Here is a 461373-nt window from a genome sequence, read left to right on the forward strand (position 1 = left end):
TAATGGATGCCCTTAAATGTGGGTGATGCCGGCGCGAATACTCTGCCAAGGCAACCTGCCTCACAAGGGAGCAAATTGCATGCCAGTGCCCCAGCATGGGTTTTTTGCCCCAAAAACACGCTTGCGAGGGCATATTGCGCTTTAAAGCAGAAAAACTCGCCCTGTAATGTGGCGCCACATCTAATAAATGACCTGTTTTGGTGCGTGCGAAACCTTCTGCACATTAACTGGTTAAACCTTGAGCAATTTCCGCTATAATCCGCGCCCCCTTTTTCGGCAGGCCATGCGCGCGCTGTTTCCATGAAATTAATCGTAAAAGTCTTCCCCGAGATCACCATCAAGAGTCGACCTGTCCGGACGAAATTTATCCGCCAGTTGGCCAAAAACATCCGCGCCGTGCTCCGCGATCTGGACCCGGCCGTGGTGGTGAATGGCGTGTGGGACAATCTCGAGCTGGAAACCCGCGTTACCGACCCGAAAGCCTTGAAAGAGATGGGTGAGCGCCTGACCTGCATGCCAGGCATCGCGCACTTTCTGCAGATCGACGAGTACCCGCTGGGCGACTTCGACGACATCACCGAAAAGTGCAGGCAGCACTACGGCGATGCGCTGGCCGGGAAGATTTTCTCGGTGCGTTGCAAGCGTGCGGGCAAGCACCCGTTCAGCTCGATGGACGTCGAAAAATACGTCGGCAGCAAGCTGCGTCGCGAGTGCGGCGCCGCCGGGATCGACCTGAAAGCGCCGGAGATCGAAGTCCGGATCGAAGTTCGCGACCAACGGTTGTTCGTGATCCACAGCCAGCACAACGGCATCGGCGGATATCCGCTGGGCGCCCTGGAGCAGACCCTGGTGCTGATGTCCGGTGGCTTCGACTCCACCGTGGCGGCCTACCAGATCATGCGCCGCGGCCTGATGGCGCATTTCTGCTTCTTCAATCTGGGCGGACGTGCCCACGAACTGGGCGTCATGGAAGTCGCGCATTTCATCTGGAAGAAGTACGGCAGCTCCCAACGCGTGCTATTTGTCAGTGTGCCGTTTGAAGAAGTGCTGGGCGAAATTCTCGGCAAAGTCGATAACAGTCATATGGGCGTAGTATTGAAGCGTATGATGTTGCGCGCTTCGTCCCAAATTGCCGATCGACTGCAGATCGACGCGCTGGTCACCGGTGAGGCGATCTCCCAGGTGTCGAGCCAGACGCTGCCGAACCTGTCGGTGATCGACTGCGTGACCGACAAGCTGGTGTTGCGTCCGCTGATCGCGAGTCACAAGCAGGACATCATCGACCTGGCCAACGAAATCGGCACCGCCGATTTCGCCCGGCACATGCCGGAATACTGCGGCGTCATCTCGGTCAATCCGAAGACTGCAGCCAAGCGCTATCGCGTCGAGCATGAAGAGAAAGAATTCGATATGGCGGTACTCGAGCGTGCGCTCGAAAACGCCAAGCTGGTGCCGATCGATCGCGTGATCGATGAACTGGGCCAGGATTTGCAGATTGAAGAAGTCAGCGAAGCGCTGGCCGGTCAGATCGTCATCGACATCCGTCACCCGGATGCCGCTGAGGACGACCCGCTGGACCTTGCTGGCATCGAGGTACAAACGATGCCGTTTTATGCAGTGAACGCTCGTTTCAAGGAACTGGACCCTACTCGCCAGTACCTGCTGTATTGCGACAAAGGCGTGATGAGTCGCCTGCATGCCCACCATTTGCTCAGTGAGGGGCATGCCAATGTGCGCGTTTATCGACCGAGCTAAGAGCCCGGGGCTGTTTGCCTGTGGCCTGCGTCACCGGCCCCCCGATGCCACCGTCAAGCTGTAACGGCTTTCACGGACGCTACTGTTAATCGCTGCCAAGACTTGTCAGCACACCGAATCCTCTGATCGAGATACACAAGTGATCGAAAATCTACGCAACATCGCCATCATTGCCCACGTTGACCATGGTAAGACCACCCTGGTAGACAAACTCCTGCGTCAATCCGGCACCCTGGAGCGCAACGAGCTCAACGACGAGCGCGTGATGGACTCCAACGACCAGGAAAAAGAGCGCGGTATTACCATTCTGGCGAAAAACACCGCCATCAACTGGAACGGCTACCACATCAACATCGTGGACACCCCGGGCCACGCCGACTTCGGCGGCGAAGTTGAACGCGTAATGTCGATGGTCGACTCCGTTCTGCTGCTGGTTGACGCTCAAGACGGCCCTATGCCGCAAACCCGTTTCGTGACCAAGAAGGCTTTCGAAGCCGGCCTGCGTCCAATCGTGGTCATCAACAAGGTTGACCGTCCAGGCGCGCGTCCGGACTGGGTTCTGGACCAGATCTTCGACCTGTTCGACAACCTGGGTGCTACCGAAGAACAGCTGGACTTCAAAGTCGTCTACGCCTCGGCCCTGAACGGTATTGCCGGTCTGGACCACACTGAAATGGCTGAAGACATGACCCCGCTGTACCAGTCGATCGTCGACAACGTACCAGCGCCGAAAGTCGACCGTGACGGTCCGTTCCAGATGCAGATCTCCGCACTGGACTACAACAGCTTCCTGGGTGTGATCGGCGTTGGCCGTATCGCTCGCGGTCGCGTCAAGCCGAACACTCCGGTCGTGGCTATCGACGCTGACGGCAAGAAGCGCAACGGTCGTATCCTGAAGCTGATGGGTCACCACGGCCTGCACCGCATTGACGTTGAAGAAGCTTTGGCTGGCGACATCGTCTGCATCAGTGGCTTCGACCAGCTGTTCATCTCCGACACCCTGTGCGACCCACTGAACGTCGAAGCGATGAAGCCGCTGACCGTTGACGAACCAACCGTTTCCATGACCTTCCAGGTAAACGACTCGCCTTTCTGCGGTAAAGAAGGCAAGTTCGTGACCAGCCGTAACATCAAGGAACGTCTGGACAAGGAACTGCTGTTCAACGTTGCTCTGCGCGTTGAAGAAGGCGACACCGCCGACAAGTTCAAAGTCTCCGGCCGTGGTGAGCTGCACCTCTCGGTACTGATCGAAACCATGCGTCGCGAAGGCTTCGAAATGGGTGTTGGTCGTCCGGAAGTGATCATCCGTATGGTTGATGGCGTCAAGCACGAACCGTACGAAAACGTGACCATCGACCTGCCGGAAGAATCCCAGGGCGCGATCATGGAACAGATCGGTATCCGTAAAGGCGACCTGACCAACATGGTTCCGGATGGCAAGGGCCGTGTGCGCCTTGAGTACAACATCCCGGCCCGTGGTCTGATCGGTTTCCGTAACGAGTTCCTGACCCTGACCTCCGGTGCAGGCATCCTGACCTCGATCTTCGACCGTTACGACACCATGAAGTCCGGTGACATGTCCGGCCGTCAGAACGGCGTGCTGGTATCGGTTGCTACCGGTAAGGCACTGACCTACTCGCTGGAAACCCTGCAGTCGCGTGGCAAGCTGTTCATCGAACACGGCCAGGACATCTATGAAGGTCAAATCGTTGGTCTGAACAGCCGCGACAACGACCTGGGTGTTAACCCAACCAAAGGCAAGAAGCTCGACAACATGCGCGCTTCGGGTAAAGACGAAACCATCGCTCTGGTTCCGCCTGTACGCTTCACTCTGGAGCAAGCTCTGGAATTCGTACAAGAAGACGAGCTGTGTGAAGTCACGCCTAAGTCCATCCGTCTTCGCAAGAAGATCCTGGGCGAAAGCGAGCGTACCCGCGCTGCCAAGAAGTCCGGTAACTAAGTCATTTAGTTAGCTGACAAAAAAACGCCCCCGGTCGAAAGGCCGGGGGCGTTTTTGTTTGTCTGGGATTTACTCGGTGTTTGTGGGTGTCAGAACCGCTCGATACTCCGCGAACTCCGCTCGCGCTCCACTTCCTTGGGCTTGTACGCGCAATACCCCGGCCGCGGGCCGATTTTTGGGTGATTGCGGCAGGTATCCGGGCGCTTTTCATAAATAGTGCACAGACGGCTCTTACGATCCAGGTACAGGCAGTCGTTGTTGCTCATGCGCTGGAGGGTAAAGATTCCTGACTTCTGGTTGAAGCGCTCGACCAGACCTTCCTTTTGCAGGCGCTTGGCGATGTTCTTCGGCGGATCACCCAGCTCGAATTCATCGACCACGCCGATGCGGATCAGATCCTTGATCTTGACCTCGACGGGCAGGGTGCAGCAGCTGGACATGCACGAGCCGCACATCGGGGCAGAGTACTTGGCCCAGGTATCGAGGCGGTCGATCTCTGCGGCAGCGATCAGGTTCGGCTTCATCATCGTTTGTTACCAGCGTGTGCATCAGGGCGCGCGATCATACCGGGACTGGTGGATTTTTGAACAACCTTTCGCCAGTTTTTTTCGTAGGCGGTGCAAACAACCGGAAAACAGGCACGGGCCCTGCATTGATTCAGGCACCAGACAACGCAATGTCGATTCAGCTCGCATTCAAAGGAAAAACTGCCGAACCAGAGCCTCTACCGCCTGTCAGACCGACTAGGCTCAGACAACTCCAAGCTCGCTCGAGGTCCTATCGATGACTCAAGAACCACTTGTTCGCGAAGCAGAGGTGGCCGCATTCCGCGACGCCGTCTTGACCAAGCTCACTTATGCAGTGGGTAAAGACCCGGATCACGCCTTCGACCACGACTGGTTCGAAGCCATTGCCCTGGCCGCGCGGGACCACATGGTCGAGCACTGGATGGACCACACGCGGCAGATCTACCGCAAAGGCCAGAAGCGCGTTTATTACCTCTCCCTGGAATTCCTCATCGGCCGACTGCTCTACGACAGCCTGAGCAACCTCGGCCTGCTCGACGTGGCCCGCGAGGCGCTGACGGAACTCGGTGTCGACCTTGAGCGCATCCGCCTGCTGGAGCCCGATGCGGCCCTGGGGAACGGCGGCCTCGGGCGTCTGGCGGCGTGTTTCATGGAAAGTATGTCGACCCTCGGCATCGCTGGTCATGGCTACGGTATTCGTTACGAACACGGCTTGTTCCGCCAGGCCATCGTCGATGGCTGGCAACAGGAGCAGACCGAACACTGGCTGGATTTCGGCAACCCGTGGGAGTTCGAGCGCCCGGAGGTGGTTTACCCGATCGGCTTCGGTGGCGGTGTCGAGACTGTGACCGATGACAGCGGCAAGTCCAGGCAAGTCTGGCACCCGGCGGAAACCGTACGGGCCATTGCGTATGACACGCCAGTGGTCGGTTGGCGCGGGGCAAGCGTCAACACGCTGCGTTTGTGGCGCGCCCGAGCCATGGAAGATCTGCATCTGGAGCGCTTCAACGCCGGTGATCACTTGGGTGCAGTGGCTGAAGTGGCGCGGGCCGAGAGTATCTCCCGCGTGCTATATCCAGCGGACAGCACCGAAGCCGGCCAGGAACTGCGTTTGCGTCAGGAATACTTCTTTGTCGCCGCCTCGTTGCAGGATCTGCTGCGCCGCCATCGCAACATGCACACCTCGGTGCTGACCCTGGGCGACCACGCGGCGATTCAACTCAACGACACCCACCCTTCGATTGCCGTGGCTGAACTGATGCGGCAACTGGTCGACGTGTACGACGTGGCATGGGACGCGGCGTGGCAGGTCACCGTCGATACGCTGTCCTACACCAACCACACCCTGCTCCCCGAAGCGCTGGAAACCTGGCCGGTCGGCCTGATGGAACGCATGCTGCCACGGCACATGCAGATCATTTACCTGATCAACGCCCAGCACATCGACTCCCTGCGGGCCAAAGGCATCCACGACTTCGACGTGTTGCGCGCGGTGTCGCTGATCGAGGAAACCAATGGACGCCGGGTGCGCATGGGCAACCTGGCGTTTCTCGGTTCCCACAGCATCAACGGTGTGTCCGGGCTGCACACGCAACTGATGCGCCAAACGGTGTTCTCCGAACTGCACAAGCTCTACCCGGAGCGGATCAACAACAAAACCAACGGCATCACCTTCCGCCGCTGGCTGTATCAGGCCAACCCCGAGCTGACCTCGATGCTGGTCGATACCCTTGGGCCCGAAGTGCTGGATAACCCGGAAGAGCGTTTGCTCGCCCTCGAACCGTTCGCCGAGAAAAGTGCATTCCGCAAGGCGTTTGCCGAGCAACGCCTGCACAGCAAGAAGGCCCTGGCGTACCTGATTCATGAGCGGCTGGGCGTGGCGGTCAACCCGGCGGCGATGTTCGACGTGCAGGTCAAGCGAATCCACGAATACAAACGCCAGTTGCTCAACCTGATGCACACCGTGGCGTTGTACCAGGCGATTCGCGCGGAACCTGAAATCGACTGGGTGCCACGGGTGAAGATCTTCGCCGGCAAGGCGGCCGCGAGTTATCACCAGGCCAAACTGATCATCAAGCTGACCAACGACATCGCCCGGGTGGTGAACAACGACCCGACCGTGCGCGGCTTGCTCAAAGTGGTGTTCCTGCCCAACTACAACGTCAGCCTCGCAGAAAGCATCATTCCGGCGGCGGATTTGTCCGAGCAGATCTCCACCGCCGGTTTCGAAGCGTCGGGCACCAGCAACATGAAATTCGGCCTGAACGGTGCGCTGACCATCGGCACCCTGGACGGGGCCAACGTGGAAATGCGCGACCGCATCGGCGCCGAGCACATGTTCATCTTCGGCCTCAGCGCGCAGCAGGTGGAGGCGCGCAAGCAGAACCATGAGTTCAGCGCGGCGCCGGATATTGCCGTGTCCCACCGTCTGAACGATGTGCTGCAAGCGATTCGCGGCGGGGTGTTCTCGCCGGATGATCCGTCCCGTTATGCCGGGTTGATCGATTCGCTGGTGGACTACGACCGCTTCCTGGTTTGCGCCGACTTCGATTCCTACTGGCACGCGCAGATGCGCGTCGAAGCCCATTGGCACGATTCGAAGGAGTGGTGGCGTTCAGCGGTGTTGAACACGGCGCGGATGGGCTGGTTCTCCTCGGACCGGACCATTCGCGAGTACGCCACGGAAATCTGGAAGGCGCTGGAGTAAGTCTTCAGGCAGGTGGATATACTGGCGCGCCGAAAAAGATCGCAGCCTTCGGCAGCTCCTGCAGGATCGCGTCATACCGCGACTATGTAGGAACTGCCGGAGGCTGCGATCTTTATGGATACGGCTGAGCTAATCTTTCCGGATTGGCCAATGGGCTTAGGGATATCGACCATGCAATGGATGTTCATGCTGATAGGGCTGGTGCTCGGCTGGATACTCGACGAGTCATTCAGCTATGCGCTGCTGGGCGCGTTACTCGGATTGGGTATCGGCCAAGCCCTGCGCATGGCTCGCCTGGACTCGCAGGCCGTCGAGCAGCAGCGTTTGCTGAAGCAGGCGCAGGTAGCGCTGCACGCGGTCGAGCAACGGCTGGCGCTGCTCGAAGCATCGGGCGTCAAGACGCCGGAAGTCAGCGAACCCCTTGTCTCACCTGAAACCGTCCTTGATGAAGCACCTCCCGCAGCCTCGGAGTTGCTCTGGGAACTGCCGCCCGAACTCGAACCGATCACCGCAGCGACCACCGAAACCAACCGTTCGCAGCCCGCCGATGCCTGGAAGGCTGAGCCGATCGCTCGCCAGGCACAACCACCTGCCCCCCCGCGTGGCCCGAACCTCATCGATCGCGCCATCAGCCGTGCCCGGGCCTGGTTGTTCGGCGGCAATACCGTGTTGCGGGTCGGCGTGGTGCTGCTGTTCCTCGGCCTGGCCTTTCTGCTGCGTTATGCCACCGAAGGCGTGGTGGTGCCGATTGAGTTGCGTTACGCAGGTGTTGCGGCGTCAGCCTTGGGGTTGCTCGGGCTGGGTTGGTGGTTGCGAGCGCGCAACAGCAGTTACGCGTTGATCCTGCAGGGCGCCGGGATCGCCGTGTTGTACCTGACAGTGTTTGCCGCGATGCGCCTGCATCCGCTGCTCGATCCCTCGGCGGGGTTCGGTCTGCTGGTGGCGGTGACGGTCTGTTCGGCGATTCTCGCCATTACCCAGGACTCCCTGGGTCTGGCCGCCGCTGCCGCACTGGGTGGCTTCGCCGCGCCCATCCTGGCCTCCACCGGCGCCGGCAGCCACGTCGCACTGTTCAGCTACTTTGCCCTGCTCAACGCCGGCATCTTCGCTATTGCCTGGTTCAAGGCCTGGCGGCTGTTGAATGTCATCGGGTTCAGCGGCACCTTCGGCATCGGTTTCGCCTGGGGCCTGCGCTCCTATTCGCCGGAACTGCTGTGGAGCACCGAACCGTTTCTGATTTTGTTTTTCCTGATGTACCTGGCCATTGGTCTGCTGTTCGCCCGGCGCAGGTTGCTGGAAATGAGCGATGCACCGGCAGAGAGCAGTCGCGAATCGCTGCTGCAGTGGTCGGCGCGCAAGGGCAACTACGTCGACGGCACACTGTTGTTCGGTCCGCCGCTGGCGGGTTTCGGCTTGCAGTTCGCACTGGTACAGCATCTGGAGTTCGCGGCGGCGTTCAGTGCCTTGGCGCTGGGCATTATTTACATGGGGCTTGCCCGTTGGCTGATGGCCGGGCGCACGCTGTTGCTGGGGGAAACCTGCCTGGCTTTGGGCGTGATCTTCGCCAGCCTGGCGATACCGCTGGGGCTCGATGCACGCTGGACGACAGCGGCGTGGGCAGTGGAGGGCGCAGGGATCTTCTGGCTCGGTCTGCGCCAGCAAAGGCCCTTGGGTCGGGCTTTTGCCCTGCTCCTGCAACTGGGTTCGGCGCTGGTGTTTCTCAGCGAGCTGCACAACAGCGAGAGCAGCCTGCTCGGCGGCGTACCGTTAGGCGCGTTGTTACTGGGGATCGCGTTGCTGTTCAGCTTCTACCAGTTGCGTAAAGCCCTGCCGGAACAGATCAGGCCTTGGGAACTGAAAGGCCTGCCAGTCCTGGCGTGCCTCGGGCTGGCGTTTCTCTATTTGCTGGCGCCGTTGTTTTTCTTCAGCCACGGCACGGTGATCAGTTGGGCCCTGGCCGGGGCGCTGACGTTGTTGGTTGGCTTGCGCCTGCCATCGCGCACCTTCGTGTTCACCGCGCTCGCCGTGCAACTGTTGGGTGGCGCGCTGTTCCTGACGACGGGGCCGTTATTCAGTGAAGGGCTGAGTCCCCTGGCTCATGCTGGATTCTGGGCGCCGCTGGTGCTGGGGCTGGCGGCGATGGTCGGAGCCTGGCGTTTGCAGATTGGTCATTCGCTCGGAGCGTTCGAAGGGCTGAGCCTGTTGCGATTGTCCCAGGCGTTGCTGGTGTGGGGCGCAGGCTGGTGGGCGTTGGCCTGGGTCATCGAAGTGGTGCATTTTGCGCCGTTGCCGATGCGGGCGACTTTGTTGTTGGGCATCGCTGCCGCGAGTGTGGCGCTGTGGACGGTATTGGCTCTGCGCTTGAAATGGCCGTCACTGGGCGTGCTCTGCACGGTGTTGATTCCCGCGGCGGCGCTGGTGTTGCTCGCGGCCTGGCACTCGCGTTATCACCCGGCGGCCAACGTCGGCTGGCTGGCGTGGGCCGCGGTGTTCGTTGTGCATTTCATGTCCCTGCGGCGCCTGGCGCCCATGCTGCCGGCGCGGGTGACGAGCGTCGCCCATGTGCTCGGCTGTTGGCTATTGATGGGTGTACTGGCTCTGGAGCTGCGTTACGGCTTGCTGGTGTTGTCCGAGCAATACAACGCCTGGCGCTGGTTGGGTTGGGCGATTCTGCCAAGTCTGTACCTGGTGCTGATGGCGGCACCTCGCGCGTGGCCTTGGCCAGTGTCTGCGTATCCGCGCGAATACTGTGTATACGCCGCCGCGCCGCTGGCGTTGTTGATGCTCGGCTGGTTCTGGCTGGCGAATGTCGCCAGTGACGGCAACGCCGAGCCAATGCCTTACGTGCCATTGATCAACCCGCTGGAGCTGGGCCTGTTGTTCGCGTTGTTCGGCGTCCATGTCTGGTCCCGCAGCGCCATGACACAACTGGCGGTGCGTGAGGATTACGCCGCCATCGCCACCCAAGGGGTCGCAGGAGCCTCGCTGTTCGTGTTCTTTACGGCATTGGTAATGCGCACGGCGCACCATTGGAGCGGGGTGCCGTTCGAGCTGGATCTGTTGCTGGAATCGATGCTGGTGCAAGCCGGCCTGTCCATCGTCTGGACCTTGATGGCCCTGAGCCTGATGATCGGCGGCCATTTGCGTCGCCGCCGTGAAGTCTGGTTGATCGGCGCCGCCTTGATCGGCGTGGTCGTGGCCAAGCTGTTCTTTGTCGAATTGAGTAACCGCGGCGGGCTGGCGCGGATCGTGTCGTTTATCGGCGTCGGCGTATTGCTGCTGGTGGTGGGCTATTTCGCCCCGCTGCCACCCAAGCGTGCCGAAGCTGCGCCGGATGTCGAGAAGCCGGTCCCGGAATCCGAAGGAGTGTCATCTTGAATCAGAAGCTGAACCAGGGTTGGCTGGGCGCTGTTGCCATGGGTGTGATGTTGTCGGCGGTTGCCCTGGAAAAACCAGCGGACTTCACCACCCAGGTGCCTTTGTCGGTGACGGGCGAAGGCCCTTGGTATCGCCTTGAACTGCCCCTGAACGTACAACTGAATGCACGGCAGGCCGACCTGAGCGATCTGCGGGTGTTCAACGCCGTGGGCGATGTTCAGGCTTATGCCTTGGCCCGGGAGTCGGCGCAGAGCAGTGAAACGCGCACCTTGACCGAGGTGAAATGGTTTCCGCTGTACAGCTCGGTGGACGCCACTGAAACCGCGCCGAGCGTGAGGGTGCAATCGAACACCAACGGTACATTGGTCCAGGTGCAACCCTCCAGTCAGTTGGAGGCGGGTGAGGAGGAGCTGCGCGGCTGGTTGCTCGACGCTTCGGCTATCAAGGCGCCGTTGCAGCAGTTGATTCTCGACTGGACCAGCGAGCGCGACGGCTTCCAGCGTTTCACTGTCGAAGCCAGCGATGATTTGCAGCATTGGCAGTCCTGGGGCGAAGGGCAGGTGGCACGCCTGATCTATTCCGACGAGCGGGTCGAACAGCATGAAGTCAACCTGCCTGGCCAGTCGGCGCGCTACCTGCGGTTGCTGTGGATCACCCCGCATTCGGCGCCGACACTGACTTCGGCGCAACTGCAAAGCTCCAATACCCGCAGTTTGCCGCTGCCGTTGGTCTGGTCCCAGGCATTGGCCGGCAGCAGCGTGAAGGCGGGTGAATACACCTGGCAGTTGCCGATGGGGCTGAATGTCGAGCGGGTGCAGATCGAATTGAGCCAGCCCAACAGCCTGGCGCCAGTGAGCCTGGCCGGCCGGCGCGACAGCAGCCTGCCATGGCAGTCTTTGGGCAGCGGTTTGCTTTATCGACTGACCCAGAACGGTCAAGAGGTGGTGCAAAACGAATTGCAGCTGTCGGGGCAAATCGTCCAGCAATTGAAGCTGACCGTGGACGAACGCGGCGGCGGCCTGGGTGATCAGGCGCCGACGCTGAAGTTTGCCGTGCGCGCCACACAATTGGTGTTCCTGGCGCGCGGGCCGGGGCCTTACACGCTGGTCGTGGGGAATGCGACGGCGAAGGCGGCGAACTTGCCGCTGTCGACGCTGGTTCCGGATTACAGCCCGGCGAAGCTCGCGACCTTGGGGCGGGCCATGGTGGATGACGGGGCGGTGGTCTCGAATGCATCGACAGAGAAAACGCTGGCGACGACGGACACCCAGTGGAAGAAGTTCGGTTTGTGGGCGGTGTTGTTGCTCAGTGTCTTGTTCCTGTCGGCGATGGCGTTCAGTTTGCTGCGTAAACCGCCGGTCAAACCCTAGGCTGGCGCTTCGCGCCAGATCGCGGGCAAGCCCGCTCCCACAGGTACGGCGCTGTCCTTGTGGGAGCGGGCTTGCCCGCGATAGCGGTATATCAGTTAATAAAGATGCTGATATGACCGCTGCTTTCCGGCTCACACCCAGCCCTTTTCCAACTACGCTCATCCCCGCACATGAACTCTCTTCAGCCGATCACGTCTGATAGGAGGAAATGCGCCCCGACTCGCGTTAAACTGCGCGGGTTTTTAGCCCCCCATTCCACCGGAGCCTTCCATGTCCCGCGTTACCTTGAGTCGCTATTTGATTGAGCAGACCCGCAGCAACAACACTCCTGCCGATCTGCGCTTCCTGATCGAAGTGGTGGCGCGTGCCTGCAAGGAGATCAACCACGCCGTGTCCAAAGGCGCCCTGGGTGGCGTTCTGGGCAGCATGGGCACTGAAAACGTCCAGGGCGAAGTGCAGAAGAAGCTCGACGTGATCTCCAACGAGATCCTGCTCGAAGCCAACGAATGGGGCGGTCACCTGGCCGGCATGGCGTCCGAAGAAATGGACAATGCCTACCAGATCCCGGGCAAATACCCGAAAGGCGCGTACCTGCTGGTATTCGACCCGCTGGATGGTTCGTCGAACATCGACATCAACGCTCCGGTCGGCACCATCTTCTCGGTACTGCGCTGCCCGAACGAATACTTGAGCCAGAACGAGCCTTTGAATGAAAAGGCCTTCCTGCAGCCAGGCACCCAGCAAGTGGCCGCCGGTTACGCGATCTACGGTCCGCAGACCATGCTGATCCTGACCCTGGGCGACGGCGTGAAAGGCTTCACCCTGGACCGTGAAATGGGCAGCTTCGTACTGACCCACGAAAACATCACCATTCCTGAAGCCACCCAGGAATTTGCCATCAACGCGTCCAACCAGCGTCACTGGGAAGCACCGGTACAGCGCTACGTCAGCGAATTGCTGGCAGGCGATGAAGGCCCGCTGAAAAAGAACTACAACATGCGCTGGGTTGCCGCGATGGTCGCCGACGTGCACCGCATCCTGACCCGTGGTGGCCTGTTCATGTACCCACGCGACAGCCGCGAGCCATCCAAGCCGGGCAAATTGCGCCTGATGTACGAAGCCAACCCGATGTCGTTCCTGGTGGAGCAAGCGGGTGGCGCGTCCACCGACGGCCACCAGCGCATCCTCGACATCCAGCCGGAAGGCCTGCACCAGCGTGTTGCGGTGTTCCTCGGTTCGAAAGAAGAAGTGGCCCGCGTCACGGCTTACCACAAGGAATAAACCATGATCGCGCCCTGGCAGCCGTTGCTTGATTGGTGGTTCGGAAGTTCCGGGTCAGCGAGGGAAGTGGCGGCGCAGAAGGGTAAGTTATGGTTTGGCAAGCGCGACAGCCAGGACCTCGAAGCGCGTGAGCGTTTCGGGGACTTGGCCGAGCAGGCACTGGCCGGCGGATTGACCGAGTGGATGCAACGTCCCGAAGGTTGGCTGGCCCTGGTGCTGTTGCTCGATCAAATCCCGCGAATGATCTTTCGCGATACTCCAAAAGCATTCTCCGGCGATTTCCGCGCACAGAAACTGGTAGCCCAAGGCATTGCCGCGGATTTCGATCGGCAGTTGCAGCCGATTCAGCGGGTGTTCATTTACCTGGTGTTCGAGCACAGCGAGAACCTCGCGGTGCAGAACGAAGGTGTCTCGCGTTGTATCGAATTGGTGGCGCAGCAGCCTGAAGGTGACCGGGCGCTGTTTGCCGATTATCTGGATTACGCCGAGCGGCATCAGAGGGTGATTGCGCAGTTTGGACGGTTTCCGCATCGCAATGCGGTGTTGGGAAGGGCGTCGACGGCTGAGGAGTTGGCGTTTCTCTCAAAGCCGGGTTCACGGTTTTAAATCTTCATTGTGGCTGATGCCGCCATCGCGAGCAGGCTCGCGATGGGGCCTTCAGCACCGCCTCAGATCCTGAAACTACCAACCAGCTGCTTCAACCGCGCCGCCTGCTGCTCAAGATCGGCACACGCACGCAAGGTCGACTGCAGGTTCTCCACACCTTCCTGGTTCAGCGTGTTGATCTCGGTGATGTCGACGTTGATCGACTCCACCACGGCCGTCTGTTCTTCAGTGGCGGTGGCGACCGACTGGTTCATGCCATCGATCTCTCCGATGCGCTGGGTCACGCTGCCCAGGCGTTCGCCCGCCTGGTTGGCGATGCCGACGCTGCTTTCGCTCTGGCGCTGGCTGTCGGTCATGATGCCCACCGCTGCCCGTGCGCCGACTTGCAGCTCTTCGATCATCGTCTGCACTTGCTGCGCCGAGTCCTGGGTGCGGTGAGCGAGGTTGCGCACTTCGTCGGCAACCACCGCGAAACCACGGCCGGCCTCACCGGCTCGCGCCGCTTCAATCGCAGCGTTCAGTGCCAGCAGGTTGGTCTGCTGGGAGATGCTGGTAATTACTTCCAGGATCTGCCCGATGTTGACCGTGTTGCTGTTGAGGGTCTCGATGTTGCCGCACGAATCGCTGATCTTGGCCGACAGTTGCTGCATCGCCGCGATGGTTTTATCCACCACCTGCTGGCCGTCTTCGGCCAGGCTGCGAGCATCGCTGGAATGTTGCGAGGCGAGGGCAGCGTTCTGGGCGATTTCCTGGGCGGCGGCACCGAGTTGGTTGATCGCCGCGGCCACGCTGCTGGTGCGCGAGGCTTGCTGGTCGGAGTTGAACATCGACGAGTTGGAAGCGGCCACCACCCGCAGCGCCACTTCGTTGACCTGGCCGGTGGCCGAGGACACTTCGATGATCGAGGTGTGAATGCGCTCGACGAAGCGGTTGAACGACAGCCCCAGCGCGCCGAATTCGTCGTGGCCGTGAATGACCAGGCGTTTGGTCAGGTCACCTTCGCCTTCGGCAATGTCGTGCATGGCGCGACCCATGGTCAGCAGCGGCTGCATCAGCACGCGGATCAACATGCTTAACAGCGCGATGATGATCACCACCGCAATCACCATGGCGATGATCGCCGAGGTGCGGAATTCGCTGAGCATCGAGAACGCGGTGTCCTGGTCGAGCGCCAGCGCCACGTACCAGTCCGCCGACGGCACGCCGTTGACGTGGGTGAAGGAGATGAACTGGCGCTTGCCGTCGATCTCGACTTCCTTCATGCCCGGGCTGACTTTCGGCGCACCGTTGGGGTAGGCCTCGGTCAGGTTCTTGAGTACCAGCTTGCTGTCCGGGTGAATCAGGATCTTGCCGTCGGCACCGACGATGAATGCATGGCCGTGACCGCCGAAGTTCAGCGAATTGATGATCGCACTGACGCTGGACAGATCGATGTCGGCGCCGGCGACACCGATCATCTGGCCCTGGTGCTGCACCGGGGTGGCGACTGTGATCACCAGCTTGCCGGAGGAGGCGGCGATGTAGGGTTCGGTGACGATGGTCTGTTGCGCGCTATTGGCCGCCTTGTACCAGCCACGGGCGCGCGGATCGTAGTCCGCCGCGCGGTTGCCCGCCGGGACCGAGAACATCACGCCGTCGGCGCCGCCGAAGTAGCTCAGCTGGAAATTGCCGGTGTAGGCGGGCAGGTCGATGATTCGTTTCAGGCTGGCGGGAGCATTGCCATCGGCGGTGACCTGTTGGGCCATCGACTGCAGCAATTGCATGCGGCTTTCCAGCCAGGTCTGGATGTTGCTGGTGGTCAGGCTGCCGAGTTCCTGCATCGAGGCTTCGGTACTGGTGCGCAAGGTTTCGCGCTGGCGATAGTCGTTGAACAGGATGAAACAAGCGAATGCGACGGCCACCACGAGGGCGGCAGCCAGCAATATCTTGTGGCTGAACTTCATGTTTCTGGTCATGGATGAGCTACCGCAGAGGGGGCTGTTCTACAAAGTGGGGGAGCAAATGCCACCGACGTGGCTTTGCGTTGCATTTATGTCGACTGAGCGGCGCCAAAGATTAGGCGGATTTTCTGAAAAGCGACGAAATGCTCGGTAAACAGGCAAAGTGGCTGATTTTCTGCAAAAGGTAGACGAGTGGCCCGATAAATAGCCTGCCGGGCAGGGAACCTGACAGGGGTTTTCTCTTCTAAGCTTCAGCTTGGCAGCCATGCCAATCCCCTACGCCCCCGGAGTTTCACCATGTCGTTGCGTTCCATCGCCCTGCTTTCGTTCTGCGTATTGCTCGCTGCCTGCAGCAAGGTCAATCAGGAAAACTACTCGAAGCTCTCCGCCGGCATGGCCAAGGCCGAAGTGGAGACCCTGTTGGGCAAACCCGCCGATTGTTCAGGCGCGCTCGGCATGTCCAGCTGCACCTGGGGCGACAAGAACAGCTTTATCAGCGTGCAGTTCGCCGGTGACAAAGTGCTGATGTTTTCCGGCCAAGGCCTGAAGTAAACCGGGGCGATCGCCCACGGGAGAAAAATAATGAAGCGGTTATTGATCATCCTTTTTGCCGGCCTGGTGTTGGCCGGCTGTGCCACGTCTGGCCAGGACACATTGGCCCCCAAGACTGTCAAAAGCGTCAATCTCAAGCGCTACCAGGGCACCTGGTACGAGCTGGCTCGCATGCCGATGTACTTCCAGCGCGACTGCGCGCAGTCCGAAGCCCACTACACGCTCAAGCCCGACGGCAATGTCGCGGTGCTGAACCGCTGCCTGACGGCACAGTGGCAATGGGAAGAGGTCAAGGGCACGGCTTATCCACAGGTGCCCGGCAAGAACGACAAGTTGTGGGTCGAGTTCGATACCTGGTTCTCCAGGCTGATCCCGGGCACGGCAAAGGGCGAATACTGGGTGCTGTACGTCAGCGATGACTACAAGACCGCCATTGTCGGTGATCCGAGCCGCAAGTATCTGTGGCTGTTGTCGCGCACACCGACCGTTAACGGTGTGGTGCGTGAGGAACTGCTGAGCAAGGCGCGTCAGCAGGGTTACGACACCACGCGGCTGATCTGGCGGGCGTCGGAGCAGCAGATGGCCGAGACGTCGAACTAACAACGCATGACCCTGTAGGAGCGAGCCTGCTCGCGATGGAGTATCAGACACAACGATGTCGACTGACACGCCATCGCGAGCAGGCTCGCTCCTACAAGGTTTTTGCGTTAGTTCAGAAGATCGCGCAGGACTTGTGTGAAGGCGCGGCTGCTTTCTTCCTCGTCAGCATGCCGCCCGTCACGCACAACCCACTGGCCATTGACCAACACATCCCGTACCTGGCGATCGCCACCGGCAAACAACCAGCGGTTGAGAATCCCGTCGCCGCTGGCCGTTGCCAGGTACGGATCGTTGCCGTCGAGCACCAGCCAGTCGGCGCGCTTGCCGACTTGCAGCGCGCCAATCGGCTGACCCAGCGCCTGGGCACCGCCATCCAGCGCCGCATCAAACAGCGTGCGCCCGACCATCGGTTGATCCGCGCCATACAAGCGGTTTCGCCGCTGGTCGCGCAGACGCTGGCCGTATTCCAGCCAGCGCAATTCTTCCACCACGCTCAACGACACATGGCTGTCGGAACCGATGCCCATGCGACCGCCCTGGGCGAGGAAATCCACCGCCGGGAAAATCCCGTCGCCCAGGTTGGCTTCGGTGGTCAGGCACAGGCCGGCGATGGCGCGGCTCTTGGCCATCGACGTGACTTCTTCCGGGTTGGCGTGGGTCGCGTGGACCAGGCACCAGCGCTGATCGACGTCGACGTTTTCGTACAGCCATTGCAGCGGACGACGACCGCTCCAGGTCAGGCAGTCGTCGACTTCTTTCTGCTGCTCGGCGATGTGGATGTGCACCGGGCATTGCTTGTCGCTGGCCGCCAGCACTTCGCTGATCTGCTGCGGTGTGACTGCGCGCAGCGAGTGGAAGCACAGGCCGAGGGCTTGCGCCGGCTGCTGTGCCAGCACCGGTTGCAGGCGCGATTGCAGCTTGAGGTAGTTTTCGGTGCTGTTGATGAAGCGGCGCTGACCTTCGTTCGGGGTCTGGCCGCCAAAACCGGAGTGGCTGTAGAGCACCGGCAGCAGGGTCAGGCCGATACCGGCGGAACCCGCGGCCTGGCTGATACGCAGGGCCAGTTCGGCCGGGTCCGCGTAAGGCTGGCCGCTGATGTCATGGTGCACGTAATGAAATTCCGCCACCGATGTGTAACCGGCCTTGAGCATTTCGATGTACAGCTGACGGGCGATGACGCCCAGTTGTTCCGGGCTGATTTTTCCGACGAGGCGATACATCAGGTCGCGCCAGGTCCAGAAACTGTCGTTCGGATTGCCCGCCACCTCCGCCAGCCCGGCCATGGCCCGCTGGAAGGCGTGGGAGTGCAGGTTCGGCATGCCAGGCAGCAGCGGACCGCTTAACCGTTCGGCGCCATCTGCGTTGGAATCGGCCTGGATATGGGTCAATACGCCGTCGGCGTTGACCTCAAGACGTACATTGTTGGCCCATCCACTAGGCAGCAGCGCGCGTTCGGCAAAGAAGGCGGACATGGTTCAGCACCCCATCGTGTGTTATTTGTATATACATATACAGACGTTTGCCTGCCCGGTAAACTCCGGCAAGCTAGCAACCCTATCCAAACGACCAAGGATTAACCGTGCCGACTCCGCCTACAGTCTCTCCGTTGGCCGCGAACATGGGCGACAGTCCGGCGCCCTTGTACGCTCGCGTCAAACAAATGATCACCCAGCAAATCGACAGTGGAAACTGGCCGCCGCACTATCGTGTGCCGTCGGAAAGTGAACTGGTCAGCCAGTTGGGCTTTAGCCGCATGACCATCAACCGCGCCCTGCGCGAGATGACCGCCGATGGTCTGTTGGTGCGCATGCAAGGCGTCGGCACGTTCGTCGCCGAGCCGAAAAGCCAGTCTGCCCTGTTTGAAGTGCACAACATCGCCGACGAAATCGCCTCTCGCGGTCATCGCCACACCTGCAAGGTCATCACCCTTGAAGAAGAGGCCGCCGGCTCCGAGCGCGCCCTGGCCCTGGACATGCGTGAAGGGCAGAAGGTGTTCCACTCGCTGATCGTGCATTTCGAAAACGATATTCCGGTGCAAATCGAAGACCGTTTCGTCAATGCGCTGGTGGCGCCGGACTACCTCAAACAGGACTTCACCCTGCAAACGCCCTACGCCTACCTGAACCAGGTCGCGCCGCTGACCGAAGGCGAGCACGTGGTCGAGGCGATCCTGGCCGAGTCGTCCGAATGCAAATTGCTTCAGATTGAAAAGGGCGAGCCGTGCCTGCTGATCCGTCGCCGCACCTGGTCCGGCCGTCAGCCAGTGACCGCTGCTCGCTTGATCCACCCCGGTTCCCGTCATCGTCTGGAAGGTCGGTTTCATAAATGAATGAGTTGAAGGTTTTACGCGCCAAAGACTACCCGCGCATGCCGTGGAAAAACGGCGGCGGCAGCACCGAAGAAATCACCCGCGATGCCGGCACCGGTCTGGATGGTTTTGGCTGGCGCCTGTCGATTGCCGACATTGGCGAATCGGGCGGGTTTTCCACCTTCGCCGGTTACGAGCGGGTGATCACCGTGCTGCAGGGTGATGGCATGACCTTGACGGTGGATGGCCAGGACACTCGGTCGCTGTTACCGCTGGACCCGTATGCCTTCAGTGGTGAAAGCAAGGTTTCCTGCACATTGCTCGGCGGTCCGATTCGCGATTTCAACCTGATTTACGCACCGCAACGTTACGCTGCGCGGTTGCAGTGGTTGAGCGGCGAGCAGCGGTTCTTCAGCTCGGCGGGTACGGTGTTGGTGTTCGGCATCAGCGATGCGCTGGATGTGGTGGTCGGTAACAGTGCTTCGAAGCTCGGTCGCCATGATTGCCTGCAACTCGACGGTAACACTGGCCTGCTGGAAATCTCCGTCAATGGCCCATGCTGTGTGATTGAGCTGTCGGCACACTGATTCTGAATTTTCAAAAGATCGCAGCCTTCGGCAGCTCCTACGGGGTGCACAGCTGCCGAAGGCTGCGATCTTTTGCTTTTCAGCGTTCCCGAAAGCGCACCATGTTGTTACCGAACGCCCCAGCGTGGCGCAAAACCTCGCTCAAGTAACAAAACCCCCTCGCAACAAAAATCCCCCAGAAAATATTTCATCTACGCCAGAACCCTTGTTCCAGGCGCTCTCCAGCCGTTTCATGATTTTTCTTGAATGCTCATCCAACAAGTTGGCCGCTTGATTGCATATGCTTGTATGTACAAGTAAAGACGTATGCGTATGAGTCACGAGGACTCAACCATCGTCCACTGATTCGCTGGTGTGCACTGATGCCCATTGGCTTGCTCGCCCACTGCCTGGGTTGGTTTGGATTGATTGCTGAGGAGTCTTTTTCGTGACTGACATTAAACCTACTAAGTTTCGTGACGTTGAAATCCGTGCCGCACGCGGTAACAAGCTGACCGCCAAAAGCTGGCTGACTGAAGCGCCGCTGCGCATGCTGATGAACAACCTCGACCCGGAAGTCGCCGAGAACCCTAAAGAACTGGTGGTTTACGGTGGTATCGGTCGCGCTGCACGTAACTGGGAATGCTACGACAAGATCGTCGAAAGCCTGACCAACCTGAACGACGACGAGACCCTGCTGGTGCAATCCGGCAAGCCGGTCGGCGTGTTCAAGACCCACAGCAACGCCCCGCGCGTACTGATCGCCAACTCCAACCTGGTGCCACACTGGGCGAGCTGGGAGCACTTCAACGAACTGGACGCCAAAGGCCTGGCCATGTACGGCCAGATGACCGCCGGCAGCTGGATCTACATCGGCAGCCAGGGCATCGTCCAGGGCACCTACGAAACCTTCGTCGAAGCCGGTCGCCAACACTACAACGATGACCTCACGGGCAAGTGGGTACTGACCGCCGGCCTGGGCGGCATGGGTGGCGCCCAGCCTCTGGCTGCAACCCTGGCCGGCGCTTGCTCGCTGAACATCGAATGCCAGCAGGTCAGCATCGATTTCCGTCTGAAAAGCCGCTACGTCGATGAGCAGGCTACCGACCTCGACGACGCTCTGGCCCGTATCGCCAAATACACCAAAGAAGGCAAGGCGATCTCCATCGCGCTGCTGGGCAACGCGGCTGAAATCCTGCCGGAACTGGTCAAGCGTGGCGTACGCCCGGACATGGTCACCGACCAGACCAGCGCCCACGACCCGCTCAACGGTTACCTGCCTGCCGGCTGGACCTGGGACGAATACCGCGCTCGCGCCAAGACCGAGCCAGCCGCTGTGGTGAAGGCCGCCAAGCAATCGATGGCCGTGCACGTCAAAGCGATGCTCGAGTTCCAGAAAATGGGCGTACCGACCTTCGACTACGGCAACAACATCCGTCAGATGGCGCAGGAAGAAGGCGTGGAAAACGCATTCGACTTCCCGGGCTTCGTACCTGCCTACATCCGTCCGCTGTTCTGCCGTGGCATCGGCCCATTCCGTTGGGCTGCACTGTCGGGCAATGCTGAAGACATCTACAAGACCGACGCCAAGGTTAAAGAGCTGATCCCGGACGACGCCCACCTGCACAAATGGCTGGACATGGCCCGCGAGCGCATCAGCTTCCAGGGTCTGCCGGCACGTATCTGCTGGGTTGGCCTGGGCCTGCGCGCCAAGCTGGGCCTGGCGTTCAACGAAATGGTCCGCAGCGGCGAGCTGTCCGCGCCAATCGTGATCGGCCGCGACCACCTGGACTCCGGTTCGGTATCGAGCCCGAACCGCGAAACCGAATCGATGCAGGACGGCTCCGACGCCGTTTCCGACTGGCCACTGCTCAACGCTCTGCTCAACACAGCAAGCGGCGCGACCTGGGTGTCCCTGCACCACGGCGGCGGCGTCGGCATGGGCTTCTCCCAGCACTCGGGCATGGTGATTGTCTGCGACGGTACTGACGAAGCGGCTGAGCGTATCGCTCGCGTGCTGCATAACGACCCGGCTACTGGTGTTATGCGTCACGCCGATGCCGGTTACCAGATCGCCATCGACTGCGCCAAGGAACAAGGGTTGAACCTGCCGATGATCACCGGCAAATAAATCAGGCTTCGGCTTGATGCAAAACCTGTAGGAGCTGCCGCAGGCTGCGATCTTTTGATCTTGATCTTTCTAAAGATCGCAGCCTCGTTTCACTCGACAGCTCCTACACAGCTCCTACAGGCATCAAAACAAAAACAAACAATCCACAGAGGTTGAACCATGGCTGCCAGCAGCGAACGTGCAAGCAACAAACCGTTGATCGAGAAGCGCTCGATCGACTACATCCCGGAAGCGGAAAGACACGGTCGTCTGTTAAGCCAGTTCACCCTGTGGATGGGTGCCAACCTGCAAATCACCGCGATTGTCACCGGTGCCTTGGCAGTGGTGCTTGGCGGTGATGTGTTCTGGTCATTGATCGGTCTGTTGATCGGTCAATTACTCGGTGGCGGCGTGATGGCGCTGCATGCGGCGCAAGGCCCCAAGCTTGGCCTTCCGCAGATGATTTCCAGCCGGGTACAGTTCGGCGTGTACGGCGCGGCCATCCCGATCGTGCTGGTCTGCTTGATGTATCTCGGTTTCACCGCAACGGGAACCGTGCTTTCCGGCCAGGCGCTGGGCCAGTTGTTTGGCGTCAGCGATACCGTCGGTATCCTCATTTTTGCCAGTGTCATCGTGCTGGTCACGGTGCTCGGCTATCGGGTGATCCATTGGATCGGCCGTGTTGCCAGTGTCATTGGCGTGATTGCCTTTGTTTATCTGTTCAGCCGTCTGATGAACCAGGTTGACGTTGGCGCACTGTTGCAAATCCGCCACTTCAGCTGGAGCAGTTTCCTGCTCGCGGTGTCGCTCGCGGCGTCTTGGCAGATCGCTTTCGGCCCTTATGTGGCTGACTATTCTCGCTACCTGCCGAGCAAGACTTCCTCGGTGAAAACTTTTTTTGCCGCAGGCGCAGGTTCAGTCATTGGTGCACAGGTGGCGATGGTCCTCGGCGTGTTCGCTGCCGCTTCGGCCAACGGGCAATACGCCGGCCACGAAGTGGCCTACATCGTTGGTCTGGGTGGTACCGGTGCCACCGCAGCACTGCTGTACTTCAGCATCGCGTTCGGCAAGGTCACCATCTCCACGCTGAACTCCTACGGCAGTTTCATGTGCATCGCGACCATCATCAGCGGTTTCCGTGGTGACCTGAAGGTAACGCGCTTGCAGCGTCTGGTGTTCGTGCTGGTCATCGTCGGGGCTGCGACCCTCATGGCGTTGCTCGGTCAGCACTCGTTCCTCGGTGCGTTCAAGTCCTTCATCCTTTTCCTGCTGGCGTTCTTTACACCTTGGAGCGCGATCAACCTGGTGGACTACTACTGCATCACTCGCGAGCGCTATGACGTACCGGCGCTGGCCGATCCGAATGGTCGCTACGGTCGTTGGAACCTTCTCGGTATCAGCGTCTATGTGTTCGGTGTGCTGGTGCAACTGCCGTTCATCTCCACCAAGTTCTATACCGGTCCGCTGGTGGCGGCCCTGGGTGATGTGGATATTTCCTGGATCATCGGTCTGGTGCTTCCCGCAGCCCTGTATTACCTGTGTGCAAAAAAATGGCACGGCACAGTGCCTGATCGTTTGATCCTGCCGGTTGAGCAGGGCGCGATCACCGAACAAAAGCTGAATGTGGGTCGCGCTGCGGCGCAGGCCTGATTGGACGTGGACAGGGCTGGATGCCTCTTGACTGCCGTAAGCCAATTCATGATTAGGAGCGTCACAACAATGAAATCGAACAAGACCCTGCTGACCACATTGCTTTCCATGGGCCTGCTGGCCAGCGCTGGCGCCACTCAGGCGGCGGGTTGGTGCGAGTCGGGCAAACCGGTGAAATTCGCTGGTTTGAACTGGGAAAGCGCCATGCTGCTGACCGACGTGATGCAAGTCGTGTTGGAGAAAGGCTACGACTGCAAGACTGACAGCCTGCCGGGCAACTCCATCACCATGGAAAACGCCCTGAGCAGCAACGATATTCAAGTGTTTGCCGAAGAATGGGTCGGCCGCAGCGAGGTCTGGAACAAGGCCGAGAAGGCCGGCAAGGTCGTCGGTGTCGGCGCGCCGGTGGTTGGTGCGATCGAAGGCTGGTACGTGCCGCGCTACGTGATCGAAGGCGACGCCAAGCGCAAGCTGGAAGCCAAGGCGCCGGACCTGAAAAACATTGCTGACCTGGGCAAATACTCGGCGATCTTCAAAGACGCCGAAGAGCCTTCCAAGGGCCGTTTCTACAACTGCCCGGCCGGCTGGACCTGTGAGCTGGACAACAGCGAAATGCTGAAAAGCTACGGCCTGGAAAGCACCTACACCAACTTCCGCCCAGGCACCGGCCCGGCGCTGGATGCCGCGGTGCTGTCGAGCTACAAGCGTGGCGAGCCAATCCTGTTCTACTACTGGTCGCCAACGCCGCTGATGGGCCAGATCGACGCGGTGAAACTCGAAGAGAAACCGGGCGTGAACAAGACCGTGACCATCAAGGTCGGCCTGTCCAAGACTTTCCACGACGAAGCGCCGGAACTGGTAACAGTGCTGGAAAAGGTCAATGTGCCAATCGACCTGCTGAACCAGAACCTTGGACGCATGACCAAAGAGCGGATCGAATCACCAAAACTGGCCAAGATCTTCCTGAAGGAACATCCTGAAGTCTGGCACGCATGGGTGAGCGAAGACGCAGCCAAGAAAATCGACGCGGCCTTGTAGGTCGAGCTTCTCCGGCTGTCGGCAACGACAGTCGGATGCTTGATCGCAACCCCTTGATTGAGAGTCTCTTATGTTTCCCGAAAGCTTTACCTTTTCCATCGCCGACTGGGTCAACGGTTGGGTCGATTCGCTGGTCACCAACTACGGCGACGTGTTCCGGCACATCTCCGACACCCTGTTGTGGGCCATCGTCAATCTCGAAGGCCTGCTGCGCGCCGCACCCTGGTGGCTGATGCTGGCAATCGTGGCCGGTGTGGCCTGGCACGCGACCCGCAAGGTCGTGACCACTGCCGTCATCGTTGGTTTGCTGTTCCTGGTGGGTGCGGTCGGCCTCTGGGACAAGCTGATGCAGACCCTGGCGCTGATGATGGTGGCGACAATCATTTCGGTGTTGATCGGCATTCCGCTGGGCATTCTCTCGGCGCGCAGCAATCGCCTGCGTTCGATACTGATGCCGTTGCTGGACATCATGCAGACCATGCCGAGCTTCGTGTACCTGATCCCGGTGCTGATGCTGTTTGGCCTGGGCAAGGTCCCGGCGATTTTCGCCACGGTGATCTACGCCGCGCCGCCGCTGATCCGCCTGACCGATCTGGGCATTCGCCAGGTCGACGGCGAAGTGATGGAAGCGATCAACGCCTTCGGTGCCAACCGCTGGCAGCAACTGTTCGGCGTGCAACTGCCGCTGGCCCTGCCGAGCATCATGGCCGGGATCAACCAGACCACCATGATGGCCCTGTCGATGGTGGTGATCGCCTCGATGATCGGTGCCCGTGGCCTGGGTGAAGACGTGCTGGTGGGGATTCAGACCCTCAACGTCGGACGAGGCCTTGAAGCCGGTCTGGCGATCGTGATTCTGGCTGTGGTGATCGACCGCATTACACAGGCGTACGGTCGCGCACGGCATGAGGTGAGCAAATGAACAACGCAACCGTGAGCAAGATCGAAGTCAAGAACGTCTTCAAGATTTTCGGCAACCGTGCCAAGGACGCGCTGGCCATGGTCGGCCAGGGCAAGACCAAGGATCAGGTACTGGCCGAAACCGGCTGCGTGGTCGGCGTGAACGATCTGTCCCTGAGCATCGGCAGCGGCGAGATCTTCGTGATCATGGGCCTGTCGGGTTCCGGCAAGTCGACCCTGGTCCGCCACTTCAACCGCCTGATCGACCCGACCAGCGGCGCGATCCTGGTGGACGGCGTGGACATCCTGCAATACGACATGGAAGCCCTGCGCGAATTTCGTCGGCGCAAGATCAGCATGGTGTTCCAGAGCTTTGGCCTGCTGCCGCACAAGAGCGTGCTGGACAACGTCGCCTACGGCCTGAAAATCCGTGGCGAAACCAAAGCCATGTGCGCCGAGCGTGCGCTGCACTGGATCAACACCGTGGGCCTCAAGGGCTACGAAAACAAATACCCGCACCAGCTCTCCGGCGGCATGCGCCAGCGTGTGGGCCTGGCCCGTGCCCTGGCCGCGGACACCGACATCATCCTGATGGACGAAGCGTTCAGCGCCCTCGACCCGCTGATCCGCGCGGAGATGCAGGACCAGTTGCTGGAGCTGCAAAAGACTCTGCACAAGACCATCGTTTTCATCACCCACGACCTCGACGAGGCCGTGCGCATCGGCAACCGCATCGCGATCCTCAAGGACGGCCGCCTGATCCAGGTCGGCACGCCGAGAGAGATCCTGCATTCGCCGGCGGATGAGTATGTCGACCGCTTTGTGCAGCGTCGGGCGGCGGTGGTTTAAGAGATTTGCAGTGAGTGAGCTGGCCTCTTCGCGAGCAGGCTCGCTCCCACAGGGAAATGCATTCCAATGTGGGAGCGAGCCTGCTCGCGAAGGCGGCGGTGAAGCTGCATCAATATTTGGATGAGGTTGAAGATGTCCCAGGCTGAAAAAATCGTTATCACCGAGGCGCAGGTCACTTGGCAGGACGTGGTTGCCGTGGCCCGCGATGGCGCGCAGCTTGAACTGTCGGCGGCGATCTGGGCGCGCATCGAAAACGCGCAGGCCATCGTCCAGCGCATCGTCACCAGCGGCGAACGTGCCTACGGCATCAACACCGGCCTGGGCGCGCTGTGCAACGTCTCGCTGCAGGACGAACAACTCAGCCAGTTGTCGCGCAACACCTTGCTCAGCCACGCTTGCGGCGTTGGCGCGCCACTGACCAACGAGCAGACCCGTTCGATCATGTGCGCCGCCGTCGTCAACTACAGCCACGGCAAATCCGGCCTGCACCGTCAGGTCGTCGAAGCTCTGCTGGCGCTGCTCAACCGTGGCATCACCCCACAAGTGCCGTCCCAGGGTTCCGTGGGCTACCTGACCCACATGGCGCACATCGGCATCGCGCTGCTGGGTGTCGGCAATGTCAGCTATCGCGGCCAGGTCGTTTCCGCCCAGCAAGCGCTGGCTGAAGAAGGCCTGCAACCGGTCAAGCTCGGTGCCAAGGACGGTTTGTGCCTGGTCAACGGTACGCCGTGCATGACCGGCCTGAGCTGCCTGGCGATTGCCGATGCGACGCGCCTGCTGGAATGGGCCGACGTGATTGGTGCCATGAGCTTTGAAGCCCAGCGCGGGCAGATCGACGCCTTCGATGCCGAGATCATTGCGCTCAAGCCGCACCCGGGCATGCAACAGGTCGGGATCAACCTGCGGGCCTTGCTCGACGGCAGCGAAGTGATTGCCCAGAGCAAAGGCATCCGTACCCAGGATGCCCTGAGCATTCGCTCGATCCCGCAGGTGCACGGCGCCGCTCGCGACCAATTGGTTCACGCGACCAAACAGATCGAAACCGAACTCAACGGCGCCACCGACAACCCGTTGGTGCTGGGCACTGCGGACAATTACCGAGTGGTGTCCCAGGCCAACCCCCACGGCCAGTCCGTGGCAATGGCGGCGGACCTGCTGGCGATTGCCATGGCGGAAATCGGCTCCATCGCCGAGCGTCGCCTGGACCGCTTGATCAACCCGCACGTCAGCGGCCTGCCGGCGTTCCTGGTGGCCAACCCGGGGGTGAACTCCGGGATGATGATCGTGCAATACGTCGCCGCTTCGCTGTGCGCGGAGAACCGTCAACTGGCGCAACCGGCGGTGCTGGATAACTTCGTGACGTCGGGCCTGCAGGAAGATCACCTGAGCCTGGGCACCAACGCCGCGTTGAAGCTGCATCGCGCGCTGGAAAACTGCACGCAGATCCTCGCCATCGAGTATTTGCTGGCGGCCCAGGCGTTTGAATTTTTGAAAGAACAACGCTTCGGCGCAGGCACCGATGCGGCCTGGCGTCTGCTGCGCGAGCACGTTGCCCCTTACGACCAGGATCGCTGGTTGGCACCGGACATTGCCGCCGCTGCCGCGGTATTGAAAGACCCGATTTTGCTGCACAACGCTTTTCCAAACCTGAACTGATCTCAACAACACCAGCGTGCCAAGGCGCGTCTCCCCAAAAGGCAGACGCGACGGACAACGGACATCTCCGGAGCGTCTGGTGAGTTAACAACAACTCTCAAAAGGAGCACAAAATGACTGCGCTAAACCTGATTCCCGGCCAACTGACCCTCGCCCAACTGCGTGACGTCTATCAGCAACCGGTGAAACTGACCCTCGACCACAGTGCCTCGGCCCAGATCGAAGCCAGCGTTGCCTGCGTGGAACAAATCCTCGCCGAGAACCGCACCGCTTACGGCATCAACACCGGTTTCGGCCTGCTGGCCTCGACCCGCATCGCCAGCGAAGACCTGGAAAACCTGCAGCGCTCGCTGGTGCTGTCCCACGCTGCCGGTGTCGGCCAGCCGATCAGCGATCAGCTGGTGCGTCTGATCATGGTGCTCAAGGTCAACAGCCTGAGCCGTGGTTTCTCTGGCATCCGCCGTGTGGTGATCGACGCGCTGATCGCCCTGATCAACGCCGAGGTGTACCCGCACATTCCATTGAAAGGTTCGGTCGGTGCTTCCGGTGACCTGGCGCCTCTGGCCCACATGTCGCTGGTACTGCTGGGCGAAGGCAAGGCCCGCTATAAAGGCGAGTGGATGGAAGCCACCGAAGCGCTGAAAGTTGCCGGTCTTACCCCGCTGACCCTGGCCGCGAAAGAAGGCCTGGCGCTGCTCAACGGCACTCAGGTGTCCACCGCTTTTGCCCTGCGTGGCCTGTTCGAAGGCGAGGACCTGTTCGCCGGTGCCCTGGCACTGGGCGGCCTGACCGTTGAAGCGGTATTGGGCTCGCGCTCGCCGTTCGATGCCCGTATCCACGCTGCCCGTGGCCAGAAAGGCCAGATCGACGCCGCCGCCGCTTACCGCGACCTGCTGGGCGAGCGCAGCGAAGTCTCCGACTCCCATGAAAACTGCGAGAAGGTACAAGACCCGTACTCCCTGCGTTGCCAGCCACAAGTGATGGGCGCCTGCCTGACCCAGTTCCGTCAGGCGGCCGAAGTGCTGGCGATCGAGGCCAACGCCGTTTCCGACAACCCGTTGGTGTTCGCCGCTGAAGGTGACGTGATCTCCGGTGGCAACTTCCACGCCGAGCCGGTGGCCATGGCCGCTGACAACATGGCATTGGCCATCGCTGAAATCGGTTCCCTGAGTGAGCGCCGTATCTCGCTGATGATGGACAAGCACATGTCGCAACTGCCGCCGTTCCTGGTGGCCAACGGTGGCGTGAACTCCGGCTTCATGATCGCCCAAGTTACCGCGGCTGCACTGGCCAGCGAGAACAAGGCGTTGTCCCATCCGCATTCGGTGGACAGCCTGCCGACTTCCGCCAACCAGGAAGACCACGTATCGATGGCGCCAGCGGCTGGCAAGCGTCTGTGGGAAATGGCCGAAAACACCCGTGGGATTCTCGCGGTGGAATGGCTGGCGGCGGTACAGGGCCTGGACCTGCGCAACGGCTTGAAGACTTCGCCAAAACTGGAAAAGGCTCGGGCCATCCTGCGTAACGACGTGCCGTTCTACGAGAAGGACCGCTTCTTTGCACCGGACATCAATGCGGCGACTGAACTGCTGGCCTCGCGTTGCTTGAACGAACTGGTGACGGCCAAGTTGCTGCCTAGCCTGTAATGGCCCCTTCGCGAGCAGGCTCGCTCCCACGGGTGCATGCCATCCAATGTGGGGGCGAGTCCGCTCGCGATTCGATTTTGCGTCGAATAACAATAATTAGGGACGAGAAATGGCACAGCCAGAAAAAGGTTTGAAACGCGGGCTCTCTGCCCGACATATTCGCTTCATGGCGCTGGGGTCGGCTATCGGCACCGGGCTGTTTTATGGATCCGCCTCGGCCATTCAAATGGCCGGGCCTGCGGTACTGCTCGCTTACCTGATTGGTGGCGCGGCGGTGTTCATGGTCATGCGCGCCCTCGGTGAGATGGCGGTGCACAACCCGGTGGCCGGCTCTTTCGGCCAGTACGCCAGCACCTACCTGGGGCCGATGGCGGGCTTCATCCTCGGTTGGACCTACGCATTCGAAATGGTCATCGTCGGCATGGCCGACGTCACGGCATTCGGGATCTACATGGGCTTCTGGTTCCCGGAGGTCTCCCGCTGGATCTGGGTGCTGGGTGTCGTTTCCATCGTTGGCGGCCTGAACCTGTGCAACGTCAAAGTCTTCGGTGAAATGGAGTTCTGGCTGTCGCTGCTCAAGGTCGCGGCCATCGTCGCGATGATCCTGGGTGGTTTCGGCATCATGCTGTTCGGTATCAGCTCGGCCCCCGGCCAAGCGACCGACATCAGCAATCTCTGGACCCAGGGCGGCTTCATGCCCAACGGCATGGGCGGTCTGATCGCTTCGTTCGCGGTGGTGATGTTTGCGTTTGGCGGTATTGAAATCATCGGCGTAACGGCAGGTGAAGCCAAGGACCCGCAGCACGTGCTGCCCCGGGCGATCAATGCCGTACCGTTGCGGATCCTGCTGTTCTACGTGCTGACGATGCTGGTGCTGATGTCGATCTTTCCATGGCAGCAGATCGGCAGCCAGGGCAGCCCGTTCGTGCAGATTTTCGACAAGCTGGGAATCAGTTCGGCGGCCACCATCCTCAATATCGTGGTGATCACGGCGGCGATTTCGGCGATCAACAGTGACATCTTCGGCGCTGGCCGCATGATGTTCGGTCTGGCCCAGCAAGGGCATGCACCCAAGGGCTTCGCCCGCCTGTCGCGCAATGGCGTGCCATGGATGACGGTCGTGGTGATGAGTGCTGCGCTGTTGCTGGGCGTATTGCTGAACTACCTGATCCCGGAAAACGTGTTCCTGCTGATCGCTTCCATCGCGACCTTTGCCACGGTGTGGGTCTGGCTGATGATTCTGGTGACTCAAGTGGCCATGCGCCGCTCCATGAGCGCCGAGCAGGTCGCGCAACTGAAATTCCCGGTACCGCTCTGGCCCTATGCGCCGGCGGCGGCGATTGCCTTCATGCTGTTCATTTTCGGCGTGCTGGGCTATTTCCCGGACACCCAGGCAGCGCTGATCGTCGGCGTGGTCTGGATCGTGTTGCTGGTGCTGGCTTACCTGACGTGGGTGAAACCGGCGGCGGGCCAGGCAGCCCTGGTGACGCAGGACCCTACTTTTTCTCATCGATAACCTAATGGAGGCCACGGATGAAAACTCTCTGGCAACACTGTCACGTCGCAACCATGGCACAAGGCGTCTACTCGATCATCGAGGATGCGGCCATCGTGACGTCAGGAGCGCACATTGAGTGGATCGGCCCGCGCGGTGAATTGCCGGCGGGCGAGTACCCGGCCGTCAATGATTTGAACGGGGCCTGGGTCACGCCAGGCCTGATCGACTGTCACACTCACACGGTGTTCGGCGGTAACCGCAGCGGTGAATTCGAACAGCGCCTGCAAGGCGTCAGCTACGCGGAAATCGCCGCCAGCGGTGGCGGCATCGCCAGCACCGTGCGCGCAACCCGTGCCGCCAGCGAAGACGAATTGTTTGCCAGTGCCGCCAAACGCCTGAAAAGCCTGATGCGTGATGGCGTCACCAGCATCGAAATCAAGTCCGGCTACGGCCTGGACCTGGCCAACGAACGCAAGATGCTGCGCGTGGCCCGTCGCCTCGGCGCGGAACTGCCAGTCAGCGTGCGCAGCACCTGCCTGGCAGCTCATGCCCTGCCGCCGGAGTACAAGGACCGCGCTGACGACTATATCGATCACATCTGCGCCGACATGCTCCCGGCCTTGGCCGCCGAGGGATTGGTGGACGCAGTGGACGCGTTCTGCGAGTACCTGGCGTTCTCCCCGGCGCAGGTCGAGCGGGTGTTCATTACCGCCCAGGAACTGGGCTTGCCAGTGAAGCTGCACGCCGAGCAGTTGTCGTCGCTGCATGGCTCGAGCCTGGCGGCGCGTTATCACGCGTTGTCCGCCGATCACCTGGAGTTCATGACCGAGGACGACGCCATTGCCATGGCCAAGTCCGGCACGGTTGCGGTGCTGTTGCCCGGCGCCTTTTACTTCCTGCGCGAAACCCAATTGCCACCGATGGAAGCCCTGCGCAAGCACGGCGTGAAAATCGCCATCGCCAGCGACCTCAACCCGGGTACCTCACCGGCACTGTCGTTGCGCCTGATGCTGAACATGGCTTGCACCTGCTTCCGCATGACCCCGGAAGAAGCCCTGGCTGGCGCGACGATTCACGCCGCCACCGCATTGGGCATGGCCGGCACCCATGGCTCGCTGGAGGTCGGCAAGGTCGCGGATTTCGTCGCCTGGCAAATCGATCGTCCGGCCGACCTGTGTTACTGGCTGGGCGGCGACCTGGAAAAACGCGTCGTGCGCCACGGCGTCGAATCAAGTCTGTAGGAGATCTGTTGTGGATAAGGTTCTGAACTTCAAACAAGGCCGCGTACCGCTGCTGATCAGCATGCCCCACGCTGGCGTGCGCCTGACCCCGGCAGTCGAAGCCGGATTGATCCCTGACGCGAAAAGCCTGCCGGACACCGACTGGCACATCCCGCAGCTGTACGACTTTGCCGCTGAACTGGGCGCCAGCACCCTGGCGGCCGAGTACTCGCGGTTCGTCATCGACCTGAACCGGCCGTCCGACGACAAGCCTTTGTACGTCGGCGCGACTACCGGTCTGTATCCGGCCACGTTGTTCGACGGCATACCGTTGTTCCGCGAAGGCTTGGAACCTTCTGCCGATGAGCGTGCTACTTACCTGGAACAGATCTGGACGCCGTATCACAACACCTTGCAAAACGAACTGGCGCGCCTCAAGGCCGAGTTCGGCTATGCGCTGCTGTTCGATGCCCACTCGATCCGCTCGATCATCCCGCACCTGTTCGACGGCAAGCTGCCGGACTTCAACCTCGGCACCTTCAACGGCGCCAGTTGCGATCCACAGCTTGCGACCCGACTGGAAGCGATCTGCGCGCTTCACGACAATTACACCCACGTACTCAACGGACGCTTCAAGGGCGGGCACATCACCCGCCATTACGGCAACCCGGCCGAGAACATCCACGCGGTGCAGCTGGAGTTGGGGCAGTGCACCTACATGGAAGAATTCGAGCCGTTCCGTTATCGCCCGGACCTGGCGGAGCCGACGCGGGTGGTGTTGAAGGAGTTGCTGCAAGGGTTGCTGGCCTGGGGCGCGAAGCACCACAAGGCTTAATGCCTGGCATATAACCCTGTGGGAGCGAGCTTGCTCGCGATAGCGGTCTGTCTGTCACATCTATTTCGACTGATCCACCGCCATCGCGAGCAAGCTCGCTCCCACAGGTAAGCGTTCATCTTGAAAGCGCGACGTAACAGTCGCCACTGTGCAAATCTCGGTCGCCACAGTTCGCTTTTACCGCTCGTCTGCTGCGTAATGTTCTGGTCACGGTGCACAAAGACACCGCCCCGACAATAATCCGCTGCCGCACGAGAATGCTCTCTATGACAAGCCCCAAAGGTCTGTTCACCCGCTGTCTCTCAATCTTCTGCGGCACTGCTCTGTTGAGCGCCGGCGCCATGGCCGCGGACGACGCTTCCTGCAAAACCGTGCGCATGGGCGTGGTCAACTGGACCGACGTGATCGCCACCAGCGGCATGGCCGATGTGCTGCTCAATGGTCTGGGCTACGAAAGCAAGCAAACCAGCGCCGTGCAGCAAATCATCTTCGCCGGCATCCGTGACAAGCGCCTGGACATCTTCCTCGGTTACTGGAAACCGGCGATGGATAAAAACATCGCACCCTTCGTGGCGGCCAATCAGGTCAAGGTCATGGACAAACCGAGCCTGGCCGATGCCCAGGCCACCCTCGCGGTTCCTGACTATGTGGCAGCAGCCGGCCTGAAAACCTTTGCCGACATCGCGAAATTCAAGGATCAACTCGGCGGCAAGATCTACGGCATCGAGCCGGGCAGCGGCGCCAACACCACGATCAAGACCATGATCGAAACCAATCACTTCGGCCTGAAGGATTTCAAACTCATCGAGTCCGGTGAAGCCGGCATGCTCGCCGCCGTTCAGCGTGCCGTGAATCGCAAGGAGTTCGTGGTGTTCGTCGGCTGGACCCCGCATCCGATGAACATCAACATGAAGATCGACTATCTGACTGGCAGTGAAGACGTGTACGGCCCTAATGAAGGCGCCGCGACCGTTTCCACCGTAACTGCGCCGGATTACGCCCAGCGCTGCCCGAACGTCAATCGCCTGCTGGAAAACCTGACCTTCACCGCTGCTCAGGAAAGCCAGTTGATGGTGCCGATCATGGAGCGCCAGACGGCTCAGGATGTCGCGAAAAAATGGCTGCGCGACCATCCCGAGGACTTGCAGCGCTGGCTGGCGGGTGTCAGCAGTTTCGATGGCAAGGATGGCGTGGCGACGGTTCAGGCCAGCCTGAATCACTGACAGCAAAACCTGTAGGAGCGAGCCTGCTCGCGATAGCGGTAGGACATTCAGAATTGATGTCGACTGACACGCCGCCATCGCGAGCAGGCTCGCTCCTACAGGGGATCTCACCCACTTTCCTGAACGGGCATCAGGCTCATGGCTCCTTATCCGCTTTCCAAACAGATGACGGCATTCGTCGACAAAACCCTGAGCTTCAACAGCACCGACAGCAGCATCACCGGGTTGCGCCAGGCCTACAGCGAGATGTGCCGGGCGTTTACCCCGGCACGCCCCGCCGGGTTGCATGTGGTCGATTTCGAGTTGGACGGTGTTGCGGTTCGTTCCTATCAGCCACCGACCAGCGGTGCGTCGTGCATCGTTTATCTGCATGGCGGCGGCTGGGTGGTGGGGGACCTGGATTCCCACGATTTCATCTGTGCCGAATGGGCATCGACACTCGGTGTACGGGTGATCGCCGTCGATTACCGCCGAGCACCGGAGCATCCGTTTCCCGCCGCGTTCGATGATTGCCTGAAGGTCTGGCGAGCTCTGCGCGCCGGGCCGTTTCAACTAGATCCAGCCCGCACGCTGGTGGCCGGCGACAGTGCCGGTGGCAACCTGGCGGCGGCGTTGTGCCTGGCGCTGCGCGATGCCGGCGAGCCAGTGCCATGCGCGCAGGTGCTGATCTATCCGGGGTTGGCCGGCGATCACCAACTGCCGTCGCGCAGTGAGTGCATCGACGCGCCGTTACTCAGCAGCAGTGACGTCGATTGCTATCACGCGCTTTACCTGCGAGGCACCCGCCATCCGGACGCCTACGCCATGCCATTGCTCGCCACGGACTTCAGCGGACTGCCACCGGCATTGATCGCCGTGGCGCAATTCGACCCGTTGCGTGATGACGGCGTGCTATATGCCGAGCGACTGAGTGCTGCGGGTGTTGCTGCCACGCTGTATGTCGGCGAGGGGCTGGTCCATGGCTGTTTGCGGGCCCGAGGGCAGGCGGCCGAGGTCGATGCGCTGTACGAAACCTTGTTCGGATATCTGTCGGCAAAACTCTGACTCTGCACGGGCATGCTCATTGACGTAAATCGGGTTTATGATGCCCAACGGCAGAATAATAGAAGTCCCCCCAGGGATGACCTCGACCCCTTACGGAGTGCGCAATGCAGACTTTGTACCCGCAGATCAAACCCCACGCCCGGCACGATCTGGCCGTCGACGAAACCCACACCCTGTACGTCGACGAAAGCGGTTCACCGGAAGGTTTGCCGGTGGTGTTCATCCACGGCGGCCCCGGTGCCGGATGTGATGCCCAGAGTCGTTGCTTCTTCGATCCCAACCTCTATCGCATTGTCACCTTCGATCAGCGCGGCTGCGGTCGCTCCACGCCCCACGCCAGCCTGGAAAACAACACCACCTGGGATCTGGTCGCCGACCTTGAGCGGATTCGCCAGCACCTGGGCATCGACAAATGGGTGCTGTTTGGCGGCTCCTGGGGTTCGACCCTGGCGCTGGCCTACGCACAAACCCATCCTGAGCGGGTGCACGGCCTGATCCTGCGCGGGATCTTTCTCTGCCGCCCGCAGGAAATCGAATGGTTCTATCAGGCCGGCGCCAGCCGCCTGTTCCCCGATTACTGGCAGGACTACATCGCGCCGATCCCGCTGGACGAGCGCGGCGACTTGCTCACCGCGTTCCACAAGCGACTGGTCGGCAACGACCAGATTGCCCAGATGCACGCGGCCAAGGCCTGGTCGACCTGGGAGGGCCGCACCGCGACCCTGCGCCCCAACCCGCTGGTAGTCGACCGTTTCTCCGAGCCACAACGTGCGTTGTCGATTGCCCGTATCGAATGCCACTACTTCACCAACAACGCCTTCCTGGAGCAGAACCAGCTGATCCGCGACATGGGCAAGATCGCCCATTTGCCAGGCGTGATCATTCATGGTCGCTATGACGTGATCTGCCCGCTGGATAACGCCTGGGAATTGCATCAAGCCTGGCCGAACAGCGAACTGCAGGTCATCCGCGATGCCGGTCATGCCGCTTCCGAGCCTGGCATCACCGACGCGCTGGTACGCGCCGCCGATCAGATGGCCCGGCGTCTGCTCGACCTGCCGCCTGAAGAAGCATGAAGGGCCTGCTGCAACGGGTGCGCGGCGCGCGAGTCGAGGTCGCGGGCGAGATCGTGGGTGCCGTCGATCAGGGATTGCTGGTCCTGGTAGCCGTCGAGCCCGACGATACGCGGGCCAGCGCCGACAAACTTCTTAATAAACTGCTTAACTATCGGGTATTCAGCGATGCTGAGGGCAAGATGAATCTGTCCTTGGCGGATGTGGGCGGCGGGTTGCTGCTGGTCTCTCAGTTCACCCTGGCTGCCGATACCAAAAGCGGGCTGCGTCCGGGTTTCTCGACCGCGGCCCCTCCGGCGCTGGGAGAGGAACTGTTCGACTATCTATTAAGCAAAGCGAAACAGGTGCATGGCACTGTGGCATCAGGTAGATTCGGCGCGGATATGCAGGTGCACCTGGTCAATGATGGCCCGGTAACCTTCCTGTTACAGACCTGAAAGCGTTTGAAACAAGTTTTTACGTTCATTTCGACTGAAAACAGGGCTTTTTCGCGATAAATACTTTGTTACCCCTGATGCGTTGTAACGCGGCCTACTAGATAATCCCGCGCTACGGGGATCAGCGTTCGTTGGTCCATTTTGACTTAGGTAGAGACTTGTCTGGATCCGATTGGGGAATCATTTCACCCCAGCGGAGTCGGAACAATGCTCGCCAACTTGGCAAGAGTGGTTTGCAAGGGCGGTTTTTTCATACCGTACACCGTGCAGACCCTTTAACTGGCCGTTGGTTTTTTGATCTGTTTTCGGCGAGGGTTGCTCGTGATTGTTAGTCCCTGTAACGCACCAAAATTGTCTGCCAAACGGTTACGCAGCGCCCTCGTAGCGGGCTCTGCACTGCTCTGCCTGCTCAGCGCCGGTCAGCTTTGGGCATTCAGTCTGGATGATGTATCGGCCAAGGCAAAAGAGCTGGCCGCGCAGAAATACGAAGCGCCGCGCAGTAACCTGCCGAACGAGTTCCGCGACATGAAATTCGCGGACTATCAGAAAATTCGTTTTCTGACGGAAAAAGCCGAGTGGGCTGATCAGAAGACGCCGTTCAAGCTGTCCTTCTATCACCAGGGCATGCATTTCGATACGCCGGTGAAAATCAACGAAATCACCGCGAACACCGTCGAAGAGATCAAATACGATCCGAGTCGTTTCGACTTCGGCGACATGCAGTTCGATCCCAAGGCCACCGAACAACTGGGTTATGCCGGTTTCCGTGTGCTGTACCCGATCAACAAGGCCGACAAGCAAGACGAAATCATGACCATGCTCGGCGCGAGCTACTTCCGCGTCGTCGGCAAGGGTCACGTCTATGGTTTGTCCGCTCGCGGCATGGCGCTGGATACCGCATTGCCGTCCGGAGAAGAATTCCCGCGTTTCCGCGAGTTCTGGATTCAGCAGCCCAAGCCAGGCGACAAGCACCTGGTGATCTTCGCCCTGCTGGACTCGCCTCGTGCCACCGGCGCCTATCGCCTGACCCTGCGTCCGGGCAGCGACACCATCGTCGACGTCAAGGCGCAGATGTTCCTGCGTGACAAGGTCGGCAAGCTGGGTATCGCCCCGTTGACCAGCATGTATTTGTTCGGCGCCAACCAGCCGTCGAAAGTACTGAACTACCGTCGCGAGCTGCACGACTCCAGCGGCCTGGCGATCCATGCCGGCAACGGCGAGTGGATCTGGCGTCCGCTGAACAACCCGAAACATCTGGCCGTGAGCAACTTCAGCGTGGAAAACCCGCGCGGCTTCGGTCTGCTGCAACGTGGCCGCGACTTCAGCCACTACGAAGACCTCGACGACCGGTACGACAAGCGCCCAAGCGCCTGGATCGAGCCGAAGGGTGACTGGGGCAAGGGCACCGTCGACCTGGTCGAGATTCCGACCGCCGACGAAACCAACGACAACATCGTTGCCTTCTGGAACCCGGAAAAATTGCCGGAACCTGGCCAGCCGCTCGATGTCGCTTATCGTATGCACTGGACCATGGATGAAGACACGATTCACGCGCCAGACAGCGCCTGGGTCAAACAGACCCTGCGTTCCACCGGTGACGTCAAGCAGTCCAACCTGATTCGTCAGCCGGACGGCAGCGTTGCCTACCTGGTGGACTTCGAAGGCCCGTCCCTGGCGGCATTGCCGGCCGATGCGGACGTTCGCAGCCAGGTCAGCGTCGGCGACAACGCCGAGTTGGTGGAAAACAGCGTGCGCTACAACCCTGAAACCAAGGGCTGGCGCCTGACACTGCGGATGAAGATCAAGGATCCGGGCAAGTCCACCGAGATGCGTGCCGCGCTGGTGCAGAACATCGTGCCGGCGGACCTGGCCAAGACTTCGATTCCGTCGTCGAACTCGTCAGTTGCCAAGGCCGACAAGGTTGCCGCCAAGCAACAAGAGAAAGCGGACAAGGAAGCCAAGCAAGCGGAGGCCAAGCAGGCTGAAGCGAAGCCTGTTGCAGATGCCAAGGACAAGGCCAATAAAGACGCCAAGCAGCCTGTTGCTGCCGACGCGGCCCCAGCCACACCGGAATCGGCCCCGACTGAAGAAGTCCTGACCGAGACCTGGAGCTATCAGTTGCCTGCCGATGAGTAACTCTCAAGTACGGCCAGAAACTCTTTCCGAGTATCTGGCGCATCTGCCGATGACCGACGAGCAGCGCGCGGAACTCGCGGGCTGCCAGTCTTTCAGCGAATTGCATGAACGCCTGTCATCGTCGACGTTCGACGCCCCGACCGAAGCCGCCCAGGCTTCGGTGGGCAAACGCCTGACCCTGAGCACCGCCGAAGAGCTGCAGGACGCGGAAATGCTGGTGCTCGACGCCAACGGCCGGGTCTGCCTCAAGGCGACCCCGCCGATCCGGCGGACCAAGGTCGTGCCGGAGCCGTGGCGCACCAACATTCTGGTGCGTGGCTGGCGTCGGATGACCGGTCGTACCAACCCGCCGAAGCCGCCGAAGGACGAACGTGTCCTGCCGGCCGCGCGCTGGCGCACGGTGGGTTCGATCCGTCGCTACATTCTGTTGCTGCTGATGCTCGGCCAGACCATCGTCGCCGGCTGGTACATGAAAGGCATCATGCCGTACCAGGGCTGGTCGTTCGTCGACCTCAACGAAGTGCTGCACCAGCCACTGCTGCAAACCGCCACGCAAGTGCTGCCGTATGCCTTGCAGACCAGCATCCTGATCCTGTTCGGGATTCTGTTCTGCTGGGTGTCGGCCGGCTTCTGGACCGCGCTGATGGGCTTCCTAGAGTTGCTGACCGGCCACGATAAATACCGTATCTCCGGCAAAAGTGCCGGCAACGAGCCGATTCCGAAGGATGCGCGCACCGCACTGGTGATGCCGATCTGCAACGAAGACGTGCCACGGGTATTCGCCGGCCTGCGGGCGACCTTCGAGTCGGTGGCGGCCACGGGTGACCTGGACCGCTTCGACTTCTTCGTCCTCAGCGACAGTAACGACGCCGATATCTGCGTCGCCGAGCAACAGGCCTGGCTGGACGTCTGCCGTGAAGCCGGGGGCTTCGGCAAGATCTTCTATCGCCGCCGTCGCCGTCGCGTAAAACGTAAAAGCGGCAACCTCGACGACTTCTGCCGTCGCTGGGGCGGCGACTACAAGTACATGGTCGTACTCGACGCCGACTCCGTGATGAGCGGTGAGTGCCTGACCAGTCTGGTACGCCTGATGGAAGCCACGCCGGACGCCGGGATCATCCAGACCGCGCCACGTGCGTCGGGCATGGACACCCTGTATGCGCGCATGCAGCAGTTCGCCACTCGCGTGTATGGCCCGCTGTTCACCGCCGGCCTGCACTTCTGGCAACTGGGCGAGTCGCACTACTGGGGCCACAACGCGATCATCCGCATGAAGCCGTTCATCGACCACTGCGCCCTGGCGCCGTTGCCCGGTACAGGTGCGTTCTCCGGCTCAATCCTGTCCCACGACTTCGTTGAAGCCGCGTTGATGCGCCGTGCCGGCTGGGGCGTGTGGATTGCCTACGACTTGCCGGGCAGCTATGAAGAACTGCCGCCGAACCTGCTGGACGAACTCAAGCGTGACCGTCGCTGGTGCCACGGTAACCTGATGAACTTCCGCCTGTTCCTGGTCAAGGGCATGCACCCGGTGCACCGCGCGGTGTTCCTGACCGGCGTGATGTCCTACCTGTCGGCGCCGTTGTGGTTCTTCTTCCTGGTGCTGTCGACCGCGCTGCTGGCGGTCAACACGCTGATGGAGCCGCAGTACTTCCTCGAACCGCGCCAGCTCTATCCGCTGTGGCCTCAATGGCACCCGGACAAGGCGATTGCGCTGTTCTCGACCACCATCGTGCTGCTGTTCCTGCCGAAGCTGCTGAGCATCATCCTGATCTGGGCCAAGGGCGCGAAAGAGTTCGGCGGCAAGTTCAAGGTGACCCTGTCGATGCTGCTGGAGATGCTGTTCTCCATGTTGCTGGCGCCAGTGCGGATGATCTTCCACACCCGTTTCGTCCTCGCCGCGTTCCTCGGCTGGGCCGCGACCTGGAACTCGCCACAACGTGACGACGACTCCACGCCGTGGAGCGAAGCGGTCAAGCGCCACGGTCCGCAAACCCTGTTGGGCTTCTTCTGGGCCATGCTGGTGATCTGGCTGAACCCGAGCTTCCTGTGGTGGCTGGTGCCGATCGTCGGTTCGCTGATGCTGTCGATCCCGGTATCGGTGATCTCCAGCCGCGTTGGCCTGGGCCTGAAGTCCCGCGACGAGAGCCTGTTCCTGATTCCAGAGGAATACAATCCGCCGCAGGCCTTGCTGGCAACCGACCAGTACACCCACGAAAACCGCTGGCATGCGCTGAACGACGGCTTCGTCCGTTCGGTGGTCGATCCACAGCAGAACGCCCTGGCGTGCTCGCTGGCGACCTCCCGGCACAATCAGGCCGAGCCGATCGAATGGTTGCGGATCGAGCGGGTTCGCCACGCGATGAAGGTTGGCCCGGAAGGGTTGACCAACAACGAGCGTGTGCAACTGTTGAGCGACCCGGTGGCATTGGCCCGCTTGCATGAGCAGGTCTGGAACGAAGGTCACCCAGAGTGGCTGGGCGCCTGGCGCAAGTCGGTGAAAGCCGACCCCCACGCGCCGCTGTTGCCGCTCAAGCCAATGAGCGAACAGCCTCAGTTGGCATAATAAAAAAACCCGCGAAAGCGGGTTTTTTTTGCCTTCGAAAAGGCCTTTGCTGGCGATATGTCAGTCACTTCGTGTTGTTGCAATCGCGAGCAGGCTCGCGATGGGTATGCCCTCAAACCCTGAACTTGCCCACCAACATCTGCAAATGCGTCCCCAACCGTGCCAGTTCAACGCTGGACGCCGCCGTCTCTTCACTTGCGGCCGATGTCTGATCCGACACATCCCTCACATTCAGCACGCTGCGGTTGATCTCTTCGGCCACGGCACTTTGCTGCTCGGCAGCCGCAGCAATCTGCTGGTTCATCGCCTGGATCGCCGACACCGTGCGGGTGATGCTTTCCAGTGAGCCACCGGCGCGGCGGGTCAGTTCGACGCTGCTGTCGGTCAGGGTGCGGCTGTTGTCCATGATGGTCGCCACTTGCTGGGTGCCGTTTTGCAGGCCGACGATCAGCTCTTCGATCTCTTCGGTGGACTTCTGGGTGCGCTGGGCCAAGCTGCGGACTTCGTCTGCGACCACGGCAAAACCGCGTCCGGCTTCACCGGCACGGGCGGCTTCGATGGCGGCATTGAGCGCCAGCAGGTTGGTTTGCTGAGCCACGGACTTGATGACGTCGAGTACGCTGCCGATCTTGTCGCTTTCGCGCTTGAGTTCACCCATGGCCTCGGTGGAATGACCGACTTCCGCGGCCAGGCGTTCGATCTGGGCGATAGCCTCTGCGACCACCCTGTCACCTTCGCGGGCCTGCTGGTCGGCGGCGACGGCGGCTTCGGAAGCTTCTTCGGCGTTGCGCGCAACTTCCTGCACGGTGGCGGCCATTTCGTTCATGGCGGTGGCGACCTGATCAGTCTCGATCTTCTGGCTGTTGACCCCGGCACTGGTCTGCTCGGTCACGGCCGACAGCTCTTCGGCGGCGCTGGCGATCTGCGTGACACCGTCGCTGATGCCGCCGATCAGTTCGCGCAAGCCCTGGGTCATGCTCTGCATGGCACGCTGCAACTGGCCGAGTTCGTCGCGGCGCTGCGACGTCAGGTTGTGGGTCAGGTCGCCGCTGGCGACGCGCTGGGCCACGACCAGGGTCTGGTTCAACGGAATGATGATCTGCCGGGTGATCGCCCAGGCGGCCAGCAGGCCGAAGGCGATGGCCAGCACGGTGGCGAGGCTCAGCATGTTCTTGGCATGGGCGGCGTCGGTGTCACGCACGACGGTTTGCGAGACGGTGAGTTTCTGGCTCATGTCCAACAGGATGTTGCCTTGGACGGACATGCGTGCCAGAGCCTTGGCGCTGGCCACCTGGGAGTCGCGGAACTGGCTGACGGCGGCGCGATAGGCCTTCAGCGAGTCAGTTGCCTGTTGCAGGTTGGCGATGTGTTCTTCAGGCAGTTTGGTCGGCAGGCTCTCGAGGTTTTTCAGGGCGTTGTCGATCGCGTCGAGGGCTGGCTGTTCGGCTTCGCTCTTGCCGCTGTAGGTGTATCCACGCACCTGGAAACGCGCCTGCTGGATCAGTTTGCTCAGGTCGATGACGCTGTTGAACGCCGCCACGCTTTCACCTTGCAGCATGGATTTTTCTACTTCGGCGACGCGGGCCACGGCGTTGTCGGCGGTGGCGCCGAGTTTGCTGCGGGCGTCTTCACGCTGGGCGCCGGCCTGGGTCATGTCGTTGAAGGCACGACGGTATTCTGCGACTGCGGCCAGTTGTTGATCGACCATGGCCGTATCGGCCGGTTGCTCGATCAGGCCGCGGGCGGTCTGCAGGCCGCTTTCGAGCTTGCCCAATAGATCGTTGACGGCGCCGGGGCCTTGTTCGCCGCGACGCATCTCGTAATCCAGGCGTGCAATGCGCAGGTCTTTGGTAAGGTCGTTGAGACTGGCGATGAACCCCAGTTTATCGCCACGGCTGGTCACGCCACTCAGGCCGCTCCAGCCGGTGAAGGTGATCAGCAGGGTCAGTAACAGCACCAGGCCGAAGCCGATCCCCAGCTTGCGTTTGACGCTGACGTTTCCCAGATTCTCGGCTAGCCATTGGTACATGCTGAAACTCCCTGGACCACAATTTGGTTTTATGGGGAGGTTATCGGCCGACGTGCGGGGTTCTGTAGTACGGGTGGCTGATCATCCAGGGCAGATGACAGACCTGTGGGAGAGTCCGGGATTAGAAAAGTCGTGCCAGCAGCGCGGTCACGGCGGTTTCGACGCGCAGGATGCGTTCGCCCAATTGCACCGGTTGCAGGCCGGACTTGCCCAGCAGGTCTATCTCGTAGGGAATCCAGCCACCCTCGGGGCCGATGGCCAGGGTCACCGGTTCGCTGAGCGCGCGAGGGCAGGGCGGGTAATTACCCGGATGCCCCACCAGGCCGAGGGTGCCTTCGGTCATCGCGGGCAGACGGTCTTCGACGAAGGGCTTGAAGCGTTTCTCGATCACGACTTCCGGCAGCACGCTGTCCCTGGCCTGTTCGAGGCCGAGGATCAACTGCTCGCGAATCGCCTCAGGCTCCAGGAAAGGGGTCTGCCAGAAGCTCTTCTCGACGCGATAGCTGTTGACCAGCACGATGCGCGGCACACCCATGGCCGCCACCGTCTGGAACACCCTGCGCAGCATCTTGGGCCGTGGCAGGGCCAATACCAGGGTCAATGGCAGCTTGGCCGGCGGTGGCTGGTCGAGGGTGACGCGCAATTCCGCTTCGTCGGCGTCCAGGCGCAGCACTTCGGCCGAACCCATCAGCCCGCCGATCCGCCCGACGCGCATGCTGTCACCGACTTCGCAGCGGTGGACTTCCTGCATGTGGGTCAACCGGCGATCACGCAGGACCGCCCGGTCGGCCGCAATGAAATCGGCCTCTTCAAGGAGCAGCAGGTTCACGCTTGGGTCGCTGGCGGCTGGTCGTTGTGATCGTCAGCCGGCTGATCATCCGGATGCTCGCCACGTTTGCTGATCAGGCTGCCAAACAGGATGCCGATCTCGAACAACAGCCACATCGGCACGGCCAGCAGGGTCTGCGAGAAAATGTCCGGCGGCGTCAGGATCATGCCGACCACGAAGCAGCCGATGACCACGTACGGGCGGATTTTCTTCAGGTATTTGACGTCGACCACGCCGATCCACACCAGCAGCACCACGGCCACCGGGATTTCGAACGCCACGCCAAAGGCGAAGAACAGCGTCATGACGAAATCGAGGTAGCTGGTGATGTCGGTCATCATTTCCACGCCGGCCGGAGTGGCGGAGGCGAAGAACTTGAAGATCAGCGGGAACACCAGGAAGTAGGCGAAGGCCATGCCGGCGTAGAACAGAAAGATACTGGAGACCAGCAAAGGCACGGCGATGCGCTTTTCATGCTTGTAGAGGCCCGGGGCGATGAAACCCCAGATCTGGTGCAGGATCACCGGAATCGCCAGGAACAGCGAGACCATCATCGTCAGCTTCAGCGGCGTCAGGAACGGCGACGACACATCGGTGGCAATCATCGTCGCGCCGGCGGGCAGGTACGCGCGCAGCGGCGTGGAGACGAATGTGTAGATCTGCTGGGTGAAAGCAAACAGCCCGGCAAAGATGATGAAGATCGCCGCTACGCAGCGCAGCAGGCGGGTACGCAACTCGGTGAGGTGCGAAACCAGCGGCATGTGCTGGTCGTTTTCAGGAAGATCGCTCATGGGGCTCGCGGCGGCAGTGTTGGGTCATGAGGGGCCGGCGCAACGGGCGCAGCCGCAGGTGTAACGGGTTCAACCGGAGTGGCTGCAACAACGGGCGCAGATTCAGCAGGCGCGACAACGGGCGCAGGTGTCGGGTCGACGGCAGCGGCAGGCGCATCAATCGTCTGCGCACCCACATGCTCCACCGGCGTCGGCTCCTGCTGGGTCGGCGTGAAGATTTTCCGCGCCTCCTGCTCAAGCGACAGGATGTGCTCGTTGTGCAGTTGCCGACGAATTTCGTCGGCACCGATTTCACGTTCAACTTCCTGTTTGATTGCGTTGAAGCTGCGCTTCAGACGCCCGACCCACAGGCCAGCGGTACGCGCAGCGCCCGGCAAGCGCTCGGGACCCAGCACCAGCAGGGCCACGAGGCCGACGAGCAGCAGTTCAGAGAAGCTGATACCAAACATTAGTCAGTGCTCACACGTCTTTGCGAATCGGCTCTTCGACTTTCTGTGCCTGCACGTCGATGGTGTGCGGCTGGTTTACAGAGGCCTGAGGCTGTACCGGTGGAACCGGTTGGGCCGGGGTCGCATTCGGATCGGCCGGTTTTTCGTCGTCGTTCATGGCTTTCTTGAAGCCCTTGATCGACTCGCCGACGTCGGTGCCGAGGTTTTTCAGTTTCTTGGTGCCGAATACCAGTACCACGACAACCAGGATGACGATCCAGTGTTTCCAGTCAAAAATGCCCATGCTGCTGCTCCTCTCTAATAGTTGTTCAGGCGTCCGGGCGCGAGGCTTTCTCGGCGTGTCCGGAGAGACCGAAACGACGGTCCAGTTCATCGAGTACAGCCTGTGGATGCTGCCCCAATTGGGCGAGCATGACCATGCTGTGGAACCACAGATCGGCGGTTTCGTAGATCACATCGCTGCAGTCGCCGCTGACGGCGGCGTCCTTGGCGGCAATGATGGTTTCGACCGACTCTTCGCCGACTTTTTCCAGAATCTTGTTCAAGCCCTTGTGGTACAGGCTGGCGACGTACGAGCTGTCGGCAGCGGCGCCTTTGCGCTCCTCCAGTACCTCGGCGAGGCGGGTGAGAGTGTCACTCATGTTTGTGCCCTGCGGAATAGATGGCGTACGGATCTTTCAGGACCGGGTCGACGGTTGTCCAGTCGCCGTTTTCATAGACGCGGTAGAAGCAGCTCTGGCGGCCGGTATGGCAGGCGATGTCGCCGATCTGCTCAACCATCAGGATGATGACGTCGGCATCGCAGTCCAGGCGCATCTCGTGCAGGGTTTGCACATGGCCGGACTCTTCGCCCTTGCGCCACAGCTTGCCACGGGAGCGCGACCAGTAAATGGCGCGGTTCTCTGCAGCGGTCAGTTCCAGTGCTTCGCGGTTCATCCAGGCCATCATCAGGACGCGCCCGGTCTTGTGATCCTGGGCGATGGCCGGCACCAGGCCGTCAGCGTCCCACTTGATCTCGTCCAGCCAGTTTTTCATCTTCGACTCCGACAGCGGGCTCGACACTTCAGTAGCCGAGCTCAGGCGTTCAAACAGTGTGCCAGTCGTTCACACAACTGGCTATCGGCGCACGACCAGATACAAACCGACCGCCATCATGATGCCGGCCGGCCAGTAAGCCAACTGGTTCATGGGACCGCCAGCGGCAAGGATGGCGCCACCGGCCAGATGGGCCGTACCGAGCAGACGCAGGAACCAGTCGTCACGACGTCGGTGCCACGATGGCGGCGAGTTGAGGGCATGGGGTTGGGACATGCGTTCGAGCAGGTCGCGGGCCATGTTGGCCAGGTGCGGGATCTGTTCAAACTGGCTGTGCACGTTGCCGAGCAGGGCTTTGGGGCTGACCCGCTCGCGCATCCAGCGTTCGAGGAACGGCTGCGCGGTGTTCCACAGATCGAGATCCGGGTACAGCTGGCGGCCCAGGCCTTCGATGTTCAACAGGGTTTTTTGCAGCAGGACCAGCTGTGGCTGCACTTCCATGTTGAAGCGGCGCGCGGTCTGGAACAGGCGCATCAGCACCTGGCCGAAGGAAATATCTTTTAACGGTTTTTCGAAGATCGGCTCGCACACGGTGCGGATCGCCGCTTCGAATTCGTTGAGTTTGGTTTCCGCCGGCACCCAGCCTGAATCGATGTGCAACTGCGCCACGCGACGGTAATCGCGCTTGAAGAAGGCGAACAGGTTGCGCGCCAGGTAATCCTGGTCTTCGGGGGTCAGGCTGCCGACGATGCCGCAGTCGATCGCAATGTACTGCGGGCTCCATGGGTTCACGGTGCTGACGAAAATGTTGCCGGGGTGCATGTCGGCGTGGAAGAAGCTGTCGCGGAACACCTGGGTGAAGAAAATCTCCACGCCACGCTCGGCGAGCATTTTCATGTCCGTGCGCTGGTCGGCCAGGGTCGCCAGATCGGTGACCTGGATGCCGTAGATGCGCTCCATCACCAGCACTTTCGGCCGGCACCAGTCCCAATAGACTTGCGGCACGTACAGCAGCGGCGAGCCGTCGAAGTTGCGCTTCAGCTGGCTGGCGTTGGCCGCCTCGCGCAGCAGGTCGAGTTCGTCGTAGATGGTTTTTTCGTAATCGCTGACCACGTCCACCGGGTGCAGCAGGCGCGCATCGGCCGAGAGTTTTTCGGCTGCGCGGGCGAGGATGAACAGCCACGCCAGGTCCTGGGCGATCACCGGCTTGAGGCCCGGGCGGATCACCTTGACCACCACTTCCTCACCGGTTTTCAGTTGCGCGGCATGCACCTGCGCCACCGACGCCGAGGCCAGCGGTTCGACGTCGAAACGGCTGAACACTTCGCTGATTTTCTTACCGAGCTGTTCTTCGATCAGCTTGACCGACACCTGCGAGTCGAACGGCGGCACACGGTCCTGCAGCTTCATCAGTTCGTCGGCGATGTCTTCGGGCAGCAGGTCGCGGCGAGTGGACAGGATCTGCCCGAACTTGATGAAGATCGGCCCCAGGTCCTGCAATGCCAGGCGCAGGCGCGCACCACGGCTCAGGTCCAGGGTCTTGCGCGGGAACCAGCGCCACGGCAAGGCGTAACGCAGCGCCCGCAGAAACCAGGGCAGCGGCAGGGCGAACAGCAGGTCATCGAGGCGGTAGCGGATCACGACGCGCTGGATGCGCAACAAACGGCGGACGGCAAGCAGCTTCATGCGTTATCGCTTGGGTCGAGGGATCGGGAAAGGCGCTCGAAACGCGCCTCGAGACGTTCCAGATCGATCTTGATCTGGTCCAGTTCACTGAATCGGGCTTCGGCCTCGCGCTGCCCGACGAGGGTGCGCGATTCTTCGGCCAGGTATTCGCCCAGGTTCTGGCCCAGGCTGGCAAAGCCTTGCTGATACCAGCGGGCGCGACTGCGCAGATGACCGCCGACCAGTTGCGTGGCCACAGGGCCCAGCCAACGCGAGAGTTCGTACTCCCAGTCCAGCTCAAGGTCCTGGAGGATCGCCGCCAGCTCCAGCAGCACGCCGCTGTTGCCGTCGAGTTCGACTTCAGGGCTGTGCAGGATCGAGGTCTTGTCCTTGCTCATGGCCAGTTTCAGCAGGCTCGAGGCCGGTGCACGCAAGGTGCAGTCGGCGCCGGTTTCCCACTGGGAGGCGAGCATCAGGCCTTCGTCGCTGGGCAGGATGAACAGTTGCAGCGCCGGGCTGCGGCAATCGACGGCAATCACTTTGCCGGTCAAGTGCGCCAGCCGCGGCAGCGCCGTGCTGTCGAGACGCAGCACCCGGTTCAGGCCGAGTTCAACGCTGGCGAGCAGGCCGGCGAGCAGCATCAGGGCTTGATGCCGCGGTGCAGGGCAACGATGCCTGCGGTCATGTTGTGATAGGTCACGCGGTCGAAACCGGCCTCGACCATCATCGACTTCAGGGTTTCCTGGTTCGGGTGCATGCGGATCGATTCGGCCAGGTAGCGATAGCTTTCCGAATCGTTGGTGATCAGCTTGCCCATCAACGGCATGAAGGCGAACGAGTAGGCGTCGTAGGCCTTGGACATCAGCGCGTTGGTCGGCTTGGAGAACTCCAGCACCAACAAACGACCGCCCGGCTTGAGCACGCGCAGCATCGAGCGCAGGGCATCTTCCTTGTGGGTCACGTTGCGCAGGCCGAAGGCGATGGTCACACAGTCGAAATGGTTGTCCGGGAACGGCAGTTTTTCCGCATCGGCCTGGACGAATTCGACGTTGCCGGCCACACCGAGGTCCAGCAGGCGGTCACGACCGACCTTGAGCATGGATTCGTTGATGTCGGCCAACACGACCTGGCCGGTCGGGCCTACCAGGTGCGAGAACTTGCGGGTCAGGTCGCCAGTGCCGCCAGCGATGTCCAGCACGCGGTTACCAGTGCGCACGCCCGACAACTCGATCGCAAAACGCTTCCACAGACGGTGCATGCCGCCCGACAGAAGGTCGTTCATCAGGTCGTACTTGGCGGCTACCGAGTGGAATACCTCAGCGACTTTTTCCGCTTTCTGGCTTTCCGGAACGTTTTTGAAGCCGAAGTGAGTGGTGGGTTCGGCATCGCTGCCTTTGCGCTGATCAGTCATATCGCTGTCACCAAAAGAGAATGCGCGACATTCTAATCCCCAAGGCATGCTTTGTCTTGGCAAGGCTGAAGGTAAGATGGGCAACCATCGGGACGTTTTGACGCAGCAGAGGTCAAGATGCCTCGGGAAAGCATCCATAAAGCAGGAGTCATTCGATGGCCCGTATTAGTGTTGAACGTGCCCACGGCCTAGGTAAGGAAGCGGCTCGCGAAAAGGCCGACAAGCTGGCGCAGAAACTTTCCGACCAGTATGGCCTGGAGCCGCAGTGGTCCGGTGACACCCTGAACCTCAAGCGCTCGGGTGTGAAGGGCGCGGTACATGTCAGTGAAGATTCGATCAAGGTCGACGTGGAGCTGGGCCTGATGATGTCGGCCATGAGCGGCATGATCAAAGCGGAAATCGAAAAGGCGCTGGATAAAGCGTTGGCATAACACGGAAAAGATCGCAGCCTTCGGCAGCTCCTACATTGGTACGGCGTAAGTCTGTAGGAGCTGCCGAAGGCTGCGATCTTTTCCTGACGGCACCACCGATTTATGTCATTTGTTAGGGTGCCGTTTCTAATTTTTCTCCCTACTTTGTGCCCAAGCCCGACACTTTCCCGGGCAGTTCCTCAAACCTTCTGCGCGTGAGGTGCACCATGGCCAAAGTTATTTTGAAGAAAAAAATCGATTCGTCGACCGGCACGCTGGGCGACGTCAAATCCTATGCCCGCAAGATCTGGCTGGCAGGCCTGGGTGCCTACACCAAGGTCGGCCAAGAGGGCAGCGAATACTTTCAAGAGCTGATCAAGGCTGGTCAGGTTGTTGAAAAGAAAGGCAAAAAGGTAGTTGCCGAGAAACTTGAAGCGGCCAATGCCGAGATCGATGAAGCCAAGAGTGAAGTCAGCACTTTCAAAGGCCGTGTCGAAGTTCAACTCGACAAGGTCGAGAAGGCGTTCGACACGCGTGTCGCAAGTGCCTTGAATCGTATCGGCATTCCGTCTAAACATGACGTTGAGACACTCTCTGCTAAGCTCGATGAGCTGACGGCATTGCTCGAACGTGTCGCGCGTAAATCTTAAGGAGAACGGGATGGCTGTTAAAAAGAAAACCGAAAAAGAAGGCAGCTCGTGGATCGGGAAGGTTGAAGATTACTCCCGAAAAATCTGGCTGGCTGGTTTAGGCGTGTACTCGAAGATCGACTCTGACGGCAGCAAACTCTTCGATGCATTGGTTAAAGACGGCGAGAAAGCCGAGAAGCTCACCAAGAGCGCTGTTGGCAAGACTGTCGACGCCGCCAAGGACTCCGCTTCTTCGGCCAAGTCGCGCATCAGCGGCGTGAAAGATCGCGCACTGGGCAAGTGGGATGAGCTGGAAGGTGCTTTCGACAAGCGTCTGAACAGCGCCATTTCGCGTCTGGGCGTACCGAGCCGCAACGAAGTCAAGGCACTGCACAGCAAGGTCGAAACACTGACCAAGCAAATCGAAAAACTGACTGGTGCCAAGGTTGCGCCTGTTGCGGCGAAAACCGCGGCGGCCAAGCCTGCTGCCAAACCGGCCGCCAAAACCGCAGCCAAGCCACTGGCAAAAGCAGCGGCTAAACCTGCTGCCAAGCCTGCGGCTAAAACTGCAGCCGCCAAACCGGCTGCGGCCAAACCAGCGGCCAAGCCGGTTGCTGCAAAAGCCGCCGCTAAACCTGCGGCTAAACCGGCCGCCAAGCCTGCAGCGAAAACTGCAGCGGCCAAGCCAGCCGTCGCCAAGCCAGCAGCCAAACCTGCTGTTGCGAAAAAACCAGCGGTGAAAAAGCCGGCAGCTCCAAAAGCCGCCGCGCCAAAACCAGCAGTGGCAGCTGCCAAACCGGCAACGCCGGCAGCTCCGGTCAGCGCGTCGAACTCCGCGACCGCACCAACCCCTGCTGTCACCCCGACTGTCGCGCCGGCTCCAACGACGCCAACCAGTCAGTCCTGATTTTCAGGGCTCAAGAAAACGCCCGGCCTGTGAAGGCCGGGCGTTTTTGTTTGCGCGTGAATCTCTGAGCGACACAAGCCCACAGGGGTTCAATGTGCTCAGGATTACTCGTGGTCTTCCAGATACTCCATCGCCATCTGTTCGGTCGCAGCCTTCATCGACGGCAGCAGGTGCGGCGCCACCAGCATCATGATCTGGTAAACCACCAATCGCACCTCGCCCTGACGATCAAGAATCCGCTGGTAATCCAGTGAGAACAGCAGCGTCATGGTGATCTGCTCCACCAGTTGCCCCAGTGCCTGGGTATCGCTGACCAGCAGCCCTTGCGCCTGCAATCGTGCCAGCAGCGACGCCAGTGTGCGCTTGAGTGCATTGAGCAGGTTGCGAATGCCCTTGGCCAGTTTCGGCAGGCGCCCGGCGAGGTTCGACAGGTCCTGGAACAGGAACCGATAGTGAGACAGGCGTTCGACGATCAGGTGCAGGAACAGCCAGTATTCTTCAGGCGCCAGTTCGGCATCGGCCGGTGGATCGAGCAAGGGCGCCAGTTCGCTCTGAAAGCGTTCGAACAGCCCGAGAATCAGCGGTTCCTTGCCGTGGAAGTGGTAGTAGAGGTTGCCCGGGCTGATCCCCATTTCATTGGCAACTTCCATGGTGGAGACATTTGGTTCGCCCTTTTGATTGAACAACTGCAGGGCACATTCGAGGATCCGGTCGCGGGTTTTCATCCAGTCTTCTTAATGATCGGGTCTTGCCACGGCCGACAGCGGCCGTGGCTCGTTGAACGTCAGCGCACGCGCACGTAAGTACCGGGTGCTGCCTCCATCGGTGGATAGTTCTGGTTGCCGAGGGCCATGTGGGTTTCCTTCTGCGCGCCGGAACGTTCCTGAATCCAGCCCAGCCACTGGGTCCACCAACTGCCGTCGACCCGCTTGGCGTCGTAGTACCAGGCCCGTGGGTCGCTGCTCAGTTTGCCGTTCTCGACGTAGTTGGCTTTCGGGTTGCTGGGCGGGTTGAGGATGCTCTGCACATGACCGCTGTTGGACAGCACGAAGCGGCGCTCGCCACCGAGCAACAGCGTCGAGCGATATACCGCGTCCCACGGCGTGATGTGATCGTTGATGCCGGCGACGCTGAAGCTGTCGACGGTGACCTTCTGCAAATCGATCGGTGTGCCACACACTTCCAGCCCGCCCGGGTGGGTCAGCGGGTTGTGCTTGAAGAAGTCCAGCAGGTCGCCATGCAGGGCGGCAGGCAGGCGTGTGTTGTCGTTGTTCCAGTAGAGAATGTCGAACGCCGGTGGCTCCTTGCCCAACAGGTAGTTGTTGACGAAGTAGCTCCAGATCAAATCGTTGGGGCGCATCCAGGCGAAGACCTTGGCCATGTCGCGGCCGTCCAGCACACCTTTCTGATAGGAACGGCGCTTGGCGGCTTCCAGAGTCTGTTCGTCGGCGAATAGCGTCGCGGGGCTGTCCATCTGACTGTCGAGCAGGCTCACCAGGTAGGTCGCGCTGGACACCCTGCGCAGCTGTCGCTTGGCCTGCAAGTGACCCTGCAACGCGGCAATGGTCAGCCCGCCGGCGCAGGCGCCCATCAGGTTGACCTCCCGTGCGCCGGTGATCGCCCGGCAGACGTTCATGGCTTCTTCCACGGCTTCCACGTAGGTCGAGAGCCCCCATTCGCGATGGCGCACATCCGGGTTGCGCCAACTGATCATGAAGGTTTGCAGGCCGTTTTTCAGGGCGAACTGGACGAAGCTATTGTGGGGGCTCAGGTCGAAAATGTAGTACTTGTTGATTTGCGGCGGCACCACCAGCAGGGGCTTGGAGTACTGCTTTTCGCTCATCGGCTTGTACTGGATCAACTCCAGCAGCTCGTTGCGAAACACAACGGCACCGGTGGTGGTGGCGACCGTCTTGCCGACCTCGAACGCTTGCTTGGTGACTTGCCGGGGCAGGCCATCGTTGTGCAGCAGATCGTCCAGCAAATGGCCGATGCCGCGTACCAGGCTGTTACCGCCGGAATTGAAGAGTTCCTTGACCGCCAGTGGATTGAGCAGGGTGTTGGAGGGCGATACGGCGTCGTTGAGCAAGGTGAACGCGAAGTGGGCGCGGGCGCGGTCGTCCGGGCTCATGTCGCTCTCGTCGATCCAGCTCTTGACCTGTTTCTGCCAGCTCAGATAGGCCTGCAGGCTGCGCCGATAAAACGGGTTGAGGCTCCACGCCGGATCGGCGAAGCGAGCGTCCTGCGGGTTGGTCGGGTGCAGGGTTTCGCCCAGCAGCACACGGCCCAGCTGACCGCCGAGTTTGAGGGCATGTCGGGCACTGTGCACCGGATTGCGCAAGCCATGGGCGGCCACACTGCGCAGGGTCGACAACAGATCCCGGCCGCGCAGGCCGGTAATCGCACTCTGTGCATTGATGAACGCGGCGGGAGTCGGTAAGGAATCCCTCGCTGGTTTCTCGCGCATGTGTCAACACTCCTTCGTCTTCAGGCCAAAAACAAACACACCGAACCAGAACACCATAGACGCTGTAACGGGTTGTTGCGCGGCGTGGCATCCTGCCGACCGCCGAGGCAGCGGATTTAGCCGCCCAATGGCGCCGGACGCGGATGCATTACCGCGCGCTGGCGCTCCTCTTCCAGGAATTTCATGATGATCGGGGCCACCGCTTCAGCCCGGGTAATCAGGAACAGATGCCCATCATCGATAATGTGCAACTGGGCGTTGGGGATCCGCCAGGCCAGCAAGCGCATGTTGACCAGCGGGATCAACGGATCGTCGTCACCGGCCAGCACCAGGGTCGGCTGGCGGATCTTGTGCAGCCAGTGGATGCTGGTCCAGCCGAGGCCGGCGAACAGTTGCCAGTAGTAACCGAGCTTGCCCGCCGAACGCACCTTGGCCGCATGGCTCGCGGCCAGCGTCGGGTCGCGACGGAACGCACCACCGTAGATCATCGGCGCAATGCGGATCACGTGGGACGGCTGGATGTAACGTCGCGGGCTGGCCATCATCCACAACACTTTCGGCTTGCCCGGCACCATCACCGCACCCGCCGCCGTTGCGGCCAGCACGAGTTTCTTGCAGCGCTCCGGATAGTCGTAAGCGAACTGTTGGGCCAGGGCGCCACCCCAGGACACGCCGATGACGTTGACCTGCCCGTAGTCGAGATAGTCGAGCATGCGCGCCGTGAGTTTCGCCAGCCCCGGAAAACGATAGGGCCGGTTCGGTGTCGACGAACCGCCGACTCCGGGTACGTCGAAGGCGATGACTTCCAGGTCCGGGTCCAGCGCCGCGATGAACGGGAACACCAGCTCCAGGTTGGCGCCGATGCCGTTGAAAATCAGCAGGGGCGTCAAGTGAGGCTTGCCGGGGCGTACCGCCGTGCGGAGCGTCTGGCCATCCAGATCGACGGTACGGAATATGAAGGGTTGCGGCATGCTTCTGGCCCTGTGGGTCGCTTTCTCAAATTCTTCCTCGATCCCCTGTAGGAGCGAGCTTGCTCGCGAAAAACGCAAAGGCAACGCATTCATCCAGACAGCACGCGTTATCGTTGACGTTCATCGCGAGCAAGCCCGCTCCCACAGTGTGGGGCGAGGTGTGTCAGTTACCGCTCGTGTACATAGGTGCCCGGCGCGGCTTCACCCGCCGGATAGGCCTTGTTGCCCAATTTCAGCGGTGCTTTTTTCAGGTTGCCCGAACGCTGTGCCTGCCATGCCTGCCAGTGCAGCCACCAGGAGTCGGCGTGCTTGGTCGATTCTTCCTGCCAGTCATCGGCATTGGCGGGCATTTCGGTGCTGGTCATGTAGCGCGATTTCGGATTGCCCGGCGGGTTCAGAATGCTCTGGATGTGCCCGCTGCTGGACAGCACGAATTCAACGTTGCCGCCGAACAGTTGCGCCGACTTGTAGCAGGAGCGCCACGGGGTGATGTGGTCGCTGGTGCCGGCCAGAGAGAAGATGTCGGCGGTGACCTTCTTCAGATCGATCGGCGTTCCGCACACTTCCAGTGCATCGGCACGGGTCAACGGGTTACTTTTGAACATCTCGATCAGGTCGCCATGGAACGCGGCAGGCAACCGGGTGGTGTCGTTGTTCCAGAACAGGATGTCGAATACCGGCGGCTCGTTGCCCAGCAGGTAGTTGTTGACCCAGTAGTTCCAGATCAGATCGTTGGGGCGCATCCAGGCGAAGACTTTCGCCATGTCGCGGCCTTCCAGCACACCGGCCTGGTACGACTGGCGCTTGGCGGCTTCGAGGGTTTGCTCGTCGACGAACAGGGCCACGTCGCTGTCCAGGGTGGTGTCGAGCACGCTGACCAGCAGGGTCAGGGCGTTGACCTTGTTCTCGCCGATTGCCGCGTAATGGCCCAGCAGCGCGGTGCAGGTGATACCGCCGGAGCAGGCGCCGAGCATGTTCACGTCTTTGCTGCCGGTGATGGCGGTGACCACATCAACCGCTTCCTTGAGCGCTTCAATGTAGGTCGACAGGCCCCATTCGCGCTGCTCCTTGGTCGGGTTGCGCCAGCTGACGATGAAGGTCTGCATGTTGTTGCGCAGGCAGAACCGCGCCAGGCTTTTTTCCGGGCTCAGGTCGAAAACGTAGAACTTGTTGATTTGCGGCGGTACAACCAGCAGTGGGCGTTCATGCACCTGCTCGGTGATCGGCTTGTACTGGATCAGCTCCAGCACGTCGTTGCGAAAGACCACCGCGCCCTCGGTCACGCCGAGGGTCTTGCCGACTTCGAATGCGCCCATGTTGACTTGGCTCGGCATGCCGCCGTTATGCACCAGGTCCTTGGCCAGGTGCGAGAGGCCATCGAGCAGGCTCTTGCCACCGGTTTCGAAGAAGCGCTTGACCGCCGCCGGGTTAGCCGCCGTGTTGGTCGGGGCGAAGGCCTCGGTCATGAGGTTGATCACGAAGTGCCCGCGGCTGACGTCCTTGGCCGGCAGGTTACTGTCGTCGATCCAGTCGTGGAGTTCCTTGCGCCACGCCAGGTAGGTTTGCAGATAACGCTTGTAGAGCGGGTTCTGGCTCCAGGCCGGATCCGCGAAGCGACGGTCATCGCTGGTCGGCAGCAACTCGGATTTGCCGAGCAGCACGTTCTTGAGTTCAAGGCCGAAATGAGCGACATGCTTGGCGCTGTGAATTGGTTGTTTGATGGCCTGCCTGAGCACCATTCGAGCAGAAGCCAGTAGATCCTTTGCACGCAGTCCAACGACAGGATTCAGCCCCAAGGTGTTTTCCGAGGCTTGACTCTTCAAGTCATCGTTATTCTTGTTACTCATCTACGACGCTCCATTGTCCTGAGACGAGTACCGGGTCCTGCTGTGTAGTCACACAGCCAATGCCAGGTACTACTGCTCGGGGTGACCGTTAATACTGCATCGCTGCTTTTTTAATGCAGAGAGCACTGCAGGGAACTTGCCAGTTCCATTGGTTACCCGAGTTTAATTTTTTTCGCAAGCAGGCCAATCGGCGGCCCTGGAGCGGAGCATTCAAACAGATGAAATTAGAAAATGCCCTCTAAAGAGCAAGAGGCTCGGATTAGAGCATCAGCTTGACGACGGATTCGTTCGGATCGCGGGTTTTTCCGGCGGCTTTTAGCTCGGCCAGATAATCTTCCCAGAGTGCGTCATAACGTCGCCCCAGCTCGTAGAGATATTCCCAGGTGAACAAGCCGCTGTCGTGGCCATCGTCGAAGGTCAGTTTCAGTGCGTACTGACCGGCCGGTTCTACCTTGGTCAGTCCTACGTTGATCTTGCCAAATTGCAGGATGGGTTTGCCGTGGCCCTGGACCTCGGCGGAAGGAGAGTGCACGCGCAGGAACTCGGCGGGCAGGGTGTATTCCTCGCCGGACGCGTATTTGAGCGACAGGGTTTTCGAGGCTTTGTGCAGCTTGATGTCGGTGGGGAGTTGGGTCATGAGCGCCGTTCCGTTATGGATGGAACCCTGTAGGAGCGAGCAAGCTCGCTCCTACAAGTATGGCTTACAGGATATAACGGGACAGGTCTTCGTTCTGCGCCAATTCACCGAGGTGGCTGTTGACGTAATCGGCGTCGATCTGGATCACCTTGCCGTCATGGACGCTGGCCAGGTCGCCGGCGCTGAACGACACCTCTTCGAGCAGGCGCTCGAGCAGGGTGTGCAGGCGACGGGCACCGATGTTTTCGGTTTTCTCGTTGACCTGCCAGGCTATTTCCGCAATGCGTTTGATGCCGCTCGGCTGGAACTCGATGTCCAGGCCTTCGGTTTTCAGCAGTGCGCAGTATTGCTCGGTGAGCGAGGCGTGAGGCTCGCTGAGGATGCGTTCGAAGTCCTCAGGGCTCAGGGCCTTGAGTTCGACACGGATCGGCAGACGGCCTTGCAGCTCGGGCACCAGGTCGCTCGGCTTGCTCAGGTGGAACGCACCCGAAGCAATGAACAGGATGTGGTCGGTCTTGACCATGCCCAGCTTGGTGTTGACGGTGCAGCCTTCGATCAGCGGCAGCAAGTCGCGCTGCACGCCTTCGCGGGACACATCGACGCCACCGGAATTGCCACGCTTGGCGACCTTGTCGATTTCGTCGATGAACACGATGCCATGCTGCTCGACAGCTTCCAGGGCCTTGGCCTTCAACTCTTCATCGTTGACCAGGCGGCTGGCTTCTTCGTCGCGCACCAACTTGAGCGCTTCCTTGACCTTGAGCTTGCGGGCTTTCTTCTTGCCCTTGCCCATGTTGGCAAACAGGCTTTGCAGCTGGTTGGTCATTTCTTCCATGCCCGGTGGCGCGGAGATATCGACGCCGGCCATTTCGGCGACCTCGATTTCGATCTCCTTGTCATCCAGCTGACCTTCGCGCAGGCGCTTGCGGAACAGCTGGCGGGTGTTGGAGTCGGCAGTCGGGGCGTCGTCGCTGCTGAAGCCCATGCGTGCCGGTGGCAGCAGGGCATCGAGGATGCGCTCTTCGGCGGCGTCTTCGGCGCGGTGGCGAACCTTGACGATTTCCTGCTCGCGCAGCAGCTTGATCGCGGCATCGGCCAAGTCACGAATGATCGATTCGACGTCGCGGCCGACATAGCCGACTTCGGTGAACTTGGTTGCTTCGACCTTGATGAACGGCGCATTGGCCAGTTTTGCCAAGCGACGGGCGATCTCGGTTTTACCGACGCCGGTCGGGCCGATCATCAGGATGTTCTTTGGCGTTACTTCAACGCGCAGCTCTTCTGGCAGCTGCATGCGGCGCCAGCGGTTGCGCAGGGCAATGGCGACGGCGCGCTTGGCATCGTCCTGGCCGATGATGTGGCGGTTGAGTTCGTGGACGATTTCACGGGGAGTCATGGACATAGTATTTAAAGGACCTCAAGCAAGAATGAGCCGTGGCACGGGGCCGAAACAGGCTTACTCGGCGCAGTCCTGCTCCTCAATGGTCTGGGTGTGATTGGTGAATACGCAGATGTCGGCGGCGATGCCGAGGGCGGTTTCGACGATTTCCCGGGCCGACAGATCGGTTTTCTTCAGCAGCGCGCTGGCAGCGGCCTGGGCGTAACCGCCGCCGGAACCCATGGCGATCAGGCCTTCTTCGGGTTCAACCACATCGCCGTTGCCGGTGATGATCAGGGAGGCGTCTTTGTTGGCGACCGCGAGCATGGCTTCAAGGCGGCTCAGGGAGCGGTCGGTGCGCCATTCTTTGGCGAGCTCGACGGCCGCGCGCACCAGGTGACCCTGGTGTTTTTCAAGCTGGCCTTCGAAACGTTCGAAGAGGGTAAAGGCGTCGGCGGTGGCACCGGCAAAACCGGCAATGACCTGGCCGTGGTACAGGCGGCGAACTTTTTTCGCGTTGCCTTTCATCACGGTATTACCAAGGGAAACCTGGCCGTCGCCGCCCATGACGACTTTGCCGTGGCGGCGAACTGAAACGATGGTGGTCAAGGGAAGAGTCTCCACGCAGCGGGGCGAAAATGCCTTATGCCCATTCATATGGGGGTGCTGGAGTGGATTTCAACTGTAGGACGGGAGAGGGGACGAGTGGTGCGAGGCACGTAGGAGCTGCCGAAGGCTGCGATCTTTTGATCTCGCTCTTTATGCCGGGAAGACGAATACCGCGCGAGCCTTGAAAAGATCGCAGCCTGCGGCAGCTCCTACAGGGCTGGATACCTCTGTGGGAGCTGCTGTGGCAGTCGATCAGCGGCTTTGGCGTTGTTGTAACAACAAATTGCTGAAGCCTGCGCCCGCCAGTTGTTTCTGTGCAGTGGTCAGTTGTTCGCGGTTGCTGAACGGTCCGACCAGAACCCGGTACCAGGTTTCGTCCTTCACCGTGCCGGACTCAACCGCCACGGCCTGGCCCAGCAGAATGATCTGCGCCCGAACCTTGTCCGCATCGGTCTCTTTGCGGAACGAGCCAGCCTGCAGGAAAAACTTCGTCACAGGCGCAGCCTTGACCGGTGGCGCAGGCGGCGGAGTAATCCCGGCCAAGGCAGCCTGGGCGCGAGCAGTGTCGATCTTCGCCGCTTCGGCCGGGGTGACCGGCGTGGTCGGGATGGCCGGCACTTGCGGCGTCGGCAGGGTTTTTTCCGGCACGGCATCCGGCGGCACGATGACTTCCGATTCCGGCAGCAAGGTGTAGAAGTCGTACTTCGGCTTCACCGGTTGCGTCGGGCTCGGCGGGGTCTTGTTGGCCTCGGCGATCTTGCTGGCTTTCTGCTGTTGCTGCTGTTCGACTTTCTCACGCTTGACCGTGTCGCTGCCCTTGCCCGGTTCCAGCTTCATCAGGAATACGATGAAGGCGCCGACCGTCAGGCCGATAGCCATCCACAGCCAGCCCGGGATCGGTTGCTTTGCAGGAGCTTGGTAACGGCTGGCGCCACGCTTGGGTGCAGGTTTTTTCTTGGCAGCCAACTTACATACGCTCCAGAGTTTCCAGGCCCAAGAGTTCCAGGCCTTGCTTGAGAGTGCGTCCGGTCAGCGCGGCGAGGCGCAGACGGCTCTGCATTTGTGCCGGGGTATCGGCGGCGAGGATCGGGCAGTTCTCGTAGAAGCTGGAGAACAGGCCGGCGACGTCGTACAGGTAAGTGCAGAGGATGTGCGGGGTGCCTTTTTCGGACACGTTGTTCAGGATTTCACCGAACTGCGCGAGCTTCGCCGCCAGTTCGTGTTCGTGCGCCGCTTCAAGAACGATCTGGCCGTCGACTTCGCTGAAGTCCTTGCCGAGTTTGCGGAACACACCGGCCACGCGGGTATAGGCGTACAGCAGGTACGGCGCGGTGTTGCCTTCGAAGTTGAGCATCAGGTCGAAGTTGAAGCTGTAGTCACTGGTGCGGTGCTTGGACAGGTCGGCGTACTTCACTGCGCCGATGCCCACCACCTTGGCGATGTTGCGCAGCTCGACTTCGGCCAGCTCCGGGTTCTTGTCTTTCACCAGGGTGTAGGCGCGCTCCTGGGCTTCGGTCAGCAGGTCGATCAGCTTCACGGTGCCGCCATCACGGGTCTTGAACGGACGACCGTCAGCGCCGTTCATGGTGCCGAAGCCCATGTGTTCCATTTCCATCGGATGGGTCACGAAACCGGCCTTGCGCGCCACGGCGAACACTTGCTGGAAGTGCAGGGCCTGACGCTGGTCGACGAAGTACAGCGCGCGATCGGCCTTGAGCTTGCCGCTGCGGTAGCGCACGGCCGCCAGGTCGGTGGTGGCGTAGAGGTAACCGCCGTCAGCCTTGACGATGATCACCGGCAGCGGGTCGCCGTCGGCGTTTTTGAACTCGTCGAGGAACACGCACTGGGCGCCGTTGCTCTCGACCAGCATGCCTGCGGCCTTCAAGTCGTTGACCACGTTGATCAGGTCGTCGTTGTAGGCGCTTTCGCCCATCACGTCGGCCATGGTCAGTTTGACGTTGAGCAGTTCGTAGATCTTCTGGCAGTGGGACAGCGAGATGTCCTTGAACTTGGTCCACAGCGCCAGGCAGTCGGCATCGCCAGCCTGCAACTTGACCACCAGGCCACGGGCGCGGTCGGCGAACTCTGCGGATTCGTCGAAACGTTGCTTGGCGGCGCGGTAGAAGTTCTCCAGGTCCGACAGCTCGTCGCTGGTGATCGGGTTTTCCTGCAGGTAAGCCATCAGCATGCCGAACTGGGTGCCCCAGTCGCCGACGTGGTTCTGACGGATCACGGTGTCGCCGAGGAATTCCAGCACGCGGGCCACGCCGTCGCCGATGATGGTCGAGCGCAAGTGGCCGACGTGCATCTCCTTGGCCAGGTTCGGCGCCGACAGGTCGACCACAGTGCGCTGCACCGGGCCGGCCTTGCGCACGCCGATGTGGGCGTCGGCCAGGGCGGCGTCCAGGCGGGTCGCCAAGGCGTCGGTGTTCTGGAAGAAGTTCAGGAAGCCGGGGCCGGCGATTTCGGTCTTGGCGACGTTTTCGTCAGCCGGCAGCGCGGCGATGATTTTTTCCGCCAGGTCGCGAGGCTTCATGCCGGCTGGCTTGGCCAGCATCATGGCGATGTTGCTGGCGAAATCGCCGTTCTTCTTGTCGCGGGAGTTTTCCACCTGGATCGCCGGCGACAGGCCTTCAGGCAACACACCTTCGTTGACGAGTTGGGTGATGGCTTGTTGGATCAGCTGGCGAATGGTGTCTTTCATGGTCTTCTCTTTCGACCGCAGGCGCGGCGGCGCATCATGCGCTGGTGGAAAAACTGGGCATTATCCGTTGCGAAGACGGGCTTGCCAACCTTAGCAGGCAGGATATGGATGTGTGGTGACAATTAGGCCGCCATCGCGAGCAAGCTCGCTCCCACAGGTTCTGAGGTGGATACAAATTGTAGTTCCACCCGAGAACCATTGTGGGAGCGAGCTTGCTCGCGATGACGGTCCAAAAATTAATACAAATCGACCGGATCGACATCCAGCGACCAACGCACCGCCCGCCCGCTCGGCATCTGCTCCAGCACCAGCAACCAGCTGGCCAGCAATCGATGCAAAGGTGCCCGCGACGTGGCCTGTACCAACAGTTGCGCACGATAACGCCCGGCCCGACGCTCCATCGGTGCCGGGACCGGTCCCAGTAACTCGATCCCCGTCAGATTCTGCTCGGCCAGCAAACGCTCGGCCTCGCTGCAGGCTTCATCCAGGAAGCCTTCGGCCTGACCCGGTTTGTGCGCCTCGGCCCGCAACAGCGCCAGATGCGCAAACGGCGGCAAGCCGGCCGCGCGGCGTTCGCTCAAGGCCTGTTCGGCAAAGGCGAAATAGCCTTGCTCGGTCAATTGCACCAGCAGCGGATGGTCGGCCAGGTGCGTCTGGATAATCACCTTGCCCGGTTCTTCGGCGCGGCCTGCGCGGCCGGCGACCTGGACGATCAACTGAGCCATGCGCTCGCTGGCGCGGAAGTCGCCGGAGTACAGGCCCCCATCGGCGTCGAGGATCGACACCAGCGTCACCCGTGGAAAGTGGTGGCCTTTGGCGAGCATCTGCGTGCCGATCAGGATGCACGGCTGGCCTTTTTGAATGGTCGCGAATAACTGGTTCATCGCATCCTTGCGCGATGTGCTGTCGCGGTCGACCCGCAGTACCGGATAGTCCGGGAACAGAATCGCCAGGCGTTCTTCGGCCCGTTCGGTACCGGCGCCCACGGGGCGCAGATCGACCTTGTTGCACTTCGGGCATTGGCGCGGCACGCGTTCGACGTAGCCGCAATGGTGGCAGCGCAGCTCGCCATGACGCTGATGCACGGTCATCCGCGCGTCACAGCGCTGGCACTCGGACATCCAACCGCAGTCGTGACAAAGCAGGGTCGGGGCGAAGCCGCGGCGGTTGAGGAACACCAGGACTTGCTGCCCGGCGGCCAGGGTCTGGCCGATGGCTTGTTGCATCGGCCCGGAAATGCCGCTGTCCAGTGGGCGGCTTTTGACGTCCAGACGCAGGAAACGCGGCTGTTTGGCGCCGCCGGCACGCTCGTTCAAACGCAGCAACCCGTAGCGGCCGGTGTAGGCGTTGTGCAGGCTTTCCAGCGAAGGGGTGGCGGAGCCGAGGACAATCGGGATGTTTTCCTGTCGCGCCCGCACCAATGCCAGATCACGGGCGTGGTAGCGCAAACCTTCCTGCTGTTTATAGGAGCCGTCGTGCTCTTCGTCGATGATGATCAGGCCGGGGTTCTTCATCGGTGTGAACAGGGCCGAGCGGGTGCCGATGATGATGTCGGCCTCGCCGTCCCGGGCGGCCAGCCAAGCCTCGAGGCGTTCGCGGTCATTGACCGCCGAATGGATCAGCGCGATACGGGCATTGAAACGCTGTTCGAAACGCGCCAGGGTCTGCGGGCCGAGGTTGATTTCCGGGATCAATACCAGCGCTTGCTTGCCGGCCTCGAGGGTTTCGCGGATCAACTGCAGATAGACTTCGGTCTTGCCGCTGCCGGTGACGCCGGCCAGCAGGAACGCGTGATAACTGTCGAAGCCGGCGCGAATCGCCTCATAGGCGGCGCGCTGCTCCGGGTTCAGCGGGAGTTCCGGTTGCGCCAGCCAGTGTTCGTGGCGTGCACCCGGGGCGTGCCGGCGGATCTCGACCTGTACCAGATCCTTGGCCAGCAGCAAATCCAGGCTGTCCTTGCTCAGCATCAGTTTGCTCAGCAATTGATGGGCAACGCCATGGGGGTGCTGGGCCAGCGTGGCCAGGGCTTCGCGCTGGCGCGGGGCGCGGGCGATGCGCGGATCATTGAGGCTGGCCCCCGGCGCGGCGGACCAGAAACGCTCCTGGCGTGCTTCGGCCAGCTCACCCTGGCGGAGCAAAACCGGCAGCGCCCAACTCAAGGTGTCGCCGAGGCTGTGCTGGTAATACTGGGATGTCCACAGGCACAGCTTGAACAACGCGGGTGGCAGGGGGGGCGTAGCGTCAAGCAGGGCCAGGGCCGGCTTGAGTTTCTCGACCGGTACTTCGCTGGTGTCGGTGACTTCCACCAGGATGCCGATCATCTCGCGCCGACCGAACGGTACCCGCAGGCGCATGCCTGGGTGCAACTGGGCGCGCAGGACGCCGGCCGGAGCGCGGTAGTCGAACAGGCGGCGCAGCGGCGAAGGCAGGGCGAGGCGCAAAATGGCGTCGGGCACGCGGGGGGATCTCGATCAGCAAACAATAGGGGGCGTGACATATAACCTGTAGGAGTGAGCCTGCTCGCGATAGCAATCTTGCAGTCAACATTTCGGCGACTGGCAGACCGCTATCGCGAGCAGGTTCACTCCTACAGAGGATCGCGTATTGGGGCGGGAGCCTAGCAGACGGTCGGTCTCAGGGACAGCTTGCGTGTTTGGCATTGTCTGGTAGAATCCGCGGCCTAATTACGTGCGGTATTCAACAATAGTGTTGGGTGGCGGCACGCTAGCCTGAGGAAGACACCATGAAAGCTGATATCCATCCAGAATACCCAGCAGTTGCTGTTACCTGCAGCTGCGGCAACAAGTTCGAAACCCGTTCGACCTTCGGCAAAGCCCTGTCGATCGACGTTTGCAACGAATGCCACCCGTTCTACACCGGTAAGCAGAAGACTCTGGACACTGGCGGCCGCGTTCAGCGCTTCGCAGACCGTTTCGGTGCTTTCGGCAAGAAAGCTCCAGCTGCTGCAGAGTAAGGTTAAAAAGCCTTATGGGCTTTTCCTTGCTGTTAAAAAAGGCGTCCCTTGCGGGCGCCTTTTTTGTGTCCGCGATTTGGCTCTCCGGCGCCCAGGCTTTCTGCCCGGCACCCGAGGGGCTGGCCTCTGTCGCCGTGGAGCGGGTGGTCGATGGCGACACTCTGCGCCTGGACGATGGCCGCAACGTGCGCATGATCGGCCTTAATACGCCGGAGCTGGGCAAGAAGGGCCGTTCCGACGAACCGTTCGCAGTGGCGGCGCGCAAGCGTCTCGAAGCGTTGGTGGCGGCCAGCGACGGGCAGGTCGGTTTGTTGCCCGGTAAAGAAAGCAAGGATCGCTACGGCCGCACCCTGGCCCACGTCTATGGTGCAGATGGCGCTAACCTTGAGGCGCAAATGCTCGCCGAGGGCCTCGGTTTCCTGGTGGCGGTAGCGCCGAATGTCGATCTGGTCGCGTGTCAGCAGGCGGCGGAGCGTAGCGCCCGTCAGGCCGGGCTCGGTGTGTGGCGCCAGTCACCTGTACTGAAGGCGGATCAGATCAGTGCGTCCGGGTTTGCCGTGCTCAGTGGTCGTGTGAGCAAGGTTCAGCGCAATCGCGGCGGGTTTTGGATCGAGTTGCAGGATTCGGTTGTATTGCGTGTTGCACCCAATCAACTGGCGCGATTCGATATCGCCTCGCTGGAACGCTTGGAAGGCAAGCAGGTCGAGGCACGCGGCTGGGTGCTGGACCGTTCGCGCCGCGGCGGACTCAAGGAAGGCCAGGCACGCTGGATGTTGCCCTTGACCGACCCGGTGATGCTTCAAGTGGCACAGTGATAAATAATTGTAGACATTTTTTCTGTCGATTGTGAACAGTATATCCCTTGTGTTCCGTGGCTCTTGGCCCAAAGTCGTAGGGCCGGGCGCTTGACAGGGGTGACCGGTCAGTCTTGTGGGGACTTTGCGAGGCGCGTATCCTCGCTGACCAGTCTGTCCAACAGTAAAAGCGGAATGCCAAAATGTCTGATCTGAAAACTGCCGCTCTCGAATATCACGCCAATCCTCGTCCAGGGAAGCTGAGTGTCGAGCTCACCAAGGCCACTGCTACCGCTCGCGACCTGTCGCTGGCGTACAGCCCGGGCGTAGCCGAACCAGTACGCGAGATCGCCCGCGATCCTGAACTGGCCTACAAGTACACCGGCAAAGGCAACCTGGTTGCAGTCATTTCCGATGGCACCGCGATTCTCGGCCTGGGTAACCTCGGCCCATTGGCTTCCAAGCCAGTGATGGAAGGTAAAGGCGTGCTGTTCAAGCGCTTCGCCGGCATCGACGTTTTCGACATCGAAGTCGACTCCGAAAGCCCGCAAGCCTTCATCGACACCGTCAAGCGCATCTCCATCACCTTCGGTGGCATCAACCTGGAAGACATCAAGGCACCAGAGTGCTTTGAAATCGAACGCGCTCTGATCGAGCAGTGCGATATTCCGGTATTCCACGATGACCAGCACGGCACCGCTATCGTGACCGCCGCCGGCATGATCAACGCCCTGGAAATCGCTGGCAAAACCCTGCCGGAAGCCAAGATCGTCTGCCTGGGTGCCGGCGCTGCCGCTATCTCCTGCATGAAGTTGCTGGTGAGCATGGGCGCCAACATCGAAAACATCTACATGGTCGACCGTACCGGCGTGATCCACTCCGGCCGTGACGACCTGAACCAGTACAAGGCTGTGTTCGCTCACGCGACCGACAAGCGCACCCTGGCTGACGCCCTGCAAGGCGCGGACGTGTTCGTTGGCCTGTCCGGCCCGAACCTGCTGAGCGCTGAAGGCCTGCTGTCGATGGCGCCGAACCCTATCGTGTTCGCGTGCTCGAACCCTGATCCGGAAATCTCCCCGGAGCTGGCGCACGCTACCCGTAGCGACGTGATCATGGCCACCGGTCGTTCCGACTACCCGAACCAGGTCAACAACGTACTGGGCTTCCCGTTCATCTTCCGTGGTGCCCTGGACGTTCGCGCCAAGCGCATCAACGAAGAAATGAAAGTGGCTGCGGCCAACGCCCTGCGTGAACTGGCCAAGCTGCCAGTGCCTCAGGAAGTGTGCGACGCCTACGGCGGCATCAAGCTGGAATTCGGTCGTGAGTACATCATTCCGAAGCCAATGGATGCCCGTCTGATCACCCTGATCTCCGATGCCGTGGCCAAGGCCGCGATCGAGACCGGCGTGGCGACCCTGCCGTATCCGAAGAACTACCCGCTCAAAAGCGTGGATGACGTGTTCAACGGCTAAGCCGTTGTAGCGCTTCAACGAAAAGCCCCGGCTTGTGAGAGTCGGGGCTTTTTTGTGCCTGACAGTTTTGTGTTGCCTGCGCTGGTGCCTTCGCGAGCAGGCCGGTTTAATCGATGCAAAACGGTCAGGCATAAAAAACCCCGCACTTCTAGCGAAGGCGGGGCTTTCGGTATTGCTGCAATCAGAACAGGTCGATCGGCGCCTGCTCATCGGCTGGCAACGGGCTACCCGGTGCGGTGCCATTGCCAATTTCGTTCCCCGACGGCGGCGTATCTTCGACCTTGAACAGTTCGAAGTAGGCCCCAGGCGTGCCCGGGCTGGCCGCGCGGCCGCTGATTGGATCGACTCGCAGGCTGAGGATGCCTTCGGGCTCCTGTTGCGTATGCGGCGGTTTGCCTTTGAGCGCGGCACCCATGTAGTTCATCCAGATCGGCAGCGCGACGGTGCCACCGAATTCCTTGCGACCCAGGCTTTCCGGTTGATCGAAACCGGTCCACACGGTCGTCACGTAATCGGCGTTGTAGCCGGAGAACCAGGCGTCCTTGGACTCGTTGGTAGTACCTGTCTTGCCGGCGATGTCAGGGCGACCCAGGGCCAGCGCACGGCGACCGGTGCCGAGCTTGATCACGTCCTCAAGCATGCTGTTGAGGATGTACGTGGTGCGTCCATCAACGATGCGTTCGGCCACGGCGGGTGCTTGTGGCGTCGACGTAGTGCCCGGGGCTTCGCCCGGCGTTGCGTTGACCGTGAAGGCTTGAGGCGCGCTTGGCGCGGCAATGCCATCACTGGCCGCACCGCCCTGAGGCACGCTCGGCGGGTTGGCGACGAACAGCGTGTCGCCGTTGCGGCTTTCGATCTTGTCGATGATGAACGGGGTGATCTTGTACCCGCCGTTGGCGAAGGTGCTCCAGCCGGTGGCGATTTCCATTGGCGTCAGGGTTGCGGTGCCCAGCGCCAGGGACAGGTTGGGTGGCAGGTCCTGTTTGTTGAAGCCGAAACGCGTGATGTAATCGATGGTCTTGCCGACGCCCATCGCCTGCAGCAAGCGGATCGACACGAGGTTGCGCGACTTGTACAGCGCTTCACGCAGGCGAATCGGGCCGAGGAAGGTGTTGGTGTCGTTCTTCGGGCGCCAGACCTTGTCCAGGTACTCGTCGACGAACACGATCGGTGCGTCGTTCACCAGGCTGGAGGCGGTGTAGCCGTTATCCAGTGCGGCGGCGTAGACGAACGGCTTGAAGCTCGAGCCCGGCTGGCGCTTGGCCTGCAATGCGCGGTTGTAGTTGCTCTGCTCGAAGGCGAAGCCGCCGACCAGCGAACGAATGGCGCCGTTCTGCGGGTCCAGGGACACCAGCGCGCCCTGGGCCTGCGGGATCTGGCTGAACTTCAGTGAATTGTCCGGCTGACGCTGCACGCGAATCAGATCGCCGACCTGGGCCACGTCCGAGGGTTGTTTCGGGTTGGCGCCCATGCTGTTGGTATTCAGGAACGGCCGGGCCCACTTCATGGTGTCCCAGTTCACGTGTTCCTGGCCGGTGCGGGTCAGCACTTGCAGGCCGCTCTTGTCGACCAGGGTCACGATGGCCGGTTCCAGGCCGCTGATGGTGCGTTGTTTGGTCAGCTCGGTTGCCCAGGCTTCGCGAGTCTTGCCTGGCAGCCGCGACTCGGGCCCGCGATAGCCGTGGCGCTGATCGTAAGTCATCAGGCCTTCGTGGACTGCGGTGTTGGCCAGTTCCTGAAGGTCACTCGGCACCGTGGTGGTGACGCGGAAGCCCTCGGTATACGCGTCGCTGCCATAACGCCCGACCATTTCGGCGCGGGCCATTTCGGCGATGTACGGAGCGTTCACTTCCGGCGTCGGCACGTGATAGCTGGCGTTCAGCGGCTCGTTGACTGCAGTGGTGTAGTCGGCCTCGCTGATTTTTCCGAGCTTGTACATGCGCCCCAGGATCCAGTCGCGACGCTCCTTGCTGCGCGCTGGGTTGGCCAGCGGGTTGAAGCGCGACGGTGCCTTGGGCAGGCCGGCGATCATCGCCATCTGCGCCAGGCTGACATCGCGGATCGACTTGCCGTAATAGACCTGCGCCGCCGCCTCGATGCCGTAGGCACGGTTACCCAGATAGATCTTGTTGACGTACAGCTCGAGGATCTCGTCCTTGGTCAGCTGCCGTTCGATCTGCAGGGCTAGGAGGATCTCGGTGGTCTTGCGCGAAAAGCTGCGTTCGCTGGACAGGAAGAAGTTCTTCGCCACCTGCATGGTGATCGTGCTGCCGCCGGACTGGATGTGTCCGCTTTTGACCAGTTGGGTCGCGGCACGCATCAGGCTGCTCGGATCGACGCCATAGTGGTTGGCGAAATTGTCGTCTTCAGCACTTAGTAACGCATTGATGAAATTGGGGGGAATGTCGGCGAAACGGATCGGTGTACGGCGCATTTCGCCAAATTCTGCGATCAACTTGTTATCGCTGCTGTAGACCCGCAAAGGGATCTGCAACTGGATGCTTCTCAGCGCCTCCACGGACGGAAGTCCGGGACTAAGGTAGAGGTACGCCCCGCTCAGACCCAGAAGGAGTCCGCAGAAAACCGCGACGATGGACCAACCGAAAAACTTCAGCAGACGAATCAAGGCTTTTGGATATCCAGGGTAAAAATGAATTGGGCAACAGGGTTCAGGCTAAATGAGAACGACCCGCGCTTGAGCAAATGCGGAAAAAAACGCTGGGCATTATAAGCATTTTTCTGATCGGGAGCGTGGCTGGCGCTGCTGTCAAGACGGGCGGATTGAACGCAATGGACATTGCAGAGTCCGTAACTCACGGAAAGTCATAGGGAATTGGTAGTGCCAGGACTCTTCAACAAAAAATCCAATACGCTGCTGGGCATCGATATCAGCTCCACCTCGGTGAAACTTCTTGAGTTGAGCCGTCAGGGCGAGCGCTACCGGGTCGAGGCGTATGCGGTCGAGCCGTTGCCGATCGGTGCGGTGATCGAAAAGAATATCGCCGAGCTCGAAGGCGTGGGGTCGGCCCTTGCGCGTGCGCTGGCCAAGGCCAGAACCGGCCTCAAGAACGTGGCCGTGGCCGTGGCAGGCTCGGCGGTGATCACCAAGACCATCGAAATGGATGCCGGACTTTCCGAGGACGAGATGGAAAGCCAGCTGAAGATCGAGGCCGATCAGTACATTCCTTATCCCCTGGACGAAGTCGCGATCGACTTTGAAGTCCAGGGCACCTCTGGGCGCAATCCCGAGCGCGTCAACGTGCTGCTCGCCGCTTGTCGCAAGGAAAACGTCGAAGTCCGCGAGGCAGCCCTGGCCCTGGCGGGGCTGACCGCCCGGGTGGTCGATGTCGAGGCCTACGCGCTGGAGCGTTCGTTCGAATTACTGGCCAGTCGACTCGCGGTTTCCGGGGAGCCCTCGACGGTCGCCGTGGTGGACATCGGCGCCACCATGACGACCCTGAGCGTGCTGCACAACGGGCGGATTATCTACACCCGCGAACAACTGTTCGGCGGTCGGCAGTTGACCGAGGAAATCCAGCGTCGCTATGGCCTGACGCTGGAGCAGGCGGGGCTGGCGCAAAAGAAGGGCGGTTTGCCGGATGACTATGCCGATGAGGTCTTGCAGCCATTTCGCGAGGCGCTGGTGCAGCAGGTGTCGCGCTCGTTGCATTTCTTCTTTGCCTCCGGTCAGTACAGCGCCGTCGACCATATCTTGTTGGCCGGCGGTACGGCGACGATCCCGGGGCTGGACCGTTTGATCGAGCAGCAGTTGGGCACGCCGACCCAGGTCGCGAACCCTTTTTGCGAAATGACTCTGGGCAGCAAGGTCAATGGTGCTGCCCTGGCGAGTGATGCCCCGGCGTTGATGATCGCCTGCGGTCTGGCCCTCAGGAGCTTCGACTGATGGCACGGATCAACCTTTTACCCTGGCGCGAGGAGCGGCGTGAAGTTCGCCGCAAGCGCTTCCTGCTGGTCCTGGTGGCCGTGATGGTGGGCACGATGGGCGCGGTGCTGGTCGCGAACCAGCTCATCAGCGGTGCCATCGACCGGCAAGTCGCCCGTAACGATTACATCGGCAAGCAAGTCGCCGTGATCGATGTACGGATCAAGCAGATCAATGATCTCAAAGCGCAGCGTCAGCAACTGGTCGAGCGCATGGGGGTCATCCAGGACCTGCAAGGCAATCGCCAAATCAGCGGGCGAATATTTGACCAGTTGGCGCGAGCACTGCCCGACGGTGTGTATTTCACCGAAGTGAAAATGACCGCAAAGACCTTGTCCATCACCGGCGCTGCGCAATCCAACAACCGTGTTTCAGAATTGATGCGCAACCTCGAGGCATCAGACTGGTTCGATGCGCCGAGCCTGACCGAAGTCAAGGCCACGGCTACCGGTCAGGTGGAGCAGTCCAACGTCTTCCGGTTGACCGTTCGCCAGACTCAGCCCGCAGCACCGGAGGGGGACAAATGAGCCTGTCCGAATGGTTCGAAGGGCTGCGCAAGATCGACATCAATGATCTGGATACCAGCAACATGGGTTCCTGGCCGCCGGCGATCAAGTTTCTGGTGGCTGGTTTGCTCGTGCTTCTGGTGCTGGCCCTTGGCTATAGCTTTTCCACCCGCGACCTTGTGAGCCAGCTTGATCTCAAGCGCGAGGAAGAGTCGACACTCAAGGAGCAGTTCGCCGGCAAAGCCCGCATGGCGGCGAATCTGGATCTCTACACCCGGCAGTTGAAGGAAATGGAGAGCGCCTTCGTCGTGCTGTTGCGGCAACTGCCCAGCGATACCGAAGTGCCCGGCTTGCTGGAAGACATCACGCGTACGGGCCTGGGCAGTGGCCTGGAGTTCGAAGAGATCAAGTTGCTGCCGGAGGTCGCCCAGCCGTTCTACATCGAACTGCCGATCCAGATCACGGTCACCGGGGATTACCACGACCTGGCCACCTTCGTCAGTGGTGTGGCCGGGTTACCGCGAATCGTCACCTTGCACGATTTCGATCTTGCGCCCGTCAGCCCCGAGGGTGGTCCGAAGCTGCGCTTGACCATCCTCGCCAAGACCTACCGCTACAACGACAAGGGGCAGCATCAATGAGTCCGGCGCGTTGTTTTTCGGTGGTGGTGTTGCTGTCTGCCCTGTCCGGTTGTGGCGCCGGCGATGACTACAACGATCTGGACGCGTACATGAACGAAATGCGCCTGCACGGGCCGGGGAAGATTGAACCAACGCCGGTATTCCGGTCTTACCCGGCATTCACTTACAACGCGGCGAATCTGCGCAGCCCGTTTTCACCGCAGATCAGCACTGATCTGGCGGCCCGGCGGCGGGGGTCGCATAACGTCAAACCCGACCCCGGTCGGGTCAAGCAATACCTCGAAGGCTTCAATATCGAACAGTTTGAAATGGTCGGCACCCTTTCCAATGCAACGGGCTCCTATGCCCTGCTGCGCGGGGCGGGTGGGGTGCACCGACTGAAAGTCGGCGATTACCTGGGGCGTAACGACGGACGGATCGTTGCGATCAGCGGCTCGCAAGTCGATGTGGTTGAAATTGTCCCTGATGGTCAGGGTGCGTGGCTGGAGCGTCCCCGGACCATTTCCTTGAAAGAGCATTCATAGTGGAACTCTAATAATGAACAGGATTCTTTCCACCGTCGGCCTTTCGCTATGGATAGCGTTGTTGTCGCCGATGGTGCAAGCGGCCAATCTCAAGGCGCTGGATGTCGCGGCGCTGCCGGGTGACCGTGTCGAGTTGAAGTTGTCGTTCGATGCGCCGCCCCCGGTGCCCAGCGGCTACACGACGGATTCGCCGGCCCGGATTGCCCTGGATTTGCCGGGTGTCGCCAGTCAGTTGGCCAGCAAGACTCGCGATCTTGGCAGTGGAAATGCCCGCAGTGCGACGGTAGTGGAAGCCCGGGACCGTACGCGTTTGATCATCAACCTGACCCAGCCGGCCCCGTATGACTCGCGAATTGAAGGCAACAATCTGCTGGTAGTTGTCGGGCAGGGTGTCAAACCGTCGACATCCAGGCCGGTGGTTACCGCGACGCCGGTCCCGGCACGAGCCGCGGCGACGGCAGGCAAGGCCATTCGGGGTGTGGATTTCCAGCGGGGAACCCAGGGCGAAGGCAACGTGGTGATCGACTTGTCGGATCCGTCGATTGCGCCGGACATACAAGAGCGCGACGGCCGGATCATCGTCGGATTTGCCAAAACCCGATTGCCCGAGCCGTTGCGCGTGCGTCTGGACGTGAAGGATTTCGCCACGCCCGTGCAGTTCGTCAATGCCAGTGCGAGCGGTGATCGAGCCGTCATCAGTATTGAGCCCGGCGGCACGTTCGATTACTCGACCTACCAGACTGACAATAAGCTCACGGTCAGCGTTCGCCCGGCGACGGTCGACGAGTTGCAAAAGCGCAATGTCGGGCAACAGGCCTACAGCGGCGAGAAGCTATCGCTGAATTTCCAGGACATCGACGTGCGCTCGGTGCTGCAACTGATCGCCGATTTCACCAACCTCAATCTGGTGGCCAGCGACACGGTCCAGGGGGGCATTACCCTGCGCCTGCAGAACGTGCCGTGGGATCAGGCGCTGGATCTGGTGCTGAAAACCAAGGGGCTGGACAAGCGCAAGGTCGGCAATGTCCTGCTGGTTGCGCCGGCCGATGAAATTGCTGCCCGTGAGCGTCAGGAGCTCGAATCGCAGAAGCAGATCGCCGATCTGGCGCCGTTGCGTCGGGAGCTGTTGCAGGTCAATTACGCCAAGGCGGCGGACATCGCCAAGCTCTTTCAGTCGGTGACCAGTGCCGAGGCGAAACCCGACGAACGGGGGTCGATCACCGTTGATGAGCGCACCAACAACATCATTGCCTACCAGACCCAGGACCGGCTGGACGAACTGCGCAGGATCGTCACGCAACTGGATATCCCGGTACGTCAGGTGATGATCGAGGCGCGCATTGTCGAAGCCAACGTCGACTATGACAAAAGCCTCGGGGTGCGCTGGGGCGGCTCGATACAGAACAAGGGCAACTGGAATACCTCCGGTGTCAGCAACGGACTCAATGGATCGTCGACCATCGGCACGCTCGGCAGTACCAGCACCAGCTCACCGTTCGTCGACATGGGCGTAGCCAACAACACCTCGGGAATCGGCATCGCGTTCATCACCGATAACGTCTTGCTGGACCTGGAGCTGACGGCCATGGAAAAAACCGGCAACGGGGAAATCGTCTCGCAGCCCAAGGTGGTCACGTCCGACAAGGAAACCGCGAAGATCCTCAAGGGCACCGAGATTCCCTATCAGGAAGCCAGTTCCAGCGGCGCTACGTCGGTGTCGTTCAAGGAGGCTTCGCTGTCGCTGGAGGTGACGCCGCAGATCACGCCGGACAACCGGATCATCATGGAGGTCAAGGTCACCAAGGACGAACCGGACTATCTGAACAAGGTCCAGGATGTACCGCCCATCAAGAAGAACGAAGTCAACGCCAAGGTCCTGGTCAACGATGGCGAGACCATCGTCATTGGCGGCGTTTTCTCAAATACTCAGAGCAAGGTTGTAGATAAGGTGCCATTTCTTGGCGATGTGCCGTATCTTGGCCGCCTTTTCCGGCGTGACGTGGTTTCGGAGAAAAAATCCGAGCTGTTGGTATTCCTCACTCCGCGTATCATGAATAATCAGGCGATTGCTGTGAGTCATTGATTCTGTGCGAAATTTGATTCTTGTTGGACCGATGGGCGCTGGAAAAAGCACCATCGGCCGGTTGCTGGCCAAAGAGCTGCGTCTGCCATTCAAAGATTCCGATAAGGAAATTGAATTGCGCACGGGCGCCAATATCCCATGGATCTTCGATAAGGAAGGCGAACCGGGCTTTCGTGATCGCGAGCAGGCAATGATTGCCGAGCTGTGCGATTGCGACGGTGTGGTGCTGGCGACAGGCGGGGGCGCGGTCATGCGCGAAGCCAATCGTCGGGCACTGCATGCCGGTGGGCGAGTGGTTTATCTGCATGCGTCGGTCGAGCAGCAGGTCGGCCGCACGTCCCGCGACCGCAATCGGCCATTGTTGCGTACCGCCGATCCGGCCAAGACCCTTCGGGATCTGCTGGCGATCCGCGATCCGCTTTATCGGGAAATTGCCGACCTGGTGGTCGAAACCGATGAGCGGCCGCCACGAATGGTCGTGCTCGACATTCTGGAGCGCCTGCAGCAGCTGCCACCCCGTTAAAGCGTCGCGCGAAATGCGCTATCCTCGGCGTCCCGCCATGACCGCTCAAGGTTGTGGCGGATGGCTACCGAACGGCGTCACACCAGCAGAGGCCGTGGATATTCGTTAACTCAGGGCAGAACGCCTGATTCCATCTTCACTGTGGGGACACATGCAGACACTCAAGGTCGATCTAGGCGAGCGCAGCTACCCGATTCATATTGGCGAAGGTTTGTTGGATCAGCCTGAGTTGCTGGCCCCGCACATTCGCGGACGGCAAGTAGCGATCATCTCCAACGAGACTGTTGCGCCGCTCTATCTCGAGCGTCTGACCCGCAGCCTGGCGCAGTTCTCGGTGATTTCCGTGATACTGCCCGACGGCGAAGCCTTCAAGACCTGGGAAACCCTGCAACTGATTTTCGACGGCCTGCTGACCGCCCGGCATGACCGCCGCACCACGGTGATCGCCCTCGGTGGCGGTGTGATCGGTGACATGGCCGGCTTTGCCGCCGCCTGCTACCAGCGTGGCGTCGATTTCATCCAGGTTCCGACCACGCTGCTGTCCCAGGTCGACTCCTCGGTGGGTGGCAAGACCGGGATCAACCATCCGCTGGGCAAGAACATGGTCGGCGCCTTCTATCAGCCGAACGTGGTGCTGATCGATACCGCCAGCCTCAATACCCTGCCGGCGCGCGAGCTGTCCGCCGGGCTGGCCGAAGTTATCAAGTACGGGCTGATCTGTGATGAGCCGTTCCTGACCTGGCTCGAAGACAACGTCGACCGCCTGCGCAGTCTGGACCAGCAAGCCCTGACCTATGCCATCGAGCGCTCCTGCGCGGCCAAGGCGGCGGTGGTCGGTGCCGATGAGAAAGAGACGGGCGTTCGTGCCACCCTGAACCTGGGTCACACGTTTGGCCACGCCATCGAAACCCACATGGGCTATGGTGTATGGCTTCATGGTGAGGCCGTGGCTGCTGGCACCGTAATGGCGCTGGAAATGTCCGCGCGACTCGGCTGGATCAGCGAGCAGGAGCGTGATCGCGGCATTCGTCTGTTCCAGCGTGCGGGGCTGCCGGTCATTCCGCCGCAAGAGATGACAGAAGCCGATTTCCTCGAACACATGTCCATTGATAAAAAAGTGATCGACGGTCGTTTGCGCCTGGTGCTGCTGCGCCACATGGGCGAAGCGGTGGTGACCGACGATTATCCGAAAGAGGTTCTACAGGCCACGCTGGGGGCAGACTACCGCGCCCTGGCTCAGCTTAAAGGTTAATAAGAACACGATGACTAGTTTGCATGCCGACGAGGCTTTCCTCGGCCATTACCAGTTGAGTCATGACCCTTTTGCTCCACGGGTGCCTGGCTTCAAATTTTTCCCGGCCCAGCGCAAACCCGTGCTGGGACAACTGCATCACCTGGCCCGCTACAGCCAGTTGCTGCTGGTGGTCACCGGTCCCGAGGGCAGTGGCAAGACCCTGTTGCGTCAGGCCCTGGTCGCCAGCACCAACAAGCAATCGGTACAAAGCGTGGTGGTTTCTGCCCGCGGTGCCGGCGATGCGGCCGGGGTGCTGCAACAAGTGGCCCAGGCGCTGAACGTTGCCCATGCTGATGCTGACGCCATTCTGGCCCAGGTGGTGCAACTAGCACTGACCGGCCAGGAAGTCTATCTGCTGGTCGATGACGCCGAACAACTCGACGAGTCCGCCCTTGAGGCGCTGATGGTCCTGGCCGCCGGGGCGCCTGAAGGCCGCCCGCATGTGTTCCTGTTCGGCGAGACCTCGCTGATCGGTCAGCTTGAGGCTTTGCATCTCGAGGAAGAGCGCTTCCACGTCATCGAATTGCAGCCCTACACCGAAGAAGAAACCCGCGAATATCTGGAGCAGCGGCTCGAAGGCGCAGGTCGCGGTATCGAACTTTTCACCGCGGATCAGATCTCTGATATTCACGAAAGCTCGGAAGGTTGGCCTGGCAGCATCAATCAGGTCGCCCGCGATGCAATGATCGAAGCCATGATCGCCAGCCGCTCAGCGGTCAAGCGTCCAAAAATGGGGTTCAATATGCCGAAGAAACACGTATTGGCGATTTCCGCCGTGGTCGTGGTCGCGGTAGCTGCCGCCTGGTTGATTCCGGGTCGCAACAAGGCGCCGACCACCGGTGCACCGGCCAATGAGCAGGCGCAACTACCGCTTGGCCAGGGCCAGCCAACCGCGAATGGCGGTGCTCCGGCCGTCGAATTCGCCGGTAACACGCAGCCGATGCCATTGCCGTTGGTCGGTAACTCACAACCGGTCATGCGCGCCCCGCTGGCTGAAGCCGCAGGCGGCATCACCGAAGGCGATGACGGCGTTCCGGTAGAAGGTTCCAGCGCTACGCCACCGACCGTTACCACTACCGCACCACCTGTGGGCGTTCCTGCCGGCCCTGCGCCGACACCAGCGGCCAAGCCGACGCCTGCGCCGACTCAGGTCGCCACCGCCAAGCCAGTGCCTGCTCCTGTAGCCAAGCCTGCTCCAGCGCCAGCCAAGCCAGCCGTTGCTGCAGCGGCCAAGCCAGCCGAGAAACCGGCTCCGGCGGCCAAGGCTGCTGGTGGCACCTGGTACGCCGGTCAGGCACCGGGCAACTACGTGGTACAAATCCTCGGCACCAGTTCTGAGGCGAGCGCGCAAAGCTTCGTCAAGGAGCAGGGCGGCGAGTACCGTTATTTCAAGAAAGTCCTCAATGGCAAGCCGCTTTACGTGATCACCTACGGCAACTTCGCCAATCGTGATGCAGCCGTTTCCGCCATCAAGGCCTTGCCAGCGAAGGTTCAGGCTGGTAAACCTTGGCCTCGCACTGTCGCCAGCGTCCAACAGGAACTGGCAACAACTCGCTGAAGATTCGGCGGCCTTACCCAGGCCGCCTCTCCAAGCACCTCAAAATTTCTACAAGTGCGCGCCGCCTTCCGGGCTGCGTGCCTTGTGGTGTCTGCGTCACAGTAGTCTTTGAGTCGTTGCGGTCAGAATTAAAAAAAGTTTTGACTAGCACAGCATATCGCTTTAAACCTTTCACAAATGCGACATAGATTTGCGACATTTCGTCGTCAAATTTGTGAGCCTCTGTGTCGGTGTGTACAATGACCTCCCTTTTGCTCCCGCAAAGCCGACGAACGTTCGGCGTGGATGGCAAGTGGTTGAATTGAAAAGAAATTTGCCTCGATAAGAGGCAGCCTGGTGAGAAAGTGTCTATGAAAGCAGGTCTGTACCAACCAGATGAATTCAAGGATAACTGCGGTTTCGGCCTGATAGCCCATATGCAGGGCGAGCCCAGTCATACCCTTTTGCAAACGGCCATTGAGGCCCTGACCTGCATGACCCACCGCGGTGGGATTAATGCCGACGGCAAGACCGGTGACGGTTGCGGTCTGCTGATTCAAAAGCCGGACGTGTTCCTGCGTGCCATCGCCCAGGAAACCTTCGGCGTCGCACTGCCCAAGCAATATGCTGTGGGTATGGTCTTCTTCAACCAGGACCCGGTGAAAGCCGAAGCCGCTCGCGAGAACATGAACCGCGAAATCCTGGCAGCGGGCCTGACTCTCGTCGGCTGGCGCAAAGTGCCGATCGACACCAGCGTCCTCGGCCGTCTGGCCCTTGAGCGCCTGCCGCAGATCGAGCAGGTGTACATCGGCGGTGAAGGCCTGAGCGATCAGGACATGGCCGTCAAGCTGTTCACCTCCCGTCGTCGCTCGTCCGTGGCCAACGCCGCCGATGCCGACCACTACGTCTGCAGTTTTTCGCACAAGACCATCATTTATAAAGGCCTGATGATGCCGGCGGATTTGACCGCCTTCTATCCAGACCTGAGCGATGAGCGCCTGCAAACGTCGATTTGCGTGTTCCACCAGCGCTTCTCCACCAACACCCTGCCGAAATGGCCGCTGGCTCAACCGTTCCGCTTCCTGGCGCACAACGGCGAGATCAACACCATCACCGGCAACCGCAACTGGGCCGTGGCCCGTCGCACCAAGTTCACCAACGATCTGATGGACCTGGAAGAGCTCGGCCCGCTGGTCAACCGCGTGGGTTCCGACTCATCGAGCATGGACAACATGCTGGAGCTGATGGTCACCGGTGGCATCGACCTGTTCCGTGGCGTGCGGATGATCATTCCGCCTGCGTGGCAGAACGTCGAGACCATGGACCCGGATCTGCGTGCGTTCTACGAATATAACTCGATGCACATGGAACCGTGGGACGGCCCGGCCGGCGTGGTTATGACCGACGGTCGCTACGCGGTGTGCCTGCTCGACCGTAACGGTCTGCGCCCAGCGCGTTGGGTCACCACCAAGAACGGTTTCATCACCCTGGCCTCGGAAATCGGTGTCTGGAACTACCAGCCTGAAGACGTGATCGCCAAGGGCCGTGTGGGCCCGGGCCAGATCTTTGCCGTGGACACCGAAACCGGTCAGATCCTCGACACCGATGCGATCGACAACCGCCTGAAGTCCCGTCATCCGTACAAGCAATGGCTGCGCAAGAATGCCCTGCGCATCCAGGCGACCATGGAAGACAACGACCACGGTTCGGCATTCTATGACGTCGACCAGCTCAAGCAATACATGAAGATGTATCAGGTCACGTTCGAAGAGCGCGACCAAGTGCTGCGTCCGCTGGGCGAACAGGGCTACGAAGCCGTGGGCTCGATGGGCGACGATACGCCGATGGCCGTGCTGTCCCAGCGCGTGCGCACACCGTACGACTATTTCCGCCAGCAGTTCGCGCAGGTCACCAACCCGCCGATCGACCCGCTGCGTGAAGCCATCGTCATGTCGCTGGAGATCTGCCTCGGAGCCGAGCGCAACATCTTCCAGGAATCACCGGAACACGCTTCGCGTGTGATCCTCAGCTCGCCGGTCATTTCCCCGGCCAAGTGGCGTTCGCTGATGAACCTCGATCGTCCGGGCTTCGAGCGCGCGATCATCGATCTGAACTACGACGAAAGCGTCGGCCTCGAAGCGGCGATCCGCAACGTCGCCGATCAGGCTGAAGAAGCCGTGCGCGCCGGTCGTACCCAGGTCGTGCTGAGTGACCGTCACATTGCCCCGGGCAAGTTGCCGATCCACGCTTCGCTCGCTACCGGCGCGGTGCACCACCGCCTGACCGAAAAAGGCCTGCGTTGCGACTCCAACATTCTGGTGGAAACCGCGACCGCTCGCGATCCGCATCACTTCGCCGTGTTGATCGGTTTCGGCGCCTCTGCCGTCTATCCGTTCCTGGCCTACGAAGTGCTGGGTGACCTGATCCGTACCGGTGAAGTACTGGGCGACCTCTACGAGGTGTTCAAGAACTACCGTAAAGGCATCACCAAAGGCCTGCTCAAGATCCTGTCGAAGATGGGCATCTCGACCATCACTTCGTACCGTGGTGCGCAGTTGTTCGAAGCCATCGGTCTGTCCGAGGAAGTCTGCAACCTGAGCTTCCGTGGCGTGCCGAGCCGCATCAAGGGTGCACGTTTCGTCGACATCGAAGCCGAGCAGAAAGCCCTGGCCACCGAAGCCTGGAGCCCGCGCAAGCCGATCCAGCAAGGCGGCCTGCTGAAGTTCGTCCACGGTGGCGAATATCACGCGTACAACCCGGACGTGGTCAACACTCTGCAAGCCGCTGTGCAGCAGGGCGACTACAGCAAGTTCAAGGAATACACGTCGCTGGTGGATAACCGCCCGGTGTCGATGATCCGCGACCTGCTGAAAGTCAAAACCCTGGACACGCCGCTGGACATCAGCGAGATCGAACCGCTGGAATCGGTGCTCAAGCGCTTCGACTCCGCCGGTATCTCCTTGGGCGCACTGTCGCCGGAAGCTCACGAAGCCCTGGCCGAAGCCATGAACCGCCTCGGTGCGCGTTCCAACTCCGGTGAAGGCGGCGAAGACCCGGCGCGCTACGGCACCATCAAGAGCTCGAAAATCAAGCAAGTGGCAACCGGCCGTTTCGGTGTAACCCCGGAATACCTGGTCAACGCTGAAGTGCTGCAGATCAAGGTCGCCCAGGGCGCCAAGCCCGGCGAAGGTGGTCAACTGCCAGGCGGCAAGGTCAACGGCCTGATCGCCAAACTGCGTTACGCAGTGCCAGGCGTGACCCTGATTTCGCCTCCGCCGCACCACGACATCTATTCCATCGAAGACTTGTCGCAGCTGATTTTCGATCTGAAACAAGTCAACCCGAAGGCGCTGGTCTCGGTGAAGCTGGTAGCAGAAGCGGGCGTCGGCACCATCGCCGCCGGTGTGGCCAAGGCCTACGCGGACTTGATCACCATCTCCGGCTACGACGGCGGCACCGGTGCATCGCCGCTGACCTCGATCAAATATGCGGGTGCTCCGTGGGAGCTAGGCCTGGCCGAAACCCACCAGACCCTGCGCGGCAACGATCTGCGCGGCAAAGTGCGGGTACAAACCGACGGCGGCCTGAAAACCGGCCTCGACGTGATCAAGGCGGCCATCCTCGGCGCTGAAAGCTTCGGCTTCGGCACCGCGCCAATGATCGCACTGGGCTGCAAATACCTGCGCATCTGCCACCTGAACAACTGCGCCACTGGCGTCGCGACCCAGAACGAGAAGCTGCGCAAGGATCACTACATCGGTACCGTCGACATGGTGGTGAATTTCTTCACCTACGTCGCCGAAGAAACTCGTGAGTGGCTGGCCAAGCTGGGTGTGCGCTCCCTCGAAGAGCTGATCGGCCGTACCGATCTGCTGGAAATCCTCGAAGGCCAGACCGCCAAGCAGCATCACCTGGACCTGACCCCGTTGCTGGGCAGCGACCACGTGCCGGCGGACAAGCCGCAGTTCTGTGGCGTTGAGCGCAACCCGCCGTTCGACAAGGGCCTGCTGGCCGAGAAAATGGTCGACATGGCCACCTCGGCGATCAACGACTTGAGCGGCGCTGAATTCACCCTGGATATCTGCAACTGCGACCGTTCCATCGGCGCACGGATCTCCGGCGAAATCGCGCGCAAGCACGGTAACCAGGGCATGGCCAACGCGCCGGTCACGTTCCGCTTCAAGGGCACTGCCGGTCAGAGCTTCGGCGTGTGGAACGCCGGTGGTCTGCACATGTACCTGGAAGGCGACGCCAACGACTACGTCGGCAAAGGCATGACCGGCGGCAAGCTGGTCATCGTGCCACCGAAGGGCAGCGTCTACCGCACCCAGGACAGTGCCATCATCGGCAACACCTGCCTGTACGGCGCCACTGGCGGCAAGCTGTTCGCCGCCGGCACCGCGGGCGAGCGTTTCGCCGTGCGTAACTCCGGTGCCCACACCGTCGTGGAAGGCACTGGCGATCACTGCTGCGAGTACATGACCGGTGGTTTCGTCTGCGTATTGGGCAAGACCGGTTACAACTTTGGCTCTGGCATGACCGGCGGTTTCGCCTACGTGCTCGACCAGGACAACACCTTCGTTGACCGGGTCAACCACGAACTGGTGGAAATCCAGCGGATCAGCGGCGAGGCGATGGAAGCCTACCGTAGCCACCTGCAACGCGTGCTGAACGAGTACGTCGAGGAAACCGACAGCGAGTGGGGTCGTGAACTCGCCGAGAACCTCGATGATTACGTGCGCCGTTTCTGGCTGGTCAAGCCCAAGGCTGCCAACCTGAAGTCGTTGCTTTCCAGCACCCGTGCCAACCCGCAGTGATATGCGCCTGAAGAGTTTGATGAGGTTTTAAAATGGCTGAACGTCTGAATAATGACTTCCAGTTCATCGAGGTCGGGCGCAAGGATCCGAAGAAGAAACTGTTGCGTCAACGCAAGAAAGAGTTCGTGGAAATCTACGAACCCTTCAAACCCCAGCAGTCGGCCGACCAGGCCCACCGCTGCCTGGGTTGTGGTAACCCGTATTGCGAATGGAAGTGCCCGGTGCACAACTTCATTCCCAACTGGCTGAAGCTGGTGGCCGAGGGCAACATCCTCCAGGCCGCCGAGCTGTCGCACCAGACCAACACTCTGCCGGAAGTCTGCGGCCGGGTGTGCCCGCAAGACCGTCTGTGCGAGGGTGCCTGCACCCTCAACGACGGTTTCGGCGCGGTGACCATCGGTTCGGTGGAGAAGTACATCACCGACACCGCGTTCGCCATGGGCTGGCGCCCGGACATGTCCAAGGTCAAGCCGACCGGCAAGCGTGTCGCGATCATCGGTGCCGGGCCTGCGGGCCTGGGCTGTGCCGACGTGCTGGTGCGCGGTGGCGTGACCCCGGTGGTGTTCGACAAGAACCCGGAAATCGGCGGTCTGCTGACCTTCGGCATCCCCGAGTTCAAGCTGGAAAAGACCGTGCTGAGCAATCGTCGCGAAGTCTTCACTGGCATGGGCATCGAGTTCCGCCTCAACACCGAGGTGGGCAAGGACGTGACCATGGAGCAACTGCTCGAAGAATACGATGCGGTATTCATGGGCATGGGCACCTACACCTACATGAAAGGCGGCTTTGCCGGGGAAGATCTGCCGGGCGTGTACGACGCGCTGGACTTCCTGATCGCCAACGTCAACCGCAACCTGGGCTTTGAAAAGTCGCCGGAAGATTTCGTCGACATGAAAGGCAAGAAGGTCGTGGTACTCGGCGGCGGCGACACGGCGATGGACTGCAACCGTACGTCGATCCGCCAGGGCGCCAAGTCGGTGACCTGCGCCTATCGTCGTGACGAAGCAAACATGCCGGGCTCGCGCAAAGAGGTGAAGAACGCCAAGGAAGAAGGCGTGAAATTCCTCTATAACCGCCAGCCGATCGCCATTGTCGGTGAAGACAAGGTCGAAGGCGTGAAGGTGGTCGAGACCCGTCTAGGCGAACCGGACGCCCGTGGCCGTCGTAGCCCCGAGCCGATCCCGGGCTCCGAAGAGATCATCCCGGCCGACGCCGTGGTCATCGCTTTCGGTTTCCGACCGAGCCCGGCGCCGTGGTTCGAGCAATTCGAGATCCAGACCGACAGCCAGGGCCGTGTTGTGGCGCCGGAACAAGGTCAGTACAAGCACCAGACCAGCAACCCGAAAATCTTCGCCGGTGGCGACATGGTGCGCGGTTCCGACCTGGTGGTGACGGCGATCTTCGAAGGCCGTAATGCGGCGGAAGGGATACTGGATTATCTGGGGGTCTAAACCCTGATCCTGAGCCGAATGCAGTAAAAATGTGGGAGCGGGCTTGCTCGCGAAGAGGGAGTATCAGTCGACAGTTTTGTTGCCTGACACACCGCATTCGCGAGCAAGCCCGCTCCCACAGTTGTTTCGCGGTGTTGCTAAACTCTGTATTTCATTGCGACAAATTGACCCGAAAGACAAAAGCCTCCGCTCTTGCCGTGCCTTTTGCGCCCGGCTCTGAGAAAATGCCCTCACTTTTTTTCCGGATGCCGACATGACTGCCCTGAAGAACGACCGTTTCCTGCGCGCCCTGCTCAAGCAACCCGTAGACGTCACCCCTGTGTGGATGATGCGTCAGGCCGGTCGGTACCTGCCTGAATACCGCGCCAGCCGTGCCAAGGCCGGCGATTTCATGAGCCTGTGCATGAACCCGGCGTTCGCTTGCGAAGTCACGATGCAGCCGCTCGACCGCTATCCACAACTGGACGCGGCGATCCTCTTCTCCGACATCCTGACCATCCCCGATGCCATGGGCCAGGGCCTGTACTTCGAAACCGGCGAAGGTCCGCGCTTCAAGAAAGTCGTCAGCACCCTGGCCGACATCGAAGCCTTGCCGATCCCTGATCCGCAGAAAGACCTCGGCTATGTGATGGACGCCGTCAGCACCATCCGCCGCGAACTGAACGGTCGAGTGCCATTGATCGGCTTCTCCGGCAGCCCGTGGACCCTGGCGACCTATATGGTCGAAGGCGGCTCGTCGAAAGACTTCCGCAAGACCAAGGCCATGCTCTACGACAACCCGCAAGCCATGCACCTGCTGCTGGATAAACTCGCGCAATCGGTCACCAGCTACCTCAACGGCCAGATCATGGCCGGTGCACAAGCGGTGCAGATCTTCGACACTTGGGGCGGCAACCTGTCGGCGGCGGCGTACCAGGAGTTCTCCCTGGCCTACATGAAGAAAATCGTCAGCGGTTTGATCCGCGAGCATGAAGGCCGCAAGGTGCCGGTGATCCTGTTCACCAAGAACGGTGGCCTGTGGCTGGAAAGCATCGCCGATGCCGGTGCCGACGCACTGGGCCTGGACTGGACGTGCGACATCGGCAACGCCCGTACCCGTGTTGGCGACAAGGTCGCGCTGCAAGGCAACATGGACCCGACCGTGCTCTACGCCAAGCCGGAAGCGATTCGCGCTGAAGTCGGGCGCATCCTGGCCAGCTACGGCAAAGGCAGCGGCCACGTGTTCAACCTCGGTCATGGCATCACGCCGGAAGTCGATCCGGAACATGCTGGCGCCTTCCTGCGCGCGGTACATGAACTGTCGGCGCAGTATCACGAATAGCGATTGCCCGTTTTAAAAAAAGCCTGTCCCGCCTAGTGCCGGACAGGTTTTTTTGTGCCGTTTAAAAGCTCAATCGATAAAGCATTACTAGCTGTAAGAATGTTTTCTTTCTTTGTCGGACCGAGGAGTGAAGAGACTGTTCCTGCCTCGCGTGGTGATTACTCCTACATAGAATTTTCTTTCATCCCCGTAAGGTTCCAGGCTCTTGTCCGGCGTATCGCCGAACAGTCACGAAGCGAACAGGGGCGCCCACAAGGCGCCCTGTTTTCGATAAGCAGTCTGGAATACATCATGAAAATTACATTTGATAAAAGAAGTGCTTTAACGGCCTGCACTTCATCGATGATCCTGTTATCGGCAATGCTGGCCTCTCAAACCGTTTCCGCCCACGGCTATCTGGAAGTGCCGCCTTCGCGCGCGTTGGCTTGCCAGAAAGGCTTGAACACCAACTGCGGTGGCGCCCAGTACGAGCCGCAGAGCGTCGGTGAAACCTTCAAAGGCTTTCCGGCGGGCGTCGGCGGTGCTGCCCAGCAGGGGCCGGTCGATGGCAAGATCGCCAGCGGTGGTCACTCGCTGTTCTCTGCCATGGACGCACAGTCCGCCACCCGTTGGCACCTGACTGAAATCAAGGACCGCAACATCGATTTCAAGTGGCATTACACAGCGGTTCACCCGGCCACCAAGCACGAGTATTTCATCACCCGCAACGGCTGGAACCCGAATGAGTCGCTCAAGCGCGCCACCTTCGAAAGCACGCCGTTCTGCACCATCGACGGTGGCAATAAGCGTCCGGAGTCCAGCGACAAGCACAACTGCAACATTCCGGCGGACAAGTCTGGCCATCACGTCGTCCTGGCCATCTGGACCGTGGGCGATACCGATGCCGCGTTCTACAACGCCACGGATCTGAACATCCTGGCGGAGCCTGAGCTGCCTGGCGGCTGGTCCTCCGTAGGCAGCATTGCGCCTTCGACGGCGCTGCTGGTGGGCGACAAGGTCAAGGCCCGCGCGTTCACCGCCAATGGCGAGAGCCCGGACTACAGTGTCGAAATCAGCATTGATAACGCTGAAGACGGCACGCCGCAAAACTGGTCGTTCAAGTTGGCCGAAAAAATCAACCAGACCCACACCCTCGTTCGTGCCGGTATCCGCGACGAGAGCGGCAATGTTGAGCCGGTCAAAGGCGCCAACAGCCTCTACGCACAAAAAGACAGCGGGGTAGTCCGCTACGAAGTGCAACTGGACATGAAGGAAGACACCGCCGCGCGCATGGCGGTGGCCTCGCAGCAAGCCGAATACGTCCTGGATAAAGGCCGGGCGAAGGTCGACTTCAGCATGATCGCGAACCGTGCAATGAACGTCGAAGCCACTTTGCTCGACCAGAACAACAAACCGGTAGGCACCACCTCGGCACAAGTGGCCAGCGGTTCCACCTCGCTGTCCATGGATGTTCGCAGCAACCCGGGCGCGCACACCTTGACCCTGGTCGGCACCACCCTGGATGGCCGCACGACCCGTCAGGACACCCAGACCACCCAGTTGACCGGTGAGGGTGCCGGCATCGAATACGACTTCGTGTTCCCAGAAGGCCTCAGCGACTACAAAGCCGGCACCAAGGTGCTGCATCCAAAGACCAACGAAGTCTTTGAGTGCAAGCCGTTCCCCGAGTCGGGTTACTGCAAGCAGTACAGCCCCTCAGCCAACGGTTATGAACCGGTTGTCGGTGCTCACTGGCACATGGCGTGGAACAAGTTGTAAGTCCCCCTCGTAGCACTTCAGGTGATCGGTAGCCGATCGCCTGAAGCTTTATTCCCTTGATGTTGATCGAGTTGAAAATGACGGTTTCGGGTTATTCCAGACAGCGCGTGCTGCTGCATTGGTTGTCTGCGGCGGTGATCCTGTGGACCTTGCTGACTGGTTTTCTTGTGGCCGGTTTCGAGGTGTCTGCGCACACCAGGGAGTCGGTTGCGTTCTTCAATGTTTCGCTGACGACAGTGTTCATACCGTTTTACCTGTGGCGCCTGTTTCTGTTTTTCACTCATACCCGATTTTCGGGCATGCGGTCGTTGTCTCTTGTTGAAGTGCTCGCACTGTTCGTGCACTCATCGATTTACCTCATCGTCGGTGCCGTTCTGGTGACCGGCGTGTTGATGATGGATCGTCCGATCAATGTATTCGGGGTTGTCGAGATCGCTCAGCCGTTAAGCGATCCACGCCTGATCGCCCTGTTCGTCACGGTTCACACGTGGGCGTGTGTCGTGCTGTCGCTGCTGCTGGCCGCCCACATCGGCGCCGTCATCGTGCATGAGGCCTGCAACCACCGGGTGCTGCGACGGATGTCTTTGCGCCTGTGTGGCAAGCCTGGGGCCGGGCGACTTGAGTGAGACCATGGTGATGTTTTCGCGCGAACGCTTGACCGTGCTGGCCTTGCTCCTGGGCAAGGCGAGTCTGCTGGTCGTGCCGCTGGCCTATGGCGCGTTCCTGGGCTGGCAGGAGTGGCGCTATCGCGAACAGTTGGTGCTGCCGGCACCGGTCGCAACCTCGCGAACCGCTCCCGCACCCCGTCAAGCGCTCGACGCAACGGCGGTTGCAACGGTACTCGGTCTGACCACGGGTGCCGAATTGCTGCCGAGCGCGGAACCGCTGACCTTGAAGGCAAGCTTCGTCGTCACTCACGGCTTGTCCCGGGTGTTGCTGGCGGACTCGCAAGGCGCGCGCATCTACCAGGTCGGCGAGCGCTTGCCCGGTGGCAGTGTCTTGCGTCGCATCGAGCCCGATCACGCGGTGTTGTGGAGCAAAGGCCGAGAGGAACTGTTGACGCTCCAGCCTCCCGTCACGGGGTTTCTGCAACGGCTCGACCCCCACGGTGAGCCAAAAGTACCCAGCGTTTCTCCGCGTTTTTTTAGCCCGCTTGCCGGGCCGACAGAGTGATCAAGTTCATGAATAGCTTTCTCGGTGCGTTAGCACTGCGACCGGTGATTTTTTTCGTCGCCATGGTGGTAACGCTTTCCCACGGCGCGCTTGAGGCCGAGGAAGAAAAATGGCAGCTGGCGATGAACAACGCAGAGCTGCGTGACATCGTCGAAGAGATCTCCAACATTCTGGGGACCACCGTGGTACTGGACCCCAAAGTCTCCGGTCGAGTCACGGTCATGTCCAGACAGGCGCTCGATCGTGAAGGGGTGCGCCGGTTGTTCTATTCGGTGCTCGACGCCCACAACTTCACGGTGATCGATGAGGGCGACCGGATTCTCATCGCTCCAGTTGCCGAGGCCAAGACCCGAGCCGGACAGGGCACGGTAAAAACCACCACGGCGTCGCAGTTCGTGACCGAAGTCATCGGCTTGAACACCAGCAGTGCCTCCGATATTGCCGGGTTGGTGCGGCCATTGGTCTCTGCCAATGGTTATGTCGGCCCTTCGGTGTCGGCCAATGCGTTGGTGTTGACCGATACCGCTGCCAATGTGAAGCGCATCGCCCGGGTGATCCGCGAACTGGACGCCGGTCAGAACAACCTGCACACGGTGGTTCAGCTCAAGCATGCCCTGGCAGGCGATGTCGCGCCGGTGATCGAGGCCTCCATGGGCAAGCGCAATGCCGAGTCAGTGATACAGGTGCTGGCCGACACCAGGACCAATCGCCTGATTTTCATTGGCCCACCGGTCGTTCGCCAGCGCCTGATCGAGCTGGCCCGAGGTCTCGATACGCCGGCCACCACGACCCTCGACAATGCCCGGGTGATTCGCCTGCGCCACAGCGATGCCAAGCAGTTGGCCGAGATTCTTGAGTCGATGGGGCAGGGCAGAAAACAGACATCCGCCATCGGCAACGCCAAAGACACTTCTGGCGCTGCAAGTTTCATGATCAAGGCCGACGAAAGCCAGAACGCGCTGGTGCTGATCGCCGAGCCCGCGCAGGTACGGACTATCGAAAACATCGTGCGTCAGCTGGATCAGCCACGGGCCCAGGTGTTGATCCATGCCGCCATCGTCGAAATCTCCGGCGACATCGCCGAGGCTGTGGGTGTGCAGTGGAACCTCAACACGGGCGACGCCAAGGGCTTCATCAACTTTCCCGGCACCGACATTCCGATCGTCGGCGGGCTGAAGTTCGACGAGAAAAGATCGGCGCCGGAAGGGGCGATCCTGCAACTGGGTGGCGACCGCTTCGGTGCGCTGGTTTCGGCCCTGGCCAGCAACACCCACAGCAACCTGCTGTCCACGCCGAGCCTGTTGACCCTGGACAATCAGGAAGCCGAGATCATCGTCGGCCAGAACGTGCCGTTCAAGACCGGCTCCTATGCCACCAACAGCAACGGCGGGGAAAATCCGTTCACCACCGTCGAGCGCAAGGACGTCGGCATCAGCCTGAAGATCAAGCCTTACATCAACGAAGGCTCGACGTTGCGCCTGGAGGTCGAGCAGGAAGTGTCGGACATCGCGCCGTCGGTGTCGGGCATTGATTCCTCGGACCTGATCACCAACAAGCGAGCGCTCAAGAGCACCATCCTCGCTGACGATGGCGAAATAATCGTGATCGGCGGCCTGATCCGGGACAGCGTGCGCACCCAGAAAAGCGGCGTGCCGCTGCTGCGTGACATTCCCTACCTCGGCGCGTTGTTCCGCTGGAATCGCGACACTCAGACCAAAAGCAACCTGATGGTGTTCTTGCGCCCGACCATCGTGCGCAGCAAGGAAGACCTGTCCCAGGTCAGCCAGCAGCGTTACAACGCGCTGCGTGACTTGAGTAAATCGGGGGCGGGGGAAAACAACTCGCTGTTGCTGCCATCCGAGGCGCGCGGGTTGTTCGAACCGGCCAGCGACGCGCCAGTGTTCGATTTGCGCGGCAAGGCGCAGTGAACCCATGAACGAACTCTGCGAGCAATTGCCCTTCGGCTTCGCCCGGCGTTTTGGTGTGTTGCTGGAGCATGACGGCGACGACCTGCGCCTTGCCCTGCGCAGCGATGCGCCGCTCACCGCATTGGCGGAAGCGCGCCGGGTGTGCGGGCGGGCATTGCCGTTTCAAGTCGTCGGGGCCGATGAGTACGCCTCGCGCCTGGCCGCGGCTTATCGCGAGGGGCACAGTGCGATGGAGCAAGTTGCCCAGGGGCTGGACGAAGAACTGGACTTGCTCAGCCTGGTCGACCAGGTCCCGCAGACCGCCGACCTGCTGGAGCAACAGGGCGACGCACCGATCATTCGCCTGATCAACGCGCTGCTCGGTGAAGCGGTGCGCGAGCATGCCTCGGATGTGCACCTGGAAACCTTCGAGCAGTACCTGTCGGTGCGCATGCGGGTGGATGGCCAACTGCGTGAAATGCTCAGGCCCAAGCGCGAACTGGCGACCCTGCTGGTGTCGCGGATCAAGGTCATGGCGCGCCTGGACATCGCGGAAAAACGCGTACCCCAGGATGGGCGAATGGCCTTGCGCCTGGCCGGGCATGAAGTCGACGTGCGGGTTTCGACGCTGCCTTCGGCCCATGGCGAAAGGGTGGTGCTGCGCCTGCTCGACAAGCAGGCCGGGCGCCTGGATATGCATCGGCTGGGCATGCCGGACGATACCCTCGCGGCCCTGCGCCAGTTGTTGGGCAAGCCCCACGGCATTCTGCTGGTGACCGGGCCGACCGGTTCCGGCAAGACCACCAGCCTGTACGCCGCGCTGAGCAGCCTGAATGACCAGACCCGCAACATTCTCACGGTCGAAGACCCGATCGAATATCACCTGCCGGGTGTCGGCCAGATGCCGGTCAATCCGAAGGTCGACATGACCTTCGCCCGGGGCCTGCGGGCGATTTTGCGCCAGGATCCGGACGTGGTGATGGTTGGCGAAATCCGTGACCGCGAAACCGCCGAGATCGCTGTCCAGGCGTCCTTGACCGGGCATCTGGTGCTCTCGACCCTGCACACCAACAGCGCGGCCGGCGCGGTCACGCGGCTGGTGGACATGGGCGTCGATGCCTATCTGCTGGCGTCCTCGCTGGTGGGCATTCTGGCCCAACGCCTGCTGCGCACCTTGTGCCCCCATTGCAAGGTTTCGTACCTCGCCGACGCGGTGGCCTGCCAGCGCCTGGGGCTCGACACGAGCACGCCGCACACCCTGTTCAAGGCCTCGGGCTGCGAACAGTGCCAGCACGGCTATCGCGGGCGCATCGGCATTTACGAACTGATCAGCGTGACGCCCGCCGTCTCGGCGCTGATCCATCGGGGAGCCAGTGAGCAAATCCTCGTCGACGAAACGCGCAAGGTATCGCGCAGCCTGTTCCAGGACGGGCGCCAGCGGGTGCTGGAAGGATTGACCAGCCTCGATGAGTTGTTGCGCGTGACCCAGGAGAACTGATCGGTGCCGACTTTCGACTACCGCGCCCACGACGCCCAGGGACGATCCTGCAAGGGACGGCTGGAGGCCGATGGGCCCCGCCATGGGCGACAGTTGTTGCGCGAGCGTGGTTTGTGGCCGCGTGTCTTGATTGAGGTCAGGGTCGGCGGCGGTACGGGCCAGCAGTCGCGGGGTGGACGCCTGAGTGCTGCGGATCTGGCGCTGTTGACGTTGCAACTGTCAACGCTGGTTCAGGCCGGACTGCCCCTGGAGGAAGCGCTCGATGCGGTGGCGAAGCAGAGCTCAAAGCGCAAGGTTGCGGGCTTGCTCTCGGCGGTCAGGAGCCGGGTGATGGAAGGTCACGCCCTGGCCTCGGCGCTGGGGCAGTTTCCCAGGGCCTTCCCCGAATTGTTCCGTGCCACCGTGGCCGCTGGAGAACGCTCGGGGCATCTGGGCCAAGTGCTGGAGCAACTGGCGGCCTACACCCAGGCCCGCCAGGCCTCGCGGCAAAAGATCCAGATGGCTCTGGTGTACCCGTTGATCCTGATGTTGGCCAGTGTGGCGATCGTCGGTTTTCTGCTCGGTTATGTGGTGCCGGATGTGGTGAAGATCTTCGTCGACAGCGGCCAGCCGTTACCCTGGCTGACCCGGGCGCTGATCGGCGTGAGTGGCGGCCTGCGCAACCATTTCCTGTTGTTGATGAGCGTGCTGGCGACGTTGTTCGGCCTGTGGCGCTGGAGCTGGCAGCGGCCGTGGTGGCGCCTGCGCTGGCATCGTTGGGTGCTCAATGCGCCAGTCATCGGTGAAGTGCTGCGTGCCATGGAAGCTGCGCGGTTTGCCAGCACCCTGGCAATCCTCGGCAAAAGTGCCGTGCCCTTGGTGGACGCCCTGGAAATTGCTGCCGCGGTTATCGGCAACCTGACCATTCGCGCGCGGATGGTCGATGTCGCCCGCTCGGTCCGCGAAGGCGGAACGCTGACCCGCGGCCTGGAACTGAGCGGCGACATCCCGCCGATGATGCTGCACATGATCGCCAGCGGCGAACGTGCCGGCGAACTCGACTGCATGCTGGCCCGGGCCGCCGAACAACAGGAAAACAGCCTCGCCGCGCGCATTGCGCTGGTGGTGAGCCTCTTCGAGCCGGCCATGCTGGTGCTGATGGGCGGCGTCGTGCTGCTGATCGTCATGGCCATCCTGCTCCCGATTCTCAGCCTCAACCAATTGGTGAATTGATCCATGCAACCTGTCCGCAAAAACCTTTCCCGCGCGCAACGCGGTTTTACCCTGATCGAAATCATGGTGGTGGTGGTCATCATCGGTGTGCTGGGGGCAATCGTGGTGCCACAGTTCATGAGTCGCCCCGATCAAGCCAAGGTCACTGCCGCTAGAATCGATATCCAGGCCATCGCCACCGCCCTGGAAATGTATCGCCTCGACAACGCCCATTACCCCTCGACCCAGCAAGGCCTGGAAGCGTTGGTCAAGCGTCCCTCCGGGCTGCCCGTGGCCCGGGGTTGGAACCCTCAGGGCTATCTCAAGAGCATGCCGGTCGACCCGTGGAAAACGCCTTATCAATACATCAATCCGAGTGTGCGATCGGTAGACGGCACTTACGACCTGTATTCCCTGGGCGCCGATGGCGCAGCGGGCGGCGAAGGGTTTGCAGCCGAAATCGGCAATTGGGGCCATTGATCCATGGGCTACCGCTGCCGGGGGTTTACCTTGCTGGAAATGATGATCGTGATTGTCGTGATCGGCGTTTTGCTGGGCATGGTGAGCCTTGCCGGTGGGGGTAGTCTCGCGCGTCAGGTCAAGCAGGACGCCGAGGCGATGGTGCAGGTGATTCATCAGCTGCGTGAGCGTGCGGTGTTCGAAGGCCAGGAGTATGGCCTGCGGCTGAGTGTCGATGGCTACCGGGTGATGCACCTGGGTGTTCGTGGGTGGGAGCCGGTGAAGGCGCTGACGGACTGGCCCCTGAACGTGCGAGTACGTTTGCAGCAGGACGGCTATGGGGCAGGGCTGGACGCTGACGAAGGACCGCCGCAGTTGCTGTTGCTCAGCAACGATGAAACCAGCGCCTTCACGCTGACGTTCGAGTCCGGCAACAGGGCCTGGCTGAGTCTGTCCGGCGATGGCATCGGCGAGGTGGCGATCGATGACTAGGCGGCCATCCCTGTCGTCCATGGACGGCTTCACGCTGCTGGAGGTCATGGTGGCCTTGGCGGTCTTCGCGACACTGGCGGCCGCCGTGCTGTCGGCCAGTCAATACGCGGTGACGCAACGCGGCGCGGTCGAGACTCGGCTGTTCGCAGCGTGGCTGGCGGACAACCGCTTGAACGAGTTACGCCTGCAACCCGGCTTGGCGGTCGGCCAGCAACAACAGATCGTGTCCATGGATCAGCGCGACTGGGTGCTGCAACAGCACATCAGCGCCACCAGCGATCCACGTTTGCTCCAGGTCGACATTCAGGTCAGCCCGGCGAACAGTGCGCACGCCTTGCATCGTGCCAGCGGCTGGATGCTCGCGGCTCATGAGTAGGCAGCGCGGCTTCACTTTGCTGGAACTGGTCATCGCCATGGCCATCTTCGCCGTGCTGGGGTTGGCCAGTTGGGGCTTGTTCGATAGCGTGCTGCGAGTGCAACAGGGCACCGCGGCCCACGAGCGAGAGCTGAGGAGCCTGCAACGAGCGATGGCGGTGATCGAACGGGATCTGCTGCACGTCACCGAACAGCCGGTGGTGCTCGCAGCGCCGCTTTTGCAGTTCCAGCGCAGTCACTGGCGCAATCCTCTGGACCAACCGCGCAGTGAGCGCCAGATGCTGACCTATCGACTCGACGGCGGTGTGCTGTGGCGCGAAAGCCAGGGCGAAGGTACAGAGTTCGTGCAACGGCAAAAACTGCTTGAAGGCGTTCGTGAGTTGCGCTGGCGTCTGTTCGACAGCCAGTCCGGCTGGGTCGCTCATTGGTCGGCCGGGCAGGACGCGAAGGCGCCCATGGCGCTGGAGGTGCAAGTCGCTGTCGGGCGCTTCGAATCGATTCGGCGGGTGTTGCCGATGCCGGGTGCATTGCCGTGAACGGGCGCCAACGCGGCATTGCGTTGATCAGTGTATTGCTGGTCATGAGCCTGGCGCTGCTGATCATTAGTGGCGTGTTGCGCAGCCATCACCTTGCGCTGCAAAGCAGTGGGCAACAATTGCAGCAGATACAGCTGCGGCAACTCGCATCGGGCGGGGAAACCTGGGCATTGTTGCTGTTGCGCGACGCGTTGCAGGACGGGGAAAAACCCGTCGAGCGGGTTCAAGGCTGGACGGCCATGACGCCGGGTTTCGAGGTTGACGATGCGCAGATCCGAATCGATATCGACGACCTCGCCGGGCGCTTCAATCTCAATGGGTTGTTACGCCAGGGGCAGGTGGATCGGGTCACCCTCAACCGTTGGGCGCGCCTGCTTGAGCTGCTCGAACTGCCTCCTGTGCAACTGAGCCAGGTCGGGCCGCTGGGGGAACTGAGCCAGCTGCGCTTGCTGCCTGGCATTGACGCTCGCCTGCTGCAGCGGCTGGAGCCCTGGGTGGCGCTGCTGCCCACCGACACCGCCTTGAACATCAACACCGCGCCGGCACTGCTGTTGAGAACGCTCGGCGAGGTGGATGCCGCGACCGCCGATGCGCTGGCGCGTCAGGCAGCAACAACGCCCTGGGCGAGCGTCCAGGCGTTTACCCAGGACCCGTTGCTCTCCGGGCAGGGCCTGAGCAGTCACGGGCTTGGCACTCAAAGCCGCTGGTATCGGATAAGGGTGCAGGTGATCCGGGACGGGCGCGCACTGCACCTGGCCACGGATGTTGGGCACGACCCCAAGACTCGACAGCTGACGGTGCTGCAACGACGTTTTCTTCCCATGAGTAGCCACGAGAGACCGCGATGAACACTTGGCTTTACCTGACCGCCGAGGGGCAGGACGCGCCATCGGGCCTCTGGCCCTGCGTCCTGTGGTCGCCAACCCATGAACGCCAGCCGATGCCGCTGACTCAGGCGGCCTCGGCATTGCAGGGGCAGGCGGTCGATGTGCTGCTGCCCATGGAAATGTGCAGTTGGGTTCGCAGCGAGCCATGGCCGTCGCGACGCAGGCCCGAAGCCCAGGCCATGGCCTACGCCGTGGAAGATCAATTGAGTGAAGCGCTGGAGGTGGTGCATCTGAGCATTGGCACTCGTGATCGTGACGGCTGCTATCCGGTCATGGTCATTGGCCGCGAACGGTTGGCCGCCGTGCTCGACTTGCTGCACGAGGCGGGTATTGAGGTGCGCGGGGTGTTCGTCGATGCCGATCTGTTGTCCGGTGATCAGCCGTGCGGCGCATGGTGGTTCGGTCGCTGGTTGTTGGGTGCAGGTCTGTCGGCGCGCCTGGCGTTGTCCCAAGAAGACCTGGCGCTGCTCACTCCGTTATTGCCCAAGGACATGCAATGGCTGGATGAGCGTGAGGCCCCCGCTGTCATCGACCAATGCCTGGTCCAGCGCCCGACACGGGCCATCAACCTGCTGCAAGGCGCATTCGCCCCACGGGGCAAGCGTCTGCCCTGGCGTGCCGGCGGGTGGGCGCTGTTGATGTTGGCGTTGTTGACTTGGGGAGCCAGCGAAACGCGGATCCGCTTCCTCGACAGCGAAGCCCGCCGCCTCGCCACCCAGAATGAACAGCGATTCAAGGCGCTTTACCCGGAGCAAAGCCGCATCGTTGATATGGCAGCGCAACTCAAGGCCCTGCAAAGCCAGCCTGTTGACTCGCAAAACACCCGCATTGCCGGGCTGGTCCGGTTGATTGAGCAGGTGATTGGCGCCAGCCCGGTCGAGGTCCAGCGCATCGAGTTTCGAGCAGGCGAAGGCTGGAAAATCCAGCTGACCGCCAGCGGCTTTACCGAGCTGGAACAGTTGCGTGAACGCGGGCGACAACAGGGCATGCCCGTGCGGCTCGACAGCGCGAACAAAGCCGCCGGCCGGGTGCACGCCACCCTCACCGTGGAGGACGAGGCATGAAGCAGGCATGGCGACGCATTTCCGTGCGCGAACAACGGTTGTTGCAGGTGTTAGGGGCTTTTTTGTTGGCGGTCGTGGCATTCAGCCTGATCTGGCAACCGACCCGGCAGCGGCTGGAAACGGTCGAGCGACAATACCAACAGCAGGCGGGGCTGGCCGCGCAACTGCAGCGGGCGTTACCGCGCAGCCATGTCCCCGTCGACACCGATCAACCGCTATCGCTGCGAATCAGCGAAAGCGCCACGGCAGCGGGGCTGGAAATCCGTCAGATGGAGAGCGACAGTGATCTGCTGCGCGTGACCCTCAATGGCAATGCGCAGCCCTTGATGCAATGGCTCGATGGGATCGAGCGCGATGGAGTCGCGCTGCAAACCCTGACGCTGGAGAAGCGTGACGATGCCCTGGAGGCGCGGGTGGTGCTCAAGTAGCCGAGGTGTTCTGCGGCAACAACGGCAACTTCGCCAGCTTCAACGCGACCAGCAGCGCAATCACCAGCAGCGTGCCGATGAACAACCCGATGCCGTTCCAGCCGCCCAGGTGCCAGAACACGCCACCCGCCGTACCGGCGATGCTCCCCCCGGCGTAGTAGCTGAACAGGTACAAGGACGATGCTTGCCCCTTGGCCTTGGTGGCGCGGCGACCGATCCAGCTGCTGGCCACCGAGTGGGCGCCAAAGAAGCCGAAGGTAAAGATCAGCATGCCGATGATCACCAGCGGCAAGGGTGTAAACATCGTCAGGGCCAGGCCGCCGATCATCAGAGCGATGGTGCTCCAGAGCACTTTGCGGCGGCCGAGTCTGTCGGCCAGCGAACCGATTTTCGCTGAGCTGTAGATGCCCGACAGGTACACCACCGACAGCAACCCGACGAAGGCCTGTTCCATGTGGTAAGGCGCGGCCAGCAGGCGATAGCCGATGTAATTGAACAGCGTGACGAACGCGCCCATCAGCACAAAGGCTTCAAGAAACAGCAGCGGCAGGCCGGCGTCGCGAAAGTGCATGGTGAAACCGTCGAGCAGGCTGCGCGGGTGCAGCGAGCGGGGGCGGAAGTTGCGCGATTCCGGGAGGATTTTCCAGAACACCGCCGCGGCAATCAGCGCCAGGCCACCGATCACCAGCATCGCCGTGTGCCAGCTGACGAAGTCGATCAATACCCCGGTGATCAAGCGCCCGCTCATCCCGCCAATCGCGTTGCCACCGATGTACAAACCCATGGCGAGGCCGATGTGCTGTGGGTGGATCTCTTCGCTCAAGTAAGTCATCGCAACCGCCGCCAGACCGCTCAACGACAATCCAATCAGCGCACGCATCAGCAGCACACCGTGCCAGCTTGGCATCATCGCACTGGCCATGGTGCACAGCGCAGCGGCGAACAGTGCGGCCACCATCACCGGTTTACGCCCGATACGGTCGGAAATCGGGCCGGTGATCAGCAGGCCGATGGCTAGCATGCCGGTGGCGATAGACAGGATCAGGCTGCTTTGCGCCGCGTTGATGGAATACTCGTGGGACAGCAGCGGCATCATCGGCTGCACGCAGTAGAGCAGGGCGAATGTCGCGAAGCCGCCGCAGAATAACGCCAGTACCGTGCGCATGAACGCCGGGGTGCCTTTTTCGATGTAGATCTCCGCCAGCTCAACGGTGATAGCGTCCGGTGCTGCGGGAGGAACTTCATGGGCGAGTGGGGCGACAGCAGTTTTCACGTTGGACCTCGGAGGGCGCAGCCGGTCAGGCAATGAAAAAAGCATATAGCTGGCTAATGATTCAATCCAATATATTGTTCGACCTGTTTGATAGCTTTAACGACCTAATGGGGTTTCCATGGAATTGCGTCATCTGCGCTACTTCATCGCCGTCGCCGAAGAACTGCACTTCGGCCGCGCCGCACAGGTGCTGGGCATCTCCCAACCACCGCTGAGCCAGCAAATTCAGGCGCTGGAACAAGAGGTCGGCGCGCGGTTGTTCGAACGTACCAATCGTCGGGTCGAGCTGAGCGAGGCCGGTCGGCTGTTTCTGCAAGAGGCACGACTGGTGCTGGCGCAGGTCGACAAAGCGGCAGATGTCGCGCGACGGGCGCAACTGGGCGAGTTGGGTGAACTGAAAATCGGCTTCACCTCGTCGGCCCCCTTCAACTCGACGATTCCCCAGGCGATTTTCTCTTTCCGCCAGCGCTTCCCGGCGGTGCACCTGAACCTGCGGGAAATGAGCAGCACCCAGGTGGCCGATGCACTGGTAGACGAGTCGATTGAAGTCGGCATCATGCGCCCGCTCGGGCTGCCGGACTGCCTCAGCGTGGTCGAGTTGATGCGCGAGCCGCTGGTCGCGGTACTCAGCTCCAAGCATCCGTTGGTAGAGGGCAGCGAGGAGGGCTTGTTCCTGTCAGCCCTGGCGCTTGAGCCCTTTGTGTTTTTTCCGCGTAGCTATGGCAGCGGCCTGTATGCGCAGTTGCTCAGCCTGGCGCGGGATGCCGGTTTCAGCCCACACTTCGCCCAGGAGGCCGGAGAGGCGATGACCATCATAGGGCTGGTGGCGGCGGGGCTCGGTGTGTCGGTGCTGCCGGCGTCTTATCAGCGGATGCGTATTGACGGTGTGGTCTACCGCCCGCTGCTCGATCCGGCGGCGGTGTCGGCGGTGTGGTTGGTGCAGCGTAAGGACCAGAAGTCGGCGATGGCGCGGGCATTTGTTGAACTGCTGACGAGGAAGGTTGAGCCGTTGCAGGCGTGACTATTTTCAATGGTTGGCTCTGATTACCGAACATCGAATGATCAGAAATCCGGATTGAGCGGGTGTAGCTCAAGCGCTACACTTCACGCATGACGGAGATCCTTCGAAGTTCTACATTCTCTGGCTGGCTAACAAAGCTGGCCGATAGCCGCGCCAGGATGCGTATTCAGGTGCGGATTGACCGCATGGCTGACGGGCATTTTGGAGATGTCAAAGCCATCGGAGAAGGATTGAGTGAAGCACGAATCGACTATGGTCCTGGGTATCGGATCTACTTCATGCAACAAGGCCGTCAGTTGATCATTCTCCTGTGTGGTGGAGACAAAAGCAGCCAACCTCGTGATATCAAACAAGCCAGGCTTATTGCGAAATTCTGGCAGGAGCAAAACCCATGACCGAACAATTCACTCGCTGGGACTCTGCTGAGTACCTCAAGACCGAAGAGGACATGGCAAATTATCTGGACGCTTGCATGGAAGAGGCGGGGGATGATCCAGCATTCATCGCCAAAGCTCTCGGGACCATTGCACGTGCCCGCGGCATGACTCAGGTCGCCCGCGATGCGGGGCTTTCTCGAGAAAACCTTTACCGTGCATTGTCGGGTGATGGGAATCCGGAGTTCGGCACCATTCTTAAAGTCATCAAGGCTCTAGGTTTGAAGCTACACGCTAGCACGTGAGTAGCTGTGCAAAACGATGCAGGTCTGAGTAAGTCGCCTCGCAGATACAAAACCGACCTGTTTGTGAGGGGCGCCGCAAGGCGCCCATTGTCGTGCTTGTTGTACGAGTTACGCCGAAATTTGCTTCTGCAATCGTCGCCCGATGACATCCATCAAATCGCAGCCATCACGCAATGAAGTGACCAGCACCCGCGCCAGTTCGCTGTAAATGCCTTCGTCAAACGCAAGGCTTTCCAGCAGTTGAGTCGCGGTGCGAATGCGGTAGGCCGCTGTTTCGTGCAAGACGTCCAGCGGTGCTTGGGTGTCGATCACCAACGATGCAATTTTGCAGTCGATGCCGGTGATAGGCATATATCGATCCATGACAAAAAACCTCCAGTGGTAAGTACGCGAACACAGGGTGCTCGCGGTTTGGCGAACTTCAGGCGATCCCTAAGGCGGGTCCAGGTTGTCTAACGCCCGGTTTACCAGCAACTCGCCCAGCACCGCGAGTTGCTGAATGGCCAGCGCCACATTGCGGCGGGAGCCTTCCAGTTCGCCGGCAAGATCGGTGGTCATGACATTCAGCGAGGCGAGGGTTTCGCAGGCATGGCAGAGCAGGGACTCCGTGTCGATGTTCGGGACGATGGTGAACACGTGGCTGATGGGATCGGGGCGGTCCGGGTTGCGCAGTCGAGCACTGACGAGACGTTCGGTGATCTCGGAGAGTTTGGACAGTTCGACGAAGTCAGCGGGTGGAAGGTCTGGGGATTGCGACGGACTGGGGGTGGTTTTTTTCATCATGGAACTTCCTGCAGAGTTTAAGAAAATATCAAACCAATGCTGCTCAGCAGCAGTTTTTAATAGTTGGACTCGGGTGGTATGCAGGTGGAAGTATTACCAGAAAATCAGGATTTATTAATCAGAAAAATGAACACTTGTGCAATTAAATGATTCGTAATTTACAGTGTGTGGGAATTGTCTGGCATTGCTTTTAAGTGTTGTGATTTTTCCTGTCTGTGTAGGTTTTTTCTGTAGGTTAAGTCCATAAGAGATTGTTGTGGGTATTTTCCGATTAGGATGTCGGAAATATCCCGGTGGAAATATTATTTAACGGTTGTCATGCGTATTTTTATATTTGCTTTTGTACCGTGCTTCGCTATGTAGGATGCTGCTCTCACAAAAAGCCTCGGTAGCGGTCAAACCGTAGCGGCTACCTGATGTAATCGGAAATGTGAGTGGTAAGGTTGATGTACAAAAAAGAAAAGACGGAAAATCTGAAAAATAATATCAAATACTTGATAAAAAGCCGTGGGGAGACGCAGCTGTCGCTGTGTAATTCCAGTGGTTTGACCAGAACTACGATATACAACATTCTCGAAGGGCGGGTTGTAAACGTTCAGCAGTCGACGATTCGCAAAATTTCTGATTTTTTTGGTGTGTCATATAAAGAGATAGAAACTGTTGATTTTGAAGAGAGAGAAATAATTGAAAGTGATGTTTCTCCGGAAGGGAATATGAACCCGGCCGCTGTTCCTGTGATCAAGGAAAGTGATTTGATTCGGAGTTTGGATAAAAGAATTGGCGAGCTCTGCACGATTTACCCGTTGACATACTACTTTGGAGCGGCTTGCAATTTAATAGGTGTTCTTTTGGAAAATGAAATTGCCGGTGTAAATGACTCGGGAGATTTGTTGATCGTAAAGAAAGGCCTGTCGATTTGCGGTAAAGATCAGTTGGTGTACGACACCGAGATGAAGAGACTGCGTATAACAACTGAATGTTGTGTTGAGTCAGATGTTGTTCGTGTTGTAGGTGAAATCATAGAGGAAAGATTTAATGGGTAGTGATTGTGAGAACAGCAAGTATAAGTTGTTAGGTTTTGAGAGTAATAAAGGTCTAGCTGTAATTATGGTTATCTCTACTGGAAAAGTCATTAAGGTTAAGCTGGGTGAAGTGCTGAAGAGCGAAATTATAGATAATTTGAATAAGTCTGAAGTTAAAGACTTGTACAAAAAATATTACTCGGCTGGAGCAGCATTGACCACCTATGAAATGCAAGATCGTCATGAGCGATCATGGATGATTTATGTTGCGCTCAACGTTTTCCTGCTTGCGCTTTACGTTTTTACAAATATTGCGGCGACGAAGCTTGTTTATTTTCAGATGTTTGATCTGGTCCTTCCTCCTGCTGTATTTCTTTATCCATTGACGTTTTTAATAGTTGATTTGTTGAATGAAGCATATGGGCTTAAATTGGCAAGAAGAGCGTTGATATTTGCTTTTGTTAGCAACGCTTTCATTGTGCTATTGCTAAATGCCGTCATGTATCTACCGGAGTTGCCTGATTGGAAGCTTAATGCGTCATATTCTGAAATTGTTGCTCAGGTGTCATCTGTTTTAGTAGCGTCTTCAGTATCGTTTCTTTTTTCTGAATACATAAATACTTACTTGTTGTGTAAGATAAAAGAGCTGACGAACTCCAGGTTTCTATTTCTGCGAGTTTTTTTCAGTACTTTTTTTGCGGTGATAATAGATAGCTTTCTTTTTTGTTATATTGCGTTTTATGGCGTTATGCAAAGCAACGACATTCTCAATGTTGTGTTTGCTCAGATAGCTGTAAAGATGTGCTTTGCTGTATTTAATGTTTTTCCGGCCTACGGAGCAAGGTCATTGTTTAAAAGGTATGTGACTAGTGGGTAGGATAAATAGCGTAAGGGCCGTTAGATGTTGATTGCTCACGACCCTTGCGTTAGGTTGTACTTATAGGTCTATTTTTGCCTTTAGGCTTTTTATGATTTCGCTTTGATTTATTAGGAACTCACTAAGTCCATTTGCCCGAAGGTTACAAGCATCACAGTTTTCACAACCACTTCCCTTTAACCCGTTATAGCAAGTCAATGTGTGGTCGCGGATCAAACCAAGTTGTTCGTGATGGTCAGCCAAAGCCCAAGTTTCTGCCTTATTTAGCCGCATAAGAGGAGCTTCGATGCGAACGCTGTAATCCATTCCCAAGTCAGTGGCGTTGTTTAAGGCCTTAACAAAATCATTGCGACAGTCAGGGTAGCCGGAGCATTCTGTTTCAGAAACACCAGTTATTACCGTTTCAGCACGTACTTGATAGGCATAGATACATGCCAAGGTTAAAAACAGAATATTCCTGCCTGGTACGAAGGTGTTTGGTACACCGCCGTCGGCGCTGTTTGCGCTAGGCACTGGGATGTTGTCGCGTGTCAGGCTGCTGATAGCCAGCTCATTGAGCACTGACACGTCCAATACTTTATGAGCGGTCACGCCAAGTCGATTTGCAAGCTGCTGCGCCACTTCAATTTCCGCTCGATGGCGCTGGCCATAGTCAAACGTAATGCAGTGAATTTCGTCGTACTTCGGTAACGCATGGATTAAGCAGGTCGTTGAGTCTTGCCCGCCACTAAAAACGATAACCGCCTTTTTTGTCATGGTTCGTTCTTCCCTGGGATGCCCTGACGGGGTGTCTGGGGGCATTGACCCTATCGGGAAGTTCAATCGCTGGCTGTGGGACGTTTCCGAATTTGCGTACTCCGGTTTCCGGTTATGTCATTTCATTGCCGAGCATTGTTTGTGGCGGGGGAGCTTGCTACCGCTGGACTGCACAGGCGTCCCCTTTTGGGGCCGCTACGCGACCCAACGGGGGCAAGCCCCCTCGCCACATTTGTCGTGTGGGGCTCAAGACCAGCGCTTGAAAATCAGCGAAGTATTCACCCCGCCAAACGCAAAATTATTGTTCATCACGTACTGGTTGCTCATCTGCCGAAACTCGCCGCGCAGGTAGTCGAGCTTGCCGCAGTGCGGGTCGACTTCGTCGAGGTTGAAGGTGTGGGCGTACAGGTCGTGGTTCATCATTTCGATGCTGAACCACGATTCCAGTGCACCGCAGGCGCCGAGGGTGTGGCCGAGGAAGCTTTTCTGCGAGCTGATCGGCATGTGTTCGCCGAACAGGCTGCTGGTGGCCAGGGTTTCGGCGATGTCGCCCTGTTCGGTGGCGGTGCCGTGACCGTTGACGTAACCGATGTCCGAAGGTTTCAGCCCGGCGTCTTCCAGGGCCAGTTCCATGGCCCGGCGCATGGTGACTTGTTCGGGACGGGTAGTGTGCTGGCCGTCGGCGTTGCTGCCGAAACCGACGATCTCGGCATGGATGTGGGCGCCACGGGCCAGGGCGTGTTCCAGTTCTTCGAGCACCAGCATGCCGCCGCCTTCGCCGATCACCAGGCCGTCGCGAGCGGTGTCGTAAGGGCGCGGGCTGCGTTGTGGGGTGTCGTTTTTCAGGCTGGTGGCGTAGAGCGCGTCGAAGACCATGGCTTCGGTCGGGCACAGTTCCTCGGCACCGCCGGCGAGCATCAGCGGCAGGCGCCCGAACTTGATCGCCTCGTAGGCATAGCCAATGCCCTGGCTGCCGCTGGTGCAGGCGCTGGACGTCGGGATCAGGCGGCCGGTGAGGCCGAAGAAGATGCTGATATTGGCTGCAGTGGTGTGCGGCATCATGCGCACGTAGGAGTTGGCGTTCAGGCCCTCGGCCACCGAGTTGAGCAGCATGTTGCCGAACGCCTTGATCTCGTCGGTGCTGCCGGTGGAGGAGCCGCAGGCGACGCCCATGCGCCCGTCCTTGATCGACTCGTCGCCCAGCAGGCCGGCGTCGGCCAACGCTTGCTCGGCGGCGCCCACAGCCAGCCGCGAGACCCGGCCCATGCTGCGCAGTTGCTTGCGGGTCCAGTGGCTGGGCACCTTGAAGTCATCGATGGGGCCGGCCAGGCGCGTGTTGAGTTCGGTAAAACGATCCCACTCGTCCATCCGGCGGATGCCGCTGCGGTTGGCCGCGAAGTTGCCGGCGATGGTCTCCCAGTCGCTGCCCAGTGAGGTGATGCCGGCCATGCCGGTGACGACGACGCGCTTCATCAGCACAGGCCTCCGTTGACGGCCAGAACCTGCCGGGTGATGTACGAGGCTTCCGCCGACATCAGGAAATTCACCGCGCCGGCCACCTCTTCAGGGGTGCCCATGCGTTGTGCGGGGATCATTTTCATCAGTTCTTCCACCGGCACGTTTTCGTCCAGCATGGCTGTGTCGATCAGGCCGGGGGCGACACAGTTAACGGTGATTTTGCGCTTGCCCAGCTCGATCGCCAATGCCTTGGCCGCGCCGATCAACCCGGCCTTGGAGGCACTGTAGTTGACCTGGCCACGGTTGCCGATCAGCCCCGACACCGAGGTGATGCAGACAATCCGCCCGGCGGCGCGACGACGGATCATCGGCATCATCACCGGGTGCAGCACGTTGTAGAAACCGTCGAGATTGGTGCGCATCACCACATCCCAATCCTCCTCGCTCAGGGCCGGAAAGGCGCCATCGCGGGTCAGGCCGGCATTGAGCACCACGCCGTAATAGGCGCCGTGGGTTTCCACGTCGGCTTCGAGAGTTTCTTTGCAGCGGGCGCGGTCGGACACGTCGAACTGCAGGATGCGCGCACGGCGGCCCATGGCCTCGACTTCGGCCTTGACGGCTTCGGCGTCGGCCAGGCCGCTGCGGCAATGCAACACGATGTCGTGCCCGGCATGGGCCAGGCGCAAGGCGATGGCGCGGCCGATGCCACGGCTGGAACCGGTGACCAGTACGGATTCAGTCATGACTGGACTCCTTCGGGTTCATGGAGATATTGAGCGGCCTGGGGTGGGCGGAACACGTTCAGACGAGCGGTGACGTGAATGCCGGGGGCGTTGATGTGGCACTCGAACACGCCCATGCCGTTTTCGTCTTCCAGGGAGCGAATCCCGTGGATGGTCAACTCGGTGCCGGCCGGAAAACTTTCGACATTGCATTCGAACTTTCGGCTGCCGAGCAGGAAGCCCAATTCCACCGCATCACCGCGCTGACGCGCATGGCAACCGGCGAAGGCGGCCACACTTTGGGCCATCAGTTCGATGCCGACCCAGGCCGGCAGGCTGCCGTCGGGGAGGTTGAACAGGCCATCGGGCTTGACGGTCAGGCGCGTGTGAATCTGCTCTTCATCGAACGCCAGGATCTGATCGATAAGGATCATGTCGCCAGCGTGGGGCAGCAGTTCGGCGATCGGCCAGTCAATCATGGGGCGTCTCCGATAATCAGGCTGACGTTGTTGCCACCGAAGGCAAAGGAATTGCTCATCAGGTAGCGGGGTGCAATGGACGTCAGGCGAGTGGCCGGGGTCACCCATTGCAGCGGCGGCAGTTCGGGGTCGGGCTGTCCGTCCCAGACGTGCGGCGGCAGGGCATGCCCGCGATTGTCCGGGCTCAGGCTCAACCAGCAGAATGCCGCTTCCAGCGCCCCGGCGGCACCGAGGGTGTGGCCAGTCATGGGTTTGCTCGACGAACAGGGCACGCCGGCCGGGAACAGCGTCGCCACGGCCTGGCTCTCCATGGCGTCGTTGTGCTGGGTGGCGGTGCCGTGCAGGTTCAGATAAGCGATTTGCTCCGGTTGCAGGTTGGCGCGGCCCAAGGCTTTGCGCATGGCTTGCAGGGCACCACGACCGCTCGGCTCCGGGGCGGAGATGTGATGCGCATCGGAACTGGCGCCGCTGCCGAGCAGGGCAATCGCTTGGCTATCGCCTGCTCGTTTGGTCATCAGGAACAGCACCGCCGCTTCGCCAATGTTGATGCCATTGCGGTTCACCGAAAACGGATTGCAGCGTTGTTCCGAGACCGCTTCGAGCGCCGAGAAACCGTTGAGGGTCAGTTTGCACAAGGTGTCGACACCGCCACACAGCACCGCGTCGCATATGCCCAGGTCCAACAGGCGCTGGGCGCTCATCAAGGCCCGGGCGCTGGAGGTGCAGGCCGTGGAAATGACATAGGCCGGCCCGCTCAATTGCAGCCACTCGGCGAGGAAGTTCGCCGGCGCCCCGAGTTCCTGTTGCTGATAGTCGTACTCGGCTGGGAACTGCTTTTCGCGCAGGTAATGCGCCAGGCTCTGGCTGGCCTCATCGATACCCGAGGTGCTGGTGCCCAGCACGACACCGATGCGGTCGCGGCCGTAGGTCTGGATCGCGCTGTCGATGTCCGGACGGATTTGCAGCGTGGCCTCCAGCAACAACTGATTGTTGCGGCTGTGATGGCGCGACAGGTCGGCTGGAATGCTTGCCAGTTTGCCCTGGACCGCACCGACCGGCAGCGTGCGTTGCGGCACCCACCCGGCTTGTTCGCGCATGCCGCCGCAGTCGCCGGCAAACAGGTTGCGGGCAACTTCCTGCCTGTCGCGGCCCAGCGCGCAGACCAATCCGAGGGCATTGAGATAAGCCGTCATGGCGTTTCACCGCTCAGGGGGGTGACTTGATAGCTCGGACCACGCGGTAGCTTCAATTCAAAATTCTGCGGTTGTGCGTAGTGGATGTCCCAGCGCTCGGGCAGGTACCGTTGCCTGCCGTGCTGCCAAGCGCCGGGATAATTGGCCGCCAGTTCATCTTGCGGCGTCAGCGCAAACAGCAGCGCCGCGAACAGCTCCCGGGCTCGCGGATTGGGCGGTAGTAAACCATCGGACTCCCAGGTTTTATCGACCAATTTCTGGCGGGCCTGGGGAATGCCCAACAGGTCCATCATCGACCAGCGGATACCCGCCTCTTCACGCTGGATCACCAGCACCCAGTCCTCGCGTTCCTCGGCCTGCCCGCGCTGGATGTGCAATTGCAGCGGCAGCGGCAGATCCGGATTGTGTACGGGCAGCGGCGCCCGGCCGGCGCAGGCGCTCAGCAGCAGGGTTGCAGCAAGCAGGAGAAATCGCAGAGCATCGCTCCCACAGGGATGGTGCTTCGAGCGGCTGGCAATGAACATCACACAGTTCCTTCAAAAGGTTTGCGCGCCACCACATTGACCAGGGTTTCTTCCCGTTGGCCAAAGGGTTTGGGCTTGCACACACCCAAGTGTTCGAGCAGGCCGAAATCCTTGGCGCGACTCCACCACAGGTACGGATAAGACACGTTTTGCGCGGTAAATTCGAAGCCCTGCTGGCGAATCATTTGCAGGTACTGCGCCGCGCTTTTCTGCACGTGCATCGGGTGGCGGAACAACCAGCGGATCACCCAGGTATCAATGTAAGCCTCGGTGGATTCGGCGAACAGCAGATAACCGCCGGGTTTGAGCACGCGATAGAACTCGGCCAGTGCCTGTTCCTGCTCCACCAGATGATGGAAAGTCTGGTGGCAGAACAGCAGGTCGATGCTGGCGTCCGGCAGATCGAGGCTGGCGCAGTCGCCGCCGATCAACTCCACTTCCATGCCCTGGCGGGCCGCTTCTGCGCGGCTCTGGTCCAGGCTCTTGGGATCAGCATCGATGCCGATCAGACGACCGGGCGCAAAGGCCTGGCGCAGCAGCGGGAATGACTTGCCCTGGCCGCAACCGGCATCCAACAGCACCGGGCTAACCGGTAGCGCTTCGCTGAACAGGCTGCGCAAATCGTCGATCGCCAACCGCAGCACATAGTGTTGCCAGATCTGGCTGCGCAGGAACCACAAACCGAAACGGGTTTCCTCGACGTACTTGTCGCTCAAGTAGTTCATGTCGCATCCCTGGCACAGAATTCGGATATCGCCTTCAACCGGCGCCTGGCTTCGCTGACGAACGGATTGCGTTGGTCCCAGGCATATCCGGCAAGAATGGAGCTGATCATCCCGCGAATTTCCGGCGAACTGCTCTCGTGGAAAATCACATCCTGGAAGGTCCCGGCGTACCATCCCTCGACATAGCAACGGAATGTGTCGACGCCGCGTTTGAGCGGTTCGGCGAACTCGGTTTGCCAGTCAACGGCTTCGCCTTGCAACTGACGGTGCAATACCCCGGCGGCCATGCTCGCCGAACGCATGGCGATGGTCACGCCGGAGGAGAATACCGGGTCGAGGAATTCCGCGGCATTGCCCAGCAGCGCGAAGCCCGGGCCGTGCAGGGTTTTGACGTTGGCCGAGTAACCACCGATGGTTCGCGCCTCGGTGTCCCACTGCGCATTTTGCAACACGCTGGCCAGGCTTGGAGTCTCGGCGATAAAGCCCCGCAGGCACTCGTCCAGATTGTCGCTGCGGCCGGCGAAACGCTGCTCTGCGGCGACTACGCCGACCGAGCAGCGGCCGTTGCTGAACGGGATGGTCCAGAACCACACGTCACGCAGGGTCGGGTGAGTGGTCACGAGGATCTTGCTGCGGTCGAAGGTCGGGAGGTCGATACGGTCTTCGACGTGAGTGAACACGGCCTGACGCACCGGGAAGTTCGACGGCGCCTCGAGGTCGAGCAAGCGCGGCAGCACGCGGCCGTAGCCACTGGCATCGAGCAGGAAACCGGCCTCGACGCGATACTCGCTACCGTCCTCGCGACGCACGCCGAGCTGCGGTTTTCCGGGGGCAATGTCGACGCTGATGATGGTTTCGCCGTAGCGGATCTCCACGCCTTGCAGCGTGGCCTGGTCGGCCAGCAGCTTGTCGAAATCGGCGCGCTGGACCTGAAAGGTCGTCGATTTGCCGTGGCTGAACGTCTCGCCGAAATCGAACGCGCTGTAACGCTCACCCCAAGCAAACGCGGCACCGGTTTTCAGCTGGAAGCCGGCGGCGTTGACAGCGTCGAGCATGCCCGCTTCTTCGACGAAATCCAGGCAATGGGCCAACAGGCTTTCACCGATGGAAAACCGTGGAAAATGCTGGCGCTCGATCACCAGTACATCGTGTCCCTTGCGCTTGAGCAACGCGGCGGCGATGGCCCCGGAGGGCCCGGCGCCGATGACCACGACCTGGCGACATTCCATTTCAACGGTTGGCATGGGGGCTCCTAGCCGGGACAGCGGTTTTCAGGGGGATTCGGTGCATGCCGGTCAGTGCTGGCAGCAGTGTAGCGATCAGGCCCATCAGCATCAGGGCGAAGTACAGCGGCGGGCTGATGAGTTGCTGTTGCAGCAGCAGGTTGAGAAAAACGATCTCGCTCAAGCCGCGGATGTTCAACAGCACACTTTCCCGCCAGCGGCTGGCGCCCTGGAACGAGGCCCCGGCCCAACCGAGGCCGAGCCAGTTACCCAGCAGTTTGCTCAGCATCGGCAACAGCAGCAGGGCGAGCAGTTGCACCCAGCCGAGGCTGTCCATCGCGCTGTGCACGTTGATCTGCACGATGCCGAACGTGAGGATCAGCGGGATGGCGATGTACGTCTGCAAGCGGCCCATCCACACGGCCGGCAGCGGCAGGACCAGTGGGGCTTTCAGAGCGGCCATGATCAACACATAGCCGATGCCGAAAATCAGCGCATTGAGCTTGAAGTGTTCGGCGACGACCAGCAGGGCAAAAAAGCACAGGCTGTAGAGCCATGTCTGGCGCAAACCGAGCAACCGCAGCAGCACCGGCAGGCACGCACCGGCCAGGGGCAGCAACAGGCTGCTCAGGTGCAGGCTGCCCTGGGCGATGCCGAACAGTGTCCAGCAGGCGAGGTCGATGAGGATCGCGGTTTGCACCAGTCGCCGGGTGGCGGCGGGCGGGTAATCGATGTGCCGCAGGTACAGGTACAGCACCGGGATCGCGGTGATGGCGAACAACAGGCCGACGGCCAGCGAGCTGATCCACGGTTGCGGCGGCAATAACCAGACGGCCGTGGCCAGGCCGCAGGCAAACGGAATGCAAAAGCTGGGCAGGGCGATTTTCAGGCTTTGGCGATCCAGTTGCAGGTCGATCACATCGCTGAGGATGTAGCCCAACAACAGGGCAAAGCTCAGGCTGTAGAGGTTCTTCAGCCAGCCCGGCGACACCAGCAGCGCACCGCTCAATTGCCATTGGGGCTCGATCCAGAAATACATCAACAACGGCAAGCCGAGGGTCGCCAGCAACAACTGGCTGACGATGGGAATCAGGCCGAAATGCCGACCGACACGGGTCGCCACCGCGAACAACACCAGCGCCATCGCCCAGAACAGAACGACCATCATGTTGCCCGCTCCACGGCCGTGGGCTCATGCACCTGGCGACCGGCCCACGGTGCGAGCAGGAAGCTGAAGATCAGGCCCAGGCTCACCGACAGTCCGAAGTTGCTCACCGCCGGGGTGCTCGACACCGCCAGCAGGCCGAACGACAGCCAGGTGGTCAACGCCGCCAGCAGGGTGCCCAGCAGGCTCACGGCCGCGCCGCCGACCTGTTCACGCATCAGGATCGCGTAGTCGACACTGATCGCCGTCACCAGCAGCAGGCCGAACAGGCTGAACAGGGTCAACGGCTGCCCCAGCCAGCCGAGACTGGCCAGGCTGCACAACGCCGCCAGCAGTGGCAAGGACACGATACGCAACGCGCCGCCGAGGCCGAATGGCAGGATCAGTACCAGCACGATCAACACGCAGGAGGCGAGTTTCAGTTCCGCGGCACTGATTTGGGTGGCCGCGAAGACGTTGTTCAATTCACCCAGTCGATCCACCAGTGTTACGCCGGGTAAATCCTCACCCTGGAGCCGCAGCAGGGCTGGGTTGTTGATGCCTTGCAGGCTGACCATCGCCGCCACGCCGTCATCGGTCGGCCCCAGCCACAGCGGTCGGTAGGGTTCTGCCAACGGGCCGCTGAGCGCTGCGTCGATGTCCACGGTAGGCAATGCCTGTAGCTTCGTCAGCTCCGCTTGCAGCGCCTCGGCCGGTACGCCGATGTCGAGCAAGGGCTGCCAGAACGAAGGCAGTTTGCTCAACGCTTCGCGCACCTGATGCTGTTCGTTCGGCGGGCTGACCAGTTGATTGAGCGACAGATAACCCTGGAGCTTTTCCAGGCCAATCAACTGATCCAGCCGCTCTCTCAGAGCGGTCTGGCGTTCGAGCAGTTGCTGCTGATTGGCGGCGCGTATCAGGAAGAACTGGCTGGTGGGTTGATAGCCGGTGATCCGGGCAATGGCCTGGGCTTCGTCGGTCAATTGTTGTGGTGCGCTGATCCACTGGCGGATGTCGTTTTTGCTGCCCAGTTGCAACAGGCCGCCGACGCAAAAGGCGATCAGCAGCGCCAGCAAGATGGGCGTTTTCAGCTGTTTGAGCAGCGCTTCACGACAGTCCAGCAAAAGCTCGCAAATGCGCAATGGCCACTGCGCCGGGCGCAGGTCTACGCCCTTGAGCAATGCCGGCAGCAGGCACACGGCGGACAGATAGGCGCCGAGCAAACCGGCGGCAGAGAACGCAGCAATCTGGGTCAGTGCCGGGAAGGGTGTCCAGGCCAGGGCCAGGTAACCGATGCCGCTGGTGATCAGGCTCAGGGTCAAACCGGGCAAGGTCAGGCGCAGGGCAGGCCAGCTGTGCCAGGGTTTCAGGCTCCAGCTCTTGGACAGGTAGTGCAGCGGGTAGTCGACCGCGACACCGATCAGGCTCGAACCCAGCACCAGGGTCATCACATGCATATGGCCGAACAACGCCACGCAGGCCACCGCTCCGAAGAGCATACCCACCAGCACCGGCACGAAGGCCAACAAGACGCGCCAGCGCCGGAAGGCCAACAGCAGCAGCAACAAAATCCCCACGGTGGCACCACCACCGACCCAGGTCATCTCACGGGCGGCTTGCTGTTGCCCGCTAGCTGCGTACAACAAGCCGCTGGCGGCGAGCAGTTGCACGTCGTGCCGGGCCGCTTCTTCGCGGCTGTGCTCGAGCAGGTCGGCCACTTGCAGCGGCAGGTTCATGTCGAAGGCATTGCCGGTGGTGCGCGCGCGCAGCAGCACCCAGCTCTTGCCGTCGGCATCGGCGACCAGGGCGCCGCTGCCGATGTCCAGTTGTACCGAACCGCGTTGCGGCTGGCTGTTCTGGATGCGCCCGGTCAGGCCCAGCCAGTCGTCCTGGCTCGGCACCAGGCTGTAACCGTTGAACGGGTCGAACAAGGCCTGCACCCGTTGATGGATAAAGGTGTCGGGGTGCTCGATCAGCAGTTGCCGGTCCGCCACCTGGAGCATCGCCAGGCGACCTTGCAGCAACTGCGTGCGCAGTGCCGGCAAGTCGGCTTGCAGGGTCCACTGGACCTTTTCGAACAAGCCGCTGGCCTGCCATTGCTCGCCGATTGTCTGCGCCATGGCGACGGCCTGCTGGCGATCGCTGTGGCCGACCAGTACCAGCAATTCGCGGTTCAGCGGTTCTTGCATGCGTTGTTCGGCACGCAGTTCCAGGGCATCGGGCGCCGTGCCGGGCACCAGATCCATCAGGTTGGCCGACAGCGGCGCGGCGCCACGCCATTGCCAACCGGCGAGCGCCAGTACTGCCAGCAGCAGGATCAGGAACAGCCGTGGCAACCACCGTTCACTCGGCAAAGTCATGCTGCTCCGCGTCGCTCAACGGTTGGGCGCTGGTGCTGTCCTGCATGCGCAATAACGTACTGTCGCCCTGGGTCTCGAGCAGTTCGATGCTGTGCACCAGTTCTGCGCCGGTAATGTTGATCTGGTTGAACACCTGCTTGAGCAGCATCGAGCGCGGCAGCAGCGTGAGCTTCCAGTTCTGCGCATCGCCGCTCAGAGACAACTCGAAATCCCGTTGCAGGCCGCTGCTGTCGCCTTGCAGCACGGCCAGGAACAAACGGTTCTGCTCGGCACCGGCGCTTTTGCCCGGCAGCATTTGCCAAACAATGCCGTCACGCCGGGCAATGCCTTTGGCGGTGATGCGGTAGTCCTGTTGCAATGGCGTTTTCAACAGCCACAACAAGCCGTGGTTTTTTGCCAGCACGAACGTGCCCTTGCTGGTCAGCGGCCGGGGCAGGGCGCGCAGGTGTTTTTCCTGGATGAAACTGCCGTGGATCACCTCGGGCCTGGCCAGTTGATCGCTGAGTTGTTGCAGGTCGAAGGCGCTGGCCATTGAAGAGAGCCCGAACAGCGCCAGAGCAGCGAGGCATCTGCAGATCGACTTCATGCCAGCACCTTCGCCACGGCGTCGGTGAACACTGTCGGCGAGACCAGTTGCATCTCGCGGCTGACGAGGTCGACGGCGACCTGCACCGACATGGCCCGGGTCAGGCGCTCACCGGTTTGCAGGTCGCTGATCAGGTAGTTGATCTTCAAGCGGTTCTCCCACTCCACAAGGTTGGCCCGCACGTTGAGTGTCTGGCCGAACACCGCGCCGCGCACGTAGCGCAATTGCAGGTCGATCACCGGCCAGGCATAGCCGGATTCGTTCATCGCCGTGTAGTTGTGGCCGATCTTGTCCAGCAGCGCACAGCGGGCGACTTCCAGGTATTTGACGTAATGGCCGTGCCAGACCACGTGCATGCTGTCGACGTCAAAGAACGGTACGACGATTTCCGTGTCGGTGTAGAGAAATCCCTTGCTACGCATGCAGCCTCCAGTGTTGTTCGGCGATGCGTTGCAGGCACAGGCGCAATTCGCCTTCCAGCGCGCGGTCTTCGATGACCGGTGGAAAGTCCCTGGCCAAGGCTTCATGCATGGCGGCCAAGGCGGGTGGCAGGGGGCGTGCATCTTCGGCCTGGCCGCGCAGCCAGACGCCTTGGTTGGCCGCCAGCAGCGTGGCGGCCGCCACCTGTTCGGTGAGTTCCAGCACGCGGATCGCATCCCGGGCGGCGATGGTGCCCATGCTGACTTTGTCCTGGTTGTGGCATTCGGTGGAGCGCGAGAAAACGCTGGCCGGCATGGTGTTTTTCAGCGCTTCGGCGGTCCAGGCACTGGTGCCGATCTGCACCGCCTTGAAGCCGTGGTTGAGCATGGCGCGGTCAGCCGTGGCGCCGGACAGGTTGCTCGGCAAGCCATGGTTGTAGCGCTCGTCCACCAGCAGCGCGAGTTGCCGATCCAGCAGGTCGGCAACGTTGGCCACGAGGTTTTTCAGGCTGTCCATGGCGAAGGCGATGTGGCCGCCGTAGAAGTGCCCGCCGTGCAGTACGCGCTCGGCCTCGGCGTCGATGATCGGGTTGTCGTTGGCGCTGTTGAGCTCGATCTCGATGAACGAACGCAGCCAGTTCAGGCTGTCGGCCAGTACGCCCAGCACATGGGGTGCGCAGCGCAGGGAATAGCGGTCTTGCAGGCGATGCAGCGGCGCAGTCGGTGCGTCGATGGCCAGATCCTGGCGCAACCACGCGGCGACCTGCATCTGCCCCGGGTGTGGCTTGGCAGCGAACAGGCGCTCGTCGAAGTGCTCCGGGTTGCCTTGCAGGGCGACCACGTTCAGCGCGGTGATGCGGGTGGCCAGATGCAGCAGGTAATCGGCGCGGGCGTACGCCAGGCAGGCCAGACCGGTCATCACGGCGGTGCCGTTCATTAATGCCAGGGCTTCTTTCGGACGCAACACCAGTGGCTGCCAGCCGAGTTCGCGGTGCACATCGGCAGCCTGCCGGCGCTCACCACGGAACATCACCTCGCGTTCGCCGGACAGCGTGGCGGCAACGTACGAAAGCGGCGTCAGGTCACCACTGGCGCCCACCGAACCTTCCTCCGGAATCAGCGGCAGGATGTCGTGTTCAAGGAACGCCTGCAGGCGCTCCAGCAACTCCACGCGCACCCCGGAAACACCGTGGCACAACGACTGCAACCGCGCCGCCAGTACCGCGCGGGTGGCCTGGGCGTCGAGCAGTTTGCCCAGGCCACAGCCGTGGAAGGTGTATAGGTGACGGGGCAGCGCCTCGACGTGATGCAGCGGCACCGCGACTACGCAGGAATCACCATAACCGGTAGTCACGCCGTAGATCACACCTTCCTTGTCCAGCAGCGAGTCGAGAAAACGCGCGCCCTTGGCGATGCGCTCGCGGTAGGCGGGATCGCTTTGCAACTGCGTCGGCACTTTGCGGTTGGCCAGTGCCAGCACGTCTTCAATGCGCAAAGGGCGTTCGCCGAAGGTTACCGGCTCAAGCGTTGGCGTCGTCATCGGTCTTCCAGAAAGGGTAAAAGTTGAACCATTGTTGGGGCGCTTCGAGGCAATAGTGACTCAGGCGCTCGGCGTAGCGGGAAGCCCACTGATGAATGACCTGCTCGCGGTCGCTGCGCTTCCAGGTGATTGCGTCAGCGAAGGGTTCAATGGTCAGTCGATAGTCGCCGTCGGGCTTTTTCAGACACAGCAGCAGGTTGACCGGGCACTTCAGCAGGCCGGCCAGCAGCCACGGGCCCTGGGGAAACCTGGCCGGATGACCGAGGAAGTCCACGGTCGCGCAGCGTCCGCCATGCAGCGGCACGCGGTCGCCGGCGATCGCCAGCCACTCGCCACGTTCCAGGCGCTCGCTCAGTTGCAGCATGATCCCGGGGTCCAGTTCGCTGACCTGAATCAGGCGCAGATTGGTCGCCCCGGCTTCACCCAGCAAACGGTTGAACTGTTCGGCGTGCTTGGTGTGTACCAGCACATTCATCGTGACCTTCTCACCGATCTCCGCCAGTGCGCGGCAGACTTCCAGATTGCCCAGGTGGGCGCCCACCAGCATCTGCCCGCGGGCACCGCGCAACTGGTCGCGCAGCAGCGCCGGGTCGATGATCTCGATTTGTTCGATGCTCAGCTTGCCGTTCCAGACGTCGAGTTTGTCGAGCATGGAATCGGCGAAAGCCATGAACTGGCCGAACACCCGCCAATGGCTTGGGCGCAACTCGCTGCGACCGCTCCAGTCGGTCAGGCGTTGCTGGTATTGCCAGGCACTGTGTCGGGCGCTGCGGCCGAACAGGAAAAAGTACAGGACGATGCCGTACAGCACGGGGCTCAGTACTCGACGGCCTAGCACTTTGGCGCCGAACGCGGTGAGCTTCATCAGCCAGAAGCTGCCCCGTTCTTCGCGGTCGGCCCAGTGTTGCTTGTCTGCGTTCATGCCCGCCACCGTCGCCAGAGGATAACTGGCGCACGCAGCAACATGCCGAAGAACAGCCGCGTGTGCATGCTGGAAATCAGCACGTTGTCGTGGAACATCCGGAAATGCGAAACGCCGTCCAACGGATAGTGGACCTTGGTTTGCAGCCATTGCATCGGCTGATTGCGCCAGGCCAGGCGCACCAGAATGTCCGAGTCGAAGTCCATGCGCTTGCCGATTTTCGCTGACTCGATCAGCGCCAGGACCGGCGGCAATGGGTAGACCCGGAAACCGCACATGGAGTCGCGAATCTGCAACGACAGGGTGTTGATCCAGACCATGACGTGAGTCAGGTAGCGCGCATACAAGCGGCCTTTCGGCACGCTGGCGTCATATTGCGGATAACCGCAAATCACCGCCTGTGGGTAGCGGCGTGACTGTTCGATGAAGCGTTTGACGTCCTGTAAATCGTGCTGGCCGTCGGCATCCACCTGCAAGGCATGGCTGAAACCCAGGCGCGACGCTTCGCGCAAGCCGGTCATGACCGCGCCACCCTTGCCCTGGTTTTCGGCCAGGCGGATCAGGTAAACCATTTCACGCTGGGCCAGGCGATCCAGCACCCGGGCGCAGCGCGGGCTGCTGGCATCGTCCACCAGAATGCACGGCAGATGGCTGGCGATCAGCGCATCGACCACTGTGGTGATGGCTGTTTCGTGGTTGTACACCGGGACGATGGCGCAGGGGCTATGCATGCGCCGCCTCCAGCAAGATCCGCCCGCTGGAGCAGGTGGCGGTTTCGTTGCGATAGGCGAAATACAACTTGCCACGCGCCGGGTCGAAGCGTAGGTGCAGCTGGATCTCATCACCCGGGCGCACCAGTTGCTGGAACTTCAAGACTTCCATGCCGGCGAACTTTTTAGGCAGGTTCATCAGGTGCTGGCCCAGGCTCAGCGCCCAGTCCACCTGCACCACGCCAGGCAACACCGGCGCCTTGGGGAAATGACCGCTGAAATAGGCCAGGTCCGGTGGCACGGCCAGTTGCAGGCTCCACTCGCCATTGCTTTCGACTTGCTCCAGCACCTCGGGCGCTTTGGGACGCGGCGCCAGCAGCAGGACGTCGACGTCGGCCTGGGGCAGCTTGCCCTGAGCGTTCAGCGGCAGTTGTCGCAGCAGGCGCCAGCGTCTCGGCAGGGCCAGCACTTCGCAGTGTTGGCTCAGGTGTTGGCGCAATTGCTCGGTGAGGCTGCGTCGGCCGTGATTGCGCAGTACATGCAAGCCAGCCTCGCTCAGCACCAACAACGCCCCCAGTGAGGCGCGGTTTTCCTGAACGACACCGAGCCGCGCTTCGACGACCCATTCATGGGCTGTCAGCGCCTGTTCCAACATCGGCAGCGAGATGCGTTTTTCTTCCAGCTTGACGATCCGGTCCAGTCGCCCAAGCAATTCGAAGCGACCATCGACGGCGATGCGCGCGGCATCGGCAGTGTGTTCGACATGGCCATTGGGCAAGTACGGCGATGCGATCAGCAGCGCACCCTCGCTGTCCTGGGTCAACGTGACATCGGCAAAGGGCTGCCAGAGCTCCGCGCCCTGACGCCAGGCGATGCCACCGGTTTCCGAACTGCCGAAGATTTCCGTTGGCCATTGCCCCAGACGCTCATGCAGGCTCTGCGCGGCCTCGACCGGCAATGCGCCGCCGGAGGAAAACACCCGGCGTACGTTGCTCAAGGCCGGCCAGTCGAGGTTGTCGCCCATGCGCTTGAGCAGCGCCGGGCTGGCGACCCAGGCGAAGGCGGGGTGCTCGCGGCTGGCGCGTTGAAGGTCTTCTGGAAAGGCCAACTGCCGACGTACGAACGGGCGCCCGGCGCACAGCGGCCACAGCACCCGAAACAGCAGGCCGTAGATGTGCTGGGTGGCGACGCTGCCAATGATGCACGCCGGGCCCAGGTCGGCGCCCCACAGCTGTTCCAGGGCTTCGACTTCATTGGCCAGTTGGCGCAGGTTTTTTTCGATGCGCTTGGGTTCGCCACTGGAGCCGGAGGTGCACAGGCTGAGTCGGCAGTTATCCAGGTCCAGCGCGGCGGCACTCAGTGGCGGATGACGAAACTCGCTCAGGTGCGCATCGTCGGGCTGATCGCTCAGCCACAGATCAACTTCACCTGACCAGCGTTGGCGGGTCTGGGGTTGCAGGTCGGACGGCAGCAGCACGCTGACCCCGGCACGCCAGGCGCCGAACAGGGCAACCGCCAAGTCGGCGGCATCCTCAAGGTGTACGGCCATCTGCCGGATACCCCGGGCTTGCAGGCCGGCGGCCAGGCGCAGCGCCTGTTCGCACAGTCGGGCGTGATCCAGTGCCGGAGCGGTCGTTACGGCGCGCTCCGGCTGAGTCTTGAGCAGCAGGTGCTCAAGTTTTATCCAATTCATGGGCGGCCTCGTACCCTTTGTCGTATGAGCCATTCAATGGCAAACATCAGGCCTATCAATCCGTAGGAAATCAGGCCGGTGTACAGCGTCCACCAGCTCAGCGGCGCCCAGAGGGTCAGGGCGGCGGCACACAAACCGTTGCATAGAAAAAAAACGCTCCAGGCGATGGTTACCTGACGGGTATAGCGAATGCCCTCGGCCGGCAACTGCGGCTCGCGTACCCGGGCCAGGCGTTCGACGATTGGTGGGCCGAACGTCAGGCTCGATCCGAACAGCACCAACATGTAGCTGCTGATCAACACCGGATACCAGCGCAACAGCGCCGGGCTGTCGAACAGTGCCAGCAACAGACAGAACACAATGGCTACCGTGGCCATCCACAGGCTGCCAGGCCGTCGTTTGCCGGTCAGCGCCCGGGCCAGCCACAGTCCGCCCAGCAGCAGGCCGAACTGCCACGGGGCGAAATGCTCCATGCCGAAATACACCGCAAAGGGATACAAAAGGCCCGCCAGCAGCAGGCCGAGGCCAATCAGTCGATTCATGCGGCCGGTTGAACCAGACGGTAGACCGCCTCGACTACGTCACTGACGGTACGCACCGATTTGAATTCCTCGGCGGCGATTTTCTTGCCGGTCTGACGTTTGATGTGATCAATCAGGTCGACCGCGTCGATGCTGTCGATTTCCAGGTCCTGATACAGGTTGGAATCCAGGCTCACACGCTCAGGGTCCAGTTCGAAAAGCTCGACCAAGGCATCGCGCAGGGTGTTGAAAATGTCGTCACGAGTTTGCATGGTCCGGTCTCAAGCTGCCTGTTTTGCGGTGACGAACGCCGCAAGGCTCGCCACGTTACTGAAGTGATTACGTGTGTCCTTGGCATCGGCGTCAATTTTGATGCCGTACTTTTTCTGGATGGCCAGGCCCAGTTCCAGGGCGTCAACCGAGTCCAGACCCAGGCCTTCGCCGAACAGGGTCTGGTCGTTGCCGATGTCGTCGGCACTGATGTCTTCCAGGCCAAGGGCGTCGATGATAAGCATTTTGATATCACGGTGCAGATCGCTCATCTTCGGCGAGCTCCTTAATAAAGTAAGAATGTAGATAATCGTTGAGCTTGCGCGAGGCCTGCGGAGCCGGCCCCTGCGTGGCGAAGGTCTGTGGGTCTATATCGGCTCCGACCCGAAAGCTGAAGTGCACGCGCCGCTTGGGGATGCGATACCAGGGTTCGGCCTTGGTCAATGTGGTCGGGCTGACCTTGATAATGACCGGGGTGAGGATTTTCGCACCACGCAGGGCGATTGCCGCGCCGCCCCGATGAAAGGCCGGCGGCTGACCGGGTTGGGTGCGCGTACCTTCCGGGAAAATGATCAGGGTCTGGCCGTCTTTCAGCGCGTCGGCAGCGGCGTCGAGCATGTCCATGCTGCCGTCGTTGCTGATGTATTCGGTGCAACCCAGCGGCCCACGGGTGAAAGGGTTTTCCCAGAGGCTTTGCTTGACCACGCAGTTGGCGTGACGCACCAGGCCGATCAGAAAGACCACGTCGATCAGCGAAGGGTGATTGGCAATGATCATTTGCCCGGGACGACCGAGCTTTTCCGCGCCTTCAATGCTGTAGGTCAGCACCCCGGTACGGGCCATGAAGCGCACAAAAATCCAGAAACAGCGGCTGACCGTTTGCCGGGCCCGCAGCCGACGGGTCCGGGCGTCGCCCGGCAGGCAGTTCAGCAAAGGGAAAATCACCAGGCGCAGGCACAGCCCGCCCAGCCCGAACAGGGCAAAGCTCGCGGCGGTGGCCAGCAAGCGCCAGTAGTAGGCGTCGCGGTTTTTCTCGGTCACGGGTTGCGTTGCCAGGTCCATACACGATTTTTCCAGGCATGTTGGCAGGTGGTTTGCTGGCCGAGCAGCGCGCACAACAGATTCAGCGCGTGGGGCCAGCGGGATTTGGACAACGCATCCGAGGAGCTGTTCAGGGACAACTGCCAGTCGGTGCCGGGTGTGATCAGCAGGCCGACGGCATAAGGGAACGGCACGTCGTCGATCCAGGTCGAGTAAGCCTCGGGCGGCCGTTCTTCGGTGACGACCAGCAGTACCGCGCCAGCGCCTTCGGCCAGCAACGCGGCAGCTTCGAGCATGCCGTGTTCCAGGCCATCGCCTGCGGCGGCCAGGGCGGTCATTTCGCTGGTTTCACCACGCATGATCGACCACAGGCCAATGATCGCGTTATGCACAGACAAGCTGAACCGGGTTGGCGACAGCGGCTGATCGGTGGCCAGATCGCTAAGGATCTCGACCGTGCGGGGCGTTTCGCCGTGACGGGAAACAAAGACCAATGGCAGATCCTGTCGACCTTCGGCCAAGGGCCAGCCGACACTGAAGGCCATCCGCGCCAGGCGGCTGAGTCGCCGACGCTGCATGGCCGGCAGAAAGGAAACGTCGGGAGCGGCATCGCTGTCCGGCAGCACGACCGGTTGTCGGCACCAGGCCTGCCAATCGGACACGCTTTCAAGCCCCGGGGCCCAAGCGCGCCATTGGGCGATGTTGAAGTTGATCACAGACATTCATCCCACCCTCACGGGCTTACTTGACGCGGGGGAGTGGCCGAGAGCCAGGACTTACCCTGCGTGGCGTTTGGCGCCGAGTGGCGCGCATTATCCCGGTGCCGGGAACGTGTAGCAAATGCTGGTTACATTTTGCTCAGCAAGATGAAGCGGCAGGTTCGCAAAAATTGAACGATTGGTAATTATTCACAGAATTATGACTCCGTCTGTCGGTTCTGGCGTTGAATCACCGGGGTGTTCAGGGCTTTTCAAGCAGGAGAAGGCAACTGACTGTGTAGTCCTTGCACTGGTGAGGTAGCGTAGCCCTACCGTGGGCCACTACACTCGGTCATTCTTTGATACACGGAGGTTTTGACATGCGGCGCGTGGTGTTCAATCAGAAAGGTGGCGTTGGCAAATCCAGCATTGCCTGCAATCTGGCGGCAGTCAGCGCCAGCGAGGGTTTTCGCACCTTGTTGGTGGATCTCGATGCCCAGGCCAACTCCACTCAGTACCTGACGGGGCTCACCGGTAGCGATATCCCGATGGGCATCGCCGATTTCTTCAAGCAGACGCTGTCTTCCGGGCCGTTCTCCAAAAAGAATCAGGTCGACATCTACGAAACCCCGTTCGATAACCTCCATGTCATTACCGCCACCGCCGAGTTGGCGGACTTGCAGCCAAAGCTTGAAGCCAAGCACAAGATCAACAAACTGCGTAAGTTGCTGGAAGAACTGAGCGAAGACTACGACCGGATTTACCTCGATACCCCGCCAGCGCTGAATTTCTATGCGGTTTCAGCGTTGATTGCCGCCGATCGTGTGTTGATCCCCTTCGATTGCGACAGTTTTTCACGCCAGGCACTGTACGGCCTGATGGCGGAAATCGAAGAGTTGAAGGACGACCATAACGAAGGCCTGGAAGTCGAAGGCATCGTCGTCAACCAGTTCCAGGCCCGCGCCAGCCTGCCCCAGCAAATTCTCGATGAGCTTATCGCTGAAGGCCTGCCTGTGCTGCCGGTGTACCTGGCCAGCTCGGTACGCATGCGCGAATCCCACCAGGCCAATACGCCGCTGATCCATCTCGACCCGCGGCACAAGCTGACTCAGCAGTTTGTTGAGCTGCACAACCTGCTGGAAAACGCCTGACCTTCCAGGCGATGCAAAACCCTGTGGGAGCGAGCTTGCTCGCGATAGCGGACTGACAGTCACCATCATCTTCGACTGACACACCGTCATCGCGAGCAAGCTCGCTCCCACAGGGGCTGTGGTGCTTCAGATGCCCTGGCTACGCAACCAGCTCATCAGTTGCGGTAACGGGAACGCCCCGCTCTGCCGGGCGACTTCCCGGCCGTTCTTGAACAGGATCAGGCTCGGAATCGAGCGAATCCCCAACTGCGCGGACAACTGCTGGTTCGCCTCGCTGTCCAGCTTGGCCAGGCGACACTTGCCCGCCAGTTGCCCGGCCGCCTGCTCGAACACCGGTGCAAACGACTTGCACGGCCCGCACCAGTCCGCCCACACATCCACCAGCAGCGGCAGATCACCCTTGATCTGGCTGGCGTAGTCGCCTTGCTTCAATTCAAACGGCTTGTTCAGCAGGACTTCGGCCTTGCAGCGCCCGCATTTCGGGTGGTCGTTGAGGCGCTCGGCGGGAATGCGGTTGAGGCCGTTGCAGTGGGGGCAGGGGATGAGGAGTGGGTCGGTCATGGGCGATATCCAATTGGAAGCTGATAGTACCTAGTTGGAGACGTTTGCTTATATTTTCAATCGTTCGGCAGACCGCATCGTATCTAGGCTAGGAAAGCATCGAACCACCATTGGTCGCCCTAAGGTTATCGCAACTTGCGATATATACCTTTTGTGGTTAACTCGTTCATAGCAGAATGCGATAAGGAAATTGCATGCGTGTGTTCTCGGAAAAACGAATTTGGGACTCAAAGGAAAAATGGCCAAATGCGGCGACTGCGCTTGATCATTGGTATCGACTGGTCAAGCGAAATAGTCCTTGTGATTTTGCAGCGATGAAATCGCTGTTTTCTGCCACCGACAAGGTCGGGGAATTTCATGTATTCGATATCGGGGGAAACAAACTGCGCTTGATTGCATATGTCAGGTATCGCAGTCAGAAGCTGTACATCAAGTACGTGCTGGATCATCGCGAATATGACCGAGGAAAGTGGAAGGAGGGAAGAGAATGAGCGTATTGATCAAACAGGTTGCTGAGCACTGGGAGTTTGTCTCGCCATTGCTACGCAAACCAAAAAACGAAGACGACTACGATAGTTTGGCTATTGCCCTCGATGAATTGCTCGAGATAACGGGTGATGACGAGTCGCATCCGCTGATGAGCCTCGTGGACATCATCGGAGACTGGATCGAGGAATGGGATCACAAGCATCGCCCTATGCCCGTAGCCAGTGGTGCCGACGTTCTCGGCTACATGATGCGCGAGCATGGACTGACGCAGAGTGACCTGCCCGGTGTCGGTACCCAATCGGTTGTTTCGGAAATCCTGAGCGGCAAGCGCAAGCTCAATCTGCGGCAGATCCGCTGGTTGGCCGAGCGCTTTAGAGTGTCGGTGGAAACCTTTATCTGACCGTGTGTGTTCAGGAGGAACAACTGATCTCCAGATGCTTGCCCCATTCCGGTGGTCGCTCGGCATAGCTTTCCATTCCCGGTTGCTCCTCGAACGGATTGCTCAGCACCGCGTGTAGCCGGCGGACTTCCGAGTAGTCGCCGCTTTCTGCCGCATCGATGGCCTTTTGCGCCAGGTAGTTGCGCAGGATGTACAGCGGGTTGACCGCGTGCATCCGCTGGCGGCGCTGCTCCTGATCAGGCGCGCCTTCACGGGCCACCCGGGCGACGTAGAGCTCGCCCCAGGCATCGAAGCCCTTGAGGTCGACGAAGTCGTCACGCAGGCGGGTGATGGCCTGTTCCGGTGCGTCATCACCCAAACGGCGGAAAAACAGGCTGTAGTCGACGCCGCTGTTTTGCATCAGTTGCAGCAGGTTCTCCAGCAGTTTCTGGTCGTCATCCTCGGCGGTGTTCAGGCCGAGGCGGCGGCGCATCAGGTCCAGGTAATGGGCCTGGAACAGCGGCAGGTACAGACCGAGGGTTTCGCGCAGGGCTTCGACGCTGATGAACGGCGTCAGGGCCTGGGCCAACGCGCTGAGGTTCCACTGGCCAATCGGCACCTGGTTGCTGAAGGAGTAACGGCCCTGATCGTCTGAGTGGTTGCAGATGAAGTTGGCGTCGAAGTCGTCGAGGAAGGCGAACGGGCCGAAATCGAAGGTGATGCCCAGGATCGACATGTTGTCGGTGTTCATCACCCCGTGGCAGAAGCCATAGGCCTGCCACTTGGCGATCAGTTCGGCATTGCGCTCCACCACTTCGCGGAACATCGCAAGGTACGGCTCCGGTTGTTCCAGGCACTGCGGGAAGTGCATGGCCAGCACGTGATCACCCAGCTCTTTCTGCTGCTCGGGGCGCTTGGTGTAGTAGAAATATTCGAAGTGCCCGAAGCGCACGTGGCTTGGCGCCAGGCGCAGGACCATGGCCGCGCGCTCCTGCTTTTCGCGCCACACCGGGGTGTCGGAACCGATCACGCACAGGGCGCGGGTGGTCGGGATATTCAGGGCGTTCAGGGCTTCGGAAGCGAGGAATTCGCGGATCGACGAACGCAGTACCGCCCGGCCATCGCCCATGCGTGAAAACGGCGTCTGGCCGGCGCCCTTGAGGTGCAGGTCCCAGTGTTCGCCCGCCTCGTTGTATACCTCGCCGAGCAACAGGCCGCGACCGTCGCCCAGTTGCGGGTTGTAGGACCCGAACTGATGCCCGGAATAGACCATCGCCCTTGGGATCGCGTCGGCCCAGAGCTTGTGGCCGCTGAACAGTTCGGCGAACTCCGGGGTTTCGGCCTCGGCCGGGTCAAGGTCCAGTAGCGCCATGGCGGCGGGGCTGGCCACGACCAGGCGCGGATTATCGATGGGCTCGGGCAGCACATGGGCGGAAAACGCATCGCCCAGGCGGTCGAAGCGATTATCGAAGGTGAGTTCGTCGAGGGCTTTCAAGGGCCGGCTCCAGCAGAATGTCCGAGCATTCTGCTGGGGAATGGCCGGTTAGTCGAGTTTGGCGGCGGGCGGTTGTTGCGACGACTTGCCATCGACGACCGGTACGATGGTTTTCGCTTCCGGCTCGATTGGCACCATCTTGTATTCCTGGCCGTGCAGGTTCTTGAGGTAGACCTCCATCTGCCGGAACGAGATGTTGATGTGCTGCTTCTTGAACTCGCGGTTGATGAAACGGTTGACCTCGTCGAGCACCGGGTTGCGGTCGCCAAGGTCGCGCACGTGCATGCGCAACTCGTGGTCGAGGGTACTTTCGCCGAAGTTCAGGAAGTACACGTGGGGTTCCGGGTCTTTCAGCACACGCGGGTTATCACGCGCGGCCTTGAGCAGCAGCTCTTTCACCAGGTCCAGGTCCGAGCCGTAGTCGACACCGAGCTTGAGGGTCACCCGGGTGATGGTGTCGGTCAGCGACCAGTTGATCAGTTGCCCGGTAATGAACGTTTTGTTCGGGACGATGATGTCCTTGCGGTCGAAGTCGGTGATGGTCGTGGCACGGATGCGAATCTTGCTCACGGTGCCCGACAGGTTGCCGATGGTGATGGTGTCACCGATCCGCACCGGACGTTCGAACAGGATCATGATGCCGGAAATGAAGTTGGCGAAGATCTCCTGCATGCCGAAACCGAGGCCGACCGACAGCGCCGCCACCAGCCATTGCAACTTGTCCCAGCTCACGCCGAGGGTCGACAGTGTCGAGACGAAACCGACGCCGGCGATCACGTACGATAGCAACGTGGTGGTCGCGTAGGCGCTGCCCTGGGCCAGGTTGAGCTTGGATAGCACGAACACTTCCAGCAGCCCCGGCAGGTTGCGCGCCAGGGCGAAGGTGATGCCGATGATGATCAGCGCGCCAAGCATGTCGCCGATGCTGATCGGCACCATGCTCATGTTGGCGCCGGTACCGCTGGTGTATTCGTAGAGGGTGATGTTGTCCAGGTACGAGAACACCGTGATCAGGTCGGCCCAGACCCAATACAGCGCTGCCATGAAGCCGCCGAGCAGTGCCAGGCGGATCAGGCGCAGGGACTGTTCGTTGACCTTCTCGATGTCCATGGTCGGCTCTTCGATCACGGCTTCGCCATCGCCGGCCTCCTTGGCGGCCAGTCGTTTGGCCCGGGCGCGCTGGTAGGCCAGACGCCTGGCCGCCACGCTGAGGCCGCGCACGAAAGTGGCTTCGATCACCAGCCAGAACATCAGCAGGTACAGGGTGTTGATCAAGCGGTCGCTGAGCTTCAGTGCGGTGTAGTAGTAGCCGAAGCACACCGCCACGAACAACGCGACGGGCAGGGCGGTGAACAGGATCCCCACCAGTTTGCGGAACAGCGAGGCGTTTTCGTGGGTCGGGCTGCTGATGAGCAAACGGCTGAGCAGCAAAGTCATCAAGGCGTAGCAGATGAGCACCACCGGCATGCCGATCACGTCATCGGCCAGCGCCGCCGGTTGCAGTTCGGCAACGGCGACGACGGTCACCAGTGCCATCACCACGATGCCGAGGCGGCGGATCCATCTGCGCAGGAACTCCACCTGGGGCTTTTCCCAGCGGAAATGCAGTTCTGCCACGCCACCCGGCGCGAGGATCCGGTAGGCGGTGTAGAACACCAGCCAGGCCCCGGCCATTTGCAGCAGCGCCGCGCCCATATTGGCGTTCTGCCCACGGGCGTCGATTCGCAGGGCCAGCCCGCACAAGGCGAGGCCCAGGGAAACCGGCATCGCCAGCAGAATATTGATCAGGATTGCCTGCGGCGTGTGCCACTGGCTATCGCGTTTGAAGTGACCGATGTCCTGGTGAACCTTGTTCAGTCGCGCGTACAGATTCTTGCGGCGCCACAGCAGGGCGCCGATCAGCAGGGCCAGCGGCAGGAACAGCAGCGGGCGCTGGGTCAGGCCGTCGGTCAGTTCGCTCAGGCTGGAAAGTACCGGCAGCGAATCGAGTTGCCGCTGCAGGCGATCCGGCACACTGTAAATCCACTCCAGGTCCAGCGGCTTGTTGCTGGGAATCCAGAACATCTGCTCATCGAGCGTCGCCCGCAGGCTTTGCGCGGTGCTGAGCAATTGCTTCTGGTTCAGTTGCAGGGTGATGGATTCATTGAGCACCGCGCTCAGCTCGCGGTTCAGTCGCTCCAGCAGGTCGGCGCGGGTGGTGGCCAGTTCCATCAGGCTTTTGCGCAGCTGCGCCGTGACTTGCTCGGGGGGTTGGGTCGACAGCAGGTTTTCGACGTAGGTGGCCGGATTGCTCAGCAGTTCCCGTTGCTGGCTGACTTCGAATTGATACAGGCGAATGTCGGCGATCTGATCGGCCAGGTTGCGGTCGAGCCGTAGGCGCGGCAACGCCTGTTTCTGTTTGTAGAGAATCTTCGAGAGCAGCAGGCTGCCTTTGAGCACGTTGATTTGCTCGTCCAGGGCTGCATCGCTCTGGGTCAGGCTGTCCAGCTGTTGCTTGGTCTGCAGGTTCTGCTGGGTGACTTCGTTCAGGCGGTCGGTGCTTTTGAGCAGGTAGTCCGAGAGCTTCAGGTTGGCCGCGCTTTCGGTGGCCAGCAGGCTGCTGCCGCCAGCCTTCTGCGCTTCGATGGATTGCTGGGTGACCGTTTCCTGGGACAGCGCCAGACGCTTCTGGTTGATCAGGGTTTGCAGTTCCTGGATTTCCTTATCCAGACGGTCGGACCGCTCCGATAACAGGTCATGCTGGCTGTTGCCGAGGTCCTGCAATTGGGTATTGCCGGCCAGTTCCTGGCGCCGCAGCGGGATCAGGGCGTTCAGCGCCGCCAGCTCGGCATTGAGCTGGTCGCGCTGCTCGGGGCTCAGGGTCTTGCCGGCGTCCTTGCCGTTCTTGAGGATGGTGTTGATCTGCTGAATGCGCGTCTGGCTGCTGGATATCTCCGCCTGGGCGCGCTCGGGGCGAGTCTGGGCGGTGATGATCAGGCTGTTGGCATCGGCCAGGGCCTTTTGCAGGTCGCTTTGCTGGGTGGAACGCTCGGTGAGCAATTGCTCGAGCTGCTGGATCGGCTCCTTGGCGAAACGCTGCGCCACCGGCACCACGGAACTGGCCTTGAGGCGGGTCAGTTCACGCTGGTTCTCGATGGTCTGTTTCGGCGCACTGCTCAATTGCTGCTTGAGCGCGACCAGCTTCTGCTCGTAGTCACGCTTGTTGTTGAGCTGGCTCAGCGTGCCTTGCAGGACAGATTGCAGGGCCTTCTGATCGGCTTCCGGCAGTTTGCGGTCGGCGATCTTGTCCAGGCTCGCTTGCACGGCTTCGCTGGAGGGCGGTTCGGCCGCTTGCGCCGCTTGCGATAAACCAAGGGTGCCGACAGAGAGACTCAAACCCAAAAGGGCAATGGCGAAAATGGAGCGCAGGTTAGGCATAAAGACCGGTCAAGCAAGTGATAGTGGAAGCAGTTTAGAGGAAGAGTCCGGGACCCGGGCGACTTCCTTCGGGGAATCTGACGCCCACTTTGCCGATCTTGTTCCCGTCCATGACGGCCACGGTCCAAATGGTGTTGTTCCATTCCACCTGGTCACCCACCACCGGCGCGCCGCCAACCTTCTGGGCAATGAAGTGGCCCAGGGACATGTCCGGATCGATGCCTTCGACCTTCAGGCCATAGAGGGCTGCAACCGCGGCCAGCTGGGCGTCTCCTTCGAGTACGAAGTCGCCGAAGAAGCGCAGATCGAGGCCTCGTTGAGGTGCTTGGCTGAAGAGTTTTCCGAGGGCCGGCAGGTTGTGTTCGTGGCCGATAACACAGAGCAAATCATCGACTTCCAGCACCGTACTACCCGACGGATGGAGCAATTGTTGGCCACGAAACAGGGCGGCGATACGGGTGCCTTCGGGCATTTTCAGCTCGCGCAGGGGCGAGCCGATGCACCATTTTTCCGCGCCGAGGCGATAGACGAACAGCTCCCACTCGCTGGTGACGTGTACTTCAAGGGCCGAGCGGGAGATGGGCGCAGGCTCCGGGGGCACCGTCACCTTCAGCAGCTTGGCGACCCACGGCAGGCTCGTGCCCTGAACCAGCAGCGACACCAGCACGATAAAGAACGCGAGGTTGAAGTACAGCTGGGCGTTGGGCAGGCCGGCCATCAGCGGGAACACCGCGAGAATGATCGGGACCGCGCCGCGCAGGCCGACCCAGGAGATGAACGCCTTCTCGCGACCATGGAATGCCTTGAACGGCAGCAGGCCAACCATCACCGACAGTGGCCGGGCAAACAGAATCATCCACAGCGCCAGGGCCAGTGCTGGCAAGGCGATGGGCAGCAGGTCGTGGGGCGTCACCAGCAGCCCCAGCACCAGGAACATGCCGATCTGCGACAGCCAGGCCATGCCGTCGAGCATGTGCAGGATACCGTGGCGGCTGCGCACCGGACGGTTGCCGATCACCAGGCCGCAGATATACACCGCCAGGAAGCCACTGCCGTGCAGGGCGTTGGTCAGGGCAAACACCACGAGGCCACCGGCAATCACCAGGATCGGATACAGGCCGGTGGCCAGGTTGATGCGGTTAACCAGTTGCAGCATCAGCCAGCCACCGCCCAGGCCGATGACGCCACCGATGCCGAATTCGCGGATCAGGTGGGTCAGCAGGCTCCAGTGCAGGCCGGTCTGGCCGCTGGCGAGCATGTCGATCAGGGTGACGGTGAGGAACACCGCCATCGGGTCGTTGCTGCCGGATTCGATTTCAAGGCTGGCGGTTACCCGTTCGTTCAGGCCTTTGCCACCCAATAGCGAGAACACCGCGGCGGCGTCGGTGGAGCCGACGATGGCGCCGATCAGCAGGCCCTGGATCAGGTTCAGGTTGAACAGCCATGCGGCCGCCATGCCGGTCAGCCCGGTGGTAATCAGCACGCCGACCGTGGCCAGAGAGAGCGCCGGCCATAACGCCACGCGGAAACTCGACACCCGGGTGCGCAAGCCGCCGTCGAGCAGGATCACTGCCAGTGCAAGGTTGCCCACCAGATAAGCCGTGGGGTAGTTATCAAAAAGAATGCCGGCGCCATCGACACCGGCCGCCATGCCGACGGCCAGGATGATCACCAGAATCGGGATGCCGAGACGGGACGACAGTGAGCTCACCAGAATGCTCGCACCTACCAGCAACGCGCCGATCAAGAACAGGCTGTTGATGGTCGTCGCATTCAAAGGCAGTACTCCAGAAAGCAGAAAGACGGGCGCAAACTGACCATGCAGTCTGCGTGCCAGCGATTCTAACCTGTTGAAATGTGATGCTGTCAAAAAGCTTTTGTCGCTTGCGCAGGGGAGAGGGGCCGCACAAACGCCACGGCGACGAAGTGCAGGAACCAGATCGGGCAAATACAGTCTCTACAGTTCGCGAGAAAGGTCGCTCGTCAGCAAAATCAAGGCTTTGCGCCTGTATAACCCTGGCATCCAGGGTGACTTTTCTTTATCGTACGCGCCCTTTGAAAAAGCCCGGAAAATCAAAATGTTGGAAGCATCCCTAAGCCAATTGGAACAACTGGTCAGCGACCTGGTGCAACAGAACCAGAACCTGACCGCGGAACTGGCCCAGGCCAAAGATGAAAACGAAAGCCTGCAACTGAGCCTGATGGAACACGAAGAGAAGCAAGGCGCCACGGCGGCTCGCATCCAGGCCCTGGTTGAGCGCGTCAGCGCAGGCCCTGTCAGCGCATGAGTTACAACGCCGCAGGGGTAAAAGTCGTCTCGATCCTGGGGGAGGACTATTCGATCAAGGCACCGGCCGGGGAAGAACAGACCCTGCTGGACGCCGCGATGATGTTGAAGGCAGCCCTGGCCGAAACCAAGAGGAAGTACCCGACGCTGATCGGTGACCGACTGCTGGTGCTGGCGGCGATGAATCTGTGCTCCCAGCAGATCGAAATGCAGAAACAGCACAAGCTCGAACTCGACCGTTACCAAGAGCAAGTCAGCGCCACGGTTGAAGTGATCTCCAAGACGATCAATCAGGCCTGATCGGCTTTGCGCACAACCAAAGAATAGATTGTCGGTTGGTTTGTATACAATCGGCACGGCTGTTGCAGTGTTTCAGCCTCTTATTCTTTGGGGGTGCTCCATGCAGTTCTGGCGACGCAGTATTCAATGGCAGTTGATCCTGAGCATGGGCACCGCTCTGCTCGTCAGTATCCTGATCGTGGTTGGCATTTATACCCTGGTGGTCAACCGCCTCGCCCAGAGCTATCTGGTCGAGCAAGCCTTGCCGTCGAGCATCGAAGCGATGCGCAACGACATCGAGCGGATCCTCGTTCAACCCCTCACCGCCGCCAAGGACATCGCCAGCAACAGCATGGTGCGCGACTGGTTGGCCGGGGGTGAAGACAGTGCTCAGGCCGGCACCTTTACTACCTATCTCGAAGGCATCCGCGCCGAGCACAAGGCCTTTACCGCGATTATTGTCGGCACCGCGTCCAACCATTACTTCACCGAAAAAGGCCTGGACCGGACCCTCAGTCGTTCCAATCCGAAAGACGCCTGGTTCTACTCGTTCCTCGACAGCAACCAGCCGCGCACCCTCAATATCGATAACGACACGGCCACCGGAGAATTGGCGCTGTTCATCGACTTCAAAGTCGAGCAGGCCGGCAAAGTCGTGGGCGTTGCCGGGCTTGGGCTGAGCATGAAAGAGCTGTCTGAGCTGATCCACAACTTCAGCTTCGGAGAGCGCGGCAAGGTCTATCTCGTGCGTTCTGACGGTTTGATCCAGGTTCACCCAGAGGCGCAATTCAGCGGCAAGCGTACGCTGGCTGAGCAGATTGGCGAGTCTGGGGCGCAAGCCGTCATTGGTCAAAAAACTGCCACAAACAGCAGCTTTACCCGCGACGGTGAAGATTTTCTAGCTTTGAGCTTGCCGCTGCGGGATTTGGGCTGGACCCTGGTGGCCGAAGTGCCGCAATCGCAGATCTACGCCGAAGCCCGCCGCGCCATGTGGATGAGCAGTGGCATCGGCCTGGCTGTGGCCCTGGTGTGCCTGTTGCTGGTGGTGTTGCTGGCCCGTGGTTTGGTGCGACCGATTCGTCAGGTAACAGCGGCATTGGTAGCAATCGGTAGCGGCGGTGGAGATTTGACCCACCGGTTAGATTCCAGTCGTGCCGATGAGCTGGGCGACCTGGCGCGCGGTTTCAATCGGTTCCTGGATAGCCAGCGCGACATGATCGGCGAAGTGCTGACCACCAGCGAACGCCTGCGCACCGCTGTCGGCCAGGTTGCACGGGTTGTGGATAACACCGCTGAGCGCTCCGGCCGACAACAGGAAATGACCGACATGGTCGCCACTGCTGTCCATGAAATGGGCCTGACCGTTCAGGAAATCGCCCAGAACGCCGGCAACGCAGCGGTCGCGTCGCAAACGGCTCGGGATGAGGCGATGCAGGCACGGGAAGTGGTGGGTGGCTCGATCCGCCATATCGAAAGCATGTCTGACGAAATCGGCGTCGCGGCCACGGCGGTGGGTGAGCTGGCCCATCAAGTGGCGTCTATCGATCAGGTGCTGGCGGTGATCCGCGGGATTTCCGAGCAGACCAACCTGTTGGCGCTCAACGCCGCTATCGAAGCGGCGCGGGCCGGGGATATGGGGCGCGGGTTTGCCGTGGTGGCCGATGAAGTGCGGACTTTGGCGCGGCGTACGCAGTCGTCAACCGATGAAATCCAGCAGATGATCGGCAGCCTCAAGCAGGGGGCGGAGAACGCGGTTTCATCCATGCATAGTGGACAAGCGGCAACCGGCACAGGCGTTGAATCGAGCCAGCGTACCGGGGCATCGTTGACCGCCATTACCGGGCAGGTCGAACGTATCAGTGACATGAACCATCAGGTGGCGACAGCGACCGAAGAGCAGTCGGCTGTGACTGAGGAAATCAACCGTAACGTGCAGGGGATTTCCGATCTGGCGCGGGCAACGGCGGGGGAGGTCAGGGCCTGTCGGGATGATTGCCAGACGTTGCAGCGGTTGGCGGATGATCTGGCGCGGCAGGTGGGTGGGTTCAAGCTGAGTTGAGAGACAACTTTGTGGCGAGGGAGCTTGCTCCCGCTCGGCTGCGAAGCAGTCGCAAATACAGGCAACACGGTGCATCACATACACCTGGGTTGCCGGATTTGGGAGCGCTTCGCACTCCAGCGGGAGCAAGCTCCCTCGCCACAAATACTTGCCGGTCGTCAGAACCACTCATCCTGCATCGTCAGGCACACATCATCCCGCGCCTCAAGAATCGCCAGTTCATGGTGGCAACCCGGCACTTCCCAGGTCAGGAAGTAGCGCGCCGCTTGCAGCTTGCCTTTATAGAAGGCCACATCCGCCGCATTACCCTTGGCCAAACCTTCCTCGGCACGGATCGCCTGCTCCAGCCAGCGCCAGCCAATGACGGTGTGGCCGAACACCTTCAGGTACAACGCCGAATTCGCCAGGCTGCTGTTGACCTTGCCTTGGGCCAGATCAGTCAGCAGGCCGATGGTCACGGTTTGCAAGCGGGCAACCAGTTTTTCCAGCGGTTCACGCAGCGGCGTCAACGAATCAAACGCCTGTGCACGCTCGCCAGTGTCGGCGATCAGGCGGATCAGTTGCTTGAGTCCCGCGCCACCGTTCTGCGCCAGTTTGCGGCCTAACAAATCCAGCGATTGAATGCCGTGGGTGCCTTCGTGGATCGGGTTCAGGCGGTTGTCGCGGTAGTACTGCTCCACCGGGTATTCGCGGGTGTAGCCGTGGCCGCCAAGGATCTGGATCGCCAGTTCGTTGGCCTTCAGGCAGAACTCCGAGGGCCAGGATTTGACGATAGGTGTCAGTAAATCCAGCAGTTCATGGGCCTGTTTGCGCTCGGCTTCGGTTGCAAGGGTGGTGGTGTCATCGAACAGCCGCGCCGCATAAAGACCTAAGTCAAATGAGCCTTCGACGTAAGCCTTTTGTGTCAGCAGCATGCGTTTGACGTCGGCGTGCTGAATGATTGCCACTGGCGCGGTGTTCGGATCCTTGCTGTCCGGTACGCGGCCCTGCGGGCGCTCGCGGGCGTATTCCAGCGAGTACAGATAGCCGGCGTAACCGAGCATTACCGCGCCCATGCCGACGCCGATCCGTGCCTCGTTCATCATCTGGAACATGTAGCTCAAGCCCTGGTGCGGCTTGCCCACCAGATAGCCGACGCACTCGCCGTTATCGCCGAAATTCAGCGCGGTGGAGGTGGTGCCACGCCAGCCCATCTTGTGGAACAGCCCGGCCAGCAACACATCGTTGCGTTGGCCGAGGCTGCCATCGTCGTTGACCAGGAACTTGGGCACGATGAACAGCGAAATACCCTTCACCCCGGCCGGTGCGTCCGGCAGCTTGGCCAGCACCATGTGCACGATGTTTTCCGACAGTGGGTGATCGCCGCCGGAGATGAAGATCTTGTTGCCCTTGAGGCGATAAGTGCCGTCGGACGCAGGTTCCGCGCGGGTACGAATATCCGACAGCGACGAGCCGGCGTGGGGTTCGGTCAAGGCCATGGTGCCGAAGAAACGGCCGTCGATCATCGGTTGCAGGAAGCGGCGCTTCTGTTCTTCGGTGCCGAAGCTTTCGATCAGGTTGGCCGCGCCCATGGTCAGGAACGGGTATGACGTCGAAGCCGCGTTTGCCGATTGAAAGTGCGCGAAGCAGGCCTGGGAAAGCAAGGTAGGAAGCTGCATGCCGCCAGCGTCGAAACTGCGCGCGGCATTGAGGAAACCCGCCTCCAGGAAGGCATCCACCGCCGGTTTCACTTCCGGAATCAGAATCGCCTGACCGTTCTCATAGCGCGGCTCGTTCTCGTCGCCCTTGCGGTTGTGCGGGGCGAAGAACTTCTCGGCGATGCTGCGGGCGGTGCCGATGGCTGCATCGAAGGTTTCGCGGTTGTGCTCGGCGAAACGCTCACGCTGGGTCAGGCCCTCGGCATCGAGGACTTCATACAGCTCGAAAGCCAGATTGCGGGAACTGAGCAACGTCTCGGACATGGCGGCCTACCTTTTGTTGGAATGGGCCGAGTCTAGTCGTGTGAATTTATGCTGAATAGCATGATTGATGAGCGTGATAGTTGGGCAGGGCGGCGACTTTGTAAGCGCCACAAACCACTGTGGGAGCGAGCCTGCTCGCGAAAGCGGTGAGTCAGACAACATTGAAGCCGACTGACACTCCGTCTTCGCGAGCAGGCTCGCTCCCACAGGGATTTTGCACGCCAGGCAGCCATTGCAGCTGCCTGGCGTATCGGTTTTAGCCGATGGTCATCAGGCTGGCATTACCACCCGCCGCAGCGGTGTTGACACTCAACGCCCGCTCGATCACCAGACGCTCCAGCGCAATGTTGGTTTCGCCTTGCGACAGGCCCTGCACACCGACGATGGCGCCGGCACGCTTGGCAACCTGCTGGCACACCGCACGCAACTGGTCGGAATGGCCGTGATGCAAGACCGCATCAAACACCACTTCGTCCTTGTTCCAGTCGGAAACCAGCTTGATGCGTGCCTGAATGTCCTTCGGCAGGCGTGCGAACAAGGCTTTGGTCATGTCAGCTTCCGGCCAGACCGCCGAACCACCGACAGCCAATACCGCAGCCAGTTGCGTCAGCAGATCGCCTTCGACTTCCGCCAGGCACAGCACGTGTTCACGCGGCAGGATCGCATAGCTGTTGCGCTCGCCGGTCGGGCCGGCCAGGAGGCGGGTGATGCCGCTTTGCGATTGCGCGGCGAACTGCACGCACAGGGTGCTCAGGTCGGCGAACTTGTGGCTGTCGGCCCAGGCTTTCAGGGCGGTCAGCGGCTTACTCATGGCGTCGCGCAGGCGAACGTCCGGTGCTGCGGCAGCATCGCCGCGAGCGAAGGATTGTTCGATCGCATCCGCAGGGCGGGTCGACAGCAGGCGGTACAGGTACAGCGGGCCGCCAGCTTTCGGGCCGGTACCCGACAGGCCTTCGCCGCCGAATGGCTGCACGCCTACCACTGCACCAACGATGTTGCGGTTGACGTAGACGTTACCGGCATTGACGTTGTCGATCACCTTGGCGATGGTCTCGTCGATGCGGGTGTGCACGCCCAGGGTCAGGCCGTAACCCGAAGCGTTGATCTGACCGATCAGTTGATCGATGTCTTTGCGCTTGTAGCGCACCACGTGCAGCACCGGGCCGAAGATCTCCCGCTGCAGTTCGTCGAAGCTTTCCAGTTCGATCAGCGTCGGCATCACGAAGGTGCCGCGTTTGACTTCTTCAGCATCGGCGATGGCCACCTGGTACACGCTGCGACCTTTGTCGCGCATGGCCTGGATGTGCTTCTCGATGCCAGCCTTGGCTTCGGCGTCGATCACCGGGCCGATGTCCACGGACAGACGCTCAGGGTTGCCGAGACGGCTTTCAGCCATCGCGCCCTTGAGCATTTCGATGACGCGGTCTGCGGAATCTTCCTGCAAGCACAGGACGCGCAGGGCAGAGCAACGCTGACCGGCGCTGTCGAATGCCGAGGAAACCACGTCGATCACCACTTGTTCGGTCAGTGCCGAAGAATCGACGATCATCGCGTTCTGGCCCCCGGTTTCGGCGATCAGCGGGATCGGACGACCCTGGCTGTCCAGGCGACCGGCAATGTTGCGTTGCAGCAGGCGAGCGACTTCGGTGGAACCGGTGAACATCACGCCTTTGACGCGATCGTCGCCGACCAGGCCGGCACCGACGGTTTCACCGCGACCCGGAAGCAGTTGCAGCACGCCTTCCGGGATACCGGCTTCGAGCAGCAGGCGCACGGCTTGGGCGGCAACCAGCGGAGTCTGTTCCGCAGGCTTGGCAAGTACCGGGTTACCAGCGGCCAATGCTGCAGCCACTTGACCACTGAAGATTGCCAGCGGGAAGTTCCATGGGCTGATGCACACAACCGGGCCCAGCGGACGGTGAGCGTCATTGGTGAAATCGTTGCGTGCCTGCACCGCGTAGTAACGCAGGAAGTCCACGGCTTCACGCACTTCGGCGATGGCGTTGGCGAAAGTCTTGCCGGCTTCGCGAGCCAACAGGCCCATCAGCGGCTGGATCTCGGCTTCCATCAAGTCAGCGGCGCGTTCCAGGATCGCTGCGCGCTCGGCTGGCGGAGTGGCTTGCCAGATTGGCGCAGCATTGAGGGCGCACTGGATCGCATTGTCGACGTCTTCGACGGTCGCTTCCTGCACGTGGCCGACCACGTCACGCAGATCGGACGGGTTCAGGACCGGTGCCGGTGCTTCGGTGCTGGAAGCACAGCCGAGCATCGGCGCCGCTTTCCAGTGGTTGTGCGCGGTGGCGAGCAGGGCGCAGGACAGGGAAGCCAGGCGATGTTCGTTGGCCATGTCGATGCCGCTGGAGTTGGCGCGCTCGGAGCCATACAGGTCACGCGGCAGCGGAATGCGTGGGTGCGGCAGGCCGAAACCACCTTCCACGGTCGCCATCTGCTCGATGCTGGCTACCGGATCGGCCACCAGTTCCTGGATGGAAATCGACTGGTCGGCGATACGGTTGACGAACGAGGTGTTCGCGCCGTTTTCCAACAGACGACGAACCAGATACGCCAGCAGGGTTTCGTGGGTGCCGACCGGAGCGTACACGCGGCACGGACGGTTCAGCTTGCCTTCGGAAACTTTGCCTACAACCTGTTCGTACAGCGGTTCACCCATGCCGTGCAGGCACTGGAACTCGTACTGACCCGGGTAATAGTTCTGACCGGCGATGTGATAAATGGCCGACAGGGTGTGGGCGTTGTGCGTGGCGAACTGCGGGTAGATGACTTCCGGCACCGACAGCAGTTTGCGGGCGCAAGCGATGTAGGAAACGTCGGTGTACACCTTGCGGGTGTAGACCGGGTAGCCTTCCAGGCCTTCGACCTGGGCGCGCTTGATTTCGCTGTCCCAGTACGCGCCTTTTACCAGGCGGATCATCAGGCGATGACGGCTGCGGCGAGCCAGGTCGATCACGTAGTCGATCACGTACGGGCAACGCTTCTGGTAAGCCTGGATCACGAAACCGATGCCGTTCCAGCCAGTCAGTTGCGGTTCGAAGCACAGGCGCTCGAGCAGATCCAGCGACAGCTCCAGGCGGTCGGCCTCTTCGGCGTCGATGTTCAGGCCGATGTCGTATTGCTTGGCCAGCAGGGTCAGCGACAGCAGGCGCGGGTACAACTCATCCATCACGCGCTCGTACTGGGCACGGCTGTAACGCGGATGCAGGGCGGACAGCTTGATCGAGATGCCCGGGCCTTCATAAATCCCGCGACCGTGGGAGGCTTTGCCGATCGAGTGGATGGCTTGTTCGTACGAGGCCAGGTACTTCTGCGCGTCGTGCTCGGTGAGTGCGGCTTCACCCAGCATATCGTAGGAATAGCGGAAGCCTTTGGCTTCGAACTTGCTGGCGTTGGCCAGGGCTTCGGCGATGGTTTCGCCGGTCACGAACTGCTCGCCCATCAGGCGCATGGCCATGTCGACGCCCTTGCGGATCATCGGCTCGCCGCTCTTGCCGATGATGCGGCTCAGGGACGAAGTCAGGCCGGATTCGTTGTGGGTCGACACCAGTTTGCCGGTCAGCAGCAAGCCCCAGGTGGCGGCGTTGACGAACAGCGACGGGCTGTTGCCCAGGTGCGGCTGCCAGTTGCCGGTACTGATCTTGTCGCGGATCAGGGCGTCGCGGGTGCCTTTGTCCGGGATGCGCAGCAGCGCTTCGGCCAGGCACATCAGCGCCACGCCTTCCTGAGACGACAGGGAGAATTCCTGCAGCAGGCCCTGGACGATGCCGGCACGGCCGCCGGCGCTCTTCTGGTTGCGCAGCTTTTCAGCAATCGAGGCGGCGAGTTTGTTGGTGGCGTCGCACATCGGTGCCGGCAGGCGAGCCTGCTCGATCAGCATCGGCACGACTTCCGGCTCAGGGCGACGGTAGGCGGCGGTGATCGAGGCGCGCAGTACCGATTGCGGCAGGATGCTTTCGGCGAATTCGAGGAAGCACTGGTGGGCGTGATCCAGAGGCGCGTCGACGCTGTCGTCGGAATCCTTGGTCAAACCGCTCAGCTCGGTCAGGGTTGCACCACCCTCGAGTTTTTCCAGGTAATTGAAGATTGCCTGCTTGATCAGCCAGTGCGGCGTGCGATCAATCGAGGTCGCGGCGGCCTTGAGGCGTTCGCGGGTCGGGTCGTCAAGTTTGACCCCAAGGGTGGTGGTAGCCATGTTTTTATCCTCATGTTTGCCACGACTGCGTGGCATCAGCTGGCGGCAAGATTAGCCGTGCGACTGTTGAGGTGCAACCGGGTGCAACCCTTTTTTGTCGGAATATTACGCAGCTCGTCAGGAAATAAACTCTGGTACGACGGTGCCGCCTCTGCTTGGTGCTTTTTAGGTTGGTTAGCCCCCGTTTTTGCTCCGAAAAGGAGCAAAAAAACCGGGATTGAAGTTTATTTCCGACTGGGTGCAACTTATTCTCGAGAAACTGGTTGCACCTTATTTGCTTTGTTGAATAGCATTCGCGCCCAAGGTGCAACCCGGAAAAATCCGGGTGCTCCGGCTGATGGCTTTCCTGGGGAAACATCAGTCATAAATGCGCGGGAATCCGGATCGTTTGTCAAACGTATGCGTTTGCGAGCGGTTCACCAGCCGCCGCTACATAAAAACAAAGCCAGGGCGTAACTTAATGAGCGTAAGCAATCCAACCCTGATCACGTTCGTGATCTACATCGCAGCAATGGTGCTGATCGGCTTGATGGCCTATCGCTCCACCAACAACCTTTCCGACTACATTCTGGGCGGCCGCAGCCTGGGCAGCGTCGTGACCGCACTGTCCGCCGGTGCCTCCGACATGAGCGGCTGGTTGTTGATGGGTTTGCCCGGCGCGATCTACATGTCCGGCCTTTCCGAAAGCTGGATCGCCATCGGCCTGATCATCGGCGCCTACCTGAACTGGCTGTTCGTCGCCGGCCGTCTGCGTGTGCAGACCGAGCACAACGGTGACGCACTTACCCTGCCGGACTACTTCGCCAGCCGTTTCGAAGACAAAAGCGGCCTGCTGCGGATCATCTCTGCGGTTGTGATCCTGGTGTTCTTCACCATCTATTGCGCTTCCGGCATCGTGGCCGGCGCCCGTCTGTTCGAAAGCACCTTCGGCATGTCCTACGAGACGGCGCTGTGGGCCGGTGCTGCGGCGACGATTGCCTACACCTTTATCGGCGGATTCCTGGCCGTGAGCTGGACCGATACCGTACAAGCCACCCTGATGATCTTCGCGTTGATCCTGACGCCGGTTATCGTGCTGCTGGCCACTGGCGGCGTCGACACCACTTTCCTGGCCATCGAAGCGCAAGATCCAAGCAACTTCGACATGCTCAAGGGCACCACTTTCATCGGCATCATCTCGCTGATGGGCTGGGGTCTGGGCTACTTCGGCCAGCCGCACATCCTTGCGCGTTTCATGGCTGCCGATTCGGTTAAATCGATCGCCAAGGCCCGTCGCATCTCCATGACCTGGATGATCCTGTGCCTGGGCGGCACCGTGGCAGTCGGCTTCTTCGGTATCGCCTACTTCTCGGCGCACCCGGAGGTGGCTGGCGCAGTCTCCGAGAACCACGAGCGTGTGTTCATCGAGCTGGCCAAGATCCTCTTCAACCCATGGATCGCGGGTATCCTGCTGTCGGCCATCCTGGCTGCGGTGATGAGCACCCTGAGCTGCCAGTTGCTGGTGTGCTCAAGCGCCCTGACCGAAGACTTCTACAAGACCTTCCTGCGTAAATCCGCTTCCCAGGTTGAACTGGTGTGGGTCGGCCGTGCCATGGTGCTGTTGGTTGCCCTGATTGCTATCGCACTGGCGGCCAACCCGGAAAACCGTGTACTGGGTCTGGTGAGCTACGCCTGGGCCGGTTTCGGTGCTGCATTCGGTCCGGTCGTGCTGATCTCCGTGATCTGGAAGGACATGACCCGCAACGGCGCACTGGCCGGTATCCTGGTCGGCGCGATCACCGTGATCGTCTGGAAACACTTCGAACTGCTGGGCCTGTACGAAATCATCCCGGGCTTCATCTTCGCCAGCCTGGCGATCTACTTCGTCAGCAAAATGGGCACGCCGACTGCCGGCATGTTCCAGCGTTTTGCTGCTGCAGAGAATGATTACCGCCTGAACAAGTGATGAGTGATGGGTTGAACTCTTCCCATCGCTGATAAAAGAACGGCTCGCAGCTTTAATAGTGCGGGCCGTTTTTTTTGCTTCTCCGATATCCGTGGTGCGAATTTTCCGGGCAGGGTCCTCGGACGTTTCCTTCAAAACCTAGCGGTTTTCATGAAGTGGTGCGATGCGAGTTCCGTCGATAGTCTTTGGTGGTCGCTGACAATTCAGTGACGGGGTGTAGGAACCCGTTAAGACCATGAGAAACGCTTTGGCGTCGACACCTGATTTGCGGCCACCAACGTGCGCCCGTAAGATCTGTTGCGGCGGCTGTGCGCGGGCACGCTTCGGCGTGGTCGAGTTCTCTGGTCTCGATATTCCTACCCCGCGTATGGCTGCCACCCAAGCCTGTAGGAAGGCCGATGGTAGTCCCACTTCTACCAGAGGTTAAAAAATGAAAACAATTCACCCGGACCCACCCTACGAAAAACCAATCCCCCATCCCGACAGCCGCTTCATGGCATTGACCAGCAACTGCAACGATATGCCCACCCTGTTCGTCGACACCCATGCGCCACTCGACATCCTCGCCGATGCCGCCAACTACCGAATTCGCGCAGTTACCCAAGTGCTTGAGAACCTGTCCATGCGCGGTTCGATCGAGTGCGAGTCGTTCATCCTCAGCGATTTCGCCTTGCTCTGTGCAATTACGTTGCGCGATGGCTGTGATGTGCTGGATGTGGTTGGGCGGCGGTTGCGGGCGCAGACGTCGGCTTAGCGCAGAAGGCTTTTGTGGTGAGGGGGTGTGCAGTGCCTCAACTGGCCGCTCGGCTGCGACCCCCTGACTTGCCGGCCGGTAAAAGGTAAACTTCCCGGCCTTCGCAGGAGCAGCCATGAATTATCGTCACGCCTTCCATGCCGGCAATCACGCCGATGTGTTCAAACACCTGACCTTGACCCGCCTCATCGCCCTGATGTCGCGCAAGGAGCAGCCGTTTGCCTATCTCGACACTCACGCCGGCATCGGTCTGTATGACCTTCAGGGTGATCAGGCCAACCGTACCGGTGAGTACCTGGAAGGCATTGCGCGTTTGTGGGATCAGCCGGATCTGCCGATCCTGACCGCTGATTACATGCAAGTGCTGCACGAGATGAACCCGGATGGTCAGTTGCGCTATTACCCGGGGTCGCCGGAGCTGGCGCGACGTCTGACTCGTCCGCAGGATCGCGTGTTGCTCAACGAGAAACACCCGGAAGACGGTGTGCTGCTCAAGGACAACATGGCCGGTGATCGCCGGGTCAAGGTGCACTTGGGTGAAGGCTGGCACGTGCCCCGGGCTTTGCTGCCGGTGCCGGAGAAACGTGCGGTGATGCTGATCGATCCGCCGTTCGAGAAGCTCGACGAGATGCAGCGCTGTGCCGCGTCGTTGAAGGAAGCGATTGGCCGGATGCGCCAGACAGTGGCGGCTATCTGGTACCCGGTGAAGGATCAGCGCGCGCTGCGCCGCTTCTATCAGGACCTGGCCGGTACCGGTGCGCCGAAGTTGTTGCGGGTGGAGTTGCTGGTGCATCCGCTGGATACGCCCAACAGCCTGAACGGTTCCGGGCTGGCGATTGCCAATCCGCCGTGGGGGCTGGAGGAAGAGTTGCGTGAGCTGCTGCCGTGGTTGTCCCAGAAGCTGGGGCAGACCCAGGGTGGGTGGCAGATGGATTGGTTGATTGCCGAGAGTTGATCAGCAATCAACAACCAGTGGCGAGGGAGCAAGCTCCCTCGCCACAGTTCAGGGTTAGTTGCCCGCCAGGCTCGGTGGCATGCACACGCCGGTACCGCCGATCCCGCAATAGCCTTCCGGATTTTTCGCCAGGTATTGCTGGTGATACGTCTCGGCAAAGTAGACGGTCGGGGCCTGGTCGATTTCGGTGCTGATTTCACCGAGACCGGCCTTGGACAGCTCGGCCTGGTAGATTTCCTTGCTCTTGAGCGCCGCGTCCAGTTGTTCCTGGCTGGTGGCGTAGATCGCCGAACGGTACTGGGTGCCGATGTCATTGCCCTGGCGCATGCCCTGCGTCGGGTTGTGCAGTTCCCAGAACATCGCCAGCAGTGCTTCGTAGCTGACCCTGGCCTTGTCATACACCACCAGCACTACTTCGGTGTGGCCGGTCAGGCCCGAGCAGACTTCTTCGTAGGTCGGGTTCGGCGTGAAACCGCCGGCGTAGCCGACCACGGTGCTGACCACGCCTTCGCGCTGCCAGAAGCGGCGTTCCGCGCCCCAGAAGCAGCCGAGGCCGAAGATCGCGAAGTCGACGTCTTCGAAGAACGGGCCGAGCAACGGGGTGTCTTTAAACACAAAGTGTTTTTCAGGCAGGGTCATCGCGGTTTCGCGGCCGGGCAGAGCTTGTTCTTTAGTCGGGAGCACGTTTTTGTTCACCAGAATTTCCGAGCGCAGAACCATGATCAGTCCTCTCAGTCAGGATAATTAGACAGGCAAGCAGTTTGCCCGAGAGTTGGATCGCTGTCAGGCGATTGGGCCACGCGGGTAGCGCTTGAGCTTGTCGATCAGCTCATTGCCCGGGATCGGACGGTCGAACAGGTAGCCCTGGCCGACGTCGCAGCGGTGACGGCGCAGGAACGACAACTGCTCGGCGGTTTCGATGCCTTCAGCCACGACCTTGAGTTTCAGGTTGTGGGCCATGGCGATCACCGCGGAGGTGATTTCCATGTCGTCCTGGTTGTCCGGGATTTCGTGGATGAAGCTTCGATCGATCTTGATGATGTCGATGGGGAATTTTTTCAAGTAGCTGAGCGACGAGTAACCGGTGCCGAAGTCATCCATGGCCAGGGTCAGGCCCAGGCGCTTGAGCTGGTCGAGCTGCAGGTGGGTGTCTTCGGTGGCTTCCAGCAGCAGGCCCTCGGTCAGCTCCAGCTCCAGCAAATGAGCCGGCAGGGCTTCTTCCTTGAGGATGTTGGCAATGGAGGCCACCAGGTCCGGGTCGGAGAACTGCTTGGGCGACAGGTTGATCGCCACTTGCAGGTTGCCCAGTCCGGCGGCGGTCAGCGCTTTGCTCATGCGGCAGGCCTGGCGGGCGATCCATTTGCCGATCGGAATGATCAGCCCGGTTTCTTCGGCGACGCTGATGAACTGATCCGGGCGGATCATGCCCTTTTCCGGATGGTCCCAGCGCAGCAGTGCTTCCATCCCGAGCAGGCGACCGCTGCGCAGGCACAGCTTTGGCTGGTAGAACACGTCGAGTTCGTTCTGGGTCAGGGCGCGGCGCAGGTTGTTTTCAACGAACAGTTTGTAGCTGGCCTCGGCGTTCAGCGCTTCGGTGAACACTTGCACCTGGTGTTTGCCGTTGGCCTTGGCCTTGTGCAGCGCCAACCCGGCGTTGCGCATCAGGGTTTGCGGATCGCGCCCGTGCAGCGGCGCGCAGGCCAGGCCCACGGAGCCTGTGACGCTGATCAACTGGTTGTCGACGAACATCGGTTTGTCGAGGGTCGCCAGCAATTGGTTGGCCACTTGCTGGCCGACGGTGAGGTCGCTGTTGTCCAGCAACACGGCGAATTCGTTGCTGGCGAATCGCGCCAGGCTGCCGCTCGGGATCAGGCTGTTTCGCAGGCGCCGGGCCAGGCTGATCAGCAGTTTGTCGCCGGTCTGGTGGCCGAGGCTGTCGTTGATCCGCTTGAAGTTGTCGATGTCCACCAGCAACAGGCTGATCGGCGCGTCGCTGTCCCGGGCGAAGCGTTCATCGAGGTTGCGGATGAACGCCGGGCGGTTGCCGAGGTTGGTCAGGTTGTCGGTGTAGGCCAGGCGCTCGATGCGCTGCTGGGCGAGCTTGGTTTGGGTGATGTCTTCGTAGATGCCGATGTAGTGGGTCAGCTCGCGGTTGTCGCCGTAAACCTTGGAGATCGACAACTGGCCCCAGTAGGGTTCGAGGTTTTTCCGGCGGCTCTTGAATTCGCCTTGCCAACTGTTGCTCTTGGCCAGCGCCGAAGGCGCGTCGAACAGCAGTTCGCTGAGGTTCTCCAGGGCCGGTAGTTCTGACAGGCGCTGACCGTGCACTTCTTCGGTGGAATATTGGGTGATCGCGGTGAAGCTCGGGTTGACGTATTCCACCACGCCATCGCAGTTGACCAGCAAAAAGGCGTTGGCACTTTGTTCGACCGCACGCTGGAACAGGTGCAGGGCGCTGGTGGCGGCGCGCCGGTTGTGGTTGCTGATAACCTGGGCAAACTGGTCCGCCAGCTCTCCGGCGAAGGCGATTTCATCCGACTGCCAGGCGCGGGTCGCCCCGGTCTGCTCCAGGCACAAGACGCCGACCACCTGGCCATCGACGCGGATACTGGCGTCGAGCATTGCGTTGACGTCGCGCGGGCGCAGGCTTTCGGCCATCTCCCGGGTGCGCGGGTCGCGCATGGCGTTATGAGCGTCGATGGCACGGCCGGTGTGCAGGGCGTCGAGGTAATCAGGGAAAACGCTGACATCGATCGGCTGTGGCAGCAGGTATTCCTGACTCGTGCGGTGATAAGCCGAGATCGGCACCAGCATCGAGCCTTCGAGGTGCCACAGGCTGGCGCAGTCGATTTCGTAAATATCGCAGGCGCTACGGGTGATCAGCTCGGCGGCTTCGCGCAAGGAATTGTTGCTGCTGTAGCGTTGACGGGTGAGCAGCAGGATCAGGTCCTGCTGGGCACGCACTCGCTCTAGGTGCAGCAGTTGTTCCTGCTGGGCGCGCTGATTGAGTTCCAGGGCGATTTGCAGGCGTGAGTTCTGGGTTTCCAGATCCAGGGCCGGTTGCAACGGGTCGTCCTCGAACAGGCCGTCGATGACCAGCAGATAGCCGCGCAACAGGTGTCTATTGTGTTGTTTGAAGGCTTCGCCCAGTTCAAGCAGAGTCAAGGAGCCAGCGGCGGTGTGCAGGGTGTAGCGGATCAGGTAGTGCGTGCTTTCAGTCAGTTGCTGCTGGATCGCGTCGTGCAATTGATAGCGCGCTTGCGGCTCCATCAGGCTGGCGTAGGGCGAGCCCACCAGCGCACACAGCTCAACGGCGGGCAGGCCGAACTGGCGTTCGCAATTGGGATCGAGAAACAGCAGTGCCCAGCTGGGTTCATTAAGCCGTTCGAAACGCAGCATGCCGAGCCGCGAGGGCACAGGCAACTGCGTCACTACCTCGGCCACCATACGGCTGGCGGCATCGGGTTGGCTTTTCATGGAGGGAAACTCGCTTCGAATATGCTGAACGCGCCGGGCTCTCGCCCTCTTTACTGTTGCCTGCGGCAAGGTTGCATCATTGCGACACCGACTGACAAGAGAGATGAAGGCCAAGTGCTATAAGAATATGTCGGCAGGCGATGGGATTTCTTCAGTCAGTGGCAAAAAGTATTGCTATCAGCCGAAAAATCGCAGTTTTGCAAGTATTGCCAATGACTGCGATCGGTTTCCGGGTCAGCGAATCGGGATGCCAATGGACTGTAGAGGCTTGCCCTCCCGGTCGTGGAAATTCACCTGAAGCTGCCTCGCCTCGACGACCAGGTGGGCAAAGTTATCCTGGCTGATCACGTTGCTGGTCAGCTCATGCCGATAGTCGCCGGAGGCGGTGCGGATCAAGGGTTGATCGAGCACGAACGTGGAGGCTGTGGCATAGGGCAACATTCTGCTGTTGCACAGTGGTGACGAGACGATGGTGTGGACTTCGAAGTCCGCATCCTCGCTGTGGGTCAGGCGACTGGTCAGCGAGCCGTGGACATCGCCGGAAATGAACACGACGTTTTTGATGCGGTGTGTGCGTATGGTCTCCAGCAACCGTAGCCGTTGTTCGGGGAAGGCCTGCCAGGCGTCATCATCCGAGCGTTTTTGGTCAGGGTAGAACATGACACTGGTGACCACGAATTTGACCCGCGCCGGGCTGTGGATCAGCCAGTCGCACAAGGCCTGTTCCTGGGCTGCGTCGAGAATGCGTCGGTCAGTGGCCGACAGATTGCGTCGGGTTCGACTGTCGGTAACAAACCATTCGATATCACCTTCAGTAAATTGATACCAGTATTTCTCCAGTCGTTTATTTATCAGTCCATCATCGGTTAGTGCCTGGGCTGGACTATGGCTGGCCTGATACAGCTCATAGGCCCTGATTGCGTTTGCATATAAGTAGTCATCGGACTTGCTCTTGTTGGCGGGCCAGTTGTCTTCTATTTCATGGTCGTCAAGGATCATGTAAGTAGGCAGGTTGGACATTAGCCTGGCGATATTTGTTTGCGAAAATGCCACGCGATATTTATGCAGGATCTCCTTGAGTTCCCGATCCGGGGCAATGATGTTCAAATCATCGACATAGATTTGGTCTCCCGTCATCACCAGCGCACTGACAGGAGGACTGGCTTGCTCCACCAGCCGTGAAATTGAAGCGAAGACTCTGTCGCCCAAGTGAGGGGCGAATGCGATGCCGGCGGTCATGTGCAGATATCGGCAGGAGCCGACAATGTAGGCCCTTGGCAGACCGGCCTGGCTGGAACGGGTGCGCAAGTGATAAACCTGCCGTGGCCATTGCAGCGGCAGTTCCTTCACCGTGTCGACGGTGTGCGCCGGGCTCGTCGGGCTGAACCACCCCGCCTGATACTCATAGTCGGCGTCGGCGGACAGATTGTTTAGTGCAAAGACTTCGCACATGTCGTGCTCGGGTTCGAGTTTCGCAAAGTTACCTTTTGACCAGTGATCTTCGCCTTGTCGTCTATAACGAATCCCGGCAAATACCAAAGTGTCTTTATTGTGTTCGCCGCGCAAAAAAATACGGGCATGATTAGTGGTGGTGTGGCCAATAATCGGGCCGACAGTTGGTTTGAGCATGTTTGAGTCCATTCTGCTGCCAACGAATTGGTTAGCTGGTTGTTTCGGATGTAATAAGTAGTCTTTCAGTCAAGGCTAGTTATTTGGCCCGAAAAAATATCTGGCGGAAATGGATTAGAGTTGTGGGCGATATCAGCCACAAATGTAGGAAGAAGTCTTAAGTAAAAAATTCAGGCAAAAAAAGCCCCGCCAAATTGGCGGGGTTGAGGTACGAGCGTGGCGCTCGGAAACGTGGAACGCAACTGGCCCTCCGGTGAAGGAGGGCCGGTCGGTGTTACAGGAGCATGGTGCGGATGTCGCCCAGCAGATCGCTCAGACGCTTGGTGAAGCGTGCAGCAGCGGCGCCGTTGATCACACGGTGATCGTAGGACAGCGACAGTGGCAGCATCAGTTTCGGCTGGAAGGCTTTGCCGTCCCAGACTGGCTGGATGGTTGCCTTGGAAACACCGAGGATCGCCACTTCCGGCGCGTTGACGATCGGCGTGAAGCCGGTGCCGCCAATGTGGCCGAGGCTGGAAATGGTGAAGCAGGCGCCTTGCATCTCGTCCGACGAGAGCTTCTTGGTCCGGGCTTTTTCAGCCAGGGAAGCAGCTTCGGCGGCCAGTTGCAGCAGGCTCTTCTGGTCGACGTTCTTGATGACCGGTACCAGCAGGCCATCCGGGGTGTCGACGGCGAAGCCGATGTTCACGTATTTCTTGCGGATGATCGCTTTGCCGCTTGGCGCCAGCGAGCTGTTGAAGTCCGGCAGTTCCTTGAGCAGGTGCGCGCAGGTCTTGAGCAGCAACGGCAGGATGGTCAGCTTGACGCCGGCCTTCTCTGCAACGGCTTTCTGAGCAACGCGGAACGCTTCGAGCTCGGTGATATCCGCCGAGTCGAATTGCGTAACGTGCGGTACGTTCAGCCAGCTGCGGTGCAGGTTGGCGGCGCCGACCTGCATCAGGCGGGTCATCGGCACTTCTTCGATTTCACCGAAGCGGCTGAAGTCCACGACCGGAATCGGCGGGATGCCCGCGCCACCGGTTGCGCCAGCAGCAGCGGCCGGTGCTTCCTTGGCCTTTTGCATCATGGCCTTGACGTAAACCTGCACGTCTTCCTTCAGGATGCGACCGTGCGGGCCGCTGGCGCCAACGGCGTTCAGCTCGACGCCGAATTCGCGGGCCAGTTGACGCACGGCTGGGCCGGCGTGAACTTTTGCACCAGGCTTGGCTGGCGCGGCGGCCGGGGCAGCAGCAGGTGCAGCGGCGGCAGGAGCAGCAGCTGGAGCAGGTGCGCTCGGAGCAGCAGCGGCAGGTGCCGGTGCAGCGGCCGGAGCGGCGCCTTTGACTTTCAGCTTGAGGATCAGGTCGCCGGTACCGACTTCGTCATCGAGCTTGATGGAAACGCTTTCCACCACGCCAGCGGCAGGCGATGGAATTTCCATGCTCGCCTTGTCGGATTCCAGGGTGATCAGCGACTGGTCGGCCACAACGGTGTCGCCGGCCTTGACCAGGACTTCGATGATCTTGGCCTTGCCCGCCGAACCGATGTCCGGAACGTGGATGTCCTGAACGCTGTCGGCAACCGGTGCAGCCGGAGCTGCTGCAGGAGCAGGCGCAGCGGCAGCAGCTGGAGCGGCAGCCTGGGCCGGAGCAGCAGCCGGTGCCGCAGCACCTGCCACTTCCAGATCCAGGATCAGGTCGCCGGTGCCGACTTCGTCGTTGAGCTTGACGCTGATGGCCTTGACCACGCCAGCGGCAGGCGACGGGATTTCCATGCTCGCCTTGTCGGATTCCAGGGTGATCAGCGACTGATCAGCCGCGACGGTGTCGCCGACCTTGACCTGGATCTCGATGATCTGGGCCTTGCCCGACGAACCGATGTCCGGCACGTGCACTTGCTGAACGCTGGCAGCAGCCGGCGCAGCAGGAGCAGGGGCGGCGGCAGGCGCAGCAGCCGGTTTGGCTTCAGCCTTGGCCGCCGGTGCAGCGGCAGCCGCAGGGGCCGATTGCGCGGCACCTTCGACTTCAAGCTCCAGCAGTTCGTCGCCTTCTTTCAGGCGATCGCCCAGCTTCACTTTCAAGCTCTTGATGATACCGGCCTTCGGCGCAGGCACTTCCATGCTCGCCTTGTCCGACTCAAGTGTCAGGATGCTCTGGTCGGCTTCGATACGGTCGCCGACCTTCACAAACAGTTCAATTACTTCACCTTCACCGCTGCCGATGTCAGGTACGCGAATGAGTTCGCTCACAGAATCTCTCCTCAGCAGTCCAGTGGGTTGCGTTTTTCCGGGTTGATACCGAACTTGGCGATGGCCTCGGCCACAACCTTAGGTTCGATGTCACCACGGTCAGCCAGTGCTTCCAGGGCTGCCAACACCACGAAATGACGGTCGACTTCGAAGAAATGACGCAGTTTCTTGCGGCTGTCGCTGCGGCCGAAACCGTCGGTGCCCAGGACTTTGAATTCCTTGGACGGTACCCACTGACGGATCTGCTCGGCGAACAGTTTCATGTAGTCGGTAGAGGCGATGACCGGACCTTTACGGCCGTTCAGGCACTCCTCGACGTAGCTCAGCTTAGGCTTCTGGCCAGGGTGCAGACGGTTGGTGCGCTCAACGGCCAGGCCGTCGCGACGCAGTTCGTTGAAGCTGGTAACGCTCCACACGTCGGCGCCGACGTTGAACTCTTCGCGCAGGATCTTCGCTGCTTCACGGACTTCACGCAGGATGGTGCCGGAGCCCATCAGCTGAACGTGGTGCGCCGCTTCGCGGGTGTCTTCTTCGAGCAGGTACATGCCCTTGATGATGCCTTCCTCTACACCGGCCGGCATGGCTGGTTGCTGGTAGGACTCGTTCATCACGGTGATGTAGTAGAAAACGTCCTGCTGCTCTTCGGTCATCTTCTTCATGCCGTCCTGGATGATCACCGCCAGCTCGTAGCCGTAGGTTGGATCAAAGGTGCGGCAGTTCGGGATGGTGGCAGCCAGGATGTGGCTGTGACCGTCTTCGTGTTGCAGGCCTTCGCCGTTCAGCGTGGTCCGGCCGGCGGTGCCGCCGATCAGGAAGCCACGGGTGCGGCTGTCGCCAGCGGCCCAGGCCAGGTCGCCGATACGCTGGAAGCCGAACATCGAATAGAAGATGTAGAACGGCAGCATTGGCTGGTTGTGGCTGGAGTACGAAGTACCGGCAGCGATGAAGGAGCTCATGGCACCCGCTTCGTTGATGCCTTCTTCGAGGATCTGGCCCTTCTTGTCTTCTTTGTAGAACATCACCTGGTCTTTATCGACTGGCTCGTAGAGCTGGCCGACGGACGAGTAGATGCCCAACTGACGGAACATGCCTTCCATACCGAAGGTACGGGCTTCGTCCGGGATGATCGGAACGATGCGTGGACCGATTTCCTTGTCCTTGACCAGTTGCGCGAGGATCCGCACGAACGCCATGGTGGTGGAAATTTCACGGTCGCCCGAGCCGTCCAGGATAGCCTTGAGGGTATCGAGTGACGGAGTCGGCACGCTGAAGCTCTGCGCGCGACGCTGTGGCACAAAACCGCCCAGTGCAGTGCGGCGCTCGCTCAGGTAACGGGCTTCGGCGCTGTTTGGTTCCGGTTTGAAGAACGGCAGGTTTTCCAGCTCTTCGTCTTTGACCGGAATGTCGAAACGATCACGGAACAACTTCAGGCTGTCGACATCGACTTTCTTGGTGTTGTGCGCAGTGTTTTTCGCTTCGCCGGCACCGGTGCCATAACCTTTGATGGTTTTGGCCAGGATGACGGTCGGTTGTTCTTTGTGGTTGACCGCTTCGTGGTACGCCGCGTAGACCTTGTACGGGTCGTGGCCGCCACGGTTGAGTTTCCAGATCTCGTCGTCGGACAAGTCGGCAACCATCGCCTTGAGTTCTGGCGAGTTGAAGAAGTGTTCACGCACGAACGCGCCGTCTTTGGCTTTGTAGTTCTGGTACTCGCCGTCGATGACTTCGTCCATGCGACGTTGCAGGATACCGTCGACGTCTTTGGCCAGCAGTGGGTCCCAGAAACGGCCCCAGATGACTTTGGTCACGTTCCACTGAGCACCGCGGAACACGCCTTCGAGTTCCTGGATGATCTTGCCGTTGCCGCGAACCGGGCCATCAAGGCGCTGCAGGTTGCAGTTGATGACGAAGATCAGGTTGTCCAGCTTCTCGCGGCCAGCCAGCGAGATGGCACCCAGGGATTCCGGCTCGTCGCACTCGCCGTCGCCCAGGAAGCACCAGACTTTTTGCTTGCCTTCCGGGATGAAACCACGGGCTTCGAGGTACTTCATGAAGCGTGCCTGGTAGATCGCCTGGATCGGGCCCAGACCCATGGATACGGTCGGGAACTGCCAGAAGTCAGGCATCAGCCAAGGGTGCGGGTAGGACGACAGGCCCTGACCGTCGACTTCCTGGCGGAAGTTGTTCATCTGGTCTTCGGTGATGCGGCCTTCCATGAATGCGCGGGCGTAAACGCCTGGCGAGGTGTGGCCCTGGAAGTAGATCAGGTCGCCGCCGTGTTCTTCGGTCGGGGCCTGGAAGAAGTAGTTGAAGCCGATGTCATACAGGGTCGCACTGGAGGCGAAGCTGGAGATGTGACCGCCGAGGTCAGAATCTTTCAGGTTCGTACGCATTACCATGGCCATCGCGTTCCAGCGTACCAGCGAGCGAATGCGGCGTTCCATGAACAGGTCGCCAGGCATGCGTGCTTCGTGGGTTACCGGGATGGTGTTGCGGTAAGGCGTGGTGATGGCGTAAGGCAGCTGCGAACCGCTGCGGGTCGCCAGTTCACCCATACGGGTCATCAGATAGTGAGCACGGTCTTCGCCTTCTTTGTCGAGAACCGATTCCAGGGCGTCCAGCCATTCCTGGGTTTCGACGGGATCGAGGTCTTGCATGGCTTGCTCCAGGGCGGAAAGGCTTCCAGAATCGGTTGCCTGAGTTTGCGACTGGCCTTGTGGGCAGACGATATAAATTCTTGGATTGCCGATAGGTTGTTCCGGCGGCGTGTAGTTTTACTACAAATCTTCCGGCATTTCAGCCCGTCTAATGTATATACGAGTAGTAAAACTACAGAAGAGCGGCTTGTGGCCCCCGGCTGCGTTGTGAGAATAATCGTTAAGGTTGGTCTTTTTCCAACTACAAAAGGTAAAAGCTTGATGCTGGCTGCCAAAATAAAAGAAATTTCAGCTATTTCTAACTTTTGTTCGACACTCCCTCAGGTAGTGGGTTTTCGAAAACCACTACATGCAGTCCGTTGTACGCCGATCAAGGATAGACCATGAGCCTCCCCTCGCTTGCCGAACTGCCCGCCATTCTCCTGCCGTTTGTCACTCGCGCCGAGCAGTCTTTCCGGGCTGCCGTCGCCGCTTTGGACGATGACCACGGTCTGTCTGTCTGGACGCCGGAGCGCTGGGCGCAATTTGCCCGCGTCACCGCCGCCAGCGATTTCGTGATTGAACAGTGTGTTCGTGACCCTTTGATGTTGCTGGAGTTGGTGCAGTCCGGCGAGCTGGACCGCAGCTTCGCTCCCGGTGAGTTGTGCGCTCAAATCGCGACCGCCGTGAGCGCGGCCGAGACCGACGATCTGCTTGGCCGCGCCTTGCGCCGCCAGCGTGCACGCCATCAAGTGCGGATCATCTGGCGCGACCTGACCCGTCAGGCCGATTTGATCCAGACCTGCCGCGACCTTTCGGACATGGCCGATGCCAGCATCGATCAGGCCTATCAATGGTTGTATGTGCGGCATTGCCAGCAGTTCGGCGTGCCGACCGGGCGGCGCAGCGGCGAGCCGCAGCAGATGGTCATTCTCGGCATGGGCAAGCTCGGTGCCGTGGAGTTGAACCTGTCGTCGGACATCGACCTGATTTTTGCCTATCCCGAGGGTGGCGAAACCGTCGGCGTCAAACGCCCGCTGGATAACCAGGAGTTCTTCATTCGTCTGGGTCAGCGGCTGATCAAGGCCCTGGACCCGATGACCGTCGACGGCTTTGTATTCCGCGTCGACATGCGCCTGCGTCCCTACGGTTCGGCAGGCGCGCTGGTGCTGAGCTTTAACGCGCTGGAGCAGTATTACCAGGATCAGGGGCGCGACTGGGAACGCTACGCGATGATCAAGTCACGGGTGGTGGCCGGCGATCAGGTGGCCGGCGCGCAACTGCAAGAGATGCTGCGCCCGTTCGTTTATCGGCGTTACCTGGACTTTTCCGCCATTGAAGCGCTGCGCACCATGAAGCAGCTGATCCAGCAGGAAGTGCGGCGCAAGGGTATGGCCGACAACATCAAGCTCGGTTCCGGCGGTATTCGCGAAGTCGAGTTCATTGCCCAGGCCTTTCAGCTGATCCACGGCGGGCGCGACTTGAGCTTGCAACAGCGCCCACTATTAAAGGTGCTGAGCACGCTGGAAGGTCAGGGTTACCTGCCGCCGGCCGTGATCAGCGAGCTGCGTGAAGGTTACGAGTTCCTGCGTTACACCGAACACGCGATTCAGGCGATTGCCGATCGCCAGACGCAAATGTTGCCCGCTGGCGAGCAGGATCAGGCGCGTATTGCCTTTATGTTGGGTTTCGCCAACTGGACGGCCTTCCACGAACAACTGATGTACTGGCGCGGCCGTATTGCCTGGCACTTCGGGCAGGTGATCGCCGATCCCGATGAAGAGCAGGGCGCCGAAAACGAAGTGGTGGTCGGTGGTGAGTGGTTGCCGCTGTGGGAGGAGGCCCAGGACGATGAGGCCGCTTGCCGTCAACTGGAGGAGGGTGGTTTCAAGGATGCCCCAAAAGCCTTGAGAGCCCTGGCCGGCTTGCGCGGTAGCCCGCAATTGAGGGCAATGCAGCGTCTGGGTCGCGAACGTCTCGATGCTTTTATTCCGCGGTTGCTGGCGCAGGCCGTAGAGCATGACAATCCGGACCTGGTACTGGAACGGGTGCTGCCGCTGGTCGAAGCCGTGGCCCGTCGCTCCGCGTACCTGGTGCTGCTGACCGAGAACCCCAGTGCGTTGCGGCGGTTGCTGACGCTGTGCGCGGCGAGCCCGTGGATCGCCGAGCAAATCACCCGCTTCCCGTTGTTGCTCGACGAATTGCTCAACGAAGGCCGGCTGTTCAAGCCGCCACTGGCGCCAGAACTGGCGGCCGAATTGCGCGAGCGCCTGACACGGATTCCCGAGGACGACCTCGAGCAGCAAATGGAAGCCCTGCGTCACTTCAAGCTGGCGCACCGCTTGCGGGTGGCTGCCTCGGAAATCGCCGGCAGCTTGCCGCTGATGAAAGTCAGCGATTACCTGACCTGGCTCGCCGAAGCGATCCTGGAGCAAGTGCTGGCACTGGCCTGGCGCCAGACCGTAGCCAAGTACGGCACACCGTTGCGCACCGATGGCACCTTGTGCGATCCCGGCTTCATCATTGTCGGTTATGGGAAAGTCGGCGGCCTGGAACTCGGGCATGGTTCGGACCTGGACCTGGTGTTCATCCACGACGGCGATCCGCAGGCTGAAACCGATGGCGTCAAACCCATCGATGGCGCGCAATTTTTCACCCGGCTGGGGCAGCGGATCATTCACTTGCTGACGGCGCAGACCAACTCCGGGCAGTTGTATGAAGTGGACATGCGTTTGCGGCCATCCGGTGCGTCGGGCTTGCTGGTGAGTTCTCTGGGGGCGTTTGCCCGTTATCAGGAGAACGAGGCCTGGACCTGGGAGCATCAGGCATTGGTGCGGGCGCGGGTGTTGGTGGGCAGTCAGGATGTCGGCCAGGCCTTCGAGAAAGTCCGCGCCGCGATATTGGGCAAGACCCGTGATCTGCCGACCCTGCGCCAGGAGGTCAGCGAGATGCGCGCCAAGATGCGCGATAACCTGGGCAGCAAGAGCACGGCGGCCGGCACCGGGGCAAATGCCTTCGAAGCCACGGCGCCGTTCGATATCAAGCAGGACGCCGGAGGTATCGTCGATATTGAATTTATGGTGCAATACGCGGCCTTGGCGTGGTCCGAAACACACCCGCCATTGCTGCGCTGGACGGACAACATCCGCATTCTGGAAGAGCTGGAGCATGATGGGCTGATGCCGGTCGAAGATGCCGGCCTGTTGCGTGAAGCGTATAAAGCGTACCGCTCCGCCGCCCACCGGCAGGCCTTGCAGAAGGACCCAGGGGTGATTCCGGGCGACCAGTTCGCGGACGAACGGCGGCAGGTCATGCGGATCTGGCGTGAGCTGGGGCTAAGCTGAAACGGGATATTTGATACGCCAATATTCCCTGTAGGAGCGAGCTTGCTCGCGATGGTCGTTAACGATAACGCGGCGAGCCTGGCACCCTGAGGGGGCTCAGGTTCATCGTCGGATCGCCGCCCGGAGCAAGCTAGCTCCTACAGTAGATTTGCGTTGTTCTGTAGAATTTTCGAGGCGGGGAGGCGTAGGCCTCCCCGGTTCGTTTATGGAAACCACATGAAAATTCTGATCGTTGGGCCCAGTTGGGTCGGTGACATGGTGATGGCGCAGACACTTTTCCAGTGTCTGAAGCAACGCCACCCGCAATGCGAAATCGACGTGCTGGCCCCCGAGTGGAGCCGGCCGATTCTTGAGCGCATGCCCGAAGTTCGCCAGGCCTTGAGCTTTCCGCTCGGTCACGGTGTCCTGGAGCTGGCAACGCGTCGGCGCATCGGCAAATCCCTGGTTGGCCAGTACGACCAGGCGATCCTGTTGCCCAATTCCCTGAAGTCGGCGCTGGTGCCGTTCTTTGCCGGCATCCCGAAACGCACCGGCTGGCGAGGCGAATTCCGCTATGGCCTGCTCAACGACGTGCGCACGCTGGACAAGGATCGTTATCCGCTGATGATCGAGCGCTTCATGGCCCTGGCGTTCGAGCCGGGCGTTGAACTGCCAAAACCCTATCCGCGCCCGACGCTGCAGATCGATCCGGTTACCCGCGAAGCGGCACTGGCCAAGTTCGACCTGACCCTCGACCGCCCGGTATTGGCCCTGTGCCCCGGCGCCGAGTTTGGCGAGTCCAAGCGCTGGCCGTCCGAGCATTACGCCAGGGTCGCCGAAGCGAAGATCCGCGAAGGCTGGCAAGTCTGGCTGTTCGGTTCGAAAAACGACCACGCCGTGGGCGAAGACATCCGCGCGCGGCTGATTCCCGGCCTGCGTGAAGAATCGGTCAACCTCAGCGGCGGTACCTCGCTGGCCGAAGCCATCGACCTGATGTCCTGCGCCGATGCGGTGGTGTCCAACGACTCCGGCCTGATGCACGTCGCCGCCGCGCTGAACCGCCCGTTGGTCGCGGTCTACGGTTCGACGTCGCCAGGTTTCACGCCGCCGCTGGCCGAGCACGTCGAAGTCGTTCGCCTGGGTATCGAATGCAGCCCATGCTTCGACCGCACCTGCCGTTTCGGCCATTACAACTGCCTGCGCCAGCTCATGCCGCAAGCGGTGAACGAAGCCCTGCAACGGTTGCAAGGCACTCCGGTCGAGGTCAAATAGCTTGCGGGTTCTGTTGATCAAGACTTCTTCGCTGGGCGACGTCATTCATGCGTTGCCGGCGTTGACCGACGCGGCGCGGGCGATTCCCGGCATCAAATTCGACTGGGTGGTGGAAGAAGGCTTTGCCGAGATCCCGACCTGGCATCCGGCGGTGGGCAAGGTGATTCCGGTGGCGATCCGTCGCTGGCGCAAAAACATCTGGCAGACTATCAAGAGCGGTGAGTGGAAGCGCTTCAAGCAAAGCGTTCGCGCCACGAAATATGACCTGGTGATCGACGCTCAGGGCTTGCTGAAAAGCGCCTGGCTGACCCGTTACGTCAAGGCCCCGGTGGCCGGTCTCGATAAAAGCTCGGCGCGCGAGCCTATCGCTGCGCGCTTTTACAATCGACGCCTGGCCGTTGCCCGCGGGCAGCATGCGGTGGAGCGAGTGCGTCAGTTGTTCGCCATCGCGTTGGGCTATGACTTGCCCAAAGGCCTGGGCGATTACGGGCTGAATATCGAGCGCCTGGTGGAGTTGCCGCGCAAGAACCCGTACGTGGTGTTTCTGCACGGCACCACCTGGGACACCAAGCACTGGCCCGAAGCCTACTGGCGCGAGCTGACCGAGCGGGTCGGCTACCTTGGCGTGGGTGTGAAACTGCCTTGGGGCAATGCCGTGGAAAAGGCCCGCGCCGAACGCATCGCTGCCGGTTTCAAGCATGCCGAAGTGCTGCCAAAACTGAACCTGGCCGGTGTCGGCAAGGTGCTGGCGGGCGCGCAAGCCTGCGTGGCGGTGGACACCGGCCTGGGCCATCTGGCCGCCGCGCTGGATGTGCCGACGCTGTCGCTGTTCGGCCCGACCAATCCGGGCCTGACCGGCGCCTATGGCAAGGTGCAGATTCACCTGGCCAGCGACTTCCCTTGTGCGCCGTGCCTGCAAAAGAAATGCACTTATCAACCGACGGCTGAAGATGCCCGTCAATTTGACCTGAAACGCGAGTGGCCCCTGTGCTTCACGCGTCTGAATCCCGAGCGTGTCGCGAGCCGACTGAGCACGTTGTTAATGGCTGAGGAGCTGCGCTGATGCAATTGGCATTTGTCTTGTACAAGTATTTTCCGTTTGGCGGCTTGCAGCGCGATTTCATGCGTATCGCCCTGGAGTGCCAGAAGCGCGGCCATCAGATTCGCGTCTACACGCTGATCTGGGAAGGCGACGTACCGTCGGGTTTCGAAGTGCTGGTGGCGCCGGTCAAGGCGTTCTTCAACCATCGGCGCAACGAGAAGCTCAGCGAATGGATGGAAGCTGACCTGGCCAAGCGCCCGGTGGACCGCCTGATCGGCTTCAACAAGATGCCGGGCCTGGACGTCTACTACGCCGCCGACGGCTGTTTCGAAGACAAGGCGCAGAACCTGCGTAACTCGCTGTATCGCCGTTGGGGCCGCTATCGCCACTTCGCCGAATACGAGCGGGCGGTGTTCGCCAAAGAGGCGAAGACCGAAGTACTGATGATCTCCGAAGTCCAGCAGCCGCTGTTCATCAAGCATTACGACACGCCGCTGGAACGCTTCCACCTGCTGCCGCCGGGCATCGCCCAGGACCGTCGTCGGCCGGCCGATGCCGATGAAATTCGCGCAGGGTTCCGCGCTGAATTCGATCTCAAGGACGACGAACTGCTGCTGGTGCAGATCGGCTCCGGGTTCAAGACCAAGGGTGTGGACCGCAGCCTCAAGGCGCTGGCGGCATTGCCTGCCGAGTTGAGGAAACGCACCCGGCTGTTTGTAATTGGCCAGGATGACCCCAAATTATTCCAGATGCAGAGTGCGACATTGGGGCTGGGCGACAACGTCACCTTCCTCAAGGGGCGCAGCGATATTCCGCGTTTCCTGTTGGGTGCCGACCTGTTGATCCACCCGGCGTACAACGAAAATACCGGCACGGTTTTGCTCGAAGCCCTGGTGGCCGGCCTGCCGGTGCTGGTGAGTGCGGTGTGCGGTTACGCCCATTATATCGCCGAGGCCGATGCTGGGCTGGTGCTGGACGAACCGTTCGATCAGGCACAACTGACGCAGTACCTGACCGGCATGTTGAACGACGCTCAAGCAAGGGCGGCCTGGAGCCGCAACGGTCTGGCCTTCGCCGAAACGGCCGACCTCTACAGCATGCCGCAGCACGCGGCCGATGTGATTCTGGCGGAGCACGCTTAAATGAAGTTGATGCTGGCTGAACCGTTCAAGAGCCTCTGGGCCGGACGCGACCCGTTCGCCGAAGTCGAGGGGCTCAAGGGCGAGGTGTACCGCGAGCTGGAAGCGCGCCGGACATTACGCACGGAAGTCGATGGCAACGGGTTTTTCGTGAAAATCCACCGTGGCATCGGCTGGGCCGAAATTTTCAAGAACCTGCTCACTGCCAAGCTTCCTGTACTGGGTGCCGGTCAGGAGTGGAAGGCCATTCAACGCCTGCAGGAAGTCGGCGTGCCGACCATGACCGCCGTCGCATATGGCGAGAAGGGCAGCAACCCGGCCGACCAGCACTCGTTCATCGTCACCGAAGAGTTGGCGCCGACGGTCAGCCTGGAAGACTTCAGTATCAACTGGATCAAGCAGCCGCCCGAGCCAAAACTCAAGCGCGCGCTGATAGCCGAAGTCGCACGCATGACCGGCATGATGCACCGCGCCGGGGTCAACCACCGCGACTGCTACATCTGCCACTTCCTGCTGCACACCGACAAACCGGTGACATTTGATGACTTCAAACTTTCGGTGATCGACCTGCACCGCGCCCAGACCCGCCCGGCGATTACCTTGCGCTGGCGCAACAAGGACCTGGCCGCGCTGTACTTTTCCGCGTTGGACATCGGCCTGACCCGCCGCGACAAGCTGCGTTTCCTCAAAGGCTATTTCCAGCAGCCGCTGCGCCAGATCCTGATTGAAGAGGCGTCTTTGCTGGCCTGGCTCGACGGCAAGGCCAACAAGCTCTACGAGCGTAAACAGCGATACGGGGATGCGCTCTGATGTCGGGTTGGAAGCTGGATCCGGCCTACAGCGAGCTGGCCGATGACTTCGGCAGCCTCGAGGCTGTGTTTGCGCTGCAGGGCGAGCGTTTGACCAGTGACGTGCTCTCGGAGGTCATCCGTGTCGAGCGCAATGGCGTCAACTATTACGTCAAACGGTATGTGGGCGCTGGCAAAGGCTTGCGGCGTTACCTGGGCAAGCCTCGGGTGAAGATGGAATGGCAGAACCTCAAGCGCTTCGCCAAGTGGGGCATCCCCACTGCCGAAGTGGTGGCCTGGGGGCTGGAGCGGCGCGGTGCGGCCTACGCTCGCGGCGCGATGATTACCCGGGAACTGCCGCGTACCGAAGACTTGTCGGCACTGGCCGAGCGCCGCGACCCGAAGCTGTCGGATCGCGTCTGGGTCGATACGGTCAGTCGTCAACTGGCCCAATACACTCGGACCATGCATGACCACCGCTTCACCCATAATGATTTGAAGTGGCGCAACCTGCTGATCGACGATGAGGCTCGAGTGTTCTTGATCGACTGCCCCAACGGCGATTTCTGGCGCGGTTTCTGGCTCAAGTACCGTATTACCAAGGATCTGGCGTGCCTGGACAAGGTCGCCAAGTATCAATTGTCGGCTACCCAGCGCCTGCGCTTTTACCTGCAATACCGCAACCGGACCCGGCTCAATGCCGCGGACAAAAAACGCATCCGGCATGTGGTGAGATTTTTCGAGGGACGCGAATGACTGACTTTCTGGCCGCTGAAGACCGTGCGCTGCTTGAGCGCCATGGCCTCGGCACGTTCGATGCGCTCTGGGCCAAACAGCTCGATGCCGTGGACGAACCCAACACCGGTCGCGGCGGCTGGAGCAGCGTGTTTCGGCTGGATCTGGAAGGTCATGGTTTCTACCTCAAGCGCCAAAGCAACTACCTGACCCGTACCTTGCGCGCACCGTTCGGCGAGCCGAGTTTCGCTCGCGAGTTTCGCAACATCTCCCGTTACCGGAAGATGGGCATTCCGGCGCTCGAAGCGGTGTTCTACGGGGAGCGCAAGGTCGATGGCGAGGTCCGCGCGATCCTGATGACCCGTGCTCTGGACGGCTGGGACGACCTCGACTCGCTGTTGCAGCGCTGGGCTGACTTGAGCCCTGAGCAGCATTTGGAAATCCTCAAGGCCAGTGGCGAACTGGCCCGGCAGCTGCACCTTGCGCGCCAGGTGCACGGGTGCTTTTATCCCAAGCACATTTTCATGCGCGCCACCGGCAACGGTTATCAGGCTCAATTGATCGACCTGGAAAAGACCCGGCCGCTGCTCTACGGGCAGCGTGACCGAATCAAGGATCTGGAGCCGCTGACGCGTCGCGCGCCCGAATGGGGTGAGTCGCAACTGCGGCAATTGCTGGCCGCCTATCTGGACCAACCGCAGGACAGCTCGCTGATCGACAGCTGGCTGCAGCGTTTGACCGCGCGGCGCGGCCAGAAGGGGCCGCGCTGATGCGTTTGTCCGAACTGAAGTCTGCCGGCCGTGCCCCAGGCTTGCCGCTGAGCGTTTCGCTGGCCGACGCCGCCGGCCCCGCCGAGCTGCAACTGCTGAGTCTGTTACGGGTGTTGCCGGGGCAGCGTTATGTCGGTGCCGGCGTCTGGCGCGGCCGGCCGGTGTTGGCCAAATTGCTCGTTGGCAGCAAGGCCCCACGGCATTTTCAGCGTGAACTGGATGGCGTGCGTTTGCTTGCGGCTCAAGGATTGACCACGCCACAGCTGTTGGCTGATGGCCTGAAAGAGGGTGAGGGTGGCTGGCTGCTGTTCGAGTTTCTGGAGGGTGCCGAAAGCCTGGGTGATACCTGGAAGCAGGTTGAGCAGCAGCCCGTGCTGTCCGATGGACAAGGGGCGGTGCTGGCCGAAGCACTGGGTGCCATCGGTCAAATGCACCGCAAGGGTCTGTGGCAGGAAGACCTGCACCTGGACAACCTGCTACGTCAGCGTGGTCGTCTGTACTTGATCGACGGCGCCGGGATTTGCTCCGAAACGCCTGGCCAGCCGCTGTCCCGGCAGAAGGTCCTGGAAAACCTCGGGGTGTTCTTTGCTCAGTTGCCGAAGTCGATCGAGCCCTTCATTGAAGAGCTGCTGGTGTATTACCTGCTCAGCAACGGCGAGCACGCGTTGCCCATGGAAGCGTTGCAGAAGCAGATCGACAAGGTCCGCAGCTGGCGCCTCAAGGACTTCCTGATCAAGGTCGGCCGCGAGTGCACGCTGTTTAGTGTCCAGCGCGGGGCCTTCGAATTGCGGGCGATTCGCCGCGATGAAGCGTCGTCGATGGTGCCGGTGCTGGAGCAGGCCGATGCCTTGCTCGATCAGGGGCATCTGTACAAGACCGGCGGTGCGGCGAGCGTCGGCAAGGTCGAGGTGGATGGCCGCACGCTGGTGATCAAGCGCTACAACATCAAGGGTTTTGCCCACTGGCTCAAGCGTTTCTGGCGCCCGAGCCGGGCCTGGCATTCCTGGCGCGAAGGCAACCGCCTGGCGTTCCTCGGGATTGCCACGCCCAAGCCGCTGGCGTTGCTGGAAAAGCGTTTTCTGTGGCTGCGCAGCCGGGCCTACCTGATCACCGAGTACCTGCCGGGGCCGGACATCATCGAGCGTTTTGCGCCGTATGTGGAGCATGGCGATGCACCGGAGGCCGAGCTGGCGGCACTGGATCATCTGTTCGCCGAGTTGATTCGTCTACGCATCAGCCATGGCGACTTCAAGGGGCATAACCTGTTCTGGCAGCAGGATCGCTGGGCGTTGATCGACCTCGACTCGATGTGCCAGCACGGCTCCCCCGGCAGCTTCGCCCCGGCGTATGCCAGGGATCGCGCGCGGTTCATGCGCAATTGGCCTGAAGGCAGCGCCCTTTATCAAGTCATTGATCAGCGTTTGCCCAAAGACATCTCCAGCGCTGGCTGAAGCCTCTTCGCGAGCCTGCTCGCGAAGAGGTCGGAACTGCCAACCGAGAACCGTCCTACGCGATCTTGGGAAGTCATGAACTGTGGCCCGAATCGCCCTGATGCTAGCTTGCCTGACGTTCTCGGAGGGCAGGCTTTGACGATCAAAATGGCAGTTTCAGCGGGTGTTTTATCAGTGTCGCTAGCGGGCTGCGGGACCGCCTCCACCGTCCTGCAGGATGAAGCCGAAGCCGCGCAGGGGCTGCGCCGGCAAAAGACCTATTGCCAATCCATTCCCCGGGTCTACAGCGGCCTGGCCTACGACTTCTGTGTATTGAATGCGCCGCCAGACCCAACGGGCATCCTTGTGCCGTTCGTATTGGTGGACCTGGCCCTGTCTGGCGCGCTGGACACCGTTGTCTTGCCGTACACGATTTACCGGCAAAGCGTGGATGGCAGTATTTCCATCTATTGGCGACCTGCGCGCGGATAAAAAGATACCGCGAGGCCCCGGCCGTAGCTGCATGCCGCTTGCGGCTAGAGGTTTGCCGTCGCTTTTACGCTATAATCCCGCCCTTTAGCTGTCTCTCGCCCCTTGCGAGGGCACATTAATTTTTGAGGCGCTTGCGCCTGCATGCAGACTAAAGAGGCTAGACCCCTGTGGCATTGACGATTCTTGGCCTGTCCGGCGCCCTTAGCCATGATCCTTCCGCAGCCCTGTATATCGACGGCAAGCTGGTCGCGGCGGCTGAAGAGGAGCGCTTCGTACGCGATAAACATGCAAAGAACCGCATGCCCTACGAATCGGCGAAATTCTGCCTGGAACAGGCCGGTATCAAGCCGTCCGACGTTGATGTGGTCGCGATTCCATTCGCACCGATCAGCCTGTTCGGCAAGGCCCGCTGGCAGTACGCCAAGCGTTACTGGTACGCCCCGGACCGCGCACTCGACGCGATCCTGATGGGCAACCGTCGCTACAAGCGCTATCGCAACAAGATCGTCTGGTGCCTGGAGCAACTGGGTTTTGATCCGAAGAAGATCAAGATCGAGCCAGTCGAACACCACCTGGCCCACGCCTCCAGCGCTTATCACTGCTCCGGTTTCAAAGAGAAAACCGCGATCCTGGGCATCGACGGCAAGGGCGAGTACGCCACGACCTTCTTCGGTTATGGCGAAAACGGCAAGATCCACAAGATCAAGGAATTCTTCGATCCGGACTCCCTCGGCGGCCTGTACGGTGCGATCACCGAGTTCCTCGGTTTCGACATGCTCGACGGTGAGTTCAAGGTCATGGGCATGGCGCCGTACGGCGACGCCAGCAAATACGATTTCTCGCGCCTGGCTTCGTTCGAAAACGGTGAGCTGGTGATCAACACCGACTACGCCAACGTCATCGGCCTGCGTCGCTACAAAGAGAAGGGCAAGGGTTACTACTTCTCGCCGAAGCTGATCGAGTGGCTGGGTCCAAAGCGCGAAGGCGACATCGCCGACGAGCCTTACATCCACTACGCCGCCAGCATTCAAGCGCTGTTCGAAAAAATTGCGCTGCAGATGATCGACTACTACCTGGGCGACGTGCTCAAGCAAACCGGCAAACTGGCCTATGCTGGTGGCTGTGCGTTGAACGTCAAGCTCAACCAGAAAATCATCGCCCGCGACGACGTCAAAGAGCTGTTCGTGCAGCCTGCATCCGGCGATGCCGGTACCGCAGTCGGCGCAGCGGCCTATGTGTCCAACGCCCGTGGCGTACCGGTCGAGAAGATGGAACACGTCTACCTCGGCCCGTCGTACAGCAACGAAGACGTGATCGCCGCGTGTGCCCGTCACGAGAACAAGCCGACGTGGCGCAAGCTCGACAACATGCCGGAGCAGATCGCCAAGATCATGGTCGATGGCAACCCGGTGGCCTGGTTCCAGGGCCGCATGGAGTTTGGTCCGCGCGCCTTGGGCGGCCGTTCGATCATCGGTTGCCCGAGCATTGCGGGCGTGGCTGACCGGATCAACCACCAGATCAAGTTCCGCGAGCGCTGGAGGCCTTTCTGCCCGTCGATGCTCGACACCGTGGCGCCGCAGATGATCAAGATCGATCACCCGGCTCCGTTCATGACCTTCACCTTCGAAGTGGCGGAAGAGTGGAAGACCCGCGTGCCGGAAGTCGTCCATGAAGACGGCACCTCCCGCGCCCAGGTGCTCAAGCGCGAATACAACCCGCGTTACTACGACATGATGAAAGCGCTGGAAGTGCTCACCGGCAACGGTGTGTCGCTGAACACGTCGCTCAACCGTCGTGGCGAGCCGATGATCTGCTCGCCGACCGACGCCCTGAACATGTTCTTCGGTTCGGATCTACAGTATCTGATCATGGAAGACATCCTGGTGGTCAAAGAGGGCGCGAACGCCTATGACACGTTCGGCTGAACGCCATGTGCTGCAGTTCTGCCACGGCTATGACGGGCCGTTCCTGGACTGCGCGCGGCAGTACGCCAGCCTGTTCGCGGGGACCGGTTATCGAGTGACCACGGTGTTTCTCACCGGGGTTGCCGATGCCGAAGTCGCTGCGGGCTGCGCCTCCGACGAAGTGCTGTTCATGGAGTACAGCTCCAAGGCCATTCGTGGCCTGAAGCTGGGCGCCATCGGCGATCTGCGAAAGATCGCCGCGTCGCGCAACTTCAGTTTCTGCATCGCCCACCGCTTCAAACCGATCTATATCGCCTTGCTCGGCACGTCGTTGCCGGTCATTGGCGTGCATCACGCTTTTGACGATTACAAACGTGGCAGTCGCAAACTGTTCGCGCATATCTTCCGCAAGCGTTTGAGTCTGCTCGGTGTGTCCGATGCGGTGCGCGACGACATGCGCCAATGCCTGCCGAAGTGGCCGGCTCCGCGTATCCAGACCTTGTACAACCGTATCGATGTGGATGCCTTGCAGGCGTCCCAGGTGTCGGCTCGCGAGGCCCGGGAAACCCTCGGTTTGTCGGCGGATGCCTGGATCGTCGGCAACGTCGGGCGGCTGCATCCGGACAAGGACCAGGCCACGCTGTTGGAGGGTTTCGCCGAGGCGTTGCCGGGCTTGCCGGCCAACAGTCAGTTGGTGATTCTCGGCAAGGGGCGTCTGGAGGAAAACCTCAAGGCTCAGGCCCGGGAGCTGGGTATCGGTGACCGCGTTCTGTTCCTCGGTCAGGTGCCCGATGCGCGCAATTATTTCCGCGCCTTCGATGTGTTCGCCCTGAGTTCCGATCACGAGCCGTTCGGCATGGTGCTGCTGGAGGCCATGGCCGCTGGCGTTCCTTTGCTGGCCACGGCGTGCGGCGGAGCGAAAGAGGTGGTTGAAGGCGTGGGCATCCTGTTCCCGTTGGGCGATGCCGAGCGCTTGGCCCAGGGGCTGCAACATCTGGTCGGCATGGATGATCAGCAACGCCGGCAGTGTGCCGAATTGATGCTCGATCGCTTGCGTGAACGCTTTTCCGACCGCGCAGTACGCGATGCTTTCTGGCACTTGCCGCACGTTACCGAACTGGCACAGAGGGGCTGATGCTCAACCGATTTCAAGGCTGGCGCGAGCGTGGCTGGGCGGTAGTCGACGCCTCGACTTACACCGAAACCTGGCAGCGTTATGGCGGCAGCGTCGCGACTCATCCCGTGGTGGTCGAGCGGCTGGCGCAACTGGCTGACATTCCGGTGCGTTACCTGGCCTGGGTGCAGGGCGATGAGGTCAAGGCGGCGATCCCGACCTGGGGCCGCGACCTGGCCTTGTCCAAGGACGTGCTCAAGCGTCGCGGCAAGAAAGGGCTGTTCGACCTGGGCAACGCCGAAATCATCCTGCCGGCCGCTGCCGATACCCAGGCGCCTTTGCGCCATCGCGCGCGGTACCTGTCGGCGCTGAACGAAGGTCGTTTCACTGGCATCAAGTTGCAGACCGAACAACTGGCCATGGCCCGCACACCCGAAGAGCTGTCGAAAAAGTTTCGCTACAACCAGCGCCGCGAATTGCGTTTGCTGGAAGAGGCCGGTGGCGTGGTGCGCCCGGTATCCGAATTTTCCAGCGCTGAGCTGGCGGCGATTTACTGCGACCTGTTCCAGCGCCGCTGGGGTTTTCCGGCGACGGGCGCCGAACGCATGGCCGAGGTCATCGAGTTGCTGCGCGAGTTGCTGATCGGTTCGGTGATTTTCCTCAACGATGCGCCGATTGCGATTCAACTGGTGTACCGCGTCGAAACCCCGCAGTGGATCAGCGTCGAGTACATCAACGGCGGGGTCGATCCCGAGACTCGCGAGTTCAGCCCAGGCAGTGTGTTGAGTTTCCTCAATACGCAAAGCGCCTGGGAGCATGCCCGGGCGCAGGACAAACCGTTGCGCTTTTCCTTCGGTCGCGCCGACCGTGAGTATAAGGATCGCTGGTGCAACCCCGTGCCGGTCTTCACCGTATGAGCCAAGCCATGAGCCGCAAACAGCAACTGCTCAAGCGCCATCGGCGCAATAAACGTATCGGCCTGCTGATTGCGCTGGTGCTGTTGATCGTCATGGGTGTGGCGGTGGCCTGGTGGTTGCCGCTGGTGCTGGCGGTTCTGGGATGGATTGCCCACGAGGCCTGGTTTGCCGACCACTTGTTCTACTCACCGAAAGACGATTACCAGTACAGCTTTCCCCCCTATACGCCCCAGCCCAAGGTGCACCTTAACGGTGAGCAATTGCGGCTGGACGAGGGCGTGATGCTGGTCGACGATGCGACGCTGGTGCTGGCCCTGCGGGTGAAAAGCACCTGGCTGGGACGTTTTATCGATCCGGTGGTCGAGTTGGCGGGGGGCGAAAACCCTGACCGACAAACCTTCGAGCGGGGCGTAAACGGCCTGCGTTACCTCAATCTCAGTGGTCAGGCTCAGGCGCTGTCTCGTGGTGACCTGCGCTTGCGCGGGCGTTTCTGTCGGGTGTTCGGTGAGCCTGTGCTGTGGGCACTGGAGCATCCGGATTACCGGCGTCAGCGGGTGATGGTCATCGCCCCCCACGCCGATGACGCCGAACTGGCGGCCTACGGTTTGTACAGCCAGGCCGACGAAACCTGGATCGTCACGCTGACCGCGGGTGAAATCGAAGCCGAACACTACCGGCAGATGGGTCTGAACAAGGTCGATGCGGCCCGCTTGAAAGGCCGCCTGCGCACCTGGGACAGCATCGCCGTGCCACGTTGGGCCGGTGTCCCCGAGGCCCGCTGCGTACAGCTGGGTTATTTCTGTCTGCAATTGGCGAGCATGCAGGCCGCGCCTGCGGTGGCGGCAGGGTCGCGGGAAGCGGACCTGAGCGACACCCGGCTGTTCCGTCAGTTGAATCCTTTCGCGCTGCCCGGCGATGCCGATGGTGCGCCGACCTGGAACAATCTGCTGGCGGATCTGCGTGAGTTGCTGCTGCGGGCCCGCCCCGAGGTCATCGTTTTGCCGCATCCGACCCTCGATCCGCATCCCGATCATATCTGCGCCCAGGCGGCAGTTCTCGAAGCCTTGCAAGGCCTGGACTGGCAGCCGACCACGCTATTGGGCTATGCCAACCACCTGCACGACAACGACCGCTGGCCGATGGGCGATACCGGTGATGGCATCGCCTTGCCGCCTGCCTTCGATCCGGCGCAACCGATGCAGCCTTATTGCCTGCCCTTGCCGCTGGAGCAACAGCGAGACAAGGCCATGGCGTTGGGCATGATGCACGACCTGCAACCGGCCATGCCGTTCAAGCGTCGCTTGCGTCGACTGATACAACGTATGTTGGCCGGCCGGTTGCCGCCCACCTATGGCCAGAACGAATTCTTTCGCAAGGCAATCCGGCGCCACGAGCTTTTGTGGTCCATCAAGCACACATCAGGCAACGTTTCTCAGCGGGGAGAGTTATGAGTCAGCGGTCAAAGGTCCTGCAACTGCAGCCTGACTACAACGTCAAAGCCCATGATTTCGCCGACCTCGCGGAGCAGATCGTCAAGGCCCTGCCCAGTGATCGCTATGAAGTGACCGCTGCGTTTCTGCGCGGCAAGCCCGGGCCGGGCGAAGCAGTGAGCCGGGCCGACCGTTCGGTGTACTTCGAGTTTTCCGACAAGTCCCTCAAGGGCATGCGCCTGCGGGCCATGTGGCAGCTGTACAAGTTCTGCCGTCGGGAAAAATTCGATGTGGTGATCTGCAACCGCTTCAAGCCGGTGAACATGATGCTGGCGCTCAACCGCTGGTTGAAAGTGCCGTTGTGCATCGGCATTTCCCACGGCTTTGGCGAGTACGACCGTTTTTACCGGCGCCGCCAGACCCAGCGCCTGATCGATCGTCACTGGCGCTTTGTCGGTGTGTCGCCTGCGGTGAAACAGTATCTGCTGGACTGTGACTGTGGCTTCACCGACCAGAACACCTACGCCATCACCAATGCCATCGATATCGAGCAAGCCGAAGGTCTGCAACACAGCCGTGAAAAGGCCCGTGAAATGCTGGGCATCGATCCGTCGGTGCGGCTGATCGGTGCGTTGGGGCGACTGGTGCCGGTCAAGGGCCATATCTATTTGCTGCAGGCCTTTGCCGCGCTCAAGGACAAATACCCCGATACCCAGCTGGCGATCATTGGTGCCGGCCGTGAAGAGTCGCGCCTTGCGGCGGAAATCGACCGCCTCGGCCTCAGCGGTCGCGCCCATTTGCTGGGGTTCAAGGAAATTGCCCTGCAGTACATTCGCGCTTTCGATATCTGGACCATGCCTTCTTTGGCGGAGGGCCTGGGGCTGGCGCTGCTTGAAGGCATGAGCGGGCATTTGCCGGTGATTGCCTCGAACGTGCCGGCCATGTTGCCGCTCATCGAAGGAGCCGGTGGCCTGGCAATTACGCCGAAGGATGTGCCGACGCTGCAGGCGGCGCTGGACATTTACCTTGGGCTGTCGGATGACGAGCTCAAGGCCAAGGGCGAGCAGGCCTTCCGTTATCTGCAACAACACCATGACATCGAGGAGTTCCGTCGCGAATACCTCGATCTGATCGACTCCGGTCTGGAACAGGCCCGCAAGGAACAGCCATGAACGACGCGCAGCCCATCGTCACGGTCATTATCGCGTCGTACAACCACGCTCCTTACATCGAGGAAAGCATACTCAGCGTTCTCAACCAGACCTATCGGAACATCGAGTTGCTGGTGGTCGACGATGGCTCGAAGGATGACAGCGTCGAGCGGATCAAGGCGTTGCAGGCCATCCATGGTTTCGACTTCCGGGTTCAGGAGAACCAGGGACTGACCAATACCCTCAACGGTGCCATTGCCCGGGCAAAGGGCAGCCTGATCGTGCCGTTCGGTTCGGATGACATCATGCTGCCGGAGCGAATCGCCGCCCAGGTTGCCCATATGGACGGCAAGCCCGAGGTCGGCATTTGCGCCGGTAACATCGAACTGATCGATGCCGACGGCAATCTCTACCCCGAGAAGCGCCAGCGCCGGGATGTGCCGTTCCGTCGTCTGGACTTCGATGACATGTTCCTGGAGCGCAAGCCCTATCCTCCGGCTCCCACCCTGATGATCCGTCGCGAAGCACTGGACAAGGTGGGCGGTTTCGACCCGACCATTCGCCTGGAAGACTTGCTGATCGAGTTGAAGGTGACCCACGCCGGTTACTTCATCGATGGTCTGAATATGTTGATGGCGCGCTATCGCAAGCACTCCACCAATTCCTACAAGAACCATCGCTTCATGATCGACAGCATCCTGCGCACCTACGCGCTCTTCAGCGATCACCCGCTGTATGACGAGGTGCGCTACAAGTTTCTCAATTCCATGTTCCTCAAGACCGCCAACCGTGATCGCAAGCTGGCGCGGGAGTTACTGGCGCAGATTCCGTTGAAGGCCTGGAACAAGAAAACCTGGCGAGGGTTGGGCCGTATGTTTTTCTCACGGCTGGAGAAAGGCTGAGCCAAAGGCTGACTTCAAAGGGGGGTGGAAGGCGGGACATTGTCCTCGGCGACATGCCCCGGCGATTGCTCAACGTTGTTGAGCCGTCTCCTCCGAAAGTTCTTTCCTCGGCTTCCTGTTCTGGCGCAACCAGTGCAGGGTTTTCTTGCCGGCATTGATACCCGGCTTTTCGATGTACAGGTAGGTCAGGCTGCTGATGATGATCAGCAGGCAGCTGCACACGGCCAGCAGCGGCAGGAAGACCCAGGCCTCCCGGGCGTCAAGGTGCAATATCGGAGGCAGTCGCTGCACCAGGACCCAGAGCACGAATCCGTGCAGCAAATACGTGCTGTAGCTGATTTCCCCCAGCCAGCGGATGCTGCGTGGTCTCAGGGCGCCGAACAAGGTATTGCCGGACGCCACGATCACAAAGAACAGTGAAAGCAGCAGCAGCGCTCCCAGGTTGAATGCCCGGTTGAATGCTGTGAAGGCGATCACCAAGGCGAGCAGGGCGATGATACCCGCCAGCGGAGACAGGCTCCAGGCGACCCATTGTGGTCGGCGAATCCAGTACGCCGCAGCGATGCCGCCGAGGAAGCCCGCCAGGTAGTGCTTCTTCAGCGAGTGTTCCCAGCCGACCACCTGGTACAGGGTGTAGATGCCGATCAGGCACAGCACCGTCTGCATCCAGCCGCCGCGATATATGAACACCATGGCGGCCAGTGGCAGGGCCAGGTAGAAAAACACCTCGTACCCGAGCGTCCAGGTGACGTTGGAGATCAACATGCCGGTCTGGTGGTACTGGTTGACATCTGGCCGGTCGAAGGTCAGCCAGGCCAGAGCCTGGCCGATGACCTGGACGCCGGAGTCCTTGAGTTCCCAGTCCTGCAAATAGAACACACAGACAAATACGGTCAACATCAGCGGCAGGTAGAGCGGATAGAGGCGAAACAGCCGCGATACCGCAAATGCCAGCCAGTCGTGTTGTCGCCCGTGGGTGAGCAAGCGGTCCCAGAACAGAAAGCCGGTGATCATGAAAAAGAGGGCGACGCTACCCTGGCCGAGCTGCGTGTAGAAGTTGCTCGGCGGAAAATCGATCACGCCGGTTTGCAGAAAGATCCAGGTAATGATCGAGTGGTGCACGAACACGCCGAAGGCCAGGTACCCGCGCAAGCCGTCGATGCCGGCAAAGCGGCTTTCGCCGGAATGCTCCAGCTGTCGGGTGAATCTCGGCACGCTGCGCAACAGTAGCGCAGCGGTCGTGATGGCGAGCAGGTAGGCCGTCATCGCGATAAGCGGGTTGGTTTCTATCATCAGTGAGCCTGGGCCGAAGCACTCCCGGCCAGCACGTGCCTGTGCAAATGATCCACGTCGGCTTTCGAAGCCGCCGCGGCGTATCCCTGCAGCAGCGCTTCGAAGTGATCCTCGAACAGCCAATGCCGATCTGATGTGTAGCGCTGCATGTGGCGCAGGTTACGCCGACGCAGGGAAGGGCTCAATGATGAAGGGTAAATTCGCAGGTCGGCCAGGTCGATCAGGCCGAACTCGCCGTCCTCCAGTACCAGCACATTGCCCAGGTGCAGGGAGCGGAAGTAGACCCCTTGCTGGTGCAGTTGAGCCATGAATTTGCCGAAACGCTCCACCAGTGCCTGGCGCACCGCCGGGGCAGTGATGCCTTGCAGGATCTGGCGCAGCGTATTGCCCGGCAACGGGGAGTAATGCACAGCGGTGCTGCCGTCTTCGAACCGGTAAAGGCCGAGGATGTGCGGTGTCGGGATGCCCATGTTGCGCAGTTGCACGCTATTGACGGCAAAACGATCGGAGTAGGGCGTGAAACTGCCCGAGGTATACCAGCGACGGCGGCGGAACAGCTTGAGAAAGCTGCCATCGGTCAGGCGCAGGACCTTGGGACCCAGACCATCCTCTTCGATGACCCGGGCATCGGCAGTCAGCTGTTGCAGGGCGGTTGGCGTCTTGGTCTTGATCGGCATGTCCAGCAGGCGCCGGGCCCGTTGATTGATGCTCAATGCGGCAATCAGTGCCAAGGGGATCCACAGCAGGAACCAGTGCTCCTTGGGGCGAGAGATGATCCCGCCACCTTCAGTCAGGCCTGCACCGATACCGAAGGCCAGCCAGGCTGAGGCAATGATAAACAGCGGTTGCACGCGATGGCGCCAGCTGCTGATGAAGCCCCATACGAGAAAGAACAGCCATGGCAGCAGGCCGATAATGCCGACGTAGTAGAGCACGCCCAGGGCAAAGCTATGGGGTTCCTGAAGGCTGTAGCCGACGCCGGGGTCCAGGGTCAGTTTGGCGTTGTAGCCGTGCCCGATCCATGGGTGCTCAGCGATCCTGCCCAGGGTCAACTGCCAGAGCTCGATGCGGAAAGAGCTGCCTCTTTCGATGATCTTGTCCGCAAATAACGCGAAAGTCGCGGTGCCGGCGAAGAATATGGCGCCAAGCATGAAGGCCGAACGTCGATTCCAGCAGATGAAACACAGCCAAAGCGCGGCCAGCGTCAGTGCAACCAGTGGGGTCCTGGAACCGGTGGCCAGCACTGTGGCGAACATGATCGCCATCGCCGGTACGCTCAACCAAAGTATCTGGCGTCGCTTGCAGGTCATGCTCAGGCTCAGCCAGTAGGTACAGAAAAAGCCGAAAACGTGGGAGCTGAGCAATGGATTGTCGAAAGCGCCCAGGCCGATCAGACGCATTTCCGGTTGATAGACCTGGTCGAACCAGTACAGGTTGTAGACAGATAAGACCAGCGCCACCGTTGCGGCGCAGAACAGCAGGGGCTGGATGATTTCACTGCGAAAACGCACCAGCAGGTAGCAGCCAACGAACAGCAACAGGGTATGCAATGGCGGTTTGAACTGACCAAATTCGATTTCTTCGCCCGGCCCCCACCACAGGCTTAATAGTGCCCACGCCACAAACAGCAGGGCTGCAATGACGATCGGTTCGTGCAGCAGCTCTTTGCCGATCCGCGGACGCAGGCACAGTGCAATCAGTGCGGGAATGCTGAACAGGCCGTAGTAAAGCTTATGATGCACATTGCGCCCCGGCAGGAAAAACAGCGCACAAAGCAGTAATAAATAACCGAGCGGAAGGATCCACAAGCAAATGAAATCGAAGATTCTGTTGGACGTGCTGTTCAAAGCGTTTAATTGCATGCTGGTTAACTTATTCCTGAATTGAGCGACCATACCAAGGCAGGGACAACTGGAAGCTATTTGACGCGCCACAATACACAGACTGTATGCGATTGCCAGAACCCTGGGGAAGCTGTGGTAAAGTCAGCGTCCTTTTCATCGACATTCGCGTGATATGGCCGACTCCAGTCTCTCCGCAAGCCCATCGAGCTTGAAAATCTACTTCCGCCTGCTCGGCTATGTCCGGCCGTATATCAGCCTGTTCCTGATCAGCATCGTCGGTTTTCTGATTTTCGCTTCGACGCAACCAATGCTGGGCTACATCCTCAAGTACTTCGTCGACGGTCTGTCCAACCCCGAAGCGGTGTTGTTCCCAAGTGTGCCCTACCTGCGGGATCTGCAACTGCTGCAGGCGGTGCCGTTGTTGATCATCCTGATCGCCGCGTGGCAGGGGTTGGGGTCGTACCTGGGCAACTACTTCCTGGCCAAGGTTTCCCTGGGCCTGGTCCATGACTTGCGGGTCCAGCTGTTCAACAACCTGCTGGTATTGCCAAACCGGTATTTCGACAAGCATAACTCGGGGCACCTGATTTCACGTATCACCTTCAACGTGACCATGGTCACGGGGGCGGCAACAGATGCGATCAAGGTCGTAATCCGTGAAGGCATGACGGTGATCTTCCTGTTTGCCTCGCTGTTGTACATGAACTGGCGCCTGACGCTGGTCATGGTCGCCATCCTGCCGCTGATCGCACTCATGGTGCGCACGGCCAGCAAGAAATTCCGCAAGCAGAGCAAGAAAATCCAGCTGGCCATGGGGGACGTGACGCATGTGGCGTCCGAAACGATCCAGGGCTATCGCGTGGTGCGCAGCTTCGGTGGTGAAACGTATGAAGAGAAGCGCTTCTTTGACGCCAGCCAGGGCAACACCGACAAGCAACTGCGCATGACCCGCACCGGCGCCATCTACACGCCGCTGTTGCAGTTGGTGATCTACACCGCCATGGCTGTGCTGATGTTCCTGGTGCTGTACCTGCGTGGCGATGCGTCTGCCGGCGACATGGTGGCCTACATCACTCTGGCCGGCCTGCTGCCCAAGCCGATTCGCCAACTGTCCGAAGTCAGCTCGACCATCCAGAAGGGTGTGGCCGGTGCCGAAAGTATCTTCGAGCAACTGGATGTCGAGCCTGAAGTCGATACCGGCACCGTCGAACGCGATGTCGTCAGTGGTCGCCTGGACGTGCGCAACCTCAGCTTTACCTATCCTGACACCGAGCGTCAGGTGCTCAATGACATCAGTTTCTCGGTCGAGCCCGGGCAAATGGTGGCACTGGTGGGACGTTCGGGCAGCGGCAAGTCGACCCTGGCCAACCTGATTCCGCGTTTCTATCACCACGACAAGGGCGAAATCCTCATCGATGGCGTTGAAGTGGAGCAGTACAAGCTGTTGAACCTGCGTCGGCATATCGCCCAGGTGACTCAGAACGTAACCCTGTTCAGCGATACCGTGGCCAACAACATCGCCTATGGCGACCTGGCTGGCGCACCCCGTGAAGACATTGAAAAGGCGGCCAAGGATGCCTACGCGATGGACTTCATTGCTCAATTGCCTGAAGGCCTGGACACCCAGGTCGGGGAAAACGGCGTGCTGCTGTCCGGTGGCCAGCGCCAGCGCCTGGCAATTGCCCGGGCACTGTTGAAGAATGCTCCGCTGCTGATTCTCGATGAGGCGACTTCGGCGCTCGATACCGAGTCTGAGCGGCATATTCAGGCCGCTCTGGACCAGGTCATGAAAGGTCGCACCACGCTGGTGATCGCTCACCGCCTGTCAACCATCGAAAAGGCCGACCTGATCCTGGTCATGGATCAGGGGAAAATCGTCGAGCGCGGCACCCATGAACAACTGCTGGCGCAAAACGGCTACTACTCGCGCCTCAACGCGATGGGCCTCGACGCCCCGGCCGAAGACATCGCCTGACCCCGAAAGGGCGAGCCTGGCTCGCCCTTTCGCACACCCGACGTGCAACGCGTCCGGTGATTTGTATCCAGACCTTTACGCTTCTTGACCAAACCGGAATAAATCTCGGCAACGTGCTTGTTAAGGTTCCTGAACGAACTTTGACTTGAATCGAGAGGGCCGCCCTTTCGCGCGGGTGTCTGCATGTTGCAACGTTATCTCTGGAAGCTGTTGCCTAAATCGCAACGGGCTTTTCTGCTGGGGCGCCTGTCGGTCGTGGACCGTCAAGTGGTCAACAAGTCGATGTCGGCCAATGTCAGTTTCCCCGTGCCCTTCGAGCAGCGTTCCTGCCTGTTTATCCACGTCCCCAAATGTGCCGGCAGCAGTGTCTGTGCGGCCATGTTTGACGATTGGAGCCCGGGCCACTTGCCGTTGTACTGGTACGAGCAGCAATTTCCCGAGCAGTTTGCCGCCAGCTTCAAGTTCGCGTTCGTTCGCGATCCCCTGGAAAGGGCCTACTCTGCCTACGCTTTCCTGCGGGGCAACGCCTTGGGGAAACGGGATCATGCGGCGCAGAAACTGGTCAGCCACTACCGTGACTTTGATGACTTCGTCGGCCGCTGGCTGCACCCGGAGACGATCCAGCGACAGTTGCACTTCGCCGCGCAAACGGATTTCCTGACGGATTCCATGGGGCATCTGGCGCTGGATTTCGTCGGCTACCAGGAGCACCTGGCGCGGGATTTCAGGCTGGTTTGCGAGCAATTGAGCTATCCGGTGGAACTGCCCCACGTGAACAGGTCGCAGCAGCGGCGCCCGATGCTGGCGCGCGAGTTCTGCACGGTACGTACCCGCCGGCTGGTGCGACGGGTCTATCAGCGTGATTACGAGATGCTGGGATATGAATGAAGCCGAAGCGTGTCGTCTTCTGGCTGGTTCCTGATCAAAAAATGAGCAATAAAGCCCGGCGAATCATCCGGTTGCAGCCGCCGCACAAGCCGACACCAACCCTGTGTTAATATCGCGCCCCTGTTCATTCTGTATGTGGGTTGCACCATGAAGTTGTCCATGCCGCGATTCGATCAAGCCCCTGTCTTGGTAGTCGGCGATGTCATGCTCGACCGTTACTGGCATGGTGGTACCTCACGGATTTCTCCTGAGGCACCGGTGCCGGTGGTCAAGGTCGATCACATCGAAGACCGCCCGGGCGGTGCTGCCAACGTTGCCTTGAACATTGCTGCCCTGGGGGCTCCGGCTTCGCTGGTCGGTGTCACCGGCGACGATGAAGCCGCCAACAGCCTGGTCAACAGCCTCAAGGGCGCCGGCGTGCGAGCCATCTTCCAGCGCATTGCGCACCAGCCGACCATCGTCAAGCTGCGGGTCATGAGCCGTCACCAGCAATTGCTGCGCATCGACTTCGAAGAACCCTTCGCCACCGACGCGCTGGCGCTGGCCGCGCAGGTCGACGAGTTGCTCGAAGGCATCAAGGTGCTGGTGCTGTCCGACTACGGCAAAGGCGCGCTGAAAAACCATCAGGCGCTGATCCAGGCCGCCCGTGCCCGTGGCATTCCGGTGCTGGCCGATCCCAAGGGCAAGGATTTCTCGATCTACCGCGGTGCGAGCCTGATCACGCCAAACCTCAACGAATTCGAAACCATCGTGGGTGGTTGCGCCGATGAGCACGAATTGGTGAGCAAGGGCGCGCAGCTAATGCACGACCTTGACCTCGGTGCCCTGCTGGTGACCCGTGGCGAGCACGGCATGACCTTGCTGCGCCCGGATCATCCGGCGCTGCACTTGCCGGCCCGCGCCCGTGAAGTGTTCGACGTGACCGGTGCCGGCGACACAGTAATTTCCACCCTGGCGGCCGCTATTGCCGCGGGTGAAGAACTGCCCCACGCGGTGGCCCTGGCCAACCTGGCGGCGGGCATCGTGGTCGGCAAGCTCGGTACGGCGGCCATCAGTGCGCCGGAACTGCGTCGTGCGATTCAGCGGGAGGAAGGTTCCGAGCGTGGAGTGCTGGGTCTTGAGCAGCTGTTGCTGGCGGTCGATGACGCCCGCGCGCACAACGAGCGGATCGTGTTCACCAACGGTTGCTTCGACATCCTGCACGCCGGTCACGTGACCTACCTGGAGCAGGCGCGGGCCCAGGGCGATCGCCTGATCGTGGCGATTAACGACGATGCATCGGTCAGCCGCCTGAAAGGGCCGGGCCGTCCGATCAACAGTGTCGACCGGCGCATGGCGGTACTGGCCGGCCTGGGTGCGGTGGACTGGGTGATCAGCTTCTCGGAAGGCACCCCGGAAAACCTGCTGAGCGCGGTCAAGCCGGACGTGTTGGTCAAGGGCGGCGACTACGGGATCGACCAGGTGGTCGGCGCGGACATCGTGACCGCCTACGGCGGTACTGTGAAAGTGCTGGGGCTGGTGGAAAACAGCTCCACTACTGCGATTGTCGAGAAGATCCGCAAGTCGTAGGAGCTGGCGTAGCCTGCGATCTTTTCCGGTAGCCTGGGGATCGTAAAATCAAAAGATCGCAGCCTGCGGCAGCTCCTGCATGGAGTACGCAGACTGCGATTTTTTGCGTTTAAGAGCTTACCTTTTTACGCGGCACGATTTTCTTCAGCAACAATTTGGCCTTGCCGCGTAACCGCGCCAGGCCAGAATCCTTCCCCGGCGGGGTCAGGCCCTGCTGCCTCACCCAGTCCTTCCAGCGAATTCGCTCGTCGCGCACCAGCCAGCCTTCCTGTCGGGCAAAGCTCTCGGCCAGGTACAGTCCGCGCGTGCTGGCCGGGTACAGCTGATCCTTTTTCAAGGTGTAGAGCTCAGCCATCGGGTGGCCGTCCTGCAAGGGCATCAAGTACAGGTCGGGGCGCTTGCGGTCGAGGCGGGCGATGAGTTGATCGCCTTCCAGTCGTTCGTCGACATGGAACAGGCTCAGGGACTTGGCTTCCTTGGGAACGTCCAGACGCAGGTCGTAAATCAGTTGCAGTGACGCCGTTGGCAAATGCACATAAGCCCGCGGACGCTCTATCAGCATCAGGTTGGCGCAACGTACCGGCCGCGCCGAGCCGGACAGTGGCGACAAGCGAAACGGCAGGGCTTCACGGTAATGCAGGGCGGCCGAGTAGGGCGTCGGTAGCCAGGTGTCATTGAACCGCCCACCGAGCCAGCCTTCCGGGGTTTCCAGCAGGCATTCTTCGGCTATCTCCTGGATCGCCGTGTGCAAGGGCAGGTTCAGTTCATGGGCCGGCACGTACCCGGAGATCAGCTTGAGCACCACATCGCCACGGTCCTGCCGGCGTTGGCGCACGAGCACCCAATAGTCGCGATTCTGCCATTGCAGGGTCAGGCGTACCGAAACCCCGAGGTTAGCCAGTTCCAGGGCAAACCGTTCGCTGTCGCCGACTGTCACCGGCCGACGACGTTGCAGGGTCTGGGAGAAATTCAGCGGCCTGCCGACGCTCTGATAAGCCAGGCCTTCGGGGGTCGCTTCGACGAATAACGGCAGGGTCTTGAAGTTGCTCGGGTTCTTTCTGATGAGCGTACGCGACATGTCGGCTCCTGCTTAAGGCCGCGTGGGCGGCGTCAGTGGCTACGTAGGACCTGGGCAACGGTCGCGACATTGTGGGCGAGGTGCAGCGGATTGATGGTCCCGACAATAGCACTGGCAACACCCGGATGTTCAAACAACAACTCGAAACTGGCGCGCACCGGATCCACGCCCGGACTCAGGCAGACATGACCACTGGCGAGGGCTTTCTTGACCAGAATGGCTTTGCCGTGTGCAGCAGCATAGTCAATGACGGACTTTTCGTTTTGTTCGTTCAGATTGTAGGTGACCATTGCGCAGTCGCCTTGCTCCAGTGCCTTCAGGCCACCGTCGACGGTTTTGCCGGAAAAGCCGAAACCGCGAATCTTGCCTTCGGCCTTGAGCTCGGCGAGGGTGTCGTAGACTTCGCAGTCATTGAGGATCGCCAGGTCGTTACCATCGGAGTGCACCAGCACCAGGTCGATGAAGTCGGTTTCCAGGCGTTGCAGGCTGCGCTCCACCGACATTCGTGTGTGTGCAGCGCTGAAATCGTGAAGGGACTGGCCGTCGGCAAACTCTTCGCCGACCTTGCTGACAATCACCCAGTCCTGACGCTGACCGCGCAGCAAAGGGCCGAGGCGTTCTTCGCTGCGACCATAGGCCGGGGCGGTGTCGATCAGGTTGATGCCCAGGTCGCGGGCGAGTTTGAGCAGCATGCGCGCGTCATCGTCATCGGGAATCTGGAAGCCGTTGGGGTACTTCACTCCTTGGTCGCGGCCCAGTTTCACCGTGCCCAGGCCCAAGGGAGAAACCAGCAGGCCGGTGCTGCCCAACGGGCGATGCAAGTCGTGCAGGGTTGGTTGGCTCATGGCAGCAGTTGCTCCCAAGCCGGTACGCCCATCGGCGGCTTCGGCAGTTCAGGCAGTGCTTCCGGGTGGCTTGGCTCGATACCGTCGCGGGTCAGGCTGGCGATGACGCGGTCGGCGAAGTCCGGTGCCAGGGCTAGTTTGGTCGGCCAGCCCACCAGCAGTCGGCCTTCCTCGGCAACAAAGGCGTTGTCGGGACGGGTCAGGCCTGATTGCAGCGGTTCGGCGCGATCCACGCGCAAGGTCGCCCATTGCACCGTGCTCAGGTCGATCCATGGCAGCAATTGGCCGAGTTCTTTCTGTGCGGTGGCGATCTGCTCGGCGGGCTCACGGGTCACGCCTTCGGATTCCGCGATATCGCCGCCCAGGTACCAGACCCATTGGCCATCCGCCGCCGGGTGCGTGGTCACGGTGATGCGCGGTTTGGTACCACCGCCCAGGCAGTGGGCGTACAGCGGTTTGAGGCTCGGCCCCTTGGCGATGATCATGTGCAACGGGCGGCGCTGCATGGCGGGCTGGCTCAGGCCCAGGGTTTCAAGCAATGCCGCGGTTCCGGCGCCGGCGCTCAGGACGATGCGCTGGGCACGGATCTCGCGCTCGTCCACCTTCAGGCCGACCAGCAGGCCACCTTCCAGCAGCGGCTCGATCTTCTGCCCGGCGAGCAAGCCATCTCCGGCCAGGTCGGCCAGGCGCTGGATCAGGCTCGGCACATCGACCACCAATTCCGCCAGGCGATAGACCTTGCCCTTGAAGCGCTTGTCTTGCAGGGCTGGCGGCAATTGCTCGCCCTTGACCTGATCGACGCGACCGCGCACGGCTTTGCTTGCAAAGAAACTGGTGAGGTTGCCGGCGAGGGTGCCGGGAGACCACAGGTAATGGGCTTCGGACAGCAGGCGCACGCCGGACAGGTCCAGCTCGCCGTCACCGGCCAGGGCTTCACGCCAGCGGCGCGGCATGTCGGCGATGGCTTCCGAGGCACCGGTCAGAGCGCCATGCAGCGCGTATTTGGCGCCGCCATGGATGATGCCCTGGGACTTCACGCTCTGCCCGCCGCCGAGGCTGGCGCTTTCCACCAGCACGGTCGAAAAACCCTGGCGACGCAGGCGCGCATTCAGCCAGAGGCCGGCGACACCAGCGCCGACAATCAGAACGTCGGTGGAAATAACGGATGGCATTCGGCGACCTCTGTGTTCAAGACGAGGGCGCAGTATACAGACTCGAAGATTGGAGGGGCTGACGCCAGTACTCTCGAGCCAACGAGTAACCCTGTGGGAGCGAGCTTGCTCGCGATGGCGGCATGGCATTCAGCATCAATGTTGACTGACCCACCGCTATCGCGAGCAAGCTCGCTCCCACAGGGGATTGCGTATCGAGTTTTAGTGCCCGGCAGTCTTGGAGAACAGCTGGATGACCACAACGCCCAGCACGATCAGCGCCATCCCCAGCATCGCCGGTACGTCCAGTTTCTGCCCATAGATAAACAGCGCCGCGACGCTGACCATCACGATCCCCATGCCGGCCCACACGGCGTACGCCACGCCCACCGGAACGCTGCGCACCACCAGGGTCAGCATCCAGAAGGCGATCCCGTAACCGACGATGACCAGCACCAGCGGCAGCGGGGTGCTGAAGCCTTTGACCGCTTTCATCGAAACAGTGGCAATCACTTCGGCGCAGATGGCAATGGCCAGGTAGTAGTAAGCGGTCATGGGTCAATCCTCGTGTGAAGTGTTGCTCTCTGAGGTCGGCATTCTAGAGATTCGCCAGATGCGGTAAAGTCATTACCTATCTGTTTTGAAGATGGGTTGAGCCATGAGCATGCAATGGAATCTGGAGCAGCTGCAGTTGTTTGTCAGCGTAGCGGAGCAACGTTCGTTTTCTGCCGTGGCGCGGGATCAGCGCAAGGCGCAGTCGGCGGTCAGCAGTTCGATAGCGTTGCTGGAGGAAGATCTGGGCGTCAGCCTGTTCGACCGCAGCAGCGGCCGTCAGCCGAAACTCACTGAAGCCGGCACGGCGTTGCTGGACGAGGCGCGGGAGGTGTTGCGCCAGTGCGAACGGCTCAATGGCCGGGCATTGGCGATGATGCGCGGGCAGGAAGCGCGACTGCGCGTGGCGCAGGATGAGGCGATGCCTTATCAGCCGATCATCGAAAGCTTCGAGGCTCTGGCGGAAAAATTTCCCAGCCTTGAAGTGCAACTGACCAGCGCCGCCCAAGGCGATGTCGCGCGCAAGCTGGTGGAGCGGCGCGCCGATCTGGGGCTGCTGTTCTTTCACGATCAGATTCCCGAGGCACTTGAGCGGCGGGTGCTGGGCAGCGTGGAAATGGTCACGGTGTGCGGCAAGGATCATCCTTTGGCGGGTAAAGGCGCAGTGGACGGCCAACAACTGGCCCAGCATCGGCAGTTGCTGATGTCCACGGAGTCGAGCATTTATCCCGGCAGTGATCCGGCCAGCCCGCAGGTCTGGCGCGCCGACAGCTTCTATGTGATGGCCGAATGGCTGGTACGAGGCCTGGGCTGGGCCTGGTTGCCGCGCCACGTGGTGCAGTACCCGACCTATCAGAACCAGATGGTCGAACTGGTCAGCGAATGGACCCCGCCGGCCCTGGTGGTGGAACTGGTATGGCGCCGGGATGAACCGCTCGGTCCGGCCGCGCGCTGGCTCGCCGAACGTTTTGCCGTGCACTTGCAGACGATAGGCGAAAAAAGCCGATAAACTCCGCCGCCATGAATAGAACTCTCTACACCGCGCTGTTTTATCTGGGGCTGCCATTGGTAGCGATTCGGCTTTGGCTGCGCGCGCGCAAGGCGCCGGCGTATGCCAGGCGCATCGGCGAGCGCTTTTCCTGCGGGATGCCGGCGATGAAACCGGGCGGCATCTGGGTGCACGCCGTGTCGGTGGGCGAAAGCATTGCGGCCGCACCGATGATCCGCGCCTTGCTGGTGCGTTATCCGGATCTGCCGATCACCGTGACCTGCATGACGCCGACCGGTTCGGAACGCATCCATGCACTGTTCGCCAATGAGCCGCGCATCCAGCACTGTTATCTGCCCTATGACCTGCCTTGCGCTGCCCGGCGTTTCCTTGATCGGGTCCAGCCGAAACTGGCGGTGATTATGGAAACCGAACTGTGGCCCAACCATATCCATCAATGCGCCAAACGCGGGATCCCCGTGGCGCTGGCCAATGCGCGGCTGTCCGAGCGTTCGGCCAGAGGTTATGGCCGATTCCCCAAGCTGACCCAGCCGATGCTGGCCGAGATGAGCCTGTTCGCGGTGCAGACCGAAACCGAGGCCCAGCGCTTGCGCGACTTGGGTGCGCGGACGGAAACAGTCCAGGTCACGGGCTCGATCAAGTTCGACCTGACCATCGACCCGCAACTGCTGGAGCGCGCCGTTGAGCTGCGTGGGCAATGGCAGGCGCTGGAACGATCGGTGTGGATCGCGGCCAGTACCCATGACGGCGAAGACGAGGTGGTGCTGGCGGCCCACCGTCAGTTGCTGGCCAGTCACCCCGATGCCCTGCTGATACTGGTGCCGCGTCATCCGGAACGTTTCAATTCGGTGTACGGATTGTGCCAGCAACAAGGGTTTGCCACGGTCCGGCGTTCCAGCGGCGATTCGGTCAGCGCGAATACTTCAGTGCTGCTGGGCGACACCATGGGCGAGTTGCTGTTTCTCTACGCCTTGGCTGACAGTGCATTCGTCGGTGGCAGTCTGGTGCCGAATGGCGGGCATAACCTGCTGGAGCCGGCGGCCCTGGCTAAACCGGTGCTGAGCGGTCCGCATCTTTTCAACTTCCTCGAAATCGCCGCGCAGTTGCGCAGTGCCGGGGCGTTGCAGGAAGTGGAGGATGCCGAAGGGCTGGCGGTGGCGGTGCAGCGGCTGTTCGAACTGCCCCGTGATGCGCAGCGCATGGCAGAGGCCGGGTTGAAAGTGATGCGCACCAATCAGGGTGCATTGCAGCGGTTGCTGGATGGGTTGGGGCGGTTGATCGAGCGTTAGACCGAGTCGTCGGATAGAAAAAGATCGCAGCCTGCGGCAGCTCCTACATGGGATTGATGTTCATCCTGTAGGAGCTGCCGCAGGCTGCGATCTTTTGCTTTTACTGATCAGGCCGCGCTTTCAGCTGCTCCTCTGCCGCCTTGGCCAGATCCGGAGGCAGGAAGTCCTTGTCCGGGTTGTAGTTCGGATTGAGCCAGCGTGCCAGGGTTTGCAGATCCCCCGGATTCAACGTGCCGGCCTGTTGCTTCAAGCGCAGGTTGTCGAGGATGTAGTCGTAGCGGGTGTTGTTGTAGTCGCGCACTGAGGTGTAGAGCTGACGCTGCGCATCCAGCACGTCGACGATGTTTCGCGTACCCACCTGATAGCCGATTTCAGTCGCTTCCACCGCGCTCTGGTTGGAGATGATCGATTGCTTGCGCGCCTGTACCTGCTCGACATCGGTGTTCACCGCACGGTGCAGGTCGCGGGTGTTTTCCACGATCTGCCGGCGCAGGGATTCGCGTTGCTGTTCGGTCTGATCCAGTTGTGCATACGATTGACGCACCTGGGAGTTGATCAAGCCACCGCTGTAGATCGGGATATTCAGCTGCAGGCCCACGGTCGTTTGTTCGACGTTGCCGCCGTACGCCTGGGGCAGGTTGTTCGGGTTGCTGAAGCCAAGCGCATCGTTGTCGCCTTTCTCGTACTGGGCGACCGCGTCAACCGTTGGCAAGTGCCCGGACTTGCGTTGCTTGAGGGTCTGCTCGGCGGCGCTGACGGCATAGTTGCTGGCCAACAGATTGAGGTTTTGCCTGCCCGCCGTTTCGACCCAGGCCTTGGCGTCGTTCGGTACTGGCGGCAGGATCGGCAGGTTATGGCTGATGCCCCAGATCGAGTTGTACTGACGATTGGTCAGGGTGATCAAAGCTTCAAAGGCGTCGTCCACCTGGCGCTGCGCAACGATGCGGTTGGCGCGTGCGGTGTCGTAGCTGGCCTGTGAGTTCAATACGTCGGTCTTGTCCGAGAGGCCGACATCGAAACGCTCGTTGGATTGATCGAGCTGGCGTTTGAACGCCGCTTCTTCGGCCTTGGTCGAGGCCAGGTTGTCCTGGCTGCGCAGCACGTTGAAATAGCTGTCAGCGGTTTGCAGGATCAGGTTTTGCTCGGTCGCCGAGAGTTGCAGGGCAGCCTGTTCGTTGACTTCCTTGGCGGCCTGGAACTGGAACCAGCGATCGGCGCGGAACAAGGGTTGCGCCAGGGTGGCCTGGTACGAGTGAGCATCGCGGTTGGTCGTGCCCGAAGGTTGATCGAGCGACGTACGCACCTCGGAAACATTGGCGCCGCCCGAAAGGTTCGGCAGCAGCCCGGCGCGGGCCTGGGGCACGACTTCTTTCTGCGCGCCGTATTGGGCGATGGCAGCCGCCAGGTCGGCGTTGTTGTTGACGGCTTCCTGATACACGCTGACCAGGTCCGTCTTGGCCGATAAGGGCACATCTGCTGCCCAGGCCATTCCGTTGGACGCACAAGACACGGCAAGGGCCAGTGAGAGTTTGCGCAGCATAGACGATCCCTAGAATTGATATTACAGAGGTAATTTGAGCGCCAAGGCTAAGGCCCCGCTTTGACAGCGTCAATGCCGGCTCAGCGTAGCGAGTGTAGTTGTGCATTGGGGCGGCAACAATCCTGATACTGCGTGTAATTACGCCATTCATCACGGTATTTGCAGTGGGGTTGGCGTTCTTTGCCAGTTGTGTCTAGACTGGCCGGGTTCTTGTCGGGGTGCCTTGCTATGAGGCTGAGATCGAATAATTTCGGATCCCGTTGAACCTGATCAGGTTAGCGCCTGCGTAGGGAACAAGATTTCTCGTCACCCGGCGAGTCCTCTTGTGCTTCGTCCGGGATGTTGTTCGACAATCGAACACCCCTCGAGCACTGAGCACAGCACAGCTGGTTTTCCCAGCGCCCGTGCGTCCATTCGTTTACAGGTTCGCTCCGACAAAAATCCACTGCCTGGATGTGTGTCTGGAGAACCCGTGATGACTACAAAAGCAAAAATCGCCACCAACCTGAGTGACTCGGCCAAGGTCGATCAGCAATCGGTTCAGCCGTTTACCCGCTCACAAAAAATCTATGTTCAGGGCACTCGCCCGGACATCCTCGTGCCGATGCGCGAAATCAGCCTCGACGTGACGCCGACCGACTTCGGTGGCGAGGTCAACGCACCGGTGGTGGTGTATGACACCTCAGGCCCCTACACCGACCCTAATGTCATCATCGATGTGCGCAAAGGCCTGGCTGATGTGCGTTCGCCGTGGATCGAATCCCGTGGCGACACCGAGCGCCTGAGCGGCCTGAGCTCGAATTTCGGCCAGGAACGCCTTGCCGATCCGGAGCTGACCAAGCTGCGCTTCGCCCACGTCAACAACCCGCGCCGCGCCAAGCCGGGTGCCAACGTCAGCCAGATGCACTACGCGCGCCAAGGCATCATCACCGCCGAGATGGAATACGTCGCCATCCGCGAAAACATGAAGCTGGAAGTGGCCCGCGCCGCCGGCCTGCTGGACCAGCAACACGCCGGTCACAGCTTCGGCGCCAGCGTGCCGAAAATCATCACCCCCGAATTCGTTCGTGACGAAATCGCCCGTGGCCGCGCGATCATTCCGGCCAACATCAACCACACCGAACTGGAACCGATGATCATCGGCCGTAACTTCCTGGTGAAGATCAACGGCAACATCGGCAACAGCGCCTTGGGTTCGTCCATCGAAGAAGAAGTGGCGAAACTGACCTGGGGCATTCGCTGGGGTTCGGACACGGTCATGGACCTGTCCACCGGCAAGCACATTCACGAAACCCGCGAGTGGATCATCCGTAACTCGCCGGTGCCGATCGGTACGGTGCCGATCTACCAGGCTCTGGAAAAAGTCGGCGGTGCGGCCGAAGACCTGACCTGGGAGCTGTTCCGCGACACGCTGATCGAGCAGGCCGAGCAGGGCGTCGACTACTTCACCATCCACGCCGGCGTGCTGTTGCGCTACGTGCCGATGACCGCCAAGCGCGTGACCGGCATCGTCTCCCGTGGCGGTTCGATCATGGCCAAGTGGTGCCTGGCGCACCACAAAGAGAACTTCCTCTACACCCATTTCGAAGACATCTGCGAAATCATGAAGGCCTACGACGTCAGCTTCTCGCTGGGCGATGGCCTGCGTCCAGGCTCGATTGCCGACGCCAACGACGAAGCGCAGTTCGGCGAACTGGAGACCCTCGGCGAGCTGACCAAGATTGCCTGGAAACACGACGTGCAGTGCATGATCGAAGGCCCGGGCCACGTGCCGATGCAGTTGATCAAAGAGAACATGGACAAGCAGCTGGAGTGCTGCGACGAGGCGCCGTTCTACACCCTCGGCCCGCTGACCACGGACATCGCGCCGGGTTACGACCACATCACCTCCGGCATCGGTGCGGCGATGATCGGCTGGTTCGGCTGCGCCATGCTCTGCTACGTGACGCCGAAGGAACACCTGGGCCTGCCGAACAAGGATGACGTGAAGACCGGGATCATCACCTACAAGATCGCCGCGCATGCCGCCGATCTGGCGAAGGGGCACCCGGGGGCACAGATCCGTGACAATGCCTTGAGCAAGGCGCGTTTCGAATTCCGTTGGGAAGACCAGTTCAACCTGGGCCTGGATCCGGACACCGCGCGTTCGTATCACGATGAAACCCTGCCGAAGGATTCGGCCAAGGTCGCGCACTTCTGCTCGATGTGCGGGCCGAAATTCTGCTCGATGAAGATCACCCAGGAAGTCCGCGAGTATGCGGCCAACCAACGGATCGAAGCGGTCGACGTGGACGTCGCCCAGGGCATGGCCGAACAGGCCGAGCGCTTCAAGCAGGAAGGCAGTCAGCTGTATCAGAAAGTTTGATCTGAGCTGAGGTCGGCGGTGTACGCACCGCCGCCATCGCGAGCAGGCAACGAAGATCCGAATAACAAAATGTGTCCCTCTGAGATAACACCCTTGAGCATTCAACCCAGCACTTACTCACCTGATATCGCAGTGCCGACCGACAAACGCGTCTTCGGCGGCCGCGATCTGTTTTCCCTGTGGTTCTCCCTCGGCATCGGCCTGATGGTCCTGCAGGCCGGTGCATTGCTCGCGCCGGGCCTGGGCCTGTCCGGATCGTTGCTGGCAATTTTCCTCGGCACCCTGGTCGGCGTTTTGCTGCTGGCTGCGGTTGGCGTGATCGGCAGTGACACCGGCCTGTCGTCGATGGCCGCGCTCAAGCTCAGCCTCGGTGCCAAAGGCGCGAGCCTGCCGGCGGTGCTGAACCTGCTGCAACTGATCGGCTGGGGTTCGTTCGAAATCATCGTCATGCGCGATGCCGCCAGCCTGCTGGGCGCCAAAGCCTTCAGCGAAGGCAGCCTGCTGTCCAATCCCGTGCTGTGGACGCTGTTCTTCGGTGCACTGGCGACCTTGTTGGCCGTTAGTGGTCCGTTGACGTTCGTACGGCAGATCCTGCGCAAATGGGGCATCTGGCTGCTGCTGGCCGCATGCGTCTGGCTGACCTGGAACCTGTTCGCCAAGGCTGATCTGGCCGCGCTGTGGGCCCAGGCCGGTGACGGATCGATGCCGTTCGCCGTGGGCTTCGACATCGCCATTGCCATGCCGCTCTCGTGGTTGCCGCTGATCGCCGACTACTCGCGCTTCGGCAAACGGGCGAAAAACGTCTTCGGTGGCACCGCCATCGGTTTCTTCATCGGTAATTTCTGGCTGATGAGCCTGGGCGTGGCCTACACCCTGGCGTTCGCGCCGAGCGGTGAAGTCAATGCCTTGCTGCTGGCGCTGGCCGGCGCCGGCCTGGGGATTCCGCTGCTGCTGATTCTTCTGGATGAGTCGGAAAACGCTTTTGCCGATATTCACTCGGCGGCGGTGTCCAGCGGGATTCTGCTGCGCGCCAAAGTCGAGCACCTGGCCCTGGCCATCGGCGTCATCTGCACGCTGATTGCCCTGCTGGCGCCGTTGGCCCAGTACCAGAACTTCCTGTTGCTGATCGGTTCGGTGTTTGCGCCGTTGTTCGGCGTAGTGCTGGTGGACCACTTCATCCTGCGCAAGCGCAGCGCCCAGGTGGCCTCGGCCGCATTGCGCTGGCCGGCGCTGCTCGCCTGGCTGGGCGGGGTCAGCACCTATCACTTGTTGGCCAACCTGTATCCGGATATCGGCGCAACCCTGCCGGCACTGGTAGTGGCAGGGTTGCTCCAGCTAGTGCTGGGCCGTGCCTTCAGTTACGGCCGGGAAACAGCTCGGGCTTGATGATACCGTTCAGGCGAGGGTAGGGGATCTTCAGTTCGACATGGCCCAGCGCATAAGGCGCGATGGTACTGGTTTCGTACTTGAGGATCACCCCACCGTAGGTCAGCGCCACGTTCTGGGTTTTCTGGAACGGCCAGCTCTTCACGAACTCCGGTTCCTGATCGAGCTTGGTGCTGATCAGCCAGCTGTTGTGTGCCACCTGCGCGGCTTTCCAGAACGCGTCTTCCTGCCCTGGCACCAGCATGTCCGACAGCGTCAGCACTTTATGCTGCTGACGTGAATAGTTGATGAACCCGCGACCCGGGGTGCCATGGGCTCCGCCGGTGTCCAGGTAGCTGGACAATTCGATGATCACCAAGCCGTCATGCTGCTCACGTACCTTTGCCTGCAGATAGCTGCTGTTGCGCGGGCCGGCGGTGCGCAAAAACTCTTCGCGATAGGCCACCAGGGTCGGCGCGACGGGGGCGTCAGGTGAGGTGCGGGTCAATTGCAGCAGGCGATTTTCGATGATGCCGTCCAGTGCCGGTTCGGCCGGGAAGTGCAGGGTGTCGATGTTGACCAGCGGGCAATCCGGGTTGCTGCAACCGGGCTTGAGTTGCTCGGAGGCGTCGCGGGTGGTTTCCAGCGGCGTCCGGTAGTTGGGCTGGAACAGGCTCGCGCAAGCGCCCAGGGTCAGGGCGATGGCGGCCACGGAGGCGATTTTGAAAAGCGACATGAGCGTCCTTTCTGAAACAGGGGAAGGCAAAAAGTTACCGGCTTCGACTCTCAACAAAGCAGTCAGTTCGCCACTAAGCTAATTAGAGTGGGTTTCGCCCTCACCGTCCATCCCGCTGACGGGAAAGGGGCTGCATCAAACGTCACGGGCGCGTTAGGATGGCGCGAAGTCGAGGCCCAGGAAAAAACAGCCTCGAACAGGATTTGCAGTAAAAGAGGATAGTCATGACGGATTTTGCCAACGCCATTCCGACCGCCGTTGATATCGTGCGGCGCGAAAAGTGCTACGAGGGCTTCTACAAACTCGAACGCGTGCACTTGCGCCACGAATTGTTCGCCGGGGGCATGAGCCGCGAGATCAATCGTGAAGTGTTCGTTCGCCATGACGCGGTATGCATGCTGCCTTACGATCCGCAGCGCGATGAAGTGGTGCTGATCGAGCAGTTTCGCGTCGGTGCCATGGGCAAGACCGACAACCCGTGGCTGATCGAACTGGTCGCTGGTCTGATCGACAAGGATGAAGTACCGGAAGCAGTTGCTCACCGCGAGGCGCAGGAGGAAGCTGGGCTGGTAATCGGGGCGCTCTGGCCGATGCTCAAATATTTTCCATCGCCGGGCGGCAGCAACGAATTCGTGCATCTGTACCTGGGGCGTTGCGACACTACCGGGGTTGGCGGCCTGCATGGGCTGGAGGAAGAGGCAGAAGACATCCGCGTCACGGTCTGGGCTTTCGAAGATGCCCTGCAAGCCGTGCGCGACGGGCGTATTGCCAACGCGGCGAGCATCATTGCCTTGCAATGGCTGGCTTTGAACCGCGTTGAAGTGAGGGGGTTATGGTCGTAAACAAGCTGCGCGATCGCTATCGGGTGGACCTGGTGGGGCTGCAAACGTCATGCGAGGCGAACTACGCGCGCCTGATGCGACTGTTGCCGGACATGCGCAGCGAGCCCGCCGCGCGGCGCATCGCCGTGACCCACGGCGACCAGATGCTCGGTGTGCTGGCACTGGAAGTGCTGCTGACCTGTCCTTACACCACGACCCTGCAAGTGCGTCAGGAGCATAGCCTGCCCTGGCTGCCGGTGCCGCAACTGGAAGTGCAGGTCTATCACGACGCGCGCATGGCCGAAGTGGTCAGCGCCGAACATGCACGACGCTTTCGCGGCATCTATCCTTACCCGAATGCCTCGATGCACCAGCCGGACGAAAAGGCCCAGCTGAATATGTTTCTGGGCGAATGGCTGAGCCATTGCTTGGCGCTGGGGCATGAGTACGAAGTGGTACGTTAATTCTGAGCCGCAGATGTGAACTGCGTCAGGTTCGCAGATTTCCCCTTTCGATCGTCCCCCAGCATAATTGCGGCACTTACCCATCCCCGTGATCACGCCCTGGGAGAACGCCTTGCCGAGCGTATCCACATTGACCACCGCCGATCCGGCGTTGTTGGTGCAACTTTCCGACAGCCACCTGTTTGCCGAAGCGGACGGCGCATTGCTGGGCATGAACACCCGCGACAGCCTGCAAAAGGTCATCGAGCTGGTGCGCGCGCAACAGCCGCGGATTGACTTGATCCTGGCCACGGGTGACCTGTCCCAGGACGGGACGCTGGAGTCCTACCAGCAGTTTCGTGACATGACACGCCAGCTCGATGCGCCGGCGCGCTGGATTCCCGGCAATCACGATGAACCGCAGATCATGGCCGAGGCGGCGGTGCAGAGCGCTTTGCTGGAACCTGTGGTGGATATCGGCAACTGGCGGGTCACCCTGCTTGATTCGGCGGTGCCCGGCTCGGTGCCGGGTTATTTGGAGGATGAGCAGCTGCAGTTGCTCGCCCGCGCGTTGAGCGAAGCGCCGGAGCGTCATCATCTGGTGTGCTTTCACCATCACCCGGTGTCCATCGGTTGTGCATGGATGGAATCGATTGGCTTGCGCAATCCCGAGGCGCTGTTCGCCGTGCTGGACCGTTTCGAGCAGGTGCGCGCGGTGTTGTGGGGGCATGTGCATCAGGAAATCGACCAGATGCGCAATGGCGTGCGGTTGATCGCCTCGCCTTCGACCTGCATCCAGTTCGAGCCCGGCAGCGAGGATTTCAAGGTCGGGGAACAGTCACCGGGCTATCGCTGGCTGCGACTGCTGCCCGACGGGCGGCTGGAAACCGGGGTGGAGCGGGTTACCGGGTTTGATTTCACTGTGGATTACGGCTCCAACGGCTACTGATAAATCCAGTAGACTCCGCCTCTTTAGCCGACGCACAGGGAGCTCAAATGTCCGGTTCGATCCTTTATATCCACGGCTTCAACAGCTCGCCGTTGTCGAAGAAGGCCTGCCAGTTGATCGAGGTGATGGAGCGCCTGGGCCTGAGCGAACACTTGCGTGTTCCGGCATTGCACCACCACCCGCGCCACGCTATCGAGCAGCTGGAACAGGCGATCGCCGAGCTGGGGCGACCACTGCTGGTCGGCAGCTCGCTCGGCGGCTACTATGCCACTCACCTGGCCGAGCGCCTTGGCTTGAAAGCCCTGTTGATCAACCCTGCCGTCAGCCCGCACCGGATGTTCGACGGATTTCTGGGGACGCAGAAAAACCTGTATACCGAAGAGACTTGGGAAATGACCCACGACCACGTGACGGCCCTGGCCGAACTGGAAGTGCCGGCGCCCCAGGAGCCGCAGCGTTATCAGGTATGGTTGCAGACAGCTGACGAAACGCTGGACTATCGCCTCGCCCAGCAGTATTACCGGGCATGCGCCTTGCGTATCCAGGCCGGCGGCGACCACAGTTTCCAGGGGTTTGCCACGCGACTGCCGGCCATGTTGAGTTTTGCCGGCATTGGCGCCGATTTGTATCAGGCAATCGATTTCACCGCATTGTGAGCGATAGCCCCATGAATTCCTTTTTCACCGAACACTGACGACGAGACCCCATGGCCACTCCCAGCGCTAGCTCTTATAACGCAGACGCCATCGAAGTCCTCTCGGGCCTCGACCCGGTGCGCAAACGCCCCGGCATGTACACCGACACCAGTCGGCCGAACCACCTTGCCCAGGAAGTCATCGACAACAGTGTCGACGAAGCCTTGGCCGGGCATGCCACATCGGTACAGGTGATCCTGCATGCCGACCATTCCCTGGAAGTCAGCGATGACGGCCGTGGCATGCCGGTGGACATTCACCCTGAGGAAGGTGTTTCGGGCGTCGAGTTGATCCTCACCAAGCTTCATGCTGGTGGCAAGTTTTCCAACAAGAACTACCAGTTCTCCGGCGGTCTGCACGGGGTGGGTATTTCCGTGGTCAACGCCCTGTCCACCGAAACGCGGGTGCGGGTCAAGCGTGACGGCAACGAGTACCAGATGACCTTCAAGGATGGCTACAAGGCCACCGAGCTGGAAATCATCGGTACGGTCGGCAAGCGCAATACCGGCACCAGCGTGTTCTTTGCGCCGGATCCGAAATACTTCGACTCCCCGAAATTCTCCATCAGCCGCCTCAAACACGTGCTCAAGGCCAAGGCCGTGTTGTGCCCGGGGCTGCTGGTCAGTTTTGAAGACAAGGCCACCGGCGAGAAAGTCGAATGGCATTACGAAGACGGCCTGCGTTCATACCTGGTGGATGCGGTCAGCGAATTCGAGCGCCTGCCTAACGAACCGTTCTGCGGTGCTTTTGCCGGTAACAAGGAAGCCGTGGATTGGGCGCTGCTGTGGCTGCCGGAAGGCGGCGACGCGGTGCAGGAAAGCTATGTCAACCTGATTCCGACAGCTCAGGGCGGCACCCACGTCAACGGTTTGCGCCAAGGCCTGCTCGACGCCATGCGCGAGTTCTGCGAATTCCGCAGCCTGTTGCCGCGCGGAGTGAAGCTGGCGCCGGAAGACGTCTGGGAACGCATCGCCTTCGTGCTGTCGATGAAGATGCAGGAACCGCAATTCTCCGGCCAGACCAAGGAGCGCCTGTCGTCCCGTGAAGCGGCGGCGTTCGTCTCCGGTGTGGTCAAGGATGCGTTCAGCCTGTGGCTCAATGCCAACCCGGAAACCGGCATGCTGCTGGCGGAACTGGCGATCAACAACGCCGGCCGTCGCCTCAAGGCCAGCAAGAAGGTCGAGCGCAAACGCATTACCCAAGGCCCGGCGCTGCCGGGCAAGCTGGCCGACTGTGCCGGGCAGGACCCGATGCGTTCCGAGCTGTTCCTGGTGGAAGGTGATTCCGCCGGCGGTTCCGCCAAGCAAGCGCGGGACAAGGAGTTCCAGGCGATCCTGCCGTTGCGCGGCAAGATCCTCAATACCTGGGAAGTCGACGGCAGCGAAGTGCTGGCCAGCCAGGAAGTGCACAACATCGCCGTGGCCATCGGCGTCGATCCGGGCGCGGCGGACATGAGCCAGCTGCGCTACGGCAAGATCTGCATCCTCGCCGACGCCGACTCCGACGGTCTGCATATCGCGACCTTGCTGTGCGCCTTGTTCGTCCAGCATTTCCGCCCGTTGGTGGATGCCGGACACGTCTACGTCGCGATGCCGCCGTTGTACCGCATCGACCTGGGCAAAGAGATCTACTACGCCCTCGATGAAGCCGAACGCGATGGCATCCTCGATCGCCTTGTGGCCGAGAAGAAGCGCGGCAAGCCGCAGGTCACCCGATTCAAGGGCCTGGGCGAAATGAACCCGCCGCAGCTGCGCGAGACCACCATGGACCCGAACACCCGGCGTCTGGTGCAGTTGACCCTGGAAGATTTCGAGGCCACCTCGGAAATGATGGACATGCTGCTGGCGAAGAAACGCGCCGGTGACCGCAAGACCTGGCTGGAGTCCAAGGGCAACCTGGCCGAGGTGCTGGGCTGATGCGTCTGGGCTTTGCCCTGGCCTGTGGGTTGCTGCTGACGTCGATTACGGTATTTGCCGAGCCGGCGCCACAGCTGCGCCTGTTGTCCGGGCATGCCGTCGAAGGCATGCGCGGCGGCAACCTGTCCGGGCTGGCGCAGTGCGGCAATGACCTGTGGGCGGTTTCCGACCGCGACGATGACCAGATCTACCGCCTCGATACCCGCGAATCCGTATGGCAGGCCGAAACGGTGCACATCGACGTACCGACGGTGCCTGACAGCGGTTTGCCTTGGGGGTTGAAGTCTCGCGTCTGGGGGGCTTCGTTCGTGCGTGGCGGTGATCTGGACTTCGAAGGCATCACCTGCGACAGCGCCGGCAATCGCTACATCGTCAGCGAAGGCCATGCCGCTGTCTTGCAAGTGCCGTCAACGGGGCCTGCCACCTGGCTGAAAATTTCGCCGATGATGGTTCGCGAAGCACGGGCCAGAGGCCTGCTGTTGCAATTCAATGCGCTGTTCGAAGGGCTGGTGATCAATCCGGCGGGGGATCAGATGTGGCTCGCCGCCGAGCGTCAAGGCCGGGGACTGTTGATGATCAAGCGTAAGCAGACGTTGTGGGATTGCGACGGTGGCTGCGTGCTGCTGAGCGAGGCGGGCATGGAAATGCAGCCCGAGCAGTTTCCCCATGCCAAGGCTGTCCCGCGGGATTTTTCTGACCTGTCGCTGTTCAACGGCAAGCTGTTCACTCTTGAACGCAATGCCTTCCAGATCTGCCGCCGTGATGCGCAGACAGCCAAGGTCGAGCGCTGCTGGTCGTACGCCGCCGAGTTGTTGCAGGAAAACCGTCGTTATTCACAGAATTACGGGCTGGAAGAAGCGTTGATCGTGGATGCCGATGGCGCCTGGATCGGCGTCGACAATAACTTCGGCGCGCGCGCCGATGGCGAAGTCCGTCCGGTGGTCTGGCGCTTCGCTGCACCGGAAGGTGGCTGGAGTGCCAATCCATGAGACAACAAAGCCCGGGGCAGCGAATCGGCCGGGTGTTCATGGTGCTGGCCTGGTGTGCGGCGCTGTTTCTGGCCACGCGGTTTTTCGGCCAATGGGAAGCGCGTCAGCAAAATCCGAATGTGGTCGTCAGTTCGGAGCAGGGCGAAGGTTTCATCGAGGTGAAACTGGTAAGCAATGTGCAGGGGCATTTCGTCGCCAGCGGCCAGATCAACGGCCAGCCGGTGGACTTCATGCTCGATACCGGGGCGACCGATGTATCGATTCCTCTGGACCTGGCCAGGCGCTTGAAGCTCGAAGAAGGATTCGGCGTGACCCTGAGCACGGCCAATGGCCTGAGCCAGGGCTATCGCACCCGTATCGAACGCCTGCAACTGGGCGACATCGTGCTGCGGGATGTACGCGCACTGGTGGCCCCGGGGCTGCATGGCGATCAGGTGTTGCTCGGCATGAGCGCACTGAACAAACTTGAATTTACCCAGCGCGGTGGCACCATGCTGCTGCGCCAGACAACGAACCGATGAGGCCCGCATGAGCGACTCCCTTGATCTCAGCCTGGACGGTGTAGAACGCCGCTCGCTGGCTGACTTCACCGAAAATGCCTACCTCAACTACTCCATGTACGTGATCATGGACCGTGCCTTGCCGCATATCGGCGACGGCCTGAAACCGGTACAGCGCCGCATCATTTATGCGATGAGCGAGTTGGGGCTGGACGCCGATTCCAAGCACAAGAAGTCGGCGCGTACCGTCGGTGACGTGCTCGGCAAGTTCCACCCTCACGGCGACTCGGCCTGCTACGAAGCCATGGTGCTGATGGCCCAGCCGTTCAGCTATCGCTACACGCTGGTCGACGGCCAAGGCAACTGGGGTGCGCCGGACGATCCCAAGTCCTTCGCCGCCATGCGTTACACCGAAGCGCGGTTGTCGCGTTACTCCGAAGTGCTGCTCAGCGAACTGGGTCAGGGCACGGCGGACTGGGGGCCGAACTTTGACGGCACGCTGGACGAGCCGCTGGTGTTGCCGGCACGTTTGCCGAACATTCTGCTCAACGGCACCACCGGTATCGCCGTGGGCATGGCCACCGACGTGCCGCCGCACAACCTGCGGGAAGTCGCCACCGCCTGCGTGCGCTTGCTCGACGAGCCCAAGGCCACGGTCGAACAGCTCTGTGAACACATCCAGGGCCCGGACTACCCGACCGAAGCGGAAATCATCACCCCGCGCGCCGATCTGCTGAAAATGTATGAAACCGGCAAGGGCTCGGTGCGCATGCGCGCCGTGTATCACATCGAAGACGGCGACATCATCGTCACCGCGCTGCCGCATCAGGTCTCGGGCGCCAAGGTGCTGGAACAGATCGCCGCAATGATGCAGGCCAAACCGTCCAAGGCTCCGCAAATCGCCGACCTGCGTGACGAATCCGACCACGAGAACCCGTGCCGGATCGTGATCATCCCGGGTGCCCGCAAGAATTTTGACCACGACGCGCTGATGCAGCACCTGTTCGCCAGCACCGAGCTGGAGTCGAGCTACCGGGTCAACATCAACATCATCGGCCTGGATGGCAAGCCGCAGCTGAAGAACCTGCGTGCGCTGCTGGTCGAATGGCTGGAGTTCCGGGTGCAGACCGTGCGTCGTCGCCTGCAATTCCGCCTCGACAAGGTCGAGCGTCGCCTGCACCTGTTGGACGGTTTGTTGATTGCCTACCTCAACCTGGATGAAGTGATCCACATCATCCGTACCGAGGAGCATCCGAAAGCTGCGCTGATCGAGCGTTTCGCCCTGAGTGAAATCCAGGCCGACTACATCCTCGACACCCGTCTGCGTCAGTTGGCGCGACTGGAAGAGATGAAACTGCGTGCCGAGCAGGATGAATTGCTCAAGGAACAAGCCAAGCTGCAAGCCCTGCTGAGCAGCGAAACCAAGTTGAAAAAACTGGTGCGCAGCGAACTGATCAAGGACGCTGAAACCTACGGTGATGACCGCCGGTCGCCTATTGTCGAGCGCGCCGAAGCCAAGGCCCTGACCGAGCACGATCTGCTTCCGAACGAGAAAGTGACGGTGGTGCTGTCGGAAAAAGGCTGGATTCGCTCCGCCAAAGGCCACGAAATCGACGCCACCGGGCTTTCCTACAAGGCCGGGGACGGTTTCAAGGCGCTGGCAGCCGGGCGCTCCAACCAGTTTGCCGTGTTTATCGACTCCACCGGCCGCAGTTATTCGGTGGCTGCGCACACCTTGCCGTCGGCCCGTGGCCAGGGCGAGCCGCTGACCGGTCGCCTGACGCCGCCGCCAGGGGCGAGTTTCGAATGCGTGCTGATGCCGGAAGACGATGCGCTGTACGTGATCGCCTCCGACGCCGGCTACGGTTTCGTGGTCAAGGGTGAAGACCTGCAGGCCAAGAACAAGGCCGGCAAGGCCCTGCTGAGCCTGCCGAACAACGCCAAGGTCATGCTGCCGCGCCCTGTGGCCGATCGTGAGCAGAACTGGCTGGCGTCGGTGACGACCGAAGGTCGCCTGCTGATCTTCAAGATCAGCGACCTGCCACAATTAGGTAAGGGCAAAGGCAACAAGATCATCGGGATTCCCGGTGAGCGAGTGGCCAGTCGTGAAGAGTATGTGACGGACATCGCCGTATTGCCGGACGGTGCAACGCTGGTGTTGCAGGCCGGGAAACGTACTTTGTCACTGAAAGCGGACGACCTCGAACACTACAAGGGTGAACGTGGCCGTCGTGGCAATAAGTTGCCGCGTGGCTTCCAGCGGGTCGATGCGCTGCTCGTCGAAAACCTCAATTAGGCGACTTAGAAGCGCCGAACTACGATTTAACCCGTAGTTCGGCGCTTTGCGCTGGAGTCGGAACGCATATTCACGGATGATATGGCCTTTCAAGCGCCGGCATTGCCGCGCGTTCTTCATATTTATTGAGTATTTTCACTGTGGTCAGCCTTTTAGCTACCACCTGGATGGGACGATGACTGCTCTGCGCCTTCCTTTTATTCTTTTGCTCGCCGGCGTTCTTGGCCTGGCGGGTTGCAGCGTTCACCAGCCGGTGTCGTTGTATCAGCTGGACGCTGGTAGTCCGGTTCAGCCCGCACAGAACGCGGGCATGGCGGTATTGTTGGGGCCGGTCACCGTGGCCGACTACCTGCAACGCGAAACCCTGTTGCAGCGCCAGCCCGATGGCAGCCTGCAAGCCTCGACCGACGGTCGTTGGGCTGGCAGCCTTTCGTCGGATATCGATCAGCTGCTGCTGCGTCAGGTCGCAGGTCGCCTGGACAGCCAGCGCGTAGTGCTGGCCCCGGCGACAGTGGGCTTCACCCCGGACGTTCAGGTGCTGCTGACCATCACGCGCCTGGACTCTGGTGCAAAACAACCGGCGATCCTCGACGCGCAATGGCGCCTGATCGACCGTCGCGGGCAGGTCCGCGACAACCGCATCATCCATTTGCAGGAACAGCATGCCGGTACCACGGCGGCTCAGGTTCAGGCACAGGGTGTGTTGTTGCAACGCCTGGCCGAACAACTGTCGGTAGCGCTCAAGCCGCTGGCCAATCAGCCGCCGATCGCCGAAGCCCCGCGCAAGCCGGCAACCAAGGCGGCAGCACCTGCGGTAGAACAGGAAAAGCAGCCGAAGATCCCGATGGCCGCGCCGATTCGTACGGATATGGAAGTGTTCCGCTTCTAAGTCTGGACTGAAGCTGTTCCCCATATAAAGCCCGCCCTGTGCGGGCTTTGTAGTTTCTGTGGGCTGGAGATCTTCAGTGTGGCTGGTGGCCCCATCGCGAGCAGGCTCGCTCCCACAATTGATCCGGGTTGCTTACGAGAGTGTGCTCACAGAAGATCCCCTGTGGGAGCAAGCCTGCTCGCGAAAAGGCCAGAGCAGGCCACGAAAAAGCCCGCAGACGATCGCTCATCTGCGGGCTTCCAGGTTTAAAGGCTAAAAGATCGCAGCCTTCGGCAGCTCCTACGCGCGGCGTTCGTGCATCCGCGCCAATTGTCGTTCCAGCATCGATGGATACGGCTCCATCAACCGTTCCACGCAGCATGCACCTTCAGGGCTGGCAATTGGACGGATCCGTGCGCGTTGGCGGATCAACACGTCATCACTGATCTTGCGCTCCACCAGCAGCAGGTTGCGGCTGTGTTGCGACAGGGCCAGGGCGTCCTGGGCGGGGTCGGTCAGCAGCAGGTCGATCTGGCTCAGGCCGAACAACTCGTCGCCCAGGGTCAGGCCCAGCTGCAATTGCAGGGTGATGCCGCTGTCGGCGACTTCGATCTGCAACTGGTGGCCCAGGGCCCGGAGCAGCTCGCCACAGCAAATGGCGTTGGTCAGGTAATCGTCGCCGCTGTCTTCGGTGTGGAACAGCATCAATGTGCTGCCATCGTTCAAGGTCTCCACTTCGCCTTGATACAGCGACGCGGCCTGATCGAGGCAATCGCGATAGCGTTCGAGCAGTTCTTCAAGACGCGCCCGCGGCAGGCGTCGCAGTTGCTCCTGGGAGCCCAGTTGCACTGCCAGCACCGCGCTGTGTTGCGGCACGCTCGGCGTGGCCTTGCGAATCACTGGTTGTGGGGGACTGTCCAGCGACTCGTCGCGCAGATCGGCGAACGGGTCTTCATCATCGTCGTCTTCGACGGTGCTGACGATCTGCCGTGGCGCTGGCTTGAGCGCCGCTACCGGGCGGCTCTCGTCGAAACTCGGATCGCGCAGGTTACGGACTTCGAAGGCCGGGTCGGCCTCGTCATCGGCGTCGTCGAATTCCGGCTCCGGTTCCGGCACAGGGGCGGGCTCCGGGGCGAAGTTGGCGTGCAGCTGGCGCGCCAGGTCGCCGATTTCGTCCTGGCGGTCGGTGGCCGGGGTGTATTCGTCGATATTGCGCAGCCACACACGCAATTGCAGCAGTGGCGTGGAGAGATAACGCCCCATGCGCAGGCTCAGGGCCAGGGACAGGGCCAGCAGGATGGCGCTCAGAATGCCCATGCTTTGCAGGCTGATGGTCATCGGCTGCTGGAACTGGTCCATGTCCAGGCTGATGCGCAGCTGCCCGGCGGTCACGTCCTGGAAGGTGATCTTGCTCTGGTACATGCCCTCGGCTTCGCCCAGCAGGCCATGTTTGGGGCGCTGGCCGGATTCGGCGAGGATGCGGTTGTCCGGGCTATAGATGGCGGCGTGGGCCACCAGCTTGTTCTTGGTCAGGTTATTGAGCAGCACATTGAGGCTGAGGATGTCGTTGGACACCAACAGCTCGGTGGCCGAGGTGGCCGTCTGCGTGGTCAGGCTTTCGCCCAGCGCATCCGCCTGCTCGTGCATGGCCTGCTTGAACTGCAGGCCCATCACACCGGCATAGATGACCAGGGCCAGGGCGACCAGGATCACGTTATGGCTGGCGATGCGCAATGCAATCGGTACACGGCGGTGGCGCAGTGCCCGGAAGATCAGCAGGAAGAAGTTGTCGGTTTTTACTGGCGTAGGCCGGTTCACTTGAGCTCGGCTCTTTTGTCCGTGGAGTTGACGCGCAGTATAGCGACAGGCCCTAGGCCGTCAAAGCGCTCACGGTGCCCGATGGTCACTGAAAGTGGGTAGAATGCGGTTTTTTTCCACCTGCGGGGGTGCGCCTTGCGCGAAATCGTCCTGATAAACATCACGGGAGTCGACCGTCCGGGTCTGACTGCGGCCATTACCGGCGTTCTGGCCCAGGGTGGTGTGAACATTCTCGACATCGGTCAGGCGGTGATCCACGACACCTTGTCGTTCGGCATCCTGGTTGAAATTCCCGACACCGAGCAAGGCAAGTCCGTGCTCAAGGACATCCTGTTCAAGGGCTATGAGCTCGATCAGCAGGTGCGTTTCACGCCAGTGTCCGAAGTGGACTACCAGCAGTGGGTCGGCAACCAGGGCAAAAAGCGCCACATCGTGACCCTGCTGACCCGCAAGGTCACAGCCGGGCAGTTGCAGGCCGTGAGTTCGATCACCGCCAAATATGGCCTGAACATCGACCACATCGATCGTCTGTCCGGGCGCATGCCGCTGGACACCCCGGCTGACAAGGGCAAGGGCTGCATCGAGTTTTCCGTGCGCGGCGAAGCGGCTGATCCGCAGGCGCTGCGTGCCGAATTCCTCAGCGTCGCCCAGGAACTGAACGTCGACATCGCCTTCCAGGAAGATTCGCTGTTCCGTCGCAACCGTCGCCTGGCGGTGTTCGACATGGACTCGACGCTGATCGAAGCCGAAGTGATCGATGAACTGGCCAAGGCGGCCGGCGTGGGTGACAAAGTGTCGGAGATCACCGAGCGGGCAATGGCCGGTGAACTGGATTTCCGCGCCAGTTTCAAGGAGCGCCTGGCCTTGCTCAAAGGTCTGGACGTCAATGTGCTGGACTCCATCGGTGCCTCGCTGCGCCTGACCGAAGGTGCTGAAACCCTGTTCGCCGAACTCAAGCGCCTGGGCTACAAGACCGCGATTCTGTCGGGCGGCTTCACCTATTTCGCCAAGCAATTGCAGGCCAAGCTGGGTATCGACTACGTGTTCGCCAACGAACTTGAAGTGGTCGACGGCAAAGTCACCGGCGTGGCGGTCGAGCCGATTGTCGATGCGCAGCGCAAGGCGGATTTGCTGAAAGAGTTGGCACACAAGGAAGGCTTGCGCCTGGAGCAGACCATTGCGGTCGGTGACGGTGCCAATGACTTGCCGATGCTCGCGATTGCCGGGTTGGGCGTGGCGTTCCGCGCCAAGCCGCTGGTGAAGCAGTCGGCCAAGCAGGCGATTTCGACGCTGGGCCTGGATGGCGTGCTGTACCTGCTGGGCTTCCGCGATCGCGACGGTCAGCTCTGATACACCCGATACAAGTGTGGGAGCGGGCTTGCTCGCGAAGGCGTCATCACATTCAACATCTATGTTGACTGTAAGTCCGTTTTCGCGAGCAAGCCCGCTCCCACAGGGGTACAGCTCGGTCCTTAAGCTTTTGGAGAGCCCATACCCTGACCCATCTGCACCGCAGTACCGGCGGTCATCTCTTCAGCCCACTTCACTTGATCCGGCCCAAACAGCACGACGGCGGTCGAACCCAGCTTGAAGCGACCCAGTTCCGCACCTTTTTCCAGGTGGATCGGCGCGCGAGCGGCTTCGTCGTAGCGGAAGGTTTTCAGCTCGCGTTTCGGCGGCGTGACCAGACCGGCCCACACGGTTTCAATCGACGCCACGATCATCGCGCCCACCAGCACCACGGCCATCGGCCCGCGCTCGGTGTCGAAAATGCACGCCACGCGCTCGTTGCGGGCGAACAGTTCCGGAACGTTTTCAGCGGTGGTCTGGTTGACCGAGAACAGACGGCCCGGGATGTAGACCATCTCGCGCAGGGTGCCGGCCAGCGGCATGTGCACGCGGTGGTAGTCCTTCGGCGACAGGTAGATGGTCGCGAAATCGCCACCCATGAACGGCGCAGCGTTTGCCGCATCGCCACCCAACAATTCCAGCACGCTGAAGCTGTGGCCCTTGGCCTGGAATACGCGGCCGTGCTCGATCGGGCCGAGCTGGCTGATTGCACCGTCGGCGGGGCTGAGGATCGCGCCCGGGGTCTCGTCCAGCGGACGGGCACCGTCTTTCAATGCGCGGGTGAAGAATGCGTTGAAGTGCTCGTAGGCGGTCAGGTCTTCGACCAGCGCCTGGGACATGTCCACCTGATAACGTTTGGCGAACCAGGCGGTAAAGGCATTCTTGAACCAGCGCACGCGGCATTCGGCGATGCAGCCGGCCAGTCGCGAGAGCAGGTTGTGGGGCAGCAGGTACTGGCCGAGGAGAAACAGACGCTTGTTCATTAACGGTCCTTAAAATCTTGAATTTCTACCGGGGTATCGGGATGGTTGCCCCATTCGCCCCAGGAGCCGGCGTAGCCCTTGACCCGCGGATAACCGAGAGCCTTGGCCACCAGATAGGTGAAGCCAGACCGATGGTGGGTCTGGCAGTGGGTAATCACTTCTTTGTCTTTGCTGATCCCGAGTTGTTCGAGGATCTGCGGCATGTCGGTGCGAATGCGCAACTGGCGTGCCCGATCCATGCCGGCGGTCCATTCGAAATTGACTGCGCCGGGAATGTGGCCGCCCTTGGCTGCCAGGACTTTTTCGCCGGAGTACTCCAGCGGCCCGCGTGCGTCCCAGATTGCCAGGTCGGCGGCGCCGAGGCGGCTTTGCAGGTATTCGCGGGTGGCGGTGGGTTCATCGTGCAAGGTCAGTGGAACCGGGCCGCCCACGGGTGGCGGGATCTGGATCGACATGGGCAAGCCTTCTGCCAGCCAGGCCGTCAGGCCGCCGTCGACATAGTGGTACTTGTTGTGGCCGATGACATCCAGCAGCCAGATGAAGCGCCCGGCCCAACCGCCGCCTTCGTCGTCATACACCACGTAGACCGCATCGGGATTGTGTCCCAGCTCACCAAACAGCGCTTCGAGTGCTGCCTGCGGGGGCATCAGCCCCGGGGCGGGGGCCTGGCCGAGCTGCGTGCGCTTCGGATCGACAAAGCGCGCGCCGGGAATGTGCCCTTCGGCGTAGCGGGCGGGACTGGTCAAGTCCACCAGAATCAGTTCGCGGGCGTCGAGGCGAGGGAGCAAGTCGCTCGGCTCGATCACCAGCGGCAAGCCAGAGAAGTCAGACATGTGAGGTCTCCAGAGCACAAAAGGGAGGATTGTAACGCAGCTTATTGGCCTCGGTGGCTAAAGCTGTGCAGGGCTTTCTCGATGCACTGCGCGGTTTTGCCGAAGGCCTGTACGGAAATTTCAGAAAACGGCCCGCCGCCTTGATCCGCTACGACGATCATGATCACCCGGCCATTGTTGACCAGCGAACGCAGCAGCAGGTGTTCACCGCTGAACTGTGAGCGCAGGCTGTTGGGCAGCAGAGCCGAGAATTGCGCGTTGTTGGCTGGCGTCAGGCGCACCTGGGCCTGTTGCGCCAGCAGACGTTGCAACACGTTGCTCTGGCTGACCACGAAGTTCAACCCGGCCGCTTCCTTCGGCAGGCCGGCCGTCTGGTGCACGCGCAGGTTGGCGTGGGTACGGTCGGCCATCAGGATCATGACCCGACGCATGCCGCAGGCCACGAGGGCGTCCCTGGCGGCGATGGTCAAGTGCATGGCGTTGGTGAAGCGACTCGGCTCGACCAGCAGTTCGGCGCATTGCTTGCGCCACTTCGCCAGGTCTTCGGCGGTGGGTGGCGCTGCCGGCAGCAAGCCTGCGTGGACACGGTTCATGCCCCACGGCCAGATCAGCGACTCGGCGGGGTGCCAGAGGTCGGGCATGGCATGTTGGCGTGCGCTGTTGGCGGCTTGCTGGTGCAGTTGTTGCTGTAGCTCGTCCATTGGCATTTGCAGGTAAAGGCTGGTCAGGTACTGCCAGCGCTCACTGTGGGGGCTGTCCCAGGCATGTTGCGCCGACAGCGCCAGCCCGTTGGCCAGCAGCACCGTATTGGCCGGCTGATTGAGCCAGCGGCGCAGGGTCGGATCGTCATCGAGGCGGTTCTGCTGGCGCAGTGGATGCTCGCTGTCACGGGCAATGCGCAGGACTTTCACCAGCTCCCGCTGTTCGGTGAGTAACAGGCGATAGCCCTGCTGCACCCAGATCGGCAAGCGCCAGACCTCCACCAGCGCCTGGCCGATATCCAGCAGGCGTGCGCCAAACAGTTGCTGCTCGACTTTGCGTGCCGACTCGCCTTTATGAATGACCCGCAGCTCCCAGTCTTCGAGCAGTTTTGGATGGGTCAGCGCTAGCGGCCACAGCGGCGAAAGAAACAGCAGGCTGCCCCAGTGGATGTCCTGCCACAGGCGCGCCAGGCGACTGGCAAAAAAACCGTTGGCCTGTTGCGTGGCGTGCTGGCTGATCATCTGCAACTGACGCAGGGCTTTGGGGATCTCGGACTGGGGTTCGGCGGGCAGGCGGGCGAGCAGTTCTTCGGTGCGCTTCAGACCGAGGCGATTGATCGCAACCTCAAGGTTTTCCGCCGGTTCGGTCATGCCGCCATGGGTATGCCGGTTGGCTTCGCGAATCACGCTCAAGGCCAGGGCCGGACTGCCTTGCATGAGGTCGGCGATATCGCGCAGCGAGCTGCGATTGTCGCCGATGGCCTTGCAAACCAGGTCGTGGCTGGCTTGCGGAACCGGCAGGCGCACGCCATCGAGAAGCTTGACCCAGCCTTCGAGCGTGGTCGGTTTCGGGGTTGGGACGTTCGTTTCGTTAACCATGGTGGGAGGCGATCATCGTCAACATTACCTATGCCCGCAAGGGGTCAAATTAGCTTTTCGCCTGAACTGGCTATAGTCTGGCGCAGTTTTGCCGATAAGTAGAAGAAGAGATTTTTTAACTTCCGAATATGACCTTGAACCCGACTCAGTAAGTGCTCTCCTAACCTATGGCTAAAATTATCGGCATCATCGTCGTATTCGCGAGCGTGCTCGGCGGATACGTGCTTTCCCATGGCAAGATTGCCGCCCTGATCCAGCCTTTCGAGGTCATGATCATCGGCGGCGCGGCCCTCGGCGCCTTCTTGCAGGCCAACCCCGGCTACATGACGATGCACGTGCTCAAGAAGTCCCTGAGCATGTTCAGTTCGCGTTTCAACCACGGCTTCTACCTTGAAGTGCTGGGCCTGATCTACGAGATCCTCAACAAGAGCCGCCGCGAAGGCATGATGGCCATCGAAGGCGACATCGAAGATGCCGCCGCGAGCCCGATCTTCGCCAAGTACCCGACCGTTCTCAAGGACGAGCGCATGACCGCGTTCATCTGCGATTACCTGCGCATCATGTCCTCCGGCAACATGGCTCCCCACGAGCTGGAAGGCCTGTTCGACATGGAACTGTTCAGCCTCAAGGAAGACCTGGAGCATCCATCCCACGCGGTCAACGGCATCGCCGACGCCATGCCCGGTTTCGGTATCGTCGCGGCGGTACTGGGGATCGTGGTGACCATGGCTTCGCTGGGTGAAGGCGACCAGAAGTCCATCGGCCTGCACGTGGGTGCGGCACTGGTCGGTACCTTCTTCGGTATTCTCGCCGCCTACGGCTTCTTCGGCCCGCTGGCCCATTCCCTGGCCCACGATGCCAAGGAAGAGCTGAACGTCTACGAAGCCATCAAGGCCTCGCTGGTGGCGTCGGCTTCCGGCATGCCGCCATCGCTGGCCGTGGAGTTCGGGCGCAAGGTGCTGTACCCGGCGCACCGCCCAAGCTTCGCCGAGCTGGAACAAGCGGTTCGCGGTCGATAAGCCATGGAAAACAATCAGCCGATAATCATCAAGCGCGTCAAGCGCTATGCGGGCGGGCATCACGGGGGCGCCTGGAAAATCGCCTTCGCCGACTTCGCCACGGCGATGATGGCGTTCTTCCTGGTGTTGTGGCTGCTGTCCACCGCCACGCCGGAACAGAAGATCGCCATCGCCGGTTACTTCAAGGACCCGATCGGCTTTTCCGAAAGCGGCACGCCCTACATCATCGATCTGGGCGGCACGCCGACCCTGGCGCCGGAAAACACCCTCAACCCCGAGGTAAAGTCCCAGCCGCAGCCGGACAAGGTCACCGTTGATACCGACCAGGTCGAAGGCATGGCCGAGCAGGTCGAAAAAGAGCGTCTCGAGTTGTTGCTGCAAGAACTGCAGAACAAGGTCGAAGAAAACCCGCAGATGCAGAAGTTCAAGGATCAGATCCTGTTCGAAATCACGCCAGACGGCTTGCGCATCCAGATCATGGACGCGGAAAACCGCCCGATGTTCGACTCAGGCTCAGCTCGCTTGAAGCCGTATTTCGAAGACATCCTGCTGGCCATGGCCGACACCATCAAGGCGGTGCCGAACAAGATCAGCATCAGCGGCCACACCGATGCCAAGCCATACACCGGCACCGGTGATTTCGGTAACTGGGAGCTTTCGGCCAACCGTGCCAACGCCGCACGGCGTGCTTTGGTGGCGGGCAGCTATCCGGATGCACAGGTGGCGCGTGTGGTCGGTTATGCCTCGTCGGCCCTGTTCGATCGCGAGCATCCGTTCAACCCGGTGAACCGTCGTATCGACATCGTGGTGCTGACGAAGAAAGCCCAGCGTGCGATCGAAGGTTCGCAAGGGGCAGAGCCAGTTCCTGATGCGCCGCAAGGTTCGGCTGCTCCGCAAGCCACACCGGCTGCACCGGTCGACCCGAACGCGTTGCCGGCAGACAAGGAACCGCTGCCGGCTCACGAGCTTCGTGAACGTCTGAACCTGTTTGATGACCCGGCACCGAAACCGGGTGAGCCAGCCAAACCGGCTGAACCGCCCAAGCAGTGACCGACAAAAAAGCCGACAGCGATGTCGGCTTTTTTGTCGGCGTTTTCTGTATTAAAAGCCGCGGATGACTCGGGACTTGAGGTCGGCGTGAAAGCGATCCGCATTGGACTTGTTGACGCTGCGCACCGACTCGCTACCGGTCACCGAATCCAGTGACATCGAGCGCTTGAGCGTCGACTCGTTGCGATAGGCATCAATAAAGAACTCGATGTCCCTGTCGTTGGTCAGCTTCGGCCATTTATCGAGGTACAGCGGCAACTCTGTGGGGCCGGTCTTGAACGAGCAGATGCGTCGGTTGGTGATGGTCGCCTCGCCGATTTCGAACGGCACCCACCAGGACAGCGCGGTTTTCTCCGACACCACTGCCAGCAGGTGCGTGCATTCGCTGATGTTGCGGGTGATCACCCCGGTGATGTCATCGGTGGTCTGGGATTCAGCATCCAGTACGTCGAGGTAGGTCTTGATGTTGGCCTGCATCAGGCGCGCGTTGATGTTGATCGCGTAGGCGCGGTCCATGTGGCGGTAGCTGATAAACACTGGCATCAGAAATGTCCCTTGATCGCGAGTTCGCGGTAATAGGCGCCGAGGGCGGTGAGGCGGCAGCCGGTGGCGTGGATGGCGGCGTAGTACATGTGTTCGGCGTCCACCGGTTCGACCAGGCTGTGGCGGTTGCACTTTTGCAACTGCGCGAAGACCTCGCCCTGTTCCGGGTTGAACTCGGGTTCGGTGGGCTCAAAGCTGGGGGCGAGGGGGTACACCGACTCCGCTTCGGCGAACCATTCGGGGAGTTTGCGCAGGATCTCCTTGGGGATCAGCGGCGACACTTCGCGCAGGGAAATGAACTGCGAGACGTTGGTCTTGAACACCGGACGCTGTTCCCAGGCATCGAGGGCGTTGTCGACAAACGAATAAAGGCTGCCGGGGGTGATCTTGCCCAAGATGTTCGCTGCTCCGCCGTGCAGGGCCTGGAGCAACAATCCGGTGAACACGCCGTGCTGCCCTCCCTCCATCGCCGGTTCTTCCTTTTTGCAGGCGGTCAGAATGGTCATGCCTTCGCCGACCACGCTGCCTTCACTGCGCAAGGCGCGCAGCTCGCCGGCCGAGCCGCTCTGGCAACAATCGAGAATGATCACTTTGTTTTTGATCTTCGTGGCCTTGCTCGCCCAATTGAGAATGTCGCTGAGGCGAATCCCGTCCTTGGCGCTCTTGTAATCCTGCGGGATCAACATGCCTTCGTCGGTGTCGGTGTCGAAACTGCCGTGGCCGGCGAAATACAGCAGGGCGACATTGCAGTCCCCGGAAAACAGCTCGCGGATCTGGTCTTCGAGTTTTTCCCGGCTCAGGTAGTCCTCGGCGGACGTCAGTACGATGTTCTTGAAGTTCGGATCGCCATTGGCGTCTGTCTTCAATACCGAGGCCATGGCCATGGCGTCATTGCTGCAACCGCTCAGGCGCGACACATGGGTGTAGTCGTTGATGCCGATAAACAGTCCCTTGCGCATGGTTACACCGCCGTATGCTTGCGAATCGCATCGATGATGCTGTTGGTGTTCCATGCACATTCGGCATGTGCCGCGTCACGTACCACCGTGGAAATACGCTCGGCACCGAACGGCTTGATCGCAATGATCACCTTGCCCATGCGCTTGGCGATCTCGATTTCCTTGTTGATCCACTTGCTGTAAGTGGAGTACATCCCGGCCATGATCAATACCGCCGAACACGGGCGGATCTTGTTTTCGATGGCCTCCTCAAGTTGTTTGTCGGTTTTCGCGCCGACAATCGGGTTGTCCGGTGGCACCGAAAAATTCTTGTAGGTGAAACCGGGCTTGGCGTTTAGCAAACGCACGAGATTGTCGTGGGCGTCGGAGTAGTTCCACGAGTGGCTGATGAACAGGTGGTAGGTTTGCATGGGTGTCCCTCGGAGTCGCTGGAGTGCGAAGAGGGTCTGAAACTAGGCTATTGGCTGGCGGCTACAAGGGGATGTGACTTAAAGAGAAATGCCCTACAAGCGAGCGTGCGCGCGTCTTACAGAAAGGTCTGATGTTTAAGCGGGGGGAGATCCAGCCGCCGACCGCCCCGCTGAAGGCAGGGCGGTCGGCACGTCTGTTTAGTAGCCGTTTTCCGGCAGGCTGGCGATGATCGAGCGGTAGCTGTTCATCCGTTGCTGCTGCACACGGCCGTCTTCAAGGGCCTTGAGCAGGGCGCAACCGGGTTCGCGGTCATGCTTGCAGTCACGGAAGCGGCAGGTGCCGAGCAGGTCGTTGAACTCGATGAAGCCGGCTTCGACGTCGGCACGGCTGACGTGGCCCAGACCGAATTCGCGGATACCCGGGGAGTCGATCAACTCACCGCCGCCGGGGAAGTGGAACAACCGCGCGGTAGTGGTGGTGTGGGTGCCCTGACCGGACAGTTCGGACAACGGGCCGACGCGGGTTTCGACATCCGGCAGCAGGCTGTTGACCAGCGACGACTTGCCGACACCTGACTGGCCGACGAACACGCTGATGCGTCCGTCCAGCTGCGTCTGCAACTGCTCCATGCCGTTGCCATGATGCGCCGACACTTCCAGCACCGGATAACCCAGTGTGCGGTATACCGCGAGCAAGGCATTCAGCGCAGGTGCGTTGTTTTCGTCAATCAGGTCGAATTTGTTCAGCAGCAACAACGGCTTGATGCCCGCATGCTCGGCCGCCACCAGGTAGCGGTCGATCAGGTTGGCGTGGGGCTCGGGCAGCGGTGCAAACACGATGACGATCATGTCGACGTTGGCCGCCACAGGCTTGAGCTGACCACGGCTGTCCGGGCGGCACAGCTCGGTGTTACGCGGCAGTTGCGCCACGATCACGCCGATACCCTGGTTGCCGGCACGCCAGACCACCTGATCGCCGGTCACCAGCGCCGGCAGGTTGGCGCGCAGGTGGCAACGGAACACCTGGCCGGCCAGTTCGCCGTCGCGGGCCTCGACTTCGACCTGCACGCCGAAGTGCGCGATCACCAGGCCGTGCTGTTCCGGGCCCAGATCGCCGCCCTCAAGCGCCTCGACAGCCGAGGACTCGCGTTTGGCGGCGCGGGCAGCGCGTTCGCCCTGAATCTTTTCGATGCGCCAGTTTTGACGACGATTGAGTTGGCGTTTGGCCATGGGTGTTCCGTATCAAGAATGCAGCGATTAGGTAAAACGGCCGCGAGTTTAGCACGCCCGGCCACCGGCCTAGGCTAAACTGCGCAGCATTGCCTAGGAGCCAAACATGCAAAACCCACAGAACCTGATCTGGATCGACCTGGAAATGACCGGTCTGAACCCGGACACCGACGTCATCATCGAAATGGCCACCATCGTCACCGACAGTGACCTGAACACCCTGGCCGAAGGCCCGGTGATCGCCATTCACCACAGTGACGAAATCCTCGCTGGCATGGATGAGTGGAACACCCGTCAGCACGGCGGTTCCGGGCTGACCCAGCGAGTTCGCGACAGCCGCATCAGCATGGCTGAAGCCGAAGCCGAAACCATCGCATTCCTGGAAAAGTGGGTGCCCAAGGGCAAGTCGCCGATCTGCGGCAACAGCATCTGCCAGGACCGTCGCTTCCTTTATACCCACATGAAATCTTTGGAAAGCTATTTCCACTACCGCAACCTCGACGTGTCCACGCTCAAAGAGCTGGCCGCGCGATGGGCACCGGATGTGCGTGACAGCTTCAAGAAGGGCAGTACCCACCTGGCCCTGGACGACATCCGCGAATCCATCGCCGAGCTGCAGCACTACCGCAAGCATTTCATCAAGTTCTGATGCAATCGGGCTTTTGTGGCGAGGGGGCTTGCCCCCGTCCGGCTGCGAAGCAGTCGTAAATCGGCTCGCGCAGACTCCCTGACAAACACTGAGTCTGGATTTGGGGCTGCTCTGCAGCCCAACGGGGGCAAGCCCCCTCGCCACAGGTTCTGAGCTTGCCCTCTTTTGGTGCTCCAGCGAAGTCAGTAGACTGCGCGCCTTTAGTGCAAGGACCGCCCCCCATGTTGCTGATGCTCTACTTGATCGCCATCACCACCGAAGCCATGACCGGCGCCCTCTCTGCCGGCCGACGCGGCATGGACTGGTTTGGTGTGGTGCTGATCGCTTGCGTCACGGCGCTGGGTGGCGGCTCGGTACGCGATGTGCTGCTCGGGCACTACCCGCTGACCTGGGTCAAACACCCGGAATACCTGGTGCTGACCACGGCTGCCGCCATGATCACGGTGTTCACGGCGCGCTGGATGCGGCATTTGCGCTCGCTGTTCCTGGTGCTCGACGCCATGGGCCTGGTGGCGTTCACCCTGATCGGCTGCATCACCGCCCTGGAAATGGGCCATGGCATGCTGGTGGCCTCTGTCAGCGGCGTGATCACCGGCGTCTTCGGCGGCATCCTGCGGGATATTTTCTGCAACGATATTCCGCTGATCTTCCGGCGTGAGCTATATGCCAGCGTTTCGTTTGCGGCGGCATGGTGTTACATGCTGTGTATCTACCTGCAATTACCCGGTGAACAATCGATTCTGATCACCCTGTTCGGTGGGTTTTTGCTGCGCTTGCTGGCGATCCGTTTCCACTGGGAAATGCCCAAGTTTGTTTATAATGACGAGCAGTGAATGTTTTGATTCTTACTGCTTCAAGTGAATGTGCGGTAATTATTTAGCACTTTATGAACTGTTACTTTTTATAAGCTGAATTTTCATTTCAGTTTATAGGCGACGAGTAATGGTTGACGTATGTTCAGAGACTTGCACTGGTAATAGTCGTAATCAATTCATCGAAGAAAAAATCCCGAACTGGCTGAACCAGGCGTTACCTCACAGACGCCAGGCGCTGCGACAAGCGCCTGTCGCCGTTGCTGATTGGTACAGAACCGCATCAGAGGCCTCTCACGCTGCCCTGGCCCAGGCTATCAAGACTGCCTGGTTGTCGCAGTCCAGGCTCGATAAAGTGTTCGAGCCGCTTGCCGATGCCCGTCGGTTTGCCGAGCCTTTGCTCCAGAAGGCGTTGAAAGATCGTTTCGGTGTTGAACTGGATGTCTCCCGAACGTTTCTGCGGCTCTACCTGCCAACGGGCATTTTGAAGGGGTATAAAGTTAAAACCCTTTCCCTGCTTGATGCAGCGCTGCATAACTTTGAGGCGAAGGAGTCGGCTGCGAGTTACTTTGACAGTGCATCCTGTTTTATCAGTGAGCCCGATGCTCGTGGCCACTTCAATATTCTGTCGATTAGTAAGCGGATAGGTATTGATGCTTATATTTCGACTTGTCGCGATCTGGATATCGGTGGCCAGTACTCACAGCAATTGGAAGCCATCTTGTTACCGAAGGATGCGGTAGCCAAGGCCGGCCTGGAATACAGAGTAAAAGCCAGTCAAAAGGACGCGTTCAGAGCGGCTGTGTTGTTGGCGCGGATGAAAGGGGATATCGGCGCGGACTCACAGGTCTTGCTGTTGCGCCTGCTCGATGGTGTGCGCAGCCCGGCCATGCATTGTTATCAATTGCAGATCATGACGGCCCGGCTGACCGGGATCATGCTGCTGTCGGGTGATCTGGAGCTCTCCTCCAGTATTGAGCCGCTTTTGGTGTACATACCCGATGATCCACAGCATCCGATCAAGGAATATCCGTCGACGCTGGCGTTCAGGGCGACATTGATTGAGCAACTGCGCTCACCGGCCTACCAAAGGTTTTTTGCCCGGTTTATCGACCATGCGCAGCGCGGGGCTTTTTTTGCCGCGCTCGACCAGCAATTGAACGTTGTGAAGTGGCATCCCCCGCAACCTGCAGACCCACGACCTGCCTGGCGCAAAACGCCAATTGATAAACCCGTACTGCGATTTCACATGCATAAGGTTCAGAGTGACCCGTGGCAATGGCTATATCAGGGCGCGCTCAACAAAATCCTCAACGATGCACGCGTTATCGCTGTGCCCACGGCGGACGAAGACCGCCAGTCTCGCTGGGCGTTTTGGGACAGTCTGCAGAATGTAGCCTCCATCATTCTCCAGGTCGCCACCCTGGTGGCCATGCCGTTCGTGCCTTTCGCGGGCGAGTTGATGCTGGCCTACACCGCCTATCAATTGCTGGACGAAACCTTTACCGGCATTCTCGATTGGGCCGAAGGACAGGTTACCCAGGCGGCCGATCACCTGATGGGCATTGCCGAAAATCTGGCGCAGTTGGCGGCCTTCGGTACGGCGACGGCCGTGGTTGGCAGAGTGCTGGCGGTCAAACCATCGACATTTGTCGAGGGGCTCAAACCGGTGATGCTGCACGACGGTCGCACGCGTTTGTGGAGTCCCGACCTCGCGCCTTATGAGCAATCCGTCTCGTTACCGACGGGTGGTGCTACGGACGAACTGGGTCTCGAGTATCACGCTGGCAAGACTTTCCTCACACTTGAAAGTCGCACCTATGAAGTGGCTGCCGATCCTGATAGCGGCGCCTACCACGTGCGCCACCCGGAGCGGCCGAACGCCTATCGACCGCGCCTGAACCACAACGGCGAAGGCGCCTGGGCCCATGAAGTCGAGCGCCCAATGGAGTGGAGAGGTGCGCAGCTTTTCCGGCGTCTGGGGCACTCGGTTGCGGAATTTTCCGATATCACGGCAAGGCGCATTCTTGCAGTGAGTGGCATCGATGAGGCGGTGCTGCGGGACATGCATGTTCACTCACGGCGCCCGCCTGCGTTGCTTGAAGACAGCATTAGGCGGTTCAGGCTCGATGAACGAATCAGTACATTCCGTGCCCAACAGTTGAGCGCCGATCCTGCGGTGTATACGCGTGTCGATCCACAGATGCAGGCTCAACTGCTACAAATGCATGGGGTCCGCGTATCTGAAAGTCAAATGCGCAATGGCAAGGGCCTGCAAGCCATCGTTGAGTCATTGGACGATGCGGCGTTGAAAAAGCTTTTGGGTGTGAACCCGAGGTTTGGCGATTCTCTGCCGGCGATTGAAGTTCGCTGCGCGCTGTTACGTGCGCGCATGGCCGACTGGGTTCAGGTGCATCGCTCCGAGTTGTTCAACGCCAGAGAACTTGCGTTCGAACACAGCACCGAAGAGGAAATCCGACAATTACGGCGGTTTTTTCCCGAGCTGCCAAAAACCATCGGCAAGGAGCTATGGCGCAATGCAGGCGCTTCCGAGCATTTGCGAATTCACAACCGGCTCGGAATAAGCCGACCAATGGCGTACGAAGCGCTGTCTTATTTGCGAGAGTTGCGCCTCAGCCGAGCGTGTGAGGGCCTCTATCTGGACGCCGTCAGTCATCCGGACAGTGACAGGATCGCGCTGCACATGTTCGAAAAACTCAGCGGCTGGTCGACCCAAGTTCGCCTTGAGGTGCGCGGCGAACAGTTCACTGGCACATTGCTGGACAGCATTGGCAGTCCCGAGGCGCCTGTCCTTGGAGTGCTGGTCAGGCAGAACGGCAAGTATCAGGTCCATGATGCCTCTGGCGGGCAACTGCATGGATTCGACACCCTGTATGGCGCAGTGATGCATGCGCTTCCCGACGCGCAACGCTCGGCGCTGGGGCTGGCCGACCCGAACCAGGGCAGTGAGTTGAAACAGTTGATCCAGCAACAACCGTTACCCTCGCGCGCTGCGCTGCGAAAACTGTTTGCCCAGCCGCCAGTGGGCCCGGACGCCCGTTCGCCCATGGGGCTTGCGTTAGGACGGTCCGGTTATCTGTTGGGCGGTGGAGATTTCAAAACGGTCGAGTCGCGGCCCATCGATCAACGCTTGCGTACGCTTTATCCAACGCTTTCTGAAGAGGATCTGGCGGACTTGCGTAGCGAGCGAGTGGCCGGGGATCCATTGCTGGCCGTCGCCCGCCTGGAAAACGAATACCTCACGCTGGTCAATGAGCTGGAGATCTGGGTCAAGGCAGTCCCTGAGCGTCATCCGCTCACCGGTTTGCCACTGGATGCCGGTACTGTCGCGGATCAAGTCCGCGAAAGACAGGCCTTCATGGAAGAACTCAAAGCCAGTTGGTCGCGCAAGCATACCTCCGCAAGCCCGTATGAGCCTTACCACTTTTATCTGTACCTCGACATCATCGGCGAGCTGCCGGAACTGTCGGCCGATTTTAGCCATGTGACCGAGTTGGTCTTGGGAAGTCATCATCAGCCCTTGCAAGGACATGGCTTTCTGAAGGGGTTTACCGGGCTGCAGTTTCTTACGCTGGAGGGGATCAATCTGGAGACTTTCCCCATGGAAATTTTTCAGATGCGCCGCCTGGAGTCATTGACGCTCAACCGTTGCGCCTTGCGTCTTTCCGAGGCTACGGCAGAAGGGCTGTCACGCATTGAAAGCCTGAAGTTGTTGAGTCTCAATGACAATCCACTGGGGATCAGTCCACACCTGGGATTCATGAAGGGACTGCGTGACGTTTATTTGCATAATGCCGGGTTGACTGAAGTACCTTCAGGCCTGTCTGGGCTTGAACATCTATCGAGGGTTGATCTGACATTCAATGAAATTACCGAAGTGCCGGATGAGTTTTTTGATATTCCGGATACTCGCGCTATTGATATTGATCTCAGTGACAATCCATTGAGGGTGCAGGTTGTCGCTGGAATTAATGATTATCTCGAGCGCTCGAGTCTTGATCGAAAGATTTTGATTCGATTTGACGAGTTGTCGTCTGATGAGGGCGATTTTCAAAGTGACTTTGATGATGATTCAACAGACAGTGCAATCAGTAGCGGTGAAGAGGGAGAGGGAGGGGGAGGCTGAAGTTTGGTATGGCTGCCGGATACATGGCTTGACTCTTTTTAATATGCAGGCTCGCTAGGGGATGTTGTAGTTTTATTGGCGTGAGGATTCGGGCTCAAGGCATTGGGCTCGACTTTTCATGTAATGCAAAGCTATCAATTGATCACTAAAAGAGAGTCGAACTGATGACTGATGGAAGTTCAAAGCCTACGCGGATAAGTACATTCAAGGTTCAATTTGATGGGGGCGCGGGCATCCGGTCAAAAAAAATTTATGCCAATGGCCGGATGCAGGTTCGTGTTCAGGTGCTTCTTGCCGCTGCTGATGAAAACGGCAAGAACGTTGTATTGCCACCTTCGGTTTATCTGACGGTGAGGTTGATCAACTACAAAACCGGAGAGCTGCTGGGGGACGGCTGGGAGGCCAGCGCTCCTAACCGCTTCTCGCAAGCGTTGTACAACATTCCACTGGACTGGAAGGATGAACCATCGCCCGTTGATCCCTATACCCGGGTTATTACCTATTGGGTTTCCAGTACGGTCGCTCTGGACGTCCAGGTTGGAGCTGTGGTCATTTTGAATGATAAAGTGATTCGTACCAATGGGACTACAGCTGGGTACTCGTCGACTAACAGCGTAACTATTGAAGCACAGCCTCCAGTTTCCTACGATCTTGCAAAATTTTCTTTGAGTGCAGTTAAAAGAAATCCTCTTCCCGCAACGACAGTTAGCCATTTTTATCTGGGGTTGAATGTTGACGGGAAACAGATTGAATTGGTTGGATGGTCAAGTCGCGCGGATGCGGGTATTAACATTTTTTCCAGAAGTCATTCGGTGTTCGAGGCGCGTGGATATTATCTGGATAGTACTTATTGGTGGCGCTCGGTTTGTCATATCGCGGGGGTTGATGAAGCGGAATTGTTCCTGGTTCTGCCGCCGGAGTTCGAGTCGAATAGGCCTCAGATATATCCTGTTCCGGTTAATGATAAGAAAGGTGTGCTGTCAATTGTTCAAGGGGTGACCTTGGATTTCACTGCCGATAAGTATGTTGGTAAGACAGGGGTGTTTTGTTTTGCTGTATACGATGTTTATGGAAATGCGCATGATTTATGCTTGCGCTTTGATGATTCTGTTATTCCAGGTTCTTTTGTTCTTGATAATGGATAGTTCTTTCTGCGCGCTGGAAGCGTTCATGTTCAAAGCGTCTTTGCACGCACACCAATCAGGATGATGGTATGTCTGAGAAAACACCTGCACCTATTTTTTCCAATGCGTTTAATTTTGCCGAATTCTTGAGTGGCGGGGTTGACCCACGAACCGGCCTGTACACGTTCAATTTGTCACTGGGTAATATCAATTCATTGGCGCTGAATGGACCGTCGCCGGAGATCACGCTTCAGTTCAGCCCGCTCAATACCATTGATAGCGGGTTGGGGGTCGGATGGTCGTTGCCGTTGTCTTACTATGATCGGGCGAGCAATACGTTGTCATTATCCAGTGGCAACAGTTACAAAGCGGTGCCGGTTGTCGGCGGGCTCAAATTTACCGAGCCCCATGTGGAGGATTTCAATGTCACCCACTCCGCCGCAGGCCAATATTCACTGTGGCATAAAAGCGGTCTGCGGGAAGAACTCGAAGACTTCGATCAGACAGGCTTCGCTGTGCCGAAGCGGATCGTCGCAGCCAATGGTGGCGAAATCTTTCTGGATTATGCCGTGCACCAGGATCGGCCGGTACTGGTTACGCTCAGAAGCAACGAACGAACTTTACTGAGCATTACCTACAACGACGCGCAGGTCGTCCTCACTCGCTATCCCGGTACGGAATGTGAAGCACAGTTCACGTTGATACTGAGTAACGGCGAGGTTTCCGAGATCAAACTGCCGACCGCAGAACAATGGTCATTTGCCTATGAAGAAAAGCAGGGGTTTCTTTGCCTGACTGAAGTGAACTCGGCGGTGGGCGCACGTGAGCTGATTGGTTACGCCGAAGACGGCCACGCCTTTCCACCCGGGGCGCCTGTCGAGACCCTGCCGTACGTGATTTCGCACACCGTGTTCCCGAAGGTCAATCAGCCTGCCATCGTGACGGAGTACGAATTCTCCACGCATAACTTCCTCGGGTTCGATGATGGGCTTGTCTGGTCGCAGGAGCAGGACAGCCTGAGCGCGGCCGCGGACGATTATTGCTACACATCGACAGAAAAGCGCATGCAAGGCTCGGACACCCGATGCACGACTGTGCGGACTTACAACAAGTATCACTTGCTGCTCTCGGAAGTGATTCGGCGCGGGCAGGTCACGACGACATCAACGACGCAGTACCACCTCCTGACGGGCAAGAGTATTGCGCAGCAACCAGCGCAATTTCGCTTGCCATTGAGTCGCACCGTTCGGTACAGGAATGAAGGCACGGGCAAGCAGCGCGAAGAGGTGACGCGGACGGAGTTCGACAGTTTCGGTAATTTGTTGAAGCAGGTCGAACCCAGCGGCATAACGACCGTCCGTGACTTTTACGCTGCCTCCGGCGATCAAGGCTGCCCCGCCGATCCTCTGGGCTTTGTCCGATTCGAGAAACAGCGTACGGTCTATCCCGCCGAAGGTCCCAAAGGACTGGCGCCGGCGTCAGTGACCGTCACTCGATATCGCTATCAGCTATTGGGCGGCGCGACCGGCAGCCCGACGCAACATGTCGTGCCTGTAACGGAGGCGTTTTACGAGCGGACAGCGGATGGCGAAACGCTGCGCATGCAATCGGATCTGGTTTACTTCGATCTGTCGGATGAACCTCATCGTCGAGGCCTGTTGAAAAAGCAGACGCGTGTGCAACAGGGGCATTCGACCCATTGTGAGTTCTCCTACACGGTTCAGGGTGCGAATCTGAGCGTGTACACGGCACTGACTGGCTTCGACGGAACACACACAAGGGACTCGCGAACCTACTCGGCATTGAGTGGGGTGCTGTTGTCCGGGAAAAACCAGGAGGGTGTCACGACCGACTTCGTCTATGACGCTGTGGGTCGACCTCTGACTGAAACCGTCGCCGAAGGAACGATATTCAAGGCGCAGCGCCACTCACTTTGCACGGCCGCGACAGTGAATTCGCCCGCCTCACTGCTCAACACCGACGCCAGTGGCGTACAGCAGCGGGTGACATACGACGGTCTCGGGCGAGTGGTGAAGGTCGAGGAACAGGACAGCGACTCCTCGGTAGGCGGACCGTTGCGAGTCGTTTATTCGGCACTGTACGACGGGCTCGGAGAACTTGTCGCAGAGGTGCGCACCGATTGGTTGGCGGGGGTTGCGTTACCTCTCGAACAAAAGTTTGTCTTTGATGACTGGGGACAGATCAAGACCACGGTGTCCCCGGGCGGCCTCAAGCAGCACGATGACCATGATCCAGTGTCCCGCCAGCTATCGCGCTGGACGGAGGGTGCGGGCAAGACGGTTACGCTGTTCAATGGATTCGAAAAGCCAGTCAGTGTCGAAGTGTTCGATCGCACGGGGCAAAGCCTGGGCAAGACGATGCATGTCTATGACGGCCTTGGTCGCGCTGTCAGCCAGACTGATCCTGAGGGAAACACCACGACCTACACATACGATGTTTTTGGCCGGTTGCTGTGCAGTGTATTGCCCGATGGCACAACCGTGGAGACCAGGTACGCCAGCCACAGTCACTTGTCATTACCCATTGAAGTCAAAGTAGGAGCGCATAGTCTTGGCCAGCAGACTTTCGATGGTCTCTCAAGGCTGACCGGAACTGAAATGGGCGGTCGCCAAACCGGTTTGCAATACGAGGGCGGTTCGAAACACCCTTCTGTGGAGAGCAAACCTGATGGGGAGCGCATCAGATATAGCTACGAGCCCAACCTGGGTGGCAGGGTTACCCGGCGTGAGCGATTGGGCGTTCCGGGCTCAGGCCTGGTGGCCAAATATACGTATGACGCTCGGCTGGGTGCCCTGACTCAGTGCAGTGAGCAGGAATGGACATCGACTTTCGAATTTAGCCGCTCGGGCAAACTTCGGCGTGAGACGTCAATGGCCCCGGACCAGAAAAAAGCAACGGCCGAATACAGCTACTCACTGGCCGGGCGATTGCTTGCCTACACCGATGTGCTCGGTAATCAGCACAAGACTACTTATGACGGACTGGGTCGCCCAAAATCCCATGTGCAAAACCAGATAAAAGCCGATTTTTCCTATAACGCCCTGGGGCAATTGGTCAGCATTCATACGCAGGGGCTCGATGGCGGCTGTTCGCTGACCACCCGTTTGGTCTATGACGATTTGGGGCGAGAGGTTTTGCGCAGTTTTGACTCAGGTAAGGATGTCAGGCAAACCCTGGTCTCGCGATACACCTTGAGCAACAAGCTGGCACAAAAAACACTGAAAGATGGCGGTCGGGTTGTTCGCGATGAGTTGTTCAGCTACGACGCGCGAGGGCGGCTTACAGGCTACCAGTGTGACGGAAGCCTACGTCCGCGTGACCTCCAGGGCAACGAGATCATCCGGCAAACCTATGTTTTCGATGTGCTGGATAACATTCTGACGCTGGATACCGAATTTCCCGGTGGCAGCAACCGGACAACGTACGAGTACAGCCTTGTCGATCCGACCCGGTTGGTGGGTATCATGCATAGTCACGGAGACTACCCGGCGCCGGTGACCTTGCAGTATGACGCCAATGGCTTGTTGATTCGGGATGAGCAGGGGCGCGCATTGACCTATGACGCCTTGGGGCGACTGACGCAAGTGCTCACTGTGGAAGGTGCGACCCTGCGTGAATTTGGTTACGACGCCCTGGATAAGCTTGTCCAGTTGTCATCGGCGGATGCACTGCCGACCCAACGCTACTATCGCGACGGACGGGTCCTCAATGAGGTGCGGAACAACGAGGCGACTACCTGTCTGCGTCAGGATGGCCTTCTGTTGGGGCGGTATCAGTCGGGGAGCAGTCCGGGTATCAGCCTGGTCGGCACGGACCGGCAACAGTCGGTTCTGAGCGAAATCACTGCAAGCGAACAAAGCGAAATCGTTTACAGCCCCTATGGACACCGTCCGGCGCAAGGCGGGTTGTTCAGCCTGGCTGGGTTCAATGGCGAACACCTTGACGCGCCGACAGGGTTGTATCTGCTGGGCAATGGATGCCGCATTTACAGCCCTGCCTTGATGCGTTTTCTCACTCCGGACAGCTTGAGCCCTTTTGGAGCTGGCGGACTGAACCCTTATGCGTACTGCCTGGGCGATCCGGTCAATCGGGTCGATCCTACAGGGCGTTTCTCCTGGCAAAGTGTGTTGGGTATCGCCTTATCGGTCGTGGGGATTGTCGCCAGTTTTGCCACTTTTGGCGCAGCAACACCGTTGGCCATTCTTGCGCTAGGTCTGGGAACGGTTTCCGCCCTGACCGGCATCGCCGGTATGGTTGCGACTGAACTGTTGCCTTCATCGGTGGCTGGCGAGGTGTTGGGTTGGGTCAGTGTTGCAACAGGGCTGGGTTCATTCTCGGCAGGTAGCTTTGCTGCCGCCAAGGCATGCACCCAGTGGGGCAGCAGATTGCTGACCTCCCCGCCTACCAGAGTCTCGGCATTCGGTTATCGGCCGGGGACGTTGGCAGGTGGCGGAAGGGGGAGCATCAGAGGTGCAAGAGGCGGCAACGGATCTACGCAAACTCCGACGAGCTCTACGGCAGCTGCGCGGCCGGAGAGGTGGGCGGTGGTCGATGAGGTTGGCAGGAACGATTTCACGCCTAACGGGAGGCCCGGAAATGTTGCGCGCAGCAAGTATGCCGACTTCAAAAGAGGGGTGGAGGAGGGCTTGAGCCCCCACGAGTCCGCAAGAGCCCATCTGGGCAACAGTTATGATCCTTACCCAGGTTATAGCGGTTACACGAGAGTTGTCAGCGAAGTCAGAGCGAGCAATCAGGCGGCTGCGAATGCTGCCGGGAGATCCAGGGAGGTGCCTGCATTGATCTCAGAACCGCACCATATCCATGCGCGCCTTGGCGGATTCGACCGGGTTTTTTTCCTGGAGTATCGAACGGAAATGAGAGTGGTCATCAAGCAAATCGGAGCCCACGATCCGCAATGGTAAGCGCTTGACTGCGAGTCATCGGTTCAAGCGTCACGCCGGGCATGCTGTTGCAATGCCCATTCGACATGCTCCCTGACCAACTCCGACGGATACTCCCGTCGCGCCTTCAGCGCCTCCAGCACCGGAATCGTTGAAGGCGCATTCCCCAACCCCACCGCCAGGTTGCGCAACCAGTTTTCGTAACCGGTCCGGCGCAGCGGCGAGCCTTCGGTGCTGCTCAGGAATTTCTCTTCATCCCACATGAACAGTTCCGCTAGCCCGGCATTGTCCAGATTGTGCCGCGGCTTGAAGTCGCCCTCACCGGACGGGCGGGCGAAGCGGTTCCACGGGCAGACGATCTGACAGTCATCGCAACCGAACACCCGGTTACCGATCAATGGCCGCAGGTCTTCAGGGATCGCGCCTTTGAGTTCGATGGTCAGGTAGGAAATGCAGCGTCTGGCGTCCAGCACATAGGGGCCGACGAAGGCGTTGGTCGGGCAGATGTCGAGGCAGGCACTGCAACGGCCGCAATGTTCGGTGGCATGGGGCGGGTCGACCGGTAGCGGCAGGTCGACGAACAGTTCGGCGAGAAAAAAGTAACTGCCGGCCTTGCGATTCAAGACCAGGGTGTTTTTGCCGATCCATCCCAGCCCCGCCTGTTCGGCGATGGCTTTTTCCAGCACAGGGGCACTGTCGACAAAAGCGCGGAAGCCGAAGGGTCCGATCTCGGCCTGAATTTTTTCCGCCAATTGTTGCACGCGTTTGCGGATCAGCTTGTGGTAATCACGGCCCAGGGCATAACGGGAGACGTAGGCTTTTTCCGGTTGGGCCAGCACTTTCGCCATTTGGGTGTCGCCGGCCAGGTAGTCCATGCGCAGCGAAACCACGCGCAAAGTGCCCGGCACCAGTTCTTCCGGGTGCGAGCGCTTGCTGCCGTGGGCGCCCATGTAGTCCATTTCGCCGTGGTAGCCGGCTTCGAGCCAGCGTTCCAGGTGCTGCTCATGTTCGGCCAGGTCGAGGCCGCTGATGCCGACTTGCTGGAAGCCCAGCTCGCGGCCCCAGTCCTTGATGGATTGGGCGAGGGCGGGCAGGTCTGTGGTAATAGCGGGCATGAGACGAGAGAAACCGGAGCTGAGGTGCGTATAATTCTGCCAGACATCGGAGCCCGAAGACGCATGCCGCACACTAAAGATGAATTACCCGACGCGCTGTACAGCGCCGCCCAGGTGCGAGCACTCGACGCGAGCCTGATCGCCGCCGGCACGGCGGGCTTCGAATTGATGCAGCGCGCGGCGCGGGCGACGTGGCGGGCGCTGGTACGGCACTGGCCGACAGCGAACGAACTGAGCGTGCTGGCCGGGCATGGCAACAACGCCGGGGACGGGTACCTGGTGGCCGTGTTGGCCCAGCGTGCCGGTTGGTCGGTGCGGGTGCTGGCGGTGGGGGATCCGCAGCGCTTGCAGGGTGATGCGGCGTTAGCCCATGCCGAGGCGGTGTCCGAAAAAGTGCTCATCGAGCCCTGGACGGCACAATCCGGATTGCGCGGCATAGTGCTGGATGCTTTGCTTGGCACCGGTCTGAGCGGCGATGTGCGTGAGCCGTATGCGCGCGCCATCGCCGCGATCAATGCCAGCGGACTGCCGGTTTCGGCTGTGGATATTCCGTCAGGGTTGTGCGCGGATACGGGCCGCATCCTTGGTCGTGCCGTGCGTGCCGACCTGACGGTCACGTTCATTGGCTTGAAGGTGGGGTTGTTCACCGGTGATGCCGCGGATGTGGTTGGTGAGCTGGTGTTCAACGATCTGCAGGCTGATCCGCAGTTGCTGGATGGCACTGAGTTCACGGCCCGGCGCTTGAGTATCGCTAACCTGCCGCGTCTGGTGCCCCGGGCACCGGCATCCCACAAAGGCAAGTTCGGCCATGTGCTGCTCATTGGCGGTGACCGCGGTTACGGTGGTGCAATTCTGCTGAGTGCACAAAGTGCTCTGCGTAGCGGGGCGGGCATGGTTTCGCTGTCCACCCGTCCGGAACATGTTTCGCCTGCGCTTTCTCGAATTCCGGAAGCCATGGTGCTGGGCACGTCGTCGGCCAATCAACTGATGGGGTTGCTTGAGAAGGTATCGGTGTTGGTGGTCGGGCCGGGTCTGGGTCAGGCAGGGTGGGGACGCAGCCTGCTGTCGGCTGCGGCCAATGCGCCGTTGCCGCAAGTCTGGGACGCCGATGCCTTGAATTTGCTGGCTGGCGGGCAGGTCAATCTGCCCAGGGATTGCGTGATCACTCCGCATCCGGGCGAAGCGGCACGTTTGCTTGGGATGAGCACTGCCGACGTTCAGTCTGACCGTCCCGCCGCAGCCCACGCCTTGAGTAAAAAATATACAGCTGTCGTCGTCCTCAAAGGTGCCGGCAGCCTGATCGCCCATCCCGATGGGCGTCTGGCGCTGTGTCATCAGGGGCACCCGGCCATGGCCACCGCCGGTCTGGGCGATGTGCTGGCCGGTTTGCTCGGCGCATTGCTGGCCCAGGGCATGGAGCCATTCGATGCGGCCTGCCTGGCGGTCTGGCTGCACGCCAATGCCGGGGCGCAACAAGGAAAATCGGGCCGTGGGCTGGCGGCCAGTGATCTGATCCCAGCCATTCGTCAGTTGTTGGAGGAGCAAGCACCGTGTCTGAAGTAACCCTGTACCTGGCCGATGAGCAGGCCATGAGCGACTTTGGCGCACGCATTGCCCGAATCACCCAAGGCCATGGCCTGATCTTCCTCGAGGGCAACCTGGGGATGGGCAAAACCACGTTGTCCCGAGGCATCATCCGCGGTCTGGGGCATGTCGGGGCAGTCAAAAGCCCGACCTTCACCCTGGTCGAGCCCTACGAGATCGGCGACATTCGCGCCTTCCATTTCGATTTGTACCGTCTTGTCGATCCGGAAGAGCTAGAGTTCCTCGGTATCCGCGACTACTTCGAAGACGATGCCCTGTGTCTGATCGAATGGCCCGATAAAGGTGCAGGCTTTTTGCCAAAGCCTGACCTGACCATTACCATTAGCCCGCAAGACAGCGGGCGTTCGCTGAAAATTTTATCCCAGGGCTCGCGTGGCGAGGCCTGGTGTGCCGCTTTGGCATTGGAATCCAAATAGATGATGGGGTTAGGTATGCGCTTTCGCGCGTTGGTGGCTGCCGTAGGGGTGTTGTTTTTGGCGGTGACCGTCGACGCTGTGGCCGATTCGAAGGTCAATAGTGTTCGTCTGTGGCGGGCACCGGACAACACACGACTGGTGTTTGACCTGACCGGCCCGGTGCAACACAGCGTCTTTACCTTGACGGCTCCGGATCGCCTGGTCATCGACATCAATGGCGCGACCCTTGGTGCGCCGCTTAACGTCAACACTTCGAATACCCCGATAACCGCCATGCGCTCTGCTCAACGCACGCCGACGGACCTGCGGGTGGTCATCGACCTGAAAAAGGCGGTAACGCCAAAAAGCTTCTCTCTTGCTCCGAATGCCCAGTACGGCAACCGACTGGTGGTCGACCTGTTTGATAACGCCGCAGACGCCGCGCCTCCTCCAGCGCCGACACCTTCTGTTGCCACTGTGCCGGCAGTTCCGGTCACGCCTGCGGAGCCTGCGATCAAGCTGCCACCGGCCCCGCCCGGCAAGCGCGACATCATTGTGGTGATCGACGCCGGTCACGGCGGCGAAGACCCGGGTGCCTCGGGCTCCCGCGGTCAACGGGAAAAAGACGTGGTACTGGCCATCGCCCGTGAACTGCAACGGCAGGTCAACGGCATGAAAGGCTTCCGCGCCGAATTGACCCGCACCGGCGACTACTTCATTCCGTTGCGCGGCCGAACCGAAATTGCCCGCAAGAAAGGCGCTGACCTGTTCGTCTCGATCCACGCCGATGCTGCGCCTTCTGCCGCGGCTTTCGGTGCCTCGGTGTTTGCCCTGTCCGATCGCGGCGCGACTTCCGAGACCGCCCGCTGGCTGGCCGACAGCGAAAACCGTTCCGACCTGATCGGTGGTGCCGGCAACGTCAGCCTCGATGACAAGGACCGCATGCTCGCCGGCGTGCTGCTCGACCTGTCGATGACGGCATCCCTGACCTCCAGTCTGAACGTTGGCCAGAAAGTCTTGAGCAACATCGGCCGGGTGACTCCGCTGCACAAGCAACGGGTCGAACAGGCCGGGTTCATGGTGCTGAAGTCGCCGGATATTCCGTCGATTCTGGTGGAAACCGGGTTCATCTCCAACGCCAACGAAGCCTCGAAGCTTGCCGCGTCGAGCCACCAGCAGGCGCTGGCGCGTTCGATCAGCAGCGGCGTGCGCCAGTTCTTCCAGCAGAACCCGCCACCGGGCACTTACATTGCCTGGCTGCGCGACTCCGGCAAGATTGTGCAGGGGCCGCGTGACCATCGCGTCAACCCGGGCGAGACCCTGGCGATGATCGCCGTGCGCTATCAGGTCTCGCCCGCGACCCTGCGCAGCGCCAACAGCCTGTCGAGCGATGAGCTCAAGATCGGTCAGCACCTGACGATTCCGGGCACCGAATTGGCGGCCAAAGAATGAATCAGGTCGTGAGCAACGGCGCGCGAATCGAGCTGCTCAGCCCGCGACTGGCGAACCAGATTGCCGCGGGTGAGGTGGTCGAGCGCCCGGCTTCGGTGATCAAAGAGTTGCTGGAAAACAGCCTCGACTCCGGCGCCAAACGCATCGACGTCGATGTGGAGCAGGGCGGCGTCAAGCTGCTGCGGGTGCGCGACGATGGCAGCGGCATTTCCGCCGATGACCTGCCGCTGGCACTGGCCCGTCACGCCACCAGCAAGATCCGCAACCTGGAAGACCTCGAGCAGGTCATGAGCCTGGGGTTTCGCGGCGAGGCCCTGGCGTCGATCAGCTCCGTCGCGCGTCTGACCCTGACCTCCCGCACCCGCGACGCCGATCAGGCCTGGCAAGTCGAAACCGAAGGTCGGGACATGGCGCCCCGCGTGCAGCCTGCGGCCCACCCGGTGGGCACTTCGGTTGAAGTGCGCGACCTGTTCTTCAACACGCCGGCGCGGCGCAAGTTTCTCAAAACCGAAAAAACCGAATTCGATCACCTGCAAGAAGTGATCAGGCGTCTGGCCCTGGCGCGCTTCGATGTGGCGTTCCATCTGCGCCATAACGGCAAGACCATCCTCAGCCTGCATGAGGCCCATGATGATGCGGCCCGTGCCCGGCGCGTGGCGGCGATCTGCGGTCCGGGTTTCCTGGAGCAGGCACTGCCAATCGAAATCGAGCGCAACGGCCTGCATCTATGGGGCTGGGTCGGTTTGCCGACCTTCAACCGCAGTCAGGCGGATTTGCAGTATTTCTTCGTCAATGGCCGTGCCGTGCGCGACAAGCTGGTGGCCCACGCGGTACGCCAGGCCTATCGAGACGTGCTGTTCAACGGTCGGCATCCGACCTTCGTGCTGTTTTTCGAAGTCGATCCGACTGGCGTTGACGTCAACGTGCACCCGACCAAGCACGAAGTGCGCTTCCGTGAAGGGCGCATGGTTCACGACTTCCTCTACGGCACCTTGCACCGCGCCTTGGGTGATGTGCGCCCCGACGATCAACTGGCGGCGCCGGTTGCAACGGCCATCGTCCGGCCTACCGGCCTCGACGCCGGTGAATTCGGACCCCAGGGCGAAATGCGCCTGGCCGCCAATGCGTTGCTGGAACAGCCCCAGGCTCAGCCGTCGTTCAATGCGCCGGCGGGTTCGGGAGCTGGCGCGGGTTATCAGTATCAATACACGCCGCGTCCGCAGTCCGGTGTGCCTGTCGCCGAAGCACAGGCCGCCTATCGCGAGTTTTTTGCGCCGCTGCCCGAGGCCAATGCCGTCGCGCTGCCGGCCGGGCAGGACGATATCCCGCCGCTGGGTTATGCGCTGGCACAACTCAAGGGCATCTACATTCTTTCGGAAAACGCCCAAGGCCTGGTGCTGGTGGACATGCACGCTGCCCACGAGCGGATCATGTACGAGCGTCTGAAGGTGGCGATGGCCAGTGAGGGCCTGAGCGGCCAGCCGTTGCTGGTGCCGGAGTCCCTGGCCGTCAGTCAGCGTGAAGCCGATTGCGCCGAGGAGCATGTCGCCTGGTTCCAGCGCCTGGGCTTTGAGTTGCAGCGCCTGGGCCCGGAAACCCTGGCGATCCGGCAGATCCCGGCACTGCTCAAACAGGCCGAAGCCAACCGGCTGGTCGCCGACGTCCTGGCTGATCTGATGGAGTTCGGCACCAGCGACCGCATTCAGGCGCACCTGAACGAATTGCTCGGGACCATGGCCTGCCATGGCGCGGTTCGTGCGAATCGGCGCCTGGCCTTGCCGGAAATGAACGGTCTGCTGCGTGACATGGAAAACACCGAGCGCAGCGGTCAATGCAACCATGGCCGACCGACCTGGACCCAACTGGGCCTGGACGATCTGGACAAACTGTTCCTGCGCGGTCGTTGATGAGCCAGTTCCCACCTGCGATTTTCCTGATGGGGCCGACCGCCGCCGGCAAGACCGACCTGGCCATCGAACTCACCAAGGTCCTGCCTTGCGAGTTGATCAGTGTCGATTCGGCGCTGGTCTACCGTGGCATGGACATCGGCACCGCCAAGCCCTCCAAAGAGCTGCTGGCGCAATACCCGCATCGTCTGATCGATATTCTCGACCCGGCCGAGAGCTATTCGGCTGCGGATTTCCGCCGTGACGCCCTGGAAGTGATGGCCGATATCACCTCGCGCGGAAAAATTCCGCTGCTGGTGGGTGGCACCATGCTCTATTACAAGGCTTTGGTTGAGGGACTGGCGGATATGCCGGCCGCCGATCCCGAGGTTCGCGCGCAAATCGAAGAAGAGGCTGCGCGCCTTGGCTGGCAAGCCTTGCACGACCAGTTGGCGGTCATTGACCCGGTTTCCGCGGCGCGGATTCATCCGAACGATCCCCAGCGATTGAGTCGAGCGCTGGAAGTTTATCGTGTCAGCGGTCAGAGCATGACTGCCCTGCGTTTGCAACAAAGTGCGCAAAGTACTGAAGCAGCCGCTTCGGGACACCAACAATTGCCCTATACTGTCGCGAACTTGGCCATTGCTCCGGCAAATCGCCAGGTACTGCACGAGCGAATTAAACAAAGATTCACTTTAATGTTGGAACAGGGATTCATTGACGAGGTCGTAGCCCTGCGTAATAGAGGTGACCTGCATACCGGGTTGCCGTCTATACGTGCAGTAGGCTACCGCCAAGTCTGGGACTACCTGGATGGCAAGCTGACGTCAGCCGAGATGCAGGAGCGTGGAATCATTGCCACGCGCCAATTGGCGAAACGCCAGTTCACCTGGCTGCGCAGTTGGACTGATCTGCATTGGCTGGACAGTCTCGATTGCGACAATCTGCCGCGCGCCTTGAAATACCTTGGGACCATCTCCATATTGAGCTGAGTCCTTGCAATTGCCGTCTATCCTTGGGGGTGTGGCGGCCAAAGCCATCTGATTACCTATTTTTTTATATTGAATCCTTAAAGGAGTGCGGCACATGTCAAAAGGGCATTCGCTACAAGACCCTTACTTGAATACTTTACGTAAAGAGAAAGTTGGGGTGTCCATCTACCTGGTCAACGGTATCAAGCTGCAAGGCACGATTGAGTCTTTCGACCAGTTCGTTATCCTGCTGAAAAACACCGTCAGCCAGATGGTCTACAAACACGCGATCTCTACAGTGGTGCCGGTTCGTCCAATTCGTCTGCCTAGCGCAACCGAATCCGAAGCAGGTGATGCTGAGCCAGGTAACGCCTGATAGGAGTCTCCTTTGTTCTTTGAGCGCCACGGTGGTGGTGAGCGAGTAATCCTCGTTCACTTGGATGGACAGGACCCTGAGGCGCGCGAAGATCCGCAGGAGTTTCAGGAATTGGCTAATTCGGCGGGTGCCGAGACCGTCGCGTTTTTTAACGTGCCGCGTCATCGGCCAACCGCCAAGACCCTGATTGGCAGTGGCAAGGTCGAGGAACTGCGCGACCTGGTCAAAGCCGAACAGGCCGATCTGGTGATTTTCAATCACATCCTCACACCCAGTCAGGAACGTAACCTCGAACGTGTTTTCGAGTGTCGCGTGATCGACCGTACCGGTCTGATTCTCGATATTTTCGCTCAGCGCGCCCGTACCCATGAAGGCAAGCTCCAGGTCGAACTGGCCCAGCTTGACCACATGAGCACCCGGCTGGTTCGTGGCTGGACTCACCTTGAGCGCCAGGGTGGCGGTATCGGTATGCGTGGCCCGGGTGAAACCCAGCTGGAAACCGACCGCCGTTTGCTGCGGGTTCGCCTGCGGCAGATCAAGGGTCGGCTGGAGAAAGTGCGCAGCCAGCGAGAACAGTCGCGCCGTGGCCGATCGCGTGCGGATATTCCTACCGTGTCCCTGGTGGGGTACACCAACGCCGGTAAATCCACGCTCTTCAATAATGTGACGAAATCCGACGTCTACGCAGCTGACCAATTGTTTGCCACGCTGGACCCGACCCTGCGTCGTCTGGATATAGACGATCTGGGGCCGATTGTCCTGGCGGACACTGTGGGTTTCATTCGCCACTTGCCTCACAAGCTGGTCGAAGCATTTCGGTCTACCCTCGAAGAGTCGAGCAACTCCGATCTGTTGTTGCACGTGATCGATGCGGCCGAACCAGATCGCATGTTGCAGATCGAGCAAGTAATGGTGGTGCTCGGCGAGATTGGTGCTCAGGACTTGCCGATCCTCGAGGTCTATAACAAACTCGATTTGCTTGAAGGCGTTGAGCCACAAATCCAGCGCGACGAAAACGGCAAGCCCCAACGGGTCTGGCTGTCGGCGCGTGATGGCAGTGGTCTGGAATTGCTTGAACAAGCCATTGCCGAGTTACTGGGCAGTGATTTGTTTGTCGGTACCTTGCGCTTGCCGCAACGATTCGCTCGACTGCGTGCGCAGTTCTTCGAACTCGGTGCGGTGCAGAAAGAAGAGCACGACGAAGAAGGCATCAGTTTGCTGGCCGTTCGTTTGCCCCGGGTCGAGTTGAATCGACTGGTAAGCCGCGAGGGATTGCAGCCGATGGAATTCATCGAGCAACACACTTTGCAATAAAAGCCTGGGAAAGCGGTTGTGCCGTGGTGACAGGCATTCTGTAGCATTGGTCGGCGCGCCGTGGGTGCGTCTTTGCTTTATCAGATGGAGAGCGCTATGGCTTGGAATGAGCCGGGTGGCAACTCGAATAATCAGGATCCTTGGGGTGGCAAGCGTCGTAACAACGGCGACCGCAAGGGGCCACCGGATCTCGACGAGGCCTTCCGAAAGCTGCAGGAAAGCCTGAACGGTTTGTTCGGTGGCGGTAAGAAACGTGGTGGCGACGACGGCGGTGGTCCGGGCAAGAGTGGCGGCTTTGGCGGCCTGCTCGGCATTGGCCTGGTCGTGTTGGCCGCCGTTTGGCTGTACAGCGCGGTCTATGTCGTCGACGAGCAGGAGCAGGCTGTAGTGCTGCGCTTGGGCAAGTACTACGAAACCGTGGGTCCGGGCCTGAACATCTACTTCCCGCCGATCGACAAGAAGTACATGGAAAACGTCACGCGTGAGCGTGCCTACACCAAGCAGGGCCAGATGCTGACTGAAGACGAGAACATCGTCGAAGTGCCGCTGACCGTGCAGTACAAGATCAGCAACCTGCAGGACTTCGTGCTGAGCGTCGATCAGCCGGAAATCAGCCTGCAACACGCGACCGACAGCGCCTTGCGCCATGTGGTGGGTTCCACCGCGATGGACCAGGTCCTGACCGAAGGTCGTGAGTTGATGGCCAGCGAGATCAAGGAGCGTCTGCAACGCTTCATGGACACCTATCGCACCGGTATCACCGTTACCCAGGTCAACGTTCAGAGCGCAGCGGCACCGCGCGAAGTCCAGGAAGCCTTCGATGACGTGATCCGTGCCCGTGAAGACGAGCAGCGTTCGCGCAACCAGGCCGAAACCTATGCCAACGGCGTCGTGCCGGAAGCCCGTGGTCAGGCCCAGCGCATCCTTGAGGATGCCAATGGTTACCGTGACGAGACCGTCTCGCGTGCCAAGGGTGAGGCCGATCGCTTCACCAAGCTGGTCGCCGAGTACCGCAAGGCCCCTGAAGTCACCCGCCAGCGTCTGTACCTGGACACCATGCAGGAAGTCTTCAGCAACACCAGCAAGGTTCTCGTGACCGGCAACAAGAATGGCCAGAGCAACCTGTTGTACCTGCCGCTGGACAAGATGGTCGAAAGTGGTCGCAACACCAGCACTCCGGTGACCAGTGCGGCAGCCACCAGCAATGAAGCGAATGCGCGTGCGGCAGCTGATCTGCAGCAACAGCAAGCACGTACCAGGGAGAGTCGCTGATGAGCAATAAATCGCTGATCGCCCTTATTGTCGGCGTCGTCGTGGCGATCGCTGCCTGGAACTGCTTCTACATCGTGGCTCAGACCGAGCGTGCGGTGTTGCTGCAGTTCGGTCGCGTGGTCCAGACCGATGTTCAGCCAGGCCTGCATGTGAAAGTGCCTTACGTTAACCAGGTGCGTAAATTCGACGCACGTCTGATGACGCTGGATGCACCGACACAACGCTTCCTGACGCTGGAAAAGAAAGCCGTGATGGTGGATGCCTACGCCAAGTGGCGCGTGAAGGACGCAGAGCGTTTCTACACCGCGACTTCCGGCCTCAAGCAGATCGCCGACGAGCGTCTGTCCCGTCGTCTGGAATCGGGCCTGCGTGACCAGTTCGGTAAGCGCACCCTGCACGAAGTGGTGTCGGGTGAGCGTGATGCGCTGATGGCGGATATCACGGCTTCGCTGAACAAGATGGCCGAGAAAGAGCTGGGCATCGAAGTGGTCGATGTTCGGGTCAAGACCATCGACCTGCCGAAAGAAGTGAACCGCAGCGTGTTCGAACGTATGAGCACCGAGCGTGAGCGTGAAGCTCGCGAGCACCGCGCCAAGGGTAACGAACTGGCAGAAGGCATCCGTGCCGACGCCGATCGTCAACGCCGCGTGCTGCTGGCTGAAGCCTATCGTGAATCCGAAGAGGTTCGCGGTGACGGTGATGCCCAGGCTGCTGCGATCTACTCCAAGGCCTACGGTCAGGATCAGGAGTTCTACGCGTTCTACCGTAGCCTGCGCGCCTACCGTGAAAGCTTCGCGAACAAATCCGACGTCTTGGTCCTCGACCCAAGCAGTGACTTCTTCCACTACCTGGAAAAAGCCAAGCCTTGATACGGCGTTGACCTGATTTATCCCCCGCCGGGCGGCTAAAACCTCTGGCGGGGTGATCCTTTGGGAAAACGTGTGTATGATGCGGCAGCCGGGAAATTCCCGGCTTTTTTGCGTCTGCATGTTTGATTGCTGTTTTAAAGCAGATGCCGGGTCGATTGGCTCGACAGTTTTTCGAGGAAAGTGGTTGGCGAAGCCGGTAGAAAGGCTTTTCGCTCCGTCGCTCATGCGCGTGGTTTGTGCGCAAGCCGATCATTTTCTGCTTCACTCAAGGCTCGCCGACAGGCTGGTCGCCCGGAGATAGGGGAAGGCGTAATGGCAACGGTAGACCGCTGGCTTCTGCCAGATGGCATCGAAGAAGTACTGCCACCGGAAGCTGCGCGTATTGAAGTCGCGCGTCGTCAGGTGTTGGATCTGTTCCAGAGCTGGGGTTACGAGTTTGTCGTGACTCCCCATATCGAGTACCTGGAATCCCTGCTGACCGGCGCGGGCCAGGACCTGGATCTGCGCACCTTCAAGGTCATCGACCCGCAATCGGGCCGTCAGATGGGTTTCCGTGCCGACATCACGCCGCAAGTGGCGCGCATCGATGCGCACACCCTGCGTCGTGAAGGCCCAAGCCGCCTGTGCTATGCCGGTAGTGTCCTGCACGCCCAGCCTCGCGCCTTGTCGTCCTCGCGCAGCCCGATTCAACTGGGTGCCGAGTTGTACGGCGACGGCAGTCCGAGCAGCGACGTTGAAGTCATCAGCCTGATGCTGGCCATGCTGCAACTGGCCGATGTGCCGGATGTGCACATGGACCTCGGTCATGTTGGCATCTATCGCGGCCTGGCCCGCGCCGCCGGTTTGTCCGGTGAAGTCGAGCAGCAGTTGTTCGATGCCTTGCAACGTAAGGCCATCGACGAGGTCATTACCTTGACCGAGGGCTTGCCTGCCGATCTGTCGGGCATGCTGCGGGCGTTGGTCGACCTGTGTGGTGGTCGCGAAGTGCTGGCTGCTGCTCGCGAGCGTCTGGCCAAGGCGCCGGCCCCTGTTCTGGCCGCGCTGGACGACTTGCTGGCGATTGCCGAGCGGCTGTCCGTGCGTTTCCCTGAGCTGCCGCTGTATTTCGACCTGGGCGAGTTGCGCGGCTACCACTACCACACCGGCGTGGTATTCGCCGTGTTCGTGCCGGGTGTTGGCCAGTCCATTGCCCAGGGCGGTCGTTACGACGACATCGGCGCCGACTTCGGTCGCGCCCGTCCGGCGACCGGCTTTTCCACCGATTTGAAAACCCTGGTGACCCTGGGGCGTGCTGAGATCGAGCTACCGTCTGGCGGTATCTGGATGCCTGACAGTACGGATGCGGCACTCTGGCAGCAGGTTTGCCAGTTGCGCAGTGAGGGTCAGCGTGTCGTTCAGGCCTTGCCTGGACAACCTTTGGCCGCCGCCCGTGAAGCGGACTGCGACCGGCAATTGATTCAGCAGAACGGGCTTTGGCAAGTTTCGCCACTGGCTTCTTGAGTTTTCCCGCCGGCTGCCGCCGGCACCAAGTTTGCGCGAATGAGGACAAGTGTTATGGGTAAGAATGTCGTAGTCCTGGGCACCCAATGGGGTGATGAGGGCAAAGGCAAGATCGTTGATCTGCTGACCGAACATGCTGCCGCCGTAGTGCGTTACCAGGGTGGCCACAACGCTGGCCACACCCTGGTGATCGACGGCGAAAAAACCGTCTTGCACCTGATCCCGTCGGGCGTACTGCGCGAAGGCGTGCAGTGCCTGATCGGCAACGGCGTGGTGGTTGCACCTGACGCCCTGCTGCGCGAGATCACCAAGCTGGAAGAAAAAGGCGTACCGGTGCGCGAGCGCCTGCGTATCAGCCCGTCTTGCCCGTTGATCCTGTCCTTCCACGTTGCGCTGGACCAGGCCCGTGAAAAGGCCCGTGGCGAGCTGAAGATCGGTACCACCGGTCGCGGCATCGGCCCGGCCTACGAAGACAAGGTTGCACGTCGTGGCCTGCGTGTGGGCGACCTGCTCAACATGCCGCGCTTTGAAGACAAGCTGCGTGAACTGGTGGATTACCACAACTTCATGCTGGTGGGTTACTACAAAGAGCCAGCCATCGAATTCGACAAGACTCTGGCCGAATGCAAAGAATACGCTGAGCTGCTCAAGCCGCTGATGCTGGACGTGACTGCCGAGCTGCACGACCTGCGTCGCGCTGGCAAAGACATCATGTTCGAAGGCGCCCAAGGCTCCCTTCTGGACATCGACCACGGTACCTACCCGTACGTGACCAGTTCTAACACCACTGCTGGCGGCGTTGCTACCGGTTCGGGTGTTGGCCCGATGTTCCTGGACTACATCCTGGGCATCACCAAGGCTTACACCACGCGTGTAGGTTCGGGTCCATTCCCGACGGAACTGTTCGACGAAGTCGGTGCGCACCTGGCCAAGCAAGGTCACGAGTTCGGCGCGACGACCGGCCGTGCCCGTCGTTGTGGCTGGTTCGACGCTGTTATCCTGCGTCGCGCTATCGATGTGAACAGCATCTCGGGCATCTGCCTGACCAAGCTGGACGTGCTCGACGGTCTGGAAGCCATCAACATCTGCGTCGGCTACAAAGATGCAGAAGGCAAGGCCGTTGCCCCGACTGATGCTGACAGCTACGTGGGCCTGCAGCCTGTGTACGAAGAAGTGCCGGGCTGGACCGAGTCGACCGTGGGTGCCAAAACCCTGGAAGAGCTGCCGGCTAACGCCCGTGCTTACATCAAGCGCGTTGAAGAGCTGATCGGCGCGCCGATCGACATTATTTCGACGGGCCCGGACCGCAACGAAACCATCGTTCTGCGCCATCCGTTTGCTTGATAAACCGTTGATGTAAAACACAAAGGCCCCTTAATTGGGGCCTTTGTCGTTTATGCCTGTTGGACGGCATGACCTTTGCTATTAGCTTTGCCTAAAACGCCACTTTTGGCGTGCCATCAATTTAATGGCGCTTATGCGGAGGGATATCAATTGTCGGCCGTTCTCTCACTGTTACAAAGCCGGTTGTTGCGGCCCGTATTCGTTACCCTTGGTATCGCCCTTTTGGTGCAGGTGCTGGTAGCTGTTGCTCTGACCCGGAGCACGGTGACCGCGCTGGAGGCCGATCTCGGCATGCGCCTGGGTGCGGACAGCCAAAAGCTTTCCGCTGAGCTTGAGCAGGCCGGGCGCGAAGTCACGTCGAGCCTCGACAGCCTCTCTACCAGTACGCGTCAGCGCCTGACAGCCGGTTTGTCCTCGCGGCTGAAGGACGAGCAGGCGCAGCTGCGCTCAACGCTGGAAAAAGATCTGAAGGACTCCGCCAACGACATGGCGCAACTATTGGCCTCTGTCGCGCCCCGCGCCATGTGGGACAACGACGTTCCAACACTTTCCGAGTTCGCCCGCCGGGCCCAGCGCAATCCCAATGTGCTGTTCGTGGTGTATGACGACGCCACCGGCCAGCACCTGACGCGCTACCTCAACCGGGAAAACCCGATCAACAAGGCGCTGCTGGAAAAAGGCCAGGGCGAGCGGGCGCTGGACAAGGTGCTGGATGCGGCGAAGAACGATCCTTCGGTGTTCTACATCGAGGCCCCGATCAATCCTAACGGCGTAGAAATCGGCAAGGTCCTGATGGGGGTCTCGACCGCGTCGGTGGAGACTGATCTGGCGGCCCTCGACAAGCGCTTCTCGACCTTGATCGCCAGCAGCGATCAACTGGTGGGCGACAGCCTCAAGGGCGCGGCCGCCGATAGCGCAGCGGCCATGCGCTCGCGCCTGCAGTCGGCGCAGTCCACTGCGGCTGAAATGAAGGCCAATACCACCAGCACCGTGCAGGAAGCCGCTACGACATTGCGCTGGCGCATCGGCGTGTGTCTGGCGGTGGTGGGTTTCGGTGTCCTGCTGCTGTTGGCGGTGGTGCTTGGTCGTCGGGTGGTCAATCGCCTGAAAATGCTGATCGTTGCCATGGATGACCTGGCGGCGGGCGAGGGCGATCTGACCAAGCGTGTGCAGATCAACAGCAAGGATGAAATCGGCGATATGGCCTCTGCGGTCAATCGCTTTGTGGATAAGTTGCAACCGATCGTGCGCGAGGCGGGCGATGTAGCCCAGCGTACCGGTGTGGAAATCGGTGCCATGACCTTGCGCAACGCCGGTGCGGATGCGGCAGCTGGCATGCAGCGCGACGAGGTCGCGGAGAGTTTGCGTGCGCTGTCGCAAATGGCTGATGAAGCCCAGTCGGAAAGCCACGCCATGCAGGCGGCGCTGAAACAGGTGGTGGATATTCGCCAGGCCACCGATGAAAACACCCGGACCTCGGCGAAAGTCGGCAGCCTGATCGAGGAGCTGGCGGGGCAGGTCAACACTGGTGCCCAGGTGATCGAGCGCCTGGCACAACAAAGTGAGCAGATTGAGGTGGTGCTGACGGTGATTCACGGCATCGCCGAGCAGACCAACCTGCTGGCGCTGAACGCGGCGATTGAGGCGGCGCGTGCCGGCGAGACCGGGCGCGGGTTTGCGGTGGTGGCCGATGAGGTGCGGGCGCTGGCGAGCAAGACGCAGAGTTCCACCGGTGATATTCAGGCGCACATCGTGGCGTTGCAACAAGGTGCGCGTGAGGCGGTGGCGGCGATTGGTCAGGCTGGGCGGCAGGCCAGTGAGGGTTTGCTGGTTCTGCGTGATAGTGCGCGGTTGCAGCAATCGGTGCAGACATCGGTCGAGCAGGTCCATGCGGCGATTGGTCTGGCCACCCAGGCGGCGGCGCATCAGGCGCAGGGCGCACAGGCAGTGCGGGGGAGGGTTCAGACCATACATGCCCAGGCTGAGAAGGCGGCGCAAGCTGTCGTGGAGACCACGGCGAGCGGCAAGGTGCTCGATGGTCTGGCGGCGCAATTGAAGGCGAGCCTGGGGCAGTTCAGGGCTTAATGCTTTGTCAGGGATGGCCTCATCGCGAGCAAGCTTGCTCGCGATGGTGGTCTTAACGGCTCAGATACATCCGGGTCGTCAGCAAATAGACCGGCAACCCCGACACCAATATCAACAACGCTGCATAAGGCGCCGCCGCCGCAAACTCCACATTCGCGGTATGCGCCCAGACTTCCGTTGCCAGTGTGTTGAGCCCGGTTGGGCTCAACAGCAAAGTCGCCGTCAGCTCCTTCATCGCATCCAGGAACACCAGGGCAAAAGCCGCCCCCAGTGCCGGGAAAATAATCGGCAGTGTCACTCGGCAGAAAGCGCTGAATGACGAGGCGCCCAGTGTGCGTGCCGCCTCCTCAAGTTGCGGTGCCGCCTTGTTCAGGGCGGTGCGGATCGGCGCCTGGGCCAGCGGCAGAAACAGCAGGGCGTAGGCGATCAGCAGCAGTGCCGAAGTCTGGTAAAGCATCGGCACGTAGTGCAGGGCGAAATACACCAGGGTCAGGGCAATGACCAGCCCGGGCAGGGCGTGCAGCAGATACGGCAGGCGCTCGGCCCAGATCGCCAGTTGGCCTTTATGGCGCACGACCAGCAGGCCGACCGGCACCGCCAGCACCAGGCACAGCGCCGCGCCACCCAGCGACAGGGCGAGGGAGGACAGCAAGGCTTCGCCGATAGCCGCCATGGGAAAGGCTGCCGAGGATCCCACCGCCAGCCAGTAGGCCAGCATGCCCAGCGGAATCCCGCTGCCAATGATTGCCAGCAGCAGGCAATACAGCTGTCCCGCCACGGCCCAGGGGCCCAGTTGAACCTGTTCCGCGCGTCGCGCCGCACCCTGGCCGGTGCGCACGTGTCGACCCTTGCCGCGCACGCGCAACTCCAGCCACAGCAGCGCCAGGCACAGCATCAACAGTACGGCGGAGAGCATCGCCGCGTTGGCATTGCTGAACTCCAGTTCGAACTGCTGATAGATCGCCGTGGTGAAGGTTTGCAGGCCGATGATCGACAAGGCGCCGAACTCCACCAGCATGTGCAGTGCAATCAGCAACGAACCCGCCAGCAGCGAAGGCCAGAGCAGGGGCAGGGTGACCTTGAAAAATACACCCCAACGATTCTGTCCCAGCGTACGCGCGGACTCTTCGAGGGACGGGTCAAGATTGCGCAAGGTTGCCGCCACGGGCAGAAAGATCAGCGGATACTTGGACAGACTCATGACCAGGATAGCCCCGCCAAGTCCCTCGAAATGAGCGCTGAGGGAAACCCAGGTGAAGCTGCTGACAAAGGCCGGAACGGCGAACGGCAGGCAGAGGATCACGCCCCACAATCGTCGGCCCGGCAGATTACTGCGCTCTAGCAACCAGGCCAGCGACAGGCCGATTACCCCGCAAACCACGGTGACGCCAATCATCAATGCCAGTGTGTTGCGCAGCAAGCCGAACACATAAGGTCGCCATAGCAAATGCAGTGCTTCTGCCCAGCCCGCCTGCCAGGCTTTCAGGCCCACGTACAGCAGAGGCAGGAGGCTGAGCACCACCAACAGCAATACGGGCAGTATCAGCCAGACAGACGGCCGCTTGTGCCGTGGTGCGTATGCGTGATGCGCGGACAATGGGGCACCCATCAATTCAGGCCAACGTCACGTTCCAGGTCCAGCGCTTCTTCGGCGTTGCCGAGGTCGGCAGGGGTGACTTTTGGTGCTTCCAGTTCGCTGAATGGCTTGAGCCCGCGATCAGATGCCATGCCTTTGTGCAGCGGGTATTCGGCGGTGGTCTGGGTGATCACGCGCTGGCCTTCTTCGCTGGCCATGTAGGCGAGCAATTGTTGGGCTTCTTTTGGATGTTTGCTGGATTTCAGGACGGCAGCGCTGGAAACCGTGATGAGTCCGCCGACATCGCCGCCGGTGAAGTAATGCAGTTTCGAGTCGAGCTGGCCTTTTTCCCGTTGTAAGGCGAACCAGTAGTAGTTGTTCACCAGCACAGTGGCTACTTCACCATTTTCCACGGCTTTGAGCGCGACCATGTTGTTGCTGTAGGTCTTGCCGAATGCGCGCAGGCCGGTCAGCCACTCTTCGGCTGCGTCCATGCCGTGCACCTTGATGATCGCTACCGCTTGCTCCTGGAAGGCGCCGCTGGTGGGTACGAAGCCGACCTTGCCTTGCCATTTCGGATCGGAGAATTCCATCACCGAGGTCGGCAGGTCTTTTTCATCGATCAGCTTGGGGTTGAACGCAACGACGCGCACCCGGGCAGTCACGCCAATCCAGGTGCCGTTGCCTGCGACGTATTCCTTGGGCAGAACGGCCAGGGTGGCGTCATCCGCCTTGGCCAGCAGGCCTTGTTCGCCGAGTTTGTTCAGTGGTGGCGATTCTTCGGTGTAGATCACGTCGGCGGGGGAGCGATCGCCTTCTTCGACGATCTGGCTGGCGAGCTGGTTGCTGCTGCCTTTGCGCACATTGACGTGGATCCCGGTCTTGGCTTCGAAGGCCTTGGCGACCGCGTCGCCGACTTCTTTGTGCTGGCCGTTGTAGAGGGTCAGGGCAACCGGATCGGCGGCTTGGGTGAGGGGGGTGGCGAGTGCCAGGCCGAGCAGGGTAATGGTCAAGCCGCGGCGCAGGGTATTTCGAAACATCATTCGCAGGGTTCCTCACTGTCGCATTGCAAAAACTTGCAACAATGATAAACGATATTGTTTCTCAAATGCGCCTTGTGTGGTGGGTAGAAGCTTGCGAGGAGCGCTTGGCGCTGAACTTTTGTGGCGAGGGAGCTTGCTCCCGTTCGGCTGCCAAGCAGGCGCAAATCTAGCGTGCGAGGTCTGACTGACGGAATAACGAGGGCCGCTTCGCGCCCCGGCGGGAGCAAGCTCCCTCGCCACAAAGGGTGGTGTTGGAATATTTTCAAATGCCAGAAACGCAAAAAACCGCTTTCGCGGGTTTCTGTGAAATCCAAGGTCGTAACCTTGAATTTGAATTGGTGCCCAGAAGAAGACTCGAACTTCCACGACCGTAAGGTCACCAGCACCTGAAGCTGGCGTGTCTACCAATTTCACCATCTGGGCATTCATCTTCAGCGTTGCCGCTGTTGATGTGGCGCACTATACGGAGAGCATTTTGATCTGTAAACCCCTGATTCTAAAAATAATAAACCAGTGGCCAAAAATGCAAAAACCCGCTTTCGCGGGTTTTTGTGTGAGCCTTGAAATTGAACTAATCTCAAGCTCGAAATTGGTGCCCAGAAGAAGACTCGAACTTCCACGACCTTGCGGTCACCAGCACCTGAAGCTGGCGTGTCTACCAATTTCACCATCTGGGCAGTATCGGCAACGTTGTCCGTCGTCGATGGCGCGCACTATACGGAGCGTCTTTTGAACTGTAAACCCCCAGGGTCAAAAAAACCTGGAAAATTTCGCCAGCGGTCTTCAAAACAGCTTTGCGGTGTCGATACAGGGCTTTAGATGGGTCGTCTTAGCCTGAAATTTCCCGTTTCATTACGCCTATGCCAAACTAACCCGCATATAGACAAGGTGAAAACTCTCTAATGGCCGATTGGCAGTCCCTCGATCCCGAGGCCGCTCGTGAAGCGGAAAAATATGAAAACCCTATTCCTAGCCGCGAACTGATCCTTCAGCATCTTGCTGATCGAGGTTCGCCTGCTAACCGCGAGCAACTGGTCGAAGAGTTTGGTCTGACCACAGAAGACCAGATCGAAGCCCTGCGCCGCCGCCTGCGCGCCATGGAGCGCGATGCTCAACTCATCTATACCCGTCGCGGCACTTATGCGCCGGTGGACAAGCTTGACCTGATCCTGGGCCGCATCAGCGGTCACCGCGATGGCTTCGGCTTCCTGGTGCCGGACGACGGCAGCGACGACCTGTTCATGAGCCCGGCGCAGATGCGCCTGGTGTTCGATGGTGACCGTGCGCTGGCCCGTGTATCCGGCCTGGACCGTCGTGGTCGCCGCGAAGGCATGATCGTCGAAGTGGTGTCCCGCGCTCACGAAACCATCGTCGGCCGCTACTTCGAAGAGGGCGGCATCGGTTTTGTGGTTGCCGACAATCCGAAGATCCAGCAGGAAGTGCTGGTGACGCCGGGGCGTAACGCCAGCGCGCAGATCGGTCAGTTCGTCGAAGTGAAGATCACTCACTGGCCGACGCCACGCTTCCAGCCGCAAGGCGACGTGGTTGAAGTCGTGGGCAACTACATGGCGCCGGGCATGGAAATCGATGTTGCCCTGCGTACCTACGACATTCCTCACGTCTGGCCTGACGCCGTGCTCAAGGAAGCCGGCAAGCTCAAGCCGGAAGTCGAAGAGAAAGACAAAGAGAAGCGCATCGACTTGCGTCATCTGCCGTTCGTCACCATCGACGGCGAAGATGCCCGCGACTTCGACGATGCGGTCTACTGCGAAGCCCGTCCGGGCAAGCTGCGCCTGTTCTCGGGCGGCTGGAAGCTGTACGTGGCGATTGCCGACGTATCCAGCTACGTGAAGCTCGGTTCGGCGCTGGATGCCGAAGCGCAGGTTCGTGGCAACTCGGTGTACTTCCCTGAGCGCGTGATCCCGATGCTGCCTGAGCAGCTGTCCAACGGTTTGTGCTCGCTGAATCCGCAAGTCGATCGCCTGGCCATGGTTTGCGAGATGACCATCTCCAAATCCGGTGAAATGACCGACTACTGCTTCTACGAAGCGGTGATCCACTCCCATGCCCGTCTGACCTACAACAAGGTCAGCGCGATGCTGGAAACGCCGAAAGCCACCGAGGCACGCAAGCTGCGCGGTGAATACACCGACGTTGTACCGCACCTCAAGCAGCTCTACTCGCTGTACAAGGTTTTGCTGGCTGCACGTCACGTGCGTGGCGCGATCGATTTCGAAACTCAGGAAACCCGGATCATTTTCGGTACCGAGCGCAAAATCGCCGAAATCCGCCCGACCGTGCGCAATGATGCGCACAAGCTGATCGAGGAATGCATGCTGGCGGCCAACGTGGCCACCGCCGAGTTCCTGAAGAAGCACGAAATCCCTGCGCTGTACCGTGTTCACGATGGTCCGCCACCGGAGCGCCTGGAAAAGCTGCGCGCGTTCCTCGGCGAGCTCGGCCTGTCCCTGCACAAAGGCAAGGACGGTCCGTCGCCGAAGGATTACCAGGCACTGCTGGCCGGTATCAAGGATCGTCCGGATTTCCACCTGATCCAGACCGTCATGCTGCGTTCGTTGAGTCAGGCGGTGTACAGCGCGGATAACCAGGGCCACTTCGGCCTGAATTACGAGGCGTACACCCACTTCACTTCGCCGATCCGCCGCTATCCGGACTTGCTCACGCACCGGGCGATTCGCAGCGTGATCCACTCGAAGCAGGACACCCCGCACGTTCGCCGTGCCGGTGCGATGACCATTCCGAAAGCGCGTATCTATCCGTACGACGAAGCGGCGCTGGAGCAACTCGGCGAGCAGTGCTCGATGAGCGAGCGCCGAGCCGACGAAGCGACCCGCGACGTAGTGAACTGGCTCAAGTGCGAGTTCATGAAGGATCGCGTGGGCGAATCGTTCCCGGGTGTGATCACCGCCGTGACCGGTTTTGGTCTGTTCGTCGAGCTGACCGACATCTACGTCGAAGGCCTGGTGCACGTCACCGCGCTGCCGGGCGATTACTACCACTTCGATCCTGTGCACCACCGCCTGGCCGGTGAGCGTACCGGTCGCAGCTTCCGCCTGGGTGACACCGTGGAAGTGCGGGTCATGCGCGTCGACCTCGACGAGCGCAAGATCGACTTCGAGATGGCCGAAAAAACCATCAGTGCGCCGATCGGTCGCAAAAAACGTGGCACGGAAGCGGCAGCGCCTGCGGCGCCTTCTACAAAAACAGTCGCAGAACCGGCCCCGGCGAAAACCGGTCGTCGTCCTGCCAAGGAAAAGGCTGTAGAAGCCTATCGCCCGAGCGATGCGGCGGCGAAAAACGCCGAAGTGCGCAAAAGTCGTGAAATGAAACAGGCGTTGCTGGCCGGTGCGAAAAGCGGCGGTAAAGCGGCGTCTGGGGGAAAGACCAGCCGGTCGACGCCTGACAAGGCCGTCGGCGGCAAGCCAGCCAAACCGAGCAAACATCGTAAAGGCCCGCCAAAAGCGGGCTCGGCTCCAGCCAAGAGTGGCGGGGCGCGTAAACCTAAGGCCAAGCCATGAGTCAGTTGGAAAAAATCTACGGCGTACATGCTGTAGAAGCGTTGTTGCGTCACCACCCGAAACGCGTGAAGCAGATCTGGTTGGCCGAAGGTCGCAATGACCCTCGGGTCCAGACGCTGATCGAGCTGGCCAACGAAAACCGGGTTCAGGTCGGCCAGGCCGAGCGCCGCGAAATGGACGCCTGGGTTGAAGGCGTGCACCAGGGTGTGGTCGCGGACGTGAGTCCGAGCCAGGTCTGGGGCGAAGCGATGCTCGACGAGCTGCTCGATCGCACCGACGGCGCGCCGTTGTTGCTGGTGCTCGACGGCGTGACTGATCCGCACAACCTCGGTGCCTGCCTGCGTTCCGCCGATGCGGCGGGTGCGCTGGCAGTGATCGTGCCGAAGGACAAGTCGGCGACCCTGACTCCGGTTGTACGAAAAATCGCCTGCGGTGCGGCGGAAGTGATTCCGCTGGTGGCCGTGACCAACCTGGCGCGCACCCTGGAAAAGCTCCAGCAGCGCGGCTTGTGGGTTGTCGGTACGGCCGGTGAAGCTGAGGTCAGCCTGTATGACCAGGACCTGACCGGTCCGACCATCCTGATCATGGGCGCCGAAGGCAAGGGCATGCGTCGCCTGACCCGCGAGCATTGCGACTACCTGGTGAACCTGCCGATGGCCGGTAGCGTCAGCAGTCTCAACGTTTCCGTGGCGACCGGCGTTTGCCTGTTCGAAGCGCAGCGCCAGCGCAGTGTCAAAGCCAAGGCTGCTGCCAAGAAGTTCTGATCTGCTGCAACTCTCCTGTGGGAGCGAGCCTGCTCGCGATAGCGGTGTAACATTCAGCATCAATGTTGAATGTGGTGTCCCCATCGCGAGCAGGCTCGCTCCCACAGGGGTTTGTGGTGAAGCAAAAATTGTGATTTGAACGAGCTGTTCAAATAATCACCAATTACCTTGCGCCTCCCTCGCCCCTTCTCTACAATTGCGCCCCTTGCTGTGATGGCAGGCACCAACGTGTCTAGCGTCCGCAAGTCCATAAGTGTCATTCACTCCTTGTCTGACCGCTTTTGAGCGGCAGGCTACAACCCGTAAGGAGCATTCATGCGTCATTACGAAATCATCTTTTTGGTCCACCCGGATCAAAGCGAGCAAGTCGGCGGCATGGTTGAGCGTTACACCAAGCTGATCGAAGAAGACGGCGGCAAAATCCACCGTCTGGAAGATTGGGGCCGTCGTCAACTGGCCTACGCAATCAACAATGTTCACAAGGCTCACTACGTGATGCTGAACGTTGAGTGCACTGGCAAGGCCCTGGCCGAGCTGGAAGACAACTTCCGCTACAACGATGCAGTGATCCGTAACCTGGTCATCCGTCGCGACGAAGCCGTTACCGGCCAGTCCGAGATGCTCAAGGCTGAAGAAAACCGCAGTGAGCGCCGTGAGCGTCGCGACCGTCCTGAGCACGAAGGCGCTGAAAGCGCTGATAGTGATGACAGCGACAACAGCGATAACGCTGACGAGTAATCCACGGACCTTTTAAGGAGCCAATTACATGGCACGTTTCTTCCGTCGTCGTAAATTCTGCCGCTTCACCGCTGAAGACGTGAAAGAGATCGATTACAAAGATCTCAACACTCTGAAAGCCTACGTATCCGAGACCGGCAAAATCGTTCCAAGCCGCATCACCGGTACCAAAGCTCGTTATCAGCGTCAGCTGGCCACCGCTATCAAGCGCGCCCGCTTCCTGGCCCTGCTGGCCTACACCGACAGCCACGGCCGCTGAGACCGGGCAGTCGACACGTAGCAAAGGATTGAATGCATGCGGGCCATAGCTGAGTTCATCATGCGCGGCCGTATGCAGGCCACTCTCGTAGTGGCTGGATGCGCGGCGATGCCGTTGTTGTATTGGTTGGGTGCTGCCGCCGGATGCCTTGTGCTCCTGCGGCGCGGATTGAGGGACGCCCTGGGCGTTCTTGCTCTGGGACTGCTGCCGGCATTGGTCTGGTGGCTTTACTCCGACGACCCACGGGCACTTCTGGTGCTGCTGGGGTCTGCGAGCCTTGCGTTGGTTTTGCGCGCAAGCGAGTCCTGGAACCGCGTGCTGCTGGTCAGCATAGCAATGGGAGTGGTGTTTTCAGTGGTGTTGGGGATAGCTTTTGCTCCCCAGATCGAGATGCTGGCGCAGGCTTTGATCAAAGTCATGCCGTCGCTACTCGGCGATGTCTACCAGAAGTTGTCGGTAGACGAACAAGCGCGTTTCGCGTCCCTGATTGCACCGGTCCTGACCGGCCTGATTGCGGCGTTGTTGCAAATCGTCAGCTTGCTGAGCCTGCTTGTCGGGCGCTACTGGCAGGCGTTGTTGTACAACCCGGGCGGTTTTGGTCGCGAGTTTCGCGCCATCCGCTTCCCGCTGTTGCCGGCGATGTTGCTGCTGGCGTGCATGCTTCTGGGGCCGAATCTCGGTTCGCAGATGGCCATGTTGACGCCGTTGTGCAGCGTACCGCTGGTGTTCGCGGGGCTGGCCCTGATTCACGGGCTGGTGGCGCAGAAGCGACTGGCCAGGTTCTGGCTGGTGGGGTTGTACGTGACGCTGTTGCTGTTCATGCAACTGATCTATCCGTTGCTGGTGGTCCTGGCCATCGTCGACAGCCTGATTGATTTTCGCGGTCGTTCGGCACCGAAAGATGCCGATAACGCGAACGGTGAAGGTTAAAAGTTAAGAGGATTTTCACATGCAACTGATCCTTCTGGAAAAAGTCACCAACCTGGGCAACCTGGGTGACAAAGTGAACGTTAAGGCTGGTTACGGTCGTAACTACCTGCTGCCTTACGGCAAAGCTACCGCTGCGACCCCAGCCAACCTGGCTGCGTTCGAAGAGCGTCGCGCTGAGCTGGAAAAAGCTGCAGCAGATCGCAAAGCATCGGCTGAAAGCCGCGCTGCCCAACTGGCCGAGCTGGAAGTGACCATCACTGCCACCGCTGGCGACGAAGGCAAGCTGTTCGGTTCGATCGGTACTCACGACATCGCTGACGCACTGACCGCCTCCGGCGTTGAAGTGCAGAAGAGCGAAGTTCGTCTGCCGAACGGCACCATCCGCAACGTAGGCGAATTCGACGTAGCCGTGCACCTGCACGCCGAAGTTGAAGCCACCGTACGCGTTGTCGTGGTAGCAGCTTAAGCAGCACTTGTCGGCTGGCACCCTCGGGTGCTTGCCGGTAACATCGGGCACGATCCTGTTTACAGGTCGTGCCCTTTGTCTTTCTGGCATTCCAGTTTTTACATTCTGATTCCAAGTGGCCATGAACGAAATCTCCGCTCCTGAGCAATACGATCTGCAAACCGCCGCGCTGAAGGTGCCGCCGCATTCCATCGAGGCCGAACAGGCCGTGCTCGGTGGTCTGATGCTGGACAACAACGCCTGGGAACGCGTGCTCGATCAAGTCTCCGACGGCGATTTCTATCGACATGACCACCGCCTGATTTTCCGTGCGATCGCCAAGCTGGCCGATCAGAACATGCCGATCGACGTCGTGACCCTGTCCGAGCAACTGGACAAGGAAGGTCAGACTTCACAGGTCGGCGGGCTTGGCTACCTTGGCCAACTGGCGAAAAACACGCCATCGGTCGCCAACATCAAGGCTTATGCACAGATTGTTCGCGCACGGGCTACCTTGCGGCAGTTGATCGGCATAGCCACGGAGATTGCCGACAGCGCCTTCAACCCGGAAGGTCGTACGGCTGAAGAGATTCTCGACGAAGCCGAACGGCAGATCTTCCAGATCGCCGAGGCCCGGCCAAAAACCGGTGGCCCGGTGGGCGTCAACGATCTGCTGACCAAGGCCATCGACCGCATCGACACCTTGTTCAACACCGACAACGCCATTACTGGCCTGTCCACCGGCTACACCGACCTCGACGAGAAGACCAGCGGCCTGCAACCGTCCGACCTGATCATCGTCGCCGGCCGTCCATCCATGGGTAAAACCACCTTTGCGATGAACCTGGTGGAAAACGCCGTGTTGCGCAGCGACAAGTGCGTACTGGTTTACTCGCTCGAGATGCCAGGCGAGTCGCTGATCATGCGTATGTTGTCGTCCCTGGGTCGGATCGACCAGACCAAGGTCCGTTCCGGTCAGCTGGAGGACGATGATTGGCCGCGTCTGACCTCGGCGGTCAACCTGCTCAATGACCGCAAGCTGTTCATCGACGATACCGCCGGCATCAGCCCGTCGGAAATGCGCGCCCGAACCCGACGTCTGGTCCGTGAGCATGGCGATGTCGGCCTGATCATGATCGACTACCTGCAATTGATGCAGATTCCAGGTTCCGGCGGCGACAACCGGACCAACGAGATTTCCGAGATCTCCCGTTCCTTGAAGGCACTGGCCAAGGAATTCAACTGCCCGGTAGTGGCATTGTCCCAGCTCAACCGCTCCCTGGAGCAGCGACCGAACAAACGCCCGATCAACTCCGACTTGCGGGAATCCGGAGCGATCGAGCAGGATGCTGACGTAATTATGTTCGTGTACCGGGATGAGGTGTATCACCCGGAAACCGAGCATAAAGGCATCGCTGAAATCATCATTGGTAAACAGCGTAACGGCCCGATCGGTACGTCACGTCTGGCGTTCATCGGCAAGTACACCCGCTTCGAAAACCTCGCACCGGGTAGCTACAACTTCGACGACGAGTAAGTTATCCGGCACACCAATTTCCGACCATAGCCGTCGGAATTGGTCAAAATTTGTGCTATATTGCGCGCCCGCGAAATTCAATGAAAGCCAACACCGGTTATCGACATGCAAGCAGCCAAGCCGTTATTTGACTATCCCAAGTACTGGGCCGAATGTTTCGGGCCAGCGCCGTTCCTGCCCATGAGCAGGGAGGAGATGGATCAGCTCGGCTGGGATTCCTGCGACATCATCATCGTCACCGGTGATGCCTACGTCGATCACCCGTCGTTCGGCATGGCGATCATCGGCCGGCTGCTGGAGTCCCAAGGCTTCCGCGTCGGGATCATTGCCCAGCCGAACTGGCAGTCCAAAGACGACTTCATGAAGCTCGGCGAGCCGAACCTGTTCTTCGGTGTCGCGGCCGGCAACATGGACTCGATGATCAACCGCTACACCGCGGACAAGAAAATCCGGTCCGACGACGCGTACACGCCGGGTGGCCTGGCCGGCAAGCGTCCGGACCGCGCCAGCCTGGTCTACAGCCAGCGCTGCAAGGAAGCTTACAAAAACGTGCCGATCGTACTTGGCGGCATCGAAGCTTCGTTGCGCCGTATTGCGCATTACGATTACTGGCAGGACCGGGTGCGCAACTCGATCCTGATCGACGCCTGCGCCGATATCCTGCTCTATGGCAACGCCGAGCGTGCGATTGTCGAAGTCGCCCAGCGTCTGTCCTACGGTCACAAGATCGAAGACATCACCGATGTGCGCGGCACCGCGTTCATTCGTCGCGACACGCCGCAAGGCTGGTACGAAGTCGACTCCACGCGCATCGATCGTCCGGGCAAGATCGACAAGATCATCAACCCGTACGTGAACACCCAGGATACCCAGGCCTGCGCCATCGAGCAGGAGAAGGGCCCGGTTGAAGATCCGCAGGAAGCCAAGGTCGTGCAGATCCTGGCCAGCCCGCGCATGACCCGCGACAAGACCGTGATTCGTCTGCCGTCGGTGGAAAAGGTCCGTGGCGATGCGGTGCTCTACGCCCACGCCAACCGCGTGCTGCACCTGGAAACCAACCCGGGCAACGCCCGCGCGCTGGTGCAGAAGCACGGCGAAGTCGATGTCTGGTTCAATCCGCCACCGATTCCGATGACCACCGAAGAAATGGACTACGTGTTCGGCATGCCTTATGCGCGCATTCCGCACCCGGCGTACGGCAAGGAGAAGATCCCGGCCTACGACATGATCCGCTTCTCGGTGAATATCATGCGTGGCTGCTTCGGCGGCTGCACCTTCTGCTCGATCACCGAGCACGAAGGCCGGATCATCCAGAACCGTTCCCACGAGTCGATCATTCGCGAAATCGAAGAGATTCGTGACAAGGTCCCGGGTTTTACCGGCGTGATCTCCGACCTCGGCGGCCCGACCGCGAACATGTACCGCATTGCTTGCAAGAGCCCGGAAATCGAATCCGCGTGCCGTAAGCCATCGTGCGTGTTCCCAGGTATCTGCCCGAACCTGAATACCGATCACTCGGCGCTGATCCAGCTGTACCGCAGTGCCCGTGAATTGCCGGGTGTGAAGAAGATCCTGATCGCTTCCGGCCTGCGTTACGACCTCGCGGTCGAGTCGCCGGAGTACGTCAAGGAACTGGTGACCCACCACGTCGGTGGTTACCTGAAGATCGCCCCGGAACACACCGAGGAAGGTCCGCTCAACCAGATGATGAAACCGGGCATCGGCAGCTATGACAAGTTCAAGCGCATGTTCGAGAAGTACTCCAAGGAAGCGGGCAAGGAGCAGTACCTGATTCCGTACTTCATCGCCGCCCACCCGGGCACCACCGATGAAGACATGATGAACCTGGCCCTGTGGCTCAAGGGCAATGGTTTCCGTGCCGACCAGGTGCAGGCGTTCTACCCGTCGCCGATGGCCACCGCCACCGCGATGTACCACTCGGGCAAGAACCCGCTGCGCAAGGTCACCTACAAGAGTGACCCGGTGACCATCGTCAAGAGCGAAGAGCAGCGCCGTCTGCACAAGGCGTTCTTGCGTTATCACGACCCGAAAGGCTGGCCGATGCTGCGCGAAGCACTGACCCGCATGGGCCGTGCCGACCTGATAGGGCCGGGCAAGAACCAGTTGATTCCTTTGCACCAGCCGTCGACAGACAGCTACCAGAGCGCCCGTCGCAAGAACTCGACGCCAGCCGGCAGCCATAAGGTTGCAGGGGAAAAGACCACCAAGATCCTGACCCAGCATACCGGCCTGCCACCACGTGCCAGCGATGGCGGCAATCCGTGGGACAAGCGCGAACAGGCCAAGGCTGCGGCGTTCGCCCGCAACCAGCAGGCGGCCAAGGAACGCAAGGATGCGGCCAAGGGCAAGGGCCCCAAGCCGACCCGCAAGCCGGTCGTGCCGCGCTAAGCCTCGCTTGAGCTGAACAGAACGCCAACCTTCGGGTTGGCGTTTTGCATTTCAGGCTTTGAAAAATGTATTGGAGCTACTTGCCTCATCGCGAGCAGGCTCACTCCTACAGGGGAATGCATTTCATTGTAGGAGCGAGCCTGCTCGCGAAGAGGCCGGAGCTGCCAACCAATTTCTGGCTGATCGCCACATTTACGTGCACCTGCGCCCAACCATTTTCCTGCATCGCCCGATATTGGTGCTGTACTGCCTCAGGCAACCGAAGAAAGCGCCAGCACTGCTGGATGGCATAAGTCTTGCGCGCTTTCCAATACGCTCAAGGCTCGCAGGAGGCACGCCGTGTCGATTCATGTCGCATTGCACCACGTCACGCATTACCGCTATGACCGCGCTGTCGAGCTCGGCCCGCAGATTGTTCGCCTGCGTCCCGCCGCCCACAGCCGCACGCGGATTCTGTCCTATGCGTTGAAAGTCTCCCCCGAAAAGCACTTCATCAACTGGCAGCAGGACCCTCAGGGCAATTACCTGGCGCGGCTGGTGTTCCCGGAAAAAACCGAAGAATTGCGAATCGAGGTCGATCTGCTGGCGGAAATGGCGATCTTCAATCCGTTCGACTTCTTCCTCGAACCCTACGCGGAAAAAATCCCCTTCGCCTATGCCGCGGATGAGCGCAAGGAGCTGGCGCCGTACCTGGAAACCCTGACCTTGACGCCGAAGTTCAAGGCTTACCTGGACGGCATCGACCGCACACCGTTGCCCGCCGTGGACTTTCTTGTCGCACTCAACCAGCGTTTGAGCGAAGACATCGACTACCTGATCCGCATGGAGCCCGGCGTACAAACACCTGAGCACACCCTCGACCAGGCCTCCGGTTCGTGCCGCGACTCTGCCTGGTTGCTGGTGCAACTGCTGCGTAACCTCGGGCTGGCGGCGCGTTTCGTGTCGGGCTACCTGATCCAGTTGAGCGCCGACGTCAAAAGTCTCGACGGTCCGTCCGGCACCGAAGTGGATTTCACTGACCTGCACGCCTGGTGCGAGGTGTACCTGCCCGGTGCAGGCTGGATCGGCCTGGATGCGACTTCCGGGCTGTTTGCCGGTGAAGGACATATTCCGTTGGCCTGTAGTCCCGATCCGTCCTCTGCGGCGCCGATCAGTGGCTTGGTAGAACCCTGCGAGTGCGAATTCAGCCACGAAATGTCCGTGGAGCGGATTTGGGAGGCGCCACGGGTCACCAAGCCCTACACCGACGACCAGTGGCTGGCGATCCAGGCCCTGGGCCGGCAGATCGATGCCGACTTGCTGGAAGGCGATGTGCGCCTGACCATGGGCGGCGAGCCGACCTTTGTGTCCATCGATGACCCGGACGGCGCCGAGTGGAATACCGCGGCACTGGGGCCGGATAAACGGCGGTTGTCCGCCGAACTGTTCCAGCGCATGCGCAAGCACTACGCGCCCCATGGGCTGGTGCATTTCGGGCAGGGTAAGTGGTACCCCGGCGAGCAACTGCCGCGCTGGTCGCTCAATTGCTACTGGCGCCGTGACGGCGTGCCGATCTGGCACAACAGCGCGCTGATCGCTGACGAGCAGGAAGACTATGGCGCGGATGGCGCACTGGCCGGGCGTTTTCTGGCGAGCGTTGCCGAGCGCTTGAAGATTCCGACACGCTTTGTGTTTGCGGCCTACGAAGACAATTTCTATTACTTATGGCGCGAAGGGGCGCTGCCGCAAAACGTCAGCGCAGAAGACTCGCGTCTGGAGGAACCGCTGGAACGGGCACGCCTGCGCAAAGTGTTCAGCCAAGGCCTGGACAAGGTCATCGGCCAGGCCCTGCCGCTGGCGCGCACCGCCAAGGGCGATCAGTGGCAGAGCGGGCGCTGGTATCTGCGCGACGAACACTGCCGACTGGTGCCGGGAGACTCGCCACTGGGGTATCGCTTGCCGCTGGGTTCGCAGCCGTGGGTGAAAGCGGCGGAGTATCCATTCATTCATCCGCAAGACCCGAATCAAGACTTCCCGCCTCTGCCCGACACCGCGCAACTGCAAAGCCAAAGCGAAACTGCCGAGGTACCAGAGCGCGCACCGAAGATCGACGAATCCGCCGACTGGCTGACCCGTACCGCCTTCTGCGCCGAGGCGCGGGAAGGCCGGTTGTACCTGTTCATGCCGCCGCTGGAGCGGGTCGAGGACTACCTCGAACTGGTCGCTGCCATCGAAGCCACCGCGGAGGAGCTGATGTGCCCGGTGTTGCTGGAGGGCTACGAGCCGCCGAGCGATCCACGCCTGAGCAACTTGCGCATCACTCCGGACCCGGGGGTGATCGAGGTCAACGTGCAACCGTCCGCGACCTGGGATGAGTTGGTCGAGCGCACCGAATTCCTCTACGAAGAAGCGCGCCAGACCCGGCTGACCACCGAGAAATTCATGATCGACGGCCGGCATACCGGCACGGGCGGCGGTAACCATTTCGTGCTGGGTGGCGCGACGCCGGGGGACTCGCCGTTTCTGCGTCGCCCGGATCTGTTACGCAGCCTGATCAGCTACTGGCACAACCATCCGTCGCTGTCCTACCTGTTTTCCGGATTGTTCATCGGCCCGACGTCCCAGGCGCCCCGCGTCGATGAAGCACGCAACGATGCCTTGTACGAACTGGAGATCGCTTTCGCGCAGATGCCAGAAGCGGGTGAAGAATGTCCGCCATGGTTGGTGGACCGACTGCTGCGCAATCTGCTGATCGATGTGACCGGCAACACCCACCGCGCCGAGTTCTGCATCGACAAACTCTATTCGCCGGACGGTGCCACCGGGCGCCTCGGGTTGCTGGAGCTGCGTGCGTTCGAGATGCCGCCCCATGCGCGCATGAGCCTGGCGCAACAGCTGTTGCTGCGGGCGCTGGTCGCGCGGTTCTGGCGCGAGCCCTATGCACCGCCGAAACTGGCGCGCTGGGGCACGGAGTTGCACGATCGCTTCCTGTTGCCGCACTTTATCGAGCAAGACTTCGCCGATGTCATCGTCGACCTCAACGCCGCCGGTTATCCCGTGCGGGCCGAATGGTTCGCCGCGCATCTGGAATTTCGTTTCCCCAAGGTTGGCGACTACTCCGTCAGCGGCATTGCACTGGAACTGCGCCAGGCCCTCGAACCCTGGCACGTACTGGGCGAAGAGGGCGCCATGGGCGGTACGGTGCGTTACGTGGATTCGTCGCTGGAGCGTTTGCAGGTCAAGCTCAGCGGCTTGCCGCCCCAGCGATATCTGCTGACCTGCAACGGCATTCCGGTGCCATTGCACCCCACCGGGCGTGTAGGCGAATTCGTCGCGGGCGTGAGATTTCGTGCCTGGCAACCGGCCAACTGTCTGCAACCGACCATCCCGGTCCACGCGCCGCTGGTGTTCGACCTGTTCGACACCTGGATGCAGCGCTCGCTGGGCGGTTGTCAGTACCACGTCGCCCATCCGGGCGGACGCAACTACGACAGCTTGCCGGTGAATGCCAATGAAGCGGAGAGCCGGCGAATGGCGCGCTTCTTCCGCATCGGACACACGCCAGGGAAACTTCCTATGCCCAATATGGAAATCAGCGACGAGCTGCCGATGACACTCGATTTGCGACGTTTCTAAACCGTACGCGACGCTCGGATTTTTCGTATATCCGGGTGTCACGAGCCTGCGTTAGTCTGCCCCATCATTGCTGTCTGCCGAGCTTTCCATGCCTGACCTGCTAGACCGCTACCCGCTGACGGCGGGCACTTATCACGAACTGCTCGACGACAGTGGTACCGTGCGCCCGCACTGGCGCCGGCTGTTCGAGCAGTTGCAACGCAGCACACCGGCGCAGTTGGTGCAGCGTCAGGCCCTGCTGACCCGGCAGATTCAGGAAAACGGCGTTACCTATAACGTCTATGCAGACCCCAAGGGCGCGGACCGGCCGTGGGAGCTGGACCTGCTGCCCCATGTCATCGCGGCTGATGAGTGGCAACAGTTGTCGGCCGGCATCGCTCAGCGGGCGCGATTGCTCAATGCCGTGCTGGCTGACCTTTACGGTCCGCAACGGCTGATTGCCGAAGGTCTGCTGCCCGCCGAGCTGGTGTTCGGGCACAACAACTTCCTTTGGCCTTGTCAGGGCATCAGCCCGCCTGACGGAGCCTTTCTGCATCTGTATGCCGTGGATCTGGCGCGCACACCCGATGGCCGCTGGTGGGTGACTGCGGATCGTACCCAAGCGCCGTCGGGAGCCGGGTATGCGCTGGAAAATCGCACGATTGTGTCCCGGGCCTTTCCCGAGTTGTACCGCGATCTGAAAGTGCAGCACCTGGCCGGGTTCTTCCGCACCTTGCAGGAAACCCTGGCTCGTCAGGCCCCGAGTGACGGGGATGCGCCGTTGGTGGTGTTGCTGACACCGGGGCGTTTCAACGAAAGCTATTTTGAACATCTGTATCTGGCTCGCCAACTCGGTTATCCGCTGGTGGAGGGCGGCGACCTGACGGTGCGCGACGCCACGGTCTACTTGAAAACCCTGAATGGCCTGCGTCGGGTCCACGCGATCATGCGTCGACTCGATGACGATTTCTGCGACCCTCTGGAACTGCGTACCGACTCAGCCCTCGGCGTGCCGGGCCTGCTGGAAGCGGTACGGCAGGGGCGGGTGCTGGTGGCCAACGCCCTCGGCAGCGGGGTGCTGGAATCGCCGGGCTTGTTGGGCTTTCTGCCGAAGATCAATCAATTCCTGTTCGGCGAAGAACTGATCCTGCCGTCCATCGCCACCTGGTGGTGCGGTGAAGCGCCGGTTCTGGCCCAGGCTCTGGAGAAATTGCCGGAACTGCTGATCAAACCAGCGTTTCCGTCCCAGAGTTTCGCTCCGGTATTTGGCCGTGATCTGAGTGAAAAACAGCGTCAGGAGCTCGCCGAGCGCATGCAGGCACGACCTTATGCCTATGTCGCGCAAGAACTGGCGCAATTGTCCCAGGCGCCGATCTGGCAAGCCGAAGATGGTCAACTGCAACCCCGTGCGATCGGCATGCGCGTGTATGCGGTGGCTAGTCGTGAGGGTTATCGGGTCTTGCCCGGCGGCTTGACCCGGGTCGCCGCCCAAGCCGATGCCGAAGTGGTGTCGATGCAGCGCGGCGGTGCCAGCAAGGACACCTGGGTGCTGGGCGAGCGTGCGCCCAGCGGCGAACAATGGAAGGCCCAGCGCAACATCGGCGTACATGACCTGGTGCGGCGCGATCCGTACCTGCCGTCGCGAGTGGTGGAAAACCTGTTCTGGTTCGGCCGTTACTGCGAGCGTTGCGACGACAGTGCCCGTTTGCTGCGCATCATGCTGGCGCGCTATGTCGACGGCGACGACCCGCAAGCCCTGCAGGCCGCGGTGGACCTCGGCGAACGGCTGATGCTGCTGCCCGAGGAGGGCGAGTTGCCGGAGCGCCTGTTGGCGGCATTGCTCGGCGATGATTGGCCGTTCAGCCTGCGTTCCAACCTGCAACGCTTGCAGTGGGCCGCTTCACAGGTGCGCGGCAAACTCTCGCGGGAAAACTGGCAGGCGCTGGTGGAGTTGCAGCGCGAAGCCATGGAGCTGGAAACCGAAGATCCGGATTTCGGCGAGTTGCTGGATTTCCTCAATCGTCTGGTGATGTCCCTGGCGGCGCTGTCCGGCTTTGCCCTGGATGACATGACCCGGGACGAAGGCTGGCGTTTCCTGATGATTGGCCGGCGGATCGAGCGTCTGCAATTTCTCAGCGGCAGCCTGGCGGCGTTCCTGCGGGGCGCCGGGGCTTTCGACCAGGCCGGGTTGGAATGGCTGCTGGAACTGGGTAACAGCAGCATCACCTACCGTTCTCGATACCTGGCGGTGGCGCAGCTGATCCCGGTGCTCGACCTGCTATTGCTCGACGAGCAGAACCCTCACGCCGTGTTGTTCCAGTTGAAACTGGTGACCCGCACCCTCAAACGCCTCAACGATGACTTTGGCGTGCCGCGTGAAGCAGCGCTGCCGCAATTGGTCGAGCGTCTGGCGCGATTCGATCTGGGCTGCCTGGAAAACCCGTTGTTCGGCGCGGCGAGTGTTCGCGCTGCCATCGAGGGGCTGGCCGCGCTGCTGCAAGAGATCGCCGACGCCAGCGGGCAGGTTTCCGATCGCCTGGCGCTGCGGCATTTTGCCCATGTCGACGATGTCAGCCAGCGCACGGTGTCCGTCTGATGAGCGCCCACTACCAGATTTTCCACGACACCCATTATCACTACGACAGCCCGGTGTCCCTGGCCCAGCAACTGGCGCACTTGTGGCCACGGCCTTGTGCCTGGCAGCGCTGCACCGACCGGCAATTGCAGATCAGCCCGCAGCCGACCTCGCGTCGCGATGAACTGGATGTGTTTGGCAATCCGCTGACCCGGCTGGCGTTCGAGCGTCCCCACGATGAATTGCTGGTCAACGCCAGCCTGAGCATTGAAGTACTGCCCCGACCTGCGCTGGATTTCAATCTGTCCCCGGCGTGGGAAGACACCCGTAGCGCGCTGACTTACAGCAGCCAACCGCTGTCGCCCGAGCTGCTCGAGGCCTGCCGATACCGGTTTGAATCGCCGTATGTGCATCTGAAGAAAAACTTCGTCGAGTTTTCGCAAAGCTGTTTTCCGCCGGGTCGAGCGTTGTTGCTCGGCGTGCAGGCGCTGATGGAGAAAATCTTCAGCGAGTTCACCTTCGATGCCGAAGCGACCCATGTGGCGACGCCGCTGGTGGAGGTGCTGGAGCGCCGGCGTGGGGTCTGCCAGGACTTTGCCCACCTGATGCTCGCCTGCGTACGTTCCAGAGGGTTGGCGGCGCGGTATATCAGTGGCTACTTGCTGACCCAACCACCGCCGGGCCAGCCTCGATTGATCGGCGCCGATGCGTCCCACGCCTGGGTCTCGGTGTTTTGCCCGGTGCTGGGTTGGGTGGACTTCGATCCGACCAACAATGTGCAGCCGGCGCTGGAGCACATCACTCTGGCCTGGGGCCGGGATTTTTCCGATGTGTCGCCGTTGCGGGGGGTGATCCTGGGGGGAGGGAACCACGATCCGGAAGTGCGCGTCACAGTGATGCCTTTGGAGTAATGAAGATCAACTGTAGGAGCGAGCCTGCTCGCGATGGCGGCGGCACATTCAACATTTGTTTGATTGTAAGACCGCTATCGCGAGCAGGGCTCACTCCTACAGGGCTGCGGTGTTTTGGGGGAATTCGAATGGCCTGTGAGGGTCGGCAGCAAAGCTGCCAACCCTGGACACAGATCCGGTGGGCCTGATCAGATCATCGGGCCCTGAGGGTCTCAGGCGTCGGGCGCCTGATCTTTCGGTGCTTCAACATCACTTTCTGCGGCCACTTCACCCTCTGCTTCCGGGTTCAGTGCGGCTGCTTCTTCTTCAGCTGTAGCTTTCTTGCGCTGAAGCTTTTCCTCTTTCTTCTGCTCCTTGGCCAAGTCTCTCTGACGTTTGGCGAAGGAATAATTAGGTTTAGCCATGGGCGATCCTCTGGGGTCGAAGGTGAGGTTGAGCGGCGCATATTCTGCCCTGTATCGGTGCCGAGCCGTTAGCTGGGTTTTTGCTCGGCCCATTTTGGCGCTGTGGAAGGTTGCCAGGCATCCAGAGCATCGAGCAGGGTTTGCGGCGATTCGCTCACTTGCAGCATGTCACGGTGCTGCCCGCGAACGAAGCCTTCGCCGACGATGTGATCAAGAAAAGACGTCAATTTGCTGTAGAAACCGTTCACTTCCAGCAATCCCAGCGGTTTGCCGTGGTAGCCGAGCTGGCCCCAGGTCCAGACTTCGAACAGTTCTTCGAGGGTGCCAAGGCCGCCGGGCAGCGCGATAAAGGCATCGCTGAGCTCGGCCATCCGGGCCTTGCGCGCGTGCATGCCATCGACGACTTCCAGGCGAGTCAGGCCGCTGTGGCCGATTTCCTTGTCCTTGAGGCTTTGCGGGATGATGCCGATCACTTCACCGCCGGCCGCCAGGGCCGCATCGGCGACGATGCCCATCAGGCCCACGGCGCCACCGCCATACACCAGGGTCAGCTTGCGCTCGGCCAACGCCCGGCCAAGGGCCACGGCTGCTTCGCGGTAGGCCGGGTTGGTGCCGGTGCTGGCACCACAAAATACACAAACGGATGATAAAGACATGCCTTGCTCCATGGTCGATCAGGGCCACAGAGTAAAGGCAGGCGCATGGCTCTCCAAGGGCTAGACTTCGAGTTCTGGAGTTTCGTACGTACCGCTGGCGCCGCAGGCATAGGCGGCGAGCAAACTGCACAACAGGCTGTTGATCGACATGACAGACGTTCCATTTGAAGGGGGACGGCCTGATGATAGGCCCGGACCAGACACTTGGCCGGTAGATAATTTGCATCGGTGTCATAGCCCGAAAGTTGTATACAATTTTTGATTCAAGTCATATGAACTTGCGAAGTTTTCAGGCAGTCTTCTGTCCATTCGCGATTCTCGTTAACCCTGCCTTGGAGATTCACCATGTTTGCCAAACTTGTTGCGGTATCCCTGTTGACACTGGCCAGCAGCCAATTGATGGCTGCAGAGTGCAAAGTCACCGTCGACTCCACCGACCAGATGTCTTTCGACACGAAGGCCATTGAAATCGACAAGAGCTGCAAGACGTTTACCGTGGAACTCAAGCACTCCGGCAGCTTGCCGAAGAACGTCATGGGCCATAACTGGGTGCTGAGTAAAGAAGCCGACATGCAGCCAATCGCCACCGACGGCCTGAGCGCCGGCATCGACAAGAACTACCTGAAAGAAGGCGACGCCCGCGTGATCGCCCACACCAAGATCATCGGCGCCAATGAAACCGATTCGGTGACCTTCGATGTGTCCAAGCTGGATGCGGCTGAAAAATACGGTTTCTTCTGCTCGTTCCCGGGCCACATCTCGATGATGAAAGGTACCGTGACTCTGAAGTAATCAGGCACACCGCGTCATCGTTCTTCGCGAGCAGGCTCGCTCCCACATTTGATCGCGGTCTAATTGTGGGAGCGAGCCTGCTCGCGAAGGGGCCATCAGCATCAATGAATCTAATGGCCAAAGAAAAGCCCGCTGCGGATCACTCCTCAGCGGGCTTTTTCATTCACTCATGCCTCAAGGCGCAAACGGCATCACCCGCTTGTGATGGGTCTTGTTGTAGGTATCAACAATGATCCTGAACGCCTCTTCACGCACCGGCTCGCCGTGCAGGAAGGCGTCGATCTCGGCGTAGGTCACGCCGTGGGACGCCTCGTCCGGTTTACCCGGCGACAGATCCTCAAGGTCGGCGGTCGGGACTTTCTCCACCAGCGACTCCGGCGCACCGAAGCTGCGGGCGATGGCCCGGACCTGGTTTTTCACCAGTCCACTCAGTGGCGCCAGGTCGCAGGCGCCGTCACCGAACTTGGTGAAGAAACCCATCACCGCTTCCGCCGCGTGGTCGGTGCCGATCACCAGGCCATGGGCCGCGCCGGCGATGGTGTACTGGGCGACCATGCGCATGCGCGCCTTGGTGTTGCCGAGCACGAAGTCCACCGACACCGCATGTTTGCCTTCGAAGGCCGCGACTTCATTGGCCAGGGCTTTGACCGCCGGGCCGATGTTCACGGTGTGGCGCTCGTCCGGCTTGATGAAATCCACCGAAGCCTGGGCGTCGTGTTCATCGAACTGGGTTTCATAGGGCAGGCGCACGGCGATGAATTTGTAGGCGGCATCACCGCTGCGCTGGCGCAGTTCACGGACGGCCCGTTGGGCCAGCAGGCCGGCGGTCAGGGAGTCGACCCCGCCACTGATGCCCAGCACCAGGGTCTTGAGCCCGGAGTTGACCAGGCAGTCCTGAATGAAGGTCAACCGCCGGGCGACTTCGGCCTCAAGGGCGGCTTCGTCGGCGAATGGCGGCTGGACCTTGAGCTGTTCAGCAATCTCACGCTGTACGGCTTGCATGAATTCACTCCTTGCTAGATGTACTTGAAAGGGCGGCAGGAACCTGGAAAACGTGTCGCAAGTAAGCGACGAAATTCGGGTCTTTGCAGTGCGTCTTGCCTGGCTCGTCGGAGATCTTCGCCACCGGCTGGCCGTTGCAGGCGGCCATTTTAAGCACGATGCTCATCGGTTCGACACCTGGAATATCACAGGTCAGGTTGGTGCCGATGCCGAAGCTGACATTGATCCGACCGCGCAGCGCCCGGAATATTTCCAGACACTTGGGCAATGTCAGGCTGTCGGAGAACGTCAGCGTCTTGCTCATCGGGTCGATGCCGAGCCTGTGATAGTGGGCGATGGCTTTTTCCGCCCAGATCACCGGGTCGCCCGAGTCGTGGCGCAAACCGTCGAAAAGCTTGGCGAAAAACAGATCGAAATCGCCGAGAAAGGCATCCATGGTGATGCAGTCGGTCAGGGCAATCCCCAGCAGGCCACGGTATTCGCGGACCCAGCAATCGAGTGCGGCGATCTGGCTGTCGATCAGCCGCGGGCCGAGTTGCTGGTGGGCCATGATCCATTCGTGGGCCATGGTGCCCAGGGGTTTCATGTCCAGTTCCCGGGACAGGTGCACGTTGCTGGTGCCGACGAAGCGTCCTGGGAAATCATGCTTGAGCACATTCACCACTTCTTCCTGCACCCGATACGAGAAACGACGGCGCGTGCCGAAATCGGCCACCTGCAATTCGGACAATTCATCACTGCTGGCGTTGGCGCTCAGCCAGTCGAACTTGAGGTAGAGCTGCTCGCGGGCCTGCTCCAGCACGACTTCGCGGTAGCGATAGCGGTTGCGCACCTCGCTGACCAGGGCCAGCAGCGGCACTTCGAACAGGATCACATGCAGCCAGGGGCCACGCAGGCGGATAAACAGCTCACCGTTTTCGATGCCGGTGTGGATGTAGCGCAGGTTGAAGCGAAACAAACCGAGAAACCGCAGGAAGTCCGGCTTCAGGAAACTGATGCGCTCCAGAAAGCTCAACTGGTCGGCGCTCAGGCTCAGTTCGGCCAGGCGCTCGATCTGGAAGCGGATTTCCGCCAGGTACGGGCGCAAGTCCTCGCCGTTACGGCAACGAAACTCCCATTCGACTTCGACGTTCGGGTAGTTGTGCAGCACCGCCTGCATCATCGTCAATTTGTAGAAGTCGGTGTCGAGCAGGTTCTGCACGATGCGATCGGCAAACACACTCTCGCTCATAACGGGAATCTCCAGCGTTGCAGCGGTATTGATCAGTGGCGCTAGTGGCGCATATCACTGGGCAGGATTGCCAGCAGTTTTTTGACCGCCGCAATTCCCCTGTAGGAGTGAGCCTGCTCGCGAATGCGGTTTGTCGGTCACATTGATGCTGGATGTGCCGACGCTTTCGCGAGCAGGCTCGCTCCTACAAAGAATGTGCCGAGGCTCAATGTTGTGGAGCCTCCGGGCTATCAATCTGCTCCAGCATCCACTTCACAAAGTCCCGCACCTTGGGCACTTCCGCCGAGTGCTCCGGGTACGCTAGGTAATAGGCGTCGCTGCTGGGCATTGCATGCTGCCAGGGAATGACCAGCTTGCCGTCGGCCAGTTCCTCTTCCACCAGAAAGCGCGGCAACAATGCCACGCCGCAACCGACCTGGGCGGCGCGGATGCACATATAAAAGGTTTCGAAGCGTGGGCCGTGGTAGCTGTGCTCGGTGTGGTAGCCCTGATGCTCGAACCAGTCGTGCCAGGCCTGGGGGCGGGAGGCGTTTTGCAGCAGGACCAGATCGGACAGTTGCGTCGGATCGGTAAACGGCGTGTCCGGCAGGCTGCCCGGGGCACACACCGGCACCAGCTCTTCGCCGAACAGCTTCAGGCATTCGGTGCCGGGCCGCGAGCCCTGGCCGAAGTAGAACGCCAGATCGCTGCGGCCTTGCAGCAGATCGTCGGCTTCCTGCTCGCTGCACAGGTCCAGGTGAATCGACGGATGCCGCAGGCGCCAGCCTTTCAGGCGAGGCACCAGCCAGCGTGCACCGAAGGTAGGAGGCGTCGAGACGCGCAGGACTGCTGTTTCGCCACCGTAGGAACGCAGGTAGTGGGTTGACATCTCGACCTGTGTGAGGATTTTTCGCACCTCCACCAGGTACAGATCGCCAGCCGGCGTCATCTGCAGGCGGCGGCGCACCCGGCGAAACAGCAGGTGCTGCAACAATTCTTCGAGTTGTGCGACCTGTTTGCTCACGGCGCTTTGGGTCAGATTCAACTCTTCGGCGGCCCGGGTGAAGCTCAAATGCCGGGTGACGGCCTCGAAGCACTGCAACGCAGCGATCGATGGCAAGTAGCGTTTATTCAGCATGGGCGGTCCTTGGTTCTTGTCTCTTTATTGCCAGCAATGCACAGCATGAATAAACGGAATGATATCTCTCTTAATGGTCGTTTGTTGAGTAACCTCCGGGCAGCTAAAACTACAGGTCTGATCAGCCGTGAATTTCCGGCTGCACGTGTTCTGTCTTTTGCTTGAGGAGTGACCCATGGTTGCCGCATTGCTTGATCGTCTTGGTGTGAACCCGGCCCTGTACCAGAACGGCAAAGTGCCGGTGCATTCGCCGATCGATGGCAGCAGGATCGCCGCCGTGAACTGGGAAGGCGCTGCTGAAGTCGAGCAGCACATCAGTCGCGCAGATCATGCGTTCGATCTGTGGCGCAAGGTCCCGGCACCGCGCCGTGGCGAACTGGTGCGGCAACTGGGTGACATCCTGCGTGAATACAAGGCCGATCTCGGCGAGCTGGTGTCCTGGGAGGCCGGCAAGATCACCCAGGAAGGCCTGGGTGAAGTTCAGGAAATGATCGACATCTGCGACTTCGCCGTCGGTCTGTCCCGTCAGCTGTACGGTTTGACTATCGCCTCCGAGCGTCCTGGCCACCACATGCGCGAAACCTGGCATCCGCTGGGCGTTGTCGGGGTGATCAGTGCGTTCAACTTCCCGGTCGCGGTCTGGGCCTGGAACGCCACGCTGGCGCTGGTCTGCGGCAACCCGGTGATCTGGAAACCGTCGGAAAAGACCCCGCTGACCGCACTGGCTTGCCAGGCGCTGTTCGATCGCGTGCTGAAGAACTTCAGCGATGCGCCACCGCACCTGAGCCAGGTGATCATTGGCGGCCGCGATGCCGGCGAAGCCCTGGTCGATGATCCGCGTGTCGCGCTGGTCAGCGCCACCGGCAGCACCCGCATGGGCCGTGAAGTGGCGCCGAAAATCGCCGCCCGCTTCGCCCGCAGTATCCTGGAGCTGGGCGGCAACAACGCAATGATCCTCGGCCCAAGCGCCGACCTGGACATGGCCGTTCGCGCGATCCTGTTCAGCGCCGTCGGCACCGCCGGTCAGCGCTGCACCACCCTGCGTCGCCTGATCGCCCATGAGTCGGTGAAAGAAGAAATCGTCACCCGCCTGAAAGCCGCGTACTCGAAAGTACGTATCGGCCATCCGCTGGAAGGCAACCTGATCGGCCCGCTGATCGACAAGCAAAGCTTCGACAACATGCAGGACGCTCTGGAGCAGGCCTTGAGCGAAGGCGGCCGGGTGTTTGGCGGTGAGCGTCAGCTGCAAGACAAGTTCCCGAATGCTTACTACGTGTCGCCGGCCATTGTCGAAATGCCGGAACAGAGCGAAGTGGTGTGCCACGAAACCTTCGCGCCGATCCTGTACGTGGTCGGTTACAGCGACTTCCAGGAAGCCCTGCGCCTGAACAACGCCGTGCCACAAGGCCTGTCCTCGTGCATCTTCACCACCGACGTGCGTGAAGCCGAGCAGTTCATGTCGGCGGTGGGCAGCGACTGCGGCATTGCCAACGTCAACATCGGCCCGAGCGGCGCGGAAATCGGCGGTGCGTTCGGTGGCGAGAAAGAAACCGGCGGCGGTCGCGAGTCCGGCTCCGATGCATGGCGCGGCTACATGCGCCGCCAGACCAACACCGTGAACTATTCGCTGGAGTTGCCGTTGGCGCAGGGTATTACGTTTGACTAAATCTCACGTCGAACGGTGATTCCCTTGTAGGAGCGAGCCTGCTCGCGATAGCGGTTTGTCAGTCACATCTTTGCTGAATGTGCTGGTGCTATCGCGAGCAGGCTCACTCCTACATTTTGAACTGTGTGTTTGTTGGGTTTCTGTTGGAGTCTGGCAATGCCGTTACGCGAAGAGTGTCTGTGGGAAAAACTGACGCCGCAAAGGCCGGATAATTCGGCCCTCAAGGGTGAGGTCTCGGTGGATGTCTGCGTCATCGGCGCCGGGTTTACCGGTTTGTCGGCGGCGGTGCATCTGCTGGAGCAGGGCAAGACCGTTTGTGTGCTGGAGGCTCACCGCGCCGGCCATGGCGGTTCGGGGCGCAATGTCGGGCTGGTCAATGCCGGGATGTGGATTCCCCCGGACGAGATCGAAGCCGGGTTTGGCGAGGCGGTCGGCAGTCAGCTCAACCGCATGCTGGGGGCGGCGCCATCCCTGGTGTTCAGCCTTGTGGACAAGTACAACATCGATTGCCAGTTGCGCCGCGAAGGCACGCTGCACATGGCGCACAACGCCCGTGGCGAAGCCGACTTGCGCAGTCGTGAAGAACAATGGAAACGCCGTGGGGCGCCGGTAGAGTTGCTCACCGGCCAGGCCTGCGAGCAAGCCACCGGCACGAAAAAGATCGCCGCTGCATTGCTCGATCGCCGCGCCGGCACGCTCAACCCGATGGCCTACACCACGGGGCTGGCCAAAGCGGCCATCGGCCTGGGCGGTCAATTATTCGATCATTCCCCGGTCACCCGACTCGAACGTCAGGGCCATCGCTGGTCTGTGCAAACTGCCCAGGGTTCGGTGATGGCCGAGAAAGTGGTGATTGCCTCCAATGCCTACACCGAAGGCGACTGGACGGAACTGCGGCGCAATTTCTTCCCCGGTTACTACTATCAGGTGGCCTCGGCCCCGCTGACCGAAGAGGCCGCCCGGCAAATTCTGCCCGGAGGCCAGGGTTCCTGGGACACCCGACAGGTGCTCAGCAGTATCCGTCGAGACAAAGACGGTCGCCTGTTGCTTGGCAGCCTGGGGAATGGCAATCAGAAACCGGCCTGGTTCCTCAAGGCCTGGGCCGACCGGGTGCAGCAACATTACTTCCCTTACCTGAAACCGGTGGAATGGGAGTGCACCTGGACCGGTTGCATCGCGTTTACCCCCGATCATTTGATGCGTCTGTTCGAACCCGCGCCCGGTTTAGTGGCAGTCACCGGTTACAACGGCCGGGGCGTGACCACGGGAACGGTGGTCGGCAAGGCCTTTGCCGATTACCTGTGTAACGGAAATCCTCAAGCACTACCGATTCCTTTTGCGCCCATGCAGCCATTGGCCGGGGTAGGGTTGCGCAGCTGTCTGTATGAGGCGGGATTCTCGCTGTATCACGCAGGCCAGTGCCTGCGGATCGTGATCTGAATGTTGATTTTTGCAGTGGAAAGCGGCGCTTTTTCGATCTGCAGCTAGCCTGTAGTGGTGCGGGTTGTAGCAGTCTCGCACCAGCAGTGTGCACTTCGGTGACGCACGTTGTTACAGGCTGGTTGCACTTCGTTTAAAGCCGCGGTTGCAATGATGGCGCAGGCGGGTTGCGCCTCAAAAAAATAATGGTTTTACCTTCCGCGGTCTAGACGGTTGCACGCCCAATGAAAATGGGTCCGAAACAGTCGAAATAACAAGAAAGCAGCGACTTTTTTCAGAATAAAAAACCGATGGCACGGCCCTTGCTCTGAGCATTCAGTGAAGTCGCAGTGCCAATTAAAAAAACCATGGAGCACCACCTCATGTCCCAGACGTTTTACAAGAAAGGTTTTCTGGCCCTCGCAGTGGCAACTGCGCTGGGTGTTTCTGCGTTTGCTCAGGCTGACATCAAGATCGGCGTAGCGGGACCAATGACTGGCGCCAACGCGGCATTTGGCGAACAGTACATGAAGGGTGCACAAGCGGCGGCCGATGCGGTCAACGCGGCGGGCGGGGTTAACGGGGAAAAAATCGTACTGGTCAAGGGCGATGACGCCTGCGAACCGAAACAGGCTGTGACGGTCGCCAAAGACCTGACCAACCAGAAAGTCGCCGGCGTGGTCGGTCACTTCTGCTCCTCGTCGACCATCCCGGCCTCCGAGATCTACGACGAAGCGGGCATCATCGCAATCACTCCAGGCTCCACCAACCCGGCTGTGACCGAGCGCGGCCTGAGCGCCATGTTCCGTATGTGCGGGCGTGACGACCAGCAAGGCATCGTGGCCGGCGACTACATCGTCGACGTGCTCAAGGGCAAGAAAGTGGTCGTGCTGCACGACAAGGACACCTACGGCCAGGGCCTGGCGGATGCCACCAAGGCGCAACTGGTCAAGCGCGGCGTAACGCCGGTGCTGTATGAAGGCCTGACCCGTGGCGAGAAAGACTTCAGCACCATCGTGACCAAGATCCGCGGCGCCGGCGCTGACGTCGTCTACTTCGGTGGCCTGCACCCGGAAGCCGGTCCTCTGGTGCGTCAACTGCGTGAACAAGGCCTGAAAGACGTCAAGTTCATGTCAGACGACGGCATTGTGACCGACGAACTGGTGACCACCGCTGGCGGTCCGCAATTCGTTGACGGCGTGCTGATGACCTTCGGCGCCGATCCACGTCTGCTGCCAGACAGCAAGACCGTGGTAGACGCCTTCCGCAAGGCAGGTACCGAGCCTGAAGGCTACACCCTGTACGCCTACGCTTCGGTCCAGACCCTGGCCGCTGCCTTCAACGGCGCCAAGTCCAACAAGGGTGAAGACGCTGCCAAGTGGCTCAAGGCTAATCCGGTCAAGACCGTCATGGGCGAGAAGACCTGGGACAGCAAGGGCGACCTGAAAATCTCCGACTACGTGGTTTACCAGTGGGACAAGGAAGGCAAATACCACCAGCTGGAAAAACAGAAGTAAGGGCTGACTCGATCAACTGACCCACAGTTCTCCTGTAGGAGCGAGCCTGCTCGCGATGACGGACTGACAAGCAACTCATGCGTTGAATGTTAAACCGCAATCGCGAGCAGGCTCGCTCCTACAGGGAGCGGTGGTGTGTCGGCTGGTCCTGGCTGACATTGCTCCGACGTATATCTGTATTTTCCTTAGAAGAACCGCACAGCCACATGTGCAGGTTCTCATTGCGTGAGATTGCGTTATGGATGGTATTTTCCTGCAGCAACTGGTCAACGGCCTGACCCTCGGGTCGGTCTATGGCCTGATCGCCATCGGCTACACAATGGTCTATGGCATCATCGGCATGATCAACTTCGCCCACGGCGAGGTTTACATGATTTCCGCTTACCTCGCGGCAATCAGTCTGGCTCTGCTGGCTTACTTCGGTATCGAATCTTTCCCGCTGCTGATGCTTGGCACACTGATCTTCACCATCGTCGTCACGGCGGTGTATGGCTGGGTCATCGAGCGTGTCGCCTACAAACCCCTGCGTAACTCCACTCGACTCGCACCGCTGATCAGTGCGATCGGTATTTCCCTGATCCTGCAAAACTACGCACAGATCTCCCAGGGCGCTAAGCAGCAAGGCGTTCCGACTCTGCTCACGGGTGCTTGGCGCGTTGATATCGGTACCGGTTTCGTTCAGTTGACCTACACCAAGGTCTTCATTCTGATCGCTGCGTTCGTCGGGATGGGCCTGCTGACCTACGTCATCAAGTACACCAAGCTCGGCCGCATGTGCCGTGCAACCCAGCAAGACCGCAAGATGGCTTCGATCCTGGGGATCAACACCGACCGGGTGATTTCCTACGTATTCATCATCGGTGCAGCGATGGCGGCCCTGGCCGGCGTGCTGATCACCATGAACTACGGCACATTCGACTTCTATGCCGGCTTCATCATCGGGATCAAGGCGTTCACCGCCGCGGTGCTCGGCGGGATTGGCTCACTGCCCGGCGCGATGCTCGGCGGGATCATCCTCGGGATTTCCGAGTCGCTGTTTTCCGGTCTGGTGAACTCGGACTACAAAGACGTTTTCAGCTTCTCGTTGCTGGTCCTCGTTCTGGTCTTTCGGCCTCAAGGCCTGCTCGGCCGTCCTCTTGTGTCGAAGGTGTAAGCGATGTCTTCAACCACTAAAAAAACCATTGATATCAAAAAAAGTCTGGTTGACGCGATTCTTGCCGGCCTCATTGCCCTGATCGTGTTCGGGCCGATTGTCGGCGTCGTTCTCGATGGCTATGGCTTCAACCTGGAAACCACCCGGGTGGCGTGGATCGTGGCGATCGTCATGGCCGGTCGCTTTGCCCTGAGCATGTTCCTGCAGACACCCAAGGGCCTGAAAATCCTCGAAGGCTTTGAAACGACAGGCTCCGGGGTGCATGTGCTGGCGCCGGACTACAAGTCGCGGCTGCGCTGGATCATCCCGCTGATGATCGTCATTGCCGTGGTGCTGCCGTTTTTCTCCAACTCCTACCTGCTGGGCGTGGTCATCCTCGGGCTGATCTACGTGCTGCTGGGGCTGGGGCTGAACATCGTGGTCGGCCTGGCCGGCCTGCTCGACCTCGGTTACGTGGCGTTCTACGCCATCGGTGCCTACGGTCTGGCGCTCGGTTATCAATACCTTGGTTTGGGCTTCTGGACGGTGTTGCCGCTGGCGGCGATTACCGCCGGCCTGGCCGGTTGCATCCTCGGTTTCCCGGTGTTGCGCCTGCACGGCGACTACCTGGCGATCGTGACCCTGGGCTTCGGTGAAATCATTCGCCTGATCCTCAACAACTGGTTGTCGCTGACTGGCGGCCCGAACGGAATGCCGGCACCGCTGCCGACCTTCTTCGGCCTGGAGTTCGGCAAGCGGGCGAAGGACGGTGGAGTTCCATTCCATGAGTTCTTCGGCATCGCCTACAACCCGGACGTGAAGTACTACTTCATCTACGCGATACTGTTCCTGGTGGTACTGGCCGTGCTGTACATCAAGCATCGCCTGACCCGCATGCCGGTCGGTCGCGCCTGGGAAGCCCTGCGCGAAGACGAAATCGCCTGCCGCTCCATGGGCCTGAACCACGTGCTGGTCAAACTCTCGGCATTCACCATCGGCGCTTCGACGGCCGGCCTGGCCGGGGTGTTCTTCGCCACCTACCAGGGCTTCGTCAACCCGACCTCGTTCACCTTCTTCGAATCGGCGCTGATCCTCGCCATCGTGGTACTGGGGGGCATGGGTTCGACCATAGGCGTGGTGATTGCAGCCTTCGTGCTGACCGTCGCCCCGGAACTGCTGCGTGGCTTTGCCGAGTATCGCGTGCTGCTGTTCGGCATCCTGATGGTGTTGATGATGATCTGGCGACCGCGCGGCCTGATTCGGATCAGTCGTACCGGTGTGACCCCGCGTAAAGGAGTAGCGCCATGAGCGAAGTCGTACTCAGTGTAGAAAAGCTGATGATGCACTTCGGCGGCATCAAGGCGTTGAGCGATGTCAGCCTGAAAGTGCACCGCAACTCGATCTTCGCCCTGATCGGCCCTAACGGCGCCGGCAAGACCACGGTGTTCAACTGCCTGACCGGGTTCTACAAAGCCTCCGGAGGCAAGATCGAACTCAACATTCGTGGACAACAGACCAACGTCATCAAGTTGCTGGGCGAGCCGTTCAAGCCAACGGATTTCGTTTCGCCGAAATCCTTCGCCAGTCGGCTGTTCTACAAGGCGTTCGGCGGCACCCACCTGGTGAACCGCGCCGGACTGGCGCGGACCTTCCAGAACATTCGCCTGTTCAAGGAAATGTCGGTGCTGGAAAACCTGCTGGTGGCCCAGCACATGTGGGTCAACCGCAACATGCTGGCCGGCATCCTCAATACCAAGGGCTATCGCAAGGCCGAAAGCGATGCGCTGGACCACGCGTTCTACTGGCTGGAAGTGGTGGACCTGGTGGACTGCGCCAACCGCCTGGCCGGTGAACTGTCCTACGGCCAGCAGCGTCGCCTGGAAATCGCCCGCGCCATGTGCACCCGTCCGCAGATCATCTGCCTCGACGAACCGGCCGCCGGCCTCAACCCTCAGGAAACCGAAGCGCTGAGCGCGATGATCCGGCTGCTGCGCGACGAGCACGATCTGACCGTGGTGCTGATCGAACACGACATGGGCATGGTTATGAGTATCTCCGACCACATCGTGGTGCTGGACCACGGTATCGTCATCGCCGAGGGTGGACCCGATGCGATTCGTCACGATCCGAAAGTGATTGCGGCCTACCTGGGCGCCGAAGAAGAGGAGGTGGTATGAGTAAACCCATCCTCGAACTCAAGGATCTGGACGTGTTTTACGGCCCGATCCAGGCCCTTAAAGGTGTCTCGCTGCACATCAACGAAGGGGAAACCGTCAGCCTGATCGGCTCCAACGGTGCCGGCAAGTCGACCCTGCTGATGTCGATCTTCGGCCAGCCAAGGGCCGCGGACGGGCAAATCCTTTATCAGGGCGTGGACATTACCCACAAGTCGTCCCACTACATCGCCTCCAACGGCATCGCGCAATCGCCGGAAGGGCGGCGGGTGTTCCCCGACATGACCGTCGAAGAGAACCTGCTGATGGGAACCATCCCTATCGGTGACAAGTACGCCAAGGAGGACATGCAGCGCATGTTCGAGCTGTTCCCTCGGCTCGAAGAGCGGCGTACCCAGCGGGCGATGACCATGTCCGGTGGCGAGCAGCAAATGCTAGCTATCGCCCGTGCCCTGATGAGCCGGCCGAAGTTGTTGCTGCTCGATGAGCCGAGCCTGGGCCTGGCGCCAATCGTGGTGAAGCAGATCTTTGCAACGCTGCGGGAACTGGCCAAGACCGGCATGACCATCTTCCTGGTGGAGCAGAACGCCAACCACGCCCTGCGGTTGTCGGACCGGGCTTACGTGATGGTCAACGGCGAGATCCGCATGACCGGCACCGGCAAGGAGTTGCTGGTCAACGAGGATGTGCGTAACGCCTATCTCGGCGGGCACTGAGTCTGCTTTGTGATGCACAAGCCCCGGCGCGCAATCGCCGGGGCTTTTTACATCTCCCAAACACCACTAAACCCTGTGGGAGCGAGCTTGCTCGCGATAGCAATCGATCAGTCAATATTGATGTTGACTGACAAACCGCTATCGCGAGCAAGCTCGCTCCCACAGGTTTTTGGTGTGCCTGCGGGAAATTGTGGAAAACAAATTTCCCAAGCTCGCAAAGCGCGACATAAAGCCGCTGCAAATAGTTGTTTTGTCACGGTTTTGACTTGTCCCCGTTTGCTGTGGAACCGGCTGTGAATAACGTGGGAGTAGCTGGCTGGAGGCCTTTTAAACCGTGGCCTGCAGAGGTGTGGTTGTTTTTTGATCAGGTGTTTTTGCGCAGCTTGCAGGCCGCTTTGTCAACCTTTTTGTTCGGAATGAAAACGCATGGAATCGGCGTGGACAAGCCTGTGGATAAGTCTGTGACTAAACTCTGGAAAGACTCGGCTGAAGGCCGTAGTTACTGGCTTGGCGCAATCGTCGGTTTGACCCGTCAGTCATGAAAATGGCCAAGGGCTACACGGCAGGCGGTCGAGGGTCAAGCAAAAAAGTTTCAAAACCCCGCGCAAAGCCTTGTGGATAGCGGCTTGCAGCTTTTCCACTTGCCCCCAAAGACTGTGGACCGGCCTGTGGATAACGTGCGCGCACATGGCTGTAGGCCACGCTGGTAAAGGGCTTGCCGGGATTGAGCGTTTTTTGAACAGATTGAACGGTGGTTGCCGCTGTGAACAAGGCCGGGCATGCTGCCTGCTGATTTTCTATTCCAATGGCTGGCGATCAGCCGAAGCAAGGAGAACACGATGTCCAACACCCTGTTTATTACCGGCGCGACCTCCGGTTTTGGTGAAGCCTGTGCCCGTCGTTTTGCCGAGGCCGGCTGGAAACTGGTGCTGACTGGCCGTCGTGAAGAGCGCCTCAATGCGTTGTGCGCCGAGCTGTCGAAGCAGACCGAAGTCCATGGCCTGGTGCTCGATGTGCGTGATCGCAAGGCCATGGAGGAGGCGATTGCCAATCTGCCGCCATCCTTTGCCAAACTGCGCGGGCTGATCAACAACGCCGGGCTGGCCCTGGGTGTTGATCCGGCGCCCAAGTGCGACCTGGACGACTGGGACACCATGGTCGATACCAACGTAAAAGGCCTGATGTACAGCACCCGATTGCTGTTGCCGCGCCTGATCGCCCACGGTCGTGGTGCCGGTATCGTCAACCTGGGTTCCATCGCTGGCAACTACCCGTACCCGGGCAGTCACGTGTATGGCGCGACCAAGGCGTTCGTCAAACAGTTCTCCGTGAACCTGCGCTGCGACCTGCAAGGCACGGGCGTACGGGTCAGCAACATCGAGCCGGGCCTGTGCGAGAGCGAGTTCTCGCTGGTGCGTTTTGCCGGTGACCAGGAACGCTACAACGCCACTTACGCCGGCGCCGAGCCGATTCAGCCGCAGGACATCGCCGAGACCATCTTCTGGGTGCTCAATGCCCCGGCGCACATCAACATCAACAGCCTGGAGCTGATGCCCGTGAGCCAGACCTGGGCCGGGTTTGCTATCGAGCGTAAGTCTTAAGACCGCGTAACGGCCAATCGCGAGCAAGCTCGCTCCCACAGGGATCTGCTAACACCTGAGAACCTTGTGGGAGCGAGCTTGCTCGCGATGAGGCCAGCTCAGCTAGCGCAAGACATCAGCTAGACTCCTCACCCAATAACTCCGCCACACCCGGCGGTCTAGAGGTATTAGAGGAGATCAAGTGAGTAATCGAGGCGAGCAGTCGCTGCTCAAACAATCGACCTTCCTGATGCTCGCCGTGACATTCGCCGGGATCATCACCGGTTTTGCTTCGGGCGCCCAATCCATCCTGTTCGATGGCTTCTTTTCGTTGATCGCGGCCTTCATCAAGGTCTTGATGCTGATCACCGCCCGGCTGATCGCCAAGGAAAGCAACCAGCGCTTCCAGTTCGGCTCCTGGCACCTGGAGCCCATGGTGCTGGTGATCGAGGGCAGCTTCATTTTCCTGGTCGCTATTTATGCCTTTCTCAACGGTGTGTTCGGCATCATCAGTGGTGGCCGCGAGGTCGAACTGGGGTTGGTGATCTTCTACGCGGCGTTCTTCACTGTCGTTGAGCTCATTTATTTTTTCTACGTCCGCGAACGCAATCGCACGCTCAAGTCATCGCTGATCCAGTTCGACAACATCAGTTGGCTGGTGGACGCGATGCTGTCGGCGGGCCTGCTGGTGAGCTTCCTGATCGCGTTGCTGCTCAAGACCCAGGGGTACGACAAGTGGGCGGTGTATGTCGACCCGATGATCCTGATCCTGCTGGCCTTGGGCATGCTCCCCCCGGCGTTCAAAATCCTCGGACCGGCATTGCGCGATGTGCTGGGGATCGTCCCGGATCAACTGGACGACAAGGTGCGTCAGGTGATGGAGGAGGCGAAGGTCGAGCATGGTTTCGACGATTACATTTCCTACGTGCAGAAACACGGCAGGGCCTGTTTTATCGAGATTCACATCGTATTGCCGAAGGATTACTGGCTGGACGGTGTGGGGCAACTGGACAGTTTGCGCGAGGAAATTTCCACAAAACTTGGCGAGCCGGATGCCGCACGATGGTTGACCATCAGCTTTACCGGGGATCGCAAGTGGATTGAGTGACTGGTTTCCCTCTCACTAATCAGTCAGCCGAGATATTGCACTAACCCGCGATAACAGGTCGCCAGGTGATAGGGCGTGGTCGATGGCATGTCGCGGCGGCTGACTTCACCGTGCTCGTCACGGCATTCGTACCAGCCGCCGGCATGCAGCGAACGCTGCTGCAATGCTTGCAATTGACGCAGTACAACCGCTTCGCTGTCCGGACGCAGCGTCAATGCGCGCAGGTACTCGGCCTGGGCCCAGATCCGCTGCGTGGCGTCCCGCACGCCACCCTCCGCTGCGAAGTCGAGCATCGCCCGCACGGCGCCAGTCTGCTGATCGACGCCCACTTGCTCGGTAAAGGCGAAGGCCCGCTCCAGATCGGCATGCAGCGTCGAATTGCGCAACAGCGCCGAGGATTCCAGCAGGAAATACCACTCGAACTGGTGCCCCGGTTCAAACCAGTTATCCACAGCCCCTAGCGGCTTTTCCATCAATACGCCGTGCTGCGGATCGATAAAGCGCGCGTGCATGGCTGTGCATAACTCGACGAGTGCCTGTTGCACGTCGAGGTCTTCGCGCACCGACAGGGTGGCGAGGAATGCTTCGGCCAGGTGCATCAGCGGATTTTGCAAAGGGCCGCTATCCAGCGATGCCCAGTTGCGGTCGAGGGTGGCTTCGTACAGACCGTCGTCCGTGGCGAAACGCTGCGCGACCACTTCCAGCGAGGCGTTGAGCACCGACTCCACCAGCGGCTCGCGGACCTTGTCCCAGTAATGGGCGCAGGCGAACAGGATGAAGACGTGGGTGTAGAGGTCTTTACGCTGATCCAGCGGCGCCCCTTGTGCATCGACACTGTAGAACCAGCCGCCATGCTCGGCATCGTGGAAGTGCCGCTGCAACGAGCGGAACAACGCGGCGGCACGCTCTTCGGCGCCCGGCACCTGACCGATCAGGCTGGCAAACAGATACAACTGCCGCGCACAGGCCATGGCCCGGTAGCGTTGCGGTGGCAGCGGTCGGTGTTCGGCATCCAGCGCCTCGTAGGGCAACGCCATGTCGGCGTTCCAGCCCGGACCTTGCCAGAGCGGCATGATGACGTTCAGGAAGTGCTGATGCACCGAGGCGAACAGGGCGGTCAATTCAGGCTGGGAGGCGGAGCGGGAAACAGGCGGCATTGGCTGGCGTCGTCACGGCAGGGGCGATTGCGCGACATGTTAGCAGGCCTGAGCGGGGTGGTGTCTGTCAGGCCGTCATCGCGAGCAGGCTCGCTCCCACACTGGAACTGTATGCACAGGAGCAATGTGGGAGCGAGCCTGCTCGCGATGGGGCCATCACAGGCAACAAAAATCAGCCAGCCAGCAACCACACCCCGGTCGCCGCCGAAGCAGCACCCGCCAATCGCACCAATGGCGCTGCGGCCTGCGGCAACACCCGCACCAGCACATAACCCGCCGCGTGCAACACCGCCGTCGCCACGACAAAGCCTGCGGCGTAGGTCCAGGGACTCGACATGTCCGGCAGTTCCAGCCCGTGCGCGACACCATGAAACAATGCAAACAAAGCCGTCGCACCTACTGCCATCACCAACGGTGGACGCACCGCCAAGGCAACCGCCAGCCCCAAGGCCAACACGGAAGCAGCAATCCCGCTCTCCAGTGCCGGCAGGTTCAGTCCTTCAAAACCCAACAGCCCGCCAATCAACAGGGTGCCGACAAAGGTGCTCGGCAACGCCCAGCGTGCGGCGCCTTGTTGTTGCGCTGCCCAAAGGCCGACCGCCAGCATCGCCAGCAAGTGATCGAGACCGCCCAGCGGATGGCTGATACCGGCCATCAAGCCATTGTCGCCATGTCCCGGATGGGCGAAGGCGAGGGCCGGGGTCAGCAGCAGGGCCAGGGCGCCGAGAATACGTTTGAGTGTCATGGATAAGCTTCCTTGTTGATAAGTTGTGATCAGGCCGCGGTCAGCAAACCCTGGCGTTCGATGAAGGCGATGATCTCTTCCAGGCCCAGGCCGGTTTTCTGATTGCTGAACACGAACGGCTTGCCGTTGCGCATGCGCTGGGTGTCGCTGTTCATCATCTCCAGTGAGGCACCGACCAACGGCGCGAGGTCGATCTTGTTGATCACCAGCAGGTCGGACTTGCAGATCCCCGGCCCGCCTTTGCGCGGCAGCTTGTCGCCGGCCGAGACGTCGATCACGTAGATGGTCAGGTCGGACAGTTCCGGGCTGAAGGTCGCGGAAAGGTTGTCGCCCCCGGACTCCACGAGAATCAGGTCCAGCCCGGGAAAGCGGCGGTTGAGCTGATCCACGGCTTCGAGGTTGATCGAGGCGTCTTCGCGGATGGCCGTGTGCGGGCAGCCACCGGTTTCCACACCGATGATGCGTTCCGGCGCCAGGGCTTCGTTGCGCACCAGAAAATCGGCGTCTTCGCGGGTGTAGATGTCGTTGGTCACGACGGCCAGGTTGTAGCGCTCGCGCAGGGCCAGGCACAGGGCCAGGGTCAGAGCGGTTTTGCCGGAGCCGACCGGGCCGCCGATGCCGACACGCAGGGGTTGTGTGTTCATGTGGTTCTCCAAAATAACAGGCCCTAGGAACGGAACAGGCGGCTGTACTGGCGCTCGTGGGCCATACACGCCAGGGACAGGCCGAAAGCGGCGCTGCCGTAATGATCGGGATGGATTCGGGTGGCGTTCTGCTGAGCTTGTTGAAGCAGCGGCAACAGTTCGCTGGTCAAGCGTTGGGCGGCTTGTTGACCCAGGGGCAGGGTTTTCATCAGCACTGCCAATTGGTTTTCCAGCCAGCTCCAGAGCCATGCGGCGAGGGCGTCCTGCGGGCTGATCTGCCAGGCGCGCGCGGCCAAGGCCCACCCCAGGGCCAGATGTGGCTCGCTGCGTTGTTCAAGGAAGGCGCGGGCGGGGGCGTCGAGTTCCGGCAAGCCATTGAGCAATTGCTGCAACGAGTAGCCCATCTGCCGGCTCTCCTGATGCAGCTCGCGGGTTTCGCGACTGGCGCGATGCGCTTCGCAGCGAAGCAGCAATTCGTCCCAGTTTTCCTCGCAGGCGGCCACGCAATGGGCGAGCAATAACGGCGCTTCGAAGCGTGCCAGATTCAAAAGCAACTGATCGCTGATCCAGCGTCGCGCACTGTCGGGGTCGTGAACCCGGCCGTTATCCACAGCCATTTCCAGCCCTTGGGAATAGCTGTAGCCGCCAATCGGCAATTGCGGACTGGCCAGGCGCAACAGCGCCCAGGCCGGGTTCATGTGCGTACGCCGAACTGGTGCAGTTTCGGCGCGTAGTTGAAGTCTTCATCGCCGTGGCGAGAATGATGATGGCCACCGCCGTAGGCACCGTGTTCCGGCTGGAACGGCGCCTCGATGTTCACGGCAACGGCACCGAGTTGCTCGAGCATGGCCTTGAGCACGTAATCGTCGAGCAGGCGCAACCAGCCGTCGCCGACTTGCAGGGCGACATGACGGTTGCCCAGGTGATAGGCCGCGCGGGTCAGTTCGAAGGCATTGGCACAGGTGACGTGCAGCAAGTGTTCGGGGCGAGCGCAGACACGCACGATTCGCCCGTCTTCGGCTTGCAGGCATTCGCCGTCATGCAATGGCGGCTGACCGCGCTCCAAAAACAACCCGACGTCTTCGCCCTCGGCACTGAAACAGCGCAAACGGCTTTTGCTGCGGGCTTCGAACGTCAGGTGCAGTTCAGCGGCCCAGACGGGTTGAGGGTCGATTCTGCGATGAATCACCAGCATCGGAAAGCTTCCAGCAATGGACAATGCTCAGGCTAGAGCAAGGGGCTTGCCAATCGAGGTGCTGCGTAGGAAATGGCTGAAGGAGACGTGGGGCTGGTGTCGATGGAGTGGGTTTTTTGGTTGAAGTTGGTGCGGTGTTTTTGAGTTGCGCACCAAGTTGAAGCGGCGCGGTTCAATGTGGGAGCGAGCAAGCTCGCTCCCACAGGGATTTCATCCACAGAAAGTTACTCGGTGCTACCGAGCCCTTGCCAATGCTTGAGGCCGATAAAGATAAACCGCAACTGCTGGGTGATTTTCGCCTGGGGCGTCAGGTGCTCGGGCAAGGCCTCGGCTGGCGGATCGATGATGTCCGGCAGGGTGGCGAACACGCTCTTGACGATCAGGTCCGCCATGACGCTGAGGTCGGCGATGTCCAGATGCTGCAGTTTCGGCATCAGTGACAAATCCGCCGCCAGGTCCGAGCTGATGTCTTCACGCAAACGGCCGATGGCCTGGCGCACCGGCAGCGAACCGCCGTATTGCTCACGGGCGAGAAACAGGAACTGCGAACGGTTGGCGCTGACCACGTCGAGAAAGATCCGTACCGAAGCATCGATGATGCCACCCATCACGAATTCGTTGTGTCGTACCAGGCGAATGGTTTCGCGGAATGTCTGGCCGACTTCGCTGACCAGCACCAGGCCCAATTCATCCATATCGGTAAAATGCCGATAGAAACCGGTCGGTACGATCCCGGCGGTTTTCGCGACTTCGCGCAGGCTCAGGCTGCCGAATCCTCGGCCGCCATCCATCAGGCGCCGGGCAGCGTCCATCAGGGCGTTACGGGTTTGTTGTTTCTGTTCGGCGCGGGGCAGCATCGCAAGGGCGTTTTCTGGACAGGGACGCGGCGCACTCTAGCAAATCGGCTTTGCCGGCGTCGAACGACTGTGCCGGGATCAGGCAGGGAAGCGCGGCATCTATCAAGCGGACCGCTGAAAAGTCAAAAGCCCAATCCGGGGATTGGGCTTTTTTTCAAGGCGGGCATGGGGCTTAGCTCACGGCGCTGTTGCGTTCGATTACACGGTCACCACCGCCTTCAGCGAGGGTTTGACCTTGTGGGGTGCGATCGGAACCATCGGCGGCAAGGGTCTGGCCTTGTGGAGTACGATCCGAACCGTCGGCAGCCAGGGTTTGACCTTGTGGGGTGCGATCGGAACCATCAGCGGCAAGGGTCTGGCCTTGTGGGGTACGATCGGAACCATCGGCAGCCAGGGTTTGGCCCTGAGGAGTCCGGTCCGAGCCATCCTGAGTGATCAAGCCTTTTTCTTTCAGGCGATCATTACCGCCTTCGGCAAGGGTCTGGCCTTGTGGTGTACGTTCAGAACCATCGGCGGCAACGGTCTGGCTGAACACCGAGTGGTCTTGTTTCACTTGCGGGGTGGCCTGGTCAGCGGCTGGCAGGGCAAAGGCAGTGCTGGCCAGCATTGAGAGTGTAAGGCTAAGCAGTAGTTGGCGTTTCATGATCGTTGTGCTCCTCGGGGGTGCGAAAAAGTGGGTACGAGAGCAATGCTACTCTCGATAAATCGATATGAAAGTTCATAAACGCAATGGTAATAATCAATGGAATTGATTGTTTGCTGCGGAGGCTCTAAACCGGTCGTTTCCGGCGAGTAGACTTGCACCGAAATGGGTATTTTCGACTCATCTTTGATATACAGAAGTGCGGGGCCGGTAACGCTGAATGACTGATTGGTCAGTATTGGACTGGGCGAAATCGGCGAAATCGGTCTATCGATTAAACCTGCCGGGTTTTTATCAGTCGTAGTTTTCATGGCGGGCCGTTTGCGGCTCACCGTTTCACATGTGCGTCGCAGTCGGGGCGCTCAGTCGTATCAGGAGCCCTGTGCAATGACGCGCACTCAAAAGACGTTTGTCTGGACCCTTTCCACTTTCCTTACCTTGTTGATGATGCTGGTGCTGATCATCGTGTTCTTCGACTGGAACCGGATCAAACCGCCGCTCAACGCGAAAATTTCCGAAGAACTGCACCGCGCTTTTGCCATCAACGGCAAACTGTCGGTGGTCTGGCAGCCCGAGCCAGATGAAGGCGGCTGGCGCGCCTGGATACCGTGGCCGCATGTGGTGGCCGAAGATTTGAGCCTGGGCAATCCCGACTGGTCGAAACAGCCGCAGATGGTCACCCTCAAGCGGGTGGAGCTGCGTATTTCACCTCTGGCATTGCTGGCGCAGCGGGTGGTGATCCCACGTATCGATCTCACCGAGCCCAACGCCCAACTGCAACGCCTGGCTGACGGGCGCGCCAACTGGACCTTCAAATTCGACCCGAAGGACCCGAACGCCGAGCCTTCGAGCTGGGTGGTGGATATCGGTGCGATCGGCTTCGACAAGGGCCACGTCACCCTCGACGACCAGAGCCTTAAGACGCAACTCGACGTGCTGATCGATCCATTGGGCAAGCCGATTCCATTCAGCGATATCGTTGGCGACAAAGCGGCGAAAGCCGCGCAGGAGAAGGGTTCATCACCCCAGGACTATGCGTTCGCCCTCAAGGTCAACGGCCAGTACCACGGCCAGAAGCTCGCGGGCCAGGGCAAGATTGGCGGGCTGTTGGCACTGCAGGATGCAGCACGGCCGTTTCCGCTTCAGGCACAGGTGAAGATCGCCGATTCCAGCGTTGAACTGGCCGGCACCCTGACCGATCCGCGGAACCTCGGCGCCCTGGACCTGCGTCTGAAATTGGCCGGCACCAGCCTGGGCAACCTCTACCCGCTGACCGGTGTGATCCTGCCGGACACGCCGCCCTATGCCACCGACGGCCATCTGATCGCCAAGTTGCACGAGGCGGGTGGCGCAGTGTTTCGCTATGAGGAGTTCAACGGCAAGATCGGCGAAAGCGACATTCACGGCAATCTGACCTACGTGGCCAGCCAGTCACGGCCAAAACTCAGCGGTTCGCTGTTGTCCAATCAATTGCTGTTCGCTGACCTGGCACCGCTGATTGGTGCCGACTCCAACGCCGAACAGAAGGCCCGAGGCGGTGACAGCAAACAACCGGCGGACAAAGTGCTGCCGGTCGAAGAGTTCAAGACCGATCGCTGGCGCGATATGGACGCCGATGTCGAGTTCACCGGCAAGCGCATCGTGCACAGCGAAAAACTGCCGTTCAACGACCTCTATACCCATCTGGTGCTCACCGATGGCGTACTCAGCCTCGAGCCGCTGCGATTCGGCGTGGCCGGCGGCAAGCTGGATGCGCAGATTCGCCTGAACGGCCGCACCGACCCACTGGAGGGCCAAGCCAGGCTCACGGCGCGAGGCTTCAAGCTCAAGCAGTTGTTCCCCGGCTTTGAACCGATGAAAACCAGTTTCGGCGAACTCAACGGCGATGCTGATATCAGCGGGCGCGGCAATTCGGTGGCCAAACTGCTGGGCAGCGCCAATGGCAATCTGAAAATGCTGATCAACGATGGCGCCATCAGTCGCGAATTGATGGAGCTGGCGGGCCTGAACGTCGGCAACTACGTGGTCGGCAAGATCTTTGGCGACAAGGAAGTGAAGATCAACTGCGCCGCCGCCGACTTCGGCATCCAGTCTGGCCTGGCGAGTACCCGCCTGTTTGTGTTCGACACCGAGAACGCCATTGTTTACATCGATGGCACGGCGAACATGGCGACCGAGCAACTGGACCTGACGATCACCCCGGAATCCAAAGGTTGGCGCCTGATTTCACTGCGTTCGCCGCTGTATGTGCGCGGCAAGTTCATCAAGCCCGATGCCGGGGTCAAGGCCGTGCCGTTGATGCTGCGCGGAGCCGGGATGGTCGCGCTGGGCGTGATCGCCGCACCGGCCGCAGGTTTGCTGGCGCTGGTGGCGCCAAGCGGCGGCGAGACGAACCAGTGTGCACCGTTGCTGGAGCAGATGAAGGCCGGCAAGGCGCCGAAGACTGTCAAAAACTGAATTTGTTGGTGAACAGTGTTCAAGCGTCCCGACTCCGGGGCGCTTGAACGGCCTACGAGGCTTGATTTTTCAACTCGAGTCGGTGGGCTCATGGATTTGCAATAACTCCGTTTCCATCCTGCTACCCAGTTTCTTGAGAATGTCATCTCTTACGCGATTGTATTGGCGCCCATCCAGCAAGGTACTCATAAGCCAAATGTTGGTCTTGTGTTCGTTGGTGGCGTTCAAAACCGGCTGGTCGAGAATATCTATTGCAATCTCTTGGGCTGTTTCGAACGCCACTTGCAGAGTTACCACGGTTTTATCGTTGCGAATAATCGTCAGCAGAATAGCCGTTGAAACCAGTATGTCCGTGGTGGTGTTGCTCAGAGTAGCGTTTCTTTGAAGTTTCTCGACGATTGCCTTGATCGCTGGCGAATCACTCTGGAGATTGGCCAATTGATCCAATGCATTAGTGAGCGCTTGCCGTTCATCTTGTGGTAAAGCACTCCCGGCGCTTTGTTCAATAATATTCAAAAGGCTACTGTTTTCAAATTCGAGTTGCTGGGTCGTCCGGCTATTGACAGTCCAGCCAATTTTTTGAACGGTATCTGTATAAGTTGGCCAAGAAACTTCACGATGTCTGCTTTTTTGTGCTGCCACCAACTCGCCTAGCAGACTGGAGGCTAGAATGTCTTTTTTAAAACTGTCGGTGTGCGAACCACAGAAAATTGTTATGTTGCCATTGACCAGCCAGGTATCAATTGTTGTTTCTTTCATATTTTGACCTGCGCGCAGTGGGTGCGAAAAGTTGTTTAAATCGGCGCGCTATGGCCGATTTAAACATGTCAGTGGCTGTTAGAAGTCAGGCAGGTCTTCAATGAATTTCTTACCGCTGTCGCTGAACTTCTTGTACAGGTCGCCACGCAGGCCGGAAAAAGTCTTAGTGTCCAGGTAAGTGCGCACTGCGCCCGTTTTTATCGTGGTTGACTGGCGGGTCGATTTCCAGAACAGAATGCCGCGGGTGCTCTCCCTTGCATCCAGGGCGATGCAGTTGAGGACCATGTTTGGTTGCCCGCCGTTATCAAGCCAGATCGGTGCGATATCGAATTTTGCCTGAGTGCCCAGCTTGGAGTTGCGGTCAAAAATCTGAATGGCACCGGGATTTTTCTGTACTGCCTCAACCGCCTTTTTCGCAACGTCAGCCAGAGTTTTAGCAGCATTGCTGCCGATCAATCCTGCTGTCACTTCCAGGGCCACCTGATCCATCGTCAGGCCAACGCGCTTGATTGTGACTTCCTGGATGTTCCTGTTTTGAGTCACCCAGCCTAGTTTGCTCAGGCCGTCAACATAGTAGCGATACCATTCAAAGAGTTGCGCGTCTCCGGGGAAGAGTTTGGTAGCGGCGTTCTGCATGACCAGTTTGCACAAGTTGACGTCGTCGATGGTGTCCTGCGAAACACCGGGCAGAAACGCATCGATGGTGCCAGGCATTACACTGGCGGTGGGTTTGTTGACGTCATGTTCGGGTTGGTCAGAGAACGTACTAATGACAGGTGTCGAGCGTTGCGTGATGATAGGGAATGTTGGCAGGGAATCAATAAATTCGAGTCGTTGTTCAAGTAGCATGAAAGTAATCCTTTACTTGTTGGTGTGAACAGCCGGCTGGCTGTGGCTGTTAGAATAAGTATGTGGATTTTAAAGTCTAGTTGTGGATTGTAACTTCAGGTTTTAGTTGTGTTTGGTGTTTGGTGTTTGGTGTTGTTTTAATGCATGTGGTGAACTTAAGTTGTTGTTCAACTTGAAAGCACTTGAGCGGTTGTCGAACCTTGATCAGCGCACCGCATGCCCGGACAACAACGCTTCTTCACGCAACCACGCAAAAAAAGCCCGAACCGGTGGATGTCGCTCACGCCCCGGTACGCACAATGCGCTGTAGCCGGCGCCATCGACCTGGACTTCCCCCCGGTATGGCAACAACAGACCACTGGCCACGCTTTCCGACACCAGAATATTGCTCGCCAGCACCAGGCCTTGCCCGGCAATTGCCGCTTGCAGGGCGTAATGCTCTTCGTCGTATTCGCGCACGGCGGGCCGGCCGCTCAGCCAGGTTTCGCCGGAGCGAGCGCACCAGGCCTCCCAGCCGTGGGCATAGAGTTTGGAGTTATGCCAGCGCACGCTGATCAGCGTTGGGGTGCGGTTCGACGCCAAGGCCACTTGTTCGGGCGAACCGTAGACGCCGAAAGACTCATCGAACAGGCACTGACCGTACAGGTTGGGGTAGTCGTCGAGGCTGTAGCGCAGCACCAGATCGACACTGGCGTCCTGGTGCAGGTCGATGACTTCGCAGTGGGTATCGAGGCGCACGTTGATGTTCGGGTGACGGGCGTAGAAGCGTCCCAGCCGTGGCACCAGCCACAGGGCGGCGAAGGCGGCGGTGGTGGAAACTGTCAGGTTGGCGCCGCTGCGTTGTGGGCGCAGGGTATCGACACTTTGCGCCACTTCGAGGAAAGCCCCGTGCAGGCTCTGGAACAGCCGTTCACCGCACTCGGTCAGTCGCACCTGGCGTGGCAGGCGCTCGAACAACGGCACGCCGAGCCAGCTCTCGAGGGAGCGGATCTGATGGGACACCGCCGTCGGAGTGACGGACAGTTCCTCGGCGGCGGCCTTGAAGCTCAACAGGCGTGAGGCGGATTCAAAGGCCCGCAGGGCGGTCAACGGCAACGAGGCAAACATTGAACACTCCATGGATGAAATGGATTCATCCAGACTGATTTCTGCTCATTTGAACGAGGACGGTGGTGAGCTTCAAGCTACAAGCCACAAGCCGTTTGAGTTTAGCCCCGAGGAGAGACAGATGAGTAGAATTCTTGCTGTTCACGCCAGCCCCCGTGGTGACCGTTCGCACTCCCGGCGTTTGGCCGAAGTGTTTCTGTCGGCCTGGCAGGCCCGTCATCCACACTCACAGTTGACCCGACGCGAAGTCGGGCGAGCGCTGATTCCGCCGGTCAACGAGGCATTCGTGGCCGCCGCTTTTTACCCCGAGCCTTCCGCCCGGCCGCTGTCGATGCAGGCCGATCTGGCGTTCAGCGACGAACTGGTTGGCGAACTGCTTGGCCACGATGTATTGCTGATATCCACGCCGATGCACAACTTCAGCGTACCCAGCGGCCTCAAGGCCTGGATCGATCAGATCGTGCGTGTCGGGGTGACCTTCGATCACAGCCTGGACAATGGCGTGGCCCAATACGAGCCATTGGTGCAGGGTAAAAAGGCCCTGATCATCACCAGTCGTGGCGGCTTCGGTTTTGGTCCGGGCGGCGAACTGGAAGCCATGAACCATGCCGACACGTTACTGCGCACGGTGCTCGGGTTCATCGGCATCACGGACGTCACCGTGGTGGCTGCCGAGGGCGAAGAGTCCGCCGAGCGCAGCTTTGAAATCTCTGCCGTCGAGGCTGAGCAGCGCTTGTTGGCGCTGGCCGGGGAGTTCTAGGTGGCCTGGCTGTTTCTGCTGGTCGCCGCCGGGTTCGAAGTTACCTTCGCCATGGGCATGAAGTACGCCGAGGGCTTCACCCGGCTCTGGCCTTCGCTGATCACCGTGGTGGCCGCCGTGGGCGGGATCTACTTCCTGACCCTGGCCATGCGCGAGTTGCCGGTGAGTATCGCGTACCCGATCTGGACCGCCATCGGTTCGCTGGGTACGGTGTTTCTCGGTTTCGCGCTGCTGGGTGAAAGCCTGACCGTGATCAAGCTGGTCTCGGTCGGGCTGATCGTGGCGGGGGTGGTGGGGTTGAAGTAGGGCGGATGACATAGACTTGTCGCTGAGTTGTCATCTTCGCTGGCGATGCTTGGCGGATGTCTTGCATCCAGCCTTGCGTCACCGCCCGACCACAAGGATGTCCGCCCATGTCGCAAGGTTCTGCCCCGCGCTACCCGCTGGTGTTGGTCCCGGGAATGCTCGGGTTCATCCGCTTGGTGCTTTATCCGTACTGGTACGGGATCGTCGAGGCGTTGCGCCATGGCGGTGCGGTGGTGTTCGCCGTGCAGGTCTCGCCGCTCAATTCGAACGAAGTGCGTGGCGAGCAATTGCTAGTGCGAATCGACGAAATCCTGCGGGAAACCGGGGCCGCCAAGGTCAACCTGATCGGCCATAGCCAGGGCTCGCTGACCGCCCGTTATGCGGCGGCCAAGCGTCCTGACCTGATCGCTTCGGTGACCTCGGTGGCGGGGCCGAACCACGGTTCGGAGCTCGCCGATTACCTGCACGAGCATTATCCCCATGACAGTGTCCGTGGTCGTCTGCTGTGCTTTTTGCTGCGAATGGTCAGCACGCTGATGGGATGGCTGGATACCGGTTACCGCGGGCCGAAATTGCCGGTGGATATCCATGCGTCCCATCACTCCCTCACCCGCGCTGGCGTGGCGCTGTTCAACCAGCGTTATCCGCAGGGGCTGCCCGAGACCTGGGGCGGTCATGGGCCGGAGGAGGTCAACGGTGTGCGCTATTACTCCTGGTCCGGCACCTTGCAACCGGGCATTACCGATCGCGGGCGCAACCTGCTGGACGGCACCAATCGCAGTTGCCGGCTGTTCGCTAAAACCTTCGTCCGCGAAGCCGGGCATTGCGACGGCATGGTCGGGCGCTACAGCTCGCACCTGGGGACGGTGATCGGCGACGAATATCCGCTGGATCACTTTGATATCGTCAACCAGTCGCTGGGGCTGGTGGGCAAGGGGGCCGAGCCGATTCGGTTGTTTGTCGAGCATGCTGCACGGTTGAAGGCGGCGGGGCTTTAGATCGCCACAAAAAGCTAGGTGCGACCCAACACCGTCGTCCAGCGCTCGGAAACAATCACCCCACCCAGTGTCAACACCCCGCCCACCAGGTGATACAGCGCCAGTTGTTCATGCAGTACCACCGCCGCAATCAATGCGGTGATCAGCGGCAGCAAATTGAAAAACTGCGTGGTCCGGCTCGGCCCCAATCGCACCACGGCCTGCATCCACGCCAGCGGCGCGACCATCGAAGCCAGCAGGCAGGCGTACAGCACCAGCGGAATGTTCTGCAGGGTCGGGCCGACTTTCGGTGAGGCGATGAACAACGGAAACAGCACCACCACGGCCACCAGCACCTGCAGATACAGGAGCACCAGCGGCGGCAGTTTCAGCTGCCATTTTTTCAACAGAGTGCTGTAGACCGCGTAGGCCAGGGTGGCGATCAGCATCATCGCGTCGCCCAGATTGACCCCGTGTTCGAGCAATGCGCCAAGGCTGCCGGACGACACCACCACCAGGACACCGGCAAACGACAGCACCGCACCGGCCAGGGCACCCATGGTCAGGCGCTGCCCGAGGCTGATGATCGCCATGGCGAGCGACATCAGCGGCATCAGCGACAGGATGATGCCCATGTTGGTGGCCGAGGTCAGGCTCGCGGCGAAGTACGCCAGGCTTTGATAGACCGCCATGCCGAGAACACCAAGGACAAAGATCTTGCCCAGTTTCGGGCGGATCAGCGGCCAATGGGCGAGCACCGGTTTGAGCATGAAGGGCGTGAACAGCAATCCGGCCAGCAGCCAGCGGTAGAAACCGATCTCGGCGGGGAAGATCGCCCCGGCCGACATTTTGGTGATCACGGTGTTGCCGGCCCAGATAAAAATGGCCAGCAGGGGATAAGCGTATTGCATCGGGAAAAACCAGAACGTTAATGAAGGGCAATTATCCGCTTGTCTGGATGCAAGCCTATACTTCGATCCAGACAACCGGCCCCTGATGACGGACAGCATGATCAGTAAACACATCGACCTGCTGGATTTCAGCGAACTGCCGTCGGCGGTGTACTTCCGCTACGCCGATTTCGACGCCCACGAATACGCCGCGCCCCATCGACATCCCTGGGGGACGCTGGAATACGCCGCCCACGGCGTGCTGCACATGGACGTCGAGGGCAGCCGCTTCATGTCGCCACCGCAATACGCGGTATGGGTGCCGCCGCAGATCGAGCACAGTTTCTACAGCCGCCAACCGGTCAACTACCGCGCCGTGTGCCTGGCACCCAAGGTCTGCGCCGACCTGCCGCTGCGAGCCTGCACCCTGGCCATCAGCGACATCCTCAAGGCGATCCTCAAGGACTTCGCCGCCCGGGACGTGAAAATCCCCGAGCTGGCCGCCGACCAGCGTCTGGCCCAGGTATTGGTGGATCAACTGCAACAGGCCCCGGTGCACGAGTGCTACCTGCCCTATGCCAGCAGCCCCGGATTGCTTGGAATCCTCGAAGCGTTGCAGGCTGAGCCTGGGGATAACCGGCCCCTGTCGGAATGGGCCGCACGCATCCATGTCAGCGAGCGCACCCTGGCGCGGCAGTTCGTGCGGGAACTGGGCATGAGTTTCGGTGAGTGGCGCCAGCGCCTGCGTTTTCTGGCGGCGATCGAAGCGCTGGATAGCCCGCGCAGCATTCAGGAAATCGCCTTCGACATGGGCTACAGCACCGGCTCGGCGTTTATCGCGATGTTCCAGCGTCAGGCCGGATGTACGCCGGAGCAGTATCGCCGCAGCCATCTGGAGAACAGGAAGGTGTAACAGGGGTTGTCTACACTCCAGTACAAGGCTGCACCCCTCGGTGTGGCGACCAGGAGAAAACTCCATGAAGATGATGCATGTCCCTTTGTTGATGATCGGTTTGCTGCTGTGCTCCCAGGGCTTTGCCGCCAACACGGCCCAGCAAGAGAAGATGACCACCTGCAATGCCGACGCTACGGCTAAAAGCCTAAAGGGCGACGAGCGCAAAGCCTTCATGAGCACCTGCCTGAAGGCGACTCCGGCGGCAAACGATGCCGGTAAGGCCTTGACCCCACAGCAAGAGAAGATGAAGACATGTAACGCCGACGCCGCCACCAAAGCCCTCAAGGGTGACGAGCGCAAGGCGTTCATGAGCGAGTGCCTGAAGAAAAAATAAACCCGGTCAGGGATCTGTGGGGGCTGTGTTGGTCCATCGTCGGAGCGCCGCCCGGAGCAAGCTCGCTCCCACATTTGCCAGGTGTACCCGGTTCCACTGTGGGAGCGAGCCTGCTCGCGATGAGGCCAGTCGAGGCACTGCAAACATCCAGAGCCCCCACTAAGGTCGCCCCACACAATCCCTAGTGCTCGCACCGGATCGCTGGCAGACTGCCAATCCTTTTTACGCCGTTCGTTTTTGAGGCTGTATGCCAACGTTTTCTCAGCGTCAAGTCTTGCTGGTCATCAGCTGGGTCATCATTTTTGGTGGGCTGCTACTGGTCCTGCCGCTACGGTTGCTGCCAAGCCTGCTCGCCGGGTTGCTGGTGTTCGAACTGGTCAACATGCTTACCCCGCAACTGCAACGGCTGATCGAAGGCCGGCGCGCGCGCTGGCTGGCGGTGGCGTTGCTGGGGACTCTGATTGTCAGCGTGTTGTCGCTGATCTTTGCCGGTGCCTTCAGCTTCCTGTTGCACGAGGCGGAAAACCCGGGCGCGTCCCTCGACAAGTTCATGGGGGTGGTCGACCGCGCGCGCGGGCAATTGCCGCCGTTCATCGACGCCTATCTGCCGGCCAGTGCCGCTGAGTTTCGCGTGGCGATTGGTGAGTGGGTCAGCAAGCACCTCAGCGAGTTGCAACTGGTGGGCAAGGACGCGGCGCACATGTTCGTGACCTTGCTGATCGGGATGGTGCTGGGGGCGATCATTGCCTTGCAGCGCGTGCCGGATCTGACCAAGCGCAAACCGCTGGCCGCGGCGCTGTTCGAACGTCTGCACCTGCTGGTCCAGGCGTTTCGCAACATCGTGTTCGCCCAGATCAAGATCTCCCTGCTCAATACCTTCTTCACCGGGATTTTCCTGGCGGTGATCCTGCCGATGTTCGGTATCAAGCTGCCGCTGACCAAAACCCTGATCGTGCTGACGTTCCTGCTCGGCCTGTTGCCGGTGATCGGCAACCTGATGTCGAACACCCTGATCACCATCGTCGGTTTGTCGTTGTCGATCTGGGTCGCTGTGGCGGCGCTGGGTTACCTGATCTTTATCCACAAGCTCGAATACTTCCTCAACGCGCGCATCGTCGGCGGGCAGATCAGTGCCAAGTCGTGGGAGTTGCTGCTGGCGATGCTGGTGTTCGAGGCCGCGTTCGGCCTGCCGGGAGTGGTGGCGGGGCCGATTTACTACGCGTACCTGAAGAGTGAGTTGAAGCAGGTGGGGATGGTTTGATCTGCTGGATCTTTGTTGCCTGATCTGGCCCTATCGCGAGCAAGCTCGCTCCCACAAGGACAGCGCATGACCTGTGGGAGCGTGGCTTGCCCGCGATGAAGGCACCTCGGTTTCAGATCAGTCCATGGAACCGTAGCGTTTAGCCGCCTCGATCGCCAGACCGCTACCGATACTGCCAAAGATGTTCCCTTCCACATGCCGCGCATTCGGCAGCATTGCCGAAACACTGTTGCGCAGCGCCGGAATCCCGCTCGAACCGCCGGTGAAGAACACCGTATCGACCTGGTCGACCCGCACATCGGCGTCTGCCAGCAGTTGGGTGACGCTGTTGCGTACACGCTCCAGCAGGCTGTCGATGGCCGACTCGAACAATGCACGGCTCAAGTCCACGCTCAGGCCCGCTTCAATGCGGTCCAGCGGCACGTGGCGATTGTCGGCGTGGGTCAACTGGATCTTGGTTTCTTCCACTTCCATGGCCAGCCAGTGCCCGGCGCGCTGTTCGATCAGCTTGAACAGACGGTCGATACCGCCGGTGTCCTCGATGTCGTAGCGCATGCTGCCCAGGGCCAGTTGCGACTTCTGTGAGTACACCGAGTTGATGGTGTGCCAGGTCGCCAGGTTCATGTGGTGACTGGTCGGCATGTAGGCGCCGCTCTTCATGCGGCTGCCGTAACCGAACAGCGGCATCAGGCCTTGCAGGCTGAGCTGTTTGTCGAAGTCGGTTCCGCCGATGTGCACACCGCCGGTGGCGAGGATGTCCTCGTGGCGGTTATCCACGCCCCGACGCTCCGGCGACAGGCGCACCAGCGAGAAGTCGGAGGTACCACCGCCGATATCGACGATCAACACCAGCTCTTCTTTCTCGATGGTCGACTCGTAGTCGAACGCGGCGGCAATCGGTTCGTACTGGAACGAGACTTCCTTGAAGCCGATCTTGCGTGCCACGTCTACCAGGGTGTCTTCGGCTTCTTTGTCGGCCATCGGGTCATCGTCGACAAAAAACACCGGCCGACCCAGCACCACTTCTTCGAATTCCCGACCGGCGGCGGCTTCGGCGCGGCTCTTGAGCTGGCCGATGAACAGCCCGAGCAGGTCCTTGAACGGCATCGCCGTGCCCAGGACGCTGGTGTCGTGCTTGATCAGCTTGGAACCCAGCAGGCTCTTGAGCGAGCGCATCAGGCGGCCTTCGTAGCCTTCCAGGTACTCGTGCAGCGCCAGCCGGCCGTACACCGGGCGGCGTTCTTCGATATTGAAGAAGACCACCGACGGCAGGGTGATCTTGTCGTCCTCCAGCGCGATCAGCGTTTCCACGCCGGGGCGCAGCCAGCCGACAGTGGAGTTGGACGTGCCAAAGTCGATACCCAAGGCACGGGCTGGAGATGCGTTGTTCATGTCTTTCAGGTTCCGGTTAAAAAACGGCCGCGCAGTGTATGTCAGAGCGCGCCAGATTCGAAGGCCGGTTATCTGCTAATTCTTCGCAGACAATGCCTTGAAAGATGGGTCATCCCCCCCAAACTACCCTGCATCAACCGGACAGCCGTGGGAGTGCTAGCAAGAAGCCCCGCCTGCTGCCGATAAACTTCTGCTGCGCCGCCCGGTCACAAACTTGAGATCGGTCAAACCAATGGCTGCAAACAAGCGCATGCTGTGGCCTGTGGCGCGATTCTGATAACGGATGGTGATTCCCTCGATGGACTTCAAAGACTATTACAAGATTCTCGGTGTGGAGCCGACCGCAGACGATAAGGCGATCAAGGCCGCCTATCGCAAGCTGGCGCGCAAATACCACCCCGACGTCAGCAAGGAAAAGGATGCCGAGTCCAGGTTCAAGGACGCTTCGGAAGCGTATGAAGCGCTGAAAAGCGCCGACAAACGCGCCGAATACGATGACTTGCGCCGCTATGGCCAGCACGGCCAACCGTTCCAGGGACCACCGGGCTGGCAAAGCCGTGGCGGTTTCGGTGGTGGTGGCCAGGACACGGGCGATTTCTCGGACTTCTTCAGTTCTATCTTCGGCAACCGTGGACCAGGTTTTGGTGGTGGTGAACAGTCGCGTCGCAGCACCGGACGTCGAGGGCAGGACGTGGAAATGGAGCTTGGGGTTTTTCTCGAAGAAACACTGTCGACCGAATCGAAGAAGGTCACCTTCCAGGTACCGCAGTACAACGCGGCCGGCCAGCATGTGAGCAACACCAGCAAGAGCCTGAACGTGAAGATTCCGGCCGGTGTGAGCGACGGCGAGCGCATTCGCCTCAAGGGGCAGGGCGCTCCGGGTGTCGGTGGCGGGGCCAATGGCGACCTGTACCTGACGATCCGTTTTGCACCGCACCCGAAATTCGACGTCGAAGGCGAGAACCTGATCATCACCTTGCCACTGGCACCGTGGGAGCTGGCGCTGGGCGCCGAAGTCGCCGTGCCGACCCTGACCGGCAAGATCAACCTCAAGGTCCCGGCCGGCAGCCAGAACGGCCAGCGCATGCGCGCCAAGGGCCATGGCCTGATGAACAAGGCCGGTGAGCGCGGCTTCCTGTTCGTGCAACTGAAAGCCGTGATGCCGAAGAAATCCGACGATGACATCAAGGCCCTGTGGCAGGAGCTGGCGAAAAAAGCCGCGTTCGACCCGCGAGAGCATTTCTGATCCCCTAGAACCAAGGAGTCACTGACTATGAGCAGTCCCCTGATCGTTCAACTGGACATGGCAGAATTCTGTGAGGCGGCCGAGTTGTCGGACGTCTACGTGATCGAAATCGTCGAGCACGGCATCCTCGAACCTCAGGGCGCTCAGCCCAAGGACTGGGTTTTCAACGACTACGAGCTGACCCTGGCCAAGCGCGCCGCCAAGCTGCGGCGCGACCTTGACCTGGAATGGGAAGGCGTCGCCCTGGCGCTGGACTTGCTTGAAGAAGTCCAGCAACTGCGGGCCGAGAACCGAATGCTCAAGCAGCGATTGGGGCGGTTGGTGGTGGAGTAGTCTTCAGATGTATCTGTGGAGCCTGCTCGCGAAGAACGATAACTCGGTCCCAAAGCCTTACACCTTCCTCGGCAGCACCACGCTAAACGTCGTGCCATCAATCTCGCTGGAGCTGACTCCAATCGTCCCCTGATGGGCATCGACCACTTCCTTGACGATAAACAACCCCAACCCGAGGCTGGTCGTAGGCTCGCCGAGTTCTTCGCTGGCGCTGCGCACCAGCGCGTCGAATAGTAGTCCCTTTGCCGGAAAAAACAGGACCGCTCATGCCGAGGCACAGGCAGATATGTCGATGGCGGTAGATATGTGTTTTTGGCTCCCTGATTTTCGATCCCCCGGAGCCTTTTCAGGGGGCTGGCCAAGCAGCTATTTGGTCTTTTGTTTCAGGTGCAGGTGAATAAGCTGGTGGTTCTTTTCCTGTCATCAAGGTGATTCAAAAGTGTCTGATTTGCATGGAAGCAACTCACAGAAAATACCGGACGGAGTGTCCATCGATAGTCACGGGATACATTACCGTCGTGCAAACGACGTGATCCCCGGCGCCATCAAGAATGCGCCGGTGGAGAGGTTGAAGTCCCTGCTCGCGCTCGAGCCGCAAATGCCCGAGTGGTATAGCGGCGCACGGGAAATCGACCGTCAATACCTCAAGCAGTTGATGGATGAGCGCTGGCGTTTGCAAGACGTACTGGACCAGACCCGGGGCGACTTGAAGCACGACATCAATGCCTTCGCCGAACCCTTGCTCAAAACGGTTTTGCAGTCGACATTCAGCACGGTCGAGAACTTCAATGAACTCACCGTACAGCTTGAAGTGCCGAGCACGATCATTTTCGGCATCGATACCGGGGCCAGTCGTGTGCGCCAATCCACGTTGCAGGAAGCAGCACTGCACAACTTCGAAGAAGACGAAACGGCACCTGGCGCGTTGCGCAGCAGCTCCGGTATCTACCGCAAGGACACTCGAGGCAGTCTCGGCCTTGAACCGGCCATTACCCTCCCGGCGTTCGCAGCCTTGTGCCGAAGCCTGGACATCGGCGGGCAATACCAGCGACACATCAAGTCCGTCCTGTTGCCCGATTCCCCACAGGCACAGCGAACCTTGCAACAGGATTCGGTGGCCAGTGAAAAGGCGGCCTTTCATGTGGCCGCACTGATTGCCCGATTGAAGGGTGAAATCAGTGACCATGCCTTTGGAAAGTTGAACCAGGTATGTGAGGGCCGGGCAGACATCACGCTGTACGACCAGCCGTTACAGTGTCATCGGTTGTCGCTGATGGGCTTTAGAATGACTGGCATCGTGCTGTTCAGCGCAGTCACTGATCCATCGCAAGTAAAGCGCGAAGTTGAAGCCTTGACGCCGGCCCTGTTGAGCTTCTGGATAGACTGGTCGCGCCGCATCCCTGTACTGCCGGGTCAAGAGTACGATCGATTCAAACTGCTGCAAGCCTTCTTTGCCAATGGGCCGCAGGGTTTGAGTGATGAGCTGTTGCGCCGCGAGGATATTTATCAACAGAGTCGTTTGACCGGACCGTTGATTGCCTATGTCCCGGATGATCCGGAGCATCCTTTGAAAGAGTATCCGTCGCTGACCGCATTCATGAAGACGCTGCTGGGTCAGTTAAGAAATACGGATTACCAGGAGTTTTTCAGCCGTTTTGTAGCGCAGAAGGACAAAGGACAGTTCTTCGCCAGGGTCAACGAACGTCTCACGACATTCACCTGGCACGAGCGCGAGCCGCTCGACATGGGGCCGTGGTGGCGTGAAACCGCGCTTGAAAACCCCGATGCAGAGCCCATCACCAACCAGATGACGGGGGATCTGTGGGTGGCGCTGTTTTTGGCGCGCCGCGACAAGGCCATCGCCGATGCCAGGCTCATCGCAGTGCCGACCGACGATGAGGATGCCAACGCACGCTTCAAACGCTTGACCGGTTATCTGTCGATCGGCTGGAACCTGTTCAACTTCGCCGCAATACTGGTGCCCGGCCTGGGCGAAGCCATGCTCGGCATCATGGTCGCGCAGATGCTCGCCGAGGTGGCTGAAGGCATCGAGGACTGGAGCAAGGGTGACAAGGAGCAGGCCTCTGCCTATTTCAACGGGGTCTTGATCAACTTCGCGCAATTGGCGCTCATGGGTGCTGGGCATGTGCTGCCCGGCACCGGTGTCGCGCCGATCAAGGTGTCGCCGTTTGTCGAGGGCCTCAAGCCCGTGGAGGTCGGCGGCAAGGAGCGTTTGTGGAATCCTGACCTCGGTCCCTACGAACAACCGATCGCATTGCCCGACGGGGCGAAGGCCAGTGACATAGGGCTGTACCGTCATCAGGATCAGGACCTGCTGCGGCTCGATGACAAATGCTACGCAGTCAGGCAAGACCCGGACACTGGCCGGCACCAGCTTCAACACCCGACTCGCGCCGATGCGTATCAGCCTCTGTTGGAGCACAACGGTGCCGGCAGTTGGAAGACGGAGTTCGACCAACCGCTCGAATGGGACAAGGGGCAAATACTCAGGCGTCTGGGCGCTTCGGTGGATGGATTCTCAGATGAAACCCTGGAGCAGGTTCTGACCGCCAGCGGCGTGCACGAAAATGTACTGCGCCGGCTTCACGTCGAACAGCAGACCCCTCCCGCTCTGTTGGCCGATACCCTCAAGCGCTTCAAGGCCCATGCCGATGCGCAAGCCTGCGCAGAGCAGATACTGGCCAACCGGATCGGTGAGGAATGGGCCGATTACGCCGTGCGATCCATGACCGAAATGGGCGGCTGGCCCGACGACAAGGCCATTGAAGTCTTCCAGGGGCCAGGGCTTACGGGGGCGGCGATCAAGGACGGCTATGCCCAGGCGTCACCGGCCAATACGTTGCAGATGACCTGGACTGACCTGCTGGCAGGGGCGCTGCCCGAGCGGGTGGTGGGGTTCCTTGACGAACAGGCGCTTCGAGAGCTGCTCGGCGAATGGTTCTCCGGTGACGCGCAGATGCGTACCGACGCAATGCGCGAGCAATGGGCGGCACAGTTGGGCCGGCGCAAGCGGCAGTTGTTCGACCTTCTGTACAGTCGTCGGACCCGTTCGGACGATCCTTTGGTGAACTTGATCAAGGACGATTTTGCAGAGATCTCGATCGGCCAGGCGCAAGAACTGCTGGATGAGGCGCACCCTTCGGACGTGCAACACCTGACCGAAAAAAAACGCGTGCCTTTGAGGCTGGCGGAACACGCCCGCAAGGCCGCCGAGCAACTGCGGATGACGCGGGCCTATGAAGGCCTTTACCTCGACGCCTTGCACAGTGCCGACACGGCGCGCCTGGAGTTGCACTCCATGGCGGCCCTGCCAGGCTGGCCGACGGATGTGCGCCTGGAAGTTCGTGAGTATTCATTCGAAGGAGCGCTGACCGACAGCCTGGGCCCCGTCGACGCGCCGATCCGCAAAGTGCTGATCCTGGGTGAGGATGGCAAATACGAAGCGCGGGACGACAGCGATCAACACCTGCACGGCGCGGACAATCTGTATACCGCGGTGCTGCATGCGCTGCCGGATTCGCAACGAACAACCCTCGGCTTCGGCATCAACGAGGCTATGCGGCTGGAGCAAGCGATAAAGGCGCGCCCCCTTGACCGTCAGGAGTTTGAGCCGATTCTGCGGAACAACCCGAATTACAAACCGACCTACGATCCGACCGGCATGCGCCTGCGCGGTGGCATGCGTGGCTATGCCCGGCAAGCACCGCATGGCATGGGGCTGCGGCGGCGGGCTCAGGCACTGTATCCGGATTTCACCTCGCAGGAGATCGAGACGTTGCTGGCGCAGTTCAGCCAGGGCGAAGGTGCGGAGCATGAACGACTGGCCGCGCTCGAGACCGAGTTCAACCAGTTGAACCACAGCCTGCAACGCTGGATGAACTCACCAACGCAGGCCCATCGTTTTAGCCCGGCGGGCGTGGGGGAGTGGCGTGGGCGCGAAAAAATCTACAAAGCGCTCAGGCAATGTTGGCAGCGCACCGGACCGGAGGGCATCAGGGCTCCCGGTGTAGTGCGGCCACAGGAGTTGAAACTGGACAACATTGCCAAGCTGAGCCGGCTACTGGAAACCCTGCCGAAGCTGGAGGCCAACTTTGACCATGTCACCTCGTTGAGCCTGCGCAATTGCCGGTTGGGCTCCGAGCCACTGTCACTGCTCGAGTCTTTTCATGAGGTGCGCTATCTCAATCTGCAAGACAATCTGCTGACGGCGCTTCCGCAGGCGGTGAAGGACATGCGTCATCTCGCTCACCTGTTTCTTGACGGCAATAACATTGAACTGGATGTATTGGCGGTCGATCGCCTGAAGACTCTGACGCGCCTGACGTCCCTGCGCTTGCGCGGCAACCCGCTCAAGCTCAGTCCGAACATCAGTCGAATGCCGCATTTGCAGATACTGTTGCTGGGCGACACGGGACTGGACAGCTGGCCTGACGGGCTGTTTTCGCAATCGCGGCCGCGCAGTATCTACCTTGACTTGAGTGGCAACCCGATCAGTCGGATACCTGTGGTCGCACCGGGTTCATTTCGCGCAGAGCTATTGGCGCGCACCGTGATCAGTCAGTCGCCGCGCTGGATCTCGCCGGAGAATCTCGAGATCTTCAAGTCTTACATCGAGTCAGTCGGCATGGATCCGGAGCGTCCCTATCCGCCTCGCGGCGTAGTCGACAGCGTGGACTGGGCGACGGGTATGTCCGAGCAGGAATGGCAGAAAAAGCAGGAAATCTGGAACGCGGTCGAAGATGAGTTCAACTCATTGTCGTTTTTCACTGAAATCGACAAGCTCACCAAATCCGCTGACTTCAGGGCCGGCGGCACCTATCAGGAGGAACTGACCTCCAAGGTCTGGCGCATGCTTGAGGCCATGGCCAGCGATACTGAACTTCGAGTCAATCTGTTCGACGAAGCCGCAGTACCCGCCCGATGCGTGGATGGCGGCACACAGCTGTTCAATGCCATGGGCGTGCAGGTATTGGTCCACGAAGCTTACGCCCTGGAGCGTGCGGACTTGATCGAAACACAGTTGCTGGAACTGGCCCTGGGCAAGTCCCGGCTCGATGAGCTCGGTGCCATTGCGCGTCACCGGGTGTCTGAGCGGTTGGCGAAGGGAGAACAGTACCAGCGGATCGGCGCCAATGGCAATGTGACTGGCACTATCGATGAAGTGGAAGTGCACCTGGCCTACATGACTGATCTGGCCGAGCGCCTGGATTTGCCGTGGCAGGCGCGGGGCATGCAGTTCCGCAAGATCGCCGAGGTCAGCAAAGAAATGATCGAGGCCGCGTTCCAGCGGATCAAGGCGCTGGAGGAAGGGGATCTGCTGATCGACCGGATCCTCGAGCAACCGCTCTGGAAAAACTGGTTGGAGTCGACTTACCGCGAGGAGTTGAATGGCTTGAAACGCCGAATCGACGCCACCATCGATTTGCAGGATGCGTTGCAGCGCAGGGCCGAAGGTACGAGGCTCACCACCGAGGGAAAGGCTGCGGTGGAGGCGGAAATCAAGGGGCTGTGCAGTGAGTTGGGCAAAAGTGAAACTGACTTTGCGGACGGCAGGCTGATGACTGACGAGGAATATGTTCAAGCCTTGGATGACATCGATCTGCAGATTACGCAGTTGCTGAAAAAACTGACACGGGAAGCGATGATTCGGGCCAGGCTGGATCGGCTGCGGATTGAATCCGTTCAGTAACCACGGATAAAACAAAGGCCTCGCCACAGGGTGTGCGAGGCCTTTGTTCGTGTCGTGGTTGCCGGGTCAGAACAGGAAGTAACGCTGGGCCATCGGCAAGGTTTGCGCCGGCTCACACCACAGCAACACCCCGTCGGCCTTGACCTGGTAGGTCTGCGAATCAACGTCGATGTTCGGTAGGTAGTCGTTGTGAATCAGGTCGGTTTTCTGCACGTCACGGCAGCCTTTGACCACGGCGATTTTCTTCTTCAAACCCAGGGCTTCGGGCAAGCCTGCATCCTGCGCGGCCTGGCTGATGAAGGTCATGCTGGTGGCGTGCAGCGAGCCGCCGAAGCTGGCGAACATCGGGCGGTAGTGCACTGGTTGTGGCGTCGGGATCGAGGCATTGGCGTCGCCCATCAGGCTGGCTGCGATGGCGCCGCCCTTGAGAATCAGCGTCGGCTTCACGCCGAAAAATGCCGGGCGCCAGAGCACCAGGTCCGCCCATTTTCCCACTTCGACCGAACCCACTTCATGGCTGATGCCGTGGGTGATCGCCGGGTTGATGGTGTACTTGGCGATGTAGCGTTTGGCGCGGAAGTTGTCGTTGCCCTGACCATCACCGGGCAGTGGCCCGCGTTGTTTTTTCATCTTGTCGGCAGTCTGCCAGGTGCGGGTGATGACTTCGCCGACGCGCCCCATGGCCTGACTGTCTGAGCTGATCATCGAGAACGCACCGAGGTCGTGGAGGATGTCTTCGGCGGCAATCGTCTCGCGGCGAATGCGGCTTTCGGCGAAGGCCACATCCTCGGCAATGCTCGGGTCGAGGTGATGGCAGACCATCAGCATGTCGAGGTGTTCATCAATGGTGTTGCGAGTGAACGGCCGGGTCGGGTTGGTGGAGCTGGGCAGCACGTTGGCCAAACCGCAGGCCTTGATGATGTCCGGCGCGTGACCGCCACCGGCACCTTCGGTGTGATAGGTGTGAATGGTGCGGCCCTTGAAGGCGGCAAGGGTGGTCTCGACGAAACCGGATTCGTTGAGGGTGTCGGTGTGGATCGCGACCTGTATGTCGAATTGATCGGCCACCGTCAGGCAGTTGTCGATACTCGCCGGCGTGGTGCCCCAGTCCTCATGCAACTTGAGGCCTATGGCACCGGCCTTGACTTGTTCGATCAACGGCTCGGGCAGGCTGGCGTTACCTTTGCCAGTCAGGCCGATGTTCATCGGGAACGCGTCGGCGGCCTGGAGCATGCGCGCCAGGTGCCACGGCCCGGAGGTGCATGTGGTCGCGTTGGTGCCGGTGGCCGGTCCGGTGCCGCCACCGATCATGGTGGTGACGCCGCTCATCAACGCCTCTTCGATCTGCTGCGGGCAGATGAAGTGGATGTGGGTGTCGATGCCGCCGGCGGTGAGGATCATGCCTTCACCTGCGATGACTTCGGTGCTGGCGCCAATGGCGATGTTGACGTTGGGCTGGATGTCCGGGTTGCCGGCCTTGCCGATCGCGGCGATGCGCCCGTCCTTGAGACCGACGTCGGCCTTGACGATGCCCCAGTGGTCGATGATCAGCGCGTTGGTGATCAGCGTGTCGACCACCTCGGCTGCCAGCAACTGGCTTTGGCCCTGGCCGTCACGGATGACTTTGCCGCCACCGAATTTCACTTCTTCGCCGTAGGTGGTGAAGTCCTGCTCCACTTCGATCCACAACTCGGTGTCTGCCAGGCGCACCTTGTCACCGACGGTGGGGCCGAACATGTCGGCGTAGGCTTGACGGGAAATCTTCATCGGAATTCCTTGCACAAATTTATTGTGGCGAGGGGGCTTGCCCCCGTTCGGGTGCGAAGCGCCCGCAATCTGGTTGATGAGGTTTGTCTGACGAACCGAGGTGGCCGGTTTTACGACCGCTGCGCGGCCGAACGGGGGCAAGCCCCCTCGCCACAGGGGCCGGTGCTAGTCACAGATCACCCATGATCCGCCCGGCAAACCCGAACACCCGGCGATGCCCGGCCAAATCCACCAACTCCACTTCGCGGCTCTGCCCCGGTTCGAAGCGCACGGCGGTGCCGGCGGGGATGTTCAAGCGCATGCCGCGACTGGCGGCACGGTCGAACGTCAGCGCGTCGTTGGTTTCGAAAAAGTGGTAATGGGAGCCGACCTGGATCGGCCGATCACCACTGTTGGCCACTTTCAGGCTGATCGTGCGCCGGCCGACGTTGAGCTCGATCTCGCCGGGCTGGATCTGGTATTCACCGGGAATCATCAATGGGCTCCCTGGAGAATCTTGTAGTACAGGGCGGTCGGCTTGTAGCGGCCGGTCGGGTCGCAGGCGTAGTCGGGGATTTCACCGGCGCGGGTATAACCCAGCGATTGGTAGAAAGCTTCGGCGGGCGAACCAGCTTCGGTGTCGAGGTAAAGCATGCCGCGCTTGTGCTGCAGAGCGGCCGCCTCCAGGGCACTCATCAGTTGCTGGCCCAGACCACGACGTCGCGCATGTTCGCGCACCAGCAACTTCTGCACTTCGGCACGGTTCAGGCCGTTGGCTTTCTGGCACAGACCCAGCTGTACGCTGGCCTGCACCTGCTCGTCCTTGACCACCACCCACAGCATCACATTGCCCTTGTTCAGGTTGTCCTGGACCTCGTCGAAATAGGCATGGGCCTGGGTCGCATCGAGGTCAGCCATGAAGCCGACACTGGCGCCATAACCGACGGCATCGAGCAGGAGGTCGATCAGGCCCTGGCGATAATGCGCAAAGCTTTCGACGTTGACGCGTCGCAGTTGGGCGGGGTTCATGGGCGATCACTCCTTGTTGGCGGCGGGTGGTTGCGCGTCAGGATTGAGGGTCAGTTGCATGAAAGTCAGGTCCAGCCAACGGCCGAATTTGGTGCCGACCTGTGGCATTTGCCCGGTGGTGATAAAGCCGATGCGCTCATGCAAGCGAATGGAGGCAGCATTACCGCTTTCGATGGCGGCGACCATCACGTGCTTGCCGCAGCCTTTGGCGCGTTCGATCAGCGCCTCCATCAGTTGCGGACCGAGGCCGTTGCCGCGCTGGTCGCTGCGCACATAGACCGAGTGCTCGACGGTGTGGCGGAAACCGTCGAAGGGGCGCCAGTCGCCGAACGAGGCGTACCCGAGCACCGTGTTGTCGGCATCGACAATCACCAGGATCGGATAAGCCTGGGATTGCCGGGCGTTGAACCAGGCCTGGCGGTTGCCGAGGTCGACTGCCTGCTCGTTCCAGATCGCCGTGGTGTTGAGCACCGCGTCGTTGTAGATGTCGCGGATGGCTGGCAGATCGGCATGCACGGCATCGCGGATGTGGTAAGTCATGGCACGGCCTCAGGCGATGGGTTGGTGGACAGTGACCAGTTTGGTGCCGTCGGGGAACGTGGCTTCGACCTGGATTTCCGGGATCATTTCCGGGATGCCCTGCATCACTTGTTCGCGGGTCAGCAGGGTCGTGCCCAAGTGCATCAGGTCGGCCACGGTCTGGCCGTCGCGGGCGCCCTCAAGCAGCGCGGCGGAAATGTAGGCCATGGCCTCCGGGTAATTGAGTTTCACGCCGCGAGCCAAACGCCTCTCGGCCACCAGGCCGGCGGTGAAGATCAGCAGCTTGTCTTTTTCGCGTGGGGTCAGGTCCATCGTAGACATCCATCAGGGCAGATTAAAAAAGTGTTGGATCTGCTTGCACAGAAAAGCATGATTCAGGTGTTCCATATTCTGGGTGGTATGGCCTCGCGGCCCAGCAGGGCGGGGCGCAATAGCTTCCAGAGTTCAATCAACCATCCCCGCGCCAACAACGCTTCACTGGCCAGGCACCGTGCAACCAGCAACCCCGGCAGTTGGGTCAGATCCCCGCGCACATCGTTGGGCAGCGAACGGCAGGTTTCCAGCAAGTCGCTATCGATTTCTCCGGTCACCAGCAACGTCGCAAACACCGGTTGCCCATCGAGCCCGATGGGCGAATCCAGCAAACCGTCCGCCCCGACAATGCGCTGGCGTTCATGCCAGAGCAACCGGCCATCGCGGCGGATATCCAGTTGCGCCTGGAAGTGTCCGAGATCGAAGCGCTCGCCACTGGCCGGACGACCCAATGCCACGACGTCCCAGTAGAACAGCCGCGCATCGCCTTCAAGGTCGATGTCAGTGCTGAGTTCAGCCTGAGCCGCGCTGAAAATGATCGTCTCCTGGGGCAGCCATTCCAGTGTCGCACCGGCCGCCACCTTCAACTTCAACTGCTGATAGGCGGGGCCGGCGGCGCGATACCACTTGGCCGCGCCGGGGCTGGTGATTTGTGCCCAGGCATCGCGCTCGACGCGGGCCGAGATGTCCAGTCGATCACCGCCGGCTATTCCGCCGGGCGGGTGGACGATGATGTGCTGGCAGACTTCCGGCCCTTCGGCATACAGGTGTTTTTGCACGCGCAACGGGCCCAAGTGGCGGCGCTGGACCGGGCGGGTGCAGCCGTCGAAGCGGGCGTAACCCAGCTCCAGTTCGGCGTGCCAGCTGGGTGTAAACAAGGCACCAGAAGCGGGAAGAGTCATAGTCAGTGCTTATCGTGAGGTCGTTACGATGGTTGCAAAGGCTGTGCCGCACGGTATCGCAGGCAGGAGGTGGCTATTGCCTGGTTTCGCGCACCAACAGGGGGCGCGCCATGAAATGTGGCGCAACAAAATGGTGCTTCGCGCCTGTTGTGGCATACATATCTACCGCCATCGGTGGTCGTGAAAAACCGAGGATGCAAGCGTACGCCCCACATCCAGAGGGGCGATTGAATGCCTTGGAGTCTCTCGATGACCACTTCTAATGATCCTGCACCACCTGCATCTTCGACCGTGCCGGTGTTGCCACCCGTGAGCCAGCCCTTCATTTGTGTGGACGATGCAGCGCTTTGGCTGCACCAACATGAACGCGTGAGCGACAGAGAGTACGGTGCACTCCTGTTGCAGCGTCCGGACGGTAAATTTGTCGCTACAACCCCTTTGAAGGATGAGACAAATACATTTGATTTTGAGCGTTTGCTGGCTTACGACCGACAGACCCGGACGATCAGTCATCCTGCGGGATACCTTTGCGTGGGCCGTTATCACAGCCATCCGGAATATGCAGAACAGACTGCCCGGGCTCACCCTCGATACAGCGAAGACCAGGTCAAGTTGTTTCAAGCGCTGCCTTCGACAGTCGATCTCGATTCAGCTTTCAGGCATGTCGACGTCTTTAGAACCAATTACATTTCAAGCCACGACGGTTCTCTGGTGGCCTATTCCATCAATCCGCAGAACGCCGCCGGCAATCCTCAATTCGGACTGGGCTCCACGCCCGAAAGTCGAATCAAGAGGATCGTGACCATCGGCCAGATGCGTGTCCTTGATCCAGGCACAGTCTGGGGGGGATTTCGCGGCCCGATCACGGCTGAATGGACTCCCAATCAGCCGGTCATACCCGGACCTCCTACCCTCCAACCGTTCTATACGTCGGTTTTTGACGATCCGGCATCGGCGTTGAACGCTGCCTTGAGTCGCGTGCCCGCCACCGCAGCGCATCTGCGCATGGGGCTGATCCTCAAGCATCGCGACCGTGACGAATATGTCGCGACTTTGCCGTTCCATCGACCTAATGGATTGCTGGCAATCGAGCAGGTAATCCCCGCGAAGCCAGACGGTTTTCTGTTACCGGAAAATCAGACGTTGGCAGGTGTGTACCTGGGGCCCGAGTTGCTGGCGACGCCACTACCCGAAGAACAGGCTGACATTTACCAGCAGTTTTTCTCGCCCCGGTCATTGTTGTTCAGCATCCACCAGGGCAGAACATCTGGGTTGCTCGACGTCTCCCGGGGTTTTTCCGTATTGCGCCAGACTCAGGACGGCGCGCTGCTGAAGTATCACAGTACGTTTTCGGACGCCGAATCCCTGATGCTTGAGGCTGATGGCAAGATGGGCGTCAACATCGACAGGTTCTTGCTTACCGGGCGCATGAGTGCGAGGTTTTTTGTCAGGCGTGTGGCGGCAATGGGTGTACTGACGGTCGAACAAACCAGTCCGTTTTGGGATGTTCCAGGCTTGGTGGACGCTCGGTGGCGGCCCTATGGAAGGGCGTGACGAACCGGCCCGGCTTCTGAATGAGCACGGACCGTTAACTGCTCAGATCGTTACCAGCCCACGCACGCCTTCGGCTTCCATGTTTTCACCGCGACCCTGTTGCACGATTTCGCCCCGGGACATCACCAGATATTGGTCCGCCAGTTCGGCGGCGAAATCGTAGAACTGCTCGACCAGCAGAATGGCCATGTCGCCCCGGGCCGCGAGTTTTTTGATCACGGCACCGATCTCCTTGATCACCGACGGTTGTATGCCTTCGGTGGGTTCGTCGAGGATCAGCAGGCGAGGGCGGCTGGCCAGCGCACGGCCGATGGCCAGTTGTTGTTGCTGGCCGCCGGACAGGTCACCCCCACGGCGTTGCTTCATTTGCAGCAGCACCGGGAACAGCTCGTAGATGAACGCCGGCACTTCCTTCGCTTCGCTGCCGGGAAAGCGTGACAGCCCCATCAGCAGGTTTTCTTCCACGGTGAGGCGGCCGAAGATCTCGCGGCCTTGCGGCACGTAGGCGATTCCTGCGTGCACGCGTTGGTGCGGTTTGAACGTGGTGATCGGCTTGCCTTCCCAGTTCACCGCGCCTTCCTTCGCCGGCAGCAGGCCCATCAGGCATTTGAGCAGGGTGGTCTTGCCCACGCCGTTTCGGCCGAGCAGGCAGGTGACTTCGCCGACCTTCACGTCAAACGTCAGGCCGCGCAGGATGTGGCTTCCGCCGTAGTACTGGTGCAGTTTTTCGACTTGCAGCATTTCCAGATTCTCCTCAGATCCCCCTGTGGGAGCTTGCTCGCGATGGCGTCGGCACACTCAACATCGTTGGTGACTGATGCACCGCGTTCGCGAGCAGGCTCGCTCCTACAGGGGGATGTATTTGCAGGTTTAACGACCGAGATAAACCTCGATCACCCGCTCGTTATCCTGCACCTGCTCCAGCGACCCTTCGGCCAGCACGCTGCCCTGATGCAGCACCGTGACGTGGTCGGCAATCGAGCCGACGAAGCCCATATCGTGCTCCACCACCATCAGCGAATGCTTGCCGGCCAGGCGCTTGAACAGCTCGGCGGTGAACTCGGTTTCGGCGTCGGTCATGCCCGCCACCGGCTCATCGAGCAGCAGCAATTGCGGGTCCTGCATCAGCAGCATGCCGATCTCCAGGAACTGCTTCTGACCGTGGGACAGCAAACCGGCGGGGCGATTGACCGATGAGGTCAGGCGAATGGTCTCCAGCACTTCGGCGATGCGGTCTTTTTGTTCGCCGTTCAGGCGAGCGCGCAAACTGGCCCACACCGACTTGTCGGTTTTCTGCGCCAGTTCCAGGTTCTCGAACACGCTCAAGGCTTCGAACACCGTCGGCTTCTGGAACTTGCGACCGATGCCGGCCTGGGCGATCTGCACTTCGCTCATCTGCGTCAGGTCCAGGGTTTCGCCAAACCAGGCCTTGCCGTGACTGGGCCGGGTCTTGCCGGTGATCACGTCCATCAGCGTGGTCTTGCCCGCGCCGTTGGGGCCGATGATGCAGCGCAGTTCGCCGACGCCGATGTACAGGTTCAGATTGTTCAGTGCGCGGAAGCCGTCGAAGCTGACGCTGATGTCTTCCAGGGTCAGGATGGTGCCGTGGCGGGTGTTCAGGCCTGGCCCGACGCGTTGGCCAAGGCCGATGGCATCGCGGCTGCTGCCGGCGTCCTTGTTGGGCTCCACAGGAAAAAACGCTGGTTCGAGCATGAATTCAGCTGTCGCAGTGACTCTCATTGTTCACCTCTTTTCTTCAACAGACCGATCACGCCTTTAGGCAGGTACAGGGTCACGACAATGAACAGCGCGCCGAGGAAGAACAGCCAATATTCCGGAAACGCCACGGTGAACCAGCTCTTCATGCCGTTGACCACTCCGGCGCCGAGCAACGGACCGATCAAGGTGCCACGCCCACCCAGTGCCACCCAGACTGCCGCTTCGATGGAGTTGGTCGGCGACATTTCACTCGGGTTGATGATCCCCACTTGCGGCACGTACAGCGCACCGGCCAGTCCGCACAACACAGCGCTCAGTACCCAGACGAACAGCTTGAAACCGCGTGGATCGTAGCCGCAGAACATCAGGCGGTTTTCTGCATCGCGCAGCGCGGTCAACACCCGACCGAACTTGCTTTGCGCCAGGCGCCAGCCGATGTACAGACTCGCCACCAGCAACAGTACCGTGGCGAAAAACAGCACCGCGCGGGTACCCGGCTCGGTGATGCCGAAGCCGAGAATCGTGCGGAAGTTGGTGAAGCCGTTGTTGCCGCCGAAGCCGGTTTCGTTGCGGAAAAACAGGAGCATCCCGGCGAAGGTCAGGGCCTGGGTCATGATCGAGAAATACACGCCCTTGATCCGCGAGCGGAAGGCGAAGAAGCCGAACACCAGCGCCAGCAACCCGGGCGCCAATACCACCAGGCACAGGGTCCAGAGGAAGCTGCTGGTGCCGGTCCAGAACCACGGCATTTCGGTCCACGACAGGAAGGTCATGAACGCCGGCAAGCCATCGCCCGAGGCCTGGCGCATCAGGTACATGCCCATGGCATAGCCGCCGAGGGCGAAAAACAGACCGTGGCCGAGGGACAGCAGGCCTGCGTAACCCCACACCAGATCGAGCGCCAGTGCGACGATGGCGTAGCAAAGAATCTTGCCCACCAGCGTCAGTGTGTAGGCCGAAACGTGCAGCGTACTATCCGGCGATAACAGCGACAGCAGCGGTAACGCCAGCAGCACAACGAGGATCACTGTGCCGACGGCAATCGAGACTTTCGGGCCGGCTTTTTGGGTCGCGGTAACGAGCAGGGGCTGGTTCATCAGTCGATCACCCGTCCTTTGAGCGCGAAGAGACCTTGCGGACGTTTCTGGATGAACAGAATGATCAGCGCGAGGATGAGAATCTTGCCGAGCACGGCACCGATCTGCGGTTCGAGAATCTTGTTGGCGATCCCCAGTCCAAACGCCGCCAGCACACTGCCGGCCAACTGACCGACACCGCCGAGCACCACCACCAGGAACGAGTCGATGATGTAGCTCTGGCCGAGGTCCGGGCCGACGTTGCCGATCTGGCTCAGGGCCACGCCACCGAGGCCGGCGATGCCCGAGCCGAGGCCGAAGGCGAGCATGTCCACGCGCCCGGTGGGTACGCCGCAGCAGGCGGCCATGTTGCGGTTCTGCGTGACGGCGCGAACATTCAGGCCGAGGCGCGTCTTGTTCAGCAGCAGCCAGGTCAGCACCACCACAAACAGTGCAAAGGCGATGATGACGATGCGGTTGTACGGCAGCACCAGGTTCGGCAGCACTTGAATGCCGCCCGACAGCCAGGCCGGGTTGGCCACTTCGACGTTCTGCGCGCCGAACACCAGCCGCACCAGTTGTATCAGCATCAGGCTGATGCCCCAGGTGGCGAGCAGGGTTTCCAGCGGACGGCCGTAGAGGTGGCGAATCACCGTGCGCTCCAGCGCCATGCCGATGGCCGCGGTGACGAAAAACGCCACCGGCAGCGCGATCAGCGGATAGAACTCGATGGCCTGCGGCGCGAAGCGCTGGAACATCAGTTGCACCACATAGGTCGAGTAGGCGCCGAGCATCAGCATCTCGCCGTGGGCCATGTTGATCACGCCGAGCAGGCCGAAGGTGATCGCCAGTCCCAGGGCGGCGAGCAGCAGAATCGATCCCAGTGACATGCCGCTGAAGGCCTGCCCCAGGAGTTCGCCGACCAGCAGTTTGCGTTTGACTTGAGCGAGGCTGGTTTCAGCGGCGGTACGCACATTCGCGTCGGTTTCAACGCCCGGCTCCAGCAGGTTTTCGAGGCGGGTACGGGCCAGTGGATCTCCGGTTTCGCCGAGCAGGCGTACAGCGGCGAGGCGCACGGCCGGATCGCTGTCGACCAGTTGCAGATTGGCCAGAGCGAGGCTCAATGCTGCGTGAACGCCTTCGTCTTGTTCGCCAGCGAGTTGCTTATCGAGGAATTTCAACTGCGCCGGCTTGGCACTTTTCTGCAGTTGCTGCGCGGCGGCCAGACGGATTTTGGCGTCGGCGGCGAGCAATTGATGACTGGCCAGGGCAGTGTCGATGAGCCCCCGCAGGCGGTTGTTCAGGCGCAAGGTTTTCGGCTGGCCGTCGACGGTCAATTCGCCTTGTTGCAGGGCGTTGATCAACTCGATGCGTGCCGGATCGGGCTGCGCGGCCCAGGTTTCCAGCAGTTTGGCTTGCTGCGCGGGATTGGCGGCGATGAAGTCTTCGGCGTCGCCGGCATGGGTAGTCATCGGCAACAGCAGGGCGATGGCCAGGATGAAGCGATAAAGGGCGGTGGGCATAGAGAGTCGCCTTGACGCGGACATTGTGGGAGCTGGCTTGCCTGCGATGGCATCACCTCGGTACATCAAATACACCGAGTCGTCTGCATCGCAGGCAAGCCAGCTCCTACAGGGATTTGTGTCGGGCCAAAGCTCCGCGCCCAGCCCGACATCCAGTGGCTTAGTTGCTCTTCATCGCGTAGTCAGGCTTCTTGTCGTTGCCCGGGATGAACGGGCTCCACGGCTGGGCGCGGATCGGTCCTTCGGTCTGCCACACCACGTTGAACTGACCGTCGGCCTGGATCTCGCCGATCATCACCGGCTTGTGCAGGTGGTGGTTGGTCTTGTCCATGGTCAGGGTGTAGCCGGACGGCGCGGCAAAGGTCTGGCCGGCCAGGGCTTCGCGGACTTTGTCGACGTCGGTGGACTTGGCTTTTTCCGCCGCTTGCGCCCACATGTGGATGCCGACATAAGTGGCCTCCATCGGGTCGTTGGTCACTGCCTTGTCGGCGCCCGGCAGGTTGTGTTTCTTCGCGTAGGCCTTCCAGTCATCGACGAACTTCTTGTTCACCGGGTTCTCGACCGATTCGAAGTAGTTCCACGCCGCCAGGTTGCCCACCAGTGGCTTGGTGTCGATGCCGCGCAGTTCTTCTTCGCCGACCGAGAACGCCACGACCGGAACGTCGGTGGCTTTCAGGCCCTGATTGGCCAGTTCCTTATAGAACGGTACGTTGGAGTCGCCGTTGACCGTGGAGATAACGGCCGTCTTGCCGCCGGCCGAGAACTTCTTGATGTTGGCGACGATGGTCTGGTAGTCGCTGTGACCGAACGGGGTATAGACCTCTTCGATGTCCTTGTCGGCGACGCCTTTGGAGTGCAGGAACGAACGCAGGATCTTGTTGGTGGTGCGCGGGTAGACGTAGTCGGTGCCGAGCAGGAAGTAGCGCTTGGCACTGCCGCCTTCTTCGCTCATCAGGTATTCAACGGCAGGGATCGCCTGCTGGTTCGGCGCAGCGCCGGTGTAGAACACGTTCGGCGACATTTCTTCGCCTTCGTATTGCACCGGGTAGAACAGCAAGCCGTTGAGTTCTTCGAACACCGGCAGTACCGATTTGCGCGATACGGAAGTCCAGCAACCGAACACCACGGCAACCTTGTCCTGGGTCAGCAATTGGCGACCCTTCTCGGCGAACAGCGGCCAGTTCGAGGCAGGGTCGACCACCACCGGCTCGAGCATCTTGCCGTTCACGCCACCCTTGGCGTTGATCTCGTCGATGGTCATCAGCGCCATGTCTTTAAGCGACGTTTCGGAGATCGCCATGGTTCCGGACAACGAATGCAGAATACCGACCTTGATGGTCTCGGCGGCCTGGACGGTCCAGGTCATGCCCATCGCGGCAATGGATGCCGAGAGTGTGAAAGCCTTGATCAAACTGCGACGCTTCATTGTGCGATCTCCATGAACTTATGAGTTTTCTTGGTTGGCAGATGCGGACTACTGAAGGTGTGTTTTGCAAGGGCTGTGCCCGGTCGGCAAAAGGCAGGGAAATGTCGTTTTAGAGCGGTCGAACGGTTTGATGGCGCACCATGAAGGATCGCGTCTGGCGCGTTGGTGCGAAGAGCTGCGCCAGATTGGGGCGGGTAGCATCGATCAATTGTGGGAGCGAGCCTGCTCGCGAAGAGGGGGTATCAGACAGCATGAGTGGTGACTGACAAACCGCATTCGCGAGCAGGCTCGCTCCCACAGGATTCAACAATGGGTATCAGCTTTGTAAACGACGAACTTCAGCTTTTAATGCAGGTTTCAAAACCATGTCCGCCACCTTCGTACTCCGGGCCGTAGTAGTACTTGGTGAATGAAGTTTTTCCGTCAGGGGTTGTAGCGAGTTTCGCAATCCCGACGCCGTAATCCTTGAGCGACGGATCCGTATGGGCAAAGTAAATCGCCAGTGAACTCAAGTTGGCAGCAGCAAATCCGTCATACCGGGAGTTGTCGAGCAACGTTAGCGTAAAACCGTAGGCACCGTGTTCGCCGGTACTTTGTTCGGCATTGAGCTTCATCTCGACAACACCTTCAAACGCACCGATATGGCTGTCCATTCCGGTGCATTGATACCGGCCACTGTAATCAACGCCAGTAAAGGGTGGCTGCACTGCCCATGCCGGTGCTGAAACAAGTGCAATGGATGCGATGAACTTCTTGAACATGTTTGCCTCTTTCCGCTCTTGTAGGAGTTGTGGCGATTAAGTTGTAGGAATAATCGTCCTGAAGTGCGCGAGTGTTTTATAGTTGAACTCGCGAGTGCGGAGTATGAACAGGAAGGTTAACTTGTTAAGCGTTAACTCAATACGAGGTTTTTCCAGGCGCAAATGCAGTCTTTAAATTTTTTAATTAAATATGTCGTTAACGACGTCGCATCAAGCCGATGAAGAACAACCCGCCAATCGCCGCTGTGGCAACGCCGATGGGCAAGTCTTCGGGGGCGATCAGTGTCCGGGCGGCGACATCGACCCAGACCAGAAACACACTGCCGAGCAACACGCACACCGGCAGCAATCTTCGGTGTTCAGCCCCGACCAGGCGCCGTGCAATGTGCGGAACCATCAGCCCGACAAAGCCGATCGAGCCGCTGATCGACACCAGAACCCCGGTCATCAATGACGCAATCAGAAATACTCGCAGGCGCACGGTGCGTGCATTCAGGCCCAGGGTCACCGCCGTCTGCTCACCGGCCATCAGCGCATTCAACGGTCGCGCCATGCCCAGCAGCAACATCAGCCCGAGTAGCACACTGGCTGTCGGCACCGCCAGCAGCTCCCAACGTGCCAACCCGAGCCCGCCGAGCATCCAGAACATCACCGCCGAACTGGCCCGATGGTCGCCCATGAACAGCAGCAAATTGGCAATCGCCATCATCACGAACGACACCGCCACGCCGCACAGCAGCAAGCGGTCACTGTCGAGGCGACCATGACGACTGGCGATCATCAGCACCACCAGCATGCTCAGCAATGCACCGATGAATGCCGCAATCGGCAAGGTCAGCAGGCCAACGATTTCACCGACATGCAGCACCACGATCACTGCGCCAAGTGTGGCGCCGGACGTGACGCCGAGCAGGTGCGGGTCAGCCAACGGATTGCGCGTGACCGCTTGCAGCACCGCGCCGATCAACGCCAGGCCGGCGCCCACCAGAGCGCCGAGCAGCATGCGCGGGACGCGGATCAGCCAAACGATATGTTCCTGTCCGGGGTTCCAGTCCGACAAACCGAAACCGAACAGCTTGTGCAACAGGATGCGCCACACCACATCCAGCGGCACCCGCGCCGGGCCGAAACCCAGGGACACCACGCACGACACCAGCAACAGGGTGCCGAGGGCGATCAGCAACAGGGCGTAGCGACGGTTGATCATTCGCCGTGGAAACCCTTGGCCAGGGTGGCGACCGCCAGCACGTTATCGATCCCCGGCGTGGCCTGCACGTAAGGGATGACGATGAAGCGCTGGTGCTTGATCGCGTCCACCGATTGCAGGGCCTTGTTGCTCAGCAGGAATTGAATCTTCTGCTCGGCAGTGACTTCGCTGTAGTCGACAATCACGATCACCTGCGGGTTGCGCTCGACCACGGTTTCCCAATTGACCCGGGTCCAGCTCGCGTCGACATCCTCCAGGATATTGCGCCCGCCAGCGGCGTCGATCAGCGCTTGCGGCATGCCCAGGCTTCCTGAGGTCATGGCCCGGTCTTCGCCGCTGTCGTACAGGAAGACCCGCGGTGTTTCCGCGGGCAGGTCTTTGCGAATATTCGCGATTTGCGCCTGCATGTCGGCGATCAGGGCATTGGCGCGGTCCTGTACGTCGAAGATTCTGCCGAGGTTGCGCAGGTCGTTGTAGGTGTCTTCGAGGCTGGCCGGTGGGCGTTTCATCACGAAGGCGCAGGATTCGCTCAGCTCGTACACATTGATGCCCAGCGGTTGCAGGGTTTGTGGCGTGAGATCGCCGCCGATACGCATGCCATAGTCCCAGCCAGCGAAGAAGAAATCGACGTTGGCATTGAGCAGGGTTTCCACCGACGGGTACTTGGCCGCCAGTTCCGGCAGGCCTTCAAGAATGCTCTGCATCTCGGGCATCACGGCCTTCCAGCCACTGATGCCGCTGTAACCGGCCATCCGTTGTTTGAGGCCGAGAGCGAGCATCATCTGGGTCATGTTGATGTCGTGGCTGAGGGCGTGTTGCGGTGCCTGCTTGAAGGTCACTTCGCGGTTGCAGCTTTTGATCGTCAGCGGGTAACGGGTGGCTTCGGCCAATGCCTGGGCGCTGCCCAGCAGCATCACGAGAGGGAGGCAGGAGCGCAGCAGGGAACGCAAAGTCATGGTTGGGTTATCCAGGTGATTCGTGGGTAGCCGTGCAGTGGATGTTCATCGATCAGCGCTTCGACGCCGAACACATTGCTCAGCAGCGCAGCCGTCAGGACTTCTTTTGGCGTGCCGCTGGCGACGATACGGCCATGGTTGATCACGTACAGCCGATCACAAAAAGCCGCCGCCAGATTGAGGTCGTGGATGCTCGCCAGGGTGCCGATGTTCAAGCGCTTGACCAACTGCAAAAGTTCAAGCTGATAACGCGGGTCGAGGTGGTTGGTCGGCTCGTCGAGGATCAGCAACTGTGGTTGCTGGGCCAGGGCGCGGGCGAGGATGACTCGCTGTTTTTCGCCACCGGAGAGGGTGGCGAACCCGTGGTCTTCGAAGCCCTTGAGGCCGACGGATTCCAGGGCCTGATTGATCAGATCGCGGTCTTCAAGGGTGTCGCCATCGAACAAGCCTTTGTGCGGCGTGCGGCCCATGGCAACCACTTCCTCGACGGTCAGGCCGAAGGCATCAGGGAACTCCTGCAACACCACGGCGATGCGTTGCGCGCACCAACGCGAGGATTGCTTCCAGACGTTCTGGTGATCGAGCCTGACCTCGCCGCTTTCCGGTTTATTGAAGCGCCAGGCACACCGCAACAGGCTGGTCTTGCCACTGCCGTTGGGGCCGATCAGCCCGACGAACTCACCGGCGGCCACATGTAGTGAGGCGTCACGCAGCTGGAACTGGTGGTGGCAATGGCCGTGACCCAGTGGGGACCAGGTGAGGTTTGTGAGGTTCAGCGAGGTCATGCAGTGACTCTTGAGGTGATGCCAAGGGCCCCATCGCGAGCAAGCTCGCTCCCACAGGTCTTACGCAATCCATGTGGGAGCGAGCCTGCTCGGGATGGGGCTGAGGTGATGCGCGGGGAGTTTACAGTGCCTTTCGCCCCGCGCATCTCGCCTGTTTCATGATGAAGATGAGGCGCTCTCAGTCTGCCGGGTGAAGCGCGACAGCAGCACGCGATCCAGCACCCACACCACTACCAGCGAAGCGCCTACCAACGGGAAGGCCACCGCCAGGGCTAACATGATCACCATCGCGGTTTTCCATTTCGGCAGGTCGTGGCGCAGCGGCGGCACGCCGAGTTTTCCTTGCGGACGGCGCTTCCACCAGATCACCACGCCGCTGACCGCGCTGAGCAAAATCATCAGGCAGATCAGCAACACGACGATCTGGTTGAACGTGCCGAACATCTTGCCCTCGTGCAGCATCACGCCGATTTCCGTGACGCGGGCGACGCTGCCGTAGTGCTCGAAACGTACATCGGCCAGGACCTTGCCGGTGTATTGATCGATGTGCAGCGTGGCGTCATTGCGCGGGTCGTCGGCGAATACAGCGATGGTGAACACGCCGGTTGCAGTGGTCGGCAGCGTGATGCTGTAACCCGGTTCGACCTTGCGCTCTCTGGCGATGTTTTGTACGTCCTGCAGGCGGATGGTCGGCGAGGCCGGGCCGGCCGCTGCGCCATCGTGGGCCATGTGTTCGGCATGGTCGCCGGACATCGGCATCGGCGTATTTTCCATGGCCCACGGCACGGTCTGGCGGGTGGCGGTGTTGAGGCTGCGCGCCTCGACATCGGACTTCGGCACGTCATCCCACATGGCCGCCGGGAATACGTTCCACACTTCGGCGTACTGTTTGCCCCAGAAGCCGGTCCAGGTCATGCCGCTGAGCAGCATCACCAGCAGCAGGGACGCGCCCCAGAACCCGGTGACCGCGTGCAGGTCGCGCCACAATACGCGACCACGACTGTTCAGGCGTGGCCACAAAATGCCGGCGGCCTGACCGCGCGGCCACCACAGGAAGATGCCGGACACCACCAGCACCACACCCCAACCGGCGGCCAGTTCGATCAGCCGATCGCCAACGGTGCCGATCATCAGCTCGCCGTGAATCGACCGGGCAATGGCTTGCAGGTTCTTCTTGGCGTCTTGCTCGCCGAGGATGTCGCCGTGGTACGGATCGACGAAAACGTTAAGCTCTTTGCCCTCGTTGAGCACGACAAATTGCGCGCTGCGCTCGGCGTTGACCGGCGGCAGGTACTGGGTGACCTGGCCTTGTGGATAAGCCGTTTTCACCCGCGTCAGCAGGTCGTCGGCCGGGACGGTGTGATGACCGGCCGGGACGTTGAGCAGGCTGCTGTACATCAGCGGATCGAGTTGCGGTTTGAACAGGTAAATGATGCCGGTCAGGGCCAGCATCACCATGAATGGCGCTACGAACAATCCGGCATAGAAATGCCAGCGCCAGGCCAGGTTGTAGAAATTCACTTTGGGCTGTTTCATCACGTGTGCTCCGCTTGGCTGGATCTTTTAGTTGTTTGATTGGCGGTTGCCTTGCAACCGATCGCGAGCAAGCTCGCTCCTACAGGAGTGCGAGCTTGCTCGCGAAGCTTTTAGAAACTCATGTCCACCTTGGTCCAGAGCGTTCGCCCCGGTTCCTTGATGGCCTGCGGGTCATTGGCGGGGTAGCCGAAACCGGCGTTGCCGGCCAGGTTCAAGTGCTCGGCGTAAGCCTTGCCGAACAGGTTGTCGACGCCGCTGCTGACCTTCCAGTTGCTGTTGATCCGATAGGCACCATTGAGGGAGAACACGCCGAAGCCCGGCGTCTTGCCGAAATCCTTGCCGACCACGTTGCCCTTGTTCTGGTCGATGCGGTTTTGCGCGGCAACCACTCTCCACAGTGCGCCGGCGCTCCAATTGTCTTCGCTGTAGGTCAGGCCGAACCGGGCATCCAGCGGCGGCATCTGCGGCAATGCGCTGCCATCGCTGCTGTTCTTGCCCCAGGCGTAGGCCAGGGTCGCGTCGGCGTTCCAGTTGTCGGTGAAGTTGTAAGCGGCGCCCAGTTCGCCACCCATGATTCGCGCATCGATGTTTTCGGCTTGCGAGGTCGTACCCATCATTGTCGGGGTGTAGTTGAACAGGATGTAATCGCTCACCTGTCCGACGTAAGCCGAGGCCCAGGCTTCGAGGTCTTCGGTCTTGTATTGCAGGCCGAAATCGAGCTGGGTGGTTTTTTCCGGCTTGATCGAATCGAAGGCATTGACCGAACCGGCGGGACCGGACTTGGGTGAAAACAGCTCCCAGTAATCCGGGAATCGCTGGGTGTGACCGAGGCCGGCATACAAGGTGGTCGGGCTGTCGGCCAGGTCATGCTCGTAGCGGACGAAACCGCTCGGCAGGGTATCGGCGCGGATATCGTCGGCGGTTGGATTGGGGCGGGTCATCATGCCCGAGCCGATGGTCTGCCGATAATCCTTGGCCGAGGCGCGGTCCAGGCGTGCGCCACTGATCAGGCGGTCATGGTCGGCGGCGTACCAGGTCAGTTCGCCGAACACACCGTAGTTATGGAAGTCGGCATCCTTGGTGTACGGCAGGTCCTTGTAGGTGTCGACGCCCATGGCCCCGCGCTGGCGATGCTCGTTGGTCTGCGCGTCGATACCGCTGATCAGCTGCACATCGGCCCAGCGCCAGGTGGCCTTGACCCGGGCGCCGAGGGTGCGGCGGTCGACGTTGGAGGCCATAGGCCCGGCCATCATCCCGGTGCCGGACGGCGTGCGCAGGGTGTAGTTGTCCATCACGTGGTCGGCGTAGTTGTAGTAGACCTGCGCCTCGACCTTATCCAGTACCTCGCCGATGTTGGACTGCTCGAAGCGCAGCCCGAGGCTTTCGCGCAGGAACTGCGAACCGTCCATGCCGCGCCCGGCGTAGCGGGCTTCACCATCGCCACGGCCGGCGGTCAGCTCCAGCAAGGTGTCGGTATTCGGCGTCCAGCCGACGGCCACGTCGCCGTTCCATTTGTCATAGCGCGACGCCACGGTGTCGTTGTTGCCGTCCTGGTAGTCGTCGGAGTGCGCGGTGTTGCCGATGACCCGCACATAACCCGACTGACCGCCGGCTGCGGCGTCCACCAGTTTGTCGAAGCGACCGTAGGAGCCGGCCAGCACGCTGGCGTTGACCCGCGTGCCGAGTTCGCCGAAGTGCTCCGGCTCGCGGTCGAACAGGATGGTCCCGGCCGAAGATCCAGGCCCCCACAGCACGGTTTGCGGGCCTTTGATCACGGTGAGCTTGTCGTAGGTTTCCGGCGAGATGTAGGAGGTCGGGGCGTCCATCCGGCCCGGGCAGGCGCCGAGCATCATGCTGCCGTTGGTGAGAATGTTCAGCCGCGAGCCGAACATGCCGCGCAGCACCGGGTCACCATTGGTGCCGCCATTGCGCACCATGGCAAAGCCTGGGATGGTCTTGAGGTAATCGGCGCCGTCGCTGGCCGGCACCGGTTGGCGCGGGTCCTTGGGATTGGTGACGATGGTCAAGGGCGAGCTGGGCGCAACGGCGGTAATCACTGTCGGGCTCAGTTCTTCACTGTGGCTGGAATGTTCATCGGCCAGCGCAGAAGGCGCCAGCAAGGCACCGCACAGGATGGCGGTGGCGTGCCTGAAACGAACGCCGGATTCGTTCAGGGCATAAGAGGCTTGGGCAGGGCTCAAGCACGGGACAGCGGAAAACCTGGACATGACAATTTCCATCGAACAGTCGTAAACGACACGGCCGGCAGCCTGAAGCTGTCTTCTCAACCGTGTGAAATCAGAAGTGAGTGTTTACGCGACGACGGGCGGGGCGCGGGTGCGGGCACCGGGGAAGAAGGTTTGCCGGGCATGGCCCAAGCGCGGAGAGGGGGGGGTGAAGGTGTTGACCGGCGGGATAACGAAGTTGGCGAAAGACACACCACCCGTCAGCGCCGGGCAGTTGAACAGCAGGCTGCAATAGCCGCACTTTTCCCACAGCACATGGTGCCCGGGGGCTGGCGGGCAATGCTCGGCGGTGGCTTGCGTGGCTTGCATGCCATGGTCGGCATGCTCCATCGCCGACATGTCCATGCTCATGTCCATACCCATAGGCATAGGCATGGTCATCGACATGGCGCGCGAATCCATCGGCATCGACTGAGAAATCAGCGGACCGATAAAGATCATCAGCATGGCAAACAGGCTGATCCAGCTGCCGCGTGTCAGGCTCAATGCCTGATTGCGTGACCTGGATGACCTGGCGCTAAGCGGGCGCATGGGCGTTTTCAGTTCAGGCGATTACGGCTTGTGCACGTGCGCTTGCATGGCGTCCGGCGCCTGCTTCTGCACCGCGACTTCGACCGTCACGTCACCGGACTTCTCGAAGTGCAGCGTCATGGGGAAACGCTTGCCGTCAACCAGCAGGCTGCGGTCCTTGAGGCCCAGCAACATCACGTGATAGGCCATCGGCGCGAAAGTGACCTCGCCTCCGGCGGGCACTTCCACGCTCGGTACGTGCTGCATTTTCATCATGTCGCCTTGCATCACGTGCTCATGCAATTGCGCTTCGCCCGCAATGGGGGTGTCGACGCTGAGCAGGCGGTCGGCGGTCTTGCCTTGATTGTTGATCACGAAATACGCCGCAACGGTGGGCGCATTGGGTGGCAACTCCTGGGACCACGGATGCGCAATTTCCAGTGCGCCGACCTTGTATTCGTGGGCATTGGCAAAGCAGGCAGGCAGCAGCAACGCAGCCAGAACGATTAGTTTGTTCAACATGGCGGTTCTCCGGAACGATTTAAAAACGCAGTCAATTGCGAGAAAAAATCACACCAGAGGGGAGGCGCGGGGGTTGAGACTCGGCCATTGCTGGCGCGGTGACGGGCTTTCGAGAGAGGTCGCAGGCAGGCTTCGGTTGGATTCGAAGTGCGCGAAATACAGCTGTGGCGAATGCCCCGGCAACGCCACCAATGGCGCAGAACCCGAGCAGCACCAGCAATGCTGCATGTTGGAATGATCGTCGTTTTGCGGGGCTTTCTGTTCAAGGTCCCCGATGGAAATCGCCACCATCCTGGTGCCGCTGGAGCTGCAGAAACTGCCCCACAACAACTGTTCGGCAGGTGAGTTAGCCGTCTGCGCCATCGCTCCGGACGTCGGCATGGCGAGCATGTTGAACAGCACTGCGAAGCAGGCTATCCAGGCAATTGCGAGCCGTTGTCGGGACATGGGACAAAATCCGTTTGGGTGGGCGATCAGGCGCGGGCTATTTAGCCTGATCAGGGCCGATAAGTAAAAAGGCGGCGTGCGGTTTGGTGTCGCAGCACAAAGACGTCAGCTCAGTGCGCACGTACCGCATGTACTTGTATTTCTACTCCAAGCGTAGCGCGAATTACGGCGAATATTGCAGCCAGGTTGTCCATGCTTGGGTTGCCTTTGGCGGACAACATTCGATGGAGGCTTTTGCTGGGCTTTGCCGTTTCTTTTGCCAGTTCTTCAAAACCAACGGTGGCGTTGATGAGGTCGCGCAGGATGATCCGCGCCAATTCGGGTTCGCCGTTAAGAAACAGAGTAGCAGCCTCATCCAACAGTGCCTGGGCGAACTCGGGATCACGTTGGGCACGCTCGGCAATGGTGTGTTTGTAGCTTCGGGTGAGCGCCATGACGTTATCTCCGGTGTCGTACAGTTTTTTCGGGATCGGAACTCGGCTATCAAAGGGGCTGGTTTCGTTGTCCTGTACGTATTCTTCGAGTGTGATCACAGGCGGCCCTGACGGTAACAAATAGGTTACTTATCATGCAAGCCAATGATCCTGACCTAATGAGCGAAGACCGACAACGCGCCAAGTGTTTCCTCAGGCGTCAGGAACTCCCGATCAACCCCCGGCAACACCGGCCGCTTCAAAACAATCACCGGCATACCATGCTCACGCGCCACTTCCAGCTTGGGCTCGGTCGCCGTGCTGCCGCTGTTCTTGCTGATCAGCACATCGATGTTTCGCCGTTCGAACAACTCGCGTTCATCGTCGATCAGGAAGGGCCCACGTGCGCCGATCACTTCGCAACGCTCGTTGCCCGGATACACGTCCAGTGCGCGAAGGGTCCAGAATTGCTCCGCAGGAATTTCGTCCAGGTGTTGCAGGGGCTCGCGACCGAGGGTAAACAGCGGTCGACGGAAGGGCTTCAGGGCTTCGATCAGTTCGGCCCAATCGCTGACTTCCCGCCAGTCATCACCCGCCTGGGCTTGCCAGGCCGGGCGCCGTAGCGCCCAGCAGGGGATGCCGCTCAAGCGCGCGGCGGTCGCGGCGTTCTGGCTGATCCGGGCGGCGTAGGGGTGAGTGGCGTCGAGCAGCAGATCGATGCCTTCATCGCCAATGAACTGCGCCAGACCCTCGGCACCGCCGTAGCCACCGACGCGAACCTGGCATTGCAGATCCGTCGGCACCCGACCGACACCGGCCAGGCTGTAGATATGCAGCGGTCCCAGCGTGCGGGCAATGGCCATGGCTTCGGTCACGCCGCCGAGCAACAGGATGCGCTTCATTGAAATGCTCCCGCATGGCCAACGATTCCGCCCTGGCGATCGATGGCGAAGACTTCCACCTGAACCTGTGCCGGCACCACGCTACGGGCAAAATCCAGGGCGTGCTGACAGACTGCATCACCCAGGGCGACCCCGGCTGCGGCGGCCATGGCCAGTGCCTGCTGGCTGGTGTTGGCCTCGCGGATATTCTGCTGCAACGCCGCATCGGCGCCGACCTGCGCCGCCCACAGCGCCAGTTGCGGCAGGTCGATGCTCGAATGACGACTGTGCAAATCCATGTGCCCGGCCGCCAGTTTGCTGATCTTGCCGAAACCACCGCACAGGCTGAGTTTATCCACAGGTACTTTGCGCAGGTGCTTGAGCACCGCGCCAACGAAGTCGCCCATTTCGATCAGGGCGATTTCCGGCAGGTTGTAGACCTGGCGCATGGTGTCTTCGCTGGCGTTGCCGGTGCAGGCGGCGATGTGCAGGTAACCGTTGGTTTTCGCCACGTCGATGCCCTGGTGGATCGAGGCGATGTAGGCTGCACAGGAAAACGGCCGGACGATGCCGCTGGTGCCGAGGATCGACAGGCCACCAAGAATGCCCAGGCGCGGGTTCATGGTTTTGAGTGCCAGTGCCTCGCCGTTCTCGACATTGACCGTGACCTCGAAACCGCCGCTGTAGCCGAGCTCGTCGGCCAGTCGGACCAGGTGTTCACTGATCATTTTGCGTGGCACCGGGTTGATCGCGGGCTCGCCGACTCCCAGCACCAGCCCGGGCCGAGTCACGGTGCCGACGCCGCGACCGGCCTTGAAGCGCGTCCCCGGTTCGCTGCTCAGGCGCACCTGGGAGTAGAGCAGGGCTCCGTGGGTCACGTCCGGATCGTCACCGGCGTCCTTGAGGGTTCCCGCTTCGGCGCCGTCCTCTGTGAGGCGGCAGAACTCCAGGCGCATCTGCACCTGTTTACCCTTGGGCAACACGATTTCCACCGCATCGGTCGATGTACCATCCAGCAGCAGACGCGCGGCGGCGAGGCTGGTGGCCGTAGCGCAACTGCCGGTGGTCAGGCCGCTGCGCAGGGGGGCGGGTTGTTCGGCGGTTTCGTCACGCATCGAAGGGTTTCGTCACGTCCAGCAAGGTAATCGGCAAGGCCTGGCGCCAGGTGTCGAAGTCGCCCAGCGGTTGTGCTTGCGCGATATGAATTCGCGTAAGTTCCCCACCGTGTTGCTCGCGCCAGGCCATCAGGGTCATTTCGCTTTGCAGTGTGACGGCATTGGCAACCAGCCGGCCACCGGGTTTGAGTGCGGCCCAGCAGGTATCGAGCACGCCCTCGCGAGTGACACCGCCGCCGATGAAAATCGCATCCGGCCGCTCAAGCCCGGCGAGGGCCTGCGGCGCGCTGCCGCGAACCAGTTGCAGGCCGGGAACGCCGAGGGCATCGCGGTTGTGTTCGATCAACGCTTGTCGGCCCGCATCGGCCTCGATGGCCAGTGCGCGGCAAGCGGGGTGGGCGCGCATCCATTCGATGCCGATCGAGCCGCTGCCGGCGCCGACGTCCCACAACAGTTCGCCGGGGATCGGGGCCAAGCGCGCGAGGGTGATGGCGCGTACATCGCGTTTGGTCAATTGGCCGTCGTGCTGGAAGGCGGAGTCCGGCAGGCCGGCCAGTCGCGACAGGCGCAGCGTGTTCGGCTCGGCGATGCACTCGATGGCGATCAGGTTCAGGTCGGCGATCACAGGATCGGTCCAGTCATTGGCGATGCCGTCGACACGTCGCTCGGCTTCACCGCCCAAATGTTCGAGCACGGTTATCCGGCTCGGACCGAAACCGCGTTCACGCAGCAGTGCGGCGATGGCGGCGGGGCTGCTGCCGTCGTTACTCAACACCAGCAAGCGCACGCCGCTGGACAATTGCGCGTTGAGTGCGGCGACGGGACGGGCAACCACCGACAACGTGACCACTTCCTGCAAGGGCCAACCCATTCGCGCTGCGGCGAGCGAGCAGGAAGAGGGTGCGGGCAGAACAAGCATTTCATCGCTGGATAAATGTCGGGAAAGACTGGCTCCCACCCCGAAAAACATCGGATCGCCACTGGCCAGGACGCAAACGGGTTCTCCCCGTTTCGTCAAAACGGGTTCAAGGGCGAAAGGACTTGGCCACATTTGCCGTACACCGCGGATGCAGGCTGGCAACAATTCAAGCTGCCGTTGGCCGCCAATGATCTGCGTAGCGTTCAGCAGAGCGTGTCGGGCATTTTTGCCAAGCCCCTTGAAGCCTTCTTCTCCAATGCCTACCACTGTCAGCCAGGGGGTCATGCCGTTCCTCTTCTATCAATCGAAGCCAAATCATCTCGCTGCCGGCCTGTGTCGACCTGTGCGGTTGTGCATCATAGCGCGGTGTGGATTGAATTCGCCTGTGGCCAGTGTCTGTAAATGTGCTCAGGGCTTATCCGGTTAATGGTTCTTTTTCAGGTCGAATCTCTTCATTCTGATTTCGAGTCGTTTGCGTTCCATGAGCGGTCTTTTGCTTTCGAGTATGTTTTTGTCCAGTTTAAGATAAGCGCGTTGCTGGATGATTTTTGCAGAGTGGTCTTCCATGTCAAAAAATAGAAACCCACTTTTTTTGATCGTGGTCACTAATTCAAGATTAAAGACTGCGATTTCAAGAAACCCCTTTGAGTCGTAGCGCGTGGGTATTACTTGAAAGCGCTCCCCCAGGGAACTTTGCTGGTCCAGTGAGTAAAGCGCCGGCTGGTTGGGTTTCAGTGCGTCGAGCGTGTCAATCATGGCGTTTCCTTGACGGCTATCTGGCATGGTTTGAGCGCTTTGGACCAGAAACTCGGCAATGCTTTTCGAAACAGAGTGTTGAGTGCGGGTGAAGATGGCATCCTGATAAACAGACCAACCGAAAAAATTCAACGTCGTAACGTATTCATTCAGCCAGGTTGTCGAGTCGGCGAATCGACTGCCGACCATGTCTGCGGACAGGGTGGCTATCTGTGTGCAATGGGTGAAGTCGTCGTAATCTTGCAGTGAAAGTTCTTCGGTGCACGAAATAAGGTTGTGGGCGGTCAGTATTCCATTCGTTTTTTCAATGTTCATTTTTTCTCCTTTGATGTAGCCGATTTTTTGCTGTTGTTTTTCTTCGGATTGCGGTGAAAAGTACAAGAGTTGGTATGTGGTTTAAATAAGTCGGGTTGGTTGAATTGATTCTTGCTGTTAGCGTTTTTCGCTGAGTATTCAATTAGAACTTGAGATGGCGGTCAGGCTTGAAGCGAAAAGCCTGGGCCAGGGATCACGCGCTTTTCGTCGTCAACCTGCCGGGGTTTTTCATCAGGCCGGACAAAGCAGGCATAATGCTGTCCTTCGTCTTGTACCGGTCGTCCTGTGAAGTCACGTCAGATACCCAACCGCTTGCGCCCTTCCGCCTGTCCCGGGTTGTTGCGTGTCGTCCAGGCATTGGACGGTGGTATTTGCCGGATCAAACTCGACGGTGGCGCCATCCGTGCGCAACAGGCAATCGCTGTGGCCGATGCCGCCGAGCGTTACGCCAGCGGCGCGATCGAGGCGACCAACCGGGCCAACCTGCAGATCCGCGGCATTGGCAACGAGCAAACAGCGTTGATCGACAGCCTGCTGGCCACCGATCTGGGGCCGCGCACGGCGGCTGGCGACGATGTGCGCAACCTGATGCTCAGCCCCGGCGCCGGGATCGATCGGCGCATGCTGTTCGACACTCGCCCGCTGGCCGGGCAGATCCTCGCCACACTGCAAAGCCAGGAAGTGTTCCACGACCTCAGTGCCAAGTTCGCCGTGCAACTCGATGGTGGCGAAGACCTGGCGATGCTCGAACATCCCCATGACCTGTGGCTCTCGGCGTTTGAGCAAGATGGCGAGCGACGGTTGGCGTTTGGGCTGGCGGGATGCCCGACGGACAGTCCCGCCGGTTCGGTTGCATTGGCTGACGGGCACGCTTTGGTGGTCGCGGTCCTTGAGTTGTTCCTTGAACTGGCGCGCCCCGAGCAGACACGGATGCGCCATTTGCTGGCCGAGTACCCGATCGAGGGCATGCTGCTTCGACTGGCCGAGCGAGTACCGCTGCAAGCCGTTGTCGGTTGGCAGCGGGTTTCGGGCTCCAGTGATTTGCACATGGGTGCCCATCCCCAGGCTGAGTCCGGTGTTGTCTATGTTGGGGCCGTCCCGCCGCTGGGACGGCTCGATCCGACGATGCTGCGGGGGGTGGCACAACTGGCACGGGAGTTTGGTGATTCCAGTCTGCGCTTCACACCCTGGCAAAGCCTGCTGCTGCCCAATGTCCGCATGGACAACGCCACCGAAGTCATGGGGCGTTTGCAACGCTTGGGCTTGTCCTGCGAAGCCGATCAGCCATTGTCCCGGTTGATCGCCTGCACCGGTTCCAGCGGTTGCGCCAAGGGGTTGGCCGAGACCAAGGGCGATGCCCTGCAACTGGCCGCGCTGCTGCACCGCCATGGACCGGCACTGAACATGCACCTGAGCGGTTGCCAGCGCTCCTGCGCCGCCGCGCATACGGCGCCCGTCACATTACTGGCCGTCGCCCACGGTCACTACGATCTCTATTTTCGCGATGCAGCGCAGCCGGGTTTCGGCGCGCTGCACGCACGCAACCTTACTATTGAAGCGGTCGCGACCCTGCTCGACGCCCGCTCACGGAGCCCCCTTGATGCTTGATTACATCCGCGATGGTCAGGAGATCTATCGCAACTCCTTCGCGATCATTCGCGCCGAGGCCAACCTCGAGCGAATCCCGGCCGATCTGGAGAAACTCGCGGTCCGTGTCATTCACGCCTGCGGTATGGTCGAGGCCATCGACGGCTTGCAGTTTTCCGCAGGGGCGGGCAAGGCCGGGCGTGATGCGCTGGCGGCCGGCGCGCCGATTTTGTGCGATGCGCGGATGGTCTCAGAAGGCGTGACCCGCGCGCGGTTGCCGGCGAACAATCCGGTGATCTGTACCCTGCGCGACGAGAGTGTTCCGGAACTGGCCCGTGAATTGGGTAACACCCGCTCAGCCGCTGCTCTGGAACTGTGGCGTCCGCACCTGGAAGGCAGCGTGGTAGTCATCGGCAACGCCCCGACGGCACTGTTTTACTTGCTGGAAATGCTCGACGCCGGTGCGCCGAAGCCGGCGCTGATCCTCGGTTTCCCGGTGGGCTTCGTCGGTGCCGCCGAATCCAAGGCAGCGCTGGCGGCCGACAGCCGTGGCGTGCCTTTCGTCATCATGCAGGGTCGCCTGGGCGGTAGCGCCATGGCCGCCGCCGCCGTCAATGCCCTCGCCACGGAGATCGAATGATGCAGCAACCTGGACGTTTGATTGGCCTCGGCGTCGGCCCTGGTGATCCGGAACTGATTACCGTCAAGGCCCTGCGCTTGCTGCGCGAATCCCCCGTGGTGGCGTACTTCGTGGCCAAGGGCAAGAAAGGCAACGCCTTCGGCATCATCGAGGCGCATCTGCAGGAAGCGCAGAATCTGTTGCCGCTGGTGTACCCGGTGACCACCGAAGCCTTGCCGGCACCGCTGTCCTACGAGCAAGTGATCAGCGACTTCTACGATGACGCCGCCGACGAACTGGCGACGCATCTCGATGCCGGTCGTGACGTGGCGGTGATCTGCGAAGGCGATCCGTTCTTCTACGGCTCCTACATGTACCTGCACGACCGGCTCGCCGAGCGTTATCAGGCCGAAGTCGTGCCCGGTGTGTGCTCGATGCTCGGCGGGGCCTCGGTGCTCGGTGCGCCGTTGGTGTATCGCAATCAGAGTCTGTCGGTGTTGTCCGGAGTGCTGCCGCACGAGGAACTCAAGCGACGCCTGGCCGATGCCGATGCGGCGGTGATCATGAAACTGGGGCGCAACTTTCCCAAGGTTCGCCTGGTGCTGGAAGAGCTCGGCCTGGCTGAACGCGCGTTGTACGTCGAGCGCGCGACCATGGCCAATCAGAAGATCGTGCCGCTGGACCAGGTCGAGCCGATGTCCTCGCCGTACTTCTCGTTGATCATCGTTCCCGGCGAAAGGTGGCAAGGCTGATGACCCGTCCAGTTCCGGCGATTGTCATTCTCGGCAATGGCAGCCTCGCTACCGCACGCAGCATCCAGCAGGTGTACCCCGAAGCCCTGATCCATGGCCTGACCGAACGGGTCGACGGCGCGGATCGGGTCTATCACGAATTCGGCGCGACCCTGCGCGAGTTCTATCAACAGGGCACACCGATCATTGCCTTGTGCGCGGCCGGGATCGTAATCCGCACGCTGGCGCCCTTGTTGCTGGAAAAAGGCGCCGAACCACCGGTATTGGCGGTGGCCGAGGATGGCAGCGCCGTGGTTCCGCTGCTGGGTGGTCTCGGTGGAGTGAATATGATGGCGCGGGAGATTGCCGCTGCGCTTGAAGTCGCGGCGGCGATCACCACCAGCGGCGAGCTGCGTTTCGGCACCTGCCTGCTCAACCCGCCCAGCGGTTATGCCCTTGGCGATCTGGAGCTGGGCAAGCGTTTCGTTTCCGACCTGCTCGCCGGCGAAACGGTGCGCATTGAAGGTGAAGCCCCTTGGCTGGCGCAGGCGCAGTTGCCTGAAGATGCGCAGTCTCGACTGGCGGTACATGTCGGTCATGCCGAGCGGGCACCCGCGGCCAACGAATTATTGATCTACCCGCGCAATGTAGTGGTCGCCGTGGAAGCTGGTCTGGTGAGCGTCGCGGGGGCGATCCGCGAGGCGTTGCATCAGGCAGGAATCGCCGTGCAGTCGCTGGCTTGCCTTTTGGCGGCCGATACCGAAATGGCCAATCCTGCGCTGCGTGAGGCAGCGCTTGAACTGGGCGTGCCGTTGCGCTTTGTCGGTGTCGGGGCTGATCTCGACGAGCGCCTGCGTCAAGCCATCGGCCAGCCAGTCACCCTCCATGGCGATGATACGCTCGCAATTGCGGTGGCCGATCAGCCGCTGGACCCGTTGCAGATCGGCCGCCCTCGCGGACGCTTGGCCGTGATCGGCTTGGGGCCTGGTGCTGCCGAGCTGATGGTGCCGGCCGTGAAGGCTGAACTGGCCCGCGCCAATGATGTATTGGGCTACGAAACCTACGTGCGCATGGCCGGGCCGTTTCGCGACGATCAGGTGCTGCATTGCACCGATAACCGCGAAGAGATGCAGCGCGCCCGTCACGCTTTCGAATTGGCGGCCCAAGGGCGTTCGGTGGTGGTGGTTTCTTCCGGCGATCCGGGGGTTTTCGCCATGGCTGCGGCGGTGCTGGAGGCGCTGCACGAGTCCACCGACGTCCATTGGCACAACGTCGATCTGGAAATTTTGCCGGGGGTTTCGGCTTCGCTGGCGACGGCTGCCCAGGCGGGTGCGCCGCTGGGTCATGACTTCTGTGTGCTGTCGCTGTCGGATAACCTAAAGCCATGGGCAATCATTGAGAAACGCCTGGACCTGGCAGCGCAAGCTGATCTGGCAATGGCGTTCTACAATCCGATATCGCGTTCCCGACCTTGGCAATTGGGGCGTGCGCTGGAGATCGTCGCCCAACATCGCGCACCTGAAACGCCAGTCGTGCTAGGGCGTGATGTCGGACGCCCGGGGCAGACATTACGCGTGACGACGCTCTCTCAATTGACTCCAGATCAGGTCGACATGCGGACCATGGTGTTGATTGGTTCATCCACGACTCGTGTGTTTCATCGTTCGCAAGGAATGTCGTGGGTTTATACGCCGCGTAGCTATGGTGATAAGTTAAGCGATATCAACTAGTTTGATATCAAGGTTTAGTGCAGTGCTGTCGAGCTGAACGGCTCGACAAACGCTGCATGTTTTTAAAGGTTAACGGACGTTTACATATGTCGACATTTAATCGGGTTTGATAGAGGAGTTGAGGTGGTTTAGATTCGTTTTGTCTCTGCTGGAGGCTTAAACGAATTTAAAAAAGGAGTTTTCCGATATGGAAGTCGTGGAAGGTTTCATCACTCATAAACAATGCACCGATGTTGGGAAGGCGCGTCTTGCCAGGTCGAAGGCGTTGTTGAGCAGTGTTCCTCGTGCAAAAACATTAATGTCGATCACTGCGTCAAGTTCACCCAAGGCATTGGACGATTCGAGTCCTACCAAAGAACTGAATGCTTTGGTTTTAGGTAATACGCTCATTGGTTATGGCGATAATATTTCGCTTGAAAATATGACGATTATCGAAAACCTCATAAAGTTTTCGAAGTTGGAGGCCGATCGCGAGACTAAAGACAGTCATAGCCCCGCCGCCTGGCATCGGGCCTTTCTCCAGTGTATGGAGGATATGGGGTGTTCAGTTCCCATCAACGCGAGTGTCGAATACAAGAAGAGGTCTGGCAGCGGGACAATGAAAAATGTTGTCACCACTATTGTCCAGGCGGGCGTTGAAGCGGCAAAAGCAGCCATTCCAGGTGCAACCGTGCTAAGTGCCGTCGCAGACAGCACATTGTCAGCATTGGAAAAAGAGCCTGAAACAATCAAGGTTTTCAACTATGAAGTTACCAAGGCCAGGGGTGTAAAACTGGCGTTGCTGCCTTGCGAGCAAACGAAGAACGGATTGGTTATGGTTTCGTTTTCATCCGTTAATCATTCCGGAGATCAAGTGGGTGGTGGTGTTTTGTTTTTGGATTTGAAAATTGCAAGTCTCGATATTTATCAGGGTTCCAACTTTCTCGCCTTTAATCCTTCTGCTTACGCTGAAGTAAAAGAGGATGTCGAATTTATCCTGGCGCAAAATCGAAAAGAAGTGTTGGCTAAAAGGTTTCCGCGACGCAGGCAGTGAATTCAACTAAGCCAGGGTCAGAGGCTGATTGTCTCTGGCCTGTTTGAGACATGTAGGGATGTAGATGGGGAGGGTTACCCGGTTTGCATCATTGGCTGTTGCAAGGAGTGCGATGCAGGCATCGTGCAGCGGTGAGGCACGCGGATGTTTCGAGTCCGCTAGCCCCACGACTTGCCCGAACCGGAGCGCTTTGTGTTCAAGGCACCAGATAACCCTTCACCCCGGTGAAGATGATCTGTGCCGCCAGTGCACACACGAACAACCCCATCAATCGGCTGACGATCTGTAGCCCCTGGTCGCCGAGAATCCGCTCGATACGACCGGACAAAAACAGCACCACGCCCACGGTAAAACTGGCCAGGGCAATGCTGACAATGGCCGTGAGCTTGTCGTCCCAGTGCGGCTGGCTCACGCCCATCACCAGCAAGGCGCCGATGGTGCCGGGGCCGACTGTCAGCGGGATGGTCAGCGGAACGATGGTGACATCCTGCTGCACATTGTCGGTCTGTACCGCCGATTTGCCTTGTGCCATGCCCAGCGCCGAGATGAACAGCACACTGCCGGCGCCGATGCGGAATGCGTCCACGGTAATGCCGAACACACTGAAAATCACTCGGCCGAACAGATACAGCAGAACGCTGGAGACCAGGGTGGCGACTGCTACTTTCCAGGCCAGCCGACGCTGTTCCTTGCGCGAATAACCACGGGTCAGGCTGATGAAGCAGGACAACACGAAGAATGGGCTGTAGAGCACCAGCATCTTCAAATAAACGCTGAACAACACATGGAGCATGGTGCCGGGCTCACTGGCAAGGGAAGTCGGGAGGGAGTCTATCAGGGGTTGCGAAGTCTGTCGGCTCAGGACGTTTGGGTTGTCGTGCGATTCTGCTGGTCACGCTGGGCGACCCAGTGCTCGATCAGTTCGCGCAACTGCGACAGTTCCACCGGCTTGGCCATGTGTCCGTCCATGCCGGCCTGGCGCGCACGCTCTTTGTGTTCGGCAAGGATATGGGCGGTCAACGCCACCACAGGGGTGCGAACCCGCTGGTTGCCGACTTCCCAGGCGCGCAGTTGCTGGGTGGCCGAGAAGCCGTCGAGGATCGGCATTTCGCAGTCCATTAGCACCAGGTCGTAACGCTGGGCTTTCATCGCCTGCAGGGCTTCTTCGCCGTTGCAGGCGGTATCCGGTTGCAGGTTGAGCTTGCTCAGCATGCCGCGGATCACCTTGGTCGAGATGCTGTTGTCTTCAGCCACCAGAATGCGGAAGTCGCAAGGGACCTTGACCGGCAGCGTCGGGCCTATTGGTGCGGGCTGGGTCGCGACGAGCCCTTTGTTGCGCTGGGTCAGTTCGTCGGCCAGGGTGGTCTTGAGGGTGTAGCCGGCCACCGGCTTGGCGAGGATGCGCTTGATCCCGGAGTTGCGCGCGATGATCTTGCTCGGTGCGTTGCTGATGCCGGTGAGCATGATCAGCAGGATGTCATGGTTCAGGCTCGGGTCTTCCTTGATCTTGGCCGCCAGTTGCATGCCGGTCATGCCGGGCATGTTCTGGTCCAGAAGGACCACATCGAAGTAATCGCGCAAATGAGCTTTGGTGCGCAGCAGTGCCAGCGCCTCTTTGCCGGAAGATGCGGCGCTGACGTTCAGGCCCCAGGCGCTGCATTGCTGCACCAGGACCTTGCGACAGGTGTCATTGTCGTCCACCACCAATACCCGCGCACCCTGCAGTGGGCCGTCGAGGTCGGAGGTCGGGTGTTCGAGGCGATCCGGGTCCAGCGGCAGGGTCAGCCACAGAGTGCTGCCCTGGTTGCTGCCGCTCTTGATCCCGAATTCCCCCTGCATCAAGCGGATCAGCTGGCGGGCAATCACCAGCCCCAGGTTGCCGCCCAGCTGGGTGGCCGAAAGAAAATGCCGGCTGTGCAGTTCGGCGTGCATCAGGGCGTCGCGCTCTTCGGCGTCCATGGGCTCGCCGCTGTCCTGCACGGCGATACGCAGGCGTGGTTTGGTGTTGCGCTCGTCGAGCGCCACGACGATCAGGATTTCGCCTTCATCGGTTTTTTTCAGGGCGCTTTCGAGCAGGCTCAACAGCGTCTGGCGCAAGCGTGTCGGGTCACCACTGATCACCCGTGGCACTTGCGGCTGGATGAAGCTGATCAACTCGACGTTTTGCTGCTCGGCCTTGGCGCGGAAGATGCTCAGGCAGTCTTCGATCAGCGCGTTGAGGTCGAACTGCACATCGTCCAGTTCGATCTGTCCGGACTCGAGTTTGGAAATGTCGAGAATTTCGTTGATCAATGTCAGCAATTCGTTACCGGCGCTGTGGATCGTCTGCACGTAGTCGCGTTGCTTGACCGAAAGCGGCGTGCCCAGCAACAGCTCGGTCATGCCGAGGACACCGTTCATCGGGGTACGGATCTCATGGCTGATCTTCGCCAGGAACTCGGCCTTGGCGTTGATCTCGGCGTTGCTGGCCGCCAGGTCACGACTGATGCTGAATCGGTCTTCGGTGATGCGGCGCTGGCGCTCGCTCAACGCAATGCTCATCAGCAGGCCGCTGATGCAGATGAACACCAGCAATGTGGTGATCAGTCCATTGGGTTCGATCAGGGTCAGCCCCAGCAGCGCGGGCAGGATGACCAGCGTCCCGAGGTTGAACACCAGCATGGCCGCCACGAAGAGGCGAGCCGGGCGATAACCTTTTTGCCAGTGATAGGCGCTGATGAACAGCATGGTCAGGCCAGCCAGGGCGACCAGGCCGTAGGTAATGAAGTTCAGCGGCAAGGTATTGACGAACAGCAGCATCAGGCCGCACGCGGTGATGAGCAGGACCTCGCCAAGCAGCAACCGGTTCAGCGGATGCGGCCCGAGCGGGGCGAAGAAGCGATAGGCAAGCATCAGGCCGCAAGGCGCGGTCATTATCAATGCCAGGTAAGCCCCCGGCGTTTGCAGCGCATGCCAGTCCGGCAGCCAGGGGCCGGCGAGGTTCAGCAGCAACAGCAGGCTGAGCATCAACAGCCCTTCGCACGTCGCCAACCAGACGGCGCTGCGCGAGCGGGTGTAGGCATAGCGGATGAGGTTGTGCAGGATCAGCATGGCGATGCAACCGAACAGCAGGCCATAGATCAGCGTCTGGTTCTGGTTGGCGGCCGAGAGGATCGCCGATTGCAGAGTGATATAGGGCCGTAGCTGGTGGTCGGAGGCCAGTCGCAGGTACACGTCGAGGGGGTTGTCGCTTTGCGGCAGGGCCAGCATGAAGTCGCTGCTGGGCAATGGTCGCTCGGATTGGGGGCGTTCGTTGCCCGTGCTGGATTGATCGATCAGCTTGTCGCCGTCCAGTACGTACATGTTGAACTGGCGCAGGTCAGGCGCGAACACGCGCAGCAACTGTTCGTGTTTGCCCGGTGCAAGCCTGAATCGCAACCATAGCGCGCCATCGGGTTCGGCTGCGGTAATGCGGTCGAGTTCGATAGGGCTGAATTGATTGGTGTAGCGTGCGGAACGGATGTCGCTCAGTTGCAGGTCGCCCTGTTCGTCGAGCAATACCGCCCAGCCACTGCCTTGCGCGGCTTGGGCCGGTAGCATGCAGAGCAAGGTCAGCAACGTGACGGTCAAGCTTATGGCAATCCTGAGCCAGCGCACGGCGAAATCCCTTCGTTAGGTTGATGCCAGAATATAACGATGCGCGGCGCCGGAATAGCCAGGCAATAAACGGTGTTCATTGCCTGGCGTGGTGTTTCCCTTATTCCTGATTTTCGCCACGCTCGCGGGCAATGGCGCGGTAGCCAATGTCCTTGCGATAGAAACAGCCTTCCCAGTCAATCGATGCCGCCAGCTTGTAGGCCTGCTGCTGCGCAGCATCAACGCTGGCACCCATGGCCGTGGCGCAAAGCACCCGACCACCGGCCGTTACGACTTGACCGTCCTTGAGCGCAGTGCCGGCGTGGAAGACTTTGCCTTCCAGTGCGGCGGCTGTATCCAGCCCCTTGATGGCCACGCCTTTAGCGTAGTCACCAGGATAGCCGCCAGCGGCCAGCACGATACCGACGCTCGGACGTGGATCCCATTGTGCTTCGACCTTGTCCAGCGCCTGGGCCAGAGCTGCTTCGACCAGCAGCACCAGGCTCGACTGCAAGCGCAGCATCACCGGTTGGGTCTCAGGGTCGCCAAAGCGGCAGTTGAATTCGATGACTTTTGGGTTGCCGGCCTTGTCGATCATCAGGCCAGCGTACAGGAAACCAGTGTAGACGTTGCCTTCCTCGGCCATGCCGCGCACGGTCGGCCAGATCACCAGGTCCATGACGCGCTTGTGCACTTCGGCGGTGACCACTGGCGCCGGGGAGTAAGCACCCATGCCACCGGTGTTCGGACCGGTGTCGCCGTCGCCGACGCGTTTGTGGTCCTGGCTGGTGGCCATCGGCAGCACGTTCTTGCCGTCGACCATGACGATAAAGCTGGCTTCTTCGCCGTCAAGGAACTCTTCGATGACCACGCGCGAACCCGCATCGCCAAAGGCATTGCCCGCCAGCATGTCGCGCACGGCGTCTTCGGCTTCGGCCAGGGTCATGGCGACGATCACGCCTTTACCGGCGGCCAGGCCATCGGCCTTGATCACGATCGGAGCGCCTTTTTCACGCATATAAGCCAGGGCCGGCTCGATCTCGGTGAAGTTCTGGTAGTCGGCAGTCGGGATCTTGTGGCGAGCCAGGAAGTCCTTGGTGAAGGCTTTCGAACCTTCCAGCTGTGCGGCGCCAGCGGTCGGACCGAAGCAGTCCAGGCCACGGCTGCGGAACAGGTCCACAACACCGGCAACCAGTGGCACTTCAGGGCCAACGATGGTCAGGGAAACGTTTTTCTCGGCAAAGTCTGCCAGTTGTTCAAGCGCCAGTACGTCGATGGCGACGTTCTCGCACTTGGCTTCGATGGCGGTACCGGCGTTGCCCGGAGCCACGAACACCTTCTGCACGCGCGGATCCTGAGCCACTTTCCAGGCCAGGGCGTGTTCACGGCCACCGCTGCCAATGATCAAAACATTCATTTCAAAAACCTCGGATGACGCTAATTCTGTTTAGGACCCAAAGCGCTTCACGCCCTAGGAGGTTGCAATGACGCCGGTAGATGCAAGGCGGAGCCCACCTCGATGAGCGGAGTTGCCTTCTGGCAATGAGCATCATCGAGGTGGGCTCCAACGCAGCAGATGCCGGCGTCAGTGCGACCGTTGCCGTATTAGTGACGGAAGTGGCGCATGCCGGTGAATACCATCGCGATGCCGGCTTCGTCGGCAGCAGCAATCACTTCGGCATCACGCATCGAGCCGCCTGGCTGGATCACGGCAGTCACGCCCGCCTTGGCCGCATTGTCCAGACCGTCGCGGAACGGGAAGAAAGCGTCGGAAGCCATCACCGAACCGACTACCTGCAAGCCGGCATGTTCTGCTTTGATTGCAGCAATTCGTGCGGAGTTCACGCGGCTCATCTGGCCGGCGCCGACACCGATGGTCTGGCGATTCTTGGCGTAGACGATGGCGTTGGACTTCACGTACTTGGCGACTTTCCAGGCAAAGATCAGGTCGTGGATTTCCTGCTCGCTCGGTGCGCGCTTGGTCACCACTTTCAGGTCGTCGGCGCCGATCATGCCGATGTCGCGGCTCTGTACCAGCAGGCCACCGTTGACGCGCTTGTAGTCCCAGGCCGCCGCGCGGTCAGCCGACCACTCGCCGCAGGCCAGCAGGCGTACGTTGGCTTTGGCAGCGACGATGGCGCGGGCTTCTTCGCTGACGCTTGGGGCAATGATCACTTCGACGAACTGACGTTCGACGATGGCCTTGGCGGTCTCGGCGTCCAGTTCGCGGTTGAAGGCGATGATGCCGCCGAAGGCGGATTCGGTGTCGGTGGCGTAGGCCAGGTCGTAGGCCTTGCGGATGCCGCCTTCGGCATCAGGGCTGACAGCCACGCCGCACGGGTTGGCGTGCTTGACGATCACGCAGGCCGGCTTGACGAAGCTCTTCACGCATTCCAGCGCGGCGTCGGTGTCGGCCACGTTGTTGTACGACAGTTCCTTGCCTTGCAGCTGGGTCGCGGTGGCGATGCCGACTTCGGCAGGTTTGGCTTCAACATAGAACGCCGCGCTCTGGTGCGGGTTCTCGCCGTAGCGCATTTCCTGGGCCTTGATGAACTGGCTGTTGAAGGTGCGCGGGAATTCGCTGCGGCCGGAGGTCGAGAGGGTCTCGGCAGCCTGGTTCACGGTGCCCATGTAGTTGGCGATCATGCCGTCGTAAGCCGCGGTGTGCTCGAAGGCCTTGAGCATCAGGTCGAAACGCTGTGCGTAAGTCAGGCCGCCGGCTTTCAGATTTTCCAGAACGTTGGCGTAATCGCCGGCGTTCACCACGATCGCTACGTCTTTATGGTTTTTCGCTGCCGAACGAACCATGGTCGGGCCACCGATGTCGATGTTCTCGATGGCGGTCGGCAGGTCGCAGCCTGGCTTGTTGATGGTGGCTTCGAACGGGTACAGGTTGACCGCTACCAGGTCGATCGGCTTGATGCCGTGCTCGTTCATGATGGCGTCGTCGATACCGCGACGACCGAGGATACCGCCGTGGATTTTCGGGTGCAGGGTCTTCACCCGGCCGTCCATCATTTCGGCAAAACCTGTGTAGTCCGCGACTTCCACTGCGGCAACGCCGTTGTCCTGCAGCAGCTTGAACGTCCCGCCGGTGGAGAGGATCTCGACGCCCAGGGCTTCAAGCTCCTTGGCGAATTCGAGGATCCCGGTCTTGTCGGAAACGCTGATCAAGGCGCGGCGGATCGGCAGGCGGGTAGTCTGGTCGGTCATCTCAATTTCCATCAAAAGCAAAGGAAGTCAGCAAAAAAGGCGACCGGTTTTACGCGGGCGCCTTTCTGGTTTGATTGAATGCTTACAACAAATCGTACTGCTTGAGTTTCTTGCGCAGCGTGCCCCGGTTAAGTCCGAGCATCTCGCTGGCCTTGGTCTGGTTGCCCTTGACGTAGCTCATCACGCACTCGAGCAGGGGGGCCTCGACTTCGGAGAGCACCAGGTTGTACACATCCGTGACGGCAGCGCCCTCAAGGTGGGCGAAATAATTGTGCAGCGCCTTCTCGACACTCCCGCGAAGGGTCTGGCCTTCTTCGCTTGGCGTATTGAGGTGCTGTTTCAAATTCACGTTGTCGCTCACGGGTGTTGTTCCACTCACTAAAGTCTCGGTCATCATCGTCATGCGGCCACCCACTCTCCGTCCCCTGTCAGGCTCTTGTAACGCTCGGCGAAAAACGCACGAACGTTGGCGCATTGTGTATCCGTACCATCCAAACGATTGAAGTGGGCGCGAAACTCCCTGGCGCCCGGCAGGGTTGCGAGATACCAGCCCACATGCTTTCGAGCAATGCGCACACCCATGACATCACCATAGAAGGCGTGAAGGGCAGCCAGATGCTCTAGCAGAATGCGTTCCACCTCGATCAATTCCAGCGCCGGGAGCTTCTCGCCGGTACGCAGGAAATGGTCGATCTCGCGAAAAATCCACGGCCGCCCCTGGGCAGCCCGGCCAATCAACAGGCCATCGGCACCGGTCGCGTCGAGCACGTACCGGGCTTTTTCCGGCGAATCGATATCGCCATTGGCGAAGACCGGAATCGACACTGCCTGCTTGATCGCGGCAATGGTGTCGTACTCGGCTTCACCTGTGTACAGGTCGGCACGGGTGCGGCCATGCACCGCCAGCGCCGTAATGCCTGCCTGTTCGGCGATCTTCGCCACCGTCAGGCCGTTCTTGTTGTCCCGGTCCCAACCGGTGCGGATCTTCAGGGTAACCGGCACATCGACCGCAGCCACGACGGCCTGCAGGATCTCGGTTACCAGGGGTTCATCCTTCAACAGTGCGGAACCGGCAGCCTTGTTGCAGACTTTTTTTGCCGGACAGCCCATGTTGATATCAATGATCTGTGCACCCATTTCAACGTTGGCACGGGCGGCGTCCGCCAGCATCTGCGCGTCCCCACCGGCGATCTGTACCGAGCGTGGCTCGGGATCACCTTCGTGGATCATGCGCATGCGCGACTTGCGGGTGTTCCACAAACTCATGTCACTGGTGACCATTTCCGAGACGACCAGTCCCGCGCCCAAGCGCTTGCACAGCTGACGAAAGGGCTGGTCGGTGACTCCCGCCATGGGGGCGAGAATCAAGTTGTTATGTAATGTGTAAGGGCCGATGCGTACCGCCGACATAGGACTTCCCTGTTGTGGGGCCGGATCATGAGAGTTCGAAAAAGGGTTGGCATGATACCCGCTCTCGATGACTGGATAAAGGCTGAATTGAACAAATTCTGAACAGTTATTCTGTTATTACCCGTGGTTTGGTTTGCCTGGGCAGTCAGAAAGCCGACGTGAATCCGGGAGCAATGAAGCGTTTCACTCCGGAGAGTGAAAGCTCAGACTGTAGTTCACGGCCTTGGCGCCTGGGTCGAGAATGTCCAGTGCGATGTGGATCGGCGTTTGTGGTGGCATTTCCGCCATGCCTTCGAGATCGCCATTGAGGTACTCGCCAGGCTTGAAGCGTCGACTGGCGATCAGATGGCCATTGAGGTCGGCGAAGCGCAGTTCCAGCAGCGGGAAGGGCTGGGAGAAGGGCGCGCGGTTATAGATGATCGCATCGACCACCAGGGCGCCATTGAACTCGGGATGGCTGCGCACCACCAGGTTGCTGCTTTTGATCTTCGCGATGTCGACTTTGGAGGGCACGGTGCAGCCGATTTGCGGGCACAGTTGCTGGAACCACGGGCGATATTGATCCTGTCGCGCCAGTTCGTCGAAATGGTAGGCGATGTACTGGCCGGCGAGGGCGCCAGCGGCAATCAGCACCAGCAGCAACCAGAACAGGCGTCGGCCCCAGGGCGAGCGGCGTTTTTGCCAGTCCAGTTGCAGCGGGTCGTCGGTCAGGTCTTGCAGCATTTCGGCGCGCCCGCCCGGTTCACTGCGTTCGCGTCGCTTGCGCAGCGGCTCGATCGAAGGCAGGTTGTCGTCGATTTCGCTCTCGTCGGCCGCCGACAGGCGTTCGTGGTTCAGCGGCGCATCGAGAGGGTCGTGCAATCGCAAATGGGGTGGCTGCGGTTCGTCGTCGAGATCAACCGGCTCCAGGGACAGCGAAGGTTCGGTGCGCGAGGCTTTGCTCGGTTCGACCGTCGGCTCTGGCGTGTCAAGGCTGTCGAGCGGTTCGTCGAGTTGCGCACGATCAGCCGCCGACTCACTGAACAGGCTGTCGGACCACTGCTCCTGTTCATCCTGCTCGTTGCTGTCGCGACGGGCGCTCAGCGAGTCCTCGCGATGGCGGCCGAACTCGGTGGTTGGCTGAATTTCCCGCTGTTCGAGCCGGGCGAGTTCTTCGTCGAGGTCGAGACTGTCCAGGTCCAGTTCGGTCGCGCTCCATTGCTTTTGGCTGATGGCGCGCGGCGGTGATGGCTCAAGGGGTTCCTCAGGCTGCACCGGCGGGAGCGGCGTCGCGACCGGTGCTTCCTTACCGGCCTGCTCAAGCAGCTGCTTGGCAGCATTGAACACCTGCAGGCAGGAGCCGCAACGAACTACCCCGCGAGCCACGCTCAACTGGGCATGGCTGACGCGGAAGCTGGTTTGGCAATGCGGGCACTGGGTGACGAAGCTGTCGGTCATGCGGCGATCCGGATTATGCAGACGCTCATTCTAGCGCCGACGGCCAGTGATGCGCACCCAGCCATCGCGATTGGCGATCGGGTCCAGATCAAAGTCCTTGGCGTAGGCGGCAGCGACTTCATCACCCTGTTCGGCGAGGATGCCCGACAGCGCGAGGCGACCACCCGGCTTGACCAGGCTGGACAACTGCGGTGCCAGGGAAACCAGCGGGCCGGCGAGAATGTTGGCCACCAGCACGTCGGCCTGGACCTGCGGCAGGTCTTGCGGCAGATACAGTGGGAACAGCTCATCGGCGATACCGTTGCGCCCGGCGTTGTCGCGGGAGGCTTCCAGCGCCTGCACGTCGATATCGGTGCCCACGGCTTCCTTGGCTCCCAGCAACAGCGCGGCAATTGCCAGAATCCCCGAGCCGCAACCGAAGTCCAGCACGTTGCAGCCTTTCAGATCCTGACCGTCAAGCCATTCCAGGCACAGCGCGGTGGTCGGGTGGGTGCCGGTGCCGAACGCCAGGCCCGGGTCCAGCAGCAGATTCACGGCATCCGGTTCCGGTGCGGCGTGCCAGCTCGGCACGATCCACAGGCGCTGGCCGAATTGCATTGGCTGGAAACCGTCCATCCAACTGCGTTCCCAGTCCTGGTCTTCGATCACTTCGCTGTGGTGCTCGGGCAGCGGGCTGCCGGTCAGCAGCTCCAGGTGGGCCAGCACCGGGCCTGGCTCGGTGCCACCTTCGAACAGGGCCAGTAGGTGCGTATGGGACCACAGCGGCGTGGTGTTGAGTTCCGGCTCGAAGATCGGCTGATCTTCGGCGTCCATGAAGGTCACCGACACGGCGCCCACTTCAAGGAACGCGTCTTCATAGGTTTCGGCTTGTTCTGGGCTGATGGCGAGACGTACTTGCAGCCAAGGCATGGCGGGCACCTTTGAAAAATATTGATTGCAGCCTAGCGGGCTGCGGGAAGCGCGCAAGTTTACGCGAGAGAGTGGGTTTTGTGGGAGCTGCATTCGCTGCGCAGATGTTGAGCGAAGCAGGGCCCTGTGGGATCTGAGTTACTTCCAGATACAACAAAGCCGCCCGAAGGCGGCTTTGTCGATGGGGTCGAAGCTTAGTGCTTCTCGCCGGCCAGCTTGTGCTCGAGGTAGTGAATGTTCACGCCCCCTTTGCAGAAGCCTTCATCGCGGGTCAGGTCGCGGTGCAGCGGGATGTTGGTCTTGATCCCGTCGACCACGATTTCGTCCAGCGCATTGCGCATGCGCGCCATGGCTTCGTCACGGGTTGCCCCGTAAGTGATCAGCTTGCCGATCAACGAATCGTAGTTCGGCGGAACGGCATAGCCACTGTACAGGTGCGAGTCGACGCGAACGCCGTTGCCGCCTGGAGCGTGGAAATGCTTGACCGTGCCCGGGCTCGGCATGAAGGTTTTCGGGTCTTCGGCGTTGATCCGGCATTCCAGCGCGTGACCGCGGATGACCACGTCATCCTGGGTGAACGACAGCTTGTTGCCGGCGGCGATGCTGAGCATCTCCTTGACGATGTCGATGCCGGTGACCATTTCCGAAACCGGGTGCTCTACCTGGACACGAGTGTTCATCTCGATGAAGTAGAAGTGACCGTTTTCGTACAGGAACTCGAAAGTGCCTGCGCCACGGTAGCCGATGTCGATGCAAGCCTTGACGCAGCGTGCGAGTACTTCCTCACGCGCGTTCTCGTCGATGCCCGGTGCCGGCGCTTCTTCAAGAACCTTCTGGTGGCGACGTTGCAGCGAGCAGTCGCGGTCACCCAGATGGATAGCCTGGCCCTGGCCATCGGAAAGTACCTGGACTTCCACGTGACGTGGGTTGGTCAGGAACTTTTCCAGATAGACCATCGGGTTGCCGAACGCTGCGCCCGCTTCGGAGCGGGTCAGTTTGGCCGAGGAAATCAGGTCTTCTTCTTTATGCACGACGCGCATGCCGCGACCACCGCCGCCGCCAGCGGCCTTGATGATCACCGGGTAACCGACTTCGCGACCAATGCGCAGAGCGGTTTCTTCGTCTTCCGGCAGCGGGCCGTCAGAGCCCGGTACAGTCGGTACGCCGGCAGCGATCATGGCGTGCTTGGCCGATACCTTGTCGCCCATCAGGCGAATGGTTTCGGCTTTCGGGCCAATGAACGCAAAGCCGGATTTCTCGACCTGCTCGGCGAAGTCGGCGTTTTCCGCAAGGAAGCCGTAGCCCGGGTGAATGGCGGTGGCGCCAGTCACTTCGGCCGCGGCAATGATTGCCGGAATGTGCAGGTAGGAGTGGGCGGCCGATGCCGGACCGATGCAGACGGATTCGTCTGCCAGGCCCAGGTGCATCAGTTCCTTGTCAGCCTTGGAGTAAACGGCGACGGTCTTGATGCCCATCTCTTTGCAGGCGCGCAGGATCCGCAGGGCGATCTCACCGCGGTTGGCGATCAGAACTTTTTCCAACTTCGCAGTCATCAAAGGCTCTCCGCGGTTCAAACGATGGTGAACAGCGGTTGGTCGTACTCAACCGGCTGGCCGTCTTCGACGAGGATGGATTCGATCACACCGCTGGTTTCAGCTTCGATGTGGTTCATCATCTTCATGGCTTCAACGATGCACAGGGTGTCGCCTTTCTTCACGGTCTGGCCGACTTCCACGAAGGACGGCGAGCTTGGCGAAGACTTGCGATAGAACGTACCGACCATCGGCGAACGGGCAACGGTGCCGTTCAGTGCTGGCGCGGCGGCAGCAGCAGGTGCAGCAGCAGCCGGAGCGGCGGCAGCGACAGGCGCGGCAACCGGAGCATGCATTGGAGCTGGCGCGTAGTACTGCTGAGCCGGGGTCTTGCTATGACGGCTGATGCGTACGGACTCTTCGCCTTCCTTGATCTCGAGCTCGTCGATGCCGGACTCTTCCAGCAATTCGATTAGTTTCTTAACTTTACGGATATCCATGAATCATCAACTCCCAAGGGTCGGTCAGGGGCGGTTAACTTGTTGTTCAAGCTGTTCCAGGGCGGCCTCCAGGGCCAGTCGATAACCGCTGGCGCCAAGGCCGCAGATCACTCCCACCGCTACATCGGAGAAGTAAGAGTGATGGCGGAAAGGTTCGCGTTTGTGCACGTTAGACAAATGCACTTCGATGAATGGGATGCTCACCGCCAGCAGCGCGTCACGTAATGCGACACTTGTATGTGTAAAAGCTGCTGGGTTGATCAAAATGAAGTCCACACCTTCGCTGCGGGCAGCGTGGATGCGGTCGATCAATTCGTACTCGGCGTTGCTTTGCAGGTGCAGCAAATGGTGACCGGCTTCGCGGGCACGGCGTTCCAGGTCCTGGTTGATCTGCGCCAGCGTCGTGGCACCGTAGGTGCCCGGTTCACGAGTGCCGAGCAGGTTCAGGTTGGGTCCGTGCAGAACGAGTAGCGTCGCCATCGGCGGTTCCTATGTTATCTGTGAGCAATTGTCAGAACCCGGCGACTATGCCGCAAAGCCTTTGTGACTGTCCAGTTCTCTGCAATAGCCAGCACGATGACCGATGTTTGCGCGAAATATATGACTGCTTGATTAAATTTGGTCATTCGCCCTGGCAACACGTTCGGCGAAGTCTTTGGCGCTGATCTCGCCGATCACCCGCACATCGGCGCGTTCGACACCGTCCTTGCCGAAAAACATCAGGGCCGGTGGACCGAACAACTGGTAGCGGTCGAGCAGGGCGCGTTGCTCGGCGTTGCTGGCGGTGATGTCGAAGCGGATCAGCCGGTAACCCTTGAGGCGTTCGATGACGACCGGGTCGTTCAGCACCTCATGTTCGATGACTTTGCAGCTGATGCACCAGTCGGCGTACCAGTCGAGCAGCAGCGGTGTGCCGGATGCGCGTGCGTCGGCGAGTGCGCGGTCCAGATCGGCCGGCGTGCTGACGGTTTGCCAGGTGCTGGTATTTTGCGCGGGGCCGCTGTTGGCAGCGATACGGGGCTGGCCGATCGGATTGAGCGGGTCGGTCTGGCCGCTGAAGGCGCCGTACCAGCAGGCCAGTGCGTAAAACAGCAGGAACATGCCGAGCAATTGGCCCAGGCGTTTGCGCGGTGGTTTATAGACGAACTCCAGCGCCCCCATGAACAAGCCGACGCCGCCGGCCAGCAAACCGATGAGCAGCAAGGTGACCTGGCCCGGCAAGACGCGGCTGAGCAGGCCTACGGCCAACCCGAGCAACAACACGCCAATCGCGTTTTTCACGTAGACCAGCCACGGACCGCTTTTCGGTAGCCAGGCTGCGCCACCGGTGGCCACCAGCAGCAGCGGTGCGCCCATGCCGAGGCCGAGCATGAACAGCTTCAAGCCGCCGCCCAGCGCATCGCCACTGGCGCTGATGTACAGCAGCGCCCCAGCCAATGGTGCCGAAACGCAGGGTGAAACCAGCAAACTGGAGACCACGCCCAACACCGCGGCGCCCCACAGTGAGCCGCCTTTTGTGCGGCCGGCGATGTGGTCCAGGCGACTGCTGATGGCATGCGGCAACTTGAGTTCGAAGACGCCGAACATCGCCAAGGCGAACACGGCAAAAAACATCGCGAACGGCACCAGTACCCACGCCGATTGCAGTCGCGCCTGTAGATTGAGCTGGGCACCGAACAGGCCCATCAGGGCTCCAAGCAGGGCAAAGCAGGCGGCCATTGGTAGCACATAGGCCAGTGACAGATTGAAACCGCGCCAGCCACCGACCTGGCCGCGCAGTACTACGCCCGACAGGATCGGCAGCATGGGCAGCACACATGGCGTGAACGTCAGGCCCAGGCCCGCGAGGAAAAACAACGCCAGTTCGCGCCAGCTCCATTGATAAGCCGTCGCCGGAGCGCCGCTGCCGTCGATGCCATCGATGCTCAGCCGCTCGGTTTCCGGTGGATAGCACAGGCCTTTGTCGGCGCATCCCTGATAGGTCACGACCAGGGTGAAGGCGCGCCGGTCGGTGCGCGGCAACTCGACGTCGAGAATGCCGTGGTAGACCTCGACATCGCCGAAGTATTCATCGTGCTTTTTTTGACCGTCGGGCAGTTTCGCTGCTCCGAGGACAACATCGGCCGGATCGGCGCGAAATTGAAAGCGGTGGCGGTAGAGGTAATAACCTTCGGTGGCGACGAAACGCAGCTTGATCGATTGCGGTGTGCTGTCTACCAGGCTCAGCTGGAAAGCTTCGCGCACCGGCAGGAAGTCGGCGCTGTTGTTGATCGAGCCCAGGCTTGAGCTGGGTCGGTTCTCCAGCAAGCCAGTGGCGCTGGCCGGCAGGGCGAAGACTAAAAACAGCAGGCAAAGCAAACGGCGCATGACAATCTCGCGTATCGGAATTGGGGGGGATGATAGCGGACAGTCGCAGTGTATGCAGGTTGGGAGTCTGTGGTGATTGTTCTGGCGCCATCGCGAGCAGGCTCCCCACAGGGACAACATTCCAATGTGGGAGCGAGCCTGCTCGCGATGGCGGTCTATCAGACTCGAAAGGCTTGAACGGCGGTATGCAATCGCCCACCCAATACCAGCAGGTTCTCCCCTTGTTCACGCCCTTGGCCAATGCGCAGCAGGTTATCCCCGCCCAACTGATGAATCCGCTCGCTGTGGTCACGGATTTCGCTGACAGCGCCGCTTTGCTGGGCGGTGACATCGGCGATGCGGACCGCCGTGTCGGAAATGGTCTGGATCGCCCCGACGATTTTATCCAGCGCCCCGTCGGCCGCCTGGGCCTGGTTGGCGGTGGCTTCGGCGTGTTCGACCTGGGCGCGCATGCCTTCCACCGATTGCCGCGCGGCGGTTTGCAGCCCTGCGATCAGCGTCTGGATTTCTGCCGTGGCCCCGGCGGTACGTTGCGCCAGTGAGCGCACCTCTTCGGCCACCACCGCAAAGCCCCGGCCCATTTCCCCGGCCCGGGCCGCCTCGATGGCGGCGTTCAAGGCCAGCAGGTTGGTCTGGTCGGCAATCGAGCGGATCACCGTCAACACGCCGCCGATAGTGGCCGACTCTTCGGCCAGGTGTTCGATCATTTGCGCATTGCCTTGCACTTCATCCACCAGCGCATGCAGGCCGGTGAGGCTCAGGCCGATGACTTTCTGCCCGTGCTCCACCGCCAGGCCTGCGTGGCGGCTGGCGTCGGCGGCCTGGCTGGCATCGCCGGCGACTTGTTGAATGGTCGCCTCCAGTTCGCTGAGGGAGTCGCGGATCAGTGCGGTGTCGCCGGCCTGATGTTCGGCACCGTCATGCAGGTCGTTGCTCAGGTCGGCCAGGGTGCGGCTGCTGCCGGCCACCTGTTCGGCATTGAGGCGAATGGTCCCCACCAGGTCCACCAGATAGGCGCGCAAGCGGTTGAGCGAGGCTTCAATGTCATGCAGTTCGCGGTTGGTGTTGCCCAGTTGAATGTCGCGGCTGAAGTCGCCTTCGGCCCAGGTCGAGAGGGCCGGGGCGAGGTTGGTCAGGGTCCGGGCGAGTTTGCGCTGCAGGGTGTCGATCAGCAGTGCGATCAACAGAATCAAGCCGATCATCACGCCTTGCATCAGACGCACTTCACCCTGGATCTGCCCGTGCTGGGCGCGCACCACTGGTTCCAGTCCGGCAATGGCCTGTTGCACGTCGGCGATTTTCAGGTGGGTCGCCGCGCTGAGGTCGGCGCGTTTCCGGATTTGATCGCGAGTGCGCGAGAGCTCGGCCGGGTAGCGGCTGAGCAGGCTGTTGAGCTCGCGCTTGAGGCCGACGCCGGCATCTTCGGCGACGGCTTTTTCCTTGTTCTCAAGGCCCATCATCGAGGCGAAATCGTCGGTGTTCGACTCGCTGCTGGTGGTCACGCCCAATAATGGCAGGGCGTCGAGTTTTTCGGCCTGGGTGCGGATGTTGGCCACTTCGCGTTCGACATCGGCGGCCAGTTCACTGCGGCCGCTGCTGACCAGCTTGTCCCGGGCCAGGGACAATTTACCCAGGTGTTGCGATGCAGTGAGCAGCGGCGTCAGATAGGCCGCATTGCCACTGGCATACTGGCTGAGCTGATCGAGACTGGCACCCAGTTCGCGCTCGGCCTGCAGCAGCAGGGCCTGCGGATCGCCCGCCAGTTTGCCGGCGGCCAGCAGGTCGGTCTTGCTGAACTCTTCAAGGGTCGACAGGCTGGGGCGCAACGCCTCGGCCAGGGCCGGTGGCAATTCGTCGAGTTCTTTTTGCAGGCTGTCGATGCCTTGGGCGGCACTGCTCAGGCGCAGCGCATCGCCGCTGCCCAGGTAATCCTCGACGCTGCGGGCGACGTCATTCTGAAACTGCTGCGACAGGCCCAGGTAGCGCTCCATTAATAGATACGGACGCTCAAGGGCTTTCTGTGACCACCACAGCGTAGCGCCGAGGGCCACGCACACGGCCACCAGAAGGAGGGTATTGAGATTGGTCAGCAGCTTCAGGCGCATCACGGACTACCAACGGCAGAAATGGTAAGTGTCTGAAGTTATTGCGTTTCTGTTACAGGCTTATGACCGTATCGGTTGATTCCGATAAAAAAGTGGCACTTTGCTTTGATGTCCGCGCAGCCTGGACGCGATTGCGTCCGCCGTGTTTGGCGCGGTACAGCGCTTCGTCCGCCTGGCTGGCCATCATCAGGCTGTCGGAGCTTTCGCAAAGCTCAACCACTCCGGCGCTGAAGGTGCACCACAGATCCTCGGGTTGCGCGGGGTAGTGAATTTCGGCAAAACGCTGACGGATTTCATCGAGCACCTTGTAGGCCGCATCGATATCGGTGTCCGGCATGACGATGGCGAATTCTTCGCCACCGTAGCGGCCGATGAAGTCGGTTTTGCGCAGGCGTTGCTTGAGAAACAGCGCCAGGCTCTTGATCACCCGGTCGCCCATGGGGTGGCCGTGGCTGTCGTTGACCCGTTTGAAGTGGTCGATGTCGAGCATGGCAAAGCTCAGCGGCTTGCTTTCGCGACGGGCGCGGAACGAGCAGTCTTCGAGCAATTGCAGGATGTGCGTGTGGTTGTACAGGCCGGTGAGGCTGTCGCGGACCATCCGGGCCTTGAGGTTGCGGGCCCGTGCCGCACGGTTGCGCACGGTGGTGATCAGGTGCCGGGGCTTGATTGGTTTGGTCAGGAAGTCATCGCCACCCTCGCTCATGGCGTCGAGTTGCTTGTCCAGGTCGTCTTCGGCCGACAGGTAAATGATCGGCACGCTGACGTAACGGTCGTTATGGCGGATCACCTTGGCCAGTTCCGTACCGGTGCAGGCTGGCATGTACATGTCGAGAATGATCAGGTCCGGCTGGAAATCCGCCAGTTCGGCCATGGCCTGGATCGGCTCGATCAAGGTCCGGGTGACGATCCCGGCGCTGTTGAGCAGGCGCTCGGTGTGCAGGGCTTGGGCGCGGGAGTCGTCGATGATCAGCACTTTAAAAGGTTCGTACTGGGCAACGCAGGTCAGGACTTCGATCTTCTCCAGCAGGCTCGACGCTTCGAGGGTGCCGGTGAGGAACTCCTGGCCGCCGGCACGCACGGCGGCCAGGCGGGTCGGGGTGTCGGTTTCGTGCAGGCTGAAGAACAGCAGCGGCAGCTGATGATCGAGGCCTTCCTGGGCTTCGGCGGCCAGTTTCAGGCCGACGCCGGCGCCACTGAAATCCACGTCCATGACAATTGCCGCCGGCAGGCGCTCGACCATCGATGAGCGAAACGCGTCTACGCTGTCCAGGGACTGGGCGCTGAGGCCGAAGAATTCCAGTTGTTTGGCCAAGCGCTCGGCACGGTCGTGATCCTGTAACACTATATAGATGGGCTTGCGCAGCGGTGGCAGGAAGGTTTGATCGAGTTGGTCGCCATGGCGCAGACCGGTGCGTGATAGACGCTGCATCAAGCGATTGAGGTCGGTGATCAGGCCGCTGCTCAGGCGTCCGCGATTGGCGTCGACCGCCTCCAGGGACTGACCGATGTGGCGTGCCAGTTGCGTGTGTTCCGGTTGTTCGAAACGCTCGGCGAAACGCAGTAGGCGCAGATTGGCCTCGCTCAGTTCCGAAAGGTCGGCGGTGGACCACTCACTGCGTTGCAGGCGCTGCCATATCTCAAGAATCTGACGAGCCTGATGAATTACCCGCTGGGCAAAGTGGTGCTTGAGGCGCTCGCGGCTGGGGTCTTCTGGCTCGGTCATATCCTGACTACTAGTTAGGGTGCACACTGAGGTCGAGTGGTGGCTCTATGCTAGCACCACTTTTCCATCGCATGAGTGCTGTACGTCAATAATCTGCAATGTGACTTCATTCAGTTTGTGACTGATCGGTCTGGTTGGAGCCTTTAAAGTCGCGGTTTGCAGGGGCGAAGTGCTTGAATCAGGGCACTTGGCTGGCGTGAGGTGGGAAATGGCGAGTGACTGGCAGCCGGCCATTCAAGACTTTTTTGCCAGTGTTGACCGGTCCGTTTTTTGGGTTTTAGAGGGTCAGGGATTCCCTTAGTGTGGCAATCCAAACCATTAGGGGGGATTTCTATGGCCGCAGCGTCGTCGGGTGCACAGGCACTCTTTTGATCCGCAAGCCCGGTAATTTTCCGCATCGGTGCGATGGCGGGTGCCGGGCCAAGGCACGTTGTTGTATGGTTGTGTTCGAACCGTTGAACTCAAGAGCTTGAAAGGATATCGCCATGCTGGACTGGAAGAACCGCACAGACAGTGCGCCTGAACGTGCCGCTGAACCGAAGTCGGAGACCCGCAGTTACCTGGGCGGTCTGTTGTTCAGCCGGGCGCTGGCCACTCTGCTGGGCATCTACCTGTTGGTGGCGAGTGTCCTGGGCTGGTACTGGAGCCAGGAGCCGGCGCTGTTCCCGGTCCAGCAAACCGCTCAACTGGCGGCCGAGAAAGAAGGCAGGCAGATGGTTGTCGGCTACACCACGGTGGAAACTCTCAAGACCGTCGCCGGCACTTTGCTGACCAAGCCGGGCGGCTATATTTCCAACGACCGATTCCCGCCAGGCCTGTGGATGGACAACATGCCGAGCTGGGAATATGGCGTGCTGGTGCAGGTCCGCGACCTGAGCCGCGCACTGCGTAAAGACTTCGCCCGTTCGCAGTCGCAGTCCGCCGAAGATGCCGACCTGGCCAAGGCCGAGCCGCGTTTCAACTTCGACAACAAGAGTTGGGTGCTGCCGTCCAGTGAGTCCGAGTACCAGGAAGGCATCAATTCCCTGAGCCGCTATCAGGCGCGCCTGTCCGATCCGAACCAGAAGAGCGCGTTGTTCTATGCCCGCGCCGACAACCTGAACAACTGGCTGGGTGACGTCGGCACCCGTCTGGGCTCGCTGTCGCAACGGCTGTCGGCCAGTGTGGGCCGGGTCAAGCTCAACACTGCGCTGAAGACCGAGGTGGTGATGCCGGGCGTGGCGCCGCAAGTCGATGAAGAAATCGTCGAAACCCCATGGCTGCAGATCGACAACGTGTTCTACGAAGCTCGCGGCCAGGCCTGGGCCTTGTCGCACTTGCTGCGCGCCATCGAAGTCGACTTCGCCGATGTGCTGGCCAAGAAGAACGCTACGGTCAGCGTGCGCCAGATCATTCGTGAACTGGAAGCGTCGCAGGAGCCGGTGTGGAGCCCGATGATCCTCAATGGCAGCGGCTTCGGCGTACTGGCCAACCACTCGCTGGTCATGGCCAACTACATTTCCCGGGCCAACGCCGCGGTGATCGATTTGCGTCAATTGCTCAATCAGGGCTGAGTCATGGTCGATAACGCAAGGGAAGCCGCGCACCGTGCGGCCTCCGATGCCGAACAGATCGCCTGGGTCGACGAGCAGGACAACCTGCTCGGCGCCCTGGTCCGTTCCGATTTGCGCGAGCGCGGGCTGATCGGGCGCGGCACCTACATTATGTTGTTCAACTCCGCTGGCGAGTTGTGCGTGCACCGGCGCACCCTGAGCAAGGCAATCTATCCCGGATTCTGGGACGTGGCGGCGGGGGGCATGGTGCTCGCCAGTGAAACCTATGCCGAATCGGCGGCCAGGGAGCTGGAGGAAGAGCTGGGCGTGAGTGGCGTGGAACTGACCGCCCATGACCACTTCTTCTTCGAGGACACCGGCAATCGCCTGTGGTGTTCGGCGTTCTCTGCGGTGTGGGACGGCCCGTTGATCCTGCAACCGGAAGAGGTGCTCGAAGCGCGCTTTATCCCCATTGATCAGGTCATGCTGGAAATCGAGCAAAAGCCTTATTGCCCGGACTCACTGGCGGCGTTGAAGCGCTATCTGAAGGCTCAACAAAGCAACGTCGCAAAACAGCTATAAATTGGCGCCGATTGGCTCTTAGCAATCGGCGTTTTTGCCGTTACACTGCGCGACCTTTTCAAGCTGAACCGGCGCTCCTTTTTGTAGGGCATCCGGTTCAGTAGCGCTGCCCCTGCCTGAGTGGGGCTTCGCGGTCGATAGCCTTCCCAAGTGCTGCGACCAGTCTTTGTCCTCCGAAGAGGATTGCCGGTGGCCAAAAAAGCCGCATCCTTCGCCGCCCTGGGCGGCCTGGTATTTTCCACCGACGCAGGTCGTCATTGCCCGGAATGCAGTAAACCGGTGGACGCCTGCATCTGCAAACAGACCGTTATCCCGGCCGGCGACGGCATCGCTCGCGTGCGTCGCGAAAGCAAGGGCCGTGGCGGCAAGACGGTGACCACCATCACCGGCGTGCCGTTGGCTGAAGACGCGCTCAAGGACCTGGCCACGACGTTGAAGAAACGTTGCGGTACCGGTGGGGCGCTGAAAGACGGTGTCATCGAAATCCAGGGCGATCATGTCGAGCTACTCTTGGCAGAGCTGATCAAGCTCGGTTTCAAAGCGAAGAAGTCCGGCGGCTAGCAGCCTCTGTGAAAACCACCCTCGGCTTGATCCGGTCCTGATGAAATTCAGGCCCGGCATCGTCTACATGGTTTTCACAGAGCCTGTTCATGACCGGTATCTAAACTCACTGCGGTCGGCGGGGTCTATTGCCTCGTTGACGAACCGTCATTTTCATTCTTTAGACTGCGCCGGCCTGAACCCAGGCGACGCACTATGACTTCTTTATAGGGGACTTCGATGTCCGTACGACGCACACGCAAAGACGATGGCAGCCAATGGACAGTTGCGGACAGCCGCAGTGTTTACGGGATTCGCCATTGGGGGGCCGGGTATTTCGCGATCAATGACGCCGGTCGCGTCGAAGTTCGTCCGAACGGTCCGAGCAGTTCGCCTATCGACCTGTACGAGCAAGTCGACCAGCTGCGCAAAAGCGGCCTGTCCTTGCCGTTGCTGGTCCGTTTCCCGGACATCCTGCAAGACCGCGTGCGTCAGCTGACCGGCGCATTCGACGCCAACATCGAGCGTCTGGAATACCAGAGCAAGTACACCGCGCTGTACCCGATCAAGGTCAACCAGCAGGAAGCGGTGATCGAAAACATCATTGCCACCCAGAACGTATCCATCGGCCTGGAAGCCGGCTCCAAGCCTGAGTTGCTGGCGGTGCTGGCACTGGCGCCGAAGGGCGGCACCATCGTCTGCAACGGCTACAAGGACCGCGAATTCATTCGCCTGGCATTGATGGGCCAGAAGCTCGGCCACAACGTGTTCATCGTGATCGAGAAAGAATCCGAAGTCGGCCTGGTGATCGAAGAAGCCAACTCGCTCAAGGTCAAGCCTCAGGTCGGCCTGCGCGTGCGCCTGTCGTCCCTGGCATCGAGCAAGTGGGCGGACACCGGCGGCGAGAAATCCAAGTTCGGCCTGTCGGCGGCGCAACTGCTGTCGGTGGTCGAGCGTTTCCGCGCGGCGGGCCTGGACCAGGGCATTCGCCTGCTGCACTTCCACATGGGTTCGCAGATCGCCAACCTGGCGGACTATCAGCACGGTTTCAAGGAAGCGATCCGTTACTACGGCGAACTGCGCAACCTCGGCCTGCCGGTGGACCACATCGACGTCGGCGGTGGCCTGGGCGTGGACTACGACGGTACGCACTCGCGTAACGCCAGTTCGATCAACTACGACATGGACGACTATGCCGGCGTCGTGGTCGGGATGCTCAAGGAGTTCTGCGATGCGCAGAGCCTGCCACACCCGAACATCTTCTCCGAAAGCGGCCGTTCCCTGACCGCGCACCACGCCATGCTGGTGATCCAGGTGACCGACGTCGAGAAGCACAACGACGACGTGCCGCAGATCGAGAACAAGGAAGCACTGCCGGAAACCGTGCAGTGGCTGGTGGACCTGCTGGGTCCGACCGACATCGAGATGGTCACCGAAACCTACTGGCGCGCCACGCACTACATGAGCGATGTTGCCTCCCAGTACGCCGACGGCAAGCTGACCCTGGCCGAGAAAGCCCTGGCCGAGCAGTGCTACTTCGCCGTGTGCCGTCGCCTGCACAACTCGTTGAAGGCGCGCCAGCGTTCCCACCGCCAGGTGCTGGACGAACTCAACGACAAGCTGGCCGACAAGTACATCTGCAACTTCTCGGTGTTCCAGAGCCTGCCGGACACCTGGGCCATCGACCAGGTCCTGCCGATCATCCCGCTGCACCGTCTCGACGAAGAGCCGCTGCGTCGTGCGGTATTGCAGGATTTGACCTGCGACTCCGACGGCAAGATCAACCAGTATGTCGACGAGCAGAGCATCGAGACCAGCTTGCCGGTGCATGCGCTGAACGAAGGTGAAGACTACTTGCTGGGCGTGTTCCTGGTCGGTGCCTACCAGGAAATTCTTGGCGACATGCACAACCTGTTCGGTGACACCGACTCGGTGAACATCTACCAGAATGCCGATGGCAGCGTGTACCACGCCGGTATCGAAACCCACGACACCATCGAAGACATGCTGCGTTACGTGCACTTGTCGCCGGAAGAACTGATGACCCACTACCGCGACAAATGCGCCAATGCCCGCATCAGCGCCACCGAGCGCACGCAGTTCCTCGATGCCTTGCGTCTGGGGCTGACCCGTTCGTCTTACCTGTCTTCTTGAGGTAAGCGTCACGCTCATCAGGTTGTCTGAAAAGTTTCCGTTCGCTGCGGAAATTTCAGATGACCTGGTGGGGCAATTCTCCTGTTCCAGGCGAAATTTCCAGCATCTTCGACAACCCAACGCATTTGGTCTTCTTTTCGCGTAGGTTATTTCCTAATTTGTATTTCGGCACTCTACTCGGCCATGTCTCTCAGCGAGAATCCCCGGCCGCCCCTCCTGTAGAGAAACGCCGATGTTCAATCCAGTCAGCGAACCGTCATTTCGTCTGGATATAGCAGGTCTGCCCGACGCCTTGGATGTCCTGGCCTTTACCGGCAGAGAAGCCATCAGCGAGCCGTTCGTGTTCGACCTGGAACTGCTGATCGAAGACCCGGTGCTTGACCTTGCCAGTTTGCTGTACCGCCCGGCCTCGTTGCATTTCGGACCAACCGGAAACCACGTGCATGGACAATTGCATGAGCTCGTCCAGCGTGATCACGCCTCAGGCCCCCGACTCTGCCATGTGCGGCTGGGGCCAAGACTGGCTTGTCTGGCCCAGCGCTTCAGCCAACGAATCTTCAGTGCCCGCTCAGTGCCGCAAATCCTCGACCAGGTGCTCAAGGAGCACGGCATTGCCGGCAAGGATCGACGTCTGGAGCTAAGCGGTGAATACCTGCCTCAGGATTTTTGCACGCAATATCGAGAGTCAGACCTGCAATTTCTCCAGCGACTGTGCGCCCGGGAAGGGCTTCACTACCACTTCGAACACCGGGCCCGCGGGCACTGTGTAGTGTTTGGGGATGACCGGCAGCATTTTCCAACCGGCGAACCTGTGGTAGTGCGCAGCGAGGGCGATCGGCCGGCGGTGCGGCAGTTTGAGCGTCAGCGCTGCGGTGGGACAGCGGTGCAGAGCGCCGAATGCCGGACGGACCTGACGACCTTGCGCAGCGGTCGGCTGATGCCGTTGTCCGGTCATCCGGCTACCGATTGCAATCGGCTCTGGCTGCTGACCCGCGTTGAGCATTGGGGCAGTCAGGATACGCCGACGCCTTACCACAATCAGGCCCGAGCCCTGCAGTGGCCGGCACCCATCGAGCCAACCTGTGCGGCGGTCAAACCAAGGATGCATGGCCCGCAACGGGCGTGGGTGGTCGAGGTCGATGAGCCAGGCCCCGACCCGGAAAGGCCGGTACCGGTGCAATTCGACTGGCTTTATCAGGGCGAAGGGGCGACGCCCAGTCATTGCTGGCTGCCCCTGGCCAGGCAGTTGCAGGCTTCGACGTTATCGCCGTTGCAGGAAGGAACTGAGCTGGTCGTGAGTTTTGTTGAGGGCGATCCCGATCAACCGCAGATAACCGGGTTGCTGCATGCGCCGACAACGGTCGAGGAGACGCCCCAGCCCGCCTGCACCCATGAAGAGGGCCTGGAGCAATGGTTGCGCTCGGGGGAGCCATTACTGATGTTGTGCCTGCTGCCCGGTGGCGGCAGCTTCAACCATTGCGCACAGGCTTTGTGCACCTGTCGTCTGGCGACGCAGCTTGGCCAGAGCTCTGGAGCATGATCGCCACACGCACGCCCGAGATACCCCCTCAGTGGCTGTTGCTGGATGTGCCGGGCACGCCGCAGGCGCGTGTCACACTTCGGCAGATGTTTGCCCAGGCCCGATGGTTCGGGCTGTTCGAAGGTACGGAGTGGCATGCGCTGCATGAACAGGGGCCGGTCCTGGTCGATCTGCGCACCTGCCCGGCATTGGCGGATTTATGCATCGTCGACGGGCAACGCTGGCCCGGATTGCTGATGGTCAGCGAGGCTGGCGCTTCGTCGTTGCTGGCGCATTTGCGGCGCATGCTCACAGTCACGCTTGGCCTGCACCGGGCTCTTTTGAGTTACTACAACCCAACCACGGCCAGCTATTTTTTCGATGCCTGCGATGCCGTTGAACTGAGTCGCTGGCTAGGGCCTATCCACCAGTTGCGCTGGTTCGGCGGTAGTTGGGCCGACCGCGCGATGGGGTGTGAGGGCTGGCAGCGCTTGTCCAACCCGGGGTTGGCGGTCAGCCCGTTGGCAGTCGAGGAAAGCCTGAGCGCCGGGCAGCAGGGAAAATTGCAAACCTGCCTGCTGGAACAGCATGCCTGGCGCTGGAACCGATCCACCGGTGTCGATTTCCCCCGTCTGTGGACCCATTTGCAGGAAGGGCTGGCGTTGGGTTTCAGCGAGCGCCCGGTGCTCGATGGCTGGATATGGCTACGCCTGCAGTATCCCGATGCCGTGCCCGTGCAGCGGTTGCCGGGCGGGACTCAACAGGAACGACTCGATAGCCTGCGTCGCCTGTGGCAGAACGGCTCTCCCTGGCCGTGAGGTCGAAATTGATTGTCGGGGCCACGCCCGATCAGTGAACGCCGCCGGCAAACCAGCCATCGTTACGACGCAGGCGCCAGGCGATCGTGCCGAGGGTCAGACTGCGCAGCAGCATGAACAACAGAAAGGTTATCCACAGGCCATGGTTGCCCCCGCCTTGCAGTGCCCAACCGAAGGGCAGCACCAGCGCCACGGTCAGCAACATGCCGTTGCGCATTTCCCGGGCGCGGGTAGCGCCGATGAACAGGCCGTCGAGCAGGTAACTCCAGACGGCAATCAGCGGCAGCACGGCGAGGTAGGGCAGGTAGATGAACGCGGTGTCGCGCACACTTTGAATGTCGGTCTGCATCTCGATGAACAGATGTCCGGCGAACAGAAACAGCGCGGCAAAGCCCAGGCTTGCCAGCAACGACCAGCCACCGGCCACCACCAATGAGCGGCGCAGGGCATCGCGGTCACGGGCGCCAAGCGCATGTCCGCACAGGGCTTCGACGGCGTGGGCCAGGCCATCGAGGGCGTGGGCGGTCAGCAGTAACCCGTTGAGCAGCAGGGCGTTGGCCGCGACCGTGGCGTCGCCCAGTCGTGCGCCTTGCACCGTGATCAGGAAGAACACCGATTGCAGCGCCAGGCTGCGAATGAAGATGTCGCGGTTGACCGCCAGCAATGGCCGCCAACTCTGCCACAGCGCCAATGCTGCCCAGACGATATGCCCGGGGTAGGCGCGCAGGGCTTTGCGGGTCATCAGCAAGCCGATCAGTGCACCGGTCCATTCGGCAATCACCGAGGCCCGGGCCGCGCCGACCACGCCCCATTCCAGGCCGAGGACAAACCACAGGTTCAGGGCAATGTTGACCAGGTTGGTGCTCAGCAAAATCGCCAGCGGCGCCCGGGCATTCTGGGTGCCGAGAAACCAGCCGACCAGTGCATAACTGGCGAGCGCCGCCGGCAGGCCGAACAGGCGGGTGTGGAAGAACTCGCGGGTCAGTTGATCGAGCTCAGCCGAGGGTTGCATGAAGTGCAACGCGACCCCGCTTAAAGGCACGCCCACCGCCCCCAACACCACGGCCAGGCCGATGGCGAGCAGCAGGCCTTGCAACAGAATCTGCCGCAAGGCCGCGCCATCCCCGCGCCCGGCCGCCTGGGCGGCGAACCCGGTGGAGCCCATGCGCAGAAAGCCCATGGCCCAGGCGAGGAAGGTGTACAGACTGGCCCCGACCGCGACGGCGCCGAGTTGATGGGCGTGGGGCAGGTGACCGATGACGGTGCTGTCGACCAATGCCACCAACGGTACGGAAATGTTCGAAAGAATCATCGGCGCGGCGAGTGCCCAGACCCGGCGATGGGTAGGGCGGTCGCGCCAGTCGGTGGTCAGGTTGGACATGCAGGCTCCTTGGGGGAGCGGGCATTGTAGCGGCACATCGAGGGCGAGCCGCGATCAATTGTGGGATGTCAGTGGATGATCCAGCTGAGTAACCAAAGCCCCAGCATCAACCAGATGAGCCCCATGATGAACGACGCATTGAGAAAGGCGCGGATCGCCGACCACAGCAGGATCAGCCCGAGGATCAAGGTCACGATGCTGATGACCGAGGTATCCATGCCCAGCGCCTGGGACAGGCCTTCGACAAAATTGCTGCTGGCGTTGCCCAACAGATTGAACAGCCCGCTGAGGCCATCAACGATGAAGCGGATGATCGAGCCGAGTACCTGGCCGAGCCATTCGGAAAAACCTTCTACCTGCATGGAATGAACGTCCTGATTAAAGAGAATTGAGTCTTGGGCTGTCGATCATGTTGCCGAGTTCCCACAAGCATAGAGGGTTGCACAGAGAGCATGCATCTTCTGCCCCTTGCCTTCACCTGTGATCCCCCCGAAGCTATACGCCTTCAGGAGAGCCCGATGAACCTTGTTGAACTGACCGAACGCCTGCATGCCATCCGTGACCGCAATGACTGGCGGCAATTTCACAGCCCGAAAAACCTGGCCATGGCCGCGAGCGTGGAAATGTCCGAGCTGGTGGAGATTTTCCAGTGGCTGAGCGAAGACCAGTCACGCCAGTTGCCGGCGGACAAACTCGCCCACGCCGGGCAGGAAGTCGGTGACATCGTGCTTTATCTGCTGCTGTTGTGCAGCGAACTGGGCCTGGACATGGAAGCAGTAGTGCGCAGCAAACTGGCGGACAGCGAACGGAGGTTCAGCTAATGAGCGACCGTCATTTCGATCAACTGGCGACCCGTTTCGCCGAAAAAATCTACGGCGGTGCCAAAGGGGCGATCCGTCTGGCGGTGTTGCAGGCCGATCTGACCGAAATCCTGCCCGACCGGCCGCTACGTGTGCTCGACATCGGAGCCGGCCTTGGCCACATGTCGTTGTGGCTGGCCCAGCGCGGCCATCAGGTGACCCTCGCCGAGCCTGCCGAGCCGATGCTCGAAGGCGCCCGCCAACGTTTCGCCGAAGCCGGGCAGAGCGCCACGTTCATTCAGGCACCCTGGCAGGAACTGCTCGGGCAACTCACCGAACCCTACGACCTGGTGCTGTGCCACGCCGTGCTGGAATGGCTGGCCGAACCCCACGCCATCCTGCCGGTGCTGCATCAACTGACCAAGGCCGACGGCTGGCTGTCCCTGGCGTTCTACAACCGCGATGCGTTGATTTATCGCAACTTGCTCAAGGGCCATTTCCGCAAGATGCGCAAGAACGACATGGCCGGCGAAAAGCAGAGCCTGACCCCGCAACAGCCCCTTGATCCGCGCGAGCTGGCGGCGCAACTTGAAGGTCTGTGGCAGGTCGAAACCATGAGTGGCGTGCGGGTTTTTCACGATTACATGCCGGTGGAATTCCAGGCCCGCGTCGAGCTGGCGGACCTGCTGGAAATGGAGCTGGCCCACCGTCGTCATCCGAGCTTTGCCGGGCTTGGGCGTTATTTGCACTGGATCTGTCGGCCTGTCTGATCGGAGCACGCAATGAAAAGTCATTCAGGTGTACTGGTGTTCTGCCTGGGGCTGGCTGCCTGTCAGGGCAGCAACCCCTATGTCGCCTCGTCCAACCCTTTGCCACCGGCGCCGCCCCAGGCCGCCAAGACCTTTGACCGCAGCGCTTACCCGGCAGCCCCTCGTGACTATGGGCGCTACCGCAGTTGGGCCTGGCTCGACGGGCATCTGCCACCGGGCACCGCCTGGGCCGACTCGGCGCAGATCGCCGAAGCGGTCAGCAATGCGCTGGATCAACGCGGCTTGCGCCCGCTGCACGACAATCGCCCGGCCGACCTGTTTGTCAGCGCCGACCTGCGGATGGAAACCCGTTTGCGCCAGGTTCAGGACGACTATTACGGCGGCGGTTATGGTGGCTACAACGGCTACGGCCCTGGATATGGCGGGTACGCCACCGTACCGGTTGTTCGTACCTATCAGGAGCAAGTCGTGGTGGTTCAGGTGGATATGTATGACGCCAGGAGCGGCCAGCCGGTGTGGAGCGCCAGCGCTGAAACCGGCAACCGGGGCAGCGAAAGCGAGCGGGCCGATGCCATACGGGAGGCTGTTGAAAAGGCAATGTCGGCGTATCCTCCTAGTTAGCTTCTTGTAGATAAGAAGCATTCCGCAGGATCATGCCTTCAACCGGAGACTCATCATGTTCCGCCGTTTTGTTTTACTGGCAGTGGCCGCGCTGCTCAGTGCCTGCGCCGCCAACCAGGTCAATCATGACTTCGACGCCAGCCGCGACTTTGCTGCCTATCGCAGCTGGACCTGGAAAGAACCCGCCCTGCAATACCGTCCCGACGATCCACGGATCAAGAGCGACCTGACCGAGCAGCGCATCCGTCAGTCGGTTGCCGATCAACTGGATCAGCGCGGTCTGCGCCCGGCCGCCGCAGGCGCCAAGGGCGATTTGAATGTGCAGACCTACCTGATTGTCGAAGAGCGGCAACAACAGGTGACCACCAATTACGGCGGCGGCTGGGGTAACCCGTGGTATGGCTACTACGGCGCCCCCATGTACAACGAAACCCGCAGCGTCAGCTACAAAGTGGCGACCATCCAGATCGACCTGCTCGATGGCAAGGACGGCAAACTGGTGTGGCGCGGCAGTGACGAACAGATACTCAGCCGCACACCGAACCCGACGGATCGTCGCGATGCCATCTGGGAAACGGTCACGCGGATATTGGCCAACTACCCACCGCACGCATCCTAGAATCAGCCAGTCCCTGAACCCCTGTGCCCCACAGGGGTTTTTTATTGTTTGCGCTGGCAAGTTGCCAGCAGTCTAGGCCACCCTTGTCTACACTGCTTGTCACCAACGGAGGTCGCGCCCGGCAGTGCGCCGGCAAAGGAGTGCGCCATGTCTCCCCGCCTGCAGTTTCGCGGCCCGGCCCGGCAACGGGGGGCGATCGGCTTGATGGCCGCTTTGACCCTGACTTTGGCTTTGGCATTCATGTTGTTGGTGGTCGATACCGGCAGGCTGTACCTGGAAAAGCGCAGTTTGCAGCGCGTGGCGGACATGGCCGCACTTGAGGCGGCCACAAGGGGTGGAGACTGCTCCGCCGGCTCAACCGCTAACACCTATGCCACCGCCAGCGCACAACGAAATGGTTTCGCCATTCCCAGCACCGGGCGCGCACTGGCTGTGGCGTGCGGTGCGCTGACACTGGATGCCAACAACCTTCGGGTATTCGGTGCAGACCCAAGCAAAAACGAGGCTATCCGGGTTATCGCCAGCCATGTCGTGCAACAAAGTATTGCCGGCGGCATCGGCGCATTGGCCGGCGGCGCACCGGCGGGCTCAACGCTGACGCTGAGCGCAACGGCGGTCGCTGCGCTGCAGCCCCCCCTGGCTTCATTGACGATCCGCAGTACGCTCCTGACCTTCGATACCAGCAAGGCCGCCATTACCAGTCTGCTTTTCGGGGGATTGCTGGGCGGCAACGTCAGCATCAGTGCGGCGGGCTGGAACGGTTTGGTCAATACCGACATCAGCCTGCTCGGCTACCTCAATCGGTTGAAAATTGACCTCGGCCTGACCGCTGGCGGCTACGACCAGGTACTCGGTACTACGGTCAATGTCAGTCAGTTGATCCAGACCGCCATCAACGTACTGGACCCCAACGGCACACTGGGAGCATCGGCGACCATTGTCAGCCTGCAAGCGTTGAAGGTGACAGCGGGTACGACGTCCGTTGTGCTGGGTAATATGTTGCATGTTGAAAGTGGCACCGACATCTCGACCCTTGCCGTGAATCTCAAAGCCTTCGATCTGATTGAAGGGTTTGTGCAACTGGCCAACAAGAAGAATGCCTTGGTCGCGACCCTGCCGATCAACATCGCAGGCCTGGCGCAGATCACTGCACGGGTGCAGGTGATGGAGCCGCCGCAACTGTCTGCAATCGGTAATCCAAAAAACGCGGCACTGGCCCCTTTGGGCCCCAACCGCATCTATGTACGCACGGCTCAGGTCAAGACTTTGTTGTCGATCAACCTGCCCGTGCTGGACGCCATCACGCCTCTGGTCAACGCCGTCATCAATCTCGTTGCACCGCTGACCAACACCCTGAATTCACTGCTACATCTGGACCTGGTGGGCGTCGTCAACTCATTGACCTGCGCGCTGCTCGTGCCCTGCGACACGCCGGAAATCAAGCTGTTGCCACCACCGATACGCATCGACGTGGCGCTGGAGGCGGCCGGTGCCTGGAGTTATGTCACGGCTTACAGTTGTGTGAGTACGACGAATAAAAGCCTGACGACCAGCACCACCACCACGCTGATCGGATTGAAGATCGGGCAGATCAACCCAGCCGATGTGTTTGGCTCGCCCACTGTTCCACCCAGCAACAACGTCAATCCCCTGAAAGTCATCGATATCGGCGTGCAGACCTGCCAGCGGCTGCTGATCCTGCCGCCAACCTGTTACAACCATCAGCCCGGCGTGGGCGGTAGCATCGATATCATGGTCAACACTGCGGTTGCTCAAAATGCCAATGTGCCCCACGTCTATTCCGCGCCGGCGGCTGCCAACCTGCCGGAGATCAATCAGCCACCGTTTTACTACGCCTTTACCACGTCCAATATCGTCAACAGCCTGAGCACCACCGTGAGTAACCTTGGCGTGAACATGTATGGGCCGTCGGGCAGCATTGTGGGAGGCTTGGGCAGTATTTTGAATGAGGTCACGACTGCATTGGTCAATGCGATCAATACGGTACTCAGCCCGTTACTGGATACGCTGATCAATACGTTGCTGGCGAGCCTGGGGATCGACCTGAACAAAGTCGAGGTGGGTGCCAACCTCAGTTGTCACTCGGGTCGAGCGGCGCTGGTGATCTAGTCCGGCGTCACAATCGGCAGTTCGATGCAGAAACGCGCACCCTCGGTGGCGTTTTGCACACTCAGTTTTCCGCCCATGTTCTCGACGATGCCGTAGCTCACCGACAAGCCCAAACCGGTGCCGACGCCGACGGGTTTGGTGGTGAAGAACGGCTCGAAAATCCGCTCCAGCAAACGCGGGTCGATACCGCCGCCGTTATCCTCGACCCACAGGCGTACCGAGTGCGTATCCCGTTCGGCGTATACCGAAATCCACGGTCTGAAATCGGGGTTGGCCTCGCGCTTGCCGAGCAATGCATCCCGGGCGTTGACCATCAGGTTGATCAGCACCTGTTCAAGCTGATCGACGAAGCCGCGCACCTGCACTTCAAAACCGGTCTCGCTGATGCGCAGGTCGACGCCTTTGCCGCGCATCCCTTCGGACAACAGCGCCAGTGTGCCTTCGATGGCCAGGGCCGGGTTGAACGGTTGCTGCTCGATTTCCGAACGGCGGCCGAACACCCGCATGTGGTCCACGACTCGCGCGGCGCGCTGCACCTGGGTGTCGATGCGGGTGAGTTTGTCGATCAGGTAATCGACTTGTACGTCGTCGTTATTCAGGCGCTTGAGTACGTTGACGATGGCCATGCGCATCACGTTCAGCGGTTGGTTGATCTCATGGGCCAGGCCGGTGGCCATTTCACCGAGGGTAGCCATTTTCGCGCTTTGAGTGAGCTGCTGCTGCGAGCGCCGCACCTCGGTGTTGTCGCGCCCCACGGCCTGGACCTCGAGCAACTGGCCCTGTTCATCGAACACCCCGCGATCGGACCAGACCCACCAGGCGTGTTCGCGGCCGGGCAGTTGCAGGTTGATCTCGGCGGTGCTGACCGGAAACTCGGGGCTCAACTGGTTCAACCGTCGGGTGAATGCCTCGCGCTGTTCCCCGGACATCCAGTTGCCCAGATTCACCCCGGGCAATTGCTCGGGCGCCATTTCCAGATAGGTGGCCAACGGGCGGTTGCCGAAGGTCAGGGTCAGGTCCGGCTGGTAGCGGCAGATCATCGCTGGCGAGTCCTCCACCAGAATCCGGTAGCGTTCTTCACTCTGCCTGACCTGTTCGGTGGCCAGGGTCGCTTCGGTGATGTCCAGCCACAGGCCCACGGCTTCCACCGGCAGGCCGAGGTCGTTGCGCAACAACTTCGCTTCATCCAGCAGCCAGTGATAGTCGCCGCGACTGTCGCGCAACCGATAGCGGGTGCGCACCGAGCCTTCACGCAGCAACAGCCGCGTGCGCTCGAAATACTGCAGGCGGTCGTCGGGGTGCACCCGTTCCACCAGCGTCCCGGGTGCGCAGTCGGCAAGGGTCCAGCCGAGCAGCGGCAACAGGCTGTCGCTGAAGAACACCGGTTGCAACGCACCCTCGACATAGCGTTGTACGTAAATCACCGCCGGAGAGCTGGCGATCAGGTTGTCCAGGCGCGCATGGGCGGCGGCGGCGCTCTGCTCCTGGTTCTTGATGTCGCTGATGTCGAGCATGAACCCCACCAGCCGACGGTTTTTCCCCGCGCCCAGGGCCTGGCCTTGCAGGCGGTACCAGATGGGTTCGGGCACACCGTAGGGGCGATACAGACGCACGCACAGCAGCAGGGGAGTGCCTGTCTCCTGCAAGTCTTGCAGGCAGATGCGCAGTTCTTCGCGGTCGGCGGGATACACCTGATCGAGCCAGTCCTGCATGGATAACCGCGACGTACCAAGGTTCAGGGTAGTGGCCAGCGAAGGTGCCAACTGAACCTCGTCGCTGTCGCTGAAGACTTCCCACCAGCCGGTTCCCAGCAAGGCTTGCAGCGACTCCAGGCGTTCCAGTTGCAGATGATGCCGGTGCTCGCGCAGGCGCTCGAGCAAGGGGCTGGCGAGCGCGGCGGTGATTTGCAGCCAGTCGCGTTCCGTGACATCGGGGGCGCGTTGTTGCGCTGTATAGAAGCCGCACAGCAACCAGGCGACCACCCCTTGTGCATCGTGATAAGGCACGGCGAAGCCGTCGGTATTGCCGAAGGTGCCTTGCAGGCGCGGGTGTTCGCGCGGGGTCAGGTGCTGCGGCGCCGAGCCGCTCAAACTGTCCAGCCCCGTGCCCAGGCGTTGACCTTTTTGCCAAAGTTGCGGTGCATCGAGGGCCGCGTAGTGCTGGTAAATTTGCCAACCCTGTTCCTGCTCATCGAGCAAGGCCAGGGCAATGCACGGAATCTGAAAGCGCTGGGCCAGGCTTTGCAGTTGTTCGGCCAGCATCTCGGGCAGGCGAGACAGGCTACACAGGCGTAACTGTCCGGCGATTTGCAGCGTCAGCACCTGGCACTGTTCGCGGTTGCGCGATTGCCGGCGTTCGAGCAGCAAGTCGCCGATGTCCAGCATCTGCAACAGCCAGGCATCGGCCAAGGGTTGCACCCAGCCGCGCAAATGCAGCGGCGGACCGTTGAGGCTGTAAAAGTCCAGGTCCATGGTTTGTCCCAGCCAGTCCGCCGGCGAGCCTTCGATGACAAGGCTGCTGTGGGGCAACAGGAAGTCGAGCAGATGCGGTGTCTGTGCGCTGGGAGGTTGCTGGGCCAGCAAGTGCCGCAGCGGACCGTTCAATTGAACGACACGCCCCTCGGCATTGAGCCGCATCTGCAATCCGAAGCTGTGCACCTGCAGTGCCTCCGGCGGCTCCGGTGGAGGCTGCGGGTGGCGGTGGAGCAGGCGCCCGAACAATTTGTCTCCGGCACTCAAAATTGCAGGCTCGCACTGGCCGTGAGGGTCGCCGGCAGGTTCGGCACCCGACCGATGCCGGGCAGGTTCAGGAACGGGATGACGGCGCTGATTTTATTGGTGGGGTAGGTGATGCGCACTGTCAGCAACCCGCCCACGTAAGTAACGGTGGCATCAGTGGCGACATTGAAGTTCAGGGCCGGCGCAATCCAGGCTGTTTGCGTGGTCAGTTCCGCCTTGGCGCGGGCGATCAGCGCGGCGCTGTAACCGGGGGTGGCCGGGTCCAGCGCCACGCTGCGGCGTACGGCTTCGGCGGTCGACTGGTTGAATGACTGCATCAACAGCAGCGGCAGGCTATAGCTGATGATGCCGTAGAACACGCCAAAAAAAATGATGAACACCAGGGCGAATTCAATCGCGGCGGCGCCTTTTTGTTTGTGGGGGAGGCTGGCTTTCATGAGTGCGTCTACCCTGACCAACACTGAGTAATGTCAGCATAGAATCATTCAGCCAAAACGGACGTTTTTTACCGAATGCAGAGCTTTGTCCTACTGATCTGGCTGGCGCTGTGCGCCGCACAGGATGCCCGGCAGCGGCACATCGCCAATGGCCTGACCCTGGGCGGCGGCACCTTGGCCCTGGCGTGGTTGCTGTGGAGCGATACGACCTGGCTGGGTGCCGAGGCGCAACAGGGCGGCTGGGCTTTTTTGTTGGCTCTGGGCTTCACGCTACCGGGCTACGCCATGAAGCGAATGGGTGGCGCAGACGTGAAACTTATGGCCGCCCTGGGTCTTGCGACGGACGGTATGCACGTGCTCGGCACGTTTATTGGCGCCGGATTGGCCAGCGTTTTCTGGCTGCTGCTGGCGCCAAGAGTCTGGCTTCATATGAGTCAAGGGCTTAGAACCCATCTTTTTTATATGGCGCCTGAAATGTCAAGGAAGCAGCCATTTGCACCCTTCGTGCTGGTGGGGCTGATGCTGACATTTGCCTGGCTCCACTAATCGACCCTTTTGTGTACATAGCCGCAAACTACGTCTACTTTTCAGACAGAAGTTGTACAGCCGCTGGCTGTCGCTGTGGGACGGGTCAACCTTTGACCTGACAGGGAGTTGCTCGTGAGCAAGTTTACTTCGGCAGTAAAAGTCCTTGTGGTCGACGATGCGCCATTGATCGTTGAAGAGCTTTGCGAATTTCTTGAGGGCAAAGGTTACCGTTGTGTTCCCTGCGAATCGGCTTGTCAGGCGATCGAGCGTTTCAGCGAAGACCTCGATATCGGCCTGGTGTTGCTGGATCTTCAGATGCCCGGCATGAACGGAATTGAGCTGATGCAGGAGTTGCAACGGCTATCGGGCAAGCACCGGGCATTCGAGGCGATCATGCTTACCGGGTGTGCCGACAAGCAGGACGTGATCAAGGCCCTGCGCGCTGGAGTGTCCGACTATTACCAGAAGCCCATTGATCTGAATGAGTTGTTTGAGGGTTTGCAGCGGCAGGAAGTGGCCTTGCAGGAGAGGCACAAGAGTCTGGAGTTGGGGCATTTGAATCAGAAGCTGCAGTATCTGTCCGAGTCGATCGATGATCTGTACCAGGACCTGGACAAGGTTCGGCGCGGGCCGCATGCGGCGGATGCAGGTGACCGGGGTGTCGTTGATATTGATGCGGTGGAGGTTCCGGCGATTTTCAATCAGCTGTCTCCGCGGCAGTTGGATGTGGCGCGGCTGGTGGGCAAGGGGCATACCAATTATCAGATTGCCTGTGAGTTGGGGATTACCGAGAACACGGTGAAGTTGTATGTGTCGCAGGTGTTGCGGTTGACGCATATGCATAATCGGACGCAGTTGGCGTTGGCCTTGTCGCCCAGTAGTTCCGTGGGGCGGCAGCGGGTTACGGCGCACTGAGTCTTGGCGGCCTCTGGGCCGACCATGTTGGTGGTTTGGGTTGTGTACATATCCGTTTCTTCGGTAACGGCGGCTTATGGTTTCGCCCTTACGGCGAGTCCCTTTGGCAAACGCCCCAAAGGAACCAAAGGTCTCGCCCCTTACGTACGGCCCCTCGCTTAGGCTCGGGGTTCCTTCGCTGCGGTATTCATCCGGGGGCATTGCCCTCCGGTCGGCTTCGCTTCGACCTACATGCAATGAGTTCGACTGCGTCGAACGGCGCTGCGCGCCAGTCCCCGGATGAACACCTCCACTCAGCCTTCCGAGGGGGCGGGTGGATCAAGATCAAGAGCTGCAGGCGAGCTAACGCTCGGCCTGATGAGTGGTGAAGAGCGACGCGGTGGTCTGTTCTGATGTGCTTTTGCTTTTCTGTGGGAGCGAGCTTGCTCGCGATGGCGGCCTGCCAGCCAACCCATTTCTTTCAGATGTACCCAGCCCAACTGTAGGAGCGAGCCTGCTCGCGATGACGTCCTTCCAGCCAACACATTCCTGTGTAGTTTTCCTCAAATCCCTGGGAAATCTCCGACACGCTTTTCAGGTTGTCCGTCGGAAGCGCGATCTCTAGCCTTTGTCGGTCGCTGCAAAATCAGTGACCGGGCTGTCGCGGCCTTTTAGTTTACTTGGTGCATAATCCACCGGCTCAAACCGGAGCGCTTCGGTGCTTGTCGTTTGATGTAATGGTGGCTGTGCGCGGGATACCTTCGGGTATGCCGGGTTTCCAAGTAGCTCGGTCCGCGACCCCGCGTACAGCTGCCACCCTTGATTGCTGTCGCGGCGATCAGTGGCAGCTCCATCTCATACTTGGAGCTTCACCATGATCAAACCCACCCCAAATCCCCCCGAAACCGACGACGTTTCCCCCTATCAATCCCCCCACTCAAACAAACTCCACGAAGCCGCTGACCGCGCCCTCGATCACTACCTCAATCCACCCAGACAACCTGCCCCCCACAAGCCCGGCACGATGTTCGTCGTCGCCCCGGACATCGACACCGAAACCTTGCTGGCCCACGCCTGTGAATCACTGGCGTCGGCGAGTGTGATGGCAAGTGATTTCGCGGGGTTTCTGCAGGGCTCGCAGCGCAATACGATGCTGGGGATTGCGCAGGTGATCATGCTGGGTGAGCTGGCGGTGAATCGGGCGCTGGATAATCTCGATCCGCAAGATTAATGGCCAAAGGACCGGGCCAGGGCGGTGAAGCCAGGGCCGGCCAGGACGATCAATAACGCCGGGAAGAGAAACAGCATCATCACGACCGACATTTTGGCGGACATCTTGGAGATGTATTCCTGCAGGCGCGTCAGGCGCCGGTCGTCGAGCAACTGTTTGAGCGCCAGCAGGGATTTCATCGCGCCGCCACCCTGATGGATCAATTGTTGAAGGATCACGCAGGTGTCGGTGAACTCGTCTACCGCAAGCAAGTGGGTGGTCTTGTTCAGCTCTTCGCCCAGTTCCAGGCCGGAATCGACGCGGCTCAGAATCAGGCGCAGTTCATGGGTGAGGGCGGGCAGCAATTGCCTGCCCTCCTGGCTCAGTACACGCAGGGATTGCTCCACCGCCATGCCGGATTCGAACAGGGTGCGCAGCAGCGCAATGAAGGTTGAGGTTTCGATGGCCAGTTGTTTTTGCCGACGCTGTGCGGCGGCGGCCAGCCAGCGTTTGGGCAACAGATAGCCGGCGCTGGTGGCGAGCATCGGGGCGATCCAGTGGTTCTCCACATTCGGGTAGAACAGCCCCTGGATCAGCAAGCACAAGGACAGCGCCAACACCGGCACGCCCACCTGCAAGGCGGCAAACAGCGAGCGTTGGCGTACGCTGCGCCAGCCCAGGCGGTTGAGCAGGGCCTGGGTTTCGTTGTCCATTTTGACCGACTGCTGCCCCAGGCGACTGGCGCCCAGGGCTTGCAGCAGTAGGGTGAGGTGGCTATCACCCGGTGCCCTGCCATCGAGCCGATGGGCCACCTGGCGTGCCCGTCGGCTTTGGTCCAGCAAGGCGCTGAGCAACAACAGTGCCGCCCCGAAAAGCAGCAGTGCGCTCACCAGCAAGAGCATCTTCATATTCATAGGCTACGCAACATGCGCCAGAGCGCCAGGCAACCGATCACCTGAAATCCGAAGGCACTCGCCAGCATGGTTTGCCCCGAGCTGTCGTGCCACATGGAAAGCAGGTAGGTTGGATTGGTGATGAGAAAGTAGCCTGCGACCGAGACCGGCAGCAGGGCCAGGACCACGGCAGTGATACGGGTTTCGCCGGTCATGGCCTTCAGCTGGCGAGCCGCTTGCTCGCGTTCGCGGATCATCTTGATCAGGTTTTCCAGCAGCTCACTGGCATTGCCGCCGTAACGGTGGTTGACCTTCAAACCGAGTGCGAGCAGGCGCAGTTCGTCTTTCTCGTACAACTCGGCGAAGTCCGAAGCGGCGTCTGCCAGGCTGACCCCCAGTTGCACATTGCGCTGAATCCGGCCCATGGCATTTTTCAGCGGGTCTTCGGCTGAGTCGATGGCGCCGAGCACGGCATCGGCCAGGGTTCGTCCGGACTTCAGGCTGCGTACGGCATGGTCGAGCAACATCGGCAGCTGTTCGATCATGCGACTGAGGCGACGCTGATAACGCCAGCTGACGAACAGTCGTACCACCACCGGAGGCACCAGTAGCGCCAGCAGCGCGCCGATCCAGCCATCCAGGGCAATCCCCAGCAGCACCCCGAGTATCCAGAACACCAGCCATTGACCCAGGCGTTCGGTGGGACGTCCGAGTCCGGCGCGCAGGAACGCCCGCTCAAGGCCCGCCCATGACGGCTTCTGCACGACCCGCAGCGGTTGTCCCTGGCTCAGGCGTCCCAAAATCCGTTCGTTGCCGGTCTGGCGCAAGCCGTTATAGAGCAGGCGCAGCGCCAGGCCGAGCAAGATCAGGCAAACGAAGATGAGCAGCGCCGGTTTGAGCATGCCGTGGCCTCAGTACGCCGAGGGAGACAGCGCCGAGTCCCGGCGCAATTTGTCGCCAGCCGGGTTCACGGCTTCGCGCAGGAAACCGAACCCGGTGTGGCGGTCGAAACGGAACAGCGTGTTGGTGACATATACGTCGTCACGCACACCGACGACTTCCACCACTTCGCTGACGCAGCGGCGCCCGTCGGGCAAGCGCGTGAGCTGGATGACCACATCGAGCGCCGCGCAGATCATTTGCCGCAGGGTGCGCTCGGCGATGCTGCGGCCGGTCAAACCCACCAGGGTCTCCAGGCGCAGCAGCGCATCCTGGGCATTGTTGGCGTGTACGGTACTCATCGAGCCGTCGTGGCCGGTGTTCATGGCGGTCAACACATCGACCACTTCGACTCCGCGAATTTCGCCGAGGATGATCCGGTCCGGGCGCATCCGCAGGGCGTTGCGAATCAGGTCGCTGGCTTTCACCTCGCCATGGCCTTCGGCGTTCGGTGGACGGGTTTCCAGGCGCACGACGTGAGGGTGGCCCAGTTGCAGTTCGGCGACGTCTTCGATGGTGACCAGTCGCTCCTGAGGGTTGATCAACTGGCTGAGAATATTCAGCAGCGTGGTCTTGCCGGTGCCGGTGCCGCCGCTGATCAGGATGTTGCAGCGTTTGCCCACGGCTTCCTGAATGAATTCGAAGATTGCGTGATCGATGGTTTGCATCGCCATCAGATCGGAGCTTTTGAGCATGTCCTGGCGGAATTTGCGGATCGACAGGCACGGGCCATCGAGGGCTATCGGCGGAATGATGGCGTTGACCCGGCTGCCGTCCGGCAGGCGCGCGTCGACCATCGGCGAAGACTCGTCGAGACGTCGGCCCAGGGGCGCGAGAATCCGTTGCATGACACGTTCGACGTGGTGCGAATCGATAAAGCGCAAGTCACTCAGATGCAGCAAGCCTTCGCGTTCGACAAATACCCGGTGTGGACCGTTGACCAGAATTTCGGTCACCGCCGGGTCGCGCAGCAGGACTTCCAACGGGCCGAAACCGGTGAGTTCGTCGACGATCTCTTCGGCCAGGCGCTCCATTTCATAGCGGGAAATCGCCAGATGCAAACGCGCGATGTACTCGGCCACCTTGTCGATCACGAACTGCGACAGCGTCTGGCGCGAGCCCTCCAGCAGGTTTTTTCCCGACTCTTCGATGGCGTCGATGATGTAGCGGTGCAGCACCAGTTTCAGGCCTTCGTGGTCGGTATTGCCGACCGCGCCGCGATGGGGGGAGCCGAAGAGTTTTTCACTGCTCATTGTGCGCCCCTCAAGCGGTTGAACCAGCCGGTCTTGGGTTTGGCCAGGCCTTCGGAATGTTTGGCCAGGCACTCGCCGAGGGTGCGCAAGCTCTGGGTGAGGCCTTCGCGTGGGGCCAGTTCGAACAGGGTCAGGCCCTGGTTCTTGGCGTTGAGCCGCACTTCCGGGCTGTAGGCGAGGGTGGCGATGATCTCTAGGCCGAACGTCTTGCCCAGGGTGTCGGAGTCCGGCGCGACGCTGCGCAGGTAGCGGTCCACGAGCAGTTTGGCGTGATCGAGCTTCATGCCTTTTTCGCGCCACAAGTTGAGCACCGCGAGATTGCGGCGGCAGTCGAGCACGTTCTGGTCGGTGTACCACAGCAGTTTGTCGCAATGGTTGACGAAGGTGCGCAGCGCTTCGCTGTCAGGTTGGCCCGTGAGGTTTACCACGATGTGCTGGAAGTGTTGGCGCAGGGCGCTGAGCAACATGTACAGCTCGGCGGCGCTGGTGTGCTCCAGCGGTTCATCGCCACTGGCATAGGCGAGGATGCGCAGCCCGGCTTCACAACTGGTGAAGGCGCTGTCGATCAGCGTCGCGTCCAGGCGTCGCAAGTGGCGCAATGCATCGCCGAAATGAAACGAGCTCTCAAGGCCGAGCAGCGCCAGGCTATCGCCCCGGGGTAATCCAAGGTCCAGCAGCAGCGTGTGCTGTCCGCTTTTTTGCACCACTTGCGCCATGTGCGTGGCCAGCAATGCGCCGTCGGTGTTGCTCTGCACGCCATACAGTACGGTCAGGCGGCCCAGGTGCGTGTTCGGTGCGACAGCTGGCAGGCGTTTGCTCAGGCGTCGCACCAGCCCCGCGACTTCACTGGAGCGTGAACCATAGGCCACGAAATCCCTGGCCCCGGCGCGCATCGCATTGAGTACAAGCTGGTTGTCCATGCCGTCGCCCAGCGCGACGATCGCCAGCATCGGCTTGGCTTCCAGCGCGCCTTCGATCAACGCGCTTTGGGTGACCACGTGGTCGCGGTCCAGGCCGATGAACACCAGGCTGGCGCAGGTCACGTCCACCAGTGCCAACAGTTCGTCGAGGCTGCCGCCACCGGCGCTGACCACCTGGCCCAAGGGCGCGAGAGCACCTTGCAGCCATTCCAGGTCGGTGCTGTTGCGCGTGATCGCGAGGAAGGTTTGACTCAGGTTCTGGCTCATTACGATAACTCACTGCGTGATACCGCACTCGCCGGCAGGCCGCCGAGCAAAGCGCCCTGGATCGAGCCATTGAACAACGACGTAAAACGTCTGCGCATGGAAAGGCGTCCTTGTTCGATTCAGGGTATTTGTTGAGTGATCTCGTTGCCGCGAATGACTTCCACGCTGGTTTTGCGCGATACGGCGCCAGGGCTGGCAACGGGTTTGGGCGGCGCAGTCATGGCCAGTTGGCTGAATTGCAACAACTCGCGGTTGGCATTGGCCAGGTTGGCGGCAGAGCTGCTTTCGCCGGCCCAGTAGCGTGCCAGGCGTTTCTCATCGGCGCTACGCACGGCCAGGCGCAGCACGCCGGCCTGGGTCGCGAGCATCAGGCGGCTCACCAGTTGTTCAGGAACGGCGAGCAACACGGTCCGGGCCGCGGCGCGGGATTGATCCTGTTTGAGTTTTTCATCGGCGTTGCGCGGCGGGCTGGAAGGCTGGCCGTCGTTGGTCAACCCCAACTGCTCGCCGACCCCGAGCACCCGCAAGGCGGGCACCACGAGTTGGGCGGTTGGCTGCGGATTGAGGGTGTCCATGCGCAGGAACAGCAGCACGTCGACATAGTCGCCCGGTGTCAGTTGCCCGCTGATACTGACCACTTCTTCCATGGCAACCGCCAGGGCGCGCTCATTGGGGCGGATCATCCGCGACAGCTTGCTGCCGGCTTCGAAGCTTTCATCATTGAGCCAGCTGCCGGCGGTGAGGGCGCGCCAAGGGGTGTGGCCAATCGCCTGGTCGAGGCTGGTCAGGCTGCCGGCCGGGACGGTGTGCAGCTGTTCCAGGACGACATCGGCGGCGCTGATCGGCATATACGGTGCGACATCGTTGACCAGCACAACCACCGGATGGCGAGTCGGGTCATTTGCCGACAGAGGCGCCTGTGCGATGGCGAGCGGTGCGCTGGCGGTGGATTGGGTAACGGATTCGGGGGTCGATTGACGACTCAATGTGAGTCCCCAGTAACCGGTAATGATGGCGCCGACCAGAAACAATCCGGCGAGGCCCAGAGTGACACGGCTGTTCATGAAGGCTCTCCCTTTCCTGCTGCGCAAACCCCGTCAAGTCCAACGAGACAACTTCGCAATCAGGCAGCTATGAACATGGAACTATTTCGCTATTTGACCGTAGCGCAGGTAGAGCAAAATGCCATTAGTGCGGGGAAAATATCTAACGAAAGTGCAAAGTTGCGATAAAACGACCTGTTTTTGACGTCAACGAAACGGTTAATACTTTAGTGTTAATGCGTATTTACAGTTGTTGGGCCAGGGAATGCCGACAATGCTGGTGCTGGCACTGGGGAATCATGTTGCGTCCGTGCAACACCCGTAGTCGTCCAGGAGAAATGCCATGTCTTTTTCCAAGCTTGTTGAGAAGGTCAAATCCGGGATCGCTTTTTACAAAGGCCTGGTCAAGGATACCGAGGGTGCGTCCGGTATTGAGTACGCGATTATTGCGGCCATGGTTGCGGTGGTGCTTGCCGGTTTCAGTACGGGTGTCCAGAGCGCCATCAGGGCCACGTTCACCACGATTCAAGCGGCGCTGTGACAAGGAAGTCGACAATTTGCTGTTGCTTCACAGGGTTACTAACGTCAGCGCTTCGTCCATTGCAGGTGTTACCTCATGAACGCTCTCGCACAGCCACGCCAACAGTTGCTTCTGGTGGATGACGAAGAGGACGCATTGCTTGAGTTGGCGGAGTTGCTGGAGGGTGAGGGGTTCAATTGTTTTACGGCCACTTCGGTCAAGCTCGCGCTGCAGCATCTGACCAGGCATCCCGATATCGCTTTGGTGATCACCGATTTGCGCATGCCGGAGGAGAGCGGCATGTCGTTGATCAAGCGCTTGCGCGAGCATACGTCGCGCGAGCATTTGCCGGTGATTGTGATGTCGGGGCATGCGGGCATGGATGATGTCAGTGACATGTTGCGCTTGCAGGTGCTGGATCTTTTTCGCAAGCCGATTTATCACGTGCGGTTGTTGGAGACGCTGAATAATCTGTTTCCTCAACCGCAGGTTTATTTGGTCAAAGGTTGACTTGGCGGCCTCTGGGCCGACCATGTTGGTGGTTTGGGTTGTGTACATATTCATTTCTGCGGTTACAGCGGCTGGCGGTTTCGCCCTTACGGCGAGTCCCTTTGGCAAACGCCCCAAAGGAACCAAAGGTCTTGCCCCTTACGTACGGCCCCTCGCTAAGGCTCGGCGTTCCTTCGCTGCGGTATTCATCCGGGGGCATTGCCCTCCGGTCGGCTTCGCTTCGACCTACATGCAATGAGTTCGACTACGTCGAACGGCGCTGCGCGCCAATCCCCGGATGAACACCTCCACTCAGCCTTCCGAGGGGGCGGGTGGATCAAGATCAAGAGCTGCAGGCGAGCTAACGCTCGGCCTGATGAGTGGTGAGAAGCGACGGGGTGGTGTGGGCTGCTCTGCCTTTGCTCTTCTGTGGGAGCTGGCCTGCCAGCGAAGGCGACTGACAGCCGACCAATTTCTTGCAGATGTACTCAGTACCTGTGGGAGCGAGCTTGCTCGCGATGGCGGCCTACCGGCCGGCCTGATTATCTGAATGTACGCAGCCATCGGGAGCAAGCTCCCTCGCCACAGACATCAGCCTTGTCAGGCCACCGGTCGCCAATGCCCGACCATATGCTCCAGCTCCCCCACTCCCACCAACTGAAAATCCCCGCTCGGTCCCGGTGCACTGGCCAGCAACGTCACCTCACTGGGCAACCGTACCGGCTTTTTGAACTGCACTGCGATCTCGACATTCGCCGCTGGCAGATGCCCGGCCAGCGCAGCCAGTGTGCGTGCCTTGTTCCACAGGCCATGGGCGATGGCGGTCGGGAAGCCGAAGAGTCGGGCGCTGGCTGCGCTCAGGTGAATCGGGTTGTAGTCGCCGGACACCTTGGCGTATTGCCGGCCGATGTCCGTGGGCGCTTTCCAGTGCTCGATTTCGCTCAGGACAAGGCTCGATACCTGGTTCTCTTCGAGCGGTTCGCCCTCGAGTTTGACGCCGCGACAGAGCATCCGGCTTTCTGCTTCCCATAACGGCCCCAACTGATCGTCGAGGCTGGTCAGCAGATCGAACGTCGCGCCTTTGGCGTGGGGTTGCAGGTTTTGCACTTGCACGCTGACGCGCACCCGACTCACCCCGCCCATGGGGCGCAGTACGCGAATGCGGTTGCTCAGGTGAATCAGGCCCAGCAGCGGGAACGGGAAGTCCCTGGCCGTGAGCAGTTGCATCTGCAAGGCAAAGCCGAGGATGTGCGGGTAGGTCGGCGGCAGCAGGCCGTTGTCGGCGAAACCACAGACCTTGCGATAGGCTGCCAGGCGCTTGGGATCGACTTCGACCCAGCAACGCAACCCCGAATCGGGCAGGCGGCTGCCGGTGATTTTTCGCCGTGTCGCCGCTCGTGCGTACAACCCCGGCAGGCTGGGTTCGCGGTTGAGTGTGTGCCAGTCGGTGATCATCCTTAAGCCCCCAGAACGCTTTGCCCGCACACGCGTAACGCTTGGCCGGTGAACGCGCCGGTGCCCGGTTGCGCGAGCCAGGCCACGGCTTCGGCGACGTCCTGCGGCAGGCCGCCCTGGCCCAGTGAACTCATGCGGCGTCCGGCTTCGCGCAGGCCGAAGGGAATGTGCGCGGTCATCTGTGTTTCGATGAAGCCCGGTGCCACGGCGTTGATGCTGATGCCGCGCTCGTGGAGCAGCGGCGCCCAGGCTTGTGCCAGACCGATCAACCCGGCCTTGCTCGCCGCGTAATTGGTTTGCCCGCGATTGCCGGCGATGCCGCTGATGGACGCCAGCAGGATCACCCGGCCGTTGTCGTGCAGGGTGCCGCTGTCGAGCAGGGCTTTGGTCAGCACTTGCGGCGCGTTGAGGTTGACCGCCAGCACCGCGTCCCAGAATTCCGGGGTCATGTTGGCCAGGGTTTTATCCCGGGTGATGCCGGCGTTGTGCACCACGATGTCGAGGCCGTCAGGCAGTTGTTCGACCAACTGCGTTGCGGCGTCTTCGGCGCAGATGTCGAGGGTGATGCTGCGCCCACCGAGGCGTGCGGCAAGGGCTTCGAGATCGGTTTTGGCCGGGGGCACGTCGAGCAGGGTGACGTCGGCACCATCGCGGGCCAGGGTTTCGGCGATGGCGGCACCGATACCGCGTGCTGCGCCGGTGACCAGTGCCTTGCGCCCGGCGAGCGGGCGTGTCCAGTCGGTGACTGGCGTCGCGCACGGATTCAAGCGTATGACCTGCCCGGACACGAAGGCGCTTTTCGGTGAAAGGAAAAACCGCAACGGGCCTTCCAGTTGCGCCTCGGCCCCTTCGCCGACGTAGATCAATTGCAGGGTGCCACCGCTGCGTAACTCCTTGGCCAGGGAGCGGCTGAAACCTTCCAGGGCACGTTGGGCACTGGCGGCGAACGGGTCGCGCAGGGTTTGCGGATCGCGTCCGAGAATCACCAGGTGCGCACAGTGTTCGAGGTTCTTCATCAGCGGCTGGAAAAACTCGCGCAGTTGCTTGAGCTGATCGGTGTGCAGCAGGTCACTGGCATCGAACACCACGGCCTTGAGTTTCGGTCCGTGGCCGGGAATCCAGGCCGTGACCATCGAGGGCTCGGTGCCGTAGCTGTAGATCGCGTCGGTCAGGCGGTTGGCGAAGGCGCTGACGTGTTCCGCCAACGGCCCGCCGCCGATCAGCAGTGCACCTTCCACGGGGCGCAACCGGCCCGCTTGCCAGCGCTCCAGTCTGCTCGGCGCCGGCAACCCCAGGGCGCCGACCAGGCGATGTCCGATGGACGAATTGGCGAAGTCGATATAGCGGTCAGACATGGAACGCGCTCCGAAAGCTGGGGATCAAAGTGTGGACCACGAACGGCGATCAGTCGTTCGATCCACGAGATAAGGCCTACGCTTGGTTACATTGTAGGAGCGAGCCTGCTCGCGATGGCGATAAGTCAGTCGACATCAATGTAGCTGACAGGCCGCCATCGCGAGCAGGCTCGTTCCTACAGGGGCGGTTTTCGATTTGAATCATTCACCAGGAGCTTTTCATGACCCAACTGCGCCGCGTCGCGATCATCGGCGGTAACCGGATTCCCTTCGCCCGCTCCAACGGCCCCTACGCCACGGCCAGTAACCAGGTGATGCTCACCGCCGCCCTCGAAGGCCTGATCGAACGTTACAACCTGCACGGCCAGCGCATCGGTGAAGTGGTCGCCGGGGCGGTGCTCAAGTTGTCGCGGGACATGAACCTCACGCGCGAGTGTGTACTGGGTTCGCGACTGTCGCCCACCACCCCGGCCTATGACATCCAGCAGGCGTGCGGTACCGGGCTGGAAGCGGCGTTGCTGGTGGCGAACAAGATTGCCTTGGGGCAGATCGACTGCGGCATTGCCGGTGGCGTGGATACCACTTCGGATGCGCCGATTAGCGTCAGCGAAGGCCTGCGCAAAATCCTCCTGCAAGCCAACCGCGCGAAAACCACCGGCGACAAACTGAAAACCTTCCTGCAATTGCGTCCCAAACATCTGATTCCCGAGTTCCCGCGCAACGGCGAGCCGCGTACCGGGTTGTCCATGGGCCAGCATTGCGAGCTGATGGCCCAGACCTGGAACATCCCTCGCGAAGCACAGGATCAATTGGCGCTTGAGAGCCATCAGAAACTGGCCGCGTCCTACGCCGAGGGCTGGCACAACGACCTGATGACGCCGTTCCTGGGCTTGACTCGCGACAACAATTTGCGCCCGGACTCCACGCTGGAAAAGCTCGCCGCGCTCAAGCCGGCCTATGAGAAAAGCGCCAAGGGCACCCTGACCGCCGGCAACTCCACACCGCTGACCGATGGTGCGTCACTGGTGCTGCTGGGCAGCGAGGAATGGGCCAAGGCACGCGGGTTACCGATCCTGGCCTACTGGCGAGACGGCGAGGCGGCGGCGGTGGATTTCGTCAACGGTGCTGAAGGGTTGTTGATGGCACCGGTCTACGCCGTGCCGCGTTTGCTCGCGCGCAATGGCCTGACCCTGCAGGACTTTGACTACTACGAAATCCACGAAGCCTTCGCCGCGCAAGTGCTGTGCACCTTGAAGGCCTGGGAAGATCCCGAGTACTGCAAAACCCGTCTCGGGCTCGATGCGGCGCTGGGCTCGATCGATCGTAGCAGGCTCAACGTCAAGGGAAGTTCATTGGCGGCGGGGCATCCGTTTGCCGCCACGGGCGGGCGCATCGTCGCCAACCTGGCGAAGTTGCTGGATGCGGCGGGCAAGGGACGCGGGCTGATTTCGATCTGCGCGGCGGGCGGGCAGGGCGTGACCGCCATTATCGAACGCTGAACACAAAAAACTGTGGGAGCGAGCTTGCTCGCGATAGCGGTGTGTCAGTCAACAAAGATGTTGAAACTGCTGGCCTCATCGCGAGCAAGCTCGCTCCCACAGGTTTTGTGTTTGGCTCAGATTATGTGAACGACACTGAAATCTTGTGGGAGCGAGCTTGCGGGTTAGGTCCGAAACCTGCGCACCAACCCGTCCAGCTCATTGGACAACCCGGCCAGGCTCTGGGAGTCCAGGCGCGCCGAGTTGGCCAGTTCCGCCACCAATTGCGCATCGCCATGGATCTGGCTGATGTGCCGGTTGATGTCTTCGGCCACCTGATGCTGTTGTTCCGCCGCCGTGGCGATCTGGGTGTTCATGTCGCGGATCACGTCCACCGACTCGCGGATCTGCCCGAAGCTGTTGCGCGCCTCGCCGATGCGCGTTACCGATTGCTGGGACACTTCCAGGCTCGCGTGCATCTGTTGGGTCACCTGGCTGGTGCGTTTGGCCAGGTTGCCCAGCAGTCCGTCGATTTCCGCCGTGGAGTCGGCCGTGCGCTTGGCCAGGGCCCGTACTTCGTCTGCCACCACGGCAAAGCCGCGTCCCTGTTCACCGGCCCGGGCCGCTTCGATCGCGGCATTCAGCGCCAGCAGGTTGGTCTGTTCAGCGATCGAGCGGATGGTCCCCAGGATCGACTGAATGTCGTTGCTGTCGCGTTCGAGTTGTTGCATCGACTGGGCCGACTGTTCGATTTCCTGGCTCAGGCGATCCACGCTGTTCACCGCCGCATCGATCTGCTGCTGACCTTCGCGCGCCTGGCGCTGGCCACTGTCGGCAGACTCCGCCGCCTGGCTGCAAGAGCGCGCGACTTCGTTGGCGGTGGCGACCATTTCGTGGAACGCCGTGGAGACCATGTCCACCGCTTCACGCTGGCGTCCGGCGGCTTCGGCCATGTCGCTGGAGACCTGGGTCGAACTCTTGGACGTGGCGAGGATCTTGCCCGCCGCGCCGCCGATGTTCTGGATCAGGTTGCGAATCGCGGTCAGGAACTGGTTGAACCAGTTGGCCAATTGCGCGGTTTCGTCGTTGCCACGGATTTGCAGGTTCTGGGTCAGGTCGCCTTCGCCTTGGGCGATGCCTTCCAGGCCGCTGGCCACGCTGCGGATCGGGCGCACGATGAGGCTGGCAAAACTGGCGCCGACGACGGCGAAGATGACGGCCAGGACGGCGGCGATGATGGCGATCAACCAGGTCAACTGGGTCGCGGAGCTCATCACGTCGTCCTGTTTGATCAGGCCGATGAAGGTCCATCCCAACTGCTCCGATGGCCAGACGTTGGCCATGTAGTGCTCGCCGTTCAGCTCCACTTCCACCAGGCCTTTGCCAGCCTTGGCCAGTTGCGCGTAGCCGTCGCCAAGGCTGTTCAGCGGTTTGAAGTTGTGTTCCGGCTGTTTCGGATCCACCAGGACCATGCCGGTGTTTTCCAGCAGCATCAGGTAGCCGGTTTCACCGAGCTTGATCTGTTTGACGATTTCGGTGAGCTGCTTGAGCGTCACGTCGATGCTGACCACGCCGCCGTTGGTGCCCAGCTTGTTGTCGATGGTGCGCACGGTGCTGACGTAGGTCGCGTCGTCCTGGGCCCAGTAGTAGGCCTCGGTGCGGAACGGCTTGCCCGGTTTGGCTTGGGCGGCCTTGTACCAGGGGCGCTGGCGCGGGTCGTAGTTATTCAGCTTCGGATCATCCGGCCACGACACGTAGCCGCCCGCCGCCGTGCCGAGGATGGCATAGGCGTAGGACGGGTGGCTGTTGCCCAGGTCCTGGAGCAGGGTGAAGACTTTTTTGTCCGCCTCGCCCTGGGGGACGCTCTCGGCGTTGGCGGCCATGTAAGTCTTGAGGCTGTCGTCGGAGTTTCGGATCAACGGCTGCTTGGCCAGGTAATCGACGTTCTGGCTGATGCCGTCAAAGAACAATTGCATGGCGTTGCTGACCTGACGAATCTCGCGGGCACTGCCGTCGACGAATTCGTCCCTGGCATCACTGCGCAGGTTCAGCACAACGAGGGTGGCGACCAGCACCACGGGCAGGCAGGCGATGATTGCAAACGCCCAGGTCAACTTCTGTTTGATGTTCATCCGCGCTCCAGATTTTCTTGTAGGCCCACGCAGTGCAGATGACTCGCGGTTTATTGGCAGCCGTATTCGTTCTTGGTCAACCCGGGTCCTTGAGTGCGGCATCGCTGTTGTTGTGGCAACGATTGTCGGACAAATCACTTTGTCACTTAGGACTTCGGCTGTTTTCGGAGGAAATTGAGGCCTGTTGGGAAAAATCCTACGAAAGGCATGAGCTGTGGTGTCAGCTTCTGTCGCAATTGCCCTCAATGCCCCTGCACAACAAGTGCCGCTGGCTCGGCTATGATCTGGAACGACCATGACGGTCGTCGGTTTTACCTGATGAAATCGGTACATTGTGTGCATCTGCAATGTTCATAAGTCGGCAACCCCTCCCCCCCGTGAGTGGATTGCCGTATAACGAATGACTTTCGCGTGTTTGGTAATAAAGGACCCACAATAAAAGCTGATGAAGACTCCAAAACGCATTGAACCCCTGATCGAGGACGGTCTGGTCGACGAGGTGCTGCGCCCACTCATGAGTGGTAAAGAAGCAGCTGTTTATGTGGTGCGCTGCGGCAACGAGTTGCGTTGCGCGAAGGTCTACAAGGAGGCGAATAAACGCAGTTTCCGTCAGGCGGCCGAGTATCAGGAAGGCCGCAAGGTACGCAACAGCCGTCAGGCCCGTGCGATGGCCAAGGGCTCCAAGTTTGGCCGCAAGGAAACCGAGGACGCCTGGCAGAACGCCGAAGTGGCGGCGCTGTTCCGTCTGGCCAGTGCCGGTGTACGGGTGCCCAAGCCGTTCGACTTCCTCGAAGGCGTGCTGCTCATGGAACTGGTGGCCGACGAGTACGGTGATGCCGCGCCGCGCCTGAACGATGTGGTGCTGGAGCCGGACCAGGCCCGGGAGTATCACGCGTATCTGATTTCCCAGATCGTGCTGATGCTGTGTACCGGCTTGGTGCACGGCGACCTGTCCGAGTTCAACGTACTGCTGACGCCGACCGGCCCGGTGATCATCGATCTGCCGCAGGCGGTGGACGCGGCGGGCAACAACCACGCGTTCAGCATGCTGGAGCGGGATGTGGGCAACATGGCGTCCTACTTCGGTCGGTTCGCACCGGAGTTGAAGAAGACCAAGTACGCCAAGGAAATGTGGGCCTTGTACGAGGCCGGCACCTTGCACCCGGCCAGTGTCCTGACCGGCGAGTTCGCCGAGACGGAAGAGCTGGCCGACGTGGGCGGAATCATGCGCGAGATCGAGGCCGCACGCCTGGATGAAGAGCGCAAGCAAGCCGTACGCGCGGCGGACGATGCTCCGCCGGGCAAGACCGAAGAGCCGCCTCCACCGTGGATGCAGTGATCGGATAAAGAAAAAACCCGGCTTCGGCCGGGTTTTTTGTGCGCCACCCAAACCCCTTGTAGGAGTGAGCCTGCTCGCGATAGCGTCGGCACTTTCAACATTGATGTGTCAGGCAGATTGCTATCGCGAGCAGGCTCACTCCTACAGGGAGTTGCGGTGGTTGGTAGGGGCGGCACAACACCCCGACTCCAGATTCTTCAGTATCGGGCAATCCGGCCGATGATCGCCCTGACAGTGCTCAACCAGGTCCTGCAAGGTGTCGCGCAACTGGCCCAGTTCTCGGATCTTCTGGTTCAACTCATCGATATGCTGGCGGGCCAACGCCTTAACATCGGCGCTGGCGCGCTGGCGGTCTTGCCAGAGGGTCAGTAACTTGCCGACTTCTTCCAAGGAAAACCCCAGGTCCCGCGAGCGCTTGATGAACGCCAGGGTGTGCAGGTCGTCATCGCCATATACCCGGTAGCCGCTGTCGGTGCGATGGGCTGCCTTGAGCAGGCCGATGGATTCGTAATAACGGATCATCTTTGCGCTCAGGCCGCTGTGGCGGGCCGCTTGGCCGATGTTCATCGGTTATCCTCCGGGTCCTTGGGTTTCCAAGTTTTCAACAGTAGCGCATTGCTCACCACGCTGACGCTCGACAACGCCATGGCCGCACCGGCAAGCACTGGATTGAGGAAGCCGAACGCCGCCAGCGGAATGCCGATCAGGTTATAGACGAAGGCCCAGAACAGGTTCTGCCGAATCTTGGCGTAGGTCTTGCGGCTGATCTCCAATGCGGCCGGTACCAGTCGCGGGTCGCCGCGCATCAGGGTGATGCCGGCCGCGTGCATGGCGACGTCGGTGCCGCCGCCCATGGCGATGCCGATGTCGGCGGCAGCCAGTGCCGGGGCGTCGTTGATGCCGTCGCCGACCATCGCCACCACCCCGGTTTGTTTCAGTGCGGCGACCGTGGCGGCTTTGTCTGCCGGCAGCACTTCGGCATGTACATCGTGGATGCCCAGCGCCTCGGCGACCACTTTGGCGCTGCCGCGATTGTCGCCGGTCAGCAGGTGGCTGCTGATGTTCCGCGCGCTCAATTGTTGTACCGCTTGCAGCGCGCCGGGCTTGAGGGTGTCACCGAAGGCGAACAGGGCCAACACCTGTGGTTCGGGGGATTGTTCGATCAGCCAGGACAAGGTCCGGCCTTCTTTTTCCCACGCGATTGCGGAGTCAGCCAACGGCCCGGCATTCAAGCCGCTGTCCTCCAGCAGACGTCGATTGCCCAGCGCCAGGCGACGCCCCACGAGGTTGCCGGCGATGCCGCGGCCGGTCAGGGACTGGCTGTCGTTGATATCGGCCACCTTCAATCCACGCTCGGCACAGGCATCCAGAACAGCCTTGGCCAGCGGGTGCTCACTGCCGCGTTGCAGGGCGCCGGCCAATTGCAGCAGGCGCGCCTCATCACCGTCGATGGCACTCAGATGCGCAATGCGCGGGGCGCCGGAGGTCAGGGTACCGGTCTTGTCGAACACCACCGCGCTGACTTCGTGGGCTCGCTCCAGTGCTTCGGCGTCCTTGATCAGAATCCCGTAGCGCGCGGCCACGCCGGTGCCGGCCATGATCGCCGTCGGCGTGGCCAGGCCCAGGGCGCACGGGCAGGCGATCACCAGCACCGCCACGGCATTGATCAGCGCGGTTTCCATCGGCGCGCCGTACAGCCACCAGCCGATCAGGGTGGCCAGGGCAATCAGCAGCACGGTGGGCACGAACACCTGGCTGACTTTATCCACCAGTTTCTGGATCGGCGCTTTCGCGGCCTGGGCGTCTTCCACCAGACGGATGATCCGCGCCAGCACGGTTTCCGCACCGAGGGCCTGGGTACGCACCAGCAACCGGCCTTCACCGTTGATCGCGCCGCCGGTGACCTTGTCGCCGGGCTGCTTGGGCACCGGCAGGCTCTCGCCACTGATCAGGGCTTCGTCGGCGTGGCTCTGGCCTTCAACCACTTCGCCGTCCACCGGGAAGCGTTCGCCGGGTTTGACCATCACCAGGTCATTGAGACGCAGGGCGCTGATGGCGACGTCTTGCTCGTGGCCATCGATCACCCGGATCGCCCGTTCCGGGCGCAAGGCTTCGAGGGCGCGGATGGCGCTGGCGGTCTGGCGCTTGGCGCGGCTTTCCAGGTATTTGCCCAGCAGCACCAGGGCGATCACCACCGCCGAGGCTTCGAAGTACAGATGCGGCATGCGCCCGGCGGCGGTGGCCCATTCGTACAGGCTCAAGCCATAACCGGCGCTGGTGCCCAGGGCGACCAGCAGGTCCATGTTGCCGGCTCCGGCGCGCACGGCTTTCCAGGCGGCGACGTAGAACCGTGCACCGAAGATGAATTGTACCGGCGTGGCCAGGGCGAATTGCGCCCAGGCCGGGAGCATCCAGTGCACGCCGAATGGCTGTAGCAGCATCGGCAATACCAGCGGCAAGGCGAGGGCAATGGCGATGATCAAGGCCAGGCGTTCGCGGTGCAGTCGCTGTTGCTGATTGTCGGTTGGCGGGTGTTCGGCTTCCCGGATGCTGGCGCTGTAGCCAGCCTTGGCCACAGCGGCGATCAAGGTTTGCGGATCGATCTGGCCGAGCAGTTCAAGGTGGGCGCGTTCGTTGGCCAGGTTGACGCTGACGCTTTTCACTCCGGCCACCTTGCCCAGCGCACGCTCGACCCGACCAACGCAGGACGCGCAGGTCATGCCATCGATGCTCAACTCCAGGCTCTGTTGCGGCACGCTGTAGCCGGCCTTGGCCACGGCATCCATCAAGGCCGGCAGGCTGTCGCTGGGGGCCTGGACCCGCGCCTGTTCAGTGGCGAGGTTGACGCTGACGGCACTGGCGCCAATGACTTTGCTCAAGGCGCGCTCGACCCGCCCGGCGCAACTGGCGCAGGTCATGCCGGCAATCGGCAGGTCGAACGTGGTGGATTCGGACATCGGTCGCACTCCCTGTAGTAGATGACCACAGGATCAACCTTGCCATGCTGGCAAGGTCAAGTGCCATGTTTCAGATCAAGCAGCCGATCAGTAACCGAGACCGGCGCGCTTGAGGTACATCCCGTCCTGCGTCATCGCAATCCGGTACTTGAGCACATCCCCGGCCTTGAGCTGGATATCCTGCGAACCCGGCGCGAGCATGCCCGGATTGCAACCCGGGACCTGTCCCGGCAGCAGTTTCAGGCGCAGCGAGACGATGCCCGGCGGTAGGTTGAACGAGGTGCTCTGCTCCTGGAACAGCCGCGCCGCCAACTGATCCTGGATGTACACACCGATTTCGCAACTGGTCGCGACTTCCAGGCGCTCGCGGGAAATGATCAGCACACCATAATCCTGAGCGGCATTGACCGAAGGCACGGCGGCGAAAAGGCTGAGAAAGCCAAACAGGCTGAAAACTGACCAGCGCATGGCTGAATCTCCTGAGTTCGAGTCATTGATGGACGCAGCTTGGCCGAGCGTCGCGTCGATTGCCAGCCCGGCAGCTAACTTCAGAACTTGACCTTGCCATGGTGGCAAGCCCGAAACTGGGTTCATCCCTCGGAAAAGGAGTCATCCCATGCAAGTGTTCAACGTTGAAGGCATGTCTTGTGGTCACTGCGTCAAGGCCATCACCCAGGCGGTCCAGGCCAAAGACCCGGCGGCCAGTGTGCGGGTCGATCTGGCGGCCAGGGAGGTCGGTGTCGAAAGTGCGCTGACCGCCCAGCAAGTGATCGAGGCGATCAGCGAGGAGGGGTACGGCGTCAAACTGGCCTGAATTTGATAGTTAGCGAGCTACCGGAATGTTCAAGGCGTCCATGCGCGGCTAGACTGTCGAGCTGCCGACTTCTGCCCCACTGGATGCCCGATGAACTTCCGAACCATTTTGATTCTCGGCGCCTTGAGCGCTTTCGGTCCGCTGGCGATCGATTTCTACCTGCCGGCCTTCCCGGCCATGGCCCTGGCTTTCGGGACTGACGAAAAACACGTCCAGATGACGTTGGCGGTGTACTTCCTCGGCTTGTCCATCGGTCAGTTGGCCTATGGCCCGGTGGCGGATCGTTTCGGGCGGCGCATTCCATTGCTTATCGGTGTCGGTTTGTTCACCGCCGCCTCTGTGGCGTGCGCCTACGCGCCAAATCTGGAATGGCTGATCGGCGCACGTTTCATCCAGGCGCTGGGCGGTTGCGCGGGGATGGTGATTTCCCGGGCGGTGGTCAGCGACAAGTGTGATGCAGTGGGGTCGGCGAAAGTCTTTTCGCAGTTGATGCTGGTGATGGGACTTGCCCCCATCCTCGCCCCATTGCTGGGTGGGCTGTTGGTCAACACCACAGGCTGGCAGTCGATCTTCCTGGCCTTGACCGGTTTCAGTGCGCTGGCGGGGCTGGCGGTTGCGACGGGATTGCCGGAAAGCATGCCGGCCCACATGCCGCGTCAACCGCTGTCGGGTGCGCTGCGTCAGTACGGCCGATTGCTGGCCGACCCGATATTTCTTGGCCATGCCTTGACCGGGGGCATCGCCATCGCCGGGATGTTTGCCTACATCGCCGGTTCACCCTTCATCATCATCAAGCTCTACGGCGTTGCGGCCGAGCATTTCGGCTGGCTGTTCGGCATCAATGCGGCGGGCTTCATTCTGGTGGCGCAGGTCAACGCGCGGTTACTGGCCAAGCGTGGCCCGATGTTTTTGCTGGCGCGTGCGGTGTGGGTTTATCTGGTGGCCGGCTTGGCCCTGCTCGCTGTCAGCTCGCTGCACCCGGCACAGTTGTGGCCGCTGCTGATTCCATTGTTCATCTGTATCGCCAGCCTTGGTTGCATCAGCCCCAACGCGGCGGCTTGTGCGATGAACGGGCAGGGCGCACGGGCCGGCAGCGCGTCGGCGCTGCTCGGTTGTCTGCAATTCAGCGTGGCTGCCGGCGCCTCCGCACTGGTGGGCGTGCTGCACGACGGCAGCGCCGTGCCGATGGCCATGGTCATCAGCCTGTGTGGCGTTCTGGTGGTGAGTGCAGCGGTGCTCACCCGGCGTTTGCAAAATGCCCGGGCGCTGGCGCAAGCCCAGGTTTGAGGCCGGAGTCAGCCGGCCGCACGCTGCGGAAAGAGGGCGGGAATCTGGTGAGGGGCCTGGATGCGGGCTTCAAGGGTGCGCGTGAAAGCGCGAGCTTCTGCTTCGCTGCGGAACGTCACAGCATGTTGGTCAAGACTGACTTGCCACTGGGACTTTGCCAGTTCTTTTATCAGGATCTTCATAGCCGAACTCCTCTCGCAAAAGATGTCTCGTAAAAGATGTCTCGTAAAAGACGTTACGCAAAAGAAAGCCTCGCAGGAGATTCGATTGTAGTCCCGTATACGGTCACCATTGTGACAAGGATCAACTGTCGGACTGACGGTTTGTAACTAAAAACAACACGGTTTTTTCGAGGGGGCCACAGAGGCTGTCTGCAACCGGGATGGCCCGGTCGCAGACGGAAAACAGCAGAAGGCGATGAAATCAGCGGCGGTTTTTTTCAGCGCTTCAGAACCCTTCCAGCACAATCTTGCCCTTGGCCTTGCCGCTTTCCAGCAGGGCATGGGCACGGCGCAGGTTGGCTGCGTTGATCGTGCCGAAGTGTTCGCCAACCGTGGTTTTCAGGGTCCCGGCATCGATCAGCCAGGCGACGCGATTGAGCAGGTTGTGCTGCTCGATCATGTCTGCGGTTTCAAACAGCGAACGGGTGTACATGAACTCCCAGTGTAGTGACAGGCTCTTGCGTTTGAGCTTGGTCACGTCCAGCGACTTGGGGTCATCGATCAGCGCCAGTTTGCCTTGGGGTGCCAATGCCTCGATCAATTGATCCAGATGCTGGTCGGTTTGCGTCAGGCTGGCGACGTGGGTGACCTGATCCACGCCGACATGCTTGAGTGCTTCGCTCAGTGGCTGGCTGTGGTCGATCACCAGGTCGGCACCCAGCTCTTTAACCCAGCTTTGGGTTTGCGCACGCGAAGCACTGCCGATGACTTTCAGGGCCGTCAGTTGGTGAGCCAGTTGCGTAAGAATCGAGCCAACACCGCCCGCCGCGCCGACGATCAACAGGCTCTGGCCTTCATCGGTTTTGCCTTCGCGTATCTGCAGGCGTTCGAACAACAGTTCCCAGGCGGTGATCGCGGTGAGCGGCAGGGCAGCGGCTTCGGCGAATCCGAGGGTCTTCGGCATGTGGCCGACGATGCGCTCGTCCACGACATGCAACTCGCTGTTGCCACCGGCACGGGCGATGGAGCCTGCGTAATACACCTTGTCGCCGGCCTGGAACAGCGTCACTTCACTGCCCACGGCCTTGACCACACCGGCCACGTCCCAACCCAGCACCTTGGCCGCGCCGCCCTCAGGCTGGACGTTCTGGCGCACCTTGGTGTCCACCGGGTTGACCGAGATGGCTTTGACTTCCACCAGCAAGTCGCGGGGGCCGGCGACCGGCTCCGGCAGTTCGATGTCTTGCAGAGCCTTGTCGTCACTGATCGGCAACGAGGCGTAGTAGGCAATGGCTTTCATGGGCGGCTCCGGAACACTAATTAGAGAAGAGATTCGATGGGGCCGATGATTGGCTATTTCTCCTGAAGATAAAACCGGCTAAAAGAGCAGTCTCTTTCAATATTTTTTTGATAATCGGTGCTCTGATGCTGCGTTTCGATGACTTGCAGTTGTTTGTCCGGGCGGCGGACCTGGGCAGCCTGTCCGCCGCCGCGCGGGGCATGGACATGTCGGCGGCGGTGGCCAGTGCGGCGCTCAAGCGCATCGAACAGCAACTCGGCGCTCGTTTATTGGCCCGTTCGACCCGCAGTCTGCGCCTGACTGCCGAAGGCGAGGGTTTTCTCGAATACGCTCGTGCGGCCCTGAGCAATCTCGACGAGGGCCGGCGATTGCTGGCCAGTGGTCAGGATCAGGTCAGCGGGGTGCTGCAACTGTCGGCGCCATCGGACTTTGGCCGCAACCTGCTGCTGCCCTGGCTCGACGAGTTTCAACGCGAGCATCCGAAACTCACCGTGCGCCTGCTGCTGGGGGATCGCATCGCCGACCTGTTTCGCCAACCGGTAGACATTGCCCTGCGCTACGGTGAACCGGAGGACTCCAGCCTGGTGGCGCTGCCCATCGCCCCGCAGAACCGCCGGGTGTTGTGCGCCGCTCCCGGCTATCTGGCCCGGCATGGCGAACCGCGGCATCTGGAGCAACTGGCACAGCACAATTGCCTGTTGTACATGCTCGGCAGCCGGGTCCACGATCACTGGAGTTTTCACGACGGCAAACGCGAAGTCAGCCTGACCGTCAGCGGCGATCGTTTCAGTGACGATGCCGATGTCGTGCGCCTTTGGGCCGTGGCAGGTGCCGGGATCGCGTACAAGTCCTGGCTCGATGTGGCCGCCGATGTACTGGCCGGCCGCTTGAAGTTGCTGTTGCCGGAGCTGCTCTGTGAGCGCGCACCGTTGAATCTGTTGTGCGCCCATCGCGCACAATTGAGTAAGCCGGTGAACCTGTTGCGCGAAATGCTTGTCAGTCGATGCATCCTCTTGAGCAGTCAATTTCCAGGCTTTTCGGAAATCGATCATTAGTCGCACGAAAAAAGAGAAATTTCCCTCAGGTACGATCACCACCTACGCCGGGCGGAGGAAAGGATCCGCCGACCAACCCGCATATACTAGCGCCCTCATCATGTCAGTAGCGTCGACCCCCAATGGCGGGTCCACGTTCGAGTCGGCCCGGCTGCATGGCCATCCATCTGGCCTACGCAGCATCGGCCAGGCAGCGCAAATGAGTGAGCAAGGCGTTGTCGGGCTTATGGCAGTTTCCACGGATTGGCCGACGACACATTACTGGTCAAGATTTCTCTGGGCAGTAGACGAAACGATTCAACAGGGAGTGAATACATGGAACATGCACCTTGCATCAGCCAGATCGCCACGTTGCTGGCTGACCCAAAGCGCAGCGCAATGATGTGGGCCTTGATGGATGGTTCGGCGCGAACAACCGAAGAGTTGGCATTGCTGGCCGGCCTGTCATCGTCGTCGGCCAGTGCACACTTGGGACGTTTGTCCGCCGGAGGTCTGCTCAAGGTTGAAAACCGCGGCCGCAAACGCTTCTTCCGCCTGGCCGCTCCCGAGGTCGGGGCGGCAATCGAAGCACTGGCCAGCGCGACCTTCGCCAGCGCACCCCAGGATATTCCGGACGTATTCAAGCGCAATGCACCCCTGGCCAAACCCCGGGCGGTGCGTTCGCCATTGTTGAGTGCCCGACTGTGCGAGGATCACTTGGGGGGCACCCTGTCCGCCGATCTGTATCAGCGACTGCTGGAGGCGGGCTGGATCGAACACTTCGATCAGCGGGTCACGGTCACGCTCAAGGGCGCGACGGAGTTGGCGGCACGGGGAGTGTTCATCCAGGCGCTGGCCCATCACAACGGCAGGGTTGCCTGCGCCTGCCCTGACTGGAGCGAAAGACGCCCGCACTTGGGCGGCTCGCTGGGCGCGGCATTGTTGCAGCTGTTCATGCAGTCGGGGTGGCTGAGCCTGCCCAACGATTCCCGAGCCTTGCAAGTGACGGCCTCCGGGCAACGCGAGATCTATCGCTTTGCCAAGGAAACCGAGTTGGAGATGGCGCTTTAGTGCAACGTTGCGGGAGCGAACGTACTCGCTCCCGCGGGGCTGGGGCGCCGAGCCTTACGGTTTCACCAACCGCGCATCGAGGCTGTTCTGCGCCAGGCGCTTGGCCTGATCCTGGGTCATGCCCAGATGGGTGTGCAGCGCATGGAAGTTCTCGGTGACATAACCGCCGAAGTACGCCGGGTCATCGGAGTTCACGGTCACTTTCACGCCGCGTTCCAGCATGTCGAGAATGTTGTGCTGCGACATGTGATCGAACACGCAAAGCTTGGTGTTCGACAACGGGCACACGGTCAGCGGGATCTGCTCGTCGATGATTCGCTGCATCAGGCGCTCGTCTTCGATGGCGCGCACGCCATGGTCGATGCGCTGGATTTTCAGCAGGTCGATGGCTTCCCAGATGTACTCGGGCGGGCCTTCTTCACCGGCGTGGGCGACGGTCAGGAAGCCTTCGTGACGGGCACGGTCGAACACGCGCTGGAACTTGCTTGGCGGGTGGCCCATCTCGGAGCTGTCCAGGCCCACGGCGACGAACGCATCGCGGAACGGCAGCGCCTGGTCGAGGGTTTTCTGTGCTTCGTCTTCGCTCAGATGGCGCAGGAAGCTCAGGATCAAACCACTGGTGATGCCCAGTTGCTGCTCGCCATCCTTCAGCGCGGCGGCGATGCCGTTGAGCACCACTTCAAACGGGATGCCACGGTCGGTGTGTGTCTGCGGGTCGAAGAACGGTTCGGTGTGAATCACGTTCTGTTCTTTGCAGCGCAGCAGGTACGCCCAGGTCAGGTCATAGAAGTCCTGGGACGTGCGCAGCACATCGGCACCCCGGTAATACAGGTCGAGGAACTCTTGCAGGTTGTTGAAGGCATACGCCTTGCGCAAGGTTTCGACGTCGCTCCATGGCAAGGCAATCTTGTTGCGCTCGGCCAGGGCGAACAACAGCTCGGGTTCCAGCGAGCCTTCCAGGTGCAGGTGCAATTCTGCCTTGGGCAGGGCGTTCAGCCAGTCGTACATAATTCTTTTCTCATCAGGTGCAATGGTCGCCATTCTACAGAGGGTTGCCGCAACAATTGGTAAAACCTGACCAGGCGGTTCATCACACCGTTTCCAGTTCCCGTCGATAAGCGTAGGTATCGGCGAAGCGCGAGAGCAGGAACTCGGCGCAAGTGGTGGCCGGGTATTTCGCCGGGTGCAAAGTGTCCTGACAGCCGGGCAGGCATTCGATGCGGGTGTCCGGGTGCGGTTCGGCAAAGAACGGCATCGAATAACGATCCACGCCGAGGGGGCTGATCACCCGGTGCGGCGTCGACAGGTAACGGTCATTGCTCCAGCGCGCCATCATGTCGCCGAGGTTGACCACGAACGTACCTTCGATGGGCGGTGCGTCGATCCATCCGCCTTTGACGTTGCGGACCTGCAAGCCACCGGCGGCGTCCTGATAGAGCAGGGTGATGCAGCCGTAATCGGTGTGCGCCCCGGCACCTTGCTGCTCTTCGGAACTGGCGGTGTGGCGCGGCGGGTAATGAATCATCCGCAGCACGCTGACCGGGTCATTGAAGCGTGTGTCGAAGAAATCGCTCTCAATCCCCAGCGCGATGCTCATGGCCCGCAACAGCGTTTGCGCGAGGGCTTGCATGTCGACGTAGTGCTGTTCCATCAACGCTTCCCAGCCGGGGATGGACGGATGGCGATTGGGGCCACGCAAGGGTTTTTCCGCCAGTACGTCAGGGTGCCCGGCCGGCAGGTGCAGGCCCATGTCGAAGGTTTCTTTGAGGTCGCTGGGTTTACTTGGGTCCAATTGCTCGGTGGCGATGGCGCCGTAGCCGCGATGGTGACGGGTCTGGGTGATGTCGATCTTGAGTTTTTCGGCGGTGGGTTGGGCGAAGAAGTGTTTGGCGTGGTCGAGCAGGGCGTCGATTCGCGCCGTGCTGATCGGATGGCCCTTGATGTAGAAGAAACCCCACTCGCGGCAGGCGAGGTCGATTTGTGCGGCCACGGCTGGCCAGGCGGTTGGGTCTTCGCTGTAGAGCGGGGTGATGTCGATGATGGGGAGTTGGTTCATGCGATTGTCCTGAAGGTTACACAGACTGGCGAACGCTGAAGAACCCTGTGGGAGCGAGCTTGCTCGCGATGGCGGTAGGGCAGACAACATGGATGTTGAATGTAATGGCCTCATCGCGAGCAAGCTCGCTCCCACAGGTACTGTGTTCTGACCGGAGGGAGTTACTTCGGAATCTCGGCCTTCATGCCTTCCACGTAGTAATTCATCGACGCCAGTTCTGCCGTGGTCGCGCTCACGCCCGCAGGGATTTTCTCGACCCCGGCCTGGTCCTTGATCGGCCCGGTGAACAGTTGCAGCGCACCGCTCTTGATGTCGGCGATGAGTTGCTCGGCTTCGCTCTTCACTGTCGCCGGCACCAGGTCGCTGATCGGCAGTTCAACGGTGCCTTCCTTCAAGCCGCCCCAGTAGTCCCGGGATTTCCAGTCATGGTCGATCACGCTTTGGGTGGCCTGAACGTAGTGTGGGCCCCAGTCGTTGACGATGGAGGTCAGCACCGCTTTCGGTCCGAAGTGCGCCATGTCCGAAGCGTAGCCTACGGCATACACGCCGCGACGTTCGGCGGCCTGGATCGGCGCGGGGCTGTCGGTGTGCTGGAACACCACGTCCACGCCCTGGTCGATCAACGCGTTGGCGGCGTCCGCTTCCTTGCCCGGATCGAACCACGAGTTGACCCACACCACCTTGATCTCGGTGCCGGGGTTGTACTTGTTCAGGGCCAGCTGGATGGCGTTGATGTCGCGGATCACTTCCGGGATCGGGAACGAGGCGACGTAGCCGACCTTCTTGGTCTTGGTCATCTTCGCCGCAAGGAAGCCGCCGACGTAGCGGCCCTCGTAAGTGCGCGCCAGGTAAGTGCCGAGGTTCTTGTCCTGCTTGTAGCCGGTGGCGTGTTCGAAGGTCACCTTGGGAAACTGTTTGGCGACTTTCACGGTCGGGTTCATGTAGCCGAAGGAGGTGGTGAAGATCAGGTCGTATTTGTCCTTGGCCATGTTGCGGATCACCCGCTCGGCGTCGGCGCCTTCGGCGACGTTTTCCACGTAGTTGGTGGTGATTTGCGAGCCGAATTTTTCCGCGAGTTCCTTGCGCCCCTGTTCATGCTGATACGTCCAGCCGTGGTCACCGATCGGACCGATATAGACGAAGCCGACTTTCAACGGATCGGCGGCTGCGGCAGTCAGGCTGGCGCTCAAACCGATGGCCGCCGCAACGGCGCAAAGCAGCTTCTTCAATGGACGGTTGTGCATGAATTGGAACTCCATTTTGTTGTGAGGTTGGCTGGGCTCTCTGGCTTGCACAGGGCAATGCAAATTGCTGACCAACAAGACAACAAAACATGAATCCGCGCTGATGCTATCGCGAGCAGGCTCGCGACAGGTTCTTGAAGTCCGATAACAGTGCATGTCCTTGCACAGTTGCCATCCACTGGTGCGCCAAGCCAGATGGCCTTGAACACTCCACAAAACCAATGTGGGAGCGGGCATGCTCGCTCCCACAGTTTTAATCGGTGTTGTATCAGGTCCCGGCAATCAACTGCCGCGCCGCTTGGCTGTGGTCAGCAATCAACCGCTTCAGATCCAGCCCTTCGACCTGCCCATCGATCACCCGCCACTTGCCGCCGACCATCACTCGATCCGCGCGATCAGCACCACACAGCAGCAACGCCGAGACCGGATCATGGCTGCCGGAGAAGCGCAGTTCATCGAGCTTGAACATCGCCAGGTCAGCCTGCTTGCCCACCGCCAACTCGCCGATATCGGTACGCCCCAGCAGGCTCGCCGAACCCTTGGTCGCCCAGCCCAACACGCGCTCCGGAGTGATCTTCTCGGCGCCGTAGCGCAGGCGCTGGATGTACAGGGCCTGGCGTGCTTCGAGCATCATGTTCGAGGCATCGTTGGACGCCGAGCCGTCCACGCCCAAGCCCAGCAAGGCACCTGCATCGGTCAACTCGATGCTCGGGCAGATGCCCGAGGCCAGGCGCATGTTCGAACTCGGGCAATGACAAATACCGGTGCCGGCGGCGCCGAGGCGGGCGATTTCGTCCGGGTTGAAATGGATGCCATGGGCCAGCCAGGTACGTGGGCCGAGCCAGCCGACACTGTCCAGATAGTCCACGGTGCGCAGGCCGAAGCGTTGCAGGCAGAAATCCTCTTCGTCGAGGGTTTCTGCCAGGTGGGTGTGCAGGCGCACGTCGAGTTTGTTCGCCAACTCGGCACTGGCCGACATGATTTCCGGGGTCACCGAGAACGGCGAGCACGGTGCCAGGGCGATCTGGATTTGTGCGCCGTCACCGCGTTCGTGGTACTCGGCGATCAGTCGCTGGCTGTCGGCGAGAATCACTTCGCCTTCCTGCACGGTCTGTTGCGGCGGAAGGCCACCGTCCTTTTCGCCGAGGCTCATGGAACCGCGGGTGAGCATGGCGCGCATGCCCAGTTCACGAACGCTTTCGACTTGAACGTCGATCGCGTTTTCCAGACCTTCCGGGAACAGGTAGTGATGGTCAGCCGCGGTAGTGCAACCGGACAGCAGCAACTCCGCTAAGGCGACCTTGGTGGCGAGGGCGAGTTTTTCCGGGGTCAGGCGTGCCCAGACCGGATACAGGGTTTTCAGCCACGGGAACAGCGGCTGATTGACCACCGGCGCCCAAGCGCGGGTGAGGGTTTGATAGAAGTGGTGATGGGTGTTGATCAGGCCCGGCAGGATCACATGCTCGCGGGCATCGAACACTTCATTGCACGGTGCGGACGGTTGTTGACCGGCGCCGAGTACTTCGACGATCAAACCGTCTTGCAGCACCAGGCCGCCACGGGCATCGAGACCGTTGGAGGTGAAAATGGCGAGGGGATTTTTTAACCAGGTACGGGTCGCAGGCATGTTGGCCGGCTCCTCTGAAAGTTGGGTTCAGGGTTGCCAGCTCAGTGTTTCCCTGTCTGCTGATCCAGGTTCGCCGGGGAGGCGAGGTGCGAAGTGTCGATCAAAACGCTCTGGCGGGCAAGCCCGACCCGACCAGACGAAGAGTAACCCCTGTAGGAGCGTGGCGTTTACCAGGGAATGGTTTCACCCCGGTAATTGATGAAGTGATGTCCGCCCTTGCCGACATACGCATTCACCTGATCGACCAGGCCACGGGTGCTGGTTTCCACATCGATGTCCGCGCCTTCACCACCCATGTCGGTTTTCACCCAGCCCGGGTGCAGCGACAGCACGGTGAGACTGGTTTCGCCCAACTGAGTGACGAAGCTGCTGGTCATGGAATTCAGCGCCGCCTTGCTGGCCTTGTACAGGGCCAGTTCCGGCGCATCGGGCATGGTCACGCTGCCCAATACCGAACTCATGAACGCCAGCACGCCGGTGTCCGGTCGCAGTTGCTCGACAAAACGCTCGGCAAGGTTGATCGGCGCCACGGCGTTGGTGAAAAACAGCTGGCCGACCTCGGCCATTGTCGCGCCGCCGTTCGGCGTCTGGACCTCCGGCCCCTTGACTCCGGCATTGACGAACAACAGATCGAACACTTCACCTTTGAGCTGTTGGTTCAAGGCGATCACCGCCTGCTGATCGTCCATGTCGAGCTTTTCGATCCGCACCTTGCCCTGAGCCTGCAAGGCTTCGGCTTTTTGCGGATCGCGCACGGTGGCGGTGATTTGCCAGCCATCGGCCAGCAGGGTTTTCACCAGCCCGAGGCCAAGCCCCCGGGAGGCGCCGATGATGAGTGCGGTTTTTGCCTTGGACATGAGTGGCTTCCTTGAAAGTTCAGGATCGTGGATTCAATGGACACTGTTGCCCGAGCCGTTGTTGCAACTCCTCGCGCAGCGCGCCGAGTTCGGCCATGCGGGCTTCGATCAGTTTGAGTTTGTCTTGCAGCAGTTGCGTGACGGCGCTGTCCGGATCGGGTGACTGCCAGATTGTAGCGACGCTGTTGCCGATCTCGCCAAGGGTAAAGCCCAGTCGTTGAGCGGTCTTGATGTACTGCACCAATTGCACCATGTCTGGCGGGTAGTCGCGATACCCGTTGGCGCTACGTTGCGCCGCAATCAACCCGCGCTGCTCGTAAAAGCGCAGCGTGTCGCGGCTGACGGCGCTGGCCTGGGCTAATTCACCGATGCGCATCATGACGTCTCGAGGGGGCTTGACCCTGGAGCATACTCCAGGCTTTAGCCTTGTTGCTCCCTGAATTGATGGAGCAATGTCGATGTGGACTACAGCGCAATATCGCCGGTTGGTGCAAGGCAGTGCCTGGTATGACCTGATCGTGACGGTCGCGTTTGTCACACCGTGGAGTTTTGCCGCGTTGCATGGGCTTTTGACGGGGTTGAGTCGGGCGTTGAGTTTGCCTGGCGAGCTGCCAGCGTTCGAACCGGTGCACATGTTGATGGCGAATCTGCTGGGGTCGATTGTCTGCGTATGGTCGGTGCTGCGGATTCGTGATCCGCAGCAGGTTTATGGGCGGTATGACGCCGTGGCCAGATTCCTGTTCTCGGCCTGGCAGGGTTATGCCCTGATCCATGGCGCGAGTTCGCTGCTGGTGGGTTTTCTGGTGTTTGAATTGGCGTGGGGCATTGCTCAAGTGTTGCCTGTTCGGACGCCATCGCGAGCAAGCTCGCTCCCACAGGGTTTGCGCCAGACCCATTAATTGCGGCGGACACAGTTATGTGGGAGCGGGCTTGCTCGCGATGAGGCCAGACCAGTCAACCACTAATGCCCAGCCTGCCACGGCTGCCCCAACGACACCGGCGCATACAACCGTGTCCGCAGCGCATCCCGTGACAGCAGCACCAGCACCACAATGGTCGCGACATACGGCAACATCGCCAGCAGACTCGACGGAATCGCCAGCCCCAATCCCTGCGCCACCAGGTGCAGGATGCTGGCGAGCCCGAACAGGTACGCGCCGAGCAGCAGGCGCCACACCCGCCAACTGGCGAACACCACCAGCGCCAGGGCAATCCAGCCGCGCCCGGCGCTCATGTTCTCCGCCCACATCGGCGTGTACGCCAGGGACAGGTAAGCCCCGGCCAACCCGGCCATCGCACCGCCGAACAACACCGCCAGGGTCCGCACCGCCAACACAGGCAAGCCCATGGCGCTGGCCGCATCGGGGTTTTCCCCGACCGCCTGAATGATCAGCCCGACGCGGCTTTTCAGTATCACCCAGGCCACCAACGCAAACAGCGCGAACGACAGATACACCAACAGGTCCTGGGCAAACAGCATCCGCCCGATCAGCGGGATCTCACTCAAATACGGAATCGCCATCGGCTCAAACCCCGCCAGCGGCTTGCCGACCCACGCCGCACCGACGAAGGTAGACAGGCCCACGCCGAAAATTGTCAGGGCCAGACCGGTGGCCACCTGATTGGCGTTGAACACCAGCGCCACCAAGGCGAACAGCGACGACAACAGCATCCCGGCGAGCATCGCCAGCAACACGCCGAGCCACAGGTGGCCGGTGTTGAACGCGACGATGAAACCGATCACCGCGCCAAACAGCATCATGCCTTCCTGGCCCAGGTTGAGGACGCCGCTTTTCTCGCAGATCAGTTCGCCCAATGCCACCAGCAGCAACGGCGTACCGCAGCGGACCATGGCGTAGAAAATATTGCTCAGCAGGTCGATATCCATCACAGCGCTCCTGCTTGTACGGCGGTGGTTTGTGCGCGGCGGGTCCAGCGCAGGTTCAAGCGCGGTCGGTAGAGAATCAGCACATCACTGGCCAGCAGGAAAAACAGCATCATGCCCTGGAACAATTGGGTGATCGCTTGCGGCAGGTTCAGGCTCATTTGTGCGTTTTCGCCGCCGATGTACAGCAGCGCCATCAACAGGCTGGAAAACAGGATGCCGATGGGATTCAGCCGTCCGAGAAACGCCACGGTGATTGCCGCATAGCCGTAGCCCGGCGAGACCTGCGGCACCAGCTGGCCGATGGGGCCGCTGACTTCGCACACACCGGCAAGCCCCGCCAGGCCGCCGCTGATCAACAGCGCGAGCCAGATCAGACGCTTCTCGCGAAAGCCGACGAAACCGGCGGCACGCTTGTCCAGCCCGAGCACTTTGATCTGGAAGCCGACAAAGCTTTTCTGCAACAACACCCACACGGTCACCAACGCGAGCAGGGCGAAATAAACCCCGGCGTGGACCCGGCCATCTTCCATCAGCAGCGGCAAGCGGCTGGCGTCGCCGAACATCGCCGATTGCGGAAAATTGAAACCTTCCGGATCTTTCAGTGGACCGTGCACGCAATACAGCAAAAGGTTCAGGGCGATGTAATTGAGCATGATGCTGGTGAGGATCTCATTGGCGTTGAAGCGTGTGCGCAACCACGCCGTCAGCCCGGCCCACGCAGCTCCGGCCAAGGTGCCGGTGAGCAGGATCAGCACCAGCGCCCAGCGGCTTTGCATATCGATGATGTTCACCGCCAGCGCACTGCCGGCCAACGCACCGAGCAACAGTTGACCTTCGGCACCGATGTTCCAGATGCGCGCCTGATAGGCGACGGCCAAGCCCAATGCGCAGAGCAGAATCGGCAGGGCTTTGACCAGCAATTCGGAGACGCCATACAGGTCGCTGACCGGCGCGATCAGCAAGGTGTGCAAGGTCAATAGCGGGTCGTGCCCGAGCGCGATAAACAACAAGGATCCACAGCCCAGGGTCAGTGCAGCCGCCAACAACGGCGAGCACCACAGCATAAGGCGCGATTGCTGGCCGCGGGGTTCAAGGGAAAGCAGCATGTGACACTCCGTTAACGCGTGGCGGATGCGAGTGATTGAGGGGCGCCGAACTGGCCGGCCATCCAGCCGCCGACATCGCTCAGGCGGGTATCGACGGTGGCGTGGAGCGTCGACAGCCGACCGCCGCACAAGGCGCCGAGGCGGTCGCTGATCTGAAACAGTTCGTCGAGGTCTTCGGAGATCACCAGGATCGCCGCGCCGGCATCGCGCAAGGCAATCAAGGCGCGGTGAATGGTGGCGGCCGCGCCGACGTCCACGCCCCAGGTCGGGTGCGCGGCGACCAGCAATTTCGGTTGCTGAAGGATTTCCCGGCCGAGGATGAATTTCTGCAAGTTGCCGCCGGACAGGCTGCGGGCCGGGGTTTGGCTATCGGGTGTCTTGACCCCGAAACGGCGGATGATTTCCTCGGCCAGTGCTTCGACTTTGCCGCGCTGGATCAGGCCGTTGCTCACCAAGCCTTGCTGGAAAGCGGTCAGCAACGCGTTGTCCGCCAGGCTCAACTCCGGCACCGCACCATGACCCAGGCGTTCGGCGGGAACGAACGCCAGGCCGAGTTGGCGGCGAGCATCGGGACGCAAATGGGCGACGGGCTCCTGACCAAAACGAATCGTCGCGCTGGCGTTGCGGGGCAACAGTTCTTCGCCGCTGAGCAAGGCCAGCAACTCATCCTGGCCATTGCCGGCGACACCGGCGATGCCGACAATTTCACCGCGGCGCACTTCAAGGTCGATGTTGGCAAGCGAGCAACCGAACGGGTCCGGGTTGTGCCAGGACAAGCCACGGACATCAAGGAATGCATCACCTCCAGTAACCTTCGGATAGTCTGCGATCAACTCCGCCGCTTCACCGACCATCAAGCGCGCCAGTTGCTGATCCGAACACTCGGCCGGCACGCAATGCCCGGCTACCCGACCGCCTCGTAACACCGTTGCGCTGTGGCACAACGCACGCACTTCCCCGAGCTTGTGGCTGATGAACAAAATGCTGCAGCCTTCGGCGGCGAGCCGGCGCAGGGTGACGAACAAGTCGTCGGCCTCCTGCGGCGTCAGCACCGAAGTCGGTTCATCGAGAATCAACAGGCGGATGTCCTGCATCAGGCAGCGAATGATTTCCACCCGTTGCCGTTCACCGATCGACAGGCTGTGGACAAGTCGCTCCGGTTCCAGCGCCATGCCGTAGCGCCGGGACACCTCGCGAATCTTCGGCTCAAGCTGTCTGGGTGTGCCTGCCGCCGCGCCCATGGCCAGGGCGATGTTCTGCGCCACGCTCAGGGTTTCGAACAGCGAGAAATGCTGGAACACCATGCCGATTCCCAAACCCCGGGCCTGGGCCGGGTTGCGTAGGCTCACCCGCCGGCCTTGCCAGATCACCTCGCCGGAATCGGCGTGGGTGACGCCGTAGATGATCTTCATCAGCGTGCTTTTGCCCGCGCCGTTTTCCCCGAGCAGGGCATGGATCTCGCCAGGGGCAATGGTCAGGTCGATGGCATCGTTGGCCAGGCAGCCGGGGTAGCGTTTGCTGATTCTGCGCAGTTGCAGGCGCGGAGCCGGATCGGGGATTGGAGCGTGATTGGGCATGACAGGCTCAGTGCTGTTGGACTTGTGCCTGTGGATAAAGCAATTTTCTGGCCACTAGGTCAGGAAAACGTCGAAGCCCTGTGACCAGAGGCGTTGAGTACGCAGCTTTCAGATGTGCCACGCAGAGCCCGGCACCACATGGGGGCAATGGCGCAAATCAAGCCCCGATTTCGCTCGTGGGGTTTTGCTCAAAAAATGATCAATCGACCACAAGCCATACCGTGCAGGGCGCCGGGACGGCCATGAACGGGTTATCCACAGATTGCTCCACAGTATTTGTGCGCAAGCTCAAAGCACGGGCATAAGCACTGAGTGGCTTTCTTCTAAAGGCGATAAACCGTTGTAACTGTTTGTTTTTATTTGATTTTGATGTGCTTGATGGCAGATTGGACGAAAATTGAGCAAAGTCCGCAAAGCCGCATGACAGAAGGGTTACAGCGGTGTGTGCTCAGGTTATCCACAGCCGGGTGCACAGCAGATGTGGGCAAATATGGAATAAGTGAAAAAACGGCGTGCCCCAAAAAATCGCAGCCTTGTGCTGAAGCTTTTTAGCGCTGCAGCAAAATACGTCCGCGACTCAAATCCGCCAGTTGTGACTGCAAGGTGTCGATCTGTGCATCGCCTACGGCCAACTGCAATTCGACACCATTGGCGGTGAAGCTTTCATCCACGACCAATCCACCGGCCTCCGCCACCCGCAGCTTGACCAGGGCCAACTCGGCAAATCCGCACGCGCAACGCAGCGGCACCCGGCTGATCAGCTCGATCTTCGGCGCCGCCTGCAGGCATTTGTTTGCCCCCCCGCCATAGGCCCGGGCGAGCCCCCCGGTGCCCAGTTGGATGCCGCCATACCAGCGAATCACCAGCACCGCGACCTGATCGCAATCCTGCGCCTCGATCGCCGCCAGAATCGGCCGGCCGGCGGTACCGCCGGGCTCGCCATCATCGGTGCTGCGATACTGATCGCCGAGCTTCCAGGCCCAGCAGTTGTGCGAGGCATTCAAGTCACTGTGCTGTTCAATGAACGCCTGGGCCTCGGCCGGGCTTGCGATCGGCGCGGCGAAGGTAATGAAGCGGCTCTTGCGAATCTCTTCGCGGTATTCGCAAAAACCGCTGAGGGTAAATGGCATACGTACCTGAATGGCTACTTAGATGGCAGGTTTCAGGCCGCAGCCCTTGAGAATGATGCGGATCAGGTTGTCCCCGGCGTCTTCCATGTCCTGTTTGGTCAACCTGGTACGCCCGGTGACGCGGCAGATCTGCGTGGCGAAGTCGGCGTAGTGCTGGGTGCTGCCCCACAACAGGAAGATCAGGTGCACCGGATCGACCGGGTCCATTTTACCGGCGTCGATCCAGGCCTGGAACACGCCTGCACGGCCCTGGAACCAGGCGCGATAATCCTGGTTGAAGTACTCGGTCAGGCATTCACCGCCGCTGATGACCTCCATGGCAAAAATCCGCGAGGCTTGCGGCTGGCGTCGGGAGAACTCCATTTTCGCGCGAATGTAGAGGGTCAACGCTTCGGCCGGGTCATCCTCGGCGGTGAGGGTGTTGAAGGTGCTGTCCCACAGCTCAATGATGTTGCTCAGCACTGCCACGTACAAACCGAGCTTGTTGGTGAAGTAGTAATGCAGGTTCGCCTTGGGCAGCCCGGCATTCTGGGCGATGGTGTTCATGCTCGTGCCTTTGTACCCGTGACGGGCGAACTCGTCTTCGGCGGCTTTGATGATGGTCTCTTCGTTTTTCTGACGAATGCGGCTAACGGGTTTTCCGCCGTGGGCAGGGACTTCAAAGGTCATAGGCACTTCCGAGAAGATGAGTGGGTGCGGCCAGTGCGTTGATAGCGTACCCACCGGCTTCAGACAAGGCCTCACACAATAAAACCCTACCCCGCTCCCACAGTTTTCAACGCGTCGTCGCGAGACTCTCGAGAAAACTCTCCAGCACCAGATGGGGTCGACGCCCCTTGCGGGTGACTGACGCCAGGCTCAGGTCATAGAAACGCGTTTTGGCTTTCAACGCTCGCAATCGACCCTGCTGCACCCAAAGGCTCGCGTAGTGATCCGGCAGGTAACCGATGTAGCGCCCGGTCAGGATCAGGAACGCCATGCCCTCGCGGTCTGACGCGCTGGCGGTGCAATTGAGCGCCTGGTAGTGAGCCTGGATCTCCGCCGGCAAACGGAAGGTGGGCGCGATGGCGTCCTGACTGTTCAGGCGTTCGTCGTCCAGTTGCTTGTCGTCGACATAAAACAGCGGATGGCCGACCGCGCAGTACAGCAACGAACGTTCGCTATACAGCGGTTGATATTCCAGCCCCGACAGCGCGCTGGCCTGCGGCACTACGCCGACGTGCAGGCGACCGTCGAGCACGCCTTGTTCGACTTCATTGGGCGCGATCATGCGGATCTGGATCTGCACGTCCGGGCCGCGTTCTTTCAATTGCGCGAGGGCATGGGTGATGTGCATGTGGGGCAGGGTGACCAGGTTGTCCGTCAAACCAATGATCAATTCGCCGCGCAAGTGTTGGTGCAGGCCGTTGACCTCGGTGCGGAAGCTTTCCAGCGCACTTAACAGTTGCAACGCCGATTGATAGACCTCGCGGCCTTCTTCGGTCAGCGAAAACCCGGCACGTCCCCGTTGGCACAGGCGCAGACCAAGGCGTTGCTCCAGATCGCTCATCTGCTGGCTGATCGCTGAGCGACCGATGCCCAGCACGGTTTCCGCCGCGGAGAAGCCGCCGCATTCCACCACGCTGCGAAAGATCTTCAGCAGGCGAATATCAAAGTCGCTGACCTGGGCCAGCGGATCGGGACGGCGAGCGCTCATGCGGGTTACTCAAAAGTTTAGTAATGGGCTGACTGAACATTAGAAGAGTTGCATTTCACCGACTTTATCTCCGTGGCAATTTAGCTGCAACAACGGTTTTCAATCCTTACGCCGCTTATTGCCTTGCGAGGTTTTGCCCATGAACTTGCCTGAAAACGCCCCGACTTCCCTGGCCAGCCAGCTCAAGCTCGATGCTCACTGGATGCCTTACACCGCCAACCGCAACTTCCAGCGCGATCCACGCCTGATCGTTGGCGCCGAAGGCAGCTGGCTGATCGACGACAAGGGCCGCAAGGTTTATGACTCGCTGTCCGGTCTGTGGACCTGTGGCGCCGGGCACACCCGCAAGGAAATCCAGGAGGCGGTCGCCAAGCAGTTGGGTACCCTCGATTACTCGCCAGCCTTCCAGTACGGCCATCCGCTGTCGTTCCAACTGGCTGAAAAGATCACCGACCTGACCCCGGGCAACCTGAACCACGTGTTCTTCACCGACTCGGGCTCCGAGTGCGCTGACACCGCAGTGAAGATGGTCCGTGCTTACTGGCGCCTGAAGGGCCAGTCGACTAAGACCAAAATGATCGGCCGTGCCCGTGGTTACCACGGTGTGAACATCGCCGGCACCAGCCTCGGTGGCGTGAACGGCAACCGCAAGCTGTTCGGTCAGGCGATGATGGACGTCGATCACCTGCCGCACACTTTGCTGGCAAGCAACGCTTACTCCCGTGGCATGCCGGAGCAGGGTGGTATCGCCCTGGCTGACGAACTGCTGAAGCTGATCGAACTGCACGATGCGTCGAACATCGCCGCTGTGTTCGTCGAGCCATTGGCCGGTTCCGCTGGCGTGCTGGTTCCACCACAGGGTTACCTCAAGCGTCTGCGTGAAATCTGCGATCAGCACAGCATCCTGCTGGTGTTCGACGAAGTGATCACCGGTTTCGGCCGTACCGGCACCATGTTCGGCGCCACCACCTTCGGCGTGACCCCGGACCTGATGTGCATTGCCAAGCAAGTCACCAACGGTGCGATCCCGATGGGGGCGGTGATTGCCAGCTCCGAGATCTACCAGACCTTCATGAATCAGCCGACGCCTGAATACGCGGTGGAGTTCCCTCACGGCTACACCTATTCCGCGCACCCGGTGGCTTGCGCCGCTGGCCTGGCAGCACTCGACCTGCTGCAAAAGGAAAACCTGGTGCAGAGCGTGGCCGAAGTCGCACCGCATTTCGAAAATGCGCTGCACGGCCTCAAAGGCACCAAGAACATCATCGACATCCGCAACTTCGGCCTGGCCGGCGCGATCCAGATCGCCCCACGTGACGGCGATGCCATCGTGCGTCCGTTCGAAGCCGGCATGGCGCTGTGGAAAGCCGGGTTCTACGTACGCTTCGGCGGCGACACCCTGCAGTTCGGCCCAACCTTCAACAGCAAGCCGCAGGACCTGGATCGTCTGTTCGACGCGGTCGGCGAAGTGCTGAGCAAGATCGACTGATTTCTCCTTCTATATACCTATAAACAACGGGCGCTCGGGAACGAGCGCCTGTGGACAACTTTTCAGGAGCTTCCATGAGCGTTATTCCGCATTTGATCAATGGCGAACTGGTGACCGAGAACGGTCGCGCGGTTGATGTGTTCAACCCGTCTACCGGTCAGGCTATTCATAAGTTGCCGCTGGCGACCCGCGAAACCATCCAGAGCGCCATCGACGCGGCCAAGGCTGCATTCCCGGCCTGGCGCAACACGCCGCCGGCCAAGCGTGCCCAAGTGATGTTCCGCTTCAAGCAACTGCTGGAGCAGAACGAAGCTCGCATCTCGCAATTGATCAGCGAAGAGCACGGCAAGACCCTGGAAGATGCTGCCGGTGAATTGAAGCGCGGCATCGAGAACGTCGAGTTCGCTTGCGCGGCTCCGGAAATCCTCAAGGGCGAATACAGCCGTAACGTCGGCCCGAACATCGATGCCTGGTCGGACTTCCAGCCGCTGGGCGTGGTTGCCGGTATCACGCCGTTCAACTTCCCGGCCATGGTGCCGTTGTGGATGTACCCGCTGGCGATCGTCTGCGGCAACTGCTTCATCCTCAAGCCATCCGAGCGTGACCCGAGCTCGACGCTGCTGATCGCCCAGTTGCTGCTGGAGGCTGGTCTGCCTAAAGGCGTAATGAGCGTGGTGCACGGTGACAAGACTGCGGTGGACGCATTGATCGAAGCACCGGAAGTCAAAGCGCTGAGCTTCGTTGGTTCGACGCCGATTGCCGAATACATCTATTCCGAAGGCACCAAGCGCGGCAAACGCGTTCAGGCCCTGGGTGGTGCGAAGAACCATGCGGTGCTGATGCCGGATGCGGATCTGGATAACGCCGTCAGCGCACTGATGGGCGCAGCCTACGGTTCTTGCGGCGAGCGTTGCATGGCGATCTCGGTTGCCGTGTGCGTGGGTGATCAGGTGGCCGATGCATTGGTGGCCAAACTGGTGCCGCAAATCAAGGCGCTGAAAATCGGTGCCGGTACCAACTGCGGCCTGGACATGGGCCCACTGGTGACTGGCCAGGCGCGCGACAAGGTCAGCGGTTATGTAGAAGACGGCGTAGCTGCCGGCGCGACTCTGGTGGTGGACGGCCGTGGCCTGACCGTCGCTGGACACGAGGAAGGCTTCTTCCTGGGTGGTTGCCTGTTCGATAACGTCACGCCAGAGATGCGCATCTATAAAGAAGAGATCTTCGGGCCGGTGCTGTGCGTTGTTCGGGTCAACAGCCTGGAAGAAGCCATGCAACTGATCAACGATCACGAATATGGCAACGGCACTTGCATCTTCACCCGTGACGGCGAAGCTGCGCGGTTGTTCTGCGACGAGATCGAAGTCGGCATGGTCGGTGTCAACGTACCGCTGCCGGTGCCGGTGGCTTACCACAGCTTTGGCGGCTGGAAGCGTTCGCTGTTCGGCGACCTGCACGCCTATGGCCCGGATGGCGTGCGTTTCTATACCCGCCGCAAAGCCATCACCCAGCGCTGGCCGCAGCGTGCGAGCCATGAAGCTTCGCAGTTCGCCTTCCCTAGCTTGTAAGTAGAAGGGCGCAGAAGGCCGACCCATTGGGTCGGCCTTTTTGTTTTCGGGGCTTTTTTGCCTTATATGACAGAATTGTGAAAATAGCTGTTGACGGCAGATTCCAGGTGTCTATAATTCGCCCCACTTCCGGCGCAGTCGAAACGGAAAACTCCTTGGTAAACAACGAGTTACGCAGTTTTCGGCAGCGGGTTGCTTCAGGTCATCGAAGCCGAAAGGGAGTTGAAAAAGAGGTGTTGACAGCAGCGTGTAACGCTGTAGAATTCGCCTCCCGCTGATGAGAGATCTGAAGCGCAAGTGGTTGAAGTTGAAAAGGAAACTTGGAAAACTTCTGAAAAATACCACTTGACAGCAAATGAGGCTGCTGTAGAATGCGCGCCTCGGTTGAGACGAAAGATCTTAACCAACCGCTCTTTAACAACTGAATCAAGCAATTCGTGTGGGTGCTTGTGGAGTCAGACTGCTAGTCAACAGATTATCAGCATCACAAGTTACTCCGCGAGAAATCAAAGATGTAACCAACGATTGCTGAGCCAAGTTTAGGGTTTTCTCAAAACCCAAAGATGTTTGAACTGAAGAGTTTGATCATGGCTCAGATTGAACGCTGGCGGCAGGCCTAACACATGCAAGTCGAGCGGATGACAGGAGCTTGCTCCTGAATTCAGCGGCGGACGGGTGAGTAATGCCTAGGAATCTGCCTGGTAGTGGGGGACAACGTTTCGAAAGGAACGCTAATACCGCATACGTCCTACGGGAGAAAGCAGGGGACCTTCGGGCCTTGCGCTATCAGATGAGCCTAGGTCGGATTAGCTAGTTGGTGAGGTAATGGCTCACCAAGGCGACGATCCGTAACTGGTCTGAGAGGATGATCAGTCACACTGGAACTGAGACACGGTCCAGACTCCTACGGGAGGCAGCAGTGGGGAATATTGGACAATGGGCGAAAGCCTGATCCAGCCATGCCGCGTGTGTGAAGAAGGTCTTCGGATTGTAAAGCACTTTAAGTTGGGAGGAAGGGCATTAACCTAATACGTTAGTGTTTTGACGTTACCGACAGAATAAGCACCGGCTAACTCTGTGCCAGCAGCCGCGGTAATACAGAGGGTGCAAGCGTTAATCGGAATTACTGGGCGTAAAGCGCGCGTAGGTGGTTCGTTAAGTTGGATGTGAAAGCCCCGGGCTCAACCTGGGAACTGCATTCAAAACTGACGAGCTAGAGTATGGTAGAGGGTGGTGGAATTTCCTGTGTAGCGGTGAAATGCGTAGATATAGGAAGGAACACCAGTGGCGAAGGCGACCACCTGGACTGATACTGACACTGAGGTGCGAAAGCGTGGGGAGCAAACAGGATTAGATACCCTGGTAGTCCACGCCGTAAACGATGTCAACTAGCCGTTGGGAGCCTTGAGCTCTTAGTGGCGCAGCTAACGCATTAAGTTGACCGCCTGGGGAGTACGGCCGCAAGGTTAAAACTCAAATGAATTGACGGGGGCCCGCACAAGCGGTGGAGCATGTGGTTTAATTCGAAGCAACGCGAAGAACCTTACCAGGCCTTGACATCCAATGAGCTTTCCAGAGATGGATTGGTGCCTTCGGGAACATTGAGACAGGTGCTGCATGGCTGTCGTCAGCTCGTGTCGTGAGATGTTGGGTTAAGTCCCGTAACGAGCGCAACCCTTGTCCTTAGTTACCAGCACGTAATGGTGGGCACTCTAAGGAGACTGCCGGTGACAAACCGGAGGAAGGTGGGGATGACGTCAAGTCATCATGGCCCTTACGGCCTGGGCTACACACGTGCTACAATGGTCGGTACAGAGGGTTGCCAAGCCGCGAGGTGGAGCTAATCCCACAAAACCGATCGTAGTCCGGATCGCAGTCTGCAACTCGACTGCGTGAAGTCGGAATCGCTAGTAATCGCGAATCAGAATGTCGCGGTGAATACGTTCCCGGGCCTTGTACACACCGCCCGTCACACCATGGGAGTGGGTTGCACCAGAAGTAGCTAGTCTAACCTTCGGGAGGACGGTTACCACGGTGTGATTCATGACTGGGGTGAAGTCGTAACAAGGTAGCCGTAGGGGAACCTGCGGCTGGATCACCTCCTTAATCGACGACTCAGCTGCTCCATAAGTTCCCACACGAATTGCTTGATTCATTGAAGAAGACGATAAGAAGCAGCCCGAAATTGGGTCTGTAGCTCAGTTGGTTAGAGCGCACCCCTGATAAGGGTGAGGTCGGCAGTTCGAATCTGCCCAGACCCACCAATTTTGTGTGGGAAACGCCTGTAGAAATACGGGGCCATAGCTCAGCTGGGAGAGCGCCTGCCTTGCACGCAGGAGGTCAACGGTTCGATCCCGTTTGGCTCCACCACTAACTGCTTCTGATTGTATAAAGCTTAGAAATGAGCATTCCATCGAGACGATGGTGAATGTTGATTTCTAGTCTTTGACTAGTTCGTTCTTTAAAAATTTGGGTATGTGATAGAAAGATAGACTGAACGTTACTTTCACTGGTAACGGATCAGGCTAAGGTAAAATTTGTGAGTTGCTCTTAGGAGCTCAATCGAATTTTCGGCGAATGTCGTCTTCACAGTATAACCAGATTGCTTGGGGTTATATGGTCAAGTGAAGAAGCGCATACGGTGGATGCCTTGGCAGTCAGAGGCGATGAAAGACGTGGTAGCCTGCGAAAAGCTTCGGGGAGTCGGCAAACAGACTTTGATCCGGAGATGTCTGAATGGGGGAACCCAGCCATCATAAGATGGTTATCTTGTACTGAATACATAGGTGCAAGAGGCGAACCAGGGGAACTGAAACATCTAAGTACCCTGAGGAAAAGAAATCAACCGAGATTCCCTTAGTAGTGGCGAGCGAACGGGGACCAGCCCTTAAGTGGCTTTGAGATTAGCGGAACGCTCTGGAAAGTGCGGCCATAGTGGGTGATAGCCCTGTACGCGAAAATCTCTTAGTCATGAAATCGAGTAGGACGGAGCACGAGAAACTTTGTCTGAATATGGGGGGACCATCCTCCAAGGCTAAATACTACTGACTGACCGATAGTGAACTAGTACCGTGAGGGAAAGGCGAAAAGAACCCCGGAGAGGGGAGTGAAATAGATCCTGAAACCGTATGCGTACAAGCAGTGGGAGCCCACTTTGTTGGGTGACTGCGTACCTTTTGTATAATGGGTCAGCGACTTATTTTCAGTGGCGAGCTTAACCGAATAGGGGAGGCGTAGCGAAAGCGAGTCTTAATAGGGCGTCTAGTCGCTGGGAATAGACCCGAAACCGGGCGATCTATCCATGGGCAGGTTGAAGGTTGGGTAACACTAACTGGAGGACCGAACCGACTACCGTTGAAAAGTTAGCGGATGACCTGTGGATCGGAGTGAAAGGCTAATCAAGCTCGGAGATAGCTGGTTCTCCTCGAAAGCTATTTAGGTAGCGCCTCATGTATCACTGTAGGGGGTAGAGCACTGTTTCGGCTAGGGGGTCATCCCGACTTACCAAACCGATGCAAACTCCGAATACCTACAAGTGCCGAGCATGGGAGACACACGGCGGGTGCTAACGTCCGTCGTGAAAAGGGAAACAACCCAGACCGTCAGCTAAGGTCCCAAAGTTATGGTTAAGTGGGAAACGATGTGGGAAGGCTTAGACAGCTAGGAGGTTGGCTTAGAAGCAGCCACCCTTTAAAGAAAGCGTAATAGCTCACTAGTCGAGTCGGCCTGCGCGGAAGATGTAACGGGGCTCAAACCATACACCGAAGCTACGGGTATCACTTAGGTGATGCGGTAGAGGAGCGTTCTGTAAGCCTGTGAAGGTGAGTTGAGAAGCTTGCTGGAGGTATCAGAAGTGCGAATGCTGACATGAGTAACGACAATGGGTGTGAAAAACACCCACGCCGAAAGACCAAGGTTTCCTGCGCAACGTTAATCGACGCAGGGTTAGTCGGTCCCTAAGGCGAGGCTGAAAAGCGTAGTCGATGGAAAACAGGTTAATATTCCTGTACTTCTGGTTATTGCGATGGAGGGACGGAGAAGGCTAGGCCAGCTTGGCGTTGGTTGTCCAAGTTTAAGGTGGTAGGCTGGAATCTTAGGTAAATCCGGGATTCTAAGGCCGAGAGCTGATGACGAGTGTTCTTTTAGAACACGAAGTGGTTGATGCCATGCTTCCAAGAAAAGCTTCTAAGCTTCAGGTAACCAGGAACCGTACCCCAAACCGACACAGGTGGTTGGGTAGAGAATACCAAGGCGCTTGAGAGAACTCGGGTGAAGGAACTAGGCAAAATGGCACCGTAACTTCGGGAGAAGGTGCGCCGGTGAGGGTGAAGGACTTGCTCCGTAAGCCCACGCCGGTCGAAGATACCAGGCCGCTGCGACTGTTTATTAAAAACACAGCACTCTGCAAACACGAAAGTGGACGTATAGGGTGTGACGCCTGCCCGGTGCCGGAAGGTTAATTGATGGGGTTAGCTAACGCGAAGCTCTTGATCGAAGCCCCGGTAAACGGCGGCCGTAACTATAACGGTCCTAAGGTAGCGAAATTCCTTGTCGGGTAAGTTCCGACCTGCACGAATGGCGTAACGATGGCGGCGCTGTCTCCACCCGAGACTCAGTGAAATTGAAATCGCTGTGAAGATGCAGTGTATCCGCGGCTAGACGGAAAGACCCCGTGAACCTTTACTATAGCTTTGCACTGGACTTTGAATTTGCTTGTGTAGGATAGGTGGGAGGCTTTGAAGCGTGGACGCCAGTTCGCGTGGAGCCAACCTTGAAATACCACCCTGGCAACTTTGAGGTTCTAACTCAGGTCCGTTATCCGGATCGAGGACAGTGTATGGTGGGTAGTTTGACTGGGGCGGTCTCCTCCTAAAGAGTAACGGAGGAGTACGAAGGTGCGCTCAGACCGGTCGGAAATCGGTCGTAGAGTATAAAGGCAAAAGCGCGCTTGACTGCGAGACAGACACGTCGAGCAGGTACGAAAGTAGGTCTTAGTGATCCGGTGGTTCTGTATGGAAGGGCCATCGCTCAACGGATAAAAGGTACTCCGGGGATAACAGGCTGATACCGCCCAAGAGTTCATATCGACGGCGGTGTTTGGCACCTCGATGTCGGCTCATCACATCCTGGGGCTGAAGCCGGTCCCAAGGGTATGGCTGTTCGCCATTTAAAGTGGTACGCGAGCTGGGTTTAGAACGTCGTGAGACAGTTCGGTCCCTATCTGCCGTGGACGTTTGAGATTTGAGAGGGGCTGCTCCTAGTACGAGAGGACCGGAGTGGACGAACCTCTGGTGTTCCGGTTGTCACGCCAGTGGCATTGCCGGGTAGCTATGTTCGGAAAAGATAACCGCTGAAAGCATCTAAGCGGGAAACTTGCCTCAAGATGAGATCTCACTGGGACCTTGAGTCCCCTGAAGGGCCGTCGAAGACTACGACGTTGATAGGTTGGGTGTGTAAGCGCTGTGAGGCGTTGAGCTAACCAATACTAATTGCCCGTGAGGCTTGACCATATAACACCCAAGCAATTTGCGCTTAAAAGCCAGATTGCGGTGTGTGAAGACGAAACGAACCGAAAGTTCGGCTGTACTCACAAAAGCAGCACAAAACACCGAAAGCTATCACATACCCAATTTGCTGAAGCGAGGCCAGCCGGCCACGACTCAGTACCCGAATTTCTTGACGACCATAGAGCGTTGGAACCACCTGATCCCATCCCGAACTCAGCAGTGAAACGATGCATCGCCGATGGTAGTGTGGGGTTTCCCCATGTGAGAGTAGGTCATCGTCAAGATTAAATTCCGAAACCCCAATTGCGAAAGCAGTTGGGGTTTTGTTTTTGTCCGCAGGAAAGTTCGCACCGCAACAACGAGCAGGTTCACGCTGTCACCGTCTCCCGACAATGCTAAGGTTCGCCCCTGGCGTTTGTATTTTCCAAGGAAGCCTTTATGCCGGACGCGACGTCCCTCAGTGCTGGTTTTATGGTGGTTCACGGCAACCGCCTGGACGAGTTGCGCAGCCTGGTGGTCAGCTGGATGCGGCGCTATCCGCTGGCTCCCCTGGAGAATGAAATCGCGTTGGTGCAAAGCAATGGCATTGCCCAATGGCTGAAGTTGGCACTGGCGGAAGATTCTGAAGAAGACGACATGGGAGGCTGCGGCATCGCTGCCGCCATCGACGTGCAGTTGCCCGGCAGCTTCATGTGGCAGCTCTATCGCATGGTCCTTGGCCGCGACGAAATTCCGGTCAAGTCCCTGCTCGATAAAGCCCCGCTGACCTGGCGTCTGATGCGCCTGCTGCCGCAGTTGATCAACCAACCGCACTTCGAGCCGCTGCAGCGTTTCCTGACCCATGACACCGACCTGCGCAAACGCTATCAACTGGCTGAGCGTCTGGCGGATCTGTTCGACCAATACCAGGTGTACCGAGCCGACTGGCTCGAAGACTGGGCGGAAGGTCGACATCAAACAAGAAACGCCAGGGGTGAAACCAAAGCCCTTACACCGGCCAATTGCTGGCAGGCAGAGTTATGGCGCGCACTCTTGCTGGATGTGGGAGCAGAAGGCATGGCGCAAAGCCGTGCCGGCGTCCATCAGCGATTTGTCGAGCGCATCAATAACCTCGAAACAGCTCCTAAGGGATTGCCCTCGCGAGTGATCGTTTTCGGGATTTCTTCCCTGCCTGCCCAAGCCCTGGAAGCACTGGCGGGACTGGCACGATTCAGCCAGGTCCTGCTGTGCGTACACAACCCGTGTCGTCACCATTGGGCGGACATCGTCGCCGATAAAGACCTGTTGCGGCATCAATACAAGCGTCAGGCCCGCAAGAGCGGCATGCCGGTAGTGATCGATCCGCAAACCCTGCATCAGCATGCTCACCCGCTGCTGGCTGCCTGGGGCAAGCAGGGGCGGGACTACATCAACCTGCTCGACAGTTATGACGATCCCAACAGCTATCGTTCGGCATTCCGCGACGGGCGCATCGACCTGTTCAGTGACGGTCAGCCGCTGAACGTGCTCAACCAGTTGCAGGACGACATCCTCGAGTTGCGCCCCCTCAACGAGACTCGGGAGCGTTGGCCCGCTATCGATCTTGAGCAGGACGAATCGATCCGTTTTCACATTGCCCATAGCGCCCAGCGAGAAGTCGAGATCCTCCACGATCAACTGCTCGCGCGCTTCAGCGCCGATCCGAAATTGCGGCCCCGGGACATCATCGTGATGGTGCCGGACATCGACAGCTACGCACCGCATATTCGTGCCGTGTTTGGTCAGCTTGACCGCCAGGATCCACGCTTCATTCCGTTTACCCTGGCTGACCAGGGTCAGCGTGGTCGCGATCCATTGCTGATTGCTGTGGAGCACTTGCTCAAGCTGCCTGACAGCCGATTCCCTGTCAGTGAAATTCTCGATCTGCTGGACGTCCCCGCACTGCGCGCTCGTTTTGGTGTCGAGGAGCGTGACCTGCCGACGCTGCACCGCTGGATCGAAGGTGCCGGCATTCGCTGGGGCATGAATGCCGAGCAACGTGCCGGGCTCGGGCTGCCCAATGAACTGGAGCAAAACAGCTGGCGTTTCGGCTTGCGGCGGATGTTGCTCGGTTATGCCGTCGGCAGCGCCAGTGCTTATGAGGGCATCGAACCCTACGACGAGATCGGTGGCCTGGACGCTGCGCTCATCGGTCCGCTGGTTGCGTTGCTGGACGCGCTGGAAGTGGCTCACCACGAACTCTCTCAGCCGGCATCGCCGGGGCAATGGGGCTTGCGCTTGCAGGCTTTGGTGCAGTTGTTCTTCCTTGCCGGTAACGAACACGATGACTACTTGCTGGCCCAACTCGAAGAGCTGCGTGAGACCTGGCTCGAGACCTGCGAGTCCGTCGGGTTGCAGGACGAGTTGCCGCTGACTGTCGTCCGTGAAGCCTGGCTTGCAGGTCTGGATCAGGGTCGTTTGTCCCAACGTTTTCTGGCCGGTGCGGTGAACTTCTGCACCTTGATGCCCATGCGCGCCATCCCGTTCAAGCTGGTGTGCCTGCTGGGCATGAATGACGGCGATTACCCGCGGGCGCAACCGCCGCTGGATTTCGATCTGATGGGCAGTGATTACCGTCCGGGTGACCGTTCCCGGCGCGAAGACGACCGCTATCTGCTACTGGAAGCCTTGCTGTCGGCAAGGGATCAGCTCTACATCAGTTGGGTGGGCCGCAGTATCCGCGATAACAGCGAGCGGCCTGCCTCGGTATTGATCGGCCAGTTGCGTGATCACCTGGCCAGCGGTTGGCGGTTGCTGCAAAGCGACGAGGATCTGCTGGAAGCCATGACCCGGGAACACCCATTGCAACCCTTCAGTGCTCGCTACTTTCACGACGGGGATGAGTCGTTCAGCTACGCCAGCGAATGGCAGGTGCTTCATCAGGCGGTAGAGCAGCAGCCAAGCGCCGAAGTGCTCGGGCCTCACGTTCAGGACGAACCACTGAGTCTCGGTCAGGTGCAGGATTTCCTGCGCAATCCGGTACGGCACTTTTTCAGCCAGCGACTGAAGGTCTTCTTCGAGGCGGCGGAAGTGCCGTTGGCCGATGAAGAGCCCTTTGTCCTGGATGCGTTGCAGCGATACAGCCTCAGCGACCGTTTGCTCGAAGCGGCGCTGGCAGATCCTGGAAATTCCGGGCAGGCACTGGAGGATCAGGCGAAACGATTGCAGAACAGCGGGCTGCTGCCCATGGCCGGATTCGGTGAGTGCCTGCAACGGGAGTTGATCGAGCCATTGCCTGACTTGCTGCAACGCCACCAACAGCTCCTGGCGTTGTGGCCAACACCCCTCAGCAGCGCGTTGCCCGTCAGTCTTGAACTGCAAGGCCTGCACATCGAGGGTTGGCTCAGCGGTCTGCATCAGCGTGCTGATGGTGGTTTGTTGTCTGTCACAACGATCCCCAACAGTATCGGCTCGATCAAGTCGCGCAAATGGCATCGACTGACACGCCCGTGGGTCAATCATCTGATGGCTTGTGCCAGTGGCCTGCCGCTGACCACCGCATTGGTGGCCAGCGACGACAGCCTGTTGCTCGGTCCGCTGGACCAGTCCACTGCGCGGACAATTCTCGGCGACCTGTTGATGGCCTGGCAGTCGGGCATGCGCCAGCCGCTACCGATCGCAGTCAAGACAGCCTTCGCGTGGCTGGGGCAAACCGACCCGATCAAAGCCGAGGCCGCTGCGCGCAAGGCCTATGAAGGGGATGGGCAGACGACGGACGGGGAACGTCGCGAAAGCCCTGCACTGGCGCGCCAATTCGCCGATTACGATGCCTTGGTCGCCGACGAGACGTTCCCCCAATGGTGTGACGCGCTCTATCGCCCGCTTCTTGAAGCACCCTGGCGTTCACTGTCCAGCGAGGAGTCGCGCTGATGAGCACAAAGACACCTCTGGCCCTGGCATTCCCGCTGCGTGGCAGTCAACTGATCGAAGCCAGTGCCGGCACCGGCAAGACGTTCACCATTTCCGCGTTGTACCTGCGCCTGGTGCTTGGCAATGGCGGAGAGGACAGCGGCTTCGGACGTGAGCTGCTGCCGCCGCAGATCCTTGTCGTGACCTTCACCGACGCCGCGACCAAAGAGCTGCGCGAACGCATCCGCACGCGGCTCGCCGAGGCCGCACGCTATTTCCGCGATGAAACACCGGCCCCCGACAGCCTGATTGCCGAGTTACGTGATCAGTACTTGCCCGAGCAATGGCCCGGGTGCGCAAACCGCCTGGACATCGCCGCCCAGTGGATGGACGAGGCGGCGGTGTCGACCATCCACAGTTGGTGCCAGCGCATGTTGCGTGAGCACGCGTTCGACAGCGGCAGCCTATTTACCCAGACCCTGGAAACCGACCACAGCGACTTGCTGGGGGAAGTCCTGCGCGATTACTGGCGGCTGTTCTGCTACCCGATGCAAGGTGACGCCTTGAATTGGGTGCGCAGCAATTGGGGCGGGCCGGCGGCGCTGCTGCCGCGGATTCGTGCGCTGTTCGCCAGCGAGCGGGATGCGCATGAAGGGAAAGAACCCGCCGAAGTTATTTCGCAATGCCTGCAAGAACGACGGGTGGCCCTGATCGAACTGAAGAAGCCCTGGCTACAGTGGGCGGACGAGTTGCTTGTCATCTGTCACCAGGGCGTTGCGACCAAGGCTGTCGACGGTCGCAAGATGCAGGCACGTTATTTCGAGCCCTGGTTTGAAAAGATCAAGGCCTGGGCCGAGGACGAATCCCTTGAGCAACTGGATATCGGCACTGGCTTCACTCGCCTGACCCCGGATGGCATGGCCGAAGCCTGGAAAGGCGAAGCGCCTAGACATCCGGGGCTCGATGCGATGGCCGACCTCAAGGCCTGTCTCGATGGGTTGCCGACACCTGACGCGGCCGTACTGCAACATGCGGCCCGCTGGGTCGGGGCGCGATTCGAGGAAGAGAAGCGCCGTCGTGCGGAAATGGGTTTCGATGACATGTTGCTGCGCCTTGATGCGGCCTTGCAGTCCGATGGCGGCGAACGCCTGGCAACCCTGATTCGTGAACAGTTTCCGGTCGCCCTGATCGATGAGTTCCAGGACACCGACCCGGTGCAATACCGGATCTTCGAGAGCATCTACCGCATTGAAGAGAACAGCCCAGAGTGCGGTCTGTTCCTGATCGGCGACCCGAAACAGGCGATCTACGCTTTTCGCGGCGCCGACATCCATACCTACCTGCGCGCCCGCCAGGCCACCACTGGCCGCCTGCACACCTTGGGCACCAACTTCCGCTCCAGCCATGGCATGGTCAACGCAGTGAACCATGTGTTCGAGCGTGCCGAAGCCCGGGAGTCAGGGCGCGGTGCTTTCCTCTTTCGGCAGAAGAATGGCGACAACCCGGTTCCATTCACGCCGGTTGCCTCCCAGGGCCGCAAAGAAGTCTTGCGCATCAATGACCAGGCAATCCCGGCCTTGAATATCTGGCACTTGCCGGCCGAACAACCGTTGTCCGGTGCGGTGTACCGGCAACAACTGGCGGCGGCTTGCGCCAGTGAAATCACGGCATTGCTCAATGGCGGGCAGCAGGGGCAAGCGGGGTTCACCGAGGGCGGCAAAGCCTTCAGGGGCCTGCTGCCGGCGGACATCGCCATCCTGGTACGCGATGGCAAGGAGGCGCAGGCAGTTCGTGGGCAATTGGCCGCCCGTGGCGTGCGCAGTGTTTACCTGTCGGACAAGGACTCGGTGTTCGCCGCCCAGGAGGCGCATGACGTGCTGACCTGGCTCAAGGCCTGCGCCGAGCCGGATGTCGAGCGACCGCTGCGGGCCGCGTTGGCCAGCATCACGTTGAACCTCTCGTTGACGGAACTGGAGCGGCTGAATCAGGACGAGTTGGCCTGGGAATCCCGGGTCATGCAGTTCCGTGGCTATCGCGAAGTCTGGCGCAAGCAGGGCGTACTGCCGATGCTGCGACGCTTGCTGCACGACTTCCGCCTGCCCCAGGCCTTGATCGCCCGCAGTGACGGCGAGCGCGTGTTGACCAACCTTCTGCACCTTTTCGAACTGCTGCAACAAGCCGCCGCCGAACTCGATGGCGAGCAAGCCCTGATCCGGCATTTGTCCGAGCATCTGGCGTTGTCCGGGCAGGCTGGCGAAGAACAGATCCTGCGTCTGGAAAGTGATGAGCAATTGGTCAAGGTCGTGACCATTCACAAGTCCAAAGGCCTTGAATATCCATTGGTGTTCCTGCCGTTCATTTGCTCGGCGAAACCGGTGGATGGCAGCCGCCTGCCGTTGCACTACCACGATGAATCCGGCAATGCCCAGCTCACCTTGAAGCCGACGACAGAGTTGATTGCCCTGGCTGACGATGAGCGTCTGGCCGAGGATCTGCGCTTGCTCTATGTCGCCCTGACCCGGGCGCAACACGCCTGCTGGTTGGGGGTGGCCGACCTCAAGCGCGGCAACAACAATGGCTCGGTGCTGCATCTGTCGGCATTGGGTTATCTGCTGGGCGGCGGTGCGCCATTGGCCGATTCCCCGGCGTTGCAGCTTTGGTTGCGGGATCTGCAACAGGACTGCCCGGCGCTGGCGTACGCGCAGATGCCTGAAGCAACAGCAGAGCATTACCAGCCACCGCAAAACGATGCGGCGCTGCTGGCTCCGCTGGTTCCGAAACGCAAGGCCAGTGAAAACTGGTGGATCGCTTCCTACAGCGCGTTGCGCATTGGCGACACCCTGAGTGTCGGCACGGACGAGGCGCCGGAGAGCCCGCAGGCGCAAAAACTGTTCGATGACGAACGCCTCGATCCGCTGGCCCCCAGGGAAGTGGTGGCCGGTGGCGGTGATATCCATCGTTTCCCGCGTGGCCCGAACCCCGGCACCTTCCTCCATGGCTTGCTCGAATGGGCGGGGGGCGAGGGTTTTGATGCGGCACCGCAAGAGGTGATCGACGCCATTGCCCGTCGCTGCAACCGTCGAGGCTGGGAGGGCTGGATCAGCACCTTGAGCGACTGGCTGCAGCATCTGCTCAAGTCGCCGTTGCAACTGGGCGGCGGTCAGGCACCGGTGATATTCGGCCAGTTGACGCAGTATCAGGTCGAGATGGAATTCTGGTTCGCCAGCCATAAGGTCGATGTGCTCAAGCTCGATGCGCTGGTGTGCCAATACACCCACAACGGCGTGGCCCGGGTCGCCGCGGAACCGGTGTTGCTCAACGGCATGTTCAAGGGCTTCATCGACCTGACGTTCGAACATGACGGCCGCTATTACGTGGCCGACTACAAATCCAACTGGCTCGGCGTCGATGATGCGGCCTACACCGCGCAAGCCATGGAACAATCGATTCTCGACAACCGTTATGACCTGCAATACGTGTTGTACCTGTTGGCCCTGCACCGCCAGCTCAAGGCGCGGCTCGCCGATTACGACTACGACCGGCATGTCGGCGGTGCGTTGTACCTGTTTTTGCGCGGTACGCGCGCGGCCAGCCAGGGGGTGTTTTTCGCCCGGCCGCCAAGAGAACTGATCGAGCGTCTGGACAGACTGTTCCAGGGCAAGCCAGAACCCAAGGCCGAGCCCGCCTGGGAACAGGGAGTACTGTTATGAATCGCACATTCGCCGATTTGTTGCCCACATCGCTGGCAGCCGAAAGCCTGGCCGATCTGGCGCCGCTGAGTCGTGCCGACGACTTGCTGTTGCTGCTCACGCGCTGGGTCGAACGTGGCTGGTTGCGCGCGCTGGACAAAGCCTTTGTGGCGTTTCTGCATGAGCTGGCTCCGGAAGATGATCCACTGGTGTTGCTGGCAGCCGCGCTGACCAGCCACCAGTTGGGCCACGGGCATGTCTGCCTTGATCTGTTCGAGACGCTGAAAGAACCGGACTTCGCCCTGTCGCTGCCACCCGAAGGTGACGTGCAAAGCGGCGCGATGCTGTTGCCCTCGCAATTGCTGGGATCGCTCGACGGCGCTCATTGGTGCAAGGTGCTGGCCGCCAGCAACCTGGTCGCACTGGCCGCTGACAGTCGTGACAACGTGCGTGACCGGCCTTTGGTTTTATCGGGCAAACGCTTGTACCTGCGCCGCTATTGGGCCTACGAGCGGCGGATCGACCTTTCGTTGCGCGAGCGTCTGACGGAACACGAATCCACGCCGAACGACTTGCTCCAGCGCCTCACCGGGTTGTTTGGTCCTGCCCGGCCGGGGGAAGTGATCGACTGGCAGAAGCTGGCCTGCGCCCTGGCGACGCGCAGTGCCTTCAGCATCGTCACGGGGGGGCCGGGAACCGGCAAGACCACCACCGTCGTGCGCTTGCTGGCATTGCTCCAGGCGCCGGCGGTCGAGGCCGGCATGCCCCTGCGCATTCGCCTCGCCGCACCGACCGGCAAGGCCGCGGCGCGTCTGACGGAATCCATCAGCCAGCAAGTCCGGACCTTGAAGGTCAGCGAAGAAATACGGGAAAAGATCCCGTCCGACGTCACCACCGTTCACCGCCTGCTCGGCAGCCGGCCCGGGACTCGCCATTTCCGCCATCACGCGGGCAATCGCCTGCCGCTGGATGTGTTAGTGGTGGACGAGGCCTCGATGATCGACCTGGAAATGATGGCCAACCTGCTCGACGCCTTGCCGGCCCATGCGCGTCTCGTGCTGTTGGGTGACAAGGATCAATTGGCTTCGGTAGAAGCCGGTGCGGTATTGGGGGACCTGTGTCGTGACGCGGAGGCTGGCTGGTACAGCCCGCAGACCCGCCAGTGGCTGGAAGCCGTCAGTGGCGAAAACCTGCAGGCCAGCGGGTTGCAGGAGGATGCGCAGGGCACTCATCCATTGGCCCAACAGGTCGTGATGTTGCGCCATTCCCGGCGATTCGGTGAAGGCAGCGGCATTGGCCAACTGGCTCGCTGGGTCAACCAGCAGCAACCCGAAGAAGCCCGCAAGTTGTTGTCGGCGCGAAGCCATGACGATGTGTATTGCCTGTCCCTCAAGGGGGAGCAGGACAGGGCCCTGGAACGCCTGCTTCTCGACGGCCACGGTGAGGGGCCGCAGGGTTATCGACATTACCTGAGCGTGCTGCGCAATCAGCGCCCGCCACTGGACAGCCCGCTGGAAGATTCGCGCTGGATTGATTGGGCTCGAGAAGTGCTGCAGGCCTTCGACGCGTTCCAGTTGTTATGTGCCGTGCGCAAGGGGCCATGGGGTGTCGAAGGCTTGAACCAGCGGGTGACGGAGGCATTGCTCAGGGCGCGGCTGATCGACAGCGACCAGCAGTGGTACGAAGGTCGGCCTGTGCTGATGACCCGCAACGATTACGGGCTGGGTTTGATGAACGGCGATATCGGCATTGCCCTCAAGCTCCCGGAACAGGAAGGCCACGGGACTGGAAAACAAGTTCTGCGTGTGGCGTTCCCACGCAATGATGGCCAGGGTGGCGTGCGATTTGTCCTGCCCAGTCGCCTGAATGATGTCGAAACCGTGTACGCCATGACCGTGCATAAATCCCAGGGCTCGGAGTTCGCACATACCGCGTTGATTCTTCCCGATGCCTTGAACCCGGTGCTCACCAAGGAACTGATCTACACCGGCATTACCCGGGCCAAGGACTGGTTCACCTTGATCGAGTCCCGTGCGGGCGTGTTTGAAGAGGCGGTGAAACGTCGGGTCAAACGCTTGAGCGGGCTGATGCTGGAGCTCAAGGACGGCAGCGAGCCGACAGGCTGAAAGGTCAGTAATCGGCAAACAACATCTCCCGGCTTTCCCCCATCAACAGGCCCTGATTCTGCTCAGTCACCTGGCGGATGTAATCCCACAACAGCGTAATCCGCTTGAGCTTGCGCAGGTCTTCGCGGCAGTACATCCAGAATTGTCGGGTGATATTGATTTCCTGCGGCAACACCGGCAGCAGGCGCGGGTCCTGGGTGGCGAGGAAGCACGGGAGGATCGCCAGCGAGCGTCCTTGCTGCGCGGCCACGAACTGTGCGATCACGCTGGTGCTGCGCAGGTTGGCGCTGGCGCCGGGCAATACGTTGGCCAGGTACAGCAGCTCCGAGCTGAACGCGAGGTCGTCGACGTAACTGATAAATGAATGCTTGGCTAAATCGGCTGGTTTGCGGATCGGCGGGTGGTTGTCCAGATAATCCTGGGTCGCGTACAGCTGCAACCGGTAGTCGCACAGTTTGCAGCAGACGTACGGGCCGTGCTCCGGGCGCTCCAGGGCGATGACGATGTCGGCCTCGCGCTTGGACAGGCTGATGAAGTGCGGCAGCGGCAGGATGTCCACCGAAATGGCCGGATAGGTGTCGACGAAGTGGCTCAGCTGCGGTGTGATGAAAAAGCTTCCGAAACCTTCGGTGCAGCCCATGCGCACGTGACCGGACAGCGCCACGCCGGACCCGGAAACCTGCTCGCACGCCATGTGCAGGGTACTTTCGATCGACTCGGCATACCCCATCAACCGCTGGCCTTCGGCGGTCAGGACAAAGCCGTTGGTCCGGGATTTTTCGAACAGCAATGTGCCCAACGCCGTTTCCAGGGAACTGATGCGTCGCGACACCGTGGTGTAGTCCACCGCCAGGCGCTTGGCCGCGATGCTGGCCTTGCGGGTGCGGGCGACTTCAAGGAAAAACTTGAGGTCATCCCAGTTCAACGAGCCGAGGGAGGTGATGTTTTTTTGCATGTTGGACCGGTTTTTATGTGCGTTCTTATTAGAAGTTTGCACATCTATACTCCAAAAACAGTCCGACAACCAATTCGCGGCACACGCCTCATCTCAAGGCGACTTTCTCGCCTTGGCTCCCAAGATAAAAACAAAGATCTGGAGACCCACATGAACGCATCGCTCACGCCCAACGAAACCACCGTGCAAAAGGTCAAGCTGTTGATCGACGGCGAGTGGGTCGAATCCAAGACCACCGAATGGCACGACATCATCAACCCGGCGACCCAGCAAGTACTCGCCAAAGTGCCGTTTGCCACCGCCGAAGAAGTCGACGCGGCCATCAGCGCAGCCCATCGCGCCTTCCAGACCTGGAAGCTGACGCCCATCGGCGCGCGGATGCGCATCATGCTCAAGCTTCAGGCGCTGATTCGCGAACACTCCAAGCGCATCGCCGCGGTCCTCAGTGCAGAGCAGGGCAAGACCATCGCCGACGCTGAAGGCGACATTTTCCGTGGCCTGGAAGTGGTCGAGCACGCCTGCTCCATCGGCAGCCTGCAAATGGGCGAGTTCGCTGAAAACGTCGCCGGTGGCGTCGACACCTACACCCTGCGCCAGCCAATCGGCGTGTGCGCCGGCATTACCCCGTTCAACTTCCCGGCGATGATTCCACTGTGGATGTTCCCGATGGCCATCGCCTGCGGCAACACCTTCGTGCTCAAACCGTCCGAACAGGACCCGATGTCGACCATGCTCCTGGTGGAGCTGGCGATCGAGGCGGGCATTCCGGCCGGCGTGCTCAACGTCGTGCATGGCGGCAAGGACGTGGTGGACGGGCTCTGCACCCACAAGGACATCAAGGCGGTTTCCTTCGTCGGTTCGACTGCGGTCGGCACGCACGTTTACGACCTGGCCGGTAAACACGGCAAGCGCGTGCAATCGATGATGGGCGCCAAGAACCACGCCGTGGTGCTGCCGGACGCCAATCGCGAACAAGCGCTAAATGCGCTGGTGGGTGCCGGTTTCGGTGCTGCCGGTCAACGTTGCATGGCCACCTCGGTGGTGGTGCTGGTGGGCGCGGCCAAGCAGTGGCTGCCGGATCTCAAGGCGCTGGCGCAGAAGCTCAAGGTCAATGCCGGCAGCGAGCCGGGCACCGATGTCGGCCCGGTGATCTCGAAAAAGGCCAAGGCGCGGATTCTCGATCTGATCGAGAGCGGCATCAAGGAAGGCGCGAAACTGGAACTGGACGGTCGCGAGATCACGGTTCCCGGTTACGAGAAGGGCAACTTTGTCGGCCCGACCCTGTTCTCCGGCGTGACCACCGACATGCAGATCTACACCCAGGAAATCTTCGGCCCGGTGCTGGTGGTGCTGGAAGTCAATACGCTCGACGAGGCCATCGCCCTGGTCAACGCCAACCCGTTCGGCAACGGTACAGGCCTGTTCACCCAGAGCGGCGCGGCGGCACGCAAATTCCAGAACGAAATCGACGTCGGCCAGGTCGGCATCAACATCCCGATTCCGGTGCCGGTGCCGTTCTTCAGTTTCACCGGTTCGCGCGGTTCCAAACTCGGCGACCTCGGCCCGTACGGCAAGCAAGTGGTGCAGTTCTACACTCAGACCAAGACCGTCACCAGTCGCTGGTTCGATGACGACAGCGTCAACGACGGTGTGAACACCACCATCAACTTGCGATAAGGAGCCGGACATGAAAATCGCTTTTATCGGTCTGGGCAACATGGGCGCGCCGATGGCGCGCAACCTGATCAAGGCCGGCCATGCTCTGCGCCTGGTGGACCTGAACAAAGCTGTGCTGGCGGAGCTGGAACAACTGGGCGGCAGTATCAGCCCAACGGCCCGCGAAGCTTCAGAAGGCGCCGAACTGGTCATCACCATGCTGCCTGCCGCGGTACATGTACGCAGTGTGTGGCTGGGTGAAGACGGTGTGCTTGCCGGTATTGGCAAAGGCGTACCGGCCGTGGATTGCAGCACCATCGATCCGCAGACCGCACGGGACGTAGCCGCCGCCGCTGCCAAACAGGGCGTGGCCATGGCCGATGCGCCTGTATCTGGCGGTACCGGTGGTGCAGCCGCCGGGACGCTGACCTTCATGGTCGGCGCCACGCCTGAACTGTTCGCCACCCTGCAACCGGTACTGGCGCAAATGGGCCGCAACATCGTCCATTGTGGTGAGGTCGGCACCGGGCAAATCGCTAAAATCTGCAACAACCTGCTGCTGGGGATCTCCATGGTCGGCGTCAGCGAAGCCATGGCGCTTGGCGATGCATTGGGCATCGACACCAAGGTGCTGGCGGGCATCATCAACAGTTCCACCGGGCGTTGCTGGAGCTCGGAGATGTACAACCCGTGGCCGGGCATCGTTGAAACAGCACCGGCGTCGCGCGGTTACACCGGTGGTTTCGGTGCCGAACTGATGCTCAAGGATCTGGGACTGGCCACTGAAGCGGCGCGTCAAGCGCATCAGCCAGTGGTACTCGGCGCGGTGGCCCAGCAGTTGTATCAGGCGATGAGTTTGCGTGGGGAGGGTGGTCAGGACTTCTCGGCGATCATCAATGGTTATCGCAAGCCGCAGTAGAAGGGCGGTGGAAAACCTGTGGGAGCGAGCTTGCTCGCGATGAGGTCGTTACAGTCGACATTGATGGTGATTGACCCACCGCAATCGCGAGCAAGCTCGCTCCCACAGGGTACGGCGTTTACCTAAAGACTTTTGACCGGGAGATCACGTCGGGTGATCCCCCGGTTTTTTTGTATCAGGCAAACACGAAATATTTGCGCACGGTTTCCACCACTTCCCAGGTGCCTTTCATCCCAGGCTCAACGACGAAAATGTCGCCGGCGCGCAGGTGGATCGGTGCCATGCCTTCCGGGGTGATGATGCAGTAGCCTTCCTGGAAGTGGCAGTACTCCCACTTCACGTATTCCACGTACCACTTGCCCGGCGTGCAGATCCAGGTGCCCATGATCTTGCTGCCGTCTTCGCTGGTGTAGGCATTGAGGTTGACGGTGTGCGGGTCGCCTTCGAGTTTTTCCCATTTGCAGGCGTCGAGCACGGGCAGCGGGTGGGTGTCGCGAAGAACGGTAATCGGTGCGGTCATGATGACTCCGGGCAGTGGGCTCAAGAACTGAAGTCGCACCCTATAGCGCCTGTCCAACCATCAGTTGTCTGTGCTCGACACTGAGCTGTCCAGAAACGCACGGCCCTCAAAGACGGTTCAGCGGGCAATCGAGCCTGGATTGTTCGAGGCTGTTCTCGAACTCGACCAATTGCGAGTGCTGTTGCGACAGCACCGTTATCCGCTCGGCGATTTCCTGTTTTTTGCTGGCGATGACCTGATGCGCCCGTTCCCATGGCAACTGCGGGCCCTGATGTCCGGCGAAGATCGACTGCAATTCCTTGAGTCTGAACCCCAGCTGCTGGGCACATTTGATGAACATCAGCAGGTCGACGCTGTGCTGGTCATAGATGCGGTAATTGCCCTGGCGGCGAGCGGCAGGCAGCAGGCCAATCGACTCGTAGTGACGGATGCTTTTGACAGTGGTTCCGGAACGTTGCGCGGCTTGGCCGATGTACATGGGAAGGTCCTTTTCTCCGAGGATAAAGCTCGGCGCATTATCGACCGACTCAAGCGCTGGCGATAGCTTCGGCTTGGCGTAACCAGGCCGCATGCCGGTCCGCGCTGGCGCCGAGAATTGGCCCGAAGGTGAGGGTCTGGGTTGGCTTGATGCCACAGAATTCCAGCGTGGTTTTGCGGACCTGATGCAAACCGGGCATGCGGTAGATCCAGCGGTAGTACCAGGGCGGTGTGTCCATGGTCACCAACAGGTGGGCGGTTCGGCCGCGCAGAAGTTTGTCGGGGAAGGCTTTGCCCTGGCGATACTTGAAGGCAAAACCCGGCAAGAACACCCGATCGAAAAAGCCCTTGAGCAAGGCCGGTACGCCACCCCACCAGATCGGATAAACCAGCGTCAGTTGTTCGGCCCACAGGATATCGGCCTGGGCGTTGCGCAAGTCGGCTTCCAGCGGCTGGACCTGTTGATAGCCTTCACGCAGCACCGGGTCAAAATCCATGCTGCCCAGAAACAACTGCCGCACTTCATGCCCGGCGCGCACTGCCGACAATGTGTAGCGCTCGGCAAGGGCGGCGCAGAAGCTGTTGCCGGACGGATGCCCGAGGATCACCAGTATTCGTTTGCCCATTATCGCTGTCCTTGAAGATCAAACCTCAAGGATAAAGTCTGCCCCTCAGGGGAGAGTCAAGGCGTGCAGCAGGGCCTTGGCATAACCGGGTAATGCGGCGAAGTCCCGGGCACAGAGCAACAGTTTGCGTTGGCCCCAGGGTTCTTGCAGGGCGAGGCTTTTGAAGGACAGTCCGCCTGACCCGCGTTCGACTGCGGCCAGCGGTACGATTGCCAGTCCCGCCCCGCGGGCGACCATGCGCATCACGCCATCGAAGCCATCGGCACGGATGCGAATCTGCATGCGCAGGCCAGCGTGCAGTGCCTGCTCTTCCAGGTACACCGCCAAGGCGCTGCTGGCATTCAGGCTGACGTAGTCGTGATGCAGCGTGTCGGTGAAGGTCACTGAGGTCGCCTGTGCCAAGGGATGTTCGCTGGGCATGATCAGCACCAGCGGATCATCGCGGAACGCTCGGGTTTGCAGGTCCTCGGTGTCCACCGCGTCGGACACGATGCCGAGGTCCGCCGCCCCCTGGCGCAGTGCGTGAGTGATGCGGGTGCTGGGCAGTTCCTGCAGGTCGATGTCGAGGTTGGGATGGCTGTGCAGGAAATCCGCGAGCAACTCTGGCAGGTACTCGGTGATTGCCGTGGTGTTGCACAGCAGCCGCACCTGGCCTTTGACGCCCTGGGCGTATTCGGCCAGTTCCTGTTGCAGGCGTTCGGCCTGTTGCAGCAGGATCCGGGCGTGTCGGGCCAGGGCATTGCCTGCGGCTGTGGGCGTGACGCCCCGACGACCCCGTTCGAGAAACCCGGTGCCCAGCGACGCCTCCATGGCGCGAATTCGCGCGCTGGCCGCCGCGAGGGACAGATGACTGCGTGCGGCGCCGGCGGTGATGTTGCCGGTGTCGAGGATGTTCAGGTACAGGCGCAGGTCGGTCAGGTCGAAGTGCATTACTACAACCCCAAGTTGTGTGTTGTCTGGAAGGGCGCCATCGCGATTATTCAGCCTCTTGTGTGGAGAGAGGCTGCCTCAGTATATGGCAGATTTTCAATCAACCCCCGCGGGCTCACCATGGCCCCATGAACACACTCTCGGCGTTTTATCAGAATCTCGGATTGGCCCTTTCGCTGCTGGTTATCGGCACCTTTGTGCTGGCCGGCTTGATCAAGGGCGTGATCGGCCTCGGCCTGCCGACCGTTGCCATGGGCCTGCTCGGTCTGGCTATGGCGCCGACACAGGCTGCGGCGCTGCTGATCATTCCGGCGACCCTGACCAACGTCTGGCAACTGGCATTCGGCGGGCATCTGTCGGGGCTGGTCAAACGGTTGTGGCCGATGTTGCTGGCGATTTTCATCGGTACCGGGGCAGGCACACTGTGGATCGGCATGAGCGGTGGCCATTGGGTGGTGCGAGGGTTGGGGGCGGCATTGTTGCTGTATGCGCTGAGCGGTTTGTTCCTGCCGACTGTGCGCTTGGGGCGGCGCAGCGAACGCTGGCTCGGTCCATTGTGCGGCGTGCTGACCGGCGTCATCACTTCGGCCACCGGCGTGTTCGTGATTCCGGCGGTGCCCTATCTGCAAGCGCTGGGATTGAGCAAGGACGAACTGGTGCAGGCGCTGGGCCTGTCGTTCACCGTCTCGACCCTGGCCCTGGCCGGTGGCTTGTTATGGCGTGGCGCGCTCGGCGGGGGCGAGTTGAGCGCATCGCTGCTGGCGCTGATCCCGGCAATGCTTGGCATGTGGCTGGGGCAATCGCTGCGCCAGCGGATCAGCGCCCTGTGGTTCAAGCGCGTGTTCTTCGTTGGCCTGGGTGTGCTCGGCGGCCATTTGCTGATCAGCGGCTAGCGGACGACGGGCTGATCATCTCGATGGCACGGATCTCGAAGTCCCGTTCCAGGTATTCATCACGCTGCGCGAGAAACTGCTTCATGTGCGGCAGGTTCGAGTGCACGTCGAGGTGGGTCTGGGATTGCCAGATCTCGTAGAAGATGAACAGGGTCGGGTCCTGTTTGTCGCGCAACATATGGTATTCGATGCAACCGGGTTCGGCTCGGCTCGCTTGCACGTAGCCGCTGAAAAACGCTTCGAAGGCGTCGGATTTTTCCGTGCGGGTCTTGGCGTGCAGGATGAATCCCTGGATTTCACTCATCTACATCTCTCCTCAAGTCAGAATTGGCGCCAGTCTAAGGCAACAATCGCCTGTTGATTCGTGCGTGTAGGTCAAATGAATTTTGCCAAATAGACGCTTACTCCGCGCGAGGTCGATCGGTACTCTGCCGCCATCCGATTCCCGACCTTCCCGAGACCTCCCATGAAAAAAGTCCTGTTACTCAATGGCGGCAAAAAATTTGCGCACTCCGACGGCCGCTACAACGCCACCCTGCATGAAACCGCGTTGAGCGTGCTGGATCGCGGCGGTATGGATGTGAAAACCACGTTCATCGACGAGGGCTACGACATCGCCGAAGAAGTGGCCAAGTTCCTCTGGGCCGACGTGATCATCTACCAGATGCCCGGCTGGTGGATGGGCGCGCCGTGGACCGTGAAAAAGTACATCGATGAAGTCTTCACCGAAGGCCATGGCAGCCTCTATGCCAGCGACGGTCGCACCCGTTCGGACGCGTCGCAGAAGTACGGCAGCGGCGGTCTGGTTCACGGCAAGCAGTACATGCTGTCGCTGACCTGGAACGCCCCGCAGCAAGCCTTCGACGACCCGACCGATTTCTTCGAAGCCAAAGGTGTGGACGCGGTGTACTTCCCGTTCCACAAGGCCAATGAGTTCCTGGGCATGACCGGTTTGCCGACGTTCCTTTGCGTGGACGTGATGAAGCGTCCGAACATCGAAGGTGATGTGGCGCGTTATGAGCAGCATTTGGCTGAGGTGTTTGGCTTCAAGGCATGACGCTCGGCTACTATCCGATGCAACGGCCAAGAAGATCGCAGCCTTCGGCAGCTCCTACGGGTGTACACAAAACTCTGTAGGAGCTGCCGCAGGCTGCGATCTTGGCGATTCTTGCCGCGCCGATTCGCAAACGAGGACACACGTGAAAGCCAGATCCGATGAATTGCAGGTTTTCGTCTGCGTGATTGAATGCGGGTCGATTTCCGCGGCGGCCGAGCAGGTCGGGCAGACGCCTTCGGCGGTCAGTCGTACGCTGTCGCGGCTGGAGGCCAAGCTCGACACCACCTTGATCAATCGCACCACGCGTCGCATGGACCTGACCGAAGAGGGCAAGTACTTCTTCGAACACGCCAAGCGCATTCTCGATCAGATGGACGAGCTCGAAGAGCGCCTGACCTCACGCCAGCAAACGCCGTCCGGGCGGCTGCGGATCAACGCGGCGTCACCTTTCATGCTGCACGCCATCGTGCCCTACATCGATGAGTTCCGCCGGCTTTACCCCGACATCCAGCTCGAACTCAACAGCAACGATTTGATCATCGACCTGCTGGAGCAGAGCACCGACATCGCCATCCGCATCGGCACCCTGAGCGACTCGACGCTGCATGCCCGCTCCCTGGGTTGCAGCCCGCTGCACATCGTCGCCAGCCCTGCGTACCTGGAAAAGCACGGCACACCGCAAGCCGTGGCTGACCTCGCCCACCATACGCTGCTGGGGTTCACCCAGAACGAAGGCCTCAACCAATGGCCGCTGCGTTATGTGCATGGCGATCGCTGGCCGATCCAGGCGTCAATCAGTGCTTCCAGTGGCGAGACGATCCGCCACCTCGCACTGGACGGCCAGGGCATCGCCAGCCTGTCGCATTTCATGACCATCGAGGACATTCGTGCCGGACGCTTGAAAGTGTTGCTGGCCGAGTTCAACAGCGGTTATCGCCAGCCGATCAACGCGGTGTACTACCGCAACTCGCAACTGGCCCTGCGGATTCAATGCTTCCTGGACTTTATCCAGGGCAAGCTGGCCGATTATGCGAGCGCGGATTTCAAGGGCTGATTCGTGATTCCTGCGCAAAAGTGAATTGGGCCGGGAGGGATTTTTCCTCAGGGATCGCTACCGGATACTCCTTGCATCACTTATCCACGCAGGGAGTTGCTCCATGATCGTATTCGTTACCGGTGCCGCCGGTTTTATCGGCGGTTCCATCGCCACGGGCCTGGTCCAGGCCGGCCACAACGTCACCGGCCTGGTGCGCAGCGCCGAACAAGCGGACGAACTGCGCGCACTGGGCATCACCCCGGTGATCGGCACCCTCGACGACTCCGCCCTGTTGGCCGATCAGGCGCTTGCTGCGGATGCTGTGATCAACGCCGCCAGCAGCGATCATCGTGGCGCGGTGGAAGCCTTGCTCGATGCCTTGCGCGGTTCCGGCAAAGTGTTCCTGCACACCAGCGGTTCGAGCATCGTCGGTGATGCCTCGGGCGGTAAATCCAGCGATATCATCTACTTTGAAGACAACCTGCCGAAACCGACAGTCGACAAGGCTGCGCGCGTGGCCATCGACAACCTGATCCTGGCGGCGGCCATGGACGGAGTGAACTCGGCAGTGATCTGCAACACGTTGATCTACGGCCACAGCCTGGGCGTGAGTCGTGACAGCGTGCAGTTGCCACGCCTGCTCAAGCAGGCGCGCAAAAGTGGTGTGGTACGCCATGTCGGCACGGGCCAGAACATCTGGTCCAATGTGCACATCGAGGACGTGGTGGCGCTGTACCTGCTGGCGCTGACTGAGAACGTACCTGGCACCTTCTACTTCGTCGAAAGCGGTGAAGCGTCGTTCATCGACATGACCACCGCCATGGCCCAGGCGCTTAACCTGGGCGAGCCGCAGGACTGGGCGCTCAAGGACGCGGAAGCCGAGTGGGGCTATGAAATGGCCAACTATGGTTTGGGTTCCAACAGTCGGGTGCGCGGTCAACGTGCCCGTGAGTTGCTGGGCTGGGAGCCAAAGCGTACGTCGGTAGTCGGGTGGATTCGCGACGAGATGGTGTGAGTTCGCTTTAAACCGAGTTGCGGCTATCGCGAGCAAGCTCGCTCCCACATTTGATCTCCATAGGGCGCGGATTTTGTGTTCGACACAGATTCCTTGTGGGAGCGAGCTTGCTCGCGATGGCGTTTGCGCAGGCACAACAACTGGTCGGTCTGACTGCATTTCCGTAACATCCGCACACTCATTTTCGTCTCTCCCTGTGTGCGATCCCCCATGAAAGCAAAACGTCTACGCGCCGATGTCCTGGCCGGGCTTACCACTTCCTTCGCCCTGTTGCCCGAGTGCATCGCTTTCGCGCTGGTGGCCCATCTCAATCCGCTGATGGGGCTCTATGGCGCGTTCATCATCTGCACCCTGACCGCACTGTTCGGCGGGCGACCGGGCATGGTGTCCGGCGCGGCCGGGTCGATGGCCGTGGTGATCGTCGCGCTGGTGGTGCAGCACGGCGTTCAGTACCTGTTGGCCACGGTGTTGCTGGGCGGTTTGATCATGATGGCGTTCGGGCTGCTCAAGCTCGGCAAACTGGTGCGCATGGTGCCGCACCCGGTGATGCTCGGTTTCGTCAACGGCCTGGCGATCATCATTGCCCTGGCGCAGATGGAGCACTTCAAAAGTGGTGAAGCCTGGTTGAGCGGTACGCCGCTGTACATGATGATCGGGCTGGTCGCGGTGACCATGACGGTTGTCTACGTGCTGCCGCGCCTGACCCGTACGGTGCCGCCGGCGCTGGTGGCGATTCTCGGCGTGGGACTGGCGGTGTATCTGCTGGGCCTGCCGACCCGCACCCTGGGCGACATGGCGCACATTGCCGGTGGCTTGCCGACGCTGGCGCTGCCGGACATTGCGTGGAACCTCGACACCCTGCGCATCATCGCGCCCTACGCGATCCTGATGGCTATGGTCGGCTTGCTGGAAACCCTGCTGACCCTGAACCTCACCGACGAAATCACCGAGAGCCGTGGCTACCCGGATCGCGAGTGCGTGGCCCTGGGGGCGGCGAATGTGGTGTCCGGTGCGTTCGGCGGCATGGGCGGTTGCGCGATGATCGGCCAGACCGTGATCAACCTCAGTTCCGGTGGGCGCGGGCGTTTGTCCGGGGTGGTGGCGGGGGTGTCGATCCTGTTGTTCATTCTGTTTCTGTCACCGCTGATCGAACGCATTCCGCTGGCCGCGCTGGTGGGGGTGATGTTCGTGGTGTCGCAACAGACTTTCGCCTGGGCCTCGTTGCGGGTGCTGAACAAGGTGCCGTTGAACGACGTGTTGGTGATCATCGCAGTGACCGTGGTTACCGTTTTCACCGACCTGGCAACGGCGGTGCTCTGCGGGATCATCATCGCGGCGCTGAACTTTGCCTGGCAGCAGGCCCGGCAGCTATACGCCGACAGCCACCTGGAGAACGACGGCAGCAAGCTGTACCGGGTGCATGGCACGCTGTTCTTCGCCTCGACCACACCCTTCCTCAATCAGTTCGATCCGGCCAATGACCCGGCGCAAGTGACACTTGATTGCCAGCACCTGAGTTTTGTCGACTACTCGGCCATCGCCGCGCTGGGCACTTTGCGCGAGCGCTATAACAAGGCCGGCAAGCACTTGCGGGTGCTGCATTTGTCCGAGCGCTGCAAGAAATTGCTCAAGCGCGCCCGGATGCAGCACGACTGAAATCAAACAGGCGGGCGCGATGAAAATCCGCCTGCTTGATTTTCATTATTTGCGACAACTCATACCTCTGCGCGACACCCCTTACCTCTGTACGAAAATTACTTTCACCTCGTTTGAAAATCATCTGCCGAAATGTTTTAAGAGTTTCACAAATATTTCGACGTGACCCTCTCGAGGAGTACCGCATGACCCTGTCCTTCGGCTATTGGCTGCTGGTGTATGCCGCTGTTGCCATCATCGCTCTGATCGTTCTGATCGCCCGTTACCGGCTCAACCCGTTCATTGTCATCACCCTGATATCCATCGGCCTGGCGCTGGTGGCGGGCATGCCGCCGTCGGGCGTGGTGGGGGCGTACGAGGCTGGGGTCGGCAAGACCCTGGGGCACATCGCGCTGGTGGTGGCGCTGGGCACCATGCTCGGCAAGATGATGGCCGAGTCCGGCGGCGCCGAGCAGGTGGCGCGGACCTTGATCGACCGTTTCGGCGAGAAGAACGCGCACTGGGCGATGGTCTGCATCGCGTTTCTGGTGGGGCTGCCGCTGTTCTTCGAAGTCGGTTTCGTGTTGCTGGTGCCGATTGCCTTTACCGTGGCGCGGCGCGTGGGCGTCTCGATCCTGATGGTCGGTTTGCCGATGGTCGCCGGGCTTTCGGTGGTGCATGCGCTGGTGCCGCCGCACCCGGCGGCGATGCTGGCAGTGCAGGTGTATCAGGCGTCGGTGGGGCAGACCTTGATGTACGCGATCCTGATCGGCATTCCGACCGCGATCATCGCCGGTCCCCTGTACGCCAAATTCATTGTGCCGCGCATTCAGTTGCCGGCGGAAAACCCGCTGGAACGCCAGTTCCTTGAGCGTGAACCACGCGACAGCCTGCCGGGGTTTGGCATCACCATGGCGACCATCCTGTTGCCGGTGGTGCTGATGCTGATCGGCGGCTGGGCCAACCTGATTTCCACGCCGGGCACAGGTTTCAACCAGTTCCTGCTGTTCATCGGCAACTCGGTGATCGCGCTGTTGCTGGCCACATTGTTGAGTTTCTGGACCCTCGGCCTGGCCCAGGGTTTCAACCGCGAATCGATCCTCAAGTTCACCAACGAATGCCTGGCGCCGACCGCGAGCATCACGTTGCTGGTGGGCGCCGGTGGTGGTTTGAACCGGATTCTGGTGGACGCCGGCGTCACCGACCAGATCGTCGGCCTGGCCCACGAATTTCATTTGTCGCCGTTGTTGATGGGCTGGCTGTTCGCCGCGCTGATGCGCATCGCCACCGGTTCTGCCACTGTGGCCATGACCACCGCTTCAGGCGTGGTCGCGCCAGTGGCCATTGGTCTGGGTTATCCCCATCCGGAGCTGCTGGTGCTGGCGACTGGCGCCGGGTCGGTTATCTTTTCCCACGTAAACGACGGCGGTTTCTGGTTGATCAAGGAATACTTCAACATGACCGTTACCCAAACCTTCAAGACCTGGACCGTGCTCGAGACGTTGATCTCGGTCATTGCCTTCGGCCTGACCGTTGGCCTTTCTTACCTGATTTAGCCGGAGCCACTTGCATGGACATCCTCTACCAGATCCGCGCCCGTCAGGACTCCTTCAGTGCCGGTGAAGGACGTATCGCCCGCCTGATGCTCGACGACGTAGGATTTGCCGCCTCCGCCAGCCTCGATGAGCTGGCGCTGCGGGCGGAGGTCAGTAGCGCCACGCTGTCGCGCTTCGCCCGCACGGTCGGCTGTAAGGACCTGCGTGACTTGCGCCTGCAACTGGCCCAGGCCAGCGGCGTCGGCAGCCGCTTTCTCGACCCGGCGGGCACGCCCGAGCAGTCGGCGTTCTACGGGCAGATCGTGGGCGACATCGAGTCGACCTTGCGCCAGCACCTGGCAGCGTTCGATGAGTCGCGTTTCGCCGATGCGGTGAAGCTGCTGGGCAAGGCGCGGATGATTCATGCTTTCGGCATGGGCGGCTGCTCGACCCTGTGCAGCGATGAACTGCAAGTGCGCCTGGTGCGCCTCGGCTATCCGATCGCGGTGTGCCACGATGCGGTGATGATGCGCGTCACCGCCGCCAGCCTCAGCGCCGAACAGGTGGTGATTGTCTGCTCGCTGACCGGGATCACCCCGGAGCTGATCGAAACGGTGGAACTGGCGCGCAACTATGGCGCGCGCATTCTGGCCATCACCCGTGCCGATTCGCCGCTGGCGCAACTGGCCGACATCGTCCTGCCCCTGCAAAGCGCCGAAACCTCGTTCATCTACAAACCCACGGCAGCGCGCTACGGCATGCTGCTGGCCATCGACGTGCTCGCCACCGAGCTGGCCCTGGCCAATCCTGAAGACAATCAAGAACGTCTGCGGCGGATCAAACTCGCCCTCGACGAATACCGCGGCGGCGACGATCACTTGCCGCTGGGAGACTGACATGCAGTACGACACGCTGATTCGCAATGCCCTGATCATCGACGGCAGCAACAGCCCTGGATACCCCGCCGACGTGGCGATTCTCAATGGGCGCATCGAGCGTATCGGCAACTTGCGCGATGCCCGTGCCAGCGAAGAAATCGACGCGCAGGGCCATGTGCTGGCGCCGGGTTTCATCGACGTGCACACCCATGACGACACCGTGGTGATCCGTCAGCCGCAGATGCTGCCCAAGCTCAGCCAGGGCGTGACCACGGTCATCGTCGGCAACTGCGGGATCAGCGCGTCACCGGTGAGTTTGCGCGGCGATCCGCCGGACCCGATGAACCTGTTGGGTACGGCTGCTGCGTTCGTTTATCCGAGCTTTCGCGACTACCGCGAGGCGGTCGAGGCGGCGAACACCACGCTGAACGTTGCCGCATTGGTCGGTCATACGGCGTTGCGCAGCAATCATCTGGACGACCTGTTCCGCACCGCCACGACGGACGAAATCAGCGCGATGCGCGAGCAATTGCGCGAAAGCCTGGAGGCCGGCGCCCTGGGCCTGTCCACCGGCCTTGCCTATGCCAGCGCCTTCTCGGCATCCACCGAAGAAGTGATGCAACTGACAGAAGAGTTGACCGCGTTCGGGGCGGTCTACACCACCCATTTGCGCAGCGAATTCGAGCCGGTGCTGGAGGCCATGGACGAGGCGTTCAAGATCGGCCGCCATGCGCAAAGCCCGGTGATCATTTCCCACCTCAAATGTGCCGGCGCCGGTAACTGGGGGCGTAGTCCGCAGTTGTTGGCATCCCTCGAAGAAGCGGCGAAAACCCACCCGGTGGGTTGCGACTGTTATCCGTATGCAGCGAGTTCTTCGACGCTGGATTTGAAGCAAGTGACCGATGCCCACCGCATCACCATCACCTGGTCGACGCCGCATCCGGAGATGGGCGGCCGCGACCTGATGGACATTGCCGCCGAATGGAATGTGCCGTTGCTGGATGCTGCCCGCCAACTGCAACCGGCCGGTGCGGTGTACTACGGAATGGATGAGGCGGATGTTCGCAGAATCCTCGCGCACCCGCTGTCGATGGTCGGCTCCGACGGCCTGCCGGAAGACCCGTTTCCGCACCCGCGCCTGTGGGGCGCATTCCCCCGGGTGCTCGGACATTTCAGCCGCGACGTGGGACTGTTCCCGCTGCACACCGCTGTGCACAAAATGACCGGGTTGTCGGCGGCACGCTTCGGTTTGAAGGGGCGCGGTGAGATCCGCGAAGGCCATTGGGCCGACCTGGTGTTGTTCGATCCGGCGACCATCCGGGATGTCGCCGATTTCAACGATCCGCAGCGGGCGGCACAAGGCATCGAGGGCGTATGGATCAACGGTGTGTTGAGCTACCGCGATGGCCAGGCCAACGGGCGCAGGGAAGGGCGGTTCCTGGCCCGGGAAGGGGATTTGCGCACGGGTTTTCAGTGAGTTTCGAGGACTGCGTCACAATGATGGCATTTTGAGACTAAAGATTGGCATTTCCGCGCCGAATTGCTGACATCAGGCCCGACTACACTTCGGGCTTTCACCGTCTGGGAGCAACTCGATGAGCTTCGGCAAAACCACTCCGATCCTGCGTATTTTCGACGAAGCCAAGGCAGTGGAGTTCTACGTCGACTTCCTCGGTTTCAAGATCGACTGGCAACATCGATTCGAAGCGAATTTCCCGCTGTACCTGCAAATCTCCCGGGGCGAATGTGTGCTGCACCTGTCCGAACACCATGGCGATGGCACACCGGGTTCTGCGCTGCGGATCGAGACGGATGAGCTGGAGAAGTTTCAACAGCAACTGTTGGCCAAGGAATACAGGTTTTCCCATCCACAGATTCAGGCCATGCCGTGGGGCAGCCAGGACATGACCATCGCCGACCCGTTCGGCAATCGGTTGGTGTTCACCAACGCGATCAGTCTCTGAGCCTTCAGTCCCTCAGGCTTAAGCCTTTACCCTTCGCTCGGCACCCGGTGGGTTTGGCGAAACTCGCCGGGCGGCATCCCGCGCCGGCTTTTGAACGTGCGGTGGAACGAGCGGGGTTCGGTGAAACCCAGGTACTGGGCGATGTCCTGGATCGGCAGGGTGCTGTTGAGCAGGTAATGCTCGGCCAGTTCCTGGCGCAGGTCATCGAGGATCTGCTGGTACGACGTACCGGCCAGATGCAGTTGGCGTTGCAGCGTGCGCACTGACACAGCGAGATGTTCGGCCACCTGCTCCTTGCGTGGCAGACCTTCCTTGAGCAACTTTCGCAGGATGCTTTTGACCCGCTGCTCCAGCGACGCGTCCTCCAGTGTGGCCATCAATCCCTGAGCATGTTCTTCCAGTGTGCGCAGCAATTGCGCATCGGCCTGGCGCAATGGCAACTGCAAATACGGCAACGGGACAATCAGCGCCGAATAAGGCTGGTCGAACAGTACCGGACAGTCGAAGAACTGTTCGTACTGTGCCAGCGTCGTGTCGGCCGGACAGGCATGTTCCAGCCAGACGGCGGCCGGCGACATTTGCGTATCGGCGATCCAGCGTGCGTATTGCAACCAGGAACCGAGTACGTTTTCCACCAGGTGCCGGCGAATTCGTGGGCGTTGATGGCGGCATGTCCAGATCAGGTGCACCTCGCTGCCTTGCACCTCGGCGCGGCTGACGCCCATGTCTCCCACCAGCTTCTCGAACGGCATGATGCGGCTCATGGCGTCGCCCAGTGTCGCGCAGTTCATGGTGATGTAACCCAGCACGCTCCAGGAGTTGGGCAACACAAAACGCGCGGCGTTGAGGCCGAACAACGCATCGCCCGAGTGTTCGCAGAAGTAATCGAGCAGCCGTTCATGGGCTTCACCCGGCAGCCGCAGGCTGTTGTCACTCAACTGCTGTGCCTGCAACCCGGCAGCCGCCAACGCAGGCTCGATGGCCATGCCCAGTTGTTCGGCATGACGCAGGTATTTGAGCAGCGGCGGAACTGAAGTGAAGCCCAGGGATTGCATGATCGTATTCCTTTGATCAAGGCCCGCGTGCGCGGATGAATGCCCTGAAAGGTAATTTGAAACCACGGCTAAAGTAAATGGCTGACGCTTGCGCGACGTTTGACTCAATTGGCTACTCGAACTGGCCGGATGCGACCGTGACACTTTCGGACGGCTGACTAGTATGGGGGCCTGAAATATCACTGATCAGAACCGCAAAAGGACACACGCATGCGACGCTGGAACGGCTGGGGAGATGCAACCACGGTGGTCGAACTGCCGGCCCAGGGCGCGAGTTTTCTCGCCCGGCGGGTGGGTGACGGTCGAGCGCTGCCCGACGCGACGCTTGAGGCGGCTTTGGCCCGCGTGCCCCCGTCGCGGTTGCAGCAACACTTCCTGTACAGCGTGGATGCCCATGATCGCTTGCTGCATGCGCGGGGCCAGAGCCTGCCGGACTGGCTGGCGTTGCGTGAAGGCGCGTTGGGGAATTATCCCGACGCCGTGGCCTATCCCGTGAGCGCTGAACAGATTCGCCGGTTACTGCTGCTCGCCCATGAACAGGACCTGTGCCTGATTCCTTATGGCGGTGGCACCTCGGTTGCCGGTCACATCAACCCGCCGAGTTCCGCGCGGCCGGTGGTGACGGTTTCCCTGGCCCGCATGAATCGCTTGCTGGACCTCGACGAAGAGAGCCTGCTGGCCACCTTCGGCCCCGGCATCAGTGGACCGCATGTGGAAAGTCAGTTGCGCGCCCGTGGTTACACCCTGGGGCATTTCCCGCAGTCGTGGGAGCTGTCGACCCTGGGTGGTTGGGTCGCCAGCCGCTCCAGTGGCCAGCAGTCATTGCGCTATGGGCGGATCGAGCAACTGTTCGCCGGCGGTACCCTGGAAACCTTTGCCGGACCTTTGGAAATTCCCTCCTTTCCGGCCTCGGCGGCCGGGCCCGATCTGCGCGAGGTGGTGTTGGGCTGTGAGGGCCGTTTCGGGATCATTTCCGAGGTGAAGGTACGGGTGAGCGCACTACCTGCCGACGAGCGTTTCTATGGAGTATTTCTGCCCGATTGGCCCAAGGCGCTGCAAGCCATCCGCCAGTTGGCCCAGGCGCGGGTGCCCCTGTCGATGTTGCGCCTGTCCAACGCGGTAGAAACCGAAACCCAGCTGGCGCTGGCAGGTCACCCGCAGCAGATCGCCTGGCTGGAAAAGTACCTGGCCCTGCGCGGTGCCGCTGAGGGCAAATGCCTACTGACATTCGGCGTGACCGGTAATCGTCGGCAAAATGCGCTGTCCCTGCGTCAGGCCCGGCAGCATCTCAAGGCGTTCGGCGGGGTGTTTACCGGCACCTTGCTCGGCAAGAAGTGGGCGCAGAACCGTTTTCGTTTTCCCTACCTGCGCGAAAACCTGTGGAACGCCGGTTACGTGGTGGACACCCTGGAAACGGCCACCGACTGGAGCAACGTCGATAACCTGCTCACGCTGATCGAAAGCAGCCTGCGCGACGCCCTGGCGGCCGAAGGCGAGCGGGTGCATGTCTTCACCCACCTTTCCCATGTCTACGGCGAAGGATCGAGCCTCTACACCACCTATGTGTTTCGCCCGGCGGCGGACTATCCTGCCACCCTGGCGCGCTGGCAGGCACTCAAGCAGGCGGCCAGCCAGACCATCGTCGACAACCACGGCACCATCAGTCACCAGCATGGCGTGGGCAAGGATCACGCGCCGTACCTGCGGCGGGAAAAGGGCGCGCTGGCGATGGACACCCTGCAGGCACTGAGTCGGCATTTTGATCCGGCCGGGCGACTGAACCCTGGCACGCTGTTGCAGGAGTGACGGCCATGAGCCTGGACTGGAACGCGGCGTGGCGACAGCGGGTGCTGCCGACGCTGGCGGATGAAACCTGGGATTTGATCGTCATCGGCGGCGGCATCAGCGGTGCCGGTATCCTGCGCGAAGCCGCACGTCGTGGCTGGCGCTGCCTGCTGCTGGAGCAGCGCGATTTCGCCTGGGGCACCTCCAGCCGCTCCTCGAAAATGGTCCATGGCGGCTTGCGTTACATCGCCAAGGGCCAGTGGCGCCTGACCCGCGACTCGGTCCGCGAACGCCAGCGCCTGCTCGACGAAGCGCCGGGGCTGGTGGAGCCGATGAGTTTCATGATGCCGCATTACCGTGGCGGTTTTCCCGGGCCACGGGTGCTGGGTGGTTTGCTGTCCATCTATGACGCCTTGGCCGGGCGGCGCAGCCATCGCTTCCATGACGCGCAACAACTGCGTTATCTGGCGCCTGGGGTGAAGGAAGATGACCTGCTGGGTGGCACCTGTTTTGTCGATGCACTGACCGATGATGCCCGTCTGGTGATGCGCGTATTGGGCGAGGCCCGGGCCGACGGCGCCGTGGTGCTCAACGGCGTGCGCGTGCAGCAATTGCTGCGTGAGGAGGGGCGCGTTTGCGGGGTTCAGGTCGAAGACTGCGAGGGCGGCGGATTACTGACATTGCGTTGTGCTGTGCTGGCCGTGGCTACCGGCGCGTGGGCCGAGCGCTTGCGCCTGCCCGATGCCCCTCGTCAGTTGCGCCCGTTGCGTGGCAGTCATCTGTTGTTGCCGGGCTGGCGCCTGCCAGTGGCGCAAGCCTTCACCTTCCTGCATGAGCGCGACCGTCGACCGGTGTTCGTTTTCCCTTGGGAGGGCGCCACGGTGGTCGGCACCACGGACCTCGATCATCACGGAGATCTGGACCAGAGCGCGAGCATCAGCCCTGAGGAACTCGACTATCTGCTGGCGGCCTGCAGCCAACAGTTTCCCCAGGCCGAGGTGGTCGCAGCCGATGTGCTGTCGACCTGGTCGGGAGTACGCCCGGTGGTGGGCAGTGCGGCGGGTGAGCATCAAGACAAGCCGTCGAATGAAACCCGTGAGCATGTGCTGTGGCAGGAGCCTGGCTGCGTGACCCTGGCCGGCGGCAAGCTGACCACCTTTCGCCCGCAGGCCATCGAAGTGCTCAAGGCCTGCGCGAGCATGCTCGAGCGCCCCTTCAACGATGACGCCGCGCCGGTGTTCGCCGCGGTGCCGCCGCTGGCGATACCAGGGCTCAGCGCCAACCGGTGGCGGCGCCTGGCCGGGCGGCATGGCCGTGACCTGCCGAGGCTGGCGAAGCTGATCGCCGAACTGGGCCACGACACCATCGGCGGCACTGACACCTTGTGGGCGGAACTGGCCGTTGCCTGCGATGCGGAAATGGTCCTGCACCTGGATGACCTGCTGCTGCGCCGAACCCGCTTGGGCCTGTTGTTGCCGCACGGTGGCGAGGAATATTTTGCTGCCATTCGCCAACTCTGCCAACCGCGACTGGATTGGGACGATGAGCATTGGCAGCAGGAATTACAGCGTTATCAGGCGTTGTGGCAACGCCATCATGGTTTGCCGGATGCCGCGCATTGATGCCCATTGAAGAGAGCTCCATGGATAACCACCCGAACAAGCGTTACCTGTTGGCCATCGACAATGGCACCCAGAGTGTGCGCGCGCTGCTCTTCGACCTGCAGGGCAATCTGCTGGGCAAAGGCAAGGTCGAGTTGCAGGCCTATTTCTCGACTCAACCTGGTTGGGCCGAGCAGGACCCGGAGTATTACTGGGCAAAACTGGGTGAGGCCTGCCAGCAGTTGTGGCAACAAACTGGCATCGATCGTTCACAGATTGCCGGTGTATCCCTGACCACCCAGCGCGGCACCGTGATCAACGTCGATGCCCGGGGCAAGGCGCTGCGCCCGGCGATCCTGTGGCTCGATCAACGCCAGGCCGAAGTCAAAGGCGGCATCAAGGGGCCGTGGGGCTGGCTGTTCAAACTGGTCGGCGCGCAAGCCACGGTGGACTATTTTCGCGCCCAGGCCGAGGCTAACTGGATCGCCCGCAATCAGCCTGAAGTCTGGGCGGCGACCGACAAGTTTTTGCTGCTCTCTGGGTTTCTCACCCATCGCCTTTGTGGGCGCTTTGTCGATTCCGTGGGCTGTTGCGTCGGTTACCTGCCGTTCGACTTCAAACGCCTGCGCTGGGCCGCACCCGCCGACTGGAAATGGCAGGCGCTGGCGGTGCGTCCCGAGCAACTGCCGAGCCTGCACAAGCCCGGTGAAACCCTCGGCTACATCAGCGCCGAGGCCAGCCGCCACACAGGGATTCCCGAGGGGCTGCCGCTGATCGCCGCGGGTGCCGACAAGGCTTGCGAAGTCGTGGGTTCCGGCGTCGTCGATGCAGGCACCGTGTGCCTTTCCTACGGCACCACGGCGACGATCACCAGCACCCGGTCGCGCTACCTGGAAATCGTCCCGTTGATTCCGCCTTACCCGTCGGCGGTGCCGGATCAATTCAACTGCGAGGTGATGATTTATCGCGGCTACTGGATGGTCAGCTGGTTCAAGAACGAGTTCGGCTTGCGGGAAATGCTGCAGGCCAAAGCCCAGGGCGTGGAGCCCGAGCAACTCTTCGATGCGCTGGTCGACGCGGTGCCGCCGGGCTCCATGGGGTTGATGCTGCAACCCTACTGGTCGCCCGGCATCCGCGAGCCGGGTGTGGAAGCCAAGGGCGCGATGATCGGCTTCGGCGACGTGCATACCCGCGCGCACATTTACCGGGCGATCCTTGAAGGTCTGGCGTATGCCTTGCGTCAGGGCATGGAGAAGATCGAGAAACGTTCGAGGGTCTCGATCAAGCGCTTGCGCGTTGCCGGTGGAGGTTCGCAGAGTGATGCCGCGATGCAACTCACGGCGAACATTTTCGGCCTGCCGGCCGAGCGTCCGCATGTCTACGAAGCGTCCGGCCTGGGCGCGGCCATTTGCTGCGCGGTGGGGTTGGGGCTGCACGCGGATTTCCCTACGGCGATGGCCGCCATGACGCGGGTCGGTGCGGTATTCATGCCGCAACCCGAGGCGCAGCAGATCTATGAGCGACTGTACAAAGAGGTCTACCTGCGCATGTACCGACAGCTCAAACCGTTGTACCAGAGCATCCGCAAAATCACCGGTTACCCCGCCTGAAAGAACACCGTAGATCCCTGTAGGAGCGAGCCTGCTCGCGATAGCGGTGTGTCAGTCAAAGTAACTGTTGGCTGACACGGCGCCATCGCGAGCAGGCTCACTCCTACAATGTCCGGTGGTGATTTCACGCCACTTCATGTGGCGCTATCGGAGAACTTTTCTGGTGAGATTGGACAGTGTCAGGGGCAGGGTCGGTTGTTAGGCTCAACCCCCACAGCACATCCAATAAGAACCAGGCAATGAAGCTGAAATTCCTCCTGTTGCTGCTTTGTGCAACGGCCCCCACGGCTTGGGGCTGGTCGAACCATACGGTGGGCAGCTACCTGGCGTTGCAGGATTTGCCGGCGTTGCGTGATGCGCCGCAGGTCGAAGTCGAGCCGCTGGAACAGTTTCTTTCGCAGCAATACCAGGCCGTGAGTGCGCTGCTCGATGAGCAGGAAAACTTCGCCCGCGAGCACTTCGCCCACTACCCGCCGCGCCCCGACAACCTGCGATTGCCAACCGTGCCTGGGGACAATCTGCGCCACGACTTCCTCACCGCACTGCGCATCAATCCCGGGATTCATCTGGCGATGGTCATCCAGCCGATGCCGGGCAAGGATCTGCCCGAGCGTGAGCACCTCAAGGCCGAACAAGTCATGGTGGAGCAGACGCTCTCACCGTGGAATCGCCAGCGCTTCATCGTTGTGGCTGACCACGAACAGGTCGCGCCCCTGGCCGTGTTGGCCAGCGCCGCCGATGAGCCTGACTATGGCCACGACATCAACCTGTTCAGCGACAACCCTGGCGAAGTCGGCGCGGTGTACGGCTTCGGCCCGCAGCCCTTTGGCGACGCCCGGTTTCAGTACAGCTCCCAGGCGCCGTTCCATATGGGTTTTTTCCATGAAAGCCCGGTGGTGTACGCCGCTGCCGGATTTCTTCAGCGCAGTTGGCCGGACTGGCGCGCCTACCAGTACATGGGGTTGGCGCGACTGGCGTTTGCCACTGGCCATCCTTATTGGGGCTATCGGTTTCTCGGTTGGGGCCTGCACCACGTTCAGGACCTGACCCAGCCTTATCACGCCAAGCCGCTGCCGGGTGTCGAACTGGCGAGCCTACTGTTGCTGGAAGGCAAGGCCTTGGCCGGCTTCGATGCGGACAAACATGCGGCCATCGAACGAGTCGCCACCCGGCACATGGAAGTGGAGAAGTATCAGTCGACCTGGCTTCGTCGCCTGCTGCGCGCCGGCCAGGCACACCCAATGCTCGACGCTTATGCCGACTCTGCACAGGACGCCCGCTATCCGCCGTACTCGGTGGACTACCTGCGCGAAGTGGTGAGTGCCGAGTCCGTCGACCAATCCGCAGCGTTTGATGAAGCCATCGGCCAGTGGCTGGACACGGCGCCGATCACCAGCGATTTCAGCAACGGTAATCAGCTGCAGCGCGAAGACTTCGACCACCCGGCACTTAACCAGCAGCTGTTCAAACTGCTGGGGCATTTCGGTGCCCATAGCCGGATTTACGCCCGTGCGGGATTGGCGCCATAGCCATTGTCAGAACACAAAAACAATAAAACCAGGGAAAGAGGAAAGGATCATGAACACTCGATTTCGCCTGTCTGGCGCGGCGCTTCCCGGCGTGGGCCTGGCAGGGCTGCTGCAACTGTGCGCGGTCGACGGCGTGCAGGCCAAGGAGTTCAGCGTGCTGGACAACCAGGTCACCGGTTCATTCGACAGTACCTTGTCTTATGGCCGCTTGTGGCGGGTCCAGGGCCGGGACAAGAACAACGACGACGTCAACACCAACGACGGCAATCGCAACTTCGACACCGGGCTGGTTTCCGAGGTGTACAAGATCACCTCGGAGCTCGAGGCCAACTATCAGAACTACGGGATGTTCGTGCGCGGTACCGCGTTCTATGACACCCAACTGATGGACAAGCGCAACGATTACTACCGCAACAACAACCCGTCGCAACCCAGCCAGAGTTTTCCGCAGGACGACCACTTCACCAGCCAGACCCGCGATATCGCCGGCAGCCGGGTGGAGATGCTCGACGCCTACCTCTATGGCAACTGGGACGTCGCGCAGATGCCGCTCACGGCACGCATCGGGCGCCAGGTGTTCAACTGGGGCGAGGGGATTTTCTACCGAGGCGGGATCAACACCACCAACCCGGTGGACGCGGCCAAGTACCGTCTGCCCGGGGCCGAAGTCAAGGAAGTGCTGGTGCCGGTGGAAGCGCTGAGCTTCAACATCGGCCTGACCGACAGCCTGACCATGGAAAGCTTTTACCAGACGAACTGGAAGGAAACCCGCATCGACCCGGTTGGCACGTTCTACTCGCAGACGGACCTGTTCGCCGACGGTGGCAACACCGCCTACAACAACTTCAGCGGTACCGCGCTGGACACCCCGGTGCCTGGCTTCGGCAACGTGATCGGTCTGTACAGCGCGCTGGGCAACAACCCGCTGCTCAGCCAGGCCCTGGGCACCACCGGTCTGTACGCCAACGGGGTCACCCCGGCCTTTGGCAACACCGTCAAAGTGGCCACGGTCGGCAAGGACTTCAACGCGCGCAACGACGGCCAGTTCGGTTTCGCTTTTCGCTACATCGTAGAAGAGCTCAACAGCACCGAGTTCGGGTTGTACATGGTCAACTACCACGCCAAGGAACCGACCATTTCCGCCGATCTGGGCGGGTACAAGGGCATCGACATGAATGCCCTGACCAACCTGTTGACCGGTGTCGCCGGCAGTCAGGCGGGGCAACTGGCCAACGGCCTGGCGACCGTGGATGTGCTGGGCAATATCCAGGCACATCGGCGCTACGCCGAAGACATCCGCATGTACGGCTTCAGTTTCAACACCACCCTGGGCCAGGCGTCGGTGTTCGGTGAAGTGGCTTATCGGCCGAACCTGCCCATCGGGGTCGCCGCCACCAACGACCTGATCGGCGACCTGGCCAACGGCGCCGCCGCAGCGGCAGGCGGCCAGACCATCAACATCGGCGGGCAGCAGGTCACGCTCGACAGCCAGATCAATAACGCTGAGCGGGTGGAAGCATTCAACACGTCCCTGGGCACCATTTACAACTTTGGCCCGAGCCTGTCATTCGACTCGATGTTCGGCGTGTTCGAACTGGCGTCCGAGCACCTGCGTGGCAGCAGCCTGCAATACACCGCGTATGACGGCAGTACCCGTTACTACGCCGGCACCGGCAACTTTTCCTATGTGTCCGGCGGCGAGCGCAGCGACCAGGTCAACCGCAACTCCTACAGCTACACCGCGATGCTCAACGGCACCTGGAACGACGTGTATGCCGGGGTCAACGTTTCGCCTTATGTCGTCTACAAAGATGACTTCGAGGGCAACAGCTATCAGGCGGGCAACGTCATCGGGGGCCGCAAGGCCTACACCCTGGGGATCAAGGCCAACTACCAGAACAAGCTGGAGGCCGAGCTGCAATACACCGAGTTCTACGGCGGTGGGCAGGACAACGGCCTGCGTGACCGCGACAACGTCGGCTTCAACCTCAAGTACTTCTTGTGAGTTTCAACTCATCCCCCTGTAGGAGTGAGCCTGCTCGCGATGACGGACTTTCAGTCGAAGTTGATGTTGGCTGACACACCGCTATCGCGAGCAGGCTCGCTCCTACAGGTTTTTGTATTTCGGAGAACGATCATGTTTCACACTTCACGACTGACCAAGACCACGCTGGCGCTGTTCCTGAGCCTGGCCGCCGGCAGCGCACTCGCCGCGGTCACGCCCCAGCAAGCCGAGCAACTGAAAACCACACTGACGCCACTGGGGGCCGAGCGTGCCGGCAACGCGGCCGGGACCATTCCGGCCTGGAGCGGCGGTATCACCCAGGCGCCGGCGGGCTACAAGCCCGGCCAGCATCACCTGGACCCGTATGCGGCGGACAAGCCGCTGCTCACCATCACCAAGGCCAACCTTGAACAGTACAAGGCCCACCTCAGCCCGGGCCAGATCGCCCTGTTCAACAGCTACCCCGACACCTTCCAGATGCCGGTCTATCCCTCTCGCCGCTCGAGCTCGGCGCCGCAGTGGCTGTATGACAACACCTTGAAAAATGCGACCTCGGCCAAGCTGCTCGATGGCGGGACCGGGTTTGCCGATGCCTATGGCGGTGTGCCGTTCCCGGTGCCCAAGGATGGCATCGAGGTGCTATGGAACCACATCACCCGTTATCGCGGCATCTATGTGGTCCGTCGTGCCTCCGAAGCGCCAGTACAACGCAACGGCAGCTTCGCGCTGGTGACCTCGCAGCAGGAAGGGCTCTTCAACTATTACCGCCCGGGCGGCCAGTTTGCCGACCTGAAAAACATCCTTTTCTACTACCTGGCATTCGTGAAGAGCCCGGCCCGGCTGGCGGGCGGTGCGGCGCTGGTTCACGAGACCCTGGACCAGCTCAAGGACCCGCGTCAGGCCTGGGTCTACGACGCGGGCCAGCGCCGTGTGCGCCGGGCGCCGAACCTCGCGTATGACACCCCGATCGCCTCATCCGACGGCCTGCGTACGGCGGACGATACCGACCTGTTCAACGGCTCGCCAGACCGCTACGACTGGAAGCTCAAGGGCAAGCAAGAGGTCTACATTCCCTATAACAATTACAAAGTCGGCAGCCCTGAGGTGAAGTACGAGCAGTTGCTCACACCGGGCCACCTCAACCCGCAGTTCACCCGCTATGAGCTGCATCGGGTCTGGGTGGTCGAAGGCACGCTCAAGCCGGGCGCACGGCATATCTATTCCAAGCGCGTGCTGTTTCTGGACGAGGACAGCTGGGGCGCTGCCTTGGTGGATCAATACGACGGGCGAGGGGAGTTGTGGCGGGTGTCGATGGCCTACCTGAAAAACTTCTACGACCTGCCCACCACCTGGAGTGCGCTGGACGTATTCCATGACTTGCAGGCGCGTCGTTACTACGTACAGAACCTGGATAACGAAGAGCCGGGCACAGTGGACTTCGCCCAACCGGTGCCGGAGGACGCGTACTTCATGCCGTCGGCATTGCGCCAGCGCGGGACGCGGTAAGCCGCGCAGCACACCCTTTCAGATGCAGACTGTGAGAACGCAATCGCGAGCAAGCTCGCTCCCACAGGGTTTTGTGGTCGTTCACAGATTCTGTGTTCGACTCTCCACCTGTGGGAGCGGGCTTGCCCGCGAAGGGGTCTTTCATTCACAGCAAAGCGAATGTCAGACGCGGAAGTGGCTCACCATCTGCTGCAATTGACCACCCAGCCGAGCCAGTTCAACACTGGACTTGGCGGTCTCATCGCTCGCCGCAGCGGTCTGTTCGGAGACGTCGCGCACGTTGATGATGCTGCGGCTGATCTCTTCGGCCACGGCGCTTTGCTGTTCGGCAGCGGCGGCGATCTGCTGGTTCATCGACTGGATGTTGGACACCGTGCGGGTGATGTTCTCCAGTGACTCACCGGCCTTGCGGGTCAGGGCCACGCTGCTGTCAGTGAGGACGCGGCTGTTGTTCATCACCGCCGACACTTGTTGCGTGCCGTTCTGCAGGCCGGCCACCAGGCCTTCGATTTCCTCTGTGGATTTCTGCGTGCGCTGGGCCAGGCCGCGGACCTCGTCGGCCACCACCGCAAAACCACGACCGGCTTCACCGGCACGGGCCGCTTCGATGGCGGCATTGAGTGCCAGCAGGTTGGTCTGTTCGGCGACGGCCTTGATCACGTCCATGACGCTGCCAATCTTGTCGCTTTCCTGTTGCAGCACGCTCATGGCTTCGGTGGAACGCACCACTTCGCTGGCCAGGCGCTCGATCTGGGCGATAGCTTCGTTGACCACTTTGTCACCTTCGCGGGCTTCGCCGTCGGCCGCCGCAGCGGCTTGCGAGGCTTCTTCGGCGTTGCGCGCGACTTCCTGCACGGTGGCGGTCATCTCGTGCATGGCGGTGGCGACCTGATCGGTCTCGACTTTCTGGCTGTTGACCCCGGCACTGGTCTGCTCGGTCACGGCCGACAGCTCTTCGGCGGCGCTGGCGATCTGGGTCACGCCGTCGCGGATGCCACTGATCAAGTCGCGCAGGGTCACGCCCATGCGCGCGATGCCTTGCTGCAACACGCCGAGTTCGTCGCGCCGGGTGACCAGCACATTGTGGGACAGGTCACCGCTGGCGATGCGATCGACCACCGCCAGGGTTTCGCGCAATGGTCGGGTGATCTGGCGAGTGATGACCACGGCGGCAATGATGCCCACCAGCAGTGCCAGCAGGGTGCTGATCAGTTGCAGAGTGCGGGCCCGGGCGCTTTCGGCATCGCGACGGTCGAGCTGGATCTGATACAGCTGATCGCTTTGGGACACGATGGCGGCGCCCTGGTCGGTCATTTCCTTGCGCGCTTGCACCGCGTCATTGCTGGCGGCCTTGTAGGCCTGCAAGGCGCTGCGGTAGTTGCCCAACGCGGTTTCCAGCTGACGCAGGGCGTCTTGCTGGGAGTCGGCGAAGTGCACGTTCAGCGGTTTCAGGCTGCCGATGGCGGCGTCCAGTTGGCCGACGGCTTTTTGCTCGGTCTCGGCATTGGTACTGGCGGTGTAGCCGCGCACTTCGTAGCGCGCCAGCAGGAACGCTTCCTTGGCAGCCGTTATGGCCTGGAACTGTTCGAAGCGCTGGTCGCTCAACGGCATTTGCTGCACGCGGGTATTGATGTCATTGATCAGCGTGTTGGCGGTTTCGGCGTTGGCGCTCATGGCGTCGCGGGCGCTGTTTCCGGCGCGATAGGCGCTGCGCATCTTGCCCAGTGACGTCCTGTAGGCGTCGATGACAGCGCCTTGCTCGCGCAGCAGCTTGAGGTTTTCCGGGCTCTTGAACTTCGCCAGCAGGGCTTGCTGCTGGGCCGAGAAGGCGTCGAGGGTGGTCTGCACGTTCTGCGCGGCGGTTTCGTCGCCGTTGGTCAGCATGTATTGCAGGCGAACCACGCGCAACTTGGTCAGGCCGGCATTGAGCTGGGTGATGTCACTCATCCAGTTGCTGCGGTCGATCAACCCGCCCAGGCTGGTCCAGCCGGTCAGGGCCAGGACGCAGGTCAGTGCCAGGACCAGGCCAAACCCCAGGCCCAGTTTCAGGTTCACGCTGATGTTGCCGAACCAGCTATTCATCACATTCCTCCAGGAACTTGGTATTTCTTTATCGTCGGTTGGCTGGAAGATTGTTTTTTTTGGAAGCCGCCAAGCTGTGTAAGCAGGATGTATCGGCAGCAATCCCTGGAGCTGAAAGGATTTTTCCGCGGGGTTTGTGTAACAAGATTTTTACAGCGCTTTTGAGCTTTTTTTCACATACGTTTCACCAGTCACCGACGCGCCTTTCTTTAACCTGCCGGGATCTAATGAGGTAGTGTTTGCTGGCGAGGCGGCGTGATGTGCAATTAAGACTGAGTCTTTTCGGGAAAAAACGCTCTATCGATCTGAACCGCTTCGCCCGCTATCGCAACGCTGCTGTGGTGTTGGCATCGGCGCTGCTGGTCATTCCGCTGACCTTGTTTTTGTTGCGTCCTGCCACTGCACCGGACCTGGCTCACGGCAATGTGGCCGGTGCACAGGCTTTGATGACGGGATGGGCCAAGGGCGACATCATCGTGCTGGTGCGTCACGTCGAACGCTGCGATCACTCCTCGGCGCCTTGCCTGGTTGGCAACGATGGCATTACCGAGCGTTCTCGCCCTGTTGCCGAGAGCCTTGGGGCACAGTTCAAACACCTGGGCCTGGACAAGGCCGATATCTACAACAGCCCGATCCTGCGCACGGCACAGACTGCCAACTTCATGTTCAACAAGGTTGGCGCGGGCGAAGACTGGCTGATCAGTTGCAAGAGCACCATGCTGCGCGAGACGCTTGCGCATAAAGTGGCCGGGCGTAACCTGATTCTGGTGACCCACAGCGAGTGCATGGAGCAACTGGAAAAAGACCTCGAGTTACCGCCTTCGACCCTGGGTTATGGCGCTTCACTGTTTTTTTCCGCCGAAACCCCGCAGACTCCGCGCATGCTTGGCTTCATCGACGCTTCCGACTGGAGCTCGGTGAGCACTCATTGAGTTTTTCCCTCTTCTTTCTGAATCAGGATTCACAATGCTGACCGCCTCTCGCTACCGCTTTTACTGGGTGAATTTTGGTATTCCGCTGGCCTGCGCGGTCGCGGTGTTCCTGATGTTCGACATGACCAGCATCGACATTGCCTTCAACAATTACTTTTTTGATCCGGTGACGCAGACGTACCCGTTGGACCAGGTCCATCTTTTCGAAAAAATCACCCACAAATGGGCGCGGATCATTCCGAACTGGACCGGCGAAATTGCGATTATCGGTGCCTTGCTGTCGTTTCTCTGGCCGCGCCTGAAGGCTGAAAAGCACTCGAAAATCATCGCTTTCCTGGAAAAAATCAAAGTCGCACCGGTGCTGCGCTTTGCCACCCGCCATCGCCGCGACTTTCTTTACGTGGTGTTCGCGTTCTCCATCAGCACCGGGGTCATTCACTACCTCAAGGGCCACACCAGCGTGTATTGCCCGATCGAGACGACCCAGTACGGCGGCAAAATGGAGCACGTCGAGTGGTACGAGAATTTCAAACTGCTCAAGACCGCCGGTGACGGTCGCTGCTGGCCAGGCGGACATGCGTCGGGCGGTTTCACCATGCTGGCGTTGTACTTCGTGGCTCGCCGTTATCGCTGGCGCTATTCGAAAGCGATCATGTACGGCTCGCTGACCCTCGGTTTCATCTATGGCACCACACGGGTATTGCAAGGGTGGCACTACATGTCCCACACCTTCTGGGCCGGGATCTTCGTATGGCTGGCGTGTTTGCTGACGGCGCTGGCGTTCTACGGGCGAGCGAGGCTGGAACAGCCCGTGCTTTCCAAAGCGCAACAACCGGTGACGGCGACTCAGACTCAACCTGTGAATTGAGTTGGTGTTGAACTGAAAAAAACCGCAACCCGAAAGGGCTGCGGTTTTTTTTGCCCGGAGAAACTTCCTGAAAACTCAGGGTTTTTGCGATTTCTTAACAAATCGTGAACAAATGCTGTGATCTATTTGGGGGGGTAGATCGATCTTCATTTCGCCACCCTGTCCGGCTTCCCCGCCCAGTGAGTCCCTGAGTGAAACGCACACATTCCACCTCGATTTCTGCAAAACGTTTGGTGCTCCGAAGGATCGTGCTTGGTTCAGGCATTGCCTTCGCTCTTTTACTGGCGAGCGGTGGTTACTGGCTGTTTACGCCACCATCGCCGTACGTTCCGTTGAGCGGTCTGGACCCTGCATCGGTGTCGATGATCGCGGTGGGCGACCAGGGTAGCGGAGACTTGCAACAGTGGCGGGTGGGGCGAGCCATGGAGCAGGTTGCGTCCAGGGAGAGGCGCCTGGACATGGTTGTGTTCCTTGGCGACAACTTCTATGGCAAGCCATTGACCAGCACCCACGATCTCCATTGGGAAACCCGATTCGAGCGAGTCTATTGGGGGCACTGGCTCAGCCATGTGCCGTTCTACGCGGTGCTGGGCAACCACGATTACCCGGTGTCGCAAAAATACGAGATCGAGTACGGCCAACAGCACAAGGGATCGGGCCGTTGGCAGATGTCGGCGAATTTCTACGTCAAGGATTTCGGTGACGTCGACGGGCGGCCATTGGTGCGGATGGTGTTCCTCGACACCACGGCGCCACGTGAGAGTTTGCAGCAGCAAATCGACTTGATCGATCAGGCGTACCAGGCACCCGGACCGGCACCGGTATGGCGAATAGCCGCGTCCCATCACCCGGTGCGCAATCAAGGCAAGCATGACGAGGAGTCGAATCTGCTCACATGGCTCTTGCCAGTGTTGCAACGCAACCACGTCGATCTGCTTTTGTCAGGTCATGATCACAACCAGCAATTGCTGTTGCGTGCAGGCGAACCCGCTTGGGTGATTTCCGGGGCCGGTGGCAAGAGGCTGTCTGCCTTGCAAACGCCAACACCGGATAGCACCTTTACTGACTCGCGGGCTGGTTTTGCCAAACTCGACCTGAGCGCCACTCAACTCAGGCTGGGGTATTACAACGACGGCGGCGATCTGGAATCCGGCTTTCGCTGGGCCAGAGATTGCCAGTGGATGGCCAAAGGCTGTTTGCTGCCCGAGCAATCGCAAGGGAGCGTCGCGCAGGTGGCACAGTGATGGAGGGTGACAGCCGGGTAAAACCAGCGGTGTCCGTCAGACAAATCAACTGGCAAAAAAAAGCCCGCGGGAGGGCGGGCAAACCGTAGTTTCTTGAATGAGCGAGTGCAATGTACAGGCAGTAACGGAACCGTGGGGTGAAGAAAAGTTCATCTGGATCAAGGCCCCGTACCAGAGCTGGCGACACCGCTACGGCAAATGATCCGCAGCAAAGTCGGCTTCCGACCGGGCACGCAAACGGCCCTTGCGGCAGGCTTGCTGGAACCGCTCGAAATCGCGTTCGTTCTGCTCGGTATAGCCCCGGGCATACTTGTAGAGCGCGTCGGCCAGTGCGTCGCTCTTGCCGATGTAGCCGCTGATCACCGCCGCGTGCCCGGAAGACTTGGCATGGGCGCGAGCCAGGGCCCGACCGCAGAGCCGGCCATAGGCGGCAAATGCGTCGCCGTCGAAGGTCTCGAGTTCGGCGGAGATTTTCATGTCGCGCAATTGCCGCACATAGAAATGCCGCCCGCTGGGGCCGGTGGTCCAGCCGAGGAACAGGTCGCTGGCCGATTGCATTAACCGCTGGCCGTCGACCACCCGTTGCCCCTCATGCCGCACTCGCGACCTGGTCTTCACGTAGCCGGCGAGTACCGAACGTCGTGCTTCCTTGAATTGCAGGAACAGCGGGAACTCCTGATCGTCGGTCAGCAGCGCCACCAGGCAACGGGTGCCGACACTGCCCACGCCCACGACTTTGAACGCCATGTCCTGTACGTGAAAACGCGACACCAGCTCACGGCGGTCCGCTTGCAGCGTGCCGCGATAGTCGCGCATGAAGGTGTCGTAGAGCGGGCGCCAGTCCGAAAGGCGCAACCAGTCGTCATCGGCATCCAGCAGCGTGGTGTTTTTGTGCAGGTGGAAAATTTCCGGCAGGTCATCGCGAATGATCAGACGACCATGGGCGTCGCGTTCGCTGATTTTCGGCAGCAGTTCGGCGTGGGTGCGTCGTTCGGCTTTGGCGATGGCGCGTTCCACATGCTCCAGCGTGCTTTTGTTGGCCTGAGCGAGCAGGTCGTCATAGCTGATGGATTCGTACCAGGTTTCCAGCGAGCTCTGTTCGGCGCACTCCAGCATGGTTTTTTGATAGGCGCTTACCACGTCATGGCAGATGTTTTCCTCAACGGATTCCCCATGGCGCAAGTCGCGGGCAGCCACCAGAAAACTCGCCACCAGGCGTTTCAAGTCCCACTCCCACGGCCCGGGATGGGCTTCGTCGAAGTCGTTGACGCTGAACAGCAGGTTGCGCTCAGGCGTTGCGAAACCGCCGAAGTTCATCAGGTGGCTATCGCCACAAATCGGCGAAACCAGCCCCATGTTCGAGGTGCCCGCCAGGTCGTGGGCCTGTAGCAGCGCATTGCCGCGATAGAAGGTAAACGGTGACACCAGCATGCGTCCGTAGCGCAACTCCACCAGCGATTTGACGCGTCCTTCACTCGACGCCTTGATCAGCGGTATGGGGTCACGGTCGACATTGCCCAAGGTTGCTTGCGAACTGCGGGAGCACTTCTTGCGTGCATCCTTGCCTTGCTTCAAACGGTCGGTGAGGGTGGTCATGGAGGCCTATTCGACAGGGGTTACAGGGCGATTGCGAAATGAGTGTAGAAGGGCTTTGCGGGTTCGTCCGAAGTGTTTGCGCAGCGACTAATCTGTCTGTCAGGTATCGACTTGATGCAACCACCCGGAAACAGGGAGGCCCGTGTTTTCATTGCTGATTTCACTGCTGCTGGCGTTCCTCATCGGCTGGGTCTCTCAGCGCATGGGCATGTGCCTGGTCAATGCCATCGGGCTGCTGCTCAAGCGCCGGCCGACCCTGTTCGTGTCGCTGGTCAGTTGTGGTTTGTTCGGTTTGTTGCTCGCACCGCTCTACGCCTTGTCTGGCGTCAGTCAGCCGCTGTTCATCCCTGAAGTTGGCTATCTGTCACTGGTTGGTGGCGGGTTGTTGTTCGGCCTCGCCTCGGTGCTCAACGACGGGTGCAGCGTCGGCACCCTCACCAAGCTCGCCAGCGGCAACCTCAACAAGGTCTTCACCATCCTCGGCTGGGTGCTGGGCATCGTACTGTGGCATCACCTGAACATGCTGCCCGAGCACCGGGCACTGCAAATGCCGATGATCACCAGCCGTCATTACTGGCTGCTCATTGGCATCGTGCTGCTGATTTTGCTGTTCCTGATCCGGATTCACGGCGACAAACACCTGGTGCTGTCGAGCCTGCTGCTGGGGGCTTTGACCAGTGCCCTCTACACCTTCGAACCGCTGTGGACGCCCAGCGTGTTTTTCTACGATCTCTCGCAAAGGTTTTGGGGGCCCGACACATCATTGACCACCCAGCGTGTGGCGGTGTTCGCCATGCTGATGCTGGGCATGCTCTGTTACACCTTGCATCGCCGCACGTTCAGCTATCAGCAGTTGGCAGCGATGACAGCGGGCAGGCATTTGCTCGCGGGCGTGTTGATGGGGACCGGTGCATCGATGATGCTGGGCGGCAATGACTCGCAGATTTTGTTGGTGTTTCCGACGCTGACCTGGGTGGGAGCGGTGCCGTTGGTGTCGATTGTGTTGGGGATATTGGTGGGGGTTGGGGTTAAGCGGCTGCGTGCTTGAAGATCGCGGCTCTGGAGTTGGACGACCTCAATGAGACCGTCCATTTTTCAAGGATCAAACCTGCATCTGCAATCGCCGCCCAACCACATCCAGCAAATCGCATCCATCGCGCAGGGACGTGACCAGCACCCGTGCCAGTTCGCTGTAAACACCCTCATCAGCCGCGAAACTCTCCAGCAATTGCGTCGCGGTTCGAATGCGATAGGCCGCTGTTTCGTGCAGCACATCCAGCGGTGCCTGGGTGTCGATCAGCAGCGACGCGATGGTGCAGTCGATGCCGGTCATCGGCATGTATCGATCCATCTCAAGCCTCCACTTCGTCGAGTGGCGCGATGTTGTCCAGTGCCCGGTTCACCAGCAATTGCGCCAGCACGGCCAGTTGCTGGATTGCCAGGGCGATATTGCGACGCGAGCTTTCAAGTTCACAGGCAAGGTCGGTGCTCATGACGTTGAGCGAGGCGAGGGTTTCGCTGGCGTGGGTGAGCAGGGAGGGGGTGTCGAT

383 protein-coding genes, 4 tRNA genes, 3 rRNA genes, 1 pseudogene and 1 riboswitch (1 of these 392 only partly in view) are annotated in these 461373 nt (G+C 60.6%); of the genes and pseudogenes, 214 read left to right on the forward strand and 177 right to left on the reverse strand.

Features of this window, described 5'->3' with window-relative positions; genetic code table 11:
* The first annotated feature begins 300 nt into the window (after positions 1 to 300).
* Both thiI and typA read left to right on the forward strand, forming a co-directional pair.
* Complete coding sequence (gene thiI / locus AABM52_RS01715; RefSeq protein ID WP_347910108.1) at positions 301 to 1755, forward strand: tRNA uracil 4-sulfurtransferase ThiI; 1455 nt, start codon at positions 301 to 303, stop codon at positions 1753 to 1755.
* Positions 1756 to 1894: 139 nt separating this feature from the next.
* On the forward strand, positions 1895 to 3715 hold the full coding sequence (gene typA / locus AABM52_RS01720) for a translational GTPase TypA (RefSeq protein ID WP_046041316.1): 1821 nt from the start codon (positions 1895 to 1897) through the stop codon (positions 3713 to 3715).
* An 89-nt stretch (positions 3716 to 3804) separates the two neighbouring features.
* On the opposite strand, the gene AABM52_RS01725 is transcribed toward typA, so the two are convergent.
* Complete coding sequence (locus AABM52_RS01725; protein ID WP_108216195.1) at positions 3805 to 4242, reverse strand: YkgJ family cysteine cluster protein; 438 nt, start codon at positions 4240 to 4242, stop codon at positions 3805 to 3807.
* A gap of 256 nt (positions 4243 to 4498) precedes the next feature.
* Here AABM52_RS01725 and AABM52_RS01730 point away from each other — a divergent pair, with 256 nt between their 5' ends.
* The 5 genes from AABM52_RS01730 (at position 4499) to AABM52_RS01750 (ending at position 13584) form a co-directional block, all read left to right on the forward strand.
* Positions 4499 to 6949, forward strand: a complete 2451-nt coding sequence (locus AABM52_RS01730; protein WP_347910109.1) for a glycogen/starch/alpha-glucan phosphorylase — start codon at positions 4499 to 4501, stop codon at positions 6947 to 6949.
* Positions 6950 to 7120: 171 nt separating this feature from the next.
* Positions 7121 to 10327 carry a DUF2339 domain-containing protein gene (locus AABM52_RS01735; RefSeq protein WP_347910110.1) on the forward strand — a complete coding sequence of 1069 codons (3207 nt, stop codon included), beginning with the start codon at positions 7121 to 7123 and terminating at the stop codon, positions 10325 to 10327.
* Positions 10324 to 11697 (forward strand): DUF3999 domain-containing protein, encoded by a 1374-nt coding sequence (locus tag AABM52_RS01740; RefSeq protein WP_347910111.1) that lies wholly within the window; start codon positions 10324 to 10326, stop codon positions 11695 to 11697. Before AABM52_RS01735 ends, AABM52_RS01740 begins: the two co-directional genes overlap by 4 nt.
* Before the next feature lie 270 nt (positions 11698 to 11967).
* Positions 11968 to 12978 (forward strand): class 1 fructose-bisphosphatase, encoded by a 1011-nt coding sequence (locus AABM52_RS01745; RefSeq protein ID WP_007975526.1) that lies wholly within the window; start codon positions 11968 to 11970, stop codon positions 12976 to 12978.
* Positions 12979 to 12981: 3 nt separating this feature from the next.
* Entirely contained in the window at positions 12982 to 13584 is a 603-nt protein-coding gene (locus tag AABM52_RS01750) for a DUF924 family protein (protein WP_347910112.1), read from the forward strand.
* A gap of 62 nt (positions 13585 to 13646) precedes the next feature.
* On the opposite strand, the gene AABM52_RS01755 is transcribed toward AABM52_RS01750, so the two are convergent.
* Entirely contained in the window at positions 13647 to 15539 is a 1893-nt protein-coding gene (locus AABM52_RS01755; RefSeq protein ID WP_347910113.1) for a methyl-accepting chemotaxis protein, read from the reverse strand.
* Positions 15540 to 15821: 282 nt separating this feature from the next.
* Here AABM52_RS01755 and AABM52_RS01760 point away from each other — a divergent pair, with 282 nt between their 5' ends.
* Both AABM52_RS01760 and AABM52_RS01765 read left to right on the forward strand, forming a co-directional pair.
* Positions 15822 to 16076 (forward strand): hypothetical protein, encoded by a 255-nt coding sequence (locus tag AABM52_RS01760; RefSeq protein WP_056725770.1) that lies wholly within the window; start codon positions 15822 to 15824, stop codon positions 16074 to 16076.
* Positions 16077 to 16106: 30 nt separating this feature from the next.
* Positions 16107 to 16676 carry a lipocalin family protein gene (locus tag AABM52_RS01765; protein WP_347910114.1) on the forward strand — a complete coding sequence of 190 codons (570 nt, stop codon included), beginning with the start codon at positions 16107 to 16109 and terminating at the stop codon, positions 16674 to 16676.
* A 107-nt stretch (positions 16677 to 16783) separates the two neighbouring features.
* Here the strand turns inward: AABM52_RS01765 and AABM52_RS01770 are convergent, their stop codons facing one another.
* Positions 16784 to 18148: a formimidoylglutamate deiminase gene (locus AABM52_RS01770; protein WP_347910115.1), complete on the reverse strand. Its 1365-nt coding sequence runs from the start codon at positions 18146 to 18148 to the stop codon at positions 16784 to 16786.
* A gap of 146 nt (positions 18149 to 18294) precedes the next feature.
* On the opposite strand from AABM52_RS01770, the gene hutC reads away from it, so the two are divergent.
* The 18 genes from hutC (at position 18295) to mdoH (ending at position 41428) form a co-directional block, all read left to right on the forward strand.
* The gene (gene hutC / locus AABM52_RS01775; protein WP_173677901.1) at positions 18295 to 19005 is read left to right on the forward strand and encodes a histidine utilization repressor; all 711 of its coding nucleotides are present in this window, start codon (positions 18295 to 18297) and stop codon (positions 19003 to 19005) included.
* Positions 19002 to 19571 (forward strand): HutD family protein, encoded by a 570-nt coding sequence (locus AABM52_RS01780; protein ID WP_347910116.1) that lies wholly within the window; start codon positions 19002 to 19004, stop codon positions 19569 to 19571. The genes hutC and AABM52_RS01780 overlap by 4 nt, the downstream gene beginning before the upstream one ends.
* 427 nt (positions 19572 to 19998) lie before the next feature.
* The gene (hutU, locus tag AABM52_RS01785; RefSeq protein WP_347910117.1) at positions 19999 to 21681 is read left to right on the forward strand and encodes a urocanate hydratase; all 1683 of its coding nucleotides are present in this window, start codon (positions 19999 to 20001) and stop codon (positions 21679 to 21681) included.
* A 159-nt stretch (positions 21682 to 21840) separates the two neighbouring features.
* The gene (locus AABM52_RS01790; RefSeq protein WP_347910118.1) at positions 21841 to 23310 is read left to right on the forward strand and encodes a cytosine permease; all 1470 of its coding nucleotides are present in this window, start codon (positions 21841 to 21843) and stop codon (positions 23308 to 23310) included.
* Between the two features lie 69 nt (positions 23311 to 23379).
* Entirely contained in the window at positions 23380 to 24348 is a 969-nt protein-coding gene (locus AABM52_RS01795; protein WP_347910119.1) for an ABC transporter substrate-binding protein, read from the forward strand.
* 70 nt (positions 24349 to 24418) lie between these two features.
* Positions 24419 to 25270, forward strand: a complete 852-nt coding sequence (locus AABM52_RS01800; protein ID WP_046039591.1) for a proline/glycine betaine ABC transporter permease — start codon at positions 24419 to 24421, stop codon at positions 25268 to 25270.
* Complete coding sequence (locus tag AABM52_RS01805) at positions 25267 to 26097, forward strand: glycine betaine/L-proline ABC transporter ATP-binding protein (protein ID WP_052960551.1); 831 nt, start codon at positions 25267 to 25269, stop codon at positions 26095 to 26097. Before AABM52_RS01800 ends, AABM52_RS01805 begins: the two co-directional genes overlap by 4 nt.
* Before the next feature lie 132 nt (positions 26098 to 26229).
* The gene (hutH, locus tag AABM52_RS01810; RefSeq protein WP_347910120.1) at positions 26230 to 27753 is read left to right on the forward strand and encodes a histidine ammonia-lyase; all 1524 of its coding nucleotides are present in this window, start codon (positions 26230 to 26232) and stop codon (positions 27751 to 27753) included.
* A 113-nt stretch (positions 27754 to 27866) separates the two neighbouring features.
* Positions 27867 to 29399 carry a histidine ammonia-lyase gene (gene hutH, locus AABM52_RS01815; RefSeq protein ID WP_347910121.1) on the forward strand — a complete coding sequence of 511 codons (1533 nt, stop codon included), beginning with the start codon at positions 27867 to 27869 and terminating at the stop codon, positions 29397 to 29399.
* Positions 29400 to 29508: 109 nt separating this feature from the next.
* Positions 29509 to 30915: an amino acid permease gene (locus tag AABM52_RS01820; RefSeq protein ID WP_046039597.1), complete on the forward strand. Its 1407-nt coding sequence runs from the start codon at positions 29509 to 29511 to the stop codon at positions 30913 to 30915.
* Between the two features lie 17 nt (positions 30916 to 30932).
* On the forward strand, positions 30933 to 32138 hold the full coding sequence (gene hutI, locus AABM52_RS01825; RefSeq protein WP_347910122.1) for an imidazolonepropionase: 1206 nt from the start codon (positions 30933 to 30935) through the stop codon (positions 32136 to 32138).
* A gap of 10 nt (positions 32139 to 32148) precedes the next feature.
* Positions 32149 to 32952 carry an N-formylglutamate deformylase gene (gene hutG, locus AABM52_RS01830; RefSeq protein ID WP_347910123.1) on the forward strand — a complete coding sequence of 268 codons (804 nt, stop codon included), beginning with the start codon at positions 32149 to 32151 and terminating at the stop codon, positions 32950 to 32952.
* A gap of 266 nt (positions 32953 to 33218) precedes the next feature.
* Positions 33219 to 34175, forward strand: a complete 957-nt coding sequence (locus AABM52_RS01835) for a choline ABC transporter substrate-binding protein (RefSeq protein ID WP_347910125.1) — start codon at positions 33219 to 33221, stop codon at positions 34173 to 34175.
* A 138-nt stretch (positions 34176 to 34313) separates the two neighbouring features.
* A complete protein-coding gene (locus AABM52_RS01840; protein WP_347910127.1) occupies positions 34314 to 35219 on the forward strand; it encodes an alpha/beta hydrolase in 906 nt (301 codons plus the stop codon).
* Positions 35220 to 35323: 104 nt separating this feature from the next.
* Positions 35324 to 36295, forward strand: coding sequence for a prolyl aminopeptidase (gene pip, locus AABM52_RS01845; RefSeq protein WP_347910128.1), 972 nt, complete (start codon positions 35324 to 35326; stop codon positions 36293 to 36295).
* A complete protein-coding gene (dtd, locus tag AABM52_RS01850) occupies positions 36292 to 36729 on the forward strand; it encodes a D-aminoacyl-tRNA deacylase (protein WP_008047807.1) in 438 nt (145 codons plus the stop codon). The genes pip and dtd overlap by 4 nt, the downstream gene beginning before the upstream one ends.
* Before the next feature lie 321 nt (positions 36730 to 37050).
* Positions 37051 to 38865, forward strand: coding sequence for a glucan biosynthesis protein (locus AABM52_RS01855; protein WP_347910129.1), 1815 nt, complete (start codon positions 37051 to 37053; stop codon positions 38863 to 38865).
* Positions 38858 to 41428, forward strand: coding sequence for a glucans biosynthesis glucosyltransferase MdoH (gene mdoH / locus AABM52_RS01860; protein ID WP_347910131.1), 2571 nt, complete (start codon positions 38858 to 38860; stop codon positions 41426 to 41428). The genes AABM52_RS01855 and mdoH overlap by 8 nt, the downstream gene beginning before the upstream one ends.
* Positions 41429 to 41540: 112 nt before the next feature.
* Here the strand turns inward: mdoH and AABM52_RS01865 are convergent, their stop codons facing one another.
* The 10 genes from AABM52_RS01865 to ubiE all read right to left on the reverse strand — a co-directional run bounded on the left by AABM52_RS01865 (position 41541) and on the right by ubiE (position 49637).
* Positions 41541 to 43457: a methyl-accepting chemotaxis protein gene (locus AABM52_RS01865; RefSeq protein ID WP_347910132.1), complete on the reverse strand. Its 1917-nt coding sequence runs from the start codon at positions 43455 to 43457 to the stop codon at positions 41541 to 41543.
* 121 nt (positions 43458 to 43578) lie between these two features.
* Positions 43579 to 44286 carry a 16S rRNA (uracil(1498)-N(3))-methyltransferase gene (locus AABM52_RS01870; protein WP_347910133.1) on the reverse strand — a complete coding sequence of 236 codons (708 nt, stop codon included), beginning with the start codon at positions 44284 to 44286 and terminating at the stop codon, positions 43579 to 43581.
* Positions 44283 to 45077 carry a twin-arginine translocase subunit TatC gene (tatC, locus tag AABM52_RS01875; protein ID WP_347910134.1) on the reverse strand — a complete coding sequence of 265 codons (795 nt, stop codon included), beginning with the start codon at positions 45075 to 45077 and terminating at the stop codon, positions 44283 to 44285. The genes AABM52_RS01870 and tatC overlap by 4 nt, the downstream gene beginning before the upstream one ends.
* On the reverse strand, positions 45074 to 45526 hold the full coding sequence (gene tatB, locus AABM52_RS01880; protein ID WP_347910135.1) for a Sec-independent protein translocase protein TatB: 453 nt from the start codon (positions 45524 to 45526) through the stop codon (positions 45074 to 45076). The genes tatC and tatB overlap by 4 nt, the downstream gene beginning before the upstream one ends.
* Before the next feature lie 10 nt (positions 45527 to 45536).
* On the reverse strand, positions 45537 to 45809 hold the full coding sequence (locus AABM52_RS01885; RefSeq protein WP_007989280.1) for a twin-arginine translocase TatA/TatE family subunit: 273 nt from the start codon (positions 45807 to 45809) through the stop codon (positions 45537 to 45539).
* 25 nt (positions 45810 to 45834) lie between these two features.
* On the reverse strand, positions 45835 to 46167 hold the full coding sequence (locus tag AABM52_RS01890) for a phosphoribosyl-ATP diphosphatase (protein ID WP_347910137.1): 333 nt from the start codon (positions 46165 to 46167) through the stop codon (positions 45835 to 45837).
* The gene (hisI, locus tag AABM52_RS01895; protein ID WP_347910138.1) at positions 46160 to 46561 is read right to left on the reverse strand and encodes a phosphoribosyl-AMP cyclohydrolase; all 402 of its coding nucleotides are present in this window, start codon (positions 46559 to 46561) and stop codon (positions 46160 to 46162) included. Before hisI ends, AABM52_RS01890 begins: the two co-directional genes overlap by 8 nt.
* 81 nt (positions 46562 to 46642) lie before the next feature.
* A complete protein-coding gene (gene ubiB / locus AABM52_RS01900) occupies positions 46643 to 48247 on the reverse strand; it encodes a ubiquinone biosynthesis regulatory protein kinase UbiB (RefSeq protein ID WP_347910139.1) in 1605 nt (534 codons plus the stop codon).
* Complete coding sequence (locus tag AABM52_RS01905) at positions 48244 to 48867, reverse strand: SCP2 domain-containing protein (protein ID WP_347910140.1); 624 nt, start codon at positions 48865 to 48867, stop codon at positions 48244 to 48246. Before AABM52_RS01905 ends, ubiB begins: the two co-directional genes overlap by 4 nt.
* Positions 48867 to 49637, reverse strand: a complete 771-nt coding sequence (gene ubiE, locus AABM52_RS01910; protein ID WP_007989286.1) for a bifunctional demethylmenaquinone methyltransferase/2-methoxy-6-polyprenyl-1,4-benzoquinol methylase UbiE — start codon at positions 49635 to 49637, stop codon at positions 48867 to 48869. Before ubiE ends, AABM52_RS01905 begins: the two co-directional genes overlap by 1 nt.
* A 155-nt stretch (positions 49638 to 49792) precedes the next feature.
* Here ubiE and AABM52_RS01915 point away from each other — a divergent pair, with 155 nt between their 5' ends.
* From AABM52_RS01915 to AABM52_RS01925, 3 genes are all read left to right on the forward strand, one after another.
* Positions 49793 to 50068, forward strand: a complete 276-nt coding sequence (locus AABM52_RS01915; protein WP_150811973.1) for a polyhydroxyalkanoic acid system family protein — start codon at positions 49793 to 49795, stop codon at positions 50066 to 50068.
* 206 nt (positions 50069 to 50274) lie between these two features.
* The gene (locus AABM52_RS01920) at positions 50275 to 50697 is read left to right on the forward strand and encodes a phasin family protein (RefSeq protein WP_347910142.1); all 423 of its coding nucleotides are present in this window, start codon (positions 50275 to 50277) and stop codon (positions 50695 to 50697) included.
* A 10-nt stretch (positions 50698 to 50707) separates the two neighbouring features.
* Positions 50708 to 51583: a phasin family protein gene (locus tag AABM52_RS01925; RefSeq protein WP_347910144.1), complete on the forward strand. Its 876-nt coding sequence runs from the start codon at positions 50708 to 50710 to the stop codon at positions 51581 to 51583.
* Between the two features lie 104 nt (positions 51584 to 51687).
* Here AABM52_RS01925 and AABM52_RS01930 read toward each other — a convergent pair whose 3' ends face one another.
* The 10 genes from AABM52_RS01930 to AABM52_RS01975 all read right to left on the reverse strand — a co-directional run bounded on the left by AABM52_RS01930 (position 51688) and on the right by AABM52_RS01975 (position 64652).
* The gene (locus AABM52_RS01930) at positions 51688 to 52308 is read right to left on the reverse strand and encodes a TetR/AcrR family transcriptional regulator (protein ID WP_008047831.1); all 621 of its coding nucleotides are present in this window, start codon (positions 52306 to 52308) and stop codon (positions 51688 to 51690) included.
* A gap of 59 nt (positions 52309 to 52367) precedes the next feature.
* Complete coding sequence (gene phaC / locus AABM52_RS01935) at positions 52368 to 54050, reverse strand: class II poly(R)-hydroxyalkanoic acid synthase (RefSeq protein WP_347910145.1); 1683 nt, start codon at positions 54048 to 54050, stop codon at positions 52368 to 52370.
* Between the two features lie 116 nt (positions 54051 to 54166).
* Positions 54167 to 55021, reverse strand: a complete 855-nt coding sequence (phaZ, locus tag AABM52_RS01940) for a poly(3-hydroxyalkanoate) depolymerase (protein WP_347910147.1) — start codon at positions 55019 to 55021, stop codon at positions 54167 to 54169.
* A 167-nt stretch (positions 55022 to 55188) separates the two neighbouring features.
* A complete protein-coding gene (gene phaC, locus AABM52_RS01945; protein WP_347910148.1) occupies positions 55189 to 56868 on the reverse strand; it encodes a class II poly(R)-hydroxyalkanoic acid synthase in 1680 nt (559 codons plus the stop codon).
* A 259-nt stretch (positions 56869 to 57127) separates the two neighbouring features.
* Positions 57128 to 57505, reverse strand: a complete 378-nt coding sequence (locus AABM52_RS01950) for a gamma-butyrobetaine hydroxylase-like domain-containing protein (protein WP_046039629.1) — start codon at positions 57503 to 57505, stop codon at positions 57128 to 57130.
* 64 nt (positions 57506 to 57569) lie between these two features.
* Entirely contained in the window at positions 57570 to 58907 is a 1338-nt protein-coding gene (gene hslU / locus AABM52_RS01955) for an HslU--HslV peptidase ATPase subunit (RefSeq protein WP_046039631.1), read from the reverse strand.
* A gap of 54 nt (positions 58908 to 58961) precedes the next feature.
* A complete protein-coding gene (gene hslV / locus AABM52_RS01960) occupies positions 58962 to 59492 on the reverse strand; it encodes an ATP-dependent protease subunit HslV (protein ID WP_046031180.1) in 531 nt (176 codons plus the stop codon).
* A gap of 252 nt (positions 59493 to 59744) precedes the next feature.
* A complete protein-coding gene (locus tag AABM52_RS01965; RefSeq protein ID WP_007975583.1) occupies positions 59745 to 60458 on the reverse strand; it encodes an SPOR domain-containing protein in 714 nt (237 codons plus the stop codon).
* 1 nt (position 60459) lies between these two features.
* Positions 60460 to 62196 (reverse strand): arginine--tRNA ligase, encoded by a 1737-nt coding sequence (gene argS / locus AABM52_RS01970; protein ID WP_347910149.1) that lies wholly within the window; start codon positions 62194 to 62196, stop codon positions 60460 to 60462.
* A gap of 236 nt (positions 62197 to 62432) precedes the next feature.
* Positions 62433 to 64652 carry a primosomal protein N' gene (locus tag AABM52_RS01975; protein ID WP_347910150.1) on the reverse strand — a complete coding sequence of 740 codons (2220 nt, stop codon included), beginning with the start codon at positions 64650 to 64652 and terminating at the stop codon, positions 62433 to 62435.
* A 287-nt stretch (positions 64653 to 64939) separates the two neighbouring features.
* Here AABM52_RS01975 and rpmE point away from each other — a divergent pair, with 287 nt between their 5' ends.
* The 3 genes from rpmE (at position 64940) to AABM52_RS01990 (ending at position 67436) form a co-directional block, all read left to right on the forward strand.
* Positions 64940 to 65170 carry a 50S ribosomal protein L31 gene (rpmE, locus tag AABM52_RS01980; RefSeq protein WP_347910151.1) on the forward strand — a complete coding sequence of 77 codons (231 nt, stop codon included), beginning with the start codon at positions 64940 to 64942 and terminating at the stop codon, positions 65168 to 65170.
* A gap of 14 nt (positions 65171 to 65184) precedes the next feature.
* A complete protein-coding gene (locus AABM52_RS01985) occupies positions 65185 to 65985 on the forward strand; it encodes a thermonuclease family protein (protein WP_347910152.1) in 801 nt (266 codons plus the stop codon).
* Positions 65986 to 66167: 182 nt separating this feature from the next.
* Positions 66168 to 67436, forward strand: coding sequence for a malic enzyme-like NAD(P)-binding protein (locus AABM52_RS01990; RefSeq protein ID WP_008047852.1), 1269 nt, complete (start codon positions 66168 to 66170; stop codon positions 67434 to 67436).
* Positions 67437 to 67617: 181 nt separating this feature from the next.
* Here AABM52_RS01990 and AABM52_RS01995 read toward each other — a convergent pair whose 3' ends face one another.
* Positions 67618 to 70062 carry a penicillin-binding protein 1A gene (locus AABM52_RS01995; protein ID WP_347910153.1) on the reverse strand — a complete coding sequence of 815 codons (2445 nt, stop codon included), beginning with the start codon at positions 70060 to 70062 and terminating at the stop codon, positions 67618 to 67620.
* A 213-nt stretch (positions 70063 to 70275) separates the two neighbouring features.
* Between AABM52_RS01995 and AABM52_RS02000 the strand changes: the two genes are divergently transcribed.
* The 24 genes from AABM52_RS02000 to gspM all read left to right on the forward strand — a co-directional run bounded on the left by AABM52_RS02000 (position 70276) and on the right by gspM (position 97844).
* Entirely contained in the window at positions 70276 to 71340 is a 1065-nt protein-coding gene (locus AABM52_RS02000) for a pilus assembly protein PilM (RefSeq protein WP_347910154.1), read from the forward strand.
* Entirely contained in the window at positions 71340 to 71906 is a 567-nt protein-coding gene (locus tag AABM52_RS02005) for a PilN domain-containing protein (protein WP_347910155.1), read from the forward strand. Before AABM52_RS02000 ends, AABM52_RS02005 begins: the two co-directional genes overlap by 1 nt.
* A complete protein-coding gene (gene pilO, locus AABM52_RS02010) occupies positions 71903 to 72526 on the forward strand; it encodes a type 4a pilus biogenesis protein PilO (protein WP_347910156.1) in 624 nt (207 codons plus the stop codon). The genes AABM52_RS02005 and pilO overlap by 4 nt, the downstream gene beginning before the upstream one ends.
* A complete protein-coding gene (locus tag AABM52_RS02015; RefSeq protein ID WP_347910157.1) occupies positions 72523 to 73050 on the forward strand; it encodes a pilus assembly protein PilP in 528 nt (175 codons plus the stop codon). The genes pilO and AABM52_RS02015 overlap by 4 nt, the downstream gene beginning before the upstream one ends.
* 13 nt (positions 73051 to 73063) lie before the next feature.
* Positions 73064 to 75133 (forward strand): type IV pilus secretin PilQ, encoded by a 2070-nt coding sequence (pilQ, locus tag AABM52_RS02020; protein WP_347910158.1) that lies wholly within the window; start codon positions 73064 to 73066, stop codon positions 75131 to 75133.
* A 4-nt stretch (positions 75134 to 75137) separates the two neighbouring features.
* On the forward strand, positions 75138 to 75656 hold the full coding sequence (gene aroK, locus AABM52_RS02025; protein WP_057712350.1) for a shikimate kinase AroK: 519 nt from the start codon (positions 75138 to 75140) through the stop codon (positions 75654 to 75656).
* A gap of 151 nt (positions 75657 to 75807) precedes the next feature.
* Positions 75808 to 76908 (forward strand): 3-dehydroquinate synthase, encoded by a 1101-nt coding sequence (gene aroB / locus AABM52_RS02030; protein ID WP_347910159.1) that lies wholly within the window; start codon positions 75808 to 75810, stop codon positions 76906 to 76908.
* 10 nt (positions 76909 to 76918) lie between these two features.
* Positions 76919 to 78508 (forward strand): AAA family ATPase, encoded by a 1590-nt coding sequence (locus tag AABM52_RS02035; RefSeq protein WP_347910160.1) that lies wholly within the window; start codon positions 76919 to 76921, stop codon positions 78506 to 78508.
* A 350-nt stretch (positions 78509 to 78858) separates the two neighbouring features.
* Positions 78859 to 83304, forward strand: a complete 4446-nt coding sequence (gene gltB / locus AABM52_RS02040) for a glutamate synthase large subunit (RefSeq protein WP_347910161.1) — start codon at positions 78859 to 78861, stop codon at positions 83302 to 83304.
* Between the two features lie 32 nt (positions 83305 to 83336).
* Positions 83337 to 84755, forward strand: coding sequence for an FAD-dependent oxidoreductase (locus AABM52_RS02045; protein WP_007975602.1), 1419 nt, complete (start codon positions 83337 to 83339; stop codon positions 84753 to 84755).
* A 253-nt stretch (positions 84756 to 85008) separates the two neighbouring features.
* Positions 85009 to 86076 (forward strand): uroporphyrinogen decarboxylase, encoded by a 1068-nt coding sequence (hemE, locus tag AABM52_RS02050; RefSeq protein WP_347910163.1) that lies wholly within the window; start codon positions 85009 to 85011, stop codon positions 86074 to 86076.
* 291 nt (positions 86077 to 86367) lie between these two features.
* Positions 86368 to 87834 carry an N-acetylglucosamine-binding protein GbpA gene (gene gbpA / locus AABM52_RS02055; RefSeq protein ID WP_347910164.1) on the forward strand — a complete coding sequence of 489 codons (1467 nt, stop codon included), beginning with the start codon at positions 86368 to 86370 and terminating at the stop codon, positions 87832 to 87834.
* Positions 87835 to 87893: 59 nt separating this feature from the next.
* Entirely contained in the window at positions 87894 to 88460 is a 567-nt protein-coding gene (locus AABM52_RS02060; RefSeq protein WP_347910165.1) for a cytochrome b/b6 domain-containing protein, read from the forward strand.
* Positions 88461 to 88464: 4 nt separating this feature from the next.
* Positions 88465 to 89007 carry a hypothetical protein gene (locus AABM52_RS02065; RefSeq protein WP_347910167.1) on the forward strand — a complete coding sequence of 181 codons (543 nt, stop codon included), beginning with the start codon at positions 88465 to 88467 and terminating at the stop codon, positions 89005 to 89007.
* 8 nt (positions 89008 to 89015) lie between these two features.
* Positions 89016 to 90935, forward strand: coding sequence for a type II secretion system secretin GspD (gene gspD / locus AABM52_RS02070; RefSeq protein ID WP_347910169.1), 1920 nt, complete (start codon positions 89016 to 89018; stop codon positions 90933 to 90935).
* 4 nt (positions 90936 to 90939) lie between these two features.
* Positions 90940 to 92412 carry a type II secretion system ATPase GspE gene (gene gspE / locus AABM52_RS02075; protein ID WP_347910170.1) on the forward strand — a complete coding sequence of 491 codons (1473 nt, stop codon included), beginning with the start codon at positions 90940 to 90942 and terminating at the stop codon, positions 92410 to 92412.
* A gap of 3 nt (positions 92413 to 92415) precedes the next feature.
* Positions 92416 to 93624 (forward strand): type II secretion system inner membrane protein GspF, encoded by a 1209-nt coding sequence (gene gspF, locus AABM52_RS02080; protein ID WP_347910171.1) that lies wholly within the window; start codon positions 92416 to 92418, stop codon positions 93622 to 93624.
* Positions 93625 to 93627: 3 nt separating this feature from the next.
* Positions 93628 to 94083: a type II secretion system major pseudopilin GspG gene (gene gspG / locus AABM52_RS02085; RefSeq protein WP_347910172.1), complete on the forward strand. Its 456-nt coding sequence runs from the start codon at positions 93628 to 93630 to the stop codon at positions 94081 to 94083.
* 3 nt (positions 94084 to 94086) lie between these two features.
* Positions 94087 to 94554: a type II secretion system minor pseudopilin GspH gene (gene gspH, locus AABM52_RS02090; protein WP_347910173.1), complete on the forward strand. Its 468-nt coding sequence runs from the start codon at positions 94087 to 94089 to the stop codon at positions 94552 to 94554.
* Positions 94547 to 94930 carry a type II secretion system minor pseudopilin GspI gene (gene gspI / locus AABM52_RS02095; protein WP_347910174.1) on the forward strand — a complete coding sequence of 128 codons (384 nt, stop codon included), beginning with the start codon at positions 94547 to 94549 and terminating at the stop codon, positions 94928 to 94930. The genes gspH and gspI overlap by 8 nt, the downstream gene beginning before the upstream one ends.
* Entirely contained in the window at positions 94923 to 95465 is a 543-nt protein-coding gene (locus AABM52_RS02100; protein ID WP_347910176.1) for a type II secretion system protein GspJ, read from the forward strand. Before gspI ends, AABM52_RS02100 begins: the two co-directional genes overlap by 8 nt.
* On the forward strand, positions 95462 to 96313 hold the full coding sequence (locus AABM52_RS02105) for a type II secretion system protein GspK (protein WP_347910177.1): 852 nt from the start codon (positions 95462 to 95464) through the stop codon (positions 96311 to 96313). Before AABM52_RS02100 ends, AABM52_RS02105 begins: the two co-directional genes overlap by 4 nt.
* Positions 96310 to 97416 (forward strand): type II secretion system protein GspL, encoded by a 1107-nt coding sequence (gspL, locus tag AABM52_RS02110; RefSeq protein WP_347910179.1) that lies wholly within the window; start codon positions 96310 to 96312, stop codon positions 97414 to 97416. The genes AABM52_RS02105 and gspL overlap by 4 nt, the downstream gene beginning before the upstream one ends.
* Positions 97413 to 97844: a type II secretion system protein GspM gene (gene gspM / locus AABM52_RS02115; protein WP_347910180.1), complete on the forward strand. Its 432-nt coding sequence runs from the start codon at positions 97413 to 97415 to the stop codon at positions 97842 to 97844. The genes gspL and gspM overlap by 4 nt, the downstream gene beginning before the upstream one ends.
* Here the strand turns inward: gspM and AABM52_RS02120 are convergent.
* A complete protein-coding gene (locus AABM52_RS02120) occupies positions 97837 to 99117 on the reverse strand; it encodes an MFS transporter (RefSeq protein ID WP_347910181.1) in 1281 nt (426 codons plus the stop codon). The two genes, gspM and AABM52_RS02120, sit on opposite strands and share 8 nt — an antisense overlap.
* A 118-nt stretch (positions 99118 to 99235) precedes the next feature.
* Here AABM52_RS02120 and AABM52_RS02125 point away from each other — a divergent pair, with 118 nt between their 5' ends.
* From AABM52_RS02125 to AABM52_RS02135, 3 genes are all read left to right on the forward strand, one after another.
* Positions 99236 to 100138 carry a LysR substrate-binding domain-containing protein gene (locus AABM52_RS02125; RefSeq protein ID WP_347910183.1) on the forward strand — a complete coding sequence of 301 codons (903 nt, stop codon included), beginning with the start codon at positions 99236 to 99238 and terminating at the stop codon, positions 100136 to 100138.
* An 89-nt stretch (positions 100139 to 100227) separates the two neighbouring features.
* A complete protein-coding gene (locus tag AABM52_RS02130; RefSeq protein WP_347910184.1) occupies positions 100228 to 100533 on the forward strand; it encodes a type II toxin-antitoxin system RelE/ParE family toxin in 306 nt (101 codons plus the stop codon).
* A complete protein-coding gene (locus tag AABM52_RS02135; RefSeq protein ID WP_007974639.1) occupies positions 100530 to 100817 on the forward strand; it encodes an addiction module antidote protein in 288 nt (95 codons plus the stop codon). The genes AABM52_RS02130 and AABM52_RS02135 overlap by 4 nt, the downstream gene beginning before the upstream one ends.
* A gap of 108 nt (positions 100818 to 100925) precedes the next feature.
* On the opposite strand, the gene AABM52_RS02140 is transcribed toward AABM52_RS02135, so the two are convergent.
* Positions 100926 to 101180 carry a hypothetical protein gene (locus AABM52_RS02140; protein WP_347910185.1) on the reverse strand — a complete coding sequence of 85 codons (255 nt, stop codon included), beginning with the start codon at positions 101178 to 101180 and terminating at the stop codon, positions 100926 to 100928.
* Positions 101181 to 101249: 69 nt separating this feature from the next.
* Positions 101250 to 101597: a DUF6124 family protein gene (locus tag AABM52_RS02145; protein WP_223466287.1), complete on the reverse strand. Its 348-nt coding sequence runs from the start codon at positions 101595 to 101597 to the stop codon at positions 101250 to 101252.
* Positions 101598 to 102046: 449 nt separating this feature from the next.
* On the opposite strand from AABM52_RS02145, the gene AABM52_RS02150 reads away from it, so the two are divergent.
* Positions 102047 to 102643, forward strand: coding sequence for a helix-turn-helix transcriptional regulator (locus tag AABM52_RS02150; RefSeq protein WP_347910186.1), 597 nt, complete (start codon positions 102047 to 102049; stop codon positions 102641 to 102643).
* The gene (locus AABM52_RS02155; protein WP_347910188.1) at positions 102636 to 103499 is read left to right on the forward strand and encodes a queuosine precursor transporter; all 864 of its coding nucleotides are present in this window, start codon (positions 102636 to 102638) and stop codon (positions 103497 to 103499) included. Before AABM52_RS02150 ends, AABM52_RS02155 begins: the two co-directional genes overlap by 8 nt.
* A gap of 60 nt (positions 103500 to 103559) precedes the next feature.
* On the opposite strand, the gene queC is transcribed toward AABM52_RS02155, so the two are convergent.
* From queC to AABM52_RS02260, 21 genes are all read right to left on the reverse strand, one after another.
* Positions 103560 to 104255: a 7-cyano-7-deazaguanine synthase QueC gene (queC, locus tag AABM52_RS02160; protein WP_223466290.1), complete on the reverse strand. Its 696-nt coding sequence runs from the start codon at positions 104253 to 104255 to the stop codon at positions 103560 to 103562.
* 246 nt (positions 104256 to 104501) lie between these two features.
* The gene (locus AABM52_RS02165; protein ID WP_347910189.1) at positions 104502 to 105728 is read right to left on the reverse strand and encodes a beta-ketoacyl-ACP synthase; all 1227 of its coding nucleotides are present in this window, start codon (positions 105726 to 105728) and stop codon (positions 104502 to 104504) included.
* Positions 105728 to 106456, reverse strand: a complete 729-nt coding sequence (gene fabG / locus AABM52_RS02170) for a 3-oxoacyl-ACP reductase FabG (protein ID WP_347910190.1) — start codon at positions 106454 to 106456, stop codon at positions 105728 to 105730. Before fabG ends, AABM52_RS02165 begins: the two co-directional genes overlap by 1 nt.
* Positions 106453 to 106914, reverse strand: coding sequence for a hotdog family protein (locus AABM52_RS02175; protein ID WP_347910192.1), 462 nt, complete (start codon positions 106912 to 106914; stop codon positions 106453 to 106455). Before AABM52_RS02175 ends, fabG begins: the two co-directional genes overlap by 4 nt.
* Complete coding sequence (locus tag AABM52_RS02180; protein WP_347910193.1) at positions 106911 to 108107, reverse strand: beta-ketoacyl-[acyl-carrier-protein] synthase family protein; 1197 nt, start codon at positions 108105 to 108107, stop codon at positions 106911 to 106913. Before AABM52_RS02180 ends, AABM52_RS02175 begins: the two co-directional genes overlap by 4 nt.
* Positions 108104 to 108631, reverse strand: coding sequence for a hypothetical protein (locus AABM52_RS02185; RefSeq protein ID WP_347910195.1), 528 nt, complete (start codon positions 108629 to 108631; stop codon positions 108104 to 108106). Before AABM52_RS02185 ends, AABM52_RS02180 begins: the two co-directional genes overlap by 4 nt.
* Positions 108631 to 109356, reverse strand: coding sequence for a class I SAM-dependent methyltransferase (locus tag AABM52_RS02190; protein WP_347910196.1), 726 nt, complete (start codon positions 109354 to 109356; stop codon positions 108631 to 108633). The genes AABM52_RS02185 and AABM52_RS02190 overlap by 1 nt, the downstream gene beginning before the upstream one ends.
* Positions 109353 to 110600 (reverse strand): NAD(P)/FAD-dependent oxidoreductase, encoded by a 1248-nt coding sequence (locus AABM52_RS02195; RefSeq protein WP_347910197.1) that lies wholly within the window; start codon positions 110598 to 110600, stop codon positions 109353 to 109355. Before AABM52_RS02195 ends, AABM52_RS02190 begins: the two co-directional genes overlap by 4 nt.
* Positions 110587 to 111747 carry a sodium:proton antiporter gene (locus tag AABM52_RS02200; protein ID WP_347910198.1) on the reverse strand — a complete coding sequence of 387 codons (1161 nt, stop codon included), beginning with the start codon at positions 111745 to 111747 and terminating at the stop codon, positions 110587 to 110589. Before AABM52_RS02200 ends, AABM52_RS02195 begins: the two co-directional genes overlap by 14 nt.
* On the reverse strand, positions 111744 to 114083 hold the full coding sequence (locus AABM52_RS02205; RefSeq protein ID WP_347910199.1) for a hypothetical protein: 2340 nt from the start codon (positions 114081 to 114083) through the stop codon (positions 111744 to 111746). The genes AABM52_RS02200 and AABM52_RS02205 overlap by 4 nt, the downstream gene beginning before the upstream one ends.
* On the reverse strand, positions 114067 to 114669 hold the full coding sequence (locus AABM52_RS02210) for an outer membrane lipoprotein carrier protein LolA (RefSeq protein WP_347910200.1): 603 nt from the start codon (positions 114667 to 114669) through the stop codon (positions 114067 to 114069). The genes AABM52_RS02205 and AABM52_RS02210 overlap by 17 nt, the downstream gene beginning before the upstream one ends.
* Positions 114666 to 115091, reverse strand: a complete 426-nt coding sequence (locus AABM52_RS02215) for an acyl-CoA thioesterase (RefSeq protein ID WP_347910201.1) — start codon at positions 115089 to 115091, stop codon at positions 114666 to 114668. The genes AABM52_RS02210 and AABM52_RS02215 overlap by 4 nt, the downstream gene beginning before the upstream one ends.
* Positions 115084 to 116628: an aromatic amino acid ammonia-lyase gene (locus tag AABM52_RS02220; RefSeq protein WP_347910203.1), complete on the reverse strand. Its 1545-nt coding sequence runs from the start codon at positions 116626 to 116628 to the stop codon at positions 115084 to 115086. Before AABM52_RS02220 ends, AABM52_RS02215 begins: the two co-directional genes overlap by 8 nt.
* On the reverse strand, positions 116609 to 117550 hold the full coding sequence (locus AABM52_RS02225) for a glycosyl transferase (RefSeq protein WP_347910205.1): 942 nt from the start codon (positions 117548 to 117550) through the stop codon (positions 116609 to 116611). Before AABM52_RS02225 ends, AABM52_RS02220 begins: the two co-directional genes overlap by 20 nt.
* The gene (locus AABM52_RS02230; RefSeq protein ID WP_347910206.1) at positions 117547 to 118281 is read right to left on the reverse strand and encodes a glycosyltransferase family 2 protein; all 735 of its coding nucleotides are present in this window, start codon (positions 118279 to 118281) and stop codon (positions 117547 to 117549) included. Before AABM52_RS02230 ends, AABM52_RS02225 begins: the two co-directional genes overlap by 4 nt.
* Positions 118274 to 119953, reverse strand: a complete 1680-nt coding sequence (locus AABM52_RS02235; protein ID WP_347910207.1) for an AMP-binding protein — start codon at positions 119951 to 119953, stop codon at positions 118274 to 118276. The genes AABM52_RS02230 and AABM52_RS02235 overlap by 8 nt, the downstream gene beginning before the upstream one ends.
* Entirely contained in the window at positions 119950 to 120495 is a 546-nt protein-coding gene (locus AABM52_RS02240; protein WP_347910209.1) for a hypothetical protein, read from the reverse strand. The genes AABM52_RS02235 and AABM52_RS02240 overlap by 4 nt, the downstream gene beginning before the upstream one ends.
* Entirely contained in the window at positions 120492 to 120746 is a 255-nt protein-coding gene (locus tag AABM52_RS02245) for an acyl carrier protein (protein ID WP_008025124.1), read from the reverse strand. The genes AABM52_RS02240 and AABM52_RS02245 overlap by 4 nt, the downstream gene beginning before the upstream one ends.
* A gap of 9 nt (positions 120747 to 120755) precedes the next feature.
* Positions 120756 to 121016, reverse strand: a complete 261-nt coding sequence (locus AABM52_RS02250) for a phosphopantetheine-binding protein (RefSeq protein WP_008047930.1) — start codon at positions 121014 to 121016, stop codon at positions 120756 to 120758.
* Positions 120997 to 121806 (reverse strand): lysophospholipid acyltransferase family protein, encoded by an 810-nt coding sequence (locus tag AABM52_RS02255; protein WP_347910210.1) that lies wholly within the window; start codon positions 121804 to 121806, stop codon positions 120997 to 120999. The genes AABM52_RS02250 and AABM52_RS02255 overlap by 20 nt, the downstream gene beginning before the upstream one ends.
* Positions 121782 to 122507, reverse strand: coding sequence for a beta-ketoacyl synthase chain length factor (locus AABM52_RS02260; protein ID WP_347910212.1), 726 nt, complete (start codon positions 122505 to 122507; stop codon positions 121782 to 121784). Before AABM52_RS02260 ends, AABM52_RS02255 begins: the two co-directional genes overlap by 25 nt.
* Positions 122508 to 122863: 356 nt before the next feature.
* Here AABM52_RS02260 and AABM52_RS02265 point away from each other — a divergent pair, with 356 nt between their 5' ends.
* The gene (locus tag AABM52_RS02265; protein ID WP_015093167.1) at positions 122864 to 123634 is read left to right on the forward strand and encodes a ParA family protein; all 771 of its coding nucleotides are present in this window, start codon (positions 122864 to 122866) and stop codon (positions 123632 to 123634) included.
* 126 nt (positions 123635 to 123760) lie between these two features.
* Here the strand turns inward: AABM52_RS02265 and trxC are convergent, their stop codons facing one another.
* The gene (gene trxC / locus AABM52_RS02270; RefSeq protein ID WP_030129872.1) at positions 123761 to 124195 is read right to left on the reverse strand and encodes a thioredoxin TrxC; all 435 of its coding nucleotides are present in this window, start codon (positions 124193 to 124195) and stop codon (positions 123761 to 123763) included.
* A gap of 194 nt (positions 124196 to 124389) precedes the next feature.
* Between trxC and AABM52_RS02275 the strand changes: the two genes are divergently transcribed.
* Together AABM52_RS02275 and AABM52_RS02280 are read left to right on the forward strand one after the other, a co-directional pair.
* Positions 124390 to 124686 carry a type II toxin-antitoxin system HigB family toxin gene (locus AABM52_RS02275; RefSeq protein ID WP_347910213.1) on the forward strand — a complete coding sequence of 99 codons (297 nt, stop codon included), beginning with the start codon at positions 124390 to 124392 and terminating at the stop codon, positions 124684 to 124686.
* Positions 124683 to 125084, forward strand: coding sequence for a transcriptional regulator (locus tag AABM52_RS02280; protein ID WP_347910215.1), 402 nt, complete (start codon positions 124683 to 124685; stop codon positions 125082 to 125084). The genes AABM52_RS02275 and AABM52_RS02280 overlap by 4 nt, the downstream gene beginning before the upstream one ends.
* 10 nt (positions 125085 to 125094) lie before the next feature.
* Here the strand turns inward: AABM52_RS02280 and selO are convergent, their stop codons facing one another.
* Genes selO through AABM52_RS02295 form a run of 3 tightly spaced genes read right to left on the reverse strand, consistent with a single transcriptional unit; the run spans position 125095 to position 131752 of the window.
* Positions 125095 to 126558, reverse strand: a complete 1464-nt coding sequence (gene selO / locus AABM52_RS02285; RefSeq protein ID WP_347910216.1) for a protein adenylyltransferase SelO — start codon at positions 126556 to 126558, stop codon at positions 125095 to 125097.
* 48 nt (positions 126559 to 126606) lie between these two features.
* Positions 126607 to 129975 (reverse strand): mechanosensitive channel MscK, encoded by a 3369-nt coding sequence (gene mscK / locus AABM52_RS02290; RefSeq protein ID WP_347910218.1) that lies wholly within the window; start codon positions 129973 to 129975, stop codon positions 126607 to 126609.
* Positions 129976 to 130009: 34 nt separating this feature from the next.
* Positions 130010 to 131752 carry a potassium/proton antiporter gene (locus AABM52_RS02295; protein WP_347910219.1) on the reverse strand — a complete coding sequence of 581 codons (1743 nt, stop codon included), beginning with the start codon at positions 131750 to 131752 and terminating at the stop codon, positions 130010 to 130012.
* Positions 131753 to 132053: 301 nt separating this feature from the next.
* Here AABM52_RS02295 and AABM52_RS02300 point away from each other — a divergent pair, with 301 nt between their 5' ends.
* The 3 genes from AABM52_RS02300 (at position 132054) to AABM52_RS02310 (ending at position 134600) form a co-directional block, all read left to right on the forward strand.
* The gene (locus AABM52_RS02300) at positions 132054 to 132263 is read left to right on the forward strand and encodes a hypothetical protein (RefSeq protein ID WP_095943263.1); all 210 of its coding nucleotides are present in this window, start codon (positions 132054 to 132056) and stop codon (positions 132261 to 132263) included.
* A complete protein-coding gene (locus tag AABM52_RS02305) occupies positions 132260 to 132562 on the forward strand; it encodes a cell division protein ZapA (RefSeq protein WP_007981180.1) in 303 nt (100 codons plus the stop codon). Before AABM52_RS02300 ends, AABM52_RS02305 begins: the two co-directional genes overlap by 4 nt.
* A gap of 100 nt (positions 132563 to 132662) precedes the next feature.
* Positions 132663 to 134600 (forward strand): methyl-accepting chemotaxis protein, encoded by a 1938-nt coding sequence (locus tag AABM52_RS02310; RefSeq protein WP_347910221.1) that lies wholly within the window; start codon positions 132663 to 132665, stop codon positions 134598 to 134600.
* 158 nt (positions 134601 to 134758) lie between these two features.
* Here the strand turns inward: AABM52_RS02310 and AABM52_RS02315 are convergent, their stop codons facing one another.
* Together AABM52_RS02315 and putA are read right to left on the reverse strand one after the other, a co-directional pair.
* Complete coding sequence (locus AABM52_RS02315; RefSeq protein WP_347910222.1) at positions 134759 to 136561, reverse strand: acyl-CoA dehydrogenase; 1803 nt, start codon at positions 136559 to 136561, stop codon at positions 134759 to 134761.
* A 256-nt stretch (positions 136562 to 136817) separates the two neighbouring features.
* Positions 136818 to 140768, reverse strand: coding sequence for a trifunctional transcriptional regulator/proline dehydrogenase/L-glutamate gamma-semialdehyde dehydrogenase (gene putA / locus AABM52_RS02320; RefSeq protein WP_347910224.1), 3951 nt, complete (start codon positions 140766 to 140768; stop codon positions 136818 to 136820).
* 460 nt (positions 140769 to 141228) lie between these two features.
* Between putA and putP the strand changes: the two genes are divergently transcribed.
* The 3 genes from putP to AABM52_RS02335 all read left to right on the forward strand — a co-directional run bounded on the left by putP (position 141229) and on the right by AABM52_RS02335 (position 144422).
* Positions 141229 to 142713, forward strand: coding sequence for a sodium/proline symporter PutP (putP, locus tag AABM52_RS02325; protein WP_347910225.1), 1485 nt, complete (start codon positions 141229 to 141231; stop codon positions 142711 to 142713).
* Between the two features lie 430 nt (positions 142714 to 143143).
* Positions 143144 to 143467: a hypothetical protein gene (locus tag AABM52_RS02330; protein ID WP_347910227.1), complete on the forward strand. Its 324-nt coding sequence runs from the start codon at positions 143144 to 143146 to the stop codon at positions 143465 to 143467.
* Positions 143468 to 143582: 115 nt separating this feature from the next.
* Positions 143583 to 144422 carry a 23S rRNA (adenine(2030)-N(6))-methyltransferase RlmJ gene (locus AABM52_RS02335; RefSeq protein WP_347910228.1) on the forward strand — a complete coding sequence of 280 codons (840 nt, stop codon included), beginning with the start codon at positions 143583 to 143585 and terminating at the stop codon, positions 144420 to 144422.
* 54 nt (positions 144423 to 144476) lie between these two features.
* Here the strand turns inward: AABM52_RS02335 and msrA are convergent, their stop codons facing one another.
* The 5 genes from msrA to aceE all read right to left on the reverse strand — a co-directional run bounded on the left by msrA (position 144477) and on the right by aceE (position 154412).
* Positions 144477 to 145142 carry a peptide-methionine (S)-S-oxide reductase MsrA gene (gene msrA, locus AABM52_RS02340; protein WP_347910230.1) on the reverse strand — a complete coding sequence of 222 codons (666 nt, stop codon included), beginning with the start codon at positions 145140 to 145142 and terminating at the stop codon, positions 144477 to 144479.
* A gap of 63 nt (positions 145143 to 145205) precedes the next feature.
* Positions 145206 to 147899 (reverse strand): EAL domain-containing protein, encoded by a 2694-nt coding sequence (locus tag AABM52_RS02345; protein WP_347910232.1) that lies wholly within the window; start codon positions 147897 to 147899, stop codon positions 145206 to 145208.
* Between the two features lie 234 nt (positions 147900 to 148133).
* Positions 148134 to 149528 (reverse strand): alkaline phosphatase D family protein, encoded by a 1395-nt coding sequence (locus AABM52_RS02350; RefSeq protein WP_347910233.1) that lies wholly within the window; start codon positions 149526 to 149528, stop codon positions 148134 to 148136.
* Between the two features lie 274 nt (positions 149529 to 149802).
* Positions 149803 to 151755, reverse strand: a complete 1953-nt coding sequence (gene aceF / locus AABM52_RS02355) for a dihydrolipoyllysine-residue acetyltransferase (RefSeq protein ID WP_347910234.1) — start codon at positions 151753 to 151755, stop codon at positions 149803 to 149805.
* 11 nt (positions 151756 to 151766) lie between these two features.
* Positions 151767 to 154412, reverse strand: a complete 2646-nt coding sequence (aceE, locus tag AABM52_RS02360) for a pyruvate dehydrogenase (acetyl-transferring), homodimeric type (RefSeq protein ID WP_347910235.1) — start codon at positions 154410 to 154412, stop codon at positions 151767 to 151769.
* 383 nt (positions 154413 to 154795) lie between these two features.
* Here aceE and glnE point away from each other — a divergent pair, with 383 nt between their 5' ends.
* The 15 genes from glnE (at position 154796) to AABM52_RS02435 (ending at position 172800) form a co-directional block, all read left to right on the forward strand.
* Complete coding sequence (gene glnE / locus AABM52_RS02365) at positions 154796 to 157735, forward strand: bifunctional [glutamate--ammonia ligase]-adenylyl-L-tyrosine phosphorylase/[glutamate--ammonia-ligase] adenylyltransferase (RefSeq protein WP_347910237.1); 2940 nt, start codon at positions 154796 to 154798, stop codon at positions 157733 to 157735.
* A 216-nt stretch (positions 157736 to 157951) separates the two neighbouring features.
* Positions 157952 to 158986, forward strand: a complete 1035-nt coding sequence (gene waaF, locus AABM52_RS02370) for a lipopolysaccharide heptosyltransferase II (RefSeq protein ID WP_347910238.1) — start codon at positions 157952 to 157954, stop codon at positions 158984 to 158986.
* A gap of 1 nt (position 158987) precedes the next feature.
* Complete coding sequence (waaC, locus tag AABM52_RS02375; protein ID WP_347910240.1) at positions 158988 to 160049, forward strand: lipopolysaccharide heptosyltransferase I; 1062 nt, start codon at positions 158988 to 158990, stop codon at positions 160047 to 160049.
* The gene (locus AABM52_RS02380) at positions 160049 to 161170 is read left to right on the forward strand and encodes a glycosyltransferase family 4 protein (RefSeq protein ID WP_347910242.1); all 1122 of its coding nucleotides are present in this window, start codon (positions 160049 to 160051) and stop codon (positions 161168 to 161170) included. Before waaC ends, AABM52_RS02380 begins: the two co-directional genes overlap by 1 nt.
* Positions 161171 to 161977: a lipopolysaccharide core heptose(I) kinase RfaP gene (gene rfaP, locus AABM52_RS02385; RefSeq protein ID WP_347910243.1), complete on the forward strand. Its 807-nt coding sequence runs from the start codon at positions 161171 to 161173 to the stop codon at positions 161975 to 161977.
* Positions 161977 to 162711, forward strand: a complete 735-nt coding sequence (locus AABM52_RS02390) for a lipopolysaccharide kinase InaA family protein (protein WP_347910245.1) — start codon at positions 161977 to 161979, stop codon at positions 162709 to 162711. The genes rfaP and AABM52_RS02390 overlap by 1 nt, the downstream gene beginning before the upstream one ends.
* Positions 162708 to 163460: a lipopolysaccharide kinase InaA family protein gene (locus AABM52_RS02395; RefSeq protein ID WP_347910247.1), complete on the forward strand. Its 753-nt coding sequence runs from the start codon at positions 162708 to 162710 to the stop codon at positions 163458 to 163460. The genes AABM52_RS02390 and AABM52_RS02395 overlap by 4 nt, the downstream gene beginning before the upstream one ends.
* Complete coding sequence (locus tag AABM52_RS02400) at positions 163460 to 164911, forward strand: lipopolysaccharide kinase InaA family protein (protein WP_347910248.1); 1452 nt, start codon at positions 163460 to 163462, stop codon at positions 164909 to 164911. The genes AABM52_RS02395 and AABM52_RS02400 overlap by 1 nt, the downstream gene beginning before the upstream one ends.
* 135 nt (positions 164912 to 165046) lie before the next feature.
* Positions 165047 to 165382, forward strand: coding sequence for a YceK/YidQ family lipoprotein (locus AABM52_RS02405; protein WP_347910250.1), 336 nt, complete (start codon positions 165047 to 165049; stop codon positions 165380 to 165382).
* 167 nt (positions 165383 to 165549) lie between these two features.
* Positions 165550 to 167307 carry a carbamoyltransferase gene (locus tag AABM52_RS02410; RefSeq protein ID WP_347910252.1) on the forward strand — a complete coding sequence of 586 codons (1758 nt, stop codon included), beginning with the start codon at positions 165550 to 165552 and terminating at the stop codon, positions 167305 to 167307.
* Entirely contained in the window at positions 167291 to 168421 is a 1131-nt protein-coding gene (locus AABM52_RS02415; protein WP_347910254.1) for a glycosyltransferase, read from the forward strand. Before AABM52_RS02410 ends, AABM52_RS02415 begins: the two co-directional genes overlap by 17 nt.
* Positions 168421 to 169317 (forward strand): antimicrobial resistance protein Mig-14, encoded by an 897-nt coding sequence (locus AABM52_RS02420; protein ID WP_347910256.1) that lies wholly within the window; start codon positions 168421 to 168423, stop codon positions 169315 to 169317. The genes AABM52_RS02415 and AABM52_RS02420 overlap by 1 nt, the downstream gene beginning before the upstream one ends.
* A gap of 8 nt (positions 169318 to 169325) precedes the next feature.
* Positions 169326 to 170768, forward strand: a complete 1443-nt coding sequence (locus AABM52_RS02425; RefSeq protein ID WP_347910257.1) for a PIG-L family deacetylase — start codon at positions 169326 to 169328, stop codon at positions 170766 to 170768.
* Positions 170765 to 171919, forward strand: coding sequence for a glycosyltransferase family 4 protein (locus tag AABM52_RS02430; protein ID WP_347910258.1), 1155 nt, complete (start codon positions 170765 to 170767; stop codon positions 171917 to 171919). Before AABM52_RS02425 ends, AABM52_RS02430 begins: the two co-directional genes overlap by 4 nt.
* Entirely contained in the window at positions 171916 to 172800 is an 885-nt protein-coding gene (locus AABM52_RS02435; protein WP_347910260.1) for a glycosyltransferase, read from the forward strand. Before AABM52_RS02430 ends, AABM52_RS02435 begins: the two co-directional genes overlap by 4 nt.
* A gap of 69 nt (positions 172801 to 172869) precedes the next feature.
* Here the strand turns inward: AABM52_RS02435 and AABM52_RS02440 are convergent, their stop codons facing one another.
* Both AABM52_RS02440 and AABM52_RS02445 read right to left on the reverse strand, forming a co-directional pair.
* Complete coding sequence (locus tag AABM52_RS02440) at positions 172870 to 174093, reverse strand: acyltransferase (protein WP_347910261.1); 1224 nt, start codon at positions 174091 to 174093, stop codon at positions 172870 to 172872.
* Positions 174093 to 175955: an O-antigen ligase family protein gene (locus AABM52_RS02445; RefSeq protein WP_347910263.1), complete on the reverse strand. Its 1863-nt coding sequence runs from the start codon at positions 175953 to 175955 to the stop codon at positions 174093 to 174095. Before AABM52_RS02445 ends, AABM52_RS02440 begins: the two co-directional genes overlap by 1 nt.
* Positions 175956 to 176109: 154 nt before the next feature.
* On the opposite strand from AABM52_RS02445, the gene msbA reads away from it, so the two are divergent.
* The 3 genes from msbA (at position 176110) to hldE (ending at position 180369) form a co-directional block, all read left to right on the forward strand.
* Entirely contained in the window at positions 176110 to 177912 is a 1803-nt protein-coding gene (msbA, locus tag AABM52_RS02450; protein WP_347910264.1) for a lipid A export permease/ATP-binding protein MsbA, read from the forward strand.
* Between the two features lie 183 nt (positions 177913 to 178095).
* The gene (locus AABM52_RS02455; RefSeq protein WP_347910265.1) at positions 178096 to 178800 is read left to right on the forward strand and encodes a sulfotransferase family 2 domain-containing protein; all 705 of its coding nucleotides are present in this window, start codon (positions 178096 to 178098) and stop codon (positions 178798 to 178800) included.
* Positions 178801 to 178947: 147 nt separating this feature from the next.
* Positions 178948 to 180369, forward strand: a complete 1422-nt coding sequence (gene hldE, locus AABM52_RS02460) for a bifunctional D-glycero-beta-D-manno-heptose-7-phosphate kinase/D-glycero-beta-D-manno-heptose 1-phosphate adenylyltransferase HldE (RefSeq protein ID WP_046039763.1) — start codon at positions 178948 to 178950, stop codon at positions 180367 to 180369.
* A gap of 109 nt (positions 180370 to 180478) precedes the next feature.
* Here hldE and AABM52_RS02465 read toward each other — a convergent pair whose 3' ends face one another.
* From AABM52_RS02465 to AABM52_RS02480, 4 genes are all read right to left on the reverse strand, one after another.
* Positions 180479 to 181447, reverse strand: coding sequence for a metal ABC transporter ATPase (locus tag AABM52_RS02465; RefSeq protein WP_347910266.1), 969 nt, complete (start codon positions 181445 to 181447; stop codon positions 180479 to 180481).
* 32 nt (positions 181448 to 181479) lie between these two features.
* The gene (locus AABM52_RS02470; RefSeq protein ID WP_347910267.1) at positions 181480 to 182292 is read right to left on the reverse strand and encodes an aldo/keto reductase; all 813 of its coding nucleotides are present in this window, start codon (positions 182290 to 182292) and stop codon (positions 181480 to 181482) included.
* The gene (locus AABM52_RS02475) at positions 182289 to 183464 is read right to left on the reverse strand and encodes an FAD-dependent oxidoreductase (protein WP_347910268.1); all 1176 of its coding nucleotides are present in this window, start codon (positions 183462 to 183464) and stop codon (positions 182289 to 182291) included. The genes AABM52_RS02470 and AABM52_RS02475 overlap by 4 nt, the downstream gene beginning before the upstream one ends.
* Positions 183465 to 183665: 201 nt before the next feature.
* A complete protein-coding gene (locus AABM52_RS02480; RefSeq protein WP_015093202.1) occupies positions 183666 to 183998 on the reverse strand; it encodes a multidrug efflux SMR transporter in 333 nt (110 codons plus the stop codon).
* 103 nt (positions 183999 to 184101) lie between these two features.
* On the opposite strand from AABM52_RS02480, the gene AABM52_RS02485 reads away from it, so the two are divergent.
* Positions 184102 to 185004, forward strand: coding sequence for a LysR family transcriptional regulator (locus tag AABM52_RS02485; protein WP_347910269.1), 903 nt, complete (start codon positions 184102 to 184104; stop codon positions 185002 to 185004).
* A gap of 11 nt (positions 185005 to 185015) precedes the next feature.
* A complete protein-coding gene (gene waaA / locus AABM52_RS02490; protein WP_347910270.1) occupies positions 185016 to 186293 on the forward strand; it encodes a lipid IV(A) 3-deoxy-D-manno-octulosonic acid transferase in 1278 nt (425 codons plus the stop codon).
* A gap of 100 nt (positions 186294 to 186393) precedes the next feature.
* Here the strand turns inward: waaA and AABM52_RS02495 are convergent, their stop codons facing one another.
* Positions 186394 to 187833, reverse strand: a complete 1440-nt coding sequence (locus tag AABM52_RS02495) for a TolC family outer membrane protein (RefSeq protein ID WP_347910271.1) — start codon at positions 187831 to 187833, stop codon at positions 186394 to 186396.
* Between the two features lie 204 nt (positions 187834 to 188037).
* A riboswitch (TPP riboswitch) is annotated at positions 188038 to 188143 on the forward strand.
* 165 nt (positions 188144 to 188308) lie between these two features.
* Here AABM52_RS02495 and thiC point away from each other — a divergent pair.
* Entirely contained in the window at positions 188309 to 190198 is a 1890-nt protein-coding gene (gene thiC / locus AABM52_RS02500; protein WP_046039775.1) for a phosphomethylpyrimidine synthase ThiC, read from the forward strand.
* Between the two features lie 93 nt (positions 190199 to 190291).
* The gene (gene cytX, locus AABM52_RS02505; RefSeq protein ID WP_347910272.1) at positions 190292 to 191584 is read left to right on the forward strand and encodes a putative hydroxymethylpyrimidine transporter CytX; all 1293 of its coding nucleotides are present in this window, start codon (positions 190292 to 190294) and stop codon (positions 191582 to 191584) included.
* Here cytX and AABM52_RS02510 read toward each other — a convergent pair.
* Positions 191553 to 192299, reverse strand: coding sequence for an RsiV family protein (locus AABM52_RS02510; protein ID WP_347910273.1), 747 nt, complete (start codon positions 192297 to 192299; stop codon positions 191553 to 191555). The two genes, cytX and AABM52_RS02510, sit on opposite strands and share 32 nt — an antisense overlap.
* A gap of 224 nt (positions 192300 to 192523) precedes the next feature.
* Here AABM52_RS02510 and AABM52_RS02515 point away from each other — a divergent pair, with 224 nt between their 5' ends.
* The 9 genes from AABM52_RS02515 (at position 192524) to AABM52_RS02555 (ending at position 201797) form a co-directional block, all read left to right on the forward strand.
* Entirely contained in the window at positions 192524 to 193141 is a 618-nt protein-coding gene (locus AABM52_RS02515; RefSeq protein ID WP_008016925.1) for an NUDIX domain-containing protein, read from the forward strand.
* Positions 193132 to 193584, forward strand: a complete 453-nt coding sequence (locus AABM52_RS02520; protein ID WP_347910274.1) for a DUF1249 domain-containing protein — start codon at positions 193132 to 193134, stop codon at positions 193582 to 193584. Before AABM52_RS02515 ends, AABM52_RS02520 begins: the two co-directional genes overlap by 10 nt.
* A gap of 112 nt (positions 193585 to 193696) precedes the next feature.
* The gene (cpdA, locus tag AABM52_RS02525) at positions 193697 to 194512 is read left to right on the forward strand and encodes a 3',5'-cyclic-AMP phosphodiesterase (RefSeq protein WP_347910275.1); all 816 of its coding nucleotides are present in this window, start codon (positions 193697 to 193699) and stop codon (positions 194510 to 194512) included.
* 47 nt (positions 194513 to 194559) lie between these two features.
* Positions 194560 to 195168, forward strand: coding sequence for a YqiA/YcfP family alpha/beta fold hydrolase (locus AABM52_RS02530; RefSeq protein WP_347910276.1), 609 nt, complete (start codon positions 194560 to 194562; stop codon positions 195166 to 195168).
* A 50-nt stretch (positions 195169 to 195218) separates the two neighbouring features.
* Positions 195219 to 197123, forward strand: a complete 1905-nt coding sequence (gene parE, locus AABM52_RS02535; RefSeq protein WP_347910277.1) for a DNA topoisomerase IV subunit B — start codon at positions 195219 to 195221, stop codon at positions 197121 to 197123.
* Complete coding sequence (locus tag AABM52_RS02540) at positions 197123 to 198112, forward strand: esterase-like activity of phytase family protein (RefSeq protein WP_347910278.1); 990 nt, start codon at positions 197123 to 197125, stop codon at positions 198110 to 198112. Before parE ends, AABM52_RS02540 begins: the two co-directional genes overlap by 1 nt.
* Positions 198109 to 198633, forward strand: coding sequence for a TIGR02281 family clan AA aspartic protease (locus AABM52_RS02545; protein ID WP_347910279.1), 525 nt, complete (start codon positions 198109 to 198111; stop codon positions 198631 to 198633). Before AABM52_RS02540 ends, AABM52_RS02545 begins: the two co-directional genes overlap by 4 nt.
* Before the next feature lie 7 nt (positions 198634 to 198640).
* The gene (gene parC / locus AABM52_RS02550; protein WP_347910280.1) at positions 198641 to 200908 is read left to right on the forward strand and encodes a DNA topoisomerase IV subunit A; all 2268 of its coding nucleotides are present in this window, start codon (positions 198641 to 198643) and stop codon (positions 200906 to 200908) included.
* Positions 200909 to 201083: 175 nt separating this feature from the next.
* On the forward strand, positions 201084 to 201797 hold the full coding sequence (locus AABM52_RS02555) for a PqiC family protein (RefSeq protein ID WP_347910281.1): 714 nt from the start codon (positions 201084 to 201086) through the stop codon (positions 201795 to 201797).
* Positions 201798 to 202076: 279 nt separating this feature from the next.
* Here AABM52_RS02555 and AABM52_RS02560 read toward each other — a convergent pair whose 3' ends face one another.
* Complete coding sequence (locus AABM52_RS02560) at positions 202077 to 203594, reverse strand: AhpA/YtjB family protein (protein WP_347910282.1); 1518 nt, start codon at positions 203592 to 203594, stop codon at positions 202077 to 202079.
* A 135-nt stretch (positions 203595 to 203729) separates the two neighbouring features.
* On the opposite strand from AABM52_RS02560, the gene serB reads away from it, so the two are divergent.
* Complete coding sequence (serB, locus tag AABM52_RS02565; protein WP_046039796.1) at positions 203730 to 204944, forward strand: phosphoserine phosphatase SerB; 1215 nt, start codon at positions 203730 to 203732, stop codon at positions 204942 to 204944.
* Between the two features lie 122 nt (positions 204945 to 205066).
* On the opposite strand, the gene asd is transcribed toward serB, so the two are convergent.
* From asd to AABM52_RS02580, 3 genes are read right to left on the reverse strand one after another with little or no spacing between them, the layout of a single operon-like run.
* Complete coding sequence (gene asd / locus AABM52_RS02570; RefSeq protein WP_008048034.1) at positions 205067 to 205927, reverse strand: archaetidylserine decarboxylase; 861 nt, start codon at positions 205925 to 205927, stop codon at positions 205067 to 205069.
* Complete coding sequence (rhdA, locus tag AABM52_RS02575) at positions 205927 to 206760, reverse strand: thiosulfate sulfurtransferase (protein WP_347910283.1); 834 nt, start codon at positions 206758 to 206760, stop codon at positions 205927 to 205929. The genes asd and rhdA overlap by 1 nt, the downstream gene beginning before the upstream one ends.
* Before the next feature lie 41 nt (positions 206761 to 206801).
* Entirely contained in the window at positions 206802 to 208340 is a 1539-nt protein-coding gene (locus AABM52_RS02580) for an HDOD domain-containing protein (protein WP_347910284.1), read from the reverse strand.
* Between the two features lie 167 nt (positions 208341 to 208507).
* Between AABM52_RS02580 and motA the strand changes: the two genes are divergently transcribed.
* Complete coding sequence (gene motA / locus AABM52_RS02585; protein ID WP_008048039.1) at positions 208508 to 209359, forward strand: flagellar motor stator protein MotA; 852 nt, start codon at positions 208508 to 208510, stop codon at positions 209357 to 209359.
* A gap of 3 nt (positions 209360 to 209362) precedes the next feature.
* Positions 209363 to 210409 (forward strand): flagellar motor protein MotB, encoded by a 1047-nt coding sequence (gene motB, locus AABM52_RS02590; protein ID WP_347910285.1) that lies wholly within the window; start codon positions 209363 to 209365, stop codon positions 210407 to 210409.
* A 51-nt stretch (positions 210410 to 210460) separates the two neighbouring features.
* On the opposite strand, the gene AABM52_RS02595 is transcribed toward motB, so the two are convergent.
* The 4 genes from AABM52_RS02595 to rsgA form a co-directional block, all read right to left on the reverse strand.
* On the reverse strand, positions 210461 to 210952 hold the full coding sequence (locus AABM52_RS02595) for a toll/interleukin-1 receptor domain-containing protein (RefSeq protein ID WP_347910286.1): 492 nt from the start codon (positions 210950 to 210952) through the stop codon (positions 210461 to 210463).
* Complete coding sequence (locus tag AABM52_RS02600; RefSeq protein WP_347910287.1) at positions 210952 to 211911, reverse strand: caspase family protein; 960 nt, start codon at positions 211909 to 211911, stop codon at positions 210952 to 210954. Before AABM52_RS02600 ends, AABM52_RS02595 begins: the two co-directional genes overlap by 1 nt.
* A 2-nt stretch (positions 211912 to 211913) precedes the next feature.
* Positions 211914 to 212321, reverse strand: coding sequence for a TIR domain-containing protein (locus tag AABM52_RS02605; protein WP_046039806.1), 408 nt, complete (start codon positions 212319 to 212321; stop codon positions 211914 to 211916).
* A gap of 198 nt (positions 212322 to 212519) precedes the next feature.
* Positions 212520 to 213551 carry a small ribosomal subunit biogenesis GTPase RsgA gene (gene rsgA / locus AABM52_RS02610; protein ID WP_007978809.1) on the reverse strand — a complete coding sequence of 344 codons (1032 nt, stop codon included), beginning with the start codon at positions 213549 to 213551 and terminating at the stop codon, positions 212520 to 212522.
* 106 nt (positions 213552 to 213657) lie between these two features.
* Here rsgA and orn point away from each other — a divergent pair, with 106 nt between their 5' ends.
* From orn to AABM52_RS02635, 5 genes are all read left to right on the forward strand, one after another.
* Positions 213658 to 214200, forward strand: a complete 543-nt coding sequence (gene orn / locus AABM52_RS02615; protein ID WP_007995036.1) for an oligoribonuclease — start codon at positions 213658 to 213660, stop codon at positions 214198 to 214200.
* Between the two features lie 221 nt (positions 214201 to 214421).
* Positions 214422 to 215033, forward strand: a complete 612-nt coding sequence (locus tag AABM52_RS02620) for a trimeric intracellular cation channel family protein (RefSeq protein ID WP_046039809.1) — start codon at positions 214422 to 214424, stop codon at positions 215031 to 215033.
* 109 nt (positions 215034 to 215142) lie between these two features.
* Positions 215143 to 219159 (forward strand): DUF6543 domain-containing protein, encoded by a 4017-nt coding sequence (locus tag AABM52_RS02625; protein WP_347910288.1) that lies wholly within the window; start codon positions 215143 to 215145, stop codon positions 219157 to 219159.
* A gap of 164 nt (positions 219160 to 219323) precedes the next feature.
* On the forward strand, positions 219324 to 220304 hold the full coding sequence (locus AABM52_RS02630) for a hypothetical protein (protein WP_347910289.1): 981 nt from the start codon (positions 219324 to 219326) through the stop codon (positions 220302 to 220304).
* Between the two features lie 68 nt (positions 220305 to 220372).
* Positions 220373 to 225226 (forward strand): RHS repeat-associated core domain-containing protein, encoded by a 4854-nt coding sequence (locus AABM52_RS02635; protein WP_347910290.1) that lies wholly within the window; start codon positions 220373 to 220375, stop codon positions 225224 to 225226.
* 23 nt (positions 225227 to 225249) lie between these two features.
* Here the strand turns inward: AABM52_RS02635 and queG are convergent, their stop codons facing one another.
* Positions 225250 to 226320 (reverse strand): tRNA epoxyqueuosine(34) reductase QueG, encoded by a 1071-nt coding sequence (queG, locus tag AABM52_RS02640; protein WP_347910291.1) that lies wholly within the window; start codon positions 226318 to 226320, stop codon positions 225250 to 225252.
* A gap of 63 nt (positions 226321 to 226383) precedes the next feature.
* Between queG and AABM52_RS02645 the strand changes: the two genes are divergently transcribed.
* The 12 genes from AABM52_RS02645 to AABM52_RS02700 all read left to right on the forward strand — a co-directional run bounded on the left by AABM52_RS02645 (position 226384) and on the right by AABM52_RS02700 (position 241389).
* Positions 226384 to 227883 carry an NAD(P)H-hydrate dehydratase gene (locus AABM52_RS02645; protein ID WP_347910292.1) on the forward strand — a complete coding sequence of 500 codons (1500 nt, stop codon included), beginning with the start codon at positions 226384 to 226386 and terminating at the stop codon, positions 227881 to 227883.
* Entirely contained in the window at positions 227871 to 228341 is a 471-nt protein-coding gene (gene tsaE, locus AABM52_RS02650) for a tRNA (adenosine(37)-N6)-threonylcarbamoyltransferase complex ATPase subunit type 1 TsaE (RefSeq protein ID WP_007973252.1), read from the forward strand. Before AABM52_RS02645 ends, tsaE begins: the two co-directional genes overlap by 13 nt.
* Before the next feature lie 3 nt (positions 228342 to 228344).
* Positions 228345 to 229772, forward strand: coding sequence for an N-acetylmuramoyl-L-alanine amidase (locus tag AABM52_RS02655; RefSeq protein ID WP_347912575.1), 1428 nt, complete (start codon positions 228345 to 228347; stop codon positions 229770 to 229772).
* Positions 229773 to 229780: 8 nt separating this feature from the next.
* Positions 229781 to 231679, forward strand: coding sequence for a DNA mismatch repair endonuclease MutL (gene mutL, locus AABM52_RS02660; RefSeq protein WP_347912576.1), 1899 nt, complete (start codon positions 229781 to 229783; stop codon positions 231677 to 231679).
* Positions 231679 to 232650, forward strand: a complete 972-nt coding sequence (gene miaA, locus AABM52_RS02665) for a tRNA (adenosine(37)-N6)-dimethylallyltransferase MiaA (RefSeq protein ID WP_347910293.1) — start codon at positions 231679 to 231681, stop codon at positions 232648 to 232650. Before mutL ends, miaA begins: the two co-directional genes overlap by 1 nt.
* 94 nt (positions 232651 to 232744) lie before the next feature.
* Positions 232745 to 233005 (forward strand): RNA chaperone Hfq, encoded by a 261-nt coding sequence (hfq, locus tag AABM52_RS02670; protein WP_007902656.1) that lies wholly within the window; start codon positions 232745 to 232747, stop codon positions 233003 to 233005.
* A gap of 12 nt (positions 233006 to 233017) precedes the next feature.
* A complete protein-coding gene (gene hflX / locus AABM52_RS02675; protein ID WP_008048071.1) occupies positions 233018 to 234319 on the forward strand; it encodes a ribosome rescue GTPase HflX in 1302 nt (433 codons plus the stop codon).
* Positions 234320 to 234415: 96 nt separating this feature from the next.
* On the forward strand, positions 234416 to 235591 hold the full coding sequence (gene hflK / locus AABM52_RS02680; RefSeq protein ID WP_347910294.1) for an FtsH protease activity modulator HflK: 1176 nt from the start codon (positions 234416 to 234418) through the stop codon (positions 235589 to 235591).
* Positions 235591 to 236460 carry a protease modulator HflC gene (hflC, locus tag AABM52_RS02685; protein WP_347910295.1) on the forward strand — a complete coding sequence of 290 codons (870 nt, stop codon included), beginning with the start codon at positions 235591 to 235593 and terminating at the stop codon, positions 236458 to 236460. The genes hflK and hflC overlap by 1 nt, the downstream gene beginning before the upstream one ends.
* A 312-nt stretch (positions 236461 to 236772) precedes the next feature.
* Positions 236773 to 237960 (forward strand): ATP phosphoribosyltransferase regulatory subunit, encoded by a 1188-nt coding sequence (locus AABM52_RS02690; RefSeq protein WP_007973265.1) that lies wholly within the window; start codon positions 236773 to 236775, stop codon positions 237958 to 237960.
* A gap of 54 nt (positions 237961 to 238014) precedes the next feature.
* Entirely contained in the window at positions 238015 to 239304 is a 1290-nt protein-coding gene (locus tag AABM52_RS02695) for an adenylosuccinate synthase (RefSeq protein ID WP_108218419.1), read from the forward strand.
* Between the two features lie 150 nt (positions 239305 to 239454).
* Entirely contained in the window at positions 239455 to 241389 is a 1935-nt protein-coding gene (locus AABM52_RS02700; protein ID WP_347910296.1) for a methyl-accepting chemotaxis protein, read from the forward strand.
* Positions 241390 to 241441: 52 nt separating this feature from the next.
* On the opposite strand, the gene AABM52_RS02705 is transcribed toward AABM52_RS02700, so the two are convergent.
* The 4 genes from AABM52_RS02705 to AABM52_RS02720 all read right to left on the reverse strand — a co-directional run bounded on the left by AABM52_RS02705 (position 241442) and on the right by AABM52_RS02720 (position 244685).
* Positions 241442 to 242998 (reverse strand): iron ABC transporter permease, encoded by a 1557-nt coding sequence (locus tag AABM52_RS02705; protein WP_347910297.1) that lies wholly within the window; start codon positions 242996 to 242998, stop codon positions 241442 to 241444.
* On the reverse strand, positions 242998 to 244008 hold the full coding sequence (locus tag AABM52_RS02710; RefSeq protein WP_347910298.1) for an extracellular solute-binding protein: 1011 nt from the start codon (positions 244006 to 244008) through the stop codon (positions 242998 to 243000). The genes AABM52_RS02705 and AABM52_RS02710 overlap by 1 nt, the downstream gene beginning before the upstream one ends.
* A gap of 336 nt (positions 244009 to 244344) precedes the next feature.
* A tRNA-Leu gene (locus tag AABM52_RS02715) sits at positions 244345 to 244431 on the reverse strand.
* 167 nt (positions 244432 to 244598) lie between these two features.
* Positions 244599 to 244685, reverse strand: a tRNA-Leu gene (locus tag AABM52_RS02720).
* Positions 244686 to 244910: 225 nt separating this feature from the next.
* Here AABM52_RS02720 and rnr point away from each other — a divergent pair.
* The 11 genes from rnr to AABM52_RS02775 all read left to right on the forward strand — a co-directional run bounded on the left by rnr (position 244911) and on the right by AABM52_RS02775 (position 261709).
* The gene (rnr, locus tag AABM52_RS02725; RefSeq protein ID WP_347910299.1) at positions 244911 to 247547 is read left to right on the forward strand and encodes a ribonuclease R; all 2637 of its coding nucleotides are present in this window, start codon (positions 244911 to 244913) and stop codon (positions 247545 to 247547) included.
* The gene (gene rlmB / locus AABM52_RS02730; RefSeq protein ID WP_347910300.1) at positions 247544 to 248311 is read left to right on the forward strand and encodes a 23S rRNA (guanosine(2251)-2'-O)-methyltransferase RlmB; all 768 of its coding nucleotides are present in this window, start codon (positions 247544 to 247546) and stop codon (positions 248309 to 248311) included. Before rnr ends, rlmB begins: the two co-directional genes overlap by 4 nt.
* 315 nt (positions 248312 to 248626) lie before the next feature.
* Positions 248627 to 249049 (forward strand): 30S ribosomal protein S6, encoded by a 423-nt coding sequence (gene rpsF / locus AABM52_RS02735; RefSeq protein WP_008048087.1) that lies wholly within the window; start codon positions 248627 to 248629, stop codon positions 249047 to 249049.
* A gap of 28 nt (positions 249050 to 249077) precedes the next feature.
* Entirely contained in the window at positions 249078 to 249308 is a 231-nt protein-coding gene (gene rpsR / locus AABM52_RS02740) for a 30S ribosomal protein S18 (RefSeq protein ID WP_002551829.1), read from the forward strand.
* A gap of 36 nt (positions 249309 to 249344) precedes the next feature.
* Positions 249345 to 250238: a hypothetical protein gene (locus tag AABM52_RS02745; RefSeq protein WP_347910301.1), complete on the forward strand. Its 894-nt coding sequence runs from the start codon at positions 249345 to 249347 to the stop codon at positions 250236 to 250238.
* 19 nt (positions 250239 to 250257) lie between these two features.
* On the forward strand, positions 250258 to 250704 hold the full coding sequence (rplI, locus tag AABM52_RS02750) for a 50S ribosomal protein L9 (protein WP_007973276.1): 447 nt from the start codon (positions 250258 to 250260) through the stop codon (positions 250702 to 250704).
* Positions 250705 to 250825: 121 nt separating this feature from the next.
* Complete coding sequence (gene dnaB, locus AABM52_RS02755; RefSeq protein ID WP_347910302.1) at positions 250826 to 252220, forward strand: replicative DNA helicase; 1395 nt, start codon at positions 250826 to 250828, stop codon at positions 252218 to 252220.
* Between the two features lie 105 nt (positions 252221 to 252325).
* Positions 252326 to 254629, forward strand: coding sequence for a YgiQ family radical SAM protein (locus AABM52_RS02760; RefSeq protein WP_347910303.1), 2304 nt, complete (start codon positions 252326 to 252328; stop codon positions 254627 to 254629).
* Between the two features lie 339 nt (positions 254630 to 254968).
* Complete coding sequence (locus AABM52_RS02765; RefSeq protein WP_347910304.1) at positions 254969 to 258244, forward strand: transglutaminase family protein; 3276 nt, start codon at positions 254969 to 254971, stop codon at positions 258242 to 258244.
* Between the two features lie 88 nt (positions 258245 to 258332).
* Positions 258333 to 260819 carry a circularly permuted type 2 ATP-grasp protein gene (locus AABM52_RS02770; protein ID WP_347910305.1) on the forward strand — a complete coding sequence of 829 codons (2487 nt, stop codon included), beginning with the start codon at positions 258333 to 258335 and terminating at the stop codon, positions 260817 to 260819.
* A complete protein-coding gene (locus tag AABM52_RS02775) occupies positions 260819 to 261709 on the forward strand; it encodes a transglutaminase family protein (protein ID WP_347910306.1) in 891 nt (296 codons plus the stop codon). The genes AABM52_RS02770 and AABM52_RS02775 overlap by 1 nt, the downstream gene beginning before the upstream one ends.
* 212 nt (positions 261710 to 261921) lie before the next feature.
* Here AABM52_RS02775 and AABM52_RS02780 read toward each other — a convergent pair whose 3' ends face one another.
* A complete protein-coding gene (locus AABM52_RS02780) occupies positions 261922 to 262113 on the reverse strand; it encodes a hypothetical protein (protein WP_110660080.1) in 192 nt (63 codons plus the stop codon).
* A gap of 68 nt (positions 262114 to 262181) precedes the next feature.
* A complete protein-coding gene (locus AABM52_RS02785) occupies positions 262182 to 262769 on the reverse strand; it encodes a TIGR00730 family Rossman fold protein (protein ID WP_347910307.1) in 588 nt (195 codons plus the stop codon).
* 345 nt (positions 262770 to 263114) lie between these two features.
* On the opposite strand from AABM52_RS02785, the gene azu reads away from it, so the two are divergent.
* On the forward strand, positions 263115 to 263561 hold the full coding sequence (azu, locus tag AABM52_RS02790) for an azurin (RefSeq protein ID WP_008016873.1): 447 nt from the start codon (positions 263115 to 263117) through the stop codon (positions 263559 to 263561).
* Between the two features lie 174 nt (positions 263562 to 263735).
* Here the strand turns inward: azu and nadE are convergent, their stop codons facing one another.
* The 3 genes from nadE to AABM52_RS02805 all read right to left on the reverse strand — a co-directional run bounded on the left by nadE (position 263736) and on the right by AABM52_RS02805 (position 266911).
* Positions 263736 to 264563, reverse strand: a complete 828-nt coding sequence (gene nadE / locus AABM52_RS02795) for an ammonia-dependent NAD(+) synthetase (protein ID WP_347910308.1) — start codon at positions 264561 to 264563, stop codon at positions 263736 to 263738.
* Between the two features lie 4 nt (positions 264564 to 264567).
* Positions 264568 to 265794: a nicotinate phosphoribosyltransferase gene (gene pncB, locus AABM52_RS02800; protein ID WP_347910309.1), complete on the reverse strand. Its 1227-nt coding sequence runs from the start codon at positions 265792 to 265794 to the stop codon at positions 264568 to 264570.
* 205 nt (positions 265795 to 265999) lie between these two features.
* Positions 266000 to 266911: a LysR substrate-binding domain-containing protein gene (locus AABM52_RS02805; protein WP_347910310.1), complete on the reverse strand. Its 912-nt coding sequence runs from the start codon at positions 266909 to 266911 to the stop codon at positions 266000 to 266002.
* Positions 266912 to 267086: 175 nt separating this feature from the next.
* Between AABM52_RS02805 and AABM52_RS02810 the strand changes: the two genes are divergently transcribed.
* From AABM52_RS02810 to AABM52_RS02855, 10 genes are all read left to right on the forward strand, one after another.
* The gene (locus AABM52_RS02810) at positions 267087 to 268577 is read left to right on the forward strand and encodes an aldehyde dehydrogenase family protein (protein ID WP_347910311.1); all 1491 of its coding nucleotides are present in this window, start codon (positions 267087 to 267089) and stop codon (positions 268575 to 268577) included.
* A gap of 156 nt (positions 268578 to 268733) precedes the next feature.
* Positions 268734 to 270017, forward strand: a complete 1284-nt coding sequence (locus AABM52_RS02815; RefSeq protein ID WP_347910312.1) for an FAD-binding oxidoreductase — start codon at positions 268734 to 268736, stop codon at positions 270015 to 270017.
* Positions 270018 to 270379: 362 nt separating this feature from the next.
* The gene (locus AABM52_RS02820; protein WP_347910313.1) at positions 270380 to 271513 is read left to right on the forward strand and encodes an ABC transporter substrate-binding protein; all 1134 of its coding nucleotides are present in this window, start codon (positions 270380 to 270382) and stop codon (positions 271511 to 271513) included.
* Positions 271514 to 271751: 238 nt separating this feature from the next.
* A complete protein-coding gene (locus AABM52_RS02825) occupies positions 271752 to 272666 on the forward strand; it encodes a branched-chain amino acid ABC transporter permease LivH (protein WP_347910314.1) in 915 nt (304 codons plus the stop codon).
* A gap of 3 nt (positions 272667 to 272669) precedes the next feature.
* On the forward strand, positions 272670 to 273953 hold the full coding sequence (gene livM, locus AABM52_RS02830) for a high-affinity branched-chain amino acid ABC transporter permease LivM (RefSeq protein ID WP_347910315.1): 1284 nt from the start codon (positions 272670 to 272672) through the stop codon (positions 273951 to 273953).
* Positions 273950 to 274822 carry an ATP-binding cassette domain-containing protein gene (locus AABM52_RS02835; protein WP_046039870.1) on the forward strand — a complete coding sequence of 291 codons (873 nt, stop codon included), beginning with the start codon at positions 273950 to 273952 and terminating at the stop codon, positions 274820 to 274822. Before livM ends, AABM52_RS02835 begins: the two co-directional genes overlap by 4 nt.
* Positions 274819 to 275535, forward strand: coding sequence for an ABC transporter ATP-binding protein (locus tag AABM52_RS02840; protein ID WP_007979701.1), 717 nt, complete (start codon positions 274819 to 274821; stop codon positions 275533 to 275535). Before AABM52_RS02835 ends, AABM52_RS02840 begins: the two co-directional genes overlap by 4 nt.
* A 293-nt stretch (positions 275536 to 275828) precedes the next feature.
* Positions 275829 to 276077, forward strand: a complete 249-nt coding sequence (locus AABM52_RS02845; RefSeq protein ID WP_347910316.1) for a hypothetical protein — start codon at positions 275829 to 275831, stop codon at positions 276075 to 276077.
* A gap of 297 nt (positions 276078 to 276374) precedes the next feature.
* The gene (locus AABM52_RS02850; protein WP_056725413.1) at positions 276375 to 277136 is read left to right on the forward strand and encodes an SDR family oxidoreductase; all 762 of its coding nucleotides are present in this window, start codon (positions 276375 to 276377) and stop codon (positions 277134 to 277136) included.
* Positions 277137 to 277317: 181 nt separating this feature from the next.
* Positions 277318 to 278223: a cation transporter gene (locus AABM52_RS02855; protein ID WP_347910317.1), complete on the forward strand. Its 906-nt coding sequence runs from the start codon at positions 277318 to 277320 to the stop codon at positions 278221 to 278223.
* A 23-nt stretch (positions 278224 to 278246) separates the two neighbouring features.
* Here AABM52_RS02855 and AABM52_RS02860 read toward each other — a convergent pair whose 3' ends face one another.
* From AABM52_RS02860 to AABM52_RS02890, 7 genes are all read right to left on the reverse strand, one after another.
* A complete protein-coding gene (locus AABM52_RS02860) occupies positions 278247 to 279380 on the reverse strand; it encodes an AGE family epimerase/isomerase (protein WP_347910318.1) in 1134 nt (377 codons plus the stop codon).
* 172 nt (positions 279381 to 279552) lie between these two features.
* Complete coding sequence (locus tag AABM52_RS02865) at positions 279553 to 280125, reverse strand: HupE/UreJ family protein (protein WP_347910319.1); 573 nt, start codon at positions 280123 to 280125, stop codon at positions 279553 to 279555.
* A 29-nt stretch (positions 280126 to 280154) separates the two neighbouring features.
* Positions 280155 to 280769 carry an urease accessory protein UreG gene (gene ureG, locus AABM52_RS02870; RefSeq protein ID WP_046039876.1) on the reverse strand — a complete coding sequence of 205 codons (615 nt, stop codon included), beginning with the start codon at positions 280767 to 280769 and terminating at the stop codon, positions 280155 to 280157.
* A gap of 23 nt (positions 280770 to 280792) precedes the next feature.
* Complete coding sequence (locus AABM52_RS02875; protein ID WP_347910320.1) at positions 280793 to 281467, reverse strand: urease accessory protein UreF; 675 nt, start codon at positions 281465 to 281467, stop codon at positions 280793 to 280795.
* A complete protein-coding gene (ureE, locus tag AABM52_RS02880; protein ID WP_347910321.1) occupies positions 281464 to 281964 on the reverse strand; it encodes an urease accessory protein UreE in 501 nt (166 codons plus the stop codon). Before ureE ends, AABM52_RS02875 begins: the two co-directional genes overlap by 4 nt.
* 224 nt (positions 281965 to 282188) lie before the next feature.
* Positions 282189 to 282821, reverse strand: a complete 633-nt coding sequence (locus AABM52_RS02885; protein ID WP_347910322.1) for a TetR family transcriptional regulator — start codon at positions 282819 to 282821, stop codon at positions 282189 to 282191.
* A 172-nt stretch (positions 282822 to 282993) separates the two neighbouring features.
* Positions 282994 to 283464 (reverse strand): hypothetical protein, encoded by a 471-nt coding sequence (locus tag AABM52_RS02890; RefSeq protein ID WP_347910323.1) that lies wholly within the window; start codon positions 283462 to 283464, stop codon positions 282994 to 282996.
* Positions 283465 to 283851: 387 nt separating this feature from the next.
* Here AABM52_RS02890 and AABM52_RS02895 point away from each other — a divergent pair, with 387 nt between their 5' ends.
* A complete protein-coding gene (locus tag AABM52_RS02895) occupies positions 283852 to 285921 on the forward strand; it encodes an AsmA family protein (protein ID WP_347910324.1) in 2070 nt (689 codons plus the stop codon).
* Positions 285922 to 285990: 69 nt separating this feature from the next.
* On the opposite strand, the gene AABM52_RS02900 is transcribed toward AABM52_RS02895, so the two are convergent.
* The 3 genes from AABM52_RS02900 to AABM52_RS02910 all read right to left on the reverse strand — a co-directional run bounded on the left by AABM52_RS02900 (position 285991) and on the right by AABM52_RS02910 (position 288648).
* Complete coding sequence (locus tag AABM52_RS02900; RefSeq protein ID WP_223466350.1) at positions 285991 to 286680, reverse strand: hypothetical protein; 690 nt, start codon at positions 286678 to 286680, stop codon at positions 285991 to 285993.
* Positions 286681 to 286758: 78 nt separating this feature from the next.
* Positions 286759 to 287529: a hypothetical protein gene (locus AABM52_RS02905; protein ID WP_046039887.1), complete on the reverse strand. Its 771-nt coding sequence runs from the start codon at positions 287527 to 287529 to the stop codon at positions 286759 to 286761.
* Between the two features lie 204 nt (positions 287530 to 287733).
* Complete coding sequence (locus AABM52_RS02910) at positions 287734 to 288648, reverse strand: LysR substrate-binding domain-containing protein (RefSeq protein ID WP_347910325.1); 915 nt, start codon at positions 288646 to 288648, stop codon at positions 287734 to 287736.
* A 109-nt stretch (positions 288649 to 288757) separates the two neighbouring features.
* On the opposite strand from AABM52_RS02910, the gene AABM52_RS02915 reads away from it, so the two are divergent.
* From AABM52_RS02915 to AABM52_RS02925, 3 genes are all read left to right on the forward strand, one after another.
* Positions 288758 to 289396, forward strand: coding sequence for an NAD(P)H-dependent oxidoreductase (locus AABM52_RS02915; protein WP_347910326.1), 639 nt, complete (start codon positions 288758 to 288760; stop codon positions 289394 to 289396).
* Complete coding sequence (locus AABM52_RS02920; protein ID WP_347910327.1) at positions 289397 to 289702, forward strand: multidrug efflux SMR transporter; 306 nt, start codon at positions 289397 to 289399, stop codon at positions 289700 to 289702.
* A gap of 107 nt (positions 289703 to 289809) precedes the next feature.
* Entirely contained in the window at positions 289810 to 290700 is an 891-nt protein-coding gene (locus AABM52_RS02925) for a triacylglycerol lipase (protein WP_347910328.1), read from the forward strand.
* A gap of 14 nt (positions 290701 to 290714) precedes the next feature.
* Here the strand turns inward: AABM52_RS02925 and AABM52_RS02930 are convergent, their stop codons facing one another.
* Positions 290715 to 291590, reverse strand: coding sequence for a DMT family transporter (locus AABM52_RS02930; protein ID WP_347910329.1), 876 nt, complete (start codon positions 291588 to 291590; stop codon positions 290715 to 290717).
* A gap of 97 nt (positions 291591 to 291687) precedes the next feature.
* On the opposite strand from AABM52_RS02930, the gene AABM52_RS02935 reads away from it, so the two are divergent.
* From AABM52_RS02935 to AABM52_RS02945, 3 genes are all read left to right on the forward strand, one after another.
* Entirely contained in the window at positions 291688 to 292482 is a 795-nt protein-coding gene (locus AABM52_RS02935) for a helix-turn-helix transcriptional regulator (RefSeq protein WP_347910330.1), read from the forward strand.
* Positions 292483 to 292546: 64 nt separating this feature from the next.
* Positions 292547 to 292858: a PsiF family protein gene (locus AABM52_RS02940; RefSeq protein WP_347910331.1), complete on the forward strand. Its 312-nt coding sequence runs from the start codon at positions 292547 to 292549 to the stop codon at positions 292856 to 292858.
* A 247-nt stretch (positions 292859 to 293105) separates the two neighbouring features.
* Entirely contained in the window at positions 293106 to 294119 is a 1014-nt protein-coding gene (locus AABM52_RS02945; RefSeq protein ID WP_347910332.1) for a hypothetical protein, read from the forward strand.
* Between the two features lie 117 nt (positions 294120 to 294236).
* On the opposite strand, the gene AABM52_RS02950 is transcribed toward AABM52_RS02945, so the two are convergent.
* Entirely contained in the window at positions 294237 to 295511 is a 1275-nt protein-coding gene (locus AABM52_RS02950; RefSeq protein ID WP_218430942.1) for an Hsp70 family protein, read from the reverse strand.
* A gap of 298 nt (positions 295512 to 295809) precedes the next feature.
* Here AABM52_RS02950 and AABM52_RS02955 point away from each other — a divergent pair, with 298 nt between their 5' ends.
* Together AABM52_RS02955 and AABM52_RS02960 are read left to right on the forward strand one after the other, a co-directional pair.
* Positions 295810 to 296757: a DnaJ C-terminal domain-containing protein gene (locus AABM52_RS02955; RefSeq protein ID WP_347910333.1), complete on the forward strand. Its 948-nt coding sequence runs from the start codon at positions 295810 to 295812 to the stop codon at positions 296755 to 296757.
* Between the two features lie 27 nt (positions 296758 to 296784).
* Positions 296785 to 297090 carry a chaperone modulator CbpM gene (locus AABM52_RS02960; RefSeq protein ID WP_223461628.1) on the forward strand — a complete coding sequence of 102 codons (306 nt, stop codon included), beginning with the start codon at positions 296785 to 296787 and terminating at the stop codon, positions 297088 to 297090.
* A gap of 57 nt (positions 297091 to 297147) precedes the next feature.
* On the opposite strand, the pseudogene AABM52_RS02965 reads toward AABM52_RS02960, so the two are convergent.
* Positions 297148 to 297330, reverse strand: a pseudogene (locus AABM52_RS02965) (ATP-binding protein); the annotation flags it as partial.
* Between the two features lie 358 nt (positions 297331 to 297688).
* Here AABM52_RS02965 and AABM52_RS02970 point away from each other — a divergent pair.
* Complete coding sequence (locus tag AABM52_RS02970; protein WP_347910334.1) at positions 297689 to 302800, forward strand: DUF6543 domain-containing protein; 5112 nt, start codon at positions 297689 to 297691, stop codon at positions 302798 to 302800.
* Positions 302801 to 302866: 66 nt separating this feature from the next.
* Here the strand turns inward: AABM52_RS02970 and ureC are convergent, their stop codons facing one another.
* The 6 genes from ureC to AABM52_RS03000 all read right to left on the reverse strand — a co-directional run bounded on the left by ureC (position 302867) and on the right by AABM52_RS03000 (position 307329).
* A complete protein-coding gene (ureC, locus tag AABM52_RS02975) occupies positions 302867 to 304567 on the reverse strand; it encodes an urease subunit alpha (protein WP_347910335.1) in 1701 nt (566 codons plus the stop codon).
* A 169-nt stretch (positions 304568 to 304736) separates the two neighbouring features.
* On the reverse strand, positions 304737 to 305042 hold the full coding sequence (locus AABM52_RS02980; protein WP_223461633.1) for an urease subunit beta: 306 nt from the start codon (positions 305040 to 305042) through the stop codon (positions 304737 to 304739).
* Entirely contained in the window at positions 305042 to 305575 is a 534-nt protein-coding gene (locus AABM52_RS02985) for a GNAT family N-acetyltransferase (protein WP_347910336.1), read from the reverse strand. The genes AABM52_RS02980 and AABM52_RS02985 overlap by 1 nt, the downstream gene beginning before the upstream one ends.
* A gap of 6 nt (positions 305576 to 305581) precedes the next feature.
* Entirely contained in the window at positions 305582 to 306115 is a 534-nt protein-coding gene (locus AABM52_RS02990) for an N-acetyltransferase family protein (RefSeq protein ID WP_347910337.1), read from the reverse strand.
* A gap of 9 nt (positions 306116 to 306124) precedes the next feature.
* Positions 306125 to 306427, reverse strand: a complete 303-nt coding sequence (locus tag AABM52_RS02995) for an urease subunit gamma (protein ID WP_223447678.1) — start codon at positions 306425 to 306427, stop codon at positions 306125 to 306127.
* 62 nt (positions 306428 to 306489) lie between these two features.
* Positions 306490 to 307329, reverse strand: coding sequence for an urease accessory protein UreD (locus AABM52_RS03000; RefSeq protein ID WP_347910338.1), 840 nt, complete (start codon positions 307327 to 307329; stop codon positions 306490 to 306492).
* Between the two features lie 249 nt (positions 307330 to 307578).
* Here AABM52_RS03000 and AABM52_RS03005 point away from each other — a divergent pair, with 249 nt between their 5' ends.
* Positions 307579 to 308883 (forward strand): DUF4329 domain-containing protein, encoded by a 1305-nt coding sequence (locus AABM52_RS03005; protein WP_347910339.1) that lies wholly within the window; start codon positions 307579 to 307581, stop codon positions 308881 to 308883.
* Between the two features lie 42 nt (positions 308884 to 308925).
* Here the strand turns inward: AABM52_RS03005 and urtE are convergent, their stop codons facing one another.
* The 19 genes from urtE to AABM52_RS03100 all read right to left on the reverse strand — a co-directional run bounded on the left by urtE (position 308926) and on the right by AABM52_RS03100 (position 327996).
* A complete protein-coding gene (gene urtE / locus AABM52_RS03010) occupies positions 308926 to 309624 on the reverse strand; it encodes an urea ABC transporter ATP-binding subunit UrtE (RefSeq protein WP_007979642.1) in 699 nt (232 codons plus the stop codon).
* A gap of 129 nt (positions 309625 to 309753) precedes the next feature.
* Entirely contained in the window at positions 309754 to 310623 is an 870-nt protein-coding gene (gene urtD, locus AABM52_RS03015; RefSeq protein ID WP_320402025.1) for an urea ABC transporter ATP-binding protein UrtD, read from the reverse strand.
* Entirely contained in the window at positions 310620 to 311699 is a 1080-nt protein-coding gene (urtC, locus tag AABM52_RS03020; RefSeq protein ID WP_347910340.1) for an urea ABC transporter permease subunit UrtC, read from the reverse strand. Before urtC ends, urtD begins: the two co-directional genes overlap by 4 nt.
* Entirely contained in the window at positions 311699 to 313201 is a 1503-nt protein-coding gene (urtB, locus tag AABM52_RS03025) for an urea ABC transporter permease subunit UrtB (RefSeq protein WP_347910341.1), read from the reverse strand. The genes urtC and urtB overlap by 1 nt, the downstream gene beginning before the upstream one ends.
* 160 nt (positions 313202 to 313361) lie before the next feature.
* Complete coding sequence (gene urtA, locus AABM52_RS03030) at positions 313362 to 314627, reverse strand: urea ABC transporter substrate-binding protein (protein ID WP_347910342.1); 1266 nt, start codon at positions 314625 to 314627, stop codon at positions 313362 to 313364.
* 338 nt (positions 314628 to 314965) lie between these two features.
* Positions 314966 to 315388, reverse strand: a complete 423-nt coding sequence (locus AABM52_RS03035) for a hypothetical protein (protein ID WP_347910343.1) — start codon at positions 315386 to 315388, stop codon at positions 314966 to 314968.
* A gap of 196 nt (positions 315389 to 315584) precedes the next feature.
* Positions 315585 to 316595, reverse strand: a complete 1011-nt coding sequence (locus AABM52_RS03040; protein ID WP_347910344.1) for an iron ABC transporter permease — start codon at positions 316593 to 316595, stop codon at positions 315585 to 315587.
* Entirely contained in the window at positions 316592 to 317551 is a 960-nt protein-coding gene (locus tag AABM52_RS03045) for an ABC transporter substrate-binding protein (RefSeq protein ID WP_347910345.1), read from the reverse strand. Before AABM52_RS03045 ends, AABM52_RS03040 begins: the two co-directional genes overlap by 4 nt.
* Positions 317548 to 318336, reverse strand: coding sequence for an ABC transporter ATP-binding protein (locus AABM52_RS03050; RefSeq protein WP_347910346.1), 789 nt, complete (start codon positions 318334 to 318336; stop codon positions 317548 to 317550). The genes AABM52_RS03045 and AABM52_RS03050 overlap by 4 nt, the downstream gene beginning before the upstream one ends.
* A 156-nt stretch (positions 318337 to 318492) precedes the next feature.
* The gene (locus AABM52_RS03055) at positions 318493 to 319872 is read right to left on the reverse strand and encodes a PepSY domain-containing protein (RefSeq protein ID WP_347910347.1); all 1380 of its coding nucleotides are present in this window, start codon (positions 319870 to 319872) and stop codon (positions 318493 to 318495) included.
* Positions 319873 to 319982: 110 nt separating this feature from the next.
* Complete coding sequence (locus AABM52_RS03060) at positions 319983 to 322100, reverse strand: TonB-dependent copper receptor (protein WP_347910348.1); 2118 nt, start codon at positions 322098 to 322100, stop codon at positions 319983 to 319985.
* 84 nt (positions 322101 to 322184) lie between these two features.
* Positions 322185 to 322649 carry a DUF2946 domain-containing protein gene (locus AABM52_RS03065; protein ID WP_347910349.1) on the reverse strand — a complete coding sequence of 155 codons (465 nt, stop codon included), beginning with the start codon at positions 322647 to 322649 and terminating at the stop codon, positions 322185 to 322187.
* 21 nt (positions 322650 to 322670) lie between these two features.
* A complete protein-coding gene (locus AABM52_RS03070) occupies positions 322671 to 323150 on the reverse strand; it encodes a copper chaperone PCu(A)C (protein ID WP_347910350.1) in 480 nt (159 codons plus the stop codon).
* A gap of 48 nt (positions 323151 to 323198) precedes the next feature.
* Positions 323199 to 323597, reverse strand: a complete 399-nt coding sequence (locus AABM52_RS03075) for a DUF2946 domain-containing protein (protein ID WP_347910351.1) — start codon at positions 323595 to 323597, stop codon at positions 323199 to 323201.
* Positions 323598 to 323707: 110 nt separating this feature from the next.
* Entirely contained in the window at positions 323708 to 324031 is a 324-nt protein-coding gene (locus tag AABM52_RS03080; RefSeq protein WP_150727822.1) for a DNA-binding protein, read from the reverse strand.
* A gap of 155 nt (positions 324032 to 324186) precedes the next feature.
* Entirely contained in the window at positions 324187 to 324912 is a 726-nt protein-coding gene (locus tag AABM52_RS03085; protein WP_347910352.1) for a cobalt-precorrin-6A reductase, read from the reverse strand.
* Positions 324909 to 326006 carry a cobalt-precorrin-5B (C(1))-methyltransferase gene (locus AABM52_RS03090; RefSeq protein ID WP_347910353.1) on the reverse strand — a complete coding sequence of 366 codons (1098 nt, stop codon included), beginning with the start codon at positions 326004 to 326006 and terminating at the stop codon, positions 324909 to 324911. The genes AABM52_RS03085 and AABM52_RS03090 overlap by 4 nt, the downstream gene beginning before the upstream one ends.
* The gene (gene cbiE / locus AABM52_RS03095; RefSeq protein WP_347910354.1) at positions 325999 to 327210 is read right to left on the reverse strand and encodes a precorrin-6y C5,15-methyltransferase (decarboxylating) subunit CbiE; all 1212 of its coding nucleotides are present in this window, start codon (positions 327208 to 327210) and stop codon (positions 325999 to 326001) included. The genes AABM52_RS03090 and cbiE overlap by 8 nt, the downstream gene beginning before the upstream one ends.
* 138 nt (positions 327211 to 327348) lie before the next feature.
* On the reverse strand, positions 327349 to 327996 hold the full coding sequence (locus AABM52_RS03100) for a hypothetical protein (RefSeq protein ID WP_347910355.1): 648 nt from the start codon (positions 327994 to 327996) through the stop codon (positions 327349 to 327351).
* A 300-nt stretch (positions 327997 to 328296) separates the two neighbouring features.
* Here AABM52_RS03100 and cobG point away from each other — a divergent pair, with 300 nt between their 5' ends.
* The 5 genes from cobG (at position 328297) to AABM52_RS03125 (ending at position 333696) form a co-directional block, all read left to right on the forward strand.
* Entirely contained in the window at positions 328297 to 329604 is a 1308-nt protein-coding gene (gene cobG / locus AABM52_RS03105) for a precorrin-3B synthase (RefSeq protein WP_347912577.1), read from the forward strand.
* Positions 329597 to 330223, forward strand: coding sequence for a precorrin-8X methylmutase (locus AABM52_RS03110; RefSeq protein ID WP_046039946.1), 627 nt, complete (start codon positions 329597 to 329599; stop codon positions 330221 to 330223). Before cobG ends, AABM52_RS03110 begins: the two co-directional genes overlap by 8 nt.
* Positions 330223 to 330954, forward strand: coding sequence for a precorrin-2 C(20)-methyltransferase (locus AABM52_RS03115; RefSeq protein ID WP_347912578.1), 732 nt, complete (start codon positions 330223 to 330225; stop codon positions 330952 to 330954). The genes AABM52_RS03110 and AABM52_RS03115 overlap by 1 nt, the downstream gene beginning before the upstream one ends.
* Complete coding sequence (cobJ, locus tag AABM52_RS03120; RefSeq protein ID WP_347910356.1) at positions 330954 to 332663, forward strand: precorrin-3B C(17)-methyltransferase; 1710 nt, start codon at positions 330954 to 330956, stop codon at positions 332661 to 332663. Before AABM52_RS03115 ends, cobJ begins: the two co-directional genes overlap by 1 nt.
* 187 nt (positions 332664 to 332850) lie before the next feature.
* Positions 332851 to 333696: a hypothetical protein gene (locus AABM52_RS03125; protein ID WP_347910357.1), complete on the forward strand. Its 846-nt coding sequence runs from the start codon at positions 332851 to 332853 to the stop codon at positions 333694 to 333696.
* Between the two features lie 196 nt (positions 333697 to 333892).
* On the opposite strand, the gene AABM52_RS03130 is transcribed toward AABM52_RS03125, so the two are convergent.
* From AABM52_RS03130 to gcbA, 14 genes are all read right to left on the reverse strand, one after another.
* Positions 333893 to 334489, reverse strand: a complete 597-nt coding sequence (locus AABM52_RS03130; RefSeq protein WP_008053960.1) for a MarC family protein — start codon at positions 334487 to 334489, stop codon at positions 333893 to 333895.
* A gap of 65 nt (positions 334490 to 334554) precedes the next feature.
* On the reverse strand, positions 334555 to 337332 hold the full coding sequence (locus AABM52_RS03135; RefSeq protein WP_347910358.1) for a response regulator: 2778 nt from the start codon (positions 337330 to 337332) through the stop codon (positions 334555 to 334557).
* A 100-nt stretch (positions 337333 to 337432) separates the two neighbouring features.
* Complete coding sequence (gene purD, locus AABM52_RS03140) at positions 337433 to 338728, reverse strand: phosphoribosylamine--glycine ligase (protein ID WP_347910359.1); 1296 nt, start codon at positions 338726 to 338728, stop codon at positions 337433 to 337435.
* A gap of 188 nt (positions 338729 to 338916) precedes the next feature.
* On the reverse strand, positions 338917 to 340524 hold the full coding sequence (purH, locus tag AABM52_RS03145; RefSeq protein WP_347910360.1) for a bifunctional phosphoribosylaminoimidazolecarboxamide formyltransferase/IMP cyclohydrolase: 1608 nt from the start codon (positions 340522 to 340524) through the stop codon (positions 338917 to 338919).
* A gap of 82 nt (positions 340525 to 340606) precedes the next feature.
* The gene (fis, locus tag AABM52_RS03150; protein WP_347910361.1) at positions 340607 to 340927 is read right to left on the reverse strand and encodes a DNA-binding transcriptional regulator Fis; all 321 of its coding nucleotides are present in this window, start codon (positions 340925 to 340927) and stop codon (positions 340607 to 340609) included.
* A complete protein-coding gene (gene dusB, locus AABM52_RS03155; RefSeq protein ID WP_347910362.1) occupies positions 340924 to 341934 on the reverse strand; it encodes a tRNA dihydrouridine synthase DusB in 1011 nt (336 codons plus the stop codon). The genes fis and dusB overlap by 4 nt, the downstream gene beginning before the upstream one ends.
* Before the next feature lie 183 nt (positions 341935 to 342117).
* The gene (locus AABM52_RS03160; protein WP_347910363.1) at positions 342118 to 343371 is read right to left on the reverse strand and encodes a DUF3426 domain-containing protein; all 1254 of its coding nucleotides are present in this window, start codon (positions 343369 to 343371) and stop codon (positions 342118 to 342120) included.
* Between the two features lie 30 nt (positions 343372 to 343401).
* Complete coding sequence (gene prmA, locus AABM52_RS03165; protein ID WP_347910364.1) at positions 343402 to 344280, reverse strand: 50S ribosomal protein L11 methyltransferase; 879 nt, start codon at positions 344278 to 344280, stop codon at positions 343402 to 343404.
* A gap of 194 nt (positions 344281 to 344474) precedes the next feature.
* Positions 344475 to 345833: an acetyl-CoA carboxylase biotin carboxylase subunit gene (gene accC / locus AABM52_RS03170; RefSeq protein WP_347910365.1), complete on the reverse strand. Its 1359-nt coding sequence runs from the start codon at positions 345831 to 345833 to the stop codon at positions 344475 to 344477.
* A gap of 17 nt (positions 345834 to 345850) precedes the next feature.
* Positions 345851 to 346312 (reverse strand): acetyl-CoA carboxylase biotin carboxyl carrier protein, encoded by a 462-nt coding sequence (gene accB, locus AABM52_RS03175; RefSeq protein ID WP_046039963.1) that lies wholly within the window; start codon positions 346310 to 346312, stop codon positions 345851 to 345853.
* A 24-nt stretch (positions 346313 to 346336) separates the two neighbouring features.
* Positions 346337 to 346792: a type II 3-dehydroquinate dehydratase gene (aroQ, locus tag AABM52_RS03180; protein WP_007971361.1), complete on the reverse strand. Its 456-nt coding sequence runs from the start codon at positions 346790 to 346792 to the stop codon at positions 346337 to 346339.
* Between the two features lie 132 nt (positions 346793 to 346924).
* Positions 346925 to 348679: a protein-disulfide reductase DsbD gene (locus AABM52_RS03185; protein WP_347910366.1), complete on the reverse strand. Its 1755-nt coding sequence runs from the start codon at positions 348677 to 348679 to the stop codon at positions 346925 to 346927.
* Between the two features lie 158 nt (positions 348680 to 348837).
* Complete coding sequence (locus AABM52_RS03190) at positions 348838 to 350784, reverse strand: methyl-accepting chemotaxis protein (RefSeq protein ID WP_347910367.1); 1947 nt, start codon at positions 350782 to 350784, stop codon at positions 348838 to 348840.
* Positions 350785 to 350836: 52 nt separating this feature from the next.
* Positions 350837 to 352507 carry a diguanylate cyclase GcbA gene (gene gcbA / locus AABM52_RS03195; protein ID WP_347910368.1) on the reverse strand — a complete coding sequence of 557 codons (1671 nt, stop codon included), beginning with the start codon at positions 352505 to 352507 and terminating at the stop codon, positions 350837 to 350839.
* A gap of 485 nt (positions 352508 to 352992) precedes the next feature.
* On the opposite strand from gcbA, the gene AABM52_RS03200 reads away from it, so the two are divergent.
* The 6 genes from AABM52_RS03200 (at position 352993) to AABM52_RS03225 (ending at position 359652) form a co-directional block, all read left to right on the forward strand.
* Positions 352993 to 354060 (forward strand): DUF2333 family protein, encoded by a 1068-nt coding sequence (locus AABM52_RS03200; protein WP_347910369.1) that lies wholly within the window; start codon positions 352993 to 352995, stop codon positions 354058 to 354060.
* A 3-nt stretch (positions 354061 to 354063) separates the two neighbouring features.
* Positions 354064 to 354621: an NUDIX hydrolase gene (locus AABM52_RS03205; RefSeq protein ID WP_347910370.1), complete on the forward strand. Its 558-nt coding sequence runs from the start codon at positions 354064 to 354066 to the stop codon at positions 354619 to 354621.
* Positions 354622 to 354810: 189 nt separating this feature from the next.
* Positions 354811 to 355182, forward strand: a complete 372-nt coding sequence (locus AABM52_RS03210) for a translation initiation factor Sui1 (protein ID WP_008053936.1) — start codon at positions 354811 to 354813, stop codon at positions 355180 to 355182.
* Positions 355183 to 355401: 219 nt separating this feature from the next.
* Positions 355402 to 357315 (forward strand): arginine decarboxylase, encoded by a 1914-nt coding sequence (speA, locus tag AABM52_RS03215; RefSeq protein WP_347910371.1) that lies wholly within the window; start codon positions 355402 to 355404, stop codon positions 357313 to 357315.
* A 232-nt stretch (positions 357316 to 357547) separates the two neighbouring features.
* Complete coding sequence (locus AABM52_RS03220) at positions 357548 to 358855, forward strand: contractile injection system protein, VgrG/Pvc8 family (protein WP_347910372.1); 1308 nt, start codon at positions 357548 to 357550, stop codon at positions 358853 to 358855.
* A complete protein-coding gene (locus tag AABM52_RS03225; protein ID WP_347910373.1) occupies positions 358852 to 359652 on the forward strand; it encodes a DUF4123 domain-containing protein in 801 nt (266 codons plus the stop codon). The genes AABM52_RS03220 and AABM52_RS03225 overlap by 4 nt, the downstream gene beginning before the upstream one ends.
* Positions 359653 to 359683: 31 nt before the next feature.
* On the opposite strand, the gene AABM52_RS03230 is transcribed toward AABM52_RS03225, so the two are convergent.
* Positions 359684 to 361033, reverse strand: coding sequence for an MATE family efflux transporter (locus AABM52_RS03230; RefSeq protein WP_347910374.1), 1350 nt, complete (start codon positions 361031 to 361033; stop codon positions 359684 to 359686).
* A gap of 68 nt (positions 361034 to 361101) precedes the next feature.
* Positions 361102 to 361395 carry a hypothetical protein gene (locus AABM52_RS03235; RefSeq protein ID WP_347910376.1) on the reverse strand — a complete coding sequence of 98 codons (294 nt, stop codon included), beginning with the start codon at positions 361393 to 361395 and terminating at the stop codon, positions 361102 to 361104.
* Positions 361396 to 361551: 156 nt separating this feature from the next.
* Between AABM52_RS03235 and AABM52_RS03240 the strand changes: the two genes are divergently transcribed.
* The 5 genes from AABM52_RS03240 (at position 361552) to AABM52_RS03260 (ending at position 365973) form a co-directional block, all read left to right on the forward strand.
* The gene (locus AABM52_RS03240; RefSeq protein ID WP_126049043.1) at positions 361552 to 361854 is read left to right on the forward strand and encodes a MazG-like family protein; all 303 of its coding nucleotides are present in this window, start codon (positions 361552 to 361554) and stop codon (positions 361852 to 361854) included.
* Positions 361854 to 362603, forward strand: a complete 750-nt coding sequence (locus AABM52_RS03245) for a methyltransferase domain-containing protein (RefSeq protein ID WP_347910378.1) — start codon at positions 361854 to 361856, stop codon at positions 362601 to 362603. The genes AABM52_RS03240 and AABM52_RS03245 overlap by 1 nt, the downstream gene beginning before the upstream one ends.
* Before the next feature lie 12 nt (positions 362604 to 362615).
* Positions 362616 to 363224, forward strand: a complete 609-nt coding sequence (locus tag AABM52_RS03250; RefSeq protein ID WP_347910380.1) for a DUF4136 domain-containing protein — start codon at positions 362616 to 362618, stop codon at positions 363222 to 363224.
* Between the two features lie 55 nt (positions 363225 to 363279).
* On the forward strand, positions 363280 to 363843 hold the full coding sequence (locus AABM52_RS03255; protein ID WP_347910381.1) for a DUF4136 domain-containing protein: 564 nt from the start codon (positions 363280 to 363282) through the stop codon (positions 363841 to 363843).
* A 147-nt stretch (positions 363844 to 363990) separates the two neighbouring features.
* Entirely contained in the window at positions 363991 to 365973 is a 1983-nt protein-coding gene (locus AABM52_RS03260) for a pilus assembly protein TadG-related protein (protein WP_347910383.1), read from the forward strand.
* On the opposite strand, the gene AABM52_RS03265 is transcribed toward AABM52_RS03260, so the two are convergent.
* Positions 365970 to 368711, reverse strand: a complete 2742-nt coding sequence (locus tag AABM52_RS03265; protein WP_347910384.1) for an ATP-binding protein — start codon at positions 368709 to 368711, stop codon at positions 365970 to 365972. The two genes, AABM52_RS03260 and AABM52_RS03265, sit on opposite strands and share 4 nt — an antisense overlap.
* On the reverse strand, positions 368708 to 369148 hold the full coding sequence (locus AABM52_RS03270; RefSeq protein ID WP_347910386.1) for a TadE/TadG family type IV pilus assembly protein: 441 nt from the start codon (positions 369146 to 369148) through the stop codon (positions 368708 to 368710). The genes AABM52_RS03265 and AABM52_RS03270 overlap by 4 nt, the downstream gene beginning before the upstream one ends.
* 75 nt (positions 369149 to 369223) lie before the next feature.
* Between AABM52_RS03270 and AABM52_RS03275 the strand changes: the two genes are divergently transcribed.
* The 3 genes from AABM52_RS03275 to AABM52_RS03285 all read left to right on the forward strand — a co-directional run bounded on the left by AABM52_RS03275 (position 369224) and on the right by AABM52_RS03285 (position 371801).
* Positions 369224 to 369694, forward strand: coding sequence for an A24 family peptidase (locus AABM52_RS03275; RefSeq protein ID WP_347910388.1), 471 nt, complete (start codon positions 369224 to 369226; stop codon positions 369692 to 369694).
* 114 nt (positions 369695 to 369808) lie between these two features.
* Complete coding sequence (locus tag AABM52_RS03280; RefSeq protein ID WP_347910390.1) at positions 369809 to 370591, forward strand: response regulator transcription factor; 783 nt, start codon at positions 369809 to 369811, stop codon at positions 370589 to 370591.
* An 853-nt stretch (positions 370592 to 371444) separates the two neighbouring features.
* Complete coding sequence (locus AABM52_RS03285; RefSeq protein WP_347910392.1) at positions 371445 to 371801, forward strand: DUF6124 family protein; 357 nt, start codon at positions 371445 to 371447, stop codon at positions 371799 to 371801.
* Here AABM52_RS03285 and AABM52_RS03290 read toward each other — a convergent pair.
* The 5 genes from AABM52_RS03290 to cpaB form a co-directional block, all read right to left on the reverse strand.
* Positions 371798 to 372688, reverse strand: a complete 891-nt coding sequence (locus AABM52_RS03290; RefSeq protein WP_347910393.1) for a type II secretion system F family protein — start codon at positions 372686 to 372688, stop codon at positions 371798 to 371800. The two genes, AABM52_RS03285 and AABM52_RS03290, sit on opposite strands and share 4 nt — an antisense overlap.
* A 2-nt stretch (positions 372689 to 372690) precedes the next feature.
* Positions 372691 to 373575 carry a type II secretion system F family protein gene (locus AABM52_RS03295; RefSeq protein WP_347910394.1) on the reverse strand — a complete coding sequence of 295 codons (885 nt, stop codon included), beginning with the start codon at positions 373573 to 373575 and terminating at the stop codon, positions 372691 to 372693.
* A gap of 9 nt (positions 373576 to 373584) precedes the next feature.
* Positions 373585 to 374865 carry a CpaF family protein gene (locus tag AABM52_RS03300; protein ID WP_347910395.1) on the reverse strand — a complete coding sequence of 427 codons (1281 nt, stop codon included), beginning with the start codon at positions 374863 to 374865 and terminating at the stop codon, positions 373585 to 373587.
* Complete coding sequence (locus AABM52_RS03305) at positions 374862 to 376052, reverse strand: pilus assembly protein (protein ID WP_347910396.1); 1191 nt, start codon at positions 376050 to 376052, stop codon at positions 374862 to 374864. Before AABM52_RS03305 ends, AABM52_RS03300 begins: the two co-directional genes overlap by 4 nt.
* A gap of 119 nt (positions 376053 to 376171) precedes the next feature.
* Positions 376172 to 377116: a Flp pilus assembly protein CpaB gene (gene cpaB / locus AABM52_RS03310; protein ID WP_347910398.1), complete on the reverse strand. Its 945-nt coding sequence runs from the start codon at positions 377114 to 377116 to the stop codon at positions 376172 to 376174.
* Positions 377117 to 377438: 322 nt separating this feature from the next.
* Between cpaB and AABM52_RS03315 the strand changes: the two genes are divergently transcribed.
* Positions 377439 to 377636 (forward strand): Flp family type IVb pilin, encoded by a 198-nt coding sequence (locus tag AABM52_RS03315; RefSeq protein ID WP_347910400.1) that lies wholly within the window; start codon positions 377439 to 377441, stop codon positions 377634 to 377636.
* Between the two features lie 75 nt (positions 377637 to 377711).
* Complete coding sequence (locus tag AABM52_RS03320; RefSeq protein ID WP_347910402.1) at positions 377712 to 378125, forward strand: response regulator; 414 nt, start codon at positions 377712 to 377714, stop codon at positions 378123 to 378125.
* Positions 378126 to 378704: 579 nt separating this feature from the next.
* On the opposite strand, the gene AABM52_RS03325 is transcribed toward AABM52_RS03320, so the two are convergent.
* Positions 378705 to 379559 (reverse strand): MaoC/PaaZ C-terminal domain-containing protein, encoded by an 855-nt coding sequence (locus tag AABM52_RS03325; RefSeq protein ID WP_347910403.1) that lies wholly within the window; start codon positions 379557 to 379559, stop codon positions 378705 to 378707.
* 2 nt (positions 379560 to 379561) lie between these two features.
* Entirely contained in the window at positions 379562 to 380914 is a 1353-nt protein-coding gene (locus AABM52_RS03330) for a 3-oxoacyl-ACP reductase (RefSeq protein WP_347910405.1), read from the reverse strand.
* Between the two features lie 221 nt (positions 380915 to 381135).
* Here AABM52_RS03330 and AABM52_RS03335 point away from each other — a divergent pair, with 221 nt between their 5' ends.
* Positions 381136 to 382413 carry an acetyl-CoA C-acetyltransferase gene (locus AABM52_RS03335; RefSeq protein WP_347910407.1) on the forward strand — a complete coding sequence of 426 codons (1278 nt, stop codon included), beginning with the start codon at positions 381136 to 381138 and terminating at the stop codon, positions 382411 to 382413.
* Between the two features lie 164 nt (positions 382414 to 382577).
* On the opposite strand, the gene AABM52_RS03340 is transcribed toward AABM52_RS03335, so the two are convergent.
* The gene (locus AABM52_RS03340) at positions 382578 to 384524 is read right to left on the reverse strand and encodes a methyl-accepting chemotaxis protein (RefSeq protein ID WP_347910408.1); all 1947 of its coding nucleotides are present in this window, start codon (positions 384522 to 384524) and stop codon (positions 382578 to 382580) included.
* Between the two features lie 445 nt (positions 384525 to 384969).
* On the opposite strand from AABM52_RS03340, the gene AABM52_RS03345 reads away from it, so the two are divergent.
* Positions 384970 to 385863, forward strand: a complete 894-nt coding sequence (locus AABM52_RS03345) for a PA4780 family RIO1-like protein kinase (RefSeq protein ID WP_347910409.1) — start codon at positions 384970 to 384972, stop codon at positions 385861 to 385863.
* A gap of 141 nt (positions 385864 to 386004) precedes the next feature.
* On the opposite strand, the gene cueR is transcribed toward AABM52_RS03345, so the two are convergent.
* The 3 genes from cueR to AABM52_RS03360 all read right to left on the reverse strand — a co-directional run bounded on the left by cueR (position 386005) and on the right by AABM52_RS03360 (position 389288).
* Positions 386005 to 386430 (reverse strand): Cu(I)-responsive transcriptional regulator, encoded by a 426-nt coding sequence (cueR, locus tag AABM52_RS03350; protein ID WP_347910410.1) that lies wholly within the window; start codon positions 386428 to 386430, stop codon positions 386005 to 386007.
* Positions 386427 to 388820: a heavy metal translocating P-type ATPase gene (locus tag AABM52_RS03355; protein ID WP_347910412.1), complete on the reverse strand. Its 2394-nt coding sequence runs from the start codon at positions 388818 to 388820 to the stop codon at positions 386427 to 386429. The genes cueR and AABM52_RS03355 overlap by 4 nt, the downstream gene beginning before the upstream one ends.
* Before the next feature lie 87 nt (positions 388821 to 388907).
* A complete protein-coding gene (locus AABM52_RS03360; protein WP_347910414.1) occupies positions 388908 to 389288 on the reverse strand; it encodes a hypothetical protein in 381 nt (126 codons plus the stop codon).
* A gap of 148 nt (positions 389289 to 389436) precedes the next feature.
* Between AABM52_RS03360 and AABM52_RS03365 the strand changes: the two genes are divergently transcribed.
* Both AABM52_RS03365 and AABM52_RS03370 read left to right on the forward strand, forming a co-directional pair.
* Positions 389437 to 389634, forward strand: a complete 198-nt coding sequence (locus tag AABM52_RS03365) for a cation transporter (RefSeq protein ID WP_150727782.1) — start codon at positions 389437 to 389439, stop codon at positions 389632 to 389634.
* Positions 389635 to 389724: 90 nt separating this feature from the next.
* Complete coding sequence (locus tag AABM52_RS03370) at positions 389725 to 390921, forward strand: multidrug effflux MFS transporter (RefSeq protein ID WP_347910416.1); 1197 nt, start codon at positions 389725 to 389727, stop codon at positions 390919 to 390921.
* Between the two features lie 8 nt (positions 390922 to 390929).
* On the opposite strand, the gene AABM52_RS03375 is transcribed toward AABM52_RS03370, so the two are convergent.
* Together AABM52_RS03375 and AABM52_RS03380 are read right to left on the reverse strand one after the other, a co-directional pair.
* Positions 390930 to 391103, reverse strand: a complete 174-nt coding sequence (locus AABM52_RS03375) for a hypothetical protein (protein WP_347910417.1) — start codon at positions 391101 to 391103, stop codon at positions 390930 to 390932.
* A 265-nt stretch (positions 391104 to 391368) separates the two neighbouring features.
* Positions 391369 to 392382, reverse strand: a complete 1014-nt coding sequence (locus tag AABM52_RS03380; RefSeq protein WP_347910419.1) for a zinc-binding alcohol dehydrogenase family protein — start codon at positions 392380 to 392382, stop codon at positions 391369 to 391371.
* Positions 392383 to 392507: 125 nt separating this feature from the next.
* Between AABM52_RS03380 and AABM52_RS03385 the strand changes: the two genes are divergently transcribed.
* On the forward strand, positions 392508 to 393437 hold the full coding sequence (locus AABM52_RS03385) for a LysR family transcriptional regulator (protein WP_347910420.1): 930 nt from the start codon (positions 392508 to 392510) through the stop codon (positions 393435 to 393437).
* Between the two features lie 315 nt (positions 393438 to 393752).
* Positions 393753 to 394487 carry a helix-turn-helix transcriptional regulator gene (locus AABM52_RS03390; protein WP_347910422.1) on the forward strand — a complete coding sequence of 245 codons (735 nt, stop codon included), beginning with the start codon at positions 393753 to 393755 and terminating at the stop codon, positions 394485 to 394487.
* Between the two features lie 54 nt (positions 394488 to 394541).
* Here AABM52_RS03390 and AABM52_RS03395 read toward each other — a convergent pair whose 3' ends face one another.
* The 6 genes from AABM52_RS03395 to AABM52_RS03420 all read right to left on the reverse strand — a co-directional run bounded on the left by AABM52_RS03395 (position 394542) and on the right by AABM52_RS03420 (position 400647).
* Positions 394542 to 395495: an adenosine deaminase gene (locus AABM52_RS03395; RefSeq protein WP_090452957.1), complete on the reverse strand. Its 954-nt coding sequence runs from the start codon at positions 395493 to 395495 to the stop codon at positions 394542 to 394544.
* Between the two features lie 82 nt (positions 395496 to 395577).
* Complete coding sequence (locus tag AABM52_RS03400; protein ID WP_347910423.1) at positions 395578 to 396543, reverse strand: 2-oxoglutarate and iron-dependent oxygenase domain-containing protein; 966 nt, start codon at positions 396541 to 396543, stop codon at positions 395578 to 395580.
* 161 nt (positions 396544 to 396704) lie between these two features.
* Positions 396705 to 397787 carry a BMP family ABC transporter substrate-binding protein gene (locus tag AABM52_RS03405; RefSeq protein ID WP_347910425.1) on the reverse strand — a complete coding sequence of 361 codons (1083 nt, stop codon included), beginning with the start codon at positions 397785 to 397787 and terminating at the stop codon, positions 396705 to 396707.
* Positions 397788 to 398055: 268 nt separating this feature from the next.
* Positions 398056 to 399414: an 8-oxoguanine deaminase gene (locus tag AABM52_RS03410; protein WP_347910427.1), complete on the reverse strand. Its 1359-nt coding sequence runs from the start codon at positions 399412 to 399414 to the stop codon at positions 398056 to 398058.
* A 167-nt stretch (positions 399415 to 399581) separates the two neighbouring features.
* Complete coding sequence (locus AABM52_RS03415) at positions 399582 to 400271, reverse strand: SDR family oxidoreductase (protein WP_347910428.1); 690 nt, start codon at positions 400269 to 400271, stop codon at positions 399582 to 399584.
* A 19-nt stretch (positions 400272 to 400290) separates the two neighbouring features.
* Positions 400291 to 400647: a MerR family transcriptional regulator gene (locus AABM52_RS03420; RefSeq protein WP_347912579.1), complete on the reverse strand. Its 357-nt coding sequence runs from the start codon at positions 400645 to 400647 to the stop codon at positions 400291 to 400293.
* Between the two features lie 82 nt (positions 400648 to 400729).
* Between AABM52_RS03420 and AABM52_RS03425 the strand changes: the two genes are divergently transcribed.
* Positions 400730 to 401170: a hypothetical protein gene (locus tag AABM52_RS03425; protein WP_347910430.1), complete on the forward strand. Its 441-nt coding sequence runs from the start codon at positions 400730 to 400732 to the stop codon at positions 401168 to 401170.
* Positions 401171 to 401232: 62 nt separating this feature from the next.
* Here the strand turns inward: AABM52_RS03425 and AABM52_RS03430 are convergent, their stop codons facing one another.
* The 6 genes from AABM52_RS03430 to AABM52_RS03455 form a co-directional block, all read right to left on the reverse strand.
* On the reverse strand, positions 401233 to 402159 hold the full coding sequence (locus tag AABM52_RS03430) for an ABC transporter permease (protein WP_347910432.1): 927 nt from the start codon (positions 402157 to 402159) through the stop codon (positions 401233 to 401235).
* Positions 402159 to 403265, reverse strand: a complete 1107-nt coding sequence (locus AABM52_RS03435; protein ID WP_347910433.1) for an ABC transporter permease — start codon at positions 403263 to 403265, stop codon at positions 402159 to 402161. Before AABM52_RS03435 ends, AABM52_RS03430 begins: the two co-directional genes overlap by 1 nt.
* A gap of 11 nt (positions 403266 to 403276) precedes the next feature.
* Positions 403277 to 404842, reverse strand: coding sequence for an ABC transporter ATP-binding protein (locus AABM52_RS03440; RefSeq protein WP_347910434.1), 1566 nt, complete (start codon positions 404840 to 404842; stop codon positions 403277 to 403279).
* Between the two features lie 548 nt (positions 404843 to 405390).
* Positions 405391 to 405972 (reverse strand): YigZ family protein, encoded by a 582-nt coding sequence (locus tag AABM52_RS03445; RefSeq protein WP_347910436.1) that lies wholly within the window; start codon positions 405970 to 405972, stop codon positions 405391 to 405393.
* A gap of 18 nt (positions 405973 to 405990) precedes the next feature.
* Positions 405991 to 406641 (reverse strand): TetR/AcrR family transcriptional regulator, encoded by a 651-nt coding sequence (locus AABM52_RS03450; RefSeq protein ID WP_347910437.1) that lies wholly within the window; start codon positions 406639 to 406641, stop codon positions 405991 to 405993.
* A 106-nt stretch (positions 406642 to 406747) separates the two neighbouring features.
* Complete coding sequence (locus AABM52_RS03455) at positions 406748 to 407668, reverse strand: LysR family transcriptional regulator (protein WP_347910439.1); 921 nt, start codon at positions 407666 to 407668, stop codon at positions 406748 to 406750.
* A gap of 139 nt (positions 407669 to 407807) precedes the next feature.
* On the opposite strand from AABM52_RS03455, the gene AABM52_RS03460 reads away from it, so the two are divergent.
* The 10 genes from AABM52_RS03460 (at position 407808) to recD (ending at position 425914) form a co-directional block, all read left to right on the forward strand.
* Complete coding sequence (locus AABM52_RS03460) at positions 407808 to 409157, forward strand: aspartate aminotransferase family protein (protein WP_347910440.1); 1350 nt, start codon at positions 407808 to 407810, stop codon at positions 409155 to 409157.
* A gap of 74 nt (positions 409158 to 409231) precedes the next feature.
* Entirely contained in the window at positions 409232 to 410725 is a 1494-nt protein-coding gene (locus AABM52_RS03465) for a CoA-acylating methylmalonate-semialdehyde dehydrogenase (RefSeq protein ID WP_347910441.1), read from the forward strand.
* 569 nt (positions 410726 to 411294) lie between these two features.
* Positions 411295 to 412831: ribosomal RNA gene (locus tag AABM52_RS03470) — 16S ribosomal RNA — on the forward strand.
* 81 nt (positions 412832 to 412912) lie between these two features.
* Positions 412913 to 412989, forward strand: a tRNA-Ile gene (locus AABM52_RS03475).
* Positions 412990 to 413019: 30 nt separating this feature from the next.
* Positions 413020 to 413095 (forward strand) — tRNA-Ala (locus AABM52_RS03480).
* 248 nt (positions 413096 to 413343) lie between these two features.
* Positions 413344 to 416235 (forward strand): 23S ribosomal RNA (locus AABM52_RS03485).
* Between the two features lie 165 nt (positions 416236 to 416400).
* Positions 416401 to 416516: ribosomal RNA gene (gene rrf, locus AABM52_RS03490) — 5S ribosomal RNA — on the forward strand.
* The 16S, 23S and 5S rRNA genes sit together here with 2 tRNA genes alongside, the layout of an rRNA operon.
* A gap of 154 nt (positions 416517 to 416670) precedes the next feature.
* Complete coding sequence (gene recC, locus AABM52_RS03495; protein ID WP_347910442.1) at positions 416671 to 420120, forward strand: exodeoxyribonuclease V subunit gamma; 3450 nt, start codon at positions 416671 to 416673, stop codon at positions 420118 to 420120.
* Positions 420120 to 423809, forward strand: a complete 3690-nt coding sequence (recB, locus tag AABM52_RS03500) for an exodeoxyribonuclease V subunit beta (RefSeq protein ID WP_347910443.1) — start codon at positions 420120 to 420122, stop codon at positions 423807 to 423809. The genes recC and recB overlap by 1 nt, the downstream gene beginning before the upstream one ends.
* Entirely contained in the window at positions 423806 to 425914 is a 2109-nt protein-coding gene (recD, locus tag AABM52_RS03505) for an exodeoxyribonuclease V subunit alpha (protein WP_347910445.1), read from the forward strand. Before recB ends, recD begins: the two co-directional genes overlap by 4 nt.
* Before the next feature lie 4 nt (positions 425915 to 425918).
* Here recD and AABM52_RS03510 read toward each other — a convergent pair whose 3' ends face one another.
* Positions 425919 to 426869 carry a LysR family transcriptional regulator gene (locus AABM52_RS03510; protein ID WP_347910446.1) on the reverse strand — a complete coding sequence of 317 codons (951 nt, stop codon included), beginning with the start codon at positions 426867 to 426869 and terminating at the stop codon, positions 425919 to 425921.
* Between the two features lie 150 nt (positions 426870 to 427019).
* Here AABM52_RS03510 and AABM52_RS03515 point away from each other — a divergent pair, with 150 nt between their 5' ends.
* On the forward strand, positions 427020 to 428546 hold the full coding sequence (locus AABM52_RS03515; protein ID WP_108219830.1) for a CoA-acylating methylmalonate-semialdehyde dehydrogenase: 1527 nt from the start codon (positions 427020 to 427022) through the stop codon (positions 428544 to 428546).
* A 10-nt stretch (positions 428547 to 428556) separates the two neighbouring features.
* Positions 428557 to 429444 carry a 3-hydroxyisobutyrate dehydrogenase gene (gene mmsB / locus AABM52_RS03520; RefSeq protein ID WP_056728126.1) on the forward strand — a complete coding sequence of 296 codons (888 nt, stop codon included), beginning with the start codon at positions 428557 to 428559 and terminating at the stop codon, positions 429442 to 429444.
* Positions 429445 to 429619: 175 nt separating this feature from the next.
* Here mmsB and AABM52_RS03525 read toward each other — a convergent pair whose 3' ends face one another.
* The 4 genes from AABM52_RS03525 to AABM52_RS03540 form a co-directional block, all read right to left on the reverse strand.
* Positions 429620 to 429964, reverse strand: a complete 345-nt coding sequence (locus AABM52_RS03525) for a cupin domain-containing protein (protein WP_046038617.1) — start codon at positions 429962 to 429964, stop codon at positions 429620 to 429622.
* A 106-nt stretch (positions 429965 to 430070) separates the two neighbouring features.
* The gene (locus tag AABM52_RS03530) at positions 430071 to 430442 is read right to left on the reverse strand and encodes a MerR family transcriptional regulator (RefSeq protein ID WP_347910448.1); all 372 of its coding nucleotides are present in this window, start codon (positions 430440 to 430442) and stop codon (positions 430071 to 430073) included.
* Positions 430443 to 430491: 49 nt separating this feature from the next.
* Entirely contained in the window at positions 430492 to 431070 is a 579-nt protein-coding gene (locus tag AABM52_RS03535; RefSeq protein WP_347912580.1) for an NAD(P)H-dependent oxidoreductase, read from the reverse strand.
* A gap of 42 nt (positions 431071 to 431112) precedes the next feature.
* Positions 431113 to 431997, reverse strand: coding sequence for a LysR substrate-binding domain-containing protein (locus AABM52_RS03540; protein WP_347910449.1), 885 nt, complete (start codon positions 431995 to 431997; stop codon positions 431113 to 431115).
* Positions 431998 to 432125: 128 nt separating this feature from the next.
* Here AABM52_RS03540 and AABM52_RS03545 point away from each other — a divergent pair, with 128 nt between their 5' ends.
* Entirely contained in the window at positions 432126 to 432890 is a 765-nt protein-coding gene (locus AABM52_RS03545; protein WP_347910451.1) for a sulfite exporter TauE/SafE family protein, read from the forward strand.
* Here the strand turns inward: AABM52_RS03545 and AABM52_RS03550 are convergent.
* Complete coding sequence (locus tag AABM52_RS03550) at positions 432880 to 433194, reverse strand: putative quinol monooxygenase (RefSeq protein WP_347910453.1); 315 nt, start codon at positions 433192 to 433194, stop codon at positions 432880 to 432882. The two genes, AABM52_RS03545 and AABM52_RS03550, sit on opposite strands and share 11 nt — an antisense overlap.
* Before the next feature lie 162 nt (positions 433195 to 433356).
* Between AABM52_RS03550 and AABM52_RS03555 the strand changes: the two genes are divergently transcribed.
* From AABM52_RS03555 to AABM52_RS03590, 8 genes are all read left to right on the forward strand, one after another.
* Positions 433357 to 433947 carry an NAD(P)H-dependent oxidoreductase gene (locus AABM52_RS03555; RefSeq protein ID WP_347910455.1) on the forward strand — a complete coding sequence of 197 codons (591 nt, stop codon included), beginning with the start codon at positions 433357 to 433359 and terminating at the stop codon, positions 433945 to 433947.
* Between the two features lie 142 nt (positions 433948 to 434089).
* Positions 434090 to 435001, forward strand: a complete 912-nt coding sequence (locus AABM52_RS03560) for a LysR family transcriptional regulator (RefSeq protein WP_347910456.1) — start codon at positions 434090 to 434092, stop codon at positions 434999 to 435001.
* Between the two features lie 103 nt (positions 435002 to 435104).
* The gene (locus AABM52_RS03565) at positions 435105 to 435998 is read left to right on the forward strand and encodes an NAD-dependent epimerase/dehydratase family protein (protein ID WP_347910457.1); all 894 of its coding nucleotides are present in this window, start codon (positions 435105 to 435107) and stop codon (positions 435996 to 435998) included.
* A 210-nt stretch (positions 435999 to 436208) separates the two neighbouring features.
* Positions 436209 to 437654, forward strand: a complete 1446-nt coding sequence (locus AABM52_RS03570) for a SulP family inorganic anion transporter (RefSeq protein ID WP_347910459.1) — start codon at positions 436209 to 436211, stop codon at positions 437652 to 437654.
* Positions 437655 to 437839: 185 nt separating this feature from the next.
* Positions 437840 to 439189: a GntP family permease gene (locus AABM52_RS03575; RefSeq protein WP_046038629.1), complete on the forward strand. Its 1350-nt coding sequence runs from the start codon at positions 437840 to 437842 to the stop codon at positions 439187 to 439189.
* 14 nt (positions 439190 to 439203) lie between these two features.
* Entirely contained in the window at positions 439204 to 440064 is an 861-nt protein-coding gene (locus AABM52_RS03580; RefSeq protein ID WP_150728367.1) for a MurR/RpiR family transcriptional regulator, read from the forward strand.
* A 1-nt stretch (position 440065) separates the two neighbouring features.
* Complete coding sequence (locus AABM52_RS03585) at positions 440066 to 441523, forward strand: D-aminoacylase (protein ID WP_347910461.1); 1458 nt, start codon at positions 440066 to 440068, stop codon at positions 441521 to 441523.
* A gap of 118 nt (positions 441524 to 441641) precedes the next feature.
* On the forward strand, positions 441642 to 442010 hold the full coding sequence (locus AABM52_RS03590) for a glyoxalase superfamily protein (RefSeq protein WP_347910463.1): 369 nt from the start codon (positions 441642 to 441644) through the stop codon (positions 442008 to 442010).
* 26 nt (positions 442011 to 442036) lie between these two features.
* Here the strand turns inward: AABM52_RS03590 and AABM52_RS03595 are convergent, their stop codons facing one another.
* Positions 442037 to 443065: an AraC family transcriptional regulator gene (locus AABM52_RS03595; protein WP_347910464.1), complete on the reverse strand. Its 1029-nt coding sequence runs from the start codon at positions 443063 to 443065 to the stop codon at positions 442037 to 442039.
* Between the two features lie 210 nt (positions 443066 to 443275).
* On the opposite strand from AABM52_RS03595, the gene AABM52_RS03600 reads away from it, so the two are divergent.
* From AABM52_RS03600 to AABM52_RS03625, 6 genes are all read left to right on the forward strand, one after another.
* Complete coding sequence (locus AABM52_RS03600; RefSeq protein WP_347910465.1) at positions 443276 to 444871, forward strand: FAD-binding oxidoreductase; 1596 nt, start codon at positions 443276 to 443278, stop codon at positions 444869 to 444871.
* Positions 444872 to 444876: 5 nt separating this feature from the next.
* Positions 444877 to 446472, forward strand: coding sequence for a glycerol-3-phosphate dehydrogenase/oxidase (locus AABM52_RS03605; protein WP_347910466.1), 1596 nt, complete (start codon positions 444877 to 444879; stop codon positions 446470 to 446472).
* 20 nt (positions 446473 to 446492) lie between these two features.
* Positions 446493 to 448061, forward strand: a complete 1569-nt coding sequence (locus AABM52_RS03610) for an FGGY-family carbohydrate kinase (RefSeq protein ID WP_347910468.1) — start codon at positions 446493 to 446495, stop codon at positions 448059 to 448061.
* Between the two features lie 239 nt (positions 448062 to 448300).
* A complete protein-coding gene (locus AABM52_RS03615; RefSeq protein WP_347910470.1) occupies positions 448301 to 449590 on the forward strand; it encodes a phospholipase in 1290 nt (429 codons plus the stop codon).
* A 49-nt stretch (positions 449591 to 449639) separates the two neighbouring features.
* Positions 449640 to 451595, forward strand: coding sequence for a DUF1302 domain-containing protein (locus AABM52_RS03620; protein WP_347910472.1), 1956 nt, complete (start codon positions 449640 to 449642; stop codon positions 451593 to 451595).
* Between the two features lie 132 nt (positions 451596 to 451727).
* Positions 451728 to 453101 carry a DUF1329 domain-containing protein gene (locus AABM52_RS03625; protein ID WP_347910473.1) on the forward strand — a complete coding sequence of 458 codons (1374 nt, stop codon included), beginning with the start codon at positions 451728 to 451730 and terminating at the stop codon, positions 453099 to 453101.
* A gap of 162 nt (positions 453102 to 453263) precedes the next feature.
* Here the strand turns inward: AABM52_RS03625 and AABM52_RS03630 are convergent, their stop codons facing one another.
* Complete coding sequence (locus AABM52_RS03630; protein WP_347910475.1) at positions 453264 to 455183, reverse strand: methyl-accepting chemotaxis protein; 1920 nt, start codon at positions 455181 to 455183, stop codon at positions 453264 to 453266.
* Between the two features lie 260 nt (positions 455184 to 455443).
* On the opposite strand from AABM52_RS03630, the gene AABM52_RS03635 reads away from it, so the two are divergent.
* The 3 genes from AABM52_RS03635 to AABM52_RS03645 all read left to right on the forward strand — a co-directional run bounded on the left by AABM52_RS03635 (position 455444) and on the right by AABM52_RS03645 (position 458227).
* Positions 455444 to 456115: a histidine phosphatase family protein gene (locus AABM52_RS03635; protein WP_347910476.1), complete on the forward strand. Its 672-nt coding sequence runs from the start codon at positions 455444 to 455446 to the stop codon at positions 456113 to 456115.
* A gap of 34 nt (positions 456116 to 456149) precedes the next feature.
* On the forward strand, positions 456150 to 456983 hold the full coding sequence (locus tag AABM52_RS03640; RefSeq protein WP_347910477.1) for a phosphatase PAP2 family protein: 834 nt from the start codon (positions 456150 to 456152) through the stop codon (positions 456981 to 456983).
* A gap of 248 nt (positions 456984 to 457231) precedes the next feature.
* A complete protein-coding gene (locus AABM52_RS03645; protein ID WP_347910478.1) occupies positions 457232 to 458227 on the forward strand; it encodes a metallophosphoesterase in 996 nt (331 codons plus the stop codon).
* Between the two features lie 189 nt (positions 458228 to 458416).
* Here AABM52_RS03645 and AABM52_RS03650 read toward each other — a convergent pair whose 3' ends face one another.
* On the reverse strand, positions 458417 to 459823 hold the full coding sequence (locus AABM52_RS03650; protein WP_347910480.1) for a DUF2252 domain-containing protein: 1407 nt from the start codon (positions 459821 to 459823) through the stop codon (positions 458417 to 458419).
* 142 nt (positions 459824 to 459965) lie between these two features.
* Between AABM52_RS03650 and AABM52_RS03655 the strand changes: the two genes are divergently transcribed.
* On the forward strand, positions 459966 to 460871 hold the full coding sequence (locus AABM52_RS03655; protein WP_347910481.1) for a YeeE/YedE thiosulfate transporter family protein: 906 nt from the start codon (positions 459966 to 459968) through the stop codon (positions 460869 to 460871).
* Between the two features lie 54 nt (positions 460872 to 460925).
* On the opposite strand, the gene AABM52_RS03660 is transcribed toward AABM52_RS03655, so the two are convergent.
* Positions 460926 to 461174 (reverse strand): hypothetical protein, encoded by a 249-nt coding sequence (locus AABM52_RS03660; protein ID WP_347910483.1) that lies wholly within the window; start codon positions 461172 to 461174, stop codon positions 460926 to 460928.
* A 1-nt stretch (position 461175) separates the two neighbouring features.
* Positions 461176 to 461373, reverse strand: partial view of a DUF6124 family protein gene (locus tag AABM52_RS03665; RefSeq protein ID WP_347910485.1) — the 3' portion only. The gene runs 165 nt beyond the window's last position; only the last 198 of its 363 coding nucleotides appear in the window; the start codon falls outside the window, past its right edge; the stop codon is at positions 461176 to 461178.

Source organism: Pseudomonas grandcourensis, from assembly GCF_039909015.1.
In the GTDB taxonomy this organism is placed as follows: domain Bacteria; phylum Pseudomonadota; class Gammaproteobacteria; order Pseudomonadales; family Pseudomonadaceae; genus Aquipseudomonas; species Aquipseudomonas grandcourensis.

Coding starts and splice junctions, on each gene's coding strand:
- thiI (WP_347910108.1), top strand. CDS start 301: ATGAAATTAATCGTAAAAGTCTTCCCCGAGATCACCATCAAGAGTCGA.
- AABM52_RS01725 (WP_108216195.1), bottom strand. CDS start 4,242: ATGATGAAGCCGAACCTGATCGCTGCCGCAGAGATCGACCGCCTCGAT.
- AABM52_RS01730 (WP_347910109.1), top strand. CDS start 4,499: ATGACTCAAGAACCACTTGTTCGCGAAGCAGAGGTGGCCGCATTCCGC.
- AABM52_RS01735 (WP_347910110.1), top strand. CDS start 7,121: ATGCAATGGATGTTCATGCTGATAGGGCTGGTGCTCGGCTGGATACTC.
- AABM52_RS01745 (WP_007975526.1), top strand. CDS start 11,968: ATGTCCCGCGTTACCTTGAGTCGCTATTTGATTGAGCAGACCCGCAGC.
- AABM52_RS01750 (WP_347910112.1), top strand. CDS start 12,982: ATGATCGCGCCCTGGCAGCCGTTGCTTGATTGGTGGTTCGGAAGTTCC.
- AABM52_RS01755 (WP_347910113.1), bottom strand. CDS start 15,539: ATGACCAGAAACATGAAGTTCAGCCACAAGATATTGCTGGCTGCCGCC.
- AABM52_RS01760 (WP_056725770.1), top strand. CDS start 15,822: ATGTCGTTGCGTTCCATCGCCCTGCTTTCGTTCTGCGTATTGCTCGCT.
- AABM52_RS01765 (WP_347910114.1), top strand. CDS start 16,107: ATGAAGCGGTTATTGATCATCCTTTTTGCCGGCCTGGTGTTGGCCGGC.
- AABM52_RS01770 (WP_347910115.1), bottom strand. CDS start 18,148: ATGTCCGCCTTCTTTGCCGAACGCGCGCTGCTGCCTAGTGGATGGGCC.
- hutC (WP_173677901.1), top strand. CDS start 18,295: ATGGGCGACAGTCCGGCGCCCTTGTACGCTCGCGTCAAACAAATGATC.
- AABM52_RS01780 (WP_347910116.1), top strand. CDS start 19,002: ATGAATGAGTTGAAGGTTTTACGCGCCAAAGACTACCCGCGCATGCCG.
- AABM52_RS01790 (WP_347910118.1), top strand. CDS start 21,841: ATGGCTGCCAGCAGCGAACGTGCAAGCAACAAACCGTTGATCGAGAAG.
- AABM52_RS01795 (WP_347910119.1), top strand. CDS start 23,380: ATGAAATCGAACAAGACCCTGCTGACCACATTGCTTTCCATGGGCCTG.
- AABM52_RS01800 (WP_046039591.1), top strand. CDS start 24,419: ATGTTTCCCGAAAGCTTTACCTTTTCCATCGCCGACTGGGTCAACGGT.
- AABM52_RS01805 (WP_052960551.1), top strand. CDS start 25,267: ATGAACAACGCAACCGTGAGCAAGATCGAAGTCAAGAACGTCTTCAAG.
- hutH (WP_347910120.1), top strand. CDS start 26,230: ATGTCCCAGGCTGAAAAAATCGTTATCACCGAGGCGCAGGTCACTTGG.
- hutH (WP_347910121.1), top strand. CDS start 27,867: ATGACTGCGCTAAACCTGATTCCCGGCCAACTGACCCTCGCCCAACTG.
- AABM52_RS01820 (WP_046039597.1), top strand. CDS start 29,509: ATGGCACAGCCAGAAAAAGGTTTGAAACGCGGGCTCTCTGCCCGACAT.
- hutI (WP_347910122.1), top strand. CDS start 30,933: ATGAAAACTCTCTGGCAACACTGTCACGTCGCAACCATGGCACAAGGC.
- AABM52_RS01835 (WP_347910125.1), top strand. CDS start 33,219: ATGACAAGCCCCAAAGGTCTGTTCACCCGCTGTCTCTCAATCTTCTGC.
- AABM52_RS01840 (WP_347910127.1), top strand. CDS start 34,314: ATGGCTCCTTATCCGCTTTCCAAACAGATGACGGCATTCGTCGACAAA.
- pip (WP_347910128.1), top strand. CDS start 35,324: ATGCAGACTTTGTACCCGCAGATCAAACCCCACGCCCGGCACGATCTG.
- dtd (WP_008047807.1), top strand. CDS start 36,292: ATGAAGGGCCTGCTGCAACGGGTGCGCGGCGCGCGAGTCGAGGTCGCG.
- mdoH (WP_347910131.1), top strand. CDS start 38,858: ATGAGTAACTCTCAAGTACGGCCAGAAACTCTTTCCGAGTATCTGGCG.
- AABM52_RS01865 (WP_347910132.1), bottom strand. CDS start 43,457: ATGTACCAATGGCTAGCCGAGAATCTGGGAAACGTCAGCGTCAAACGC.
- tatC (WP_347910134.1), bottom strand. CDS start 45,077: ATGAGCGATCTTCCTGAAAACGACCAGCACATGCCGCTGGTTTCGCAC.
- tatB (WP_347910135.1), bottom strand. CDS start 45,526: ATGTTTGGTATCAGCTTCTCTGAACTGCTGCTCGTCGGCCTCGTGGCC.
- AABM52_RS01885 (WP_007989280.1), bottom strand. CDS start 45,809: ATGGGCATTTTTGACTGGAAACACTGGATCGTCATCCTGGTTGTCGTG.
- AABM52_RS01890 (WP_347910137.1), bottom strand. CDS start 46,167: ATGAGTGACACTCTCACCCGCCTCGCCGAGGTACTGGAGGAGCGCAAA.
- hisI (WP_347910138.1), bottom strand. CDS start 46,561: ATGAAAAACTGGCTGGACGAGATCAAGTGGGACGCTGACGGCCTGGTG.
- ubiB (WP_347910139.1), bottom strand. CDS start 48,247: ATGAAGCTGCTTGCCGTCCGCCGTTTGTTGCGCATCCAGCGCGTCGTG.
- AABM52_RS01905 (WP_347910140.1), bottom strand. CDS start 48,867: ATGCTGCTCGCCGGCCTGCTCGCCAGCGTTGAACTCGGCCTGAACCGG.
- ubiE (WP_007989286.1), bottom strand. CDS start 49,637: ATGACTGATCAGCGCAAAGGCAGCGATGCCGAACCCACCACTCACTTC.
- AABM52_RS01915 (WP_150811973.1), top strand. CDS start 49,793: ATGGCCCGTATTAGTGTTGAACGTGCCCACGGCCTAGGTAAGGAAGCG.
- AABM52_RS01920 (WP_347910142.1), top strand. CDS start 50,275: ATGGCCAAAGTTATTTTGAAGAAAAAAATCGATTCGTCGACCGGCACG.
- AABM52_RS01925 (WP_347910144.1), top strand. CDS start 50,708: ATGGCTGTTAAAAAGAAAACCGAAAAAGAAGGCAGCTCGTGGATCGGG.
- AABM52_RS01930 (WP_008047831.1), bottom strand. CDS start 52,308: ATGAAAACCCGCGACCGGATCCTCGAATGTGCCCTGCAGTTGTTCAAT.
- phaC (WP_347910145.1), bottom strand. CDS start 54,050: ATGCGCGAGAAACCAGCGAGGGATTCCTTACCGACTCCCGCCGCGTTC.
- phaZ (WP_347910147.1), bottom strand. CDS start 55,021: ATGCCGCAACCCTTCATATTCCGTACCGTCGATCTGGATGGCCAGACG.
- phaC (WP_347910148.1), bottom strand. CDS start 56,868: ATGAGTAACAAGAATAACGATGACTTGAAGAGTCAAGCCTCGGAAAAC.
- AABM52_RS01950 (WP_046039629.1), bottom strand. CDS start 57,505: ATGACCCAACTCCCCACCGACATCAAGCTGCACAAAGCCTCGAAAACC.
- hslU (WP_046039631.1), bottom strand. CDS start 58,907: ATGTCCATGACTCCCCGTGAAATCGTCCACGAACTCAACCGCCACATC.
- argS (WP_347910149.1), bottom strand. CDS start 62,196: ATGAAAGACACCATTCGCCAGCTGATCCAACAAGCCATCACCCAACTC.
- rpmE (WP_347910151.1), top strand. CDS start 64,940: ATGAAAGCTGATATCCATCCAGAATACCCAGCAGTTGCTGTTACCTGC.
- AABM52_RS01985 (WP_347910152.1), top strand. CDS start 65,185: ATGGGCTTTTCCTTGCTGTTAAAAAAGGCGTCCCTTGCGGGCGCCTTT.
- AABM52_RS01990 (WP_008047852.1), top strand. CDS start 66,168: ATGTCTGATCTGAAAACTGCCGCTCTCGAATATCACGCCAATCCTCGT.
- AABM52_RS02005 (WP_347910155.1), top strand. CDS start 71,340: ATGGCACGGATCAACCTTTTACCCTGGCGCGAGGAGCGGCGTGAAGTT.
- pilO (WP_347910156.1), top strand. CDS start 71,903: ATGAGCCTGTCCGAATGGTTCGAAGGGCTGCGCAAGATCGACATCAAT.
- AABM52_RS02015 (WP_347910157.1), top strand. CDS start 72,523: ATGAGTCCGGCGCGTTGTTTTTCGGTGGTGGTGTTGCTGTCTGCCCTG.
- pilQ (WP_347910158.1), top strand. CDS start 73,064: ATGAACAGGATTCTTTCCACCGTCGGCCTTTCGCTATGGATAGCGTTG.
- aroB (WP_347910159.1), top strand. CDS start 75,808: ATGCAGACACTCAAGGTCGATCTAGGCGAGCGCAGCTACCCGATTCAT.
- AABM52_RS02035 (WP_347910160.1), top strand. CDS start 76,919: ATGACTAGTTTGCATGCCGACGAGGCTTTCCTCGGCCATTACCAGTTG.
- gltB (WP_347910161.1), top strand. CDS start 78,859: ATGAAAGCAGGTCTGTACCAACCAGATGAATTCAAGGATAACTGCGGT.
- AABM52_RS02045 (WP_007975602.1), top strand. CDS start 83,337: ATGGCTGAACGTCTGAATAATGACTTCCAGTTCATCGAGGTCGGGCGC.
- hemE (WP_347910163.1), top strand. CDS start 85,009: ATGACTGCCCTGAAGAACGACCGTTTCCTGCGCGCCCTGCTCAAGCAA.
- gbpA (WP_347910164.1), top strand. CDS start 86,368: ATGAAAATTACATTTGATAAAAGAAGTGCTTTAACGGCCTGCACTTCA.
- AABM52_RS02060 (WP_347910165.1), top strand. CDS start 87,894: ATGTTGATCGAGTTGAAAATGACGGTTTCGGGTTATTCCAGACAGCGC.
- AABM52_RS02065 (WP_347910167.1), top strand. CDS start 88,465: ATGGTGATGTTTTCGCGCGAACGCTTGACCGTGCTGGCCTTGCTCCTG.
- gspD (WP_347910169.1), top strand. CDS start 89,016: ATGAATAGCTTTCTCGGTGCGTTAGCACTGCGACCGGTGATTTTTTTC.
- gspE (WP_347910170.1), top strand. CDS start 90,940: ATGAACGAACTCTGCGAGCAATTGCCCTTCGGCTTCGCCCGGCGTTTT.
- gspG (WP_347910172.1), top strand. CDS start 93,628: ATGCAACCTGTCCGCAAAAACCTTTCCCGCGCGCAACGCGGTTTTACC.
- gspH (WP_347910173.1), top strand. CDS start 94,087: ATGGGCTACCGCTGCCGGGGGTTTACCTTGCTGGAAATGATGATCGTG.
- gspI (WP_347910174.1), top strand. CDS start 94,547: ATGACTAGGCGGCCATCCCTGTCGTCCATGGACGGCTTCACGCTGCTG.
- AABM52_RS02100 (WP_347910176.1), top strand. CDS start 94,923: ATGAGTAGGCAGCGCGGCTTCACTTTGCTGGAACTGGTCATCGCCATG.
- gspL (WP_347910179.1), top strand. CDS start 96,310: ATGAACACTTGGCTTTACCTGACCGCCGAGGGGCAGGACGCGCCATCG.
- gspM (WP_347910180.1), top strand. CDS start 97,413: ATGAAGCAGGCATGGCGACGCATTTCCGTGCGCGAACAACGGTTGTTG.
- AABM52_RS02125 (WP_347910183.1), top strand. CDS start 99,236: ATGGAATTGCGTCATCTGCGCTACTTCATCGCCGTCGCCGAAGAACTG.
- AABM52_RS02130 (WP_347910184.1), top strand. CDS start 100,228: ATGACGGAGATCCTTCGAAGTTCTACATTCTCTGGCTGGCTAACAAAG.
- AABM52_RS02135 (WP_007974639.1), top strand. CDS start 100,530: ATGACCGAACAATTCACTCGCTGGGACTCTGCTGAGTACCTCAAGACC.
- AABM52_RS02140 (WP_347910185.1), bottom strand. CDS start 101,180: ATGGATCGATATATGCCTATCACCGGCATCGACTGCAAAATTGCATCG.
- AABM52_RS02145 (WP_223466287.1), bottom strand. CDS start 101,597: ATGAAAAAAACCACCCCCAGTCCGTCGCAATCCCCAGACCTTCCACCC.
- AABM52_RS02150 (WP_347910186.1), top strand. CDS start 102,047: ATGTACAAAAAAGAAAAGACGGAAAATCTGAAAAATAATATCAAATAC.
- AABM52_RS02155 (WP_347910188.1), top strand. CDS start 102,636: ATGGGTAGTGATTGTGAGAACAGCAAGTATAAGTTGTTAGGTTTTGAG.
- queC (WP_223466290.1), bottom strand. CDS start 104,255: ATGACAAAAAAGGCGGTTATCGTTTTTAGTGGCGGGCAAGACTCAACG.
- AABM52_RS02165 (WP_347910189.1), bottom strand. CDS start 105,728: ATGAAGCGCGTCGTCGTCACCGGCATGGCCGGCATCACCTCACTGGGC.
- fabG (WP_347910190.1), bottom strand. CDS start 106,456: ATGACTGAATCCGTACTGGTCACCGGTTCCAGCCGTGGCATCGGCCGC.
- AABM52_RS02175 (WP_347910192.1), bottom strand. CDS start 106,914: ATGATTGACTGGCCGATCGCCGAACTGCTGCCCCACGCTGGCGACATG.
- AABM52_RS02180 (WP_347910193.1), bottom strand. CDS start 108,107: ATGACGGCTTATCTCAATGCCCTCGGATTGGTCTGCGCGCTGGGCCGC.
- AABM52_RS02185 (WP_347910195.1), bottom strand. CDS start 108,631: ATGTTCATTGCCAGCCGCTCGAAGCACCATCCCTGTGGGAGCGATGCT.
- AABM52_RS02190 (WP_347910196.1), bottom strand. CDS start 109,356: ATGAACTACTTGAGCGACAAGTACGTCGAGGAAACCCGTTTCGGTTTG.
- AABM52_RS02195 (WP_347910197.1), bottom strand. CDS start 110,600: ATGCCAACCGTTGAAATGGAATGTCGCCAGGTCGTGGTCATCGGCGCC.
- AABM52_RS02200 (WP_347910198.1), bottom strand. CDS start 111,747: ATGATGGTCGTTCTGTTCTGGGCGATGGCGCTGGTGTTGTTCGCGGTG.
- AABM52_RS02205 (WP_347910199.1), bottom strand. CDS start 114,083: ATGACTTTGCCGAGTGAACGGTGGTTGCCACGGCTGTTCCTGATCCTG.
- AABM52_RS02210 (WP_347910200.1), bottom strand. CDS start 114,669: ATGAAGTCGATCTGCAGATGCCTCGCTGCTCTGGCGCTGTTCGGGCTC.
- AABM52_RS02215 (WP_347910201.1), bottom strand. CDS start 115,091: ATGCGTAGCAAGGGATTTCTCTACACCGACACGGAAATCGTCGTACCG.
- AABM52_RS02220 (WP_347910203.1), bottom strand. CDS start 116,628: ATGACGACGCCAACGCTTGAGCCGGTAACCTTCGGCGAACGCCCTTTG.
- AABM52_RS02225 (WP_347910205.1), bottom strand. CDS start 117,550: ATGAACGCAGACAAGCAACACTGGGCCGACCGCGAAGAACGGGGCAGC.
- AABM52_RS02230 (WP_347910206.1), bottom strand. CDS start 118,281: ATGCATAGCCCCTGCGCCATCGTCCCGGTGTACAACCACGAAACAGCC.
- AABM52_RS02235 (WP_347910207.1), bottom strand. CDS start 119,953: ATGAATTGGATAAAACTTGAGCACCTGCTGCTCAAGACTCAGCCGGAG.
- AABM52_RS02240 (WP_347910209.1), bottom strand. CDS start 120,495: ATGAATCGACTGATTGGCCTCGGCCTGCTGCTGGCGGGCCTTTTGTAT.
- AABM52_RS02245 (WP_008025124.1), bottom strand. CDS start 120,746: ATGCAAACTCGTGACGACATTTTCAACACCCTGCGCGATGCCTTGGTC.
- AABM52_RS02250 (WP_008047930.1), bottom strand. CDS start 121,016: ATGAGCGATCTGCACCGTGATATCAAAATGCTTATCATCGACGCCCTT.
- AABM52_RS02255 (WP_347910210.1), bottom strand. CDS start 121,806: ATGGACCTGGCAACGCAACCCGTGACCGAGAAAAACCGCGACGCCTAC.
- AABM52_RS02260 (WP_347910212.1), bottom strand. CDS start 122,507: ATGTCTGTGATCAACTTCAACATCGCCCAATGGCGCGCTTGGGCCCCG.
- AABM52_RS02265 (WP_015093167.1), top strand. CDS start 122,864: ATGCGGCGCGTGGTGTTCAATCAGAAAGGTGGCGTTGGCAAATCCAGC.
- trxC (WP_030129872.1), bottom strand. CDS start 124,195: ATGACCGACCCACTCCTCATCCCCTGCCCCCACTGCAACGGCCTCAAC.
- AABM52_RS02275 (WP_347910213.1), top strand. CDS start 124,390: ATGCGTGTGTTCTCGGAAAAACGAATTTGGGACTCAAAGGAAAAATGG.
- AABM52_RS02280 (WP_347910215.1), top strand. CDS start 124,683: ATGAGCGTATTGATCAAACAGGTTGCTGAGCACTGGGAGTTTGTCTCG.
- mscK (WP_347910218.1), bottom strand. CDS start 129,975: ATGCCTAACCTGCGCTCCATTTTCGCCATTGCCCTTTTGGGTTTGAGT.
- AABM52_RS02300 (WP_095943263.1), top strand. CDS start 132,054: ATGTTGGAAGCATCCCTAAGCCAATTGGAACAACTGGTCAGCGACCTG.
- AABM52_RS02305 (WP_007981180.1), top strand. CDS start 132,260: ATGAGTTACAACGCCGCAGGGGTAAAAGTCGTCTCGATCCTGGGGGAG.
- AABM52_RS02310 (WP_347910221.1), top strand. CDS start 132,663: ATGCAGTTCTGGCGACGCAGTATTCAATGGCAGTTGATCCTGAGCATG.
- AABM52_RS02315 (WP_347910222.1), bottom strand. CDS start 136,561: ATGTCCGAGACGTTGCTCAGTTCCCGCAATCTGGCTTTCGAGCTGTAT.
- putA (WP_347910224.1), bottom strand. CDS start 140,768: ATGGCTACCACCACCCTTGGGGTCAAACTTGACGACCCGACCCGCGAA.
- putP (WP_347910225.1), top strand. CDS start 141,229: ATGAGCGTAAGCAATCCAACCCTGATCACGTTCGTGATCTACATCGCA.
- AABM52_RS02330 (WP_347910227.1), top strand. CDS start 143,144: ATGAAAACAATTCACCCGGACCCACCCTACGAAAAACCAATCCCCCAT.
- AABM52_RS02335 (WP_347910228.1), top strand. CDS start 143,583: ATGAATTATCGTCACGCCTTCCATGCCGGCAATCACGCCGATGTGTTC.
- msrA (WP_347910230.1), bottom strand. CDS start 145,142: ATGGTTCTGCGCTCGGAAATTCTGGTGAACAAAAACGTGCTCCCGACT.
- AABM52_RS02345 (WP_347910232.1), bottom strand. CDS start 147,899: ATGAAAAGCCAACCCGATGCCGCCAGCCGTATGGTGGCCGAGGTAGTG.
- AABM52_RS02350 (WP_347910233.1), bottom strand. CDS start 149,528: ATGCTCAAACCAACTGTCGGCCCGATTATTGGCCACACCACCACTAAT.
- aceE (WP_347910235.1), bottom strand. CDS start 154,412: ATGCAAGACCTCGATCCCGTCGAAACCCAGGAATGGCTGGACGCCCTG.
- glnE (WP_347910237.1), top strand. CDS start 154,796: ATGAGCCTCCCCTCGCTTGCCGAACTGCCCGCCATTCTCCTGCCGTTT.
- waaF (WP_347910238.1), top strand. CDS start 157,952: ATGAAAATTCTGATCGTTGGGCCCAGTTGGGTCGGTGACATGGTGATG.
- AABM52_RS02380 (WP_347910242.1), top strand. CDS start 160,049: ATGCAATTGGCATTTGTCTTGTACAAGTATTTTCCGTTTGGCGGCTTG.
- rfaP (WP_347910243.1), top strand. CDS start 161,171: ATGAAGTTGATGCTGGCTGAACCGTTCAAGAGCCTCTGGGCCGGACGC.
- AABM52_RS02390 (WP_347910245.1), top strand. CDS start 161,977: ATGTCGGGTTGGAAGCTGGATCCGGCCTACAGCGAGCTGGCCGATGAC.
- AABM52_RS02395 (WP_347910247.1), top strand. CDS start 162,708: ATGACTGACTTTCTGGCCGCTGAAGACCGTGCGCTGCTTGAGCGCCAT.
- AABM52_RS02400 (WP_347910248.1), top strand. CDS start 163,460: ATGCGTTTGTCCGAACTGAAGTCTGCCGGCCGTGCCCCAGGCTTGCCG.
- AABM52_RS02415 (WP_347910254.1), top strand. CDS start 167,291: ATGACACGTTCGGCTGAACGCCATGTGCTGCAGTTCTGCCACGGCTAT.
- AABM52_RS02420 (WP_347910256.1), top strand. CDS start 168,421: ATGCTCAACCGATTTCAAGGCTGGCGCGAGCGTGGCTGGGCGGTAGTC.
- AABM52_RS02425 (WP_347910257.1), top strand. CDS start 169,326: ATGAGCCGCAAACAGCAACTGCTCAAGCGCCATCGGCGCAATAAACGT.
- AABM52_RS02430 (WP_347910258.1), top strand. CDS start 170,765: ATGAGTCAGCGGTCAAAGGTCCTGCAACTGCAGCCTGACTACAACGTC.
- AABM52_RS02435 (WP_347910260.1), top strand. CDS start 171,916: ATGAACGACGCGCAGCCCATCGTCACGGTCATTATCGCGTCGTACAAC.
- AABM52_RS02440 (WP_347910261.1), bottom strand. CDS start 174,093: ATGATAGAAACCAACCCGCTTATCGCGATGACGGCCTACCTGCTCGCC.
- AABM52_RS02445 (WP_347910263.1), bottom strand. CDS start 175,955: ATGCAATTAAACGCTTTGAACAGCACGTCCAACAGAATCTTCGATTTC.
- msbA (WP_347910264.1), top strand. CDS start 176,110: ATGGCCGACTCCAGTCTCTCCGCAAGCCCATCGAGCTTGAAAATCTAC.
- AABM52_RS02455 (WP_347910265.1), top strand. CDS start 178,096: ATGTTGCAACGTTATCTCTGGAAGCTGTTGCCTAAATCGCAACGGGCT.
- hldE (WP_046039763.1), top strand. CDS start 178,948: ATGAAGTTGTCCATGCCGCGATTCGATCAAGCCCCTGTCTTGGTAGTC.
- AABM52_RS02465 (WP_347910266.1), bottom strand. CDS start 181,447: ATGTCGCGTACGCTCATCAGAAAGAACCCGAGCAACTTCAAGACCCTG.
- AABM52_RS02470 (WP_347910267.1), bottom strand. CDS start 182,292: ATGAGCCAACCAACCCTGCACGACTTGCATCGCCCGTTGGGCAGCACC.
- AABM52_RS02475 (WP_347910268.1), bottom strand. CDS start 183,464: ATGCCATCCGTTATTTCCACCGACGTTCTGATTGTCGGCGCTGGTGTC.
- AABM52_RS02480 (WP_015093202.1), bottom strand. CDS start 183,998: ATGACCGCTTACTACTACCTGGCCATTGCCATCTGCGCCGAAGTGATT.
- AABM52_RS02485 (WP_347910269.1), top strand. CDS start 184,102: ATGAGCATGCAATGGAATCTGGAGCAGCTGCAGTTGTTTGTCAGCGTA.
- waaA (WP_347910270.1), top strand. CDS start 185,016: ATGAATAGAACTCTCTACACCGCGCTGTTTTATCTGGGGCTGCCATTG.
- AABM52_RS02495 (WP_347910271.1), bottom strand. CDS start 187,833: ATGCTGCGCAAACTCTCACTGGCCCTTGCCGTGTCTTGTGCGTCCAAC.
- thiC (WP_046039775.1), top strand. CDS start 188,309: ATGACTACAAAAGCAAAAATCGCCACCAACCTGAGTGACTCGGCCAAG.
- AABM52_RS02510 (WP_347910273.1), bottom strand. CDS start 192,299: ATGTCGCTTTTCAAAATCGCCTCCGTGGCCGCCATCGCCCTGACCCTG.
- AABM52_RS02515 (WP_008016925.1), top strand. CDS start 192,524: ATGACGGATTTTGCCAACGCCATTCCGACCGCCGTTGATATCGTGCGG.
- AABM52_RS02520 (WP_347910274.1), top strand. CDS start 193,132: ATGGTCGTAAACAAGCTGCGCGATCGCTATCGGGTGGACCTGGTGGGG.
- AABM52_RS02530 (WP_347910276.1), top strand. CDS start 194,560: ATGTCCGGTTCGATCCTTTATATCCACGGCTTCAACAGCTCGCCGTTG.
- parE (WP_347910277.1), top strand. CDS start 195,219: ATGGCCACTCCCAGCGCTAGCTCTTATAACGCAGACGCCATCGAAGTC.
- AABM52_RS02540 (WP_347910278.1), top strand. CDS start 197,123: ATGCGTCTGGGCTTTGCCCTGGCCTGTGGGTTGCTGCTGACGTCGATT.
- AABM52_RS02545 (WP_347910279.1), top strand. CDS start 198,109: ATGAGACAACAAAGCCCGGGGCAGCGAATCGGCCGGGTGTTCATGGTG.
- parC (WP_347910280.1), top strand. CDS start 198,641: ATGAGCGACTCCCTTGATCTCAGCCTGGACGGTGTAGAACGCCGCTCG.
- AABM52_RS02555 (WP_347910281.1), top strand. CDS start 201,084: ATGACTGCTCTGCGCCTTCCTTTTATTCTTTTGCTCGCCGGCGTTCTT.
- asd (WP_008048034.1), bottom strand. CDS start 205,927: ATGAACAAGCGTCTGTTTCTCCTCGGCCAGTACCTGCTGCCCCACAAC.
- rhdA (WP_347910283.1), bottom strand. CDS start 206,760: ATGTCTGACTTCTCTGGCTTGCCGCTGGTGATCGAGCCGAGCGACTTG.
- AABM52_RS02580 (WP_347910284.1), bottom strand. CDS start 208,340: ATGGTTAACGAAACGAACGTCCCAACCCCGAAACCGACCACGCTCGAA.
- motA (WP_008048039.1), top strand. CDS start 208,508: ATGGCTAAAATTATCGGCATCATCGTCGTATTCGCGAGCGTGCTCGGC.
- motB (WP_347910285.1), top strand. CDS start 209,363: ATGGAAAACAATCAGCCGATAATCATCAAGCGCGTCAAGCGCTATGCG.
- AABM52_RS02595 (WP_347910286.1), bottom strand. CDS start 210,952: ATGCCAGTGTTTATCAGCTACCGCCACATGGACCGCGCCTACGCGATC.
- AABM52_RS02600 (WP_347910287.1), bottom strand. CDS start 211,911: ATGCGCAAGGGACTGTTTATCGGCATCAACGACTACACCCATGTGTCG.
- AABM52_RS02605 (WP_046039806.1), bottom strand. CDS start 212,321: ATGCAAACCTACCACCTGTTCATCAGCCACTCGTGGAACTACTCCGAC.
- rsgA (WP_007978809.1), bottom strand. CDS start 213,551: ATGGCCAAACGCCAACTCAATCGTCGTCAAAACTGGCGCATCGAAAAG.
- orn (WP_007995036.1), top strand. CDS start 213,658: ATGCAAAACCCACAGAACCTGATCTGGATCGACCTGGAAATGACCGGT.
- AABM52_RS02620 (WP_046039809.1), top strand. CDS start 214,422: ATGTTGCTGATGCTCTACTTGATCGCCATCACCACCGAAGCCATGACC.
- AABM52_RS02625 (WP_347910288.1), top strand. CDS start 215,143: ATGGTTGACGTATGTTCAGAGACTTGCACTGGTAATAGTCGTAATCAA.
- AABM52_RS02630 (WP_347910289.1), top strand. CDS start 219,324: ATGACTGATGGAAGTTCAAAGCCTACGCGGATAAGTACATTCAAGGTT.
- AABM52_RS02635 (WP_347910290.1), top strand. CDS start 220,373: ATGTCTGAGAAAACACCTGCACCTATTTTTTCCAATGCGTTTAATTTT.
- queG (WP_347910291.1), bottom strand. CDS start 226,320: ATGCCCGCTATTACCACAGACCTGCCCGCCCTCGCCCAATCCATCAAG.
- AABM52_RS02645 (WP_347910292.1), top strand. CDS start 226,384: ATGCCGCACACTAAAGATGAATTACCCGACGCGCTGTACAGCGCCGCC.
- AABM52_RS02655 (WP_347912575.1), top strand. CDS start 228,345: ATGGGGTTAGGTATGCGCTTTCGCGCGTTGGTGGCTGCCGTAGGGGTG.
- miaA (WP_347910293.1), top strand. CDS start 231,679: ATGAGCCAGTTCCCACCTGCGATTTTCCTGATGGGGCCGACCGCCGCC.
- hfq (WP_007902656.1), top strand. CDS start 232,745: ATGTCAAAAGGGCATTCGCTACAAGACCCTTACTTGAATACTTTACGT.
- hflK (WP_347910294.1), top strand. CDS start 234,416: ATGGCTTGGAATGAGCCGGGTGGCAACTCGAATAATCAGGATCCTTGG.
- hflC (WP_347910295.1), top strand. CDS start 235,591: ATGAGCAATAAATCGCTGATCGCCCTTATTGTCGGCGTCGTCGTGGCG.
- AABM52_RS02690 (WP_007973265.1), top strand. CDS start 236,773: ATGGCAACGGTAGACCGCTGGCTTCTGCCAGATGGCATCGAAGAAGTA.
- AABM52_RS02695 (WP_108218419.1), top strand. CDS start 238,015: ATGGGTAAGAATGTCGTAGTCCTGGGCACCCAATGGGGTGATGAGGGC.
- AABM52_RS02705 (WP_347910297.1), bottom strand. CDS start 242,998: ATGGGTGCCCCATTGTCCGCGCATCACGCATACGCACCACGGCACAAG.
- AABM52_RS02710 (WP_347910298.1), bottom strand. CDS start 244,008: ATGATGTTTCGAAATACCCTGCGCCGCGGCTTGACCATTACCCTGCTC.
- rnr (WP_347910299.1), top strand. CDS start 244,911: ATGGCCGATTGGCAGTCCCTCGATCCCGAGGCCGCTCGTGAAGCGGAA.
- rlmB (WP_347910300.1), top strand. CDS start 247,544: ATGAGTCAGTTGGAAAAAATCTACGGCGTACATGCTGTAGAAGCGTTG.
- rpsF (WP_008048087.1), top strand. CDS start 248,627: ATGCGTCATTACGAAATCATCTTTTTGGTCCACCCGGATCAAAGCGAG.
- rpsR (WP_002551829.1), top strand. CDS start 249,078: ATGGCACGTTTCTTCCGTCGTCGTAAATTCTGCCGCTTCACCGCTGAA.
- AABM52_RS02745 (WP_347910301.1), top strand. CDS start 249,345: ATGCGGGCCATAGCTGAGTTCATCATGCGCGGCCGTATGCAGGCCACT.
- rplI (WP_007973276.1), top strand. CDS start 250,258: ATGCAACTGATCCTTCTGGAAAAAGTCACCAACCTGGGCAACCTGGGT.
- dnaB (WP_347910302.1), top strand. CDS start 250,826: ATGAACGAAATCTCCGCTCCTGAGCAATACGATCTGCAAACCGCCGCG.
- AABM52_RS02760 (WP_347910303.1), top strand. CDS start 252,326: ATGCAAGCAGCCAAGCCGTTATTTGACTATCCCAAGTACTGGGCCGAA.
- AABM52_RS02770 (WP_347910305.1), top strand. CDS start 258,333: ATGCCTGACCTGCTAGACCGCTACCCGCTGACGGCGGGCACTTATCAC.
- AABM52_RS02775 (WP_347910306.1), top strand. CDS start 260,819: ATGAGCGCCCACTACCAGATTTTCCACGACACCCATTATCACTACGAC.
- AABM52_RS02780 (WP_110660080.1), bottom strand. CDS start 262,113: ATGGCTAAACCTAATTATTCCTTCGCCAAACGTCAGAGAGACTTGGCC.
- AABM52_RS02785 (WP_347910307.1), bottom strand. CDS start 262,769: ATGTCTTTATCATCCGTTTGTGTATTTTGTGGTGCCAGCACCGGCACC.
- azu (WP_008016873.1), top strand. CDS start 263,115: ATGTTTGCCAAACTTGTTGCGGTATCCCTGTTGACACTGGCCAGCAGC.
- nadE (WP_347910308.1), bottom strand. CDS start 264,563: ATGCAAGCCGTACAGCGTGAGATTGCTGAACAGCTCAAGGTCCAGCCG.
- pncB (WP_347910309.1), bottom strand. CDS start 265,794: ATGAGCGAGAGTGTGTTTGCCGATCGCATCGTGCAGAACCTGCTCGAC.
- AABM52_RS02805 (WP_347910310.1), bottom strand. CDS start 266,911: ATGCTGAATAAACGCTACTTGCCATCGATCGCTGCGTTGCAGTGCTTC.
- AABM52_RS02810 (WP_347910311.1), top strand. CDS start 267,087: ATGGTTGCCGCATTGCTTGATCGTCTTGGTGTGAACCCGGCCCTGTAC.
- AABM52_RS02815 (WP_347910312.1), top strand. CDS start 268,734: ATGCCGTTACGCGAAGAGTGTCTGTGGGAAAAACTGACGCCGCAAAGG.
- AABM52_RS02820 (WP_347910313.1), top strand. CDS start 270,380: ATGTCCCAGACGTTTTACAAGAAAGGTTTTCTGGCCCTCGCAGTGGCA.
- AABM52_RS02825 (WP_347910314.1), top strand. CDS start 271,752: ATGGATGGTATTTTCCTGCAGCAACTGGTCAACGGCCTGACCCTCGGG.
- livM (WP_347910315.1), top strand. CDS start 272,670: ATGTCTTCAACCACTAAAAAAACCATTGATATCAAAAAAAGTCTGGTT.
- AABM52_RS02835 (WP_046039870.1), top strand. CDS start 273,950: ATGAGCGAAGTCGTACTCAGTGTAGAAAAGCTGATGATGCACTTCGGC.
- AABM52_RS02840 (WP_007979701.1), top strand. CDS start 274,819: ATGAGTAAACCCATCCTCGAACTCAAGGATCTGGACGTGTTTTACGGC.
- AABM52_RS02850 (WP_056725413.1), top strand. CDS start 276,375: ATGTCCAACACCCTGTTTATTACCGGCGCGACCTCCGGTTTTGGTGAA.
- AABM52_RS02860 (WP_347910318.1), bottom strand. CDS start 279,380: ATGCCGCCTGTTTCCCGCTCCGCCTCCCAGCCTGAATTGACCGCCCTG.
- AABM52_RS02865 (WP_347910319.1), bottom strand. CDS start 280,125: ATGACACTCAAACGTATTCTCGGCGCCCTGGCCCTGCTGCTGACCCCG.
- ureG (WP_046039876.1), bottom strand. CDS start 280,769: ATGAACACACAACCCCTGCGTGTCGGCATCGGCGGCCCGGTCGGCTCC.
- AABM52_RS02875 (WP_347910320.1), bottom strand. CDS start 281,467: ATGAACCCGGCCTGGGCGCTGTTGCGCCTGGCCAGTCCGCAATTGCCG.
- ureE (WP_347910321.1), bottom strand. CDS start 281,964: ATGCTGGTGATTCATCGCAGAATCGACCCTCAACCCGTCTGGGCCGCT.
- AABM52_RS02885 (WP_347910322.1), bottom strand. CDS start 282,821: ATGCTGCCCCGCGCCGAACAGAAACAACAAACCCGTAACGCCCTGATG.
- AABM52_RS02890 (WP_347910323.1), bottom strand. CDS start 283,464: ATGAAACGCCAACTACTGCTTAGCCTTACACTCTCAATGCTGGCCAGC.
- AABM52_RS02895 (WP_347910324.1), top strand. CDS start 283,852: ATGACGCGCACTCAAAAGACGTTTGTCTGGACCCTTTCCACTTTCCTT.
- AABM52_RS02900 (WP_223466350.1), bottom strand. CDS start 286,680: ATGAAAGAAACAACAATTGATACCTGGCTGGTCAATGGCAACATAACA.
- AABM52_RS02905 (WP_046039887.1), bottom strand. CDS start 287,529: ATGCTACTTGAACAACGACTCGAATTTATTGATTCCCTGCCAACATTC.
- AABM52_RS02910 (WP_347910325.1), bottom strand. CDS start 288,648: ATGGAGTGTTCAATGTTTGCCTCGTTGCCGTTGACCGCCCTGCGGGCC.
- AABM52_RS02915 (WP_347910326.1), top strand. CDS start 288,758: ATGAGTAGAATTCTTGCTGTTCACGCCAGCCCCCGTGGTGACCGTTCG.
- AABM52_RS02925 (WP_347910328.1), top strand. CDS start 289,810: ATGTCGCAAGGTTCTGCCCCGCGCTACCCGCTGGTGTTGGTCCCGGGA.
- AABM52_RS02930 (WP_347910329.1), bottom strand. CDS start 291,590: ATGCAATACGCTTATCCCCTGCTGGCCATTTTTATCTGGGCCGGCAAC.
- AABM52_RS02935 (WP_347910330.1), top strand. CDS start 291,688: ATGATCAGTAAACACATCGACCTGCTGGATTTCAGCGAACTGCCGTCG.
- AABM52_RS02940 (WP_347910331.1), top strand. CDS start 292,547: ATGAAGATGATGCATGTCCCTTTGTTGATGATCGGTTTGCTGCTGTGC.
- AABM52_RS02945 (WP_347910332.1), top strand. CDS start 293,106: ATGCCAACGTTTTCTCAGCGTCAAGTCTTGCTGGTCATCAGCTGGGTC.
- AABM52_RS02950 (WP_218430942.1), bottom strand. CDS start 295,511: ATGAACAACGCATCTCCAGCCCGTGCCTTGGGTATCGACTTTGGCACG.
- AABM52_RS02955 (WP_347910333.1), top strand. CDS start 295,810: ATGGACTTCAAAGACTATTACAAGATTCTCGGTGTGGAGCCGACCGCA.
- AABM52_RS02960 (WP_223461628.1), top strand. CDS start 296,785: ATGAGCAGTCCCCTGATCGTTCAACTGGACATGGCAGAATTCTGTGAG.
- AABM52_RS02970 (WP_347910334.1), top strand. CDS start 297,689: ATGCCCGAGTGGTATAGCGGCGCACGGGAAATCGACCGTCAATACCTC.
- ureC (WP_347910335.1), bottom strand. CDS start 304,567: ATGAAGATTTCCCGTCAAGCCTACGCCGACATGTTCGGCCCCACCGTC.
- AABM52_RS02980 (WP_223461633.1), bottom strand. CDS start 305,042: ATGATTCCCGGTGAATACCAGATCCAGCCCGGCGAGATCGAGCTCAAC.
- AABM52_RS02985 (WP_347910336.1), bottom strand. CDS start 305,575: ATGAACCCCGCCCAACTGCGACGCGTCAACGTCGAAAGCTTTGCGCAT.
- AABM52_RS02990 (WP_347910337.1), bottom strand. CDS start 306,115: ATGACTTACCACATCCGCGATGCCGTGCATGCCGATCTGCCAGCCATC.
- AABM52_RS02995 (WP_223447678.1), bottom strand. CDS start 306,427: ATGGACCTGACCCCACGCGAAAAAGACAAGCTGCTGATCTTCACCGCC.
- AABM52_RS03000 (WP_347910338.1), bottom strand. CDS start 307,329: ATGACTCTTCCCGCTTCTGGTGCCTTGTTTACACCCAGCTGGCACGCC.
- AABM52_RS03005 (WP_347910339.1), top strand. CDS start 307,579: ATGACCACTTCTAATGATCCTGCACCACCTGCATCTTCGACCGTGCCG.
- urtE (WP_007979642.1), bottom strand. CDS start 309,624: ATGCTGCAAGTCGAAAAACTGCACCAGTACTACGGCGGAAGCCACATC.
- urtD (WP_320402025.1), bottom strand. CDS start 310,623: ATGAGAGTCACTGCGACAGCTGAATTCATGCTCGAACCAGCGTTTTTT.
- urtC (WP_347910340.1), bottom strand. CDS start 311,699: ATGAACCAGCCCCTGCTCGTTACCGCGACCCAAAAAGCCGGCCCGAAA.
- urtB (WP_347910341.1), bottom strand. CDS start 313,201: ATGCCCACCGCCCTTTATCGCTTCATCCTGGCCATCGCCCTGCTGTTG.
- urtA (WP_347910342.1), bottom strand. CDS start 314,627: ATGAAGCGTCGCAGTTTGATCAAGGCTTTCACACTCTCGGCATCCATT.
- AABM52_RS03035 (WP_347910343.1), bottom strand. CDS start 315,388: ATGTTCAAGAAGTTCATCGCATCCATTGCACTTGTTTCAGCACCGGCA.
- AABM52_RS03040 (WP_347910344.1), bottom strand. CDS start 316,595: ATGATCAACCGTCGCTACGCCCTGTTGCTGATCGCCCTCGGCACCCTG.
- AABM52_RS03045 (WP_347910345.1), bottom strand. CDS start 317,551: ATGACTTTGCGTTCCCTGCTGCGCTCCTGCCTCCCTCTCGTGATGCTG.
- AABM52_RS03050 (WP_347910346.1), bottom strand. CDS start 318,336: ATGACCTCGCTGAACCTCACAAACCTCACCTGGTCCCCACTGGGTCAC.
- AABM52_RS03055 (WP_347910347.1), bottom strand. CDS start 319,872: ATGAAACAGCCCAAAGTGAATTTCTACAACCTGGCCTGGCGCTGGCAT.
- AABM52_RS03060 (WP_347910348.1), bottom strand. CDS start 322,100: ATGTCCAGGTTTTCCGCTGTCCCGTGCTTGAGCCCTGCCCAAGCCTCT.
- AABM52_RS03065 (WP_347910349.1), bottom strand. CDS start 322,649: ATGCGCCCGCTTAGCGCCAGGTCATCCAGGTCACGCAATCAGGCATTG.
- AABM52_RS03070 (WP_347910350.1), bottom strand. CDS start 323,150: ATGTTGAACAAACTAATCGTTCTGGCTGCGTTGCTGCTGCCTGCCTGC.
- AABM52_RS03075 (WP_347910351.1), bottom strand. CDS start 323,597: ATGTCCCGACAACGGCTCGCAATTGCCTGGATAGCCTGCTTCGCAGTG.
- AABM52_RS03080 (WP_150727822.1), bottom strand. CDS start 324,031: ATGGCGCTCACCCGAAGCTACAAACACACCATTGCCGAGCGTGCCCAA.
- AABM52_RS03085 (WP_347910352.1), bottom strand. CDS start 324,912: ATGAAGCGCATCCTGTTGCTCGGCGGCGTGACCGAAGCCATGGCCATT.
- AABM52_RS03090 (WP_347910353.1), bottom strand. CDS start 326,006: ATGCGTGACGAAACCGCCGAACAACCCGCCCCCCTGCGCAGCGGCCTG.
- cbiE (WP_347910354.1), bottom strand. CDS start 327,210: ATGACCCCCTGGCTGACAGTGGTAGGCATTGGAGAAGAAGGCTTCAAG.
- AABM52_RS03100 (WP_347910355.1), bottom strand. CDS start 327,996: ATGAACATTGAAAAAACGAATGGAATACTGACCGCCCACAACCTTATT.
- AABM52_RS03110 (WP_046039946.1), top strand. CDS start 329,597: ATGCTTGATTACATCCGCGATGGTCAGGAGATCTATCGCAACTCCTTC.
- AABM52_RS03115 (WP_347912578.1), top strand. CDS start 330,223: ATGCAGCAACCTGGACGTTTGATTGGCCTCGGCGTCGGCCCTGGTGAT.
- cobJ (WP_347910356.1), top strand. CDS start 330,954: ATGACCCGTCCAGTTCCGGCGATTGTCATTCTCGGCAATGGCAGCCTC.
- AABM52_RS03125 (WP_347910357.1), top strand. CDS start 332,851: ATGGAAGTCGTGGAAGGTTTCATCACTCATAAACAATGCACCGATGTT.
- AABM52_RS03130 (WP_008053960.1), bottom strand. CDS start 334,489: ATGCTCCATGTGTTGTTCAGCGTTTATTTGAAGATGCTGGTGCTCTAC.
- purD (WP_347910359.1), bottom strand. CDS start 338,728: ATGAATGTTTTGATCATTGGCAGCGGTGGCCGTGAACACGCCCTGGCC.
- purH (WP_347910360.1), bottom strand. CDS start 340,524: ATGACCGACCAGACTACCCGCCTGCCGATCCGCCGCGCCTTGATCAGC.
- fis (WP_347910361.1), bottom strand. CDS start 340,927: ATGACGATGATGACCGAGACTTTAGTGAGTGGAACAACACCCGTGAGC.
- dusB (WP_347910362.1), bottom strand. CDS start 341,934: ATGTCGGCGGTACGCATCGGCCCTTACACATTACATAACAACTTGATT.
- AABM52_RS03160 (WP_347910363.1), bottom strand. CDS start 343,371: ATGACCGACAGCTTCGTCACCCAGTGCCCGCATTGCCAAACCAGCTTC.
- prmA (WP_347910364.1), bottom strand. CDS start 344,280: ATGCCTTGGCTGCAAGTACGTCTCGCCATCAGCCCAGAACAAGCCGAA.
- accC (WP_347910365.1), bottom strand. CDS start 345,833: ATGACTGCGAAGTTGGAAAAAGTTCTGATCGCCAACCGCGGTGAGATC.
- accB (WP_046039963.1), bottom strand. CDS start 346,312: ATGGATATCCGTAAAGTTAAGAAACTAATCGAATTGCTGGAAGAGTCC.
- aroQ (WP_007971361.1), bottom strand. CDS start 346,792: ATGGCGACGCTACTCGTTCTGCACGGACCCAACCTGAACCTGCTCGGC.
- AABM52_RS03185 (WP_347910366.1), bottom strand. CDS start 348,679: ATGCGCCGTTTGCTTTGCCTGCTGTTTTTAGTCTTCGCCCTGCCGGCC.
- AABM52_RS03190 (WP_347910367.1), bottom strand. CDS start 350,784: ATGCGCCTGAAGCTGCTGACCAATCTCAATACCCTCCTTCTGGTGGCC.
- gcbA (WP_347910368.1), bottom strand. CDS start 352,507: ATGACCGAGCCAGAAGACCCCAGCCGCGAGCGCCTCAAGCACCACTTT.
- AABM52_RS03200 (WP_347910369.1), top strand. CDS start 352,993: ATGCTGGACTGGAAGAACCGCACAGACAGTGCGCCTGAACGTGCCGCT.
- AABM52_RS03205 (WP_347910370.1), top strand. CDS start 354,064: ATGGTCGATAACGCAAGGGAAGCCGCGCACCGTGCGGCCTCCGATGCC.
- speA (WP_347910371.1), top strand. CDS start 355,402: ATGTCCGTACGACGCACACGCAAAGACGATGGCAGCCAATGGACAGTT.
- AABM52_RS03220 (WP_347910372.1), top strand. CDS start 357,548: ATGTTCAATCCAGTCAGCGAACCGTCATTTCGTCTGGATATAGCAGGT.
- AABM52_RS03225 (WP_347910373.1), top strand. CDS start 358,852: ATGATCGCCACACGCACGCCCGAGATACCCCCTCAGTGGCTGTTGCTG.
- AABM52_RS03230 (WP_347910374.1), bottom strand. CDS start 361,033: ATGTCCAACCTGACCACCGACTGGCGCGACCGCCCTACCCATCGCCGG.
- AABM52_RS03235 (WP_347910376.1), bottom strand. CDS start 361,395: ATGCAGGTAGAAGGTTTTTCCGAATGGCTCGGCCAGGTACTCGGCTCG.
- AABM52_RS03240 (WP_126049043.1), top strand. CDS start 361,552: ATGAACCTTGTTGAACTGACCGAACGCCTGCATGCCATCCGTGACCGC.
- AABM52_RS03245 (WP_347910378.1), top strand. CDS start 361,854: ATGAGCGACCGTCATTTCGATCAACTGGCGACCCGTTTCGCCGAAAAA.
- AABM52_RS03250 (WP_347910380.1), top strand. CDS start 362,616: ATGAAAAGTCATTCAGGTGTACTGGTGTTCTGCCTGGGGCTGGCTGCC.
- AABM52_RS03255 (WP_347910381.1), top strand. CDS start 363,280: ATGTTCCGCCGTTTTGTTTTACTGGCAGTGGCCGCGCTGCTCAGTGCC.
- AABM52_RS03260 (WP_347910383.1), top strand. CDS start 363,991: ATGTCTCCCCGCCTGCAGTTTCGCGGCCCGGCCCGGCAACGGGGGGCG.
- AABM52_RS03270 (WP_347910386.1), bottom strand. CDS start 369,148: ATGAAAGCCAGCCTCCCCCACAAACAAAAAGGCGCCGCCGCGATTGAA.
- AABM52_RS03275 (WP_347910388.1), top strand. CDS start 369,224: ATGCAGAGCTTTGTCCTACTGATCTGGCTGGCGCTGTGCGCCGCACAG.
- AABM52_RS03285 (WP_347910392.1), top strand. CDS start 371,445: ATGATCAAACCCACCCCAAATCCCCCCGAAACCGACGACGTTTCCCCC.
- AABM52_RS03290 (WP_347910393.1), bottom strand. CDS start 372,688: ATGAAGATGCTCTTGCTGGTGAGCGCACTGCTGCTTTTCGGGGCGGCA.
- AABM52_RS03295 (WP_347910394.1), bottom strand. CDS start 373,575: ATGCTCAAACCGGCGCTGCTCATCTTCGTTTGCCTGATCTTGCTCGGC.
- AABM52_RS03300 (WP_347910395.1), bottom strand. CDS start 374,865: ATGAGCAGTGAAAAACTCTTCGGCTCCCCCCATCGCGGCGCGGTCGGC.
- AABM52_RS03305 (WP_347910396.1), bottom strand. CDS start 376,052: ATGAGCCAGAACCTGAGTCAAACCTTCCTCGCGATCACGCGCAACAGC.
- cpaB (WP_347910398.1), bottom strand. CDS start 377,116: ATGAACAGCCGTGTCACTCTGGGCCTCGCCGGATTGTTTCTGGTCGGC.
- AABM52_RS03315 (WP_347910400.1), top strand. CDS start 377,439: ATGTCTTTTTCCAAGCTTGTTGAGAAGGTCAAATCCGGGATCGCTTTT.
- AABM52_RS03320 (WP_347910402.1), top strand. CDS start 377,712: ATGAACGCTCTCGCACAGCCACGCCAACAGTTGCTTCTGGTGGATGAC.
- AABM52_RS03325 (WP_347910403.1), bottom strand. CDS start 379,559: ATGATCACCGACTGGCACACACTCAACCGCGAACCCAGCCTGCCGGGG.
- AABM52_RS03330 (WP_347910405.1), bottom strand. CDS start 380,914: ATGTCTGACCGCTATATCGACTTCGCCAATTCGTCCATCGGACATCGC.
- AABM52_RS03335 (WP_347910407.1), top strand. CDS start 381,136: ATGACCCAACTGCGCCGCGTCGCGATCATCGGCGGTAACCGGATTCCC.
- AABM52_RS03340 (WP_347910408.1), bottom strand. CDS start 384,524: ATGAACATCAAACAGAAGTTGACCTGGGCGTTTGCAATCATCGCCTGC.
- AABM52_RS03345 (WP_347910409.1), top strand. CDS start 384,970: ATGAAGACTCCAAAACGCATTGAACCCCTGATCGAGGACGGTCTGGTC.
- cueR (WP_347910410.1), bottom strand. CDS start 386,430: ATGAACATCGGCCAAGCGGCCCGCCACAGCGGCCTGAGCGCAAAGATG.
- AABM52_RS03355 (WP_347910412.1), bottom strand. CDS start 388,820: ATGTCCGAATCCACCACGTTCGACCTGCCGATTGCCGGCATGACCTGC.
- AABM52_RS03360 (WP_347910414.1), bottom strand. CDS start 389,288: ATGCGCTGGTCAGTTTTCAGCCTGTTTGGCTTTCTCAGCCTTTTCGCC.
- AABM52_RS03365 (WP_150727782.1), top strand. CDS start 389,437: ATGCAAGTGTTCAACGTTGAAGGCATGTCTTGTGGTCACTGCGTCAAG.
- AABM52_RS03370 (WP_347910416.1), top strand. CDS start 389,725: ATGAACTTCCGAACCATTTTGATTCTCGGCGCCTTGAGCGCTTTCGGT.
- AABM52_RS03375 (WP_347910417.1), bottom strand. CDS start 391,103: ATGAAGATCCTGATAAAAGAACTGGCAAAGTCCCAGTGGCAAGTCAGT.
- AABM52_RS03380 (WP_347910419.1), bottom strand. CDS start 392,382: ATGAAAGCCATTGCCTACTACGCCTCGTTGCCGATCAGTGACGACAAG.
- AABM52_RS03385 (WP_347910420.1), top strand. CDS start 392,508: ATGCTGCGTTTCGATGACTTGCAGTTGTTTGTCCGGGCGGCGGACCTG.
- AABM52_RS03390 (WP_347910422.1), top strand. CDS start 393,753: ATGGAACATGCACCTTGCATCAGCCAGATCGCCACGTTGCTGGCTGAC.
- AABM52_RS03395 (WP_090452957.1), bottom strand. CDS start 395,495: ATGTACGACTGGCTGAACGCCCTGCCCAAGGCAGAATTGCACCTGCAC.
- AABM52_RS03400 (WP_347910423.1), bottom strand. CDS start 396,543: ATGAACCAACTCCCCATCATCGACATCACCCCGCTCTACAGCGAAGAC.
- AABM52_RS03405 (WP_347910425.1), bottom strand. CDS start 397,787: ATGCACAACCGTCCATTGAAGAAGCTGCTTTGCGCCGTTGCGGCGGCC.
- AABM52_RS03410 (WP_347910427.1), bottom strand. CDS start 399,414: ATGCCTGCGACCCGTACCTGGTTAAAAAATCCCCTCGCCATTTTCACC.
- AABM52_RS03415 (WP_347910428.1), bottom strand. CDS start 400,271: ATGTCCAAGGCAAAAACCGCACTCATCATCGGCGCCTCCCGGGGGCTT.
- AABM52_RS03420 (WP_347912579.1), bottom strand. CDS start 400,647: ATGCGCATCGGTGAATTAGCCCAGGCCAGCGCCGTCAGCCGCGACACG.
- AABM52_RS03425 (WP_347910430.1), top strand. CDS start 400,730: ATGTGGACTACAGCGCAATATCGCCGGTTGGTGCAAGGCAGTGCCTGG.
- AABM52_RS03430 (WP_347910432.1), bottom strand. CDS start 402,159: ATGGATATCGACCTGCTGAGCAATATTTTCTACGCCATGGTCCGCTGC.
- AABM52_RS03435 (WP_347910433.1), bottom strand. CDS start 403,265: ATGCTGCTTTCCCTTGAACCCCGCGGCCAGCAATCGCGCCTTATGCTG.
- AABM52_RS03440 (WP_347910434.1), bottom strand. CDS start 404,842: ATGCCCAATCACGCTCCAATCCCCGATCCGGCTCCGCGCCTGCAACTG.
- AABM52_RS03445 (WP_347910436.1), bottom strand. CDS start 405,972: ATGCCATTTACCCTCAGCGGTTTTTGCGAATACCGCGAAGAGATTCGC.
- AABM52_RS03450 (WP_347910437.1), bottom strand. CDS start 406,641: ATGACCTTTGAAGTCCCTGCCCACGGCGGAAAACCCGTTAGCCGCATT.
- AABM52_RS03455 (WP_347910439.1), bottom strand. CDS start 407,668: ATGAGCGCTCGCCGTCCCGATCCGCTGGCCCAGGTCAGCGACTTTGAT.
- AABM52_RS03460 (WP_347910440.1), top strand. CDS start 407,808: ATGAACTTGCCTGAAAACGCCCCGACTTCCCTGGCCAGCCAGCTCAAG.
- AABM52_RS03465 (WP_347910441.1), top strand. CDS start 409,232: ATGAGCGTTATTCCGCATTTGATCAATGGCGAACTGGTGACCGAGAAC.
- recC (WP_347910442.1), top strand. CDS start 416,671: ATGCCGGACGCGACGTCCCTCAGTGCTGGTTTTATGGTGGTTCACGGC.
- recB (WP_347910443.1), top strand. CDS start 420,120: ATGAGCACAAAGACACCTCTGGCCCTGGCATTCCCGCTGCGTGGCAGT.
- recD (WP_347910445.1), top strand. CDS start 423,806: ATGAATCGCACATTCGCCGATTTGTTGCCCACATCGCTGGCAGCCGAA.
- AABM52_RS03510 (WP_347910446.1), bottom strand. CDS start 426,869: ATGCAAAAAAACATCACCTCCCTCGGCTCGTTGAACTGGGATGACCTC.
- AABM52_RS03515 (WP_108219830.1), top strand. CDS start 427,020: ATGAACGCATCGCTCACGCCCAACGAAACCACCGTGCAAAAGGTCAAG.
- mmsB (WP_056728126.1), top strand. CDS start 428,557: ATGAAAATCGCTTTTATCGGTCTGGGCAACATGGGCGCGCCGATGGCG.
- AABM52_RS03525 (WP_046038617.1), bottom strand. CDS start 429,964: ATGACCGCACCGATTACCGTTCTTCGCGACACCCACCCGCTGCCCGTG.
- AABM52_RS03530 (WP_347910448.1), bottom strand. CDS start 430,442: ATGTACATCGGCCAAGCCGCGCAACGTTCCGGAACCACTGTCAAAAGC.
- AABM52_RS03540 (WP_347910449.1), bottom strand. CDS start 431,997: ATGCACTTCGACCTGACCGACCTGCGCCTGTACCTGAACATCCTCGAC.
- AABM52_RS03545 (WP_347910451.1), top strand. CDS start 432,126: ATGAACACACTCTCGGCGTTTTATCAGAATCTCGGATTGGCCCTTTCG.
- AABM52_RS03550 (WP_347910453.1), bottom strand. CDS start 433,194: ATGAGTGAAATCCAGGGATTCATCCTGCACGCCAAGACCCGCACGGAA.
- AABM52_RS03555 (WP_347910455.1), top strand. CDS start 433,357: ATGAAAAAAGTCCTGTTACTCAATGGCGGCAAAAAATTTGCGCACTCC.
- AABM52_RS03565 (WP_347910457.1), top strand. CDS start 435,105: ATGATCGTATTCGTTACCGGTGCCGCCGGTTTTATCGGCGGTTCCATC.
- AABM52_RS03570 (WP_347910459.1), top strand. CDS start 436,209: ATGAAAGCAAAACGTCTACGCGCCGATGTCCTGGCCGGGCTTACCACT.
- AABM52_RS03575 (WP_046038629.1), top strand. CDS start 437,840: ATGACCCTGTCCTTCGGCTATTGGCTGCTGGTGTATGCCGCTGTTGCC.
- AABM52_RS03580 (WP_150728367.1), top strand. CDS start 439,204: ATGGACATCCTCTACCAGATCCGCGCCCGTCAGGACTCCTTCAGTGCC.
- AABM52_RS03585 (WP_347910461.1), top strand. CDS start 440,066: ATGCAGTACGACACGCTGATTCGCAATGCCCTGATCATCGACGGCAGC.
- AABM52_RS03590 (WP_347910463.1), top strand. CDS start 441,642: ATGAGCTTCGGCAAAACCACTCCGATCCTGCGTATTTTCGACGAAGCC.
- AABM52_RS03595 (WP_347910464.1), bottom strand. CDS start 443,065: ATGCAATCCCTGGGCTTCACTTCAGTTCCGCCGCTGCTCAAATACCTG.
- AABM52_RS03600 (WP_347910465.1), top strand. CDS start 443,276: ATGCGACGCTGGAACGGCTGGGGAGATGCAACCACGGTGGTCGAACTG.
- AABM52_RS03605 (WP_347910466.1), top strand. CDS start 444,877: ATGAGCCTGGACTGGAACGCGGCGTGGCGACAGCGGGTGCTGCCGACG.
- AABM52_RS03610 (WP_347910468.1), top strand. CDS start 446,493: ATGGATAACCACCCGAACAAGCGTTACCTGTTGGCCATCGACAATGGC.
- AABM52_RS03615 (WP_347910470.1), top strand. CDS start 448,301: ATGAAGCTGAAATTCCTCCTGTTGCTGCTTTGTGCAACGGCCCCCACG.
- AABM52_RS03620 (WP_347910472.1), top strand. CDS start 449,640: ATGAACACTCGATTTCGCCTGTCTGGCGCGGCGCTTCCCGGCGTGGGC.
- AABM52_RS03625 (WP_347910473.1), top strand. CDS start 451,728: ATGTTTCACACTTCACGACTGACCAAGACCACGCTGGCGCTGTTCCTG.
- AABM52_RS03630 (WP_347910475.1), bottom strand. CDS start 455,183: ATGAATAGCTGGTTCGGCAACATCAGCGTGAACCTGAAACTGGGCCTG.
- AABM52_RS03640 (WP_347910477.1), top strand. CDS start 456,150: ATGCTGACCGCCTCTCGCTACCGCTTTTACTGGGTGAATTTTGGTATT.
- AABM52_RS03650 (WP_347910480.1), bottom strand. CDS start 459,823: ATGACCACCCTCACCGACCGTTTGAAGCAAGGCAAGGATGCACGCAAG.
- AABM52_RS03660 (WP_347910483.1), bottom strand. CDS start 461,174: ATGGATCGATACATGCCGATGACCGGCATCGACTGCACCATCGCGTCG.